At 75.3% G+C, this 456067-nt stretch carries 433 protein-coding genes, 5 pseudogenes and 2 riboswitches (2 of these 440 running past the window's edge); of the genes and pseudogenes, 251 read left to right on the top strand and 187 right to left on the bottom strand.

Annotated elements, in window-relative coordinates:
* The 4 genes from ACWIZO_RS16695 to ACWIZO_RS16710 all read right to left on the bottom strand — a co-directional run.
* Positions 1-2005, bottom strand: the 5' portion of a protein-coding gene (locus ACWIZO_RS16695) for a non-ribosomal peptide synthetase (protein WP_448638768.1). Its footprint begins 419 nt before the window's first position; the window shows 2005 of its 2424 coding nt (coding positions 1-2005); the start codon lies at positions 2003-2005; its stop codon lies beyond the left edge, outside the window.
* 104 nt (positions 2006-2109) lie between these two features.
* Positions 2110-4824 carry a Pls/PosA family non-ribosomal peptide synthetase gene (locus tag ACWIZO_RS16700; protein WP_448638769.1) on the bottom strand — a complete coding sequence of 905 codons (2715 nt, stop codon included), beginning with the start codon at positions 4822-4824 and terminating at the stop codon, positions 2110-2112.
* Positions 4825-4901: 77 nt separating this feature from the next.
* Complete coding sequence (gene sbnA, locus ACWIZO_RS16705; protein WP_448638770.1) at positions 4902-5939, bottom strand: 2,3-diaminopropionate biosynthesis protein SbnA; 1038 nt, start codon at positions 5937-5939, stop codon at positions 4902-4904.
* Between the two features lie 835 nt (positions 5940-6774).
* A complete protein-coding gene (locus ACWIZO_RS16710) occupies positions 6775-7107 on the bottom strand; it encodes a hypothetical protein (protein ID WP_448638771.1) in 333 nt (110 codons plus the stop codon).
* A gap of 895 nt (positions 7108-8002) precedes the next feature.
* Between ACWIZO_RS16710 and ACWIZO_RS16715 the strand changes: the two are divergent.
* The 3 genes and pseudogenes from ACWIZO_RS16715 to ACWIZO_RS16725 all read left to right on the top strand — a co-directional run.
* Positions 8003-8179: pseudogene (locus ACWIZO_RS16715) on the top strand (helix-turn-helix domain-containing protein); the annotation flags it as partial.
* Between the two features lie 167 nt (positions 8180-8346).
* Entirely contained in the window at positions 8347-8601 is a 255-nt protein-coding gene (locus tag ACWIZO_RS16720) for a helix-turn-helix domain-containing protein (RefSeq protein ID WP_448638772.1), read from the top strand.
* A complete protein-coding gene (locus tag ACWIZO_RS16725) occupies positions 8499-9068 on the top strand; it encodes a transposase (RefSeq protein WP_448642967.1) in 570 nt (189 codons plus the stop codon). Before ACWIZO_RS16720 ends, ACWIZO_RS16725 begins: the two co-directional genes overlap by 103 nt.
* A gap of 136 nt (positions 9069-9204) precedes the next feature.
* Here ACWIZO_RS16725 and ACWIZO_RS16730 read toward each other — a convergent pair whose 3' ends face one another.
* Positions 9205-11364, bottom strand: coding sequence for a S9 family peptidase (locus tag ACWIZO_RS16730; protein WP_448638773.1), 2160 nt, complete (start codon positions 11362-11364; stop codon positions 9205-9207).
* Positions 11365-11521: 157 nt separating this feature from the next.
* Positions 11522-12244, bottom strand: coding sequence for an iron dependent repressor, metal binding and dimerization domain protein (locus ACWIZO_RS16735; RefSeq protein ID WP_448638774.1), 723 nt, complete (start codon positions 12242-12244; stop codon positions 11522-11524).
* Positions 12245-12461: 217 nt separating this feature from the next.
* On the opposite strand from ACWIZO_RS16735, the gene ACWIZO_RS16740 reads away from it, so the two are divergent.
* Complete coding sequence (locus ACWIZO_RS16740) at positions 12462-13643, top strand: acetoin utilization protein AcuC (RefSeq protein ID WP_448638775.1); 1182 nt, start codon at positions 12462-12464, stop codon at positions 13641-13643.
* Between the two features lie 181 nt (positions 13644-13824).
* Positions 13825-16434 (top strand): bifunctional acetate--CoA ligase family protein/GNAT family N-acetyltransferase, encoded by a 2610-nt coding sequence (locus ACWIZO_RS16745; RefSeq protein ID WP_448638776.1) that lies wholly within the window; start codon positions 13825-13827, stop codon positions 16432-16434.
* Positions 16435-16466: 32 nt separating this feature from the next.
* Here ACWIZO_RS16745 and ACWIZO_RS16750 read toward each other — a convergent pair whose 3' ends face one another.
* The 6 genes from ACWIZO_RS16750 to ACWIZO_RS16775 all read right to left on the bottom strand — a co-directional run bounded on the left by ACWIZO_RS16750 (position 16467) and on the right by ACWIZO_RS16775 (position 21317).
* A complete protein-coding gene (locus tag ACWIZO_RS16750) occupies positions 16467-17111 on the bottom strand; it encodes a dihydrofolate reductase family protein (protein ID WP_448638777.1) in 645 nt (214 codons plus the stop codon).
* Positions 17112-17177: 66 nt separating this feature from the next.
* The gene (locus ACWIZO_RS16755; RefSeq protein ID WP_448638778.1) at positions 17178-17423 is read right to left on the bottom strand and encodes a hypothetical protein; all 246 of its coding nucleotides are present in this window, start codon (positions 17421-17423) and stop codon (positions 17178-17180) included.
* Between the two features lie 416 nt (positions 17424-17839).
* Positions 17840-18823, bottom strand: coding sequence for an RNA polymerase sigma factor SigB (gene sigB / locus ACWIZO_RS16760; protein WP_448638779.1), 984 nt, complete (start codon positions 18821-18823; stop codon positions 17840-17842).
* Between the two features lie 236 nt (positions 18824-19059).
* On the bottom strand, positions 19060-19491 hold the full coding sequence (gene dtd, locus ACWIZO_RS16765) for a D-aminoacyl-tRNA deacylase (RefSeq protein WP_448638780.1): 432 nt from the start codon (positions 19489-19491) through the stop codon (positions 19060-19062).
* A gap of 51 nt (positions 19492-19542) precedes the next feature.
* The gene (locus ACWIZO_RS16770) at positions 19543-20379 is read right to left on the bottom strand and encodes a CPBP family intramembrane glutamic endopeptidase (RefSeq protein WP_448638781.1); all 837 of its coding nucleotides are present in this window, start codon (positions 20377-20379) and stop codon (positions 19543-19545) included.
* Positions 20376-21317, bottom strand: coding sequence for an NAD(P)H-binding protein (locus ACWIZO_RS16775; RefSeq protein WP_448638782.1), 942 nt, complete (start codon positions 21315-21317; stop codon positions 20376-20378). Before ACWIZO_RS16775 ends, ACWIZO_RS16770 begins: the two co-directional genes overlap by 4 nt.
* Positions 21318-21433: 116 nt before the next feature.
* On the opposite strand from ACWIZO_RS16775, the gene ACWIZO_RS16780 reads away from it, so the two are divergent.
* The 4 genes from ACWIZO_RS16780 (at position 21434) to ACWIZO_RS16795 (ending at position 24430) form a co-directional block, all read left to right on the top strand.
* Positions 21434-21562, top strand: coding sequence for a hypothetical protein (locus tag ACWIZO_RS16780; RefSeq protein WP_448638783.1), 129 nt, complete (start codon positions 21434-21436; stop codon positions 21560-21562).
* Positions 21563-22307: 745 nt separating this feature from the next.
* On the top strand, positions 22308-23165 hold the full coding sequence (locus ACWIZO_RS16785) for a TIGR03620 family F420-dependent LLM class oxidoreductase (RefSeq protein ID WP_448638784.1): 858 nt from the start codon (positions 22308-22310) through the stop codon (positions 23163-23165).
* A gap of 92 nt (positions 23166-23257) precedes the next feature.
* Positions 23258-23890, top strand: coding sequence for an HhH-GPD-type base excision DNA repair protein (locus tag ACWIZO_RS16790; RefSeq protein WP_448638785.1), 633 nt, complete (start codon positions 23258-23260; stop codon positions 23888-23890).
* Positions 23891-24070: 180 nt separating this feature from the next.
* Positions 24071-24430, top strand: coding sequence for a DUF3099 domain-containing protein (locus ACWIZO_RS16795; RefSeq protein WP_448638786.1), 360 nt, complete (start codon positions 24071-24073; stop codon positions 24428-24430).
* Positions 24431-24436: 6 nt separating this feature from the next.
* On the opposite strand, the gene ACWIZO_RS16800 is transcribed toward ACWIZO_RS16795, so the two are convergent.
* Both ACWIZO_RS16800 and ACWIZO_RS16805 read right to left on the bottom strand, forming a co-directional pair.
* Positions 24437-25297, bottom strand: coding sequence for a carbohydrate kinase family protein (locus tag ACWIZO_RS16800; protein WP_448638787.1), 861 nt, complete (start codon positions 25295-25297; stop codon positions 24437-24439).
* Between the two features lie 14 nt (positions 25298-25311).
* Complete coding sequence (locus ACWIZO_RS16805) at positions 25312-26265, bottom strand: pseudouridine-5'-phosphate glycosidase (RefSeq protein ID WP_448638788.1); 954 nt, start codon at positions 26263-26265, stop codon at positions 25312-25314.
* A 94-nt stretch (positions 26266-26359) separates the two neighbouring features.
* Between ACWIZO_RS16805 and ACWIZO_RS16810 the strand changes: the two genes are divergently transcribed.
* A complete protein-coding gene (locus tag ACWIZO_RS16810) occupies positions 26360-26587 on the top strand; it encodes a DUF3039 domain-containing protein (RefSeq protein ID WP_446759866.1) in 228 nt (75 codons plus the stop codon).
* Between the two features lie 91 nt (positions 26588-26678).
* Here the strand turns inward: ACWIZO_RS16810 and ACWIZO_RS16815 are convergent, their stop codons facing one another.
* From ACWIZO_RS16815 to ACWIZO_RS16830, 4 genes are all read right to left on the bottom strand, one after another.
* Positions 26679-27794 (bottom strand): YihY/virulence factor BrkB family protein, encoded by a 1116-nt coding sequence (locus ACWIZO_RS16815; RefSeq protein ID WP_448638789.1) that lies wholly within the window; start codon positions 27792-27794, stop codon positions 26679-26681.
* Positions 27795-27877: 83 nt separating this feature from the next.
* Positions 27878-30214 (bottom strand): VanW family protein, encoded by a 2337-nt coding sequence (locus ACWIZO_RS16820; protein ID WP_448638790.1) that lies wholly within the window; start codon positions 30212-30214, stop codon positions 27878-27880.
* Positions 30215-30357: 143 nt separating this feature from the next.
* Positions 30358-30582 (bottom strand): DUF7455 domain-containing protein, encoded by a 225-nt coding sequence (locus ACWIZO_RS16825; protein WP_446759869.1) that lies wholly within the window; start codon positions 30580-30582, stop codon positions 30358-30360.
* Positions 30582-31964, bottom strand: a complete 1383-nt coding sequence (locus ACWIZO_RS16830) for a hypothetical protein (protein ID WP_448638791.1) — start codon at positions 31962-31964, stop codon at positions 30582-30584. Before ACWIZO_RS16830 ends, ACWIZO_RS16825 begins: the two co-directional genes overlap by 1 nt.
* Positions 31965-32313: 349 nt before the next feature.
* Here ACWIZO_RS16830 and ACWIZO_RS16835 point away from each other — a divergent pair, with 349 nt between their 5' ends.
* Positions 32314-33168, top strand: coding sequence for a PP2C family protein-serine/threonine phosphatase (locus ACWIZO_RS16835; RefSeq protein WP_448638792.1), 855 nt, complete (start codon positions 32314-32316; stop codon positions 33166-33168).
* 83 nt (positions 33169-33251) lie between these two features.
* Here ACWIZO_RS16835 and ACWIZO_RS16840 read toward each other — a convergent pair whose 3' ends face one another.
* Both ACWIZO_RS16840 and ppgK read right to left on the bottom strand, forming a co-directional pair.
* Complete coding sequence (locus ACWIZO_RS16840; RefSeq protein WP_448638793.1) at positions 33252-34475, bottom strand: RNA polymerase sigma factor; 1224 nt, start codon at positions 34473-34475, stop codon at positions 33252-33254.
* 495 nt (positions 34476-34970) lie between these two features.
* Complete coding sequence (gene ppgK / locus ACWIZO_RS16845; protein WP_448638794.1) at positions 34971-35723, bottom strand: polyphosphate--glucose phosphotransferase; 753 nt, start codon at positions 35721-35723, stop codon at positions 34971-34973.
* Positions 35724-35774: 51 nt separating this feature from the next.
* Here ppgK and ACWIZO_RS16850 point away from each other — a divergent pair, with 51 nt between their 5' ends.
* The gene (locus ACWIZO_RS16850) at positions 35775-36584 is read left to right on the top strand and encodes an inositol monophosphatase family protein (RefSeq protein ID WP_448638795.1); all 810 of its coding nucleotides are present in this window, start codon (positions 35775-35777) and stop codon (positions 36582-36584) included.
* A gap of 58 nt (positions 36585-36642) precedes the next feature.
* On the opposite strand, the gene ACWIZO_RS16855 is transcribed toward ACWIZO_RS16850, so the two are convergent.
* Complete coding sequence (locus ACWIZO_RS16855) at positions 36643-37179, bottom strand: LytR C-terminal domain-containing protein (protein ID WP_448638796.1); 537 nt, start codon at positions 37177-37179, stop codon at positions 36643-36645.
* Positions 37180-37249: 70 nt separating this feature from the next.
* The gene (locus tag ACWIZO_RS16860; protein ID WP_448638797.1) at positions 37250-38296 is read right to left on the bottom strand and encodes a phosphotransferase family protein; all 1047 of its coding nucleotides are present in this window, start codon (positions 38294-38296) and stop codon (positions 37250-37252) included.
* A 299-nt stretch (positions 38297-38595) separates the two neighbouring features.
* On the opposite strand from ACWIZO_RS16860, the gene ACWIZO_RS16865 reads away from it, so the two are divergent.
* From ACWIZO_RS16865 to ACWIZO_RS16895, 7 genes are all read left to right on the top strand, one after another.
* Positions 38596-38898, top strand: a complete 303-nt coding sequence (locus tag ACWIZO_RS16865) for a DUF4193 domain-containing protein (protein ID WP_204693870.1) — start codon at positions 38596-38598, stop codon at positions 38896-38898.
* Positions 38899-39052: 154 nt separating this feature from the next.
* Entirely contained in the window at positions 39053-39973 is a 921-nt protein-coding gene (locus ACWIZO_RS16870; protein ID WP_448638798.1) for a hypothetical protein, read from the top strand.
* 116 nt (positions 39974-40089) lie between these two features.
* Positions 40090-40593, top strand: coding sequence for a dUTP diphosphatase (gene dut, locus ACWIZO_RS16875; protein WP_448638799.1), 504 nt, complete (start codon positions 40090-40092; stop codon positions 40591-40593).
* A 1-nt stretch (position 40594) separates the two neighbouring features.
* Positions 40595-41332, top strand: a complete 738-nt coding sequence (locus tag ACWIZO_RS16880; RefSeq protein ID WP_448638800.1) for a DUF3710 domain-containing protein — start codon at positions 40595-40597, stop codon at positions 41330-41332.
* Between the two features lie 19 nt (positions 41333-41351).
* Positions 41352-42161: an alpha/beta hydrolase family protein gene (locus ACWIZO_RS16885; protein WP_448638801.1), complete on the top strand. Its 810-nt coding sequence runs from the start codon at positions 41352-41354 to the stop codon at positions 42159-42161.
* Positions 42158-42535 (top strand): OB-fold nucleic acid binding domain-containing protein, encoded by a 378-nt coding sequence (locus ACWIZO_RS16890; protein WP_448638802.1) that lies wholly within the window; start codon positions 42158-42160, stop codon positions 42533-42535. The genes ACWIZO_RS16885 and ACWIZO_RS16890 overlap by 4 nt, the downstream gene beginning before the upstream one ends.
* Positions 42532-43353, top strand: coding sequence for a DUF3159 domain-containing protein (locus ACWIZO_RS16895; RefSeq protein ID WP_448638803.1), 822 nt, complete (start codon positions 42532-42534; stop codon positions 43351-43353). Before ACWIZO_RS16890 ends, ACWIZO_RS16895 begins: the two co-directional genes overlap by 4 nt.
* 26 nt (positions 43354-43379) lie before the next feature.
* Here the strand turns inward: ACWIZO_RS16895 and ACWIZO_RS16900 are convergent, their stop codons facing one another.
* The gene (locus ACWIZO_RS16900; RefSeq protein WP_448638804.1) at positions 43380-44045 is read right to left on the bottom strand and encodes a potassium channel family protein; all 666 of its coding nucleotides are present in this window, start codon (positions 44043-44045) and stop codon (positions 43380-43382) included.
* Positions 44045-44710, bottom strand: a complete 666-nt coding sequence (locus tag ACWIZO_RS16905; RefSeq protein WP_448638805.1) for a potassium channel family protein — start codon at positions 44708-44710, stop codon at positions 44045-44047. The genes ACWIZO_RS16900 and ACWIZO_RS16905 overlap by 1 nt, the downstream gene beginning before the upstream one ends.
* Before the next feature lie 166 nt (positions 44711-44876).
* Here ACWIZO_RS16905 and ACWIZO_RS16910 point away from each other — a divergent pair, with 166 nt between their 5' ends.
* The 4 genes from ACWIZO_RS16910 to ACWIZO_RS16925 all read left to right on the top strand — a co-directional run bounded on the left by ACWIZO_RS16910 (position 44877) and on the right by ACWIZO_RS16925 (position 49124).
* Complete coding sequence (locus ACWIZO_RS16910; RefSeq protein WP_448638806.1) at positions 44877-46919, top strand: APC family permease; 2043 nt, start codon at positions 44877-44879, stop codon at positions 46917-46919.
* A complete protein-coding gene (locus ACWIZO_RS16915; RefSeq protein ID WP_448638807.1) occupies positions 46912-48249 on the top strand; it encodes a class I SAM-dependent RNA methyltransferase in 1338 nt (445 codons plus the stop codon). The genes ACWIZO_RS16910 and ACWIZO_RS16915 overlap by 8 nt, the downstream gene beginning before the upstream one ends.
* Positions 48250-48459: 210 nt before the next feature.
* A complete protein-coding gene (locus ACWIZO_RS16920) occupies positions 48460-48687 on the top strand; it encodes a DUF4177 domain-containing protein (protein WP_448638808.1) in 228 nt (75 codons plus the stop codon).
* Positions 48688-48767: 80 nt separating this feature from the next.
* The gene (locus ACWIZO_RS16925; RefSeq protein WP_448638809.1) at positions 48768-49124 is read left to right on the top strand and encodes a hypothetical protein; all 357 of its coding nucleotides are present in this window, start codon (positions 48768-48770) and stop codon (positions 49122-49124) included.
* Positions 49125-49137: 13 nt separating this feature from the next.
* Here the strand turns inward: ACWIZO_RS16925 and ACWIZO_RS16930 are convergent, their stop codons facing one another.
* Positions 49138-50319 (bottom strand): ROK family protein, encoded by a 1182-nt coding sequence (locus ACWIZO_RS16930; RefSeq protein ID WP_448638810.1) that lies wholly within the window; start codon positions 50317-50319, stop codon positions 49138-49140.
* Between the two features lie 224 nt (positions 50320-50543).
* On the opposite strand from ACWIZO_RS16930, the gene dxs reads away from it, so the two are divergent.
* Both dxs and ACWIZO_RS16940 read left to right on the top strand, forming a co-directional pair.
* Complete coding sequence (gene dxs, locus ACWIZO_RS16935) at positions 50544-52457, top strand: 1-deoxy-D-xylulose-5-phosphate synthase (protein WP_448638811.1); 1914 nt, start codon at positions 50544-50546, stop codon at positions 52455-52457.
* Positions 52454-52732, top strand: a complete 279-nt coding sequence (locus ACWIZO_RS16940) for a thiamine-binding protein (RefSeq protein WP_448638812.1) — start codon at positions 52454-52456, stop codon at positions 52730-52732. Before dxs ends, ACWIZO_RS16940 begins: the two co-directional genes overlap by 4 nt.
* Positions 52733-52790: 58 nt before the next feature.
* On the opposite strand, the gene ACWIZO_RS16945 is transcribed toward ACWIZO_RS16940, so the two are convergent.
* A complete protein-coding gene (locus tag ACWIZO_RS16945; protein ID WP_448638813.1) occupies positions 52791-54875 on the bottom strand; it encodes a 3-hydroxyacyl-CoA dehydrogenase NAD-binding domain-containing protein in 2085 nt (694 codons plus the stop codon).
* Positions 54872-56077 carry a thiolase family protein gene (locus ACWIZO_RS16950; protein WP_448638814.1) on the bottom strand — a complete coding sequence of 402 codons (1206 nt, stop codon included), beginning with the start codon at positions 56075-56077 and terminating at the stop codon, positions 54872-54874. Before ACWIZO_RS16950 ends, ACWIZO_RS16945 begins: the two co-directional genes overlap by 4 nt.
* A gap of 264 nt (positions 56078-56341) precedes the next feature.
* Here ACWIZO_RS16950 and ACWIZO_RS16955 point away from each other — a divergent pair, with 264 nt between their 5' ends.
* The 3 genes from ACWIZO_RS16955 to ACWIZO_RS16965 all read left to right on the top strand — a co-directional run bounded on the left by ACWIZO_RS16955 (position 56342) and on the right by ACWIZO_RS16965 (position 59648).
* Complete coding sequence (locus tag ACWIZO_RS16955; RefSeq protein WP_448638815.1) at positions 56342-57451, top strand: sugar ABC transporter substrate-binding protein; 1110 nt, start codon at positions 56342-56344, stop codon at positions 57449-57451.
* A 101-nt stretch (positions 57452-57552) separates the two neighbouring features.
* A complete protein-coding gene (locus tag ACWIZO_RS16960; protein WP_448638816.1) occupies positions 57553-58359 on the top strand; it encodes an ATP-binding cassette domain-containing protein in 807 nt (268 codons plus the stop codon).
* Between the two features lie 2 nt (positions 58360-58361).
* Positions 58362-59648: a sugar ABC transporter permease gene (locus tag ACWIZO_RS16965; RefSeq protein WP_448638817.1), complete on the top strand. Its 1287-nt coding sequence runs from the start codon at positions 58362-58364 to the stop codon at positions 59646-59648.
* A 118-nt stretch (positions 59649-59766) separates the two neighbouring features.
* Here the strand turns inward: ACWIZO_RS16965 and ACWIZO_RS16970 are convergent, their stop codons facing one another.
* Entirely contained in the window at positions 59767-61020 is a 1254-nt protein-coding gene (locus ACWIZO_RS16970; protein WP_448642968.1) for an HRDC domain-containing protein, read from the bottom strand.
* Between the two features lie 114 nt (positions 61021-61134).
* Positions 61135-61764 (bottom strand): DUF3000 domain-containing protein, encoded by a 630-nt coding sequence (locus ACWIZO_RS16975; RefSeq protein WP_448638818.1) that lies wholly within the window; start codon positions 61762-61764, stop codon positions 61135-61137.
* Positions 61765-61867: 103 nt separating this feature from the next.
* Between ACWIZO_RS16975 and hemE the strand changes: the two genes are divergently transcribed.
* The 3 genes from hemE (at position 61868) to hemQ (ending at position 65132) form a co-directional block, all read left to right on the top strand.
* Positions 61868-62923 (top strand): uroporphyrinogen decarboxylase, encoded by a 1056-nt coding sequence (hemE, locus tag ACWIZO_RS16980; protein ID WP_448638819.1) that lies wholly within the window; start codon positions 61868-61870, stop codon positions 62921-62923.
* Entirely contained in the window at positions 62923-64314 is a 1392-nt protein-coding gene (hemG, locus tag ACWIZO_RS16985) for a protoporphyrinogen oxidase (RefSeq protein ID WP_448638820.1), read from the top strand. The genes hemE and hemG overlap by 1 nt, the downstream gene beginning before the upstream one ends.
* Before the next feature lie 89 nt (positions 64315-64403).
* A complete protein-coding gene (gene hemQ / locus ACWIZO_RS16990; RefSeq protein WP_448638821.1) occupies positions 64404-65132 on the top strand; it encodes a hydrogen peroxide-dependent heme synthase in 729 nt (242 codons plus the stop codon).
* A gap of 132 nt (positions 65133-65264) precedes the next feature.
* On the opposite strand, the gene msrB is transcribed toward hemQ, so the two are convergent.
* Positions 65265-65657, bottom strand: coding sequence for a peptide-methionine (R)-S-oxide reductase MsrB (gene msrB, locus ACWIZO_RS16995; protein ID WP_448638822.1), 393 nt, complete (start codon positions 65655-65657; stop codon positions 65265-65267).
* A gap of 126 nt (positions 65658-65783) precedes the next feature.
* Here msrB and ACWIZO_RS17000 point away from each other — a divergent pair, with 126 nt between their 5' ends.
* Positions 65784-66239 carry a hypothetical protein gene (locus ACWIZO_RS17000; protein ID WP_448638823.1) on the top strand — a complete coding sequence of 152 codons (456 nt, stop codon included), beginning with the start codon at positions 65784-65786 and terminating at the stop codon, positions 66237-66239.
* A 133-nt stretch (positions 66240-66372) separates the two neighbouring features.
* Here ACWIZO_RS17000 and ACWIZO_RS17005 read toward each other — a convergent pair whose 3' ends face one another.
* Both ACWIZO_RS17005 and ACWIZO_RS17010 read right to left on the bottom strand, forming a co-directional pair.
* Positions 66373-66576 (bottom strand): cold-shock protein, encoded by a 204-nt coding sequence (locus tag ACWIZO_RS17005; RefSeq protein ID WP_073420333.1) that lies wholly within the window; start codon positions 66574-66576, stop codon positions 66373-66375.
* A gap of 293 nt (positions 66577-66869) precedes the next feature.
* Positions 66870-68759 carry a GmrSD restriction endonuclease domain-containing protein gene (locus tag ACWIZO_RS17010; protein ID WP_448638824.1) on the bottom strand — a complete coding sequence of 630 codons (1890 nt, stop codon included), beginning with the start codon at positions 68757-68759 and terminating at the stop codon, positions 66870-66872.
* A 228-nt stretch (positions 68760-68987) separates the two neighbouring features.
* On the opposite strand from ACWIZO_RS17010, the gene glyA reads away from it, so the two are divergent.
* From glyA to ACWIZO_RS17040, 6 genes are all read left to right on the top strand, one after another.
* Positions 68988-70328, top strand: coding sequence for a serine hydroxymethyltransferase (glyA, locus tag ACWIZO_RS17015; protein WP_448638825.1), 1341 nt, complete (start codon positions 68988-68990; stop codon positions 70326-70328).
* Complete coding sequence (locus tag ACWIZO_RS17020) at positions 70325-71557, top strand: sarcosine oxidase subunit beta family protein (protein WP_448638826.1); 1233 nt, start codon at positions 70325-70327, stop codon at positions 71555-71557. Before glyA ends, ACWIZO_RS17020 begins: the two co-directional genes overlap by 4 nt.
* A 69-nt stretch (positions 71558-71626) precedes the next feature.
* Positions 71627-71905 (top strand): sarcosine oxidase subunit delta, encoded by a 279-nt coding sequence (locus ACWIZO_RS17025; RefSeq protein WP_448638827.1) that lies wholly within the window; start codon positions 71627-71629, stop codon positions 71903-71905.
* The gene (locus ACWIZO_RS17030) at positions 71902-74763 is read left to right on the top strand and encodes a glycine cleavage T C-terminal barrel domain-containing protein (RefSeq protein WP_448638828.1); all 2862 of its coding nucleotides are present in this window, start codon (positions 71902-71904) and stop codon (positions 74761-74763) included. The genes ACWIZO_RS17025 and ACWIZO_RS17030 overlap by 4 nt, the downstream gene beginning before the upstream one ends.
* Positions 74753-75337 carry a sarcosine oxidase subunit gamma gene (locus ACWIZO_RS17035; protein ID WP_448638829.1) on the top strand — a complete coding sequence of 195 codons (585 nt, stop codon included), beginning with the start codon at positions 74753-74755 and terminating at the stop codon, positions 75335-75337. The genes ACWIZO_RS17030 and ACWIZO_RS17035 overlap by 11 nt, the downstream gene beginning before the upstream one ends.
* An 11-nt stretch (positions 75338-75348) precedes the next feature.
* Positions 75349-77811 carry a GcvT family protein gene (locus ACWIZO_RS17040; RefSeq protein WP_448638830.1) on the top strand — a complete coding sequence of 821 codons (2463 nt, stop codon included), beginning with the start codon at positions 75349-75351 and terminating at the stop codon, positions 77809-77811.
* A 91-nt stretch (positions 77812-77902) separates the two neighbouring features.
* On the opposite strand, the gene ACWIZO_RS17045 is transcribed toward ACWIZO_RS17040, so the two are convergent.
* Positions 77903-78568: a GntR family transcriptional regulator gene (locus ACWIZO_RS17045; protein WP_448638831.1), complete on the bottom strand. Its 666-nt coding sequence runs from the start codon at positions 78566-78568 to the stop codon at positions 77903-77905.
* Positions 78569-78687: 119 nt separating this feature from the next.
* Between ACWIZO_RS17045 and ACWIZO_RS17050 the strand changes: the two genes are divergently transcribed.
* The 8 genes from ACWIZO_RS17050 (at position 78688) to ACWIZO_RS17085 (ending at position 88406) form a co-directional block, all read left to right on the top strand.
* Positions 78688-80061, top strand: a complete 1374-nt coding sequence (locus tag ACWIZO_RS17050) for an L-serine ammonia-lyase (protein WP_448638832.1) — start codon at positions 78688-78690, stop codon at positions 80059-80061.
* 10 nt (positions 80062-80071) lie between these two features.
* Entirely contained in the window at positions 80072-80920 is an 849-nt protein-coding gene (gene purU / locus ACWIZO_RS17055; RefSeq protein WP_448638833.1) for a formyltetrahydrofolate deformylase, read from the top strand.
* Between the two features lie 178 nt (positions 80921-81098).
* Positions 81099-82568 carry an aldehyde dehydrogenase family protein gene (locus tag ACWIZO_RS17060; protein WP_448638834.1) on the top strand — a complete coding sequence of 490 codons (1470 nt, stop codon included), beginning with the start codon at positions 81099-81101 and terminating at the stop codon, positions 82566-82568.
* A gap of 616 nt (positions 82569-83184) precedes the next feature.
* Positions 83185-84276: a quaternary amine ABC transporter ATP-binding protein gene (locus tag ACWIZO_RS17065; protein ID WP_448638835.1), complete on the top strand. Its 1092-nt coding sequence runs from the start codon at positions 83185-83187 to the stop codon at positions 84274-84276.
* 2 nt (positions 84277-84278) lie between these two features.
* Entirely contained in the window at positions 84279-86381 is a 2103-nt protein-coding gene (locus tag ACWIZO_RS17070; RefSeq protein WP_448638836.1) for an ABC transporter permease subunit, read from the top strand.
* Positions 86382-86386: 5 nt separating this feature from the next.
* Positions 86387-87376 (top strand): glycine betaine ABC transporter substrate-binding protein, encoded by a 990-nt coding sequence (locus ACWIZO_RS17075; RefSeq protein WP_448638837.1) that lies wholly within the window; start codon positions 86387-86389, stop codon positions 87374-87376.
* Between the two features lie 123 nt (positions 87377-87499).
* Positions 87500-87826 (top strand): DMT family transporter, encoded by a 327-nt coding sequence (locus ACWIZO_RS17080; RefSeq protein WP_448638838.1) that lies wholly within the window; start codon positions 87500-87502, stop codon positions 87824-87826.
* Positions 87819-88406 (top strand): TetR/AcrR family transcriptional regulator, encoded by a 588-nt coding sequence (locus ACWIZO_RS17085; protein ID WP_448638839.1) that lies wholly within the window; start codon positions 87819-87821, stop codon positions 88404-88406. The genes ACWIZO_RS17080 and ACWIZO_RS17085 overlap by 8 nt, the downstream gene beginning before the upstream one ends.
* A gap of 96 nt (positions 88407-88502) precedes the next feature.
* Here ACWIZO_RS17085 and ACWIZO_RS17090 read toward each other — a convergent pair whose 3' ends face one another.
* Positions 88503-88961 (bottom strand): heavy metal-responsive transcriptional regulator, encoded by a 459-nt coding sequence (locus tag ACWIZO_RS17090; RefSeq protein WP_448638840.1) that lies wholly within the window; start codon positions 88959-88961, stop codon positions 88503-88505.
* A gap of 220 nt (positions 88962-89181) precedes the next feature.
* Here ACWIZO_RS17090 and ACWIZO_RS17095 point away from each other — a divergent pair, with 220 nt between their 5' ends.
* From ACWIZO_RS17095 to ACWIZO_RS17115, 5 genes are all read left to right on the top strand, one after another.
* Positions 89182-89367 (top strand): hypothetical protein, encoded by a 186-nt coding sequence (locus ACWIZO_RS17095; RefSeq protein ID WP_448638841.1) that lies wholly within the window; start codon positions 89182-89184, stop codon positions 89365-89367.
* A 9-nt stretch (positions 89368-89376) separates the two neighbouring features.
* Positions 89377-89790 carry a GlcG/HbpS family heme-binding protein gene (locus ACWIZO_RS17100; RefSeq protein ID WP_448638842.1) on the top strand — a complete coding sequence of 138 codons (414 nt, stop codon included), beginning with the start codon at positions 89377-89379 and terminating at the stop codon, positions 89788-89790.
* Positions 89791-89918: 128 nt separating this feature from the next.
* On the top strand, positions 89919-91652 hold the full coding sequence (locus tag ACWIZO_RS17105; protein WP_448638843.1) for a S8 family peptidase: 1734 nt from the start codon (positions 89919-89921) through the stop codon (positions 91650-91652).
* A gap of 121 nt (positions 91653-91773) precedes the next feature.
* On the top strand, positions 91774-92475 hold the full coding sequence (locus tag ACWIZO_RS17110) for a DUF4383 domain-containing protein (RefSeq protein ID WP_448638844.1): 702 nt from the start codon (positions 91774-91776) through the stop codon (positions 92473-92475).
* 83 nt (positions 92476-92558) lie between these two features.
* Complete coding sequence (locus tag ACWIZO_RS17115; protein ID WP_448638845.1) at positions 92559-93605, top strand: S66 family peptidase; 1047 nt, start codon at positions 92559-92561, stop codon at positions 93603-93605.
* An 85-nt stretch (positions 93606-93690) separates the two neighbouring features.
* On the opposite strand, the gene ACWIZO_RS17120 is transcribed toward ACWIZO_RS17115, so the two are convergent.
* From ACWIZO_RS17120 to ACWIZO_RS17150, 7 genes are all read right to left on the bottom strand, one after another.
* On the bottom strand, positions 93691-94452 hold the full coding sequence (locus ACWIZO_RS17120; protein ID WP_448638846.1) for a methyltransferase domain-containing protein: 762 nt from the start codon (positions 94450-94452) through the stop codon (positions 93691-93693).
* Entirely contained in the window at positions 94449-95018 is a 570-nt protein-coding gene (locus ACWIZO_RS17125) for a hypothetical protein (protein WP_448638847.1), read from the bottom strand. The genes ACWIZO_RS17120 and ACWIZO_RS17125 overlap by 4 nt, the downstream gene beginning before the upstream one ends.
* A 602-nt stretch (positions 95019-95620) precedes the next feature.
* The gene (locus ACWIZO_RS17130) at positions 95621-96109 is read right to left on the bottom strand and encodes a Gmad2 immunoglobulin-like domain-containing protein (RefSeq protein WP_448638848.1); all 489 of its coding nucleotides are present in this window, start codon (positions 96107-96109) and stop codon (positions 95621-95623) included.
* Positions 96110-96482: 373 nt separating this feature from the next.
* A complete protein-coding gene (locus tag ACWIZO_RS17135; protein WP_448638849.1) occupies positions 96483-96758 on the bottom strand; it encodes a type II toxin-antitoxin system RelE family toxin in 276 nt (91 codons plus the stop codon).
* A complete protein-coding gene (locus ACWIZO_RS17140) occupies positions 96755-97030 on the bottom strand; it encodes a type II toxin-antitoxin system Phd/YefM family antitoxin (protein ID WP_448638850.1) in 276 nt (91 codons plus the stop codon). The genes ACWIZO_RS17135 and ACWIZO_RS17140 overlap by 4 nt, the downstream gene beginning before the upstream one ends.
* A 168-nt stretch (positions 97031-97198) precedes the next feature.
* Positions 97199-97963: a hypothetical protein gene (locus ACWIZO_RS17145; RefSeq protein ID WP_448638851.1), complete on the bottom strand. Its 765-nt coding sequence runs from the start codon at positions 97961-97963 to the stop codon at positions 97199-97201.
* A gap of 424 nt (positions 97964-98387) precedes the next feature.
* The gene (locus ACWIZO_RS17150) at positions 98388-98756 is read right to left on the bottom strand and encodes a hypothetical protein (protein WP_448638852.1); all 369 of its coding nucleotides are present in this window, start codon (positions 98754-98756) and stop codon (positions 98388-98390) included.
* A 170-nt stretch (positions 98757-98926) separates the two neighbouring features.
* On the opposite strand from ACWIZO_RS17150, the pseudogene ACWIZO_RS17155 reads away from it, so the two are divergent.
* A pseudogene (locus tag ACWIZO_RS17155) lies at positions 98927-99055 on the top strand (IS481 family transposase); the annotation flags it as partial.
* Positions 99056-99103: 48 nt separating this feature from the next.
* On the opposite strand, the gene ACWIZO_RS17160 reads toward ACWIZO_RS17155, so the two are convergent.
* From ACWIZO_RS17160 to ACWIZO_RS17170, 3 genes are all read right to left on the bottom strand, one after another.
* A complete protein-coding gene (locus ACWIZO_RS17160; RefSeq protein ID WP_448638853.1) occupies positions 99104-100177 on the bottom strand; it encodes a DNA polymerase domain-containing protein in 1074 nt (357 codons plus the stop codon).
* 25 nt (positions 100178-100202) lie between these two features.
* A complete protein-coding gene (locus ACWIZO_RS17165) occupies positions 100203-101762 on the bottom strand; it encodes an alpha/beta hydrolase (RefSeq protein ID WP_448638854.1) in 1560 nt (519 codons plus the stop codon).
* 85 nt (positions 101763-101847) lie between these two features.
* On the bottom strand, positions 101848-102915 hold the full coding sequence (locus ACWIZO_RS17170; protein ID WP_448638855.1) for an ATP-dependent DNA ligase: 1068 nt from the start codon (positions 102913-102915) through the stop codon (positions 101848-101850).
* Between the two features lie 136 nt (positions 102916-103051).
* Between ACWIZO_RS17170 and ACWIZO_RS17175 the strand changes: the two genes are divergently transcribed.
* The gene (locus ACWIZO_RS17175; RefSeq protein ID WP_448638856.1) at positions 103052-103285 is read left to right on the top strand and encodes a type II toxin-antitoxin system Phd/YefM family antitoxin; all 234 of its coding nucleotides are present in this window, start codon (positions 103052-103054) and stop codon (positions 103283-103285) included.
* Positions 103282-103668, top strand: a complete 387-nt coding sequence (locus ACWIZO_RS17180; RefSeq protein WP_448638857.1) for a type II toxin-antitoxin system VapC family toxin — start codon at positions 103282-103284, stop codon at positions 103666-103668. Before ACWIZO_RS17175 ends, ACWIZO_RS17180 begins: the two co-directional genes overlap by 4 nt.
* 9 nt (positions 103669-103677) lie before the next feature.
* On the opposite strand, the gene ACWIZO_RS17185 is transcribed toward ACWIZO_RS17180, so the two are convergent.
* From ACWIZO_RS17185 to glgX, 5 genes are all read right to left on the bottom strand, one after another.
* On the bottom strand, positions 103678-104400 hold the full coding sequence (locus ACWIZO_RS17185) for a dihydrofolate reductase family protein (protein WP_448638858.1): 723 nt from the start codon (positions 104398-104400) through the stop codon (positions 103678-103680).
* A gap of 1 nt (position 104401) precedes the next feature.
* The gene (treZ, locus tag ACWIZO_RS17190) at positions 104402-106156 is read right to left on the bottom strand and encodes a malto-oligosyltrehalose trehalohydrolase (protein ID WP_448638859.1); all 1755 of its coding nucleotides are present in this window, start codon (positions 106154-106156) and stop codon (positions 104402-104404) included.
* A 112-nt stretch (positions 106157-106268) separates the two neighbouring features.
* Entirely contained in the window at positions 106269-106871 is a 603-nt protein-coding gene (locus ACWIZO_RS17195) for a LysM peptidoglycan-binding domain-containing protein (protein WP_448638860.1), read from the bottom strand.
* Positions 106872-106876: 5 nt separating this feature from the next.
* Positions 106877-107042: riboswitch (cyclic di-AMP (ydaO/yuaA leader) on the bottom strand.
* A 213-nt stretch (positions 107043-107255) separates the two neighbouring features.
* Positions 107256-109610: a malto-oligosyltrehalose synthase gene (treY, locus tag ACWIZO_RS17200; RefSeq protein ID WP_448638861.1), complete on the bottom strand. Its 2355-nt coding sequence runs from the start codon at positions 109608-109610 to the stop codon at positions 107256-107258.
* Positions 109607-111712 carry a glycogen debranching protein GlgX gene (gene glgX, locus ACWIZO_RS17205; protein WP_448638862.1) on the bottom strand — a complete coding sequence of 702 codons (2106 nt, stop codon included), beginning with the start codon at positions 111710-111712 and terminating at the stop codon, positions 109607-109609. The genes treY and glgX overlap by 4 nt, the downstream gene beginning before the upstream one ends.
* 533 nt (positions 111713-112245) lie before the next feature.
* Between glgX and uvrB the strand changes: the two genes are divergently transcribed.
* The 9 genes from uvrB to ACWIZO_RS17250 all read left to right on the top strand — a co-directional run bounded on the left by uvrB (position 112246) and on the right by ACWIZO_RS17250 (position 123432).
* Positions 112246-114372 carry an excinuclease ABC subunit UvrB gene (gene uvrB / locus ACWIZO_RS17210; RefSeq protein ID WP_448638863.1) on the top strand — a complete coding sequence of 709 codons (2127 nt, stop codon included), beginning with the start codon at positions 112246-112248 and terminating at the stop codon, positions 114370-114372.
* 305 nt (positions 114373-114677) lie between these two features.
* Positions 114678-115898: a TerC/Alx family metal homeostasis membrane protein gene (locus ACWIZO_RS17215; protein ID WP_448638864.1), complete on the top strand. Its 1221-nt coding sequence runs from the start codon at positions 114678-114680 to the stop codon at positions 115896-115898.
* 262 nt (positions 115899-116160) lie between these two features.
* Positions 116161-116742: a TerD family protein gene (locus tag ACWIZO_RS17220; protein ID WP_448638865.1), complete on the top strand. Its 582-nt coding sequence runs from the start codon at positions 116161-116163 to the stop codon at positions 116740-116742.
* Positions 116743-116925: 183 nt separating this feature from the next.
* The gene (locus tag ACWIZO_RS17225; protein WP_448638866.1) at positions 116926-117585 is read left to right on the top strand and encodes a TerD family protein; all 660 of its coding nucleotides are present in this window, start codon (positions 116926-116928) and stop codon (positions 117583-117585) included.
* Between the two features lie 30 nt (positions 117586-117615).
* Positions 117616-118971, top strand: a complete 1356-nt coding sequence (locus ACWIZO_RS17230) for a VWA domain-containing protein (protein WP_448638867.1) — start codon at positions 117616-117618, stop codon at positions 118969-118971.
* 60 nt (positions 118972-119031) lie between these two features.
* Positions 119032-120231, top strand: coding sequence for an HpcH/HpaI aldolase/citrate lyase family protein (locus ACWIZO_RS17235; RefSeq protein ID WP_448638868.1), 1200 nt, complete (start codon positions 119032-119034; stop codon positions 120229-120231).
* On the top strand, positions 120228-121502 hold the full coding sequence (locus ACWIZO_RS17240; RefSeq protein WP_448638869.1) for a phosphoribosyltransferase domain-containing protein: 1275 nt from the start codon (positions 120228-120230) through the stop codon (positions 121500-121502). The genes ACWIZO_RS17235 and ACWIZO_RS17240 overlap by 4 nt, the downstream gene beginning before the upstream one ends.
* Positions 121499-122623: a cysteine protease StiP family protein gene (locus tag ACWIZO_RS17245; protein WP_448638870.1), complete on the top strand. Its 1125-nt coding sequence runs from the start codon at positions 121499-121501 to the stop codon at positions 122621-122623. The genes ACWIZO_RS17240 and ACWIZO_RS17245 overlap by 4 nt, the downstream gene beginning before the upstream one ends.
* Positions 122620-123432, top strand: a complete 813-nt coding sequence (locus ACWIZO_RS17250; RefSeq protein ID WP_448638871.1) for a hypothetical protein — start codon at positions 122620-122622, stop codon at positions 123430-123432. The genes ACWIZO_RS17245 and ACWIZO_RS17250 overlap by 4 nt, the downstream gene beginning before the upstream one ends.
* Here ACWIZO_RS17250 and ACWIZO_RS17255 read toward each other — a convergent pair.
* Complete coding sequence (locus ACWIZO_RS17255; protein ID WP_448638872.1) at positions 123429-124703, bottom strand: hypothetical protein; 1275 nt, start codon at positions 124701-124703, stop codon at positions 123429-123431. The genes ACWIZO_RS17250 and ACWIZO_RS17255 overlap by 4 nt on opposite strands.
* A 289-nt stretch (positions 124704-124992) precedes the next feature.
* Between ACWIZO_RS17255 and ACWIZO_RS17260 the strand changes: the two genes are divergently transcribed.
* The 9 genes from ACWIZO_RS17260 (at position 124993) to ACWIZO_RS17300 (ending at position 134074) form a co-directional block, all read left to right on the top strand.
* Complete coding sequence (locus ACWIZO_RS17260; RefSeq protein WP_448638873.1) at positions 124993-126108, top strand: DUF475 domain-containing protein; 1116 nt, start codon at positions 124993-124995, stop codon at positions 126106-126108.
* A gap of 142 nt (positions 126109-126250) precedes the next feature.
* Positions 126251-126868, top strand: a complete 618-nt coding sequence (locus tag ACWIZO_RS17265) for an AIM24 family protein (RefSeq protein ID WP_448638874.1) — start codon at positions 126251-126253, stop codon at positions 126866-126868.
* A 2-nt stretch (positions 126869-126870) separates the two neighbouring features.
* Positions 126871-127515, top strand: coding sequence for an AIM24 family protein (locus tag ACWIZO_RS17270; protein WP_448638875.1), 645 nt, complete (start codon positions 126871-126873; stop codon positions 127513-127515).
* 12 nt (positions 127516-127527) lie between these two features.
* Entirely contained in the window at positions 127528-128340 is an 813-nt protein-coding gene (locus tag ACWIZO_RS17275; protein WP_448638876.1) for an AIM24 family protein, read from the top strand.
* Positions 128341-128404: 64 nt separating this feature from the next.
* On the top strand, positions 128405-130186 hold the full coding sequence (locus tag ACWIZO_RS17280) for a S9 family peptidase (protein WP_448638877.1): 1782 nt from the start codon (positions 128405-128407) through the stop codon (positions 130184-130186).
* Between the two features lie 96 nt (positions 130187-130282).
* The gene (locus tag ACWIZO_RS17285; protein WP_448638878.1) at positions 130283-131002 is read left to right on the top strand and encodes a TerD family protein; all 720 of its coding nucleotides are present in this window, start codon (positions 130283-130285) and stop codon (positions 131000-131002) included.
* A gap of 30 nt (positions 131003-131032) precedes the next feature.
* On the top strand, positions 131033-132247 hold the full coding sequence (locus ACWIZO_RS17290; protein ID WP_448638879.1) for an alpha-hydroxy acid oxidase: 1215 nt from the start codon (positions 131033-131035) through the stop codon (positions 132245-132247).
* A 44-nt stretch (positions 132248-132291) separates the two neighbouring features.
* The gene (locus tag ACWIZO_RS17295; RefSeq protein ID WP_448638880.1) at positions 132292-133293 is read left to right on the top strand and encodes an acetamidase/formamidase family protein; all 1002 of its coding nucleotides are present in this window, start codon (positions 132292-132294) and stop codon (positions 133291-133293) included.
* 19 nt (positions 133294-133312) lie between these two features.
* Positions 133313-134074, top strand: coding sequence for an SDR family NAD(P)-dependent oxidoreductase (locus ACWIZO_RS17300; RefSeq protein WP_448638881.1), 762 nt, complete (start codon positions 133313-133315; stop codon positions 134072-134074).
* Positions 134075-134212: 138 nt separating this feature from the next.
* Here the strand turns inward: ACWIZO_RS17300 and ACWIZO_RS17305 are convergent, their stop codons facing one another.
* Positions 134213-135808, bottom strand: a complete 1596-nt coding sequence (locus ACWIZO_RS17305) for a glycosyltransferase (RefSeq protein WP_448638882.1) — start codon at positions 135806-135808, stop codon at positions 134213-134215.
* Between the two features lie 211 nt (positions 135809-136019).
* Here ACWIZO_RS17305 and ACWIZO_RS17310 point away from each other — a divergent pair, with 211 nt between their 5' ends.
* The 7 genes from ACWIZO_RS17310 (at position 136020) to ACWIZO_RS17340 (ending at position 145170) form a co-directional block, all read left to right on the top strand.
* Entirely contained in the window at positions 136020-137177 is a 1158-nt protein-coding gene (locus tag ACWIZO_RS17310; protein ID WP_448638883.1) for a glycosyltransferase, read from the top strand.
* Positions 137178-137334: 157 nt separating this feature from the next.
* Positions 137335-138327, top strand: a complete 993-nt coding sequence (locus ACWIZO_RS17315) for a cellulase family glycosylhydrolase (RefSeq protein WP_448638884.1) — start codon at positions 137335-137337, stop codon at positions 138325-138327.
* A gap of 168 nt (positions 138328-138495) precedes the next feature.
* On the top strand, positions 138496-139650 hold the full coding sequence (locus tag ACWIZO_RS17320) for a glycosyltransferase family 4 protein (RefSeq protein WP_448638885.1): 1155 nt from the start codon (positions 138496-138498) through the stop codon (positions 139648-139650).
* Complete coding sequence (locus tag ACWIZO_RS17325; protein ID WP_448638886.1) at positions 139647-140843, top strand: hypothetical protein; 1197 nt, start codon at positions 139647-139649, stop codon at positions 140841-140843. Before ACWIZO_RS17320 ends, ACWIZO_RS17325 begins: the two co-directional genes overlap by 4 nt.
* Before the next feature lie 52 nt (positions 140844-140895).
* On the top strand, positions 140896-142239 hold the full coding sequence (locus ACWIZO_RS17330) for a hypothetical protein (protein ID WP_448638887.1): 1344 nt from the start codon (positions 140896-140898) through the stop codon (positions 142237-142239).
* The gene (locus ACWIZO_RS17335) at positions 142236-143528 is read left to right on the top strand and encodes an oligosaccharide flippase family protein (RefSeq protein WP_448638888.1); all 1293 of its coding nucleotides are present in this window, start codon (positions 142236-142238) and stop codon (positions 143526-143528) included. Before ACWIZO_RS17330 ends, ACWIZO_RS17335 begins: the two co-directional genes overlap by 4 nt.
* A gap of 352 nt (positions 143529-143880) precedes the next feature.
* The gene (locus tag ACWIZO_RS17340) at positions 143881-145170 is read left to right on the top strand and encodes a sugar transferase (RefSeq protein WP_448638889.1); all 1290 of its coding nucleotides are present in this window, start codon (positions 143881-143883) and stop codon (positions 145168-145170) included.
* 438 nt (positions 145171-145608) lie between these two features.
* Here the strand turns inward: ACWIZO_RS17340 and ACWIZO_RS17345 are convergent, their stop codons facing one another.
* Entirely contained in the window at positions 145609-146685 is a 1077-nt protein-coding gene (locus ACWIZO_RS17345; RefSeq protein ID WP_448638890.1) for a cellulase family glycosylhydrolase, read from the bottom strand.
* Between the two features lie 738 nt (positions 146686-147423).
* Positions 147424-148071 carry an MBL fold metallo-hydrolase gene (locus ACWIZO_RS17350; protein ID WP_448638891.1) on the bottom strand — a complete coding sequence of 216 codons (648 nt, stop codon included), beginning with the start codon at positions 148069-148071 and terminating at the stop codon, positions 147424-147426.
* A gap of 47 nt (positions 148072-148118) precedes the next feature.
* Between ACWIZO_RS17350 and ACWIZO_RS17355 the strand changes: the two genes are divergently transcribed.
* Both ACWIZO_RS17355 and uvrA read left to right on the top strand, forming a co-directional pair.
* On the top strand, positions 148119-149537 hold the full coding sequence (locus tag ACWIZO_RS17355; RefSeq protein WP_448638892.1) for an amidase: 1419 nt from the start codon (positions 148119-148121) through the stop codon (positions 149535-149537).
* Positions 149538-149679: 142 nt separating this feature from the next.
* A complete protein-coding gene (gene uvrA / locus ACWIZO_RS17360) occupies positions 149680-152577 on the top strand; it encodes an excinuclease ABC subunit UvrA (protein ID WP_448638893.1) in 2898 nt (965 codons plus the stop codon).
* A gap of 500 nt (positions 152578-153077) precedes the next feature.
* Here the strand turns inward: uvrA and ACWIZO_RS17365 are convergent, their stop codons facing one another.
* Together ACWIZO_RS17365 and ACWIZO_RS17370 are read right to left on the bottom strand one after the other, a co-directional pair.
* Positions 153078-153965 (bottom strand): alpha/beta fold hydrolase, encoded by an 888-nt coding sequence (locus ACWIZO_RS17365; RefSeq protein ID WP_448638894.1) that lies wholly within the window; start codon positions 153963-153965, stop codon positions 153078-153080.
* A gap of 128 nt (positions 153966-154093) precedes the next feature.
* Positions 154094-154411, bottom strand: a complete 318-nt coding sequence (locus ACWIZO_RS17370; RefSeq protein ID WP_448638895.1) for an HNH endonuclease signature motif containing protein — start codon at positions 154409-154411, stop codon at positions 154094-154096.
* Positions 154412-154629: 218 nt separating this feature from the next.
* On the opposite strand from ACWIZO_RS17370, the gene ACWIZO_RS17375 reads away from it, so the two are divergent.
* From ACWIZO_RS17375 to ACWIZO_RS17440, 14 genes are all read left to right on the top strand, one after another.
* The gene (locus ACWIZO_RS17375; protein WP_448638896.1) at positions 154630-154923 is read left to right on the top strand and encodes a hypothetical protein; all 294 of its coding nucleotides are present in this window, start codon (positions 154630-154632) and stop codon (positions 154921-154923) included.
* Between the two features lie 91 nt (positions 154924-155014).
* On the top strand, positions 155015-155932 hold the full coding sequence (locus ACWIZO_RS17380) for an alpha/beta fold hydrolase (RefSeq protein WP_448638897.1): 918 nt from the start codon (positions 155015-155017) through the stop codon (positions 155930-155932).
* Between the two features lie 31 nt (positions 155933-155963).
* On the top strand, positions 155964-156398 hold the full coding sequence (locus tag ACWIZO_RS17385) for a helix-turn-helix domain-containing protein (protein WP_448638898.1): 435 nt from the start codon (positions 155964-155966) through the stop codon (positions 156396-156398).
* Positions 156399-156408: 10 nt separating this feature from the next.
* The gene (locus ACWIZO_RS17390; protein ID WP_448638899.1) at positions 156409-156831 is read left to right on the top strand and encodes a VOC family protein; all 423 of its coding nucleotides are present in this window, start codon (positions 156409-156411) and stop codon (positions 156829-156831) included.
* A gap of 135 nt (positions 156832-156966) precedes the next feature.
* Entirely contained in the window at positions 156967-159030 is a 2064-nt protein-coding gene (gene uvrC / locus ACWIZO_RS17395; protein WP_448638900.1) for an excinuclease ABC subunit UvrC, read from the top strand.
* Positions 159027-160010 (top strand): RNase adapter RapZ, encoded by a 984-nt coding sequence (gene rapZ / locus ACWIZO_RS17400; RefSeq protein ID WP_448638901.1) that lies wholly within the window; start codon positions 159027-159029, stop codon positions 160008-160010. The genes uvrC and rapZ overlap by 4 nt, the downstream gene beginning before the upstream one ends.
* Positions 160010-160963, top strand: coding sequence for a gluconeogenesis factor YvcK family protein (locus ACWIZO_RS17405; RefSeq protein WP_448638902.1), 954 nt, complete (start codon positions 160010-160012; stop codon positions 160961-160963). Before rapZ ends, ACWIZO_RS17405 begins: the two co-directional genes overlap by 1 nt.
* Before the next feature lie 97 nt (positions 160964-161060).
* Positions 161061-162050: a DNA-binding protein WhiA gene (whiA, locus tag ACWIZO_RS17410; RefSeq protein WP_448638903.1), complete on the top strand. Its 990-nt coding sequence runs from the start codon at positions 161061-161063 to the stop codon at positions 162048-162050.
* A gap of 181 nt (positions 162051-162231) precedes the next feature.
* Positions 162232-163236 carry a type I glyceraldehyde-3-phosphate dehydrogenase gene (gap, locus tag ACWIZO_RS17415; protein ID WP_448638904.1) on the top strand — a complete coding sequence of 335 codons (1005 nt, stop codon included), beginning with the start codon at positions 162232-162234 and terminating at the stop codon, positions 163234-163236.
* A gap of 11 nt (positions 163237-163247) precedes the next feature.
* Positions 163248-164453, top strand: a complete 1206-nt coding sequence (locus ACWIZO_RS17420; RefSeq protein WP_448638905.1) for a phosphoglycerate kinase — start codon at positions 163248-163250, stop codon at positions 164451-164453.
* Positions 164453-165262 carry a triose-phosphate isomerase gene (gene tpiA / locus ACWIZO_RS17425; protein ID WP_448638906.1) on the top strand — a complete coding sequence of 270 codons (810 nt, stop codon included), beginning with the start codon at positions 164453-164455 and terminating at the stop codon, positions 165260-165262. The genes ACWIZO_RS17420 and tpiA overlap by 1 nt, the downstream gene beginning before the upstream one ends.
* A 31-nt stretch (positions 165263-165293) precedes the next feature.
* A complete protein-coding gene (locus ACWIZO_RS17430; RefSeq protein ID WP_448638907.1) occupies positions 165294-167114 on the top strand; it encodes an ABC transporter substrate-binding protein in 1821 nt (606 codons plus the stop codon).
* A 35-nt stretch (positions 167115-167149) separates the two neighbouring features.
* Positions 167150-167383 carry a preprotein translocase subunit SecG gene (secG, locus tag ACWIZO_RS17435; RefSeq protein WP_446759989.1) on the top strand — a complete coding sequence of 78 codons (234 nt, stop codon included), beginning with the start codon at positions 167150-167152 and terminating at the stop codon, positions 167381-167383.
* A gap of 141 nt (positions 167384-167524) precedes the next feature.
* The gene (locus tag ACWIZO_RS17440; protein WP_448638908.1) at positions 167525-167866 is read left to right on the top strand and encodes an RNA polymerase-binding protein RbpA; all 342 of its coding nucleotides are present in this window, start codon (positions 167525-167527) and stop codon (positions 167864-167866) included.
* Between the two features lie 31 nt (positions 167867-167897).
* Here ACWIZO_RS17440 and pgl read toward each other — a convergent pair whose 3' ends face one another.
* From pgl to tkt, 6 genes are all read right to left on the bottom strand, one after another.
* Positions 167898-168716, bottom strand: coding sequence for a 6-phosphogluconolactonase (gene pgl / locus ACWIZO_RS17445; protein ID WP_448638909.1), 819 nt, complete (start codon positions 168714-168716; stop codon positions 167898-167900).
* Positions 168713-169858 carry a glucose-6-phosphate dehydrogenase assembly protein OpcA gene (locus ACWIZO_RS17450; RefSeq protein WP_448638910.1) on the bottom strand — a complete coding sequence of 382 codons (1146 nt, stop codon included), beginning with the start codon at positions 169856-169858 and terminating at the stop codon, positions 168713-168715. The genes pgl and ACWIZO_RS17450 overlap by 4 nt, the downstream gene beginning before the upstream one ends.
* A 40-nt stretch (positions 169859-169898) precedes the next feature.
* Positions 169899-171416 carry a glucose-6-phosphate dehydrogenase gene (gene zwf / locus ACWIZO_RS17455; protein WP_448638911.1) on the bottom strand — a complete coding sequence of 506 codons (1518 nt, stop codon included), beginning with the start codon at positions 171414-171416 and terminating at the stop codon, positions 169899-169901.
* Between the two features lie 151 nt (positions 171417-171567).
* Positions 171568-173211, bottom strand: a complete 1644-nt coding sequence (locus tag ACWIZO_RS17460) for a glucose-6-phosphate isomerase (protein WP_448638912.1) — start codon at positions 173209-173211, stop codon at positions 171568-171570.
* Entirely contained in the window at positions 173208-174311 is a 1104-nt protein-coding gene (tal, locus tag ACWIZO_RS17465; protein ID WP_448638913.1) for a transaldolase, read from the bottom strand. The genes ACWIZO_RS17460 and tal overlap by 4 nt, the downstream gene beginning before the upstream one ends.
* A 61-nt stretch (positions 174312-174372) precedes the next feature.
* Complete coding sequence (gene tkt / locus ACWIZO_RS17470; protein ID WP_448638914.1) at positions 174373-176601, bottom strand: transketolase; 2229 nt, start codon at positions 176599-176601, stop codon at positions 174373-174375.
* Between the two features lie 347 nt (positions 176602-176948).
* Here tkt and ACWIZO_RS17475 point away from each other — a divergent pair, with 347 nt between their 5' ends.
* Together ACWIZO_RS17475 and ACWIZO_RS17480 are read left to right on the top strand one after the other, a co-directional pair.
* The gene (locus tag ACWIZO_RS17475) at positions 176949-177863 is read left to right on the top strand and encodes a heme o synthase (RefSeq protein ID WP_448638915.1); all 915 of its coding nucleotides are present in this window, start codon (positions 176949-176951) and stop codon (positions 177861-177863) included.
* 30 nt (positions 177864-177893) lie between these two features.
* A complete protein-coding gene (locus ACWIZO_RS17480; RefSeq protein ID WP_448638916.1) occupies positions 177894-178202 on the top strand; it encodes a cold-shock protein in 309 nt (102 codons plus the stop codon).
* Here ACWIZO_RS17480 and ACWIZO_RS17485 read toward each other — a convergent pair.
* Both ACWIZO_RS17485 and ACWIZO_RS17490 read right to left on the bottom strand, forming a co-directional pair.
* Positions 178151-178564: a hypothetical protein gene (locus ACWIZO_RS17485; RefSeq protein ID WP_448638917.1), complete on the bottom strand. Its 414-nt coding sequence runs from the start codon at positions 178562-178564 to the stop codon at positions 178151-178153. The genes ACWIZO_RS17480 and ACWIZO_RS17485 overlap by 52 nt on opposite strands.
* 38 nt (positions 178565-178602) lie before the next feature.
* Positions 178603-179532: a COX15/CtaA family protein gene (locus ACWIZO_RS17490; RefSeq protein WP_448638918.1), complete on the bottom strand. Its 930-nt coding sequence runs from the start codon at positions 179530-179532 to the stop codon at positions 178603-178605.
* Between the two features lie 209 nt (positions 179533-179741).
* On the opposite strand from ACWIZO_RS17490, the gene ACWIZO_RS17495 reads away from it, so the two are divergent.
* From ACWIZO_RS17495 to ACWIZO_RS17540, 10 genes are all read left to right on the top strand, one after another.
* On the top strand, positions 179742-182273 hold the full coding sequence (locus tag ACWIZO_RS17495) for an ATP-dependent Clp protease ATP-binding subunit (protein WP_448638919.1): 2532 nt from the start codon (positions 179742-179744) through the stop codon (positions 182271-182273).
* 109 nt (positions 182274-182382) lie between these two features.
* Positions 182383-183216 carry a helix-turn-helix transcriptional regulator gene (locus tag ACWIZO_RS17500; protein ID WP_448638920.1) on the top strand — a complete coding sequence of 278 codons (834 nt, stop codon included), beginning with the start codon at positions 182383-182385 and terminating at the stop codon, positions 183214-183216.
* The gene (sufB, locus tag ACWIZO_RS17505; RefSeq protein ID WP_448638921.1) at positions 183213-184655 is read left to right on the top strand and encodes a Fe-S cluster assembly protein SufB; all 1443 of its coding nucleotides are present in this window, start codon (positions 183213-183215) and stop codon (positions 184653-184655) included. The genes ACWIZO_RS17500 and sufB overlap by 4 nt, the downstream gene beginning before the upstream one ends.
* Positions 184655-185974, top strand: coding sequence for a Fe-S cluster assembly protein SufD (gene sufD, locus ACWIZO_RS17510; protein ID WP_448638922.1), 1320 nt, complete (start codon positions 184655-184657; stop codon positions 185972-185974). The genes sufB and sufD overlap by 1 nt, the downstream gene beginning before the upstream one ends.
* A 3-nt stretch (positions 185975-185977) precedes the next feature.
* The gene (locus ACWIZO_RS17515) at positions 185978-186346 is read left to right on the top strand and encodes a non-heme iron oxygenase ferredoxin subunit (protein WP_448638923.1); all 369 of its coding nucleotides are present in this window, start codon (positions 185978-185980) and stop codon (positions 186344-186346) included.
* Positions 186347-186360: 14 nt separating this feature from the next.
* Complete coding sequence (gene sufC, locus ACWIZO_RS17520) at positions 186361-187134, top strand: Fe-S cluster assembly ATPase SufC (protein ID WP_448638924.1); 774 nt, start codon at positions 186361-186363, stop codon at positions 187132-187134.
* Complete coding sequence (locus tag ACWIZO_RS17525) at positions 187131-188462, top strand: cysteine desulfurase (RefSeq protein WP_448638925.1); 1332 nt, start codon at positions 187131-187133, stop codon at positions 188460-188462. Before sufC ends, ACWIZO_RS17525 begins: the two co-directional genes overlap by 4 nt.
* On the top strand, positions 188462-188929 hold the full coding sequence (gene sufU, locus ACWIZO_RS17530; RefSeq protein ID WP_448638926.1) for a Fe-S cluster assembly sulfur transfer protein SufU: 468 nt from the start codon (positions 188462-188464) through the stop codon (positions 188927-188929). The genes ACWIZO_RS17525 and sufU overlap by 1 nt, the downstream gene beginning before the upstream one ends.
* On the top strand, positions 188926-189300 hold the full coding sequence (locus tag ACWIZO_RS17535; RefSeq protein WP_446760008.1) for a metal-sulfur cluster assembly factor: 375 nt from the start codon (positions 188926-188928) through the stop codon (positions 189298-189300). The genes sufU and ACWIZO_RS17535 overlap by 4 nt, the downstream gene beginning before the upstream one ends.
* A 196-nt stretch (positions 189301-189496) precedes the next feature.
* Positions 189497-190687, top strand: coding sequence for a site-2 protease family protein (locus ACWIZO_RS17540; RefSeq protein ID WP_448638927.1), 1191 nt, complete (start codon positions 189497-189499; stop codon positions 190685-190687).
* A gap of 22 nt (positions 190688-190709) precedes the next feature.
* On the opposite strand, the gene ACWIZO_RS17545 is transcribed toward ACWIZO_RS17540, so the two are convergent.
* A complete protein-coding gene (locus tag ACWIZO_RS17545) occupies positions 190710-192530 on the bottom strand; it encodes an SCO7613 C-terminal domain-containing membrane protein (RefSeq protein WP_448638928.1) in 1821 nt (606 codons plus the stop codon).
* Between the two features lie 70 nt (positions 192531-192600).
* On the bottom strand, positions 192601-194787 hold the full coding sequence (locus tag ACWIZO_RS17550; protein WP_448638929.1) for a DUF2157 domain-containing protein: 2187 nt from the start codon (positions 194785-194787) through the stop codon (positions 192601-192603).
* 126 nt (positions 194788-194913) lie between these two features.
* Here ACWIZO_RS17550 and abc-f point away from each other — a divergent pair, with 126 nt between their 5' ends.
* The 5 genes from abc-f (at position 194914) to ACWIZO_RS17575 (ending at position 200273) form a co-directional block, all read left to right on the top strand.
* Positions 194914-196515: a ribosomal protection-like ABC-F family protein gene (abc-f, locus tag ACWIZO_RS17555; protein WP_448638930.1), complete on the top strand. Its 1602-nt coding sequence runs from the start codon at positions 194914-194916 to the stop codon at positions 196513-196515.
* Positions 196516-196777: 262 nt separating this feature from the next.
* Positions 196778-197008 (top strand): helix-turn-helix domain-containing protein, encoded by a 231-nt coding sequence (locus ACWIZO_RS17560; protein WP_446760011.1) that lies wholly within the window; start codon positions 196778-196780, stop codon positions 197006-197008.
* Positions 197005-197778, top strand: coding sequence for an enoyl-CoA hydratase/isomerase family protein (locus ACWIZO_RS17565; protein ID WP_448638931.1), 774 nt, complete (start codon positions 197005-197007; stop codon positions 197776-197778). Before ACWIZO_RS17560 ends, ACWIZO_RS17565 begins: the two co-directional genes overlap by 4 nt.
* Positions 197779-197863: 85 nt before the next feature.
* Positions 197864-199765, top strand: a complete 1902-nt coding sequence (locus ACWIZO_RS17570) for an ABC transporter ATP-binding protein (protein ID WP_448638932.1) — start codon at positions 197864-197866, stop codon at positions 199763-199765.
* 43 nt (positions 199766-199808) lie between these two features.
* On the top strand, positions 199809-200273 hold the full coding sequence (locus ACWIZO_RS17575; RefSeq protein ID WP_448638933.1) for an SgcJ/EcaC family oxidoreductase: 465 nt from the start codon (positions 199809-199811) through the stop codon (positions 200271-200273).
* A gap of 23 nt (positions 200274-200296) precedes the next feature.
* Here the strand turns inward: ACWIZO_RS17575 and ACWIZO_RS17580 are convergent, their stop codons facing one another.
* The 3 genes from ACWIZO_RS17580 to ACWIZO_RS17590 all read right to left on the bottom strand — a co-directional run bounded on the left by ACWIZO_RS17580 (position 200297) and on the right by ACWIZO_RS17590 (position 204716).
* The gene (locus ACWIZO_RS17580) at positions 200297-200977 is read right to left on the bottom strand and encodes a sirohydrochlorin chelatase (RefSeq protein WP_448638934.1); all 681 of its coding nucleotides are present in this window, start codon (positions 200975-200977) and stop codon (positions 200297-200299) included.
* 119 nt (positions 200978-201096) lie between these two features.
* Positions 201097-201852 (bottom strand): SDR family oxidoreductase, encoded by a 756-nt coding sequence (locus ACWIZO_RS17585; protein WP_448638935.1) that lies wholly within the window; start codon positions 201850-201852, stop codon positions 201097-201099.
* Positions 201853-201857: 5 nt separating this feature from the next.
* A complete protein-coding gene (locus tag ACWIZO_RS17590; protein WP_448638936.1) occupies positions 201858-204716 on the bottom strand; it encodes an aconitate hydratase in 2859 nt (952 codons plus the stop codon).
* Between the two features lie 202 nt (positions 204717-204918).
* On the opposite strand from ACWIZO_RS17590, the gene ACWIZO_RS17595 reads away from it, so the two are divergent.
* The 10 genes from ACWIZO_RS17595 (at position 204919) to ACWIZO_RS17640 (ending at position 216445) form a co-directional block, all read left to right on the top strand.
* Positions 204919-206928, top strand: coding sequence for a serine/threonine-protein kinase (locus ACWIZO_RS17595; RefSeq protein WP_448638937.1), 2010 nt, complete (start codon positions 204919-204921; stop codon positions 206926-206928).
* A gap of 67 nt (positions 206929-206995) precedes the next feature.
* Entirely contained in the window at positions 206996-207751 is a 756-nt protein-coding gene (locus ACWIZO_RS17600; RefSeq protein ID WP_448638938.1) for an SIR2 family NAD-dependent protein deacylase, read from the top strand.
* Complete coding sequence (locus ACWIZO_RS17605; protein ID WP_446760020.1) at positions 207748-208059, top strand: hypothetical protein; 312 nt, start codon at positions 207748-207750, stop codon at positions 208057-208059. The genes ACWIZO_RS17600 and ACWIZO_RS17605 overlap by 4 nt, the downstream gene beginning before the upstream one ends.
* Positions 208056-208487 (top strand): DUF1772 domain-containing protein, encoded by a 432-nt coding sequence (locus tag ACWIZO_RS17610; protein WP_448638939.1) that lies wholly within the window; start codon positions 208056-208058, stop codon positions 208485-208487. The genes ACWIZO_RS17605 and ACWIZO_RS17610 overlap by 4 nt, the downstream gene beginning before the upstream one ends.
* A 91-nt stretch (positions 208488-208578) precedes the next feature.
* Positions 208579-210114 carry an AMP-binding protein gene (locus tag ACWIZO_RS17615; RefSeq protein ID WP_448638940.1) on the top strand — a complete coding sequence of 512 codons (1536 nt, stop codon included), beginning with the start codon at positions 208579-208581 and terminating at the stop codon, positions 210112-210114.
* A 244-nt stretch (positions 210115-210358) separates the two neighbouring features.
* Entirely contained in the window at positions 210359-211750 is a 1392-nt protein-coding gene (locus ACWIZO_RS17620; RefSeq protein WP_448638941.1) for a C40 family peptidase, read from the top strand.
* 318 nt (positions 211751-212068) lie between these two features.
* Positions 212069-213313 (top strand): AAA family ATPase, encoded by a 1245-nt coding sequence (locus ACWIZO_RS17625; RefSeq protein WP_448638942.1) that lies wholly within the window; start codon positions 212069-212071, stop codon positions 213311-213313.
* Positions 213310-214383, top strand: a complete 1074-nt coding sequence (locus tag ACWIZO_RS17630) for a DUF58 domain-containing protein (RefSeq protein WP_448638943.1) — start codon at positions 213310-213312, stop codon at positions 214381-214383. The genes ACWIZO_RS17625 and ACWIZO_RS17630 overlap by 4 nt, the downstream gene beginning before the upstream one ends.
* A gap of 34 nt (positions 214384-214417) precedes the next feature.
* A complete protein-coding gene (locus tag ACWIZO_RS17635; protein ID WP_448638944.1) occupies positions 214418-215377 on the top strand; it encodes a VWA domain-containing protein in 960 nt (319 codons plus the stop codon).
* Positions 215378-215602: 225 nt separating this feature from the next.
* Positions 215603-216445, top strand: a complete 843-nt coding sequence (locus ACWIZO_RS17640) for an alpha/beta hydrolase (protein WP_448638945.1) — start codon at positions 215603-215605, stop codon at positions 216443-216445.
* A gap of 253 nt (positions 216446-216698) precedes the next feature.
* Here the strand turns inward: ACWIZO_RS17640 and ACWIZO_RS17645 are convergent, their stop codons facing one another.
* The 8 genes from ACWIZO_RS17645 to ACWIZO_RS17680 form a co-directional block, all read right to left on the bottom strand.
* The gene (locus tag ACWIZO_RS17645) at positions 216699-218180 is read right to left on the bottom strand and encodes a glycosyltransferase family 2 protein (RefSeq protein ID WP_448638946.1); all 1482 of its coding nucleotides are present in this window, start codon (positions 218178-218180) and stop codon (positions 216699-216701) included.
* Positions 218177-218887: a hypothetical protein gene (locus ACWIZO_RS17650; protein ID WP_448638947.1), complete on the bottom strand. Its 711-nt coding sequence runs from the start codon at positions 218885-218887 to the stop codon at positions 218177-218179. Before ACWIZO_RS17650 ends, ACWIZO_RS17645 begins: the two co-directional genes overlap by 4 nt.
* A 200-nt stretch (positions 218888-219087) precedes the next feature.
* Positions 219088-220059, bottom strand: coding sequence for a quinone oxidoreductase family protein (locus ACWIZO_RS17655; protein WP_448638948.1), 972 nt, complete (start codon positions 220057-220059; stop codon positions 219088-219090).
* A gap of 67 nt (positions 220060-220126) precedes the next feature.
* Entirely contained in the window at positions 220127-221359 is a 1233-nt protein-coding gene (locus ACWIZO_RS17660; RefSeq protein ID WP_448638949.1) for an MFS transporter, read from the bottom strand.
* Positions 221359-221634 carry a hypothetical protein gene (locus ACWIZO_RS17665; RefSeq protein WP_448638950.1) on the bottom strand — a complete coding sequence of 92 codons (276 nt, stop codon included), beginning with the start codon at positions 221632-221634 and terminating at the stop codon, positions 221359-221361. The genes ACWIZO_RS17660 and ACWIZO_RS17665 overlap by 1 nt, the downstream gene beginning before the upstream one ends.
* Positions 221635-221796: 162 nt before the next feature.
* Complete coding sequence (locus ACWIZO_RS17670) at positions 221797-221946, bottom strand: Zn-dependent oxidoreductase (protein WP_448638951.1); 150 nt, start codon at positions 221944-221946, stop codon at positions 221797-221799.
* 81 nt (positions 221947-222027) lie between these two features.
* The gene (locus ACWIZO_RS17675) at positions 222028-223017 is read right to left on the bottom strand and encodes a 2-hydroxyacid dehydrogenase (RefSeq protein WP_448638952.1); all 990 of its coding nucleotides are present in this window, start codon (positions 223015-223017) and stop codon (positions 222028-222030) included.
* Between the two features lie 340 nt (positions 223018-223357).
* The gene (locus ACWIZO_RS17680) at positions 223358-223732 is read right to left on the bottom strand and encodes a MerR family transcriptional regulator (RefSeq protein WP_448638953.1); all 375 of its coding nucleotides are present in this window, start codon (positions 223730-223732) and stop codon (positions 223358-223360) included.
* Between the two features lie 52 nt (positions 223733-223784).
* On the opposite strand from ACWIZO_RS17680, the gene ACWIZO_RS17685 reads away from it, so the two are divergent.
* Genes ACWIZO_RS17685 through ACWIZO_RS17695 form a run of 3 tightly spaced genes read left to right on the top strand, consistent with a single transcriptional unit; the run spans position 223785 to position 227041 of the window.
* Positions 223785-224282 carry a flavin reductase family protein gene (locus ACWIZO_RS17685; protein ID WP_448638954.1) on the top strand — a complete coding sequence of 166 codons (498 nt, stop codon included), beginning with the start codon at positions 223785-223787 and terminating at the stop codon, positions 224280-224282.
* Between the two features lie 25 nt (positions 224283-224307).
* Positions 224308-225648 (top strand): NtaA/DmoA family FMN-dependent monooxygenase, encoded by a 1341-nt coding sequence (locus ACWIZO_RS17690; RefSeq protein WP_448638955.1) that lies wholly within the window; start codon positions 224308-224310, stop codon positions 225646-225648.
* A 52-nt stretch (positions 225649-225700) separates the two neighbouring features.
* Positions 225701-227041 (top strand): NtaA/DmoA family FMN-dependent monooxygenase, encoded by a 1341-nt coding sequence (locus ACWIZO_RS17695; protein WP_448638956.1) that lies wholly within the window; start codon positions 225701-225703, stop codon positions 227039-227041.
* 68 nt (positions 227042-227109) lie between these two features.
* Here ACWIZO_RS17695 and ACWIZO_RS17700 read toward each other — a convergent pair whose 3' ends face one another.
* Positions 227110-227265, bottom strand: coding sequence for a Zn-dependent oxidoreductase (locus ACWIZO_RS17700; RefSeq protein WP_448638957.1), 156 nt, complete (start codon positions 227263-227265; stop codon positions 227110-227112).
* Positions 227266-227483: 218 nt separating this feature from the next.
* Here ACWIZO_RS17700 and ACWIZO_RS17705 point away from each other — a divergent pair, with 218 nt between their 5' ends.
* Positions 227484-227795 carry a hypothetical protein gene (locus tag ACWIZO_RS17705; protein WP_448638958.1) on the top strand — a complete coding sequence of 104 codons (312 nt, stop codon included), beginning with the start codon at positions 227484-227486 and terminating at the stop codon, positions 227793-227795.
* Between the two features lie 63 nt (positions 227796-227858).
* Here the strand turns inward: ACWIZO_RS17705 and msrA are convergent, their stop codons facing one another.
* Together msrA and ACWIZO_RS17715 are read right to left on the bottom strand one after the other, a co-directional pair.
* Entirely contained in the window at positions 227859-228374 is a 516-nt protein-coding gene (msrA, locus tag ACWIZO_RS17710; protein WP_448638959.1) for a peptide-methionine (S)-S-oxide reductase MsrA, read from the bottom strand.
* 434 nt (positions 228375-228808) lie between these two features.
* Positions 228809-230209 carry a glucose-6-phosphate dehydrogenase gene (locus tag ACWIZO_RS17715; RefSeq protein WP_448638960.1) on the bottom strand — a complete coding sequence of 467 codons (1401 nt, stop codon included), beginning with the start codon at positions 230207-230209 and terminating at the stop codon, positions 228809-228811.
* 269 nt (positions 230210-230478) lie between these two features.
* Here ACWIZO_RS17715 and ACWIZO_RS17720 point away from each other — a divergent pair, with 269 nt between their 5' ends.
* The gene (locus ACWIZO_RS17720) at positions 230479-231309 is read left to right on the top strand and encodes an oxidoreductase (RefSeq protein ID WP_448642969.1); all 831 of its coding nucleotides are present in this window, start codon (positions 230479-230481) and stop codon (positions 231307-231309) included.
* Between the two features lie 255 nt (positions 231310-231564).
* Complete coding sequence (locus ACWIZO_RS17725; RefSeq protein WP_448638961.1) at positions 231565-232083, top strand: hemerythrin domain-containing protein; 519 nt, start codon at positions 231565-231567, stop codon at positions 232081-232083.
* Between the two features lie 83 nt (positions 232084-232166).
* Here ACWIZO_RS17725 and ACWIZO_RS17730 read toward each other — a convergent pair whose 3' ends face one another.
* A complete protein-coding gene (locus tag ACWIZO_RS17730) occupies positions 232167-232322 on the bottom strand; it encodes a Zn-dependent oxidoreductase (protein WP_448638962.1) in 156 nt (51 codons plus the stop codon).
* A gap of 354 nt (positions 232323-232676) precedes the next feature.
* Between ACWIZO_RS17730 and ACWIZO_RS17735 the strand changes: the two genes are divergently transcribed.
* Positions 232677-233567 (top strand): glycerophosphodiester phosphodiesterase, encoded by an 891-nt coding sequence (locus ACWIZO_RS17735; RefSeq protein ID WP_448638963.1) that lies wholly within the window; start codon positions 232677-232679, stop codon positions 233565-233567.
* A 3-nt stretch (positions 233568-233570) separates the two neighbouring features.
* Here the strand turns inward: ACWIZO_RS17735 and ACWIZO_RS17740 are convergent, their stop codons facing one another.
* The 5 genes from ACWIZO_RS17740 to ACWIZO_RS17760 all read right to left on the bottom strand — a co-directional run bounded on the left by ACWIZO_RS17740 (position 233571) and on the right by ACWIZO_RS17760 (position 239662).
* Positions 233571-234077 carry a hypothetical protein gene (locus ACWIZO_RS17740; RefSeq protein ID WP_448638964.1) on the bottom strand — a complete coding sequence of 169 codons (507 nt, stop codon included), beginning with the start codon at positions 234075-234077 and terminating at the stop codon, positions 233571-233573.
* A 58-nt stretch (positions 234078-234135) separates the two neighbouring features.
* Positions 234136-235053: a hypothetical protein gene (locus tag ACWIZO_RS17745; protein ID WP_448638965.1), complete on the bottom strand. Its 918-nt coding sequence runs from the start codon at positions 235051-235053 to the stop codon at positions 234136-234138.
* Between the two features lie 119 nt (positions 235054-235172).
* Positions 235173-237404, bottom strand: coding sequence for a catalase/peroxidase HPI (gene katG / locus ACWIZO_RS17750; RefSeq protein WP_448638966.1), 2232 nt, complete (start codon positions 237402-237404; stop codon positions 235173-235175).
* Positions 237401-237874 (bottom strand): Fur family transcriptional regulator, encoded by a 474-nt coding sequence (locus ACWIZO_RS17755; RefSeq protein ID WP_448638967.1) that lies wholly within the window; start codon positions 237872-237874, stop codon positions 237401-237403. The genes katG and ACWIZO_RS17755 overlap by 4 nt, the downstream gene beginning before the upstream one ends.
* Before the next feature lie 147 nt (positions 237875-238021).
* A complete protein-coding gene (locus ACWIZO_RS17760; protein WP_448638968.1) occupies positions 238022-239662 on the bottom strand; it encodes an amidohydrolase in 1641 nt (546 codons plus the stop codon).
* 219 nt (positions 239663-239881) lie between these two features.
* Here ACWIZO_RS17760 and ACWIZO_RS17765 point away from each other — a divergent pair, with 219 nt between their 5' ends.
* The 4 genes from ACWIZO_RS17765 to ACWIZO_RS17780 all read left to right on the top strand — a co-directional run bounded on the left by ACWIZO_RS17765 (position 239882) and on the right by ACWIZO_RS17780 (position 244300).
* Positions 239882-240079 carry a hypothetical protein gene (locus tag ACWIZO_RS17765; RefSeq protein ID WP_446760100.1) on the top strand — a complete coding sequence of 66 codons (198 nt, stop codon included), beginning with the start codon at positions 239882-239884 and terminating at the stop codon, positions 240077-240079.
* Positions 240080-240189: 110 nt separating this feature from the next.
* A complete protein-coding gene (locus ACWIZO_RS17770) occupies positions 240190-241902 on the top strand; it encodes a glycerol-3-phosphate dehydrogenase/oxidase (RefSeq protein ID WP_448638969.1) in 1713 nt (570 codons plus the stop codon).
* A gap of 143 nt (positions 241903-242045) precedes the next feature.
* Positions 242046-243230 (top strand): 3-deoxy-7-phosphoheptulonate synthase, encoded by a 1185-nt coding sequence (locus ACWIZO_RS17775; protein WP_448638970.1) that lies wholly within the window; start codon positions 242046-242048, stop codon positions 243228-243230.
* Between the two features lie 101 nt (positions 243231-243331).
* Entirely contained in the window at positions 243332-244300 is a 969-nt protein-coding gene (locus ACWIZO_RS17780; RefSeq protein ID WP_448638971.1) for a zinc-binding dehydrogenase, read from the top strand.
* A 14-nt stretch (positions 244301-244314) separates the two neighbouring features.
* Here ACWIZO_RS17780 and ACWIZO_RS17785 read toward each other — a convergent pair whose 3' ends face one another.
* Positions 244315-245865 carry an acyl-CoA synthetase gene (locus ACWIZO_RS17785; protein WP_448638972.1) on the bottom strand — a complete coding sequence of 517 codons (1551 nt, stop codon included), beginning with the start codon at positions 245863-245865 and terminating at the stop codon, positions 244315-244317.
* 181 nt (positions 245866-246046) lie between these two features.
* Here ACWIZO_RS17785 and ACWIZO_RS17790 point away from each other — a divergent pair, with 181 nt between their 5' ends.
* Positions 246047-247669 (top strand): methyl-accepting chemotaxis protein, encoded by a 1623-nt coding sequence (locus ACWIZO_RS17790; protein WP_448638973.1) that lies wholly within the window; start codon positions 246047-246049, stop codon positions 247667-247669.
* A gap of 16 nt (positions 247670-247685) precedes the next feature.
* Here ACWIZO_RS17790 and ACWIZO_RS17795 read toward each other — a convergent pair whose 3' ends face one another.
* Together ACWIZO_RS17795 and ACWIZO_RS17800 are read right to left on the bottom strand one after the other, a co-directional pair.
* The gene (locus tag ACWIZO_RS17795) at positions 247686-248165 is read right to left on the bottom strand and encodes a nucleoside deaminase (protein ID WP_448638974.1); all 480 of its coding nucleotides are present in this window, start codon (positions 248163-248165) and stop codon (positions 247686-247688) included.
* Between the two features lie 49 nt (positions 248166-248214).
* Positions 248215-248352, bottom strand: coding sequence for a hypothetical protein (locus ACWIZO_RS17800; protein WP_448638975.1), 138 nt, complete (start codon positions 248350-248352; stop codon positions 248215-248217).
* Between the two features lie 327 nt (positions 248353-248679).
* Between ACWIZO_RS17800 and ACWIZO_RS17805 the strand changes: the two genes are divergently transcribed.
* Entirely contained in the window at positions 248680-248916 is a 237-nt protein-coding gene (locus ACWIZO_RS17805) for an SDR family oxidoreductase (RefSeq protein WP_448638976.1), read from the top strand.
* A 117-nt stretch (positions 248917-249033) separates the two neighbouring features.
* Positions 249034-249747 (top strand): helix-turn-helix domain-containing protein, encoded by a 714-nt coding sequence (locus tag ACWIZO_RS17810; RefSeq protein WP_448638977.1) that lies wholly within the window; start codon positions 249034-249036, stop codon positions 249745-249747.
* Here the strand turns inward: ACWIZO_RS17810 and ACWIZO_RS17815 are convergent.
* On the bottom strand, positions 249701-250591 hold the full coding sequence (locus ACWIZO_RS17815; protein ID WP_448638978.1) for an acyl-CoA thioesterase: 891 nt from the start codon (positions 250589-250591) through the stop codon (positions 249701-249703). The genes ACWIZO_RS17810 and ACWIZO_RS17815 overlap by 47 nt on opposite strands.
* A gap of 61 nt (positions 250592-250652) precedes the next feature.
* Here ACWIZO_RS17815 and ACWIZO_RS17820 point away from each other — a divergent pair, with 61 nt between their 5' ends.
* The 3 genes from ACWIZO_RS17820 to ACWIZO_RS17830 are packed head-to-tail and all read left to right on the top strand — an operon-like array spanning position 250653 to position 252753.
* Positions 250653-251279: a TetR/AcrR family transcriptional regulator gene (locus ACWIZO_RS17820; protein WP_448638979.1), complete on the top strand. Its 627-nt coding sequence runs from the start codon at positions 250653-250655 to the stop codon at positions 251277-251279.
* Entirely contained in the window at positions 251276-251485 is a 210-nt protein-coding gene (locus ACWIZO_RS17825; protein WP_448638980.1) for a ferredoxin, read from the top strand. The genes ACWIZO_RS17820 and ACWIZO_RS17825 overlap by 4 nt, the downstream gene beginning before the upstream one ends.
* Complete coding sequence (locus tag ACWIZO_RS17830; RefSeq protein WP_448638981.1) at positions 251482-252753, top strand: cytochrome P450; 1272 nt, start codon at positions 251482-251484, stop codon at positions 252751-252753. The genes ACWIZO_RS17825 and ACWIZO_RS17830 overlap by 4 nt, the downstream gene beginning before the upstream one ends.
* 137 nt (positions 252754-252890) lie before the next feature.
* Here the strand turns inward: ACWIZO_RS17830 and ACWIZO_RS17835 are convergent, their stop codons facing one another.
* Both ACWIZO_RS17835 and ACWIZO_RS17840 read right to left on the bottom strand, forming a co-directional pair.
* Positions 252891-253826 carry an alpha/beta hydrolase gene (locus tag ACWIZO_RS17835; RefSeq protein WP_448638982.1) on the bottom strand — a complete coding sequence of 312 codons (936 nt, stop codon included), beginning with the start codon at positions 253824-253826 and terminating at the stop codon, positions 252891-252893.
* A 40-nt stretch (positions 253827-253866) separates the two neighbouring features.
* A complete protein-coding gene (locus tag ACWIZO_RS17840; protein ID WP_448638983.1) occupies positions 253867-255387 on the bottom strand; it encodes a flavin-containing monooxygenase in 1521 nt (506 codons plus the stop codon).
* A 181-nt stretch (positions 255388-255568) separates the two neighbouring features.
* On the opposite strand from ACWIZO_RS17840, the gene fabG (ACWIZO_RS17845) reads away from it, so the two are divergent.
* The 4 genes from fabG (ACWIZO_RS17845) to ACWIZO_RS17860 all read left to right on the top strand — a co-directional run bounded on the left by fabG (ACWIZO_RS17845) (position 255569) and on the right by ACWIZO_RS17860 (position 259135).
* Complete coding sequence (gene fabG / locus ACWIZO_RS17845) at positions 255569-256282, top strand: 3-oxoacyl-ACP reductase FabG (protein WP_448638984.1); 714 nt, start codon at positions 255569-255571, stop codon at positions 256280-256282.
* A complete protein-coding gene (gene fabI / locus ACWIZO_RS17850; RefSeq protein WP_448638985.1) occupies positions 256282-257052 on the top strand; it encodes an enoyl-ACP reductase FabI in 771 nt (256 codons plus the stop codon). Before fabG (ACWIZO_RS17845) ends, fabI begins: the two co-directional genes overlap by 1 nt.
* 22 nt (positions 257053-257074) lie before the next feature.
* A complete protein-coding gene (locus tag ACWIZO_RS17855) occupies positions 257075-258196 on the top strand; it encodes a ferrochelatase (RefSeq protein WP_448638986.1) in 1122 nt (373 codons plus the stop codon).
* A gap of 102 nt (positions 258197-258298) precedes the next feature.
* Positions 258299-259135 carry a class I SAM-dependent methyltransferase gene (locus ACWIZO_RS17860; protein ID WP_448638987.1) on the top strand — a complete coding sequence of 279 codons (837 nt, stop codon included), beginning with the start codon at positions 258299-258301 and terminating at the stop codon, positions 259133-259135.
* Positions 259136-259230: 95 nt separating this feature from the next.
* On the opposite strand, the gene ACWIZO_RS17865 is transcribed toward ACWIZO_RS17860, so the two are convergent.
* Positions 259231-259965 carry a hypothetical protein gene (locus ACWIZO_RS17865; RefSeq protein WP_448638988.1) on the bottom strand — a complete coding sequence of 245 codons (735 nt, stop codon included), beginning with the start codon at positions 259963-259965 and terminating at the stop codon, positions 259231-259233.
* Positions 259966-260030: 65 nt separating this feature from the next.
* Between ACWIZO_RS17865 and ACWIZO_RS17870 the strand changes: the two genes are divergently transcribed.
* A complete protein-coding gene (locus ACWIZO_RS17870; RefSeq protein WP_448638989.1) occupies positions 260031-260474 on the top strand; it encodes an NfeD family protein in 444 nt (147 codons plus the stop codon).
* 81 nt (positions 260475-260555) lie between these two features.
* Complete coding sequence (locus tag ACWIZO_RS17875) at positions 260556-261722, top strand: SPFH domain-containing protein (RefSeq protein WP_448638990.1); 1167 nt, start codon at positions 260556-260558, stop codon at positions 261720-261722.
* 77 nt (positions 261723-261799) lie between these two features.
* Here the strand turns inward: ACWIZO_RS17875 and ACWIZO_RS17880 are convergent, their stop codons facing one another.
* Positions 261800-262744 carry an RNA polymerase sigma factor SigF gene (locus tag ACWIZO_RS17880; protein ID WP_448638991.1) on the bottom strand — a complete coding sequence of 315 codons (945 nt, stop codon included), beginning with the start codon at positions 262742-262744 and terminating at the stop codon, positions 261800-261802.
* Positions 262741-263238, bottom strand: coding sequence for an ATP-binding protein (locus ACWIZO_RS17885; RefSeq protein WP_448638992.1), 498 nt, complete (start codon positions 263236-263238; stop codon positions 262741-262743). Before ACWIZO_RS17885 ends, ACWIZO_RS17880 begins: the two co-directional genes overlap by 4 nt.
* Before the next feature lie 275 nt (positions 263239-263513).
* On the opposite strand from ACWIZO_RS17885, the gene ACWIZO_RS17890 reads away from it, so the two are divergent.
* The gene (locus tag ACWIZO_RS17890; RefSeq protein ID WP_448638993.1) at positions 263514-265388 is read left to right on the top strand and encodes a SpoIIE family protein phosphatase; all 1875 of its coding nucleotides are present in this window, start codon (positions 263514-263516) and stop codon (positions 265386-265388) included.
* Between the two features lie 60 nt (positions 265389-265448).
* Positions 265449-266459 carry a DNA topoisomerase IB gene (locus ACWIZO_RS17895; RefSeq protein ID WP_448638994.1) on the top strand — a complete coding sequence of 337 codons (1011 nt, stop codon included), beginning with the start codon at positions 265449-265451 and terminating at the stop codon, positions 266457-266459.
* Positions 266460-266568: 109 nt separating this feature from the next.
* On the opposite strand, the gene ACWIZO_RS17900 is transcribed toward ACWIZO_RS17895, so the two are convergent.
* Both ACWIZO_RS17900 and ACWIZO_RS17905 read right to left on the bottom strand, forming a co-directional pair.
* Positions 266569-266967 (bottom strand): STAS domain-containing protein, encoded by a 399-nt coding sequence (locus tag ACWIZO_RS17900; protein ID WP_446760124.1) that lies wholly within the window; start codon positions 266965-266967, stop codon positions 266569-266571.
* A 344-nt stretch (positions 266968-267311) separates the two neighbouring features.
* A complete protein-coding gene (locus ACWIZO_RS17905; RefSeq protein WP_448638995.1) occupies positions 267312-267824 on the bottom strand; it encodes a hypothetical protein in 513 nt (170 codons plus the stop codon).
* 145 nt (positions 267825-267969) lie between these two features.
* On the opposite strand from ACWIZO_RS17905, the gene ACWIZO_RS17910 reads away from it, so the two are divergent.
* The 8 genes from ACWIZO_RS17910 to ACWIZO_RS17945 all read left to right on the top strand — a co-directional run bounded on the left by ACWIZO_RS17910 (position 267970) and on the right by ACWIZO_RS17945 (position 276368).
* Positions 267970-268587: a DUF1360 domain-containing protein gene (locus ACWIZO_RS17910; protein WP_448638996.1), complete on the top strand. Its 618-nt coding sequence runs from the start codon at positions 267970-267972 to the stop codon at positions 268585-268587.
* Positions 268588-268733: 146 nt separating this feature from the next.
* Complete coding sequence (ku, locus tag ACWIZO_RS17915) at positions 268734-269753, top strand: non-homologous end joining protein Ku (RefSeq protein WP_448638997.1); 1020 nt, start codon at positions 268734-268736, stop codon at positions 269751-269753.
* Positions 269754-269756: 3 nt separating this feature from the next.
* Positions 269757-270743, top strand: coding sequence for a non-homologous end-joining DNA ligase (gene ligD / locus ACWIZO_RS17920; RefSeq protein WP_448638998.1), 987 nt, complete (start codon positions 269757-269759; stop codon positions 270741-270743).
* The gene (gene ligD / locus ACWIZO_RS17925) at positions 270740-271663 is read left to right on the top strand and encodes a non-homologous end-joining DNA ligase (protein WP_448638999.1); all 924 of its coding nucleotides are present in this window, start codon (positions 270740-270742) and stop codon (positions 271661-271663) included. Before ligD (ACWIZO_RS17920) ends, ligD (ACWIZO_RS17925) begins: the two co-directional genes overlap by 4 nt.
* Positions 271664-271709: 46 nt before the next feature.
* On the top strand, positions 271710-272594 hold the full coding sequence (gene purU / locus ACWIZO_RS17930; protein ID WP_448639000.1) for a formyltetrahydrofolate deformylase: 885 nt from the start codon (positions 271710-271712) through the stop codon (positions 272592-272594).
* Between the two features lie 144 nt (positions 272595-272738).
* A complete protein-coding gene (locus tag ACWIZO_RS17935) occupies positions 272739-273212 on the top strand; it encodes a Fur family transcriptional regulator (protein WP_448639001.1) in 474 nt (157 codons plus the stop codon).
* A complete protein-coding gene (locus ACWIZO_RS17940) occupies positions 273209-274876 on the top strand; it encodes a catalase (RefSeq protein ID WP_448639002.1) in 1668 nt (555 codons plus the stop codon). The genes ACWIZO_RS17935 and ACWIZO_RS17940 overlap by 4 nt, the downstream gene beginning before the upstream one ends.
* Positions 274877-275039: 163 nt before the next feature.
* Positions 275040-276368: an MFS transporter gene (locus ACWIZO_RS17945; protein WP_448639003.1), complete on the top strand. Its 1329-nt coding sequence runs from the start codon at positions 275040-275042 to the stop codon at positions 276366-276368.
* A 31-nt stretch (positions 276369-276399) separates the two neighbouring features.
* Here the strand turns inward: ACWIZO_RS17945 and ACWIZO_RS17950 are convergent, their stop codons facing one another.
* Both ACWIZO_RS17950 and ACWIZO_RS17955 read right to left on the bottom strand, forming a co-directional pair.
* Positions 276400-277350 carry a proteasome assembly chaperone family protein gene (locus tag ACWIZO_RS17950; RefSeq protein ID WP_448639004.1) on the bottom strand — a complete coding sequence of 317 codons (951 nt, stop codon included), beginning with the start codon at positions 277348-277350 and terminating at the stop codon, positions 276400-276402.
* A 78-nt stretch (positions 277351-277428) separates the two neighbouring features.
* Positions 277429-278799, bottom strand: coding sequence for an AI-2E family transporter (locus ACWIZO_RS17955; protein ID WP_448639005.1), 1371 nt, complete (start codon positions 278797-278799; stop codon positions 277429-277431).
* 107 nt (positions 278800-278906) lie between these two features.
* Between ACWIZO_RS17955 and ACWIZO_RS17960 the strand changes: the two genes are divergently transcribed.
* From ACWIZO_RS17960 to ACWIZO_RS18010, 11 genes are all read left to right on the top strand, one after another.
* Entirely contained in the window at positions 278907-279374 is a 468-nt protein-coding gene (locus ACWIZO_RS17960) for a PPOX class F420-dependent oxidoreductase (RefSeq protein WP_448639006.1), read from the top strand.
* Between the two features lie 69 nt (positions 279375-279443).
* Entirely contained in the window at positions 279444-280013 is a 570-nt protein-coding gene (locus ACWIZO_RS17965) for a hypothetical protein (RefSeq protein ID WP_448639007.1), read from the top strand.
* 77 nt (positions 280014-280090) lie between these two features.
* Complete coding sequence (locus ACWIZO_RS17970; RefSeq protein ID WP_448639008.1) at positions 280091-280630, top strand: hypothetical protein; 540 nt, start codon at positions 280091-280093, stop codon at positions 280628-280630.
* A 48-nt stretch (positions 280631-280678) separates the two neighbouring features.
* Positions 280679-281446 carry a dienelactone hydrolase family protein gene (locus tag ACWIZO_RS17975; RefSeq protein WP_448639009.1) on the top strand — a complete coding sequence of 256 codons (768 nt, stop codon included), beginning with the start codon at positions 280679-280681 and terminating at the stop codon, positions 281444-281446.
* Complete coding sequence (locus ACWIZO_RS17980) at positions 281443-281841, top strand: ankyrin repeat domain-containing protein (RefSeq protein ID WP_448639010.1); 399 nt, start codon at positions 281443-281445, stop codon at positions 281839-281841. The genes ACWIZO_RS17975 and ACWIZO_RS17980 overlap by 4 nt, the downstream gene beginning before the upstream one ends.
* 149 nt (positions 281842-281990) lie before the next feature.
* Positions 281991-283406 carry an AI-2E family transporter gene (locus ACWIZO_RS17985; protein ID WP_448639011.1) on the top strand — a complete coding sequence of 472 codons (1416 nt, stop codon included), beginning with the start codon at positions 281991-281993 and terminating at the stop codon, positions 283404-283406.
* A gap of 86 nt (positions 283407-283492) precedes the next feature.
* On the top strand, positions 283493-283756 hold the full coding sequence (locus ACWIZO_RS17990) for a hypothetical protein (RefSeq protein ID WP_448639012.1): 264 nt from the start codon (positions 283493-283495) through the stop codon (positions 283754-283756).
* 113 nt (positions 283757-283869) lie between these two features.
* Complete coding sequence (locus tag ACWIZO_RS17995) at positions 283870-284346, top strand: AAA family ATPase (protein WP_448639013.1); 477 nt, start codon at positions 283870-283872, stop codon at positions 284344-284346.
* 100 nt (positions 284347-284446) lie between these two features.
* Positions 284447-284866 (top strand): DUF350 domain-containing protein, encoded by a 420-nt coding sequence (locus ACWIZO_RS18000; RefSeq protein ID WP_448639014.1) that lies wholly within the window; start codon positions 284447-284449, stop codon positions 284864-284866.
* 174 nt (positions 284867-285040) lie between these two features.
* On the top strand, positions 285041-285802 hold the full coding sequence (fabG, locus tag ACWIZO_RS18005; RefSeq protein WP_448639015.1) for a 3-oxoacyl-ACP reductase FabG: 762 nt from the start codon (positions 285041-285043) through the stop codon (positions 285800-285802).
* Positions 285803-285915: 113 nt separating this feature from the next.
* Positions 285916-286536: a GDSL-type esterase/lipase family protein gene (locus ACWIZO_RS18010; protein ID WP_448639016.1), complete on the top strand. Its 621-nt coding sequence runs from the start codon at positions 285916-285918 to the stop codon at positions 286534-286536.
* Between the two features lie 36 nt (positions 286537-286572).
* Here ACWIZO_RS18010 and ACWIZO_RS18015 read toward each other — a convergent pair whose 3' ends face one another.
* Both ACWIZO_RS18015 and ACWIZO_RS18020 read right to left on the bottom strand, forming a co-directional pair.
* Positions 286573-287604: an alpha/beta-hydrolase family protein gene (locus ACWIZO_RS18015; RefSeq protein WP_448639017.1), complete on the bottom strand. Its 1032-nt coding sequence runs from the start codon at positions 287602-287604 to the stop codon at positions 286573-286575.
* Positions 287601-288473, bottom strand: coding sequence for an alpha/beta hydrolase (locus ACWIZO_RS18020; protein WP_448639018.1), 873 nt, complete (start codon positions 288471-288473; stop codon positions 287601-287603). Before ACWIZO_RS18020 ends, ACWIZO_RS18015 begins: the two co-directional genes overlap by 4 nt.
* A gap of 191 nt (positions 288474-288664) precedes the next feature.
* On the opposite strand from ACWIZO_RS18020, the gene ACWIZO_RS18025 reads away from it, so the two are divergent.
* Positions 288665-289966 carry a histidine kinase gene (locus ACWIZO_RS18025; protein ID WP_448639019.1) on the top strand — a complete coding sequence of 434 codons (1302 nt, stop codon included), beginning with the start codon at positions 288665-288667 and terminating at the stop codon, positions 289964-289966.
* Entirely contained in the window at positions 289963-290649 is a 687-nt protein-coding gene (locus ACWIZO_RS18030) for a response regulator (protein WP_448639020.1), read from the top strand. The genes ACWIZO_RS18025 and ACWIZO_RS18030 overlap by 4 nt, the downstream gene beginning before the upstream one ends.
* A 47-nt stretch (positions 290650-290696) precedes the next feature.
* Here the strand turns inward: ACWIZO_RS18030 and ACWIZO_RS18035 are convergent, their stop codons facing one another.
* From ACWIZO_RS18035 to ACWIZO_RS18050, 4 genes are all read right to left on the bottom strand, one after another.
* Positions 290697-291362, bottom strand: a complete 666-nt coding sequence (locus tag ACWIZO_RS18035; protein WP_448639021.1) for an NADPH-dependent F420 reductase — start codon at positions 291360-291362, stop codon at positions 290697-290699.
* 28 nt (positions 291363-291390) lie between these two features.
* Complete coding sequence (locus ACWIZO_RS18040; RefSeq protein WP_448639022.1) at positions 291391-294045, bottom strand: FAD-binding and (Fe-S)-binding domain-containing protein; 2655 nt, start codon at positions 294043-294045, stop codon at positions 291391-291393.
* A 204-nt stretch (positions 294046-294249) separates the two neighbouring features.
* Positions 294250-295542 carry a hydroxyacid-oxoacid transhydrogenase gene (locus ACWIZO_RS18045; protein ID WP_448639023.1) on the bottom strand — a complete coding sequence of 431 codons (1293 nt, stop codon included), beginning with the start codon at positions 295540-295542 and terminating at the stop codon, positions 294250-294252.
* Between the two features lie 80 nt (positions 295543-295622).
* Complete coding sequence (locus tag ACWIZO_RS18050; RefSeq protein WP_448639024.1) at positions 295623-296024, bottom strand: cupin domain-containing protein; 402 nt, start codon at positions 296022-296024, stop codon at positions 295623-295625.
* 226 nt (positions 296025-296250) lie between these two features.
* On the opposite strand from ACWIZO_RS18050, the gene ACWIZO_RS18055 reads away from it, so the two are divergent.
* Complete coding sequence (locus ACWIZO_RS18055) at positions 296251-297684, top strand: MFS transporter (protein WP_448639025.1); 1434 nt, start codon at positions 296251-296253, stop codon at positions 297682-297684.
* Positions 297685-297723: 39 nt separating this feature from the next.
* On the opposite strand, the gene ACWIZO_RS18060 is transcribed toward ACWIZO_RS18055, so the two are convergent.
* Positions 297724-298356, bottom strand: coding sequence for a TetR/AcrR family transcriptional regulator (locus ACWIZO_RS18060; protein WP_448639026.1), 633 nt, complete (start codon positions 298354-298356; stop codon positions 297724-297726).
* Positions 298357-298490: 134 nt separating this feature from the next.
* On the opposite strand from ACWIZO_RS18060, the gene ACWIZO_RS18065 reads away from it, so the two are divergent.
* Entirely contained in the window at positions 298491-299249 is a 759-nt protein-coding gene (locus ACWIZO_RS18065) for a FadR/GntR family transcriptional regulator (RefSeq protein WP_448639027.1), read from the top strand.
* Between the two features lie 9 nt (positions 299250-299258).
* Here ACWIZO_RS18065 and ACWIZO_RS18070 read toward each other — a convergent pair whose 3' ends face one another.
* Both ACWIZO_RS18070 and ACWIZO_RS18075 read right to left on the bottom strand, forming a co-directional pair.
* The gene (locus tag ACWIZO_RS18070) at positions 299259-300023 is read right to left on the bottom strand and encodes a crotonase/enoyl-CoA hydratase family protein (RefSeq protein WP_448639028.1); all 765 of its coding nucleotides are present in this window, start codon (positions 300021-300023) and stop codon (positions 299259-299261) included.
* Between the two features lie 6 nt (positions 300024-300029).
* On the bottom strand, positions 300030-300632 hold the full coding sequence (locus tag ACWIZO_RS18075) for an SDR family oxidoreductase (protein ID WP_448639029.1): 603 nt from the start codon (positions 300630-300632) through the stop codon (positions 300030-300032).
* Between the two features lie 183 nt (positions 300633-300815).
* Between ACWIZO_RS18075 and ACWIZO_RS18080 the strand changes: the two genes are divergently transcribed.
* The 3 genes from ACWIZO_RS18080 (at position 300816) to ACWIZO_RS18090 (ending at position 305418) form a co-directional block, all read left to right on the top strand.
* A complete protein-coding gene (locus ACWIZO_RS18080) occupies positions 300816-302147 on the top strand; it encodes an MFS transporter (RefSeq protein WP_448639030.1) in 1332 nt (443 codons plus the stop codon).
* Positions 302148-302192: 45 nt separating this feature from the next.
* Positions 302193-303734, top strand: coding sequence for a gluconokinase (locus ACWIZO_RS18085; RefSeq protein ID WP_448639031.1), 1542 nt, complete (start codon positions 302193-302195; stop codon positions 303732-303734).
* Between the two features lie 109 nt (positions 303735-303843).
* Positions 303844-305418, top strand: a complete 1575-nt coding sequence (locus tag ACWIZO_RS18090; RefSeq protein WP_448639032.1) for an FMN-binding glutamate synthase family protein — start codon at positions 303844-303846, stop codon at positions 305416-305418.
* Between the two features lie 84 nt (positions 305419-305502).
* Here ACWIZO_RS18090 and ACWIZO_RS18095 read toward each other — a convergent pair whose 3' ends face one another.
* Entirely contained in the window at positions 305503-306135 is a 633-nt protein-coding gene (locus tag ACWIZO_RS18095; RefSeq protein ID WP_448639033.1) for an FMN reductase, read from the bottom strand.
* On the bottom strand, positions 306132-307229 hold the full coding sequence (locus ACWIZO_RS18100) for an LLM class flavin-dependent oxidoreductase (RefSeq protein WP_448639034.1): 1098 nt from the start codon (positions 307227-307229) through the stop codon (positions 306132-306134). Before ACWIZO_RS18100 ends, ACWIZO_RS18095 begins: the two co-directional genes overlap by 4 nt.
* Before the next feature lie 242 nt (positions 307230-307471).
* Between ACWIZO_RS18100 and ACWIZO_RS18105 the strand changes: the two genes are divergently transcribed.
* Together ACWIZO_RS18105 and ACWIZO_RS18110 are read left to right on the top strand one after the other, a co-directional pair.
* A complete protein-coding gene (locus ACWIZO_RS18105; protein ID WP_448639035.1) occupies positions 307472-308395 on the top strand; it encodes a hypothetical protein in 924 nt (307 codons plus the stop codon).
* 186 nt (positions 308396-308581) lie between these two features.
* Positions 308582-308739: riboswitch (cyclic di-AMP (ydaO/yuaA leader) on the top strand.
* Positions 308740-308949: 210 nt separating this feature from the next.
* Positions 308950-309927 (top strand): aggregation-promoting factor C-terminal-like domain-containing protein, encoded by a 978-nt coding sequence (locus tag ACWIZO_RS18110; protein ID WP_448639036.1) that lies wholly within the window; start codon positions 308950-308952, stop codon positions 309925-309927.
* Positions 309928-310181: 254 nt separating this feature from the next.
* On the opposite strand, the gene ACWIZO_RS18115 is transcribed toward ACWIZO_RS18110, so the two are convergent.
* Positions 310182-310652 carry a hypothetical protein gene (locus ACWIZO_RS18115; RefSeq protein WP_448639037.1) on the bottom strand — a complete coding sequence of 157 codons (471 nt, stop codon included), beginning with the start codon at positions 310650-310652 and terminating at the stop codon, positions 310182-310184.
* Positions 310653-310855: 203 nt separating this feature from the next.
* On the opposite strand from ACWIZO_RS18115, the gene ACWIZO_RS18120 reads away from it, so the two are divergent.
* The 3 genes from ACWIZO_RS18120 to ACWIZO_RS18130 all read left to right on the top strand — a co-directional run bounded on the left by ACWIZO_RS18120 (position 310856) and on the right by ACWIZO_RS18130 (position 312768).
* Positions 310856-311515 (top strand): class I SAM-dependent methyltransferase, encoded by a 660-nt coding sequence (locus ACWIZO_RS18120; protein WP_448639038.1) that lies wholly within the window; start codon positions 310856-310858, stop codon positions 311513-311515.
* A gap of 73 nt (positions 311516-311588) precedes the next feature.
* A complete protein-coding gene (locus ACWIZO_RS18125) occupies positions 311589-312317 on the top strand; it encodes a DUF72 domain-containing protein (RefSeq protein ID WP_448639039.1) in 729 nt (242 codons plus the stop codon).
* A gap of 40 nt (positions 312318-312357) precedes the next feature.
* Positions 312358-312768 carry a hypothetical protein gene (locus tag ACWIZO_RS18130; RefSeq protein WP_448639040.1) on the top strand — a complete coding sequence of 137 codons (411 nt, stop codon included), beginning with the start codon at positions 312358-312360 and terminating at the stop codon, positions 312766-312768.
* Here the strand turns inward: ACWIZO_RS18130 and ACWIZO_RS18135 are convergent.
* Positions 312765-313148 (bottom strand): VOC family protein, encoded by a 384-nt coding sequence (locus ACWIZO_RS18135; RefSeq protein WP_448639041.1) that lies wholly within the window; start codon positions 313146-313148, stop codon positions 312765-312767. The two genes, ACWIZO_RS18130 and ACWIZO_RS18135, sit on opposite strands and share 4 nt — an antisense overlap.
* A 47-nt stretch (positions 313149-313195) precedes the next feature.
* On the opposite strand from ACWIZO_RS18135, the gene ACWIZO_RS18140 reads away from it, so the two are divergent.
* Both ACWIZO_RS18140 and ACWIZO_RS18145 read left to right on the top strand, forming a co-directional pair.
* Positions 313196-313405 (top strand): DUF4177 domain-containing protein, encoded by a 210-nt coding sequence (locus ACWIZO_RS18140; RefSeq protein ID WP_446760171.1) that lies wholly within the window; start codon positions 313196-313198, stop codon positions 313403-313405.
* Between the two features lie 21 nt (positions 313406-313426).
* Positions 313427-314284, top strand: coding sequence for a pentapeptide repeat-containing protein (locus ACWIZO_RS18145; RefSeq protein WP_448639042.1), 858 nt, complete (start codon positions 313427-313429; stop codon positions 314282-314284).
* A 36-nt stretch (positions 314285-314320) separates the two neighbouring features.
* Here the strand turns inward: ACWIZO_RS18145 and ACWIZO_RS18150 are convergent, their stop codons facing one another.
* The 5 genes from ACWIZO_RS18150 to ACWIZO_RS18170 all read right to left on the bottom strand — a co-directional run bounded on the left by ACWIZO_RS18150 (position 314321) and on the right by ACWIZO_RS18170 (position 320350).
* Positions 314321-314752 carry a hypothetical protein gene (locus ACWIZO_RS18150; protein WP_448639043.1) on the bottom strand — a complete coding sequence of 144 codons (432 nt, stop codon included), beginning with the start codon at positions 314750-314752 and terminating at the stop codon, positions 314321-314323.
* A gap of 48 nt (positions 314753-314800) precedes the next feature.
* The gene (pntB, locus tag ACWIZO_RS18155) at positions 314801-316210 is read right to left on the bottom strand and encodes a Re/Si-specific NAD(P)(+) transhydrogenase subunit beta (protein ID WP_448639044.1); all 1410 of its coding nucleotides are present in this window, start codon (positions 316208-316210) and stop codon (positions 314801-314803) included.
* A 4-nt stretch (positions 316211-316214) separates the two neighbouring features.
* Positions 316215-317765, bottom strand: a complete 1551-nt coding sequence (locus ACWIZO_RS18160) for a Re/Si-specific NAD(P)(+) transhydrogenase subunit alpha (protein ID WP_448639045.1) — start codon at positions 317763-317765, stop codon at positions 316215-316217.
* 243 nt (positions 317766-318008) lie between these two features.
* A complete protein-coding gene (locus ACWIZO_RS18165) occupies positions 318009-319166 on the bottom strand; it encodes an acyl-CoA dehydrogenase family protein (protein WP_448639046.1) in 1158 nt (385 codons plus the stop codon).
* 8 nt (positions 319167-319174) lie between these two features.
* Positions 319175-320350 (bottom strand): acyl-CoA dehydrogenase family protein, encoded by a 1176-nt coding sequence (locus tag ACWIZO_RS18170; RefSeq protein ID WP_448639047.1) that lies wholly within the window; start codon positions 320348-320350, stop codon positions 319175-319177.
* A gap of 231 nt (positions 320351-320581) precedes the next feature.
* On the opposite strand from ACWIZO_RS18170, the gene ACWIZO_RS18175 reads away from it, so the two are divergent.
* Positions 320582-321796: an MFS transporter gene (locus ACWIZO_RS18175; RefSeq protein WP_448639048.1), complete on the top strand. Its 1215-nt coding sequence runs from the start codon at positions 320582-320584 to the stop codon at positions 321794-321796.
* Between the two features lie 15 nt (positions 321797-321811).
* On the opposite strand, the gene ACWIZO_RS18180 is transcribed toward ACWIZO_RS18175, so the two are convergent.
* On the bottom strand, positions 321812-322885 hold the full coding sequence (locus ACWIZO_RS18180; protein ID WP_448639049.1) for a DUF3616 domain-containing protein: 1074 nt from the start codon (positions 322883-322885) through the stop codon (positions 321812-321814).
* A 63-nt stretch (positions 322886-322948) separates the two neighbouring features.
* Between ACWIZO_RS18180 and ACWIZO_RS18185 the strand changes: the two genes are divergently transcribed.
* From ACWIZO_RS18185 to ACWIZO_RS18195, 3 genes are all read left to right on the top strand, one after another.
* Positions 322949-323350, top strand: a complete 402-nt coding sequence (locus ACWIZO_RS18185) for a TFIIB-type zinc ribbon-containing protein (RefSeq protein WP_448639050.1) — start codon at positions 322949-322951, stop codon at positions 323348-323350.
* A gap of 131 nt (positions 323351-323481) precedes the next feature.
* Positions 323482-324411 carry a ribonuclease Z gene (locus ACWIZO_RS18190; RefSeq protein WP_448639051.1) on the top strand — a complete coding sequence of 310 codons (930 nt, stop codon included), beginning with the start codon at positions 323482-323484 and terminating at the stop codon, positions 324409-324411.
* A gap of 70 nt (positions 324412-324481) precedes the next feature.
* Positions 324482-325312 (top strand): hypothetical protein, encoded by an 831-nt coding sequence (locus tag ACWIZO_RS18195; RefSeq protein WP_448639052.1) that lies wholly within the window; start codon positions 324482-324484, stop codon positions 325310-325312.
* Between the two features lie 87 nt (positions 325313-325399).
* On the opposite strand, the gene ACWIZO_RS18200 is transcribed toward ACWIZO_RS18195, so the two are convergent.
* Both ACWIZO_RS18200 and ACWIZO_RS18205 read right to left on the bottom strand, forming a co-directional pair.
* On the bottom strand, positions 325400-326569 hold the full coding sequence (locus ACWIZO_RS18200) for a 4-hydroxybenzoate 3-monooxygenase (RefSeq protein WP_448639053.1): 1170 nt from the start codon (positions 326567-326569) through the stop codon (positions 325400-325402).
* A 51-nt stretch (positions 326570-326620) separates the two neighbouring features.
* Positions 326621-327397, bottom strand: coding sequence for an IclR family transcriptional regulator (locus tag ACWIZO_RS18205; RefSeq protein ID WP_448639054.1), 777 nt, complete (start codon positions 327395-327397; stop codon positions 326621-326623).
* 68 nt (positions 327398-327465) lie between these two features.
* Here ACWIZO_RS18205 and pcaH point away from each other — a divergent pair, with 68 nt between their 5' ends.
* The 5 genes from pcaH to pcaC are packed head-to-tail and all read left to right on the top strand — an operon-like array spanning position 327466 to position 331409.
* On the top strand, positions 327466-328212 hold the full coding sequence (pcaH, locus tag ACWIZO_RS18210) for a protocatechuate 3,4-dioxygenase subunit beta (protein WP_448639055.1): 747 nt from the start codon (positions 327466-327468) through the stop codon (positions 328210-328212).
* The gene (gene pcaG, locus ACWIZO_RS18215; protein WP_448639056.1) at positions 328209-328862 is read left to right on the top strand and encodes a protocatechuate 3,4-dioxygenase subunit alpha; all 654 of its coding nucleotides are present in this window, start codon (positions 328209-328211) and stop codon (positions 328860-328862) included. Before pcaH ends, pcaG begins: the two co-directional genes overlap by 4 nt.
* 38 nt (positions 328863-328900) lie before the next feature.
* Complete coding sequence (gene pcaB / locus ACWIZO_RS18220; RefSeq protein WP_448639057.1) at positions 328901-330232, top strand: 3-carboxy-cis,cis-muconate cycloisomerase; 1332 nt, start codon at positions 328901-328903, stop codon at positions 330230-330232.
* Positions 330229-331008, top strand: coding sequence for a 3-oxoadipate enol-lactonase (gene pcaD / locus ACWIZO_RS18225; protein ID WP_448639058.1), 780 nt, complete (start codon positions 330229-330231; stop codon positions 331006-331008). Before pcaB ends, pcaD begins: the two co-directional genes overlap by 4 nt.
* Positions 331005-331409 carry a 4-carboxymuconolactone decarboxylase gene (pcaC, locus tag ACWIZO_RS18230; RefSeq protein WP_448639059.1) on the top strand — a complete coding sequence of 135 codons (405 nt, stop codon included), beginning with the start codon at positions 331005-331007 and terminating at the stop codon, positions 331407-331409. The genes pcaD and pcaC overlap by 4 nt, the downstream gene beginning before the upstream one ends.
* Positions 331410-331434: 25 nt before the next feature.
* Here the strand turns inward: pcaC and pgi are convergent, their stop codons facing one another.
* The 9 genes from pgi to ACWIZO_RS18275 form a co-directional block, all read right to left on the bottom strand.
* The gene (pgi, locus tag ACWIZO_RS18235) at positions 331435-333081 is read right to left on the bottom strand and encodes a glucose-6-phosphate isomerase (protein ID WP_448639060.1); all 1647 of its coding nucleotides are present in this window, start codon (positions 333079-333081) and stop codon (positions 331435-331437) included.
* Positions 333082-333241: 160 nt separating this feature from the next.
* Positions 333242-334084 carry a 5-oxoprolinase subunit C family protein gene (locus tag ACWIZO_RS18240; protein WP_448639061.1) on the bottom strand — a complete coding sequence of 281 codons (843 nt, stop codon included), beginning with the start codon at positions 334082-334084 and terminating at the stop codon, positions 333242-333244.
* Complete coding sequence (locus ACWIZO_RS18245) at positions 334078-334686, bottom strand: 5-oxoprolinase subunit B family protein (RefSeq protein WP_448639062.1); 609 nt, start codon at positions 334684-334686, stop codon at positions 334078-334080. Before ACWIZO_RS18245 ends, ACWIZO_RS18240 begins: the two co-directional genes overlap by 7 nt.
* Positions 334686-335435 (bottom strand): LamB/YcsF family protein, encoded by a 750-nt coding sequence (locus tag ACWIZO_RS18250; RefSeq protein WP_448639063.1) that lies wholly within the window; start codon positions 335433-335435, stop codon positions 334686-334688. Before ACWIZO_RS18250 ends, ACWIZO_RS18245 begins: the two co-directional genes overlap by 1 nt.
* Positions 335436-335462: 27 nt before the next feature.
* Positions 335463-336935, bottom strand: coding sequence for an amino acid permease (locus tag ACWIZO_RS18255; protein ID WP_448639064.1), 1473 nt, complete (start codon positions 336933-336935; stop codon positions 335463-335465).
* Positions 336936-336985: 50 nt separating this feature from the next.
* On the bottom strand, positions 336986-337846 hold the full coding sequence (gene pdxY / locus ACWIZO_RS18260) for a pyridoxal kinase PdxY (protein ID WP_448639065.1): 861 nt from the start codon (positions 337844-337846) through the stop codon (positions 336986-336988).
* Complete coding sequence (locus tag ACWIZO_RS18265; protein ID WP_448639066.1) at positions 337843-338862, bottom strand: Brp/Blh family beta-carotene 15,15'-dioxygenase; 1020 nt, start codon at positions 338860-338862, stop codon at positions 337843-337845. The genes pdxY and ACWIZO_RS18265 overlap by 4 nt, the downstream gene beginning before the upstream one ends.
* A gap of 2 nt (positions 338863-338864) precedes the next feature.
* On the bottom strand, positions 338865-339917 hold the full coding sequence (locus tag ACWIZO_RS18270; RefSeq protein WP_448639067.1) for a bacteriorhodopsin: 1053 nt from the start codon (positions 339915-339917) through the stop codon (positions 338865-338867).
* A 120-nt stretch (positions 339918-340037) separates the two neighbouring features.
* Positions 340038-340460 carry a phage holin family protein gene (locus ACWIZO_RS18275; RefSeq protein WP_448639068.1) on the bottom strand — a complete coding sequence of 141 codons (423 nt, stop codon included), beginning with the start codon at positions 340458-340460 and terminating at the stop codon, positions 340038-340040.
* Between the two features lie 232 nt (positions 340461-340692).
* Between ACWIZO_RS18275 and ACWIZO_RS18280 the strand changes: the two genes are divergently transcribed.
* Together ACWIZO_RS18280 and ACWIZO_RS18285 are read left to right on the top strand one after the other, a co-directional pair.
* Positions 340693-343149 carry a molybdopterin oxidoreductase family protein gene (locus tag ACWIZO_RS18280; protein ID WP_448639069.1) on the top strand — a complete coding sequence of 819 codons (2457 nt, stop codon included), beginning with the start codon at positions 340693-340695 and terminating at the stop codon, positions 343147-343149.
* Positions 343146-343628 (top strand): hypothetical protein, encoded by a 483-nt coding sequence (locus tag ACWIZO_RS18285; protein ID WP_448639070.1) that lies wholly within the window; start codon positions 343146-343148, stop codon positions 343626-343628. Before ACWIZO_RS18280 ends, ACWIZO_RS18285 begins: the two co-directional genes overlap by 4 nt.
* Here the strand turns inward: ACWIZO_RS18285 and ACWIZO_RS18290 are convergent.
* A complete protein-coding gene (locus ACWIZO_RS18290; protein ID WP_448639071.1) occupies positions 343618-344502 on the bottom strand; it encodes a potassium channel family protein in 885 nt (294 codons plus the stop codon). The two genes, ACWIZO_RS18285 and ACWIZO_RS18290, sit on opposite strands and share 11 nt — an antisense overlap.
* 51 nt (positions 344503-344553) lie before the next feature.
* On the bottom strand, positions 344554-344727 hold the full coding sequence (locus tag ACWIZO_RS18295) for a hypothetical protein (RefSeq protein WP_448639072.1): 174 nt from the start codon (positions 344725-344727) through the stop codon (positions 344554-344556).
* Positions 344728-344976: 249 nt separating this feature from the next.
* Here ACWIZO_RS18295 and ACWIZO_RS18300 point away from each other — a divergent pair, with 249 nt between their 5' ends.
* Positions 344977-346062 (top strand): zinc-binding dehydrogenase, encoded by a 1086-nt coding sequence (locus ACWIZO_RS18300; protein ID WP_448639073.1) that lies wholly within the window; start codon positions 344977-344979, stop codon positions 346060-346062.
* 150 nt (positions 346063-346212) lie between these two features.
* The gene (locus ACWIZO_RS18305) at positions 346213-346725 is read left to right on the top strand and encodes a hypothetical protein (RefSeq protein ID WP_448639074.1); all 513 of its coding nucleotides are present in this window, start codon (positions 346213-346215) and stop codon (positions 346723-346725) included.
* A gap of 13 nt (positions 346726-346738) precedes the next feature.
* Here the strand turns inward: ACWIZO_RS18305 and ACWIZO_RS18310 are convergent, their stop codons facing one another.
* The 3 genes from ACWIZO_RS18310 to ACWIZO_RS18320 all read right to left on the bottom strand — a co-directional run bounded on the left by ACWIZO_RS18310 (position 346739) and on the right by ACWIZO_RS18320 (position 350673).
* Positions 346739-347527 carry a hypothetical protein gene (locus tag ACWIZO_RS18310; RefSeq protein WP_448639075.1) on the bottom strand — a complete coding sequence of 263 codons (789 nt, stop codon included), beginning with the start codon at positions 347525-347527 and terminating at the stop codon, positions 346739-346741.
* 72 nt (positions 347528-347599) lie between these two features.
* Positions 347600-349405, bottom strand: coding sequence for a glycosyltransferase (locus tag ACWIZO_RS18315; protein WP_448639076.1), 1806 nt, complete (start codon positions 349403-349405; stop codon positions 347600-347602).
* On the bottom strand, positions 349402-350673 hold the full coding sequence (locus ACWIZO_RS18320; protein ID WP_448639077.1) for a glycosyltransferase: 1272 nt from the start codon (positions 350671-350673) through the stop codon (positions 349402-349404). The genes ACWIZO_RS18315 and ACWIZO_RS18320 overlap by 4 nt, the downstream gene beginning before the upstream one ends.
* 104 nt (positions 350674-350777) lie before the next feature.
* Between ACWIZO_RS18320 and ACWIZO_RS18325 the strand changes: the two genes are divergently transcribed.
* Both ACWIZO_RS18325 and ACWIZO_RS18330 read left to right on the top strand, forming a co-directional pair.
* Complete coding sequence (locus ACWIZO_RS18325) at positions 350778-351839, top strand: glycosyltransferase family 9 protein (protein WP_448639078.1); 1062 nt, start codon at positions 350778-350780, stop codon at positions 351837-351839.
* Positions 351836-352951, top strand: coding sequence for a glycosyltransferase (locus ACWIZO_RS18330; protein WP_448639079.1), 1116 nt, complete (start codon positions 351836-351838; stop codon positions 352949-352951). Before ACWIZO_RS18325 ends, ACWIZO_RS18330 begins: the two co-directional genes overlap by 4 nt.
* A gap of 52 nt (positions 352952-353003) precedes the next feature.
* On the opposite strand, the gene ACWIZO_RS18335 is transcribed toward ACWIZO_RS18330, so the two are convergent.
* The 3 genes from ACWIZO_RS18335 to ACWIZO_RS18345 form a co-directional block, all read right to left on the bottom strand.
* Positions 353004-353411 carry a rhodanese-like domain-containing protein gene (locus tag ACWIZO_RS18335; protein WP_448639080.1) on the bottom strand — a complete coding sequence of 136 codons (408 nt, stop codon included), beginning with the start codon at positions 353409-353411 and terminating at the stop codon, positions 353004-353006.
* Positions 353408-353998: a cysteine dioxygenase gene (locus tag ACWIZO_RS18340; RefSeq protein ID WP_448639081.1), complete on the bottom strand. Its 591-nt coding sequence runs from the start codon at positions 353996-353998 to the stop codon at positions 353408-353410. Before ACWIZO_RS18340 ends, ACWIZO_RS18335 begins: the two co-directional genes overlap by 4 nt.
* A gap of 285 nt (positions 353999-354283) precedes the next feature.
* Positions 354284-355195 carry a hypothetical protein gene (locus ACWIZO_RS18345; RefSeq protein WP_448639082.1) on the bottom strand — a complete coding sequence of 304 codons (912 nt, stop codon included), beginning with the start codon at positions 355193-355195 and terminating at the stop codon, positions 354284-354286.
* An 80-nt stretch (positions 355196-355275) separates the two neighbouring features.
* Here ACWIZO_RS18345 and ACWIZO_RS18350 point away from each other — a divergent pair, with 80 nt between their 5' ends.
* Positions 355276-356253, top strand: a complete 978-nt coding sequence (locus ACWIZO_RS18350; protein ID WP_448639083.1) for a sulfotransferase family protein — start codon at positions 355276-355278, stop codon at positions 356251-356253.
* Positions 356254-356356: 103 nt separating this feature from the next.
* Positions 356357-357529 (top strand): DUF222 domain-containing protein, encoded by a 1173-nt coding sequence (locus ACWIZO_RS18355; RefSeq protein ID WP_448639084.1) that lies wholly within the window; start codon positions 356357-356359, stop codon positions 357527-357529.
* Positions 357530-357612: 83 nt separating this feature from the next.
* Here ACWIZO_RS18355 and ACWIZO_RS18360 read toward each other — a convergent pair whose 3' ends face one another.
* Positions 357613-357753 (bottom strand): hypothetical protein, encoded by a 141-nt coding sequence (locus tag ACWIZO_RS18360; protein WP_448639085.1) that lies wholly within the window; start codon positions 357751-357753, stop codon positions 357613-357615.
* Between the two features lie 113 nt (positions 357754-357866).
* Here ACWIZO_RS18360 and ACWIZO_RS18365 point away from each other — a divergent pair, with 113 nt between their 5' ends.
* From ACWIZO_RS18365 to ACWIZO_RS18385, 5 genes are all read left to right on the top strand, one after another.
* Positions 357867-358358: a Chromate resistance protein ChrB gene (locus tag ACWIZO_RS18365; RefSeq protein ID WP_448639086.1), complete on the top strand. Its 492-nt coding sequence runs from the start codon at positions 357867-357869 to the stop codon at positions 358356-358358.
* Positions 358355-358786, top strand: a complete 432-nt coding sequence (locus ACWIZO_RS18370) for a chromate resistance protein ChrB domain-containing protein (RefSeq protein WP_448639087.1) — start codon at positions 358355-358357, stop codon at positions 358784-358786. Before ACWIZO_RS18365 ends, ACWIZO_RS18370 begins: the two co-directional genes overlap by 4 nt.
* Before the next feature lie 16 nt (positions 358787-358802).
* Positions 358803-360188 carry a chromate efflux transporter gene (gene chrA, locus ACWIZO_RS18375; protein ID WP_448639088.1) on the top strand — a complete coding sequence of 462 codons (1386 nt, stop codon included), beginning with the start codon at positions 358803-358805 and terminating at the stop codon, positions 360186-360188.
* A gap of 83 nt (positions 360189-360271) precedes the next feature.
* Positions 360272-361693 carry an NADP-dependent succinic semialdehyde dehydrogenase gene (locus ACWIZO_RS18380; protein ID WP_448639089.1) on the top strand — a complete coding sequence of 474 codons (1422 nt, stop codon included), beginning with the start codon at positions 360272-360274 and terminating at the stop codon, positions 361691-361693.
* Between the two features lie 147 nt (positions 361694-361840).
* Positions 361841-362425, top strand: a complete 585-nt coding sequence (locus ACWIZO_RS18385) for a hypothetical protein (protein ID WP_448639090.1) — start codon at positions 361841-361843, stop codon at positions 362423-362425.
* Between the two features lie 44 nt (positions 362426-362469).
* On the opposite strand, the gene ACWIZO_RS18390 is transcribed toward ACWIZO_RS18385, so the two are convergent.
* The 4 genes from ACWIZO_RS18390 to ACWIZO_RS18405 all read right to left on the bottom strand — a co-directional run bounded on the left by ACWIZO_RS18390 (position 362470) and on the right by ACWIZO_RS18405 (position 365456).
* Complete coding sequence (locus tag ACWIZO_RS18390; protein ID WP_448639091.1) at positions 362470-362892, bottom strand: ATP-binding protein; 423 nt, start codon at positions 362890-362892, stop codon at positions 362470-362472.
* 89 nt (positions 362893-362981) lie between these two features.
* A complete protein-coding gene (locus ACWIZO_RS18395; protein WP_448639092.1) occupies positions 362982-363905 on the bottom strand; it encodes a hypothetical protein in 924 nt (307 codons plus the stop codon).
* Between the two features lie 28 nt (positions 363906-363933).
* Positions 363934-364722 carry an MEDS domain-containing protein gene (locus ACWIZO_RS18400; RefSeq protein ID WP_448639093.1) on the bottom strand — a complete coding sequence of 263 codons (789 nt, stop codon included), beginning with the start codon at positions 364720-364722 and terminating at the stop codon, positions 363934-363936.
* Positions 364719-365456: an ANTAR domain-containing protein gene (locus ACWIZO_RS18405; protein WP_448639094.1), complete on the bottom strand. Its 738-nt coding sequence runs from the start codon at positions 365454-365456 to the stop codon at positions 364719-364721. The genes ACWIZO_RS18400 and ACWIZO_RS18405 overlap by 4 nt, the downstream gene beginning before the upstream one ends.
* 320 nt (positions 365457-365776) lie before the next feature.
* Between ACWIZO_RS18405 and ACWIZO_RS18410 the strand changes: the two genes are divergently transcribed.
* Complete coding sequence (locus ACWIZO_RS18410; RefSeq protein ID WP_448639095.1) at positions 365777-366631, top strand: alpha/beta hydrolase; 855 nt, start codon at positions 365777-365779, stop codon at positions 366629-366631.
* Positions 366632-366649: 18 nt separating this feature from the next.
* Here ACWIZO_RS18410 and ACWIZO_RS18415 read toward each other — a convergent pair whose 3' ends face one another.
* The 4 genes from ACWIZO_RS18415 to ACWIZO_RS18430 all read right to left on the bottom strand — a co-directional run bounded on the left by ACWIZO_RS18415 (position 366650) and on the right by ACWIZO_RS18430 (position 371078).
* A complete protein-coding gene (locus tag ACWIZO_RS18415) occupies positions 366650-368311 on the bottom strand; it encodes a Na+/H+ antiporter (RefSeq protein WP_448639096.1) in 1662 nt (553 codons plus the stop codon).
* 106 nt (positions 368312-368417) lie between these two features.
* Positions 368418-369407, bottom strand: coding sequence for an LLM class flavin-dependent oxidoreductase (locus tag ACWIZO_RS18420; protein ID WP_448639097.1), 990 nt, complete (start codon positions 369405-369407; stop codon positions 368418-368420).
* 112 nt (positions 369408-369519) lie between these two features.
* A complete protein-coding gene (gene mftD, locus ACWIZO_RS18425; RefSeq protein ID WP_448639098.1) occupies positions 369520-370749 on the bottom strand; it encodes a pre-mycofactocin synthase MftD in 1230 nt (409 codons plus the stop codon).
* 185 nt (positions 370750-370934) lie between these two features.
* Positions 370935-371078 carry a hypothetical protein gene (locus ACWIZO_RS18430; RefSeq protein WP_448639099.1) on the bottom strand — a complete coding sequence of 48 codons (144 nt, stop codon included), beginning with the start codon at positions 371076-371078 and terminating at the stop codon, positions 370935-370937.
* 168 nt (positions 371079-371246) lie between these two features.
* Between ACWIZO_RS18430 and ACWIZO_RS18435 the strand changes: the two genes are divergently transcribed.
* From ACWIZO_RS18435 to ACWIZO_RS18455, 5 genes are all read left to right on the top strand, one after another.
* Complete coding sequence (locus ACWIZO_RS18435) at positions 371247-371753, top strand: winged helix-turn-helix transcriptional regulator (protein WP_448639100.1); 507 nt, start codon at positions 371247-371249, stop codon at positions 371751-371753.
* A 53-nt stretch (positions 371754-371806) separates the two neighbouring features.
* On the top strand, positions 371807-372511 hold the full coding sequence (locus ACWIZO_RS18440) for a dienelactone hydrolase family protein (RefSeq protein ID WP_448639101.1): 705 nt from the start codon (positions 371807-371809) through the stop codon (positions 372509-372511).
* Entirely contained in the window at positions 372508-373608 is a 1101-nt protein-coding gene (locus ACWIZO_RS18445) for a CaiB/BaiF CoA transferase family protein (RefSeq protein ID WP_448639102.1), read from the top strand. Before ACWIZO_RS18440 ends, ACWIZO_RS18445 begins: the two co-directional genes overlap by 4 nt.
* A gap of 48 nt (positions 373609-373656) precedes the next feature.
* Complete coding sequence (locus ACWIZO_RS18450) at positions 373657-374424, top strand: crotonase/enoyl-CoA hydratase family protein (protein ID WP_448639103.1); 768 nt, start codon at positions 373657-373659, stop codon at positions 374422-374424.
* A 145-nt stretch (positions 374425-374569) separates the two neighbouring features.
* Entirely contained in the window at positions 374570-375712 is a 1143-nt protein-coding gene (locus tag ACWIZO_RS18455) for a thiolase family protein (RefSeq protein ID WP_448639104.1), read from the top strand.
* Positions 375713-375773: 61 nt separating this feature from the next.
* Here ACWIZO_RS18455 and ACWIZO_RS18460 read toward each other — a convergent pair whose 3' ends face one another.
* Both ACWIZO_RS18460 and ACWIZO_RS18465 read right to left on the bottom strand, forming a co-directional pair.
* Positions 375774-376163: a VOC family protein gene (locus ACWIZO_RS18460; RefSeq protein ID WP_448639105.1), complete on the bottom strand. Its 390-nt coding sequence runs from the start codon at positions 376161-376163 to the stop codon at positions 375774-375776.
* Complete coding sequence (locus ACWIZO_RS18465) at positions 376160-376456, bottom strand: ArsR/SmtB family transcription factor (RefSeq protein ID WP_448639106.1); 297 nt, start codon at positions 376454-376456, stop codon at positions 376160-376162. Before ACWIZO_RS18465 ends, ACWIZO_RS18460 begins: the two co-directional genes overlap by 4 nt.
* A gap of 149 nt (positions 376457-376605) precedes the next feature.
* Here ACWIZO_RS18465 and ACWIZO_RS18470 point away from each other — a divergent pair, with 149 nt between their 5' ends.
* From ACWIZO_RS18470 to ACWIZO_RS18480, 3 genes are all read left to right on the top strand, one after another.
* Positions 376606-377262, top strand: a complete 657-nt coding sequence (locus tag ACWIZO_RS18470; protein ID WP_448639107.1) for an acyl-CoA thioesterase — start codon at positions 376606-376608, stop codon at positions 377260-377262.
* A 6-nt stretch (positions 377263-377268) separates the two neighbouring features.
* The gene (locus ACWIZO_RS18475) at positions 377269-377412 is read left to right on the top strand and encodes a hypothetical protein (RefSeq protein WP_448639108.1); all 144 of its coding nucleotides are present in this window, start codon (positions 377269-377271) and stop codon (positions 377410-377412) included.
* Between the two features lie 230 nt (positions 377413-377642).
* On the top strand, positions 377643-378242 hold the full coding sequence (locus tag ACWIZO_RS18480; RefSeq protein WP_448639109.1) for a YceI family protein: 600 nt from the start codon (positions 377643-377645) through the stop codon (positions 378240-378242).
* Between the two features lie 172 nt (positions 378243-378414).
* On the opposite strand, the gene ACWIZO_RS18485 is transcribed toward ACWIZO_RS18480, so the two are convergent.
* The 5 genes from ACWIZO_RS18485 to ACWIZO_RS18505 are packed head-to-tail and all read right to left on the bottom strand — an operon-like array spanning position 378415 to position 382059.
* On the bottom strand, positions 378415-379104 hold the full coding sequence (locus ACWIZO_RS18485; RefSeq protein ID WP_448639110.1) for a thiamine pyrophosphate-dependent enzyme: 690 nt from the start codon (positions 379102-379104) through the stop codon (positions 378415-378417).
* Positions 379101-380198 carry a thiamine pyrophosphate-binding protein gene (locus tag ACWIZO_RS18490; RefSeq protein WP_448639111.1) on the bottom strand — a complete coding sequence of 366 codons (1098 nt, stop codon included), beginning with the start codon at positions 380196-380198 and terminating at the stop codon, positions 379101-379103. The genes ACWIZO_RS18485 and ACWIZO_RS18490 overlap by 4 nt, the downstream gene beginning before the upstream one ends.
* Before the next feature lie 36 nt (positions 380199-380234).
* Complete coding sequence (locus tag ACWIZO_RS18495; protein WP_448639112.1) at positions 380235-380783, bottom strand: dihydrofolate reductase family protein; 549 nt, start codon at positions 380781-380783, stop codon at positions 380235-380237.
* Entirely contained in the window at positions 380780-381721 is a 942-nt protein-coding gene (locus ACWIZO_RS18500; RefSeq protein ID WP_448639113.1) for a helix-turn-helix domain-containing protein, read from the bottom strand. The genes ACWIZO_RS18495 and ACWIZO_RS18500 overlap by 4 nt, the downstream gene beginning before the upstream one ends.
* Positions 381722-381774: 53 nt before the next feature.
* Positions 381775-382059, bottom strand: coding sequence for a hypothetical protein (locus ACWIZO_RS18505; RefSeq protein ID WP_448639114.1), 285 nt, complete (start codon positions 382057-382059; stop codon positions 381775-381777).
* A gap of 104 nt (positions 382060-382163) precedes the next feature.
* On the opposite strand from ACWIZO_RS18505, the gene ACWIZO_RS18510 reads away from it, so the two are divergent.
* Both ACWIZO_RS18510 and ACWIZO_RS18515 read left to right on the top strand, forming a co-directional pair.
* Positions 382164-383726, top strand: coding sequence for an MFS transporter (locus tag ACWIZO_RS18510; RefSeq protein WP_448639115.1), 1563 nt, complete (start codon positions 382164-382166; stop codon positions 383724-383726).
* Positions 383727-383871: 145 nt separating this feature from the next.
* Positions 383872-384741, top strand: coding sequence for an NAD(P)-dependent oxidoreductase (locus ACWIZO_RS18515; protein ID WP_448639116.1), 870 nt, complete (start codon positions 383872-383874; stop codon positions 384739-384741).
* Here ACWIZO_RS18515 and ACWIZO_RS18520 read toward each other — a convergent pair.
* Positions 384722-385387 (bottom strand): endonuclease V, encoded by a 666-nt coding sequence (locus tag ACWIZO_RS18520; RefSeq protein WP_448639117.1) that lies wholly within the window; start codon positions 385385-385387, stop codon positions 384722-384724. The genes ACWIZO_RS18515 and ACWIZO_RS18520 overlap by 20 nt on opposite strands.
* A gap of 83 nt (positions 385388-385470) precedes the next feature.
* On the opposite strand from ACWIZO_RS18520, the gene ACWIZO_RS18525 reads away from it, so the two are divergent.
* From ACWIZO_RS18525 to ACWIZO_RS18545, 5 genes are all read left to right on the top strand, one after another.
* Positions 385471-385884 carry a PPOX class F420-dependent oxidoreductase gene (locus ACWIZO_RS18525; protein WP_448639118.1) on the top strand — a complete coding sequence of 138 codons (414 nt, stop codon included), beginning with the start codon at positions 385471-385473 and terminating at the stop codon, positions 385882-385884.
* A gap of 84 nt (positions 385885-385968) precedes the next feature.
* Positions 385969-386859, top strand: coding sequence for an alpha/beta fold hydrolase (locus tag ACWIZO_RS18530; RefSeq protein WP_448639119.1), 891 nt, complete (start codon positions 385969-385971; stop codon positions 386857-386859).
* Between the two features lie 32 nt (positions 386860-386891).
* The gene (locus ACWIZO_RS18535; RefSeq protein ID WP_448639120.1) at positions 386892-387524 is read left to right on the top strand and encodes a class I SAM-dependent methyltransferase; all 633 of its coding nucleotides are present in this window, start codon (positions 386892-386894) and stop codon (positions 387522-387524) included.
* A complete protein-coding gene (locus ACWIZO_RS18540; RefSeq protein WP_448639121.1) occupies positions 387521-388090 on the top strand; it encodes a hypothetical protein in 570 nt (189 codons plus the stop codon). The genes ACWIZO_RS18535 and ACWIZO_RS18540 overlap by 4 nt, the downstream gene beginning before the upstream one ends.
* Positions 388087-388467: a DUF4267 domain-containing protein gene (locus tag ACWIZO_RS18545; RefSeq protein ID WP_448639122.1), complete on the top strand. Its 381-nt coding sequence runs from the start codon at positions 388087-388089 to the stop codon at positions 388465-388467. The genes ACWIZO_RS18540 and ACWIZO_RS18545 overlap by 4 nt, the downstream gene beginning before the upstream one ends.
* A gap of 1 nt (position 388468) precedes the next feature.
* On the opposite strand, the gene ACWIZO_RS18550 is transcribed toward ACWIZO_RS18545, so the two are convergent.
* From ACWIZO_RS18550 to ACWIZO_RS18560, 3 genes are all read right to left on the bottom strand, one after another.
* A complete protein-coding gene (locus ACWIZO_RS18550) occupies positions 388469-389065 on the bottom strand; it encodes an NUDIX hydrolase (protein ID WP_448639123.1) in 597 nt (198 codons plus the stop codon).
* Between the two features lie 14 nt (positions 389066-389079).
* Positions 389080-389859, bottom strand: a complete 780-nt coding sequence (locus ACWIZO_RS18555; protein WP_448639124.1) for a sporulation protein — start codon at positions 389857-389859, stop codon at positions 389080-389082.
* Between the two features lie 81 nt (positions 389860-389940).
* Positions 389941-391683 (bottom strand): SpoIIE family protein phosphatase, encoded by a 1743-nt coding sequence (locus tag ACWIZO_RS18560; RefSeq protein WP_448639125.1) that lies wholly within the window; start codon positions 391681-391683, stop codon positions 389941-389943.
* Positions 391684-391775: 92 nt separating this feature from the next.
* On the opposite strand from ACWIZO_RS18560, the gene icmF reads away from it, so the two are divergent.
* The 3 genes from icmF to ACWIZO_RS18575 all read left to right on the top strand — a co-directional run bounded on the left by icmF (position 391776) and on the right by ACWIZO_RS18575 (position 396713).
* Positions 391776-395024, top strand: coding sequence for a fused isobutyryl-CoA mutase/GTPase IcmF (gene icmF, locus ACWIZO_RS18565; RefSeq protein WP_448639126.1), 3249 nt, complete (start codon positions 391776-391778; stop codon positions 395022-395024).
* Between the two features lie 82 nt (positions 395025-395106).
* Entirely contained in the window at positions 395107-395886 is a 780-nt protein-coding gene (locus ACWIZO_RS18570) for an SDR family NAD(P)-dependent oxidoreductase (RefSeq protein ID WP_448639127.1), read from the top strand.
* Entirely contained in the window at positions 395886-396713 is an 828-nt protein-coding gene (locus ACWIZO_RS18575) for a helical backbone metal receptor (RefSeq protein ID WP_448639128.1), read from the top strand. Before ACWIZO_RS18570 ends, ACWIZO_RS18575 begins: the two co-directional genes overlap by 1 nt.
* A gap of 195 nt (positions 396714-396908) precedes the next feature.
* Here ACWIZO_RS18575 and ACWIZO_RS18580 read toward each other — a convergent pair whose 3' ends face one another.
* Positions 396909-397508 (bottom strand): dihydrofolate reductase family protein, encoded by a 600-nt coding sequence (locus ACWIZO_RS18580; RefSeq protein ID WP_448639129.1) that lies wholly within the window; start codon positions 397506-397508, stop codon positions 396909-396911.
* Between the two features lie 87 nt (positions 397509-397595).
* Between ACWIZO_RS18580 and ACWIZO_RS18585 the strand changes: the two genes are divergently transcribed.
* From ACWIZO_RS18585 to ACWIZO_RS18600, 4 genes are all read left to right on the top strand, one after another.
* The gene (locus ACWIZO_RS18585; protein ID WP_446760258.1) at positions 397596-397889 is read left to right on the top strand and encodes a hypothetical protein; all 294 of its coding nucleotides are present in this window, start codon (positions 397596-397598) and stop codon (positions 397887-397889) included.
* Between the two features lie 147 nt (positions 397890-398036).
* Entirely contained in the window at positions 398037-398981 is a 945-nt protein-coding gene (locus tag ACWIZO_RS18590; RefSeq protein ID WP_448639130.1) for a DUF808 domain-containing protein, read from the top strand.
* A 40-nt stretch (positions 398982-399021) separates the two neighbouring features.
* Positions 399022-399462, top strand: coding sequence for a flavodoxin family protein (locus ACWIZO_RS18595; protein ID WP_448639131.1), 441 nt, complete (start codon positions 399022-399024; stop codon positions 399460-399462).
* Positions 399463-399479: 17 nt separating this feature from the next.
* Positions 399480-400853: an FAD-dependent oxidoreductase gene (locus ACWIZO_RS18600; RefSeq protein WP_448639132.1), complete on the top strand. Its 1374-nt coding sequence runs from the start codon at positions 399480-399482 to the stop codon at positions 400851-400853.
* Positions 400854-400856: 3 nt separating this feature from the next.
* Here ACWIZO_RS18600 and ACWIZO_RS18605 read toward each other — a convergent pair whose 3' ends face one another.
* Positions 400857-402005 (bottom strand): MalY/PatB family protein, encoded by a 1149-nt coding sequence (locus tag ACWIZO_RS18605; protein ID WP_448639133.1) that lies wholly within the window; start codon positions 402003-402005, stop codon positions 400857-400859.
* Here ACWIZO_RS18605 and ACWIZO_RS18610 point away from each other — a divergent pair, their 5' ends adjacent.
* Both ACWIZO_RS18610 and ACWIZO_RS18615 read left to right on the top strand, forming a co-directional pair.
* Positions 402006-402242 carry a hypothetical protein gene (locus tag ACWIZO_RS18610; protein WP_448639134.1) on the top strand — a complete coding sequence of 79 codons (237 nt, stop codon included), beginning with the start codon at positions 402006-402008 and terminating at the stop codon, positions 402240-402242.
* Positions 402212-402586: a diacylglycerol/lipid kinase family protein gene (locus ACWIZO_RS18615; protein ID WP_448639135.1), complete on the top strand. Its 375-nt coding sequence runs from the start codon at positions 402212-402214 to the stop codon at positions 402584-402586. Before ACWIZO_RS18610 ends, ACWIZO_RS18615 begins: the two co-directional genes overlap by 31 nt.
* On the opposite strand, the gene ACWIZO_RS18620 is transcribed toward ACWIZO_RS18615, so the two are convergent.
* The 5 genes and pseudogenes from ACWIZO_RS18620 to ACWIZO_RS18640 all read right to left on the bottom strand — a co-directional run bounded on the left by ACWIZO_RS18620 (position 402569) and on the right by ACWIZO_RS18640 (position 407988).
* Complete coding sequence (locus ACWIZO_RS18620) at positions 402569-403588, bottom strand: LLM class flavin-dependent oxidoreductase (RefSeq protein WP_448639136.1); 1020 nt, start codon at positions 403586-403588, stop codon at positions 402569-402571. The two genes, ACWIZO_RS18615 and ACWIZO_RS18620, sit on opposite strands and share 18 nt — an antisense overlap.
* Before the next feature lie 28 nt (positions 403589-403616).
* Positions 403617-405053, bottom strand: coding sequence for a M1 family metallopeptidase (locus tag ACWIZO_RS18625; RefSeq protein ID WP_448639137.1), 1437 nt, complete (start codon positions 405051-405053; stop codon positions 403617-403619).
* Positions 405054-405117: 64 nt separating this feature from the next.
* Positions 405118-406163, bottom strand: a pseudogene (locus ACWIZO_RS18630) (PP2C family protein-serine/threonine phosphatase).
* Positions 406052-406639: a peroxidase-related enzyme gene (locus ACWIZO_RS18635; RefSeq protein ID WP_448639138.1), complete on the bottom strand. Its 588-nt coding sequence runs from the start codon at positions 406637-406639 to the stop codon at positions 406052-406054. Before ACWIZO_RS18635 ends, ACWIZO_RS18630 begins: the two are co-directional and overlap by 112 nt.
* Before the next feature lie 158 nt (positions 406640-406797).
* Positions 406798-407988, bottom strand: a complete 1191-nt coding sequence (locus tag ACWIZO_RS18640) for a GAF domain-containing protein (RefSeq protein ID WP_448639139.1) — start codon at positions 407986-407988, stop codon at positions 406798-406800.
* Between the two features lie 129 nt (positions 407989-408117).
* Between ACWIZO_RS18640 and ACWIZO_RS18645 the strand changes: the two genes are divergently transcribed.
* The 4 genes from ACWIZO_RS18645 to ACWIZO_RS18660 all read left to right on the top strand — a co-directional run bounded on the left by ACWIZO_RS18645 (position 408118) and on the right by ACWIZO_RS18660 (position 413488).
* Positions 408118-409941: a flavin-containing monooxygenase gene (locus ACWIZO_RS18645; RefSeq protein WP_448639140.1), complete on the top strand. Its 1824-nt coding sequence runs from the start codon at positions 408118-408120 to the stop codon at positions 409939-409941.
* A 95-nt stretch (positions 409942-410036) separates the two neighbouring features.
* Positions 410037-410423 (top strand): DUF6394 family protein, encoded by a 387-nt coding sequence (locus tag ACWIZO_RS18650; protein WP_448639141.1) that lies wholly within the window; start codon positions 410037-410039, stop codon positions 410421-410423.
* A gap of 45 nt (positions 410424-410468) precedes the next feature.
* Positions 410469-412196: a potassium channel family protein gene (locus ACWIZO_RS18655; RefSeq protein WP_448639142.1), complete on the top strand. Its 1728-nt coding sequence runs from the start codon at positions 410469-410471 to the stop codon at positions 412194-412196.
* Between the two features lie 77 nt (positions 412197-412273).
* Positions 412274-413488, top strand: a complete 1215-nt coding sequence (locus tag ACWIZO_RS18660; protein WP_448639143.1) for a low temperature requirement protein A — start codon at positions 412274-412276, stop codon at positions 413486-413488.
* Positions 413489-413505: 17 nt separating this feature from the next.
* On the opposite strand, the gene ACWIZO_RS18665 is transcribed toward ACWIZO_RS18660, so the two are convergent.
* Positions 413506-414018: a DinB family protein gene (locus ACWIZO_RS18665; RefSeq protein ID WP_448639144.1), complete on the bottom strand. Its 513-nt coding sequence runs from the start codon at positions 414016-414018 to the stop codon at positions 413506-413508.
* A 135-nt stretch (positions 414019-414153) separates the two neighbouring features.
* On the opposite strand from ACWIZO_RS18665, the gene ACWIZO_RS18670 reads away from it, so the two are divergent.
* The 3 genes from ACWIZO_RS18670 (at position 414154) to ACWIZO_RS18680 (ending at position 416266) form a co-directional block, all read left to right on the top strand.
* The gene (locus ACWIZO_RS18670) at positions 414154-415158 is read left to right on the top strand and encodes an Acg family FMN-binding oxidoreductase (protein ID WP_448639145.1); all 1005 of its coding nucleotides are present in this window, start codon (positions 414154-414156) and stop codon (positions 415156-415158) included.
* Positions 415159-415263: 105 nt separating this feature from the next.
* A complete protein-coding gene (locus ACWIZO_RS18675; protein ID WP_448639146.1) occupies positions 415264-415770 on the top strand; it encodes a universal stress protein in 507 nt (168 codons plus the stop codon).
* Between the two features lie 70 nt (positions 415771-415840).
* On the top strand, positions 415841-416266 hold the full coding sequence (locus tag ACWIZO_RS18680; protein WP_448639147.1) for a hypothetical protein: 426 nt from the start codon (positions 415841-415843) through the stop codon (positions 416264-416266).
* 39 nt (positions 416267-416305) lie between these two features.
* Here ACWIZO_RS18680 and ACWIZO_RS18685 read toward each other — a convergent pair whose 3' ends face one another.
* Positions 416306-417496 (bottom strand): lycopene cyclase family protein, encoded by a 1191-nt coding sequence (locus ACWIZO_RS18685; protein WP_448639148.1) that lies wholly within the window; start codon positions 417494-417496, stop codon positions 416306-416308.
* Between the two features lie 101 nt (positions 417497-417597).
* Complete coding sequence (locus ACWIZO_RS18690) at positions 417598-419013, bottom strand: cation:dicarboxylate symporter family transporter (RefSeq protein WP_448639149.1); 1416 nt, start codon at positions 419011-419013, stop codon at positions 417598-417600.
* A 163-nt stretch (positions 419014-419176) separates the two neighbouring features.
* Here ACWIZO_RS18690 and ACWIZO_RS18695 point away from each other — a divergent pair, with 163 nt between their 5' ends.
* Entirely contained in the window at positions 419177-420823 is a 1647-nt protein-coding gene (locus ACWIZO_RS18695; RefSeq protein WP_448639150.1) for a sensor histidine kinase, read from the top strand.
* Complete coding sequence (locus ACWIZO_RS18700) at positions 420820-421488, top strand: response regulator (protein ID WP_448639151.1); 669 nt, start codon at positions 420820-420822, stop codon at positions 421486-421488. Before ACWIZO_RS18695 ends, ACWIZO_RS18700 begins: the two co-directional genes overlap by 4 nt.
* Before the next feature lie 3 nt (positions 421489-421491).
* Here ACWIZO_RS18700 and ACWIZO_RS18705 read toward each other — a convergent pair whose 3' ends face one another.
* Together ACWIZO_RS18705 and ACWIZO_RS18710 are read right to left on the bottom strand one after the other, a co-directional pair.
* On the bottom strand, positions 421492-421875 hold the full coding sequence (locus ACWIZO_RS18705; protein WP_448639152.1) for a YchJ family protein: 384 nt from the start codon (positions 421873-421875) through the stop codon (positions 421492-421494).
* Between the two features lie 10 nt (positions 421876-421885).
* On the bottom strand, positions 421886-423541 hold the full coding sequence (locus ACWIZO_RS18710; protein WP_448639153.1) for a glycoside hydrolase family 13 protein: 1656 nt from the start codon (positions 423539-423541) through the stop codon (positions 421886-421888).
* Between the two features lie 160 nt (positions 423542-423701).
* On the opposite strand from ACWIZO_RS18710, the gene mscL reads away from it, so the two are divergent.
* Complete coding sequence (gene mscL, locus ACWIZO_RS18715; protein WP_448639154.1) at positions 423702-424112, top strand: large conductance mechanosensitive channel protein MscL; 411 nt, start codon at positions 423702-423704, stop codon at positions 424110-424112.
* A 520-nt stretch (positions 424113-424632) separates the two neighbouring features.
* Positions 424633-425661 (top strand): LLM class flavin-dependent oxidoreductase, encoded by a 1029-nt coding sequence (locus ACWIZO_RS18720; protein WP_448639155.1) that lies wholly within the window; start codon positions 424633-424635, stop codon positions 425659-425661.
* Here ACWIZO_RS18720 and ACWIZO_RS18725 read toward each other — a convergent pair.
* The 4 genes from ACWIZO_RS18725 to ACWIZO_RS18740 form a co-directional block, all read right to left on the bottom strand.
* Entirely contained in the window at positions 425658-426233 is a 576-nt protein-coding gene (locus ACWIZO_RS18725) for a TIGR03086 family metal-binding protein (protein ID WP_448639156.1), read from the bottom strand. The two genes, ACWIZO_RS18720 and ACWIZO_RS18725, sit on opposite strands and share 4 nt — an antisense overlap.
* Positions 426230-426820, bottom strand: coding sequence for a TetR/AcrR family transcriptional regulator (locus ACWIZO_RS18730; RefSeq protein ID WP_448639157.1), 591 nt, complete (start codon positions 426818-426820; stop codon positions 426230-426232). Before ACWIZO_RS18730 ends, ACWIZO_RS18725 begins: the two co-directional genes overlap by 4 nt.
* Positions 426821-426861: 41 nt before the next feature.
* Positions 426862-428394: an ATP-dependent DNA ligase gene (locus tag ACWIZO_RS18735; protein ID WP_448639158.1), complete on the bottom strand. Its 1533-nt coding sequence runs from the start codon at positions 428392-428394 to the stop codon at positions 426862-426864.
* 136 nt (positions 428395-428530) lie between these two features.
* The gene (locus ACWIZO_RS18740; RefSeq protein WP_448639159.1) at positions 428531-429727 is read right to left on the bottom strand and encodes an MFS transporter; all 1197 of its coding nucleotides are present in this window, start codon (positions 429725-429727) and stop codon (positions 428531-428533) included.
* An 89-nt stretch (positions 429728-429816) separates the two neighbouring features.
* On the opposite strand from ACWIZO_RS18740, the gene ACWIZO_RS18745 reads away from it, so the two are divergent.
* Both ACWIZO_RS18745 and ACWIZO_RS18750 read left to right on the top strand, forming a co-directional pair.
* On the top strand, positions 429817-430452 hold the full coding sequence (locus ACWIZO_RS18745) for a hypothetical protein (protein ID WP_448639160.1): 636 nt from the start codon (positions 429817-429819) through the stop codon (positions 430450-430452).
* Between the two features lie 37 nt (positions 430453-430489).
* The gene (locus ACWIZO_RS18750) at positions 430490-431248 is read left to right on the top strand and encodes an alpha/beta hydrolase (protein WP_448639161.1); all 759 of its coding nucleotides are present in this window, start codon (positions 430490-430492) and stop codon (positions 431246-431248) included.
* 29 nt (positions 431249-431277) lie between these two features.
* Here the strand turns inward: ACWIZO_RS18750 and ACWIZO_RS18755 are convergent, their stop codons facing one another.
* Positions 431278-432015 (bottom strand): alpha/beta fold hydrolase, encoded by a 738-nt coding sequence (locus ACWIZO_RS18755; RefSeq protein WP_448639162.1) that lies wholly within the window; start codon positions 432013-432015, stop codon positions 431278-431280.
* 177 nt (positions 432016-432192) lie between these two features.
* Between ACWIZO_RS18755 and ACWIZO_RS18760 the strand changes: the two genes are divergently transcribed.
* Positions 432193-432570, top strand: a complete 378-nt coding sequence (locus tag ACWIZO_RS18760; RefSeq protein WP_448639163.1) for a hypothetical protein — start codon at positions 432193-432195, stop codon at positions 432568-432570.
* 178 nt (positions 432571-432748) lie between these two features.
* Positions 432749-433036 (top strand): hypothetical protein, encoded by a 288-nt coding sequence (locus ACWIZO_RS18765; protein ID WP_448639164.1) that lies wholly within the window; start codon positions 432749-432751, stop codon positions 433034-433036.
* Between the two features lie 7 nt (positions 433037-433043).
* Here ACWIZO_RS18765 and ACWIZO_RS18770 read toward each other — a convergent pair whose 3' ends face one another.
* The gene (locus ACWIZO_RS18770; protein ID WP_448639165.1) at positions 433044-434012 is read right to left on the bottom strand and encodes a YihY/virulence factor BrkB family protein; all 969 of its coding nucleotides are present in this window, start codon (positions 434010-434012) and stop codon (positions 433044-433046) included.
* Positions 434013-434190: 178 nt separating this feature from the next.
* On the opposite strand from ACWIZO_RS18770, the gene ACWIZO_RS18775 reads away from it, so the two are divergent.
* Complete coding sequence (locus ACWIZO_RS18775) at positions 434191-434547, top strand: PspC domain-containing protein (protein ID WP_448639166.1); 357 nt, start codon at positions 434191-434193, stop codon at positions 434545-434547.
* 8 nt (positions 434548-434555) lie between these two features.
* Here the strand turns inward: ACWIZO_RS18775 and dhaM are convergent, their stop codons facing one another.
* Genes dhaM through dhaK form a run of 3 tightly spaced genes read right to left on the bottom strand, consistent with a single transcriptional unit; the run spans position 434556 to position 436593 of the window.
* Positions 434556-434966 carry a dihydroxyacetone kinase phosphoryl donor subunit DhaM gene (gene dhaM / locus ACWIZO_RS18780; protein WP_448639167.1) on the bottom strand — a complete coding sequence of 137 codons (411 nt, stop codon included), beginning with the start codon at positions 434964-434966 and terminating at the stop codon, positions 434556-434558.
* Complete coding sequence (dhaL, locus tag ACWIZO_RS18785) at positions 434963-435595, bottom strand: dihydroxyacetone kinase subunit DhaL (RefSeq protein ID WP_448639168.1); 633 nt, start codon at positions 435593-435595, stop codon at positions 434963-434965. Before dhaL ends, dhaM begins: the two co-directional genes overlap by 4 nt.
* Positions 435592-436593, bottom strand: coding sequence for a dihydroxyacetone kinase subunit DhaK (gene dhaK, locus ACWIZO_RS18790; RefSeq protein ID WP_448639169.1), 1002 nt, complete (start codon positions 436591-436593; stop codon positions 435592-435594). The genes dhaL and dhaK overlap by 4 nt, the downstream gene beginning before the upstream one ends.
* Before the next feature lie 123 nt (positions 436594-436716).
* Between dhaK and mug the strand changes: the two genes are divergently transcribed.
* Complete coding sequence (gene mug, locus ACWIZO_RS18795; protein WP_448639170.1) at positions 436717-437262, top strand: G/U mismatch-specific DNA glycosylase; 546 nt, start codon at positions 436717-436719, stop codon at positions 437260-437262.
* 23 nt (positions 437263-437285) lie between these two features.
* On the opposite strand, the gene ACWIZO_RS18800 is transcribed toward mug, so the two are convergent.
* The 3 genes from ACWIZO_RS18800 to ACWIZO_RS18810 all read right to left on the bottom strand — a co-directional run bounded on the left by ACWIZO_RS18800 (position 437286) and on the right by ACWIZO_RS18810 (position 439373).
* The gene (locus ACWIZO_RS18800; RefSeq protein ID WP_448639171.1) at positions 437286-438533 is read right to left on the bottom strand and encodes a globin domain-containing protein; all 1248 of its coding nucleotides are present in this window, start codon (positions 438531-438533) and stop codon (positions 437286-437288) included.
* 244 nt (positions 438534-438777) lie between these two features.
* Complete coding sequence (locus tag ACWIZO_RS18805; protein ID WP_448639172.1) at positions 438778-438921, bottom strand: hypothetical protein; 144 nt, start codon at positions 438919-438921, stop codon at positions 438778-438780.
* Positions 438922-439058: 137 nt separating this feature from the next.
* Positions 439059-439373 carry a hypothetical protein gene (locus ACWIZO_RS18810; RefSeq protein ID WP_448639173.1) on the bottom strand — a complete coding sequence of 105 codons (315 nt, stop codon included), beginning with the start codon at positions 439371-439373 and terminating at the stop codon, positions 439059-439061.
* Between the two features lie 52 nt (positions 439374-439425).
* Between ACWIZO_RS18810 and ACWIZO_RS18815 the strand changes: the two genes are divergently transcribed.
* The 3 genes and pseudogenes from ACWIZO_RS18815 to ACWIZO_RS18825 form a co-directional block, all read left to right on the top strand.
* Positions 439426-439587: a hypothetical protein gene (locus tag ACWIZO_RS18815; RefSeq protein ID WP_448643012.1), complete on the top strand. Its 162-nt coding sequence runs from the start codon at positions 439426-439428 to the stop codon at positions 439585-439587.
* Positions 439584-439904: pseudogene (locus ACWIZO_RS18820) on the top strand (D-glycerate dehydrogenase); the annotation flags it as partial. The gene ACWIZO_RS18815 and the pseudogene ACWIZO_RS18820, both read left to right, overlap by 4 nt.
* Positions 439905-439936: 32 nt before the next feature.
* Positions 439937-440167, top strand: a pseudogene (locus tag ACWIZO_RS18825) (NAD(P)-dependent oxidoreductase); the annotation flags it as partial.
* A gap of 92 nt (positions 440168-440259) precedes the next feature.
* On the opposite strand, the gene ACWIZO_RS18830 reads toward ACWIZO_RS18825, so the two are convergent.
* Positions 440260-440892 carry a CG0192-related protein gene (locus tag ACWIZO_RS18830; protein WP_448639174.1) on the bottom strand — a complete coding sequence of 211 codons (633 nt, stop codon included), beginning with the start codon at positions 440890-440892 and terminating at the stop codon, positions 440260-440262.
* A gap of 148 nt (positions 440893-441040) precedes the next feature.
* Here ACWIZO_RS18830 and ACWIZO_RS18835 point away from each other — a divergent pair, with 148 nt between their 5' ends.
* On the top strand, positions 441041-441490 hold the full coding sequence (locus ACWIZO_RS18835; protein WP_448639175.1) for a DUF6221 family protein: 450 nt from the start codon (positions 441041-441043) through the stop codon (positions 441488-441490).
* Here ACWIZO_RS18835 and ACWIZO_RS18840 read toward each other — a convergent pair.
* From ACWIZO_RS18840 to ACWIZO_RS18860, 5 genes are all read right to left on the bottom strand, one after another.
* Positions 441466-443046, bottom strand: a complete 1581-nt coding sequence (locus ACWIZO_RS18840; protein WP_448639176.1) for a DUF222 domain-containing protein — start codon at positions 443044-443046, stop codon at positions 441466-441468. The genes ACWIZO_RS18835 and ACWIZO_RS18840 overlap by 25 nt on opposite strands.
* A gap of 349 nt (positions 443047-443395) precedes the next feature.
* On the bottom strand, positions 443396-444631 hold the full coding sequence (locus tag ACWIZO_RS18845) for an AGE family epimerase/isomerase (protein ID WP_448639177.1): 1236 nt from the start codon (positions 444629-444631) through the stop codon (positions 443396-443398).
* Positions 444632-444671: 40 nt separating this feature from the next.
* Positions 444672-445529: an SDR family NAD(P)-dependent oxidoreductase gene (locus ACWIZO_RS18850; RefSeq protein WP_448639178.1), complete on the bottom strand. Its 858-nt coding sequence runs from the start codon at positions 445527-445529 to the stop codon at positions 444672-444674.
* On the bottom strand, positions 445526-446461 hold the full coding sequence (locus ACWIZO_RS18855) for an alpha/beta fold hydrolase (protein WP_448639179.1): 936 nt from the start codon (positions 446459-446461) through the stop codon (positions 445526-445528). The genes ACWIZO_RS18850 and ACWIZO_RS18855 overlap by 4 nt, the downstream gene beginning before the upstream one ends.
* Positions 446458-447957 (bottom strand): flavin-containing monooxygenase, encoded by a 1500-nt coding sequence (locus ACWIZO_RS18860; RefSeq protein WP_448639180.1) that lies wholly within the window; start codon positions 447955-447957, stop codon positions 446458-446460. The genes ACWIZO_RS18855 and ACWIZO_RS18860 overlap by 4 nt, the downstream gene beginning before the upstream one ends.
* Positions 447958-448074: 117 nt before the next feature.
* Here ACWIZO_RS18860 and ACWIZO_RS18865 point away from each other — a divergent pair, with 117 nt between their 5' ends.
* The 3 genes from ACWIZO_RS18865 to ACWIZO_RS18875 all read left to right on the top strand — a co-directional run bounded on the left by ACWIZO_RS18865 (position 448075) and on the right by ACWIZO_RS18875 (position 455706).
* Positions 448075-449307 (top strand): PucR family transcriptional regulator, encoded by a 1233-nt coding sequence (locus ACWIZO_RS18865; protein WP_448639181.1) that lies wholly within the window; start codon positions 448075-448077, stop codon positions 449305-449307.
* Positions 449308-449385: 78 nt separating this feature from the next.
* Positions 449386-453903: an HAD-IC family P-type ATPase gene (locus ACWIZO_RS18870; RefSeq protein WP_448639182.1), complete on the top strand. Its 4518-nt coding sequence runs from the start codon at positions 449386-449388 to the stop codon at positions 453901-453903.
* 534 nt (positions 453904-454437) lie between these two features.
* The gene (locus ACWIZO_RS18875) at positions 454438-455706 is read left to right on the top strand and encodes a right-handed parallel beta-helix repeat-containing protein (RefSeq protein ID WP_448639183.1); all 1269 of its coding nucleotides are present in this window, start codon (positions 454438-454440) and stop codon (positions 455704-455706) included.
* 158 nt (positions 455707-455864) lie between these two features.
* Here ACWIZO_RS18875 and ACWIZO_RS18880 read toward each other — a convergent pair whose 3' ends face one another.
* A protein-coding gene (locus ACWIZO_RS18880) for a winged helix-turn-helix transcriptional regulator (protein ID WP_448639184.1) crosses the window boundary here: on the bottom strand, positions 455865-456067 show its 3' portion. Its footprint extends 79 nt past the window's final position; 203 of the gene's 282 nt are visible here — the last part of the coding sequence; the start codon falls outside the window, past its right edge — the gene reads right to left on this strand; the stop codon is at positions 455865-455867.

Raw genomic sequence — 456067 nt, forward strand, 5'->3', positions numbered from 1 at the left:
GGTCCCGCAGGACGTCGTCCGGCAGTTCGTCGCCGGTGAAGAAGGCCACCAGGTGCCTGCTGTGGTCGGGGCCCTCGGCAACCACCACCGCGTTGTTGCGCACGCCGGGCACTCGCAGCAGGGTGTTCTCCACCTCGCCGAGCTCGATCCGAAAGCCGGAGATCTTCACCTGGCTGTCCCGGCGGCCGAGGAACTCCAGTTCACCGCTGGGCAGCCAGCGGCCGGAGTCGCCGCTGCGGTACAGCCGCCGACCGGGGCGGTACGGGTCGGGCACGAAGGCCCGGCGGGTCCGCTCCGGGTCGTTGACGTAGCCGCGGCCGACGCACACGCCGGAGAAGATGATCTCGCCGGGTGCGCCCAGCGGCACCGGCACCAGGTGTTCGTCGACCACCCGCACCTCGACGTTGGCGACCGGGCGTCCCACCGGCACCCGGTCGGTCTCCGGGACCGACCGCAGGACCGCGTGGTTGGTGTCGTCGGAGGTCTCGGTCAGCCCGTAGGCGTTGACCAGCGCGATGCCCGGCTGCGCGGCGAACCAGCGCCGCACGAGTTCCTTCTTCACCGCCTCGCCGGTGACCGACACGCAGCGCAGGTCGGGCAGCCCGCGGGGGTGCACCTCCAGGTAGGTGAGCACGACCTCGAGGTAGGAGGGGACCAGCTGCACCACGGCGACGTGCTCGTCGACCAGCCGGTCGACGAAGCGCTCCACATCGAGGACGACGTCCTGCGGCACGAGCACCGTCCGCCCACCGACCACCAGCGCCGACACCAGCTGCCACAGCGAGATGTCGAAGCACTGCGGGGCGACCTGCGCGACCACCCGGCCCTCGGCGACGCCGAGGTCGTCGATCTTGGCCAGGACGTGGTTGAGCATCCCCGCGTGCTCGCACATCGCGCCCTTGGGCTCACCGGTCGACCCGGAGGTGAAGTAGAGGTAGGCGAGCTGCCCGGGGCCGACCGCGACGCCGGGGCTGGTGGCGGAGTGCCCCTCGTCGGCGGCGTCGCCGACGTGCAGCGCCCGCACGCCGGGCAGCCCGGTCAGGGCCGCGTCGAGCGAGGTGGTGCTGCCCGGCTCGGTGAGCGCCAGCCGGCAGCCGGCGCGGGTCAGCACGGTGGCGATCCGGTCGGCGGGGAAGTGCGGCTCGACGGGCAGGTAGGCGCCACCGGCCTTGAACACCGCGAGGACGGCGGTCAGCCAGTCCAGGTCGCGTTCGGTGACCACGGCGACGACGTCCTCCGGCGCGAGCCCGCGGGCCAGCAGCGCCCTGGCCACCCGGTTGGCGCGGGCGTCTAGCTCGCCGTAGCTGATCCGGGCGTTCCCGTGCACGGCGGCGACGTCGTCCGGGCGGCGGCGGGCCTGCTCCTCCATCAGTTCGTGCACCCGGCGGTCCGGCAACTCGCGGCGGGGTCCGGCCAGCCCCTCGAGCTGGAACTCAAGTTCCTCGGCAGAGAGCAGGCTCTGCCGTGCGGGGTCGGCGCCGGGGGCAGCGGTCATGAGTCGGAGCGCGGTGAGGTGGTAGTCGCCGATCCGCTGGGCGGTCGCGGCGTCCACGGCGTCAGTTCGGTACCGCAGCCGCAGTCCGAGGGAGTCGCCGTGCGGGACGGCGCTGACGGAAAGGACGGCGGCATCGGGCAGGTCGCCACCGACGCCGTCCGGGTCCACCGCGGCCTCGGACGACGCGTCGGTCAGGCCTGGCTCCCGGCGCAGGGCCTCGACGAGAACGTCTCGGTGCGCCAGCAGCTCCGCCCGGGCGTGCGCGGCCTCCCGCACGAGCTCGCGCCAAGAGCCGGAGCCGGTGTTCAGCCGGCACGGCAGCGTCCGGTCGTCCGGACCGGCCACATAGCCGGTCAGCACCTCGCGGTCGCCGGACAGCGCCATGAGTACCCGGGCGTGCGCGGCCAGCAGCACCGCGCTCGGGTGGACGGCCAGGTGGTCGGCCAGCTCCTGCACCGCCATCAGCAGCTCACTGGGTACCGGTGCCTCGTGCTCCGCCACCCCTGGCACTGGGTTGAGTGTCCACCGTGGGAGCGTGGTCTGTCCGGCGGCCGTGAGCACCTTCCGCCAGAACGTGCGGCCGGCGTCCGGCGCCGTGACCGTGTCCACCTCGTTCACCGGGTCGCCGCCTGGTGGCGCTGGCGGGCGCGGTGTCGGCCGGCCCTCCGCCGTGGCGGGACGGCCTCGTGCCGACCGTCGGAGAGGGCGTCCTCGGGGAACACGTCCATGAGCTCCTCCATGGTGTCGCGGGTGCGCCCGGTCGGGCCGTGGTCGTGGGGGGCGTCGTCCGAGGCGGGGGCCGACGCGGGCAGGCCGGTGGGCAGTTCGTCATCCCGCAGCTCTTGCGCCGGGTTGCCGCCCCAGTGTTCGCCCGGCAGGATCTCCGAGCCCTTCATGAGGAAGGCGTCGGGACCGAGCATCGCGCCATCGCCGATGGTCACGCCGTAGTGCACCCAGGCGCCGACCCCGAGGGTGACGCCGGCGCCGAGCGCGATGTAGTCGGACTTGAAGCCGCCGTCCTCCTGCGAGTGGCCTTGGATCGAGGTCCCAGCGTTGATGGTGCAGTCGTCCCCGATGGTGACCAGCGTCCGCTCAGGGATGGCGGCGCCGTCGTCGAACACCCGGCGGCCGAGCCGGACACCCAGCAGCCGCCAGATGACGTTCTTGAACGGCGTGCCGTTGTAGAAGTTCGGCTGCGTGTCGGCCATCAGCTTCCAGTAGCGCTCGTGCCACCAGAAGTACGGGTCGTAGATCGAGCACTGCTGCGGGGTCAGCGGCCGGAAACCGGTGAAGGCGCGCTCGGTCAGCGTGGTGTAGACGGTGACGAACAGGACGTCGACCACCATGGACACCGCGACCGCGATCGCGCCGTAGCGGTCGCTGAGGTCGAGACCGGCCGTGGTGATCACGGTCACGGCGAAGACGTCGACCCAGCGGAGCAGCAGGAACAAGCCCATGGTGACGAGGTTGTGCCGGTTCTTGGCGGACAGCCGGCGGGACAGCTCACCCGGGGCCTGGAGGTGGGCGTCGATCGTGGCGTCGCGGAAGACGGTGCGCGGGATCTTGAAGGCAGGCGAGCCCAGCAGCCCGACGCCCTCCCGGAGCTCCCCGTCGATCGGGACCATCACCTTCGTCGCGAGCAGGACGTCGTCCCCGATCCTGGCCTCCGCGGGATAGGCGATTGCGTTCCCGAGGAAGCTGTGTGCGCCGATCGAGGCCCGGGACACCCTGAAGGACGTGCTGGAGAAGTCGGCGTTCGAGACAGACAGCCCGTCAGCGACCATCGTGCCGCTGCCGACCGAGGTCAGGTACGGGGTGTCGTGTTTCACCGCCTCACCGAAGTTCGACCCGGTCTGCTCCACCTGCCCGAGGTCGTACCCCAGGGCCTTGAGGTAGTGGACGACGTAGGAGCTGTTGCCGGTGAGCCTCAGCAACGGCTTGGCGTTCGTCGCCTTCGTGATCGTCCGCTGTACGGAGTAGTGAAAGCCGTACAGGGGATAGACCTGGCCCGGTGTGATGAACACGCTCAGCAGCCGGGGGGCGGTCGTGACGAACAGGAAGCCGACGACGTAGGTGCCGAAGTAGAGAATCAGTGAGCCGACCAGCGCGTTGAGGTAGAACATCGCACTGGTCAAGGCCAGTGGGCCGGCGTCGAGCAGCTCGCCGAGGCCGGGGAACGCGAGGGCCAGGAGGGCCAGGCCGCCAATCGCCAGCGGCAGGTTGACCAGCAGCACCGTGACCAGCTTGAGCAGGGTGTAGGCCACGGTGCGGCGGGTGCTGCAGACCCGAGGCGGGATCAGCCGGTAGTCGACGTCGGCCCGCCGGGCCGGCGCTCCGTGCCAGCTCTCACCCGCGGGCACCGCCTGACCGGCGTGCAGCGACGACCGGTGGCCGAGCTGGGCGCCGTCCCCCATCGACGTCTCGATGTCGATGACCGAGGCCTCGCCGACGACCACGTCCCTGCCGAGGGTGATCCGGCCGATCTGGATCTGGCCGGCGTAGGCTCGGTAGCCGCTGATCAGGACGTCCTTCCGGATCACCGTCCCGTCGCCGATGGTCAGCAGGTCGGTGGCCACCGGCACCTGCCGGACGAAGATCGCGACGTCCCGGCCGACCTTCGCGCCCAGCGCCCTCAGGTACCAGACATACAGGGGCGTGCCGCTGAAGAACAGCAACATCGGATTCCGCTGGATCAGCGTCTTGACGATCCAGAAGCGGACGTACGCGAGGCTCCAGACCGGGAACTGCTGCGGCTTCCACCGCCCGATCAGCGCCCACTTCACCAGGATGGGCAAGATGGTCAGCCCGACGAAGGCCGCACCGCCGACGACGACCGACCGCGCGTAGAGGTCGACGATCCCCCCGCCGTCGGAGATCCAGCCGTAGCCGGCCACGCTGACAACCGCGGCGAGGAAGCAGTAGCCGAAGAAGAACAGCGCCTGCAGGGTTCCGCAGAGGAGGTATTGCGCCGTGTCGGCGGGGGCAGGTGACGGTGCCGCGGCCGGCACCGGGACCGACTGCTCGGTCGCGGCAGGCATGTCGGCGCTGAAGGCGGCGGCCAGGCTGTGGATCGTCGGGTGCTGGTAGACGTCTTTCATCGAGACCGTGGGGAGGTCTGCCTGCTTGCGCACGCGGGCGCAGAAGCGCGCCATGCTCATGGAGTCCGCGCCCAAGTCGTTGAAGACGTGGGCATCGACCGGGACCTGCTCGACCTGCAGGACGTCGGCCAGCACCGCGGCCAGGACGGCCTGGGTCTGCAGGGCCTGCTGATCATGAACGGCCGCGGCCGCTGTCGGAGCAGCCGTCAGGACCTCGATCGAGTACCCCACGTCATGGACTCCTAGATCGCGTAGACGAAGATCTGTGCACGTGCTGGGGGGTGTGTGTCGTCCCCTGCGCCTCCGCCTCAGCGCAGGTCGGACGAGACGGACGATCGGTACGCGGGTGACCGTGGCTCGAGCACGGCCAGCTTCGCCTCGGCTCCCATGTCGGGAGGGAGTGCGTCCCTGCCGTAGAGGCCCTCGACCCAGTTGAACTGGTAGAGGGTGTCGAGATAGCGCTCACCGAGGTCCGGGGCGATGGTCACCGCGGTGACGTCCCGCCCGTCGTGCCGGGTCAGCCAGTTCATGGCGCCGCTGACCACCGTGCCGGTGGAGCCGCCGAACAGAAACCCGCGGCGAGCCATCCGGTGGCAGGCTCGGATGGTGTCCACCTCCTCGACGAGGACCACATCGTCGATGAAGGACTCATCAAGCAGTTCCGGGCGGACGCCGCTGCCCAGGCCGGGGATCATCCGCCGGGCGGCCGGGCCGCCGAAGGTCACCGAGCCGACGCTGTCAACCGCGACGATCTTCACCGGCCGGTGCCAGTCCCGGAACCAGCGGGCGCAGCCCATCAGAGTCCCGGTGGTGCCGGCCCCGACGAACAACACGTCCAGCTCGGGAAAGGAGCGGGCGATGGCCGGTGCCGTCGTACGGTAGTGGGCCATCCAGGCGCGGGGGTTGTTGTACTGGTTCAGCCACACGTACCGGTCGTCGGAGGCGCACATCGCCCGGACGTAGTCCTTCCGAGCGCCGAGGAAGCCCCCCACGGGGTCGGGCTCGGTGATGATGTGCACCTGGGCGCCCAGCGCCTCCATCAGCCGCCTGCTGGAGAGGTTGCACCGAGGGTCGGTCACACAGAGGAACCGGTAGCCCTTGCTGGCCGCGATCATGCTCAGCGCCACGCCGAGGTTCCCGGAGGAAGACTCGATCAGGATCGCACCAGGCCGCACAGTCCCGTCCTGCTCAGCAGCCTCCACCATTTCCTTCGCGGTCTTGAACTTGACCGAACCGGCGAAGTTGAAGCCCTCGCACTTCAGAAAGAGCGAGTGTCTCGAGATCAGTCGGAGGTCGATGTACAAATCCTCCTCGTTGAAGGCCTGAGGATCGCATATGACTGTCATGATGGAATCCTCATCGGCAGCAGACCTCTCAGCTGCTCACTCGTACCGGCGCGGTTCGTGAGGGGACTCGCCGACGAAGTGCGACGTCGAGGACGAACAGTGCAGGGATCGCCGCCACGGCGATTGGCAGGTTCGTGCTCGGTGGTGTGGCCACGACGAGCGCGTCGATGTGCGGCAGAGCCGCGCGCCACCTGGTGGAGTTCTAGACCGACGGCAGGCCTGCACGAGCAGGCACGAGCACTCTTCGCGGTTCTCGACGACCGCGACAAACGAGACGTGGTCCATGGCATGAAGGACGTGGACGTGCCGAGACCCCCATCAGCCCACCCCCATGACAACCCGCACCCATGACATCCGCGCGGAGGCTGTGATCTGTTCTCATGAGTTGCCCCCGGGCATGAGCCACCCCCTGGCAACCGAACACGAGTCGACCCACATCGCGCAGCCGTCACCTCGCCACGATTCGGATTGTCAGGACGCGCGATGGCGCCGGAGTCATGCAGACCCATGTCCCGATGAGCACGTCGTTGCGCCTCTGGGGGCGTGAGTGCAACTCCTCTCGGACCACTCCACGAAACCGCGTGGACACCGCGAGGTAACGAGCATTCTGCGTCCGGGGGGTGGGCCTTTCCAGGCCCCCATTGATCCCTGTGCATGCATGCCCAGGTTTCTTCTCGAACGCATCTCGTTCTCCAAGCGATCCGCAATCTGTCCGCCGTCCGCACCGTGCGCCAGCGCACGGGGGTGGGCAGACTCGTGGCCGCGATGCCAAGAGTCGCGATCGCTCCGGTCCAGACGGCTAGTCGCATGAGGGACTCCGCAAGTGTCAGCCCGATCAGCTGTGATCGGGATCACTGGTATGTACGGGGCTCGGATGCCATCCGTTCACGGGCGCGGGCCAAGCACAATTTTTTTGACCGACACCGATCGACGGGCGTCCGGGCCGAGCGAGCCTGGTCGCCGCCGGTGCAGTCGGCGGAGCGGTGGCGGCGACCACCACGAGCATGACCAGCCCAGCAGCTGCCACAGCAGCGCGGATCTTGCGGTTGGCGATGAACGCCCACCGGGCCCGGTGGACGATCGCCGCGCCGACACCGATTAGCAGCAGCGCCAGCCCCAGGACGGCCAGCCCGACCAGCAGTCCGCCGCCGGTCGACCCGGCGATCACCAACAGGAATGACGGGGAGTCCGACGACCCCCAGGACAATCCTGCTTGGTGGCTGGCGAGCAGGACGAGCCATGACGTTCCCCCGTGATCAGATGCAGCTCGCGCGCTACGGGGGCTGAAAGCTACCCCTGGCCACAGGAAAACGGAACAGGTTCGAACAGGAGGGCCGCGTCAGAGTCGGGGGTCCGGTCTGACCTGCGGAGATTGAGGTCTTCTCACTAGGAATCCCGACCCAGTTGCAGAGGGCGGCCGGCGCCGCTGGTCAGGGCTGCCGCGGGTCGTCAGCGACGTCGATGGCGGCTACGCGGCGCCAGCTCCCGCCAGGCGACACTCGACACCCGGCGGTGCGTGGCGCTGACCTGCAGCGATGCCGGTCCCCTCCGTCCGCGAACGGCCAATCCTGGTGAGGAAACCTCACCGGGCAACGGTCCCTTCTGCCGGACCACCCGTCCAGGCGACTCCTCGGCGACCCTCCAGGGTCCCGTCAAAGTCGTCGTGCAGGCCTCTGAGCTGCGCAGATGCCACCAAGGACGCTGCGGCGAGGAGTCAACATGGCCGTGCTGCCCGGCGCACCGAACCGCCAGGTCAGTCCGACCTGGCGGAAGGCCGGTGGTGACCTTGCAGGCAGGGAGCCACCGGGAAGGCTCAGGCGCCTCACCGGGGCCAGTGTCGACCACCTTCGCAGCTCAGACAGGATTTCAGACTTTGACGCGGCCCTGGGCGACCCCCACCCCATAGCAGCCCATTCAGAAGCATCACTTTTATTGGTGAGGCAGTCCGTTATCCCGTCGAGGAGAAATGATGCGTATCAGCCTCATCACGCATCTAACGATCATTAATGGCGGGAGTTCCGTAGTCTGCTGACAGCCGGCGCGGCGCGCGCTATGCCCTACCCATGAGGTATGCCCAGGGTGGCGGGCTGACCGCCGAGGAGTGCGCCCGACGGGAGAAGGTGCGGCTGCAGGCCGCGGAGTGGATCGAGGAGGGCGCCACCGACGCCGAGGTGGCCGTCCGGTTCCGGGTGACCCGGATGTCGGTCAACCGGTGGCGGCGGGCGCTGGCCGCCGGCGGCCGCCCGGCCCTGGCCTCCCAGGGCCCGGGCGGGGCCCGCTGCCGGCTCACCGCGGCCCAGCGCGAGGAGCTGCAGGTGCTGCTGGAGGCCGGCCCGGCCGCCTGGGCTGGACCGATCAGTGCTGGACGCTGGCGCGCATCGCCGCGGTCGTGCGTGAGCGGTTCGGCGTGGACGACACCCTGCCCGGGGTGGACCTGCTGCTGCACCGCCTGGGCTGGAGCGTGCAGGTACCCGCCCGGCGCGCGGTCGAGCGGGATGAGGAGCAGATCGCCGCCTGGCGGGAGGAGAGCTGGCCGCAGATAACAGGACGGCGGCGGACCTGGGCGCCTGGGGAGTCTTCGAAGACGAGTCCGGCCAGGGGCTCAGGCCGCCCAAAGGTCGTACCCGGGGCCGGCGGGGGCGTACCCCGGTGGTGCGGGTGACTGCGGCGATCAGCCCCCGAGTGTCGGTGGCCGCGCTGCTGGCCACCCGGCCCGGGCGCCGGCCGCGGCTGATCTACCGCACCCACCGCGGCCGGCGCGGCGGCGGGCGCAAGGGGTTCACCGAGGCCGACTACGCCGTCCTGCTCGACGCCGCTCATCAGCAGCTGGGCGGGCCGATCGTGGGAGTCTGGGACAACCTGAGCACCCACGCCAGCAAGGCCATGGCCGAACTGATCGCCGCCCGGCCGTGGCTGACGGTCTACCGGCTGCCGCCCTACGCCCACGAGCTCAACCCCGTCGAGCCGGTGTGGTCGCACCTGAAGCGGTCGCTGGCCAACCTGACCAAGCACACTCTCGCCGAGCTGACGGCGCTGGTGAAGACGCGGCTGAGACGGATGCAGTACCGCTCCGGGCTGCTGGCCGGCTTCCTCGTCAGTACGGGGCTCCAGTTCGGACCGTTCCTGTAACACCCGCCCTTATAGGTCGTTAGTGCTCCGTAACGGACGCGCTTGATGTTTCCGGCCGCGCGACCTTCCCGGTCATCGCTGATGCGCGCGTAGACGACGGCCCGCTGGGGCTTGTCGGCCATGCGTCCCACCCCACTCACAACAGGTCCGGGCGTCGCCACTTCTGCCCGAGGACGTGCTCGGCGAGGAACGCGAGCACCGTCTCGTACCAGACGGTGGAGTTGCCGGGCGTGAGCACCCAGTGGTTCTCGTCGGGGAAGTAGAGGAACCGGGAGGGCACGCCGCGCTTCTGCAGGTCGTACCAGAGCCGCAGGCCCTCGCCGACGGGCACGCGGTAGTCGCGGTCGCCGTGGATGACCAGCACCGGCGTGCGGATGGCGTCGGCGAAGCGGTGCGGCGAGTTCTGCTCGTAGCGCTTGGGCTCCGCGAGCGGGTCGCCCCACTCCTTCTCCCAGTAGTAGGCCGCGTCCGTGGTGCCGACGAAGGAGTCGAGGTCCCAGAGGCTGGCGTGGGTCACGATGGCGCGGAAGCGGTCGGTCTGGGTGGCCACCCAGTTGGCCATGTAGCCGCCGAAGGACCCGCCCATCGCGGCGGTGCGGTCGGCGTCGAGGTCGGGCCGCTCCAGGGCGGCGTCCACGGCGGCCATGAGGTCGGTGTAGGGAGCACCGCCCCACTCACCCCAGCCGCGCCGGACGAACTCCTGCCCGAACCCCTGCGACAGCGCCGGGTTGGGCAGCAGCACCGCGTAGCCGCGGGCGGCGAGCACCCACGGGCACCAGCGCCACGACCACGAGTTCCAGCTCATCAGCGGCCCGCCGTGGATCCACAGCACCAGCGGCGCCGGGGCCTCCGCGCCGGCGCCCTCGGGCAGCACCAGCCACGACTGCACCCGCGTGCCGTCGGCGGCCGTGGCCTGCACCTCGGTGAGCGTGCCGGGCAGCCGGGCGATCGTGCCCGGGTTCGGCAGCGGGTCGGGGTGCTGACCGGTCGCCTGCGGGTCCAGGCGCACCGGGGCCGGCGGCTCATCGTAGGCCGAGCGCAGGGCGAACAGCGCGCTGCCGTCGCGGGCCACCTGCAGGTCGCTGTAGGCGCCGTCGGAGGTCAGCCGCACCGGCTGCCCACCGGCCAGTGCCACGCGGAACAGCGCGTGCCGGCCGTCGTCGTCGGCCAGGAAGTAGACGGCGTCGCCCTCGGCGCTGAACTGCGGCGCGCTGGGCCAGCGGTCGAAGCCGGCGGTGAGGTCGCGGGCCTCGCCGGTGGCGACGTCGACCAGCAGCAGCGTGTAGTCCGGGGGCTCGGCGTAGGTCGTCGTCCTCTCGCGGACGCAGACCACCGTGGCACCGTCAGGGGAGAAGCCCCCGGTGTGCACGTCGGCCAGCGGGTCGTCGACCAGCACCCGGCCCGCACCGGTCGCCGTCTCGACCAGCACCAGCCGGTCCCGCCGCCCGGCCGGCCCGTCGGGCACCTGCTCGACGCGCAGGGCCAGCCGGCCGTCGGGGGAGAGGGTCACCCACTCGCCGGCGCCGGTGGGCGGGCCGGCGTCCGGTGTCAGGTCGCGCAGCTGCACGGGCTGCGCCGGCTCGCCCGCCGGACCCTCCGCCGGCAGCACGCCGGCCCAGAACAGGTGCGGGACGGCGGGGCCGAGGTCGGCGTCCCAGTACCGCACCGGATAGGCCTCGTGCAGGATCGCCGACACCCCGGCGTCGCTGCGGGCCTTGCGGCGCTGCTCGTCCTCGGCGGCGTCGGCCGCGCCGGGCATGGTCGAGGCCACCGCGACCACCTCGCCGCTGTCGGCGGCCACCGCAAAGCCGCCGACCCCGCCGGTCCGGGTGACCACCGGGCGGGCCTCGCCGCCGCCGGGCGGCAGCGCCCACAGCGCGGGCCTGGGCTCCGCGCCGTCGGTCGCCGCCGGGTCGGGCCGGGCGGAGAGGAACAGCAGCGTGCCGTCGGGCGCGAAGGCCGGGGCCGACTCGCCCGGGGCGCTGCGGGTCAGCCGCCGGGCCGGGCGCTGCCCCTCGGGGTCGACCTCCCACAGCGCCGAGACCCACTTCTTCCCCTCGGGGTCGAGGGTCTGCACCGAGACCGCCAGGCGCCGGCCGTCGGGCGAGAGCGCCAGCCCGGCCACCCGCGGGACGGCGGCGAAGTCGGCCAGCCGCGCGAAGGGGTGCCCGGCAGCAGCACCGGTGGTGTCGCCGGCGGAGCTGTCGGCGGTGCTGTCAGTGGTGCTGTCGGTGGTGCTGTCGGTGGTGCTGTCGGCGGTGCTGTCGGCGGTGCTGTCGGCGTCGGGCTGGCTCACCGGGGCTCCTCGCGGGGGAACGGCACTCGGGGTGACGACCACGAGTGGCGACCACGATACGAAGCGGCGCCCGGCGTCCCGCGCGAGCGGGATGCCGGGCGCCGCCGGGACCGGACCACGGCCGGGCCGCCACACCCGGGCTGTTCCGCCCGGGCTGTTACGCCCGGGCCGCGGCCTCCGCGGGCGTGAGGTCCGCGGGCGTGAGGTCCGCGTCGACGACGGCGACGAACACGTGCTGGGCCACGCCCGCCGGCAGCGGCTGGCCGTCGAGGCTGATCGTGCCGTTGCTGGACGTGGCCACCACCGTCGCGCCGGGCCGCAGCCCGCGGTCGGCCAGGGAGCGCAGCAGGCCGGCGTCCTCCTGGAGCTGCTCGCTGATCCGCCGGATGGTGACCCGGCGGCCCTCGACGGTCGCCGAGGTGGACAGCAGCGTCAGCGAGTCGAGCACCGCGGAGGTCTCACCCCCGAGCGCGTCCAGGCCGGGGATCGGGTTGCCGAACGGGGAGACGCTGGGGTGGCCGAGCAGGGTCAGCAGCTTGCGCTCCACCGCCTCGCTCATCACGTGCTCCCAGCGGCAGGCCTCCTCGTGCACGTCGGCGTAGTCCAGGCCGATGACATCGACGAGCAGGCACTCGGCCAGCCGGTGCTTGCGCATGACCGCGGTGGCCAGCTGGCGCCCCTGCTCCGACAGCTGCAGGTGGCGGTCGCCCTCGACGGTCAGCAAGCCGTCCCGCTCCATGCGGGCCACGGTCTGGCTGACCGTCGGGCCGCTCTGGTGCAGCCGCTCGGCGATCCGTGCCCGCAGGGGCACGATCCCCTCCTCCTCCAGCTCGAAGATCGTGCGGAGGTACATCTCGGTGGTGTCGATGAGGTCGTTCACTGGCACTCCTCCGGGTCGGTCCCGATCCTACGGCCCGCCGGTCGCCCGCCCGGTCACGCGCCGACGCCCGCGGACGCCCGCGGACGGCGCAGCGGCGAGGAACCGGCGGTAGCGTCCCGGCGGGGGGACCGGCCGTGCTCGGCGGGCCTCCCGCTCCCGGTCCCGCGGCTCCGGCCGGCGGGGACGACCGGGACGACGACGGCGACAGGAGGAGCTCGTGAGCGACGCGGTGACCGTCGTCTGGGACGACGCGCTCCTCGGCTACACGATGGGCGGCGACCACCCGCTGCACCCCGTGCGGCTGGACCTGACCATGCGGCTGGCCGAGAGCCTCGGCGTGCTGGCGCCCAGCCGGGTGGAGGTGGTGAAGCCGACGCCCGCCGGACCGGACCTGCTGACCCTCTGCCACGACCCCGACTACCTCGAGGCGGTGCGGCGGGCGCCCACCGACCCCGACGTCGGCCACGGCCTGCACACGGCGGACAACCCCGTCTTCGAGGGCATGTACGACGCGGCGGCGCTCATCGCCGGCGGCAGCGTGCAGGCCGCCGAGCTCGTGCACAGCGGCCGGGCGCAGCACGCGGTCAACATCTCCGGCGGCCTGCACCACGCCATGCGCGACCGCGCGTCGGGCTTCTGCGTCTTCAACGACGTCGCCATCGCCATCTGCTGGCTGCTCGCGCAGGGGTACGAGCGGATCGCCTACGTCGACCTCGACGTGCACCACGGCGACGGCGTGCAGACCGCCTTCTACGACGACCCCCGCGTGCTGACGGTCAGCATCCACCAGACGCCGCTGACCCTGTTCCCGGGCACCGGCTTCCCCGAGGAGACCGGCGACCCCGCCACGGCGCTCGGCAGCGCGGTGAACCTCGCGCTGCCCAACGGCACCGACGACTCCGGCTGGCTGCGCGCCTTCCACGCCGTCGTCCCGAGCGTCCTGCGCGCCTTCTCCCCGCAGATCCTGGTCACCCAGTGCGGCTGCGACGCCCACCACGAGGACCCCCTCGCCGATCTCGGGCTCACCATCGACGGGCAGCGGACCAGCTACCGGGCCGTGCACGACCTCGCGCACGAGATCTGCGACGGCCGCTGGATCGCCCTCGGCGGCGGCGGCTACGGGCTGGTGCGCTGTGTGCCCCGCGCCTGGACGCACCTGCTGGCCGAGGCGTCCGGCGAGCGGCTGGACCCGGTGACGGCGATCCCGCAGTCGTGGCGCGACGACGTCGTCGCGCGCGGGCTGCGCGCCCGGCCGCCGACGCACATGACCGAGGGCGGTTACACCGGCTTCTCGGCGTGGGACCCGTTCACCGAGACGCGGGTCGACCGCGCCGTCATGCGCACCCGCCGCGCGTCGTTCCCCTACTTCGGCCTCGACCCGGACGACCCCCGTGACTGAGGAAGGACCCCGTCCTCCTCACCACTCGCAAGCTCGTGGCGAGCCTCTGGACGGGGCCGCGGGCGCTGCAGGGGGGCCGGCCGCAGCCCCTCCCGGTCACGACTCCGGCCACGACGAGGCCGCAGCACCGCGGCCACCTGCCCACTGGGAGGCCGACATCATCGCCGCCGACGGCGGCACCGTGCACCTGCGCCCGATCTGCCCGGAGGACGCCGACGGCCTGGTCGGGCTCATGGAGCGCAGCTCCGACCAGACCCGCTACTACCGGTTCTTCGGGCCGATGAAGCGGCTCTCGGAGAAGGACCTGCACCGCTTCACCCACGTCGACCACGCCGACCGGGTGGCCTTCGTGCTGCTGCTGGGCGACCAGCTGATCGGCGTGGGCCGCTACGACCGCTACCCCGACACCACCGACGCCGAGATCGCCTTCCTCGTCGAGGACGCCCACCAGGGCCGCGGCCTGGGCTCGGTGCTGCTCGAGCACCTGGCCGCGGCCGCCCGCGAGCGCGGCCTCACCCGGTTCGTCGCCGAGGTGCTGACCCAGAACGCCCGGATGGTCCGGGTGTTCCTCGACGCCGGGTACCAGGCCAACCGCTCCTACGAGGAGGGCGTGGTCCACCTGACCTTCCCCATCGCGCCCACCGAGACCTCCCTGGCCGTGGCCTACGAGCGCGAGCAGCGCAGCGAGTCCCGCTCGATCGCCCGGCTGCTGACCCCCTCCTCGGTCGCGGTGGTCGGCGCGAGCAACGACGAGTCGAAGATCGGCAACGTCGTCCTCCGCAACCTGCTCGGCTACGGCTTCGACGGGCCGGTGTACCCGGTCAACCCCGGCGTCCGGCACGTGCGCGGGGTGCCGGCCTACGCCTCCATCGAGGCCATCCCCGACGACGTCGACCTCGCGGTGCTCGCCGTGCCCGCCGACGAGGTCGCCGGGGTGGTGGAGTCCTGCCGGCGCAAGCGGGTGCGGGGGCTGGTGGTCATCTCCGGCGGGTTCGGCGAGACCGGCCCGGCCGGCCGCGAGGCCGAGCGGCGGCTGGTCGCCTCCGCCCGGGCCTCGGGGATGCGGGTGGTGGGACCCAACTGCCTCGGCATCGTCAACACCGACCCGGCCATCCGGCTCGACGCCAGCCTCGCGCCGATGGTGCCCGGACGGGGCCGGGTCGGGTTCTTCGCGCAGTCCGGTGCCCTGGGCGTGGCGCTGCTCGAACGGGCGCACACCCGCAACATCGGGCTGTCGAGCTTCGTCTCGGCGGGCAACCGCGCCGACGTCAGCGGCAACGACCTGCTGCAGTTCTGGGCCACCGACCCGGGCACCGAGGTGGTGCTGCTGCACCTGGAGAGCTTCGGCAACCCGCGCAAGTTCGCCCGGCTGGCCCGCACGGTGGCCCGCACCAAGCCGGTGGTGGCGGTCAAGAGCGGCCGGCACGGCGGGCTGACCCCCGGCCTGGCCGGCACGTCGGTGGCCGTGCCCGAGCAGTCGGTGGCCGCGCTGTTCACCTCGGCCGGCGTGATCCGCGTCGACACCGTGGCGCAGCTGTTCGAGGTCGGCATGCTGCTGGCCCACCAGCCGCTGCCGGCCGGCGACCGGGTCGCCGTCGTCGGCAACTCCACCGCGCTGGGCGTGCTCGTCGCCGACGCCGTCCTCGACGAGGGGCTGACGCTCGCCCACGAGGCGCCGGTCGACATCGGCAGCACCGGCAGCCCCGAGGCCTTCCGCGCCGCGCTCCAGGCGGCCGTGGACGACGACGGGGTCGACGCCGTCGTCGCGGTCTTCCTGCCGCCGCTGGTGCGCACACCCGAGGAGTACGGCCGGGCGCTGCGCGACGTGTCGGCGGGCTCGGAGAAGCCGGTCGTGGCGACCTTCCTCTCCGCCGACGGCTTCCTGCCCGAGCTGACGGTGCCCGACGCGGTCGGCATGCCCGACCGCGGCTCGGTGCCGTCCTACACCACCCCGGAGCGGGCGGTCATCGCGCTGGCCCGGGTGGCCGAGTACGCGCGCTGGCGGCGGCGGCCGGTGGGCACCGTGCCGGAGCTGCCCGACGTCGACGAGGAGCGCGCGCGGTCGGTGGTCCGCGGCGCCCTGGCCGAGACGCCGGCCGGCCGGCAGCTCACCGACGCCGAGGTGCTGGCGCTGCTCGGCGCCTACGGCGTCCCCCTGCTGGGCACCCGCCTGGCCACCACCGCCGAGGAGGCCGTCGCCGCCGCCGACGCGATCGGCTACCCGGTGGTGCTCAAGTCGACGGCGCCATGGCTGCGGCACCGCACCGACCTCGGCGGCGTGCGGCTCGACCTCGGTGACGCCGCCGCCGTCCGCGCCGCCTTCGCCGCCATCCCGGCCGGCGACCCGGTGATCGTGCAGGAGATGGCGGCACCGGGCGTGCCCACCGTCGTCGAGGTCGTCGACGACCCCTCCTTCGGCGCGCTGGTCAGCTTCGGCGTCGGCGGGGTGGCCACCGAGCTGCTGGGCGACCGCGCCTACCGCACCCTGCCGCTCACCGACCTCGACGCCGCCGAGCTGGTGCGCGCGCCGCGCGCCTGGCCGTTGCTCGACGGCTGGCGGGGGTCCGAGCCGGTCGACGTCGCCGCGCTGGAGGACCTGCTGCTGCGGGTGGCCCGCCTGGCCGACGACCTGCCCGAGGTGCTGGGCCTGACGCTGTCACCGGTGATCGTCGGCCCGGCCGCCCCGTGGCACGGCGGCCGCTCCCTGGTCGTGGCCGGGGGCACCGTGCGCATCGGCCCGCCGACCGCCCGCGTCGAGCCCGGCCCCCGGCGGATGCGCGACCTCTACTGAGCGCGACCTCTACCGATCCCCGCGGCCCCGGCTCAGCGCCGCCAGAACAGGTGGTGGGTGACGCCGCTCGGGCTCGGGACGACCTCGCGGTGGAAGCGGTCGAGCAGCTCGTCGGGCGACGTCCACAGCCGGGTGCCGGCGCCCAGCTCGAGCGGTGCGACGGCGACGTGCAGCGTGTCGACGAGGTCGGCGTCGAGGAACTCCCGGATCACGGAGGCGCCGCCCCCGAGCCGGACGTCGGCACCGCCGGCCGCCGCGCGGGCCTGCTCCAGCACCGTGGTGGGGTCGCTGTCGACGAAGTGGAACGTCGTGTCCGAGAGGGCGAACGAGGGCCGCACGTGGTGGGTCATGACGAAGACCGGCGTGTGGAACGGCGGCTCGTCACCCCACCAGCCCTGCCACTCGTGGTCCTGCCAGGGGCCGCGGTGGGGCGAGAACTTGTTCGCCCCCATGATCTCGGCGCCGATGCCGTGCGCGAAGTCCCGCGTGAAGTAGTCGTCCAGGCCGCGGCTGCCGCCCGGCCCGGTGGGGCCGGGGAAACTCGCGGTGGCGAGGGCCCAGGCCATCAACACCCTGGGGTCGGCGTGCCCGAACGGCCGCTCCAGGCTCTGGCCCTCGCCCGCGCCGTACCCGTCGCTCGAGACGGTGAAGTTCTGCACCCGCACCAGCTGGCCCACGGTTCCTCCTCGGTGTCGACGACGGGCTGACCGCCGCCGGCGGCGGAACTCATCGGCGCGACCGGGTCAGGGCCTCCGGCCGGTGGAGGCCAGCAGCCGGGTCTGCTCGTCGGCGTCGTCGGGGACGGGGACGCGGGGGCCGTAGTACCCGCTGCTGCGCAGGGCGGCGTCCCACGGCTCGATGCCGGCCAGGAACGCCGACGCCTCCTCGCGGTCCAGCGTCTCGTCCTGGCCGGTGGCGCGGGCGAGGTCCCGGGTGTGCACCAGCAGGTCCATCAGGCCGGTCATCGCCACGAGGGCCTCGAGCGTCATGTCCCCGGCGCGGGTGGCTGGTGGGGCGGCCGGCGGTGTCGGGGTCGGCGAGCAGCGCGCGGATCGCCTCGTCGGCTGCGTGCCACGCACCGGCCGGGTCGGCGTCGGCCGAGGGGATCGTGGGCACCGGCAGGCCCACGGCCGGGAAGTGGAGCGACGGCATCCACTCCACCAGGTGCCGGACGACGTCGCGCGCCGCCCAGCCCTCGCACGGCGCCGGGTCGTCCCCATGGCCGTGCGGGACGCCGTCGACCCGCCATCCGAACCCGTCGGCGAGGTGTCGCCACCGCTGCGCCGTCGTCACCACCGCACCCTCCTCAATCGATCGGTTGAAGACGTCGCTGGTCCGGCGGAGGAGCCCTGTCAACGCCGAGAGCCGGCTCCCCCGCGGGGGAGCCGGCTCTCGGAGGGGACTGCTAGGCCAGGTAGTCGCGCAGGGCGTCGGCGCGCTGCGGGTCGCGCAGCTTGGCCATCGTCTCGCGCTCGATCTGGCGGACCCGCTCGCGGGAGAGACCGAACTGCTTGCCGATCTGCTCCAGCGTCCGGGGCTGGCCGCCGTCGAGGCCGAAGCGCAGCACGACCACGTCGCGCTCGCGGTCCTCCAGCGTGGAGAGGACGTTGCGGACGTCGCCCTTCATCATCTGGAAGGCGACGGCGTCCTCGGCCACCGCGGCGTCGGCGTCCTCGATGAAGTCACCGAGACGGGACTCCTCGTCGGCACCGACGGTCTGGTCGAGGGAGACCAGGTCGCGGGAGTACTCGAGCAGCTCGGTCACCCGCTCGGGCGTCATGTCCAGCTCGAGGCCGAGCTCCTCGGAGGTGGGCTCGCGCTCGAGCTCCTGGTGCACCCGCCGACGGGTCCGCACGACCTTGTTGACCTGCTCGGCCAGGTGCACGGGCAGCCGGATGGTGCGGCCGGAGTCGGCCATCGCGCGGGTGATCGCCTGGCGGATCCACCACGTCGCGTAGGTCGAGAACTTGAAGCCCTTGGTGTAGTCGAACTTCTCCACCGCGCGGATCAGGCCGACGTTGCCCTCCTGGATCAGGTCCAGGAACGTCATGCCGTGCCCGGTGTAGCGCTTGGCCACCGAGACGACCAGGCGCAGGTTGGCCTCGAGCAGGTGCCGCTTGGCGGCCTTGCCGTCGGCGGCCAGGGCCTTGTAGTCGCGCGCCACGGCCGGGGTGAGCTGCCGCTCGGCGAGCAGCCGCTCGGCGTAGAGGCCGGCCTCGATCCGCTTGGCCAGCTCGACCTCCTGCTCGGCGGTCAGCAGCGCGGTCTTGCCGATGGTGTTGAGGTACACGCGCACCAGGTCGGTCGACACCAGACCACTGGTGTCCGGCTCGCGGCGCGGCGAGCGGACCTCGAGGGCGTCACTGGGGGAAGACTGGAGGAGCGTCACGATCTGTCTTCGTCCTTGCCTGTGGTTCGGATGCACCCGCCGGTCGGCGACGGGGTCCATCCGCGTCGGGGATGGGGCCCCGGTGTCCGGCGAGGCCCCGCGCTGTGGTCCGTTGTGGTCCGTTCTGTTACGTCCTGTCCAACGGTCCGGACGTGGGTGCTGTTCCGCGTACCACCGATTGCCAGGCGACGCACAGACGGTGTGTTCGGTCACCTTGCGTACCCGTTCCGTCGCGGTCATACCTCCAGGAGCACGGTCATCGGTCCGTCGTTGACCGAGGCCACCTGCATGCGGGCCCCGAACACCCCGGTGGCCACGCTGCTGCCGCGGCGGCGCAGCTCGGCGACGACCTCCTCGACCAGCGGTTCGGCGACCTCCCCGGGCGCGGCGTCGGACCAGGAGGGACGGCGGCCCTTGCGCGTGTCGGCGTAGAGCGTGAACTGGCTCACCACCAGCACCGGCAGCCCGAGGTCGCCGGCCGAGCGGGCGCCGTCCTCGGTGGGGAACACCCGGAGCTCGTGCACCTTCCGGGCCAGCGCCCGCGCGCGGGCGGCGTCGTCGTCCCGGCCGGCGCCCACCAGCGCCAGCAGCCCGCGGCCGACCTCCCCGACGACGGCCCCCTCGACGGTGACCGACGCCGAGGCCACCCTGCTCACCACCGCCCGCACGGGGTCATCCTGCGCCGGCCCTGACGCCTCCACCCGGCACGGGACGGACGGTCACGGGGGACCGACCGTGCGGCTCAGGCGGGCGACGCTGCGCCTCGTGTGAGCCCGGCTCCGCTGCCCGGGCCCGGCCGCGGGACCCGGGGGACCGGTGGGTCCGGGCCGGTCGGCGAATAGCGGGGGCAGGTGGCGCAGCATGAGCACCGACCACACCAGGTGGGTCAGGACCGGTGCCTGGATGCCGCCGGTGGCCTGCCGCTGCAGCCCGAAGAGCAGGCCCATCGCGATGCTGGCCAGCACCAGCGCCGGGTTGCGCGTGGCGGTCGTGGCCAGGCCGTAGACGGCGGTCGACTTCAGCACCGGCCGGTCGACGCCGATCGCGGCGTACAGCGCGCCGCGGAAGAAGACCTCCTCGGCCACGCCGTTGGCCAGCGTCGTCGTCAGCACCAGCGGGACCGACCCCTGGTGGGCGTAGCGGAGCACCGACGTGATCGCCCGGTCGAGGACCGGGATCCGCCGGGCGACCAGCGCGGCGCCGTAGAACGCGCCGAAGGCGCCCGCGCCCGTGAGGACCGGGGTGGTCAGCGGACGGCGCAGCGCACTGTCCCTGCCGAAGGTCCACCCCAGGTGCAGCGGCCCGGAGGCCAGCCCACCGGCCACCCAGGTGCCGGCGACGGCCAGCGTCAGGCCGTAGAACCGCGGCGAGCCCGGCGGCTGGGACAGCGAGACGCCCAGCAGGGTCGCGCCGGTCACCGCGGTGCCGGCGGTGATCCGGCGGCGGCGGCGGAAGGCGGCGTCGGGCTCGCGGTGGTCGCGGGGCACCCGCTCGACCAGCGCCCGCCGCAGCCAGCGGCCCGCGGTGCCGCGCAGCCCCTGCCGCGCCGCGGTCACCGGCGGGCTCCGCGGCTGAGCCACCCGGCCCGCCGTCCGCGGCCCCGTCGCCGGTGCTCGCGGGCCCGCTCGACGAGCGCCTCGAGGACCATCCGGTCGTAGTCCATCGGCTCGAAGGGCACCACCGAGCGGATGGAGTCGTCGGTGACGACCACCTCGTTGGCCATCGAGTCGATGAGCGAGCGGCCGGTCGCGACGTCGACGTCGGTCACCAGCGCCAGCCAGCGGGAGGACAGCCGCGGGGTGAGCAGGGGCACCGGGACGACGAAGAGGTGCCGGTTCTGGATGAGGGCGACGCGGGTGAGCATGTCGAGGTAGGACAGGACCTCGGGGCCGCCGACCTCGTAGACCCGTCCCGCGGCCTCCGGAGCCCGCTGCACGCCCACGAGGTACCGGACGACGTCGGTGACCGCGATCGGCTGGGTGCGGGTGCGCACCCAGCGCGGGGTGACCATCGCCGGCAGGTGGGCCACCAGCTGACGGGTCAGCTCCCAGGAGACCCCGCCGTGGCCGACGACGATGCCGGCGCGCAGCACGGTCACCGGCACGCCGGTCTCGCCCAGCAGCCGCTCGACCTGACGGCGGCTGCGCAGGTGCGGGGAGAGGGCGTCGCTGTCGCGGCCCAGGCCGCCCAGGTAGACGATCCGCCCGGTCCCCGTCCCGGCCGCCGCCCGTGCGAAGGCCCGGGCCGCCGCGGCGTCCTTCCTCTCGAAGTCGGTGTCGGCGAGCGAGTGCACCAGGTAGTACGCCGCCTCGCAGCCGTCCAGGGCCGCGCGCAGCGAGCCCTCGTCGCCGACGTCGCCGGCGACCGGGGTGCCCGCCCCGCGGTAGCTCCCCGGGTGCCGGGTCATCGCCCGCACGTCGTGGCCCTCCGCGACCAGCGCGGTGGCCAGCCGGCTGCCGACGAAGCCCGACGCCCCCGTCACCAGGATCCTCACCGGTCGAGCGTGACCCGATCGTGCACGAGGCGCCACCTCGCCACCGGCGCACCCACGGGCGGCGCCCCACCCGGGACGGGGTCCGCCCCGGGGTGGCGCTGCGGCACACTGCCGACGTGCCGACGCTGCACATCACCCAGGACGACGCCGCCGACGACCTGCCGGGCCGCGACCCCCTCGCGCTGGTCCTCGGCATGTTCTTCGACCAGCACGTGTCAAGAGGAAGAGAAGGAAGCTCGTGGTGAGGTGACGCGTGGGTCTCCGTCATGGGGACCGGGCCGGCGAAGGAAACGCGACGGCCCATTCGTGCAGGTCGACGCTGCCGGGACCACAGCAGACGCTGCCGGGACTGCAGCGAGAGCATCATCACCGAGAGGGCGCTCAGGCCGAGGAACAGGTCCTGGAGGTCGGTCACCTGCGCAGGACCGACACAGGTCTGCACGGTGACGGGGGTTGCAGCGGCTTCGGGCGGTTCCTCAGCTGCGGCGGCGCCGGCCAGCAACAGGGTGCCCGCGGCCGCTCCGCCAATCGCCTGGCCGGCGCCGGCGGCGTCGTCGTACGCGGCGGCGATCGCGTACAGGGTGTCGTGCTCCTGCTGGGCCACGACGCACCTCTCTGGGACGGATCTCGGGCTGCGAGCGCCACGGTCGTGCGCGGGACCCGGGGTCGGCGTCATCCGGTGCGGGTCAACGAACGGCGCGAGCCGCGCCCGATCGCCGATCCGTGCGGACCCGGGACGGCTCACGCCCGGGCAGCAGGCGCTGCACCATCTCCCAGAGCGTGCCCGGCCGGCACCCCGACACCAACGGCGGATCCTCGCCGTCCACCGCGGTGACCGCCGACGTGCTGTGACCTCGACAGCTTGCGGGGAGACCACGAGGGCACATGGCGCCCGCCGCAGCGGGTCCTGCACGGCGCCCGAGACACCCGAGTCGTCCCGGGCGGGGCCGGGGTGGAACAGCGGTCGGGCCCGGGTCGTTCGGCCGGGACATGACCCTCTCCACGATCACGCCGCCTCTGACCAAGCTCGGCGTCTGGCTGCCCGAGTCCGTTGTCACCGCCGACCTGGCCAGGCAGTTGGAGGAGCAGGGCTACGGGGCCTTGTGGCTGGGCAACGCGAACGGCGAGGTGCTCGACGGCGCCCGCGTCGCCCTCGGGGCGACGACCCGCCTCACGGTCGCGACCGGGATCGTCAACATCTGGACCTCGGACGCCCGCGCCACCGCTGCGGCCGTCCACCGTCTCGAGGAGATCGCCCCGGGCCGCTTCCTGCTCGGCATCGGTGCTGGGCACCGGGAGTTCAACGGACCCCAGGCGGTCAAGCCCTACCAGGGCGTCAACGACTATCTCGACGTGCTCGACGAGGAGGGCGTGCCCGCCGAGCGGCGGCTGCTCGCAGCGCTCGGCCCGCGGATGCTAACGCTCTCGGCCGAGAGGGCGGCCGGCACGCACCCCTACCTGGTGAACCATGAACACACGCGCTCCGCACGAGAGACGCTGGGTGACGGTCCGCTTCTGGCCCCCGAGCACAAGGTCGCTCTGGTCGAGGACCGCGCCGAGGGCCTGCGACTGGCCCGGCAGGCCCTCGCGGTCTACCTGGACAACGAGATGCAGAACTACCTCAACAGTCTCCGCCGGCTCGGGTTCGACGACGCTGACTTCGTCGACGGCGGCAGCGAGCGGCTCCTGGACGCTCTGGTGGCCCAGGGGTCGGCCGAGACCATCGCGAAGGAGGTCGACCGCCACCTGGCCGCCGGCGCCGACCACGTCGCGCTCCAGCCGGTACACCGGACCGCCGAGGTCGGCACCGTGATGGGTCGCATCGCCACCGCCCTCGATCTCCCCTGAGAGTTGGAGCTCCGCCGCCGACTGCGGCCAGCAGTCCGCCCGGCCGTGTGGTCGTGCGGGCCTCCGCGCCCGGGGTGCGACACACTGCGTGCGTGGCGACCCTGACCCTCACCCAGGACGCGCGCGCCGACGAGCTGCTGAGCCGCGACCCGCTCGCACTGCTGCTCGGCATGCTGTTCGACCAGCAGTTCCCGATGGAGCGGGCCTTCGCCGGGCCGTGCCTGCTGGCCGAGCGCATGGGCCTGGACCCGGCCACCGACGCCCTGTCCGCGGCCGCCCTCGCCGACGCCGACCCCGACGCGCTGCTCGCCTGGTTCCAGGGGCCGCCGGCGGTGCACCGCTACCCGGGGTCGATGGCCGCCCGCACGCAGGCGCTGTGCCGGCTGCTGGTCGAGCGCTACGACGGCCGCGCCGACCGGTTGTGGGACGGCGTCCCCGACGGCGCCACGCTGCTGCGCCGCATCGGCGAGCTGCCCGGCTTCGGGGCGCAGAAGGCGAAGATCCTCGTCGCCCTGCTGGGCAAGCAGTACGGCGTGACCCCGCCGGGCTGGCGGGAGGCGGCCGGCTCCTACGGCGAGGAGGGGTCGCGCCGGTCGGTCGCCGACATCACCGGGCCGGAGTCGCTGGCCGAGGTCCGGGCCGCGAAGCAGGAGGCCAAGCGGGTGGCGAGGGCCGCCGGGGAGGCCGCGGGGAGGGGTCCCGGGAGGACCGCCGCGGCCCGCTGAGCCCGCCCGCCGGATCCGAGCCCGGATAGTCCGCGCAGGCGCCTGCACGGCCCTCGTCCCGGTGGCACCATGGGCTGCGGACCGGGGGGACATCCGGGGCCCGGCCAGCAGGGACCAGGTCCTGGCCACCACAGGCGACACCGTGCCGTCGGTGCCCCGGGCCAGCGGAGGGATGTGTCCGTGGCCTCGAGCCAGCAGCCCGCACGACCCCGCCGGCCGGAGCCGGTGCTGATCACCCAGGCCGAGCCGAGCCTCGTGGAGCAGCACGCCGCCCGGAAGAAGCGGTACGTGATCACCATGGCCGTCCGCGCCGTCAGCCTGGTGCTGGCCGCGGCGTTCTACCAGATCCTCTGGCTGGCGATCGTCTTCGCGGTGCTCGGCACGGTGCTGCCCTGGATCGCCGTCGTCATGGCCAACGACCGCCCGCCGAAGAAGAAGCTCGACGCCCACCGCTACGTCCCGCCGCGGCCCGACCGCATCCTGGAGGACCCCGCCGCCCGCAGGCGGGTCATCGACGGCGGCACCGTCATCGACGGCTGACCGCGCTCACCGCGCCCCGGGCCGGCCCACCACGGTGGCCGCCCGGGCCAGCCCGGCCTCCAGCGCGTCCCCCGGAGGTCCCCCGGCCAGCCACACCGACAGCAGCCCCGCGGTGAACGCGTCCCCGGCGCCGGTGGTGTCGACGACGTCGGCCGGGCGCGCCGGCCGGTGCACCACCGTCGTCCCGGCCGCCCACAGGGCACCGTCGGCGCCGAGCGTGACCGCCACCGCGCGGTGCCGGCCGGCCAGCGCCCGCGCGGCCGCCTCCACGTCGGCGCACCCCGACAGCAGCCGGGCCTCGTCGGCGTTGGGCAGCACCAGGTCCACGCCGGCGGTGTCTGCCAGCCACCGGTCGACGCCGTGCGCGCGCAGCGGCCCGGTCGAGGCCGGGTCGACCGACACGGTGCACCCGGCGGCGCGGGCCGCGGCCAGCGCCGCCAGCCCGGCGACCCGGGGCCGCTCGTCGAGCAGCGTGTAGCCCGACACGTGCAGGTGCCCGCCCGGTCCGGGCGCGGGCACGTCGCCGGCGCGGAGGTCGAGGTTGGCGCCGCGGTCGGCCAGCATGCTCCGCTGCCCGCCGGGCTCCACCAGGCTGACGATCGTGCCGCTGGCGGCTCCGGGGACGGTGCGCACCGCCGTCCGCACCCCGGCGGCATCCAGCTCGGCCACCAGCGCGGTGCCGGCCGCGTCGTCCCCGGCGCAGCCGGCCAGCACGACCGGCACCCCCAGGGCGGCCAGGTGGACGGCCACGTTGGCGCCCGCCCCGCCGCCGCGGGTGCGGATGGTCGCCGGCCGGTCCGAGCCGGGCGCCGGCTCCCCGGAGGGCACGACGACGACGTCGGTGGCCAGGTCGCCGACGACGACCACCGGCCGCGCGGCGTTCAGCGCCCCTGCCCGGCCAGCGCGGCGGCGATGCGACCGGCCAGCTCGGCGTTGCGCAGCACCAGCCGCACGTTGACCGCCAGCGTCGCGCCTCCGCTGGCCCGGTGCAGGTGGTCGAGCACGAACGGGGTGACCGCCTTGCCGCGCACCCCGGCCTCCTCGGCCGCGGCCAGCGCGTCGGCGATCACCCGGTCGTGCAGCTGCGGGTCGAGCTGCTCGTCGGCGGGCAGCGGGTTGGCGACGACGACCGCGCCGGGCGCCAGCTCCCGGCGGGCGGCCAGCACCGCGGCGGCCTGTTCGGGGGAGTCGACCGACCAGTCGACCGGGGAACCGGAGTCGGCCACGTAGAAGCCGGGAAAGGTCCGGGTGCGGTACCCGACGACGGTGACCGACAGGCTCTCCAGCCGCTCGAGCGTCGCCGGGACGTCGAGGATGGACTTCACGCCCGCGCAGACGACGGCCAGCGAGGTGCGCGACAGGGCGGTCAGGTCGGCCGACTCGTCGAAGGTGTCGGCCGACTGCCGGTGGACGCCGCCCAGCCCGCCGGTGGCGAAGACGCCGATCCCGGCCGCGGCGGCCAGCAGCGCGGTGCTCGAGACGGTCGTGGCGCCGGACAGGCCCAGCGCCGCGGTCACCGGCAGGTCGCGGACGCCGAGCTTGGCCAGGTCGGGGTCGGCGCAGACCCGGTCGACCTGCGCGGGCGTCAGCCCCACGTGCGGCACGCCGTCGAGGACCGCGATCGTGGCCGGCACCGCGCCACCGGACCGGACGGCGGCCTCGACGTCGTCGGCGGCCGCGCGGTTGTCCGGGCGGGGGAGGCCGTGGGCGAGCAGCGTGCTCTCGAGCGCGACGACGGGCTGGCCCGCGGCCAGCGCGGCGGCGACCTCGGGGGAGAGGGTCAGCGGCGGCGTCGCGGCACGGCGGCCGGTGGCGGGGGAGGGATCGGCGGGCACCCTGCCATCATGGTCGGGAGGTGAGCCGCGCCCGGTTCCTCCCCTCGGTGCCGGGCGGCTCGCCGGGACCCGCCGTCCGACCCTGGGAGAGCCCGTGAGCGACACCGACCTGCTCGAGAAGCCCGACGTCCGCGAGGGCGACACCGGCAACTCCGACGAGGTCTTCCACTACGTCCGGAAGAACAAGATCGCCGAGAGCGCCGTCATGGGGACGCTGGTCGAGGCGCTGTGCGGCGAGGTCTTCCCGGTGACCAAGAGCCCCAAGCCCGGCAGCCCGGTCTGTCCGGCCTGCAAGGAGGTCTACGAGTCCCTGAAGAAGTAGAAGGACCCCCGTGCCCCCACCCTTCGCAGGCTCAGGGCGGGGCCCTGCACGGGGGCCGGTCTCGGGGACCCCGGGCCGACGGGGGGCGCCCTCACCGGAGGCCCAGGCGCTTGGCCTCGGCGTCGAGCTCGGCGGCGCGGCGGCGCTGCGCGCGGCGGGTGTGCCGGCGCAGCGGCGCCGGCCAGCGCTCCTGGACGGTGGCGTTGAGCTCGGCGCCGAGCAGCACCGACATGCCGAAGAAGAACAGGAACAGCAGCGCCGCGATCGGGGTGGCCAGCGCCCCGTAGGGCAGCGCGGCGACCAGGATGTCGGAGACGTAGAGCCGCAGCACCGTCGCGGCGACCACGAAGAAGGCGACGGCGAACAGCGTGCCGGGCAGGTGCCGGTGCCAGGGCAGCCGCCGGGGCAGGATCACGTGGTAGAAGCTCGTGAGCGCCAGCACCAGGCCCACGACGACCAGCGGCACGTACACCGCGTTGATCAGCACGGTGGCGGTGCCCTGCCAGTCCTGCGGCAGCACCGCGACGAGCAGGCCGGGCCCGAGCACCAGCAGCGGCAGCATGAGCACCGCGAGCACCAGGCCCACGACGAACAGCCCCAGCGCCATCAGGCGGGTGCGGATCGGGCCGCGGACGTCGCGCTGGTCGTAGGCGATGACGATCGTGTTCATGAACGTCGCCGTCGCCGACGACCCGGCCCACAGGGTCAGCAGGAAGCCCAGGCTGACGACGTCGAGGCGTCCGGAGGTCAGGATGTCGCTGAGCGTGGGCCGCACCAGCGAGTCGACGACGTCGGCGGTGAGCACCTGGCTCGAGGCGTCCACCAGGGTGTTCTCGACCGTCTGCACCGAGCCCGCGCCGATCCAGTCACCCAGGAAGCCCAGCGACCCCAGCAGGGCGATGAGCAGCGGCGGCACCGAGAGGATCTGCCAGAACGCCGCCTCACCCGACAGCCCGAGGATGCGGTCCTGCCACGCCTTGGCCACGGTGCGGCCCAGCACCTGCAGCGGCACCCGGACGACGGCCGGCCAGTGGTCGAGCCGGCCCGCCTGCGGCAGGTCGGCGCGCGAGGCACCCGAGACGGGCAGCGCCGTCACGGACGCGTCGGCGTCGTCGACCCGGCCGTCGTCGACCCGGCCGTCGTCGACCCGGCCGTCGTCGGCCGTCCCGCCGGTGCGGGGCGGTCCGCCGGCCCGCACGCTGCTCACCTGCGCCAGTGTGCACGCCCGGACCGGGTGCCCGCCGGGTCGGCGGCGATCCGGCGCGGGCGCGTCACCCGCGCGGGCGGGCCTCAGCGGGTGCGGCGGGGGTGCGGCCGGCGTCCCGGGGCGGACGGCGCTGCCGGCGGGGCCGTGCCCTCCGGTGCGGGAGCGGGTGCGGCCGGGTCGGGCTGCGGCGCGACGCAGCGGATGACCGCCTCGGCGGCGTAGGAGGTGTCGAACGCCTCCCGCCGGACCTCCGCACCGGACTGCAGGTCGCGGAACACCCGGGTCACGGTGACGTCGAAGCCCTGTGCGCCGCCCTGCGGGATGCAGTTGCCGTCGTCGGTCTTCTCCTGGACCGCGGGCTGGCGGACGTTGCGCCGCGCCCCCTCGATCGCCTCGACCTCGTAGTACCGGGTCCCGTAGAAGGTGACTGTGATGGACCCGCCGGAGGCCGCCGGCGTCCACGAGGTGTCCACGTAGATGCCCGTGTCGGTGTCGTTGCGCCACTGCAGGTCGATCTGACCCTCGTAGACCGTCGCCTCCCGGCCGGCCGGGTAGCGGCTGATGTAGAAGCTGTGCGGCTTGTGGTGGACGTCCTCGAGGCCGGCGAAGAAGACCGCGTTGAACATCGTGGTGGCGAACTGGCTGATCCCGCCGCCGACGGCGGTCGAGAGCTCTCCGCCGCTGATGACGTTGGCCGGCACGTAGCCCTGGGCCGTGCCGCGCGGGCCGGTGTGGGTGTTGAGGCTGAAGGTCTCACCCGGCAGCACCAGCGCGCCGTCGACCTCCTCGGCCACGACGCGGATGTTGGTCCCGCTGGCGCTGTTCCCGGTGCTGGTCGTGAACGAGCTGACCTCCTCGCGGATGCCCAGCGCCTGGGCCTCCTCGGTCGTCAGCTCCGCCGGGACCGCGCCGAGCTGCGCGACCACCGTGCGCGGCGCGGGGTCGGCGAGCACGTCGAGCAGCTGGGTGGACAGGGCCTGGGGGTCGACGCCGGTGCCGTCGACCGAGGGGACGACCGTGACGGCGCCGCCGCTGATCTCGAAGCGCGCGTCCTCGGCGGGGGTGCCGAAGGCGGTGAAGCCCTCGCCCATCGCCGTCTGCAGGGCGGCCGGGTCGACGGCGACGGTCAGCTCCCCGCTGTCCTCGGGGGTGAAGGTGAGCGAGGCGGCGATCGCCTCGGCCGGGATCTCCACCGAGGTGGCGCCGTCCTGGCTGGTCACCGTGACCGGGGCGGCCAGCGCCGGGGTGACCGTCTCGTCGAGGACCCGCTGCGCCTCCTCGGTGGCGACGCGGACCGGGACGACGTCGACCGGCAGCTGGATCGGGGTCTCCGGGTCCCCGCCCGCGGCCAGCGCGTCGGTGATCGCCTCGGCGGCGCCCTCGCGGTCCAGGGTCCGCCCGTCCACCGGCTCCACCAGGCTGGGTGTGGTGCCCGCGAGGGCGACCGTGGCGTCGACCGGGACCCGGTCGACCTGGGTGGCGATCGTGTCGACCTGGGCGGTCAGCGCGGTGTCCTCGCCGGTGATGACCGGGGCCACGGCGCGCTCGCCGAACAGCGAGGCGAGGCGCGCCCAGGGGGCGAGCGGCTGGTCGTCGGCGACGTCGACCGTGCGCTCGACGTCGAGGGTGATGCCGGCGGTCGCCGGGGAGAGCGTCGCCTCGACGTCGTCGGCGACGACGACGTGGTCGGCGGTCACCCGCGGCGCCAGCTGCTCCTCGAGGCGCTGCGCGGCGGCCGCGGGGGACAGGCCGCCGATGTCGACGCCGGCCACCACGGTGTTGCGGGGCACGTCGTCCCCGGCGACGAGCAGGTCGACGCCGTAGGCGGCACCGAGCAGGGCGACCAGCCCCACCGGGGCCAGCACGGCGGGACGGCGCCACCAGGGGTGGCGGGACGCACCGCCGGCGGCGGGTGGACCGGCCGGGCCGTCACCGGAGCCGTCGCCGGAGCCGTCCCCCGAGCCGTCGACGGGGCCGGTGTCGGTCGCGGGATCGGCGTCCGCGGGAACCGCTGCGGCCGGCGGCGCGGCCGGGACGGGGTCACCGAGGGCGACGGTGTCGGAGGCGTCGCGGGTGTCCTCGGACGCGGGGGCACCGGGGTCCGCCGGCCGGGTGGTGCCGGCCGGTGCGGGACCCCCGGCGAGGACGACGGTGTCGTGGACCGGGTCGGCGGGCGCGGGGACGGCGTCCGTCGAGGAGGCCGGGGCGGGGGCCGGGGCGGGTGCGGCGGTCCGCGGTGCCGCGCGCGGAGGCGGCGCGTCGGGGCCGAGGGGGCCGCGGTCGCGGGGGACCGGGCGCGTGTCGTCGGAGAGCCCGCCGTCCTCGAGGGGCGCCGGCGTGTCGGCGGTGGGGACGGCGCCGCGGGCGGCCTCGGGGGAGGGGGCCTCGGCGGTGTCGTGGGGTGCTGGGGACTGCGGCATCGGGGGGTCCTCCGGTCGCCGTCGACCGGGAGACCCCGGGAACGACGGAGCCGCCGGCCCCCCGTCCACCTCAGGTGGGACGGGAGTGCCGGCGGCGGCGTCGGGTGAGGGCTTCATCGCTGACCGCGACGATAGCGCCTCTCTCAGTGAGCGAGGCGCTCCTCGCCGTCGGTCTCGATGATGTCGACGGCGATGTCGCGGAGCTTGCCCTCGTACTCACGGGCGTGGTGCCCGCAGAAGACGAGGTCGCTGCCGCTGGCGAGCACGACACGCACCTTGGCCAGTGCGCCGCACCGGTCGCAGTGGAAGGGCACGACCAGGTCGTCGGCGGCGGGGGTCGTCGTCAGCGTCTGGGTCATCTGGGTCATCACTCGCTCTCTACCGCACGGACCCGCGGCTGCGGATCGGCCTCCTGCACAGCGCCAGGATGGACCCCTGTGTTCCCGTTGCTCCGGTCACTGCGGCGGACTCGCCCGGGGTTGGTGAGCCGGTGACCGCTGGGACTGGCGGGTTCAGCAGGGACGTCACTGGTGGTGCCGGTCTGTCTCGGTGGTGCTGGTCGTTCCGTTCGCCGGGTGGCTTCCGGCTGTGGGTCCGCTGCTGTTCTCGACGTCCTCCACGCTACGCCGTCTACCCGGCCACTGCTGTCGTACACCGCCCGGGCCGCTCCGGAGGGTGAGATCGTGACCTCCCCGCGACCGGAGCGACACACGATCGCCACGACGGTGCCCCGCACCGACCCGGTCCGGACCCGACCGGCGGGGCGCCCGTCGGTCGGTGCAGCAGTCGGTGACGGCGTGGGTCGCGCCCAGCCGCGCCGTGAGGTGTCGCCCGTCGCCCGTGACCAGCCGCACCACGGCGCGACCGAGCCGGGTGGGGTGGTCGTGCCCGTCCTCGATCGGGCGGGCCGGACGGCGGCGGGCTGGTCGGGCCCGGCCGGCGGCCGGCACCGGGTGCACCGCGAGCCGCGGCGGTGCCGGGGACGGATCCTCGTGCTGGACCTCCTCGCCGGCCCGGGTGCCGACGGCCGGTCCGCGGGGGACGCCGGCGGCCGCGTACGCCTCGTCCTCGTCCTCGTCCTCGTCCAGGTCTCGGCCTCGAGCAGCCGGGCGGCGAGGGCGTCGAGCTGCGCCCGGTGTCCGCGCAGGATCTCGACGGCCTCGGCGGAGCACCGCTCGACCAGGCGCCGGACCTCCTCGTCGACGAGCAGCCGGGTCCCCGGCGAGGCGGTCTCCTCACCGAACGGCGTCTCCTGCCCGGGCGCGGGCCGCACCGTCACCGGGCCGACGGCGGCGGACATGCCCCCGCGCCCGACCATCGAGCGGGCGATGCGGGTGGACTGCTCCAGATCGCTCTCCGCCCCGGTGGTCACCTCGCCGAAGACGACCTGCTCCGCCGCCCGGCCGCCGAGCGCGCCGGTGATCCGGCCGCGCAGGAAGTCCTCCGACCAGCCGTAGCGGTCGGCCTCCGGGCTCTGCAGCGTGACGCCCAGGGCCCGGCCGCGGGGGATGATCGACACCTTGCCCACCGGGTCGGTGCCCGGGGTGAGCATGCCCAGCAGGGCGTGGCCGGCCTCGTGGACGGCGGTGCGGCGCCTCTCCTCCGGCGTCAGCATGATGCCGCGGGCGCTGCCGAGCAGGACCTTCTCCAGGGCGTCCTGCAGGTCGGCCGGCCGCACCTGCTCCCGCTCGCGTCGCGCGGCGAGCAGGGCGACCTCGTTGAGCAGGTTGGCCAGGTCGGCACCGACCATGCCCGGGGACCCGGGCGGGACCCGGCCGGCCGGTGCCGCAGGCCCTCGGTCCGCCAGGGCGCCGGGGACGGCCGGTCGCGACCCGTCTGCGGTGCGGGCTGCCCGCGCCCGCCGGGAGGTGCGGACCGGTCGCCGCCCTCCCGGTCCTGGACCTGCTGCTGCCGTGCTGTCCCGCTGTCGGCCATGACGACCTCCCTCCGCCGGTCACCGTCGGCGCCGCTCCCGGGAGGACCCGACGCGTTCCCTGTCCGCCGGCTGTGCGCGTGCGGACGCCGGTCGGCGCCGCAGTCACCGGGAAGGTGCAGCCGTCCGACAGCTCCCTGGCAGGACCGGGCGGCAGGCTGCGCCCATGACCACCGTCCTGCTCGACCCGGACCCGGCTCCCGCCACGGCACCGGCCGTCCCCGGCCCGCCCGGGCCGCGGCCGCTGCCCCTGCGCTCCGCCGCCGTCTCGGTCGGCGGGGCCGGCCGCGAGGACCAGGACGCCGGCTGCGCGGGCAGCTCCCTGCTCGCGGTCGCCGACGGCGTGGGCGGTGCGGCCGGCGGCGCGACGGCGTCCGCGGTGGTCGTCGCGGCCCTCGCCGGCTCCGGTGCGGGGGGTCCGACCGGCGGGACCGCCGGGCTGCGCCGGGCCGTCGCCGCCGCCGACCGCCGGCTCGGCGCCGTCGCGGCCGCCCGGCCCGAGCTGCGCGGGATGGCGACCACCCTCACCGCCCTGGCGCTGGACCCCCGCGGCGAGGCCGCGGTGGCGCACGTCGGCGACTCCCGGGCGTACCTGTGGCGGGCCGGGAGGCTGCAGCGGCTCACCGCCGACCAGACGTTCGTGCAGGCGCTCGTCGACGCCGGCGCCCTCCCCGAGGAGGCGGCCCGCAGCCACCCGCTGCGGTCGGTGCTCCTCGCGGCGCTGCGCGGGGAGGAGGCCGACCTGGCCGACCTGGCGGTCTCCACCGTGCGGCTGCACCCGGGGGACCGGCTGCTGCTGTGCACCGACGGCGTGTCCGGTGCCGTGCCACCGGAGCTGCTATCGCGGGTCCTCGGCGAGGAGCACGACCCCGCGGCCGCCGCCGCCCGGCTGCTGCGGGCGGCGCTGGCCGCCGGCGCGCGCGACGACGTCACCGCGGTCGTCGCCGCGGTCGAGCGGGTCGGCGTCACGGGCCCCACCCCGTTGCAGACGGTGGGGGCTGCCCGCCCGTGGGCGGCCTGACCCGCCACCCCGGGGAACGCGCGACCGCCCCCGACCCGCGCAGGCGGATCGGGGGCGGTCGTCACGAGACGGCTGGAACGGCCTCAGTCGAGGTAGTCGCGCAGCACCTGCGACCGGCTGGGGTGGCGCAGCTTCGACATCGTCTTGGACTCGATCTGCCGGATCCGCTCCCGGGTGACCCCGTAGACCTGACCGATCTCGTCGAGCGTGCGCGGCTGGCCGTCGGTGAGGCCGAACCGCAGCCGGACGACGCCGGCCTCCCGCTCCGACAGCGTCTGCAGCACGCTGGTCAGCTGGTCCTGCATGAGGGTGAAGCTGACCGCGTCGACGGCCACGACCGCCTCGGAGTCCTCGATGAAGTCACCGAGCTGGCTGTCGCCCTCGTCGCCGATGGTCTGGTCGAGGCTGATCGGCTCCCGGGCGTACTGCTGGATCTCCAGCACCTTGTCCGGGGTGATGTCCATCTCCTTGGCCAGCTCCTCCGGGGTGGGCTCGCGCCCGAGGTCCTGGAGCAGCTCGCGCTGGATGCGGCCGAGCTTGTTGATGACCTCGACCATGTGCACCGGGATGCGGATGGTGCGGGCCTGGTCGGCCATGGCGCGGGTGATCGCCTGCCGGATCCACCAGGTGGCGTAGGTGGAGAACTTGTAGCCCTTGGTGTAGTCGAACTTCTCCACCGCGCGGATCAGGCCGAGGTTGCCCTCCTGGATGAGGTCCAGGAACGCCATGCCGCGGCCGGTGTAGCGCTTGGCGAGGGAGACCACCAGGCGCAGGTTGGCCTCCAGCAGGTGGTTCTTGGCGCGTTCGCCGTCGCGGACGATCCAGTTGAGGTCGCGGCGCATCTGCGGGGAGAGCTTGATGCCCTCCTCCTCGGCCTGGCGCAGCCGCTCGGCGCCGTAGAGCCCGGCCTCGATGCGCTTGGCGAGGTCGACCTCCTCCTCGGCGTTGAGCAGCGCGACCTTGCCGATCTGCTTGAGGTAGGCGCGGACGGAGTCGGCCGAGGCGGTGAGCTCGGCGTCCTTGCGGGCCTGCCGCAGCGCCTCGGACTCCTCCTCGTCGTCCCACTCGAAGTCGCCGCCCTCGGTGCTCTCCTCGGCGGCGGCCTCGGGGGTCTCGGGGGCCTCGGCGCCGTCGGGACCGGCGACGACGGTCTCGTCGAGCGTCAGGCCCTCGGCGCCGACGTCGACCACGGCGACGGCGGAGTCCTCGGAGGCGACGGCGGTCAGCACGGTGCCCTCGCCGGTGCCGGGGGAGGGGGCGATGCTCGGCTTGGTGCGGGCGCCCTTGGCCGGGGTCTTCTTGCGCACCGGCTTCGCGGCGGACGCATCGGAGCCGACCCCGACGGGGGCGCTGGTCCGGGAGGCCCGGGGACCGGCGGCGACCGTCCTGGAGCGGGGGGTGCTCGCTCCGGCGGCGTCCGGTGCTGACTTGTCGGCGGGCACTCAGGTTCCTTCCCGTGCTCGGTGCGTTCCCCGGGAGCGGGTGGAGCTCCCGGGTAGCGGTCCCGGCCGTGACCGTGGAGCGAGGAGGGCCGCCGGAGCGGCGCGGTGTTTGACCGCGGCGCGGGCGGGGGATTACTCCCGGCTGGCTGGCGACGGGCTGGGGCTCCTCCATTGTAGCGACGGAGCGCGGTGTGACCACCGTCCCCGACGGTCCTGCTCGCCCGGAGGGGGCCCTACACCACCCCAGGTCAACCGGTCACTCCGAGGGGTCACCACGCTCCGGGTGACAGGACCAGCCGCGCCGGCCCCTCTGCAGGGGCCCGGGCCGGGCGTGCGAGGCCTGGGGGCGGAGGGGTCCTCTCAGTGGTCGATGCGCTCGGCGGCGGTCAGGGCGGCCCCCACGATGCCCGCGTCGTTCTGCAGCTGCGCCGGGACCACCGGGGTGCGCGTCGTCAGCAGCGGCACCCACTTGTGCGCCTTCTTGCTCACGCCGCCGCCGACGATGATCAGGTCCGGCCACAGCCCGTTCTCGAGGACGTCGAGGTAGCGGTCGACGCGCTTGGCCCAGTGCGGGTAGCTGAGGTCCTCGCGGTCCTTGGCGGCGGCCGAGGCCTTCTTCTCGCCGTCGTGGCCGTCGACCTGGATGTGGCCGAACTCGGTGTTGGGCACCAGGTGCCCGTCGACGAACAGCGCGCTGCCGATGCCGGTGCCGAAGGTCAGCATGAGCACGACGCCCCGCGTGTCGCGACCGGCGCCGTAGCGCATCTCGGCCAGCCCGGCGGCGTCGGCGTCGTTGATCGTCTCCACGGTGCCGGGGACCAGCGCGGTCATCCCGGCATCGACGTCGGTGCCGATCCAGGCCTGGTCCATGTTGGCCGCGGTGTGCGCGACCCCCTTCTTCATGACACCGGGGTAGGTGACGCCGATCCGGCCGGTCCAGCCGAAGGAGTCGACGATCCCGGCGACCACCGCGTAGACGGCCTCCGGGGTCGACGGCTGCGGCGTCTCCACCCGCAGCCGCTCGCCCACCAGCACGCCCTGCGCGAGGTCGACCAGGCACCCCTTGATGCCGCTGCCACCGATGTCCACGCCGAAGCCCTGCACGGCGGTCACCCTAGTGACCCGCGCCGCACGGCGGTCGGGCGCTGGGGCAGGATCGCCCGGGTGAGTGCGCCCTCGCCCGCCGAGCTGCTCGACCTCGCCGTCGCCACCGCCCGGGAGGCGGCGGAGCTGGTCACCCGGGAGCGCGGGTCGGCGGCCGCCCGGGTCGACGTCAAGTCCAGCCCCACCGACGTCGTCACCGCGGTCGACACCGCCAGCGAGCGGCTCATCACCGCCCGGCTGCTGCAGGCGCGTCCCGACGACGGCCTGCTCGGCGAGGAGGGCGCCGACCGCACGGGCGGCAGCGGGGTGCGCTGGGTGGTCGACCCGATCGACGGGACGGTGAACTTCCTCTACGGGCTGCGCGGCTACGCCGTCTCGATCGCCGCCCAGATCGACGGCTGCACCGTCGCCGGTGCGGTGCTCGACGTGCCCACCGGCGAGCTGTTCACCGCCACGGCCGGCGGCGGTGCGCACCTCTCCACGCCGGCCGAGCCGGGGCCGGTGCGCCTGACGGGCAACCGGCCGGACTCCCTCGGGCAGACCCTGGTGGCCACCGGCTTCGGCTACCGGGTGGAGCAGCGCCGCGCCCAGGGCGCCGTCGTCGCCGAGCTGCTGCCCGAGGTGCGCGACATCCGCCGCCACGGCTGCGCCTCGCTGGACCTGTGCGCGGCCGCGGCCGGGCGGGTGGACGCCTACTACGAGCTCGACCTCAAGCCCTGGGACCACGCCGCCGGCGCCCTGGTCGCCGCCGAGGCGGGCCTGGTGGTCACCGGACTGCCCGGCCGGCCGTTCGCCGAGCCGATGGCCGTCGCCGTCCCCGAGACGGTGGCCGAGCCGTTCCTCGCACTCCTCGACCGCCTCCACCCATGAAGGACCCCCTCGCCCCCCGCCACTCGCAGGCTCGCGGCGGGCCCCTACGAGGGGGCCGTCAGCAGGCGGCCTCGGCGCTGGCGATGGGGGTGAGGGTCGCCGCGACCTCCTCGGGGGAGGCCAGCCGGTCGAACTCCGGCCCGATCACCAGGTCGACCTGCGCGGTGGCGCGGGTGTCGAGCTGGTCGCCGGCGCCGGGGAGGAACAGCGCCAGGTAGGCCGCCGCGTCGGCGCCGCGGGGGCCGTGGCGGATCTCGCCGGGCCCGGTGACCTCACGGTCGGTGGGGTCGTTGGCGACCTCGTCCACCACGAAGCCGCGGGCCTGCAGCTCCGAGGCCACCGTCTGCGCCAGCCCGGCGGTGTCGGTGGCGTTGTAGACCCGCACCGACAGCGTCGAGGGGTCCAGGGACGGCGGCGCCTCGGCGGCGGTCGCGCAGGCGGCCTCGGTGGCGTCCTCGCGGGCACCGGCGTCGGCCAGCACCTTCCACCACACCCCCAGCGCGACGAGGGCGAGCACGAGCAGGAAGACCAGCGGCGGCACCGGGCGCCGGTCCCGCCGGGGACGCGCCGGGGGGCTGTCGGTGCTCGTGCTCACGGTCGTCCTCCTCGGCGGGGACCCGGCACGACTGGGCGGGTCGCGCGGATCCTACGGTCGGCCGCGGGGCTCAGAGCAGACCGTCGTCGAGCGCGGCGCGTCCGCGCTCGACGCACGGGTCGATGCGGTCGGCGTAGCCGGCGGTGTCCTTCCCGGCCATGGCGCCGGCGGCCGACCGGGCGACGATCCCGGCGACGATCGCGGCGAACTTGAAGAAGGCGAAACCGACGTACCAGTTGAGGTGGGCGAGGTCGAGGCCACTGCGCTCGGCGTAGCGCGCGGCGACCTCGGCGCGGGTCGGGAATCCCTCGAGCGCGGTCACCGTGCTCTGCCCGGCGACGCTCCCCTCACCGGCCTGCGGCCAGTAGACGTACAGCATCCCCAGGTCGGCCAGCGGGTCGCCGAGGGTCGACATCTCCCAGTCCAGGACCGCGCGGATGCCACCGGGGCGGTCCGGGTCGAGCAGGCAGTTGTCCAGCCGGTAGTCGCCGTGGACGATCCCGGTGCGCTGGGTCGCCGGCACGGTCTCGGCCAGCCGCGCCGCCAGGGCGTCCAGGCCGGGGCGGTCGCGGTCGCGGGTGGCGTCCCACTGCTTCGTCCAGCGGCGCACCTGCCGGGCCATGAAGCCCTCCGGCCGGCCGAAGTCGCCCAGCCCCACCGCGTCGGGGTCGACGGCGTGCAGGTCGGCCAGGACGTCGACCAGACCCTCGCCGATCGCCCGGCGCTGGGCCGGCTCGTCGGCGTAGCCGGCCGGGATCAGGTCGACCACGTGCAGGCCGACCACCCGCTCCATGACGTAGAAGGGCGCCCCGAGCACGGAGGTGTCGGTGCACAGGTGCAGGGTCCGGGGCACCGGGACGGCGGTCGGCCCGAGAGCGCTGATGACCTTGTGCTCGCGCGCCATGTCGTGCGCCGTGGCCAGGACCGCGCCGGTCGGCGGCCGGCGCAGGATCACCGCGTCGTCGGCGCTGCCCCCGGCCGGCGTGACCACGTACGTGAGGTTCGACATGCCCGCGGCGATGAGCTCGATGCCCACCTCCTGCCAGCGCTCCTCCCCGAGGACGGAGGCGAGATACGGACCGACGACGGCGGGGTCAGCACCCACGGGACTGGACACGGGCCGCAGGGTAACCTCCGGCACTCCGCCTCCCGACCGGCCCGTCCGGCCCCGTCCCAGACCCCCTCCGCGGGTCGATGTGTCCCCCGCGCGCGGGCGGGCACAAACCGGGGTCGCACGGCGTTGGGGGGCTGCCGGTCCCGCACCGGGCCGGCTGACCGCGAGCCGGACGGCGGCGGGCGCCGGTCCCAGGACCAGCGGCCGCCCCGGCGGCCGGCCAGGTCGGCGGCGTCCCCCGACGCCGCCGGACGAGGCGGACGACGTCCGCCTGCGACAACCCCGGAGGAGGGGCACACCCCATGGCCACCGACTACGACGCCCCGCGCCGCAACGAGGCCGACGAGCTCGGCGAGGACTCGCTCGAGGAGCTCAAGGCCCGGCGGGCCGAGGCACAGTCCGCCTCGGTCGACGTCGACGAGACCGACTTCAACGAGAGCCTCGAGCTGCCCGGCGCGGACCTGTCCAACGAGGAGCTCACCGTCCGCGTGCTGCCCAAGCAGGAGGACGAGTTCACCTGCTCGCGCTGCTTCCTCGTGCAGCACCGCAGCCGGCTGGCCGCCACCCGTGGCGACCAGATGTACTGCCGCGACTGCGCGGCCTGAGCAAGGACCCCCGTGCCCCCCACCGCTCGCACGCTCGCGGCGGGGCCCTGCACGGGGCCGTTCCAGCACCTCACCGGGCCGGGACGGGGCCGTTCCAGCACGTCACCGGGCCCTGCGAGGGGGCCGGTCCAGCACCTCACCGGGAGGTCAGGCGATGAGCGAGCACGGGGAGCGGACGGCCGCGCCGCGGGACGTGCCGCCGCCGCGGCCCGTCCAGCGGGTCACGTCCGCCGGCGGGGGGCCGGCGGGCGCGACCGCGGGCGCGTCGGCCTGGACGGCCGAGGACAGCGGCCTGGGCCGGGCGGCCCGTGCCGTCGCCGACGCCGTGGCCGGCCTGCTCGGCGGCGCCGAGGACACCGGGCCCGCAGCCGACGGGACCCGCCGCTCGGCGGCCGGGACCCTCGGTGACGTCATCGGGGCCGTCGCCGCGGCGGTGGGCCGGCGCGGCGAGCAGCCGGCCGCTCCCCGGGCGGACGACGAGGGGTCCGGCCGGACGCCGGGCACGGTCCTCGGCGACCTGCTCGCGGCCGCGGCACCGCGGCTGCCCATCCGCGACGCCGCACGGCTGCGGGCCGCCCACCCCGGCCGGTCCGACGAGGAGATCGCCGACGCGCTGGTGACCCGGGCGTCCCGGTTGACGGCGGCCGTCGGAGCGGCCACGGGGGGCCTGTCGGCCGCGCAGTGGCTCGCCCCGCCGTCGCTGGTGGCCCTCCCGCTCGAGCTCGGCGCCGAGACGCTGCTGGTCGCCGCCGTCGAGGTGGTGATGCTCGGCGAGCTGCACGAGCTCGCCGGCCGGCCGGCCCGCGGCGACGCCGCCGAGCGCGCCACCGCCTACCTGGCCAGCTGGACCCAGCAGTGCGCCGTCGACGGCAGCCCAGAGCAGGGGCTCGGCGCGCTCGTGAGCACCGCCGGGCTGCGGGCCCTGCGCCGCCGGCTCACCCGCCGGCTGGCGCGCAACGTGGGCTCGGCGGCACCGCTGCTGGTCGGCGCCGCGCTCGGCGGGCGGGGCAACCTCAAGGCCACCGAGAACCTCGCCCGGCGGGTGCGGGCCGACCTGCGCCGCTCCTCCCGCTGAGGCGGGGACCCGGCCTCGTCCCAGGCCTGGTGACGTGCTGGAACGGCCCCCTCGCAGGGCCCCGCCGCGAGCGTGCGAGCGGTGGGGGGCGAGGGGGTCCTTATAGGGTCGCCGTCGTGGTCGACCCCCTGCCCCCCGTGCCCGAGCCGGGCGGGCTCGACGTCCCCGTCCGGCTGGTCACCGAGGGGGCTCCGCTCCCGCGCTACGCCCTCCCCGGCGACGCCGGCGCCGACCTCACCGTCACCGAGGACGTGGAGCTCGCGCCGCTGCAGCGGGCCCTGGTCGGCACGGGCGTGGCGGTGGCCATCCCGGAGGGCTACGCCGGGTTCGTGCACCCCCGCTCGGGCCTGGCCGCCCGGCACGGACTGAGCCTGGTCAACGCCCCCGGCACCATCGACGCCGGCTACCGCGGGGAGATCAAGGTCAACCTGGTCAACCTCGACCCGACCGCACCGTTGACCCTGCGCCGCGGCGACCGCGTGGCCCAGCTCGTCGTCCAGCCGGTGGTGCGGGCCCGCTTCGTCCCCGTCGACGAGCTGCCCGCGAGCGTCCGCGGGGAGGCCGGTCACGGCTCCACGGGCGCCGGGCACGCGGCCGGCGTGGCCGGACAGGAGGCCTGAGATGCCCTTCGGACGACGGCGCAACCGGATCGACCGCAGCCTGCGCGAGCGCGGCGTCCCGCCGGAGCCGCAGCACCGGGAGCGGGAGGTCGACGAGACCACCGGTCCCTACGACGAGGCCGACGCGCCCGACGACGGCACCACCCGCGTGGACCTCGGGGCGCTGCGGCTGCCCGCCGTCCCCGGCACGGAGCTGCGGGTCGACGTGAACCAGCAGCAGAAGGTCATCGGCGCGACGCTGCGGTACGGGGACTCGCTGCTGCAGCTGTCCGCCTTCGCCGCCCCCCGCGCCGCCGGCATCTGGGACGACGTCCGCGTCGAGCTGGCCCGCGGCGCCTCCGGTCAGGGCGGCCGGCTGCGGGAGGTCGAGGGCCCCTTCGGCACCGAGCTCGCCGGCTCCGTCGTCGTCACCCCGCCGGCCCAGCCGGGCGGCCCGGCGCCCCAGCCGGTGCGGCGCGCCGCGCGCTTCCTCGGCGTCGACGGCCCGCGCTGGTTCCTCCGCGGCATGATCAGCGGCCCGGCCGCCGAGAGCCCCGAGGCCGCCGCCGTCCTGGAGGACGTCTTCCGTCAGGTCGTCGTCGTCCGGGGCAGCGAGCCGATGCCGGTGCGCGAGCAGCTGCCGCTCACCCTGCCGCCCCAGGCCGCCGCGCAGCTGGCCCGCCAGCAGCAGGGCGGCGGCCGGCACGCGGCCGGCGCGCAGCAGGGCAGCGGCCGGCACGCGGCCGGGCCGACCGCGTGACGGCACCGGGCCCGGCCGCGTGAGTGCCCCGCTGGTCACCGCCTACGGCCCGCACCCCGACCAGTTCCTCGAGCTCACCCTGCGAGCGGGGTCCGCGCCGGCGCCAGTCGTCGTCGTGCTGCACGGCGGCTTCTGGCGGGCCGCCCACGGCGTCGAGCTCGCCCGGCCGCTGGCCGCCGACCTCGCCGCGGCGGGCTTCGCCGCCGTCGCCGTCGAGTACCGCCGGGTCGGTGCCGGGGGCGGGTGGCCGGCCACGGTGGAGGACGTCGCCGCGGCCCTCGACGCGCTGCCCGGCACCGGGTCGGCGGGGAACGCCGCCGGCCGCCTCGACCTCGCCGACGTCACGGTCGTCGGTCACTCCGCCGGCGGTCACCTCGCCGCCTGGGCCGCCGCCCGGGGCCGGCTGCCCGCCGGCGCCCCGGGCGCGGCACCCCGGGTGCGGGTGACCGCCGCGGTGCTGCAGGCCGGCGTGCTGGACCTGCGGCGCGCCGCGGAGCAGCGGCTCGGTCGGCGGGCCGTGCAGGAGTTCCTCGGCGGCGAGCCCGCCGACGTGCCCCACCGCTACGCCCTCGCCGACCCCGTGGCGCTGCTGCCCACCGGCGCCGACGTCCTGTGCGTGCACGGGCGGGACGACGACGTCGTCCCGCCCGAGCAGAGCGGGCGCTACGCCGCGGCCGCGACCGTCGCCGGCGACCGGGTGGCGGTGCACACCGTCCCGGGCGGCCACAAAGTGCCCATCGACCCGGCGGGGGAGGCCTGGGCGGCAGTCCGCGACTGGCTGGAGCGACGCCGCGACCGGCGCCGGGACCGCACTACGCTGGGGTCGTGACACAGACGCGTCCCGGCGGCTGGCTCGCGCGCACGCTGCAGCGGCTGACCGCCGACGACTCCACGATCGACGCGCAGGAGCTGCGCGCCGAGGCCGACCGCGCCGGCTGCGAGCCGGTGAGCCACTGCCGCAAGGGCGAGGTGGTCACGGTCACCGGCAGGCTCAGGTCGGTCGTCTACACCCCGCGCGAGACCGTCCCCACCCTCGAGGCCGAGCTGTTCGACGGCTCGGGGTCGGTCACCCTCGTGTGGCTCGGCCGCCGCCGCATCCCCGGCATCGAGCCGGGCCGCACGCTGACCGCGCGGGGGCGCTTCGCCCACTTCGACGGCCGCAAGGTCGTCTACAACCCCTGGTACGAGCTGAGCCCGGGGTGACGTCGCCGGCCGACGACGACGGCCGGCGGGCCGCAGGACAGCCACCGGGGGAGCCCGACGACGGCCGTGCCCTGACCTTCGACCGGCACCTGGTGCTCGAGCAGCTCGGCGGCTGGCGCGGGATGGTCGACGCCTCGCTGCCGACCGTGGCCTTCATCGTCGCCAACGCGATCGGCGGCCTGCGCACCGGCGTCTGGTGCGCCCTGGGCGCCGCCGTCCTCGTGCTGCTGTTCCGGCTGGCCCGTCGGGAGAGCGTGCAGCAGGCCTTCAGCGGCCTGTTCGGCGTGGCGGTCGCGGTGGCCATCGCCGCGGCCTCCGGCCAGGCCCGCAACTACTTCGTGCCGGGGATCATCCGCAACGCCGTCATCGGCGTCGTCCTGCTGGGGTCGGTGCCGGTCCGCTGGCCGCTGGTGGGCGTGGCCGCGGAGTTCCTCGCGCCGAGCCACCTGGGCTCCATGGCCTCGCACACGCTGCCGGGCCTGCGCCGGCGGGTCGGCACCGCGCGCGCCCGGCTGCACCACCAGCCCCCGCCCGCGCCGCCGGGGCCGCGGCCTGCCGACCCCGAGCCCGAGCGGCACTGGCGCGACGACCCGCGGGTGGTGCGCGCCTACGGCTGGCTGACGGTGCTGTGGGCGCTGACGTTCCTGCTGCGGGTCGCGGTGCAGACACCGCTGTACCTGGCCGACGAGGAGGGGCTGCTCGGCGTCGCCTCACTGGTCCTCGGGCTGCCGGTCACCGGCGTGGCGCTGGCCGTCACGCTGTGGGTGGTCGCCCGCCTGCACCGCCACCGCGTGGCGACCGACGCCGGCGCGGCCTGAGCCTCCCGGGGGAGCAGGAGGTCCTCCTAGAGCGCGGTGGGGGAGAGGACCTGCTGCAGCTGCTCCTCGACGTCGGCGTGGGTGACGAACAGCAGCTCGTCGCCGACCTCGAGCGGCTCGTCGGGGCTGGGCGTGATGACCCGGTCGCCGCGCAGCAGCGCGGTGAGCACCGTCTCGCGCGGCAGCGGGACCTCGCGCAGAGGCTTGCCGGCCCACGGGGTGTCCTCGGCGAGGGTGATCTCCACCAGGTTGGCCGCGCCCTTGCGGAAGCTCATCAGCCGGACGACGTCGCCGACGGTCACCGCCTCCTCGACCAGCGCGGCGAGCACCCGCGGGGTGGAGACGGCGACGTCGACGCCCCACGCCTCGGTGTAGAGCCACTCGTTGCGCGGGTCCTTGACCCGGGCCACGACGCGGTTGACCGCGAACTCGGTCTTGGCCAGCAGCGAGACGACCAGGTTGGCCTTGTCGTCGCCGGTGGCCGCCACCACGACGTCGCACGTGGCCAGCTGGGCCTCCTCGAGGGAGGAGACCTCGCAGGCGTCGGCCTGCACCCACTCGGCGCCGGGCACCGCGCGGGTGCGCACCTTGCGGCCGTCCTTCTCGATGAGCATCACGGTGTGCCCGTTGGAGAGCAGCTCCCCGGCGATGGAGCGGCCGACGGCGCCGGCGCCCACGATGGCCACCCGCATCAGACCCTGCCCCCCTCGGGGTGCTCGACCGCCCGGTGCACGCGGTCGGAGATCTCGTCGGTGGCCGCGACGACGAGCTGGTCGCCGTCCTGCAGCACCGTGTTGGACGTGGGGAGCAGCGCGTCGCCGAAGCGGACCAGCCAGGCGGCGCGGGCGCCGGAGGTGGCCTCCAGCTCGGCCAGCCGCCGGCCCACCCAGCCGTCGGTGACGGTCACGCGCATGAGCAGCACCGTGCCGGTGGGCTCGCGCCAGATCTCGCTGACCTTCACCGACAGCAGCTCGCGCATCAGGCGGTTCACCGTCCAGGGGACGGTCGCGACGCTGGGGATGCCCATGCGCTCGAAGACCTCGGCGCGCTTGGAGTCGTAGATCCGGGCGACGACGTGCTGGACGCCGAAGGTCTCCCGCGCCACCCGCGCGCTGATGATGTTGGAGTTGTCGCCGCTGCTCACCGCGGCGAAGGCCCCGGCGGCGTCGATGCCGGCGTCGAGCAGCGTCTGGCGGTCGAAGCCCAGGCCGGTCACCTGGCGGCCGCTGAACTCCGGGCCCAGCCGGCGGAAGGCCTCCGGGTCCTGGTCGATCACCGCCACGCTGTGGCCGATCTGCTCCAGCCGTCGGGCGATGGCCGAGCCGACGCGGCCGCAGCCCATCACGACCACGTGCACGTGCCGCTCCCCGGGTCGTCGGTGCGGGCGCCTCCCACCCGCGTACCGGGCGCGAAGCTACACCCGTCGGCCGCCGGTCCGGGCGGCGTGCGGGACCACACACCCGCCGGGAGGACTCGTCGGCGCGGCGCCGCACCGGGGCCCCGGCGTCCGTACCATCGCCGCCGTGCCAAGCCTGTCCGACCTCGGACAACTCCCCAAGCGGCTCGTGCTGGGCCGGCCGGTCCGCAGCGACCGGTCCGGGGAGTCCCTGCTCCCGAAGTCCCTCGCGCTGCCGATCTTCGCCAGCGACCCGCTCTCCTCGGTGGCCTACGCCACCCAGGAGATCCTCATCGTCCTCACCCTCGCGGGGACGGCGTTCCTCTTCCTGGCGCCGTGGCTGGCCGTCGTCGTCGTCCTGCTGCTGGCGACCGTGGTGCTGTCCTACCGCCAGGTGGTGCACGCCTACCCCTCGGGCGGCGGCGACTACGAGGTCGCGATGAAGAACCACGGCCAGTTCGCCGGGCTCACCGTCGCGAGCGCGCTGCTCGTCGACTACGTGCTCACCGTGGCCGTGTCGGTCTCCTCGGGCACCGACAACATCATCTCGGCGTTCCCGACGCTCAACCAGCACCGTGTGCTCATCGCCGTCGGCCTGATCGCCCTGCTGGCGGCGGCCAACCTGCGCGGGCTGCGGGAGTCGGGCAAGACCTTCGCCGTCCCGACGTACCTGTTCGTCGCCGGGATCATCGTCATGATCGGCACCGGGCTCGTCCGGGACTTCCTCACCGACGCCCCGGTCCGCGCCGAGAGCGCGGCCTGGACGATCCTGCCGGAGGCCGGCTACGGCGACCTGGGCGGTCTGGCCCTCGTCTTCTTCGCGCTGCGCGCCTTCGCCTCCGGCTGCACCGCACTGACCGGCGTCGAGGCCATCGCCAACGGCGTCCCGGCGTTCCGGCCGCCGAAGTCGCGCAACGCCGCGACGACGCTGGTGCTCATGGGCGGGATCGCCGCCACGATGTTCGCCGGGGTCACCGCGCTGGCCCTGCTCGCCGACGTCCGGTACGCGGAGAACACCTGCGACCTGGTCGGGTTCCCCGGGAACTGCGACACCGAGCCGCAGCGCACGGTCATCGCGCAGCTGGCCGCCGCCACCTTCGGCGGGGACACCTCGATCGGCTTCTTCTACATCCAGGCGGCCACCGCGCTGGTCCTCATCCTGGCCGCCAACACCGCCTTCAACGGGTTCCCGCTGCTGGGCTCGGTGCTCGCGCAGGACCGCTTCCTCCCGCGGCAGCTGCACACCCGCGGTGACAAGCTCGTCTACAGCAACGGCATCCTGCTGCTGGCCGGCTTCGCGATGCTGCTCATCCTGGCCTTCGACGCCGATCCGAACCGGCTGATCCAGATGTACATCGTCGGGGTCTTCACCAGCTTCTCGATCGGCCAGTGGGGCATGGTGCGGCACTGGAACCGCGAGATCCGGCTGTCCGGCGACCCGGTCGACAAGCGGCGGATGCGCCGCTCCCAGGTCATCAACACCATCGGCGGCACGCTGACCTCCGCGGTCCTGGTGGTCATCGTCATCACCAAGTTCACCCGCGGCGCGTACCTCGTCCTGCTGGTGATGCCGATCCTCTTCGTGCTCATGCGGGCGATCAACAAGCACTACTCGCACGTGTCCGAGCAGCTGCGGCCCGACAGCGACGCCCGGCTGCTGCCGAGCAAGGTGCACGCGATCGTGCTGGCGTCGAAGGTGCACAAGCCGACGCTGCGGGCGCTGGCCTTCGCGCGGGCGACCCGGCCCGACGCGCTCACGGCCCTGACGGTCAACGTCGACGACGAGGAGACCCGGGCCCTGCAGGCCGACTGGGAGCGCTACGACATCCCGGTCCCGCTGACCGTGCTCGAGTCCCCCTACCGGGAGATCACCCGGCCGGTGGTCGACTTCGTCAAGACCATCCGCCGCACGAGCCCGCGCGAGCTCGTCATCGTCTTCGTGCCGCAGTACGTCGTCGGGCACTGGTGGGAGAACGTCCTGCACAACCAGAGCGCGCTGCGGCTGCGCGCCCGGCTGCAGTTCCAGCCCGGCGTCATGATCACCACGGTGCCGTGGCAGCTGGAGAGCTCGGTCGGCCGCGGTGACGACGACCGGCGCTCGGGCCCCATGCCCGGTGACCTGCGCCGCGGGCTGACCGACGACCAGGTCGAGGCCACGCCCTATGGGTAAGGACCCCGCTGCCCCCCACCGCTCGCAGGCTCGCGGCGGGCCCCTGCAGCGGGGCCGGCTGCCGCTGGATCGGGGGCTGGGCTGGGTCGGTCGGGAGTTCACCGTGACCGTCGGTCCGGTGGCGCACGGCGGGCACTGCGTGGCCCGTGCCGAGGGCCGGGTGGTCTTCGTGCGGCACGCGCTGCCGGGGGAGCGGGTGGTCGCGCGGGTCACCGAGGACCGCCAGCCCGGCTGGTGCCGGGCCGACGCGATCGAGGTGCTCGAGGCCGCGCCCGACCGGGTCGAGCGGCCCTGCCCGTACAGCGGCCCGGGGCGCTGCGGGGGCTGCGACTGGCAGCACGTCTCCCCGGAGGGGCAGCGCCGGCTCGCCGCGGACGTCGTCCGGGAGCAGCTCACCCGGCTCGGGGGGTTGGACGCCCAGGACCCCGTCGTCCGCGACCTCGTCGTCGAGGAGCTGCCCGGCGGGCCGTTGCGCTGGCGCTCGCGGACCCGCTTCGCGGTCGACCGGACCGGGGCGCCCGGGCTGCGGCGGCACCGCTCGCACGACGTCGTCGTCCTCGAGGACTGCCCGATCACGGTGGAGGCCGCCGCCCGCGCCGTGCTCTCCCGCCGCTGGCCGGGCGCCGGCGCGGTCGACGTCGCCGTGGACTCCACCGGCGCGGTGACCACCACGCGGCTGGACCGCCGCGGCGTGCCGACGTCGACCCGGGTGCGGCAGCCTGGGGAGGACGCCGCGGCCGCTCCCACCGGCCGGGCCGGCCGGCGGGCCGCGGGGCGCGACTGGGAGGTCGAGGGCACCGGCTTCTGGCAGGTGCACGAGGCCGCCGCCGACGTGCTGGTGGCGGCCGTGACCGGCGCCGCCGGCGCGCGCCCCGGGGAGACGGTGCTCGACCTGTACGCCGGCGCCGGGCTCTTCGGCGGCGCGCTGGCACCGGCGGTGGGGGAGTCCGGCCGGGTGGTGTGCGTGGAGGCCGACGCCGCGGCGTGCGCCGCCGCCGAGGCCAACCTCGCCGGCCTGCCGCAGGCCGAGGTGTGGCAGGGCGAGGTGGACGCCGAGGGGCTGGCCGGGCTGCTCGAGGAGCTCGGGGGCGCGCCGGACGTCGTCGTGCTCGACCCGCCGCGCGCCGGCGCCGGCCCGGCGGTGAGCCGGGTGCTGGCCGGCACCGGGGCCCGCGCCGTCGTCTACGTGGCCTGCGACCCCGCGTCCCTCGGGCGCGACGTCGCGGCCCTCCGCGCGGCCGGGTACCGGCTGACCGCGCTGCGCGGCTTCGCCGCCTTCCCGATGACCGCGCACGTCGAGTGCGTGGCGCTGCTGACCCCGTCCGGCTGAACTCGTTCCGCACGGGTCCCCACGCGGGAGCCCGGCACGACAGGAGTGCGGGGTGCTGGTCCCCGTCGGGCCGACCGGCGCCTGGGCCGGCCGGGCGAGGGCAGCGTCCTCGCCTGCGACCCGGTCAGCCGGCGGGTCGCCTCCCGGTGGGTGCGCCTGGGTCCCCCCGACCGAGCGGGGGCGGCGGCCGTCCCCGCTACGGTGGGCCCCGTGACCACCTGGGAGTACGCCTCGGTCATCACCGCCAACGACGCCGAGTCCCAGCGCGCGGGGGTGAGCGTCAAGCTCCCCGGCGGCACGCTGGAGCGGCAGCAGGGCGACACCAGCTCGGTGCTCAACCGGCTCGGCAGCGAGGGCTGGGAGCTGGTCAGCTACCACTCCAGCGGTGCCGGCACCTGGGGCTTCGAGCAGTTCTGGCTCAAGCGCCCCCAGGGCTGAGTCCCCGCCCGTCCCCCGATCGGGCGTGCCGGGTCGAACAGGTGTTCGACCTGCGGCAGACTGCCGGCGTGGGAGCAAGCGTGCCTCCGGGCTGGCCGGAGCAGGTACGGCCACCGGGTGCTCCCGACTGGGAGGCCACCGCGGTGGCCTGGCTGTTCGACCTGGTCCCGCCCGACTACCGCGCGCACGCGGTGCTGCGCCGCTACCCGGTCCTGCTCGCCCGGTTCGCCGGCGACCACGTGGGCGCCGGTCTGCAGGCCGCCCGCGAGGGGTGGCGGACGGTGCGGGTCGACATGGCCGACCACCTGCCGCCCGACGCGATCGAGGCCGCCGTCGCCGCCTACGAGCGCGAGGGTGCCCGCCTGGCCGCGGCCGCGCGCGGGGTCGTGGTCGTCGCCGGTGCCCTCCGCGGGGAGGTGTGGGTGCCGCGCCTGTAGTCCCGGCTCCTCCTCAGCCGAGCCGGTCGGCCTCCCGGAGCGCGACCGCCAGCGCGCCGAGCACCTCGGCGCGCGCGCCGAGGGAGCCGGGCACCACGGTGACGTGCTCGGCCGCGGCGGGGATGGCCGAGCGGGCGAGCGCCCGCCGCAGCGGGTCGACCAGCAGGTCCCCGGCGGTGCCCAGCTCGCCGCCGACGACGATGCGGTCGGGGTTGAGGGTGTTGACCAGCCCGCCCAGGACGACGCCGACGGAGGTGCCGGCGTCGGCGATGAGCCGGCGGCAGGCCTGGTCGCCGTCCACGGCGCCGGCCACCAGCGACCGCAGGTCGCCGTACTGCGGTGCGGCGGTCCGCAGGGCCTGCAGCAGCGCGCTGCCGCCCGCGGTCAGCTCCAGGCAGCCCCGGTTGCCGCACCGGCAGAGGTCGCCGCCGGGGTCGAGGCTCACGTGGCCGATCTCCCCGGCGGTGCCGGAGACGCCGCGCAGCAGGTTGCCGTCGACGACCAGGGCGCCGCCGACACCGGTGGCCATCTTGAGGTAGACGGTGAAGCGGGAGCCGCGGCCGGCGCCCCAGCGGACCTCGGCGAGGGCGCCGAGGTTGGCGTCGTTGTCCACGACCACCGGGACGCCGAGCCGCTCACGCAGCTCCACCGCCGGCGTGCTGCCCGACCAGCTCGGCAGGATGTTCGCCTGCGCCACGGTGCCCTGCGGGGTGCCCGGGCTGCTGACCACCGGCGTCGGCAGGCCGACCACCGCCCCCACGACGTCCCGGGTGCAGGCGCCGACCCGCTGCAGCTCCTCGCGGACCCGTGCGGCGACGGTGTCCAGGACGGCGTCGGCGCCCAGGTCGGCGACCGGGAGCTCGGCCACGTGCTCGTCGACCACCTCGTGCGAGAGGTCGGCGACGGCGACCCGCACGTGCGTGCGGCCGATGTCGACCCCGACGACGACGCCTGCCCGGCGGGTCAGCCGCACCAGGCCGGCGGGACGTCCTCCGGTGGGTCGGGCGTCGGCCGGGTCGGCCGGCGTGACCAGGCCGCGGTCGACCAGGTCGGCGACGTACCCGGACACCGTGGCGCGGGACAGCCCGGTCTGCTCGACCAGCTGGGCCCGGGTGGCCGGGCCGTCCAGACGCAGCGCCTCGACCAGCCGGCGCGGGTGGCCCGTGACGTCGGGCAGCCACGTCCGGGGGTCCATGGCGGGATGGTCAGCGGCCCGACCGCTTCTGTCAACCACTGACGGAAGTCACCGTCCGACCGGGTGGCGGAGGCGCCGGGTGCGAACGGAACGGGTGCCGCCCTCCGGGGCGGGCCGCTCGGCTGCTCCGCTCACCGGGAGGAGCCCGTCGTGCGCGACTACAGTGGGTCGGCGGCCCTCGCGAGCCGTGCCACCGCCGCCGACAGAGAGGACACCGCTGCGCCGTGTCGCTCCTGCGCTCGCTCCGCGACCCCGCCGACCTCCGGGCCCTGCCCCCCGAGCAGCTGCCCGCGCTGGCCGCCGAGATCCGCGACACCCTCGTCACCAGCGTCGCCCGCACCGGCGGCCACCTCGGCCCCAACCTCGGCACCGTCGAGCTGACCATCGCGCTGCACCGGGTCTTCAGCTCCCCCCGCGAGCCGATCGTCTTCGACACCGGCCACCAGGCCTACGTGCACAAGATGCTCACCGGCCGGGTGGAGGGCTTCGACCGGCTGCGGCAGCGCGGCGGGCTCTCGGGCTACCCCAGCCGGGCCGAGAGCGAGCACGACTGGGTCGAGAACAGCCACGCCTCCACGGCGCTGTCCTACGCCGACGGGCTGGCCAAGGCCTTCGCCGTCCGCGGTGACTCGCGACCGGTCGTGGCCGTGGTCGGCGACGGCGCCCTCACCGGGGGCATGGCCTGGGAGGCGCTGAACAACATCGCCGCCGCCCAGGACCGGCCGGTGGTCATCGTCGTCAACGACAACGGCCGCTCCTACTCGCCGACCATCGGCGGCGTCGCCGACGCGCTCGGCACGCTGCGGCTGCGTCCCGGCTACGAGCAGGCGCTGCTGCAGGTGCGCTCCGCACTGCACCGCGCCCCCGTCGTCGGCTCGGCGCTCTACGACGCGCTGCACGCCATCAAGAAGGGCCTCAAGGACGTCCTGACGCCGCAGGGCATGTTCGAGGACCTCGGCCTGAAGTACATCGGCCCGGTCGACGGGCACGACGTCGAGACCGTGGAGTCGGCGCTGCGCCGCGCCCGCTCCTTCGGCGGCCCGGTGATCGTGCACGCCGTCACCACGAAGGGCTTCGGCTACCCGCCGGCCGAGACCGACCAGATCGACGCCTGGCACGCGACCGGGGTCTTCGACCCCGACAGCGGCGCCAGCGCCACGGCCGCCCGCGACTGGACGGCGGCCTTCTCCGACGAGCTGGTGCGCATCGGCGCCGAGCGGGCCGACGTCGTCGCGGTCACCGCGGCGATGCTGCACCCGACCGGCCTGGCCGCCTTCGCCGAGCGCTTCCCCGAGCGCACCTTCGACGTCGGCATCGCCGAGCAGCACGCCCTCACCAGCGCCGCGGGCATGGCGATGGGCGGGCTGCACCCCGTCGTCGCCGTCTACTCCACGTTCCTCAACCGGGCCTTCGACCAGCTGCTCATGGACGTCGCACTGCACCGCCAGCCGGTCACCGTCGTCCTCGACCGGGCCGGCGTCACCGGCACCGACGGCGCCTCGCACAACGGCATGTGGGACATGTCGCTCCTCCCGGTGGTCCCGGGCCTGCGGCTGGCCGCCCCGCGCGACGAGCCCACGCTGCGCGAGGCGCTGCGCGAGGCCGTCGCGGTGACCGACGGCCCGACCGTCGTGCGCTTCCCCAAGGGCCCGCCGCCGGTCGACATCCCGGCGCTGGAGCGGCGCGGGCCGGTCGACGTGCTGCGCCGTGGGCGAGAGGCCGACGTGCTCCTCGTGGCCGTCGGATCGATGGTGCCGATGTGCCTGGCCGCCGCCGAGCGGGCCGCCGACCACGGCATCGGGGTGACCGTCGTCGACCCGCGCTGGGTGCTGCCGGTGCCCGGTGAGCTCGTGGCGCTGGCGTCCGGTTCCCGGCTGGTCGTCACGGTCGAGGACGGCGGCCGCGCCGGTGGCCTGGGCACGACGCTGACCCAGGCGATGCAGGACCGCGGGATCGACGTCCCGGTGCGCTCCCTGGGCCTGCCGCAGGCGTTCCTGGAGCACGGCAGCCGGGGTCAGGTGCTGGCCGACGCCGGGCTGACCGAGCAGGACGTCGCCCGGCGCATCGCCGAGTGGACGGCGGTGCTCGCCGAGCGCTCCGAGGGCGGCGTCGCCGAGGTGGTCGAGGAGCGGCCGTGATAGCCGAGATCCAGGTCGCGCCCTCGCCGGCCGGGACGCCCGAGGACCCGCACGCGTACGTCGAGGCGGCGGTCCGGGTCATCCAGTCGTCCGGCCTGCGTCACGAGGTGGGTGCCCTGGGCACGACCCTCGAGGGGGACGACGACGCCGTCTGGGCCACGCTGCGGGCGGCCCACGAGGCGATGCTGGCGGCCGGCGCGTCGGCCGGGATCTCGCACGTGAAGATCGCCTCGGTCGGCCGGACGATGGAGAGCCTCACCTCCAAGTTCCGCTGACCGACGACGAAGGGCCCGGATCCCGTGCACGGGATCCGGGCCCTTCGTCGTCGGCGCCTCAGGCGGGGAGCGAGGCCACCCCGCGCGGCAGGAACCGGGAGCCGGTCACCCGCTCGGAGACCCCGACGCGGTCGAGGTACGCCGAGATCCCGCCCAGCCAGAACGGCCAGCCGGCGCCCAGCAGCATGCACAGGTCGACGTCCTGCACCGCCTGGACCACGCCCTCGTCGAGCATCAGCCGGATCTCCTGCGCCAGCGCGGTCACCGCCCGCTCGCGCACCTGCTCCTCGGTCAGCGGGGCGTCGCCCGCGTCGATGCCGGTGAGGTCGGGGTCGACGATGCCGGGCTCGGAGTACACCGACGTCTTGCCCAGCTCGACCATCCGCCGCAGCCCCTCGCCGACGGCGAACCGGTCGGGGAAGGCCTCGTGCATCCGCTCGGCCACGTGCAGCGCCACCGGCGGGCCGACGAGCGTGAGCAGCTCGAACGGCGTCATCGGCAGGCCGAGCGGGTCCAGCGCCCGGTCGGCGACGGCGACCGGCGTCCCCTGCTCCACGGCCGAGGTGACCTCGCCAAGGAAGCGGGTGAGCAGCCGGTTGACCACGAACGCCGGGGCGTCGGCGACCAGCACGCACGACTTCCCCAGCGCCTTGCCGACGGCGAACGCGGTGGCCAGGGTGGCGTCGTCGGTGCATTCGGCGCGCACCACCTCCAGCAGCGGCAGGACGGCGACCGGGTTGAAGAAGTGCAGGCCGACGACGCGCTCGGGGTGTTCGAGCTTCGAGGCCATCTCGGTGACCGACAGCGCGGAGGTGTTGGTGGCGAGCACGCACTCCGGCGAGACCACGGCCTCGACCTCGGCGAACACCTGCTGCTTGACCGACATCTCCTCGAACACCGCCTCGATCACGAGGTCGGCGTCGGCGAAGGCCGCCTTGTCCAGCGCCCCGGTCACCAGGCCGGTGAGCCGGTTGAGCCGGTCGGGCGAGAGCCGCCCGCGCACGGCGAGCTTCTCGAGCTCCCCGTGTACGTGGGCCACGCCCTTGTCCACGCGCGCCTGGTCGACGTCGGTGAGCACGACCGGCACCTCGAGCCGGCGCACGGCCAGCAGCGCCAGCTGGGAGGCCATGAGCCCGGCGCCGACGACGCCGACCTTGGTGACCCCCCGCGCGAGCGACCTGTCCGGCGCGCCGGCCGGCCGCTTCGCCCGCTTGTTCACCAGGTCGAACGCGTAGAGCGAGGCCCGCAGCTCGTCGCTCATGAGCAGGTCGGCCAGGGCCTGGTCCTCGGCGGCGGTGCCGGCGGTGAACGCCTCGTCGTCGACGCCGTGGCGGGCCAGGTCCAGCAGCTCGACGGCGCGCAGCGCACCGGGGGAGGCGTTGCGCGTGCGGGCCGCCACGATGCCGCGGGCCCGCTCGATCGCGGCGTCCCAGGCCGAGCGGTCCACCGCCGGACGCGACACGGCGACGGAACCGCCGAGCACGCCGACCGCCCACTCGAGCGAGCGCTCGAGGAAGTCGGCCGGCTCGAACACCGCGTCGGCGATGCCGAGTCGCGCGGCCCGCGGGCCGGGCGTCACCGTGTTCTGCGCCAGCGCGTTCTCGACGATGACCGTGACCGCCGGGTCGATGCCGATCAGGTCCGGCAGCAGCTGGGTGCCGCCCCAGCCGGGCACCAGCCCGAGGAACACCTCGGGGAAGGCGACGACGGCGGTCGTGGCGATCGTGCGGTGGTGGCAGTGCAGCGCCAGCTCCAGGCCGCCGCCGAGCGCCGCGCCGTTGACGAAGGCGAACGTCGGGATCGGCGAGTCCTTGAGCCGGCGGAACACCCGGTGGCCGGTCTCGGCGATCTCCCGGGCGTCGGCCGCCGACGTGATCGCCGGGACCCCGGAGAGGTCGGCACCGACGGCGAAGACGAACGGCTTGCCGGTGACCGCGATCGCCGCCGGTGCCGGGGTGCGGGCGGCGATCTCGTCGAGCGCGGCGTCCAGCGACGCCAGCCCTCCGGGGCCGAAGGTCGACGGCCGGGTGTGGTCGTGCCCGTTGTCCAGCGTGACCAGGGCGATCTCGCCGGCCAGGCCGGGCACCCGCAGGTACCGCACCCTCGCGGTGGTCACGACCTCGTTCTCGAAGACGGCGGTCACTTCGCGACACCCTCCCAGTTCGGGTTCTCCCAGATCACGGTGGCGCCCATGCCTAGGCCCACGCACATGGCGGTCAGGCCGTAGCGGACGTCGGGCCGCTCGGCGAACTGGCGGGACAGCTGGGTCATCAGCCGGACGCCGGAGGAGGCCAGCGGGTGGCCGACGGCGATCGCGCCGCCCCACGGGTTGACCCGCGGGTCGTCGTCGGCGATGCCGAAGTGGTCGAGGAACGCGAGCACCTGGACTGCGAAGGCCTCGTTGAGCTCGAACAGGCCGATGTCGTCGATGGTCAGGCCGGTGCGGGCCAGCGCGCGCTCGGTCGAGGGGACCGGGCCGACGCCCATCACCTCGGGTTCGACGCCGACGAACCCGTAGCCGACCAGCCGCATCCCGGCGGTCAGGCCCAGCTCCCGCGCGACCTCCTCGGCGGCGAGGATGCACCCGGTGGCGCCGTCGTTGAGGCCCGCCGCGTTGCCCGCGGTGACGCGGCCGTGCGGGCGGAACGGGGTCTTGAGCGCCGCCAGGCCCCCCGGGGTGGTGTTCGGCCGCGGCGGTTCGTCGACGGTGGCCAGGCCCCAGCCCTCCTCGGCGCTGCGGGTGGCGACGGTCACCAGCTCCGGGCCGATCTGGCCGTTGGCCACGGCCTCGGCGTAGCGCTGCTGGCTGGCCAGCGCGAACGCGTCGGCGCGCTCCCGGGTCAGGTGCGGGAAGCGGTCGTGCAGGTTCTCGGCGGTGGAGCCCATGACCAACGCGGAGCCGTCGACGATCTCCTCGCTGAAGAACCGGGGGTTGGGGTCGGCGCCCTCGCCCATCGGGTGGCGGCCCATGTGCTCCACACCGCCGGCGATGGCGACGTCGTAGGCGCCGAAGGCGATGCCCGACGCGGTGGTCGTCACCGCGGTCATGGCGCCGGCGCACATGCGGTCGATGGCGTAGCCCGGTACGGACTCCGGCAGCCCGGCGAGCAGCGCGGCGGTGCGGCCGATGGTCAGGCCCTGGTCCCCGACCTGGGTGGTGGCCGCGATCGCGACCTCGTCGACCCGCTCGGGCGGCAGTGCCGGGTTGCGGCGCAGCAGCTCGCGGATGACGCGGACGACGAGGTCGTCGGCGCGGGTCTCGGCGTAGACGCCCTTCGGGCCGGCCTTGCCGAAGGGGGTGCGCACGCCGTCGACGAAGACGACCTCGCGCAGGGAGCGGGACATGGGACCTCCGCAGCGGTTCGGTGCCGGCCGGTACGGCTCGGTGCCCTGAAGTTACCCGCCGGTAACCGCTGGTCCAAGGACGACCCGCCACCACCGGGGCAGGTCGGGTCAGGCCCGGAGGGCGGCCGGACTGCAGCGAGGGACGACGCCCGGACGAGGTCACGGTCCAGCAACGTCCTGGACAGCGTCTTGCGCCGGCTGTGACCCGGCGCGCATATTGGCCGCCGCACTTCTGCGCATTCCCGACAGAACGGTGGACGACCCATGGCGCGACGGCGCACCATCCTCACGGCCCTCGCGGCCTCCCTCGTCTTCAGCCTCGCTGCGTGCGGCAGCGACAGCGGTGGCGGCGACAGTGGCAGTGGCGGCGGCGGTGGCGGCGGTGGCGAGGCCGCCGGCAAGGTCGGCGTGATCCTCCCCGACACCGAGTCCTCGGTGCGCTGGGAGAACTTCGACCGCCCCTACCTCGAGGCGGCCTTCGAGGACGCCGGTGTCGAGTACGACATCCAGAACGCCGAGGGCGACGCCCAGCGGCAGGCGACGATCGCCGAGCAGATGATCACCGAGGGCGCCACGGTCCTCGCCATCGTCAACCTCGACTCGGCCTCGGGTGCCCAGATCCAGGAGCAGGCGGCCCAGGAGGGCGTCCAGACGATCGACTACGACCGGCTGACCCTGGGTGGCTCCGCCGAGTACTACGTCTCCTTCGACAACACCGAGGTCGGCCGGCTGCAGGGCCAGGGCCTGCAGCAGTGCCTGGAGTCCAACGGGGTCGCCCAGGGCAACATCGCCTTCCTCAACGGCTCGCCTGACGACAACAACGCCACGCTGTTCTCGTCAGGTGCCCACGAGGTGCTCGACCCGCTGACGCAGTACACGCAGGTGGCCGAGCAGGCCGTGCCCGAGTGGGACAACCAGCAGGCGGCGACGATCTTCGAGCAGATGTACACCCAGAACGGCGGGAAGATCGACGGCATCGTGGCCGCCAACGACGGCCTGGCCAACTCGGTGATCCAGATCCTCGGGCGCAACAACGCCGCGGGCAAGGCCAACGTCACCGGTCAGGACGCCAGCGTCGAGGGTCTGCAGAACATCCTCGCCGGTGACCAGTGCATGACGGTCTACAAGTCGGTCCGCGACGAGGCCAACGCGCTCGCCGAGCTCGCCACCGCGCTGATCAACGGCGACGAGGGCGAGACCACCGGCACCGTCGAGGACACCGAGGGTGGCCGCGAGGTCCCGTCGGTCCTGCTCACGCCGGTCTCGATCTTCCGCGACAACGTCAAGGACGTCGTCGACGACGAGTTCGTGACCGCCGACGAGCTCTGCACCGGCGACTTCGCCGGCGCGTGCCAGGAGCTCGGCATCTCCTAGTGGTCAGCAGCCGCCGGGGCGTCGATGATGGGCGCCCCGGCGGCTCCTGCCGCTCTCCCCAGCCCCACCTCGCCCCACCCAGTGCGACCGAGAGGCCCGGCGTGTCCGCACCCACCGACCGTCCCCAGGACGTCACCCCCACCCTGGAGCTCCGCGGCGTCAACAAGAGCTTCGGCGCCATCCAGGTCCTGCACGACGTGCACATGAAGGTCTACCCCGGGCAGGTCACCGCGCTGGTCGGTGACAACGGGGCGGGCAAGAGCACGCTCATCAAGTCGATCGCCGGCATCCACGCCATCGACTCCGGCGAGTTCCTCTTCGAGGGTCGGCCGGTCACCGTCAGCGGCCCCCGCGAGGCCGCGGCGCTCGGCATCGAGATCGTCTACCAGGACCTCGCCCTGGCCGACAACCTCGACGTCGTCCAGAACATGTTCCTCGGCCGCGAGCGCAAGAACGGCATCCTCCTCGACGAGACGTCGATGGAGGAGGCGGCCCGCGACACGTTGAGCAAGCTCTCCGTCCGGACCCTCAAGTCCGTGCGCCAGCTGGTCTCCAGCCTCTCCGGTGGGCAGCGGCAGACGGTTGCCATCGCCAAGGCCGTGCTGTGGGAGTCCAAGCTGGTCGTCCTCGACGAGCCGACCGCTGCCCTCGGCGTCGCGCAGACCCGCCAGGTCCTCGACCTGGTCCGGCGGCTGGCCGACACCGGGCACGCTGTGGTCTTCATCAGCCACAACATGGTCGACGTCTTCGAGGTCTCCGACCGGATCGCGGCCCTGTACCTGGGGCGGATGGCGGCCGACGTCCCCATCTCCCAGGTCGACCGTCCCCAGGTCATCGAGCTCATCACGGCGGGCCGCTCGGGCAACCTGGGCATCGCACCCGCCGAAGCCGCAGCGGTGGAGGTCTGAGCATGTCCAGCACGTTGTCCGCCCCCACCAGCGCGCAGGAGCCCGGCGGCGCGCCGTCGGGCTTCGAGGCCGACCGCGGCGCGGACTCCCTCGGTGCGGCGGCCCGGGCCTACGTCGACCGCGTGCGGGGCGGTGACCTGGGGGCGCTGCCGGCCATCCTGGGCATCGTCGCCCTCGGCCTGCTGTTCTTCGCCCTGCGGCCCGAGACGTTCCTGACGCCGCGCAACATGGCCAACCTGGCCGACCAGGCGGCGCCGATCATCATCCTGGCGATGGGGCTGGTCTTCATCCTGCTGCTGGGCGAGATCGACCTGTCCGCGGGTGTGGTCAGTGGCGTCTGCGCCGCGGTGATGGCCAAGCTGCTCGCCGACGCCGGCGCCCCGTGGTACGTCTCGGTGGCCGCCGCCATCGTCACCGGCGTGGTCATCGGCCTGTTCACCGGCAGCCTCGTCGGGATGATCGGCATCCCGTCGTTCGTCGTCACACTCGCGCTCTTCCTGGGCTGGCAGGGCTTCACGCTGCGGCTCATCGGCGAGGGCGGCACGGTGCCGGTGCGCGACCCGGTGATCTCGGCGATCAGCGACCGGAACGTGCCGGTCGCCCTGGGCTGGGTCCTGGCCCTGCTGGTCATCGCCGCCTACGCCGCGCTGCAGCTCAACCGGTTCCGCGTGCAGCGGGCCAGGGGGCTTGCGCACGCCCCGCTCGCCGTGGTGCTCGTGCGGATCGGCGTCATCGCCGCCGTCGTCGTCCTGATCACGGCGGTGCTGAGCGTCGACCGGGCCCCGGCCGCCGGTGTGGTGCTCGCGGGGATCCCCTACGCCATCCCGCTCGTGGTGCTCCTGCTGCTGCTGCTGACCTTCGTGCTCGGCCGCACGAGCTTCGGCCGGCACGTCTACGCGGTCGGCGGCAACGCCGAGGCGTCCCGGCGGGCCGGCATCAACGTCACCAGGATCAGGGTCGCGGTGTTCGTCATCGGCTCGACCCTGGCGGCGATCAGCGGCATCGTCGCGGCCGCCCGGCTCGGCTCGGTGGCACCGGGGTCCGGCGGCGGCAACACGCTGCTCTACGCCGTGGGCGCCGCGGTCATCGGTGGCACCAGCCTCTTCGGCGGCCGCGGGCGGGTGCGCGACGCCGTCCTGGGTGGCCTGGTGGTGGCGATCATCGCCAACGGGCTCGGCCTGCTGGGCACCGAGGCGTACCTCAACTTCATCATCACCGGCGGCGTGCTGCTGCTGGCCGCCAGCGTCGACGCGCTGGCCCGGCGGCGGGCCGCGGCCACCGGCCACTGAGGAAGGACCTCCCTGCCCCCCACGCCTCGCTCCGCTCGGCGCGGGCCCCTGCAGGGAGGCCGTTCCAGCACCTCGCCAGGGGCGGTCCCGGCTGTGGCCGGGGCCGCCCCTGGCGGGTTCAGGCGCGGTTGACCGCGTCGGTGAGCAGGTCGCAGGTCAGCTCGACCTGCCACTCCCGGGCGCCGCCGGCGCGCAGCGCTGCAGCGACCGTCTCGGGGTCACGCGGCTCCGGCGGGCTCCACGTGAGCCGGCGCACCAGGTCGGGGGAGAGCACGTTCTCCACCGGCACCGAGTGCTTCTCCGACAGCTCGGCCAGCCCCGCGCGAGCGGCCTGCAGCCGGGTGGCGGCAGCGGGGTCGCGGTCGGCCCAGCGGCTCACCGGCGGCGGCCCCTCACCCGAGCGGCTGTGCAGGGGCAGCTCCGCCTCCGCCAGCGCCCGGCCGCGGGCCAGCGCGCCGAACCAGGTGCCCACCAGCTTGCGGTTGGCCCGGCCGCGGAACACCGGCAGCTCCAGCAGCGCGGCCTCGGTCGGCGGGTCGGCCTGGACGGCGGAGACCATCGCCGAGTCGGGCAGCACCCGGCCCGGGGCGACGTCGCGCCTGCGGGCCAGGTCGTCGCGGGCCTGCCAGAGCGAGCGCAGGATGCCCAGCTGGCGCCGGGTGCGCAGCCCGTGCACCCCGGAGGTCCGGCGCCACGGGTCGGCCCGCGGCGCGGGCGGCCCGGCGGCCAGGACGGCGGCGAACTCCTGCTGCGCCCACTCGGTCTTGCCCTGCTCGGCCAGGAGCCCGGCCAGCGCGTCGCGGAGGTCGACGAGCACCTCGACGTCGAGCGCGGCGTAGACCAGCCACTCCTCCGGCAGGGGTCGGGTGCTCCAGTCGGCGGCCGAGTGGCCCTTCTGCAGGGAGAACCCCAGCAGCGACTCGACGACGGCGCCGAGGCCCACCCGCGGCAGCCCGGCCAGCCGCGCGGCCAGCTCGGTGTCGAAGACCCGCGTCGGCACCAGGCCGATCTCGGCCAGGCAGGGGAGGTCCTGGTTGGCCGCGTGCAGCACCCACTCGTCGTCGGCGATCGCGGCCTGCACGACGGAGAGGTCCGGCAGCGGGATCGGGTCGACCAGTCCGGTGCCGGCGCCGGCGCGGCGCAGCTGCACCAGGTAGGCGCGCTGGCCGTAGCGGTAGCCCGAGGCGCGCTCGGCGTCGACGGCGACCGGGCCGCTGCCGGCGCGCAGGGCCTCGGCGTACTCCGCCAGCGCGGCGGGGGTGTCGATGACCGGGGGGAGCCCGTCGCGGGGGGCGAGCAGGGGGACCGGGGTCGCGACGTCGTCCGGGACGGTGTCCCCCGGCGTGAGGTCGGGCTGGGGCTCGGTGCTCAGTTGCCGTCCACCTTCTCGCCCCGTGTCGTCCGTGCGTCCGCGGCCGGTCCTCGGCCTCCCGGCGGGACCAGCCGTCCGGCGCGGAGCCGGGGGAGTGCCCCCGCTGCCCTGATCCTAGTTGCCGCCGTCCACCGGGCCGGAGGGGCCCAGCATGGCCACCCCCGGCGGCGGGAGCCCCGCGGCGTTGCCGAGGACCTCCAGCCAGGCATCGAGGTGCCGGCCGAGCGCGGTGTCCTCCGCCGTCCAGGAGGCGCGGATCTCGACGTCGACCGAGTGCTCGGGGCCGGCCAGGTCGCCGAATCGGGTGGAGGCGGTGCGGGTGACGGTGCCGCCGAGGGCGTGGCAGGTCGCGCCGCACGAGGCGAGAGCCTCGGTCAGCCAGCTCCAGGCGACCTCGGAGAACATCGCGTCGTCGACCATGTGCTCGTCGGTCGCGGCCGAGAGGTAGCCGACGCAGCGGGTGGTGCCCGCCCACGCCTCGTGGCCTGCCGGGTCGAACAGGACGATGAAGCGGCCGCTGGCGACCTCGACCTCCTCCTCGCCGTCGAGCTCGGTGATGCGGGCGCCGAGGGCGTGGGCGAAGGGCGCCAGCCGTTGCGGGGCGGGGATCTGCTCGACGACGATCTCGGGTCGCACGCGCAGCGAGGCCAGCGAGTCGAGGGCGGCCACGAACTCCTCCGGACGGTCGTCGACCGCCCGGGCGCCGGTGGCGTCCTGCGGACCGCCCAGGCTGCGTGGCTCCACGCTCGCAGGGTAGGGGCCCCGGGCCCTGTCTGTCGCCGACGCGCCGCAGCCGTCGTGCCCGCTCGGCGGCCGGGTCCTGCCTGGTCTGGGAGGATGGACCGTCGTGACCGCCGCTGCCACCCCCGCTCCGTCCCCCGCCGACTCGGACCTCGTGCGGGCCGCGCGCGGCCTGCCGGTCGGCCGGACGCCGGTGTGGTTCATGCGCCAGGCCGGCCGGTCGCTGCCGGAGTACCGGGCCCTGCGCGCCGGGACGGCGATGCTGCAGGCCTGTCAGGACCCCGACCTGGTCACCGAGATCACCCTGCAGCCGGTCCGGCGGCACGGCGTCGACGCGGCGATCCTCTTCTCCGACATCGTGCTGCCGCTGGTCGTGGCCGGGGTGGACATCGAGATCAAGCCCGGGGTGGGGCCGGTCGTGGCCGACCCGGTGCGCACGGTCGCCGACGTCGACGCGCTGCCCGGCCTGGAGCCCGACCGGCTGGACTTCCTCGCGACGGCGGTCCGCCGGCTGGTCGCCGAGCTCGGTCCCACACCGCTGATCGGCTTCGCCGGGGCGCCGTTCACGCTGGCCACCTACCTCATCGAGGGCGGCCCGTCGAAGGAGCACGCCCGCACCAAGGCCTTCATGTACGCCGAGCCGGAGGCCTGGACCCGGCTGCTGGACCGGCTGGCGGTCTCGGCCGCCACCTTCCTGCGGGTGCAGGTCGACAACGGCGCCTCGGCGGTGCAGCTGTTCGACTCCTGGGCCGGCGTGCTGTCGGCCGCCGACTACGGCACCCGGGTGCTGCCGCACTCGCGCGCGGTGTTCGACTGGCTGGGCGACCGCGACGTGCCGCGCATCCACTTCGGCGTCGGCACCGGCGAGCTGCTCGCGCTGATCGGTGACGCCGGCGCCGACGTGGTCGGCGTCGACTGGCGGGTGCCGCTGGACGAGGCCGCCCGCCGGGTGGGCCCGGGCCGCTCGCTGCAGGGCAACCTCGACCCCGCCGTCCTGCTGGCCGACCGGGCGACCGTCGACCGCGAGGTCCGCCGGGTCGTCGAGGAGGGCCGGGCCGCCCGCGGGCACGTGTTCAACCTCGGCCACGGGGTGCTGCCCGAGACCGACCCCGGTGCCCTGACCCACGTCGTCGACCTGGTGCACGAGCTGTCGGCGCGGTGATGTCCCGAGCCCGCACCGCCCCAGCGGCCCGGCTCGTCGTGGTCGGCGCCGGGATCGCCGGGCTGACCGCCGCGTTCGAGTGGCGCCGTCGCCGTCCCGGGGACGAGGTCGTCGTCCTGGAGGCCGGCGGCCGGGTGGGCGGCAAGATCGACCGGCTCGAGCTGGCCGGGCAGTGGTACGACACCGGGCCGGAGGCCGTGCTCGCCCGGGTGCCCGAGGCGGTCGAGCTGGTCGAGGCGCTGGGGCTCGGCGATCGGCTGGTCGCGCCGGCGACGACGCAGGCCTCGATCGTGCTGCCCGACGGGCGCCACCCGCTCCCGCCGGGCACCGTGCAGGGCGTCCCGACGTCGGCCGACGGGCTGGCCGGGGTGCTCACCCCCGACGGCGTCGAGCGGGTGCGGGCCGAGGTCGGCCTGCCGCCGCTGCGGCTGGACGGCGACGTGTCGGTCGGTGCGCTGCTGCGCGAGCGGCTCGGCGACGAGGTGGTCGACCGCCTGGTCGAACCGCTGCTCGGCGGGGTCTACGCCGGGCGTCCCGACGACCTCTCGCTGGCCGCGACCATGCCGGCGCTGGCCGCCCAGCTGGCCCGCACCGACTCGGTGCTGGCCGCCGCCGTCGCCGCCCGGGACGCCGGTGCGCGCAGCCGGGGGGACGCCGACGGGCCGGTGTTCGTCACCGTCGACGGCGGACTGGGCGCGCTGCCGGAGGCGCTGGTGGAGGCGTCCGGCGCGCAGGTCCGGCTGCGGACGCCGGCGCACGCGATCCGCCGGGCGCACGGGCGGCTGGAGGTCGCCGTCGGCCCGCTCGCCGCGCCGGAGGTGCTCGAGGCCGACGCCGTCGTCGTCGCCGCACCGGCCGGGAAGTCGGCGCGGCTGCTCGCCGGGGTGGCGCCGGGCGCCGTCGAGCCGCTGCGCGGGATCCCGTACGCGTCGATGGCGGTCGTGGCGATGGCCTTCCCCGCGCAGCCGGTGGCCGCCGGCTCCGGCCTGCTCGTGCCGCCGGTGACCGGGCGGCTGGTCAAGGGCGTCACCGTCTCCTCGTCGAAGTGGCCGCACCTGTCCGGCGGTGGCCTGCTGCGGGTGCGCGCCTCGGTGGGCCGCTACGGCGACGAGGTGCAGCTGCAGTGTGACGACGACGACCTCACCGCCGCGGTGGTGGCCGACGTCGCCGACCTGCTCGACCTCGAGCGCCGCGAGCCGGTCGAGGCCCACCTCGTGCGCTGGGGCGGCGGGTTGCCGCAGTACCTGGTCGGCCACCCGCAGCGGGTGGTGGCCGTCCGGGACGCCGTCGCCGCGGTGCCCGGTCTGGCCGTGGCCGGAGCCGCCTACGACGGCGTCGGCGTGCCCGCCTGCATCCGCAGCGCCCGCCGGGCGGTCGACGCGCTGGCCTGACCGGCCGCGCGCGGCTCCGACCCCGGGGTGTGCACGACCGCACGGTTCCCGGGCCGACGGTGCGCACCCGGGCGCGGGATGATGGACCCATGAGCGAGCAGACCGAGACGCCGACCGGGTCGAAGAGCATCGGCAAGCGGGCGAACGAGCTCAACGCCCTCGTCCGCTACACGATGTGGTCGGTGTTCAAGCTGGCCTCGCCGCTGGGGGACGACCAGCGCACCGCCGCCGCCGACGAGGTCGCCGGGCTGTTCGAGGAGCTGGCCGGCAAGGGCGTCGTCGTCCGCGGGACCTACGACGTCTCGGGCCTGCGGGCCGACGCCGACGTGATGGTCTGGTGGCACGCCGAGTCGCCCGACGCGCTGCAGGAGGCCTACACCCGGCTGCGCCGCACGGCCCTGGGCCGGCACCTGGAGCCGGTGTGGTCGCAGATGGCCCTGCACCGGCCGGCCGAGTTCAACCGCAGCCACATCCCGGCGTTCCTGGCCGACGAGGAGCCGCGCCGCTACCTGTGCGTCTACCCGTTCGTGCGCTCCTACGAGTGGTATCTGCTGCCCGACGAGGAGCGGCGGGACATGCTCAAGGAGCACGGCATGCAGGCGCGGCCCTACCCGGACGTCCGGGCCAACACCGTCGCCTCGTTCGGGCTGGGCGACTACGAGTGGATGCTCGCCTTCGAGGCCGACGAGCTGCACCGCATCGTCGACCTGATGCGCGACCTGCGGGCCAGCCGCGCCCGCCGGCACGTGCGCGAGGAGGTGCCCTTCTACACCGGCACCCGCAAGCCGGTCGCCGAGCTGGTGCGCGACCTGCCCTGAGGTGGGGCGGCGCGATGATCAGGTGACCTGATCATCGCGTGTCCTCCCTGACCGCCCACGGTGAGGGAGGACGCGCTGCGGTGAGGGAGGATGTCGTGAGTACGCCGCTGCGGCGCCCCCATCGGGGAGGGCTCAGCCCTCGGCGGGCTCCAGGTGGATGGAGACGCTGTTGATGCAGTAGCGGTCGCCGGTCGGCGTCTGCGGCGCGTCGTCGAAGAGGTGGCCGAGGTGGCTGTGGCAGGTGGCGCAGAGGACCTCGGTGCGGATCATCCCGTGGCTGCGGTCCTCGCGGAGCACCACGTGGTCGGCGGCCGACGGCTCGTAGAACGACGGCCAGCCGCAGTGCGAGTCGAACTTCGTCTCCGAGCGGAACAGCTCGGCGCCGCAGGCCCGGCAGGTGTACACGCCGACGGTCTTGGTGTCGACGTACTCACCGGTCCACGGGCGCTCGGTGCCGGCCTGCCGCAGGACGGCGTACTCCTCCGGCGAGAGCCGGGCCCGCCACTCCTCGTCGGTCCTCGTCACCTTCGGCTGCTGTGCGGACGTGGTCATGACCGGACGAACGAGCCGCGCCGCGGGCGGATTCCCGTCCCGCCGCGCGGGACCCCGGATGGTGCGGCCTCCCCGTGCGCCCCGGGGAGACTGGACGGCGTGACCTCGCCCCTGCCCGACACCTGGTACACCCGCGACCTGCCCGTGCTGCGCGCGATCGCCCGGCTGGTCGACGAGCCGCGGCACGGCGGGGCGCCGTACCTCCTGGGCTCCGTCGTGCCCGGCAGCGGGCTGCCGAAGGCCGACGTCGTCGCCGCGGCCAAGGCGCTCGCGGCCGCCGGCTACGTCGAGCCGCTGACCAACCACGCCGGCGAGATCGTCCGCATCACCGGGATCTCTGCCGAGGCCCGTCGGCTGGCCGGGCTCTGGCCGACGCCGCAGGGGGAGTGGGAGCGGCTCCTCGAGCAGGCGGCCACCCGGGCGGAGAAGGCGCCGACCGACGTCGAGCGGCAGCGCTGGCGGGCCTTCGCCGACGCCGCGCGGGCGGTGGGGCCGGACGCGGGTGCGCTGCTCATGCAGGCGCTCGTCGGCGGCTACGTCCCCCGGGCGCGCTGAGCGGGTGCGCCGGCGCCCCGTTCCCCGGCCGGGACGGGGCGTGCGCGCCCGTGCTCGTCCCCTCGGCCGACCCCGGACACGACAGCGCCCCCGCCCGGCGGACCGGACGGGGGCGCTGTGCTGATCTAGCGGATCAGAGCGGGGTGACGTTCGCCGCCTGCGGGCCCTTCTGGCCCTGCTCGACGTCGAACGAGATCCGCTGGCCTTCGTCGAGCGAGCGGTACCCGCTGGTCTGGATGGCCGAGTAGTGGACGAACACATCCGGTCCGCCACCGTCAGGGGTGGCGAAACCGAACCCCTTCTCCGCGTTGAACCACTTGACAGTTCCTTCGGGCATTGCGCTCGCTCCTAGCTGCGATGGTGCATCGGGGTCCTGCCAGAGCGCAGGGCCTTCCCGACGCGACGACCCTAGCGGCCCGGACGGCTCCGTGGCAGGTGGGGGGCGCCATGACGTCGTGGTGGCGGCGTGGCGGTGTGCCCGCAGGTGCGACGGCGGGAGGTGCGGCCCGGTTGCGCGCCCTCCCGCGGAGCGCTCCTCCCCGGCGCCGAGCAGCACTCACTCCGGCGGGTGACCGATGGACCACGACCCGGCGGCGCACCACCTCGGTGCCCGCACCCCCGGGGCGGTGCTCACTCGCACGCGACGCCGTCCCCGTCACGATCCAGCCGCGAGCTGTAGCCGGGCTGGCCGGCGTACAGCGGAGTCACGCCCGCAGCACGGGCCTCGGTGCAGTTCGCGTAGGTGGCCGCCGGTGCGGGTGCCGGTGCCGGTGCGGGGGCCGGTGCGGGTGCCGGTGCCGGTGCGGGGGCAGGTGCGGGTGCGGGTGCCGGTGCGGGGGCAGGTGCTGGCGCGGGAGCCGGGGCCGGTGCCGGGCGAGGAGCCGGGCGAGGTGCCGGGGCAGGAGCCGGCGCGGGGGCGGGGACCGGGACGGGCCGTGACGCCGTGGGCGCGGAGGTCGCCCGTGGCGCGGCGCTGGACGTGGCCGCCGACCGGGCCACCGGCTCGTCGGGCAGGTCGGCCACCACACCGCCGGGCAGCGGCTCGTCCGGGCAGGTGGTGAGCACCGTGGCGGTCGCGGTGCGCTCGGCGGCGGTCATCCACAGGCCGTAGGTGAGCTTGACGGCGACCTGGCGGGCGACGTAGGCGCAGCGGTAGGAGCGGTTCGGCGGCAGCCAGGTCGCCGCGTCGCCGTCCCCCTTCTGCGCGTTGAGCGGGCCGTCGACGGCGAGCAGGTTGAGCGGGTCGTTGGCGAAGGCGGTGCGGCGGGCCGCGTCCCACCGCCGGGCGCCCTTCTGCCAGGCGTCGGACAGCGCCACCACGTGGTCGATCTGCACCGCCTCGCTGGTGCCCTGCCCGCGACGGAAGGCGATCGTGCGGGCCGAGTAGGGATCGGCCAGAGAGCCGGCGAGGACGACGCAGTCGTGGGTGCCGGGCTTGAACGTCTCGCCGGTGAGGTCGCGGGCCAGGACGTCGTTGCGGGTGTCGCAGCCGTTGCGGTCGGTGTCGACCCAGCCGCTCCCGAACCGGTCGCGGTCGTAGCCGGTGCGCGGCGCGCGGCCCTGCACCGGGACGGCGGCCAGTGCACGCAGGGCCGAGGTCGGGGCGGCGTGGTCGACGGCGTCCTGGGCGGCGCCGTCGGACAGCGATCCCGTGGCGGCGTCGACGGCCGGCACCGCCGACTCGTCGGTCTCGACCTCGGCGACCGCGGCCTCGGCTGCCTCGTCCGCCGCGGACGAGGCAGCGGCGGACGAGGCAGCGGCGGACGAGGCAGCGGCGGCCGACGCGGCGTCGGTCGCGGGCGCGGGCGTGCCGGTCGCCGTCGAGGAGGCGGCGGTCGGCTCGGTCCTCGGCAGGGTCGTGCCGCCGACCAGGAGGGCGACCACCCCGGCGGCCACCACGAGGCCACCCGCTCGGCGTGAGGCGATGAACACCCACCGCGCCCGGCCGGCCAGCACGGCGCCGAGGCCGACGAGCAGGGCGACGAGGCCGGCCATCACCAGTCCGCCGCCGACCCCGCCGCTGACGGTGCCGGCGACCACGAGCAGCAGCACGACGGCCGCCGTTCCGCCGAGGACGAGCCGGCCTCGTCTCCCGGTGGGCACGGGACCCGGCGCGGGTGACGGTGGTCCGGCCGGGACCGGGCCGGGAGGGGACGGCGGGGCCGCCGCCGCGTGCTGTGCGTGGTCGGAGAAGGCGACGAGCACCTCGACCGGGTCCGCGCCGGCGAACGGGAACTGCACGTCGACCGTCGTCTCGACCGCTCCGGGCAGGGAGGTGGCGAAGGGGCGGTCGGTCGCGTCCCCCGACGAGAGGCCCGTGCCGTCGACCCGGAGGGTGACCGGGCGACCCGACGGCGGGGTGGACATCAGCTGCAGGTGGGTGACGCCGCCCTCCGGCGGGACGACGTCGAAGCCGAGGGCGACGGCCCTGGCCACGATCGACCGCATCGGCGTGTCCGGGAACCGCTCCGCGTGGTGGCGCAGGACGGCCTGGACGGCAGGGTCGGACAGCGACGGCATGAGCAGCTCCCCCGTGAGCTCGTGATGTCACCGCCATCCTGCGGCAGCGGAGCGGTCTCGCCGGGACGGGCCGGACGGGTGTGACCGGAGGGGAGGACGAGGCGTGGCGGACGGCGGGAGGTGCCCTGCTGCGGGGAACGGGTCCCTTGACCGACGCCGGACCGCGACCTACTGTGTCGACCACTGATATACCAGTCGCAAGGACCTGGTCAGCCAGAGGGGATCCGCATGTCCGTGCTAGCCGATCGGGACCTCGTCGAGGCCACCGCGGCCCCGGCCGTCGCCGACCCGGTGCTCACCCGGCCGCTCGCCGAGGCCGACCCCGAGGTGGCCGCCGCGATCGACGCCGAGCTGCGCCGCCAGCAGACGACGCTGGAGATGATCGCCAGCGAGAACTGCGCCCCCGTCGCCGTGATGCAGGCGCAGGGCTCGGTGCTGACCAACAAGTACGCCGAGGGGTACCCGGGCCGGCGCTACTACGGCGGCTGCGAGCACGTCGACGTCGTCGAGCAGCTGGCCATCGACCGGCTGACGGCGCTGTTCGGCGCCGAGTACGCCAACGTGCAGCCGCACTCCGGCGCCCAGGCCAACGCCGCGGTGATGGCCGCGCTGCTCGAGCCGGGCGACACCATCCTCGGCCTGGACCTCGCCCACGGCGGTCACCTGACCCACGGGATGCGGCTGAACTTCTCCGGCAAGCTCTACGACGTCGCCGCCTACCACGTCGACCGGCACAGCCACCGGGTCGACATGGCCGAGGTCGAGCGGCTGGCCCGCGAGCGGCGGCCCAAGCTCATCGTCGCCGGCTGGTCGGCCTACCCGCGCCACCTCGACTTCGCGGGGTTCCGGCGCATCGCCGACGAGGTGGGCGCCCACCTCATGGTCGACATGGCGCACTTCGCCGGTCTGGTCGCCGCGGGCCTGCACCCCTCCCCGGTGCCGCACGCGCACGTGGTCACCTCCACCACCCACAAGACCCTCGGCGGACCGCGCGGCGGGGTCATCCTGGCCACCGCGGACCTGGCCAAGCGGTTCAACTCCTCGGTGTTCCCCGGCCAGCAGGGCGGCCCGCTCGAGCACGTCATCGCCGCCAAGGCGGTGGCGTTCAAGCTGGCCGCCGAGCCGGCCTTCCGCGAGCGGCAGGAGCGCACCCTCGCCGGCGCCCGCACCCTGGCCGAGCGGCTGCTCGCCGCCGACTGCCGGGAGGCCGGCGTCAGCGTCGTCAGTGGCGGTACCGACGTCCACCTCGTCCTGGTCGACCTGCGCGAGTCGCCGCTCGACGGCCGGCAGGCCGAGGACCGGCTGCACTCGATCGGCATCACGGTCAACCGCAACGCCGTCCCGTTCGACCCGCGGCCGCCCATGGTCAGTTCCGGTGTCCGCATCGGCACCCCGGCGCTGGCCGCCCGCGGCTTCGACGCCGAGGACTTCGCCGAGGTCGCCGACGTCATCGCCGGCGCCCTGCGGCCCACGGTGGGGGAGGGGCGGCTGGCCCGGCTGCGCGAGCGGGTCACCCGGCTGGCCGAGCGCCACCCGCTCTACCCCGAGACGGCCGGGGTGTCCCGGTGAGCCCCCGCACCCCGGGCTCCGACCTGCCCGAGCACCCCGACTTCCTCTGGCGCAACCCGGAGCCGAAGCGCTCCTACGACGTCGTGATCGTCGGTGGCGGCGGGCACGGCCTGGCCACCGCGCACTACTTGGCGAAGAACCACGGGATCACGAACGTCGCGGTGCTGGAGAAGGGCTGGCTGGCCGGCGGGAACATGGCCCGCAACACCACGCTGATCCGGTCCAACTACCTGTGGGACGAGAGCGCGGCCATCTACGAGCACGCCCTGAAGCTGTGGGAGGGGCTGGAGGAGGACCTCGGCTACCCGATCCTGTTCAGCCAGCGCGGCGTGCTCAACCTCGCGCACACGCTGCAGGACGTCCGCGACAGCGTGCGCCGGGTGGAGGCCAACAAGCTCAACGGCATCGACGCGGAGTGGGTCGAGCCCGACGAGGTCGCCAAGATCTGCCCGATCGTCAACACCTCGGCCGACATCCGCTACCCGGTGCTCGGGGCGACCTACCAGCCGCGCGCGGGCATCGCCAAGCACGACTACGTCGCGTGGGGCTTCGCCCGCCGCGCCGACGAGGCCGGCATCGACCTCGTCCAGGACTGCGAGGTCACCGGGTTCACCACCGACGGCGACCGGGTCACCGGGGTGCACACCACCCGCGGCACGATCGCCGCCGGCACGGTCGCGCTGTGCGCCGCGGGGCACACCTCGGTGCTCACCGACATGCTGGGCTTCCGGGTGCCGCTGCAGAGCCACCCGCTGCAGGCGCTGGTGTCCGAGCTCCTCGAGCCGGTGCACCCGACGATCGTCATGTCCAACGCCGTGCACGTGTACGTCTCCCAGGCGCACAAGGGCGAGCTGGTCATGGGGGCCGGCGTCGACTCCTACAACGGCTACGGCCAGCGGGGCGCCTTCCACGTCATCGAGCGGCAGATGGCCGCCGCCGTCGAGCTGTTCCCGGTGTTCGCCCGCGCGCACCTGCTGCGCTCCTGGGGCGGCATCGTCGACGTCAGCCCCGACGCCTCCCCGGTGATCGGCCGCACGCCGTACGACAACGTCGTCCTCAACTGCGGCTGGGGGACCGGCGGCTTCAAGGCCACGCCCGGCATCGGCTGGTGCATGGCGCACACCATCGCGACCGGCGAGCCGCACCCCTACGTGGCCCCCTTCGCCCTCGACCGCTTCGTCAGCGGTGCGCTCGTCGACGAGCACGGCGCCGCCGCCGTCGCCCACTGACACCGCCCACCGACACCGCCCACCGACACCGCCCACCGACACCGCACACGGAACCCAGGAGTCCTTGCGATGCAGCTCATCGAGTGCCCGTGGTGCGGCCCCCGTGAGGAGGTCGAGTTCCACTACGGCGGGCAGGCGCACGTCGCCTACCCCGAGGACCCCGCCGCGCTCGACGACGTCCAGTGGGCCCACTACGTCTTCTTCCGCGACAACCCCAAGGGCCGCTTCGCCGAGCGCTGGTCGCACGCCGGCGGCTGCCGCCGCTGGTTCAACGCCGTGCGCGACACGGCCACCCACCGCTTCGAGCGCGTCTACCGCCTCGACGAGCCCAGGCCGGTGATCTCGTGAGCGCCCCGTTCCGCACCCCCGAGGGCGGCCGCGTCGACCGCGGCACCACCCTGCAGTTCACCTTCGGCGGGGAGGTCCTCACCGGCCATCCCGGCGACACCCTGGCCTCGGCGCTGCTCGCCTCCGGCCGCCACTCGATCGCCACCAGCGTGAAGCTGGGCCGCCCGCGCGGTGTGGCCGCGGCCTGGGCCGAGGACCCCAGCGGGCTGGTGCAGATCGAGGAGCCCTTCCCCGAGCCGATGCAGCTGGCCAGCACCGTCGAGCTGTACGACGGGCTGGTCGCCCACGGGCTGCCCGGCCAGGGCCGGCTCGCCGAGGTGCCGGACTCCGCCCGCTACGACGCCGTCCACCACCACGTCGACGTGCTGGTCGTCGGGGCCGGGCCGGCCGGCCTGACCGCCGCGCTGACCGCCGCCCGGGCCGGGGCCCGCGTCGCGCTGGTCGACGAGCAGTCCGAGGCCGGCGGCGCGCTGCTCGGCAGCGACGACGTCCTCGACGGCGCCCCGGCGCTGGACTGGGTCGCCGGCGCCGTCGCGGAGCTGGCGGCGCACCCCGACGTCCTGCACCTGCAGCGGACGACGGCGTTCGGGCTCTACGACGACGGGTTCGTCCTGGCGTTGGAGCGGCGCACCGACCACCTCGGCGCCGCGGCGCCGCGGCACGTCTCCCGCCAGCGGGTCTGGCGCCTGCGCGCCCGCCAGGTCGTCGTCGCCGCCGGCGCGCACGAGCGCCCCGTGGTCTTCGCCGACAACGACCGGCCCGGCATCCTGCTGGCCGGCGGCGCGCGCACCTTCCTGCACCGCTACGGCGTGCGGGCCGGCAGCGAAGCCGTCGTCTTCACCACGAACGACAGCGCCTACGACGCCGCCCTGGACCTGCACCGCGCCGGTGTGCACGTGCAGGCGGTGGTCGACGCCCGCCCGGAGGGCTCGCCGCGCCGCGCGGAGTGCGAGCGCGCCGGCCTGCGCGTCCTGTCCGGCGCGGTCGTGACCGGCACGCAGGGCGTCGAGCGGGTCACCCACGCCCTCGTCGCCCCGTTCGCCGACGGCGCGGTCGGCGCCAGCAGCGCGATCGCCTGCGACCTGCTCCTGGTCAGCGGCGGCTGGAACCCCGCCGTCCACCTGTTCAGCCAGGCCCGCGGGCGGCTGCGCTTCGACGAGACCCTCGGCGCCTTCCTGCCCGCCGAGGAGCTCGACGGCGTCGCGGTCACCGGCTCGGCCGCCGGGGTGATCGACCTGGCCGGCTGCCTGGCCGACGGACGGCGCGCGGCGGCCACGGCGCTGGGCGCGGTCGGCCTCGCCGCGCCGGCGGAGCCGGCCCTGCCCGCCGCCGGCGCCGCGCCGGCCGGGGCGGCGCCGATGACGCTGTGGCGGGTGCCGGACGGCGCCGACGGCAGCACCTCGTTCGTCGACCTCCAGCGCGACGCCACCGTCGCCGACCTCGCCCGGGCCGCCGGCGCCGGCCTGCGGTCGATGGAGCACGTCAAGCGGTACACGACCATCGGCACCGCGCACGACCAGGGCAAGACCTCCGGGGTCCTCGCCTCCGGCATCACCGCCGAACTGCTGGGCGTGCCGATCCAGGCCACCGGGACGACGACCTCCCGCCCGCCGTACACGCCGGTCGCCTTCGCCGCGCTGGCCGGCCGCGACCGGGGCCGGCTGTTCGACCCGGAGCGCACCACCGCGGTGCACGACTGGCACGTCGCCGAGGGCGCGGTCTTCGAGGACGTCGGCCAGTGGAAGCGGCCGCGCTACTACCCGCGCCCCGGCGAGGACATGGCCGCCGCCGTCCTGCGCGAGTGCGCGGCCACCCGCGGCGGCGTCGGGATCCTCGACGGCTCGACGCTGGGCAAGATCGACGTCCAGGGTCCGGACGCAGCCGAGCTGCTCGACCGGCTCTACACCAACCTGATGAGCAGTCTCAAGGTCGGCTCGGTCCGCTACGGCGTGATGTGCGGCGTCGACGGCATGGTCATCGACGACGGCACGGTGCTGCGGCTGGCCGACGAGCGCTTCCTGGTCCTCACCACCACCGGCGGCGCCGCGAAGGTCCTCGACTGGATGGAGGAGTGGCTGCAGACGGAGTGGCCGCACCTGCGGGTCCGGCTCACCTCGGTCACCGAGCAGTGGTCGACGTTCCCGGTCGTGGGCCCCCGGTCACGGGACGTGGTCGGCGCCGTCTTCCCCGACGTCGACGTCTCCACCGAGGCGTTCCCGTTCATGACCTGGCGGGACACCACCCTCGGCGGGGTGCCGGTGCGGCTGGCGCGGATCAGCTTCTCCGGCGAGCTGGCCTACGAGGTGTACGTGAACTCCTGGTACGCCCGCGCGGTGTGGGAGCGGCTGGTCGAGGCCGGCCGGCCGCACGGGATCACCCCCTACGGCACCGAGGCCATGCACGTGCTGCGCGCCGAGAAGGGCTACCCGATCATCGGGCAGGACACCGACGGCACGGTGACCCCGCACGACCTGGGCATGGCCTGGGCGGTGTCGAAGAAGAAGCCCGACTTCGTCGGCAAGCGCTCCTTCGCCCGTGCCGAGAACCAGAACCCGCTGCGCAAGCACCTGGTCGGCCTGCTGCCCGTGGACCGCGAGACGGTGCTGCCCGAGGGGTCGCAGATCATCGAGCCGACCGCCGACGGGCAGCTCCCGCCGCCGCCGGTGCCGATGCTCGGGCACGTCACCTCCAGCTACCGCAGCGCCGAGCTCGGCCGGCCGTTCGCCCTGGCCCTGGTCAAGGGCGGCCGCGACCGGATCGGCGAGACCGTCTCCGTGCCGGTCGGCGGCACGCTCGTCCCCGTCGAGATCACCGGGTCGGTGCTGGTCGACCCGGAAGGAGCCCGCCGTGACGGCTGACCTGCTCGCCCGCACCTCCCCCCTCGACCCCTACGCGGCCGCCTTCGCCGCGCTGCCGGACGCCGTCCGGATCACCGCGGAGCCCTTCGTCGCGATGGCCGACGTCCGCGTCGACCCGGCGTCCGGCGTGCGGGTGCGCGGCGCCGCGCTGCCTCCTGCGGGCACCTGGGCCCCGGCCGGCGACGGCCGGCTGGTGTGGCTGGGCCCCGACGAGTGGCTGCTCACCAGCCCCGGCACCGCGCCCGAGGCCCTGGAGGCGGAGCTGGCGGCGGCGCTGCGGCCCGCGGGCGGCGTGGCCGTCGACGTCTCCGCGCAGCGGGTCGTCCTGCACCTCGGCGGACCCCGCGCGCGCGAGGTGCTGGCCAAGGGCTGCTCGATCGACCTGCACCCCCGCGTCTTCGGTCCGGGCCGCAGCGCCCAGACGACGCTCGGTCAGGCCGGCGTCGTCCTGCTGGCGCCCGGTGAGGACGGCGACGAGTTCGCCGTCGTCGTCCGCTCGTCCTTCGCCGGCTACCTCGCCACCTGGCTGCTCGACGCGAGCCTCGAGTACGCCGACCCCGCCTCGACCCTCTGAGAGGAACCGCCATGTCCCGCACCCCTCGCGTGGTGATCATCGGAGCCGGCATCGTCGGGGCCAACCTGGCCGACGAGCTCACCGCCCGCGGGTGGGACCAGGTCACCGTGGTCGACCAGGGCCCGCTGCCGCTGACCGGGGGCTCCAGCTCGCACGCGCCCGGCCTGGTCTTCCAGACCAACGGGTCGAAGACGATGACGGAGTTCGCCTCCTACACCGTGGAGAAGTTCCTCGGCCTCGACGTCGACGGCGCCTGGTGCTTCAACCAGGTCGGCGGCCTGGAGGTGGCCACCACGCCGGAGCGGCTGGCCGAGCTGCACCGGCGGCAGGGCTGGGCCACGTCCTGGGGCGTGCAAGGGGAGGTGCTCGACCCGCAGCAGTGCGTCGAGCTGCACCCGCTGGTCGACCCCGACCGGATCCTGGGCGGCCTGTACGTGCCCAGCGACGGGCTGGCCAAGGCCTCGCGCGCCGTGGTGGCGCTGGCCCGCCGGGCCGAGGCCCGCGGCGCGGTGTTCCGGGGCGACACCCGGGTCACCGGCATCGAGCAGGGCGGCGGCCGGGTCACCGGCGTCCGGACGGCGGACGGCGTCATCCCCGCCGACGTCGTCGTCTCCTGCGCCGGGTTCTGGGGCCCCGCGGTCGGCGCCATGGTCGGCATGCGGGTGCCGCTGCTGCCGCTGGCCCACCAGTTCGTCTGGACCGGCCAGGTGCCCGAGCTCGTGGGCCGCAACGACGAGCTCACCGAGGCCGGCATGCCGATCCTGCGCCACCAGGACCGCGACCTGTACTACCGCGAGCGCGGCGACCGCCTGGGCATCGGCTCCTACGCCCACCGGCCGATGCCGGTGGAGCTGACCGACCTGCCCGAGGGGGAGGTCACCGACGCGGCGATGCCGTCGATGCTGCCCTTCACCGAGGAGGACTTCGCCGAGCAGTGGGAGCAGAGCCAGGAGCTGCTGCCCTCGCTGCGCGGCAGCAAGGTCGACACCGGGTTCAACGGCATCTTCTCCTTCACCCCGGACGGCGGGCCGCTGATCGGGGAGTCGCCCGACGTCGCCGGCTTCTGGATCGCCGAGGCGGTCTGGGTCACCCACTCCGCGGGCGTCGCCCGCTCGGTGGCGCAGCTGCTGGTCGAGGGGCGCAGCGAGGTCGACCTGCACGGCTGCGACGTGGCCCGGTTCGAGGAGGTGCAGCTCACCGACGCCTACGTGCGGGAGACCGCGCAGCAGAACTTCGTCGAGGTCTACGACATCCTGCACCCGCTGGAGCCCAAGCAGTCCCCGCGGGACCTGCGGGTCAGCCCGTTCTCCGCCCGCCAGCGCGAGCTCGGCGCGTTCTTCCTCGAGGCCTCCGGCTGGGAGCGGCCGCACTGGTACGAGGCCAACGCGCACCTGCTCGACGAGCTGCCCGCCGAGTGGGTGCCGCCGACGCGCGACGACTGGGCGGCGCGTTTCTGGTCGCCGATCGCGGCCGCCGAGGCGTGGAGGACCCGCACCGCGGTCGCGATGTACGACATGACCCCGCTCAAGCGGCTGGAGGTCAGCGGCCCCGGCGCGCTGGACCTGCTGCAGCGGCTGACCACCGGCCAGATGGACAAGTCGATCGGCTCGGTGACCTACACCCTGGCCCTGGACGAGGCCGGCGGCGTGCGCAGCGACCTCACCGTCGCCCGGCTGGGGGAGCAGCTGTTCCAGGTCGGCGCCAACGGCAACCTCGACCTCGACCACCTGCGCCGGCAGGCGCCGTCCGACGGCAGCGTGCAGGTCCGCGACGTCACCGGGGGCACCTGCTGCATCGGCCTGTGGGGCCCGCGCGCCCGCGACCTCGTGCAGCGGGTCAGCGACGACGACCTCACCAACGAGGGGCTCAAGTACTTCCGCGCCAAGCGGGCCACCATCGGCGGCGTCCCGGTCACCGCCATGCGGCTGTCCTACGTCGGCGAGCTCGGCTGGGAGATCTACACCAGCGCCGAGCTGGGGCAGAAGCTCTGGGACGTGCTGTGGGCCGCCGGCCAGGACCTCGGCGTGATCGCCGCGGGCCGCGCGGCCTTCAACAGCCTGCGGCTGGAGAAGGGCTACCGCTCCTGGGGCCACGACATGACCACCGAGCACGACCCCTACGAGGCCGGTCTCGGTTTCGCCGTCCGCAAGCAGAAGGGCGCCTTCGCCGGCAGCGACGCGGTGGCCGACCGGGGCGACGACACGGTCAGCCGGCGGCTGTCCTGCCTGACGATCGACGACGGCCGCACCGTCGTCCTCGGCCACGAGCCGGTGTTCGTCGACGGCGTCCCGGCCGGCTACGTCACCAGCGCGGCCTTCGGCCACACGATCGGCCGGCCGGTCGCCTACGCCTGGCTGCCGGCCTCGGCCGGGGTCGGCACCGCGGTGGAGATCCAGTACTTCGACCGGCGGGTCGCGGCCACGGTCGCCGCCGAGCCGCTGGTCGACCCGGAGATGACCCGCATCCGCGGCTGAGGGAGGACTCCGTCCTCTCCACCACTCGCAGGCTCGCGGCGGCCCCTGCAGGGGGGCCGCTGCGGGGGGCCGCCGGCGGCAGGAGGGCCCCTCAGATGACCGCGCGGATGGCCTTCTCGAAGCCGATCACGTGCTCGCGGGCCAGCTCCTCGGCGCGGTCGGCCTCGCCCTCGGCGATGGCGCGCAGCAGGCCGACGTGCTCGCCGACGTGCGCGTCGACCGTGGGCAGCCGGTCGAGGAAGAGGCAGAAGATGCGGGTGGCCAGGTTGTCGTAGCGCACCAGCACGTCGTCGAGGTGGGGGTTGCCCGCCGCCCGGTAGATCGCCCGGTGCACGGTGAGGTCCCAGCGCATGAGCTCGTTGCGGTCGACGGCGTCGACCTCGAGGTCGACGAGCCGGTCGGCCAGCTCGGCCAGCTCGGCGCGCAGCTCGCGCGGGGCGCGCTCGGCGGCCCGCCGCGCCGCCAGCGGCTCGAGCTGCACGCGGATCTCGGAGATGTGGGCGAGGTCGGTGATGTCCATGCCGGTCGCGAACGTGCCGCGGCGCGGGTAGCTGACGACGAGCCGGTCGACCTCGAGCCGCTTGAGCGCCTCGCGCACCGGCGTGCGGCCGACCCCGAGCGAGCGGGCCAGCGCGTCGTCGTCGATCGGCTCGTTGGGCCGGATCTCCAGCATGATCAACTGGTCGCGGATGGCGATGTAGGCCCGGTCGGCCAACGACGCCGAGACGCCCTCGACGTCGGGAGCGGCGGTCGTCACGCGAGCATCCTAGACCCTGCAGGGCCAATGTCCTTGCCTCATGAGGGTCAAAGACATACGGTCGTGCTCCTACTTGATATACCAGTCGTGAGCCAGCCCGGTGGAGGGGAGGTCGGCGGATGACGATCAGCGCGTTCGACCTCTTCAAGGTCGGCATCGGCCCCTCGAGCTCGCACACCGTCGGTCCCATGCGCGCCGCGGCGACGTTCGCGGCCCGCCTGCGCGAGGAGCGGCTGCTGACCCGCACCGCCGGCGTCCGGTGCGAGCTGTTCGGCTCGCTCGGCGCCACCGGGCACGGGCACGGCAGCGTCAAGGCCGTCGTCCTCGGGCTGGAGGGGGAGCAGCCCGACCTGGTCGACCCGGTCGCGGCCGACCCCCGGGTGGCCGCCGTGCGCGCGGAGCGCACGCTGCGGCTGGCGGGGGAGCACCCGATCGCCTTCGCCGTGGACGACGACGTCGTCCTGCACCGCAGGCGGCGGCTGCCCTTCCACAGCAACGGCATGCTCTTCACCGCGCTCGACGCGCAGGGCCGCGAGCTCACCCGGCGCGAGTACTACTCGGTGGGCGGCGGGTTCGTGCTCGACGAGGACGACGCCGGCACGCCGGTGCTCGTCGAGGACCCGACGCCGGTGCGCCACCCGTTCCGCACCGCCGAGGAGCTGCTCGCCCACACCCGCGCGACCGGCCTGCGGATCAGCGACGTCATGCTGGCCAACGAGCTGTCCTGGCGCACGGAGGCCGAGGTGCGGTCCGGCCTGCTGCACGTCTGGGCGGTCATGCAGGAGTGCGTGGAGCGCGGCACGCGCACCACCGGTGTCCTGCCCGGGGGGCTCAAGGTCCGTCGGCGTGCAGCGGCGCTGCGCGCCCAGCTGGAGGAGCACCCGGACGGGGCCGACCCGCTGCGCGCGATGGAGTGGGTCACCCTCTACGCGCTGGCGGTCAACGAGGAGAACGCGGCCGGCGGCCGCGTGGTCACCGCGCCGACCAACGGCGCGGCCGGCATCGTCCCGGCCGTCCTGCACTACCACCGCGACTTCGTCCCCGGCCACGACGACGAGGCCGTCGTCCGCTTCCTGCTGACCGCCGCGGCCGTCGGCCTGCTGTTCAAGGAGAACGCCTCCATCTCCGGCGCGGAGGTCGGCTGCCAGGGCGAGGTCGGCTCGGCCTGCTCCATGGCCGCGGCCGGGCTGGCCGAGGTGCTCGGCGGCACGCCGGAGCAGGTGGAGAACGCCGCCGAGATCGGCATCGAGCACAACCTCGGCCTCACCTGCGACCCGGTGGGCGGCCTGGTGCAGATCCCGTGCATCGAGCGCAACGCCGTGGGCTCGCTCAAGGCCATCACCGCCGCCCGCATGGCCGTCCGCGGCGACGGCACCCATTTCGTCCCGCTGGACAAGGCGATCAAGACCATGCGCGAGACGGGTGCGGACATGAAGGACAAGTACAAGGAGACCGCCCGCGGCGGGCTGGCCCTCAACATCGTCGAGTGCTGAGGAGGCACCCGTGCCCCACCCGTACACCCTCACGCTGAGCTGCCCCGAGCGCCCCGGCATCGTGCACGCGGTCACCCGGTTCCTGTTCGAGCACGCCTGCGACATCGTCGAGCACCAGCAGTTCGACGACGCGGTGCGCGGGCAGCTGTTCCTGCGCACCGCCTTCGTCTGCGCGGAGGACAGCGGGGTCGAGGAGCTCACCGCGGCGTTCCGGCCGGTGGCCGAGGACTTCGGGATGACGTTCACCGTGACCGGGGACCGGCCGCAGCGGGTGCTGGTCATGGTCTCCAAGCTCGGCCACTGCCTCAACGACCTCGTCTTCCGGTGGCGCGCGGGCAGCCTGGGCGGCGAGCTGGTCGGGGTCGTCTCCAACCACGAGGACCTGCGGCCGATGGCCGAGGCGGCCGGCCTGCCCTTCCACCACGTGCCGGTCACCCCGGGCACGAAGACCGCCGCCGAGGCGCGGCTGCTGGAGCTGGTGGGGGAGACGCGCGCCGACCTGGTCGTCCTCGCCCGCTACATGCAGGTGCTCTCCGACGAGGCCTGCCGCGCCCTGTACGGCCGCGCGATCAACATCCACCACTCGTTCCTACCGGGGTTCAAGGGCGCCAAGCCCTACCACCAGGCCTTCGACCGCGGCGTCAAGCTCGTCGGGGCGACGGCGCACTACGTCACCCCCGACCTCGACGAGGGTCCGATCATCGAGCAGGAGGTGATCCGGATCGACCACACGCACGACCCCCGCGCCCTGGCCACCGTCGGCCGGGACGCCGAGGCGCTCGCGCTGTCCCGGGCGGTGCGCTGGCACTGCGAGCGGCGGGTCCTGCTCAACGGCTCCAGTACGGTGGTCTTCCGCTGAGCGGCGGCGCGCTGCCCCTCCGGTGACGCCCGTGGCGGCCGGCGCGCCCGCCGCGGGCCCGGCCGGCCCGTCGGCCGGACCGGCGCGACTGCGCGCGGCGCGGTCCGGTCCGGCCCGGTCACCGCACGCGGCCGGACGCCGTCGGCGCGACCACCGACCCGACGACCCGAGGAGCGACATGGCCAACCTGTTCATCGGCGGCACCTGGCAGGCCGGCTCGTCCGGCGCCGAGCGGGAGGTCGTCAACCCCTTCGACCAGAGCGTCGTCGCCAAGGTCGACGAGGCCACGGCCGAGGACGTCGCCGCGGCCGTGGCCGCCGCCCGCGAGGCGTTCGACGCCGGCCCGTGGCCGCGCACCCCGGCGGGGGAGCGCGGCGCCCTGCTCGACCGGGTGGCCGACCTGCTGCTGCGGGACCGGGAGGAGATCGGCCACCTGGAGACCCGTGACACGGGCAAGACGCTGGGCGAGAGCCGGCAGGACGTCGACGACGTCGTCGCGGTCTTCCGCTACTACGCCGACCTCGCCGACAAGGACCCCGGCCGGCTGGTCGACGCCGGGCGCGCCGACGTCGTCAGCCGGGTGGTCTACGAGCCGGTGGGCGTCTGCTCGCTGATCACACCGTGGAACTACCCGCTGCTGCAGGTGTGCTGGAAGGTCGCCCCGGCGCTGGCCGCCGGCAACACGATCGTGGTCAAGCCCAGCGAGGTGACGCCGCTGACCACCGTCAAGCTCGTCGAGCTGCTGGAGGAGGCCGGTGCCCCGGCCGGGGTGGTGAACCTGGTGCTCGGCGACGGCCGGGTGGTCGGCGCGGCCATGGTCGAGGACCCCCGGGTCGACATGGTGTCCTTCACCGGCGGCGTGGCGACCGGGCAGTGGATCCTGCGGGCCGCCGCGGAGACGGTGAAGAAGGTGACCGTCGAGCTGGGCGGGAAGAACCCGAACATCGTCTTCGCCGACGTCGACTTCGACACCGCGGTCGACCACGCGCTGACCGCCGTCTTCGTGCACTCCGGGCAGGTCTGCTCCGCCGGGGCCCGGCTGATCGTGCAGGACGAGATCCACGACCGCTTCGTCGCGGCGCTGGCCGAGCGGGCGGAGCGGATCCGGCTGGGCAACGGCATGGACGAGGGGACCGAGAGCGGCCCGCTGGTGTCGGCGCAGCACCGGGACGCGATCGAGCGGTACGTCGCCACCGGGCTCGAGGAGGGCGCCCGGCTGGTCGCCGGTGGCCGCCGCCCCGAGGAGCCGGAGCTCGCCGGTGGCTTCTTCTACCGGCCCACGGTCCTCGCCGACTGCCGCCGCGACATGCGGATCGTGCAGGAGGAGTCCTTCGGCCCGGTGCTGACCGTGGAGCGCTTCGGCACCGAGGAGGAGGCGATCGCGCTGGGCAACGACACCGACTACGGGCTCGCCGGCGCGGTGTGGACCGCCGACCCGGGCCGTGCGGAGCGGGTGGCCCGGGCGCTGCGCCACGGGACCATCTGGATCAACGACTACCACCCCTACCTGCCGCAGGCGGAGTGGGGCGGGTTCGGCCGGTCGGGCAACGGCCGCGAGCTGGGGCCCTCCGGCCTGGCCGAGTACCGCGAGGCCAAGCACATCTGGAACAACACCGCCCCGCGGCCGGCCGGCTGGTTCACCGCCTGAGCACCCGCACGCGACGGCGGCCCGCCACCTCGGGTGGACGGGCCGCCGTCGTGGCAGGGCTCCTGTCCCGCTGAGCGGGTGCGCGCGGGCAGTGCGCCGGGTCCGTCCCGCCGCTTCCCGTGCCGACGACGGTCGCGCGTCCGCAGGCCGGGGTCCACAGCTCGGACGGGGTTCCTTGCCCTGCGCAGGGATGCCCCATATCGTCCCGACACGGTTGATATACCAGCACGGGGGCCGGGGACGGGGAGGTACAGCCGTGATGCCCACCACGGACCTCGCAGCCCCTCCGCCGTCAGCGGTGACCGGCCGTCCGGTCGCCCTCCCCACCCGTCGCGGCGGTGGGCCCGTCGGCACGGGGGTCCCGGGTGCCGGCCTCGACCTCGTGCGCAGGTCTTCCGTCGCGTCCCGGCCGGCCGTACCTTGACGCGCAACTCGTGCGCATGACGCAACGGCACGGCAGAACTCATCCGATGGAGGCGGGCCGCCGGCGGCCCGCCGAGCACCAGCAAGGAGAGGCCATGGCCCGCCCCACAGCTCCCATCTCCCGGCCGGCCGCCGGGAGTGGCCGGTCCTCCCTCCCGACCCCGGCGCCGTGGTGCGCCGACGGGGTGCGGGCGTGAGCGCCGTGGTGGCTCCCGGGCCCGCGACGTCGGCGCCTCCGGCGGGGCCGGATCCGGCCCAGGCGGTCGTCTCGGTCCGGGACCTGTGGAAGGTCTTCGGCCCCAAGGCCGCGACCATCCCGGCCACCCCCGAGCTCGCCGCGCTGTCCCGCCGCGAGCTGGTGGAGCGGACCGGGTGCACGGCGGCGGTCCGCGACGTCGACTTCGACGTGGCCCCCGGCGAGGTCTTCGTCGTCATGGGGCTGTCGGGGTCGGGCAAGTCGACCCTGGTGCGGTGCCTCACCCGCCTGGTCGACCCGACCGCCGGTCAGGTCCTGTTCGAGGGCGAGGACATCCTGGCCTGCGACGAGAAGCGGCTGCGCGAGCTGCGCCGGCACAAGTTCTCCATGGTCTTCCAGCACTTCGGTCTGCTGCCGCACCGCTCCGTGCTCGACAACGTCGCCTACGGGCTGGAGATCGCGGGCGTGTCCAAGACCGAGCGCCGCCGGCGGGCCGGTGAGGTCACCGACCTGGTGGGTCTGTCCGGCTACGAGCACCACCACCCCGACCAGCTCTCGGGCGGCATGCAGCAGCGCGTCGGGCTGGCCCGGGCGCTGGCCGGTGACCCCGACGTCCTGTTCTTCGACGAGCCGTTCTCCGCACTCGACCCGCTCATCCGCCGCGACATGCAGGAGGAGATCGTCCGCCTGCACCACGAGGTCGGGAAGACGATGGTCTTCATCACCCACGACCTCTCCGAGGCGCTCAAGCTGGGTGACCGCATCCTGATCATGCGCGACGGCCGGCCCGTCCAGTGCGGCACCGGCGACGAGCTGGTCGGCGCGCCGGTCGACGACTACGTCCGCGACTTCGTGCGCGAGGTCCCGCGCTCGCACGTGCTCACGCTGCGCTGGATCATGCGCTCCGCGCGGCCCGAGGACCGGCTCGACGGCCCGGAGCTCGGTCCCGACGTGGTCGTGCGCGAGGCGGTCCGGACGGTGCTGTCGGCCGACCGGCCGGTGAAGGTGGTCCGCGGGGGCGAGCTGCTCGGCGTCGTCGACGACGCCGCGGTCCTCGCCGTCATCGCCGGTCCGGCAGAGGAGCGCTGACCGTGGCCGCCGTGGCGTCGACCCCGACGCTGCCCGCCGTCCGGCGGCCCGGTCGGATCTGGGTCGTCGTCGGCATCCTCGTGGCCTGGGTGGGACTGCACCTGCTGCTGCGCGGGCAGCAGACGCTCGCGCTCGCGCCGGCCGACCTCACCCCGCTGCACCGGGACATCACCGAGTTCTCCGACTCGGTGAGCGCCGGCCGCGACAGCAACCCGCTCTTCCTGTACGGGTTCGACCAGATCCGGGCGGCGATCGACGCCTTCGTCACGCTCATCCGCGACGTGATCGTCCAGCCGTCGTTCGGCCGCCCCGTGCCGGTGCTCGGCTGGCTCGGCGTCGTGGCCCTGGGGACGTTCCTCGCCGCGGTCGCCGGCTCGCTGCGGGCCGCGGTGCTCGTGGCGGTCGGCCTGGTGTTCATCGGCACCCAGGGCCTGTGGACCGAGGCCATGGACACGCTGGCCCTCACCATCGCCTCGGTCGTCATCTCGCTGCTCTTCGGCATCCCGCTCGGCGTCTGGGCGGGGATGTCCCGGCGCGTCGGCCGGGTCGTCACCCCGGTGCTGGACTTCATGCAGACGATGCCCTCCTTCGTCTACCTGGTCCCGCTCACCCTGTTCTTCCTCATCGGGCCGGCCTCGGCGACCATCGCCACCACGATCTACGCGGCGCCGCCGGTGATCCGGCTGACCGCGCACGCCGTCCGCAACGCGCCGGCCGGGGTCGTGGAGGCCGCCACCTCCCTCGGGGCCGACCGCTGGCAGACGCTGCGCACCGTCCGGCTGCCCCTGGCCCGGCGGCTGATCGTCACCGGCGTCAACCAGACGATCATGGCCGCGCTCTCGATGGCCACGGTCGCCGCGCTCATCAACGCGCCCGGCCTCGGCCAGACCGTCCTGCAGGCCCTCGAGACCCTCGACGTGGGCGTCGCGTTCAACGCCGGGCTGGCGATCGTCGTCCTGGCCATCCTGCTCGACCGCGCCACCACCGCGGTGAGCGTGCGGACCGACGCCACGCAGGCCGCGCGGCGTTCCGGCAACCGCACGGTGCGGCGCGCCGCCGTGGCCGGCGGGCTGCTCGCCACGGTCTTCGCGATCTGGCTCTCGCGCACCTACCTGTGGGCGGCGGAGTTCCCCGGTGGGTCCCCGGTCGGCCCGTGGATCGTCCGCACCGCCACCGACGTCAGCGACTGGCTGCAGACCAACCTGTCGGTGCTGACCCTCGGGCTCAAGGACGCCCTGACCGGCGGGCTGATCAACCCCCTGCAGTCGCTGCTCACCGACAGCCCGTGGTGGGTCGTGTTCGCCGCCCTCGCCGCCCTCGCCGCGGTCGTCGGCGGCCTGCGGGCGGTGGCCGCCGTGGTGGTCTGCCTGGGGCTGGTCATCGGCCTGGGCCTGTGGGGCGACGCCATGACGACCCTGGCCGCGACGCTGATCGCCACGGTGCTGACCATGGTGATCGCGGTCGTGCTCGGGGTCGCCATGGGCCGCAGCCGCCGGGCCGACGCCGCGGTCCGGCCGGTCCTCGACGCCGCCCAGACCATGCCGTCGTTCGTCTACCTCGTGCCGTTCCTGGCCCTGTTCGCCGCGAGCCGGTTCACCGCCATCGTCGCCGCGGTCGTCTACGCCGTCCCCGTGGCGACGAAGATCATCGCCGACGGCGTCCGTGCCGTGCCCGCGGAGACCGTGGAGGCCGCCACCGCGGCCGGCTCGACCCGCTGGCAGATCATCCGCAACGTGCAGCTGCCGATGAGCCGGCACGCCATCGCGCTGGCCACCAACCAGGGCCTGATCTACGTGCTGGCCATGGTCGTCGTCGGCGGACTGGTCGGCGCCGGTGCCCTCGGCTACGACGTGGTCGCCGGCTTCAGCCAGGCGCAGCTCTACGGCAAGGGGCTGGCGGCCGGCATGGCGATCGTGCTGCTCGGCATCATGCTCGACCGGGTCACCCAGGCCGCCGCCGCGCGCACTGGCGGCGCACGGACCCGCAGCCCGCGCGCGCCCGGGCGCCGCTCCTCCCGACCCGTCCAGAAGCGGACGCCCTCGACCCCGTCCCCGGCGGACGAGGACACCTCCGACCGCCCGCTGGCGGTCGCAACCGAAAGGTGACCAGCGTGTTCCTGTCTGCACGTCCCGAACGCGGCAGAGCCCTCTGCGTCGCCGCGATCGCCTCCGTCCTGTCCCTCGGGCTGGCCGGCTGCGGCGGCGCGACGATCGAGGACGAGTCCAGCGACGCGGCCTCCGGCGGGTCGGGGGGCGACTGCGGCACCGTGAACATCGCCGTCAACCCCTGGGTCGGGTACGAGGCGAACGCGGCGGTGATCGCGGAGGTCGCCGAGTCCGAGCTCGGGTGCACGGTGGAGCTGAAGGACCTCAAGGAGGAGGTGGCCTGGCAGGGCTTCGCCACCGGCGAGGTGGACGCCATCGTGGAGAACTGGGGTCACGAGGACCTCAAGGCGCGGTTCATCGACGACCAGCAGGTGGCGGTGGAGGCCGGGCCCACCGGCAACGTCGGGCAGATCGGCTGGTGGGTGCCGCCGTGGATGGTCGAGGAGTACCCCGACATCCTCGACTGGCAGAACCTGAACAGGTACGCGGACCTCTTCGAGACGTCGGAGTCCGGCGGCAAGGGCCAGCTGCTCGACGGCGACCCCTCCTTCGTCACCAACGACGCCGCCCTGGTGGAGAACCTGGGGCTGGACTACCAGGTGGTGTACGCCGGGTCCGAGGCCGCGCTGATCACCGCCTTCCGGCAGGCCGAGCAGAACCGGACGCCGCTGCTGGGCTACTTCTACTCGCCGCAGTGGTTCCTCTCCGAGGTCGACCTGCAGAAGGTGAACCTGCCCGAGTACACCGAGGGGTGCGACGCCGACCCCGAGGCCGTGGCCTGTGACTACCCGGAGTACCAGCTCGACAAGATCGTGCGGGCGGACTTCGCCGACGAGAACGGCCCGGCGTACCAGCTGATCGAGAACTTCAGTTGGACCAACGACGACCAGAACACCGTGGCGCGCTACATCACCGAGGACGGCATGTCCTCGGAGGAGGCCGCGAAGAAGTGGGTCGCGGAGAACCAGGACACCGTGCAGGAGTGGCTGCCCTGACCCCCGTCCCACACGGGTGAGGACGCCGCGTCCCCCGGCCGCCACGGCGGCCGGGGGACGCGGCGTCCTCCGGGGTTATTCTTGAGCGATCGCTCAGGTTTCTCGTTCCCCGTGGGAGGCGCCATGTGGCTCGGGCTCGCCGTCGCCATCCTCAGCGAGGTGACCGCGACACTGTGCCTGCGGGCCTCCGAGGGGCTGACCCGGCTCGTCCCCTCGCTGGTGGTGGTGCTGGGCTACGCGGTCGCCTTCTTCGCGTTGTCCCGCGCCCTGGTCGCGGGGATGTCGGTCGGCCACGCCTACGCGGTGTGGGCCGGCCTCGGTGTGGCGCTGATCGCCGCGTTCGGCACGGTGCTGTTCGGCGACCGCCTCACCCCCGTCCAGCTCGGTGGCCTCGTGCTCGTCGTGGTCGGCGTCGTGGCGATCGAGCTGGGGGGCGCCCGGCATGCCTGACCCCGCCGGCCGGGCGCAGCCGCCGGAGGAGCCGGACGGCCGCCGGCGTCGGGGGCAGGCGCAGCGCCGCCGGGTCCTCGACGGCGCGCTGGCGGTCATCGCCCGGAACGGGATCGGCGGGGTGAGCCAGCGGGCCGTCGCGGCTGCGGCCGGCGTCTCCGCCGCGTCCGTCCTGTACCACTTCACGTCCGTCGACCAGCTGCTCGCGGCCACGTTGCGGATGGTCAACGCCAGCTACCTGGAGCGCCTGCGGGAGGCCTGCTCCCCGGGCGCCGACGTGTTCGACGTGCTCGCCGGGCTCGTGGCGGAGAGCACCAGCACCTCGCGGGAGTTCGCCGTCGCCGAGGTCGAGCTGTACCTGCGCGCGATCCGGGACCCCGAGCTGCGCGGCGAGCTGCAGTCGTGGTGGGACGCCGTCGACGGTGCAGTGGCCCGCCAGGTGCCGGACCCGCACCGGCGGGCCGTGCTCGTCGCCGCGGTCGACGGTCTCTTCCTGCGCCAGCTGGCCGCCGAGCGCCCCCTGGACGAGGCGACCATCCGCGCGCTCCTCGCCTCGGTCGACGCCGGGGCGCCGAGCTGAGTGCGTCCTCCCGGTCCCGGGCCCGGGAGGACGCGCCGAGACGTCAGCAGCAGCAGCAGCAGCCGCAGTCGCAGCCGCAGTCGCCGTTCACACGCGTCACGTCGGGTCACCTCCCTCCTCCGGTGGGCACCACGTGCCGGGGCTCGGGGGAGGGCAGTCGGCCGCCGGGAGGGCGTCGGCTGCTGGGAGGGCGTCGGCCATCGCGGCCATCTGGACCCTCAGGGTGGTGAGCCGTCGGATCTCGACGTCGACCTCGGCCAGGCGGCGCCGGAGCAGCTGCCCGGCCGGCTCGCACGGGCACCGACCCGTGTCGCGGACGGCGAGCAGGTCACGGACGTCGGCCAGGCGCAGGCCCAGCCGCTGGGCTCCGCGGATGAAGCGCAGCCGGTCGAGGGCCTCGGTGCCGTAGCTGCGGTAGCCGGAGGACGTCCTGGCCGGTGGCGGCAGCAGTCCCGCGCGCTCGTACCAGCGGACGGTGTCCGCGCTCACGCCCGCGGCCCCGGCCAGCTCGGAGACCCGGAGCCCTCGGGGGGTCGGGGTGGTGACGGCCGTCATGGCGGCGACCGTAGGCCCTGGAGTGCACTCCCAGGTCAAGGGCGCTGCCGCCCCTCCCGCACCGGGTGGCCCCGAGGCTGCTCCCGCCCGACGCGGTCCCGCTGCTACGGATGCGCGGGTGTGGCGCGTGTCATACCGTTCCAGCCCTGCACCGTTCATCACGGCTGAGACGAGGCCTGGTCACGTGCGCCGGTCTCCTGAGTGACCCCAGGCGGTGCGGGTGCCCGTCGTCCCGATGGAGATGCTGCAGCGCGCCCTGGCCGATCGGCACGGCGTGGCGGCGTTCGACGTCCTCGACGACCTGACGATCGGGGCCGTGCCGGCCGCGGCGACCGAGGAGGACGCCCCGGACGTCCTGCAGACCTCGGGGCAGATCTCCGACCGCTCGGCCGTCCGGGTCTTCTGAGGAGGCGTCGTGGCTCGCACCATCACCCTCGCCCAGGCCGAGGCGATCATCGAGGCCTGCGAGGCCGAGGCGACCTCGGTCGGGCAGCCGATGAACATCGCCGTGGTCGACGACGGCGGCAACCTGGTCGCGTTCGCCGCCATGGACGACACCAAGCTGATCGGGGAGAGCATCTCGCAGCGCAAGGCACTGACCGCGGTCCTGTTCCAGATGGACACCCGCGACCTCGTGCCGCTCGTCCAACCGGGAGGGCCGCTCTACGGCATCGAGTCCACCAGTGAGGGCAGGCTCGTCGTCTTCGGTGGCGGGGTGCTGCTGCGCACGTCCGACGGTCAGGTGGCCGGCGGCGTCGGGGTCAGCGCGGGGTCCGTCGACGAGGACCACCAGGTCGCCGAGGCGGGGCGCGCGGCGTTCACCGGCTGACCCGGCGGGAGGCGCTGGACCGGCCCCTCTCGACACCGTGGGTACTGACCCGGTGTACTCCTGGTGCGGGTCGCGGCCGTGCCCAGGCCGCCGGTGCCACCCAGGGCTCGCCCCGGGAAGGACGCGTCATGTGGTCGCAGCGGTTCGGTCGGCGCGGTGTGCTCGGGACACTCGGGGTCCTCGCCGTCGCGGCCACGACGGTGGTCGCGACAGCGACGGCCGCCGCCGGGGACGTCGACGTCGACGTCGCCCAGCAGGGGACGGGCACCGCCGACGCGGAGTACGTCGTCTCCTTCACCGGCACCGCGGAGGCGGCGGCGGCCGCGATCGAGGCCGCCGGCGGCACCGTCGAGAGCGTCACCGCGCAGGTCGGCATGGCGTTGGTCTCCTCCGGTGACGCCGCCTTCCTCGAGGAGGTGCGGGCGCAGGACGGGATCGGCGGGGCGGCGCGGAACCACGCCGTCGGCACCGTGCGTCCGGGCATGCCGCACCGCTTCGCCGAGGAACGGCCGCCGGCCGCGCAACGCGGGACCGGCGGGCCCGCCCACCCGGACCACCCGGGAGGCCCCGACGCCGAGCCGCTGGCCGGTCTCCAGTGGGACATGGAGATGATCGGCGCGACCCCCGACGGCGCGCACCGCGTCGCGACGGGGAAGGGCGTCGACGTCGGGATCATCGACACCGGGATCGACGCGACCCATCCCGACCTCGCCCCGAACGTCGACGTCGCCCGGTCGCGGAACTTCACGACCGACATCCCGGAGATCGACGGCCCGTGCGAGGTGGCGAGCTGCGTCGACCCGGCGGACGTGGACGACAACGGGCACGGCACGCACGTGGCCGGCACCGTCGCTGCCGCCGACAACGGCTTCGGGATCGGGGGCGTGGCCCCGGAGGCCACCCTGGTCAACCTGCGCGCCGGCCAGGACTCGGGCTTCTTCTTCCTGTACGAGACGGTCGCGGCGCTCGTGTACGCGGGCGACGCCGGGCTCGACGTCGTCAACACGAGCTTCTACACCGACCCGTGGCTGTACAACTGCTCCTCCCGGGAGGAGTACCTCGAGGGCACCGTGACCGACGAGGAGCTCGCCCAGCAGCGGCTGGTCCGTGAGCTGGTGCTCGACGCGGTCGCCTACGCCTACCAGCGGGGGGTCACGCTGGTCAGCTCTGCGGGCAACGAGCACCAGGACCTGGCGGCCCCGACGCGTGTCGACGAGACGAGCCCCGACTACCCGCCGGACACGGCCCGGCCGCGGACGGTCGCGAACACCTGCCTGGTCCTGCCCGCCGAGGCACCCCAGGTCATCACGGTGTCGGCGGTCGGCCCCTCGACCACCAAGGCGGACTACTCCGACTACGGGCTCGGGGACGTCGAGATCGCCGCCCCCGGCGGCTGGTTCCGCGACTTCGTCGGGACGCCGCAGTACCAGGTGCCGGGCAACCTGGTCCTGTCGTCCTACCCGCTGGACGTCGCCGTCGCCGAGGGTCTGGCCGACGAGGACGGCCACCCGGTCGACGAGTTCTCCGTGGAGTACTGCGACGCGCAGGGCGTCTGCGGCTTCTACACCTACCTGCAGGGCACCTCGATGGCCGCGCCGCACGTCGCGGGCGTGGCGGCGCTGGTCATCGAGGAGCTGGGTCGCCCCACACCCCACGGGGGACGCGCCCTGGACCCGGAGACGGTCGCCCGCGTGCTGGCCGCGTCGGCGCAGGACCACGCCTGTCCTGCCGGCGGTGTGGAGGTCTACACCGACGAGGAGCGGCCGCCGGACTGGAACGCCGCCTGCGAGGGCACGACCGACGTCAACGGTCTCTACGGCGAGGGGATCGTCGACGCGGAGGCGGCCGTGCTGGTCCGGTGACCGCCGGCCGGGAAGGCCGCCGCCCCGGCCGGTCGAGCGGTCCAGAAAGGCCGGCGCGAACCGCATCCGGTTGGCCGACGGGCGCGCAGAATGGGACCACCTCCTCCCCCGGGAGCCGACCATGGCACTGCGACTCCACCTCCCTCACCCGACGACGCGCTCCGCTCCTGCGCGGGAACGGCGCAGCCTCGGCGCCCGCGTGTTCGTCGTGCAGCGCACCGGTGCCGTCCTCGTGGCACTGTTCCTGCTCGTCTTCGGCCTGCTCGGCTTCGCCGGCGGCCTGGACTTCTTCTCCACCGAGGGTGAGCGCATCCTCGGCATGTCCTCCAACGGCCTGCTGTCCCTCATCTCGGTGGTCGTCGCGCTCGTGCTGCTCGGCGCGGCCGCGCGCGGACCCCGAGTGGCCTCCACCGTCATGATCGTCGTCGGCTCACTGTTCCTGCTCTCCGCGCTGGGCAACCTGGCCGTCCTGCGCACGAGCCTCAACATCCTGGCCTTCGAGTTCAGCAACGTCGCGTTCTCCGTCGTCGTCGGCCTGCTGCTGCTCATGCTCGGCGCCTACGGCCGGATCAGCGGGCACCTGCCCGAGGACAGTCCCTACGCCCACCCGCACGCGTTCGCGGACACGGACGAGGACGACGGGTTCCCCTCGACGCCGGCGGAGTTCGCCGCCGAGCGGGCGATGCGCGAGGCCGAGGTCGCCGTCGTCCAGCACGTGGCGTCCTTCGACCAGCGCCGCCGGGTGGCCGCGATGGCCCAGGTGACCAGCAGGGCCGACCGTCGGCGGGTGTGGATGTCCTTCGACGAGGACGCGCGGCGCTGAGGGCCGGGTCGCACCGCCGCTGAGCGGCCGGGACGGCCGGCGACCCCAGCGGCCCGCCCGGGCTCCCGGACGTGGAGAGGACCGTGGCCACCTGCCTGACCTACCCACCCAAGCCCCGGCCGGGGGATCGGGTGGCGGTGCTGTCGCCGTCGTCGGCGCTGCCCGCGGTCTTCCCGCAGCCGTTCGAGCTCGGCCTGCGCCGGTTGCGGGCGGAGTTCGGCCTGGAACCGGTGGAGTTCCCGACCACCCGCGTGCTCGGGGCGTCCCCGCGGCAGCGGGCGGAGGACCTGCACGCCGCCTTCAGCGATCCCGGGATCGCCGCGGTGCTCATCAGCATCGGCGGGGACGACCAGCTGAAGGTGTTGCGCCACCTCGACCCGCAGCTGGTGGCCGCGCACCCCAAGCCGGTGCTCGGCTACAGCGACGCGACCAACCTGCTGCACTACCTCTGGCGACTGGGGATCGTCGGGTACCACGGTGGTGCGGTCATGGTCCAGTGGGGCCGGCCGGGGGCGATGCACCCGCTGACCCGGGAGTCGCTGCGCCGGGCGCTGTTCGAGCCGGGGGAGTGGGTGCTGCCGCAGCCGGACGCCTTCACGGACGCGGACCAGGACTGGGCCGAGCCGGCCGCGCTGGCGAGCGCGCCCGTGCTGGAGCCCGCCCCGGCCTGGTCCTGGCACGGCCCGCCACGGCGGGTCAGCGGCCCGGGCTGGGGAGGCTCCCTGGAGATCGTCGACGTCCAGCTGCGCACCGGCCGCTGGATGCGACCGGACGAGGAGTACGCCGGCGCGGTGCTGCTGCTGGAGACCTCCGAGGAGCTGCCCTCGGCGACCTTCGTGGCCCGGGTGCTGATGTGTCTGGGCGAACGGGGGCTGCTCGGCCGGTTCGCCGCCGTGCTGGTCGGCCGGGCGAAGGCCCGCTTCCTCGGGACGCCGCACCCTCCCGAGCAGCGGCAGGCCTACCGGGAGGAGCAGCACCGGGCCGTGCTGGCGGCGCTGTCCGAGTACGCGCCGGACGCGGTCATGGTCCTCGACGTGGACTTCGGCCACACGGACCCCCAGCTCGTCCTCCCACACGGCGGCGAGATCACCGTCGACGGCCGGGCCCGGACCATCACCGTCCGGTACTGACGCCCCGCCACGCACGGACCTGCTGGAGTCAGGACCGCCTGCCGCGACCGGGGACGAGCAGGCGGCCTCGGGCGCCGTGCCTGCGCTACCGGCGCCGCGCGATGAGCACGACGAGGTCGATGGTCGCCAGCAGTGTCGCGCGCCGGCCGGCTGTCCGGAGGCTGCGGTGCCACTGCTGCAGGTCCTCGGGACCGAGTGATCCGTTGTCGACGGCGAGTCGCTCGGCGAGGTCGAGGTGCGCGATCTGACGGACCACCGTCGGGTCGCCACTGGTCAGCGGGTGGACGGTGACGGACAGGATCTCCAGCGGCAGGTCGGCGGCGTGGCGGAGCAGGTCCCGGCCTGCCGTGGGATGGCGCGCCACCTGACCCAGCAGGGCCGCGACGATGCGACGCTCGATCTCGACGGGCCCGCAGCCGATCGACAGCGAGGCCCAGTCGGTGTCGACGAGCACCAGGCGTCCACCGACCCGGGTCACCCTGCTCATCTCGCCGATGACGCCGGCCGGATCGGCCACGTGCTGCAGCAGGCGCTCCGCACGGACGGCGTCGAAGCTGGCAGAGGAGAACGGCAGGGCGTGCGCGTCGGCCCGGACGAAGCGCGGACGTGGATCGTCGCCGCCCTGGGCTGCGGCGAGCAGGTCGGCATCGTGGTCGACCCCGATCACCTGGCGGCCCCTCCCGGCCAGCTCCCACGCATCCAGGCCGGGCCCGCACCCCAGGTCGAGGACCCGCGCCGCTGAGCCGAGGTCGAGTGCCTCATGGCTCCTGGCCTTCAGCTCCGCGACCGCGACAGCGGCCTGGCGCAGGTACTCCGCACCGACCCGCATGCCGGCCCTGTCCGTCACCTCTCCTCCCGGTGGACCGGTGATGGGTCCCCGATCCGGCGTCCGGCCCGGCGGCGCGCACGGTGCAGCGTCATGCGGACCAGCACCGGCCACGGTGAGCCGTTCTGCTTGAGGAAGACCCAGCCATCGCGCTCCTGCCCGTCGACGGTCACCGGACCGCGGTAGAGGAGCTCGGCGTGCACCGTGCGGTAGAGCCGGTGGAGGCCGCTCTGTTCGGTGCCGAAGAGCACCAGCTCGGCGCCGCTGGCCCGGATCCGCCGGAGGAGGGCGCCCCAGAACAACGCGGACAGCACGCCACCCCGGTGTCCGGCCCCGAGCCAGACGCAGGTGACGTCCACGAGGCTGTGCCCCGCCAGCCGGCTGGCGAGTTCCTCCCGCTCCGGCCCCGGCAGCCGCTGCAGGGTGCGCAGGGGCGCCGCTGCCGACAGAACGCCTCCGCCCACCAGCCGTCCCCACACGACCATGCCCAGGACCTCCGAGCGGCGCAGGTGCGGCTCGGGTACCCGGTATCCCGAAGCCCGCTCGTACTCCTCGGCGAACACGCGCAGGGCGTCGTCCTCGCGCAACGCCGTGACGCGCGGCAGCCGACCGAGGTACCGGACCAGCCTGCCCGCGCGGGCAGGGTCGGGACTCGGACGGGCGGATGGAGCTGGAGGGGAGATGCCCTTTCCCGGCCACTCCTGGCGGAGCGGCGCGCCTACCGCACTCATCGGCCACCTCGCACCAGGACGGTGAACGGTCACGGGTTCGTGCCGCTCCCGTATGAGCGCGCGCCGGCCGAGGAGATACCTGCACAGGTCCTCGCACGAGATGTCCGCGTGGAGGTGACGTCCCGGGCCGTGGGGACCGGCGACGGTCAGGTCCATCGCGGCCAGGAGCACCAGCACGCAGGTGTGCTGCAGCTCCTCCGGATCCGTCCGAGGAGCGCACCGCCTCCGCAGACGCCTGGCGCGGCTGCGCTGGCTCCGCATCGGCACGCCGGTGTGCAGCAGCCGCAGCACGACGTCGTCGCGGCGCCCGGGGATGGAGACAGGCTCGTCGGGTGGCTGGGGATCTCGATGCCGTCGGTGGGCGCCTTCTCCAGTCCTCCTCCAGCGAACAGCCAGCGGCGCCACCGGCGCACGCCACGCAGCGGGTGCCGACGGTGGAGGGCTCGGCGGTCTCGCCGTCAGAGCAGCGGGACGCGCAGGACCTGGCCCGGGCGGATGAGGTTCGGGTCGGTGAGGACGTCCCTGTTCGCCTCGAAGACGTCGCCGGCCCGGGTGTTCTGCCCCTCGTTCCGTGCGATGGCGCTGAGGGTGTCACCCCGCTGGACCTCGTAGAGCTTCCAGCCCTGCAGTCCGGAGAAGAGGGTCACGCGGATCTCGTTCAGGTCCGGACCGGGCGGATGCTGCCCCGACGGGTCGTCCCCGAAGACCTGCAGGGTGACGTGCGCCCCGCGGGCAGACACGGCCGGGTCCAGCGAGACGTCGTGCCCGAAGTCGTCCAGCACGCCCATCGAGCCGGCGCCGTCGATCCTCCCCTCGCCGAGCACGTCCTGCCCGACCAGTCGCCACAGCACCGTCGCCTCGAAGCCGGTACCGAACCCGGCGATGGTGAAGGTCCGACCGATCACGTCGTGCTCGGCCGGTTGTCGGACCTCGATGAGACGGACCACCCCACACCTCCTGTGCCCTGCCGACGGCGGCATGGTCCCGCCGGTGGCGTCACCCGAGCGTCACGGCCCGCCTGGTCGTGAGTCCGGCCGGGTCGGTGGCGGAGCGACCTCCATCAGGCGGACACCTCGGGTGCCGGGAGGACGTCGCCAGGTCCTCGAGCCGGATCGCCGTCCGGGGGGTCCTCGGGCGAGCGAGCGCCGCGCCAGCCCTCCGGAGCGGTCAGATCACCCGTCAGCGCTGGTGGGGCGCCTGGCGCGGCCGGGCTGCACCAGAAAGCGCTGTTCACAGCGGCGGAACCGCAGGTCGGCGTCGAGCGGAAGTGGGTGGCTCGTCGGGCGGGTCGTCGCGTCCTGACCGGCACGGAGGTACCGGTCAGCCGTAGACGTCGGCGCGGTGCGAGATGCGCACGACCCTGACGAGGACCTCGTCGTCGTGGATCGAGTAGACGACGCGGTACTGGCCTCGGCGAGCGGACCAGTAGCCCTCGAGTTCGAAGCGGAGCGGCTTCCCGACGCGGTACGGGTCCATAGCCAGCGGCCCGTAGAGGAAGTCGACGACCGCGACGGCCACCCGCTCGGGGAGGTCGCGCTCGATGGCCCGCTCGGCCGCTGCCGAGAGGACGACGGTGTACCGAGGAGGGCCGGTCACCGCCGGCGGGCCGCGAGTGCGGCCCGCACCTCGACCTCGCCGTAGACCTCGCCGGCGGCCATCGCTTCCTCGGCCTGCTTGATGTCCGAGCGCGCTCGGGGATCGGAGAGGATCTCCAGGGTCTCCATCAGGGACTCGTAGTCCTCGACGGCGAGGATGACCGCGACCGGGCTGCCGTTCCTGGTGACGGTGACGCGCTCGTGCGTGCCGGCGACCTCGTCGATCACCTGGCTGAAGTGCGCCTTGACCGCCGCCAGCGACTGGGTCGTCATGACCACGATCCTGGTCAACGACCCCTCTGTGGTCAAGCAGCCCGGTCGGGACCGTCCCTCGTGCTCTTCGTCAGGAGGACGGCCGCTGCGACGATCCCGTCAGTCAGGGGTGGCCGCGGGCTCGCGGGGGCGAGACGGCTGAACCCGCCGAACGGCTGACGTGCCGACTCAGGACTCGGGTTCGCCCTGCTGGACCTCGCGTTCGGGGATCTCGTCGACGGCCACCGGCACGCTCCCCGCGGGCCCGAAGACCCTAGTGGCGGCCGTGATCGTGCCCTTGAGGACGTACTGCATGTAGTTCGCAGCGGCCATGGGCCCCAGGCCGAAGGGCAGCAGTCCGGCCAGGAGTGGCGGACCGACGGCCAGCGCCCATGCCCGGAGGATCTCCGACTGCGAGGCGGCGATCTCCTGTCGCTCCGTCTTCGTCAGGGCCGCCAGGGCGTCGTAGGCGGCGGTGGTGCCCACCAGCGAAGCGTGGCGTCCCAGGATGGCGTCGGGACGGATCCTCCCGGTCTTGTCGAGCTTGACTGCTCCCTCCGTGAGGACCACCAGGACGGCAGTGCGGGTCAGCTCGGGGTCGGTGAGGTCTCTGTCGAACAGCAGTCCGACCTTGATCGCCGCGCTCACCGCCTCCTTCAGGACCTCCCTCAGGGCGACCGGAACCGCGGCAGCGGAGATGGCCGTGCCCACGCCCGGGAGAATCGACGGCAGCGAGAAGGAGACGGCTCGAGCGGCCCTCATCCGGTTTCCACGCGTCACCTGGTCGACCAGGTTCGCTGGCGCTACCAGCGGCTTGCCCGCACGGACCTTGTCGACGACCTTCTGTGCATCCTCCAGGGAGGGCTGCAGGGTCCGGTTGATCAACGCCATCGCACGGTCGACGGTCGCTTCGAGGTCGAACTCCGGCTTCGGGAGGTTGAATCCGCCGGTCACGTGGGTCTCCTGTCCGTGGGCGACTCATGCAGGATGGCAGCTGGCCACCCGTGACGCAGACCCGGACGGTCCCGCTGCACGGCTGGGCGCGTGGCCTGTCGTCGTCAGGAGAGTTGCCGCTTGAGGCATGCCCGTCGACCTACAGGTGGGCGCGGGTTCGTCTCGTGTCAGCCCGACAGCCTGTCCGCCCGGACACGCACGGTGGCCAGTTGCGGCCTGTCGGCCATGTGATCGAGCTGGGTCACCCAGCCATCGAGGGGTGGAGTCGGCGCGGGGACGCCCGGCTCCACGGCTCGTGCGGCGCCGGCTACTGAGTCCACCTCTGCCTCAGTGCCCGGTTCGAGGTGCCGATCGTGACGCTGCGGTCTTCGAGCAACTGACACGGCGTTGGCCGTCGTCTGCTGATCTGTTGGGCCGGGGGTGGTCAGCCGGCGGCCAGCCGGCTGACGTGCGCGCGCTCCTCGTCCCGGACCACGCTCGGCTCCTCTCCGACCAGCCGCCAGGTCGTGGTGGCGCCGTCCGGCCCGTGTGCGCTGCCGCCGAGCAGCGCCGCGCGGATCAGCTCCCGCACGCGGGCCTCGTCGGCCGGAGGTGCGGCGAAGAGGACGCGCAACCGCACGCGGTCCCCGTGCCGCTCGGCCGAGGTGTGGTGCGGAGCGAGGGGACAGGGGCCGTCGTGCGACCAGCCGCCGCACAGTGCGACGGTGATGGCTCCGCCAGGGGCGCGCTCGTCGCCGTCGGTCCCCATCGTGATGATCGCGTCGTAGGCGAACGCAGCGCGACCTGTGGTCACGTCGCCGAGCCTGTCGCCCCTGCGGCATGGCGTCCAGCTGTCCTGACCACGGACGTTGTCGACAGTCGGCGTGGTGGCTTGGTCACGAAGGAGCCCTCCAGAAGGAGTGGCGGTGCTTGACGTCGCCGTTTCCAACCGGAGGTCTCCGATGCTGGCCGGCTGGCATCCGCGCCGAGATCCACGACGACGAGACCGCCGCCACCGCCGTCGGCGTGCTGCGCCGCGCGGTGGCCTGGTTCGCCGCCCGCGAGATCACCATCGAGCGGGTGCTCAGCGACAACGGCTCGGCCCACCGATCACCCGCTTGACCAACCTGTCCGAGCAGTACAGCTGGACCATCTCGAGTTTCATGATGGAGCATCTTCGCTGGTAAGAGCCTTGGCGCGGCTGGGTTGCACCCTCATGGGCTCGCCGGGCATCTTCGGGTAGTCCGGCGGATAGGGGAGGTCGCCCAGCCCGTCGTCCTTCGCCTGGCGCTCGGCGAGCTCCAGCAGCGGCTCGATGGAGAAGGCGTGCCCGGCCATCCCAGCGTGCTTGTCACCGACCGCCCTGAAGCGGGCCGGCATGGTCAGCACGTCGAAGTCGGTGGGGACGACGTCGGGCAGCTCGTCCCAGTCCAGCGGCGCGCTGACCGGGGCGTGCGGCTTGGGCCGGATGGAGTACGCCGAGGCGATCGTGCGGTCCCGGGCCATCTGGTTGTAGTCGATGAAGATCTTCTCGCCGCGCTCCTCCTTCCACCACGACATCGTCACGCGGTCGGGCAGCCGCCGTTCCAGCTCGCGGCCGAAGGCGATCACCGCCCGGCGCACCTCGGGGAACGTCCACCGCGGCTGGATCGGGACGTACACGTGCACGCCCCGCCCGCCGGAGGTCTTGGGCCAGCCCTCCATGCCGAGCTCGTGCAGCAGCTCGCGCACGTGCGGGGCGACCCAGACGGCGTCGGAGAAGTCGGTGCCCGGCTGCGGGTCGAGGTCGATGCGGATCTGGTCGGGCTGCTCGACGTCGGTCTTCGACACCGGCCACGGGTGGAAGGTCAGCGTCCCCAGGTTGGCGCACCAGGCGACGACCGCGACCGAGTCCGGCGCGATCTCGTCCGCCGTCCGCCCGCTGGGGAAGGTGATGTGCGCGGTCGGCACCCACTCGGGGGCGTTCTTCGGGACCCGCTTCTGGTAGAAGGCGTCGCCGGTGTTGTCCGTGCGGGTCGAGAGCCGGGCGCCCTCGAACACCCCGCCAGGCCACCGCTCGAGCGTCGTCGGCCGGTCCCGCAGCGCGAACAGGATCCCCTCGCCGACGGCGACGAAGTACTCGACGACGTCGATCTTGCGGATCCCGCGCTCGCCGAAGTACGGCTTCTCCGGCGAGGAGACCCGCACCTCGCGCCCGTCGACCGACAGGACGACGGCGTCCTTGCTGCTGGCCATCAGCGGCTCCGTCCGGGACGGCGGCTCAGGCGGCCGGGCACGTCAGTCCGTCCTGGGGCGCGACGAGGTCGATGAGGTAGGCGTTCACCGCGTCGGTGACGCAGGGCGTCTTCGGGTAGGAGGTGTGCCCCTGTCCCTGCCAGGTGAGCAGCACGCCGGACTCGAGGTCCTCGGCCAGGTCGACCGCGCCGGGCAGTGGCGTCACCGGGTCCCCGGAGTTGCCGACGACGACGATCGGCGCGCTGCCCCCGGCGTCCCGCTCGGGCAGCGGCGTGCGCGGGGCGTCCCAGGTCGAGCAGGTGTACAGGCCCGCGGCCGCGCCGGCGCCGAAGAGCGGGCTGCGCTGCGACCACTCCTGGGCCAGCTGCAGCACCCGGTCCTCGTCGTAGGTCTCGTCCTCGGGGGTGTCGGCGCAGCTGATCGCCGTGTTGGCGTCGAGGAGGTTGGTGTAGCTGCCGTCGTCGAGCCGACCCGAGAAGCTGTCGGCCAGGGAGAAGACGCCGGCCGCGTCGCCGGTGCGGGCGGCCGCCAGTGCCTGCGACAGCTGCGGCCACGTCGCGGGGTCGTACATGCCGGCCAGGACGGCGGTCGTGATCACGCCCGGCGTCGCGGTGCGGGTCTCACCGGGGGCGCTGCTGGCGACGGGGGCCGTCGCGGCCGCGGCGAGCAGGTCGTCGAGGAAGCGGCGCGGGTCGTCGCCGAGCGGGCAGCCCGAGACCAGGCCGGTGCAGTCGGCCGCGAACGCGTCGAAGCTGGCCTCCAGCGCGGTGGAGGAGGCCTCGGCCTGCTGCTGCTGGTCCGTGTCGGGGTCGACGGCCCCGTCGAGCACCATGGCGCGCACCCGGTCCGGGTAGAGCTCGGCGTAGGTGGAGCCGAGCGTGGTGCCGTAGGAGTAGCCGAGGTAGGTCAGCTGCTCGTCGCCGAGCGCCTGGCGCAGCAGGTCCACGTCACGGGCGGTGTCGACCGTGTCGAACGTGCCCAGCGCCTCCCCGTACTCCTCGGTGCAGGCGTCGGCGGTCTCGTCGTAGAGCGCGACGACCTGGTCCATCTGCTCGCGGGTGGTCGGGCGCGGCTCGGCGGCGATCGACCGGTCCTTGAGCTCGGCGGGGATGCACTCGACCGGCGTCGACAGGCCGACGCCACGCGGGTCGAACCCGACCAGGTCGAAGCGGCGCAGCACGTCCTCGGGCAGGGTCAGCGCCATGCTCAGCGCGGCATCGGCACCGGAGGCGCCGGGGCCGCCCGGGTTGACCAGCAGCGAGCCGATCCGGTCGGTCTGTCCGGCGATCTTGGCGCGGACGAGGAACAGCGGCAGCGTCGCGCCGCCGGGCTCGTCGTGGTCGATCGGCACCTCGGTGCGGCCGCACTCGAAGGCCAGGTCGCGCTCGCTGCCGGGGGTGCCGGCGATGATCTCGCTGATCCGCGCGTCACAGTCGGTCCAGGTGATCGGCGCGGCCTCGGGCTCGGCGTCCGCCGTCGTCGTGGCCGACGAGTCCGGGGGCTGTCCCGACTCGGAGGAGGTGCAGCCGGTGACCGCCAGGAGCAGTCCGGTCGAGGCGGCCAGCAGGCCGCGGCGCAGACGCACGGTCACGAGGGTAGGAGGCGCGCCGGACCGGCCCCGGTGCAGGGACCGGCGGCGGGCTCGAGGGTGACGCAGGGCGCGGGGGCGGTCAACCGTCGAACACCTCGGCCAGGTCGTAGCGCACCGGGATCTCGAGCTGGTCGTAGGTGCAGCTGCGCGGCTCGCGGTCGGGCCGCCACCGCAGGAACTGGCCGGTGTGCCGCAGCCGCCGTCCCTCCAGCTGGTCGTACTTGACCTCCACCACGAGCTCGGGCCGCAGCGGCACCCAGGAGAGGTCCTTCTTGGCGTTCCACCGGCTCTGCGCGCCCGGCATCCGGTGCTCGCCGTCGGCCTGCACCTCGGCGTTCGCCCAGTGCTGCCAGGGGTGCCCGTCGAGCGCGTCGGCACGGTAGGGGGCCAGCTCCTCGACCAGCTCGGCCCGGCGGGCCATCGGGAACGACGCCGCGACGCCGATGTGCTGCAGGCCGCCCTCGTCGTAGAGCCCCAGCAGCAGCGAGCCCACGATCGGCCCGCTCTTGTGCCAGCGGAAGCCGGCCACCACGCAGTCGGCCGTGCGCACGTGCTTGACCTTGGTCATCAGCCGCTGGTCGGGGCCGTAGGGCAGGTCGGGTGCCTTGGCGACGACGCCGTCGAGCCCGGCGCCCTCGAACTCCTCGAACCAGCGCTGCGCGGTCGCGACGTCCCGGGTGACGGCGGTGACGTGCACCCGTTCGGTGGACCGCACCGCATCGTGCAGCCGGGCCTGCCGCTGCGCGAAGGGCGTCTCCAGCAGCGACTCCTCACCCAGCGCCAGCAGGTCGAAGGCGACGAAGTGGGCCGGCGTCTGCTCGGCGAGGAGGTCGACCCGCGACTGCGCGGGGTGGATGCGCTGCAGCAGCGACTCGAAGTGCAGCCGGTCGCCCTGCGGCACGACGATCTCGCCGTCGACCACGCACCGCTCGGGCAGCGCCTCCTTGACCGCGGCCACGACCTCGGGGAAGTAGCGGGTCAGCGGCCGCTCGTTGCGGCTGCCGAGCTCCACCTCGTCGCCGTCGCGGAAGACGATGCAGCGGAAGCCGTCCCACTTCGGCTCGTAGAACAGGCCCTCTCCGGTGGGGAGCTTCGTCGTGGCCTTGGCCAGCATCGGCTTCACCGGCGGCAGCAGGGGCAGGTCCATGCCGGTCAGTCAAGCAGCGGGCCCCGACGGCGCACACCGCGCCGTCGTCCGAACGGGTGGCGCCGGCACGCGCTCGTCCCCGGCCGCACCTCGTCGTGGTCCGGAGGGAGGTGCAGCGGTGAGTAGACTAGCTGACATGACTACGTCGGTCGGCGTGCACGAGGCAAAGACGCACCTGTCGCGCCTCCTCGAGAGGGTCGCGGCCGGCGAGGAGGTCGAGATCACCAACCGGGGCCGAGTGGTCGCCCGGCTGGTCGGTCCCGCCCCGCGCAGGCCGAACTTCGGGTTCGACCGCGGCAACGTCTGGATCGCGGACGACTTCGACGACCTCCCCGAGGACCTGCAGCGCGCCTTCGAGGGTGAGGAGTGAGAGTCCTCCTCGACACCCACGTGCTCGTCTGGGCCGCCACCACGCCGGAACGGCTGGGGACGGGGCTCGACCTGCTGGCGGACGCCGACAGCCGGTTGGCGTCGGCCGTCTGCGTGTGGGAGCTGGCGATCAAGCAGGTGCTGGGCAAGCTGTCGTTGGGCACCGACGTCCGGACGTGGACCCGGCGGGTGACCCGCGAGCTCGTGCTCGACCACCTGCCGGTCACCGCGGAGCACGCCGCCGCGGTCGAGCAGCTGCCCGACGTGCACCGCGACCCCTTCGACCGGCTGCTCGTCGCCCAGGCGGTGGCGGAGGGCGCCGTCCTGGTGACCGGGGACCGGCGGCTGCTCGGCTACGGCGACGCGGTCCGGCTGGTCGGCTGAGCGACGCGGCTACCGGTCGACGGCGTACCGGGTGAACAGGGCGCCGTCCTCCTCGAGCACCTGCAGCAGCCGCGGCCGGACGACGGCGCCGAGGGCCCGGTCGAGCAGGCGCGCCTCCCCGCCGACGAGGGCCGGCGCGATCGTCAGGTCCAGCTCGTCGACCACCCCGGCGGCCAGGGCCGAGGTGAGCAGCGCCGGGCCGCCCTCGCACACCAGCTGCTCCAGCCCGCGGTCGGCCAGCCGGTCGAGCGCCAGTGGCAGGTCGACGTCGTCCTCCCCGCAGACGAGGACGTCGACGCCGGCCCCGGCCAGCGCGGCCCGCCGGTCCGGGTCGGCTGCCGCGCAGGTGACGAGGACCGTCGGCGCGACGGCCAACCGGTCACCGGGGGCCAGCGAGGCCCGCCGCGAGACGACGACGACCGGCGCCGACACCGGCCGCCCGAGGCCGGTCCGCAGCCGCCCGACCGCGGAGTCGGCGGCCACCGGCCGGTAGCCCTCGGCGGCGGCCGTCCCGTGGCCGACGAGCACGGCGTCGGCCAGCGCCCGCAGCACCCGGAACACCCTCTTGTCGCCGGGGGAGCCGAGCCCGGCGCTCCTGCCCTCGACGGTGATCGCCCCGTCGAGGGAGGTCACGAAGTCCACCCGCACCGACCGGCCGGCCGGCAGCGCGTAGGCCGCCACCAGGTCCTCGTCGGACAGCTCGGCTCCGGGGGTCGGCAGCAGCCGGCGCACGTCAGGCGGTGGTGAGCACGGCCGCGCTCTCGGCCGGCACGGTCACCGTCGTCCCGTCGAGCGCGGGCAGCTCACCGCTGGCGAACAGGACGTCGTGCGCCGGCACGTCGAGGTCGACCTCGCGGGGCTCGCCGGAGAGGTTGGCCACGATGCGCAGCGACCCGCGGTGCACCACCAGCCACCGGTCGGCGTCGTCCCAGCTGACCGCTACCGACGACAGGTCGGGGTCGACGAGGTCGGGGTGGGCACGCCGCAGGGCGATCAGCGCGCGGTGCACGCCGAGCAGGTGCGCGTGCGGCTCGCGCTGCACCTCCGACCAGTCCAGCTTCGAGCGCCGGAAGGTCTCGGGGTCCTGCGGGTCGGGCACCTCGTCGGCGTCCCACCCGTGCCCGGCGAACTCGCCCTTGCGCCCCTCGGCCGTCGCGCGGCCGATCTCCGGGTCGGTGTGGCTGGTGAAGAACTGCCACGGCGTCGAGGCGCCCCACTCCTCGCCCATGAACAGCATCGGGGTGAACGGGCTGGTCAGCACCAGCGTGGCGCCGACGGCGAGCAGGCCGGGGGAGAGGGACGCCGAGACGCGGTCGCCGATCGCGCGGTTGCCGATCTGGTCGTGGTCCTGCAGGTAGCCGAGGAACTTCCAGCCCGGCAGCGCCGCGGTGTCCACCGGGCGGCCGTGGTGCCGGCGGCGGAAGCTCGACCAGGCGCCGTCGTGGAAGAAGGCGCCGGTGAGCGTCTTGGCCAGCCCGGCCAGCCCGGCCGCGGCGAAGTCGCCGTAGTAGCCCTGCCCCTCGCCGGTCAGGGTCGAGTGCAGCGCGTGGTGGAAGTCGTCGCTCCACTGCGCGGAGATGCCGAGGCCGCCGGCGATGCGGGGCGTCACCGTCCGCGGGTCGTTGAGGTCGCTCTCGGCGATCAGCGTCAGCGGCCGGCCGACGGCGACCGACAGCCGGTCGACCTCCTGCGCCATCTCCTCGAGCACGTGGGTGGCGCGCTCGTCGACCAGCGCGTGGACGGCGTCCAGCCGCAGCCCGTCGACGTGCATGTCACGCAGCCACGTCAGCGCGTTGTCGAGGATGTAGCGCCGCACCTCGTCGGAGTCGGGGCCGGAGAGGTTGACCGAGCTGCCCCAGGTGTTCGCCCCGCCCTCGCTGAAGACCGGCATGAACAACGGCAGGTAGTTCCCGGACGGACCGAGGTGGTTGTAGACGACGTCCTGGACGACGCCGAGGCCGCGCTGGTGGCAGGCGTCGACGAAGCGCTGGTAGGCCGCCGGGCCGCCGTAGCTCTCCTGCACCGCGTACCAGAGGACGCCGTCGTAGCCCCAGTTGTGCGTGCCGTCGAAGCCGTTGACCGGCAGCAGCTCGACGAAGTCGACGCCGAGGTCGACGAGGTGGTCGAGCTTCCCGATCGCGGCGTCGAGGGTGCCCTCGGGCGTGAAGGTGCCGACGTGCAGCTCGTAGACGACCCCGCCGGCCAGCGGGCGGCCGGTCCAGGCGCGGTCACCCCACGTGTACGTGGCCGGGTCGTAGCGGCGGGACAGGCCGTGCACGCCCTCGGGCTGGCGGCGCGAGCGCGGGTCGGGACGGGGCGTGTCGTCGTCGCCGAGCAGGTAGCCGTAGTCGGCCTCGGGTGCGGCCTCGACCTCGGCGCGCCACCAGCCGGCGTCGTCCCGGCGCATCTCGTGCACCGTTCCGTCGACCTGCAGCCGGACCCGCTCGGGGACCGGCGCCCAGACGGCGAACTCGACGGGTGCGGACATGCGGGGGCCTCCAGGGGTCGTGCGGGGTGACCGGAGGTTCTTGCCCGCCCACCGGCGGGCCAACCGCTGCGGCGGCAGCCGGGGGAGCGCGTCCCCCGGCTGCCGCACGGCGTCACGGGAGCTGCAGCACCTGGCCGACGAAGATCTGGTCGGCGTCGCTGACCGTGCCCTGGTTCAGGTCGAACAGGGCCTCCCAGGTCGTGCCGTGGGCCGCGGCGATCGTCGACAGCGTGTCGCCGGCGGCGACCGTGTAGCTGCCACCCGCCGGCCGGTCGGCCCGCGACGCGGCCACGGGCTCCCGCTCCGCCGGAGCGGGAGCGGCGGCCGGCGCCGGGGCGGGCGCCGCGGCCGGAGCCGCACCGGCCTCGGGCGCGGACGGGTTCAGGGCCTTGCCGCAGGTCGGCCAGGCGCCCGGGCCCTGGGCGTCGAGGGTCTTCTCACCGACGGCGATCTGCTGGGCCTTGGTCGCCAGGTCGGCGCGCGCGGCGTAGGCGGTGCCGCCGAAGGCGGCCCAGGTGCTCTGGCTGAACTGCAGGCCGCCGTAGTAGCCGTTGCCGGTGTTGATGCTCCAGTTGCCGCTGGACTCGCACTGGGCGACGGCGTCCCAGTCGTTGGGGGCGGCGGCCGAGGCGGGACCGGCGGCCACGCCGAGCGCGGCAGCGGCCACGCCGGTCGTGAGGACGGCACGGCGGAGCAGGGAGGTGGACGTGCGCATGGGGGGACTCCGATCCGCCGCCTGCGAGGTGAGCTGTCGGGTTCGGAGCGATCGGTGCCCCGGCCACACGTCGTGCGGCCTCACCCCAAGGCGCTGCCCGGTCCCCGTGACCGTGGTGGCAGGCGCCGGAATGGGTCCCCCACCCCCGTCCTGGATGTGCAGTGGAACGGAGGCCGGCGGACGGGGTTCGGCGGACCGGCTCCGGCACGCGGCTCTCTGTCGGCCGGGTGCGCGGTCGAACGTAACGACTGGGTCACGGGACGGCACGTCCGTCCCACCGGTCCCGGGCGTGTCGGCCGTCCTCCCGGGGCGCGGCCGGTTCCGAGACCTGCTGGTCACACCGCTGCAAGTGGCCGTTGCCCCTGCGGCGGTGTGAACCCGCTCTCAGTCGCGGACCAGCAGGGCCACCGGCAGCCGGGCGAGCAGCTCGCCGACCGGGACGCCGTCGGCGTCGGAGACCACCCGCGTGCCGGTGAGGACGTCGCGCCAGGCGCCGGTCGGGAGGGCCAGCGCCGTGTCGCCCCAGCCGGTGGCCGCCAGCCCCACGGGCAGCCGGGTCGCCACGGTCACCGCGCCGTCGCCCCCGTCGGCGCCCCGGTCGAAGGCGACGACGTGACCGGCGGCCGACCCGGTGACCTCCACCGGGCGGTAGCCGGTGAACAGCTCCGGGGAGTCCCGGCGCAGCCGCAGCACCCGGGAGACGACGAGCAGCTTGGCCGCGCCGGTGTCGTCCACCTCGGGGACCCAGCCCTCGCCGAGCCGGGCCAGCAGCTGCCGGCGCAGGTCGTAGTCGACCGGACGGCGGTTGTCCGGGTCGACCAGCGAGCGGTCCTCGAGCTCGGTGCCCTGGTAGACGTCGGGGACGCCGGGCATCGTCAGCTGCAGCAGCTTCTGCGCCAGCGCGTTGGACCGCCCGGCCGCGCCGACGCGGTCGACGAACGCCTCGATCTCGCCGGTGGTCGCCGGGTCGTCGTAGGCGGCGTCCACCAGGGCGTGCAGCTGCGCCTCGAAGGCCTCGTCGACGTCGGTCCACGTCGTCGACAGGCCCGCCTCACGGGCGGCCTTCTCGGCGTAGCCGTGCGCCCGCTCGCGCGACAGCGGCCAGGCGCCCACCAGGTTCTGCCACACCAGGTGCGCCAGCGGCCGGTCGGGCAGCAGGTGCCGGGACAGCCACCCGCGCACGAGGTCGGCCCACTCGGTCGGCACCTCGGCGAGGACGGCGAGCCGGGCCCGGGTGTCCTCGCTGCGCTTGGTGTCGTGGGTGGTCAGCGTGGTCATCGACTCCGGCCGGCGCTCGGCCCGCCGCCCCTGCGCCGCGTGGAACTCCTCGACCGTGGAGCCGAACCGCGCCGGGTCCCCGCCGACCTCGTTGAGCACCACGAACCGCGCCCAGCGGTAGTAGGCACTGTCCTCGACGCCCTTGGCCATCACCGGGCCGCTGGTCTGCTCGAAGCGGGTGGCCGCCTCGGTGCCGGCCTGGGATAGCACCGGGTAGAGGGCGTCCACGGCGGCGACCAGGTCGGGCCGGCGGTCGCGGACGGCGGCCACCGCCGCGTCGAGGTGCTCGCGGCCGTCGGGCAGGTAGGAGCGGTAGACGCCGAAGGTGGCCAGCAGCTCGGCCAGCGCCTCGGTCTGCCGCTCCCGGTCCACGCCGGGCAGCGCGCCGATCACCCGCACCAGCCGGGCGACCTCCGACCCGAGGATCCCGTCGGTCACCTCGCGCTTGCAGTCGTGCACCAGCCGCGCGTAGTCGACCTCGCGGCTCGACAGCTCGGTGTCCAGCGCGGTCAGCGCCGCCTCGCCGGCCGGGTCGACCAGCACGTCGTCGACCTCGGCGAGCGCGTCGTAGCCGGTGGTGCCCGCCGTCGCCCAGCTCTCCGGCAGGTCCTCATCGGGCTCGAGGATCTTCTCCACCACGGTCCACCGGCCGCCGGAGGCCTCGGCCAGCCGGTCCAGGTAGCCCTTGGGGTCGGCGAGGCCGTCGGGGTGGTCGATCCGCAGCCCGTCGACGGCGCCGCCGGCCACCATCCGCAGCACCGTCGCGTGGGTGGCGTCGAAGACCTCGGGGTCCTCCACCCGCAGCCCGGCGAGGGTGTTGATGGCGAAGAACCGGCGGTAGTTGAGGTCGGAGTCCGCGCGCCGCCAGTCGACCAGCTCGTAGTGCTGCCGGTCGTGCACCGCCTGCGGCGTCCCCTCGCCCGTGCCGGGGGCGATCGGGAAGCGGTTGTCGTAGTACCGCAGCTCCCCGTCCACCACCTCCAGCTTCTCCACGTCGTCGGCCGAGCCCAGGACCGGGATGCGGACCCGGCCGTTCCCGGAGTCCCAGTCGACGTCGAACGCCGAGGCGTGGGGGCTGTCGCGCCCGTGCTGCAGCACGTCCCACCACCACGGCGCCTCGGCCGGGTCGGCCACGCCCATGTGGTTGGGGACCAGGTCGAGCACCAGGCCCAGCCCGTGCTCGTGCAGCGCGGCGACGAGCCGGTCGAAGCCCGCCTGCCCGCCGCGCGACTCGTCGACGTGCGCGTGGTCGACGGTGTCGTAGCCGTGCGTGCTGCCCGCCGCCGACCGCAGCAACGGCGAGGAGTACGCGTGGCTGACACCGAGGTCGGCGAGGTAGCCGGCCACGGCCGCCGCGTCGTCCAGGGTGAAGTCGGCGGTCACCTGCAGCCGGTAGGTCGCCGTCGGGACGGCCCGCCGGCGCTCGAGGGCGGCGTCCGTCCCCTGCGGAGCCTCGCTCACGGCGCCGCCATCAGCACGACGGTGGCGCGGGCCCCGACGGTCACGGTGTCCCCGGCCTTGACCTGCACCGCCTCCACCTCGCCGAACTCGGCGGTGTCGACCACGACGGTCCAGCCCTCGGCGTACTCGCCGGGGGGCAGCGTGTAGTCGATCGGCTCGTGGGAGGCGTTGAAGGCCAGGTAGAAGCAGTCGTCGAGGACGTCCTCGCCGCGCTCGTCGGTCTCCCGGATGCCGTGCCCGTTGAGGTACATGGCCAGCGACTTGGCGAAGCCGGCGTCCCAGTCCTCGTCGCTCATCAGCTCGCCGCCAGGGGTGAACCAGGCGACGTCCTGCACCGGGTCGCCCTCCTCGCGGCGCACCGGCCGGCCGTGGAAGAATCGGCGGCGGCGGAACGTCGGGTGCTCGGTGCGCAGCCGGGTCACCAGCTTGGTGAACTCCAGCAGCCCCTCGTCGACGTCGCTCCAGTCGATCCAGGTGAGCTCGGAGTCCTGGCAGTAGCCGTTGTTGTTGCCGTTCTGCGTGCGGCCCAGCTCGTCGCCGTGCAGCAGCATCGGCACGCCCTGCGAGAGCATCAGCGAGGCGATGAAGTTGCGCCGCTGCTGCGCCCGCAGCGCGAGCACCTCGGGGTCGTCGGTCGGGCCCTCGACGCCGCAGTTCCAGCTGCGGTTGTGGCTCTCGCCGTCGTTGTTGCCCTCGCCGTTGGCCTCGTTGTGCTTCTCGTTGTAGGAGACGAGGTCGTTGAGGGTGAACCCGTCGTGGGCGGTGACGAAGTTGATGCTCGCCACCGGCCGGCGCCCGGAGTGCTTGTAGAGGTCGGCCGAGCCGGAGATCCGGCTGGCGAACTCGCCGATGGTCGCGTCCTCGCCGCGCCAGAAGTCGCGGACGGTGTCGCGGTACTTGCCGTTCCACTCGGTCCACAGGGCCGGGAAGTTGCCCACCTGGTAGCCGCCGTCGCCGACGTCCCACGGCTCGGCGATGAGCTTCACCTGGCTGACGATCGGGTCCTGGTGCACGAGGTCGAAGAACGCCGAGAGCCGGTCGACCTCGTGGAACTGGCGGGCCAGGGTGGAGGCCAGGTCGAAGCGGAAGCCGTCGACGTGCATCTCGGTGACCCAGTAGCGCAGCGAGTCCATGATCAGCTGCAGCGACTGCGGGTTGCGGACGTTGAGCGAGTTCCCGGTGCCCGTGGTGTCCATGTAGTACTGCTCGTCGCCCTCGACGAGCCGGTAGTAGGCCCGGTTGTCGATGCCCTTGAGCGACAGCGTCGGGCCCATGTGGTTGCCCTCGGCGGTGTGGTTGTAGACGACGTCGAGGATCACCTCGATGCCCGCCTCGTGCAGGGTCCGGACCATGCCCTTGAACTCCTGCACCTGCTGCCCGTCGGTCTGCTGGGCGTACTCGTTGTGCGGGGCGAAGAAGCCGATCGTGTTGTAGCCCCAGTAGTTGCGCAGGCCCTTCTGCAGCAGGGTGTCGTCCTGCACGAACTGGTGCACCGGCATGAGCTCGATCGCGGTGATGCCGAGCGACTGCAGGTGCTCGACGACCGCGGGGTGCGCGATGCCGGCGTAGGTGCCGCGCAGCTCCTCGGGGATGCGCGGGTGGGTCATCGTGAGGCCCTTGACGTGGGCCTCGTAGATGACCGTCTTGTTGTACGGCGTCCTCGGCGGGCGGTCGACGCCCCAGTCGAAGTACGGGTTGACGACGACGGACCTCGGCATGTGCGGCGCCGAGTCGTCGTCGTTGCGCTCGTCGCTGCCGAACCGGTAGCCGAAGCAGGCCTCGTCCCAGTCGATCGCGCCGTCGATCGCCTTGGCGTAGGGGTCGAGCAGCAGCTTGTTCGGGTTGCAGCGGTGCCCCTGCCCGGGGTCGTTCGGGCCGTGCACGCGGTATCCGTAGCGCTGGCCGGGCTGGATGCCGGGCAGGAACGCGTGCCAGACGTAGCCGTCCATCTCGGGCAGCCGGACGCGCTCCTCGTTGCCCTGCTCGTCGAACAGGCAGAGCTCGACCTTCTCGGCGACCTCGCTGAAGAGGGCGAAGTTCGTCCCGGTGCCGTCGTACGTGGCTCCGAGGGGATAAGCGGCTCCGGGCCACACCTGCGTCATCGAGTGTTTCCTCCTGCACGGGCGCCCCCGACGTCGGGGCGCGTTGGCCCCCTGCCGCGGCCGTCGTCAGGGGGTCGGGGCATGACTGCCCGCGGTCCCAGTGCCCCATCCGGCCCGGCCCACACCTGACGCGGCGGAGGTCACGCCGGCCCGGCGCGAGCGGCGGCGCCGGCTGCGCCGGAGACGACGACGCCCCCCACGGCAGGGCCGCGGGGGGCGTCGTGCGCAGGTCCGGCGGAGGCCGGGGAGCGCGGGCGGCGGGGTCCGACCTCGCCCGGGGATGTCCCGGGTGGCACTGGTCCCCGCCGGGGCGCTCCTGCGGGAGTGCACGCTAGCGGGCGGCCCACGGCGGGGTGGACAGGACCGCCCCGGCCGGTCGGCCCGCGGGGTCCCGGGCGCCCCGGTCGTGCGCCCCCGTCACCGGCGCCCCCGGGGTCACCGGCTGCGCCGGTCGCGGGCGTCCCACCCGTCGCGCCGACGCCGTCCCGCCGCACCCCCGGGTTTCGTCGCACACCGGTCGTACCGTCGTCCTCGTGCGCGCGACCACCGACATCCGACCCACCCAGGGGCGCTTCCGCGTCGTCAGCGAGTTCCAGCCCTCGGGCGACCAGCCGGCCGCCATCGCGGCCCTGGCGGAGAAGGTCCGCGCGGGCGAGGAGGACACCGTGCTGCTGGGCGCCACCGGCACCGGGAAGTCGGCCACCACCGCCTGGCTCATCGAGCAGGTGCAGCGGCCCACCCTGGTGATGGCGCCGAACAAGACGCTCGCCGCGCAGCTGGCCAACGAGTTCCGCGAGCTGCTGCCGCACAACGCCGTCGAGTACTTCGTCTCCTACTACGACTACTACCAGCCCGAGGCCTACGTCCCGCAGACCGACACGTACATCGAGAAGGACTCCTCGGTCAACGACGAGGTCGAGCGGCTGCGGCACTCGGCCACCCAGGCGCTGCTGACCCGCCGCGACGTCGTGGTGGTCGCCACCGTCTCCTGCATCTACGGCCTGGGGACGCCGCAGGAGTACGTCGACCGCGCACTGAAGATCTCGGTGGGGGAGGAGCGCGACCGCGACGACCTGCTGCGCACGCTGGTCACCGAGCAGTACACCCGCAACGACCTGTCGTTCACCCGCGGCACCTTCCGCGTGCGCGGCGACACGATCGAGGTCTTCCCGGTGTACGAGGAGCTCGCCGTCCGGATCGAGATGTTCGGCGACGAGGTGGAGCGGCTGTACTACCTGCACCCGCTCACCGGCGAGGTGGTCCGCGAGGTCCAGGAGCTGTTCGTCTTCCCGGCCACCCACTACGTCGCCGGCCCCGAGCGCATGGAACGGGCGATCGCCACCATCGAGGCCGAGCTCGAGCAGCGGCTGGCCGAGCTGGAGCGGCAGGGCAAGCTGCTGGAGGCCCAGCGGCTGCGCATGCGCACCACCTACGACATCGAGATGATGCGCCAGGTCGGCTTCTGCTCCGGCATCGAGAACTACTCGCGGCACATCGACGGCCGGGCGCCGGGCAGCGCCGGCGCCTGCCTCATCGACTACTTCCCCGACGACTTCCTGCTGGTCATCGACGAGTCGCACGTGACCGTCCCGCAGATCGGTGGCATGTACGAGGGCGACATGAGCCGCAAGCGGACGCTGGTCGAGCACGGCTTCCGGTTGCCCTCGGCCATGGACAACCGCCCGCTGAAGTGGGAGGAGTTCACCGACCGGATCGGCCAGACCGTCTACCTGTCCGCCACCCCGGGCGACTACGAGCTGGGCCGCACCGGCGGTGAGGTCGTCGAGCAGGTCATCCGCCCCACCGGCCTGGTCGACCCGGAGGTCCTGGTCAAGCCGACCAAGGGCCAGATCGACGACCTGGTGCACGAGATCCGGCTGCGGGTGGAGAAGGACGAGCGGGTCCTGGTCACCACGCTGACCAAGAAGATGGCCGAGGACCTCACCGACTACCTGCTCGAGCTCGGCATCAAGGTCCGCTACCTGCACTCCGAGGTCGACACGCTGCGCCGCGTCGAACTGCTGCGCGAGCTGCGGCAGGGCGAGTACGACGTGCTGGTCGGCATCAACCTGCTGCGCGAGGGCCTCGACCTGCCCGAGGTGTCGCTGGTCGCCATCCTCGACGCGGACAAGGAGGGGTTCCTGCGCTCGGGCAAGTCGCTGATCCAGACGATCGGGCGGGCGGCGCGCAACGTCTCCGGCCAGGTGCACATGTACGCCGACACGATCACCCCGTCGATGGCGCAGGCGATCGAGGAGACCAACCGGCGCCGCGAGAAGCAGATCGCCTACAACACCGAGCGCGGCATCGACCCGCAGCCGCTGCGCAAGAAGATCGTCGACATCCTCGACGGCATCTACCGCGCGGCCGAGGACACCGAGAGTGTCGAACTGGTCGGCGGCTCGGGCCGGCAGCAGTCCCGCGGCAAGGCGCCGGTGCCGGGGCTGTCGTCCAAGGCCACGACCAAGGGCCGGGGCAAGGCCGGCGCGATCGACGTCGAGGGCCTACCGCGCGCGGAGCTGGCCGACCTCATCACCCAGATGAACGACCAGATGCTGGCCGCGGCCCGCGAGCTGCAGTTCGAGGTGGCCGCCCGGCTGCGCGACGAGCTGACCGAGCTGAAGAAGGAGCTGCGCCAGCTCGACGCCGCCCACGCCTGAGCCCCGTCGGCGCCGGTCCACCCCTGGTCACCCGGCGCCCGGGGCCGCCCCGCCGATGAGAGTCCTCTCATCGGCGGAACACCGTGCGTCCGCCCGGCGTCGTGGGTAGGGAGCGACCGACGGCGGCCCGAGACGGAGGCCGGCGTCGGCGGTCATCCGTGGAGGGGAGTATCCCCGCGCGGCGGTGTCGTCAGTACGGGGTCCCGGTGGACCCCCGGCACCGTCGGTCGCCCGCTGGCCGGGCGACGGGAGAGACCTCCGGCCCGCTGCGGTGCACCGCGCACCGCTGAGTAACCGGAGGTCTCGTGGACGTCCCCTTCTGGGTGTGGGCGATCACCATCGCCGCGATCGTGGGAATGATCGTCTTCGACTTCGTCGGTCACGTGCGCACACCGCACGCGCCGTCGCTGCGCGAGGCGGCGACCTGGTCGGCCATCTACGTGGCCCTCGCGATCCTGTTCGGCGTCGGCGTCTGGATCTTCGCCGGCGGCCAGTACGGCGGTGAGTACTTCGCCGGCTACATCACCGAGAAGAGCCTCTCGGTGGACAACCTGTTCGTCTTCGTCCTGATCATGGCCAGCTTCGCGGTGCCCCGGGAGCTGCAGCAGAAGGTGCTGCTCTTCGGCATCGCCTTCGCCCTCGCGCTGCGGACGATCTTCATCTTCCTCGGCGCCGCGGCCATCGAGAACTTCAGCTGGGTCTTCTACCTCTTCGGCGCGTTCCTCATCTACACCGCCATCGTCCAGGCCCGCGCCAACAGCGACGAGGACGAGGAGTTCCAGGAAAACGGCTTCCTCCGGCTGGTCCGCCGCGTCGTCCCGACGACGGAGGAGTACCACTCCGACCGCATGACCACGAAGCTCGACGGCAAGCGGTACATCACCCCGCTGGCCATCGCGCTGGTGGCCATCGGCAGCGCCGACATCCTCTTCGCCGTCGACTCCATCCCGGCGATCTTCGGCCTCACCGAGGAGACCTTCCTCGTCTTCACCGCCAACGCCTTCTCGCTGCTCGGCCTGCGCCAGCTGTTCTTCCTCATCGACGGCCTGCTCGACCGGCTGGTCTACCTGCACTACGGCCTGGCGGTCATCCTCGGCTTCATCGGCATCAAGCTGCTCATCCACGCCCTGCACGAGAACGAGCTGCCGTTCATCAACGGCGGGCGGCACGTGACCGTGGTCCCCGAGGTCCCGACCTGGCTGTCCCTGGCCGTCATCGTCGTCACGCTGCTGGTCACGACGGTCGCCAGCCTCGCCCGCAGCCGCCGCGACGAGCGCGAGGCCGCGGCGCGCGCCGCGACGCCGGGCACGCCGGCACCCGTCGACACCGCATCGGGCAGCACCGCACCGCGCAGCACCGCACCGGGCAGCACCGCACCGGGCAGCACCGCACCGGGCAGCACCGCACCGGGCAGCACCGCACCGCGCAGCACCGCACCGCGCAGCACCGCACCAGGCACCACGGGCCCGGACGCGGCGGGTCAGGACGGCGTCCCGGCCGGCGGTACCGGCCGCGGGACGTCCTGACCCGGAGCGGTCGGGGACCCTGCCGACCGCCGGTCGCCGCCCCCTGACGGTCACGTCCGGGAACCTGTTGCCGCCCCTGGTCGTGGGGCAGTATCCGAGACACGTCCGCTCTGCCGGGTGCCGTTGCGGTGCCCGGCGGAGCGGTGCCGGAGGCGTGCCGGGCCGCCGCGCCCGCGCCGCCGTCCGGCTGCGCCGGCCCGGCCGGCGCCTCGCGGGACGGCGACCGCCGGTCCGCTCCTAGAGCGCATGGGAGTCCAACAAGATGGGTGTCAGCCTCTCCAAGGGCGGGAACGTCTCGCTGACCAAGGAGGCGCCGGGTCTGACCGCGGTCAACGTGGGTCTCGGCTGGGACGTCAACACGTTCTCCGGCGGCGACTTCGACCTCGACGCGTCAGCGATCATGATCGGCGCCGAGGGCAAGGTCACCCCCGACGACTCGGGCTTCGTCTTCTTCAACAACCTGCGCAGCCCCGACGGCTCGGTGGTGCACGTCGGTGACAACCTCACCGGCCAGGGCGAGGGCGACGACGAGGTCATCCAGGTCGACCTCGCCACCGTCCCCCCGAACTGCCAGAAGATCGTCTTCCCGGTCTCGATCTACGACGCCGACAGCCGCAAGCAGAACTTCGGCGCCGTCCGCAACGCCTTCATCCGCGTGGTCAACCAGGCCAACGGGCAGGAGATCGCCCGCTACGACCTCACCGAGGACGCCTCGGTGGAGACCGCCATGGTCTTCGGTGAGCTCTACCGCAACGGCGCCGACTGGAAGTTCCGCGCCGTGGGCCAGGGCTACGCCTCCGGCCTGCGCGGCATCGCGCAGGACTTCGGCGTCAACGTCGGCTGACCACGATCGGCTGACCACGATCGGCTGACCACGGTCGCCTGACCGACGGTCGGCCGACCACGATCGGCCGACCGTCGCCGGGCCCGGACCGCACCGCGTCCGGGCCCGGCACCCCTGCCCGGTACCCCTGCCCGGCGCCATCCCGGCGCCCGGGCGCACCCCGAGCCCCGGAGGTCCCCCGTCGTGGTCGACTACACCCGCCGACCGTCCACCCCGCCCGCGGCCCCCGGCGTCAGCCTGTCGAAGGTGACGCTCACCAAGGGCGCCCCCTCGGTCTCGCTCACCAAGGGCCGCGGCGCCGGCGGGCAGATGCGGGTCAACCTCAACTGGGAGTCCGGCCGCCGCGGCCTGTTCTCCAAGGGCCCCTTCGCCAAGGGCGCCGCCGTCGACCTCGACCTCGGCTGCCTGTGGGAGACCAGCGACGGCCGCAAGGGCGTCGTCCAGGCCCTCGGCAACGCCTTCGGCTCGCTCGACCGGCCGCCCTACGTGCTGCTCGACGGCGACGACCGCTCCGGCACGAGGAGCGGCGGGGAGAACCTCGTCGTGAACCTCGACCACCTCGACGCGATCCGCCGCATCCTGGTCTTCGCCTACATCTACGAGGGCGCCCCCGACTGGGCCGCGGCCAACGGCGTCGTCACGCTGTACCCGCAGGGCGCCGCGCCCATCGAGGTGCGCCTCGACGAGCACGCCGAGGGTGCCCGCTCCTGCGCCATCGCGCTGCTGACCAACTCCGGCGGCGCGCTCACCGTGCAGCGCGAGATCCGCTACCTGCGCGGCGTGCAGCGCGACCTCGACGGCGCCTACGGCTGGGGCCTCGACTGGACGAGCGGGCGCAAGTGACCCGCCCGGCTCGCCGCGGCTGAGCGCCCCGTGGTCCACGTCCTCACCCGTGGCGGCAACGTCGGCCTCGCGCAGGCCGGGCTGACCGGCCCCGTCGTCGTCACCCTCACCTGGACGCCCGCCCCCGGCGTCGACGCCGACCTCTCGGCCTTCCTCACCACCGGCGCCGGCCGGGTGCGCGGCGACGAGGACTTCGTCTTCTACAACCAGCCCTCCGGCGCCGGCGGCGCGGTGCGCCACCTCGGCAAGTCCACCCGCGGCGGGGCCACCGTCGACCAGGTCCGCGTCGACCCGGCCGCGCTGCCGCCCGACGTCGAGAAGGTCGTCATCGGCGCCTCGCTCGACGGCGCGGGCACCTTCGGCGGGCTGTCCGGGCTGGCCGTGGAGGTGTCCGCCGAGGGCGGCCCGCCCGCCGTCCGCTGCGAGCTCGCCGCCGGCCCGGAGACCGCCCTGGTGTTCGCCGAGGTGTACCGCCGCGGCAGCGAGTGGAAGGTCCGCGCCGTCGGTCAGGGCTTCACCACCGGCCTGGCCGGCATGGCCACCGACGTCGGCGTCAGCGTCGACGACGAGCCCGCGCCCCAGCCGACACCCGCGCCCCAGCCGGCTCCGACCGCGCCGCCGGTCAGCATGGAGAAGAAGCGGCTGGTCGACCTCGAGAAGAAGCTGTCGACGTCGGCGCCGCAGCTGCTCAGCCTCGTCAAAACCGCCGGCGTCAGCCTGGAGAAGCGCGGCCTGGGCGAGCACACCGCCCGGGTCGCGCTGGTGCTCGACATCTCCGGGTCGATGGCCGCCCTCTACCGGGCCGGCGCCGTCCAGCGGCTGGCCGAGCGGGTCCTCGCGCTGGGGCTGCGCTTCGACGACGACGGCGTGGTCGACGTCTTCCTCTTCGGCAAGGGCGTGCACCGGCCCGAGCCGGGGCTGCGGCTGGAGGGTCACCAGCAGTACATCGCCGACCTGTCCCGGCAGTACCCGCTGGAGTACGACACCCGCTACGGCGCGGCGATGGCCGCCGTCCGGCAGGCCTACTTCGGCGACAGCCGCGAGCGGGTGGAGCCGCAGCCGGCGCAGGTGCCCGTCTACGTCATGTTCCTCACCGACGGCGCCCCCAGCGACAAGTCCGTGGCGACGAGGCAGATCCGGGCGGCGTCGTACGAGCCGGTGTTCTGGCAGTTCATGGGCATCGGCCCGGAGCGCGAGTTCTCCTACCTGCGGCGCCTCGACGACCTCGAGGGCCGCTACACCGACAACGCCGACTTCTTCGCCGTCTCGCAGGACGACCTGCTGGGCCGCCGGCCGATCAGCGACGACGCGCTGTTCGACCGGCTCATGACCGAGTACCCCGACTGGCTGCGCCGGGCGCGCGCCCAGGGCCTGCTCCGGCCGTAGTCCCGACGCCTCTCGTACCGACGCCAACCCACATCCGACAGCGGGTGGAAGGGATCGACCGTGCGCCACTTCGCGTACCTGACCGACGACGAGCGGGAGCGGCTCTTCGCCGTCCCCCCGGGTGAGGTCGGCCCGGCCAGCCCGCGCGGCAGCCTCGCCCTCGCCCTCGGGGCCACGCTCTACAGCCCCGGCACCCGCACGGCGCTCGACGCCGACGCCGAGCGGGCCGCCGCCGTCGGGGCCACCAGCGTGGTCTGGTGCCTGGAGGACGCCGTCCCGCACGCCGCCGTCCCCGACGCGGAGGCCAACGTGATCGCCGCGCTGCGGCGGCTGGACCACCACGCCGCCACCGGCGAGCACCTGCCGCTGCTGTTCGTGCGGGTGCGCACGCCCGAGCAGATCCGCTCGCTCGCGCTGGCCGCCGGCCCCGCCCTGGCGCGGCTCACCGGTTTCAGCCTGCCCAAGGCCACCGGGACCACGCTCGGCCCGATGCTCGAGGCGATCGCCGAGGTGGGCGCGGCGACCGGGCACCCGCTGTACGGCATGCCGATCCTCGAGACGCCGGACCTGGCGTGGCGGGAGACCCGCCCCGAGGCGCTCGCCGCGCTCGCCGACGTCGTGGCCGCGCACCGTGACCAGGTGCTGTGCCTGCGCGTGGGCGGCACCGACCTGTCGGGGCTGTTCGGCCTGCGCCGCGACCGGCACACCACGATCTGGGACGTCGCCGTCGTCCGCGACTGCCTGGCCGACGTCGTCAACCGCTTCGCCCGCGGCGGCGAGCACGTGGTCACCGGCGCGGTGTGGGAGCACATCCCCGGCGGGCCCCGGCTGTTCAAGCCGCAGCTGCGCCAGTCGCCGTTCACCGCGCAGCACGAGACCGGCCTGCGCCAGCGCATGATCGACGACGACCTCGACGGCCTGGTGCGCGAGGTCGCCCTCGACAAGGCCAACGGCGTGCTGGGCAAGACGGTCATCCACCCGGCGCACGTCTCGGTGGTCAACGCCCTGCTCACCGTGTCCCGCTCGGAGTACGACGACGCCCTCGAGGTCCTCATGGCCCGCGGCCGCGGCGGCATCGCGGTCTCCGGCAACGGGCGGATGAACGAGATCGGGCCGCACGCGCTCTGGGCCGAGCTGGTCAGCCGCCGTGCCGCCGTCTACGGCGTCGTCGCCGACGAGGCCGCGCTCGTCGACCTGCTCGCGGCCGGTCGACGCCGGCTCGCCGAGGTGTTCGCCGCGGGGGAGGCCCGGCGCCCGTGACGACGACCCTGCCCGGTGCCCTCGACCTCGGCGGCACCGTCTCCCGCCTGCTCGGCGTCGGCGTCCCCGTCGACCCCGCCGGGTTCGCCGCCCTGTGCGGCCTGGCGCTGAGGGACAACCCGCGCCGCGCGCACCTCGTCGTCTCCCGGGTGCTCGGCAAGCACGTGCCGGTCCCGCCCGCCGCGGTGCTGGACGCCGGAGCCGCGGTGGGGGACGCCGTGGCCGCCGTCCTCGGGCCGGAGGTCCCCGGCCTGGTCGTCGGCTACTGCGAGACGGCCACCGGCCTCGGCCACGCCGCCGCGGCCCGCCTCGGCGCCGCCTACCTGCACACCACGCGCCGCGTGCACCGCGGTGTGCCGGTGGCCGCCGCGTTCGAGGAGGAGCACTCGCACGCCGTCGCGCACGCCCTGCAGCCGGCCGGGGACGTCGACCTCGCCGCGCCCGGCCCGCTGGTGCTGGTCGACGACGAGCTGACCAGCGGCCGGACGGCGCTCAACACCGTCGCCGAGCTGCACGCCCGCTGGCCGCGCGGGCGCTACGTCGTCGCCGCGCTGCTCGACGCCCGCGCCGGTGCCGCCCGGCGGGCCTTCGCCGAGCGCGCGGGCGCGCTGGGCGTGCGGGTCGACGTCGCCGCCGTCCTGACCACCGGGCTGACGCTGCCGGCCGACGTCCTCGACCGCGCCGCGGCCGCCCGCGCCGCGCTGCCCGGGCCCGCGCCGGCCCCCGCCGGCACGCCCGGCGCGGTCCGGACGCACACGGACCTCTGGCCGGCCGGGGTGCCCACCACCGCCCGGCACGGGCTGACCGCCGCCGGGACCGCCCGCCTGGCCGAGGCGGCCGACGCGGTCGCCGCCGCCCTCGCGCGCGTCCTGGCCGGCAGCCGCGGCGTGCTGGTGCTCGGTACCGAGGAGCTCATGTACGCGCCGACCGTGGTCGCCGCGGGGCTGGCCGGCCGGCTGCCGGGCGTCCCCGTCACCACGCAGTCGACCACCCGCAGCCCCGTGCACGCCGCCGACGACCCCGGCTACGCCGTCCGCCGCAGCCTGGCCTTCCCCGCGCCGGACGACCCCGGACGGCTCTCCCGGGTGCACAACCTGGCCGACCCCGCCGCCGCGGCGACCGGGCCGTGGTCGGACCTGCGGGCCGACGACGTCGTCGTGCTCGCCGACGCCCCGGCCGCCGACTGCGCGCCGATGGCCGAGGCACTGCGGCCGTTCGCCGCCCGCGCGGTGCACCTGGTCCCCGTGCCGCTCGCCGAGCCCGCGCCGTGACCGCGCTGCAGACCCTGGCCCCCGCCGTCCCGGGCCGGTTCGGCTCCTACCCGGTCGAGGACGTCACCTGGCTGCTCACCGACCTGTCGTCGGTGGCGCTCGAGCGCGGCACCGAGGACCGCGAGGAGGCCATCCAGTCGGGCACCCACTACTCGGAGATGCTGCCGGTCGAGTACCAGCCCGACGCGGCCTACCTGGCGCTGTTCACCGCGGCGCTCGAGCAGTCGGCCGGGCGGCTGGCCGACGCCGTCGCCCGGGTCGGGGAGCTGGTGTGGGACGCCGCGGCCGCGCGGGGCCGGACGCCGGTGCTGGTGTCGCTGGCCCGCGCCGGGACGCCCATCGGGGTGCTGCTGCGCCGCTGGTACCGCGCCTCCCGCGGCGTCGACGTGCCGCACTACACGCTCTCGATCATCCGCGGCCGGGGCATCGACGAGGTGGCGCTGGCCCACGTGCTCGCCCGGCACCCGGCCGCGGCGGTGCGCTTCGTCGACGGCTGGACCGGCAAGGGCGCCATCCAGCGGCAGCTCACCGAGGCCGTCGCGAGGTGGCGAGCCGCCCACCCGGAGGACGCCGCCCTCGACGACCGGCTCGCCGTCCTCGCCGACCCCGGCGGCTGCACGGAGCTGTACGGCACCCGAGACGACTTCCTGATCCCGAGCGCCTGCCTCAACAGCACGGTGTCCGGCCTGGTGTCGCGCACCGTGCTGCGCGAGGACCTCATCGGCCCCGGCATGTTCCACGGCGCGAAGTACTACGCCGAGCTCGCGCCGTCCGACGTGTCGGCGCGCTTCGTCGACACCGTCGCCGCCGCGTTCCCCGCCGTCCCCCCGGCCGACGACGTCCCCGCCGCCGAGCGCCGGCCGACCTGGGCCGGGTGGGCCGCGGTCGAGCGCATCGCCGCCTCGCACGGCATCGCCGACGTGAACCTGGTCAAGCCCGGGGTGGGGGAGACCACGCGGGTGCTGCTGCGCCGGGTGCCGTGGCAGGTGCTCGTCCGCCCCGACCGGGCCGAGGACCTGCGCCACGTCGCCGCGCTCGCCACCGCCCGCGGGGTGCCGGTGGTGGAGGTGCCCGACCTGCCGTACTCCTGCGTCGGCCTGATCGCGCCGGTGCGCCGGTGACCGCCGTCCTCCCGGCGACGGCGACGCTGGCCGCCGTCGACCTCGACCGCACACTCATCTACTCCGCGGCCGCCGCCGGCGGCACCGGCGGGCTGCGGGTCGTCGAGCACCTCGACGGCGCGCCGCTGTCCTACGCCACGCCGGCCTCGTGGCCGCTGCTGGCCGAGCTGGCCGGGCGCGCCCTGCTGGTGCCGGTCACCACCCGGACCGCGGCGCAGTACGGCCGGGTCCGGCTGCCGGTGGTGCCGCGCTACGCGCTGTGCGGCAACGGCGGCGTGTTGCTGGCCGACGGCGTCCGCGACCCCGCCTGGGACGCGTGGGCCGCCGGGGTGGCCGCGGACGCCGCGCCGCTGCCCGAGCTGCTCGCGCTGCTGGCGGCCGCGGCGGGGGAGCCCTGGGTGCGGACCGTCCGGGCCGCCGAGGGCCTGTTCTGCTACCTGGTGGCGCACGACCGCGACGCGATCCCGGCCCGCTGGCTGGCCGACACCGCCGCCGCCGCGGGCGCGGCCGGCGCCACCCTGAGCGTGCAGGGCCGCAAGGTCTACGTCGTCCCCGCCGGGCTGTCCAAGGCGGCCGGGCTGCTGCGGCTGCGCCGGCTGCTGACCGGGGACGGCGCCGCGCCGCGCCTGCTGTGCGCCGGCGACAGCCTGCTCGACGCGCCGATGCTGCTGGCCGCCGACTCCGCCGTCCGCCCGGCGCACGGGGAGCTGCACGAGCAGGGCTGGACCGGCGCGCGGGTCGCGGTCACCACGGCCACCGGGGCCGCGGCCGGCGAGGAGATCGTCCGCTGGCTGCTGGCGCGCGCCTAGTCCGCGCGGGCGGTGCGCACCAGACCGGCCAGGCCGCCCTCGATCGCGGTGGCCTCGCGCAGCACCGCGCCGACGTCGAACCGCTCGGCGCGCGCCGCCTCCTCCAGCGGCGGCAGCCGCCGGGCCAGCTCCTCGAAGGTGCGGCGGAAGCGGCGGGCCCGGTCCTCGGGCAGCCCGGCCAGGAACCGCCGCGCGTCCACCAGCGCGTGCTGCACCTCGCCCAGCAGCGCGCCCGGGTCGGCGGCCACGGCGTCCAGCCGCTCCAGCCGCCCGGTGGCCGCGCGGACCTCGTCGTCGACCCGGCCGGCCGCCGCCCGCACCCGGGCGAGCAGCTCGCCGGCGGCGGGGACGTCGAGGACCGGCGCGGCGAGCACCCCGTCCAGCCCGGCCAGCGCCTCGTCGACCTCGGCCAGCGCGGCGGCCGCCCGCTGCGGTGCCCGCTCGACGTCGGCCCAGGCCGACAGCGGATAGCGCCGCCGCAGCTCGCTCATCACCGGCGCCAGCCGCTCGTGACGGGTGCCCAGCGCCTCCCGGCGGGTGTGCACCGACGCGGCGCCGCGGCGCACGTCGGCCGCCCGCCCGGGCAGCGCCCGCGCCCGCTCGGCCACCGCGCCGGCCGTGCGCCGGGCCCGCTCGGCGGCCGCCGCGGCCGGACCGGCCCGGCGGTGGGCCAGCTCGCTCTGCGCCGCGTCGGCGGTGCCGGCCGCCTCGGCGAGCAGGACGCCCAGCGCCGGGTCGCGCAGCCCGGCGGCGGCCGCCTCGTCGAGCGCGGCGCGGGCGGCGGCCACCGCGCTCCGCGCCGCCGGGACGGCCCGGGCGGCCGCGGCCCGGGCGCCGGAGGCGGCGGCCAGCACCTCGCCGTACTGCTCACGGAAGCGCAGCACCTGGGCGAGGACCTCGCGCAGCGCGGCGGCGGCCCGGGTCAGCTCGGCGACGGCCGCGCGCGTCGGTGCGGAGTCGGTCACGTCCTCCGCGTCGTGGTTGGAAAGGGCCTGCAGATAGTGTCCAATGACCGCGTCGGCGTGGGCGGAGAGGTCCCGCCAGTCACGGGTCAACGAGTCGGGGGCGGATGCGCGGTGCTCAGCCCGTCGCCCGCTCGTCGCGGTGGCCTCCTCCGCGACGGCGACGGCGTCGGGCAGGTCGCTGAGCGCGGCGTCGAGCTCCAGCATCGCGGCGGCCGCGGCCTCCCGCGCCGCGGCGGCCTCGCGCCGGGCCGCGTCCCCGTCGCGGCGCCACCAGCGGGAGGCGGCACCCCCGCCGAGCCCGGCCATGCGTGCCTCCCGTCGTCCCCGCGGTCCCCGTCCCGGCGGGGCCGTCCGGCATCCGCGCGCACCGGCGGCCGATGCCTACCACGCCCGGAGGTCCGACGCCGGGACGGCGCCCGTCCGGCCGGACGGCCCGGCCCGGTGAGCCCGTTCTCACAGTCCCCCGGCCGGTGGGCGCGGGAACGAGTGCCCTCCGGGCCTCGTTGACAGACCCGACCCGGTTCCCGGCCGCCCCGGCCCGGTCGGACCCCAGTCGTCGCCGCCCCGCCCCCGGGACGGTGGAGAGGAACCCCTGATGCTCCGCTACTTCGGCTTCTCCGTCCTGCTGACGGTGGCCGCGCTCGTCGCCGCCGTGTTGTTCGGCGGACCGGCCGCCCTGCTGGCCGTCGCCGTCCTCGGCGTCCTCGAGGTCTGCCTCTCCTTCGACAACGCCGTGGTCAACGCCAAGGTCCTGCGCCGGATGAGCCAGCTGTGGCGGAAGCTGTTCCTCTACGTGGGCATCTTCATCGCCGTCTTCGGCATGCGGCTGCTGCTGCCGATCGTGCTGGTGGCGGTCACGGCGAAGCTGTCGATCCCCGAGGTGTGGGACCTCGCGCTGACCGACCAGGAGGAGTACGGGGCCCGCGTGGAGTCCGCCGCGGAGGCGATCTACACCTTCGGCGGCATCTTCCTGCTGATGATCTTCCTCAACTTCCTCTTCGACGAGGAGCGGGAGATCCACTGGCTCGCCTGGCTGGAGCGGCCGCTGGCCAAGGCCGGCAAGCTGCCCTACCTCGCGGTCGTCATCGCACTGGCCGTCATCTACCTCGGCTCCCAGATCGCCGACCCCGAGAAGTACTCCACCGTGCTCGTCTCCGGCATCGCCGGGTTGTTCACCTACCTGCTCATCGGTGGTCTCAACGAGCTCATGGAGGCCCCGGAGGACGACGGGGGCGACGACGTCACCGCGACCGGTGAGTCGACCGGGCGCGGGAACGCGGCCGGGACGGCGACCAAGGCCGTGGCCGGCGCCGGCGCGGCGGCGTTCCTCTACCTCGAGGTGCTCGACGCCTCGTTCTCCTTCGACGGTGTCATCGGCGCGTTCGCCATCAGCAGCGACATCTTCATCATCGCGCTGGGCCTGGGCATCGGGGCCTTCTGGGTGCGGTCGCTGACGATCTTCATGGTCGACAAGGGCACCCTCGACGAGTACCGCTACCTCGAGCACGGCGCCATGTGGGCCATCGGCTTCCTCGCCGTCATCATGATCGCGGAGCTCCGCTTCCACATCAGCGAGTACGTCACCGGCCTGACCGGCCTGTTGTTCATCGTCGCCGCGGTCATCAGCAGCATCGTCGCCTCGCGCCGCGAGGCGGCCGAGCTGCCCGCCACCGCCGCGGCGGAGCGCGACGAGGTGACCGTCGGGCGCTGACACCCCGCCCGACCCGACGACGGCGGCCCCGGCGCACCTGCGCCGGGGCCGCCGCGCCGTCCGTGGCCGGGGACCTACCGCGGCGCGAGGCGGCCCGATACGGTGCCGCGCCGTCCCCCCGTCCCTCCTGGGAGAGGAACCCGTGGCACTGCTCACCGCGCACAAGCGCGTCCTGCACGCCGACCTGCAGGGCGACCGCATCCGGGCCGCCAGCGGCTCGATGGTCGCGTTCGAGGGCGACGTCGACTTCGCGAGCTCCGGGATGGGCGGGGGCGGCGGCTTCCGGGCGGCGCTCAAGCGCGCCGTCGCCGGCGAGAGCATCTCGCTCATGGACTGCACCGGCCGCGGCCGCGTGTACCTGGCGCTGGACGCGATGGACGTGCTCGTCGTCGACCTGGCCGGCGACACGCTGACCGTGGAGAGCGAGCACGTCCTCGCCCACACCGACCAGCTGCGCCTCGACGTGCAGTTCTCCGGGCTGCGCGGCGTCACCAGCGGCCAGGGCCTGGCCACCACCACCGTCACCGGCCACGGGCAGGTGGCGATCGTCTCCAAGGGCCCGGTCATGGCGCTGGAGGTCGCGCCCGGCCAGGACCTCGTCGTCGACCCCGACGCCTACGTCGGCTCCCGCGGGCAGCTGTCGATGAACCTGGTCAGCGGCGTCTCCTGGAAGTCCTTCGTGGGCGAGGGCTCCGGCGAGCCCTTCTCCCTCCGCTTCACCGGGCACGGCCTGGTGCTCGTCCAGTCCTCGGAGCGCTGACCGTGCCCTTCGACCAGGTCAACAGCAAGGTCGTCCGGGCGCGCGTCAGCCCCGCCACCCCGGTCCTCGCCCGGCGCGGCGCGATGCTCGGCTACTCCGGGCAGGTCACCTTCCGCCCGGTGCACGGGCAGGGCCGCGGCATCGGCGGCATGGCCGGCGCCGCGCTGTCGGGGGAGTCCAACCCGATGATGGCCACGGAGGGCCAGGGCGAGGTCCTCTACGGCTACAAGGGGCTGCACGTCACCGTGCTCGAGCTAGACGGCGGCGCGCCGCTGGTCTGCGAGGCCGACCGGCTGCTGGTGCACGACGCCCAGCTGCAGACCAGCGTGCAGTTCCTCGGCTCCGGCGGGGTCCGGCAGGCGATCAGCGGCGCGATGACCGGGCAGGGGCTGTTCACCACCAACGTGCACGGCCGCGGCTCGGTGGCGCTGCTGTCCCACGGCGGGGCCTTCCCGCTGCAGCTGGGCGGCCAGCAGGTCGGCGTCGACCCGCAGGCCTACGTCGGGCACGTCGGGCAGCTCAGCATCGACCTCGCCGCCAAGGTCGGCTTCCGCGACGTGGTCGGCCGCGGCTCCGGCGAGGCCCTCCAGCTGCGGATCAGTGGCCACGGCACCGTGTACGTGCAGGCCAGCGAGAAGAAGTTCTGAGGACGGCGACCGATGACGTACCCGCCCGGCAACCCCTACGGCCAGCCCCAGCCCGGCTACGGCGGACCGCCGCCGGCCAGTCCCACCGGGACGACGCTCAACGCGCACACCCTCCCGGACGACGACAACGTCAACCCCTACGTCTTCTGCGTGCGGCTCGACGGCGACTGGTTCATGAGCAAGGGCGCGATGCTGGCCCACTACGGCGACGTCCGCTTCGAGGCGGTCACCGAGTACTCCTCGGTGCAGGCGTGGGTGGCCGCGCGCTTCTCCAGCCCCGTCTACGTGCAGGACTGGGTGGTGGCCACCGGCCAGGGCAAGGTGCTCATCGGGGACCGCGGGTTCGACCTGAACTCCTACGACCTCGACGACGGGAACCTCACCATCAAGGCGGGCAACCTCTGCGCGTTCTCCCCGCAGCTGGAGCTCAAGCAGTCGATCGTGCCCGGCTTCGTCACCCTCATCGGCACGGGGAAGTTCATCGCGTCGTCCAACGGGCCGGTGATCTTCGTGGAGCCGCCGTTCCGGGCCGACCCGGAGGCGCTGCTGGGCTGGGCCGACTGCCCGTCGCCGTCGGTGCACCACGACGCGCAGTGGATGACGGCGAGCATCCGCGGCATGCTCTCGGGCGCGCTGGGCCGGGCCTCGGGGGAGGAGCGGCAGTACGACTTCACCGGGCAGGGCACGATCCTGCTGCAGTCCTCGGAGGTCGCCCGCGAGGACCCGGCGGTGCTCCGGCTCGTGGAGTCGCAGACCCAGTTGCTCACCGACACCCAGGCCGGCGCCCTCGGGCAGCGGCTGATCGCCCGCGCCCAGCAGCAGTGACGCCGTCCCCGGCCGGGCCGTCCCGCCCGGCCGGGGGTGAGCGCTGCACTACGCTCGGTGCCCGATGCGGCCCGCCGACCTCGCCCTGCTGCGCACGCCGGGGGTGCCGACCGTCTCCCCGGACGGGCGCATGGCCGTGGTCGCCGTCGGCCGGCCGGACCTCGCGGCCGACGGGTACCGCGGGCAGCTGTGGGCCGTGCCCACCGACGGGTCGGCGCCGCCCCGCCCGCTGACCTCCGGCGCCCGCGACTCCGCCCCCGCGTTCTCCCCGGACGGCCGGTGGCTGGCCTACCTGTCGGCCGCGCCCGGCGGCCACCCGCAGGTCCACCTGCTGCCCACCGCCGGCGGCGCGCCCCGCCGGCTGACCGACGCGCCGCTGGGCGCCGGTGCACCGGTGTGGGCACCGGACTCCCGGCGGCTGGCCTTCACCGCCCGCGTGCCCCGTGACGGTGCCGACGCCGGTGCCCCCCGGCTGCTCACCCGCCTCCCCCTGCGACCGGACGACGCGGACGCCCGCGACCGGCCCACCTGCGTGTTCGTCCTCGACCTGCCCGGGGACCCCGACGACGACGGCGAGCCCCTGCCCGAGCCGCGGCAGCTCACCGACGGCGCCGGGGAGGACACCGACGTCACCTGGTCACCCGACGGCGGCACGCTCGCCTTCGTCTCCGCCCGGCACGCCCGCGCCGACCGCGACCTCGTGCGCGACGTCTACCTGGTCCCGGCGGCCGGCGGGGAGCCCCGGCGGGTCACCCGCGGCCGCGGCCGGTGCCGGCTGCCCGCCTTCGACCCCACCGGCGCTACCCTCGCCGTCACCGCCCACCCCGACCTGGGTCCCCACGGCCTCGAGCTCGCCCGGGGCGGGCCGACCGTCTGCCGGGTGCCCGTGACCGGCGGGGCGCTCCAGCCGGTGCTGGACCCGCACGACACCCGCCGCGCCGACGAGACGCCCGCGACCCTCGTCGTCGACGGGGCGGCGCTGCTCGGGGTCGCGCGGGGCGGGGCGGTCGAGCTGCTGCGGGTGCCGCTGGACGGGCGGCCGCCCGAGACCCTCGTCGACGGCCCGTTCACCGTCCGCGGGTTCGCCGCCGGCAGCGGGGTCGTCGTCGCCACCGTCGCGCACGACCGCTCCGCGGGCGAACTGGTCGCCATCACCCCCGCGCGGCGCCGGCTGCTCACCGGCTTCGGCCGCGCGCTCGGCGCCACCGGCCGGCTGCACCGGGCGACCGGGCGCAGCGCCGCCGCGCCCGACGGCGCCGCGGTGCGCGGCTGGGTGACGGTGCCCGACGGCCCCGGCCCGCACCCCGCGGTGCTCGTCCCGTCGGGCGGCGGCTGGTCGCTGCGGGACGACGTCCAGGTGCTCGCGTCGGCCGGGTACGCCGTCGTGCAGTGCGACGCCGACCCCGACGCCGACGCCGTGCTCGCCCTGCTCGACTCCGTGCTGGCCGACCCGGCGCTGGACGGCGAGCGGGTCGGTGTGCTGGGCAGCGGGGCCGCCGGAGCGCTGGCCGCGCTGCTGGTGACCCGCACCGACCGGTTCGCCGCCGCCGTCGTCGAGCGCCCGCCGTCCGGGACGCTGCCGGGGGCCCTCGACGCCGTCCGCACGCCGACCCTCGTCCTCTCCGCCGCCCAGGACCGCGGCTGGCCGCCCGGGGAGGGGCAGCGGCTGTTCGCCGCGCTGCAGCGGCGCGGCGTCCCCAGCGAGCTGCTGCTGTTCCCCGGGGAGGAGGCCGACGCGGCCTCCGGCGGGCCCCCTCGGCACCGGCTGGCCCGGCTGGAGCACCTGCTGCGCTGGTGGGACCGGTGGCTGCCGGTGGCCGACGCACCCGCCGCGGCCGAGGGATGAGGACCCGGGCCTGGCGGTGCCCAATAGGGTCGAGGGGTCGTGACCGCCGCTCACACAGCAGGGGCCCGCCGTCCGGGACCTGCGGGGAGGCTCCTGTTGGTCGACTACACGAAGCGCCCGAGGTCCACGCCGCAGCCGCCGCAGCAGCAGCCGCAGCCGCCGTCGGGCGACGCCGGCACCGGCACGGTGTCGCTCACCAAGTCGGCACCGTCGGTCTCGCTGACCAAGACGGCCGGGACGACGGGCGTCCTGAGGGTCAACCTCAACTGGAACTCCAGGCCTGCCGGCGGGGGTGGGGGCGGCGGGTTCCTCAAGCGGCTGGTTGGGGCCGCGTCGTCCGGGGCGATCGACCTCGACCTCGGGTGCCTGTACGAGTACGCCGACGGGTCGAAGGGCGTCATCCAGGCGCTGGGCAACGCCTTCCGCGGGCAGCACGCGCTGGGCGACGGCCGGTCGGTCGCGTGGCTGGACGGCGACGACCGGTCCGGCGCCGCGAGCGGCGGGGAGAACCTGCTCATCGACCTGGCGCACACCCAGCTGATCCGCCGGATCCTCGTGTTCGCGCTGATCTACGAGGGCGTGCCCAACTGGGGGCAGGCCGACGCCGTCGTCACGATGTACCCGGCGACCGGGCCGCGGATCGAGGTGCGCCTGGACGAGCACGACCCGCGCGCCCGCATCTGCGCGGTCGCGATGATCGAGAACCGGGGCGGTCAGCTCGTCGTCGAGCGGGAGGTGCGCTACGTGCACGGCGGCCAGGACGTCCTCGACCGCACCTACGGCTGGGGCATGGACTGGGCGCCGGGCCGCAAGTGACCCGGTGACCGGACGACGGAAGGGGTCCCCGTGGTGGAGCGCCGGCTGCCCCGCTGGTCCGAGCTGAGGGAGCTGGTCCGTCCGCGCGGGCTGGCCGGCGACGCCACCGACCGCCGGCTGGCCGGCGCGGCCAGCATCGGCGACCTCCGGGAGATCGCCCGCCGGCGGGTGCCGCGGGCCGTCTTCGACTACACCGACGGCGCGGCCGGGGCGGAGCTGAGCCTGCGCCGCTCCCGCGAGGCCTTCCGGCGGGTCGAGTTCCGTCCCAGCGTGCTGCGCGACGTCTCCGTCGTCGACCCCTCGACCGTGCTGCTCGGCCGCCCGTCGGCCCTGCCGCTGGCGTTCGCGCCGACCGGGTTCACCCGGCTGATGCACACCGAGGGAGAGACGGCGGTGGGCCGGGTCGCCGAGCGGGTCGGCATCCCGCACGCCCTGTCGACCATGGGGACGACGACGATCGAGGAGCTGGCGGCCGCGGCCCCCGCGGTCCGCCGCTGGTTCCAGCTCTACCTGTGGCGCGACCGCGAGGCCAGTGCCGCGCTCGTCGAGCGGGCCGGCGCGGCCGGGTACGAGGCGCTGGTCCTGACCGTGGACACCCCGGTGGCCGGCCCGCGGCTGCGCGACGTGCGCAACGGCTTCACCATCCCGCCGGCGCTGACCGCGCGGACCGTGGCGAACGCCGCCGTCCACCCCCGCTGGTGGATCGACCTGCTCACCACCGAGCCGCTGCAGTTCGCCTCGTTGCGCTCGTGGGGCGGCACGGTCGCCGAGCTCGCCGACCGCGTGTTCGAGCCGGCCGCGACGCTGGCCGACGTGCGTGCGCTCCGGGAGACCTGGGCCGGCGCGCTCGTGGTCAAGGGCGTGCAGACGGCGGAGGACGCGCGCGCGGTCGTGGACGCCGGTGCCGACGCGGTGGTCGTCTCCAACCACGGCGGGCGCCAGCTCGACCGGGCGCCCACGCCCCTGGAGGAGCTGCCCGCGGTGGTGCGGGCGGTGGGCGACCGCGCCGAGGTGTACCTCGACGGCGGCATCCTCGACGGCGCCGACGTGGTGGCCGCCGTCGCCCTCGGCGCCCGTGGCTGCCTGGTGGGCCGGGCCTACCTGTACGGGCTCATGGCCGGGGGCGAGCGCGGGGTGCAGCGGGCCGCCGACATCCTGGACCGGGAGGTCACCCGGACGCTGCAGCTGCTCGGGGTGACGTCGGTCGCCGAGCTGACGCCGGACCGGGTGCGCCTGCGCCCCTGAGCCGACCGGTTGCCGCGCTCACCGGCGCGTTCCTAGGGTGCTGCATGGACGTCGTCGAGGTCACGCCCACGTTCGAGCAGTACGCGTACACCTTCGGCGGTGTGGCCCCCCTGATGCGGATCAGGCCGGGGACGGCGTTGCGGGTGTGGTCCGAGGACGCGTTCAACGGTGCGCTCCGCTCGACCGCGGACCTCTCGGGCGACAAGGTCGACCTGCGCTACATCAACCCGCAGACCGGCCCGTTCCACGTCGAGGGCGCCGAGCCGGGGGACACGCTGGCCCTGCACTTCGTCGCGATGGAGCCGGCGCGGGACTGGGGCGCGTCGGCCGCCATCCCGTTCTTCGGCGGGCTGACCAGCACCGCGCTCACCGCGACCCTGCAGGAGGCGCTGCCGGACACCACCTGGATCTACGAGCTCGACCGCGCGGCCAACACGGTGACCTTCGCCGCCCGGCACACCGACCTGGAGATCGCCCTCCCGGTGGAGCCGATGCTGGGCACGGTCGGCGTCGCCCCCATGGGCGGCGAGGTGCGCAGCTCCCTGGTGCCCGAGCGGTTCGGCGGCAACATGGACACCCCGCAGATGCGGCCGGGCACCACCTGCTTCCTCGGCGTCAACGTCGAGGGCGCGCTCTTCTCCGTCGGCGACGGCCACTACCGCCAGGGCGAGGGCGAGGCCTGCGGCACCGCCGTCGAGGGTGCCATGACCACCACGCTGGTCGTCGAGCTGATCAAGGGCGGGGCGCCGCTGTGGCCGCGCCTCGAGGACGACACGCACTGGATGACCGTCGGCTCGAGCCGGCCGCTGGAGGACGCCTGGCGGATCGGCCAGGTCGAGCTGGTGCGGTGGTTCGGCGAGCTCTACGGGCTGCACCCGATGGACGCCTACCAGCTCCTCTCGCAGACCAGCGAGGTGCCCATCGCCAACGTCGTCGACGTCAACTACAGCGCCGTGGTGAAGGCCCGCAAGTCGCTGCTGCCGCGCGCCACCGCGTACGGCGGGCTGCACGACGAGCTCCGCCGCCGCGCCGCCGCCCTGCTCTGACGCCCACCCGGAGGTACCCGTGGACCTGCAGCTCACCGGCGCCCGCGTGCTCGTCACCGGCGGGACCCGCGGCATCGGCCGCGCCGTCGTCGAGACGTTCGTCGACGAGGGCGCCGTCGTGGAGTTCTGCGCCCGCGACGCCGCCGAGATCGAGGCGACGGAGAAGGCGGTCGCCGACCGCGGGGGCCGGGCGACCGGCACGCGGCTCGACGTGCGGGACGGGCCGGCGCTGACCGGCTGGGTCGAGGCGGCCGCCGGCCGGCTCGGCGGGCTGGACGCCGTGGTGGCCAACGTCAGCGCGCTCGCGGCGGGCCCGGGGGAGGAGAACTGGTACGCCTCCTTCGAGGTCGACCTCATGCACACCGTGCGGCTGGCCACCCCCGCGATCCCGCACCTGGAGGCCAGTTCGCACGGCTCGATCGTCGCCGTCTCCAGCGTCTCCGGGCGCGAGGCCGACTTCGCCGCCGGCCCGTACGGGACGATGAAGACCGCGATCGTCGGCTACGTCTCCGGGCTGGCGTTCCAGCTGGCCGGGCGCGGAGTGCGGGCCAACGTCGTCTCGCCGGGCAACACGTACTTCGCGGGCGGCTTCTGGCAGGACATCGAGAACGGGAACCCGGAGCTGTTCGCCGAGTCGCTGGCGCTCAACCCGACCGGCCGCATGGGGACGCCGGAGGAGATGGCCCGGGCCGTGGTCTTCCTGTCCAGCCCGGTGTCGAGCTTCACCACCGGCACCAACCTCGTGGTGGACGGCGCGCTCACCCGCGGCATCCAGCTCTGAGGGTCTGCGGCTCGGCGGTCGTCCACCACGTCGGGCCGACGCCGGGCGGCCGAGGCCGGAACCGGGCGGGTCGGCCGAGCTCGTTGCTGACCTCTCCGGCACCCGGCGGGTCGGAGGTCGCCCCAGCGACGGCGGGGGTCACCGGCGGTCGACCCGGTGCTCGACGGACTGCTCCTCGCGACCCCCCGCACGGCGGACGGCCCTCTTCACCAGGACCTGCAGCGCGCCCCAGACCTTGGCCAGGTCCTTCGCCATGACGACCACGGGCACGAGGGTGGCGGTGGCCAGAGGTCGTTCCTCGCGGCGGGCCCGGCCGACGGGCACCCACACGTAGGCGACGCCCCCAGCGGCGAGCGTGGCGCGCACCCCACGACCGCCGACGACCCACCCCACGATCCCGACGAGGTAGGCCACGGCCCGCCCGAGGTCCCGCACCAGCGCCTGGCGGTCGGCGGCCTCGGCGTCACCCCGTCCGTAGCGGACGTACATCCGGGCGGTGCCGCGCACCCCCGCCTGGTCCCACACCAGGTCGGCGTCGGTCGTGAGCACGCAGCGTAGCCCGCGCTCGGCGATCGACCGGCTCAGGTCGAGGTCCTCGTGCACGCGGATGTGCTCGGGCCAGCCCCCGACGGCATCGAGGGCCGATCGCGTGACGGCGACGGACCGCCCGGCAGGGCGCGTCGGGTCGAAGCGGCGCCCGAAGAGCACGGACCAGGCAGTGGTCACGGGACCGGCCCGGCGGACCTCCGCGACGTCGGGGTAGCACCCCACGGCGGACGCCGCCTCGAACACCGAGCGCCGGCTCACCCGGTAGGCGCCCGCGACGAGGTCCGGCGCAGGCGTCTCGGCGAACGGCGTCCGCATCCCGTCGAGCCAGCCCTCGGACCAGTGACAGCCGGCGTCGGTGAAGGCGACGTGCGCGTGCCGGGACACCGCCACACCGGCGTTCCGGGCCGCGCCCGCGCCGGCGTTCTGCGCCCGGCGCACCGCGCGGACGCGGGGATCACGCGCCGCCGCCTGCTCCGCCCGCTCGCCGGTGTCGTCGGGGCTGCCGTCGTCGACGACGACGAGCTCGTCGTCCTCACGGAGCTGGGGCAGCAGGGCCTGGACGAGGTCGTCGACGAGGGCTCCCTCCCGGTAGACCGGGACCACGACGCTCATGGCCGGAGCGGTCGCCGGGTCGATGCCCGCCCCCGGCCGCCCGACCACCTCGGCCAGCACTCCCGCCAGTCGGTGGGCGACCTCGCTGGACCGGGGCCCGGTGTCCCCTCCGGAGGCGGCCACCGGGAGACGCAACCGGTCTGCCTCGTCATCGGCACCCGGCACCGGTGCGGACGTGAGGACGGCCGCGGCTCGGCGGGCGAGCCCCGCCGGCAGCGCGGGATCGCCGTCGTCCCGGACGACGACGACCCGGTGGCCGGTGATCGTCCCCGCGCTGACGGCGACCGCGGCCGCCGTCGCACCGTCGGCGAGCACCACGTCCGGGTCGACGGAGCGCAGCACCGCCACGAGCCGGCCCGCGTCGGTGAGGACCCGCCCCGGCCCGCCACGCAGCCGGTACACGGTGGGCCGGAGCCGTTCCGTGGCGGCGACCAGCCGGAGGACATGGTCGCCGTGCGGCTCCCCGTCGTGGCCATCCTGGACGGGGGCGGGGACGACGAGCACCCGCAGCGGAGCGCCCGGCCCGGAGCTCCCCGGCGCCGTCGGGGCGGGGGACGAGGACGCGGATCTCACGCGGGAGAGCTTTCCGACCGCCGCGCTCCTCCGCACGCCGGGACGGCCGACCGCCGGACCTCCGGGACCACCGGTGCGCGGCCAGGGCCGTGAGGTCCGACGATGGGAGCCGTCCGGCCCAGGGCGCTGTCGGCCCGGACCGCTCCCGCCCGGACGGATCCGGGAGCGTGGTCACGACGGAGCGGACACGGGGACCAGGAGAGGAGCGAGTATGGCTGACGGGGCGATCCCACGTGTCCTGCACGTGTCGCAGCCGACCACCGAGGGCGTCGCGCGCTGCGTCGTCGACCTGGTGCGGCATCAGGCGGCCCAGAGCTGGGACGTCGCCGTGGCCTGCCCTCCGGAGGGCGACCTGCCGGCGCAGGCGGCGGCGGCGGGAGCCGAGGTCCTGCTCTGGGCGGCGTCGCGTGCACCCGGGCCGACGGTGCCGTCGGAGGCGTTGCGGCTCCGACGACTGGCACGCGAGGCGGAGCCCGACCTCGTGCACCTGCACAGCGCGAAGGCCGGGCTGGCCGGCCGGCTGGCCCTGCGCGGGCGGGTCCCCACCGTGTACCAGCCGCACGCCTGGTCCTTCCTGGCCGTCGAGGGCCCGGTGCGCCTGGCCTCGCTGCAGTGGGAGCGCCGCGCGCTCGGCTGGACCGACCGGGTGGTCTGCGTGAGCCGGGCGGAGTGTGAGGCCGGGCTCCGCGCCGGCCTGCGGCTGGAGGACAGGACCGTCGTGGTCCCCAACGGGGTGGACACGGAGCGCTTCACGCCCGGTGACCGTGAGGCGGCGCGGACCCGGCTGGGCGTCGGGGCAGGTCCCCTCGCGGTGTGCGTCGGCCGGCTGAGCCGCCAGAAGGGCCAGGACGTGCTGCTCGAGGCGTGGCCGGCTGTCCGGGAGGCCGTTCCCGGCGTCACGCTCGCCCTCGTCGGCGACGGTCCCGACCGGGAGGAGCTTGCGGCCCGGGCCCCGGAAGGGGTCCTGTTCGTGGGGCGGGCCGACCCGCTGGACTGGTACGTGGCGGCCGACGTGGTCGTCCTGCCGTCCCGCTGGGAGGGGATGGCGCTCGTCCCGCTCGAGGCGGCCGCCTGCGGACGGAGCGTCGTGGTCACCGACGTCGCGGGGGCGCGCGAGGCCGTGCCCGACGAGGCGGGATCGGCGATCGTCCCACCGGAGGACGTGACCGCCCTCGCAACCGCGCTCGTCCCCCGGCTGGGGAACCGGGAGGCGGCCGACCGCGAAGGGCGACAGGCGCGCCGCCACGTGCTGCGGCACCACGACGTCCGTCGCAGCACCGATTCGGTCCTCGGCGTGTACCGGGACGTGCTCAGTGCGCGCGCCCGTGGAGGAGCATCGCGGACCGGCAGCCATGGCTCCGCCGACTGACGACCGGTCCCTCGCGCCCGCCCACCCGCTCCGACGACGGGCTCGCCGCGTCCTCATCGCAGCTGCCGCGGTCGTCCTCGCCGGCGTCCTCGTCCTCCGCCCGGGCGACGGCGCGGAGACCCCCGAGGAGGCGCCGGGGCGGGTGTTGGAGACGGGGGTGGAGGTCTTCTCGTTGTGGCGGGACTGGCCGGTGAACGACGCGATGCTGGATCGGGTGGCCGGGTCGGGGTCGGGGTGGGTGCGGGTGGGGGTGGGCTGGTGCTCGTTGGAGGAGGGCGGGCCGGGGGTGGTGTCGTCGTGGTATCTGGAGCGGTTGGACGCGACGGTGGCGGCGGCGCGGGCGCGGGGGTTGCAGGTGTTGGCCACGTTGGGCTGTACGCCCGGGTGGTTGAGCGGGTCGGAGAGTTTGACGGTGTTGCCGGCGCCGGAGCAGGTGGGGCAGTTCCAGCAGGTGGCGGCGTGGCTGGCGGGGCGGTACGCGGGGCGGGTGGCGGCGTGGGAGATCTGGAACGAGCCGGATTGTTCGGCCGGGACCGGGTGTGGGCAGGTCGATCCGGGTGCCTATGTGCCGGTGTTGCGGGCGGGGTTCGCCGGGGTGCGGGCGGGGGATCCGGGTGCGGTGGTGGTCTCGGGGGGGACCAGTGGAGTGGCCAGCGACTGGATCGCGGGGCTGTACGCGGCCGGGGGTGGGCAGTGGTTGGACGCGGTGGGGGTGCATCCGTATCAGGGGCCGGTGGCCGAGCCGCCGGAGGCGCCGGCGGCTGAGCATCCGTACCGGATCGCGAACGTGGCGCGGTTGCGGGAGGTGATGGTCGCGGCCGGGGATGCCGACACGCCGGTGTGGTTCACCGAGTTCGGGTGGAGCACGGGGGCGGGGGAGGGCTGGTATGCCGGGGTGGATGAGGCGACCCAGGCCGACTACCTGGGCCGGGCGATCGCGATGGTGCAGGAGCAGTACCCGTACGTGACGCACGCGTTCGTGTTCACCATCCGGGATCGGGATGACTGGAACGCCTATGAGAACAACTTCGGGCTGGTGCGGCTGGATGGCAGCCCCAAACCGGCTCTGGGCGCCCTGCGCACCGCCAACGACCGACTCGCGGAGCAGCGCGCTGGGGCGCCAGGACCATCCGGCGACGCAGGACCATGACCACGGGTCCACGAACGGCTTTTGTCGATCCTGGCGCTCCCCCGGCCGTGTCCCCGCGTTTGCGGCGGCGACCGCGTCTGGGGATCGTGTTTCCGTGACGTCCGGGTTCGGGGCCGGCGGTGGCATCGGGACGGCGTCGCGGGCCTACCGACCGATCGGGAACGGTGCATGACCGAGTCGAACCCCCGTACCGCTGTGTTCGTCCTGCCCGCGCTCCAGTTGGGGGGAGCCGAGCGGCACGTCGTGCTGCTGGCGCAGCACCTGGACCCGCGGCGCTGGCGTTCGCGCGTGGTGACCTTCCGCGACGGCCCCTACGGCGACGAGCTGAGGAGCTCCGGCATCCCGGTGGACCTGGTCCCCGAGCCCGTCGGGGCCGGCGGGGTGCTGCGGACGGCGGCCGCGATACGAGGGCACCTCCACCGTCACCGGCCGGCCGTGGTCAGCGCGCAGCACTTCGCTGCGGACCTGCCCGTGCGCATGGCGCTCCTCCAGCACCGCGCGATGGCCGGTGGACGGGTGCCCTACGTCGTGTGGAAGCACACCTACGGGCACGTCGGGCACCGAGGAGCCCGGGAGCGGGCCCTCGAGAAGGCGCTCGGCGGGTTGGTCAACGGCTATGCCGCCGTCTGCTATACGCAGGTGACCTACCTGCGAGACCAGCTCGAGCTCCCCACGGGGAAGATGGAGGTCGTGCAGAACAGCCTCCCGGCGACCACGCCCGGGGACGGGCGAGCGGCCCTGCGGGCGGCTCTGCCCGCGGAGCCCCCGGGCCCGGTGGCCGTCGTGGTGGGCGCCCTGCGCGCGGACAAGGGCCACCGCGACCTCCTGGAGGCGTGGCGTGACGTCGCACGTCACGTGCCCGAGGCGTCCCTCGTCGTCATCGGCGACGGTCCCGAGCGCGCCGAGCTGGAGGGTCTCGCGCGGGGAGCCGGACTCGACCGGGTGCACTTCCTCGGAGCCCGGGTGGACGCCCCGCTCCTCGCAGCCGGTGCCGACGTCTTCGTGCTCGCGTCCTACAACATCGAGTGCTTCCCGTACGCGGTGCTCGAGGCCATGGCCGGCGGTGTCCCGGTGGTGGCCACGGCCACCGGCGGTCTCGCGGAGATGGTGGACCACGGCGTGACCGGGCTCCTGGTGCCGCCTCGGGCGCCGCGGGCGCTCGGCCGGGCGCTGGTCGAGGTCCTCGCGTCGCCCTCACGCGCCTCCGAGCTGGGCACCGGCGGTCGACGCCGTCTGGTCGAGGCGTTCCCGTTCGACCGGTGGGTGTCCGAGGTCAACGAGCTCTACGACGCCTGGTCGGTCCCGCCCGGGCGGCGGACGTGACGTCCGGCGGTCTCGGGTACTCCCGCAACCCCGGGGGCCGACACGCGCTCGACGAGCGTGGGGGCGTGGCCCGGCTGTGGCGGCTCCTCGGGCTACCGCTGTTCGCGGCCGTACTGGGTGCTGCTGCGGGCGTCGCCGTGAGCCTGTCCGGCGGCCCGCAGTGGGAGGCGCAGTCGACGGTGGTGTACACCCCGCCCTCCCAGGACCCGGTGGTCTTCCCCGGGGCCAACCCCGCATCGGCCGACCGGGAGCTTGCCGACGCTGCAGCGCTAGCCGCGTCCGAGGCCGTCCTCGCCCCGGCGGTGAGCCGGCTGGGCACCAGTGAGGGCTGGACGGACCTCCAGGAGGTGGTCACCGTGACGCCGAGCCCCGGCTCCGGCGTCATCACGGTCTCCGTCACGGGGTCCGAGGCCGAGGACACCGCCGCCCGACTCGACGCCGTCGTCAGCTCCTTCGCCGAGGTCACGCGGCAGCAGGCGGTCGACGCGGCCAACGCGGCCGCGGCCGCCGCTGCTGCGGACCCCACGGCGGGCTCCGACGGAGGAGCCGCCGAGGACCTCCGCGCCCGGGCGGAGGTCCTCGCCCGCACCGCGGACCCGGTCCGGGTCCTGAGCACCACCCCGCCCAGCCAGACCGGACCGGCGGTGCCCCGCGACGCGGCGACGGGCGGGGTCCTGGGCCTCCTCCTCGCCGCCGCGTTCCTCGCCGTGCGTTCCGCCCGGCCGTCTCGCGTCTCCTCCGCACGGGACGCCGGCGAGATGTTCGGGCTCCCCGCCGGCGTGATCCGTGCCGGACAGGTCGTACCCGGGTCCGAGCGTCTCGTCGAGGACCTGCAGCGGCTGGGCGGACCCGGGATCGGGCACCGGGTGGTGGTCGTGCCCGCCGGCGCGGCCTCGGTGGCTGCTGCACAGGAGGTGGCAGCGGTGCTCCGGGACACCATCCCCGCACACCGCCCGGCTGACGAGCACGTCCCGGTGACGGACGGCGGCACCCTCGTGGACGTCGGGCCCGCCGAGAACCGGGTGCGGGTCACGGCCGACCCGACGACGACCGTCGTGGCACCGGCCCTGCGGGAGGCCACCGCGATCGTGCTGGCGGTGGAGCGGGGGGCGCCGCTGCGCGAGGTCCGGACCGTGCAACGACTCAGCCGGCAGTGGGAGCGCCCGCCGGACGCCGTCCTCGTGATGGGATGACCGTGCGCGGCAGGTCCGGCACCGCCGCGGCACGTGCTCCGGGCGGCGGCTGATGCTCGTCGTCCTCGGGCTGGGGATCGCGCTCGCCGCGTCCTGGCTCCTGGTGCGCCGTCCCTGGCTGGCGCCCTGGGGGGTCGTCTTCCTCTTCGGGACGACGGCGGAACTGCGCCTCCGGATCTCGGACTCCTTCGGTGTCGCCAAGGACGCCCTCGTCGTCCTGCTCCTGGGCGTGACCGTGCTCGCGGTCCTCCAGGGGCGCACCTCCTTGGCGGCCCGGCTGCCGCCGCTCTCCGTTGGTTTCCCCCTGACCGTTCTCGTCGGCCTGTACCTGCTCGACCTCGGGGGGGACCACGGTGGCGGCTGGGTGTTCGGCACCCGTCTGCTCCTCGAGCCCCTGCTCCTGCTGTTCACCGGGCTGGTGACGCCTCGGCCGGAAGCCGCGCTGCGGCACCTCGTCCACGCGATGACTGCGTTCCTGGCAGCCGAGGCGGTCCTGGCGTGGATCCAGCAGGCGGTCGGCCCAGACGCGCTGGTCTACCAGTGGGGCTACGCCTTCGGCTCCCAGGTGCGGCTCAGCTCGGGCGGCACCCTGCGCAGCCCCGGGTCCTTCGAGGAGTCCTTCTCCCTCGCCGCGTTCGCCGTCCTCGGGGCCTGCCTGGCCCTCACCGTCGCGTCCCGACGTCAGGCGGTCGTCCTCTGGATCTCGGTCGCCGCCGTCCTCGGTGCCACCCAGGTCCGCACCGCCGTCCTCCAGCTCGCCGTCCTCGCGATCGTGGTGCTGCTGCGCCAGGGGAAGACCCGCGCGGCCGCGGTCGGCGTCGTCGGGGCCGCGGCCGGGGCCGTCCTCGCGGCCGGGGTCTACCTCGTCTCCGCCACCGTCCCGGGAGGACCGGTCCGACCGCTGCTGTTCACCCTCAACGGGCGCTTCGACGCGTGGGGGGTCGCCTACCAGGGGATCTCCTCCCTCGTGCGGGGCAACGGGGTGGGAGCGCTGGGCGCCGGATCGACGCGGGCCGAGGCCGGGCTCGTCTCCGCGGCGCCGGCCTACGACCCGAACCGGGAGAGCGCCGCGCTCTTCGCCGGCGATCCGTCCTTCCTCGACTCGTCCTGGGCGCAGGTCCTGTCCGACGTGGGTCTCGTGGGGGTGGTCGCCCTGCTGGCCGTCGTGGTCGCGTACGCCGGCTGGCTGAGCGAGCCGGCGCGGCGGGACGACGGCGCCGCGTGGCTGGGCCTGGCCGTGCTCGCGGTGTCGGTCGTCGACTGGATCTCGAGGACCACGCTGGGGAGCTACCCCACCGGCTTCATGACCTTCTACCTGCTCGGCCTCGCGACCGGTGCCGCCCTCACCGTCGGCCAGGACCGGGTACGGCTGCCGTCGAAGGAGGCGCGCACGTGACAGCACTCGAGCCCGACGAGGTCCTGTCCCGGGGCAGGCTCGTGCGCGTCGGGGTCGCCGCGGCGCTGATCTCGCGGATCTTCGGGCGCCTCGTCGGCGTGATCCTGGTGGTCGTGCTGGCCCGGGTGGCCGATCCGGTCACCGTCGCGCTGTACGGCTTCCTGCTCGGCACCGTGACGCTGATGGCCAGCCTCACCGACCTCGGGGTGGCCAGCCTCGCCGGGAGGGACGTCGCGGCGAGGGTCGCCACGGCTCCCGCAGCGCTGCGCTCGGCGCTCGGCCCCCAGGCGCTGTCGACGGTCGTGGCCGTGGTCTTGACCTGTCTGGTGGCCGTCCTGGCCGGTCCGGCGGACGTGGACGCCTCCGTGCTCGTCCCGTGCTCGGTCTTCGTGGTCGCCAACTCGATGTTCAACCTCTGGGCCGAGGTGCTGCGGGGCGACGGCAAGGTCGTCCTCGAGGGCGCCCTGCAGGGGATCAGCGCGCTGCTCCTCGTCACGGCCGGTTCCCTGGCCGTCCTGGCCGGCGCGGGGATCGTCCCCCTGTTGTGGATCGTCGCGGGCAAGGAGCTCGCCGTCCTCGCGATCGCGGCCCTCTGGCTGCGCCCCGGCGCTGGGACGGATGCCGGGCTCACCTTCGGATCCCTGCTGCGGCGCAGCGCGTGGCTCGCGGTGGCGGGGACCGCCCTGGTGCTGCTCTGGCGCCAGGGGACCCTCCTGGTGAGCAGCATGGCCTCCACACGCGCCCTGGCCGACTACGTCGTGGCGACGCGCTTGCTGGACGCCGCCGTCACGCTCGCGCACACGCTCGGCATCGGCCTGTTCCCGGGGATCGCGGCCCTCGCGGCGGACGCGCCTGGAGCGGCCCGCGCCCACGTCCGGCGCTACCTGGTCGCGGTCCTGGGGCTCTGCATCCCGCTCGCCGTCCTGGGTGTGCTCCTCGCCGACCCCGTCACCACGCTCGTCTTCGGCAGCCAGTGGGAGTCCGCCGTCCCGGCCGTGCGGGTGCTGGCGGCGACCACACCGCTCATCCTGCTCGGCTACCTGCTGTGGTTCGCCCTCCTGGCCGAGAGTCAGGAGCGGTGGCTCTGCGCCGGTGCCCTGGCGGCAGCGGCGACGTCCGTGGGCGTGACCGCCGCGCTGCTCATCGCCGACCCCGGCGCGGCGGCCGGTGCATGGGGGACCGGTGCCGGCGCCCTGGTGCTCGCCGTCGTGCTCGCCATCCGCTTCGTGACCACCCGTGACTCTCGGCGTGCACCGGTCGCGACGACCGTGACCGGGGACGAGCCCTGACGACCGCCCGCAGGGTCGTCCGCACGGTGTGCGACCGTCCGCCAGGAACCGTACGATCGACGGGCACTGACGTCCCGGGCGCGACCGGCGTGCAAGAGCGCACACAGGCGCCGGGCCGGTCTGCCGAGGAGAGGCAGTGGCTGAACACACGGGGGAGAACCCCGCACGCGACGTGGGGCTGTTGAGCCAAGTCAACGACCCAGTGACGGCGCATCCCGAGGAGAGGGCGCGGCCCGACACCGGTCCGCCGCCGAGACCGGCCGCCCGGCGGCTGGAACTCGAACAGCCCTGGCGCAATCCGGAACCCTGGTGGTTGCGTGGCGGCGTCCGTCCCTACCTCCTGCTGGGCGACGTGATCGCTTTCGTGGTGGCCACGGCCATCACTGCACCGGCCAACCCGATCCACGTGATCGTCCTGCTGGTCTACGTGCTGGTCTTCTACGTCGTCGGGCTCTACCGGTCACGGCTGAACCTCTCGCTGCTCGACGACCTGCCCTACATCCTCGGGGCCTCCGTGGTCGGCTTCGCGCTCAAGCTGGCGTTCATCGCCCTGCTGCCGCACGTCGACCCACCACCGCGGCAGGTGCTCCACGCGCTGGTGCTGCTGGTGGCCGTGCTCATGGTGCGGTGGATCGCGTACACGGTGGTCCGCAGGGCCCGGTGCCGCGGCAAGGTCCGGCACCGCACGCTGATCGTCGGCGCAGGGGCGGTGGGCGTCCGCCTCGCCAACACGCTGAAGGAGCGGAGGACGTACGGACTCGACCCGGTCGGGTTCGTCGACTCCGACCCGCCGGCCGACGATCCTCCGCTGCTGCCCGCCCCCGTGCTGGGCCGGTACGAGGAGCTGGGACAGGTCATCCGCCGGCACGAGATCCGCGACGTCATTGTGGCCTTCGGCGGGGCGGACGAGGACGAGCTCGTCGACATCCTGCGCACCTGCGACCGGCTCGACGTCGAGGTGTTCCTGGTCCCGCGGCTCTTCGAGCTGCACAACGCCAACCGCTACACCGACGAGGTGTGGGGGATCCCCCTCGTCCGCGTACGGCGTGCCGTCTTCCGCAGCCCCTGGTGGAAGGTGAAGCGACTCGTCGACGTGGTGGTGTCGGGGCTGGCGCTCCTGGCCCTGTCGCCGGTGCTCGCAGTGGTCGCCCTGGCCGTCCGGTGGGAGGGCGGACCGAACATCCTCTTCCGGCAGCACCGGGTGGGCATCGACGGTCGTCCGTTCGAGGTGCTGAAGTTCAGGTCGCTCAAGCCGGTGGACGAGGCCGAGTCCCAGACCAACTGGAACATCAAGCACGACGACCGGTTGGGTCCCGTCGGCCGGTTCATCCGCGCCAGCTCGCTCGACGAGCTGCCCCAGCTGTGGAACATCCTCCGAGGCGACATGAGCCTGGTCGGCCCCCGCCCGGAGCGTCCGCACTTCGTCGAGCAGTTCTCCGACTACATCCCCCGATACACCGCCCGCCACCGGGTCCCGGCCGGGCTGACCGGCTGGTCGCAGGCGCACGGTCTGCGGGGCGACACCTCCATCGAGGAGCGGGCGCGGTTCGACAACTACTACATCGAGAACTGGTCTCCCTGGCTCGACATGAAGATCATCGTCAAGACGGTGGGACAGGTCGTCCGACGCCAGGGCGGCTGACGACGGCCACTCCCTACTGCGTTGACAGGCCAATGCTCGATGGCGACGCTCCTCCAGCCCTGACGCGGACGAGGTCGACGCTCACGATCACTCACGGAGAGCACCACAGCTTTTGCGGTCGCTGCATTCGTACCCCCGAGACCCGGGAAGGGCGGCCTGCCCGGCCGCGCGTGGTCGCGTGATCGGCCAGTCTGCGACCGGCGTAGCGGCGCCGCCGGGTGACCGTGGTCGAGTCGGTGCAGCTCATCTCTCCGCGGCGGATCTGCCGACCCGACATCCTCGTCGGCGGGCAGCCGCACAACCCGGACTCGTTCGATCGTCCCGACCAGCGCAACCCGCCGGGCAACCGCCGTTGGCTCCCGTGGGATCCCACTGAGCTGGTCCATGGCCCGTACCCGAGCCGCCGTTGCGTCACCCGTGTGTTCCGAAGGCGGTCGGTCAGGCGAGAATCCAATTCCGCATCTGGTCGTGGAACGGTTTCGGGGTGCCGTCGGCGCGGGTGAGCCCGAAGTGATCCTCCCGCTCGGCGCCGCCGTAGAAGGTGCGGTCGCGCATGGTGTACAGAAACAGCACGCTGTTCGGCTCTCTTCCGAACCACAGGTCGCGACCGCCGACGAGCGACCGGGCGTGCTGGTCCTCGGTCAGGGAGTTGTCCCCCGATGAGGGGGCGCCGAACTCGGATCCCCACAACGGTGTGGCGCTGTCCCCGTTCTGGTTCATCACGTCCCGGATGTGAGCCGCGTAGTACAGCTCTCCGGAGTCCCAGGCGCCCTGCCTTGACCAATACGGGTCCTGATAGGGGTGTGTGTTGGCGATGTCGAAGTACGGCTTGCAGCCCCGGGCGTACAGGTCGCGGTACCAGGTGACGGTGTCGATGGTGGACCCCCAACCAACACCTCCGGCCAGCACCCGAGCGCCGGGATCACCCGCCTTGATCCTCGGATACGCCGCCTTGAGCAACTTGGCGTAGCTGTCGGTGCTGGGACTCGACCAGAACTGGGGGAGGTTGGGTTCGTTCCACACCTCGTAGTGCACGACCCGACCCCGGTAGCGGGTGGCCACACGGTTGCAGAACGCGGCGAACCCGTCGCGCTGGTTCTGGGTGGTGGGCCCGTGGGTCTCTGGCGTCTCCGCGGGTCGCGCCCAGGTCGGGAGGGTGCCCAGGACCAAGAGCGGACGGAGGTGGCGGGCAGCGCAGGCATCGACCAGGCCGTCCAGCTCGGCCCACGACCAGGTGCCGCGAGTGCCCTCGATCCACGCCCAGTTGGCGTCGGTGCGCAACCAGTTCGCGCCCAGGTGGACGGCCTCGTCCAGACGCGCATCACGCCACGCGGCGCCGCGGTACATGAGATCGGCGGCACCGATGGAGACCCCGATCCGGGACGCGCGGGTCGTGGTGCTGACGGTCACGCCCGTGTGGGTCGCCCGGGCGACGCGGGTGCTGGTACCGACCGCGAGCGCGGCGACCGCTGCCGCGGCGCCGGTGAGGAAACGGCGGCGGGTCATCGCGGACATGGAACTTGACCGTTCCCTTCCGTGGATGCGGGCGCTGATGTGGTCGGTGAGACGCGCAGGGCGGACCGGCTCGCGGAGGTGGCCGCGGTGAGAGATGGCGGCAGGGCATCTCACGGGCCTGTGATCGGGAGATTCGGGACTCGGACTCACTTGTGGCTCATCACACAAGCACTACGGAGTACGAGAGCACTGGTTCATGGTCGTCGAGGTCGGCTCCGTCTCCTCTCATGCTCGCCTACGGACCAGGCAACCTCCGAGAACTCGCCGGCCGGGCGAGTCGGCGTGTCGGTACTGTGTGCAGTAGGTGAGGTCTCCGGTGGAGGGATCCGCGGCGGCCGGTTGACGAACGCGCACCTGGCCCTTGAAACCCGGCGCAAGCCCCTGGTGACGGTCCTCACCGGCGGCCAGGCCGCGGACGGTCCCAGTTCACCACCGTGCTGCGCCGCACTCGGGGTCCTTTCATCCCGAGGGACGGACGGGTGTCCGCGCAGAGCTCACCGCTGCCGTGGAGAGGGTCGTGGCGCTGCTGAGCGAGCGCCGGTACACCCTCGTGACGTCGTCGCGGTGGCTGACGGGTGGCTGCGGAGTGCGTCTGGAGGCCCGCCCACCGTGACGGCGGTCGCGGGCTACGGATCCCGATGGCCGTTCTACCGCCTCCGGGACGGCCGGTTTCTCGAGCTGCGCGAGTACCCCTGCGTGCAGGGCGCGGCGAGCTGACCGTCGTGGGCCGGCTTCCGCCTACCAGCCGCGGGCGCGCCACTCCGGCAGCGACGGGCGCTCGGCGCCCAGCGTCGTGTCCTTGCCGTGCCCCGGGTAGACCCAGGTGTCGTCCGGCAGCGCGTCGAACAGCCGCTGCTCGACGTCGTCGACGAGGCTGGCGAAGGCCTCCGGCGACCGAGTCTTCCCGACGCCGCCGGGGAAGAGGCTGTCCCCGGTGAACACGTGCGTGCCCGACCCGCGCCAGACGAGCGCGATGCTGCCCGGCGTGTGCCCGCGCAGGTGCACCACCTCGAGCACCTGCTCCCCGACCTCGACGGTGTCGCCGTGCGCCACGGTGCGGTCGACCGGCACGGGCAGGTCGCCGGCGTCGGCGGCGTGCGCGACGGTCCGCGCGCCCGTGGCGGCGACGACGTCGGGCAGCGCGCGGTGGTGGTCCCAGTGCCCGTGCGTGGTGACGACGGTGCGCAGGTCGGCGTCGCCGACGAACGCGCGCAGCGTGTCCGGCTCGGCGGCGGCGTCGACCAGCAGCGCCTGCCCGGTCGCGGTGCACCGCAGCAGATAGGCGTTGTTGGCCATCTCGCTGACCGCGACCTTGCTGATGGTCAGCCCCGGCAGCTCCCGCACGTCCGCCGGACCGCCCACCTCGACGTCGCCGGTGTAGCTCATCGGGCCTCCGTTCGAGATCTGTCGGCGCCCGTGGTTACGGTCGCCGCATGGACGCTAGCGGAGGTCCGGGCGGCGCCCGGGTCGTCGGTCTGCCGGCCACCGGGATCGCCGCCCGGGTCCGGTCCGGCGAGCTCTCCGCCGTCGAGGTGGTGCGGGCGCACCTGATCCACCTCGCCGACGTCGAGCCGCGGATCGGCGCGTTCCGGGTGGTCCGCGCGCAGGCCGCGCTCGCCGAGGCGGCGGCGGTCGACGCGCACCCCGACCGGGCGTCGCTGCCGCTGGCCGGGGTCCCGATCGCGGTGAAGGACAACGTCGCCGTCGCCGGCGAGACCGCCACCGACGGCGGCGCGGTCGTGGGCGTGCAGCGGGCCGCGGCCGACCACCCGGTCGTCGCGCGGCTGCGTGCCGCCGGCGCGGTCGTCGTCGGGATCACCCGGATGCCCGAGCTCGGCCTCTGGCCCACGACGGACGGTCCGGGCACGGTCACGCGCAACCCCTGGGACACCGCCCTGTCGCCGGGCGGGAGCTCGGGCGGCAGCGCCGCCGCGGTCGCGGCCGGTGTCGTGCCCCTGGCCCAGGGCAACGACGGGCTGGGCTCGCTGCGGCTGCCGGCCGCCGCCTGTGGGCTGGTCACGCTCAAGCCCGGCCGCGGGGTGCTGCCCGCCGGGGTCGGCGCCGACGACTGGTCGGGCATGGTGGTCAACGGCGTGCTCGCCACGACCGTCGCCGACGTCGTCCTGGGCACCGCCGTCCTGGCAGGGGAGACCCCGGCCCCACCCGCGGACCCCGGCCGGCCGCTGCGGATCGCCGTCGCCCGGCGCTCGCCCGTGCCCGGGGTGCGGCCCGACGGCCCCACCCGCGGCGCGGTCGAGCGGACGGCTCGGCTGCTGCGCGGCGCGGGGCACGTCGTGGTCGAGCGCGACCCGGTGATCCCGCCCGGTGCCGCATTCGGGGGGCTCGTCCGGTGGTTCGCAGGTGCGGAGGACGACGCCGCCGCCCTCGGCGTCGACCGGTCGGCCCTGCTGCCGCGCAGTCGTGCCCACGCGCGGCTGGGCCGGCTCGCCCGCCGGGCCGGTCTGGTGCGGCCCGCGACCGCCGAGCGGTTCCGCGAGCGGACGGCGGTCTTCTTCGCCGACTCCGACCTGGACGTGCTGCTGTCGCCCGTCACGAACGGGCCGCCGCTGCCCGTGCGGCCGTGGCACGAGCGCGGGTTCCTGGTCAACGCGGGCGCCGCCGGCCGCTGGGCTGCCTGGGCGCCGGCCTGGAATCTGGCCGGGGTCCCGGCACTCGTGCTGCCGGTCGGCACCCGGGCCGAGGGGACCCCGCTGGCCGTCCAGCTGGTCGGCCCCCCGGGCAGCGAGACGCGGCTACTCTGGCTGGCTGGGGAGCTGGAACGGCGGCAGCCCTGGCGCCGCCACGCGCCGGTCTTCGACCCCACCGGAGCGCCGTCCCCGGCTCCCGTCTGAGCGCACCACCCAGCAGGCGCAACGTCGCCGTCGTCACGGATTGCACCCGGGCGGTGACGACGTTGTCCGTATCGACATCTCGACATCTCCACCGCAGGGCCCCGGTGAGACCGGCCGGCCCGGCTGACCGACAGGGATCACATTGGACCGTCTCGTCGTCCGCGGCGCCCGTGAGCACAACCTCAAGGACGTCCACCTCGACCTGCCCCGCGACGCCATGATCGTGTTCACCGGGCTGTCCGGGTCGGGGAAGTCGAGCCTGGCCTTCGACACGATCTTCGCCGAGGGCCAGCGGCGCTACGTCGAGTCGCTGTCGGCCTACGCCCGCCAGTTCCTCGGCCAGATGGACAAGCCCGACGTCGACTTCATCGAGGGCCTGTCGCCGGCGGTGTCGATCGACCAGAAGTCGACCAACCGCAACCCGCGCTCGACCGTCGGCACCATCACCGAGGTCTACGACTACCTGCGCCTGCTCTACGCCCGCGCCGGCCAGCCGCACTGCCCGAACTGCGGCAAGCCGATCTCCCGGCAGACGCCGCAGCAGATCGTCGACCAGGTGCTGGCGATGGAGGAGGGCACCCGGTTCCAGGTGCTCGCCCCGGTGGTGCGCGCGCGCAAGGGCGAGTACGTCGACCTGTTCAGCTCGCTGCAGACGCAGGGCTTCTCCCGCGTCCGCATCGACGGCACGGTGCACCCGCTCACCGAGCCGCCGAAGCTGAAGAAGCAGGAGAAGCACACGATCGAGGTGATCGTCGACCGGCTCACCGTCAAGGAGAGCGCCAAGCGCCGCCTCACCGACTCGGTCGAGACCGCGCTGGGCCTGGCCGGCGGCCTCGTCGTCCTCGACTTCGTCGACCTGCCCGACGACGACCCGCAGCGGGAGCGGACCTTCTCCGAGCACCTCGCCTGCGTTGACGACGGGCTGTCCTTCGAGGCCCTCGAGCCGCGCAGCTTCTCGTTCAACTCGCCGTTCGGCGCCTGCCCCGAGTGCACCGGCATCGGCACCCGCAAGGAGGTCGACCCCGACCTCGTCATCCCCGACCCGGGGAAGAGCCTCGCCGAGGGCGCGGTGGCCCCGTGGGCCGGGTCGATGAGCAACGAGTACTTCCAGCGGCTGCTGTCCGGCCTGTCGGACATGCTCGGCTTCTCCATGGACACCCCGTGGGAGGACCTGCCGGCCAAGGTGCAGAAGGCCGTCCTGCACGGCTCGCCCGACCAGGTGCACGTCCGCTACAAGAACCGCTACGGCCGCGAGCGCAGCTACTACGCGGCGTTCGAGGGCGTCCTGCCCTTCCTCGAGCGCCGGCACGAGGACACCGACAGCGAGTACATGCGGGACAAGTACGAGGGCTACATGCGCGACGTGCCGTGTCCCGTGTGCCACGGCACCCGGCTCAAGCCGGAGATCCTCGCGGTCAAGCTCAACAGCCGGTCGATCGCCGAGGTCACCGGCCTGTCCATCGGGGAGGCCGCCGACTGGCTCGGCGCGCTGGAGCTGGGGGAGCGCGAGCGGGCCATCGCCGACCGCGTGCTCAAGGAGATCCAGGCCCGGCTGTCCTTCCTCGTCGACGTCGGCCTGGACTACCTGTCCCTCGACCGGCCCGCGGCGACGCTCGCCGGTGGCGAGGCGCAGCGCATCCGCCTGGCCACGCAGATCGGGTCGGGGCTGGTCGGCGTGCTCTACGTGCTCGACGAGCCGTCGATCGGGCTGCACCAGCGGGACAACACCCGGCTGATCGAGACGCTGGTCCGGCTCCGCGACATGGGCAACACGCTGATCGTCGTCGAGCACGACGAGGACACGATCAAGACCGCCGACTGGGTGGTCGACATCGGCCCGGGCGCCGGGGAGCACGGCGGCGAGGTGATCGTCAGCGGCACGGTCGACGACCTGCTGGCCAGTGAGCGGTCGCTGACCGGGCAGTACCTGTCCGGCCGGATGGAGATCACCGTCCCGAAGGTGCGGCGGCAGCCGCAGCCCGGCCGCGAGCTGGTGGTCAAGGGCGCCCGTGAGCACAACCTCAAGGGCGTAGACGTGACCTTCCCGCTCGGCTGTCTGGTCGGCGTCACCGGGGTGTCCGGGTCGGGCAAGTCCAGCCTGGTCAACGACATCCTCTACACGGTGCTGGCCAACCAGCTCAACCGCGCCCGGATGGTGCCGGGGCGGCACCGCACGGTCACCGGGCTGGAGCACCTGGACAAGGTCGTGCACGTCGACCAGTCGCCGATCGGGCGCACGCCGCGGTCGAACCCGGCCACCTACACCGGCGTGTGGGACCAGATCCGCAAGCTGTTCGCCCAGACGTCGGAGGCGAAGATCCGCGGCTACCAGCCCGGCCGCTTCTCCTTCAACGTCAAGGGCGGCCGCTGCGAGGCGTGCTCCGGCGACGGCACGATCAAGATCGAGATGAACTTCCTGCCGGACGTGTACGTCCCGTGCGAGGTGTGCAAGGGCGCCCGGTTCAACCGGGAGACGCTCGAGGTGCACTACAAGGGCAAGACGGTGGCCGAGGTCCTGGACATGCCGATCGAGGAGGCCGCCGACTTCTTCGCGGCGATCCCGGCGATCGCGCGGTACCTGCGCACGCTCACCGACGTCGGCCTGGGCTACGTGCGGCTCGGCCAGCCGGCCACGACGCTGTCCGGCGGCGAGGCGCAGCGGGTCAAGCTGGCGAGCGAGCTGCAGAAGCGGTCCAACGGCCGCAGCGTGTACGTCCTGGACGAGCCGACCACCGGCCTGCACTTCGAGGACATCCGCAAGCTGCTGCTCGTGCTGCAGGGCCTGGTCGACAAGGGCAACTCGGTGATCGTCATCGAGCACAACCTCGACGTCATCAAGAGCGCCGACTGGTTGATCGACATGGGCCCCGAGGGCGGGTTCCGCGGCGGCATGGTCGTGGCCGAGGGGCCGCCGGAGTTCGTCGCGTCGGTGTCCGAGTCGCACACCGGCCGCTACCTCGTACCGCTGCTCGACCCGGCGGCGGTCGAGGCCGCGGCGGCCGAGCCGAGGAAGCGGGCCACCCGCAAGCGCGCCAGCTGACGCGCCGGTCGGGTGCGCACCGGTCCCATCCGCGTCGACGCTGTCGCGGATGGGACCTTCGTCGCGCGCCCGAGCTGCTTCGGCGACGACGTCCCGGCCGGCGCCACGCGGAGGTCTTCGACCGGGACGGGGCCGCCTGGCTGCCGATCGGCTGCTTCGTGGTCTGGTCCGGTCCGGCGGGCGGGTGGTCCTCGTCGACGCCGGCTGGGCCCGGAGGTGCAGCTCCTGCCCGGGTGGTGGCCTCCGCCGGTGAGCGACTGGTGCTGCCCGGGGACGTGATCACCTGTCCGGTACAGCTCGCCCAGCCCGGCTGGCGATCCACGGGCGACGTCGACCCGAGCCCGGCCGCCCGCACCCGCCGCCGGCTGTGGCAGCTGCTGAGGGAGGAGGGAGGACGGGCGTGGGCGCCCACATCCCACCGCTCGCCGCCGGCCGCGTCGCCGCTCCGGGACGCCGGGTGGAGATGGACCGGTCTGCGTCCCCGTCCCCGTCCGGCAGCGTCAGGCCCAGCGCCGGATGAACTCCGCCGTGGCCCGGTCGACCTCGTCCGCATGCGAGGCGCTGAGGAAGTGCGCGCCCCCGTCGACGATGCGCACCTGCGCGTCCGCGCTGTGCGTGAACAGCCGGATCTCCTCCTCGGCGTTCGCGACGGAGTAGACACGGTCCTCGGTGCCGTGCATCCACAGCACCGGGCACCGCACCGCGTCCAGGCGGCCGTGCAGGCCGTCGCGGTCGCGCAGGTTGATGCTGCTGAGCCGCAGCCGCCGGCGCCCCGCGTCGCCGGTGTAGTTGCGCTGGTGCGTCTCGTGCCAGAAGGCGCGTTCCTCGGGCGCGACGTCGTCGCCGAAGCCCTCCGCGAGGGTCGCGTCGACGAGCTCGAGAGGGATCACCCAGTCGTCGTCCATCTCCGCGGCGAGCGCGTCGATGGCCGGCGTGCAGAAGGCGACGCCGTCCCAGCAGCCGAGCTCGCGGCTGCGCGGGCTCTCGGTGTCCATGGAGGTGCCCAGCGGGACGATGCCCCTGATCGTGTCGGGCGCCAGCACGGCCATGCGGGCCGCCACCCAGCCGCCCTGCGAGGTGCCGAGGACGAACGCCTCGCGGATGCCGAGCGCCTCGAGGACCTGCAGGTCTGCGATGGCCGAGTCCCAGTAGGTGAACTGCTCGTAGCCGGCGCGCGTGCGGCCGTGACCGTAGGGCTCGAGGGCCAGCAGGTTGGCCGTGGCGGCGAGGTCCTCGTCGGCGAACTGTGGCCGATAGAGGTCGGTGGAGGTGCTGAAGGAGTTGACCATGACCAGCGTCGGCAGCGAGGCGTCGTAGGGCCGGCCGAAGCGGTAGCCGATGGTCGAGGTGCCGAGGTGGGGCACCGAGATGATCTCTGTCTCGCCCATGGTGGCTCCGGTCGTCCGGGATCGCTGCAGGCCAGGTCCGTGGTGCGTTCGCCATCGTGGCGGCGTGCCCGGGGCGGGTCAACGTGCCGGCCGGACCCCGAGCGCTCGGTCCGACGGCTCCGGGCGGCTCAGTAGGGCGGTGGCGTGGTGACCGCTGTCAGCCCCGTGGATGTGGTGACGGTGAGGGTGCCGTCGGGTGCCTGGTGGTGGGTCCAGCCCGGCGCCTGGTGCTTGCCGCGGTGGTGGCGGGTGCAGTAGCCGGTGAGGTTGGCCGCCGAGGTCGCGCCGGCCGGCCAGGGGACGGTGTGGTCCAGTTCGCCGCCGCGGGGCACCCGGTTCCGGCAGCCAGGGAAGCGGCAGCGGCGGTCGCGGGCGCGGACGTGCCGGTCGAGGGCGGCGGCGGGCCGCCGCGCAGTCGGGTGGACCTCGACGCCGGGGTCGCCCACGTCCTCCTGCCGCCGCGGTGAGCCGGAGCAGCGAGGACTCCGCCCCAGCCCCTGCGCGGGACGAGTGGGACGGGTCCCGCCTCTGTCGCCCGGCCAGGTGTGGTCTCCACCGGTGGCACCGCGCCACTTGAGCGGTACGGGCGCGGCCCGTATCGTCCGCTGTGACGGACGTCACGCCGTCGTCCCGGCGTGACGGGTGCCCGATGGAGGAGACGCCGATGAGCGCGCTCACGCCCGACTGCGACCCCGACCTGTCCACCTGCGGCTCACCCCTGGGCCCGAGGCCGGGCGGAGGCGTCCGCTCCACGGTCGTCCTGCTCGCCCTGGTGACCGTGGCGGCGCTCGCCGTCACCAGCACCGCGGTGCCCGGGGTCGTCGCCGTCCTCGCCGGCGGTGTGGGCATGCTCTCGGCGCTCGTGCTGGGCGGTCGAGCGGTCCGCCTCGGACGCCGTGTGGCGGCCGCCGCTGCCACGTGGTCGCCCCAGGTCCGGCGGTCCCGGCCGGTGGGCTGACCGTCACCTCCCCGACGGCGCCCCGGGCTGCGCGGCCGGCCCGGGGACGGCAGGCTGACCGGGCGACGACGCCGTCCGAGGAGGCCGCCCGATGACCAGCCCCGCCCCCGTCACCTGGACCGACGCCGCCGACGGCGTCCGGCTCGCCGAGCGCCGCTGGCGACCCGACGACGCGGTGCGCGGGACCATCCAGCTGGTGCACGGGCTCTCCGAGCACGCCGGCCGCTACGAGCGGCTGGCCGCGGCCCTCACCGCGCGCGGCCTCGCCGTCGCTGCGCTCGACCAGCGCGGGCACGGGCTGACGGCGGAGTCGACCGGCCCCGGAGCCTTCGGGCCGGGCGCCAGCAGCGACGCCGTCCTCGACGACGTCCGCGACCTGGGGGAGCGGCTGGCCGCCGAGCACCCCGGCGTCCCGTACGTCCTGCTCGGCCACTCGCTCGGCTCCGCGGTCGCGCTGGCCTCCGCAGAGCGGGACGGCGCGGGGCTGGCCGGCCTCGTCCTCTCCGGGCCGATCGGCGTCGCCCCGCACATGGCGGAGGCCGTGCCGCAGCTGGAGGCCGCCGTCGCCGGCGGGATGGGCGAGCAGCCGATGGACGCCCTCAGCGGGTTCAACGCCTCCTTCGAGCCGGCCCGCACGCCGCACGACTGGCTCTCCCGCGACGAGGCCGAGGTGGACGCCTACCTCGCCGACCCGCTGTGCGGGGATGACTTCCCGCCCACCTACGGCTACGGCGCCGGGATGTTCGCCCTGGTCGCCCGCGCGGCGAGCCCCGAGAGCGTGGCCGGCCTGCCCGCCGGGCTGCCGGTGCTGCTGCTCTCCGGGCAGCGCGACCCGGTCGGCGGCCAGGACGCCGCCCAGGTCACCGCGCTGGCGGAGCTGCTGCGCGGCCGCGGCCTGCCGGTGGAGCAGCGGATCTACCCCGACGCCCGCCACGAGGTGTTCAACGAGACCAACCGCGACGAGGTGACCGCCGACCTGCTCACCTGGCTCGAGGGCCGCCTGGCCTGATCCGGCCGGTGCGGCGGTGGGGGACGAGACGGTGAGCCGGGCCAGCGAGGACTCCAACCGGCGGATGCTGCGCGCCCGCGACGCGATGGACCGCAGCTACGCCGAGCCGCTCGACGTCGCCGCCCTGGCCCGGCTCGCCCACGTCTCCGGGGCGCACTTCATCCGCACCTTCAAGGAGACCTTCGGCGAGACGCCGCACCGGTACCTGCAGCGCCGCCGGGTGGAGCGGGCCATGTTCCTGCTGCGCAGCACCGACCGCACGGTCACCGACGTCTGCACGGCCGTCGGCTTCTCCAGCCTCGGCACCTTCAGCCGGGTGTTCGCCGAGGTCGTGGGCGAGCCGCCGAGCGCGTACCGGCGGCGCGGGCCACTGGCGCCGGTACCCTCCTGCTTCGGCATGCGGTGGCTGCGCCCGAGCGGGAAGACAGCAGTTCCGGAGAAGCCCGGCAGCGACGTGCGCCTCTAGCGTCGTCGGCATGTTGACCTCCATCTCGATCACCTCCCTCTACGTGCTGGACCAGGACCAGGCGCTGGACTTCTACGTCGGGAAGCTGGGCTTCGAGGTCCAGACCGACCAGCAGTTCGGGCCGATGCGCTTCCTGACCGTCGTCCTGCCCAGCGACCCGGGCCACGCCGTGCTGCTGGAGCGGCCCGCCCCGCCGTCGGTGAGCCCGGAGATCGCCGACACGGTGCGCGACCTGGTGACCAAGGGCGCCGGTGGCGGCCACCTGTTCCTCACCACCGACGATGCCCGCAAGACCCACGCCGCGCTCGAGGAGAAGGGGGTCGACCTGCCCGAGGAGCCGGTCGTGCAGCCCTACGGCATCGACTTCGGCCTCCGCGACCCCTTCGGCAACTCCGTCCGCATCGCCCAGATGACCCCACCCCCGACGGCCTGACCCCCGGCTGACCCCCGGTCGGGCCCGTCCGTGGCGGGCCCGGCCGGACCGCACCGGCAGCCCGGGAACCACACCCGTGTGGTTCCCGGGACGGGAGGCGGGCGGACCGTCGGGGCTCCGACCTACTGTGGACACGTGCCCGACCCGTCCACGTACCGACCGGCGGTCGGCTCCATCCCCGAGTCGCCCGGGGTCTACAGGTTCCGCGATCCCAACGGCCGCGTCATCTACGTGGGCAAGGCCAAGAGCCTGCGCCAGCGGCTGAACAGCTACTTCGCCGACGTCGCCGGCCTGCACCCGCGCACCCGCCAGATGGTGACGACGGCGGCCAGCGTCGAGTGGACCGTCGTCGGCACCGAGGTCGAGGCCCTCCAGCTCGAGTACAACTGGATCAAGGAGTTCGACCCGCGGTTCAACGTCCGCTACCGCGACGACAAGAGCTACCCCAGCCTCGCCGTGACGCTCAACGAGGAGTACCCGCGGCTGCAGGTCATGCGCGGCCCGAAGAAGAAGGGCGTGCGGTACTTCGGCCCCTACGCGCACGCGTGGGCGATCCGGGAGACGCTCGACACGCTCACCCGCGTCTTCCCGGCCCGCACCTGCTCCACCGGCGTGTTCAAGCGCGCCGGGCAGATCGGCCGCCCCTGCCTGCTCGGCTACATCGGCAAGTGCGCCGCCCCCTGCGTGGGCCGGGTCAGCGCCGAGGAGCACCGCGCGATCGTCGAGGACTTCTGCGACTTCATGGCCGGCCGCACCGACCTCATGGTGAAGCGGCTGGAGCGGGAGATGGCCGAGGCCGCCGAGGCGATGGAGTACGAGAAGGCCGCCCGGCTGCGCGACGACCTGGGTGCGCTCAAGCGGGCCATGGAGAAGCAGGCCGTCGTCCTCGGGGACGGCACCGACGCCGACGTCGTCGCCTTCGCGCAGGACGAGCTGGAGGCCGCCGTCCAGGTGTTCCACGTCCGCGGCGGGCGGGTGCGCGGCCAGCGCGGCTGGATCATCGACAAGGTCGAGGAGGTCACCACCGGCGAGCTGGTGGAGCAGTTCCTCCTGCAGGTCTACGGCGGGGTCGACGAGCAGACCGGGGTCGGCGAGGCCGGGGAGGCGGTGCCCAAGGAGGTGCTGGTCCCCGAGCTGCCCGAGGACGCCGACGTCTACGAGGAACTGCTCACCGAGCTGCGCGGCTCCCGGGTGTCGCTGCGGGTACCCCAGCGCGGCGACAAGCGCAGCCTGCTGGAGACCGTCGAGCGCAACGCCAAGGAGGCCTTCGCCCGGCACCGGGTCAAGCGCTCCAGCGACCTCACCGCCCGCAGCCTCGCGCTCTCCGAGCTGCAGGAGGCCCTCGAGCTGCCCGAGGCGCCGCTGCGCATCGAGTGCATCGACGTCTCGCACGTGCAGCAGACGAACGTCGTGGCCTCGATGGTGGTGTTCGAGGACGGCCTGGCGAAGAAGTCCGACTACCGCCGCTTCTCCGTCCAGCACGGCACCGACGACACCGCGGCCATGGCCGAGGTGGTCCGCCGTCGGTTCGCCCGCCACCTCAAGGAGGAGGCCGACCGCATCGACGAGCAGGGCGTCGCCGCGGAGGAGGGACGGCCGCGCCGGTTCGCCTACCCGCCCAACCTGCTCGTGGTCGACGGCGGCGCGCCCCAGGTCGCGGCCGCCGCCCGGTCGCTCGACGAGCTCGGCATCGTCGACGTCGCCGTCTGCGGGCTGGCCAAGCGGATGGAGGAGGTGTGGCTGCCCGGCGAGAACGACCCGGTGATCCTGCCGCGCACCTCCGAGGCGCTGTACCTGCTGCAGCGGGTGCGCGACGAGGCCCACCGGTTCGCCATCACCTACCACCGGCAGAAGCGGTCGGTCAGCATGCTGGTCTCCCTGTTGGACGACGTCCCCGGTCTCGGGGAGACGCGGCGGAAGGCGCTGATGAAGCAGTTCGGGTCCCTCAAGCGGCTGCGCGCGGCCTCGGTGGACGAGCTCACGGCGGTACCGGGGATCGGCCGCCGCACCGCCGAGGCGGTCCTGGCCGCCGTCGCCGAGCCCGCCGAGCCTGCCGAGCGCGCCGCCGAGCCCGCCGCCGAGGAGTCCGCCGACCCCCGGGTCGTGGAGACGACGACCGCGCCGGCCGGACCGGCCGAGCGGGGCACGCCCGTCCCCGGCGCCGGCGACACCGCCGAGGTCGGGCGGGTCGCCTCGTGAGCGCCGAGCAGGGGACCGGGGCGACGACGGCGGCGCCGACCGCGGACGGCGCCGCGCGGGACGGGCAGGCCGGTCCGCAGGCCGACGTCCCGGCCGGCCTCGACGGGAGCAGCACCGAGACGCCGCCGCTGGACGTCGTGGTGGTCACCGGGCTCTCCGGCGCCGGGAAGAACACCGCCGGGCGGGTGATGGAGGACCTCGGGTGGTACGTCGTCGACAACCTGCCGCCGGCGCTGCTGCTGCCGATGGTCGAGCTCGGCGCGCGCGGCGACGTCCGCCGCTTCGCCGCGGTCGTCGACGTCCGCAGCCGGGCCTTCTCCAGCGACCTGCAGGAGGCCATCCGGGTGCTGGCCGCGGCCGGGCACCGGCCGCGGGTGGTCTACGTGCACGCGCGCGACGAGGTGCTGGTGCGCCGGTACGAGTCCAACCGCCGCGAGCACCCGCTGCAGGGCTCGGGCCGGCTGATCGACGGCATCTCCGCCGAGCGCGCCCTGCTCACCGGGATCGCCGGCGAGGCCGACCTGTGGGTCGACACCAGCGACCTCAACGTCCACCAGCTCCGGGCCACCCTGGAGAACGCCTTCGCGCGGGAGGGCCGGACCCCGCCGCTGACGGCGACCGTGCTCAGCTTCGGCTTCAAGTACGGCCTGCCGCTGGACGCCGACCTCGTCGTCGACGCGCGCTTCCTGCCCAACCCGCACTGGCTGCCCGAGCTGCGCCCGCACACCGGGCAGGACCCGGACGTGCGGGACTACGTGCTCGGCCAGGAGGACGCCGGGCCGTTCCTCGACCGCTACACCGACGTGCTGCGGCTGCTCGTGCCCGGCTACCGGCGGGAGGGCAAGCGCTACCTGACGCTCGCGGTCGGCTGCACGGGCGGCAAGCACCGCAGCGTCGCCATCGCCGAGGAGTTCGCCCGCCGGCTGTCGGCCGAGGGCATCGACGCCGTCGCCCGCCACCGCGACCTGGGCCGCGAGTAGTGGGCGCGCCTCCCCGGGTGGTCGCCTTCGGTGGCGGCCACGGACTCGCCGCGGCCCTGGGCGCCTGGCGCCTGATCACCTCGGATCTGACCGCCGTCGTCACCGTCGCCGACGACGGCGGGTCCTCCGGGCGGATCCGCCGCGAGATGCCCGTGCTGCCGCCCGGTGACCTGCGCATGGCCCTGGCCGCGCTGGCCGGTGCCGACCCCGCCCGGCAGCAGATGGCGCGCCTGTTCCAGCACCGGCTCGGCGGTACCGGCGTGCTGGCCGGGCACCCGGTCGGCAACCTCGTCCTCACCGGCCTGGTGGAGCTGCACGACGGCGACACCGTCCGCGCGCTCGACGCCGCCCGGGAGCTCGTGGGCGCCTGCGGCCGGGTGCTCCCGATGGCCGACGTCCCGCTCGACCTCGTCGCGCGCGTGGAGACGTCCGACCCCGACGACCCGGCCCGCACCCGCACGATCCGCGGGCAGGTCGCCATCGCGTCCACGCCCGGCCGGGTGCGGGAGATCCTGGTCTCGCCGGCCGACCCGCCCGTGCACCCCGACGTGCTGGCCGCCATCGCGACCGCCGACGTCGTGTCGCTGGGCCCCGGCTCCTGGTACACCTCCGTGCTGCCCCACCTGCTGGTGCCCCGGCTGCGGGCGGCGCTGGCCGCGAGCCCCGCCCGGGTGGTCGTGGTGCTCAACCTGGAGCCCCAGCCAGGGGAGACCGACGGGTTCTCACCGGAGGAGCACCTCCGGGTGCTCCAGGGGCACCTGGGCGGTGTGGCGCTGCACACGGTGATCGCGGATGCGGAATCGGTGGTTGACCGTTGTGGTCTCCTGTCTGCAGTGCGCGAGTGCGGCGCCGAGCTCGTCCTGGCTCCGGTCGCCGAGCTCGACGGCTCACCGCGCCACGACCCCACGCGGCTGTCGGCCGCGCTGGCCTCGGTGGTGGTCGGAGCGCGGTGACGGGTAGGGGTCGCAGCCGGTGCACCGGTTCCGACGGTGACCGGACGGTTCGAGGGGGAGAGGTGACGCCGCGTATGGCGCCGCAGCAGGTGAGGGGGTGGTCGTCGTGGCGATGACCGCCATGGTCAAGGACGAGCTGTCCCGGGTGGAGTGCACGCGGACCTCCGAGCGCAAGGCCGAGGTCACCGCGCTGCTCCGCTTCTCCGGCGGGCTGCACATCGTGGGCGGCCGCGTCGTCATCGAGGCGGAGCTGGACACCGGGTCGGTGGCCCGCCGGCTCCGGCGGGACATCAGCGAGGTCTACGGCTACACCAGTGGGGTCAGCGTGCTGGCCGGCGGCAACATCCGCCGCGGCGTGCGCTACCTGGTGCGCATCGCCAAGCACGGCGAGGGCCTGGCCCGGCAGACCGGGCTGGTCGACCAGCGCGGCCGCCCGGTGCGCGGCCTGCCGCCCTCGGTGGTCTCCGGCAGCATCAACGACGCCGAGGCCGCCTGGCGCGGCGCCTTCCTGGCCCACGGCTCGCTCACCGAGCCCGGCCGCTCCTCCTCCCTGGAGGTCACCTGCCCCGGCCCCGAGGCCGCCATGGCCCTCGTCGGCGCGGCCCGCCGGCTCGGCATCGCGGCCAAGGCCCGCGAGGTGCGCGGCGCCGACCGGGTGGTCGTCCGCGACGGCGACGCGATCAGCGCGCTGCTCACCCGCATGGGCGCCCACGACGCCGTGCTGGCCTGGGAGGAGCGGCGGATGCGCCGCGAGGTCCGGGCCACCGCCAACCGGCTGGCCAACTTCGACGACGCCAACCTGCGCCGTTCCGCGCGTGCCGCCGTCGCCGCCAGCGCCCGGGTCGAGCGGGCGCTGGAGATCCTCGCCGGCGACGCACCCGAGCACCTGCTCGTCGCCGGCCGGCTGCGTCTCGAGCACGGCCAGGCCTCGCTGGAGGAGCTCGGCCAGCGCGCCGAGCCGCCGATGACCAAGGACGCCGTCGCGGGCCGGATCCGCCGGTTGCTGGCCATGGCCGACAAGCGCGCCAAGGACCTCGGCATCCCCGACACAGAGTCGGTCGTGACCGAGGACATGCTCGCCCAGTAGCGGCAGGACCGCCCTCTCCGCACGGCGTCACCCGGGGAGCCCTCCGCGCTGCGGGGGCTCCCCATGGCCGGCCGGGGCTCACCCGGACGGCGCGCGCCCCGGCCGATAGGGTCGTCGCGGATCGCGGCCGCGCGACCGCGTGGCCGACCGAGGCGACAGTCGAGCACATGGAGGGTCAGCTGTGACCGTACGGGTGGGCATCAACGGGTTCGGCCGGATCGGCCGCAACTTCTGGCGGGCGGCCGCGGCCAGCGGCAAGGACATCGAGATCGTGGCGGTCAACGACCTGACCAGCCCCGAGGTCCTCGCCCACCTGCTGAAGTACGACAGCATCCTGGGGGTGCTGTCCGAGGACGTCGCCGCCGACGGCGAGGGCATCAAGATCGCCGGGTCGACCATGAAGGTGCTCTCGGAGCGCGACCCGGCCAGCCTGCCCTGGGGCGACCTGGGCGTCGACGTCGTCGTCGAGTCCACCGGCTTCTTCACCAAGGCCGACGACGCCCGCAAGCACGTGGACGCCGGCGGCGCCAAGAAGGTGGTCATCTCCGCGCCGGCCACCGGTGACGACCTGACCATCGTCATGGGCGTCAACCACGAGAAGTACGACGGCTCGCAGACGATCATCAGCAACGCGTCCTGCACCACCAACTGCCTGGCCCCGCTGGCCAAGGTGCTCAACGACTCGTTCGGCATCGAGCGCGGGCTCATGACCACGATCCACGCCTACACCGCCGACCAGAACCTGCAGGACGGCCCGCACAAGGACCTGCGCCGCGCCCGCGCCGCCGCGCTCAACATGGTCCCGACCTCGACCGGTGCGGCCAAGGCGATCGGCCTGGTCCTGCCGGAGCTGCAGGGCAAGCTCGACGGCTACGCCGTCCGCGTCCCGGTGCCCACCGGCTCGGCCACCGACCTCACCGTCCAGCTCTCCCGCGAGGTGCCGGCCGACGAGATCGACGCCGCCTACCGCGAGGCCGCGGCCGGCCCCCTGGCCGGCATCCTCAAGTACACCGACGCCCCGATCGTCTCCTCCGACATCGTCACCGACCCGGCGAGCTGCATCTACGACTCCAAGCTCACCAAGGTCTTCGGACCGATGGCCAAGGTCCTCGGCTGGTACGACAACGAGTGGGGCTACTCCAACCGGCTGGTCGACTCCGTCGAGCTCGTCGGCCGCTCGCTCTGACGCCGCACGCCATGCGTTCCCTCGACGACCTGCTCGCCGAGGGGGTCTCGGGTCGGCGCGTGCTCGTGCGCGCCGACCTGAACGTCCCCCTCGACAAGCAGACCCGCGCGATCACCGACGACGGGCGGATCCGCGCCAGCCTGCCCACCCTGCAGGCGCTCCGCGACGCCGGCGCCCGCGTCGTGGTCGCCGCCCACCTGGGCCGCCCGAAGGGTGCGCCGGACCCGCAGTACTCCCTGGCCCCGGTCGCCGCGCGGCTCGGGGAGCTGCTCGGCACGGAGGTGCCGCTGGCCACCGACGTCGCCGGCGACGACGCGACCCAGCGGGCCGCGGCCCTCGGCGACGGCGACGTCCTGCTGCTGGAGAACGTCCGCTTCGAGGCGGCCGAGACGGCCAAGGACGACGCCGAGCGCGGCGGGCTGGCCGACCGGCTGGCCGCGCTGGCCGACGTCTACGTCGACGACGCCTTCGGGGCGGTCCACCGCAAGCACGCGTCGGTCTACGACGTCGCGCAGCGCCTGCCGCACGTCGCCGGCCGGCTGGTGGCCACCGAGCTCGACGTCCTCACCCGGCTCACCAGCGACCCCGAGCGGCCCTACGTGGTCGTGCTCGGCGGCTCGAAGGTCAGCGACAAGCTCGCCGTGATCGAGGCGCTGCTGCCCAAGGTCGACCGGCTGCTGGTCGGTGGCGGCATGTGCTTCACCTTCCTCGCCGCGCAGGGCTCCGGCGTCGGGAAGTCGCTGCTGGAGGCCGACCAGGTCGACACCTGCCGGCGGTTGCTCGCCGAGGCCGGCGACCGGATCGTGCTGCCGCTCGACGTCGTCTGCGCGCCGCAGTTCAGCGCCGCGGCGCAGACGACCACCGTCCCCGTTGACCGGATCCCGGACGACCAGATGGGCCTGGACGTCGGCCCGCGCACGGTCGAGGCGTTCGGCCGCGAGCTGGCCGACGCGCGGACGGTGTTCTGGAACGGCCCGATGGGCGTGTTCGAGCTCGCGCCGTTCCAGGCCGGCACCCGCGGCGTGGCCGAGGCCGTCGCCGCCGTCGACGGGCTGTCGGTGGTCGGTGGCGGGGACTCCGCGGCCGCCGTCCGCCAGCTCGGGCTCGACGAGGCCGCCTACGGGCACATCAGCACCGGCGGCGGGGCGTCCCTGGAGTACCTCGAGGGCCGGGAGCTGCCCGGTCTCGCGGTGCTCGCCGACGGGCGGGAGGGCTGATGGCCCGCACCCAGCCGCCGGCCCGCCGCGAGGGGCGCCGCCCGCTCATCGCGGGCAACTGGAAGATGCACATGACGCACCTGGAGGCCATCGGCCTGGTGCAGAAGCTCGTCTTCAGCCTCACCGAGAAGCAGCTCGACGACGCCGAGGTCGTCGTCCTCCCGCCGTTCACCGCGCTGCGCAGCGTGCAGACCCTCGTCCAGGGCGACAAGCTCGCCGTCGGCTTCGGCGCGCAGGACCTCTCGGCGCACGACTCGGGCGCCTACACCGGCGAGGTCAGCGGCGGGATGCTCGCCGCGCTGGCCTGTGGCTTCGTCGTCGTGGGGCACTCCGAGCGGCGGGCGCTGCACGGCGAGGACGACGCCGAGGTGGCCGCCAAGGTCGCAGCGGCGCTGCGGCACGGGCTCACGCCCATCCTGTGCGTCGGGGAGGGGCTCCACGTCCGCCGCGCCGGCGGGCACGTCGCGCACTGCACCGCCCAGCTCGACGCGGCGCTGGAGGGCCTTCCCGCCGAGCAGGTGGGGGAGGTCGTGCTGGCGTACGAGCCGGTGTGGGCGATCGGCACCGGGGAGGTGGCCACGCCCGAGGACGCTCAGGAGGTGTGTGGTGCCCTGCGGTCACGGCTCGCCGAGCGTTTCAGCCCGGAGACGGCCGCGGGGGTCCGTATCCTCTACGGCGGGTCGGTGAAGGCCGCCAGCACGGCCGGGATCCTGGCCGGGCCGGACGTCGACGGCGCACTCGTCGGGGGCGCGAGCCTGGACGCCGACGAGTTCGCGCAGATCTGTCGGATCGCCGCCGAGGGCAGCTAGCAGCCACCGGCGGCCCAGTGGGGGCGGGTGGGTGGACAGCACGCGCGAGCGCTCCTCCGGGAGCACGCCCACCCGACCTCCGGGCCGCCGGGCCGCCTGGCTGCGCGGCACCGCCGGCCGGGTCCTCGCCCTGGTCGGCGTCGTCGTGCTCGTCGTCGTCCTCGCGGTCAGCTGCGGCGCGAGCCGGGACGGCGCCGCCGGCGTGCCCGTGCTCGGCGACGGGCCCGACGCCGGCGTCGAGGGCGTCCGCTCGGCCTCCGAGGCCACCGGCGGGACGCTGCGCGTGGTCACCGGCGAGGTCGACAGCCTCGACCCGCAGCGCTCCTACCAGCCGGGCGTGTGGAACCTCATGCGGCTCTACACCCGCACGCTGGTCACCTACTCCTCCGAGCCCGGCAGCACCGGCGACCTGGTGCCCGACCTCGCCACCGACACCGGCACCACCACCGACGGCGGGCTGACCTGGACGTTCACCATCCGCGAGGGCGCCCGCTTCGAGAACGGGCGGGCTATCACCTCCCGCGACGTCAAGTACGGCGTCGAGCGGTCCTTCGCCTCCGACGTCGTCGTCGGCGGGCCCACCTACGTCGTCGACCTGCTCGACGACCCGGAGGACCCCTACGCCGGGCCCTACCAGGACGAGGACCCCGGCAAGCTGGGCCTGGCCGCCGTGGAGACGCCCGACGACCTCACGATCGTCTTCCGGCTGCGCGCCGCCCAGCCCGACTTCCCCTACGTGCTGGCGCTGCCCTCGAGCAGCCCGGTGCCGGTGGAGAACGACACCGGCGCCGACTACGGCCGCGACCCCGTCTCCTCCGGTCCCTACGCGGTGACCACCGTCGACGCCGAGACCGGCATCGTCCTCGACCGCAACCCGAACTGGGACCGCGCGGCCGACCCCGTCCGCTCGGCGCTGCCCGACCGCGTCGTCGTCCGCACCGGGATGTCCAACCTCGAGCGCGACCAGGCGCTGCTCGCCGGGTCGGCCGACGTCGACGTCTCGGGCACGGGCGTGCACACCGCCACCACCGCCCGCCTGGCCGAGGGCGCCGGGGGAGAGGTGCCGCTGACCGACCGGGTCGACGACGTGACCAGCGGGGCGGTGCGCATGCTCGCCCTGCCCACCGACGTCGCGCCGATGGGCAACGCCGACTGCCGGGCCGCGGTGGCCGCCGCCATCGACCGGCGCGCCGTCCAGGACGCCGCGCTGGGCGCGGACGACGCGGTGCGCACCTCGCAGCTGTGGCCGCGGGCGATCCCGGGTGGCCCGGAGGAGCCCGACCCGGGTCCCGACCCCGACGCCGCCCGCGCCGCCCTTGCCGCCTGCGGGCAGCCGCAGGGCTTCAGCACGGTGCTCGCCGTCCCCGACGCGCCGACCAGCATCGCGGTCGCCGACGCGGTCGCCGGGCAGCTGGAGGCCGTCGGCATCCTCGCCGAGGTGCGCCCGCTCCCGGCGGCGAGCTTCTACGCCACCGACGTCGGCAGCCCGGACAACGTGGCCCGCAACGGCTACGGCATCGTGCTGGCCACCTGGACCGCCGACTTCCCGACCCCCGGGTCGTTCCTGGTGCCGCTGGCCGACGGCCGGTCGGTGAGCGCGGTCGGCAACACCAACTACGCCCGGCTGACCGACCCGGCGCTGTCCGGCCTGGTCGACGCCGCCCGCCAGGCCACCGACGCCGGGGCGGCCCGCGCGGCGTGGCGCGAGGTGGCCACCGCGGCCCGGGCGACGCACGCCTACGTGCCGCTCGTGGAGACGCGCCTGCAGCTGCTGGCCGGTCAGCGGCTGCACAACGGCGTCGTCATGCAGCCCTACGCCGGCTACGACCTGGCCACCGCGGGCGTGCGCTGACCGGAGCGCCCGGCGCCACCGGCTACCCTGGACCCATGTTCGAGCTCGTCCTCAACGTGGTGCTGGTCCTCGCCAGCGTGCTGCTCGTGGTGCTGATCCTCCTGCACCGCGGCAAGGGGGGCGGGCTGTCCTCGATGTTCGGCGGCGCGGTGTCCTCGCAGCTGTCCGGGTCCTCGGTCGTGGAGAAGAACCTCAACCGGCTCACCGTGTTCACCGGCCTGATCTGGGCGGTGTGCATCGTCACGCTCGGCATCCTGCTGAAGATCTGAGCGTCACGATCCGCAGGTGTTGCGGCGAAAACGTGATCGGGGGGACACCCCCCAGGCCATAGACTGCCCCGGCGGTGAGACGGCGCCGCGCGACGACGTCATGGCACGTCGCGGAGCAGGTCGGGTCCTGAGGGGGCGCTCGTGGCTGGTGGCAATGCGATCCGGGGTACGCGGGTCGGTGCGGGTCCGATGGGGGAGGCGGAGCGCGGCGAAGCAGCGCCGCGCAACCGGATCGCCTTCTGGTGCAGCCAGGGGCACGAGACGCGGGTGGCCTTCGCCACCGACGCCGAGGTGCCCGAGCTGTGGGACTGCCCGCGGTGCGGTCTCCCGGCCGGCCAGGACGAGCAGGCGCCGCCCCCCGCGCCGCGCACCGAGCCCTACAAGACCCACCTCGCCTACGTCCGCGAGCGGCGCAGCGACGCCGACGGCGACGCCCTGCTCGAGGAGGCCCTCGCCAAGCTCCGGGCCCGCCGCGGCGCCTGAGCGGTCCGCCGGGACCGGGAACTCCCCCCGGTCAGTCCGCGGCGCCGGGCAACCGCCCGGCCGCCGCGGCGTCGAGCAGCCAGCGGGTGGCCCGGCGGCCGCGGGCACCGGCGGCGGGCAGGTCGACGGGCGCCGCGCCGCCGAGCGCGCTCGCCACCGCGTCGGCCTTGCCCTCGCCGGACACCAGCAGCCACACCTCCTCGGCACTGGCGATCGCGCCGAAGCCGAGGCTCACCCGGGTGGGCGGCGGCTTCGGGCAGTCGCGGACGGCGACCACCGGCCGCTCGTCGGTGGCCGCGGGGGAGTGCGGGAAGATCGACGCGACGTGGCCCTCCGGCCCCATCCCCAGCAGCAGCACGTCGAAGCGGGGGAGCGGGCCCTCGCCGGCCGCGGCGGCCAGCTGCCCGGCGTACCACTCCGCGGCCGCCTCGGGCCCGTCGAAGCCGGCGTCGGAGGCGGGCATCGCGTGCACCCGCTCCGCGGGCACCCCGACCCGGTCCAGCAGCGCCTCGCGGGCGCCCTTCTCGTTGCGCTCGTCGTCGTCGGCGGGCACGAAGCGCTCGTCGCCCCACCACACGTCGACCGCCGTCCAGTCGACCTGCTGACCGGGGGCCGGCTCCTCGGCCAGCTGCGCCACGTGCCGCAGCACCGCGGTGCCGACGCCGCCGCCGGTCAGCACCACCGACGCCGTCCCGTGCACCGCCTGCGCCGCGGCGAGCCGCGCCACGAGGGCGGCCGCGGCCGCCCGGGCCAGCATCTCGGCGTCGGGCTCGACGACGACGTCGGGCACCGGCCCGTCGGTGCGCTCGGCCAGCCGGGCGACGATGCGGTCCCCCGGGGACTGCGTCACCGGACGGTCTCCGGCGCGGTCGGGTCCGGGCTGTCGTGCTCGCCGTGCTGCGCGACCTCGTCGGCACCCTCGGAGTCCAGGGGCACGGTCGGCGCCGCACCGTGCGGGCTGTTCTGCCCGACCTGGTCCCCGGCGAACGGGGCCTGCGTGTGCTCGGCCGGGTCGACCCAGACGTGCGCGCGGACCGACTCCCGGCCGACCAGGCCGGAGATCCCGGTCGCGGCCTCCAGTGCCTCGGCGTAGGGCTCGTCGGGGTCCAGCCGCCGGAGCTCCTCGCCGAGCAGGTCGCCGAGCGGGCGCTCGGGCAGCGCCATGGTGGCGTCGGGCCGGTGGGGCTGGCTGATCACCGCGCCGCCGCGGCGGTCGGCGTGGACCCGGACCTCCTCGTGCTGGTCCAGCTGCAGCACGACCGCGTCGACGCCGCTGGGGCCGGAGTGGCGGGGCGTGGGGACGACGTCGACGGGGCAGCCGCAGCGCGACTGCAGCCAGCCGGCCAGCAGCCGTGCCGTGGCCGCGCCCGGCTCGCCCTCCACCCGGCCGCCGAGCACGTGGACGGCGTCGCCGCGGCGGCCGGACACCGAGTCCAGGGCCGAGGTGAGGGTCGCCCGCCACGGGGTGGCGCGGGTCCAGGCCAGGTCGGTGTCGCCGGGGGCGTAGTCCTGGGCGCGGGTGCGCAGCGCCCGCAGCTGGTCGGCCGACGTCGTGCTGTCGGTGATCCGCCGGTCGGCGATGACCGCCAGGGCGTCGGTGGTCAGCCGCGTCGGCGCGTCGCAGTGCCACCAGGTGACCACGGGCGCATCGGCGGCCAGCAGCGGCAGCACGACCGACTCGGCGTGCAGCGCCAGCCGCCCGTACATGCGCATGACGACGGCCTCGCCGGGGCCCAGCCGGCCGCCGATCGACACCTCGGCGTCCAGCCGCGGCACGGGCGCCTCGATCTGCCGCCGGACGACGACGAGGATCCGGCAGGGGTGCTGCTCGGCGGCCGTCGTGGCCGCCTCCTCGGCCTCGGTGACCCGGCTCTCGTCGGCGACGACGACCAGCGTCAGCGCGACTCCGGACAGCACCGCGCCGCCGGTCCGCCGCTGGGCGGCCAGCTCCTTCACCACGGCCGAGCCGGTGGTGTCCCACAGCGTCGTCACGGCGTCTCCTCGTCTGGGTGGGGGGCTTCGTGGGACGGGTTCACGGACGCCGCCACCGGCGGCCCTCGGCGGCGAGCATGTCGTCGGCCGCGCGCGGGCCCCACTCGCCGGCCCGGTACGGCTCCGGGGTGCTGCCGGCCCAGAACGCCTCGAGCGGGTCGATCACCGACCAGGACGCCTCGACCTCGGCGTTGCGGGGGAACAGCGTGGCGTCGCCGAGCAGCACGTCGAGCAGCAGCCGCTCGTAGGCTTCGGGGCTGGACTCGGTGAACTGCTCGCCGTAGAGGAAGTCCATGGACACGTCCCGGACCTCCATGACGCTTCCGGGCACCTTCGACCCGAACTTGAGGGTGACCCCCTCGTCGGGCTGCACGCGCACGACCAGCTGGTTGTTGCCCAGCTCCTCGGTGTCGGTGTCGGCGAAGGGCAGGTGCGGCGCCCGCTTGAACACCAGTGCGATCTCGGTGACGCGGCGCGGCAGCCGCTTGCCGGTGCGCAGGTAGAAGGGGACCCCGGCCCAGCGGCGGGTCTCCACACCGAGCCGGACGGCGGCGAAGGTCTCGGTCGTGGAGTGCGGGTCGACGCCCTCCTCCTGCCGGTAGCCCCTGGCCCGCTGACCGGCCAGCCAGCCCTGCTCGTACTGCCCGCGGACGGCGAAGGTGCGCAGGTCCTCGGGCAGCGAGACCGCCCGCAGCACCTTGAGCTTCTCCGTGCGGATCTCGTCGGCCGAGAACTCGACCGGCTCCTCCATCGCGGTCAGCGCCAGCAGCTGCAGCAGGTGGTTCTGCAGCACGTCGCGGGCCGCACCGGTCTTCTCGTAGAAGCCCGCGCGCCCGCCGATGCCGACGTCCTCGGCCATGGTGATCTGCACCGAGTCGACGTGGTGGCCGTTCCAGACCGGCTCGAACAGCTCGTTGGCGAACCGCAGCGCCATCAGGTTCTGGACGGTCTCCTTGCCCAGGTAGTGGTCGATGCGGAAGACGTCCTCGGCGCTGAACACCGAGTCGACCAGCTCGTTGAGCGCGCGGCTGGAGGCCAGGTCGGTGCCGAAGGGCTTCTCGACGACGACGCGGCGCCACCGGTCGGGGGTGCTCTCGGCCATGCCGGTGCGCTGCATCTGCTTGAGCACGACCGGGAACATCGCCGGCGGGATCGACAGGTAGAACGCCGCGTTACCCCCGATGCCGTGGCTGCTCTCCAGGTCGGCGAGCGCGTTGGCGAGCTCGTCGAAGGCGTTGTCGTCGTCGAAGGAGCCCTGGACGAACCGGACGTTGGCCGCCAGCCGCTCCCACACCTCCTCACGCCACTCGGTGCGGGCGGCCTTGCGGGCGGCGTCGCGGGCCAGCTCGGCGAAGTCCTGGTCACCCCAGTCGCGCCGCGCGAAGCCGAGCAGCGCGAAGTTGGTGGGGAGCAGCCCCCGGTTGGCCAGGTCGTAGACGGCCGGCAGGAGCTTCTTGCGGGCCAGGTCCCCGGTGATGCCGAAGACCACGAGCGCGCACGGTTCGGGGACGCGCGGCAGCCGCCGGTCGCGCGGGTCCCGGAGCGGGTTGGGGATCATGGACCCTCCTCGAGGGTGGAGCCAGGGCGTCCGGCCGGGAGACGGCTCCCGGCCGGGCGCGGTGTGTGTCGAGGGCGGAGTGAGTCGGGGGCGGCGCGGATCGGGGGCGAGGCGGGTCAGGGGGAGGCGGTCGGGGCGGTCCGGGGCGGCCTCAGGGAAGGGCGCGCAGCAGCTGGTCGGTGCCCGCCGACCGGTCGGTCAGGTGCAGGTGCAGCAGCGGGCGCCCGCGCTCGGCCAGCGCCCGCCGGTCGCCTGCGGCCTGGGCGGCCTGCAGCGCGCCGAAGGACCACGGCCGGCCGGGTACCGGGAGGTCCTGCTCCACGGCTCCGGTGACCTGCAGGAACGCGCCGACCTGCGGCCCGCCGCGGTGGTACTGGCCGGTGGCGTGCAGGGACCGCGGCCCCCACCCGAAGGTGACCGCGTGCCCGGTCCGCCGGGCCAGCGCGGCCCGCAGCTCGCCGGCGCGGGCGTCGGCGTCCCGGTCGAGGAAGGCCGTGACCGCCAGGTAGCCCCGCGGCGGGACCGCGGCCAGCAGCGCGTCGAGGGCCAGGGTCAGGGCGTCGGTCTGCGACAGGTCGACCCCGTCCAGCACACCGCCGTCCAGCCCATCACCGCCCGGCCCACCGCCCGGGGCGTGCAGCTGCACCGCGCCCACCGTCGCCACCGGCCGCTCGGCGGGCAGGCCGTCGTCCAGGAAGCGGGCGGTGTCCGCCGCGCTCCCGGCGACGTCGGGCTGGTCGAACGGGTTGATCCCGAGCACCCGCCCGGCCACCGCCGTCGCGTACTCCCAGCCGAGGAACTGCGCGCCCAGCGGGCCGGTGACGCCGATCGAGGGCCGGCCCTCCACCGGGTCGCCGCCGACGACGGCCAGCAGCGCGTCCGGCGCCGCCGCGCCGGGGGCGGTGACCGACTCGAGGACGACGGGCAGCAGCCCGCGCCCCTGCTTGCCGGTGGCCCCGGCGACCAGCTGCTCGACCCAGAGGCCGAGGCCCACGATGCGGGTGCCGTCACCGCCCGGGCCGCCGTCGGCCAGCGCGATCTTGTCGCGGCCGGTGCGGAAGCCCGCGCCCATCGCCACCCCGAGCTCCAGTGCCGGGTTGCGCGGTTCGGTGAGGTGCTCGGCGAGGTCGGCGGCGTCCTCGAGCAGCGGGGCGACGTCGACGCCGGCCAGCGCGGCCGGGACCAGGCCGGCGGCCGACAGCGCGCCGTAGCGGCCGTCGGCGTCCGGGGCGGCGAGGAACACCGCACGGGCGCCCATCGCCGCCGCCGTCTCCGCCGGTGCCGACCCGGGCTCGGCGACGACGACGAACCGCCGGCCGACCTGGGCCTCGTCCAGCCCCGCCGCGGTGAGGGCGGCGAGGAACGCGCGCCGGTGGCTGTCGGTCTCCACCGCGTCGCCGGACCCCGGGCTGAGCACGACCACGGTGCGGTCGAGGTCGGTCATCGCCGCGGCGACCTGGCCGGGGTCGGTGCTGTCGAGCACCACCAGCGGCACGCCCGCCGTCCGGCAGACGACCTCGGCCGCCAGCGCGGCGCCGCCGGTCCCGGCGAGGACCACGCGGTCCAGCCCCTCGGCGGCGAGCTCGGCGCGCAGCGCGGCCAGCCGGGCGAGGAGCTCCCGGCTGGTCGCCGGGGAGTCGAGCCAGCCGAGCCGCACGGAGGCCTCCTGCTCGGCCTCGGGGCCCCAGAGGGTGGCGTCCTCGGCGACCAGCCGGGCGGCGACGTCGTCGCCGGCCAGCTGGGTGCGGACGACCTCCGGGACCTCGAGACCGCGGCAGGAGACCTCCAGGGTCACGCCTTGTCCTCCAGCTGCTCGCGCACCGAGGCGGTCAGCTCGTCCCACGAGTCGACGAACTTCTGCACGCCCTCGTCCTCGAGGACGCGGAAGACGTCGTCGAGGTCGACCCCGGCGTCGGCGATGGCCTGCATCGTGGCCGCGGCCTCCTCGTAGGTCTTCTGCACCGGGGTGCCCGGGCTGCCGTGGTCGGCGTACGCCTTCATCGTCTTCTCCGGCATCGTGTTCACGGTGCCGGGGGCGATCAGCTCGCTGACGTAGAGGGTGTCGGGGTAGGCCGGGTCCTTGACGCCGGTCGAGGCCCACAGCGGCCGCTGCGGACGGGCGCCCTTGGCCTGCAGCGCCCTCCAGCGGTCGGAGGAGAAGACCTCCACGTAGGCCTGGTAGGCCAGCTGGGCGTTGGCCAGCGCCGCCTTGCCCTTGAGCTGGTCGGCGCCGGCCTTCTCCAGCCGCTTGTCGATCTCGCTGTCCACGCGGGACACGAAGAATGAGGCCACCGAGGCGATCTGGGTCAGGTCGGCGTCGGCGTCCTCGGCCACGCGCTGCTCCAGGCCGGAGAGGTAGGCGTCCATGACGGCGCGGTACCGCTCGAGGCTGAAGATGAGGGTGACGTTGACGCTGATGCCCCGGGCGATCGAGGTGGTGATCGCCGCCAGGCCCGCCTGGGTGGCCGGGATCTTGATGAAGAGGTTCGGCCGGTCGACCAGCCACCACAGGTGGGCGGCCTCGGCGGCGGTCGCGTCGGTGTCGTGCGCCAGGCCCGGCGCCACCTCCAGGGACACGCGACCGTCACCCGGCTGCCGCTCGGCGACGGGCGCGAGCAGGTCGCACGCGTCGCGGACGTCGGCCGCGGTGATGGTCCGCAGCGCCTCCTCGACGCTGACCTTCCGGACGGCCATCGCGTGCAGCTGGTCGTCGTAGGAGTCCGACCCGCTGATGGCCGCGGCGAAGATCGTCGGGTTGGTGGTGACGCCGACGACGGAGTACTCGTCGACCAGCGACTGCAGGTTCCCGCTGCGGATGCGGTCGCGGGAGAGGTCGTCGAGCCAGACGGCGACCCCTGCCGACGACAGCTCGGCCAGCTTCTCGTTCTGTGCCATGTCTCTGCCTTCCGTTCTGATCGGGCCGGTCTGACTGGGCCGGTCTGACTGGGCCGGAGCCTCAGCGGTCGCCGGTCGGGTGGGGGAGCCCGCCGGTCGCTGCAACCGGTCCGGCGGGGACGGCGTTCCCGGATCGGGCCGCCTCGATGCTCTCGCGGGCCGCGGCGACGACGGCCTCGTCGGTCAGCCCGAACTCCTCGTAGAGGACCGAGTAGGCCGCGCTGGCGCCGTAGTGGGTGAGGCCCACGATGCGGCCGGCGTCGCCGACGAACTCCCGCCAGCCCATGGGGACGCCGGCCTCGACGCTCACCCGGGCGCGGACCGACGGCGGCAGGACCTCGTCCTTGTAGGCCTGGTCCTGGTCGGCGAACCACTCGACGCAGGGCACCGACACCACGCGGGTCGGGACGCCGTCGGCCTCCAGGCGCTCGCGGGCGGCGACGGCGATCTGCACCTCCGAGCCGGTGCCCAGCAGGATCACCTCCGGCTGCCCGTTGCTCGCGTCGGCCAGCACGTAGGCCCCGCGGGCGGTGCCCTCGGCGGAGCCGAACTCCGAGCGGTCGAAGACCGGCAGGTTCTGCCGCGACAGCAGCAGCCCGGCCGGGCGATCGTTGTTCTCCAGCACCGTCCGCCAGGCGACGGTCACCTCGTTGGCGTCGGCCGGGCGGACGACGTCGAGGCCGGGGATGGCCCGCAGCGCGGCGAAGTGCTCGATCGGCTGGTGGGTCGGGCCGTCCTCGCCCAGGCCGATCGAGTCGTGCGTCCACACGTAGGTGACCGGCAGCTGCATGAGCGCGGCCAGCCGCACCGCGCCGCGCATGTAGTCGGAGAAGGTGAGGAAGGTGCCGCCGTAGACGCGGGTGCCGCCGTGCAGCGCGATGCCGTTCATGATCGCGCCCATGGCGTGCTCGCGGACGCCGAAGTGCAGGGTCCGGCCGTAGGGGCCGCCGCTCCACATCTTCGTCTGGCGGTCGGCCGGCAGGAACGACGGCTCGCCCTCGACGGCGGTGTTGTTGCTCTCCGCCAGGTCGGCCGACCCGCCCCACAGCTCGGGCAGCGCCGGGTAGAGCGCGGCGAGCACCTTGCCCGAGGCCTTGCGGGTGGCCACGCCCTTGGGGTCGGCGTCGAAGGTGGGCAGCCCGTCCGCGAAGCCCTCGGGCAGCCGGCGCTCGCGCATCCGCTCGAGCAGGGCGGCCCGCTCGGGCTCGGACTGCGCCCACTCGTCGAAGCGCGGCTGCCACTCGGCGTGCTCCTGCTGCCCCTTCTCCACCACCGAGCGGGCGTGGGCGATGACCTCGTCGTCGACCTGGAAGGTCTGCCCGGGGTCGAAGCCCAGGACCTCCTTGGTGGCCCGCACCTCGTCCTCGCCGAGCGCGGAGCCGTGCGCGGCCCCGGTGTTCTGCTTGTTCGGCGCCGGCCAGCCGATGATCGTCCGCAGCACGATCATCGACGGGCGCCCGGTCTCGGCCTTCGCGGCGGCGAACGCGGCGTCGACCGCGGCCAGGTCCTCGCCGTCGTCGACGTGCTGGACGTGCCAGCCGTAGGCCTCGTAGCGCTTGCCGACGTCCTCGGTGAACGCGACGTTCGTGTCGTCCTCGATGGAGATCTGGTTGTCGTCGTAGACGAGCACCAGGTTGCCCAGCTGCTGGGTGCCGGCCAGCGACGACGCCTCGCCGCTGACGCCCTCCTCCAGGTCGCCGTCGGAGGCGAAGGCCCAGATCGTGTGGTCGAAGAGGCTCTCGCCCTCGGGGGTGTCGGGGTCGAGCAGGCCGCGCTCGCGGCGGGCGGCCATGGCCATGCCCACGGCGTTGCCGACGCCCTGGCCGAGCGGGCCGGTCGTGGTCTCGACGCCCGGGGTGTGGTTGACCTCGGGGTGGCCCGGGGTCTTCGAGCCCCAGGTGCGCAGCGCCTGCAGGTCCTCGAGCTCGAGGCCGTAGCCGGAGAGGTAGAGCTGGACGTAGAGGGTCAGGCTCGAGTGGCCCATCGACAGGACGAACCGGTCACGGGCGACCCAGTTCGGGTCGCTCGGGTCGTGCCGCAGCCACTTGTGGAAGAGCAGGTAGGCCGTGGGCGCCATGCTCATGGCGGTGCCGGGGTGCCCGTTGCCGACCTTCTGGACGGCGTCCATGGCCAACACGCGCGCGGTGTCGATGGCACGGCGGTCGAGGTCGCCGAAGCCCTCGGGCAGCGTCGGGTGCGGCTGGCGCGGGGAGCCGGTGGGCGAGTCGGTGGCGGCCTCGGCCGGGGCCTCGGACTCGGTGCTCTTCGTGTCGTTGGCCTGAGTGGTCATGTCGGGCGCTGCTCCTCGAGATCGGCCGTGGACGGGGCCGTCCGGGGGACCGGGGTGTCCCGTGCTCCCGGGCGGATGACGCGGTGCGGTCCCCGGTAGGGCGCCGTGCCTCCGGGCGTCGGTGACCCGAGACCTCCGTCGTCGTCGTCGACGGCCCTACCCGCTGTCCCCCCGGCGTCAACGTGATCGGACCCTAGTCATCCCGGGCCGTCCCTAGTCATCCCGGGCCGTCCCCGCCGTGGCCGCGGGCTACAGTGGGGTCCGTTCCGTCGCCGGTCTGAAGGGACCTCCGTGCTGCCGTCCTGCCCGGTGGTGCCCTGCCGCCCGCGCGTGGAGGAGACCGTCCGGTGACGGCCGTCTCCGAGCGACCGGTCGTCTCCGCGCGCCGCCTGTCCGAGGTGGTGGGCGCCTACGTCGCGCTGACCAAGCCCAAGCTCGTCGAGCTGCTGCTGGTGACGACGCTGCCGGCGATGATGATGGCTGCCGACGGGTGGCCCTCCTGGCAGCTCGTGGGCGCCACGATGGTCGGCGGGATGTTCGCCGCGGGCGCGGCCAACACGTTCAACTGCTGGTACGACCGGGACATCGACCGGCTGATGTCGCGCACGCGCAACCGGCCGATCCCCTCCGGGATGGTGTCCCCGCGGGCGGCCCTGGTGTTCGGGGCGGTCCTCGCCGCGGCCTCGCTGGCCCTGCTCTGGGTCGCCACCACGCCGCTGGCCACGGCGCTGGCCGCGGTCGCGATCCTGGCCTACTCCGTCGTCTACACGATGGTGCTCAAGCGCCGCACCCGGCACAACACCGTCTTCGGGGCCTTCCCCGGGGCGGCGCCGGTGCTCATCGGGTGGGCGGCGGTCACCGGGTCGCTGGACTGGCCGGCGCTCGCCTTCTTCGCCGTCGTCTTCTGCTGGCAGATGCCGCACTTCTGGGCCCTCGCCAGCCGGTACCGCGACGACTACGCCCGCGCCGGCGTCCCCATGCTGTCGGTGGTCGCCGGCCCGGCGAGCGTCGGGCGGCAGTCGGTCGCGTGGGCGTGGGCGACTCTCGGGGCCACCCTGCTCATGGGGTCGGTCACCCCGGTCCTGAACTGGGCCTTCGCCATCGGGGGAGGCCTCCTCGGCGCCTGGTACGTGGCCGAGTCCCACCAGTGGCTGAACCGGATCCGCGCCGCGGTGCCCGATCGGCCGATGAAGCTGTTCTCGGTGTCGATCACGCACATGACGCTGCTGTCCATCGCGATCGCCGTCGACGTCCTCGTCTGAGCCGCCGACCGCGTCGGTGGTGCTCTCCGCATGACGACGCGGGGAACGGTGCGGGTCTGGCACGACGCCGAGGGCTGGGGCGTCGTCGACTCCCCGGAGACGCCCGGGGGCTGCTGGGTCCACTTCAACTCCGTCCTCGTCCCCGGCCACCGGGCGCTGCGGCCGGGCCAGGAGGTCGAGCTGGAGCACGAGACGGCGGTGCAGGACGGCTACGCACACCGCGCGGTGCGGGTCTGGCCGGCCGGCTCCGAGCCGGTGGACGCGTCGGTCGAGCCGCCCGGGGCCGGCTACACCAGCACGCTCACGCTCACCTTCGACGACGACGACCGCGCGCACTGAGGCCGTCGAGCACCGCCGGGTGCGCCCGTCGTCGACCTGGTGCTGTCTCGACGTGCGCGAGACAGCACCAGGTCGACACGCGGCGTCCGGCCGCCGCCCGACGACGACGGGCTCAGGTGCGGCGCCCGGCGACGAGCCAGCAGCAGGACGGCGTCGGCGCTCCCGTCGGCGAACGGCAGCCGGCGCGCGTCGCCGAGCGCGACCGAGGCCAGCCCGGCGTGCGCGGCCTGCCGCGCGCGCGGCAGCCACCGGCTCAGCACCTCCCGGGTGCGCAGCTCCTCGAGGCGGCCGACGCCGCCGTCCAGGCGCTCCTGCTTCCGGGACCGGGCGCAGTGGTCGAGGACCTCGGTGTCGAGTCGCACCGGTCGAGCCTCACAGCCCGGGGAGCGCCGCCCGGCGCTCAGCGGGTGACGGCGGCGGGGACGGCGGGGGCGTCGAGCGGCTGCTCGCTCGCCGGGCCACGGACCGACCACACCAGCCGGGCGGTGGCCACGGTGATCAGCACCGCGCCCAGCATGTGCAGCAGGACCAGCACCACCGGCAGTCCGGTGAAGTACTGCGCGAAGCCGACCAGCCCCTGCAGCAGCTGGACGACCAGCAGGTCGCGGGCGGCACGCGTGACACGGCCGGGGGCGTCGGTGGCGTACAGCGCCACGAGCAGCGCCACGGTCAGCCCGACGAGCAGGAACACGACGTCGGCGTGCAGCTGGCTGATCGCCTCCAGGTCGAAGCCCATGCGGTCGCCGGTCGGGACGTCGTTCACGTCGACGTCGCCGCTGTGCGGCCCGCTGCCGGTCACCAGGGTCCCCAGCACCAGCACGGCGGCGGTCACCGCGGCGATCCCGCCGGTCAGGAGGGCGAGTGGACGGCGGACGACCGGCTGGCCGACGCCGGGCTCCCGGGACCGCAGCCACAGCACGGTCGCGATCGCGACGAGCACCGTCGAGATGAGGAAGTGCGCGGCGACCGTCCAGGGGTTCAGCCCGGTGAGCACCGTGATGCCGCCCAGCCCCGCCTGGGCGGGGATGCCGAGGAAGCTGAGCAGGGCCAGCGGGCGCAGGTCGCGGCGCGGGGACCGCCAGACCGCCACGACCACGGCCAGGGCCACGGCGGCGAGCACGAAGGTCAGCGTCCGGTTGCCGAACTCGATGACGCCCCGGACACCCATCTCGGGCGTGGTGACCAGGCTCTCCTCGGTGCAGGTGGGGAACGTCGGGCAGCCCAGCCCGGAACCGGTGAGCCGGACGGCGCCGCCGGTGACGACGATCGCGCCGTTGGCGACCAGGTTGACGAGGGCGACCCGCGAGACCAGCGAGGGGGTGACCTGCACGTCCCGATGCTAGCCGCGCCGGCGGGCACCTCCCGTTCGCCGAGGGCGGATCACAGGGCGGAAGCGTGGGCCGGCCTCCCGCGCTCCACCCGGTGCCAGCGGCGCACGCGCCGCTCCCGGTGTCGGTGCGGCCATCCGGGTACGGGCCCCCTGAGCGGGAGCCCTCCGGCAGGGCCCACCGACCGCTCCGACCCCCTTGGACGTGAGGCATGACCACCCCCTTCTACCCGGGCCCCTACGGCAGCCCCTTCGACGACTTCTTCGCCCGCTTCATCGGCGGTCAGCAGCCGCAGCGGCAGCGCATCGACATCACCCAGTTCCTCAGCCAGCAGGCACGCGAGCTGGTCAACGCCGCGGCCCACCAGGCGGTGGCCGGCGGCAGCGCCGACCTCGACACCGAGCACCTGCTGTGGGCCATGACCGGCGACGAGACGACCCGCCAGTTCCTCGCCCGCACCGGCCTGGACCCCGACCAGCTGCGGGCCCAGCTCGAGCCGCAGCTGCAGCGCGGCGAGCCCCGCGACGAGCCGCCGTCGCTCACCCCGGCCGCCAAGCGGGCGCTGCTCGACGCCCACCGCGTCTCCCGCGCGCTGGGCTCCACCTACATCGGCCCCGAGCACCTGTTGTTCGCCCTGGCCGTCAACCCCGACTCCCCGGGCGGACGCGTGCTGCGCGAGCGGGGCGTCACCCCGGAGGCGCTCCAGCAGGCCGCCACCGGGAGCCCGCAACCCGGCGGCGGCCGTCCGGGCGGCCCCGGTCAGCCGGGGGCCTCGAACACCCCGACGCTCGACGAGTTCGGCCGCGACCTGACCCAGCTGGCCCGCGACGGCCGCATCGACCCGGTCATCGGCCGCGAGGCGGAGATCGAGCAGACCGTCGAGGTGCTGTCCCGGCGGCGGAAGAACAACCCGGTGCTCATCGGCGAGGCCGGCGTCGGCAAGACGGCGATCGTCGAGGGCATCGCCGCGCAGATCGTCGAGGGCGACGTCCCCGAGACGCTGCGCGGGCGGCGGCTGGTCGAGCTCGACCTGACCGGCCTGGTCGCCGGCACCCGGTACCGCGGTGACTTCGAGGAGCGGGTCAAGAAGATCATCGACGAGATCCGCGAGCACTCCGACGAGGTGATCGTCTTCATCGACGAGCTGCACACCGTCGTCGGCGCCGGCTCCTCTGAGGGCTCCGGCGGCGCGGGCAACATGCTCAAGCCGGCCCTGGCCCGCGGCGAGCTGCACATCATCGGCGCGACCACGCTCGACGAGTACCGCCGCAACATCGAGAAGGACGCGGCGCTGGAGCGCCGGTTCCAGCCGATCCTGGTGGCCGAGCCCAGCGTCGAGGACACCGTGTCCATCCTCTGCGGGCTGCGCGACCGGTACGAGGCCCACCACGGCGTGCGGTTCACCGACGACGCCGTCCGCGCCGCGGTCGAGCTCTCCGACCGCTACGTGACCGACCGGCACCTGCCCGACAAGGCCATCGACCTCATCGACCAGGCCGGCGCGCGGGTCCGCCGGCGGGTGAAGACCCCGCCCACCGACCTGCGCGGCCTCGAGCAGGAGGTCGAGCGGCTGCAGCGGGAGAAGGACCAGGCGGTCTCGGCCGAGCAGTACGAGCGGGCCTCGGAGCTGCGCGACCAGCTCGCCGAGGCGCAGGCGCGCCTCGAGCAGGCGCGGTCCGGCGGCGGACAGGCCGGCGTCCCGGAGGTGGGCGTCGAGGACATCGCCGAGGTGGTCTCCCGGCAGACCGGCATCCCGGTGTCCCAGCTGACCCAGGAGGAGGTGCAGCGGCTGCTCGGGCTCGAGGAGCACCTGCACCAGCGGGTGGTCGGCCAGGACGACGCCGTCCGCGTGGTCGCCGAGGCGGTGCGCCGCTCGCGCGTCGGCCTGGGCGACCCCGACCGGCCGATCGGCAGCTTCCTGTTCCTCGGGCCCACCGGCGTCGGCAAGACCGAGCTGGCCCGCGCGCTGGCCGAGGCCCTCTTCGGCGACCAGGACCGGATGATCCGGCTGGACATGAGCGAGTTCCAGGAGCGGCACACCGTCAGCCGCCTGGTGGGCTCCCCGCCCGGGTACGTCGGCTACGAGGACGCCGGCCAGCTCACCGAGGCCGTGCGCCGCCGTCCCTACTCGGTGGTGCTGCTCGACGAGATCGAGAAGGCGCACCCCGACGTCTTCAACACCCTCCTGCAGGTGCTCGACGACGGCCGGCTCACCGACTCCCAGGGCCGCACGGTCGACTTCAAGAACACCGTGCTGATCATGACGAGCAACCTGGGCTCGGAGCTCATCCAGGGCCGCAACGCCCCGCTGGGCTTCGGCACCGGCGACGGCGCGGCGGCCGACGCCGGGCTGCGCGACCGCCTGGTGCGGCGGCTGCGCGAGTCGTTCCGGCCGGAGTTCCTCAACCGGATCGACGAGGTCGTCGTGTTCCAGCAGCTGGAGAGCGAGCAGCTGCAGCAGATCACGCGGCTGCTGCTCGACGACACCCGCCGCCGGCTGTCGGCCCAGGGCATCGAGGTCGCCTTCACCGACGAGGCCGTCGCCTGGATCGCCGACCGCGGCTTCGAGCCGCAGTTCGGCGCCCGGCCGCTGCGCCGGGCCATCCAGCGGGAGGTCGACAACCCGCTGGCCCGGCTGCTGCTCGACGGCCGGGTGGGCGCCGGGCGCCAGGTCACCGTCGGCGTGCGCGACGGCGCGCTCGACTTCGAGGTCGCCGGCGCGGAGGTCGCCGGACGAGCCTGAGGCTCCTCGTATGACCTGCCCCACGCGGCCCCTGACCGGCACGGTCGCGGGCCGCGTGGGTTAGGGCGACCTTGGTTGCAGGGCTCCCGAAATAGGACACAATCGTGTTGTGGAAACCGACGCGGGGCAGGTGGGGACGGTGCGGGCCGACGACGTCCGCACCCGTGACCGCGTGACCGCGCTGCTGCTCGAGCACGGTCCGCAGAGCGCCAGCGAGCTGGCCGCCCGGCTGGGCATCAGCCCGGCCGCCGTGCGCCGGCACCTCGACGCGCTGGCCGCGCGCGGCCGGGTCGAGGAGCGTGCGGCCCCCGGCACGCGCCGGGGGAGGGGCCGGCCCGCGCGGCGCTTCCACCTCACCGACGCCGGGCGCTCCGGCTTCGGGCACGCCTACGACGACCTGGCCCTCACCGCCCTGCGCCACGTCGCCGCCCTCGGCGGGCCGGACGCCGTCCGCGCCGTCGCCGAGGCGCAGCTGGCCGGCCTCGAGCAGCGCGCCTCCGACGCCGTGGCCCGCGCCTCGGGCACCCCCGTCGACCGTGCGCAGGCCCTGGCCGAGGCGCTCACGACCGAGGGCTACGCTGCCTCGGCCTCGGCGATCTCCGGCGGCGGGCAGCTCTGCCAGCACCACTGCCCGGTGGCGCACGTCGCGGCGGAGTTCCCGCAGCTGTGCGAGGCCGAGACGGCGGTGATCGGCCGGCTGGTGGGTACCCACGTACAGCGCCTGGCCACGATCGCCCACGGCGACGGCGTCTGCACCACGCACATCCCCGGCCACTGCCAGCCGGGATCGGCCCCGGCCGGCAGTGGCCGGGACCGCACCCGCGGGAGGAACAGATCCCCGCTCGCGGGCCCTGTACCAGGTGAGCGGGCAGCGCGGTCGCCGCGCACCGCACCGTCCACCAGCACCACCCCCACGAACGACCGGGAGAGGACGCCCGCATGACCAGCACGCAGCAGCCGGTGGCCGGCACGCCGCTGACGCAGGACGAGCAGATCGACCAGCTCGGCCGCTACCAGTACGGCTGGGCCGACACCGACGTCGCCGGGTCCGCCGCCAAGCGGGGGCTCAACGAGGACGTCGTCCGGGACATCTCGGCGCGCAAGAACGAGCCCGAGTGGATGCTGGAGCGGCGGCTCAAGGCCCTCAAGCTGTTCGGCCGCAAGCCGATGCCCGACTGGGGCTCGGACCTGTCCGGCATCGACTTCCAGAACATCAAGTACTTCGTGCGCTCCACCGAGGCCCAGGCGACCTCGTGGGAGGAGCTGCCCGAGGACATCAAGAACACCTACGACAAGCTGGGCATCCCGGAGGCGGAGAAGCAGCGGCTGGTCGCCGGTGTCGCGGCCCAGTACGAGTCCGAGGTCGTCTACCACAAGATCCGCGAGGACCTCGAGGAGCAGGGTGTCGTCTTCCTCGACACCGACACCGCCCTCAAGGAGCACCCGGACCTGTTCCGCGAGTACTTCGGCACCGTGATCCCGTCCGGTGACAACAAGTTCGCCGCGCTGAACACCGCGGTGTGGTCGGGTGGCTCGTTCATCTACGTGCCGAAGGGCGTGCACGTCGAGATCCCGCTGCAGGCCTACTTCCGGATCAACACCGAGAACATGGGCCAGTTCGAGCGGACGCTGATCATCGTCGACGAGGGCGCCTACGTGCACTACGTCGAGGGCTGCACCGCGCCGATCTACAAGTCGGACTCGCTGCACTCCGCGGTCGTCGAGATCATCGTCAAGAAGAACGCGCGCTGCCGGTACACGACCATCCAGAACTGGTCGAACAACGTCTACAACCTGGTCACCAAGCGGGCGATCGCCCACGAGGGCGCGACCATGGAGTGGGTCGACGGCAACCTCGGCTCCAAGGTCACCATGAAGTACCCGGCCGTGTGGATGACCGGCGAGCACGCCAAGGGCGAGGTCCTGTCCATCGCCTTCGCCGGCGAGGGCCAGCACCAGGACGCCGGCGCCAAGATGGTGCACGCCGCGCCCAACACCTCCTCGACCATCGTCAGCAAGTCGGTGGCCCGCGGCGGTGGCCGCACCTCCTACCGCGGCCTCGTGCAGATCGACGAGGGCGCGCACGGCTCGAGGTCCACGGTCAAGTGCGACGCCCTGCTGGTCGACACGATCAGCCGGTCGGACACCTACCCCTACGTCGACGTCCGCGAGGACGACGTCGCGATGGGCCACGAGGCAACCGTCTCCCGGGTCAGCGAGGACCAGCTCTTCTACCTGATGAGCCGCGGCCTGTCCGAGGACGAGGCGATGGCGATGGTGGTCCGCGGGTTCGTCGAGCCGATCGCCCGCGAGCTGCCCATGGAGTACGCCCTCGAGCTCAACCGCCTGATCGAGCTGCAGATGGAAGGTGCCGTCGGCTGATGCCGGACCAGAACGCCCCCAGCACCACCGGCCTCACCACCGAGTCGGCGACCCTCGCCGGCGAGCTGTTCAGCGAGGGCGTCGGCACCCAGGCCGGCCCCCCGGCGGTGCCCGCCACCGGCACCGGCACCGCCGGGCAGGCCGCGCCGGGCGCGCACTCGCACGGCGGGACGGCGCCGACCGGCTCGCCGGCCGAGCGGTTCACCTCGACCGACCCGGACGCCTTCGGCGTGCCCACCGGCCGCGAGGAGACCTGGCGCTTCACCCCGATGCGCCGGGTCCGCGCGCTGCTCGACGGCGCCCCGTCCGACGCCTCCCTCGCGTGGCAGACCGACCTGCCCGAGGGCGCCGAGCTGACCAGCGTCGACGCCGACGACCCGCTGCTCAAGGGCCTGCCCGAGCCGGCTGACCGGCTGGCCGCGCTGGCCCGCCAGCGCAGCGGCGGCGCCGCCGTCGTCCGCATCGCGCCGGAGGCGCAGCTCGACCGCCCGGTCACCCTCGGCCTGGCCGGCACCGGGTCCGACGAGGTGGTCTGGGGCCAGCTCGTGATCGAGGTCGGCGCGTTCGCGCGGGCCACCGTTGTCCTCGACCACAGCGGCCTGGCGCGCTACGCCGGCGGCGTCGCCGTCCTCGTGGGCGACGGCGCCCAGGTGACGGTCGTGTCGGTGCAGGACTGGGCCCCCGGCGCGGTGCACGGCGGCCAGTTCGACGCCGTCGTCGGCCGGGACGCCTCCGTCAAGCAGGTCGTGGTCACCCTCGGCGGCGACCTGGTCCGGCTGGTGAGCAACGTGCAGTACGCCGGCCCCGGCGGGACCGCGGAGCTGCTCGGCGTCTACTTCTCCGACGAGACGCAGCACCAGGAGCACCGGCTCTGGGTCGACCACGCGGTGCCCAACTGCACCAGCAACGTGCTCTACAAGGGTGCGCTGCAGGGCGAGGGCGCACGGACGGTGTGGATCGGCGACGTGCGGATCCGCCCGTCGGCCACCGGCACGAACACCTACGAGCTCAACCGCAACCTGGTGCTCACCGACGGCGCCCGCGCCGACTCGGTGCCCAACCTGGAGATCGAGACCGGCGAGATCGTCGGCGCCGGCCACGCCAGTGCCACCGGCCGCTTCGACGACGAGCAGCTGTTCTACCTCTGCTCGCGCGGCATCGACGCCGAGACCGCCCGCCGCCTGGTGGTGCGCGGCTTCTTCGCCGACGTCGTCTCCCAGATCGGGGTCGACGCGCTGCAGGACCGGCTGATGCGCTCGATCGAGACCCGCCTGGGCGCGCTGCCCGGCCTCGACGAGCAGCCGGTCGAGGTGGCCTGAGCCATGGCCTTCGAGCGGGTCTGCGGACTGTCCGAGGTGCCCGAGGACGGCGCACTGCGGATCGAGCTGGCCGACGTCGACGTGGCCGTCGTCCGGTACGAGGGCGAGGTCTACGCGCTGCAGGACGTCTGCTCGCACGCCGAGGTCCCGCTGTCCGAGGGCGACGTCGAGACCGTCGACGGCGCCCCCACCATCGAGTGCTGGCTGCACGGGTCGTGCTTCGACCTGCGCACCGGCGAGCCCACCAACCTGCCGGCCACCGAGCCGGTCGACGTCTACCCGGTCCGCGTGGACGGGGAGGACGTGTACGTCGACACGCACGCCGACGGCACGCGCCCCCTGGCTTCCGCCGACGACCGGGCCGCGAACTGAGAGCGAGAAGCGAAGTGTCGGTTCTGGAGATCCGCGACCTGCACGTCACGGTCGGTGAGGGCGACGACGTCAAGGAGATCCTCCGCGGCGTCGACCTGACCGTCCGCTCGGGCGAGACCCACGCGATCATGGGCCCCAACGGGTCGGGCAAGTCGACCCTGGCCTACTCGATCGCCGGCCACCCGAAGTACACGATCACCGGCGGCACGGTGACCCTCGACGGCGAGGACGTCCTCGCCATGAGCGTCGACGAGCGCGCCCGCGCCGGCCTGTTCCTCGCCATGCAGTACCCGGTCGAGGTCCCCGGCGTCTCGGTGTCGAACTTCCTGCGCACCGCCGCGACCGCGGTCAAGGGCGAGGCCCCCAAGCTGCGCACCTGGGTCAAGGACGTCAGGACCGAGATGTCGGCCCTGGAGATGGACCCGGCGTTCGCCGAGCGCAACGTCAACGAGGGCTTCTCCGGCGGTGAGAAGAAGCGCCACGAGATCCTGCAGATGCGGCTGCTCAAGCCGCGCATCGCGATCCTCGACGAGACCGACTCCGGCCTCGACGTCGACGCGCTGCGGGTCGTCTCCGAGGGCGTCAACCGCACCCGCGAGGAGGGTGAGGTCGGCGTCCTGCTGATCACCCACTACACGCGGATCCTGCGCTACATCAAGCCGGACTTCGTGCACGTCTTCGTCAACGGCCGGGTCGTCGACGAGGGCGGTCAGGAGCTGGCCGACAAGCTCGAGGACCAGGGCTACGCCGCCTACCTCCAAGGCTCGAAGGAGACCGCATCCGCATGACCCAGACCGTCTCGCGTCCCGCTGGTGGGGCGCAGAAGCAGCCCCTCCCGCTGGACGTCGAGGCGATCCGGGCGGACTTCCCGATCCTGTCGCGCACCGTCCGCGACGGGAAGCGGCTGGTCTACCTCGACTCCGGTGCCACCTCGCAGAAGCCCCGCAGCGTCCTGGACGCCGAGCGTGACTTCTACGAGAACCACAACGCCGCTCCGCACCGCGGCGCCCACCAGCTCGCCGAGGAGGCCACCGGCCTCTACGAGGCGGCCCGGGCGAAGATCGCGCAGTTCATCGGCGCCGCCGTCGAGGAGGTCGTGTTCACCCGCAACACGACCGACGCGGTCAACACCGTCGCCTACGCGCTGTCCAACGCCGCCACGGCCAAGGAGCCGTCGTTCCGCCGGTACGCCGTGGGGCAGGGCGACGAGATCGTCGTGACCGAGATGGAGCACCACGCGAACCTGGTGCCCTGGCAGCAGCTGTGCGAGCGCACCGGCGCCACCCTGCGCTGGCTGGGCCTGACCGACGACGGCCGCCTCGACCTCTCCGACCTCGCCACCGTGGTCACCGAGCGCACGAAGCTGGTCGCGGTCACCCAGCAGTCGAACATCCTCGGCACCATCAACCCGCTGGAGCCGATCGTGGCCCGCGCCCGCGAGGTCGGCGCGCTGGTGCTCGTCGACGGCGCGCAGTCGGTGCCGCACCAGCCGGTCGACGTCACGGCGCTCGGCGCGGACTTCCTCGTGTTCTCCGGCCACAAGATGCTCGGGCCCACCGGCGTCGGCGTCCTCTGGGGCCGCTACGAGGTGCTCGACGCGCTGCCGCCGTTCCTCACCGGCGGGTCGATGATCGAGGTCGTGCGCATGGAGGGCAGCACCTTCATGCCGCCGCCGCAGCGCTTCGAGGCCGGCGTGCCGATGACCGCGCAGGTCGTCGGCCTCGGCGCTGCCGTCGACTACCTGCAGACGCTCGGCATGGACGCCGTCCAGGCGCACGAGGAGGCGCTCACCGCCTACGCCCTCGAGCAGCTGCAGGCGATCCCGGGCGTGACCGTCATCGGCCCGCCCGACACCGTCGCCCGCGGGGGAGCGGTCTCCTTCACCGTCGAGGGCATCCACCCGCACGACGTCGGCCAGGTCCTCGACGACCTCGGCATCGCCGTCCGGGTGGGGCACCACTGCGCCTGGCCGGTGGTCCGGCGCTACGGCGTCCCGGCCACCACCCGCGCCACGTTCTACGTGCACACCGGCTACGACGACGTCGACGCGCTCGTGGAAGGTGTGCGGGCCGCGCAGCGTTTCTTCGGAGTGACGCCGGAGGAGGCAACCGCCTGATGCAGCTGCAGTCGATGTACCAGGACATCATCCTGGACCACTACCGCAACCCGCACGGCCGCGGCCTGCGCGACCCGTTCGAGGCCGAGGTGCACCACGTCAACCCGACCTGCGGGGACGAGGTGACGCTGCGCGTCCACCTCGACGGCGACACGATCGCCGACGTCTCCTACGAGGGCATGGGCTGCTCGATCAGCCAGGCGTCGGTCTCGGCCATGTACGACCTGGTGGTCGGCCGCTCCGTGCCCGAGGCGCTGGCCACCGGCGAGCACTTCATGACCCTGATGCAGTCCAAGGGCGACACGGCCGTGGCCGAGGAGCTCGAGGACGAGCTCGAGGACGCCGTCGCCTTCGCCGGGGTGTCGAAGTACCCGGCGCGGATCAAGTGCGCGCTGATGAGCTGGATGGCCCTCAAGGACGCCTCCGCCCGTGCGCTGGCGGCCACCCCGACTGGAGGACAGGCATGAGCGAGACCACCGAGAACGCGGCGACGCCGGAGCTGCCGGCCTACAAGTCGGCGCTGCTGGAGGACGTCGAGGAGGCCATGCGCGACGTCGTCGACCCCGAGCTGGGCGTCAACGTCGTGGACCTGGGCCTCGTCTACGGCATCGACGTCGACGACGACAACGTCGCGATCCTGGACATGACGCTCACCTCGGCGGCCTGCCCGCTGACCGACGTCATCGAGGACCAGGCCCGCACCGCGCTGACCGGCGGCCCCGGCCCCGGCCTGGTCGACGACATCCGGATCAACTGGGTCTGGATGCCGCCGTGGGGCCCCGACAAGATCACCGACGACGGCCGCGAGCAGCTGCGCGCCCTCGGCTTCCGCGTCTGACGAAGGACCACTCCGCCCCCCACGCCTCGCAGGCTCGGCGCGGGGCCCTGCGGAGTGGCCGCTCCTGCAGGTCACGACCGCCCGCGTCCCCCATGGGACGCGGGCGGTCATCGTCCCAGCACGTCACCGTATCGGTGGTGCACCACCGGGTAGTGCGCCAGCGATCTGTGCGTCCACGCCGCCCGAGGAGCACGACATGACCGAGACCTTCCGCCTGGGCCGCATCGCCGGCATCCGGGTCGGCGTGAACGCCAGCGTCCTGGTGATCGTGCTGATCATCGCCGGCGGCCTGGCGCTGGGCCGGTTCCCGCTGGTGCTCCCCGGCCGCAGCGGCCTGGCCTACGCCACCGCCGCCCTGGTGGCCGCGGCGGCCTTCCTCGCCTCGCTCCTGGCGCACGAGCTGGCCCACGCGCTGGTCGCCCGGCGCAACGGGGTGGAGGTCGAGGGCATCACGCTGTGGCTGCTGGGCGGGGTCGCCCGGCTGCGCGGCGGCGCACGGACCCCCGGGGCGGAGTTCCGCATCGCCGGTGTCGGCCCGCTGACCAGCCTCGTCCTCGCTGTGCTGTTCATGGCAGCCGCCGTCCTGGCGCGGCTGGCCGGCGCCGACGGACTGCCCGTGGCCGTCCTGGACTACCTCGCCGTCATCAACGTCTCACTGGCCCTGTTCAACCTGGTCCCGGCGGCCCCGCTCGACGGTGGCCGGCTGCTGCGGGCGCTGCTGTGGTGGCGGCGCGGCGACCCGTGGTCCTCGGCCGTGACGGCGTCCCGGGCGGGACGGTTCCTCGGGTTCGTGCTCATCGCCCTCGGCGCCCTCCAGCTGGTCACCGGCCGCGGGCTGGGCGGACTGTGGCTGGGTCTCATCGGCCTGTTCCTGGTCAACGCCGCCACCGCCGAGGAGCAGCAGGCCCACGTGTCCGCGCGGCTCGGCGGGCTGCCGGTCGGGCGGGTGATGAGCGGACCGGTGCTCGTCGCCGATCCGGAGCAGCCGGTCGAGCAGTTCCTGCACGAGGTGGTGCTGACCCACCGGTTCAGCACCTATCCGCTGGTCGACCGCAGCGGCGCCCTGGTCGGCCTGGTGACCCTCAACCGGCTGCGGTCGGTGCCGGCGGAGGCCCGGGCCACGACGCGGCTGCGCGACATCGCGTGCCCGCCCGCGGAGATCCCGACCGCCCGCCCGGAGGAGCCGCTGCTCGACCTGCTCGGCCGGATGCAGGGCTGCACCGACGGGCGGGCGGTGGTCCTCGACGGCGGCCGCGTCGCCGGGGTGGTGTCCCCGAGCGACGTCACGCGGACCCTGCAGCTGGCCGACCTGGCGGCGGCCGGCCGGCACCCCTCCGCCGGTGGCGGAGCCGACGTCGCCCGGACGGCGGAACCCGGGCCGCGCTGATCACCCGCCCCGCAGCCGGCGGTCAGCGCAGCTCCGACAGCCGGGCGCCGAAGCCGGCGACCGGCCGGGACTCGCGGCGGGCACCGAGCGCGAGCAGCGCCGTGCCGACGACGAGCACGCCGGCCAGCGGCAGCGGCAGCTCGACCAGCACCAGCCCCAGGGCCAGGGCCACCGCGGTGGCGGCCCCGACGACCAGCGGCGCCCGGACCGCCGCGCGCGCCGCCAGCGCCATCCCCGCCGCGGCCAGCGCCAGCACCAGCACCGGCCGCAGCGCGCCCGGCTGCACCACCGCGGCGACCGTCGAGGGCGTCGCCGCGACGACGAGCCCGGGACCCCAGGCCGACCAGGACGGGCCGCGGGACAGCCGCGGGCCGGCGGCCAGCAGCAGCCCGGCCGCGGCCGGCAGGCTCCAGGCCTCCACCGTCGTCGCGCCGGCCAGCGCCGCGCAGGTCCAGGCCGCGGCCACCACGTCGGCCGCGCCGACCCGCCGCGCGGCCGCCTCGTGCCGGGCCGCCGGGCCCGGCTGCCGGGAGAGCAGGGCGGCCCAGCCGAGCGTGAGCAGCCCGTGCACCGCCAGGTGCAGGGCGAGCTGTCCCCAGGCGCTGTCGACGGCGAGCACGACCAGCGCCGCGGCGGCACAACCGGCGCCGACCGCGCCCGTCGGGCCGCGGACGTCGGCGGCCATCCCCGGGCGGGCGGCCAGCGTGGCGGCGAACAGCGCGGTCAGGGCGGCCGCGGACGCCGCCGGCCCCAGGAGCCCGGCCGGCACCGCCAGCAGCGCCGCCGCGGCCAGGCAGCCGACGGCGGTGGGCGCCGCGGTCGGGCGCTCGTCGCGGCGCACGAGGGCCACACCGGCCGCGGGCAGCGCGGTGAGCACCAGCAGCAGGACCAGGGCCGGCCAGCGCGCCGCCGCGACCAGCTGCGCGACGGCCAGGACCACGAGCGTCCCGCCGGCGGCCCCCGCCGCGGGCAGCAGCAGGCCGCGCCGCCAGCCGGTCAGCGTCGCCGCGGCGACCGCGACCACCAGGACGCCGAGCTCGCCGGCGAGCAGCAGCGCCACCGGACCGCCGGTGGACAGCGCGGCGGCCACGGCGGCACCGGCGACGAGGCCGGCCAGCACCGGCACCACGCGGGGCGGGCCGAGCAGCGACTGCACCGCCCGGTCCAGCCGCACGGGCAGCAGGGCGGCGGCCGCGGTGACGGTCAGGACCGCCGGCACCCAGCGGACGGGGCCGTCGGCGGTCGCCGCGGCACCCAGGCCGCCTGCCACCCCGGCGACCCACCACGGCGCGGTGGTGACCAGCGCGATCCGGGCCAGCGTCTCCCGTGCGGCGAGGGTGAGGCCCAGACCCGCGGTCGCGACGGCGAGCAGCAGGCCGGCGCGGGGGACGCCGGAGGCGAGGAGGTCCAGCGACCGCAGCGCCGCCACCTGGACGGCCACCCACGCGGCCAGCGACCAGCTCAGCGGGCGCGGCAGCAGCACGCGCAGGCCGACCAGGACGGCTGCGAGCACGAGCGGCGGCACCGGCCCGCCGCCCAGGAGCCGGTCACCGACGGCGGCGCCGGTGAGCGCCAGCGCCGCCGCGGCGGCGGCGCAGGCCTCCTCGGTGCTGCGCAGCCCGGCCCGCCCGGCCCACGCGGAGGCCGCTGCCACCGGCGCCGCGAGGAGGAGGACGCCGGTCCGCGCGGCGCCGCCGACGAGCACGGGCCCGGCCACGCCGGCCGCCACCAGCAGCACCACGCCGACGGCCAGCAGCACCTGCGGTGGCCGCAGCCGCGCGACCGGGTCGGGTGGTGCCGCCGGGCCGGGGTAGGGCAGCGGTGGCACCGGCGCAGCCGCCATCGCGTCCCCTCCCGTCGGCCCTCCGGCTCCCACGCTAGGGGCACCCGCCGCCCCGGGCAGGGCGGGTGGCTCAGCGCATCTGCGCGACCCAGGCGACGGCCTCGCGCGCCTGCTGCCGCCGCCGCTCGTAGGTGGCGCCCACGACCAGCAGCAGCAGGCCGGCGGTGGCCAGGGTGACCCAGCGCGGCACCAGGGGTGCGTAGACGGACAGGCGGCCGAGGGCCACGAACGCCAGCGTCACGGCGCCGACGACGAACGGCGCCTGGCGGTGGCCGAGCGTCCCGGCGACCGTCAGGAGGGCCGCCGCGGCGACGACGAGGACCAGGCGCAGCGCCGTCGGGTCGGTGACGACCACGATGGCGGAGGGCGCCAGCGCGACCGCCACCGCCCCGCCCTCCGCCGACCACGACCAGGCCCGGGCGCGCAGGGCCGGCAGCGCCAGCAGCAGCAGCCCGGCCGCGGCGGGCAGCGAGTAGACCTCCGGCGTCCGGACGTCGGCGCCGGCCGCCGCGATCCAGCCGGCCACCACCAGGTCCGCGACGGCGAGCACCGCCACCGGCCGCCGCCGCGTGACGACGGCGTACACGCCGGCGGCCGCCCCGGCGACGGCCAGGTCCACCCCGACCTGGCCCCAGGCACCGGCGGTCCCCGCGACCAGGCCGGCGAGCAGGCCGGTGCCGGCGCCCACCGTCGCCGCGGCGACCTCCTCGGGCCGCCGGGCCCGCAGGGTGGCCACTCCGAGGGCGATCGCGGCGTTCAGCGCGAGGAGCAGTCCCGCGGCCTCCGGTGTCAGCAGACGGGCGTCGGAGGTGAGCAGCACCGCGAGGGCCGGCACGGCCAGGGTGACGCCGGTGGCCGGCACCCGCACCTCCGGGCGCAGCACCGCGGCCAGCGTCGCGGGGACGGCGGCGGCGAGGACCAGCAGCGCCAGCAGGTCGGTGCGCCCGGCGTCGGCGAGCACCACGGCGCCGGCCCCGGCCAGCGCCACCCCGCCGCTCAGCAGGCCGGCCAGTGCGGCGGGGGCCGAGCGCACGGGCACCGCGGCGGTCAGCAGCACCAGTCCGAGACCGACCCCGGTGACCGAGCCGGCCACCTCCACGCCCGCGAGCTCCACACCGGCCAGCGACCCGCCGAGCGCCAGCGCCGGCAGCCCGGCGGCGCCGACGGCGACCCGGCGCGGGTCGGCGAGCCGGAGCTCGCGCAGCAGGAGCACCGTCACGGCGCCGGCGACGACGAGGACCGCCGTGGCCGTCCACGACTGCGCCGGCCCCTGCTCCCAGGCCACCCCGACGCCGCGCAGTGCGCCGGCGGCGGTCCACAGCGCGGCGAGCGCGAGGGCGAGCCGGTGCAGCGCCGGGCGCAGGACGAGGACGGCGAGGACGTCGGCCAGCGCCGTCCCCAGGAGGACCGCGGCCCCGGCGGCCTGCGCGGCGGGCCGGTCGGGGAGCAGGAGCAGTCCCACCGGCTGGGCGGCCAGCAGGGCGACCACGGGCCAGGTCACGGTGCTGCGGGTCAGCCGACCGAGCCCGAGGGCCACGAGGGCGACCGCGGCGCAGGACAGCCCGGCCCACAGCCGATCCGGCACCGCGTCGAGGCCCCACAGCCCCAGCGCGTGCGCCGCGCCGAGGTCGACGGCGAGCAGGGCCGCGCCGGTGGCCGCCAGCGCCTCCTCGGTGGCGCGCAGCCCGCGCCGGGCGGTCCAGGCCGACGTCGCCACCGCGGCGGCGGTGACGGTGGCCATGACCGCGGCCTGGAACGTCACGCCCAGACGGGTCCAGGCGACCGCCACGAACGCGAGGGCCGCGGCCACCACCAGCAGCGCGCCGAGGCCCACCAGCACCTGCTGCGGGCTGATCCGCCGGCGCGGCGCCGGGGTCGCGGCCGCCGGGGTCGTGGCCACCGGGGTCGTGGCCGCCGGGGTCGTGGCCGCCGGGGTCGTGGCCACCGGGGTCGTGGCCGCCGGGGTCGCCGCCGCCGGGGGAGGGACGAACACCGGCGGGGCGGGCGGCGGCGGGGCCGGCGCCCAGGCGACGGGACGCGGCGCGGCGACCGGGCCGGCGGCCGCCGCGCGGAGCGTCGCGAGCAGCGCGTCCCGCTCCCGGGCGAACTCCTCGATGGTCGCCCCGAGGCGGGCCACGACCGTCGCCGCCTGGCCGACGGCGGGCAGCCCGCACGTCGGGCAGGCCGCGGGCGGCGGCGCGGCGGCCGTGCCGCAGACGGGGCAGGGCAGGCCCGGGGGTCCGTCCGTCGAGGTCATGCCGGCATGGTGACGGCGCGCACCGCGCGGCGGAACCGCTCTCACCCCACCTGTGGACGGCCGGTGCCGCCGACGTCACCGGCAATCGACTCGGGATCCGGCGCGGGAGCGCCTACCCTGGGATCAGTGATCACGACGACCGGCCTGGAGCTGCGCGCCGGCGCCCGCGTCCTCCTCAGCGACATCGCCCTGCGCGTGCAGGCCGGTGACCGCATCGGCCTGGTCGGGCGCAACGGCGCCGGCAAGACGACCCTGCTCACCACGCTGGCCGGTGAGCGCCTGCCGCACGCGGGCAAGGTCGAGGTGACCGGCGAGCTCGGCTACCTGCCGCAGGACCCGCGCAGCGGCGACCTCGACATCACCGCCACCGACCGCGTGCTCTCCGGCCGCGGCCTCGACGTCCTCAAGGCCCGGCTGGTCAAGGCCCAGGTGGCCATGGCCGAGCCGGCCGACGACACCGAGCGCGACCGCGCCGTCCGCCGGTACGGGCAGCTGGAGGACCAGTTCGCCGCCCTGGGCGGCTACGCCGCGGAGAGCGACGCCGCCCGCATCTGCACCGCGCTCGGCCTGCCCGACCGGGTCATGGGCCAGCCGCTGCGGACCCTCTCGGGCGGCCAGCGGCGCCGGGTCGAGCTGGCCCGCATCCTCTTCTCCGACGCCGAGACGCTGCTGCTCGACGAGCCGACCAACCACCTCGACGCCGACTCGATCACCTGGCTGAAGGGCTTCCTCGCCGCGCACAAGGGCGGCCTGGTCGTCATCAGCCACGACGTCGAGCTGCTGGACGCCGTCGTCAACAAGGTGTGGCACCTCGACGCCAACCGGGCCACCATCGACGCCTACAACCTCGGCTGGAAGGCCTACCTGACCCAGCGCGAGACCGACGAGCGCCGCCGGCGGCAGGAGCGCGCCAACACCGAGCGCAAGATCGACGCGCTGTCCGCGCAGGCCGACAAGATGCGGGCCAAGGCCACCAAGGCCAAGGCCGCGCAGAGCATGGACAAGCGCGCCCAGCGGCTGGCCGCGGGCCTGGAGGCCGTGCGGGTGCAGGACCGGGTGGCCCGGCTGCGGTTCCCGACGCCGGCGTCGTGCGGGCGGACGCCGCTCACCGCGGAGGGCCTGTCGAAGAGCTACGGCTCGCTCGAGGTCTTCACCGACGTCGACCTCGCCGTCGACCGGGGCGCGCGGGTCGTCGTCCTCGGGCTCAACGGCGCCGGGAAGACGACGCTGCTGCGGGTGCTGGCCGGCACCGAGGTGCCCGACACCGGCGAGGTGCGGCCCGGGCACGGCCTGCGGGTCGGCTACTACGCGCAGGAGCACGAGACGCTCGACCACGACCGCTCGCTGCTGGAGAACATGCGGGCGGCCGCGCCGCAGAGCACCGACACCGAGCTGCGGCGGATCCTCGGCGCCTTCCTCTTCTCCGGCGACGCCGCCGACCAGCGGGCGGGCACGCTCTCCGGCGGTGAGAAGACCCGGCTGGCGATGGCCACCCTCGTCGTCTCCGGCGCCAACGTGCTGCTGCTCGACGAGCCGACCAACAACCTCGACCCGGCCAGCCGCGAGCAGGTCCTCGACGCACTGCGCACCTACGCCGGCGCCATCGTGCTCGTCACGCACGACGAGGGCGCGGTGCGCGCGCTCGACCCCGACAAGGTGATCCTGCTGCCCGACGGCACCGAGGACGCCTGGAGCGAGGACCTCGCCGACCTCGTCGAGCTCGCCTAGCACCCCGCCGCCCGGCGTGATCACCGGCGTCCGGCCGTCGCTCGCGGCGTGTCGGTCCGCCACGTGCCGATGACCACGGCGGAGGGAGGACGGCCGGCCGCCGTGGGGCCCACCCCGGATTCCTCCGTTCGCGTGGCCGAGGTCGGCGCGCTGGGTGATCATCGACGCGGGAGGCGGCCGTCACGGGGACGGCGGCACCACGCGGACGAGCACCCGACGGGCCGGTGTCGACCGGCGCCGACGGCGGCGACGGAGGGGAGTCATGGCCGACTCGAGCACGGCGGACCTCGGCAAGGGCAAGCGCATCACGGGCGGGGACCGCACGTCCCTGGCCGACGAGCTCAAGAAGCGGTACGACGGCGGGGAGAGCATCCGGTCCCTGGCCACCTCGACCAACCGGTCCTACGGCTTCGTGCACCGGCTCCTGTCGGAGTCCGGTGCCACCCTGCGCAGCCGTGGCGGGGCGAACCGGAACACCAAGAAGAGCGCGTGACGGCGGCCGACGCCGACGGCTGGGTCCGCACCGGCCGCGACGGCGCCGTCCTCACCGTCACGCTCGACCGTCCCGACCAGCTCAACGCGCAGACACCGGCCACCTGGACGGCGCTCGCGGCGGTCGGCGCCTCCCTCGACGACGACGTCCGCGTGGTCGTCGTGCGGGGCGCCGGCCGCTCGTTCTCCGCGGGGCTGGACCGCAGCCTGTTCAGCACCGACCCGTCGACCCCCGGCGGGCTCGGCGAGCTGGGCTCGATGCCGGCGGAACTGACCCAGGAGCGCATCCGCTCCTACCAGGCCGCGTTCCGGTGGCTGCGGTCGCCGGGGATCGTGTCGGTGGCGGGGGTGCAGGGCCACGCCATCGGGGCCGGCGCGCAGCTGGCGCTGGCCTGCGACCTGCGGGTGCTCACCGAGGACGCCTCCCTGCGGCTGCCGGAGACCACCTTCGGCCTGGTGCCCGACCTCACCGGCACGAGCACCCTCACCGAGCTGGTGGGCTACTCGCGGGCGATGGAGATCTGCCTGACCGGCCGGGCGGTCGGTGCGGCCGAGGCGCTGACGACGGGCCTGGCCAACGCCGTCGTCCCGGCAGCGGGCCTCGACGAGGCGGTGGCCGGGCTGGTGGCCGTGCTCACCGCCCCGCCGCCCGGCGCCAGCCGGGAGACCGCGGCGCTGGTGCGCTCCGCCGTCCGCAACCCCCCCGACGTGCAGGACGCCGCCGAGCGGGCGGCACAGGCACGGCGGCTGGCCGAGCTGGCCGGCACCTGAGCAGCGCACCGGAACAGGGGACGGCCGGCGGCTGTTGTCCGTGCCGCCGGCCGTCCCTGCTGCTGCCGGGGGAGGAGGTCGTGCCGTGAGCGGTCCCATGGGTCCGATGACCTCCATGGCGGCCATGCGGTCGTTCCGCCGCGACCCGTCGGTCACCTCGCGCGAGCTGCCGAAGGGGACGGTGCGCCGCATCCTCGGCATCGCGCGGCCCTACCGCCGCGAGCTGACGTTCTTCCTGCTGCTGGTGGTCGGCTCCGCGGTCATCGGTGTGATCACGCCGCTGCTGGCCGGTGACATCGTCAACCGCATCGCCCGGCTGGACGGGACCGCCGGCGGCGTCATCCGCATCGCGCTGTTCATCGCCGGCCTGGCGGTGGTCGACGCGGCCATCTCGCTGGCGACCCGCTGGTACTCCTCGCGCATCGGCGAGGGCGTCATCTACGACCTGCGCGCCCGGGTGTTCGAGCACGTGCAGCGGATGCCGGTCGCCTTCTTCACCCGCACGCAGACCGGCGCGCTGGTCAGCCGGCTCAACAACGACGTCGTCGGCGCGCAGCAGGCGTTCACCTCGACGTTGTCCGGCGTCGTCTCCAACGTGATCGGCCTGGTGCTCACCGCCGGCGTCATGTTCACGCTGTCCTGGCAGATCACCCTGCTCTCGATCGTGCTGGTGCCGCTGTTCGTCCTGCCGGCCCGCCGCATCGGCAAGCGGCTGCAGGAGATCACCCGGGAGTCCTACGGCCTCAACGCGTCGATGAACGCGACGATGACCGAGCGGTTCAACGTGGCCGGCGCGCTGCTGGTCAAGCTGTTCGGCCGCCCGCAGGCCGAGGCGGAGTCCTTCCGCGGCCGCGCCGCCCGGGTGCGCGACATCGGCGTCCTGTCGGCCATGTACGGCCGCACGTTCTTCACCGCGCTCACGCTGGTCGCCGCACTGGCCACCGCCCTGGTGTACGGGCTGGGCGGCTGGCTGGCGTTCACCGGGTCGCTCTCGCCGGGCGACGTCGTCGCGCTGGCCCTGCTGCTGTCGCGGCTGTACGGCCCGCTGACGGCGCTGTCCAACGTCCGGGTCGATGTGATGAGCGCGATGGTCAGCTTCGACCGGGTCTTCGAGGTGCTCGACCTGCCGCCGATGATCGCCGAGGCGCCCGACGCGGTGCCGGTGCCGGCCGACGACCGCTCGATCGAGTTCGACGGCGTCTCGTTCAGCTACCCCGCGGCCGCCGACGTCTCGCTGGCCTCGCTGGAGGACGTGTCGCTGCCCGAGCACGGCGGCCCGACCGCGGTGCTGCACGACGTCGGCTTCCGCGTGGAGCCCGGCGAGATGGTCGCGCTGGTAGGGCACTCCGGGGCGGGCAAGTCCACGATCGTCAACCTGGTGCCGCGGCTCTACGACGTCACGGCCGGTGCGGTGCGGGTCGGCGGGGTCGACGTCCGGCAGGCCACGCTGGCCTCGCTGCGCGACGCGATCGGCGTCGTCAGCCAGGACGCGCACCTCTTCCACGACACCATCCGGGCCAACCTCCTCTACGCCCGCCCCGAGGCGACCGAGGAGGAGCTGTGGTCGGCCCTGACCGGCGCCCGGATCGCCGCGCTGATCGCCTCCCTGCCCGACGGGCTCGACACCGTGGTCGGCGACCGCGGCTACCGGCTCTCCGGTGGGGAGAAGCAGCGGCTGGCGATCGCGCGGGTGCTGCTCAAGGCGCCCGGCATCGTCATCCTCGACGAGGCCACCGCGCACCTCGACAGCGAGTCGGAGGTGGCGGTGCAGCACGCGCTGGACACCGCGCTGGCCGGCCGGACGTCGCTGGTGATCGCCCACCGGCTGTCGACGATCCGCAGCGCCGACCAGATCCTCGTCATCGACGATGGTCGCATCGTGGAGTCGGGTACTCACGCGGAGTTGCTGGCGCTCGGGCGGCGCTACGCCGACCTCTACCGCACCCAGTTCGCCGACGGCGAGCGTCGGACGGTCGGCGCGGCGTAGCAACTAGCGTTCCTCTGGCCCCAGCAGCACCAGGAGGAGTTCCGTGACGTCCGCCCACCCGCACGACGCCCCGATCCGCGCGCTCTACGCCGCCTTCCTCGACGGCTGGAACCGGCGCAGCGGCGCGGCCGTGGCGTCCGGGTTCGCCGACGACGGGGACATGGTCGGCTACGACGGCACCACGGTGAGCGGACGGCTGTCGATCGCCTCGGACCTGCGGCGGGTCTTCGGCAGCCACCCGACGGCCACCTACGTCGGCCTGGTCCGCTCGGTGCGCACGATCGGCGAGGGCGTGGCGCTGCTGCACGCCCACTCCGGGATGATCGCGCCGGGAGAGGACGACATCGACCCGGGCCTGCACGCCATCCACACCGTCGTCGCGGTGCTCGAGGACGGGCGCTGGAAGATCTCGCTGTTCCAGGCGACGCCGGCCGCGTGGCTGGGCCGCCGCGACGCCCGCGACGCGCTCACCGCGGAGCTGCGCGGCCTGCTCGCCGTCCGGCAGTAGACCGGCCGAGGGCGCGACGGGGATCAGCCGAGGGCGGCGTCGTAGCGGTCGAGCAGGACGGCGGCGATGCGCTCGTCGGGCAGCAGTGGGGCGGTGACGACGTCGGCGCCGGCCTCGGCGAGCCTGCCGTGGAAGTGCCCGGGCGCGAGCAGGTAGGACGCGACCACCACCCGCTCGGCGCCACCCCGGCGCGCCGCGGCGACGGCGTCGGCCACCGGCGGCTGGGCGGCCGAGCCGTAGCCGGTGGTCACCGGGCCGGCCCAGGAGCGCTGCAGCAGGTCGGCGGTGTCCTCGACGTCGGCGACCGAGCGCGGGTCGCTGGACCCGGCGGCGGCCAGCACGACGGCCGTGAGCGGGTCGCGCGGGTCGGCGCCGGCCTCGACCAGCCGGTCGGACAGGACCTCGGCCAGCCGCGGGTCGGGCCCGAGCGGCCGGGCGGCGACGGCGGACTCGTGCGCCGCCACGGCCCCGGCGATGTCGACGTGCACGTGGTAGCCGCCCGAGAGCAGCAGCGGCACCACGACGGCCGGCTGTCCCGAGGCGGCCAGCCCCGCGACGACGTCGACCACGGTGGGCGGCTGCACGTCGACGAAGGCCGCGGTGGTGGTCAGGCCGGGACGCAGCCGGCGCGCGGCCAGCGCGAGCCCGGCGACCAGCCGCCGCCCGGTGGGGTTGCGGGTGCCGTGCGCGCACGCCACGAGCACGTGGCCCCCTCGCAGGGGCCCGCCGCGAGCGTCCATCGGCCCCCTCGCAGGGTCCCGTCGCGAGCCTGCGAGTGACGGGGGGCGAGGGGATCCTTCGCGGGGGGCGAGGGGGTCCTTCATCACGGGGTGCGCAGGATGCCGCCGTCGACGGCGACCATGGTGCCGGTGACGTAGGAGGCGGCCGGGGAGAGCAGGAAGGCGGCCACCCGGCCGAACTCGTCGGGCTGCCCGACCCGGCGCAGCGGGATGCCGGCCTCGGTGCGGGCGCGCGCGGCGGCGGGGTCGCCGGAGGCGGCCTCGATCTCGGTGACCCGGTCGGTGGCGATGGTGCCGGGCATCAGCCCGACCACCCGGATCCCGCGCGGGCCGAGCTCGTCGGCGAGCGACTTGGCGGTCATCGCCAGGCCCGGCCGCAGGCCGTTGGAGACGGCCAGGTGGCCGATCGGCTGGCGCACCGAGGTGGAGAGCACGAACCCGATCGCCGCGCCCTCGCCCAGGTGCGGCACGAGTGCGCGGACCAGCCGCAGCGGGCCGAGCAGCACGCTCTCCACGCCGGCCCGCCAGTGCTCCTCCGGCGTCCCGAGCACCGTGCCCGGTGCCGGGCCGCCGACGGAGACCAGGACGCCGTCGACCCGGCCGAGCCGCTCGAGCGCCGTCGTCACCAGGGCCTCGGCGGCACCGGGGTCGGCGAGGTCGGCCGTCACCCCGGACGCGCCCTCGCCCAGCGACGCCACGGCCGCGTCGACCGACGAGGCCGAGCGGGAGCTGACGAGGACGCGGGCCCCGTCGGCGACGAGGGCCCGGGCGGTCGCCAGGCCCAGCCCCCGGCTCGCGCCGGTGAGCAGGTACCCGCGACCGCCCAGGCCCAGGTCCACCGGTGTCAGCCCTGCCGCAGCGAGCGCAGGACGTACTGCATGATCCCGCCGTTGCGGTAGTAGTTCGCCTCACCGGGGGTGTCGATCCGCACCCGGGCGTCGAACTCGACGTCCCCGGCCTTCACCGTGACGGTGCGCGGGGTCTCGCCGTCGCCGAGGGCGGTGATCCCGGTGATGGTGAACTCCTCGTCGCCGGTCAGGCCGAGCGACTCCCGGTCCTGGCCCTCGGGGAACTGCAGCGGCAGCACGCCCATGCCGATGAGGTTGGAGCGGTGGATCCGCTCGTAGCTCTCGGCGATGACCGCCTTGACGCCCAGCAGCGCCGTCCCCTTGGCCGCCCAGTCGCGCGAGGAGCCCGAGCCGTACTCCTTGCCGGCCAGCACGACCAGCGGGATGCCCTGCTCCTGGTAGGCGACCGACGCGTCGTAGATCGTCGTCGTCTCACCGGTGACGTGGTTCTTGGTGACGCCGCCCTCGGTGCCGGGCACCAGCTGGTTGCGCAGCCGGATGTTGGCGAACGTGCCGCGGATCATCACCTCGTGGTTCCCGCGCCGGGAGCCGTAGGAGTTGAAGTCGCGGCGCTGCACGCCGTGCTCGGACAGGTACTTCCCGGCCGGGCTGTCGGCCTTGATCGACCCGGCGGGGGAGATGTGGTCGGTGGTCACCGAGTCACCGAGCACCGCCAGGGTGCGGGCGCCGGAGATGTCCTGCACCGGGGCGGGCTCGTCCTGCATCCCCTCGAAGTACGGGGGCTTGCGGACGTAGGTGCTCTCCGGGTCCCACTCGAACGTGTCGCCGGTGGGGGTGGGCAGCGCCTGCCACTGCTCGGTGCCGGCGAAGACGTCGGCGTAGTCGTTGCTGAACATCTCCGCCGAGACGGCCTCGTCGATGACCCGCTGCACCTCGTGCGGCGAGGGCCAGATGTCGTGCAGGAAGACGTCGTTGCCGTCGGCGTCCTGGCCCAGCGGGTCGTTGTTGAGGTCGACGTCCATCGACCCGGCCAGCGCGTAGGCGATGACCAGCGGCGGGGACGCCAGGTAGTTCATCTTGACGTCGGGGTTGATCCGGCCCTCGAAGTTGCGGTTGCCCGAGAGCACCGAGACGACGGCGAGGTCGGCCTCGTTGACCGCCTTGCTGACCGGCTCGGGCAGCGGGCCGGAGTTGCCGATGCAGGTGGTGCAGCCGTAGCCGACCAGGTAGAAGCCGAGCTTCTCCAGGTACGGGGTGAGCTGCGCCTTCTCGTAGTAGTCGGTGACGACCTTGGACCCGGGGGCCAGCGTCGTCTTCACCCACGGCTTGGTGGTCAGGCCCCGCTCGACGGCGTTCTTGGCCAGCAGCGCAGCGCCGATCATGACCGACGGGTTCGACGTGTTGGTGCACGAGGTGATGGCCGCGATGACCACGGAGCCGTGGTCGACGGTGGTCTCGGTGCCGTCCTCCATGACCACCGGGGTCGGCTTCGAGGGCCGACCGGTGACCGGGTCGTCCTCGTAGTGGTGCGGCTGCCCGGCGCTGCCGTTCCCGCGCTCGCTGCCCGGGGCCGAGGTGGCCGGGTCGGAGGCCGGGAAGGACTCCGCCGAGGCCTCGTCGACGCGGGACTCCACGCCGTGGGGCCGGGTGTTCTGCGGGACGCCGGGCTTGCGGTCGTCGCCGCCGGTCTCGTCGGCGGACACGTAGTCGGCCAGCGCGGCGCGGAAGGCCTGCTTGGCGTCGGTGATGGCGACCCGGTCCTGCGGCCGCTTCGGGCCGGCGATCGAGGGGACGACCGTGGACAGGTCGAGCTCGAGGTACTCGGAGAAGGCCGGCTCGCGTGACGGGTCGTGCCAGAGGCCCTGCTCCTTGGCGTAGGCCTCGACCAGCGCGACCTGCTCGGCGGAGCGGCCGGTCAGCCGCAGGTAGTCGATCGTCTCGCCGTCGATGGGGAACATCGCCGCGGTGGAGCCGAACTCCGGGCTCATGTTGCCGATCGTGGCGCGGTTGGCCAGCGGGACGGCGGAGACGCCCTCGCCGTAGAACTCGACGAACTTCCCGACCACACCGTGCTTGCGCAGCATCTCGGTGATCGTGAGCACCAGGTCGGTGGCGGTGGAGCCGTCGGGCAGCTCGCCGGTCAGCTTGAAGCCGACCACGCGCGGGATGAGCATCGACACCGGCTGGCCGAGCATGGCCGCCTCGGCCTCGATCCCGCCGACGCCCCAGCCCAGCACGCCCAGGCCGTTGACCATCGTGGTGTGGCTGTCGGTGCCCACGCAGGTGTCGGGGTAGGCGACGACGCGGTCGCCCTCCTGCCGCGGGAACACCACGCGGGCCAGGTGCTCGATGTTGACCTGGTGCACGATGCCGGTGCCCGGGGGGACGACCTTGAAGTCGTCGAACGCGCCCTGGCCCCAGCGCAGGAACTGGTAGCGCTCGCCGTTGCGCTCGTACTCGATCTCGACGTTGCGCTCGAAGCTCTCCGGGGTGCCGAAGACGTCGGCGATCACGGAGTGGTCGATGACCAGCTCGGCCGGGGCGAGCGGGTTGATCCGGTTCGGGTCGCCGCCGAGGTCGGCCATGGCCTCGCGCATGGTGGCCAGGTCGACGATGCAGGGGACGCCGGTGAAGTCCTGCATGACCACGCGGGCCGGGGTGAACTGGATCTCCTGGTCCGGCTCGGCCGAGGGGTCCCAGTTCGCGATCGCGCGGATGTGGTCGGCGGTGATGTCCGCGCCGTCCTCGGTGCGCAGCAGGTTCTCGAGCAGGACCTTCAGGCTGAAGGGGAGCCGGTCTGCACCCTCGACCGCGTCGAGCCGGTAGATGTCGTAGTCGGTGCCCTCGACGCTGAGCGTCGACCGGGCCCCGAAGCTGTCCTTGCTGGCTGCCACTGCTTGCGCCTCACCCTCGAGAGTCCATCGGGCTGTGATTCCAGGCCCCATCATCCCAGCCCGTGCGCCCGGCCTGCTGGGAAGGCGACCCTTCCCTGACTCCGTGACCTCCGTCTCAGCAGTCGCCGCGGCCCGTGGCGGACGGTGGGGCACCACCGGGTGGCCCGGGGTTGGACGGTGCCGCGCAGGGTAGCCCCGCGCCGTGTCCACGAGCCCCGGACTCCGGGTCCCGGACGGCGCCGACGGGGACCGGGAGGTCGTCGCGGGCCGCTACCGCCTGGACGAGCGCCTCGGCGTCGGCGGGATGAGCACGGTGTGGCGGGCGGAGGACCTGCTGCTCGGGCGGGTCGTCGCGGTCAAGGAGCTCACCTTCCCCGTCGGTGCCTCCGCCGCTGACCGCGCGGTGATGCAGGAGCGCATGCGCCGGGAGGGGCGGGCCGCGGCCGGGCTCGACCACCCCGACGTCGTCACCGTCCACGACGTGGTCGAGGAGGGCGCGACCACCTTCCTGGTCATGCAGTACGTCCCGGCCCGGACCCTGACCGAGGTCGTCGAGCAGGACGGGCCGCTGTCGCGCCAGGCCGCGGCCCGGGTCGGGCTGGCCGTCCTCGGCGCGCTCCGGGCCGTGCACGCGCGGGGCGTCGTCCACCGCGACGTCAAGCCCTCCAACGTCCTGGTGTCCTCGCAGGACCCGTCCGACCCCGTCGGCCGGGTCCTGCTCACCGACTTCGGGATCGCCTCCGTGCCGGGCGACCAGAGCCTGACCTCGACGGGGCTGCTGATCGGCTCGCCCGGTTACATGGCGCCGGAGCGGGCGCGCGGCGACGAGCCGGGGCCCGCAGCCGACCTCTGGGCGCTCGGCGCGACGCTGTTCACCGCCGTGGAGGGCAGGCCGCCCTACGAGGGCCGCGACCCGATGACCACGCTGGCCCTCGTCATGGTCGGCGAGCACGCGCCGTACCTGCGCGCCGGCCTGCTCGCCCCGGTGCTGGAGGGGTTGCTGCAGCGCGACCCCGCGGCGCGGACCACCGCCGACGAGGCGGCGCGGGCACTGGCCCGGGTCGCACGGACGCCGCCGCGCGAGGAGGTCCCGCCCGCGACCGTGCCCCCGGCAGCGGTCGCCCCGGACGCCCCCGCCCGCACCGCCCTGGTGCAGCTCCCCGGCGACAGCGACGGCGACGGCGACGGCGACGGCGACGGCGACGGCGACGGCGACGGCGACGGCGGCGGCGGCGGCCGGCCACCGCGCACCGGCACGACCCCCGTCCCCGGGGCGGCCCCCGACCGGTTCCGGGTCGTCGTCGGACCCCGGCGCCGACCGCGCCGCCGCGCCCGGCGGCTGCTGGCGGCCGGCCTGCTGGTGGCGGCCCTGCTGGGGGTCGTGCTCGCCGTCGTCCTGAGCCGCGGAGGCGGGTCCGACGCACCGCCCTCGGCCCCGTCGGCCGCGTCGGCCACGTCGGCCGCCGCCCTGCCGCCCCTGCCCGCCGACGCCGCGACGCCGGACGAGCAGCTCCGGGCGACCGTCGCCGCCCTGCGGGAGGCGACGGCCGACGACCCCGCGGCGGTCGGCGCCGCCGGCGGGGAGGTCCTGGCGCGCCTGGAGGAGGTGGCGCGGCAGCAGGGCCCGGCGCGCCGGTCGGCCGCCCTGCTCACCTCCGGCACCGTCGCGACCGCCGTGTCCGAGGGCACGCTGGCGCGGGACGTGGGGGAGCGGGTCGGGCAGGTGCTCGACGCGGTCGTCCGGCCCGACCGGCTGGTGGACCTCGTGGAGCTGGTCGCCCACGACCCGACCGCGATCGGGCCGGCCGGACCGGCCCTGCTCGAGGAGCTCGTCGCCCTCGACCACCAGGTGCCCGCCGACCGGACCGCCGAGGTCGCCGCCACCCTCGCCACGACCGTCACCGAGGCGGCCGAGCAGGACCAGGTCAGCCCGGCCTTCCGCGACGCGGCCCTGCCGACGCTGCGGGGACTGGCCGAGCCGGGCGCCCACGCGGCCCTGCAGGCCCTCCTCGCCGACACCGAGCGCGACCCGGCCCGGGTCGGACCGGCCGCCGGGGAGGTGCTCGACTCGCTGCGCGCCGCCGCCACGCTGCCGGTCTTCGAGCAGGGCACCGAGGTCGGCGAGCTGCTGGGACTGCTCCGCGACCAGAGCCGCGTGACGCCGGCCTTCCGCGACCAGGCGGTCCCGGTCCTCACCCCGCTGGTGCGCTGACCCACTCGCGCCCGCCCGGCACGGCCGGCGGCTGCTCCCCACCGTGGACGGCCCTACCGTGGACGGCGTGACCGGCGCCGTCCCCGACCCGCTGCCCGGCTGGCTCGCCGACGCCGGCCGCGTGACCGTCCTGACCGGCGCGGGCGTCTCCACCGACAGCGGCATCCCCGACTACCGCGGGCCGAACGGCGTGTGGACCCGGGACCCGGACGCCGAGAAGCTCGTGACGCTGTCCTACTACGTGTCCGACCCCGCGATCCGGCGCCGGGCGTGGCGCACGCGCGCCGACCTGCGGGCCGCCGAGGTCACCCCCAACGCCGGGCACCGGGCGCTGGTCGAGCTCGAGCGGCAGGGCCGGCTGCGCGCGCTGCTCACCCAGAACGTCGACGGCCTGCACCAGGCGGCCGGCTCCTCGCCGCAGCGGGTGCTGGAGCTGCACGGCACGGTGCACGCGGTCGAGTGCCTCTCCTGCGGCGACCGGACGTCGATGGACGAGGCGATGGTGCGCATCGACGCCGGTGACCCCGACCCGGCGTGCCTGGTCTGCGGCGGGATCCTCAAGTCGGCGACGGTCAGCTTCGGCCAGGCCCTCGACGCCGCCGTCCTCGACGCCGCGACCGCGGCCGCCGCCGACTGCGACGTCTTCCTCGCCGTCGGCACCTCGCTGGTCGTGTACCCGGTGGCCGGGCTGGTCGAGGTCGCGGCGGCGCACGGCGCGCGGGTGGTCATCGTCAACGCCGAGCCCACGCCCTACGACGGGCTGGCCGACCTCGTCGTGCGCGAGCCCATCTCGACGGCGCTGCCGAGGCTGGTCGGCACGTGACCCGCGCGGAGCTCGAGGCCCGCTACCGCGCGCTGGTGCTCGACGAGCTGCCGCGGCGGGCGCGGGCCGGGCGCTGGGTGGTCAGCAACGACCACTGCTTCGGCCGGATCGTGCTCGACCACGCCGTCGGCGGCCGGTGGTACGACGTGCTGGACCGGCGGCGGTCGCCGGCCTTCGCCCAGCTCTCCGACGAGCAGCTCGCCGGCGCGGTCGCGCTGGCCGAGCGGGTGCTCGCCGAGGGCGACCCGCTGCTGCGGGAGCTGGACGCGCGCAGCCTCGCCTGGCGCGGCAAGCCGCCGAAGCCGTGACGCTGCTGGTCGTCCACCTGGCGCTGACCGCCGCCTACGCCGGCTTCCAGTGGACGGTGCGCGCGCTGGTCTACCCCCAGTTCGCCGGGGTGCCCGCCGCGGCGTTCCCCGCCTACGAGCGGGCGCACCAGCGGCGGGTCAGCCGGGTGGTCGGGCCGCTGTTCGCCGGTCAGGCGGGGACGACGCTGTGGCTGCTGGCCGCCCGGCCCGGGCGGGTGCCGCTGGCCCCCGTCCTCGCCGGTGCCGCCTGCCTCGCCGTCGTCCTGGGGGTGACGGCGCTGCTGGCCGTCCCGCTGCACCGCCGGCTGGGGGAGGGCTGGGACGCCGGCGCGCACCGGCGGCTGCTGCGCGTCGACACCGTCCGGGCGGTGGCGGCCACCGCCGGGACGCTCGCCGCGGCGTGGCTGGTGCTGACCGCGCACGGCTGAGGGCGCCGGGGGTGCCGACGGCGGCTAGCGTGACCGGGACCACGTCGAGCGGCTGACCGGGCGCCGGCAGCCCTGCGAACCGGGAGTCGGCATGCGCGTCCCCTTGACCACCCGTGACTTCCTCGACCGCGCCGAGCTGGTCTACGGCGACCGGGTCGGCATCGTCGACGAGCCGAACCAGCCCGCCCCCTCGATGGGCGACGTTCCCTACCGCGAGGTCGCCCGCCGTGCCCGCGCCATGCAGGCCGCCCTCGACGGGCTGGGCATCGGCGAGGGCGACCGGGTGGCGGTCGTCAGCCACAACGCCGGGCGGCTCGTCGAGCTGCTGCTCGGCGTCCCGTCGTCGGGCCGGATCCTCGTGCCGATCAACTTCCGGCTCTCCCAGGAGGAGGTCGGCTACATCGTCGGCCACTCCGGGGCCCGCGTCCTCCTGGTCGACCCGGAGCTGGAGTCCTCGCTCAAGTCCGTCGAGGCCGAGCACCGGTTCACCATCGGCGAGGAGTACGAGCAGCTGCTGCGCTTCGACGTCGAGCCGCGGCCGTGGGCGGAGCCCGACGAGGACGCCACCGCCACCATCAACTACACCAGCGGCACGACGGCGCGGCCCAAGGGCGTGCAGATGACCCACCGCAACGAGTGGGTCAACGCGGTCACCTTCGGCATGCACATGCAGGTCGGCGACCGCGACGTCTACCTGCACACGCTGCCGCTGTTCCACTGCAACGGCTGGGGCATGCCCTACGCCCTGGCCGGTCTCGGTGCCCGCCAGGTGGCGCTGCGCAAGGTGGACGGCGCGGAGATCCTGCGCCGCGTGGAGCAGCACGGTGTGACGCTGATGTGCGGGGCGCCCGCCGTGTGGAACGCCGTCCTCGACGCCGCGGCCTCCTGGGACGGCGAGGTCCCCGGACGCGACCGGGTGCGCATCGTGGTCGCCGGCGCGCCGCCGCCGTCGCGGACCATCGCCCGCATCGAGGAGGAGCTGGGCTGGCAGTTCAACCAGATCTACGGCCTCACCGAGACCGCCCCGCTGGTCACCGTCAACCGGCCGCGCGAGGAGTACGACGCCCTCGAGCCGGAGGAGCGGGCCCGGAAGCTGTCCCGCGCCGGCGTCCCGGCGCTCGGCACCCGGATGCAGACCAGCGGGTCCGGCGAGGTGCTGGTGCAGAGCAACACCGTGCTGGCCGGCTACTGGAGCAACCCCGACGCCACGGCCGAGGCGCTGGAGGGCGGCTGGTTCCACACCGGCGACGGCGGCAGCATCGACGGCGGTGGCTACCTCACCATCTCCGACCGCAAGAAGGACGTGATCATCACCGGCGGGGAGAACGTCTCCTCGATCGAGGTGGAGGACGCCGTCTTCAGCCACCCGGCGGTCGCGGAGGTCGCGGTCATCGGCGTCCCCGACGAGAAGTGGGGCGAGCTGGTCACCGCCCTCGTCGTCCTCGCCGAGGGCCGCAGCGCCACCCCGGAGGAGATCATCGCCCACTGCAAGGCGCGGCTGGCCGGCTACAAGGCGCCCAAGCGGGTCGAGTTCCGCGACGAGCTGGCCCGCACCGCCACCGGCAAGATCCAGAAGTTCAAGCTCCGCGAGGCCTTCTGGTCGGACACCGAGCGCCAGGTCCACTAGCGCGCGGCGTCGCGGCCCTCCGCAGGGGTCGCCGCGAGCTCGCAGCGGGGGGCGTCGTCCTCACCCGTGCGGGTGAGACCTCCTCAACCGGTGCCCCGACGGGGTCGATCCCCGCTCTGAGCGGCGCCCACGGGGGCGCCCGGAGAGCACGTGCGACCGGCCCGCGCCGGCCGCACCGGGAGGCCGAGACGTGGGCACGCGAGCACGCACGCGACACCGCACGGTGCGTTCCTGGGGCGCACGGGTGGCCGGGACGGTGCTGGCGGGCCTCGTCGTCGCCGGGCTGACCCCCGCGACGGCGTCCGCCGCGCCCAGCGACGCCGACATCGCCGCGGCCGAGGCCGCGCGCGACGCCGCCGCGGCGCAGGTCGGGGTGCTCAGCGCCCAGCTGGCCGAGGCGGAGGCGTCCGCGACCGCCGCGCACCAGGCGGCGCAGATCGCCCTGCAGGACTACGAGGAGACCCAGGCCGCCTACGAGGCCGCCCGCGCGAGCGCCGACGCCGCCGCGGCCGCCGTCGTGCAGGCCGACGCCGACCTGGCCTCCGGCCGCTCCGACGTCGCCGCCTTCGCCCGGGACAGCTACGTGCAGGGCACCACCGCGCCCGGCGCCGCCGCGCTGCTGAGCAGCGACGGTCCCGCCCAGCTGCTGGAGCGGGCCGCGCTGTTGGAGGCGGCCGGCACGCACCGGGTCGACGTCGTCGCCACGCTGACCGTCCTGCAGGGACAGGCCGCCACCGCCCGGGAGCAGGCCGCCACCGCGTCGGAGCAGGCCGAGTCGCTGCAGGCCCAGGCCGCCACGGCGCTGTCCGGCGCGCAGGCGCAGGAGGTCTCCGCCCGCGAGCAGACCGCCGCGCTCGCCGGGCAGCGCGACGCCGTCGCCGCCCAGGCCGAGGCCGCCGGGCAGCAGGTGGCCGGCATGCAGCAGGAGCAGGACGCCGCCGAGGCAGCCGCAGCCGCCGAGGCCGCCGAGGCCGCGGACGCACGAGCGGCCGCGGAGGCCGCGGCCGCCGCGCCGGCCGCCCGGCCCGCGCCCGCGGCGGTGCCCGGTCCCGCGCCGGCCCCGTCATCGGGCGGCTCGTCGTCCGGCTCGTCGTCGTCCGGCTCCTCCTCGGGCGGCTCGTCGTCGGGCTCCTCGGGCAGCTCGTCGTCGACCCCGTCGACCGGCACGCCGGCGTCGGACCCGACCCCGCCACCGACCACCACGGCCGGCGCGCCCTCGGCCTCGGCCGTGGACACCGCGATCGCCGCGGCGATGGCGCAGCGCGGCCTGCCCTACAGCTGGGGCGGTGGCGGCAGCAGCGGCCCCGGCTACGGCATCCCGCCGGACACCGGCGTCTACGGCTTCGACTGCTCCGGGCTGACCCAGTACGCCTACGCGCAGGCCGGCATCCAGATCGGCGGCACCAGCCGCGACCAGTGGTGGCGATTCCGCGGGTCGACCGTGGCGCGGTCGGACCTGCGCGCCGGCGACCTGGTCTTCTGGGGCTCGGGCAGCGCGTACACGTCGATCTACCACGTGGCGCTCTACCTCGGGAACGGCAAGGTGGTGCAGGCCCCGCAGAGCGGCGACGTCGTCAAGGTGTCGTCGATGTGGTTCAGCAGCGACTACTTCGGGGCGGTCCGCCCCACCGGCTGACGGACCTGCCCTCAGGCCACGCGGGAACGGTCACCGCGGGAGAGCTGGGGCGTCGGGCAGCCACGGGGGGAGCTGCCCGACGCCCCTCCACGCTAGCAGTCACAGCGCCGCGTCCGCAGTGTCCTCGGGCGCGTCGTCCCGCGTCGGCGGTAGGAGTGTCGCCCGCGGACGGCGCCGGGCGCGGCGTCCCGCGCAGCGGACGGACTGCCGGGTCCGGGTGGGACACTGGCCGCAGACGGGCGAGGAGCCCCGTCACCGGCCTCCCGCGTCATGGCTCGTCATGGCCAGGAGCCGTGGACCGGCACGACAGGGAGCCCCGTGACCAGCGCTGCCAGCACCCCGCTCGAGAAGACCGTCGGCGCCACCGCCGTCGGCTCCGGCGCCCCCGTCCCGCCGTCGGCGGACGCCGCCCGGCTGGAGCGCGCGCTGTTCGAGATCAAGCGGGTCATCGTCGGCCAGGACCGGCTGGTCGAGCGCATGCTGGTCGCCCTGCTCGCCCGTGGCCACGTGCTCCTCGAGGGCGTGCCCGGCGTGGCCAAGACCCTCGCCGTCGAGACGCTGGCCACCGTCGTCGGTGGCAGGTTCGCCCGCCTGCAGTTCACCCCCGACCTGGTGCCCGCCGACATCCTCGGCACCCGCATCTACAAGGCCGGGCAGGACGCCTTCGACACCGAGCTCGGCCCGGTGTTCGCCAACTTCGTCCTCACCGACGAGATCAACCGCGCGCCGGCCAAGGTGCAGTCGGCGCTGCTGGAGGTCATGGCCGAGCGGCAGGTGTCCATCGGCGGGGTCACCCACCCGCTGCCCGACCCCTTCCTCGTGCTGGCCACGCAGAACCCGATCGAGTCCGAGGGCGTCTACCCGCTGCCCGAGGCCCAGCGCGACCGCTTCCTCATGAAGGTGCTCGTCGACTACCCGAGCCCCGAGGAGGAGCGCGAGATCATCTACCGGATGGGCTCGACGCCGCCGGTGGCCGAGACCGTCCTCGGTCCCGAGGACCTGCGCCGCATGCAGCGCACCGCCTCCCAGGTGTTCGTGCACCACGCGCTGGTCGACTACGTCGTCCGGCTCGTCGTCGCCACGCGGCAGCCGCGCGAGCACGGCATGGAGGACGTCGCCTCGTGGGTGTCCTACGGCGCCAGCCCGCGCGCCTCGCTGGGCCTGATCGCCGCCGGTCGCGCGCTGGCACTGGTCCGCGGCCGCGACTACGTCCTGCCGCAGGACGTCCTCGACGTCACCGCCGACGTGCTGCGCCACCGGCTGGTGCTCTCCTACGACGCGCTGGCCGACGGCGTGCCGGCCGACCACGTGGTCAAGCGGATCCTGCAGACCGTGCCGCTGCCGCAGGTCGCCCCGCGCCAGCGCGCCGGGGGCTTCGGCCCCGCGGTGCCCGGCGGCCCCGCCGTCCCGCCGCCCGGCGTCCCGCAGTACGGCCCGCCGCAGGGCGGCCCCTACGTGCCGGGCTTCCCGCCGCCGCTGCCTGCTGGCCAGCCCGGCCCGCAGCAGCCGCCGTCGGCGCACAACGGCGGCAACGGGCACGTCCCCGGCAGCGCGCCGGCGTGATCCTCCGTCGCGGCCGCAGGCGGGCGGACGGCGACGCCGGGCAGGGAACCGCCGCGCCACCGGACGACGCCGGGACGACGGCGACCGCCACCGCCCCTGCCGGCACCCCCGGCTCCGGGATCGACCCCGCGCCCGGGTCCGGCGGCGCTCCCGGGGCCCCGCCGCACTTCGGGGAGGGCCCGGCCGACGTCCTGCTGCAGCGGCTGGAGCTGACCGTCCGCCGCCGGCTCGACGGGCTGCTGCAGGGCGACCACCTCGGCCTCGTCCCCGGCTCGGGCACCGAGGCCGGTGACTCGCGCACCTACCACCCCGGCGACGACGTCCGGCGGATGGACTGGCCGGTCACCGCCCGCACCCAGGTGCCGCACGTCCGCGAGACCATCGCCGACCGCGAGCTGGAGACGTGGGCGGTGGTCGACCTCTCGGCCAGCCTCGACTTCGGCACCGGCCTGTGTGACAAGCGCGACCTGGCGATCGCCGGGCTGGCCGCCGTCAGCCACCTCACCGTGCGCGGCGGCAACCGCCTCGGCGCCGTCGTCACCACCGGCGAGCGGGTCGACCGCTACCCGGCGCAGGCCGGGCGGCCGGCCGCCGACCGGCTGCTGCGCGCGGTGGTCGCCACCCCGCGGGCCGCCAGCGGCCGGCGCGGCGACCTCGCCGCCGCCCTGGAGACGCTGCGCCGCCCGCCGCGCCGCCGGGGGCTGGTGGTGGTCGTCAGCGACTTCCTCGGCGACACCGACTGGGAGCGCCCGCTGCGCGGCCTCGGCGCCCGGCACGAGCTGCTCGGCATCGAGGTCGTCGACCCGCGCGAGCTGGACCTGCCCGACGTCGGCCTGCTCACCGTGGTCGACCCCGAGAGCGGGCAGACCCTCGAGGTGCCCACCGGCGACCCGCGGTTCCGGGCCCGCTTCGCCGAGGGCGCCGCCGAGCAGCGCCGGGCGATCGCCGCCGGCCTGCGCCGCGCCGGCGCCGGGCACCTGCAGCTGCGCACCGACCGCGACTGGCTGATGGACGTCGTCCGGTTCGTCGCCGACCGCCGACGGGCCGGATCGGGAGGGGCGTCACGGTGAGCGCCCCGGCCCGCCGCAGGAGAGAGGGCTCCCCGTGACCTTCCAGTCACCGCTGTGGCTGATCGCGCTCGTCCCCGTGCTCGCCCTCGTGGCGGTCTACGTGGTCAAGCAGCTGCGCCGCCGGGTGTACGCGGCGCGCTTCTCCCAGACCGGGCTGGCGCAGAGCCTGCTGCCCAAGCGGGCCGGCTGGGTGCGCCACGTGGCCTTCGGCCTGACGCTGACCTCGCTGCTGGGGCTGGTGCTGTCCCTCGCCCAGCCGAGCACCGAGGTGCGGGTGCCGCGCGAGACCGCGACCGTCGTCCTGGCGCTGGACGTCTCGCTGTCGATGCAGGCCGAGGACATCGAGCCCAGCCGGTTCGAGGCGATGAAGGACGCCGCCACGGACTTCGTCGAGCTGCTGCCGCCGCGGATCAACCTCGGACTGGTGTCGTTCTCCGGCACCGCCTCGACGCTGGTGGCGCCGACGACCGACCGCGACCAGGTCAACGCCGCCATCTCCAACCTGGAGCTGTCGGAGGCCACCGCGATCGGTGAGGCGATCTTCACCTCGCTCACCACGATCAGCACGTTCCAGTCCACGCTCGACGTCGCCGAGGGCGACGAGCTGCCGCCGGCTCGCATCCTGCTGCTCTCCGACGGCTACAACACCGTGGGCCGGGAGAACACCCAGGCGATCGCGGCCGCGCAGGGGGCCGGCGTCGAGGTGTCGACCATCGCCTTCGGCACCGACTACGGCTCGATCGAGATCGGCGGCGAGGTGACGCCGGTGCCGATCGACCGCGACGCGCTGCGGCAGATCGCCGAGGAGACCGGCGGCCAGTACAACGAGGCCCGCACCCGCGCCGAGCTCGAGGCCGTCTACGACGACCTGGGCAGCCAGATCGGCTACACCACCGAGCCGCAGGACGTCTCCTACTGGTTCGTGCGGGTGGCCACCCTGCTGCTCGCCTGCGGGCTGGGGCTCGCCGCCTGGCGCCTGCAGCGGCTGTTCTAGCGCTGTCCTGCCGCTCGTCAGCACCACCGTCGCGGCCGGGTGTCCGTGAGCGAGCCGGTCAGCGGGAGGTGCACCACGGACCCGTGCCTGCGCCCCGGGTGGCACGCTGACGCCTGGCCGAGGAGTGCCGGACCCCGGCGGACCTCCACGAGGCGCTGAGGTGGTCCTGCCGGGCCGCCGGGTCGGCCGGACCCAGCAGGTCGTGCCGACCGGAGGGAGCTCGTCATGGCGTCGCGTTCCGAGCGGGAGAACCGGGAGATCGAGGCGGCCAACGCGTCGGGCAGGACCCCGGTCGTCCTCGTCCACGGCCTCTGGCTGCTGCCGAGCAGTTGGTCCGACTGGGCGGACTTCCTCGAGCAGGCCGGCTACGCCCCGCTGACGCCGGACTGGCCGGACGATCCGGGCACGGTCGAGGAGGCCCGGGCGAACCCGGACGTCCTCGCCGGGAAGACCTTGGGGCAGATCGCCGACCACACCACCGAGGTCATCGGCGCCCTGCACGAGAAGCCGGTGGTGATGGGGCACTCGACCGGGGGCCTGCTGGCACAGATGCTCGCAGGCCGGGGCCTGGCGGCGGCCACGGTGGCGATCGACCCCGGTGTCTTCCGTGGCGTCCTGCCGCTGCCGGTCTCGGTGCTCAGGGGTGTGGGCCCGTTCCTGGTCAACCCGCTCACGCGCGGCCGCGCGATCACGCTCACGTTCGACCAGTTCCGGTACGGCTGGGCGAACGCGCTGGACCAGGAGGAGGCGAGGGCGCTCTACGACAGGTTCCACGTCGCCGGCTCCGGCACGGCCCTGGTGCAGATGGGCAACGCGAACCTCAACCCGTGGACGGAGGCGAGGGTGGACACGCGGAACCCCGACCGCGGCCCCCTGTTGATCATGGACGGTGAGCGGGACCACACGGTGCCGTGGGCCATCGCCCACGCCGCCTACCAGCGGCAGCGGCGCAACCCCGGCGTGACCCAGATCGTGAGGATCCCGAACCGGGGCCACTCCCTCACGATCGACCACGGGTGGGGCGAGGTGGCCCGGACGGCACTCGACTTCGTCGAGCGGGTCGCCTGAGAGGACGTCGCAGCAGGGGTCGGTGGGTGCAGGTGGCCGGTGGGTGGCGGCGTGGGCCCCTGACCGGGACGCAGCGTGATCACCTCGGCTCCGGCGGGTCCTCCCGGTCGAGGAGCCCCGCCGGGTCCGAGGTGATCACGGGCGACCCGACCCCGACGACGAACGGGGCCGCCGGGGGACCTCGTCGTCCCCCGGCGGCCCCGGGTCCCGCGGTGCTGTGCAGTGCAGTGCGGTGCGGTGCGGTGCGGTGCGCTCAGACGGTGAAGCCGCGCTGGCGGCGCACCAGCTTCTTCACCATGAAGACCGTCTGCAGCACGGTCAGCAGGTAGAGGACCGGCCAGCCGATCGACAGGATCGCCGACTGCACGCCGATGCTCTGCTGGCTCCAGGCGTAGATGAGCACGAGGAACGTCGCGAGCGCGCAGACCGCCGGCATGACGTAGGCCGACCCACGACCGCGCTCGGCGGCCGCCTGAGCCGCCCAGTTGTCCTTCTCCACCCGGGCGAAGAACTGCACCCACGCGGTGACGAAGTGGCCCATGCGGACCCACATGTACAGCTCGGCCGGCGCCACCAGCAGCGCGTAGAAGATGTCGACGGCGCTCTTGTCGTGCATCGACAGCGCGATGCGCAGGTTGAGCAGCATCGCCACCGCCGGCGGGATCAACCAGACCGGGTTGAACACGAACGCGCCGATCGACAGGGCCGCCGCCAGCAGCAGCAGGAAGCCCATCCGCGCGCCGATGTTGAACACCATCGAGACGTTCTCGTACCAGCGCAGCCGCAGGTTGGGGTGCAGCGGCTGACCCTTGCTGTCGCCGCGCTGCCCGGGCCACAGCAGGTCGATGCCGCCGAAGTTCCACTTCACCTGCTGGCCGTGCAGCGCCCGCAGCGTGGTCATCGGGCCGACGAACGCCCGGGCGTGGGCACTGATCTTGGTGCTGAAGCCGGCGTCCTTGATCTGCAGCGAGAGCTTGGAGTCCTCGACCTCCGAGTCGCGCACCCACGGGGCGGACTGGTGGTGGCGGTACATGACCGCCTCCAGCGCGCGGACGCTGAAGAGGCTGCACTGCCCGCCGAGGACGGCCATGTTCCGGCCGCGGACGAGGTTGTCCATGTTGAACCCGGCGAACTGCGCCCGCTGCCCGGCGACGAGGAACCGCGCCATCGCGCCGTGCACCTTGGTCTTGTCGAAGGTGTAGATGGCCGAGAGCCCGCCGATGCGCGGGTCGGTGACCATCTCCTTCTCCAGCCACTCGACGCAGCGCCGGTCGAGGGTGGTGTCGCCGTCGACGCCGAGGATGTAGTCGTAGCCGCGGCTGACGAAGTAGCCGAAGTTGAGCGCGCCGACCTTCTTGTCGGGGTTGTCCCCGATGTCGTGCACGTGGACGACGGTCGCGTAGGTCTCGCCCTTGACCACCCGGACGTGCTCGCCGGCGAACCGGCCGGCGATCTCCGGGGTGTCGTCGTCGGTGTTGTTGATGACGACGTGGATCGCGTCCGGCGGGCGCGTCTGGGACAGCAGCGAGGCGAGGACGTCGGCGATCGTCGACTCCTCGTTGTACGCCGGGATGACGCAGCTGATCGTGGCGTGCCGCTGCTCGTCCCGCGCCTGGGGACCGCCGAACTCGGCGGGGACCAGCGAGCTGATGTCGGGGACCTGCTGACCGCCGCGGGCGAGCAGGTGGACGCGGTCGGTCGCGCGACGCTGACCCTGGACGACGAGCTGGCTCACGAGGGGTCCTCCTGGAGGAGCGGGAGCTCGACGGTGTCGAGCACGGTCTGGCGGAAGTAGCGCTCGGCGCCGGGCTCGGTCTCGACCAGCAGGTCGAACTGGACCGAGAGCGTCAGGGCGTCCGCCGGCGACGCGGCGCCGGGCAGGCTGAGCGCGGTGGTGTAGCTGAACGGCGGGGTGAGGGCGAACTCGCCGCGGTCCTCGGCGACCAGCGCGCGGGTGCTGCCGTCGTCGGTGGTGGCGGCGAAGCGGGTGACCAGGACCTCGGTGTCGTCGTCCCCGCCCTCGACGTGGGCGGCGAGCTGGATCGTCTTGTCGTCCTCGGCGGTCCAGGTGGTGGCCTGCTGCGCCGTCCAGTAGTCGACGACGACGGTGCGGTCACCGGCCGGCAGGCTGCGGGTGAGCGAGCCGCTGTCGAGGTCGCCGGCCGGGCGGGCCGGCACCTGCGCGGTCTCCGGCGCCGTCGCGGCCCCCGCGGCGAGCCCGGCGGCGGTGCGCCCGGCCGCGGTGGTCCCGGCTGCGGTGGTCCGGGCCGCGGTGGTCTCGGCCGCGGCGGCCACGTCGTCGTCGGCCGTCAGGCCCGGGCTCATGCTGACGTCGGGCAGCTGGCAGCCGGCCAGCAGCGCCGCCGACAGCGCGAGCGCGGCCGCACGGGCCGCCTTCGTCCGGACCGCGGGCGTGCGTGGTCCAGGTGTGCCTTCGGGCACGGGTCCCCCCTCGGGAAGCGATCGGGATGACCGCAGGGGACCGGGCGCCGTTGCACACCCCCAGCTGCGGAACGCGTCCGAACGTATGACGCGCGATGGGGTGTACGGGAGTGGTCACAACCCGTCCGGGGGAGGGCGCCCCGCCCGCGGAGGGAGCGCCCGGGGCGGTGGCGTACGCAGCGTCACCGCCCCGGGGGACCTCAGCGGGAGGGATCGAGGACGAGCTTTCCGGTGGTGCGTCGGGCGAGCAGGTCCTGGTGGGCCTCGCGGACGGCGGTGAGCGGGTAGCGGCCACCGCCCACGGGCGTGAGCGCCCCGTCGGCCACGAGCGGCAGCAGCTCGGTCATGGCGTCGTCCATCATCGCGGGGCGACCCATGCAGTGGGCCAGCCAGAAGCCGACGACGGCGCGGCTGGTGCCCATGAGCGCCGGCGCCTGCACCGGCCTGGGCGGACGGCGGCCGGCCATGCCGTAGGCCACCAGCCGACCGAAGGGCGCCAGCGCGGAGAACGACCCGTCGAAGACGTTGCCGCCGGTCATCTCCAGGACGACGTCGACGCGGTCGCCGCCGTTGGCCTCGCGCAGGGCGGCGGCGAAGGTCTTCGGGTCGTCGTCGGCGAGCGCCGGGTCGACGGTGGCGTCGGCGCCGAGCTCCTCGGCCAGCGCGCGCTTCTCCGGGCTGGAGGCAGTGGCGATGACCCGGCCGGCGCCCCAGCGCCTGGCCAGCTGGACGGCGAGCGAGCCGACCCCGCCGGCGCCGGCGATGACGACGACGGACTCCCCGGCGGCCAGGTGCGCGCTGGTGCGCAGCAGGTGCCAGGCGGTGGCGCCCTGCAGGACGACGGCGAGCGCCTGCTCGTCGGTCACGGCGTCGGGCACCGGCCAGGTCAGCCGCGGGTTCGCGACCACCCGCTCGGCGTAGCCGCCGCCCTCGAGCAGCCCGACGACGCGCTCGCCGCCGCCGGCCGGGCGGCCGACGAACTCCGCGCCCGGGATCAGCGGCAGCTGCTGAGGGGCGAGGTAGCTGTCCTCGGTCTGGTGGGTGTCGGCGTAGTTGATGCCCGCGGTGGAGACCTCGAACAGCTGCTCACCGTCCCCCGGGGTGGGGTCGGGGAGGTCGACGACGTCGAGGACCTCGGGGCCACCGAACTCGGTGATCTGGACAGCGCGCATGCAGGTCAGGCTAGGCGAGCCGCCGTGCGAGGCGACCGCGGCCGGAGCCGTTGATGGGCGGAGATGCTCATGGCCGGCTTCCTGCGGGCGAGCGGCGGCGGAGCACCGCGATGGTGATCGTGGGGACGAGGGTCAGCGCGGCGATGCCCGTCCCGACCACGGCAGGGCCGATGGCGCCGAGCCCGGAGTCGAGCGCGGAGCCGGCGATCCCGGAACCGATCGCGGCGCCGAGGTTGAAGGCCGCGACCGCCATGGCCACGCCCAGCGTGGGGGCCACGCCGGCCAAACGGACCGCGAGCGCCTGCAGCACCGGGTTGGCGCTGAACCCGAGCAGCCCGAGCAGGACCACCAGCAGCACCGTCGGCACGGGGTGGGCCGAGAGCAGGCAGAGCGCCACCAGCACGACGGTGGTCGAGGCGGGGACCGCGATGGTGGTGGTGTGCGGCCAGGCGTCGCCGAGCCGGCCGCCGTAGATGATGCCGACGAGAGAGCCGACACCGAACCCGACGAGCACGAGCGGCACCCAGGAGGGCGCGAGGCCGGCGCGCTCGGTCAGCAACGGGGAGACGAAGGAGTAGACCGATATCACCCCGCCGGCGGTGGTCGCGCACGCGGCGAGCACCAGCCACAGCCGGCCGGAGCGCATCGCACCGAGCTCCGACCGAAGCGTCACCGGCACCGGCTGCTGCTCGTCGTCGTCCCGCTGCATGTGCCGCGCGATGAGCGGCACCGCGGCCAGCGCCAGGGCGGCGAGAGCCCAGAACGGTCCCCGCCAGGTCGACAGCTGGCCGGCGAACGCGCCCAGCGGCACCCCGAGTGCGTTGGCGAGCATTCCGCCGCCTCCCACCAGACCGAGAGCTCGCGAGCTGGAGCCGGGACCGGCGGCACGGGTGGCCGCTATCGACGCCACCGCCCAGAACGCCCCGGTCGCGACGGCCGTGACGAACCGGGCGGCCAGCAGGAGCGCGAAGCTGGAGCCGACGGCGACAACGAGGTGGCCGACCGCGAACACGACCAGGGCGAGCACCAGCGTCGTCCGTCGCGGCACCCGCCGGGTCAGCAGCGCCATCGTCGGCGCGCCGACCACCATGCCGACGGCGAACACGGTGATGAGCAACCCGGCCTGGGCCACGCTCACCTGCAGGTCGCCGGCGATCTCCGGCAGCAGCCCGGCGACGACGAACTCGGTGGTGAGCATCAAGAACGTGCCGACGGCCAGCACGTACACGACGAGCGGGAGCCGTCCGGTCGGGGCGGCGGTCGGTGCCGCCGGCCCGACCTGACCCAACTGGTCCGACATCACCGCAAGGTCGCCGCGTCGATGACGAACCGGTAGCGGACGTCGGAACCCAGCACGCGCTCGTAGGCCTCGTTGACGTGGTCGGCGGCAATGACCTCGACCTCGGCACCGATGCCGTGCTCGGCGCAGACGTCGAGCATCTCCTGGGTCTCGGCGATGCCCCCGATCATAGAGCCCGCGAACGAGCGGCGGCCCCCGATGAGCGACATCGCGTTCACGGGCAGCGGCTCGGCCGGTGTCCCGACATCGACCAGCTCGCCGTCGACGGCGAGCAACTACACCGCCGGACCCGGCTCACCGTCGGAGGACGGCCTCGAGCTGCTGGCAAGCTGGGTGGCGACCGCCGTCGACGCGGCTGTCCCAGCGGTCGACCTGCCCTGACCCGGTCAGCCGGGACTGCGCTGGACGACATCCGGCCCGGCTCGCTCAGGTAGGTCTCAGGGCACGCGGTGGTGGGTGTCTGCGCAGTTGACGCCGGCCGCGGAGACCTCGTAGAGCTCCTGCCCCTCGCCGGGGACGGGGTCGGGGAGGTCGACGACGTCGAGGACCTCGGGACCGCCGAAGCGGGTGATCTGCACGGCACGCATGCAGATCAGGCTATGGCCTGACGAGAGCACCGCCGCGACCACGGCCCCGCGCCCGGGCTGGGCCTGGACGGAGCTGTCGCTTCACGTCGAGCTGACGGCATGGGGCAACGGCTGGCTCGAGACCCCGGCGATCAGGTTATCCGCGGCCATCGTCGCCATGCGAGCGCGCGTGGCGTACGTCGCCGAGGAGATGTGCGGGACGATGAGTGCATTGGGCAGCTGATGCAGCGGATGGTCGATGGGAAGTGGTTCGGGATCGGTCACGTCGAGCGCTGCCCGCGCGATGCTGCCGTCGCGAAGAGCCGCCACCAGCGCGTCGGTGTCGACGATGGGCCCGCGAGCGGTGTTGATCAGCGTCGCCGTCGGCTTCATCTGCGCGAACGCGGCGGCCCCGATGAGACCTCGAGTCTCGGCCGTCAGATTGCTGTGCAACGAGACGAAGTCGCTCTCCGCGTACAGCGCGTCCAACGGCACGAACTCCGCGTCGAGGGACTTCTCCGCCTCCACCAGTCGTCCGGCCGCGTCATGGTAGATGACCCGCATCCCGAATCCGCCGGCGCGGCGGGCGACAGCCTGACCGATCCGGCCGAATCCGATGATGCCCAGTGTGGACCCGTGGATCTCCGCACCCCGCAGCAGCGTCGGACTCCAGGTCTCCCAGTGACCGGCGCGCACGTAGTCGACGCTCTCGACGAGCCGACGGCCGGACGCCATCAACAGGGTCCAGGCGAGATCAGCGGTCGTCTCGGTCAGTACGCCAGGTGTGTGCCCCACCGCGATCCCTCGTGATGCGCACGCCGGGAGATCGACGTTGTCAACCCCGACGGCGTAGTTGGAGACGACACGGAGCTGTGGACCCGCGCGGTCGAGGAGCTCCGCATCGACGGTGTCGGTCAGCAGCGTGAGCAGTCCGTCGCAGCCGACGACACGTCGGAGCATCTCGTCCCTGGGCGGCGGTAGCTCGTCCTCCCAGACGTCAGCATCACACCGTTCCCGGATCCGCTCGAGGCCTTCATCGGGGATCCTCCGGCTCACGAACACCCGGGGGCGGCCTCCCGGAGAAGCGGTCATGCTCTACTCGGTTCCTCTCGTGATGGAGGTCAGGTGAGCGCCCGGCGGCGGTGACCGCCCATGAGCCATCCGTCAGGGGACGACCCTTTCCTCTGCTTCGTCTCTGGTCGGCTGTCTGCGGTCCATCCCGGGGTCCCGGATCTCCAGCATCCTGTCAAGGCAGCCCGGCGGCGGCCCACCAGCGCGGTCCATCGAGTCCCCTCCCAGCGGGGAGACGGACTCTACTGAGTAGTCGTCAGAGGCTCCACCCACGACGGCTCACCGGTCCGGTGAGTCGTCCGGCGGGAACGGGGTCGACGCGCTGTGCGGCGCCTCGGTGGATCGTGGGCGAGGGCGACGCTCAGGCCACGTGCTCGGACACCGCTCCGTCCATGGCGCGGATGTACCGGGTGAGTGCCTGCCGGTTCTGCTCGAGGACGGCGATGCGTTCGGTCATCTTGTCGCGCTGCTCGACGAGCATGGCCCGTAGCTGCGGGTCGGCGTTCTCGACGACGATCTGCGGCTGGTTCAGGCAGGGCAGGATGTCGGCGATGATGCGCGTCGGGATGCCTGCTTCGAGGAGGCCGCGGATCTTCCGAACGCGGGCGACGAGGTAGTCGTCGTACTCGCGGAACCCGTTCTCCCGGCGTCCGACGGTGATGAGCCCCTGCTCCTCGTAGTACCGCAGCATCCGGGCCGAGACGTCCGTCCTGTGCGACAGCTCACCGATCCTCATCCGTCCATGGTGCTTGACCCTGACACGGGTGTGAAGGTCTGAGCATGGTCACATGACTCACACGGCTGCACCGACCGAGCCTGTGACCCCGCCGCGGACGAGGCATGCGCTGGCAGGCTTTCCGACCGGCATCGCCGTCGTGGCCGCGGAGGTCGACCGCGGGGTCGTCGGACTCTCCGCGAACTCGTTCACGTCGATGTCCCTCGACCCACCCCTCGTCTCGGTCTCGTTCGCCCACTCGTCGACGAGTTGGCCACGGCTGCGGCGGGCGGCCCGCTGGGGCATCAGCGTCCTCGGTGAGCGCCACGCGGACACGCTGCGTGACCTGCGCCGCCCCTCCGGCGAGCGCTTCGACGGCATCGACATGGACGTGATCGCCGGCGCGGCCTTCGTGCGGGGCGCCCTCGCGACGCTCACCGTCGAGCTCGCGACCGAGATCCCGGCCGGTGACCACGTGCTCACCCTGCTCAGGGTCCTCGACCTCTCTCGCGACGCCGCGCAACGCCCTCTCGTCTTCTTCGGCAGCGGTGCACACCGGCTCGCCGACTGAGCCTCCCGAGACGAAGGAGAACACGATGACGGACAAGAAGATCATCCTCGGCATGGCGATGAACGACGGGTACGGCGCGCTGGGCCCCGCCTGGCGCGCGCCCGGCGTCGGCGTCGACAACTACGTCGACATCGCGGCCAACATCCGATACGCCCAGGCGGCCGAACGCGGCAAGTTCACCTTCCTCTTCATCCCCGACTTCCCGGCCGTGCGAGCCGACGTCGGGCGGACCCCGATCCGCAACATCATCGAACCGATGACGTCCCTGACAGCGATCTCGCAGGCGACATCCCGCATCGGTCTCGTCGCCACGGGGTCGACCACCTTCCAGGAACCCTTCAACCACGCCCGTCAGTTCAAGGCGCTGGACGTCATGAGCCACGGCCGTGCCGGGTGGAACGCCGTCACGACCAGTGACCCCGCTGTGGCCGCCAACTACGGCCGCGCGGTCGCCTCCCGCGCCGAGCGGTACGGACGGGCCCACGAATCCGTCCAGATCGTGCAAGCACTCTGGGGGAGTTGGGCGGCGGACGCCTGGATCAAGGACAAGGAGTCCGGGCAGTTCGTCGACCCCGCCGGGCTGCAGCCGGTGAACTTGCAGGGCCGGTACGTCGCCTCACGCGGCCCCCTGGCCATCCCACCCTCGGAACAGGGGCAGCCCGTCATCTTCAGTTCCGGTGGCCCCAGCCCGCACCTGCTCGCCCTCGCAGGCCGCTACGCCAGCGGCTTCATCGCCGAGGTGTGGACCATCGAGCAGGGCCGGGCGCAGCGCGAGATGGTGCGGCGTGCCGCACAGGACGCCGGCCGCGACCCCGATGACGTCAAGTATTTCGCAGGGCTGATGACGACGGTCGCTCCCAGCGTGCGCGAGGGACTGGATCGCAGGATGGCGATCGCCGGGGAGTCGTTCCCCGCACAGCTCCCGCACCTCTCGGCCATGCTCGGCGTCGCTCTCAGCCACGACCAGCTGGACCGGCCGCTGTCACCGGCCCAGCTCGCCGAGGCCCACGCCTCGCCCATGGACCCCCGCTCGGAGTCCGCGCTGGAGGTGGCGCGGCAGGGCTGGACGGTCCGCGAGATCCTGGCGCACGGCGTCATCGACTACCACCCCGTCACCGTGGGACCTCCTGAGGTCCACGCGGACCACCTGCAGCGATGGTTCGAGGCCGGGGCAGCCGATGGGTTCTGGCTCAGTCCGGACGTGTTCGAGGACGGCGTCGACGCCTTCGTCGACCAGGTCGTGCCCCTGCTGCAGCAGCGTGGCATCTACCCGATGGACTACCCGGGCCGGACCCTGCGCCAGAACCTGGGCGTGCCCGAGCAGTACGGCCTCGACCCGCGCATCGCCCACGCAGCGGACGCCTAGGTCGGCCCCGGACCTCGTCGATCCCCCGGGACCCCGACAAGCAGAGAGTGAGATGGGCATGCACAGCGCGCACCTGGCCCTGGCCTTGGTCATGGGGAACAACATCGGCAGCCATTACGGGGCCTGGCGCATGCCGCACGCGGACGTCGGCTCCTTCACCGACATCGGTGCGGCGGTCCGACAGGCTCGGACTGCGGAAAGGGGGGGACTGCAGTTCGTCTTCCTGCCGGACCGTCTCTTCCTGCACGGAGATCTGGCCTCCGCACCCCCCGTTTTCGGCATGGACCCGGTCGTGACGCTGTCGGCGCTGGCTCACGCGACCGAGAGGATCGGACTCGTCGGGACCGTGTCCACGTCCTTCACCGAGCCGTACGTGCTGGCCCGCCAGCTCAAGGCCCTGGACGTCTTCAGCCACGGCAGGGCCGGGTGGAACGCCGTACCGAGCTACGAGCCCGACGCCTTCGCCAACTTCGGTCGGCCGTTGCCTCCCCGGGAGCAGAAGTACGAACGCCTCCACGAGGTCCTGCACATCGTCCAGGCACTCTGGGGGAGTTGGGGGCAGGGCGCGGGCCGACCGGACAAGTCCGGCGCCTTCGCCGACCCTGCGCACGTCCGCCCGATCGACCTCCAGGGCCGGCACGTCGCGGCGCGGGGTCCGCTCCCGGTCCCGCCCTCGGAACAGGGCCAGCCCGTGGTCGTCGTGCCGGCCAGCAGCGGGTACGGCCTGCAGGCTGCGGGCATGTATGCCGACGTCGTGATCGGGATGCCGATGACGATCGAGGAGGGGCGAGCCCAACGAGACGTGGTCCGGCGCGCGGCCGAGGCATCGGGGCGCGACCTCGACGAGGTCCGGTTCTTCGCGTTCACCGGCTTCTCGCTCGGGGACAGCACGCGCGAGGCGCTGGACCGCCGTCGTGCTCTCGATGACCGGGCCGATCCGCAGCAGGCGCTGGCCCGGCTGGGCGCGCTGCTGGGCCTGCGTCACGGATTCGCCCGGCCCGACGAGGCTCCGAGCCCGTCGGAACTCGCCTCGGCCAGGGCCCACCCCGGGTACGTGCGTTCGAGGCAGGCGCTCGAACTGGCGCGCGCAGGCTGGTCGCCGCGCGACATCCTCGCCCATGGGGTGCTCGAGCCCCACCCCTCCGTGACGGGCACCGCGGAACAAGCCGCCGACCACCTGCAGGAGTGGTTCGAAGCCGGCGCCGTCGACGGTTTCATGCTCAGCGTGGACGACTTCCACGACGGGATCGACGACGTCGTCGACCGGGTCGTCCCGATCCTGAGAGAGCGCGGTCTCTTCCCTGACGGCTACGTGGGGACCACCCTGCGCGACCACCTTGGGCTGCCCCCGCGGTACGGACTCGACCCACGCGTCACGGGCAACGGCGCCTGAGCCAGGCCACCCGGTGGGGCACGCCTCTGCTCGGGCACTCGGATGTCCGGGCGTTCGAGGGTCCGATGTCAGTTGCAGGACAGCCGGTGGTGGGTGTCGGCGACGTCGACGCCGGCCGCGGAGACCTCGGGGAGCTGCTGGCCGTCGCCGGGGGTGGGGTCGGGAAGGTCGACGACGTCGAGGACCTCGGGCCCGCCGAAGCGGGTGATCTGCACAGCACGCATGCGGCCGAGGCTCGAGCTCCAGTTCGGCGACCGTCCCGGCGCTCCTCCGTCGCGTGGCTGAGGCACCGCGAGAGCCCGGTGACGCGCCGTGGACACGGAGCGCCGCTGACCTGTGACCGAGCCGTGACGACCACGTGACGCTCCCTCAGCAGACTCGGCGGGAGCGGCTCCGCGGCGGCCACGGCACCGGAGAGCGTGAGCGGCGGACCCATCCGTCGGTGCCCGCGCCGTCGACGGTGGGCGCGATCACCGTCGCGGCGGCTCCCCAGCGGGAGGTCTTCCGCATCGGTGAGGGGCGGCTGGCAGGCACCGATGCCCAGGCGGGCATCCTCATCGCGGCTGCCGTGGCCGTGGTCACGTTCACCGGCGGTCTGGTCGAGAGCGGTGACGTCGACGTCATCGGGCTCGTCGCCACCGGGGTGCTGGCCGTCGTCGTGACCGTCCTTGCGCTCCATGCCACCGGCCGCGGCGTCGTGCCGCGCGGTCAGCGCTGCCAGTGCTGCCAGTGCGTCGCCCCCTCGACGCCATGACACCGATGGTCTGGCCGAGCGCCCCGGCCGGATCGTCCAGGACACGCCGACCGGGACCTCAGGTCATCGGGTGGTCTGCGCCTCGCGACGTGGGAGCGTCCAGTCGGGGCGCACGTAGTGGCAGGTGTAGCCGAAGGGGATCTTCTGCAGGTAGTCCTGGTGCTCCTCCTCGGCCTCCCAGAACGCGCCGGCCGGCGTCACCTCGGTGACGACCTTGCCCGGCCACAGGCCCGAGGCGTCGACGTCGGCGATCGTGTCGAGCGCGACGAGCCGCTGCTCCTCGCTGGTGTAGAAGACCGCCGAGCGGTAGCTCCGGCCCACGTCGTTGCCCTGCCGGTCCCTCGTCGACGGGTCGTGGATCTGGAAGAAGAACTCCAGCAGCTCCCGGTACGAGATCTTCTCGGGGTCGAAGACGATCTCGACCGCCTCGGCGTGGTCACCGTGGTCCCGGTACGTGGCGTTGGGTGTGTCGCCGCCGGAGTACCCGACTCGGCTGGAGAGCACCCCCGGGCGCTTGCGCAGCAGCTCCTGGGCGCCCCAGAAGCAGCCGCCGGCGAGGATCGCGGTCTCAGTGGTCACGTGTGCCTCCCTGTCAGTCCAGCACACGGATGAACACCGCGACCGGGGTGGATGCTTCCTCTCGTTGCGCAGGGGGACGACGTGAGCGAGCTGCGCTGGGAGTACGGCTGCGTCATCCTGCTCGGCGGCTCCGGGGTGCCCGCGACTCGAGAGCCGCACCAGGTCAGGTGCCGGGCGCCCGGTGTCGGCGGAGTCGACGCCGGCCGCGGAGACCTCGTGGAGCTGCTGGCCGTCGGCGGGGACGGGGTCGGGCAGGTCGACGACGTCGAGGACCTCGGGACCGCCGGAGCGGGTGATCTGCACGGCTGGCGTGCGCCTGAGGCGGGGGCTCCACCGGTGTACAGCGGCTCCAGAGACAGACGGCGGACGGCGCACGGGGCAGTCCTGTGCGGGCAGGCCCCCACGACCAGGTGCTGGTCGCCTCGGGACGCTCGTCACCGCCTCGAGCCGGCGGTCTCCTCGAGCGGGGGAGGGCCGGCCCCGCCGGCGGGGTACTCCAGCATCGGCACGGCGTCCCGCGCCCACGCCTGCAACACGGGATCGACGATCCGCCAGGCCTGTTCGGCCTCCTCGCCGCTCACCGAGAGTCGGCCACCGCCGGACAGGAGGTCGGTCAGGACCTCGCCGTATGCGGTGCGCTCGCCCGGGGCTGCCACCTGCACACCGGGCTGCCGGCCCTCCTCCGGCGCGTCCAGCTCGATCCACAACCGGTCGGCCGCCACCCGATCGGCGTCACCCGGGTCGCACGCCGGCGCGGCGGTGCGGAAGTGGAGGGCGACTCCCTTGCGGGCCGTTCCGAGCGCCTTCCCGGTGCGCAGCACGAACCGGGTGCCGGTCCACCGAGGGGTGTCCAGCTCCAGGAGCACCTCGGCGTGGGTCTCGGTGCCGCGAGCGGGGTCGACGCCGTCCTCCTCGGTGTACCCGGGCACGGTCCGACCGTGGGTGGCGCCTGCCCCGCTCAGCGTCCCGGCGGTGTAACGCGCCCGTCGAGTCCGGACGGGGACCTCCGCGGCGGAGAGCACGCGGACCGACCGCAGCAGCTCCAGCTTGGCCGCGTGCAGGTCGCCCTCGGTCTGCCGAGCCGGCAGCTCCATCGCGACGAGGGTCAGGACCTGGAGCACGTGGTTCTGCATCACGTCCCTGACGGCACCGGTCCGGTCGTAGAAGTCCGCTCGGCCCTCGAGCCCCAGCGTCTCCTCCCACAGCACGTCGACCTGCGCGATGGAGGCACTGTCCCAGGCGGGTGCCAGCGAGCGGCCGGGCGCGCGCAGGTCCAGCAGCGCCTGCACCCTGGGCATCCCGAGGAAGTGGTCGACGCGGAACGCAGCCTCCTCGATGCCGCCGGTCACGCGGGTGAGCAGGTCGTTCAGTGCCACCGCGCTCGCCAGATCGGTACCGAACGGCTTCTCCACCGCGATGCGGCTGCCGGCCGGCAGGTCCGCGTCGCCGAGCGCTCCCAGCATCGCGGGGAACAGCGCCGGGGGCAGGGCCAGGTAGACGGCCACCGCCGCGCGGTCAGCGGCATCGCCGTCGCCGTCGTCGAAGGCCCGCGCCGCGGCGGCGACGGTGCCGGCCGCTCCGAGGTCGACCGCCCGGTACCGCAGGCGACCGACCAGCGCGTCCCGTACCGCGGTCGGTACGTCCCCGGCGTGCTCGCGCAACCGGGTGGCCACGTGCGATCGGAAGGTCCGGTCGTCCCAGTCCTGCACGGCGCCACCCACGACCTGCAGGCCGTCGGGCATCCGGCCGTCGGCCGACAGCCGGGCGAGCGCGGGCAGCAGGAACCGCCCGGCGAGGTCGCCCGTGGCACCGAGCAGGAGCAACCGGTCGATCACCGGTGCTCCCGGAGGACGATGACGGCCAGGGGGCGGCTGCCTCCGGGCCACGGGTCCGGTCGCGGGGGCGGCGGGGCTGTGATCATGGCAGGACCATCCTCCCCGACCCCCGCGACCGGCGCGTCGTGGACCGCCCGTCAGTGGCTGCCCCGTGTGGTCGCGACCGTCCTCGGCTGGGGAACCTGCCTGCAGACCGGGAGCGGTCGCGGTCGCGGTCGATCGTCCGGGCCTCGGCAGCCTGCACAGGACCACCCTCGGAGAGGAACAGCATCTCCACCTGGCTCATCACCGGCTGCTCGAGCGGGCTCGGTCGAGCCCTGGCCGAATCGGTCATCGGGGCCGGCCACCACTCCGTGGTCACCGCGCGCGACGAGGCCACGGTCGCCGACCTCGTGGAGCTGGCTCCGGATCGCGTGCTGGGCGCGGCGTCGGACGTCACCGACCCGGCGCGCGCGGCAGCCGTCTCCCCCCAGGCCGAGGACCGCTTCGGCGCCGTCGACGTCCTGGTCAACAGCGCCGGATACGGGTACCGCGCCGCGGTCGAAGAGGCTGAGGACGCCGACGTCCGTGCGTTGTTCGAGACCCACTTCTTCGGGTCGGTGACCATGATCAAGGCGGTGTTGCCCGGGATGCGCGCGCGCCGCGCGGACGCGATCGTCAACGTCTCCTCGATCGGGGCCCACATCACACCGCCGGGATCGGGCTGCTACGCGGCGGCGAAGGCGGCACTCGAGGGGATGTCCGGCTCCCTGCGCGACGAGCTGCGACCACTGGGCATCTCGGTGACGGTCGTCGAGCCCGGCGGGTTCCGCACGGACTTCTCCGGTCGCTCGCTGACCCGGTCCCGGACCGTGATCGACGACCATGCCGAGACGGCGGGCAGGCGACGCAAGGAACAGAACACGACGCACGGAACGCAGCCGGGCGACCCGGCGCGGGCCGGCCGGGCCATCCTCACCGCCGTGGAGTCCGCCGATCCGCCGGCGATGCTGCTGCTGGGCAGTGACGCCCTCACCAGCTACCGGCGGGTGCTCGGCACGGCCCTCGCCGAGGCCGACGAGTGGGAGGAGCTGAGCGTCAGCACCGACTTCCAGGACTGATCGGCAGCGCGGGGCGGGTGACCGTCGGTCGGCGGCCCCCGCCGGTCGGCCGGTCGCACCGGCGGTCCGGCTCCCGGGGGCCGCGGTCGGCCCTCGTGGCAGTGGTCCGCAACAGCTCCGCCCCGTCGTCGAGGAGGAGCCGCGTCGTACCGGTCATCGCCCACCTGCAGCGCGCGCCGTCGGCGTCGAGTGGTCGAGCGCCGGGCCGCCTGCTCCCTCCGCCTACCTCCCCCTCGGTACGGGTAGGCGGTCTGCGTGTCCGACTTCGAGATCACCGCCCTGGTCCTGGCCGAGCACGAGGTCTTCCGGCGGGAGTTCTCAGCGCTCGAGGACCTGTCCGGTCACGAGCTCGCCGCCGCGTGGGAGGCCCTGCACGCCGAGCTGGAGGTGCACGCCGTCGCCGAGGAGCAGCTGTTCTACCCGCTGCTCGCCCAGGAGGCGGGGGAGGAGCAGGAGACGGCGGAGGGCGTGCACGACCACAACGAGATCCGGCACGCCGCGGCCGCCGTCGAGGAGCACGAGGTCGGCAGCGAGGACTGGTGGGAGGCGGTGCGCACCGTGCGGCAGATCAACGCCGACCACATGAGCGAGGAGGAGACGGACTTCTTCCCGCCGTTCAAGGAGGCCGTCGACGACGAGCAGCGCGAGGCCCTCGGGATGCGCTGGTTGGCGTTCCACGACGAGCACGAGCAGGCTGACGGGCTCTCCGGTGGGGACGCGGAGGTGGCCGAGGTGGTCGCGACCGAGGTCCCGGAGGGCGACCCGTCCCTGTGAGCACGCCGGACCGCGCTGCGCCTCTGACGCGTGCCGTTGCGGGTCGGCGAGACACGGGACCGCGGAGGGGTGCGGCTGTCAGGTCAGTCGCTCGACAGCCGCTGGTGGGTGTCGGCGGAGTCCACGCCGGCCGCGGAGACCTCGGGGAGCTGCCGGCCGTTGCCGGGGACGGGGTCGGGCAGGTCGACGACGTCGAGCACCTCGGGGCCGCCGACGCGGGTGATCTGCACGGCTCGCACGGGCCGAGGCTGTGGCGTGGTCGCCGGGCGCGCGGGGCCGTGGAGCAGAGGTGAGCCGACCCGCCGGGAGCTCCCCGTGGTCGTCCGGGTCGCCGATCGGTCGCCCTGAGGGGCCGCCGGGCTCGCGGCAACCGGCATGGTCCACGCCGTCCCGGTCGGCTCCGCGGCCTCCGGGCTGCCCCCGGGCCCGTGCCGGACGGCCGCTGCGCGTGTCGCCCGGCGGAGGCGGGTAGGAGGCCAGGCCAGTGGCGGCAGGACGGGTCCTGCCGCCGGACGACAGCGACCCGGTCCTCGGACCGTTCGAGGAGATCGCGTGTCCCGTTCCGGGACCGGTACGGCCGCGGCGGCGGCGTCGTGAACCTGCCGCCGCGCGCACCGTCCGAGGTCGAGGTCGTGGCGCACCGCGGGGTCTCGGCGGAGGCCCCCGAGCACACCCTCGCTGCCTACCAGCAGGCACTGGCCCTCAGGGCGGACGCCGTGGAGTGCGACGTCCGGATGACCCGCGACGGCGTGCTGGTGTGCGTGCACGACCGCCGCATCAACCGGACGTCCACGGGCCGCGGTGTCGTGTCGGCGCTGGACCTCGCCGAGTTGGAGCGGCACCGCGTCGTCCACCGGCGACCCCGGGGTGCCGGGATCCGGGGCCGCCCGTCGCGTCCCGCGGCGACGGAGGACGACGTGGAGGCCGACGAGGACGCCGGACGGGTGCTCACCCTGGACCGGTTGCTGGACTACGTGACGGCCTCGCCCGGGCGCGTCCGGTTGGCGATCGAGACCAAGCACCCGACCCGCCACGCCGGGCAGGTCGAGGCGGCCCTGCTGACGAGTCTGCGGAGGTTCGGGCTGCTGTCCGGCGGGCGTCCGCTCGAGTGGTCGGGAGGTCCGGCGGTCCGCGTCATGAGCTTCTCGCCCACGGCGCTGCGTCGGGTACGGACCCTGGCGCCGGGCCTCCCCACCGTGCACCTGGTCCGCCAGATGGTGCCGCGGTCACGGTCGCGGTCGCGACCTGTTCTCCCCGCCGGCACCGCCATCGGTCCGTCCCTGGCGATGCTGCGCCACGACCCGGGCCTCGTCCGACGACTGCACCGAGCCGGACTGCAGGTCCACGTGTGGGTCGTCAACCACCCGCGCGACATGCAGGTCGCGGTGTCGCTGGGGGTCGACGCGATCATCACGGACGAGGCCGCCGCGCTGATGCACCTCCTGGGACGGGGTGGACCGCGGCCCCTGATCCGCACGGGCTGACCGTCACCGGGGACGTGCGCCGTCCTCGGGGGCGGGCGGCTCGGGCCAGCCGGCCACGGAGCCGATCCAGGCCAGCGCGAGCCAGGCACCGGCGAGCGTTCCGGTGCCGGTGCCGTCGCTGACCTCGAGCCGCCACGGCGCACCGGCCTGCCGCGGCCGCCGGGAGCCGGTGCCTGGCACGGCGCGGACCACCTGCCACGACCCGACCGGCAGCGCCCGGGGCGGGCGTCCGGGCGCGACCGCCCGGACGCCCTTCCGTGAGGCCGCCACCGGCTCACCCGGGGCGGCGGGCGGCCAGTGCAGCCGGACGACGCCGAGGTCGAGGTAGGCCGCCGGGTCCGCGGGCACCGTCCAGGTGGGGCGGCGGGCACCACCGGCGGCGTCCGCGCCCAGGGTGACCACGGCGGAGACGGCGTGCAGCACGGCGCCGAGCACCCGCCCCGCGCGGGCCTCGGGCGGGGCGTCCTGCACGTGCCACCCCACCAGCCCGCGCAGCTCCGCCTCGCTCACCCGGCCAGCCTGCCGCGGTCCCGCCCGCGGCACCGGGTGAGCGCGGCGCCGGCCGCGCTCAGGGGACCGGCAGCGCGACGAGCCGGGCGGCCAGCTCGGCGTTGCGCCGGAGGAACGGCCCCCACCCGGCCGGCGCCCGCGTCCCCGACGAGGTGCGGCTGCAGGCCTCCTGGTCCCAGTCGCGCACCCGGCCGCCCCGGATGCGCAGCCGCACCAGCACCTCGCCCGTCCAGCCGGTGACGTCGCCGTCGGCCTGGCCTCCGGTCGTGGTGACCCGCTGCGGCGCCACCACCCACTCGAGCGCCTCGATCTCCTCCTGCAGGCGCGCGGCCGCCTCGTAGGCCTGCGCCTCGGCCGCGGCGTCGCGCCGGGCGGCCAGCGCCGTCAGCGCGGCGGCGACCGCGCCCGGCTCGCGGTCGAGCACCGCGGTCAGCTCGGCGGCGAGCTGCGGGACCGGGGTGTCCGGGCCACCCCGCGCCCGCGCCAGCTCGCGCTCGGCCGCACTCCGCTGCACGCCGGCGTGGCCGAGCGGGTACACGCGGCCCAGCCCGGAGACGGCCGCGCGCACCCTGCGGCTGCCGAGGTAGGGGCCGAACAGGCGCACGTCCGGTGTCGGCCGGGCGTCGGAGACGACGTCGAGGCGCGGTGCGTCCGGCGAGCTGTCCAGCCGGATCCGGACAGGGACCTCCAGGCCGCCGGCGATCCGGTTCCACGGCGGCAAGGACCGCTCCAGCAGGTTCCGCTCGGCCCATGCTGCCTCGTGCACGGAGTCGCACTCGAGCGCCTCGATCCGGGCCACCCGGCCCACCATCCGCCGCAGGTGGCGGCGGTCGCGCAGGTCGCCCCAGTAGGAGCCGACGCGCGAGCGCAGGTGCGTCGCCCGGCCGACGTAGAGCACGCGCCCGCCGCCGTCCCGGAAGCGGTAGACGCCCGGGGCGGCCGGCAGCGCGGCCACGGCGTCCGGTCGTGCCGGCACGCGCCCATGGTGTGCACGCGCCCGCCCCGCGTGACGGCGCCACGCCCCTGAGGACGCACCCGGACGCACGGGTGCCCCGGCCCGCGCGGACGCGGACCGGGGCACCCGGAGGGGAGCGTCTACCGCAGGTCGAAGCGGTCGAGCTCCATGACCTTGACCCAGGCGGCGGTGAAGTCGCGCACGAACTGCTCCTTCGCGTCGTCGGCCGAGTAGACCTCGACGATGCCGCGCAGGATGGAGTTCGAGTTGAACACCAGGTCCACCGCGGTCGCGGTGCGCACGACGGCGCTCTGGGCGTCGAGGCCTTCGTAGACGCCCTCGGTGTCGGCCGAGCTGCGCCAGGAGATGCCCAGGTCCAGCAGGTTGCAGAAGAAGTCCTGGGACAGCACGCCGGGCCGGTCGGTGAACACCCCGTGGCTCACGCCGCCGGTGGTGGCGCCGAGCACCCGCAGGCCGCCGACCAGCACCGTCATCTCCCGGGCGGTCAGCTCGAGCAGGTAGGCGCGGTCGACCAGCAGCGTCTCGGGTGCCAGTTTGCTGCCCGGGGCGAGCCAGTTGCGGAAGCCGTCGGCGCGCGGCTCGAGCCAGCGGAAGTTGTCGACGTCGGTCTGTTCCTGCGTGGCGTCGGTGCGGCCGGGGGAGAACGGCACGGTGACCGGCACGCCGGCGTCGGCGGCGGCCTTCTCCACCGCCGCGGAGCCGCCGAGCACGATCAGGTCGGCGAGGCTGATCCTCCGGCCGGTCTGCGACTGGAACTCCTCCCTGACCCGCTCCAGCACCGGCAGCACCTCGGCGACGCCGGCGTTGGCCGCCCAGCCGATCTGCGGCTGCAGCCGCAGCCGGGCGCCGTTGGCGCCGCCGCGCTTGTCGGTGCCGCGGTAGGAGGCGGCCGCCGACCAGGCGGTGTGCACCAGCTGGGAGACGCTCAGCCCGGAGGCGAGCAGGCGGCCCTTGAGGTCGGCGATCTCCGTCTGGCCGACCAGCTCGTGGTCGACGGCGGGGACCGGGTCCTGCCAGATGAGCTCCTCGGCGGGGACGTCGGGGCCGAGGTAGCGGCTCCTGGGGCCCATGTCGCGGTGCAGCAGCTTGAACCAGGCGCGGGCGTACTGGTCGGCGAAGTACTCCGGGTCGCGGTGGAAGCGCTGGGAGATCGCCCGGAACCCGGGGTCGGCGATCAGCGCGAGGTCGGTCGTGGCCATCATCGGCGGGTTCTTCTTGCCCTCGACGTGCGCGTCGGGCACCAGCTCCTGCGCCTCGGGGTTGCTCGGCCGCCACTGCTTGGCGCCGGCCGGGCTCTCGCTGAGCTCCCAGTCGTAGCTGAACAGCATCTCGAAGTAGGTGTTGTCCCAGGTCGTCGGGGTCGGCGTCCAGGCGCCCTCCAGGCCGCTGGTGATGGTGTCGGGGCCTTTGCCGGTGCCGTGCTGGCTGATCCAGCCCAGGCCGTTGCCGTGCACCGGGCAGCCCTCGGGCTCCGGGCCGACCAGCTCGGGGTCGCCGGCGCCGTGGGTCTTGCCGAAGGTGTGCCCGCCGGCGATCAGCGCGACGGTCTCCTCATCGGTCATCCCCATCCGGCTGAAGGTGACCCGGATGTCGTGGGCGGAGGCGACCGGGTCCGGCCGGCCCTGCGGGCCTTCGGGGTTGACGTAGATCAGGCCCATGGTGACCGCGGCCAGGTGGCCCTCCTCCAGGTCGAGCGGGTCCTCACCGGCGTAGCGCTCGTCGCCGAGCCAGGTGTCCTCCGGGCCCCAGAAGATCTCCGGGGGCTGCCAGGTGTCCTCCCGGCCGAAGGCGAACCCGAAGGTCTGCAGGCCCATGTCGTCGTGCGCCACGTTGCCGGCCAGCAGCAGCAGGTCGGCCCAGGACAGCCGGCGGCCGTACTTCTGCTTGATCGGCAGCAGCAGGCGGCGGGCCTTGTCCAGGTTGGCGTTGTCCGGCCAGCTGTTGAGCGGGGCGAAGCGCTGCGCGCCGGTGGCGCCGCTGCCGCGGCCGTCGGCGATGCGGTAGGTGCCGGCCGCGTGCCAGGACATGCGGATGAACAGCGGGCCGTAGTGCCCCCAGTCGGCCGGCCACCAGTCCTGCGAGGTGCGCATCACCGAGACCAGGTCACGCTTGACCGCCTCCACGTCGAGCGAGGCGACCGCCTTGCGGTAGTCGAAGTCGGCGCCCAGCGGGTCGGAGTCTCGCGAGGGCTTGTCCAGCACCGACAGGTCGACCTGGTTGGGCCACCAGTCCCGGTTGCTGTGCGGCCGCCGGTCGGTGTGCACGGTCGGCGAGGGGATCGCCGGGTTCTCACTCTCGCTCGTGCTGTGGCTCTGGGCCTTACCGGCCTCGCTCTTGTCGATGTCGCTCACGGGATGCCTCTCTGTGTTGGGGAACCGTCGGGGTCGGGGGAGGGGTCGGTGGCCGTCGCGCACGCGCGGCACCGGCCCCAGTAGATGACCTCGGCCTCGTCGACGAGGAAGTCCCCGTCGCCGGGAGGAGTGAGGCAGGGCGCCTGTGCCGTGGCGCAGTCGACGTCGCTGATCAGGCCGCAGGACCGGCAGACCAGGTGGTGGTGGTTGTCGCCGACCCGGGCCTCGTAGCGTGCGAGGGAGCCCTGCGGCTGGATCCGCCGTACCAGGCCCCGGTCGGTGAGGGCGCGCAGGACGTCGTACACCGCCTGGTGCGAGACCGCGCCCAGGCGTGCGCGGGCGGCGGCGATCAGCACCTCGGTGTCCACGTGCGGGTGTGCGTGGACGGCGTCGAGCACCGCCATCCGCGGGCCGGTGACCCGCAGGCCCGCCCCGCGCAGGGCGCGCTCGAGGTCTGCGCTGTCCGGCACGGCGCCATCGTCACGGTCTCCCTTGACTCGGTCAAGATCAGAGGTGTGGCGGACGGGGAGCCACGCCAGTGATCCGCACCGTTCAGACGGAGGAGCCGTGGAACGGCCGGCCCCGTTTGCGGAGGCGACCCCTGACGGGCGTCGACCTCAGCGTGCCGAGTAGACGAGCCGGCCACCGACCCAGGTCGAGCGGACCGGGATGTCGACGACCTCGCCGGGTGGCACCTGGAACGGGTCGCGGCCGAGCTCGACGAAGTCCGCGAGCATGCCCGGGGCCAGGGTGCCCTTTCCGCGCTCCTCGCCCGCGGCGTAGGCGGCCCCGGTCGTGTACAGGCCGAACGCCTCCCGCACGGAGATCCGCTGGCTCGGCCCGATGGGGGTCCCGTCCAGCGCGCGCCGCTCGGCGCAGCTGGTGATCGCGGCCAGCGGCTCGTACGGCCCGCACGGGTAGTCGCTGGACCCGGCGACGGGGATGCCGGCGTCGAGCAGCGTCCGGTGGGCGAACATGCGCTCGAGCCGCTCCCGCCCGTAGTAGCCGACGAGCTTGTCGCCGTGGAACCGGGCGTAGGAGCCGAACGGGACGACGACGAGCCCGAGCGCGCGGATCCGGCCGACGATGTCGGCGTCGACCAGCGAGCAGTGCTCGATGCGGTGCCGCCGGGGCGGCGCCCCGAGCGCCCGGGCCCGCTCGTGGGCGTCGAGCAGCTTGCGGATGGCGCGGTCGCCGTTGGCGTGCACGGCCAGGACGACGCCGTCGCCGGTCACCCGCTCGACCAGGTCGCGGAGGTCGGCGTCGTCCATGGTCTGCATGCCGTGGTCGTCGGTGCCCTCGAACGGCTCGTCGACCAGGCAGTTCCCGCCGGCGCAGGCGCCGTCGACGAACGCCTTGACCCCGAGCAGGCGCAGCCGCTCGTCCCCGAAGCCGCTGTGCAGGCCCAGCGCGGCGATGCGGTCGTAGTGCGGGAAGGCCACCAGCACCGCCACGCGCAGCGTCAGCTGCCCGCTGCGAGCGGCCTCGGCCAGCAGGGCGACGTCGTCGGGCCCGCACAGCGCGTCGACCATCGAGGTGATCCCGGCGGCGTGGAACAGCTGCTGGGCACGGGCGAGCCCGCGCAGCCGGGCGGCTTGCGTCGAGGGAGGGACGACCGTCCCGCCCCGTGCCAGCGACGGGTAGGAGACGTCGAACAGCGCCTGCTCGTACACGACGCCGGTGAGCTCCCCGGAGCCGCTGCGGCCCAGCGCGCCGCCCGGCGGGTCGGCGCTGGCGTCGGTGAGCCCGGCGGCCGCGAGCCCCGCGGAGTTCAGCACCCCCCAGTGCGCGGCCACGTGGGTCAGCAGCACCGGGGAGCCGGGGACGGCGCGGTCGAGGAACGCGCGGTCCACGACCCGGCCGCCGGTGGTCTTGGTGTGGTCGTAGCGCGAGCCGACGACCCACTGCCCCTCGCCGACGGCGGCGGCCTCCTCGCGCAGCAGCCGGACGAGCACGTCCTCGTCGGTGGCGACCTCCGGGGAGCAGTTGACGTGCAGCAGGTTCTCGGCGGTCATGCTCGGGTGGGCGTGCGCGTCGTTGAAGCCCGGGACGAGGACGCCGCCGACCTCGACCGTGCGGCCGGGGCGGAACCTCTCGCGCAGCTCACGGGCGTCGCCGACGGCCGCCACCCGGTCGTCGAGCAGCACCACCGCCTCCACCGGCGGACCGGCGAGCGTGTGGACCCGCCGGGCGACGACGAGCGTCCAGGTGCCCGGGCCGGCGGCGCTGCGGAGGGAGTCGACGGGGGTCGCCTGCATGCCGGATCTCCCTGCGCGTCGTGGTCGCCCCGGACAGTGGGCATCGGGCAGTCGGGGACGAGGGAAGTCCTACTACAGCCGGTGGGTGCCCGCGGGGTGCGCGGTCCCTGTCCTTCCCGCCCCGCCGGGCGGAGGATGGGGCGGTCGCCACGGGGCGGCCGACGCCCGCCCCACCCGAGCAGAGGGAGTCCCGGCGCGCCGACGCCCCAGGAGCCCACGGTGTTCCACCTCCGAGACCAGCAGATCAGCCGCGAGCACGTGGTCCGGCTGCTGCCCCTCATGCGACTCAGCCCAGCGCAGGAGCGCCGGCTGCTGGCCCTCCACTACCCGGTCGGCTACGCCACGGTCGCCGCCGCGTTCGAGTCCGTCGGCGTCGACCTGGACACCCTCGTCGACCGGATGGGCGGGAGCCCCTGACCCCTGCGCCCTGGTTGTGACCCAGCTCACGGTCGCGTTACGGTCGTCGGAGCTCCGACCTGGTCGGGCAGGGGCCCGACGTCCGGCACCGCCGACGCAGAGGAACGCCCGTGAGCACCGCAGAACGGCTCAGCCCCGAGTACCGCGCCGCCGCCCTGCGCCGGCTCGAGCAGGAGGAGCTCGACGTCCTGGTCATCGGCGGCGGGGTCGTCGGCGCCGGCGCCGCGCTGGACGCGGCCACCCGCGGACTGCGGACCGGCCTGGTGGAGGCGCGGGACTACGCCGCGGGCACCTCCAGCCGGTCGAGCAAGCTCTTCCACGGCGGGCTGCGCTACCTCGAGCAGTTCGACTTCGGCCTGGTCTTCGAGGCGCTGCGGGAGCGCAGCCTGGTGCTCGGCACGCTGTGCCCCCACCTGGCCCGGCCGGTGCCGTTCATCTACCCGCTGCAGCGGCGCATCGACCGGCCCTACGTCGGCCTGGGGATCGGCGTCTACGACGTCATGGGCGCCGGCCGCGGGGTGCCCGCGCACCACCGGCACCTCGGCCGCCGGAAGACCGCGGAGTCCTTCCCGTCGGGGAAGCGCTCGGCCATCCGGGGCGCCGTCCGGTTCTACGAGGGCCAGGTCGACGACGCCCGGCACACGATGATGCTGGCCCGCACGGCGGCGACCTACGGGGCGCTGTGCGTGACCAGCACCCGGGTCACGGAGTTCCTCCGGGAGTCCGACCGGATCGCCGGGGTCCGGGTGCGCGACCTGGAGGGCGGCGGCGAGTACACCGTCCGGGCGCAGCAGGTGGTCAACGCCGCCGGGATCTGGACCGACGAGATCCAGGAGATGGTCGGCGGCCGCGGCCAGTTCCAGGTCCGCGCCTCCAAGGGGGTGCACCTCGTCGTCCCCCGGAACCGGATCAACAGCGCCACCGGGATCATCACGCGCACCGAGAAGAGCCTGCTGTTCGTCATCCCGTGGGGCAGCCACTGGATCATCGGGACGACCGACACCGACTGGGACCTCGACCTCGCCCACCCGGCCGCCAGCCGGACCGACATCGACTACCTGCTCGAGCACGCCAACTCGCTGCTGCAGGACCCGCTCACCCGCGAGGACGTCGTCGGCGTCTACGCCGGGCTGCGGCCGCTGCTGTCCGGGGAGTCGGAGTCGACCAGCAAGCTGTCGCGCGAGCACGCCGTCGCCAGCCCCGTCCGCGGGCTCACCGTCATCGCCGGCGGCAAGTACACGACCTACCGCGTGATGGCGAAGGACGCCGTCGACTCCGCCGTCCACGGCCTGGAGCGCACCGTCGCGCCCTCGATCACCGACCGCACCCCGCTGGTGGGCGCCGACGGCTACCAGGCCGCGCACAACGCCCGCCGGCTCACCGCCGAGCGCACCGGCCTGCCGGTGTCGGCGGTCGAGCACCTGCTCGGGCGGTACGGCACGCTCTGCGGCGAGCTGTTCGACCTGGTCGCGGAGCACCCCGAGCTGGCCGAGCCGCTGCGCAGTGCGCCCGAGTACCTGAGGGTCGAGGCCCACTACGCGGCCAGCCACGAGGGCGCGCTGCACCTGGACGACGTCCTGACCCGGCGCACCCGCATCTCCATCGAGGTCCCCGACCGCGGGGAGGCCGCCGCCCGCGAGGTCGCCGACATCGTCGCGCCGCTGCTGGGCTGGGACGCCGAGCACGCCGACCGGGAGGTCGAGCACTACCGGCTGCGGGTCCAGGCGGAGCGGGAGTCGCAGGAGCAGCTCGACGACCGGACCGCGGACGCCGCGCGGCTGGGGGCCCCGGACGTGCGGATGGGTGCGACCAGCATGGCCTGACGCCGGAGGGGGAGGCCCGGGCGGGCGGTCGCCGCCCGGGCGGCACACTGGGAGCCCGGCCGCGGCACGCGGCGACGACCGAGGAGGCCCCCATCCCCGCGGAGCGGATCCTGGACGCGGCGACACGGGTCGCCGACCTGCTCGTGGACGTGCAGACCCGGGTCAACCGGCAGATCGACGACACGCTGGCCGACCTGCTGCCCGGCGTCCGCGAGCAGCTGGGCGTCCCCGCCGACGACGTCGACGTGTCCGGCCTGGTGAACACCCGGATCACCGGCCTGAGCGTCGTCGTCACCCCGGCGGCGGTGGCGACCGTCGTCCCGCTGCCGGCCGCCTCCGTCGCCACCACGGCCGCCGCCCGCCGGGCCGTGGCCGACATCGTGGGCCGGCGGGACGACCGGCTGGCCGTCATCGCCGGCCCCTGCTCGATCCACGACCCCGAGGCCGCGGTGGAGTACGCGGGCTTCCTCGCCCGGATGCGGGAGCGGTACGGCGACGACCTCGAGGTCCTCATGCGGACCTACACCGAGAAGCCGCGGACCGAGGTCGACTGGAAGGGCTTCGCCTACGACCCGTTCCTCGACGGGTCGAGCCGCATCAGCGTCGGGTTGGTCGCCACCCGCGTGCTGATGTGCCGCATCACGGCCATGGGCGTCCCGGTCGCGGCCGAGCCCCTGAACGCGCTGACGCCGCAGTACGTCAACGGGCTGGTCACCTACAACGGGGTCGGCGCGCGCAACGTCACCGACCAGACCGCCCGCGAGCGGGTGTCGGGCTTCTCCTCCGTCGTCGGGTTCAAGAACTCGCCCGAGGGCAGCGTCGACGCCGCGGTCTCCGCCGTGCTGACCGCGCGCGCCCCGCACGAGTTCCTCGGCGTCGACGCCCACGGGGTGTCCGCGCAGCTGTCGACGACCGGCAACGACACCGCGCACGTCATCCTGCGCGGCGCCGCCGACGGCCCCAACTACTCCGCGGCGCACGTCGCCGACACCCGGCGGCGGTTGGCCGCGCGCGGCCTGCCCGAGGTGCTCGTCGTCGACGCCTCGCACGGCAACAGCCGCAAGGACCACCGGCGCCAGGTCGACGTCGTGCGGGACCTGGCCGGGCAGGTCGCCGGAGGCGAGCAGGCGATCCGCGGCGTCATGGTGGAGAGCAACCTCGTCGCCGGCCGGCAGGACCTCGACCAGCGGCACCCCGAGCGGCTGGCGTACGGGGTGAGCGTCACCGACGCGTGCGTCGACCCCGCGACGACCGAGGTCGTGCTGGCCGAGCTCGCCGAGGCCGTCCGGGCACGACGCGGCGGCTCCCGCGCGGCCGCAGGAGGATGACGCGACGGCCGGCGGCGCGTCCGCCGTCGGCGAGGGCACCGGGAAGCGTCGGCGAGGGCACCGGGAAGCGTCGGTGAGGGCACCGGGAAGCGGAGGCGGGCATGTGGGCACAACGGCTGGTGGCTCCCCGGCGGCTGGAGCCGGTGGAGGTCCCGGCGCCGCGGGAGGCCGCGCTGGGGCCGGGTGAGGTCCTGGTCGCGGTCGCCGCCGGCGGCATCTGCGGCAGCGACCTGCCGTTCTTCCGCGGCGGGATCTCCCCGGACGTGGGCCTGGACGCCAGTGAGTTCGGCACCCCGGGGTTCCCGATGCACGAGGTCGCCGGCTCGGTGGTCGCCTCCCGGCACCCCGACCTGCAGGTGGGCGACGACGTCGTCGGCTGGGCCCCGCGCTTCGACGGCCTGGCCGAGCTCGTCGTCTGCGACGGGGAGGGGCTGCACGCCCACGACCGCCGGTTCCCGGCGCGCACCGCGGTGATGATCCAGCCGCTGGCGTGCGTCCTGTACGCCATGGAGCAGGTGCGCCCGGTCGCCGGCCGCACGGTGGCCGTCATCGGGCAGGGGCCCATCGGGCTGCTCTTCGGGCACGTCGCGAAGGCGGCCGGCGCCGCGCGCGTCGTCGGCGTCGACGCGGTCGACCGGTCCGACCTCGCCGCCACCTTCGGCGTCGACGAACCGGTCTGGGCCGCGAGCGACCTGTGGGCGGCGTCGCTGCCCGCCGGGGACCGTCCGGACCTGGTCGTCGAGGCGGTCGGGCACCAGACGGCGACGCTGACCCACGCGGTGGAGGCCGCCGCGTTCGGCGGCGAGGTCTTCTACTTCGGCGTCCCCGACGAACTGGTGTACCCGCTGCCGATGCGGCTGATGCTGCGCAAGAACCTCACGCTGCGGGCCGGGGTCACGCTCGAGCGGCGACGGGTGCTGGCCCTGGCCGAGCGGTACCTGCGCGAGCACCCCGAGCTGGCCGAGCGCTACGTCAGCCACGTGTTCGGCGTGGACGACGCCCAGTCGGCCTTCGAGCACGCGGTCCGTCCCGCCCCCGGGCAGGTCAAGATGGTCGTCGCGGCGACCTGAGGGTCCCGGCGGCCTCAGCGGGTCGTCGCCGGCCGGTGGTCGCGGCGCAGCAGGTGCTTGCGCAGCTTGCCGGTCGGCGTGCGCGGCAGCTGCTCGACGAAGTCCACCGACGCCGGGCACTTGTAGTGCGCCAGCCGCTCGCGGGTGTAGCCGATCAGCTCGGCCGCCAGGTCGTCGGACGGCGCGACGCCGTCGGCGGGCTGGACGACGGCCTGGACCGCCTCGCCCATCTCCTCGTCGGGCACCCCGATCACCGCCACGTCCGCGACGGCCGGGTGCAGGACCAGCACGTCCTCGACCTCGCGCGGGTAGACGTTCACCCCGCCCGAGATGATCATGAACGACTGGCGGTCGGTGAGGAACAGGAAGCGGTCCTCGTCGAGGTAGCCCATGTCGCCGACCGTCGTCCAGGTCGGGTGGTCGGGGTGCTGGGCCGCCGCGGTCGCCGCCGGGTCGCCGTGGTAGCTGAAGGGCAGCTCCTCGCGCTCGAAGTAGACGACGCCGACCTCGCCGGGGCCGAGATCCGCGCCGTCCTCGCCCACGATGTGCACGGTCCCCATGACGCCGTCGTGCCCGACCGACCCGGGCTTGCCCAGCCACTGGGCGCTGTCGATGAAGGTGCCGCCGCTGGACTCGGTGCTCGCGTAGTACTCGTAGAGGACCGGCCCCCACCACTCGATCATCGCCCGCTTGACCTCCACCGGGCACGGCGCCGCGGCGTGCACCGCGCAGCGCAGGCTGGAGACGTCGTAGCGGCGGCGGACCTCCTCCGGCAGCTTGAGCATGCGCACGAACATCGTCGGCACCCACTGGCTGTGCGTGACGCGGAACCGCTCGATGGCCGCGAGCGCGGCCTCGGCGTCGAAGGACTCCATCATCACGACCGTCCCGCCGAGGGCCTGGACCATCCCGACGAAGCGCAGCGGCGCGGCGTGGTAGATCGGCGCGGGGGAGAGGTAGACGGTGTCGGGGCCGAACCCGTACATGCCGCCGAAGACGGCGGTGAGCGTGTCACCCGGCTCGGTGACCTGCCGGTCGGGAAGCGCCGGCTTGATCCCCTTGGGCCGGCCGGTGGTGCCCGAGCTGTAGAGCAGGTCCCCGCCGCGGGGCTGGTCGGCCGGGGGCACGGGGTCGGCCGCGGCGAGGGCGGCCTCGTAGTCGCCGAACCCCTCGACGTCCCCGGCGTAGGCCAGGGCCGTGCGGATCCCCGGCACCCCGGCCAGCACGGCGCGGGCCAGGTCGCCCAGGGCGGCCGACGCGACCAGCACCGTCGCGCCGCAGTCGCCGACGATGTACGTCGCCTCGGCCGGTGTCAGGTGCCAGTTGACCGCGGTGACGTAGAGCCCGGCGCGCTGGCAGGCCCAGTAGACCTCGCTGGCCTGCGGCCGGTTGTCGGTCAGCAGCGCGACGACGTCCCCGCGCCGCAGCCCGAGCCCCCGCAGGTGGGCCGCCAGGCGGGTGGAGCGCTCCTCGAGCGCGGCGTAGGTCAGCGTCTCGCCCGTGCCGGCCATGACGACCGCGGGCTCGTCGGGCGTCGTCAGGGCGTGCGCGCCGGGGTAGGGCATCAGGGCCTCCGAGGGAGCGGGACCGGGACCACGTGGTCCCGAGGCTAGGGCCTCGGGCCGGGCGTCGGCTCGGCCCGTGGCCCTCCACCCGGAACGGGCCCGGCCGGTTCGGCTCAACCCGGGACCGCGACGACCGATCGTCCGGGTGTCCTGCCCGCCGTCGTCCGGAGATCCCGTTCCCGTGAACCCGCTCAACCGCCTGCGCACCGGCCCCCGCCTGTTCCTCGCCTTCCTGCTGGTGTTCGGCCTCTCCTCGGTGGCGACCGTGGTGGGCCTGGTCGGACTGAGCGCGCAGCACGCCGCGGCGGTCGAGGTCGACCACCTGGGCGTGCTGGTGCAGGAGATGGACCAGTCGGCCTACTACACCGCCAGCATCGGCGCGTGGGAGATGGGCGTCGGCACCGACGCCTTCACCCTCGGCCCGCAGCAGGCGGTCGCCGCGGACGCACCGAACTGGCAGGGGCTGCAGGGTGAGCTCGCCGCGGCCCGCGAGATGCTCGACTCGGTCCACACCGAGTACATGACCCCGGCCGAGCGCGAGGACTTCGCCGCGCTCGCCGACACGTGGGAGGACTTCCTGGCCACCGCCGACCAGGCCCGCGCCATCCTCACCTCCGGGGCCCCGGACGCCGCCAACCGGCTGGTCGCGTGGCTCAACGACGACCAGCAGGGCCAACTGGTGACCTACCTCGCCGTGACCGAGGCCTCGACGGCGATGGTCGACCAGGTGCAGGAGCGCGCGGCCCGGACGTCGGCCGACGCGGCGGAGGAGGCCACCGTCCACCGGACCGCCACGTTCATCACCCTGGGCCTCGCGCTCGTGGCCGCGCTCGTCCTCGCCCGCGCCGTCCAGGTGTCGGTGACCCGGCCCCTGCAGAAGTGCGTGGCGGCGCTGCGCGCGCTCGGCCGCAAGGACCTCTCGGCCCACCTGGACCTGCGCACCCGTGACGAGATGGGCGAGATGGCCGGCGCCCTCAACGACGCCGGCGCCGGGATGCGCGAGGCCGTCGCCGACATCGGCCGCAGCGTGGACACACTCAGTGGCGCGTCGACCGGGCTCTCCGACGTCGCCAGCCGGCTGTCCTCCTCGGCGGCCCAGGTCTCCGACCAGGCGCAGGGCTCGGCCGGGCTCGCCGCCGAGGTGAGCCGCAACGTGCAGACGACGGCCAGCGGCGCCGAGGAGATGGGCGCGAGCATCCGCGAGATCGCGGTCAACGCCCAGCAGGCCGCGCAGGTCGCCGCCGCCGCCGTGGAGACCGCCCGGGACACCAGCGCGACGGTGGCCAAGCTCGGCGAGTCCTCGGCCGAGATCGGCAACGTGCTCAAGGTGATCACCTCGATCGCCGAGCAGACCAACCTGCTGGCGCTCAACGCCACCATCGAGGCCGCCCGCGCCGGCGAGGCCGGCAAGGGCTTCGCGGTGGTCGCCAACGAGGTCAAGGAGCTGGCGCAGGAGACGGCCAAGGCCACCGAGGACATCGCCCGCCGGGTCGACGCCATCCAGGCCGACACCGGCCAGGCGACCCGGGCGATCGCCGACGTCTCCGACACGATCGACCGGATCAACGCCTTCCAGTCGGCCATCGCCACCGCCGTCGAGGAGCAGACCGCGACCACCCAGGAGATGAGCCGGAGCGTGGGCGAGGTCGCCAGCAGCGCCACCGCCATCTCCTCGACCGTGGGCGGCCTGGCCTCGGCGGCCGACGCCGCCCAGGAGGAGGCCGCGAGCACGCAGCGCGCCTCCGACGAGCTCGGCCGCCTCGCCGGGCAGCTGCGCGGGCTGGTGGCGCAGTTCTCGGTCTGACCCGCCCGCGGGTGGGTCAGCCGCCGCGGTGCAGCCGCTCGTGCAGGGCCCGGACCTCCTCGTCCAGGCCCGGCGCGGGACCGTCGACGGAGACGCCCGGCGCCACCTCGCCGACCGGCAGCGGACGCACCGGCGCCGGCGGGACGCCGAGGTCGGCCAGCCAGCCGGCCAGCTGCGCTGCGGAGCTGGCGTAGACGATGCGGCCGAGCCCGACCCACCCGTGCGCGGCCGCGCACATCGGGCAGTGCTCGCCCGAGGTGTAGACGGTGCCCGCCGCGCGGTCCTCCGGGGACAGGTGCGCGGCGGCCCACCGGGCGATCGCGAACTCCGGGTGCCGCGTGGCGTCCCCACCCGCCACGCGGTTGCGGTCCTCGAGGAGCACGGCGCCGTCCGGACCGGCCAGCAGCGACCCGAACGGCTCGTCCCCCGCCTCGAGCGCCTCGGCGGCCAGCTCGACGCAGCGGCGCAGGTGGGTGAGGTCGGTGTCGCTCAGCACGCCGCGATCCTGCCCGCCGAGCAGGGACGGCGCCGGTGGCGGTCGGGGCTCAGTGCTTCTTGTCGGTGGTGGTGAGCCGCTCCATCTGCGACCGGGCGTCGACCTTGGTCTTGCGCTCGGAGCGCTTCTCCTTGAGGGACTTCCCGGACTTCTTCGACATCGAGTGTCGTGGGGACTTGTCGGCCATGACGCGCTCCCTCGTCGGGTGCCTGGGCGGCTCCGTGCCCGAACGCTACGCGCGATGGCCCCGGGCGTCGGCCGGATCGCCGCCGGACGTCGAGGCAGCACCCGGCGGACCGGCCGGCGGGGACATCCCGGGCGGCGGCGCGCGCGAGCCTCGACCCCGGCGTGGGGTGGCGTGGGAGTTGCCCCGCACCGGGGCGCCCACCGGAGTGCGCTCCGCGACGAGGGGAGCGCACCGTGGGACGGGTCGAGGGGGACGGTCGAGGCGCCCGACCCTCGGGCTCGCCGAGGAGACGTGGCAGGACGTCGTCGACGTCGACCTCACCGGCGTGTGGAAGACGGTCAGGGCGGCGGCGCCATCCACGAGCTGCTCACCGGGCAGGAGGGCATCGACCGGGAGGAGGTGCGCACGCCGCTCAACGCGCGGCCGATCCCGTGGGTCGAGGCGGTCGACATCAGCATCGCCGTCCTGTACCTGGCCTCCGACGAGTCCCGCTGCGTCACGGGGACCACGATGGTGATCGACGCCGGTGCGACGGCGCCCTACGAGATCCCGCACGGGTCCTGACCCGACCGCGCCGCCGCGGCGTCGTCCGGTGCCCTCCTGGAGCGGACCGGCGGCCGCCCGGCCGTAGCATCTGGTCCGCCCGGGACTGCTGCCGGCGGAACCGCGAGGGGGACACCGATGCCCGCCGACGCCAGCGCTCCCGAGAGCCGCAGCGAGGGCCGCAGCTCCTGGAAGTGGAGCCGCACGGGGGAGACCCGGCGGGTCCTGCTCGACGCCGCCCGCGCGGTGTTCGCCGAGCGCGGGTTCGCCGACGCCGGCGTCGCCGAGGTGGTCGAGCGGGCCGGCGCCAGCGTGGGCAGCCTCTACCACCACTTCGGCGGCAAGAGCGAGCTGTTCCTCGCGCTGTGGGAGGACTGGCAGAGCAGCCAGGAGCAGCGCGCGGCCCGGGCCGTGGCCGCGGCGCGCACGGTGGGGGAGACCCGGCCGCTGGCGCTGTTCGCCGCCGGCGCCCGTGGCTTCCTGCGCGGCTCCTGGGAGGGCCGCGCCGTCGGCGTGCTGTTCGTCGACGCCGACGGCCCACCCGGGTTCGAGCTGATGCGCCGGCGGCGCGCCTCGGGGTGGCTGCGGCAGAACGCCGTCCTGCTGGGCACGCCCGACGACGCCCTCGGGCGGCTGACGGTCTCGGTGCTCACCTCGGTCATCGGCGAGGCCGCGCGCGAGGTCATGGGCAGCCGCACCCGCCGGGAGGCCGAGGCGGTCACCGACGCCGCCCTCGCGATGATCGAGCGGCTCGGCGTCCTGCCCGGGGCGGAGGAGCCCGGGGCGGAGGGCCCCGGGACGGGGGTCAGCGACGCCCCAGCGGACGGACCGTCCCCTCCTGCGCCACGGTGAGCACCAGCCGGCCGGCGCGGTCGAGGACCCGGCCCGAGCACATCACCCGCCCGCCGTCGGCCCAGCTGCTCTCCTGCTCGTAGTACAGCCACTCGTCGGCGCGCGCGAGGCGGTGGAACCACACCGCGTGGTCGAGGCTGGCCGCCGCGACGTCCGGGGCGCCGATCATCGTCCGGTGCGGCGCCAGGGACGTCGACAGCAGCAGGACGTCGGACACGTAGGCCAGCGCGCAGCCGTGCAGCAGCGCGTCGTCGGGCAGCGGCTCGCGGCAGCGCAGCCAGAACCGCTGGCGGGGCGGCGCGGCCTCGCCCCGCGCGGCCGCCAGGCGCGGGAGCTCGCCGTCCAAGCGCAGCTCGAGGGGGTGCCGGTCGGCGAGACGGTCGAACCACTCGCGCAGCAGCCCCTCGGTCCCCGCCCCGGCCTCGGCCGGGCCGGGGAGGTCCTCCGGCGCCGGCGCGTCGAGCACCGGCACCTGGTGGGTGAACCCGGTCTCGGGCCGGTGGAAGGAGGCGGTCAGCTCCAGCGTCGTCCGGCCGCGCTGCTCGGCCCGCACCCGGCGGGTGGCGTAGCTCCCGCCGTCGCGCACGCGTTCGACGGTGAAGGCGGTCGGCTCGGCGGCCTCCCCGGCGCGCAGGAAGTACGCGTGCAGGGAGTGCACCGCCCGGTCGTCCGGGACGGTCCGGCCGGCGGCCAGCAGCGCCTGGGCCACGACGGCGCCGCCGAAGGCCCGCTCGGGCGTGGCGCGACGGGGCCCGGCGGTGAACGCGTCCGGCCCGGCCGGCCGCAGGTCGAGCAGGGGCAGCAGGCCACCGCCCGGCTCGGGCAGGCGCTCGACCCCGGTCATCGTCGCCTCCCGCGCGCCGACCCCTTGACGGCGGGAATTGAACCACTGTTCGATTCGTGACGTGGGTCGCACTCCGGGCGCCACCGCGGCGGACACGCGGGACCGTCTGCTGCGCGCGGCCGCCGACGTCTTCGCCCGCCGGGGCTACGAGGGCACCCGCGTGTCCGAGGTCGCCGCGGCGGCCGGGCTGAGCAACGGCGCGATGTACGCCTACTTCGGGTCCAAGGCCGAGCTGCTCGTCGACGCGCTCCGCGTGCACGGCCGCCGGCTGCTCGCCGACCTCGTCGCCGCCGAGCCGACCCGCTCGCTGCCCGACCTGCTGCTCGCCAGCGGCCGGACGCTGCGCCGCCGGCGGGAGCCCGACGGCGAGCTGCTGGTCGAGGCGCTCGTGGCGGCCCGGCGCGACGGCGACGTCCTCGGGCCCGTGCGCGGCTACGTGCACGAGCGCGCCGACTGGCTGGCCGGCCTGGTGCGGCGGGGGCAGGACGACGGCGGCATCGACGCCGCCGTGTCGCCGCGCGCCGTCGCGCACCTGTGCCTGGCCCTGGCCGTCGGCACCGCGCTCGTCGGCCCGGACGTCGACCCGGTCGACGACGAGGAGTGGACCGCCCTGCTCGGCCGCCTCGTCGCGTCCCTCGCACCAGCAGCCGAACCAGCCACCACCGCCGAGATGGGGAGCCGTCCATGAGAGTGCAGATCGACCCGAGCCTGTGCCAGGGCCACGGGCGGTGCTACGACCTCGCGCCCGACCTGTTCGGTGCCGACGACGAGGGCTACGCCACCCTGCTGACCACCGACGGGCAGGTGCCGCCCGGCCGCGAGGACGCCGCCCACCTCGCCGCCGACAACTGCCCCGAGGCCGCGGTCCTGGTGTTCGAGGAGGTCGCGCCGTGACCGTCGACGACCGCTTCACCGCAGACGCCGGCAGCCTGCGGTCCGACCCCGCTCTCGGCTCCATGACCGAGCCGGTGACCGGGCCGGTCTCCGACTGGGCCACCGACTTCTCCCACACCGAGGAGGAGTGGGCCGAGGGGGCCATCGGCATCTGGGACGACCTGCGGCAGCGGTGCCCGATCGCGCACACCGAGCGCTTCGGCGGGGCGTGGCTGCCCACCCGCTACGACGACGTCGCCGCGGTGGCCTACGACACCGAGCACTTCTCCTCGCGGGCGATCATCGCCGGCAACTTCCGCCCGCCCCGGGCGCTCGCCCCGGTGGGCGGCACCCCGCCGATCTCCTCGGACCCGCCGTTCCACCACGACGCCCGCAAGCTGCTGCTGCCCGCCTTCACCAAGAGCGCGGTGAGCCGCCAGGAGGAGTCGACCCGGGCGTACTGCCACGCGCTGGTCGACGGCCTGGCCGGGCGGGAGGTCGTCGACGCCGCCGCCGACTACGCCCAGCACATCCCGGTGCGGGTCATCGCCGACATGCTCGGCTTCCCGCCCGAGGACGGCCCGCGGTTCCGGCACTTCGTCGAGAACGCGCTCGAGGCGATCGACCTGCCGCCGGACGAGCGCATCGCGCGCAGCAGCCACCTCTTCGAGTACCTGCTCGTGCAGATCCGCGACCACCTCGAGCACCCGCGCGAGGACTTCACCACCTACCTGCTCGAGGCCGAGCTGTACGGGCGCAGGCTCGAGCCCGCGCACGTGGCCGGGACGATGGCGCTGCTGCTCATCGCCGGCATCGACACCACCTGGAGCGCGATCGGCGCCTCACTGTGGCACCTGGCCGGGCACCCCGAGGACCGGCGCCGCCTGGTCGCCGACCCCGCGCTGCGGCCGACGGCGGTCGAGGAGTTCCTGCGCGCCTACGCCCCGGTGACCATGGCGCGGCTGGTCACGGAGGACGTGCACTGGCGCGGCGTGGACATGCGGGCCGAGGACTGGGTGCTGCTGTCCTTCCCCGCCGCCAACCGCGACCCCGCCCGCTTCGACCGCGCCGACGAGGTGCTCGTCGACCGCCAGGTCAACCGGCACGCCGCCTTCGGCCTGGGCATCCACCGCTGCGTCGGCTCGCACCTGGCGCGGATGGAGCTGCGCGTGGCGCTCGACGTCTGGCTCGACCGCGTCCCCGAGTTCGGCCTGGCCGACCCCGCGGCGGTGCGGTGGTCGACCGGGCAGATCCGCGGGCCCCGCGCCCTGCCGCTGCGCCTGGGCTGAGAACACGGGGCTGAGAACACGGGGCTGAGAACACGGGGCTGAGGACACGGGGCTGAGGACCCGGGGCCGGGGACACGGGACGGAGGAACACGGCCCGGCCCCGGTCCGCGGGTGCGGACCGGGGCCGGGCCGGGTGCTCAGCGGTGCAGCAGCTCCCCGAAGCGGGCGCTGCCCTCGTCGATCGCGGCCTGGGCGGCCGGTGAGGCGGTGCCCATGTCGAAGAACCCGTGGATCAGCCCGGCGTAGCGGGTGACCGAGGCCTCGACGCCGGCGGCGCGCAGGGCCTCGCCGTAGGCCTCGCCCTCGTCGCGCAACGGGTCGTACTCCGCCGTCACGATCACCGCCGGCGGCAGGCCGGAGAGGTCGGCCGCGTGCAGCGGCGACAGGCGCGGGTCCTTGGCGTCGTCGAACGCGCCGGCGTAGTGCCCGTAGAACCAGTCCATCGTGGGCTGCTCGAGGAAGTAGCCGCGCGCGTTCTCCACCCGGGACGGGTACTCGCCCATCGCGTCGACGGCCGGGTAGATGAGGAACTGCCCGGTCAGCCGGGTGCCCTCGGCGGTCAGCACCTGGGCGACGACGGCGGCGAGGTTGCCGCCCGCGCTGTCGCCGGCCACCGCCATCCGGTCGTCGCCGCCGAAGCGGTCCAGGTGCGCGGCGATCCAGCGCGCCGAGGCCTCGGCGTCGTCGGCGGCCGCGGGGAACGGGTGCTCCGGCGCCAGCCGGTAGTCGACGGCGACGACGACCGCCCGGCCGCCCCGGCACACGTGGCGGGCCATGTTGTCGTGGGTGTCCAGGTCGCCGATCACCCAGCCGCCGCCGTGGAAGAACGCGACGGTCGGGAACGGGCCCTCGCCCTCGGGCCGGTACACCCGGGCGCGCAGGTCGCCCTCGGCGCCGGGGACGGTCAGGTCCTCCGTGCTCCCGACGGGCACGACCTGCTCGGGGGTGCGGGCCCCGGCGGTGAGCGCCAGGTACTGCGCGCGCCCGGCGTCGGGCGTCCCCTCGTACATCGGGGGCATGCCCGACTGCTCCAGCATGCCCAGCAGGGCGGCGGTGTGCGGATCGACCGGCACGGGTGCTCCTCTTCCTCGGTTGGTGCGGTTCGGGTGGGGGTCAGGAGTAGACGAGGCCGTCGTCGAGGTCGGCGGCCGGGAGGCTGTGGCGCTCCTCCACGTACTCCTTGAGGTGGGTCCAGGGCTCGCGGTCGCCGCGCTTGAACAGCAGGTGCTGCGAGCGCATGACGTAGCCGGCGTTGAAGTTGTCCGGGTCGGCCCAGGGCAGCAGCGGCATGTCGGCGTCCTCCGGCCGCAACCGGGGGACGACGACGGAGGCGCCGCGCTCGGCCATGTGCTCGAACAGCCGGCAGACGAAGGCGCTGACCAGGTCGGCGCGCAGCGTCCAGCTGTGCCGGAAGTACCCGAAGACGTAGGCCATGTTCGGCACGCCGGTGATCATGATCCCGCGCCAGGTGACCCGCTCGGGGAAGACGACCGGCTCGCCGTCGACGGTGAAGGCGACGTCGCCGAACACCGACAGGTCGAAGCCGGTCGCGGTGACGACGACGTCGGCCTCGAGCTCCTCCCCGGAGGCCAGCCGGATGCCGGTCTCGGTGAACGTCTCGATCGTGTCGGTGACGACCGAGGCCGTCCCCTCCCGCAGCGCGGCGAACAGGTCGCCGTCGGGCAGGACCGCCAGGCGCTGCTGCCACGGGCGGTAGGTCGGGCTGAAGTGCCTGTCGACGTCGAACCCCTCGGGCAGCAGGGGGCGCATCTCCTCGACGAGGAAGGCGCGCAGCTCCTCGGGGCTCTCGAAGGACATCCGCTGCAGCTCGTCACCCTCGGCGATGTGCGCCCGCCGCAGGATCTCGTGGGTCCAGTCCTCGGGGACGTCGAGGGCCCGCAGGGTGACCGCCAGCTCGTGGGTCTTGGGCCGGGCGATGAAGAACGTGGGCGAGCGCTGCAGCATCGTCACGTGCGCCGCCGTCTGCGCGAGCGCCGGCACCACCGTCGCCGCGGTGGCGCCCGAGCCGATCACCACCACCCGCTTGCCGGTGGTGTCGAGGTCGTCGGGCCAGTGCTGCGGGTGCACGACGGCGCCGCCGAAGCGGTCCAGCCCGGGCCAGTCGGGCGTGTGCGCGCGCCGGTGGTCGTAGTAGCCCTGGCACATCCACAGGAAGCCGGCGGTCAGGCGCAGCTGCTCGCCGGTGTCCTCGCGGGTGACCTCGACGGTCCAGCGGCGCTCCTCGGTCGACCAGCTCGCGGCGGTCACCCGGTGCCGGTGGTGGATGCGCGGGCCGAGCCCGGACTCCTCGACCACCTCGTCGAGGTAGGCGAGGATCTCGTCGGCCGTCGCGATCGACGGGCCCCGCCACGGCTTGAACGAGTAGCCGAAGGTGAACAGGTCGCTGTCGGAGCGGACGCCGGGGTAGCGGTGGGTCCACCAGGTGCCGCCGCGCGCCGGCAGGGCGTCGAGGACGACGAAGCTGCGCTCGGGGAACCGCGTGGTCAGGTGGTGGGCGGCGTCGATGCCGGAGATGCCCGCACCGACGACCAGCACGTCGACGTGCGCGGGGATCCCGGCGTCCCCCGCCGGCTCCGGAGCGGTCGCGCGGCTGGGCAGCTCGGTCGTGGTCATGAGGCCTCCGGGGACGGCGTGACGGACGTCACGAACCTAGACCGGGCAGGTCCGCATGACCAGAACGGCGTTCGGATTCACCGTCGCGGGTCCGGGCGGGAGCCGGCGGCGGCCGGGTGGGACCCGCGGCCAGCGACTAGGTTCGGGAGCCGACACGGGGCGGACGGCGAGGAGGGCACGGATGGCGGGGTCCGGCAGGTCGGTGCTGGTCACCGGCGGCAACCGGGGGATCGGGCTGGCCATCGCCCGCGCGTTCGCCGACCACGGCGACCGGGTGGCGGTCACCCACCGCGGCAGCGGCGCCCCCGACGGGCTGCTCGGTGTGCAGTGCGACGTCACCGACGCCGAGGCCGTCGACCGGGCCTTCACCGAGGTCGAGCAGGCCCACGGGCCGGTCGAGGTGCTGGTCAGCAACGCCGGCATCACCCGCGACGGGCTGCTCATGCGGATGAAGGAGGACGACTTCACCGACGTCCTCGACGCCAACCTCACCGCCGCCTACCGGGTGGCCAAGCGGGCCGCGGCGAGGATGGTCCGCGCCCGCAGCGGCCGGATGGTCTTCGTCTCCTCCGTCGTCGGGCTGCTGGGCTCGGCGGGGCAGACCAACTACGCGGCGTCCAAGGCCGGTCTGGTGGGCCTGGCCCGCTCGATCGCCCGCGAGCTCGGCAGCCGCGGCATCACCGCGAACGTGGTGGCGCCGGGCTTCGTCGAGACCGACATGACCGCGGCGCTGCCGGAGAAGCGGCAGCAGGAGATCCTCGGCCAGGTGCCGCTGGGCCGCTACGCCTCGGCGGAGGAGATCGCCGGCGTCGTGCGCTTCCTGGCCGGCGACGCGGCCGGCTACATCACCGGGGCCGTCGTCCCGGTCGACGGCGGACTGGGGATGGGGCACTGATGGGCATTCTCGAGGGCAAGACCGTCCTGGTCACCGGCGTGCTGACCGAGGCCTCGATCGCGTACGCGACCGCGCGGATCGCGCAGGAGCAGGGCGCCACCGTCGTCCTGTCCAACTTCGGCCGCGCGCTGTCGCTGTGCCAGCGGATCGCCAAGCGGCTGCCCGCCGAGGCGCCGGTGGTGGAGCTCGACGTGACGAACACCGAGCACCTCGCGACGCTGGCCGACCGGCTGCGCGAGCACGTCGGCGGCCGCCTCGACGGCGTCGTCCACTCGATCGGCTTCGCGCCGCAGGAGGCCATGGGGGAGGGCTTCCCCGAGGTCGCGTGGGAGCACGCGGCCACGGCCTTCCAGGTGTCGACCTGGTCGATGGCCTCGCTCACCCAGGCCTGCCGGCCACTGTTCGGCGGGACCGCCTCCGTCGTCGGGCTGACCTTCGACGCCAGCGTCGCCTGGCCGGTCTACGGCTGGATGGGCGCGGCGAAGGCGGCCCTGGAGTCGACGTCGCGCTACCTCGCCCGTGAGCTGGGCCCCGAGGGCGTGCGGGTCAACCTCGTCGCCGCCGGCCCGCTGCGCAGCATGGCGATGAAGTCCATCCCCGGCAGCGCCCAGTTCGAGGAGGCCTGGGAGGGCCGCGCCCCGCTCGGCTGGTCGGTCACCGACACCGAGCCGGCGGGCAAGGCCGTCGTCGCGCTGCTGTCGGACTGGTTCCCGGCCACCACCGGCGAGATCGTCCACGTCGACGGCGGTTTCCACGCCGTCGGCGTCTGAGCACCCCGCAGAGAGAGGGCCCGTGCCCCGCGCCACCGTCGACCTCCACCCCGGCCAGCGACCCGACGAGGACCCGTCGCTCGCCGTCCGCAACAACGGGGGCGCGCCGCCGTCGGCCGCCCCGGCCCCGGCCGGCCGCCGCGAGGCGCTGCTGGTGCTCTCCTTCGGCGGCCCGCGCGGCACCGACGACGTCATGCCGTTCCTGGAGAACGTGACCCGCGGGCGCGGCGTCCCGCCCGAGCGGCTGCTCGACGTCGCCGAGCACTACCACCACTTCGGCGGGGCCAGCCCGATCAACGAGCAGAACGAGGCGCTGGTCGCCGCGGTGCGCGCCGACCTCGCCGCGGCCGGCGTCGACCTGCCGGTGTACTGGGGCAACCGCAACTGGGACCCCTACGTCGAGGACGTCTGGCAGCAGCTGACCGACGACGGGATCGAGCACGTCTACGTGCTGGCCACCTCGGCGTACGCGTCGTACTCCGGGTGCCGGCAGTACCACGAGGACGTCGCCCGGGCCCGCATCGCCACCGGCGGGGGCCCGACGGCGGAGAAGCTGCCGCACTACTTCGACGCGCCGGGCTTCGTGCGGGCCAACGCCGACGCCCTGGCCGCCGCGCTGGCGCAGCTGCCCGAGGACGTGCGCGGCTCGGCGCGGCTGGTGGCGACGGCGCACTCGATCCCCGACTCGATGGCCGTCGTCGCCGGTCCGGACGGGCACGCCTACGAGGCCGAGCTGACCGCCGCCGCCCGCGCCGTCGTCGACGCCGTCGACCCGGGTCGGGGCTTCGACCTGGTGTGGCAGAGCCGCAGCGGCCCGCCGTCGGTGCCCTGGCTCGAGCCCGACGTCAACGACCACCTCCGCGCGCTGCACGAGAACGGCGAGACGGCGGTCGTGCTGTTCCCCGTCGGGTTCGTCAGCGACCACCTCGAGGTGGTCTGGGACCTCGACAACGAGGCCCGCGAGACCGCCGAGGAGCTCGGTATGACCTTCGTGCGGGCCGCGACGGCGGGCACCCACCCGGCGTTCGTGGCGATGGTCCGCGAGCTGCTGCAGGAGCGGCGCTCGGGCGGCGAGCCGCGCCTGGGCACCAACTGCCCGGCGGCCTGCTGCTTCGTCCAGCGCCCGGCGGCCCGCCCGGCCTGACCGGACACACCCCCGGAGCGGGCGGCGCGGCGGGACGTTGACCCGCCGGCCGGCCGCGGGTAGACCCGGGGCGTCCCCAGTCCCCGGTCAGGGCGGTGTGCCGTGGTCGACGTCCATCCCGCCAACGCCGGGCAGCTGGGCGCCTGGGACGGCGCGCAGGGTGCCTACTGGGCTGCCCAGGCCGACCGCTTCGACCGGTCGGTCGCCCGCTACGACGCCGCCTTCCTCGCCGCGGCCGACCTGCGGCCGGGGGAGCGGGTCCTCGACGTCGGCTGCGGCACCGGCCGCACGACCCGGGAGGCCGCGCGCCGCACCGGGTCCGCGCTCGGCGTCGACCTGTCCTCGGCGATGCTCGAGGTCGCCCGGCGCCGCGCCGCCGACGAGGGGCTGACCGGCGTCCGGTTCGAGCAGGCCGACGCCCAGGTGGCCGACTTCCCGCCGGCCGGCTTCGACGTGGCCATCAGCCGGACCGGCGCGATGTTCTTCGCCGACCCCGTGGCCGCGCTGGCCAACGTCGGCCGGGCGCTGGTGCCCGGCGGCCGGCTGGTCCTGCTGGTGTGGCAGGCGCTGGAGGCCAACGAGTGGATGACCGAGATCCTGGGGGCCCTGGCCGCGGGGCGCCCACTGCCCAGCCCGCCGCCCGGCGCGCCCGGACCGTTCTCCCTCGCCGACCCCGACCACCTGCGCGGCGTGATGGCCGCCGCGGGTCACCGTCAGGTGGAGGTCGAGGGTCTGGCCGAGCCGGAGTGGTTCGGTGCCGACGTCGACGACGCCCAGGAGTTCGTGCTCGGCCTGGCCGGCTGGCTGCTCGACGGGCTCGACGACGCCGCCCGGGCCCGCGCCGTGGCCGAACTGCGGCGCCGGCTCGAGGCCCACACCGGCCCGGACGGCGTGGAGTTCGGCTCCGCCGCCTGGCTGGTCACCGCCCGCCGTCCCTGACCTCCTGCGGGACGGGGGATGCCGTGATCAGCGGCGAGTGGCGGTCCGACACGCCGGCGGCGCGACCACCCGCCGGTGACCACGGGCGGGGCAGCTCAGCGGGGGACGGCGTTGCAGGCGGCGGTGATCGCGTCGCGGACGGCGGTGGCGAGTGGGCGCAGCGCCTCGTCGCGCGCGGCCGCCTGCCCGTGGGTGACCGCGCCGCCGGGGGCGTCGGTGAGGGCGAGGTCGAGCACCCGCGCCAGCCGCTGGGCCCGGGTGAGCACCGACAGCGCCAGCGGGTCGGTGTCCGTCGGCAGGCCCGGAGCGGGCGCGCTGCCGAGCCCGGCCAGCAGCGCCGGCACCTCGGGGTGCCAGCGGGCCAGGTGGAGGGCGGCCAGGGTGCGGGCGGCGTCGCCGACGGCGAGGTCGAGGGCGCCCGACACCTGCCGCAGCGACCCCTCGACCGGCGGCGGCGCGGGCGGCACCCCGTCCAGGTCGAACGCCGTCCAGGCGGTCACCTCCGGCCCGAGCTCCTCCGGTACCAGCGCCACGTGCTCGCCGACGGCGGCCTGCCCGGCCTCCACCGCGAGCGCGGCCAGCCCCGGTGCGCGCGGCAGCCCGCGGACGTCGCCGGGCACGGGCAGCACCAGGCGCAGCCGGCGCTCGCCGAGGCCGCGGAGCGCGGTGAGCGCCCAGCCGAGCGGGACGGCGCCGTCGCTGCCGGGCAGGCCGGTCACGCGGTGCGCGCGGTCGTCGGTCAGCGCGTCCAGGGCGGTGTCGTAGGAGGTGCGGCCGGAGAGCCACGCGGTCGCCCAGACCGCGAACCGGCCGGCGGGGAGGTCGTGCACCGGGCGAGGTTACGTCGCGGTCGCCGGGTCGCCACGACCCCGCCCGGACCTGCGAGACTCGGGTCATGGCTGCGTGGCTGCTGTGGATGATCGCCTCGGGCCTGTTCGTCGCCGGCGAGGTGGCCAGCGGTGACCTCGTGCTGCTGATGTTCGCCGGGGGCGCCGTGGGCGGCACGGTCGTCGCGCTCGCCGGCGGCGCGGTCGCCGTCCAGCTGGTCGCCTTCATCGTCGTCTCGGCGCTGCTGCTCGCCGTCGTCCGGCCGGCGGCCAAGGCGCGCCTCGAGAGCCACGTCCCCGGCCACGTCGACGGCGTGCAGGCGCTCATCGGCCGGACCGCCCGGGTGACCCGGGAGGTCGATGCCTCCAGTGGCCGCATCCGGGTGGGCGCCGACGAGTGGAGCGCCCGCAGCCAGTACGGCGGCGAGACCTTCCCCGTCGGCACGACCGTGCGCATCCTGCAGGTCGACGGCGCGACCGCCGTCGTCGGCGACGCCCTCGAACTGGGGTGACCCGCGCCGGACGTGCGTGACCGGCGACGCCGCGAGCGGCAGGATGATCGGTGCACCGTCCGCGACGCACCGGAGGATCCCGTGACTCCCGCCCTCATCGCCCTGCTGGTCGTCGCGCTGGTGTTCGTCATCGTGGTGGCCAAGGCCGTGACGATCGTGCCGCAGGCCCAGGCCAAGGTGGTCGAGCGGCTCGGTCGTTACAGCCGCACACTCTCCCCGGGCCTGTCGCTGCTCGTGCCGTTCATCGACCGCGTGCGCGCCACCGTCGACCTCCGCGAGCAGGTCATCTCCTTCCCGCCGCAGCCGGTGATCACCGCCGACAACCTGCAGGTCGGCATCGACACCGTCGTCTACTTCCAGGTGACCGACCCGCGGCTGGCCGTCTACGGCATCGCGAACTACATCACCGGCATGGAGCAGCTGACCACGACGACGCTGCGCAACGTCGTCGGCGGGCTGAACCTCGAGCAGTCGCTGACCGGCCGCGACGGGATCAACAGCCAGCTGCGCGAGGTCCTCGACGGCACCACCGGCCCGTGGGGGCTGCGGGTCGCCCGGGTGGAGATCAAGGCGATCGAGCCGCCGCCGTCGATCCGCGACTCCATGGAGAAGCAGCTGCGCGCCGACCGCGACAAGCGGGCCATCATCCTCACCGCCGAGGGGCAGCGGCAGGCCGCGATCACCTCCGCGGAGGGGCAGAAGGCCTCGGCGATCCTGTCGGCCGAGGGCAGGAAGCAGGCGGCGATCCTCGAGGCGGAGGCCGAGCGGCAGAGCCGCATCCTGCGGGCCGAGGGTGAGCGGGCGGCGCTGTTCCTGCAGGCGCAGGGGCAGGCGAAGTCGATCGAGACGGTGTTCCAGGCCATCCACGACGGCAAGCCCGACCAGGGGCTGCTGGCCTACCAGTACCTGCAGACGCTGCCGCAGATCGCCCAGGGCGACGCCAACAAGATGTGGATCGTCCCGAGCGAGTTCAGCAAGGCCCTCGAGGGCCTCGGCCGCCTCGGCGGGGCCGACGGCGAGCGGTCCTTCCTCGACGTCCCGGCGCCGGCCGACGGCGCCGCGCCGGCGCGCCCGATCGACACCAGCAGCTGGTTCGAGTCCCAGCTGCCGCCGGCCGCCGAGCAGCCCGAGGCCAAGATCGAGCTGCGCAGCATCACCGACGACGAGCCGGCGCTGCCCGCCCCGCCGCCGCTGCCCCAGCTCGCCGAGGAGGTCCGGCAGCAGAACGGCAACCCGACGCAGGCCTGACCGGCGACGTCCTGGAACTGCCCCCTCGCAGGGGCCCGCGCCGAGCTCGCGAGGCGTGGGGGCGAGGGGGTCCTCCGTCAGTCCTTGAGCAGGCCCTCGCGGAGCTTGGCCAGGGTCTGGGACAGCAGCCGGGAGACGTGCATCTGCGAGATGCCGATGTCGGCGGCGATCTGCGACTGGGTCATGTTGCCGAAGAACCGCAGGATCAGGATGCGCCGCTCGCGGGCCGGGATCGTCGCCAGCAGCGGCTGCAGCGACTCGCGGTACTCCACGCCCTCCAGCGCCGCGTCCTCCTCGCCGAGCGTGGCGGCCAGCGTGGGGGAGTCGTCCTCGCCGGAGAGCCGCTCGTCCAGCGAGCTGCTGCGGTAGGCGTTGGCCACGGCCAGGCCCTCGAGGACCTCCTCGCGCGGGATGCCGAGGTGCTCGGCCAGCTCCGAGGGCGTCGGCGCGCGGCCGTTCTTCTGCGCCAGCTCGCCGACGGCGGAGTTCAGCGACAGGTGCAGCTCCTGCAGCCGCCGCGGGACGCGCACCGACCAGCCCTGGTCGCGGAAGTGCCGCTTGATCTCGCCGGTGATCGTCGGGACGGCGAAGGAGAGGAACTCCACCCCGCGGGTCGGGTCGAACCGGTCGATCGCGGCGATGAGCCCGAGCGTGCCCACCTGCAGCAGGTCGTCGAAGGGCTCGCCGCGGTTGCTGAAGCGGCGGGCGAAGTGCCGGACGAGGGGGAGGTGCTCCTCGACGAGGATCTCGCGCAGCCGCTCCCGGCGCGGGTCGTCCTTCTCCAGGGTGGCGAGCTCGGCGAACAGCGGCGCGGTCCGCTCGGCACGACGGCGGTTGTCCGACACCGGCGCGCTGTCGGTGTCGGCCTCCCGGGCCTCCGACGCGGGCGCCGTCGCGTCCTCGGCGGTGTCCTCGGCGGTGTCCTCGGCGGTGTCCTCCGCCGGACCCCCGGGGGTCCCGGACGTGTGGTCGGACAGGGGGTCCTCCTCGACGGCCCGGTGGCTGGCGGCCGCCGGGGTCACGGGGCGACCGAGCGGTTCTGGCCCGCACCGCCGACGAGCTCGCCCGGCCGCTGGCCGGGGAGGTATTTGTCCATGGAGATGACGGCCACCGCGGCGTCGCCGCCGTCGCCGGCGGGCACGTCGCCCTGCGTCGCCGCGCGCCCGTCGACGTTGTCGGCCAGCGTCTGCAGCACCGCCCAGCCGAAGCCGTCGCGCGGGACGTCGGTCCCCTCGGCGACCGGCACCCAGGCGTCGATGTGCAGCCCGGCGCGGGTGGTCTCGAACACCACGGTCAGGGGGGCCTCGCCGAGGGCGATCGCAGCGAGGGTCGCGCAGGCCTCGTCCACCGCCAGGCGCAGGTCCTCGACCGAGTCGAGGTCGTAGTCCATGCGGATGGCCAGGTCACCGGCCATCGCGCGCACCGCGGGGAGCTGGTTGGGCGTGCTCGGCACGCGCAGCTCCAGCCGTTCGGTGCGTCGCCCGTCCTGCGCGGGGGCACTCCTCGAGTCCGCCATCCGTCGTCTGCTCCTCATCCGTGTACCGCGGTCGGCCACCCGCGCGCCGGGCCCTCGCCGGCCCCGGCCCCGCCGGCCGCGGCCGGCGGTGTGCCATCCTGCCCGGCCGCCCTGCCGGGGTGCGCGTGGGGGCGGGCTCCACTGTCCGTCCAGCACCCGCCCCTACCCGATCCGGACCGGTTCCCAAACACCGTCGGCACCCCTCTCGGGAGGCCGTCCGGGCGGCTACCGTGCGCGGTTGCCGGGGTACCGGCCCTGTTGTCTGCTTGTCCCGGATGAACGCCAGCCAGGGCAGCACGCCGGGGCCCCGTCCCGCCGAGGACGTGGGCCCGGCGGCACTGGTCGCCGCGCTGGAGGACGCGCCCTCGGCGCTGTGGTTCCTGGCCGGCCCCGGACCGCGCACGCTCTGGGCCAACGCCCGCGCCCGTGCCCTGGGCCCCGACCCCGCCGACCTGCCCGTCGTCGGCGGCCGGGCGGTCGCCGACCTCGTCGCCGCGGTCCTCGACAGCGGCCGGCCCGAGACGCTGACCGGCGTCCTCCCCGGCGACGGGCCACCGGTCACGGTCGCGCTGCGCCCGCTGGTGTCCGGCGGCCGGCCCGGCGTCGTGCTGGTGGTCGAGGAGAGCCCCGCGCGTCCCGCCGGCGCCCCGGGTCCCCCGGGACACCAGCCGGCGGCGCCGGCCGAGCAGGACGTCGTCGGCCAGGCCCAGCACTCGCTGCTGCCGCCCTCGCTGCCGTTGCTGCCCGACGTGCGGCTGTCGGGGAGCTACCACCCGGCCAGCTCCGTGCGGTCGGCCGGCGGCGACTGGTACGACGCGGTGTCGCTGGGCCACGGCCGCCTGGCGCTGGTCATCGGCGACGCCGTCGGCCACGGGGTGCCCGCCGCCGCGGCGATGAGCCGGCTGCGCGGGGCGCTGCGCTCCAGCGCGCTGCGCGACCCCGCGCCGGCGGCGGTGCTCGCCGCACTCGACGACTTCGCCGTCCAGATGGAGGACGTGCAGGGCGCCTCGGTCTTCTACGCCGTCCTGGACGCCGCCACCGGCGCGCTGACCTACGCGGCGGCGGGCCACCCCGCGCCGCTGCTCGTGCACGCCGACGGGCGCACCGCCTACCTGCCGGTCACCGCCCGGCCGCCGCTGGGCACCCTGCGCGGGGCCCCGACCCCCGTCGCCCGCGCCGAGCTCGAGCGGGGCGCCACGCTCGTCCTCTACTCCGACGGCGCGGTCACCGCGACCGGCCCACCGCCGGCGCAGGGGCTGTCCCGGCTCACCGAGGTGGCCCGGGCCGCGCTCGCCGACCCGGCGGCCCTCGACGGCGAGGCGGTGGCCGGGCTGGCCGGTGTGATCGTCGGCGGACTGCTCACCCCCGACGGCCGTCCCGACGACATCGCCGTCCTGGTGACCCACCGTCGGGCGCACTCGGTCGAGCCGCTGCAGCTGGATCTGCTCGCCGTCCCCTCGTCGCTGCCGGCGGTGCGCCGCCGGCTCAGCGCGTGGCTCACGGCACTGGGCATGGGCGAGGAGGACCGGGTCGGCGTCATGGTCGCGGTGGGCGAGGCGTGCGCCAACGCCGCCGAGCACGCCTACCGGGACACCGAGCCCGGTCCCGTGCAGGTCACCGCGGCCGTGGACGTCGACGGCATGCTCACCGTGACCGTCCGCGACGAGGGCACCTGGCGCCCGCCCGACCGCGACCCCGGCGACCGCGGCCGGGGGCTGCTGATCATGCGGCAGCTCGTCGACGGCATGGTCGTGCAGGGCGAGCACGGCACCACGGTCACCCTGCGGACCCGGCTGCGTCAGTCGCCCGACGAGGAGCCCGAGCACCTGGCCGGCGGCACCGGCGCGAGCGTCGTCGTCGACCGCACGGGCAGCAGTCCGGTGGTGCACGCCACGGGCGACGTCGACATGGTCAGCGCCGAGCAGTTGCGGATCCGGCTGCTGGAGGCCAGTCACGGCGGCACCGTCCGCGTCGAGCTGGACCTGACCGGGGTGACCCTCTTCAGCAGCGCGGCGGTGCGGGTGGTGCTCGCCGTGGCCGCCATCGCCGAGGCCGAGGGCTGGCGGCTGGTGGTGTACGCCCCCGACGGCGGCGTCACCCGCCACATCCTCCTGGTCAGCGGGCTGGAGCGGCTGGTCGAGCTACGCTGAGCCGGCGCCCGTCCGGGTGCCGGTCGTTTGAGCGACGCCTCCGGTGCCCATCCACGGGGCGTGAGACTGCGGCGCAGTGACGTGCACGGCCCCGGCTGGACCCGTCGCCGGGCCGGGCGCGGCTTCTCCTACCGCGACGAGCACGGGGAGCTGATCAGGGACGCCGAACGGCTCGACCGGGTCCGGGCGATCGCCATCCCGCCGGCCTGGAAGGACGTCTGGATCTGCCCCTGGCCCAACGGGCACATCCAGGCGACCGGGCTCGACGCCGCCGGGCGCCGCCAGTACCGCTACCACGACGCATGGCGGGCCCGGCGGGACGCCGAGAAGCACGAGCGGGTGCTGGCCATCGCCTCCGAGCTGCCCGACGTGCGCGACCAGGTGGCGACCGCGCTGCGCACCCGGGGGCTCAACCGGGGGCGGGTGCTGGCCTGCGCCCTGCGGCTGCTGGACCTGGGCACCTTCCGGATCGGCAGCGAGGAGTACGCCGAGGAGAACGGCACCTACGGCCTGGCCACCCTCCGCCGTGAGCACGTCACGGTGCGGGGGGAGCGGACCTTCTTCCGGTACACCGCCAAGGGCAGCATCGAGCGGGAGGTGGAGATCACCGACCGGCCGACGGCGACCGTCGTCCGGCAGCTGCTCGAGCGGCCGGACGACGCCGGCGACGAGCTGCTGGCCTACCAGCTCGACGACGGCACCTGGCACGACGTCACCAGCGACGAGATCAACGCCTACCTCAAGGAGGTCAGCGGCGCGGAGATCACCGCGAAGGACTTCCGCACCTGGAACGCGACGGTCCTGATGGCCGCCGCGCTGGCCGAGCAGCCGCCGCCGAGGAACAAGACGGCGCGGAACAAGACGATCAAGGCCGCGTACGTGCGGGTCTCCGAGCAGCTCGGCAACACCCCGGCGGTGTGCAAGGCCAGCTACGTCGACCCGCGGGTGGTCGACCGGTACGAGCACGGGGAGACCGTGGCCGACGCGCTCACCCGGGCCGCGAGCGCCGAGGACGACCGGGAGGCGCAGCGCGTGCTCGAACAGGCGGTCTGCCAGTTGCTGTCCGCCTAGCGGGCCCGCCTGCAGGGGCCCGCCGCTCGCCGGCCGGCCCGCCTGCAGGGGCCGGCGAACGCAACGAGGCCCCGCCGGAGCGGGGCCTCGTTGCGGGTGGTGCGGGTGGTCAGCGCGCGCTGCTGTCCACGATGGTGAACAGGTCGATCAGGCCGGTGACCTCCAGCGGGCGGGTGACCGCCCGGGTGGTGGCGACGAGCCGCAGGTCGACGTCGCGCGAGCGGGCGGACTTCTGGGTCTCGACGAGGACGGCCAGACCCGCGGAGCCCAGGAATTGGACACCGGACAGGTCGATGACGAGCTCGCGGGGCTGCTGCTCGAGCTGGGTGTCCAGCGAGGAGCGCAGCACCGGGGCGGTGAACGTGTCCACCTCGCCGACGACCGTCACCGTGACCGAGCCGTCCTCGCCCGTGGCGGTGGAGAGCGTGATCACGTCGTCGAAGGGTGCCTCCGTGCCCTCGCTGGGCACGTCGTGCTGCCCTCCGGCAGGCAGGTCGGATGCGGTCACGGACGCAGCTCCTCTCAGTGGCCACACCGCACGGCGCGGCCACCGGTCAATCTACCGACGAACGCCCCGGGGGTGTGATCACCCCCGGGTGCACCGGTGGTCCTGAAAAGTGCGCCGGAGCCAGGCGGGCGGCCGGCGCACGCGGCTGCCTGCTCAACCGCGTCATCCAACGTAGACAACCGGATGGCGAGACGCCAACCAGCCCGGCGGGACGCCGCTGGGGCGTCCCGCCGGGCGCGGGCGGTGGGTCCTGGGTGTGCCGGGTCCTGGGTGTGCCGGGTCCTGGGTGTGCCGGGTCCTGACCGGAGGGTGCCGGGGCGCGGGCTGCGGGGTGCGGTCCTGCCTCAGGGGTCGATCGCGTGGACGGCGGCCTCCTCCGGCCCCTCCCCGCCGGCCCGGCGGTCGGCGGTGGCCTCGACGTCGTCGGCGGTCCGGTTGGTGCCGGAGTCGCTCTCCGGCGTCGTGGAGGTGTCCTGCTCCAGCTGCATGGACGCCGCCTCCGGGTCCTCGGCGGGGCGGACGCCGGGCTGCACGTCGGGCACCTCCCGGTCCAGCCGGCCGCTGAGCGACTCCCCGTCGGACTGCTCGCGGGCGGTGGTGCCGAAGTCGGTCACCGCGCCGGGGTCCTCGCCCGGCATCGGCGCGAACTCCGGGTCCTCCGCGGACTGCATGGTGGGCGAGTCGTCCTGCGCCACCTCCGGGATGCCCTCGTCCTCCGGGAACACGTCCCGGGCGGTCTGGCCCTCCGGCCGCGGGGTGGCGGGGTCCTCGGCGACGCCGGTCAGGCCGCGCTCGTCGTCGGGGAAGTCGGCGTCGTTCTGCGCGGAGTGCAGCGCGCCGGGATCGTTCTCGGTCACGGGGTCCCTTCCTCTCGGGCCGCCGGGACCGGGGTCCCGGCGGCGGACTGCCCTCCGCCTACCCGCCGTCCGGCGGGCCATGCGGGAACGCGCACCACGCCCGCCGGCGGCATGGGGCGGTGGACGACCGGGTAGCGCTCGGCGCATGGCGATTCCAGACCAGGTGCAGCGGATCAGCCGGCCGGTGCGCCGCTGGGCGGAGGAGCAGGGCCAGGCGTACGACGGTGGTCAGGACCGACCCCTGGGCGGCTTCCTCGGCGCGATGAGCGTCTACAGCGCCGCGGTGGCCGCGGGCGCCGCGGTGGTGCGCGCGTCGGGCCGGGAGCTGCCCACCCGCATCCCGCTCGGTGACGCCGTCCTGCTCACCGTCGGCACCTTCCGGCTGGCCCGGCGGATCGCCAAGGACCCCGTCACCAGCCCGCTGCGCGCCCCCTTCGCCCGCTTCGACGGGGCCTCCGGGGAGGCCGAGCTGGCCGAGCAGGTGCGCGCGGAGCACGGCTGGAAGCACGCCGTCGGGGAGCTGGTGACCTGCCCGTTCTGCCTGGCGCAGTGGGTGGGCACCGCGTTCGTCTTCAGCTACGTCGCCGCGCCGCGGGCCACCCGCCTGGCCGCGCTGACCATGACGATGGTGGCCGGGTCCGACGTCCTGCAGTTCGCCTACGACGCGCTGCAGAGCAGTGTCACCGGCGACGACGAGGAGGACGATGGGACCGGCGGGGCCGAGGACGCCGACTCCGCCGGGCGGCACTCCGAGTCGGCCTGAGCCGCGACAGCAGCGTCCAGCAGCACAGCCCGCTTCCCCCGGGCGGAGGAGCCCGTCGGCCGAGCGCGTGCCGGTGGCCGGGACCCGCACCTATCCTGCGGAACCGGCCGGCCGGCGGTCGCAGAGCCCGGGGAAGGGGAGTGGACATGCGCTCGATCTGGCGCGGCGCGGTCTCGTTCGGCCTGGTCAGCATCGGGGTGAAGCTGTACTCCGCGACCGAGGACAAGGACGTCCGCTTCCACCAGGTGCACGCCGTCGACGGCGGGCGGGTCAAGTACCGGCGGATCTGCTCGATCGACGGCGAGGAGGTCGAGTACGGCGACATCGCCAAGGGCTACGAGCTCCCCGACGGCCAGCTGGTGGTCCTCACCGACGACGACCTCGCCGACCTGCCGCTGTCGACCCGGCGGGAGATCGAGGTCCTGCAGTTCGTCGAGCAGAGCGAGATCGACCCGATCCACTTCGAGAAGACCTACTACCTCGAGCCCGACGGCCCGGCGACCCGCCCCTACGTGCTGCTGCGCGACGCGCTGGAGAACACCGGCCAGGTCGCGATCACCAAGATCGCGCTGCGGCAGCGGGAGTCGCTGGCCGCGATGCGGGTGCGCGACGGCGTCCTGGTGCTGCACACCATGCGCTGGCCCGACGAGATCCGCCGTCCCGACTTCGGCTTCCTCGACGAGGACGTCGCCGTCCGGCCGCAGGAGCTGCAGATGGCCGAGGCGCTGATCACCTCGATGGCCGGCGAGTTCGACCCCGGTGAGTTCACCGACGACTACCGCGAGGCGATGACGGCGCTGCTGGAGGCCAAGCAGACCGGCGGTGAGGTGCAGCCGGTGCCCGAGACGGCCGACCCGGGCGCGGCCGTGGTCGACCTGATGAGCGCGCTGCGGCGCAGCGTCGAGCGCGCCCGCGGCGGCGGGGACGCCACCGCCACCGAGGACGAGGCCCCCGCCCCGCGGGCCCGGCGGGGGACGCGGGCCCGCACGGCGGAGGCCGACGAGCCGTCGCCGGCGAAGCGCGCCCCGGCGAAGAAGGCCGCCGCGAAGAGGACGCCGGCGGAGAAGGCCGCCGCGGCCGAGGAGGCCCCCGCCCGCCCGCGCGCCCGCAAGGTGACCGCCGCGACCAAGGAGCCGGCCAAGCGGACCTCGCGCCGCAGCGCCTGACCCGTGCGCCCCGACCCGCTGCCCGAGCCGGTGCCGGCGCCGATGCTCGCCGTCGCCGGGGAGCTGCCGCCGCGGCGCGAGGACGGCGGCTGGGGCTACGAGTTCAAGTGGGACGGCGTCCGGGCGCTGGCCGCGGTCCGCGACGGCCGGCTGGGCCTGTGGGCGCGCAGCGGCACCGAGGTGACCGGCCGCTACCCCGAGTTGAGCCGTCTCCCGGCGGCCCTGGCCGGTGCCGACGTCGTCCTCGACGGTGAGGTGGTGGCCCTCGACCGGCTGGGCCGCCCGGACTTCGGCCTGCTGCAGAACCGGATGCACCGCACCGGCGGCGCCGACGTCGCCCGGCTGGCCGCGGCGGCGCCGGTGACCTTCCTGGTCTTCGACGTGCTGACCGTCGGGAGCGAGCGCCTGCTCGAGGAGCCCTACGAGGTGCGGCGCGAGCGGCTCGAGGAGCTGGGCGCGGCCGGGCAGCGGTGGGTGACCACGCCGTGGTTCCGCGGCGGGGGCGCCGACGTGCACGCGGCGAGCCGGGACAACGGCCTGGAGGGCGTCGTCGCCAAGCGGCTGGACTCGCCCTACCGGCCCGGCGTGCGCGCGCCGGAGTGGCGCAAGGTCAAGCACGTCCGGATGCAGGGCGTCGTCGTCGGCGGGTGGCGGCCGGGCAAGGGGCGGCGGGCCGGGGGAGTGGGCTCGCTGCTGGTCGGCGTCCACGACGACGACGGCCGGCTGGTCTACGCCGGTCACGTGGGCACCGGCTTCACCGACGCGGCGCTGCGCGAGCTCGGCGGGCTGCTGCGCCCGCGCCGGACGCCGCCGTTCGCCGACGCCATCCCGCGCGAGGTCGCCCGCGACGCGCGGTGGGCCGAGCCGGACCTGGTCGGCGAGGTCGCCTTCGCCGCGTGGACCGCCGACGGCCGGATGCGCCACCCCGCGTGGCGCGGGCTGCGCGAGGACCTCGACGTCGACGACGTCGTGGTGGAGTGGAGCCCGTGAGCCGGCAGCGGGTGCGCGTGGACGGCCGGCAGCTGTCGGTCTCGAACCTGGAGAAGGTGCTCTTCCCCGAGGTCTCCTTCACCAAGGCGCAGGTCATCGACTACTACGTGCGGATCGCGCCGGTGCTGCTGCCGCACCTGTCGGGCCGGCCGGTGACCTTCACCCGCTGGCCCGACGGCGTCGAGGGGCCGGCCTTCTTCGAGAAGAACACCGCCCGGCACGCGCCGGACTGGGTGCGGCGGGTCACCGTCCCGAGCCCCGGCAGCTCGCGCGACCGCGAGGTCCTCGAGATGGTGGTCCTGGAGACCGTCGCCGACCTCGCCTGGGCGGCCAACCTGGCCGCGCTCGAGCTGCACGTGCCGCAGTGGCAGGTGGGCAGCAGGCGGCAGCCGACGCTGCCCGACCTGCTCGTGCTGGACCTCGACCCCGGCCCGGACGCCGGCATCCGGGAGTGCTGCGAGGTCGCCGAGCGGCTGCGGGTGCGGCTGGTCGAGGACGGGCTGGACCCGGTGGTGAAGACGTCGGGGTCCAAGGGGATGCAGGTCTACGCACCGATCCGGGTCACCGACCGCGAGCAGCCCTCCCGCTACGCCAAGGCACTGGCGCAGGAGCTCTCGGCGCAGACGCCCGACCGCGTCGTCTGGCGGATGGAGAAGGTGCTGCGGCCGGGCAAGGTCCTCGTCGACTGGAGCCAGAACAACCCGGCCAAGACCACGGTCGCGCCGTACTCGCTGCGCGCCCGGCCCGACGCGACGGTCTCCACGCCGATCGGCTGGGACGAGGTGGACGCCGTCCGGGGCGGCGGCGCCGACCCCGGCGAGCTGCGGTTCCACACCGAGGAGGTGCTGGCCCGGGTCGAGGAGTACGGCGACCTGTTCGACGTCGCCGACCGGACCCGCGGCCGGTTGCCCGCCGTCTGAGCCCCGGCGGGACGGCCCCCGTCGTGCTCCTGACACCATCTCGCGCGTGTCCGCCGCCCCGCTCGCACACGACTCCGGCTCCTCCGACGTCGGGCGGCTGGTGGTCCGCTGCCCCGACCGCCCGGGCATCGTCGCGGTCCTCTCCCGGCTGCTGGCCGACGTCGGGGCGAACATCACCGAGTCCCAGCAGCACTCGTCGGACCCGACCGGCGGCACCTTCACGCTGCGGCTGGAGTTCGTGCTGCCCGGGCTGGCGGCCCGCCGGACCCAGCTGGAGGGCGCGCTGGAGCTGCTGGCCGAGCAGTGGCAGCTGATCTGGCGGCTGGCCGAGGCGTCCCGCCGGCCGCGCGTGGCGGTGTTCGTGTCGAGGACCGACCACGTGCTGCAGGAGCTGCTCTACCGGGTGCGCGCCGGTGACCTGCCCGCCGACATCGTCGCCGTCGTCTCCAACCACCCCGACCTCGAGCCGGTGGCGCTGGCGGCCGGCGTCCCCTTCCACCACGTGCCGGTGACGCCGGAGACCAGGGCCCAGGCCGAGGCGCGCGCCCTGGAGCTGGTCGGCGACGTCGACCTGGTGGTGCTCGCGCGCTACATGCAGATCGTCTCGGCCGACTTCTGCAGCCGCTTCCCCGAGCGGCTGATCAACATCCACCACAGCTTCCTGCCGGCGTTCGTCGGGGCGAACCCCTACCGGGCGGCGCACGACCGCGGCGTGAAGCTGATCGGGGCGACGGCGCACTACGTGACCCCCGACCTCGACGCCGGGCCGATCATCGAGCAGGAGGTGGCCCGGGTCGACCACCGCGCCACCGTGGAGGACATGCGCCGGGTGGGCCGCTACGTCGAGCGGCAGGTGCTCGCCCAGGCGGTGACCTGGCACGTCGAGGACCGCGTCGTCGTCGAGGGCGACCGCACCATCGTCTTCGCCTGAGGCGCGCTCCGCCCGCCGCCGGCCACCACCGGGCTCCACGTGTGGTCCCCGGTGGTGACCGGGTACCCCTGGAACGGACCGGGGGAGTAGCCGGGAACGCGGCTTGATTTGACTCATTCAAGAAAAGCCGGTTGAGTGGAGTCGATGGAGACGACGTGGGCGCCCCGGCTGCAGGACGCCGGGCTGCGGGTGACGCGGCCGCGACTGGCCGTCCTCGACGCCCTCGCCGGCCATCCGCACGCCGATGCGGACACGCTGGTCACGGTGGCCCGCCAGGCGCACCCGACGCTGTCGCCGCAGGCCGTCTACGGCGTCCTCAAGGCGCTGGTCGCCGTCGGCCTGACCCGCCGGGTCGAGCCGGCCGGCGCCCCGGCGCTCTACGAGGTCCGCGTGGGGGACAACCACCACCACCTGGTCTGCCGCTCGTGCGGCGTGGTCGTCGATGTCGACTGCGTCGTCGGGGCGGCTCCGTGCCTGTCGCCCTCGGACACGGCGGGCTTCGCCGTCGACGAGGCGGAGGTCGTCTTCTGGGGTCTGTGCCGCGAGTGCCGGGTGCGGACGGCGGAGGAGGCCCCACAGGTCCTTCAGCACGACAATCGAGGAGGAACACCCGCATGACCGACGTCGCATCGCAGGGCACTGCCCCCAGTGAGGCCGACCGCCCGGTCCTGACCAACCGTCAGGGCCACCCGGTCTACGACAACCAGAACCAGCGGACGGTGGGCGCACGCGGCCCGGCGACCCTGGAGAACTACCAGTTCCTCGAGAAGATCAGCCACTTCGACCGGGAGCGCATCCCGGAGCGCGTCGTGCACGCCCGCGGTGTGACCGCCTTCGGGTACTTCGAGGCCGACGGCACCGTCGGCGACGAGCCGGTCGCGAAGTACACCCGCGCCAAGCTGTTCCAGGAGAAGGGCAAGCGGACCGACGTCGCGCTGCGCTTCTCGACCGTCGCCGGTGGCCGCGACTCCTCGGAGTCCGCGCGCGACCCGCGCGGCTTCGCCGTGAAGTTCTACACCGAGGACGGCAACTGGGACCTCGTCGGCAACAACCTCGGCGTCTTCTTCATCCGCGACGCCATCAAGTTCCCCGACTTCATCCACTCGCAGAAGCCGGACCCGGTCACGTTCGAGGCCAGCGTGGCCGAGCGGGCCTTCGACTTCTTCAGCCAGACCCCCGAGGCCATGCACATGGTCTCGCTGGTCTTCAGCCCCCGCGGCACGCCGGCCTCCTACCGGTTCATGCAGGGCTTCGGCGTGAACACCTACAAGTGGGTCAACGCCGAGGGCGAGACCGTCCTGGTCAAGTACCACTGGCTGCCCAAGCAGGGTGTGAGGTCCTGGACCGCCGCCGACGCCGCGGCCACGCAGGCCCAGACCCTCGGTGCCCACACCAAGGACCTGCACGACGCGATCGCCGCCGGCGACTTCCCGTCGTGGGAGCTGCACGTGCAGATCATGAGCGACGACGAGCACCCGGAGCTGGACTTCGACCCGCTCGACGACACCAAGGTCTGGCCGGAGGAGGTCTTCCCGCTCCGCAAGGTCGGGACGATGACCCTCGACCGGATGCCCGAGGACAACTTCACGCAGAACGAGCAGATCGCGTTCGGCACCGGTGTCCTCGTCGATGGCCTGGACTTCTCCGACGACAAGATGCTGGTCGGCCGGACGTTCTCCTACTCCGACACCCAGCGCTACCGGGTGGGCCCCAACTACCTGCAGCTGCCGGTCAACCAGCCGAAGGCGCGGGTGGCCACCAACCAGCGCGACGGCCAGATGGCCTACGGCGTCGACCGGGCCGAGGGCACCAACCCGCACGTGAACTACGAGCCGTCGATCCTGGGCGGCCTGCGGGAGGCGGAGTACCCCACCCACGACGAGCAGGGCCCGGTCATCACCGGCCGCGTCACCCGCAAGCGGATCCCGCGCACCAACGACTACGCGCAGGCCGGCGAGCGCTACCTGCTGTCGGAGCAGTGGGAGAAGGACGACCTGGTGGCGAACCTGGTCGGCGCCCTGCAGCAGTGCCGCCGCGAGATCCAGGAGCGGATGGTCTGGCACTTCTTCATGTGCGAGGACGAGTGGGGCCAGCGCGTCGGCGACGCCCTGGGGATCACCGCGGACGACGTCCGCGGCCTGGCCCCGCTGCAGACGCAGACCCTGTCCGAGGAGGAGCAGCAGCGCGCCGCCAACCTCGGCAAGAACGGCCCGCGTGACGTCAGCGGCCACGTGATGACGCACTGCGTGCCCAACGAGCACGTCGCCGTCGCCCAGGGCTGACCACTCCAGCACGGCTGGCGGGCCGCGACCGGGACCCCCGGTCGCGGCCCGCTGTGGGTTCCCGGCCGGTCGCCTCCCATGGGCCGGGAGCCCCTGCTGGGTCGGCAGGGTCTGGCTCACCTACCGTCTGCCCGGGGTCCGCAGCGTCGCGCCAGGAGGAGACATGAGCAGCACACCGACGAGCACTGGCCAGACGGCGGGACGTCCAGGAGCCGGGGGTCGCGGAGCCGGCCGGGTGGCCTCGCTGTGCTGGATCGCCGTGCTGCTCGACGGCTTCGACCTCGTCGTGGTCCCCACGACGCTATTCGGGCTGTCGGCGGAGTGGGGGCTGTCCGCCGGCGGGGCGAGCGCCCTGATCACCGTCGGGCTGGTCGGGATGATGGTGGGCGCGCTGACGATCGGCACGCTCACCGACCTGCTCGGGCGCCGCAAGGCGCTGATCACCTCGGTGACGGCCTTCTCGGTGCTCACCCTGCTCTGCGCGCTGGCGCCGAACCCGTTCGTCTTCGGCCTGCTGCGCTTCCTCGCCGGGCTCGGTCTCGGCGGGTGCCTGCCGACGGCGATCGCCATGGTCAACGAGTTCAGCCGCGGTGCCCGCGGCGGTCGCGTGACGACGACGATGATGACCGGCTACCACGTCGGTGCGGTGGCCACCGCCGCCCTCGGCATCCTGGTGGTCGAGCCGCTGGGCTGGCGGTGGATGTACGTGATCGGCGCGCTGCCGGCCCTCGTCCTGGTGCCGCTCATGCTGCGGCACCTGCCCGAGTCGGCCGCCTACCTGCTCGCGCACGGCCGACGGGCCGAGGCCGAGGAGGTCGCCCGCCGGCACGGGCTCACGCTCGAGGACCCGGCCGCGCCGGTCGACCCGCACGCCGGGGAGGCGAGCACCGGCGGCGCCGCGGCCACCCTGGCCACGCTGTTCCGCGGTGGCTACCTGCGCAACACGCTGGCCATCGGCGTCACGTCGTTCATGGGCCTGCTCCTGGTGTACGGCCTGAACAACTGGCTGCCCGGGATCATGCGCGAGGCCGGCTACGACCTCGGCGCCCAGCTGGCCTTCCTCACGGTCCTCAACGTGGGCGCGATCGTGGGTCTGCTGGTCGCCGGGACGGTGGCCGACCGGATCGGCGTCCGCACCGCCGGGGTCGGCTGGTTCGCCGCGGCGGCGCTGTTCCTCGCGCTGCTGTCGATCCGGCTGCCCCTCGCCGGCATCTACCTCATGGTCTTCCTGACCGGCTGCTTCGTCTTCAGCGCCCAGGTGCTGGTCTACGCGCTGGTCAGCGGCAACCACCCGCCGCAGGTGCGCGGCACCGCGCTGGGCTGGTCGGCCGGGGCCGGCCGGGTCGGCGCGATCGTCGGCCCGCTGCTGGCCGGCCTGCTCGTCGGCGCGGGAGTGGCCTTCCCCTGGGGCTTCTACCTCTTCGCGGTGGTCGGCGTGCTCGGCGCCGCGGCGCTCGCGGTCACCCGCACGGCCGCACGCCGGCCCGCCTGACCCGCCCTCCACGGGGCGCGCGGGTCCTCCCTCACTCCCCGCTGCGGCGGTCCTGCTCGGCGAGGAAGCGCTCGAGCTCGGCCCCGATCTCCTCGCCGCTGGGCACCTCGCCGACCTGTCCCAGCAGCTCGGTGCCCTCGCGGGCGGAGGTGAACTGGTCGTACTGCTGCTCCAGGGCGGCGACCACGGCGGTGTTGTCGGAGGAGCGGGCGATCTGCTCGTCGAGGTCGCTGCGGTTGCGCTGTGCCGCCTCGCGCAGCGTCTCGGTGGGCAGCAGCAGGCCGGTCAGCCGGCCCAGGTGCTCGAGCAGGGTCAGCGTCGCGGCCGGGTAGGTGGCCTGCGCCAGGTAGTGCGGTACGTGTGCGGCCACGCCCAGCGCGTCCACCCCGGCCTCGCCGAGGCGCAGCTCGAGCAGGGCCGCGGCGCTGCCGGGGATGCGCATCTCGCCCCAGTAGACGGGATAGGCGTCGATGAGCTGGCGGCGCGTGCCGTGCGCGGTGACCGTGACCGGCCGGGTGTGCGGCACCGGCATGGGGATCGCCTGCAGGGCCACGACCGAGGTGACGCCGAGCCGCTCGACGAGCCCGGCGATCGCGGCGACGAAGGCCTCCCAGCGGTAGTCCGGCTCCGGTCCGGTGAGCAGCAGGAACGGCTCGCCGGAGTCGTCCTCGACCGCCCACAGCACGATCTCCGGCGCGTCGAAGGTCTCGTACCGGTCGCCGGAGAAGGTCATCCGTGGCCGGCGCGCGCGGTAGTCGACCAGGAGGTCGGCGTCGAAGCGGGCGACCGTGCGGTGCGGCAGCGTGGCCAGCAGGTGGGCGCCGGCCAGGGCGGCGGAGGAGGCGGCGTCGAAGTCGCCGGCGAGGGCGTGCACGAGCACCAGACCGCGCCGGCGGGCGGGCTCGGGCACCGCCGCCTCGGCGGCGAGGAACGGCTCGGCCTCGGGGAGCAGCTCGACGAGCTCGTCCGGTCGTTGCGCCACGGGGGCACCTCCTGCAGGTCGTCGTCACCGTGATCAGCGACGACGGGCCCCCGGGCATTCCCGGCGGCCACCCGCCGGTCAGCTGCCGGGCGTCCCCGGGGCCGGGGTGCGGGTGAGCACCGCGCCGTCGTCGTCGCCGGCGACCTGGGTCCGCGTGCCGTCACCGGCCACCTCGGGGTGTCGCCCGTCGAAGACGTCGCGCCCGTACCGGTAGACGACGGCGATCAGCGCGGCCACCGGCACGCCGAGGAAGGCGCCCAGGATGCCGGCCAGGCTGCTGCCCGCGGTGACGGCGAGGATGACCACGGCGGCGTGCAGGTTGAAGCCGCGGCCCTGGATGATCGGCTGCAGCACGTTGCCCTCGATCTGCTGCACCAGCAGCACGATGCCGAAGATGATCAGGGCGGTGGTGAACCCCTCGTCCACCAGCGCGATCAGCACGGCGAAGGCGCCGGCCACGAAGGCGCCGATGATCGGGATGAACGCACCGAAGAACGTCAGGACCGCCAGCGGGATCACCAGCGGGACGTCGAAGATCCACAACCCGATGCCGATGAACAGGGCGTCGACGAACCCGACCAGGGCCTGCTGCTTGATGAACTCCGACAGCGTGCTCCACGTCTTCTGCGACAGCGCGGCCACGTGCGGCGCGGCCCGCGGGCCGGTCTGCGCGGCCAGCCACGGCACCCAGCGCGGACCGTCCTTGATGAAGAAGAACGCCAGCAGCAGCGCCAGGACCAGGTTCACCAGGCCGTTGCCGACGGCCGAGGCGCCGGAGGCCGCGTAGCCGGCGATGTTCGAGGCGTTGGCCTGCACCGAGTTGATCGCCTGGTCGACGTACTGGCCGATCTGCTCCTCGTCGATGTTGAACGGCGGACCCTGCAGCCACTGCTGGACCTGCTCGAGACCGTCGGCGGCCTGGTCGGCGAGCTCGGTGACCTGGTCGGCGACCTGCGGGGCGATGACCGCGATCAGCGCGGCGATGAGACCCAGGAAGACGAGCAGCACGACCGCCGCGGCCAGTGCCGGCGGCCAGCCGTGCCGGCGCAGGAAGCGCGTGGGCGGCCACAGCACGGTCGCGAACAGCAGCCCCAGGATCACCGGCAGCAGGACGACCCACAGCTTGCCCAGCACCCAGCCGACGACCACGAGCGCGGCACTGATGAGCAGCAGCTGCGCCGAGGCGATGGCCAGCGACCGCACCGCGGAGCCGGCCCGCTCGCCGCGCTGCCAGGTGGGCGCGGGGGCCACGGTGGCGGTGTGGTCGCCGGGGCGCGGGTCACCCGAGCCGCCCTCGCCGGTGAGGGACGGGGTCGGGCTCCCCGCGTCGCCGTCGCGGTCGCCGCCGGTCCGGGGCGCGTCCGGCCGGGGCGCGCCAGGGACCCCCACGGTGGAGCCCCCGGCCGATCCCGGGGCGTCGTCCCGGTGTCCGGGCAGGCGGAACCTCATGGGTCGATCGCACCACAGATCATCGCGACCCACCGTCCGGAGATCACCACCGCCGACGGCGACCGTCCCGCCCGGTACCTCCCCCTCCTGCGGGCTAGCGTCGGGGCGTGCCGAGAACCGCCACCGCCGACCGGGTCGACCGCACCGCCCTGCTGGAGTTCCTCCGCCCGCGGCACCGTGCCGTGCTGCTCACCCGCCGCCGCGAGGGTGGGCCACAGCTGTCACCGGTGACCTACGGCGTCGACGCCGACGGCCGCGTCGTCGTCTCCACCTACCCGCAGCGGGCCAAGGTGCGCAACGCCCGCCGCGACCCCGCCGTCTCGCTGTGCGTGCTCTCCGACGCGTGGGACGACCCCTGGGTGCAGGTCGACGGCCGGGCCGAGGTGCTCGACCTGCCCGAGGCGCTCGAGCCGCTGGTCGAGTACTTCCGCTCCATCAGCGGCGAGCACCCGGACTGGGACGAGTACCGCGCCGCGATGACCCGGCAGGGCAAGTCGCTGCTGCGGATCACGGTCGAGTCCTGGGGGCCGGTGGCCACCGGCGGCTTCCCGCCGGAGCTCGCGACCGGGGACTGAGCCGGCGCCCGGCGCGCCGGGCAAGGCCAGGAGCTTGCCCGGACGGCCTCCGGGGACGACGCTGCGCCCGTGCTGCTCGCGATCGGCTGGGCTCCCCGGTCCGGCAGCGCCGCGATCCCCGGTGCCCCGCCGCCCGGGCCGGCACTGCCGGTGGGGACGGCGGTGCGGCCGATCCGGGAGGGCAGCGGGGTCGCCGTCGTCGACGACGGCGACCCCGCTGCCGCGGCGCGGGCGGCCGTCGACGCCGTCGTCGCGCTGGTGCGGCAGGGTGGCTGGCGGATCGGGGTGGGAGCCGCTCCCGCCTCGGCCGACGACGGCCCGGTGCTGCTGGTCGCCCGCCGGGCGCTGGAGGCGGCCACCCGCACACCGGCCCGCCTCGCCGTCCGCGGGACCGACCCGGCCGCGTCCGCCGACGCGCAGGCGGTGCTCTCCGCGCTGGCCGTCCTGCTGGCCCGCCGCAGCCGGGCGGCCTGGGCCGCCGCCGACCTGGTCGCCGCCGGCGCCGCCCGCGCGGCCGTGGCCGCCGAGCTCGGCGTCTCCCGGCAGGCGGTCGCGCAGCGGCTGTCGGCGGGGCTGTGGGACCTCGAGCAGGAGCTGCGGCCCGCCGCCGCCCGCCTGCTCGTCCGCGCCGCGGGCTGAGCCCGCCCGGGGACCGCCGCGCGCGGTGATCACCGCACCCCGGAGAATGGGACCCGAACCGCCCCGAGGAGGTCCGGATGACCCAGCCCGTGCACCCGCAGCGCAACACCGAGCTGCTCGGTGTCTACCTCAACGACCACCTCGCCGCCGCCACGGGCGGCATCGAGCTGGTGTGCCGGATGATCGGCGTGCACCGCGGGTCGCGGTGGGAGCCGCCGCTGCAGCAGCTGCTCGCCGAGCTCCGCGACGAGAAGTCCTCCCTGCTCGACGTCGCGCAGGCGCTCGGCGTCCCGGTGCGCCAGTACAAGCAGCTCGGTGTCTGGGTGGCCGAGAAGCTCTCCCGCGCCAAGCTCAACGGCCGGCTGCTCTCCCGCTCACCGCTGTCGGACCTGATCGAGTTCGAGTTCCTCGCCTCGGCCGTGCGCGGCAAGCGCAGCGGCTTCGAGACGCTGCGGATCGCCGCGGAGGTCGACGACCGTCTGCCCCGGGCCGAGCTGGACCGGCTCATCGACCAGGCGAACCGGCAGTACGAGTGGCTCACCGACGCCCGGCGCGACGTGGCCGCGGCGGTCTTCGGCGGCCGACCGGAGGCCGCCGAGCGCACCGGCGGGCACTGACCGGGGCCCGCCGGGCGGCCCGGGGGACGGCCTGGTAGCACTGCCTGCATGTGCCACGACCCGAGCAGCCGCCCACCCGCGCCGCCCCGCCACGCCGGTGAGGTCGCCGCGACCGAACTGACCACCCTCACCGCGGCCGACGGCACGCAGTTCTCCGCGGCCTGGGCGGCTCCGGCCGACGTCGGCAGCGCCCCCGCCGGCGTCGTCGTCCTCCCCGACATCCGCGGCCTGCACCCCTACTACGTGGCGCTGGCCGAGCGCTTCGCCGAGGCCGGTGTGCCGGCGCTGGCGATCGACTGGTTCGGCCGGACCGCCGGCCTGGCCGAGGGCGGCAGCCGCGACGGGGAGTTCGACTGGCAGACGCACATCCCGCAGACGACGCCGGAGGGCATCGACGCCGACCTCGCCGCCGCGATCGCCGAGCTGCGCCGCCGCACCCGCCCCGACCTGCCCGTGGTCACGGTGGGCTTCTGCTTCGGCGGCAGCCACTCCTGGCGTCAGTCGGGCGGGGACCTCGACGTCGCCGCCTGCGCGGGCTTCTACGGCCGGCCGGTCATGGTGGGCGACGCCGCGTCCCGCGCCTCCCGGCCGACGCTGATGCTCATCGCCGGCGCGGACGCCGCCACCCCCGTCGAGGACCAGCTCGCCTTGGCCGAGACCATGCGCGCGGCCGGCGCCGAGGTGACCACCGCCGTCTACGACGGTGCGCCGCACTCCTTCTTCGACCGCGCCGCGACCGAGTGGGAGGACGCCTGCCAGGACGCGTGGCGGCGGCTGCTCGAGCTGGTGGACCGGGCCGGCGGTGCGGCCCCGTGAGCGAGCCCATCGACCCCGGGGTGATCGAGCTGGCCGCGCGGGTCTTCGACCTGGCCCGCTTCGGGCACACCGAGGAGCTGACCGCCTACGTCGACGCCGGGGTCCCCGTCGACCTCACCAACGACAAGGGCGACACGCTGCTCATCCTGGCCGCCTACCACGACCACCCCGAGACGGTGGCCGCGCTGCTCGCCCGCGGCGCCGACCACGGCCGGGCCAACGACCGCGGGCAGACGGCCCTGGCCGCCGCGGTGTTCCGCCGCTCCGAGCCCGCGGTGCGCGCGCTGCTCGACGCCGGGGCCGACCCCGACGCCGGCGGGCCCAGCGCCCGCGAGACGGCGGTGTTCTTCGAGCTGCCGGAGATGTCGGCACTGCTGGGGCGCCCCGCCCGCTGACGGGTCCCCCCGGACGCGGGCGCGGCGTGTCACCCTGGGGGCTCACGGCGGCGCCGGACGGGGGCGCGGGTGCGGCGGCGGTGCGGTCCGGGCCGACGGGCCCGCGGCCGGCCCGCACGGCCACCGCGGGGCGGGAGGGACGTCGACACATGGCCGCGCAGCAGCACTCCCTGCCGGGGCCGGGGCCCGACCGGGCGAGCACCGGGGCGACCCGGCTGACGCCGCCCGACACGACCGACCTGCAGGCCGCGCTCGTCGCGGCCGCGCAGTCCCCGGTCGGCCCTCAGGGGCCCGCCGTCGACGTCCTCGGCGACGCCGCCGCCGACCGCCCGACCGCGGACACCCCGGTCGCCGTCCCGGCCGTGGCCGGTCCGGCTGCGGCCGGTGCGGCTGCCGACGGTCCGGCCGCCATCCCGGAGCCGGGCGGCGCCGGGGGGATGCCCCGCTGGCTGGTGCTGCTGATCGGGGCCGCGGCGGCCACCATCGCCGTCGCCGGCGTCCGGGAGATCGCCTGGCTGCTCGCGCCCGTGATGCTCGCCCTGGTCGTCGTCGTCGCGCTCATGCCGGTGCAGCGGTGGCTGCTGCGCCACCACGTACCCCGCTGGGCCAGCGCCACGGTGCTCCTGGTGCTCGTGTGGGGCGTGCTGCTCGGCTTCGGCTCGCTCCTCGTGTACGCGATCGCCCAGTTCGCCGTCCTGCTGCCCGGCTACGCGCCGCAGTTCCAGCTCCTGCTCGACGACACCGTCCGCCGGCTCGGCGAGGCCGGCATGTCCTCGGCGCAGATCGCCGAGCTCGTCGACCGCTTCGACTACGGGCAGCTCGTGGGCCTGGCCACCGGCCTGCTCGCCCGCGTCACCGACACCGCGACCACGCTGGTGCTGCTGCTGTCGGCGATCGTCTTCCTCGCCATCGAGTCCGGTGGGTTCGGCCGCCGGCTGGCGCTGGTCGCCGCCGACCGCCCGCACCTGCCCATCGCCTTCGGGCTGTTCGCCCGGGGCACCCGCAGCTACCTGCTGGTGAGCACGGTGTTCGGGGCGATCGTGGCGGTGGGCGACACGATCGCCCTGGAGATCCTCGACGTGCCGCTGCCCCTGCTGTGGGGCGTGCTGTCGTTCATCACCAACTACGTGCCCAACATCGGGTTCGTCCTCGGCGTGATCCCGCCCGCCCTGCTCGGCCTCCTCGACGGCGGGTGGACCGAGTTCTGGGTGGTGATCATCGTCTACGCGCTGCTCAACTTCGTCGTCCAGACGCTCATCCAGCCGCGGTTCGTGGGCGACTCGGTCGGCCTGTCGATGACGGTCACCTTCCTCGCGCTGCTGTTCTGGGGCTGGGTGCTCGGCGCCCTCGGCGCGCTGCTGGCCATCCCGCTGACGCTGCTGGTCAAGGCCATGCTGGTCGACGTCGACCCGCGCGGGCACTGGCTCGACGCCCTGCTGCGCGAGGAGCCCCGGGCGCCCCGCACCAGCCGCGCCCGCCAGCGCGCGCACGACCGCCGGGCGGCGCTGGCGTCGGTCCGGGCGCTGCACCCGCACTGGCCCGGACGGCGCGGATCCGGGCACTGACCTGCGCGTTCGGGGAATGTCAGGGGGGAGGAGGACGTTGTCCCCAACGTCGGGTGCAGTGCCCGACAGGACCCCTGGGAGGACCCGTGAAGGGTGATCGTGTCGAGGTCGTCATCGACGCCGGTGGCAGCACCCGCACCTACGAGATCGAGGCCACCCGCGCCGGCCGCCGGGTGGACGTGACCCACGGCCGCGGCGTCGTGGAGGTCACCGAGAACACCCGCGGCGGCACCCCCGTGCGCACCGCGCGCTTCATGTCCGGCCGGGTGCTCGCGCTCGTCGAGCACCCCGCGGCCCGCCCCGGGCTGGACGACGACGAGCCGGTGACCCCGCTGCGGCGGACCGCCTGAGCGAAGACCCTCCTGCCCCCCACCGCTCGCACGCTCGCGGTGGGTCCCTGCAGGAGGGCCGCCGTCCTCCCCGCCCCTCGCGAGCTCTGGGCGGATCCGGGACGGGGCCGCCGATGAGCCCGCCCGAGCTCGTCGTCATGGTGGGCCTGCAGGGCGCCGGCAAGTCGACCTGGGTCGCGCGCCACCTGGCGGCCACCCACGCCGTGGTGAGCAAGGACCACTGGCCCCGGGCCCGCCGCCGCGAGGCCCGGCAGCGGCGCGTGGTGGCCGAGCTGCTCGCGACCGGCCGCAGCGTCGTCGTCGACAACACCAGCCCGTCGGCGGACGAGCGCGCACCGCTGATCGCCGCGGCCCGCGCCGTCGGCGTACCCGTCCGCGCGGTGTGGCTGGACACCCCGCTGGACACGTGCCTGGCCCGCAACGAGGTCCGTCAGGGCCGGGACCGGGTGCCGCTGGTCGGCGTCCTGTCCGCCCGCGCGCGGTTCACCCCGCCCTCGACCGCGGAGGGCTTCGACCGGGTCGACGTCGTCCGCACCGCAGCCGGCACCCCGGACGAGCAGATCCCGGAGCAGCCGACCCCGCGGACCTGAGCCCCGGACGCGATCGCGCACGGGACGGCGCGTGCACCCGGCCGCGCGCGTGCGGTAGACCTTGCGGGCCCGCCCGCCCCCGTCCCCGGAGGTCCCGCCCGTGCTGGCCAGCATCGGTTACGCCGTCGCCTACACCGCCGTCGGCCTCGCGCTGCTCGCCCTCGGCTACCTCGCGCTCGACCTGCTGACGCCCGGCCACCTCGGCCGGCGCATCTACGCCGATCGGTCGGTGAGCGCGGCGGTGGTCCTCGCGGCCGGCTTCCTCGCCCAGGGCGCCGTCGTCTTCACCACGATCTGGACCAACGCCACCTCCGGCTTCGGCCGGGCGCTGCTCTACACCGTCGTCTTCGGCGTGCTGGGCGTGCTGCTGCAGGCCGCCGCCTTCGTCGCCCTCGACCTGCTCACACCCGGCAAGCTCGGCGCGCTGGTCACCGAGGTCGGCTTCCACCCCGCGAGCCTGGTCAGCGCCGCGGCGCAGCTGGCGGTGGCCGCCATCATCGTCGCCTCGATCTGGCCCTGAGCCCCGGCGCCGACCCGGTCTGGGCGACGCGCCGCCGGGCCCAGGACGATGCAGTACCGACCCCGCCGTAACCTGTCGGGCGCAGCGCGCCAGCGCGCGACCGGGTCGACCCGTCGCGTGCGTGCGCCCGGACCGGCCGGCGACGACGCCGCCACCAGCATGAGAGGAACCGCAATGAGCGAGGCAACCCCCCGTGTCGCCATCGTGACCGGCGCCGCCCGCGGCATCGGAGCCGCGACGGCACAGCGCCTGGCCGCCGACGGCTTCGCCGTGGCCGTGCTCGACCTCGACGAGGGCAACACCAAGGAGACCGTCGCGGCGATCGAGGCCGCCGGCGGCACCGCCCTCGGCGTGGGCGCCGACGTCAGCGACGCCGAGCAGGTGCAGGCCGCCGTCGACCGGATCGCCGCGGAGCTCGGCCCGCCCGTGGTGCTGGTCAACAACGCCGGTGTCACCCGCGACAACATGCTGTTCAAGATGACCGAGGTCGACTGGGACGTCGTCATGAACGTGCACCTGCGCGGCGCGTTCCTCATGGCGCGGGCCTGCCAGAAGTACATGGTCGAGGCCGGCTGGGGCCGCGTGGTCAGCCTGTCGAGCACCTCGGCGCTGGGCAACCGCGGCCAGGCCAACTACTCGACGGCCAAGGCCGGGCTGCAGGGCTTCACCAAGACCCTCGCCATCGAGCTGGGCAAGTTCGGCGTCACCGCCAACGCCATCGCCCCCGGCTTCATCCAGACGGAGATGACCAAGGCCACCGCCGAGCGCATGGGCGTCAGCTTCGAGGACTTCATCAAGGGCGCGGCCGCGCAGATCCCGGTCGCGCGCGTCGGCCAGCCGGAGGACATCGCCCACCTGGTCTCGTTCTTCGCCAGCGAGGGCGCCGGCTTCATCTCCGGCCAGGTCGTCTACGCCGCGGGCGGCCCGAAGGCCTAGCAGCCGGACGCCTCGCGCTCGTGAGCGCGAGGGTCCTCGACGGAGCCGCACCTGAGGTGCACCCCACGCCGGCCGGCGGGCACAGCGCCCCGCTGGCCGGCGTTGCACCAGCCGTGACCGCTCCGCTCCGCCTCGTCGTCCTCGGTGACTCCATCGCGTACGGGACCGGCGCCGCGCGGGTCGAGGACACCCTCGGCCCCCGGCTGGCGCAGGTGCTGCGCAGCGAGGGGATCGACACCGACCTCACCGTGCTGGCCGTGCCCGGCGCGGTGTCGCGTGACCTCGCCGCGCAGGTGCGCCGCGCCGCGCCCTCGGCCGCCGACCTCGCCGTCGTCGTCATCGGCGCCAACGACCTCGCCCGGTTCCTGCCCGCCGACCAGGCCGCGGCAGCGCTCGGGAGCGCGGTGGCCGACCTGCGTACCGCCGGCACCGACGTCGTGGTCGTCCCGGCGCCGGACATGTCCAGCGTCCCGTTCGTGCCGCCGGCGCTGCGACCGGCGGTGCGGGCCGCCTGCGCGGTGCTCCAGCAGCGCCAGGCCGCGATCGCCGAGGCGCACGGCGCCACCGTCGCCGCGGTCGCCGCCGAGGTCGGCCGGGCCTTCGGCGACGACCCGGCGCTGTTCTCCGCCGACCGCTTCCACCCGTCCTCGGCCGGCTACGCCCGGATCGCCGCCGCGCTCGCACCGACCGTGCTCGCCGCCGCCCGCGCCCGCCGGGCCCGCCGGGCCGCCTGAGCCGTCGGGCCGCTGAGCCGCCCCCTGCCGCCGCCGCTACCGGGCCGCCGTGCCGAGCAGCTTCGCCCACGCCGGCGCCAGCGCTCGGCCGTAGCGGTGCCCGTGCCCGGCCGGCTGGTCCATCGCCGGCAGCAGCGCGCCGGTCACCTGCCAGAACGTCGACACCGGCAGCCACGGGAGACCCGCCCGCGGGGCGACGAGCAGGCCCGGCCCCCACCACGCCACCGGGTCGTCGGGGTTGCGCACCTCGGTGCAGCCCGGGACCGGGAGCTCCCCGCCCGAACCCGGGCGGCCGGCCAGCAGGCAGCCGTCGACCGGGCCGACGGCGGGCAGCGCGGCGGCCAGCGCACCGGCGCCCAGGCTCTCCCCGAACACGAGCAGCCGCGGCCGCGTGCCCGGCGGCACGGTCGCCAGCCGCTCCCGCACCGCGGCCACCACGGCCCCGGCCGACCGCGTCGCCCGCTGCCCGCCGAGCAGGTACTCCGCCCAGCTGGGCCGGTCGGCGTACTCGACGGTCACGGTGGCGACGTCCCCGCCGGTGAGGTCCTCCACCGCGGCGAGCGCCGCCTCGTCGACCCAGCCCGACCCGGTGGGGACGGCGACCAGCACCGTCGACCGCGCCAGGCCGCCGGCGCGCTCCAGCCCGCGCACCGCGGCCTGCGCCCGTCCCGCGTCGGTGGCCGCGCCGTCCAGGCCCACCCGCACCCGCAGCGCCCCGCTCTCCCCGGCGGAGAGCGACGCCACGTCCGCCACGTCGCCCGTCCCGGTGGAGGCGACCCCCGGCCCAGGCTGCGGGCCCGCGCCGCACCCGGCCAGCAGGAGGAGCAGCACCGCCGCGACCACCGGCCGGGCCCGCGGCGTCCGTCCCCGGAGCACGTCGCCGGCCAGGACCGCCAGCGACCCGGCGGCCCGGACGGCCAGCCAGGCGGTCAGCGCGGCGAGCAGGCCGGCGGTCAGCCGGACCGCGGCCGGTGGCGGCAGCGGCCAGGGGGTGCCCACGCAGGTCAGCCCGGCCGTCCAGGCCGCCACCGTGGCCACCTGCGGCGGCCGTGCGCGGTGCCCGCTCACGGCCGGGTCTCCTGCGGGCAGCCGGTCACCACGTCGGCCAGGGCGGCCAGCGTGGTGCTGCCCGGACGGAAGTAGCCGTCGTGCCCGCGCACGCCGGCGACCGGCAGCGGGTGCGCCCCGAAGGCCGGCGCGGCCGGGTCGGCCCCGTGTCCCAGGTCCCCGAGGCGCACGTGCGGCACCCGGCCGATCCAGTCGTCGGGGGAGCGGGCTGCGGTCACCCGGGCCGTCGTGTGCAGGTCGTCGACGTCGTCGGCGCGGGCGCCCGGGCTGGCGAGGAGCACCAGGTCGTCGGCGGGCAGGTCGGCGGCGGCCAGCGCGACGACGACCGCGCCGTAGCTGTGACCCACCACGGTGAGGTGCGGCGGGCTCCCGGGCCGGTCCCGCAGCGCGGTCACCTCGGCGACCAGCGCGGGCACCGCCGCGCGGGCCAGCCGGCCGGTGGCCGCGTCCCGCCCCAGTCCCTCCGGCGTGGGGTAACCGACCCACAGGACGACGGCGCTGTCCGGCCCGGCGGCGGCGTGCAGCGCCCTCGCCCAGCCGAGCGGTCGGTGCTGTGGGTCGGCGGGGTCGTCCAGGGTGGAGAGGTCGGTGTCCGAGCCCGGCACGAGCACGGCGACCGAGCCGGCGGTGGCCGGGTCCCCGAGCGCCAGGACGGCGCGGCCCCGCTCGGCCGGGTCGCAGCCGAGGACCCGCAGCCCGTCGTCGTGACCCTGGGTGACCCGGGCGGTCAGGTCAGCCGCGCAGGCGGCGTCGTGACCGACCGGCCCGACGGGGGCCGCGGCCGCCGGCTGGGCGAGCTGCACGACCGCGCCCACCAGGGCGGACAGGACGGACAGGGCGACGGTCGCGGCGAGGGTGGTGTTCCGCATGCCGATCGATGCTGGACACACCGCCGCCGCAGGTCGTCACCCTGCGGAGCCGACCTGCGCACCTCCCCGCGGTGTACCCGCGGGCCGTGCGGTACCCCGGCCGTGGGGAGGCGTGCTACCGCGGTAGGGGATAGGTGGTCGCCTGCGGAGTGACGCGCGGCCGCCGCCCGCGCGGCTAGCCTCGCCCCACCATGAGCACCGTGCGCCCGACCGAGCGGCTCCGGAGCACCGCCGCGCCGGCCCTCCGGACCGGCGTGCAGTCGGTGCTGGCCGCGGTGCGCCCGCAGGCCGCGCCCTGGTCCCCGCCGTGGGGACGCCGGCCCCGGCTGGCGCGCCGGCTGCCGGCCGTCGCCACGCTGTACGCCACGATCGTCGCGATCGCGGCCGCCGGGGGGGTGCTCGACGGCCGCGCCGGGATGGCCGGCGGCGTGGCCTTCCTGCTGCTGCTGCCCGCGGTCGTCGGCCTCCGGCTGGCCGTCGTCCGCCCGCTGGACGGCTGGCTGCTGGTGACCGGCTGGCTGGTCGTCCTCCGGCTGCTGGTCGGCGCCCCGCAACGGGTCGTGCCCGTCCTCGAGCCGTGGGCGTGGCTGCTGTGGATCCCCGTCCTCGCCCTGGCCGCGATGGCCGCGCGCGGCCGCGCCGCGGTGGGCGTGCCCCTGGTGTCCGGGCTGACCCTGCTGCTGTGCGGGGTGTTCGTGCCCTGGGGGGGTGGGCCGTACGCGGTCGTGCCCGCCCTGGTCATGACCGCCGTGCCGCTGGCGCTCGGTGCCGCGCTGGGGTCGCGGCAGTCGGCCCGGGTGGCGCTGCGCACCGAGCAGCAGCGGGCGGAGGAGGCGCTGGCCCGGCAGGGGGCGCTGGCCGAGCGGGCGCGCATCGCCCGCGAGATGCACGACGTCGTCGCGCACTCGATGTCGATGATCGCGGTCCGCTGCGAGACGGCGCCCTACCGGCTGGGCGGGCTGTCGGAGCCGGTGCGGGCGGAGTTCACCGAGGTCGCCGGCGCCGCCCGCCAGTCGCTGGCCGAGATGCAGGACCTGCTGGGCGTGCTCCGCTCCGACGACCGCAGCGAACGGGCGCCTCAGCCGGGTCTGGCCGACGTCCCGGACCTGCTGCGGGTCGCCCGGGACGCCGGTGCGCGGGTCACCGCCGAGGTCCAGGTCCCGCCGGTGCCGCCCGCGCTCGGCCTGACCGCCTACCGGATCGTGCAGCAGGGCCTGGCCAACGCCGCCGAGCACGCGCCCGGCGCCCCGGTGCACGTGCGGCTGGCCCGCGCCGGGGACGCGCTGGCCGTCGACGTCGTCAACGGGCCGTCGCCGGCGCCGCCCGTGCGCGACACCGACCGGCCGGGCCGCGGCGCCGGGTTGCCCGGCATGCGTGAGCGGGCGGCGGTCCACGGCGGGACGGTCGAGGCCGGGCCCACCCCGGACGGCGGCTTCGCGCTCACGGCGCGGCTGCCGCTGGCGCCCGCGCTCCCGCCGGGGGAGGTCCGGTGATCGGCGTCCTCGTCGTCGACGACCAGTCGATGGTGCGCGAGGGCTTCGCCGCCCTGCTCGCCGCCCAGCCCGACGTCGAGGTGCTCGGTACGGCCGGGGACGGGCGGGCCGCCGTCGAGGAGGTGCGCCGGCTGGCGGCCGCCGGCCGGGTCCCCGACGTCGTGCTCATGGACGTCCGGATGCCCCGGCTCGACGGCATCGAGGCCACCCGGCTGCTGCTCGCCGACCCCGGCGCCCCACCGCCGCGGGTGCTCGTGCTGACCACCTTCGACCTCGACGACCACGTCTACGCGGCGCTGCGGGCCGGGGCCAGCGGGTTCCTGCTCAAGCACGCGCCGGCGGCCGAGCTGCTGCACGCCGTCCGCGTCGTCGCCGCCGGTGACGCGCTGCTGGCCCCGGAGGTCACCCGGCGGCTGATCGCCCGCTACCTGGAGACCGGGCCGGCCCGCGCGGAGGACGGCGAGCGCCCGGCGCGGCTGGCGGCGCTGACCCCGCGGGAGACCGAGGTGCTGCGGCTGGTGGCGCGGGGGCTGTCCAACCGGGAGGTCGCCGAGGAGCTCGTCGTCGTCGAGCAGACCGCCAAGACCCACGTCAGCCGGGTCCTGGCCAAGCTCGGTCTGCGCGACCGGGCGCAGGCGGTGGTCGTGGCCTACGAGACGGGTCTGGTCCGTCCCGGCGGCTGAGGGCGACCCCGCGGCCCGGCGGGGACTCCCCGCCGGGCCGCCGCGCCTCACATGTCGCGGTAGCGCCTGGCGTCCTCGGTCGCCTGCCGCAGCCGGCCGAGGTCGAGGTCCGCGCCGTAGCCGGGGGTGTCGCGCTGGATGCGCCAGCCCTCGGCGAGCGGGCCGAGGTCGAGGACGTCGAAGCCGAGCTCGTCGATGAAGGAGGCGACGGTCTCCTTGGCCGAGGCGTCGTCCCCGGCGATGGCCAGCGCCCGCCGGTTCGGCGTGCCCGGCGGGGTGCGGCGGGCGGTGATGTCGGCGGCGAGGATGTGGTTGAACGCCTTGACCACCCGGGAGGTGGGCAGGTGCTCCTGGGCCATCTCCGCGGTGGTGGTCGTCTCCTCGTCCAGCGCGGCGATGTGGCCGTCCCGCTCGGGGTAGTAGTTGTTGGTGTCGATCACGACCTTGCCGGCCAGCGGCTCGACGGGGACGTCGGGCAGCGCCTTGAGCGGCACGGTCACGACCACCAGGTCGCCGGCCGCGCCGGCCTCCGCGGCCGTGGCCGCCCGGACCTCGCCCTTCCGCCCGGGCCGGTCCCGGAGCGCGTCGACGAGGTCGGCCAGCGTCTCCGGGCCGCGTGAGTTGGAGATCACGACGTCGTAGCCGGCGTCGAGGGCTGCCTGCGCGAGCGCCGTGCCGATGTGGCCGGCGCCGATGATGCCGAGAGTGGTCATGCCGAGCGCCAACGCGCCGGTCGGCGGCTCATTCCCCCTCCAGCCCGTTCTCCTCCGGGGCCCGGTCCAGCGCGTCGGCGAGCAGCTGGGCGAGGTGGCGGCCGGGGCGGTCGGCCAGCTGGTCGAGCTGGGTGCGGCAGGAGAACCCGTCGGCCAGGACGACGGCGTCCGGCCCGGCCTCCCGGACGGCGGGCAGCAGCTGCTGCTCGGCGATCGCCAGCGACACGTCGTGGTGCCCGCGCTCGACGCCCCAGTTGCCGGCCAGCCCGCAGCAGCCGCCCAGCCGGGTCACCGTGGCGCCCGCCCGACGGAGCAGCCGCTCGTCGGTCGCCCACCCCATCACCGCGTGGTGGTGGCAGTGCGGCTGGGCGACCACCTCGACGCCGGCGAGCGACGGCGGCGTCCAGCCCTCGGTGGCGGTGAGCAGCTCGGCCAGCGTCCGGGTGCCCGCGGCCACCCGCACAGCCATGGCTCGCCCACGCGCCCCGTCGAGCAGCTCGACGGCGTCGCTGCGCAGCGCCGCGGTGCACGAGGGCTCGACGCCGACGATCGGGATGCCCGCGTCGGCCAGCGGTGCGAGCTCGCGCACCGTGTCGCCCAGGATGCGCTTGGCGGTGTCGAGCTGGCCGGTGGTGATCCAGGTCAGCCCGCAGCAGGTGTCGTCGTCCGGCACCTGCACCGAGTAGCCCGCCGCCTCGAGCACCCGCGCGGCGGCGTGCGCCACCTCCGGGGCGAAGTGGTCGGTGAACGAGTCCACCCACAGCGCCACTGGCGCGCCGCCGCCAGGGCGCGGCGTCCACTCCTGCCGGAACGTCCGCCGGGCGAAGGCCGGCAGGTCCCGGCGCTGGTCGACGCCGGCGCCCCACCTCGCCAGCCGCCCGCCGAGCCGCGAGCGGGTCACGGCGTTGACCAGCCGCGGCGCCCGGGCGGCGAGGTCGGACCACATCGGCAGCCTGCCCAGCGTGTAGTGCGAGATCGGCCGCAGCCGCCGGCGGTAGCTCTGGTGCAGGACCTCCGCCTTGTACGAGGCCATGTCCACGCCGGTCGGGCAGTCGCGCGAGCAGCCCTTGCACGACAGGCACAGGTCCAGCGCCGCGTGCACCTCCGGGGAGCGCCAGTCGCGCACCGGGCCGCCGGGCGCCAGCATCTCCTGCAGCACGCGGGCCCGGCCGCGGGTGGTGTCCTTCTCCTGGCGCGTGGCCGGCCACGACGGGCACATGACCGCCACGCCCGAGGGCTCGGCCCGGCACTTGCCCACCCCGGTGCAGCGGTGCACGGCGTTGGAGAAGTCGCCGCCGTCGTGCCGGTAGGCCAGCGCCAGCCCGGTGCGCAGCCGGGGCGCGGCGGCCACCCGGACGTCGTCGTCGAGGCGGGCGGGCCGCACCAGCACGCCGGGGTTGAGCACGTCGTCGGGGTCGAACAGGCCCTTGACCCGGGCGAACAGGTCGAGCGCGGCGGGGGAGTACATGCTGCCCAGCAGCTCGCTGCGGGCCCGGCCGTCGCCGTGCTCGCCCGACACCGACCCGCCGTAGCGGGCCACCAGCGCGGCGGCGTCGGTCACGAAGGCCCGGTAGGCCGCCCGCCCGCGGTCGGGCTCGCGGCCGAAGGGGAAGTCGATGCGCACGTGCACGCAGCCGTCGCCGAAGTGCCCGTACGGGACCCCCTGCAGGCCGTGGTGCACCAGCAGCGCCTCGAACTCGCGCAGGTAGGCGCCCAGCGACTCCACCGGGACGGCGGCGTCCTCCCAGCCGGCGTGCGCCGGCCGCCCGTCGCTGGTCCGCGCGGCCAGCCCGGCGCCGTCCTCGCGGATCCGCCAGATCGCGGCGGCCTCGGCGACGTCGGTGACCACCATCGAGTCCAGGGCGCCGGCGTCGGCGAGCACCCCGCGGGCGGTGGCCTCCACCTCCGCGACGCTGTCGCCGGTCAGCTCCACGATCAGCCAGCCGGCGCCCTTCGGGAGGTCCGGGACGACGGCGGCCGGCACGTCGCGCAGCCGCTGCACGATCCGCTCGTCGAGCCCCTCCACGGCGGTGGGACCGTGCCGCAGCAGCCCCGGGGTGGCGTCGGCGGCGTCGGCCATCGACGGGTAGCCGAGCACGACCAGCCCGCGGTACGGGGCGTCGGCGACCAGCCGCACGGTCGCGCCGAGGACGACGGCGAGCGTGCCCTCGCTGCCCACCAGCGCGCGGGCGACGTCGAAGCCGCGCTCGGGCAGCAGGTGCTCGAGCGAGTAGCCCGACACCTGCCGGCCGAAGCGGCCCAGCTCGGTGCGGAGGGTGGCCAGCTCGCGCCCGGCCAGGGCGTGCAGCTCCTCGAGGCCGGCCGGGGCCGAGCCCGAGGTCAGCCGCAGCCGCTGCCCGGTCCCGGTGACCACGTCGAGGCCGACCACGTTGTCCGACGTCCGGCCGTAGCCCAGCGCCCGCGAGCCGCAGGCGTTGTTGCCGATCATCCCGCCGATCGTGCAGCGGTTGCTCGTGCTCGGGTCGGGGCCGAAGCGCAGGCCGTGCGGGCGGGCCGCCACCTGCAGCGCGGCCTGGACCACGCCCGGGTCGACGACGGCGGTGCGGGCCTCGGCGTCGATCGTGTGGACCCGGTGCAGGTGCCGGCTGGTGTCGACGACGACGCCGGTGCCCACCGCGTTGCCGGCGATCGAGGTGCCCGCCCCGCGCATCGTCAGCGGCACGCCGAGCTTCCCGGCACACCGCCAGCGCCGCGACCACCTCGTCGGCGTCCCGCGGCCGGACGACGGCGCGCGGCAGCACGCGGTACAGCGACCCGTCGGAGGAGTACAGCGCCCGGGCCAGGCCCGAGTCGTCGACGTCCCCGATGCCGGCGCGGCGCAGCGCGGCGGTGACCTCGGCGGTCTCGATCGCCCCGGTGGTGGCCGTCACCACAGGGACAGCGAGCGCCGGAAGATGCCGGCGACGTCGTCCTCGGTGACGTCCTTGGGCGCGGTGGCCAGCAGCCGCTGCTGCTTCATCGTCCCCTCGACCAGGCCGGGGACGTCGCCCTCGTCGTAGCCGACGGCGCCGATGCCGTCGGGGATGTCGATGTCGCGCATGAGGGCGGTGAGGACGGTCGGCAGGAACTCCGCCGGGTCGTCGGTCTGCTCGGCCCGCGGGTCGAGCAGCCGGGCCGCGCGCAGGTGCCGCTCGGGGTCGGCGTCGAAGGTGAAGCGGAACGCCTCGGGCGCGGTCAGCGACACCGACATGCCGTGCGGGACCATCGGCTCGTCGGCCGGGTAGTCCTTCGGGTGGAAGTCCTTCACGCGGCCGGCGATCGGGTAGGCGTTGGCGTGCGGGATGTGCACGCCGGCGTTGCCGAAGCCCATGCCGGCGAAGGTGGCGGCCATGGCCATCTTCGCCCGGGCGTCGTCGTCGCCCTCGCGGACGGCGCGGCGGAAGGACTCCGCCAGCAGCGACAGGGCCTTCTCCGACCACATGTCGGCGATCGGGTTCGACCCGCAGTAGGGCACCCGGTCGGCGGGCTGCTTGCGCTCGTAGGTCGTGTAGGGCCGCGCCGTGTAGCTCTCCAGCGCGTGGCAGAGGATGTCCATGCCGGAGGCGGCGGTGACACCGGCCGGCTGGGTGCGGGTCAGCGAGGGGTCGACGACGGCCATCGTCGGCCGCAGCCGGGGGTGGCTGATCCCCGTCTTCACCTTGAGCGCGAGGACGTCGAGCACGCAGATCGTGGTGCTCTCCGCGCCCGTGCCGGTCGTCGTCGGGACGGCGACCAGCGGGTTGAGCGGGTTGACCGGCGCCCGGCCCTCGCCGACCGGCTTGTTGACGTAGTCCATGAGCTCACCGGGGTTGGTGGTGAGCAGGTTGACCGCCTTGGCGGTGTCGATGCTCGAGCCGCCCCCGACGGCGACGATGGCGTCCCACGGGCCGTGCTCGCGGGCCCAGTCGACGGCCGTCTGCAGGCTCTCGTCGGTCGGCTCGACGTGGGCACCGTCGAACACGTGGGCCTCGATGCCGAACTGGCCCATCTGGTCGGCGACCCGCTGCGGGTGGCCGGTCGCGGCGACCCCGGGGTCGGTGACGACCAGGACCCGGCGGGCCCCGGTCTGGCTCAGGTCGTAGCCGATCTCGTCGGCGGCTCCGGAACCGAACTTCAGCTGGGGAGCGCCGTAGGTGAACACGCTCTCCGGGTCGGCGGGCTGGTACACGCTCGCGGTCATGCCGTCATCGTGCACCGGCTCCACCGGGTTCCGCCGCCCCCGGTGCCTCCACGTGCGGGAGGCACCGGGGACGGGGCGGCTCAGGAGGTCGGCGGCTCGTCCTGCCCCGACTCCTCGGCCTCGTCGGCCTCCTCCTTGGTGTGGTGCACCGCGCCGTCGGAGTGCTCCGGCGGGCCGTACACGGTGTAGAGGACCAGCGGGTTCTGCCCGGTGTTCAGGAAGTTGTGCTTCGTCCCGGCCGGGACGACGACGAGGTCGCCCTGCGCCACCTTCTTCGTGGCGCCGCCGACCCTCGCCTCACCGACGCCGCTGACGAAGGTGAGGATCTGGTCGATGTCCTCGTGGACCTCCTCACCGATCTCCCCGCCCGGCGGGATCGTCATGATCACCAGCTGGGTGTTCTTGCCCGTCCACAGGACCCGGCGGAAGTCCGGGCTCTCCTCGGCGACGGTCGCGATGGTGAAGTGGATGACGGACGCCATCGGCTGTTCCTCCCTGGTCGTGCGGCACCCGGTCGGTGCCCTCTGCGGGGGTCGGTGCCCCCGAGCCGCACGGACCATGCGCCCCACGGCGGCGCGCCCTGCGTGCGGACCGGGGTGCGGGCGGGGGTGCGGACGGGTGTGACGCGGGCCCGCCCCCTGCTACGGTGACCGCGACGTCGGTTCGGATCTCCAACCGACAAGTCGGCCCGACCGCCTGGAGGCGCGCGTGTCCCGATCCCTGCGTCCCCGTCCCGCCGCACCGGCACCGGCCACGGCACCGGCACCGGCACCGGCCGACGCGGTCACCGGCGTGCAGCGCCGCACCCTGGCCGTCGTGGCGACCAGCACGCTGGTGGTGCTCGCCGCCTTCGTGACGCCGCTGGCCACCGCGGTGAGCACGGCCCGGGAGCTCGGCACCGGCCCGGGCGGGCAGGCCTGGCTGCTGTCGGCGATGAGCGTCGGGCTGGCCGCGGCCCTGCTGGTGACCGGCGCGGTCGCCGACGACCTCGGCCGCCGCAGGGTCTTCACCGCCGGGCTGGTCCTGCTGGCCGCCGGTGCCGCCCTGACCGCCGCGGCCGGCTCCACCGGGGTGTTCGTCGCCGGCCGGCTGGTCGAGGGCGCCGGCGGGGCGGCCGTGCTGGCCTGCTCGCTGGGCCTGCTCGCCCAGGTCTTCCCGGTGGGGCCGCTGCGGGCGCGGGCGGCGGCGGTGTGGGGCGCCAGCCTCGGCGCGGGCACCGGCGTCGGCGGCGTCGCGGCGGTCGTCCTCGACGGCGACACCGGCTGGCGGGCCACGCACGCCACCACCGCCGTCCTCACCGCCGCCCTGGCGGTCGCCGCCCGGCTGCTGCTGCCCGAGACGCCGCGCGGCCGCCGCCCGCGGGTCGACGTCCTCGGCCCGCTGCTGCTCGTCGCCGCGGTGTGCTGCCTGCTGGTGGGCCTGCTCGCGCCCCGCAGCGGGGCGGGCACCGGCACGGCGGTCGCCCTGCTGGGCGCCGGGGCCGTCCTGGCCGCCGCCTTCGTGCTCGCCGAGGCGCGGGTGCCGGCGCCGATGGTCGACCTGGCGCTGTTCCGGGTCCGCGGCTTCGTGGCCGCCAACGTCGGAGCGCTGGTCACCGGCGCGGCCACGGTCGGGCTGATGTCCTACCTCGCGACGGTGCTGCAGCGAGCGCTGGGGGAGAGCCTGCTGGCCACGACGGTGCCCGTGGTCGTCTGGTCGGCGGTCGCCACGGCGACGTCGTGGGGGTTGCGCTGGATGCCCCGCCTCGACGGGCGGGTGCTGCTCGCCGGCGGGCTGGCGGTGTCGGCGGCCGGGCTGGCCGGGCTGGCCGTCCTGGACGTCGGCGACCGCAGCACGGCCGTGCTGCCCGCGCTGGTGGTCCTCGGCGTCGGCTACGGCGCGGCCAACGCGGCGCTGGGCCGGGAGGCGGTCGCGCACGTGCCGGTGGAGCGCGCGGCCATGGGCAGCGGCGCGAACAACACCGCCCGCTACCTCGGTGGCGCGGTCGGGGTGACCCTCGTCGTCCTGCTGGTCACCGCCGGGCCGGCCTCGGGCGGCGCCACGGCCCTGGTCGAGGGCTGGGACGCCGCCGCGCTGGCCGCCGCGGCGCTCAGCGTGGTGGGGGCGCTGGCGGTGCTGGTGCTGCGACCGGCCCGCCGCTGACCGCCGCGGCCGCGCGGGGTGCGCCGCCGCGTCAGCGCGTCACCGGCCGGGCCGGGTCACCAGCTGCACGAGGACGTCGGTGGCGACGTCGGTGTCGTCGGCCAGCGACGTCGCCTCCCCGCGCTCGACGCGGACCAGCGCGAGCTCGTTGAGGCCCCCGACGGCGGCCACGACCAGCGACCGGTCCACCGGGCGGAGCTCCTCGGGGTGCCGCTCGGCCAGGGTGGCGGCGATGCCGCCGAGCAGTTCCACGTAGCGGTCGATCACCTGGCGGCGCAGGGCCAGTGCCGGCCGGCCGGCGGCCTGGACCTCGATGAGGGTCGCCCAGGCCATCTCCGGGTTGGCGGCCAGGACCTCGAGGTAGGTGCGCACCGCGGTCCGGAGCTGGTCGCGCCAGGACCGGCCGGCCGCCGCCGCCTGCTCCTGGGCGGCGTGGACGGCGGCGAGCATGGTGGTCGACGCGCGCGTGTACAGCTCGAGGAGGCAGTGCTCCTTGTCGCGGAAGTGCGCGTAGACGACGGTCTTGGAGACCCGGGCCACACGGGCGATGTCGGAGATCGTCGTGGCCCGGTAGCCCTTGGTGGCCATGGTCGTCGCCAGCGCGAGCAGGATGCGCACGCGACGGCTGGCGTCGTCCTCGGTCAGGTCCTCGGGGGAGACCAGGGCTACCACGGGGGCGATCCTACGGTCGGTGCGGCACGCCGCCGTCCGCTCGGCGCGGGATCGCCGTGTAACCCTGCTCATCATCCGGGGGATTCCGGTGTCGCGTACGCGCCGGACCGGGTACCGACCGTTACCCTCGGGTCATGGTCTCCGCGCAGCGCTCCCGCGCCGGCGGCACGGCTCCGCGGCCGATCAAGCGGGGCGCCAAGGTCGCCGAGGCGCTCGCGCAGGAGATCGTGCACGAGATCGTCTCCCGCAAGCTCCCGCCCGGCACGCTGCTGTCCTCCGAGGCGCAGATGCTCGAGGACTACGGCGTCGGGCGCGGCTCGCTGCGGGAGGCGCTGCGCATCCTCGAGGTGCACGGGCTGATCACGATGAAGCCCGGCCGCAACGGTGGCCCGATGGTCATCGAGGTCGGCACCCACGACTACGGGCGGATGTCGACGCTGTTCTTCCACCTCGGCGGCATGACCTTCGGGCAGCTGGTCGAGGCCCGGCTGGTTCTCGAGCCGATGATGGCCCGCCTGGCCGCCGAGCGGCGCGGTCAGGAGCTGGTGGGCCAGGTGGCCGACCCCGACGCGACGGCGGTCGAGGACGACACCGCCTACTACGACGCGACCACCGACTTCCACCGCGGCGTGGCCTCGATGTCGGGCAACCCGGTGCTCAATCTGGTGTCTGTGTCGCTGGAGGACGTCTTCCGCGACCAGGTCACCGGGCTGCTGTCGCCGAAGGACGAGCGCCGGCGCGTGCTCGAGGTGCACGCGGCGATCGCCAGCGCGATCGCCGAGGGCGACGCCGACGCCGCCGAGCGGCTCATGCGCGAGCACATGCAGGAGTACGCCGACTGGGTGCGCCAGCGACACCCGCAGCTGATGGAGCAGGTGATCAGCTGGCGGTGAGGCCGCCGGTCAGCGGCCCCGCCAGACCGGCGCGCGCTTGTCGGTGAACGCCCGCGCGCCCTCCTCCGCGTCCTCCGGGGCGCGGATCGGGGCGTAGACCTCCCACTGCCGGGCGAAGGCCTCCTCGGCCGGCCACGAGGGGCCGTCGGTGAGGATCCGCTTGGTGCCCTGCACCGCCAGAGGGCCGTTGCCGGCGATCTGCCGGGCGAGCTCCAGCGCGGCCGCCAGCGCCTGGCCGTCGGGCACCAGCCGGTTGACCACCCCGGCGGTGTGCGCGTCGGCGGCGCTCACCCGGTCGCCGGTGAGCGCCCACTCGGTGGCCTTGGGCAGCCCGGCCCTGCGCGGCAGCCGCAGCAGCCCGCCGCCGCCGGCGAGCAGGCCGCGCCTGACCTCGGGCAGGCCGAACGAGGCGCCCTCGGCGGCCACGACCAGGTCGCAGGCGAGTGCGATCTCGAAGCCGCCGGCCAGCGCCGGTCCCTCGACGGCGGCGATCAGCGGTTTGGCCGGCGGCCGCTCCACCAGGCCGGCGAACCCGCGGCCGGGCATGTGCGGCTTCTCCCCGGCGAGGAAGGCCTTGAGGTCCATGCCGGCGCTGAACACCCCGCCGGCGCCGGTGAGCACACCGACGAACAGCGAGTCGTCGGTGTCGAGCTGCTCCATCGCCGCGCCGATACCCTCGGCCGCCGCGGTGTTGATCGCGGTCTTCGCCTGCGGCCGGTCGATGGTGACGACGAGGACGGCGCCGTCGCGCTCGACCCGGACCTCTTCACCCATCGCCACTCACCTGGGCTGCATCCGGATCGCGCCGTCCAGCCGGATCGTCTCGCCGTTGAGCATCGGGTTGTCGGCGATGGCCAGCGCCAACCGGGCGAACTCGTCGGGGACGCCGAGCCGGCGGGGGTGCGGCACCATCTGGCCCAGCGACTCGCGGACGTTCTCGGGCAGCCGGGCGAGGATCGGGGTGTCGAAGGTGCCCGGCGCGATCGTCACCACCCGGATCTGCTTGCTGGCCAGGTCGCGCGCGGCCACGAGCGTCAGCCCGACGATTCCGGCCTTGGCCGAGGCGTAGGGGAGCTGGCCGATCTGCCCCTCCCACGTGGTCACCGCGCTGCTCACCAGCAGCGCCGGGAGCGACCCGACCGCGGCGACCGCGGCGAGCCCGGCGGCGGTGAGCGCCTGGTCGCCGGCCACCCACCAGCGGGCACCGAGCCGGTCGACCACCCGCGACCCGAGCAGCGACGTCACCCCGGTGGCGCCGTAGAAGACGCCGACGACGAGGCCGAGCTGCGCGCCGGTCAGGCCGAGGTCGGCCCGCATCGCGGCGCCCAGGTAGCCCACGACCGGCATCGGCGCGGCCTCCAGGCCCATGGCCACGGTGCTCACCGCGAGGACGGCAGGCCGGGACGTCGCCGACCGGGTGCGTAGCATCGCTGTTAATCCTTAGCCTATTTTGTGGGCGTGCGGAATCCCCGCGGACCGACCCGGTCGCCGCCGGCCCGGCCGACGGGTGAGGCGACTCACCGCCGGGCGGGGAACAACCGGCGCGCGGGCGCTGTCGTCCCTCAGGTGACGCCCCCGACGCCCGCCCGCACCCCTCTGCGCGCCTACGCCGTGTGGCTCACCGCGCTGGCGGCCTACGTCGTCGCCGTCTTCCACCGCGCCTCGCTCGGCGTGGCCGGGGTGGAGGCCCAGGAGCGCTTCTCCGCCGGGGCGTCGGCGGTCTCGCTGTTCCTCGTGCTGCAGCTGGCGGTCTACGCCGGCCTGCAGGTGCCCGTCGGGGTGGCGGTGGACCGCTTCGGCTCGCGGAAGCTCATCGCGGCCGGCGGGCTGACCATGGCCGCCGGGCAGCTGGTGCTGGCGCTGGCCACCGACGTGCCCACCGCCGTCGCCGCCCGCGTGCTGGTCGGCGCCGGCGACGCCATGACCTTCATCAGCGTGTTGCGGGTCATCGCCTTCTGGTTCCCCGGCCGCACCGTCCCGCTGGTCACCCAGCTCACCGGCATCCTCGGCCAGGTCGGGCAGATCGTGGCCGCCTACCCGCTGGTCGCGCTGCTGCACGCCGCCGGCTGGCGTGACACCTTCCTCGGTGCCGCGGCGGTCGGCGTCCTCGCCGTCGTCCTGGTGCTGGCCGCGCTGCGCGACGCGCCGCCCGGCACGGCCGCCACCACCCCCGCCGGCCTGGCCGAGGTGCGCCGCAGCCTGGCGCTGACCTGGCGCGAGCCCGGCACCCGCATCGGCCTCTACACCCACCTGGTCACCCAGTTCTCCGGCACCGTGTTCGCGCTGCTGTGGGGCTATCCGTTCCTCGTCGTCGGCCAGGGCCTGTCCCCGGCGACGGCGGCCGGCCTGCTCAGCCTGCTCGTGCTCGTCGGCATGGGCGTGGGCCCGCTGCTGGGCCGGCTGTGCGGCCGCTGGCCGCTGCGCCGCTCGTCGCTGGTGCTGGCCATCCTCGCCGCCACCGCGACGCTGTGGACGGTGGTGCTGCTCTGGCCGGGCCGGGCGCCGCTGTGGCTGCTGGTCGTGCTGGTCCTGGTCCTGGGCACCAACGGCCCCGGCTCGATGATCGGCTTCGACTTCGCCCGCACCTGGAACCCGGCCGAGCGCCAGGGCAGCGCCAGCGGGGTGGTCAACGTCGGCGGGTTCGTCGCCTCGCTGCTGACCGTCCTCGCCATCGGCGCCGTGCTCGACGTCCTCACGCCCGGCGACTCGACCGCCTACGACCTCGGTGCCTTCCGCGCCGCCTTCGCCGTCCAGTACGTGTTCTGGGCGATCGGCCTGGTCGGCGTGCTGCACCACCGCCGGGCGCTGCGCGCGCGGCTGGCCCGCGACGGCGTGGTCCTGGTCCCGCTGCACGTCGCGGTCTCCGCCCGGCTGCGCGGGGAGTCCGCCTACCACTGATCCCGGGGTCGCGCGTCCCCGTCCCGCTCGGCACGATCACCGGGCATGGACGTGGTGGTCGGGCTGGACTCCGGGACGACGGCGACCAAGGCGGTCACCGCCGGCACCGACGCCCGGGTCCGCAACGCGGTCAGCGTCGGCTACCCGCTCTCGGTGCCCGCCCCCGGCCGCGCCGAGCTCGACGCGCACCGCCTGGCCGACGCCGCCGTCGAGGCGCTGGCCGCCGTCACCGCCCGCGCCGGGGAGCGTGGCGACCGCGTCGTCGGCGTCTGCCTGTCGGCGGCCATGCACGGCCTGGTCCCCATGGACGACGACGGCCGGCCGCTGGGCCCCGTCGTCACCTGGGCCGACGACCGCGCCGCCGGGTACGCCGAGGCGCTGCGCCGCGACGGTCGCGCCGGCGGCCTGCACGAGCGCACCGGGACGCCGGTGCACCCGATGTCGCCGCTGCTCAAGCTCGCCTCGCTGCGCGCCGAGGACGCCGACCGGCTGGCCCGGGTGCCCCGCTGGGGCGGGGTGAAGGAGCTCGTCGTCGCGGCCCTGCGCGGCGGCCCGCAGGTGCTCGACCGGGCGTGCGCCTCGGCTACCGGGCTCTACGGCATCCGGACCGGCACCTGGGACGCCGAGGCGCTGCAGATCGCCGGCGTCCGGGCCGGGCAGCTCGGCGAGGTGCTCCCGACCACGGCGGTGCTGCCGGGTCTGCGGCCGGAGGTGGCCGCCGCGACCGGCCTGCCCGCGGACACCCCGCTGGTCCTCGGCGCCTCCGACGGGGTGCTGGCCAACCTCGGCATCGGCGCCGTGCGGCCCGAGGTCGCCGCCGTCTCGCTGGGCACCAGCGGGGCGATGCGGGTCGTCGTCCCCGCCCCGACCGCCGACCCGGCGCACCGGCTGTTCTGCTACGCCCTCACCGACGAGCACTGGGTGGTCGGCGGCGCGGTCAACAACGGCGGCTCGGTGGTGCGGTGGGCCGCCCAGGCGCTGGCCGAGGGGGACGGGGTCGCGGGGGAGGACGCCGACGCCCTCGACGCCCGGCTGCTCGCCGAGGCCGCCGCCGTGCCGGCCGGCAGCGCCGGGCTGCTCTGCCTGCCCTACCTGCTGGGGGAGCGGGCGCCGTGGTGGCGCTCCGGGCTGCGCGGCGCCTACGTCGGGCTGCGCCGCGAGCACCGCCGTCCGCACCTGGTGCGCGCCGCGGTCGAAGGCGTGTGCCAGCAGCTGGCCCTGGTGCGCGACGCCTTCTCGGCCACCGGCCTGCCCGTCCGCGAGGTCCGCGCCACCGGCGGGGCGGTCGCCTCCGCGCTGTGGGTGTCGACGCTGGCCGCGGCGCTGGACCTGCCGGTGCGGATCGCTGACTCCCCGGAGGGCACCGGGCTCGGCGCCTGCCTGCTCGGGCTGCACGCGCTCGGTGCCCTGCCCGACCTCGACGCGGCGACGGCGCTGATCGGCGTCTCCGACCCCGTCGAGCCCGACCCCGCGGCCGCCGGCCTCTACCGGCGGACGCGCCCGCTGCTCGAGCAGTCCACGCGCGCCCTGGCCGACGTCCTCGGCACCCTCGACGCCCTCGACGACACCCCCGGCCTGCCGCTCTGAGCCGCCCGGTCGCCGAGGCGCGCCGCACTCCCTGTCCGTCCGGGGCTGCCGGGGCCACCATGGCCGTCCGGGACGACCCGGGCCGCCACGGAGCGGGAGGGGAGCTGTCATGAGGGGTGCCGGACGGGCCGCGGTGGCCGGGCTGGGGGCGGTCGCCGCGGTGGCCGCCCGCGACCTGCTCCAGCGGGAGCACACGCTGCTGCGCAACTTCCCCGTGCTCGGGCACGCCCGCTACCTGCTGGAGTCGCTCGGTCCGGAGCTGCGGCAGTACCTGGTCGCCGGCGACAACGAGGAGCGGCCCTTCACCCGCGACCAGCGCCGGTGGGTCTACGCCTCCGCCAAGCGCGAGAACAACTACTTCGGCTTCGGCACCGACAACGACCTCGAGTACACCGCCGGGTACGCGGTCATCAACCACCGCACCTTCGGCCGCGCCGTCCCGCCGTCGCACCCGGGGTCGGCGGCCGACATCAGCCTGCCCTCGGCGAAGGTGCTCGGCGGCCCGCGCGGCCGGGCGCACGCGTTCCGGCCGGCGTCGGTGGTCAACGTGTCGGCGATGAGCTTCGGCTCGCTGTCGGGCGCGGCCGTCGAGGCGCTCAACCGGGGTGCCGCGCTGGCCGGGTGCCTGCACAACACGGGGGAGGGCGGGCTGTCGGCCCACCACCGGCACGGCGGCGACCTGGTCCTCCAGCTCGGCACCGCCTACTTCGGCTGCCGCGACGAGGACGGCCGCTTCGACCTCGAGCGGCTGAGGGACCTGGTGGCCGGAGCCCCGGTGCGGGCGATCGAGATCAAGCTCAGCCAGGGCGCCAAGCCGGGGCTGGGCGGCGTGCTCCCGGCCGCGAAGGTGTCGGCCGAGATCGCCGCGGCCCGTGGGGTGCGCGAGGGGGTCGACTGCGTGAGCCCGTCGCGGCACGCGGAGTTCAGCGACGTCGACAGCATGCTCGACTGGGTCGAGCTGCTCGCCGCCGAGACCGGCCTGCCGGTGGGGATCAAGTCCGCCGTCGGGGACATGGCGTTCTGGGACGAGCTCACCGACCTGATGGCCACGACCGGCCGCGGTGTGGACTTCGTGACCGTCGACGGCGGCGAGGGCGGCACCGGCGCCGCGCCGCTCATCTTCACCGACTCGGTGTCGCTGCCGTTCCAGCTCGGCTTCGCGCGGGTGTACTCCACCTTCGCCCGCCGGGGCCTCGCCGAGCGGGTCACCTTCATCGGAGGCGGCAAGCTCGGCCTGCCCGACAACGCCGTCGTGGCGTTCGCGCTGGGCTGCGACATGGTCAACGTCGCCCGCGAGGCGATGCTGGCCATCGGCTGCATCCAGGCGCAGAAGTGCCACACCGACACCTGCCCGACCGGCGTCGCCACCCAGAACGCCTGGCTGGCGCACGGCCTGGACCCGGCGCTGAAGTCGGTGCGGCTGGCCAACTACCTGGCCACGCTGCGCCGCGACCTGCTCAAGGTGGCCGAGGCCTGCGGCGTCGAGCACCCCGGGCTGATCGACACCGGTTCGGTGGAGATCCTGGACGGGCGGACCGCGTCGACGCCGCTCGGGGACGTGTACGGCTACGAGCCCGGCTGGGGGCTGCCCTCGGCCGCCGACCGCGCGGAGATCGTCTCGATCATGACGGGCGAGGCCCCCCAGGGCGGGACGGCGCCCCCCTCGGAGGACGCCGCCCGCTGAAGCCCGAACCCCTCCCGGCGATCATGGCGCCGGTACGACCTGCGGAGCCCGGTGGGTGGTCCCGGCGCCGTGATCGCGGTCGGGTCAGGCGCCGCTGCCGCGGAGGAGGTCCTCGAAGGAGGGGACGTCGGCGAACAGGTCGGCCGGGCGGGCGGACGCCGGCCGGCCGGTCACGACGTCGGCCAGCTCGCCGGCCGCCCGGACGATCCGCCGCGACAGCTCGCCGCCGTCGCCACCCGCCCAGTCCTCGCTCGCGGCGAACACCGCCGTCGGCACGGTCACCGCGCGCAGGTGGGCGAACAGCGGCCGCATCGCGTGCTCGAGCACCAGCGAGTGCCGCGCCGTGCCGGCGGTCGCCCCGAGCAGCACCGGCCTCCCGGTGAGCGCGTCCTCGTCCAGCACGTCGACGAAGGACTTGAACAGCCCGCTGTAGGAGGCGGTGAACACCGGGGTGACGGCGATGACCGCGTCGGCGCCGGTCACCGTCCCGATCGCCGCGCGCAGGGCCGCGTCCGGGAAGCCGGTGACGAAGGCGTCGGCCAGGTCGCGGGCGTGCTCGCGCAGCTCGACGACCTCCACGACGGCGTCCTCGCCGCGCTCGCGCAGCGCCGCGACGGTCGCCGTCGCCAGCCGGTCGGCCAGCAGCCGGGTCGACGACGGCGTCGACAGCCCGGCGCTGACCACGGCCAGGGTCCGGGTGGTGGTGCGGGTGGTCATGCCGAGACCTCCTCCGGGGTGCGCTGCCGGGCGGCGACGAGCGAGGCGTGCGTGGGGGCGTCGGGCACGTGCGCGGGCTTGAGCGCGGCGAACTCCCGGCGCAGCACCGGCACGACCTCCTCGCCCAGGACGTCCAGCTGCTCGAGCACCGTCTTCAGCGGCAGGCCGGCGTGGTCGACGAGGAACAGCTGCCGCTGGTAGTCGCCGACGTAGTCGCGGAAGCCGAGCGTGCGCTCGATGACCTGCTGCGGGCTGCCGACGGTCAGCGGCGTCTCGCGGGAGAAGTCCTCCAGCGAGGGGCCGTGGCCGTAGACCGGCGCGTTGTCGAAGTAGGGCCGGAACTCCCGGACGGCGTCCTGGCTGTTCTTCCGCACGAACACCTGCCCGCCCAGCCCGACGATCGCCTGGTCGGCCGAGCCGTGGCCGTGGTGCTCGAAGCGGGACCGGTAGAACTCGACCATCCGCTGCGTGTGCTCCTTCGGCCAGAAGATGTGGTTGGAGAAGAAGCCGTCGCCGTAGTAGGCGGCCTGCTCGGCGATCTGCGGGCTGCGGATCGAGCCGTGCCACACGAACGGCGGGACGCCGTCGAGCGGCCGCGGGGTCGAGGTGAAGCCCTGCAGCGGCGTGCGGAACCGGCCGGACCAGTCGACGACCTCGTCGTCCCACAGCTTCCGCAGCAGCGCGTAGTTCTCCACCGCCAGCGGGATGCCGTTGCGGATGTCCTGCCCGAACCACGGGTAGACCGGCCCGGTGTTGCCGCGGCCCATCATGAGGTCGACCCGGCCGCCGGCCAGGTGCTGCAGCATCGCGTAGTCCTCGGCGATCTTCACCGGGTCGTTGGTGGTGATCAGCGTGGTCGCCGTCGACAGCTGCAGCGTCGAGGTCTGCGCCGCGATGTAGGCCAGCGTGGTGGTGGGGGAGGAGGAGAAGAACGGCGGGTTGTGGTGCTCGCCGAGGGCGAAGACGTCGAGCCCGACCTCCTCGGCCTTCCTCGCGATCGCGACGATGGCCTGGATCCGCTCCGCCTCGCTGGGGGTGCGGCCGGTGGTGGGGTCGGTCGTGACGTCACTGACCGAGAAGACGCCGAACTGCATCTCGTGCTCCCTGTGGTTGAGAGTGCAACTACTGTTCGGCCCAACGGTGGTGGGCGGCCGGGCATTCCCCGGCTCCGGCTGCGGGCGGTAGTCGGGCGACCACGGCGTGGCGGACCACTCCGTCGGTGACCGTCCCGTGACCTGGTCCGACCCACCGATCGGGTGAACCGGCTGGGAGTCTGGCGGCCACCACCTGGATCGCCCGACGGGCCCGGGCGGGCATGACGGACCGGGGGGACCGGATGTCGAAGCACTCGCAGGGAACTGCTCCGGACGCCGGGGCGGACGCGGCCAGGCGCACGGCCTTCACGGGCAACACCGCCGCGGAGCACGTCCCGGCGAGGGGCCTCGACGGTCTGCTGGGCACCGGTCCGGTCTTCACACACGCACTGCGCGGGTACGACTGCCTGCAGGTCGACGACTACGTGGCCGCGGCCGAGACCGAGCTGCTGGTGCTCCGCCGGGAGAACGACCACCTGCTCAGCCGCTACGCCGCCTGCTCCGGTGACCTGCAGAACGCCCGCCGCCGGCTGGCCCAGCTGGTACGTGAGCGGGAGTCGCTCCCCAGCCCGGAGGATGCGCGCGCCCTGCTGCAGCGCGCCGAGGAGGAGGCCGACCAGGTGCGTGCCGAGGCGCGCGCGGAGGCCGAGGCGCGCCTGGCCAAGGTGGCGGAGATGCGCCAGGCGGTGACCGCGCTGCGCGAGCAGGCCCAGCGGGAGGCCGACGCACGGCGGGCGGAGGCGGCGGCCGAGCTGCAGGCGGTGCACCGCGAGGCCGAGGAGGCGCGGCGGGCGGCGGCGGCGCAGGCCCAGCGGGAGCGGGCCGCCGTCGAGGCGGAGCTGGCCGCGCTGCGCGCCGAGAAGGAGGGGGTGCGCGAGACGCTCCGGGTGCTGAACGGGCACGTCGACGACGCCCTGGCCGGTCTCGCCCGCGTGCTGCGCGGCGACGAGGGCGGTCCCGACCCGGCGGACACCGACGCGCTGCGGACCGACACGGTGCGCACCGGGGCGCTGCCCGACGACGTCTCGGTGCTCGCCGACCGGCGCGACGCCGCGGCCCGCGACGAGGGCCCCCGGACGCCGGACGGTGACCCGGCCGACGTCACGGCGCTGCGCGGGGACGCCGATCGGGGCGGGAACCGGAACGAGGTCGCCGCGGCGTCCTGACCCGGCGTGCGACCCGGCGTGCGACCCGGCGTCCTGACCTGCGCCGTCGCCGAGGGATGGCCCGCGCCGACTGCACCGTAACTCGTGTCACGTGTGCATCTCGCGTTCTGCTGTTGTCACGGGCAGGTAACGACACGTACCGTTCGTGACGTCCGGCTGGTCGTCTCGTCCCCTCCCGGGGAGCCCGGCCGGACGCCGCCGAGTCGTGTCCGCAGCCGCGGGCGCGAGCCGGGGACCCACCGCAGTCCTGGGGTGAATCGCCTGCCGAGCTCCGCTCGCAGCGCGTAGGGCTTCTTCCCGCCCGAACCCGTCAGCTAACTCGGTAGGCGGCATCGGAAGAAACGGAGACTCTCCGCATGCCCCGCCTCCGGGCCGCCGCGGCCCGCAGGTGCCGCCGGGTGCGCGTCCACCGCGCCATCTGAGTCCGGCCGCCGCCCTGCCCTGCTGACCCCGCGCCGCCGATCGCGCGTGGGGACCCGACGACCGCCGTGCGCCGGTCCCTGCCCGCGAACCGGGCTGCCGCGCGCGCACTCTCCCTCGGAGCCCTCACCCTCATGCCCCGCCGTACCCCGCACACGCCTGCCCACACGCTCGAGACCGTCGAGCTGTCCGCAGCCGCGAAGCCCGCCGACACCGCCGTCATGGACGCCGTCGGCACCGCGGACACCGCCCCCCGTCGTCGCGCCCGCCGCCTGGGCCTGCCGGCCCGCACCCGCGCCCGGCGCAGCAGCCCCCCGCTGGGCCCGCGCCGCCCCGCCCTGCTGCTGGCCACGGCCGCCGCCGGCGCCCTGGTCGTCGGCGTGGTGAGCACGAGCGGCCCGGCCGCCGAGGCCGGCACCGAGACGGCCGGCTCCACGGTGAGCGTGGCCGAGCAGCTCGGCCTCACCGGGCAGCCGACCGGGACCGCGGCGTCGCAGACCGCCGACCTCGCGCCGCTCGAGGACCTCGCCGCCTCCCGCAACGAGCGCTCCGCCGAGGAGACCAGCGCCGCCGAGGCGCAGGCCGCCGCCGACCAGGCCGAGCTCGACCGCCGCGCCGCTGAGGAGGCCGCCCGCCGCGCCGCCGAGGAGGAGGCCGCCCGCGCCGCCGCCGAGGCCCAGGCCGCCGCCGAGGCGCAGGCCGCCGCCGAGGCCCAGGCCGCGGCCGAGGCCCAGGCCGCGGCCGAGGCCGCCGCCGCCCAGCGGGCCGCCGCGGCGCCGGCCGCCCCCGCACCGGCGGCTGCACCTGCCGCCGCGCCGGCCGCCCGCGGCTCCTTCAAGGACTACGCCATGAGCAAGGTGGGCAGCGCCCAGCAGTTCGGCTGCCTGGAGAACCTGTGGGGCAAGGAGAGCGGCTGGAACCCCAACGCGCAGAACCCCTCCAGCACCGCCTACGGCATCCCGCAGTTCCTGGACTCCACCTGGGCCAGCACCGGCATCGCCAAGACCTCCGACGGCTACCGGCAGATCGACGCGGGCCTGATCTACATCGACAGCCGTTACGGCTCGCCGTGCGGTGCCTGGGCGCACTCGCAGGCCACCGGCTGGTACTAGGAGGACCCTGCTGCCCCCACGCCTCGCTCGGCTCGGCGCGGGACCCCGGCAGCAAGGCCGATCCGACTCGTCACCAGGCTCGGCGCGGGACCCCGCGCCCGCACCTCGCGGCGCCGTCACGTGCACGAGGCGCTGCGGGACGTAGGGGAGCGAACCCGGGCGGACTCCGGGGCGGACGAGGACCCGGCACGAGCACGGCCCCGCTGGCATCCGCTAGCGGGGCCGTGTCGCGTTCCGGGGTGGCCGCTGCCGGGTCAGGCGGTGTCCGGGGTGCAGGCGGTGTCCGGGGTGATGGAGGGCACCAGGTGTACCGACCCGGGTGGCTGCCGCTCGTACCACGCCCGGATCTCGGGAGTGATCCGCTCGACCTCCAGCACCGCCACCACCCCTCGCCCGCCGGGCACCGTGGACCGGCCGAGACCGATGATCGACCACTCCTCGGGGGTGCTGCGGGTGATGACGTCGGCATCGTCCTGGGACACTCCGGCGATGCCGGCGGGAACACGCCAGGCCGAGGGGGTGCCCGGCCCGGGGTGCCAGCGGGCGGTGTGCAGCGACCGCCCGTCCAGCCCCCCCTCGACGGCCACCCGAGCGCCGGCCGGCGGCAGGTCCGTCCCGAGCAGGTCCAGCTCCACCAGGGGCTCGCTCCCGGGCGGGCTGGTCGGGATCAGGACCAACCGGCCGCCGTCCTCCCTGACCGTGCCGGTCGCGGTGACGGTGTCCATGCGCTCCTCCTGGGGTGTGCGGATCTCGCCGATCCCAGCAGGTGTAGCTCCCACCCTCCGTCCTCCTGCGCGCGGCACTGCCACGACACGACCCGACGGGCCCTGCCTCGGTCTCCCACCCGGCCGTGGTGGGACCCCAGCGCCACGGACCGTCACCCGGGCCGCTCGCGACCGTCGCCGGCTCGGCACGTGACACTGGGGGCGTGACGGAGAGGGGGCCGGCCACCCGCGTGGTGCCCGCGGGGTTCGTCCGCGCGCACACGCAGGTGCGCCGGCCCTCGCTCGTCCCGGAGGTGCGGCTGCACGTCGCCGACGACGTCGTCGCCCTGTGGGAGGCGATGGAGGACGCGGCCGGCGGCGCCGGCGAGGCCCCGCCGTTCTGGGCCGCGGCCTGGCCCGGCGGGCAGGCCCTCGCCCGCGCCGTCCTCGACGGGCCGGTGACGGTGGCCGGGCACCGCGTCCTGGACCTGGGGTCGGGCAGCGGGCTCGTCGCGATCGCCGCCGTCCTCGCCGGCGCCCGCCACGTGCTGGCCAGCGACGTCGACCCGTTCTCCCGGACGGCGGTGGGCGTCAACGCCGGCCTGAACGGGGTGACCGGGATCAGCGTGGCCGGCGACGTCCTCGACCGGGAGCCGCCGGCCGTCGACGTCGTCCTGGCCGGCGACGTCTGCTACGACCGGGAGATGACCGAGCGGGTGCTGCCCTTCCTCGACCGGGCTCGGGCGTGCGGCTGCGAGGTGCTCGTCGGCGACCCGGGGCGGCCCTACCTGCCGCACGAGCGGCTGGAGCCCGTCGCCGCCTACGACGTGCCCGAGACCGAGGGCCCGGGGCTGCGCCGCACCACGGTGTGGCGGCTGCCGTGAGCGCTCCTGGCCCCCTCGACCACACCCGCGGCACCGCCGTCGCCCGGCACGGGCACTGAGGAGGGCGGCACCGGTGGCCGTCCACGTCGGAACCTCCGGCTGGAGCTACGACCACTGGGACGGCATCCTCTACCCGCCGGGGACGCCGCCCCGCGACCGGCTGGCCCACTACGTGCGCCGGTTCGGCACCGTCGAGCTCAACGCGAGCTTCTACCGCTGGCCCCGGACGGCGACCTTCGCGGGGTGGCGCGACCGGCTGCCCGAGGGGTTCCGGCTGTCGGTCAAGGCACCGCGCGGACTGACCCACGCCAAGCGGCTGTACGCCCCGGAGGCGTGGGTCGAGCGGATGACCGCGGCCTGGCACGAGCTGGACGGCAAGCGGGCCGTGCTGCTGGTGCAGCTGCACCCGGCCGCGGCCCGCGACGACGCGCGCCTGGAGTACTTCCTCTCCCTGCTGCCGGACTGGGTGCAGGTGGCCGTGGAGTTCCGCCACCCCAGCTGGCACGTCGAGGAGGTGTTCGCGCTGCTCGAGCGGCACGGAGCGGCCTACTGCGTGATGAGCGGCGCCGGCCTGCCGTGCGTGCTGCGGGCCACCGCGCCGTTCGTCTACGTCCGGCTGCACGGCCCGGACGACGCCTCCCTCTACGCCGGCTCCTACCCCGACGCGGACCTGCGCTGGTGGGCCGACCGGATCGCGGAGTGGGCGCGCGACGGCCGCGACGTCCACGCCTACTTCAACAACGACGGCCACGGCCACGCCGTCCGCAACGCCGAGACGCTGCGGGCGCTGACCGGCAGCTGACCGGGCGGCGAGCGGGGCGCGGTGGCGGGAGACTGGGGGCATGAGCGAGCAGGACGACGGGACGAAGCCGGGCCAGGGGCAGGGGAACCTGGTCAGCCGGTCGGTCGAGGAGTTCGTCGCCCAGCTGCGCGGCTTCACCGACCGCGCGCGCGGGCTGGCCACCGGCGCGGTGCCGTCGGGGCTGTCGCTGCCGCGCCTGCCCTCGCCGCCCGGGGCGATGTCGGCGGCGCAGGTCGGGGCGGTCGCGCAGGCGGTGCGGGGCCAGCGGCAGCTGATCACCGGCCTGATCGGTCAGCTGCAGGCCTTCGACGAGCAGCTCGCCGTGTTCGAGCGGGTGCTCGAGCCGATCGAGGAGTGGAGCCGGACCTGGGCGCGCCTCGAGCAGTCCTTCGGTGACGTGCTGCGCCGACCGTCGTCCGACCGCGACGCCCCGCCGGCGGGGACGGTCTAGCGCTGGTCGCGGCGCAGCGGGTGGTCGGCCGGGACCTCGACCAGGACGATCCGCACGCCGTCGGGGTCGGCGACCCAGGCCTCGACCAGCCCCCACGGCTCGGTGCGCGGCTCGCGCAGCACCGGCACGCCGGCCGCCCGCAGCCGTGCGTGCTCGGCGGCGACGTCGCGCACCTGCAGCCACAGCGCGGTCCCGCGTGGCGGCTCGTCGCCGGGGCCGGACACCTCGAGCAGGCCGTTGCCGAGGAAGAACACCACGCCGCGGTGCTCGGGCAGCCCGAACTCCCGGTACACCGCGAGCCCCAGCACGTCCCGGTAGAAGGCCTGCGACCGCGCGGGATCGGGGGGCCGGAGCAGGACCCGGCTGCTGAGCACGTCCACCCGGGCATCATCGCCGCAGGGCAGGACACCGAGACGAGGAGGACGTCGTGGCGCAGCGCTACGAGTACCGGGTGGTCGAGATCCGCGAGGGGCTCATCGGCGGGAAGATGTCGGGTGACAAGCTGGAGAAGGTGCTCAACCAGAACGCCCGGGAGGGCTGGCAGCTCAAGGCCATCACCTCCGTCGAGGTCAAGGGCCGCCTCGGCCCGGGGGGTGTCGAGGGCGTCCTGGTGACGCTGGAGCGCCCCACGACCTGACCCACCCCGCGAGGAGCGCCCGTGTCCGACGCCGTCGATGCCCGGGCGCGGTTGCGCGCGGACTGCGCGAGCTGCGCGGGGCTGTGCTGCGTGGCCCCGGCCTTCGCGGCCTCGGCCGACTTCGCGATCGACAAGCCCGCGGGCAGTCCCTGCCCGAACCTGCGCGACGACGACCGCTGCGGCATCCACGCGCAGCTGCGGGAGCGCGGCTTCCCCGGCTGCACGGTGTTCGACTGCTTCGGTGCCGGCCAGCAGACCGTGCAGGTGACGTTCGCCGGAGACGCGGACTGGCGGGGGAGCCCCGAGCGGGCGACGGCGGTGTTCGCGGCCTTCGGCGTGCAGCGGCTGCTGCACGAGGTCCTCTGGTACCTCGGTGAGGCGCTCGCCCTCGAGGCGGCCGCGCCGCTGCGCAGGGACCTGACGGCCGCGCACCGGCGCGCCACCGACCTCACCGCCGCCGAGCCCGGCGAGCTCGCGGCCGTCGACGCCGACGCGCTCCAGCGGGAGGCCGGCGCGCTGCTGCTGTCGGTCAGCGAGCTGGCACGGGCCGGCGTCCGGCCGCGGGCGGGAGGTCGGCGCCGGGCCGACCGGCGCAACGCCGACCTGTCCGGCGCCGACCTGCGCCGCGGGGACCTGCGGGGCGTGAGCCTGCGCGGGGCGCTGCTGCTCGGGGCGGACCTGCGGGGTGCCGACCTGCACCGGACCGACCTGCTCGGCGCCGACCTGCGGGGCGCGGACGTGCGCGGCAGCGATCTCTCCGGCGCGCTGTTCCTCACGCGCCGGCAGGTGGCCGCCGCCCGGGGGGACGCCACGACCCGCCTGCCCGGCGGACTGGAGCACCCGCCGCACTGGGGACCGCCGGGTCCGGCGCTCCGGTGAGCGGCACCGCCGCGCGGGGACGTGACCGGGCCGGGCTCAGAGCAGGTCGTCGTCCTCGGGCCGGGCGCGGCGGCGCAGCAGCCCGGTGACCCCGGCGACGCGCGACTGCGCCTGGTGCAGGGTCGCGATCAGCGGCCGGAGGTCCTCGTCGACGGTGCGGATGATGTCCGGGACCTTCTCCACCACCGGGTCGTCGAGCACCCGGCCCACTCGCTCGATCCCCGGCTTGAGCGCCCGCACCGGCTCCTCCAGCTCGCCGACCAGCTCCTCCAGCCGCTCGGCGGTGCGCTGGGCCGAGGCGATCGCCGACGTGGCCGTCGACGTCGCGGCGATCAGCTCGCGGACGGCGGCGTTGAGGTCGGTCAGCGTCCGGGGCAGCTGCGCCAGCGCCTCGGTCTGGGCCTGCAGCGCGGTGAGCAGCTCGGTGAGGCCGGGGATCTTGGGCATGCCCAGGCGGAAGGGGTCCACGACGGCAACCGTCGTCCCCCGGGCACGGGCCCCGCAACTGCAGCGGGCCTACAGCGCCCGGAGGATGTCCTCGACGCGCTCCCGGGCGTCGCCGAAGAGCATCCGGGTGTTCTCCCGGAAGAACAGCGGGTTCTGCACGCCGGCGTACCCGGTGCTCATCGACCGCTTGAAGACGACGACGTGCCCGGCCTCCCACACGTGCAGCACCGGCATCCCGGCGATCGGGCTGCTCGGGTCCTCGGCCGCGGCCGGGTTCACCGTGTCGTTGGCGCCGATGACGAGCACGACGTCGGTCTTGGCGAGGTCGTCGTTGATCTCGTCCATCTCCAGGACGACGTCGTAGGGCACCTTCGCCTCGGCCAGCAGCACGTTCATGTGCCCGGGCAGCCGGCCGGCGACCGGGTGGATGCCGAACCGGACCTCCACGCCCTTGTCGGTGAGCGTGCGGGTGAGCTCGGCGACGGCGTTCTGCGCGTGCGCCACCGCCATGCCGTAGCCGGGCGTGATGACGACGCTGTCGGCGTCGCGCAGCAGCTGCGCGACCTCCTCGGCGGTGACCTCGGTGTGCTCGCCGTCGACGTCTCCGGAGGCCGCCGTGCTGCCCTCGTTGCCGAAGCCGCCGGCGATGACCGACAGGAACGAGCGGTTCATCGCCTGGCACATGATGTAGGAGAGGTAGGCACCCGAGGAGCCGACCAGCGCGCCGGTGATGATCAGCAGGTCGTTGTCGAGCAGGAAGCCCGAGGCCGCGGCCGCCCAGCCCGAGTAGCTGTTGAGCATCGAGACGACGACCGGCATGTCGCCGCCGCCGATCGAGGCGACCAGGTGCCAGCCCAGCGCGAGCGCGAGCACGGTGAGCCCGGCGAGCACCGCCAGCCCCGGGGAGACGACGAAGACGACGGTCAGCACCGCGAACACGGCCAGGGCGCCGAGGTTGAGCGCGTTGCGGCCCGGCAGCATGAGCGGGTTGCTCCTGATCCGCCCCGACAGCTTGAGGAACGCCACGATCGAGCCGGTGAAGGTGACCGCGCCGATGAAGACGCCGATCGCGACCTCGGCGGAGTGGATGCCCACCGGCAGGCCGAGCTCCTCGGCCTCGCCGGCGGGTGCGCCCTCGACCGACAGGTACCCGTTCCAGCCGACCAGCACGGCGGCCAGGCCGACGAAGCTGTGCAGCAGCGCGATGAGCTCGGGCATGCCGGTCATCTCGACGACGCGCGCGCGCCAGAGGCCGATGGCCGCGCCCAGCGCCATGGCGACCGCGATCGCCGCGACGGCGAGCGCCTCGCCGTTGCGCCAGGCCAGGCCGATGGTGGCGACCAGCGCGATCGCCATGCCGGCGATCCCGTAGGCGTTGCCGGTCTTGGCGGTCTCGTGCCGCGACAGCCCGGCCAGGCTCAGCACGAACAGCAGGCCGGCGACGATGTAGGCCGCCGACGCGGCGGTGGTGGCGGTCATGGGGTCAGGCCCTCCGGAACATGCCGAGCATGCGGCGGGTCACCGCGAAGCCACCGAAGACGTTGATGCTCGCCAGCAGCACGGCGAGGAAGGCGAGCACCGTGACGACCGTGCTCACGTGGCCCAGCTGCAGCAGCGCGCCGACCACGATGATCCCGGAGATCGCGTTGGTGACGCTCATCAGCGGCGTGTGCAGCGCGTGGTGCACGTGCCCGATGACGTAGAAACCGACGACGACGGCGAGGGCGAACACCGTCAGGTTGCCGATCAGCTGGTCGGGGGAGGAGGCGGCGAGCAGGAACAGCAGCGCCGCACCCAGGCCGACCAGCGCGATGCGCCGGCCCGGACCGGCCGGGGCCGTGGGCACCGGTGGTGGTGACGGCGGCACGGCGACCGGTGCCGGGGCGGCCGACACCTGCACCGGGGGCGGCGGCCACAGCTTCTCGCCGGCCCGCGCCACGGTCATGCCCCGCACGACGACGTCGTCGAGGTCGAGGACCAGCTGCCCGTCCTTGCCCGGCGTCAGCAGCGTGAGCAGGTTGACCAGGTTGGTGGCGAACAGCTGGCTGGCCTGGGCCGGCAGGCGGGCGGGCAGGTCGGTGTAGCCGATGATCGTGACGCCGTTCGGCGTCGTCACCACCTCGTCGGGGACCGAGCCCGCGACGTTGCCGCCCTGGGCGGCGGCCATGTCCACGACCACCGAGCCCGGCTTCATGCTGGCCACCATGTCCTCGGTGAGCAACCGGGGAGCCGGGCGGCCGGGGATGAGCGCGGTGGTGATGACGACGTCGACGTCGCGTGCCTGCTCGGCGTACATGACCGCGGCGCGGGCGTTGAAGTCCTCGCTGGTCACCGACGCGTACCCCGTCCCCGAGCCGGTGCCGCTGCCGGCGGCCTCGTCCTCGGCGGCGGGGACGCCCACGTACTCGCCCCCGAGCGAGCGGACCTGCTCGGCGACCTCGGGGCGGACGTCGGTGGCCCGCACGATCGCGCCCAGGCTGCTGGCCGCGCCGATGGCCGCCAGCCCCGCCACGCCGGCGCCGGCGACGAACACCTTGGCCGGCGGCACCTTGCCGGCGGCGGTGACCTGGCCGGTGAAGAACCGGCCGAAGGCGTGCGCGGCCTCCACGACGGCGCGGTAGCCGGCGATGTTGGCCATGGACGAGAGCACGTCGAGCGACTGGGCCCGTGAGATCCGGGGGACGGCGTCCATCGCCAGCGCGGTCACCCCGCGGGCGACCAGCGCGTCGAGCAGGTCGGGGGAGAGGGCCGGGGCCAGCAGGGAGACCAGCACGGCGTCGGGGCGCAGCAGGTCGATCTCGTCCGGCGTCGGGGCGTTGACGTGCAGGACGACGTCGGCGCCCCACGCGTCGGCGGCCGGGCCGATCCGCGCGCCCGCGGCGACGTAGGCCTCGTCGGGGCAGTCGGCCCCCGCACCGGCGCCGGACTGCACGAGGACGTCGTGGCCGAGCGCGCACAGCCGGCCCACGCTCGTGGGGGTCGCGGCGACTCGCGTCTCGTTGCGCCGGGTCTCTGCGGGGACACCGATGAGCACGCGCACTCCAAGGACAACTCGGGCCGGCGACCGTGCCGGCGGGCCTGGCGTGGTGCAGCGGGGGAGGTGGCTGACCGCACCCCGTGCTGCATCGTGGCAGGCCCCGGTGACGCACCGTGCGCCGGGAGCCCGATCGTGACCTGGATCGCACCCGTCCGGCACCGTGACGTCGGGACCCCGGAGACGGCCGCGGCCGGCGTCCCCGAGGAGGGGACGCCGGTCGCGGCCGGTGGTGCGGGGTGCCTAGCGCGCGCGGGTGTAGGGCGCCCCCAGCGGGTCGACCGTCGGGTAGCCGTCGACCTTCTCGGCCAGGCGGGCCGCGGCCCAGTCGCCGTCGCCGAGCACGTGGTCGATCGCGGTGAGCCGGCTGGTGTAGTGCCCGACCGAGTACTCCGCGGTGACGCCGATGCCGCCGTGCAGCTGGATGGCCTCCTTGCCGACGTGCCGGCCCGCGCGGCTGGTCTGCAGCCGCACGCGGTCGGCCGCGGCGACGACGTCGCCGCCGGTGTCGGCCACCATGCTCGCCCACAGCGCGGTGCTGCGGGCCAGCTCCACCGACACGTACATGTCCGCCGCGCGGAAGGTCAGCGCCTGGAACCGGTTGAGCGTGACCCCGAACTGCTTGCGGGTCTTGAGGTACTCGGCGGTGGTCCGCAGCGCCGTCTCCATCGCCCCGACCGCCTCGTTGCCGTAGGCGATCCGGGCCAGCGACTGGGCCCGCTCGACGTCGGCGCCGCGGTCGGTGCGGCCCTCGCCGAGCAGCTCGGCCGGGGTGCCGGCGAAGGTGACGTTCGCGGCGCGGCTGCCGTCGTGGGAGCGGTAGCCGGTGCGGGTCAGGCCCTCGGCGTCGCCCTGCACGAGGAACAGCGCCGTCGCGCCGTCGACGACGGCGGACACCACGAGCACGTCGGCGCGGGCGCCGGCCAGGACCGGCTCCTTGACGCCGGTCAGCCGCCAGGTGCCGCCGTCCTCGGTGGCGGTCACGCCGCTCGCCGAGGTGCTCCACCGGCTGCCCGGCTCGGCGAGCGCTGCGGCCAGCACGCTGCTGCCCTCCGACAGGGGACCGAGGACGGCCTGCCGCTGCGCGGCGGTGCCCACGGCCGCGACCAGGCCGCCGGCCAGGACCACCGACTCGACGAACGGCTCGGGCGCGAGGACCCGGCCCATCTCCTCGGCCACGATGCCGACCTCGATCGGGCCGGCGCCCATGCCGCCGTCCTCCTCGGCGAAGGGCAGGCCCAGCACCCCCATCTCGGCCAGCCGGGCCCAGGTCTTCTCGTCGAAGCCCGGGTCGGTGGCCACCGTCTGACGGCGGGTCTCGGGGTCGCCGTAGGCGCGCTGCAGGAGGCCGCGCACGGCCTCGCGGAGGTCGTTCTGCTCGCTGTCGTACTGGAAGTCCACGGGTTACCTCACAGCCCCAGGATCGTGCCGGCGATGATGGTCCGCTGGACCTCGTTCGAGCCGCCGTAGATGGAGACCTTGCGGTAGTTCAGGTACTCCGGCGTGGCCACGCGGGCCCAGTCGGGCACCTCGGAGCCGCCGTCGGCGAACGAGGCCAGCGAGAGCGGGCCGGCGATGTCGACGATCAGCTCGGTGGCGGCCTGCTGCAGCTCCGAGCCGCGCAGCTTGAGCACCGACGAGGCCGGGTGCGGCTTGCCGTCGGCGGAGTTGGCGACGACGCGCAGCGCAGTGAGCTCGAGCGCGACCAGCTCGTTCTCCAGCTCGGCGATCCGCGCGGTCAGCCGCGGGTCCTGCGACAGGGGGCGGCCGTCGACGCGGATCTCGCGGGCGAAGCCCTTCGCCTGGGAGATCATCTTCTTGGTGGCGCCGACGCGGGCGATGCCGACGCGCTCGTTGCCGAGCAGGAACTTGGCGTAGTCCCAGCCGCGGTTCTCCTCGCCGATGAGGTCCTCGGCGGGGACGCGGACGTCCTCGAAGAACACCTCGTTGACCTCGTGGCCGCCGTCGAGCAGCTCGATCGGCCGCAGCGTGACGCCGGGGGTGTCCATCGGGAAGACCAGCATCGAGATGCCGCGCTGCCTCTTCTCCGCGGTCGGGTCGGTGCGGACCAGGCAGAAGATCCAGTCGGCGTGCTGGCCGAGCGTCGTCCACGTCTTCTGGCCGTTGACCACCCAGTCGTCGCCGTCGCGGACGGCGGTGGTGCGCAGCGACGCGAGGTCGGAGCCGGCGTCGGGCTCGGAGAAGCCCTGGCACCACCAGATGTCGAGGTTGGCCGTCCTGGCCAGGAAGCGCTCCTTCTGCTCCTGGTTGCCGAAGGCGGCGATGACCGGGCCGATCATGCTGGCGTTGAAGGCCAGGGGCTCGGGGACCGAGGCCAGCTGCATCTCCTCGCGCCAGATGTGGTGCTGCAGCGGCGTCCAATCCCGGCCGCCCCACTCGACCGGCCAGTGCGGCACGGCCAGGCCGGCGGCGTTCAGGATCTGCTGGGTCCGGACGTAGTCGTCGCGGCCCACGTGCCGGCGGGCCGCGACGGTGTCGCGGATCTCCGCGGGCACCTGGGTGGTGAAGAAGGTGCGCATCTCATCCCGGAAGGCCTCCATCTCCGGGGAAAGCTGCAACCGCATGGGACCTCTCTCCTGACGGCAGCAGTGCCGTCTCGACGTGTGCCCCGACGATCCCACACTTGTTACCGGGGAGTAGACGCGGCTCTCCGGCCGTCGGCGAGGCGGACGGGCGGGCCCGGGCCGCCGGTCGCACCCCGTCGTGGCCGGGGTGGCGCCGGGACGCCGGCCGGGCGCCGGGCAGGATGTCCCGCCGGGCCGGGTCGCCGGTCCGCCCGGCCCGTCCCGACAGGAGTGGTCCCCGCGTCCCGTCCGACCCCGCCAGCGCCGGGTGCCGTCCTGGCCGCCGAGCGGCTGCTGCTGGCCGCCGTCCTGCTCACCGCGTTCAACCTCCGCGGCGCGATCGCCGCGGTGGGGCCCGTGCTGGGCGACGTCCGCGCCGACCTCGCGCTCTCGCCGGCGGCCGCCGGGCTGCTCACCACCCTGCCGGTCCTGTGCTTCGCGCTGCTCGCGCCGGTGTCGGCGGCACTCGGCCGCCGCGTGGGAGCCGGTCCGGCGGTGCTCGGCTCGCTGCTGCTCCTGGCCGTGGCGCAGGGACTGCGGGTCCTCGACGGCCCCCCGGTGCTGCTGGCCGGGACGTTCCTCGCCGGTGCGGCCATGACGGTGGGCAACGTGCTGCTGCCGGCGGTCATCAAGGCCGGCTTCGGCCGGCACGCCGGCACGGTCACCGGGCTGTACACGGCCGGACTCGTCGCCGGCGCCGCCGCCATGGCCGCGGTCACCGCGCCGCTGGCCGCCGTGCTCGGCTGGCGCGGCGCGCTCGCCGTCGAGGGCGTGCTCGCCGTCGTCGGCGCGGGCGTCTGGTCCGCGGCCACCCGCGGGCGCGGCGACCTGCTCGGCACCGCCGGCCCGGCGAGTGGTCCCCCGGCCGGGCGGGCGCGGCTGTGGCGCTCGTCCACCGCCTGGGCGGTCACCGTCGTCCAGGGGCTGCAGTCGGCGCTGTACTTCTCGCTCACCGCCTGGCTGCCCACGGTGCTCGCCGACCGCGCCGGCACCGACGTCACCACCGGGTCGCTGGCCGCCTCGCTGTTCCAGGCGACCGGGATCGTGGGGAGCCTGCTCGTGCCGGCCCTCGTCGCCCGGCGGCCGGGGCAGACCGGGCTGGCGCTGCTGGTGGCCGCGCTGTGGCTGGTGCCGGTGACCGGGCTGCTCGCCGCTCCGGGCGCGTGGCCGGCGTGGGCGGCGGTCGCGGGGGTGGCGCAGGGGGCCGGCATCGGGCTGGCGCTGGTCCTGGTGGTGCTGCGCTCGGGTGACCCGGTCACCGCTGCGCGGCTCTCGGGCATGAGCCAGCTGGTCGGCTACTCCGTCGGCGCCGCCGGGCCGGTCGTCGTCGGCGCGCTGTCGGGACCCACCGGCGGCTGGACCGCGCCGCTGCTCCTCCTGGCGGCGCTCGCCCTCGGGTTGGCCGTCGCCGGCGTGCTCGCGGCCCGGCCGGTGCAGATCAGCTGACCCGCACCCGATGGCTCAGGGCAGCGGGACGACGTCGGCCAGGACGCCGCCGTCGGGGGTGAGCCGCCGGGGCGCCGGGCTGTCGTAGACGACCAGCAGCCGGCCCTCCCGCGCCGGGCCGATCAGCCCGATGCCCTCGGCGTGGTCGTCGCCGTCGCCGTGGGGGAGGGTCAGCTCGCGGGTGAGCAGCTCGCCGCGGACGACGGTCGGCGCCTCGACCGCGCACCCGCCGTGCCACCGGTAGACGTACACCGGCCCGTCGAGGTCCATGGTCGGCCCGGCCAGCACCAGCAGGTCCTCGCCCTGGGGGCACAGGTCGCGCACGCCCAGGCCGGCCAGCCGCAGGACGTGCTTGCGGTAGCGGCAGCCGTCGGGGAAGCGGCGCAGCCGCAGCCGGGTGGGGTCCTCCGCGTCGACCTCCGGCCGCAGCTCCAGGACGACGGCCCAGCCGCGCAGCACCGGTCCCCGCAGCCCGAGGTACACGCGCTCCCCGGAGACGGCGATGCCCTCGACGTCGAGGCCGTTGTCCTTGCCGGGCAGGGGCAGGAAGGGGCCCAGGTGCTCGTCGTCGGCCAGCAGGTCGCGCAGGTCCCTGCCCCGCGTGCCGAAGACGGCGGCGCGGGTGCCGGCGCCGTCGTCCGCGACCGGCGTGGGCAGGCCGTCGACGTCGACCACCGGGATCCGCACCAGCACCTGGCGGCGGGGCTGCCCGGTCACCCTCGCCAGCCGGCGCAGCGCCTTCTCGCCGTCGTGCTCGTCGCGGATCCGGCGGCGGCGCAGGCTGTGCGACCCGACGGCCCAGAGCGCGTCGCCGGTGCGGGCGATCCCCTCGATGTCGGCCTCCTCCTCGGCGCCGGAGCCGCTGCCGCCGGGCAGGGGGACCAGGTCGGTCAGGGAGAAGCTCGTCTGGTCGCCGTAGCAGGTGGGCGCGGACGGGTCGTCGGCCACCAGTCGCTCGATCGTGGCGGTCTCGTCGCCGGCCACCCACAGCACCGGGCCGTCGCTGCGGACGGCGGAGAGGTTGGTGTGCGTCGCGCTCTGCCGGGCCGCGGAGCCGAACCGGAGGGTCACCGTGCGGGTCGTGGTCACGCCCGCGCACTGTGGCACGGCCGGCGCCGGGCCGGGGGGCCGTCGTGCGCCGTACGGTGCGGTATGGATCTCGTCTGTCCCAAGTGCCAGGGCGCGATGCGCACCTACGAGCGCAACGGCGTGCACGTCGACCAGTGCAGCGAGTGCCGGGGCATCTTCCTCGACCGCGGTGAGCTCGAGCGGCTCATCGACGCGGAGAACTCCTGGCACGGCGCCGCGGCCGGCACGCAGCACGCCCAGCAGCCCTACGGCGCGCCCCAGCACGACCGGTCCCACGGCGGGTCGTACGGCGAGTCGTACGGGCAGCCGCAGCACGGGGCGCAGTACCCGGCCGCGGGCGGCGCCGGGCTCGGGGCGGTCGTGAACGAGGTGCTCGGCGCGGTGGGGCGCAGCGGGCACTCCTCGCACGGCTCCTCCGGGCACAGGAAGCGCAAGGAGTCCTTCCTGTCCGACCTGTTCGGCTGACGCACCCCGCTCCGACGCCGGGGCGGGACAGGGGCGCCGAGCCGGCCGTCGTGCTCTGCCCACACCCGTGGGCAGAGCACGACGGCGCGCGACAGGACCCGCCCGCCCCCGGCGCCGGTACCGTCGCGGCCGTGGCGGCGCGGGAACTGGTCGTCCTCGGTACCGCCAGCCAGGCGCCCACCCGCACCCGCAACCACAATGGCTACCTGCTGCGCTGGGACGGCCGCGGCTTCCTCCTCGACCCGGGTGAGGGCACCCAGCGGCAGATGCTCCTGGCCGGGGTGCCGAGCAGCGCCGTCCACCGGGTCCTCGTCAGCCACTTCCACGGCGACCACTGCCTCGGCCTGCCCGGGGTGGTGCAGCGGATGTCGCTGGACCGGGTCCCGCACCCGGTGGTCACCCACTACCCGGCCTCGGGGCAGGCCTTCTACGACCGGCTGCGGCACGCCAGCGTGTTCGCCGACCTCGCCGACGTCCGGCAGGGGCCGGTCACCGGCGACGGGCCGCTCGCCGAGGACCCGGCCGGTGCCTGGGAGGCCCGCCGCCTGGACCACCCGGTCGAGTCCTTCGGCTACCGGCTGGTCGAGCCCGACGGCCGGCGCATGCTGCCCGACCGGCTGACCGCGGCCGGTGTGGCCGGGCCCGACGTGGGCCGGCTGCAGCGCGAGGGGTTCCTGCAGGTGGGCGGGCGGACCGTGCGGCTGGAGGACGTCAGCGCCCCGCGGCCCGGTCAGCGGTTCGCGTTCGTCATGGACACGCGCATGTGCGACGGCGTCCCGGTGCTGGCCGAGGGCGCAGACCTGCTGGTGATCGAGTCGACCTTCCTCGCCGAGGACGCCACGCTGGCGCAGCAGTACGGGCACCTCACCGCCCGCCAGGCCGCGCGGGTCGCCGCGCAGGCGGGGGTGCGGCGGCTGGTGCTCAGCCACTTCTCGCAGCGCTACGGCGACCCGCGCCGCTTCGAGGACGAGGCGCGGGCGGAGTACGACGGCGACCTCGTCGTCGCCACGGACCTGCAGCGTGTGCCGGTCCCCGCACGCCCGGTGCCGGCCGGTGGGTGACCGCGGGCGGGCCGCTGCGGCGGGCCGGGCGGCGGGGTAGCAAGGAGCGGTGTTCGACGGCGGAGGATTCGTGCCCGACTGGTTCGGGCTGCTGGGCCGCGAGGTGCTGCGCGAGCGGCGGGCCGCATTGATCGCCGAGGCCTGCGCCTGGAGCGTCGGCCTGTCCGACCGCCCGCACCACCTGCGCCGCCGTGGCCGGCTGGTGGCGACCGGCTCCACCATCGGCGACCGCGCCGCGACCGGGCAGTCGCTGTCGGGGGAGGAGGACGGCCGGCTCGAGCTCGGCGACGCCCGGCCGGGCAGCTTCCAGGACGCGCTCAACGCCGTCGACGCCGACGGGACCGTCTACGCCGACCGCTTCGACCGCGAGGTGATCGAGCCGTTCGTCCGCGAGACCTGCGTGCTGGCCGCCGACCGCGCCCGCCGGACCCGGCCGGGCCGCTGGGCCGAGCTGCTCGACGACCTCGGGGAGGACCCCGCCGACGTCGACGTCGACGTGGCCGCGGTCGTCCGCGCCGGGGAGTGGGAGGAGCCGCTGCGCACCGAGGCCGAGCACCTCGTGCTCGCCGCGCTGGGGGGCACGCCGCTGCTGGAGGTCGAGTCCGAGGGGCTGCCGCTGTCGCTGGTCCGCGCCGCCGAGGGCACCGCCCGGGCCGCGGCCGCGCCGGCGTCCCCGGCAGCCGAGCCGGACGAGGGGCTCTCCGGCGCGCTGTTCCTCGCGCTGGCCGCCGTCCGGGACGCCGGCCTGCCCTCGCCGGTGCCGCCCGGGGACGCCGGCCGGCTGCTGGCCGCGCTGGGGGAGCAGGGGCTGGAGCCGGACGAGGTCACCGGCGTCCTGGGGCACCTGCCGCTGGCACCGGGCACGGCGGAGCGGGTGTGCGACTTGCTGGCGCGGCTCTGACGGCCCTCCTGCAGGGGCCCGCCACGAGCTGGGGGTACCTCCCGCTCGCGGGGGACAGCCAGTGGTGCGGGGCAGGAGGTCCTTCCACTAGTACGGCAGGCCGGTGTAGTTCTCGGCCAGCTCGCGGGCGGCCGCCTCCGAGGAGCACACCCGCCGCAGCTGGGAGAGCTGCAGCTGGGCGTCGAAGGGGTCGCCGGTGGTGTGCAGCATCGAGGTCATCCACCAGGAGAAGTGGGTGGCCCGCCAGACCCGCGCCAGCGCCGTGTCGGAGTAGGCGTCGACCAGGTCGGTCTGCTTCTCCTGCAGCAGCCGGACCAGCGCGCGGGAGAGCAGGACGACGTCGGCGACGGCGAGGTTGAGGCCCTTGGCCCCGGTCGGCGGCACGATGTGCGCGGCGTCGCCGGCGAGGAAGAGCCGGCCGCGGCGCATCGGCGCGCTGACGAACGAGCGCATGGGCAGGATCGACTTCTCGGTGACCGTCCCCGTGCTGATCTCCCAGCCCTCCAGCGCGAACCGGGTGGCCAGGGCCGCCCAGATGCGGTCGTCGGACCAGTCCTCGATCCGCTCCGACGGGTCGACCTGCAGGTAGAGCCGCGAGACCGACGGCGAGCGCATCGAGTACAGCGCGAAGCCGTCCGGGTGCCAGGCGTAGATGAGCTCGTCGGTCGCGGGAGCGGCGTCGGCCAGGATGCCCAGCCACGCGAAGGGGTAGGTGCGCTCCCACAGCTGCTGCCCCCCGGCGCCCCCGGCCACCACCGCCCGCGACGGGCCGTGGAAGCCGTCGGTGCCGGCGACGACGTCGCACTCGAGCACCTGCGGCGTCCCGTCGGCGTCGGTGAAGCGGATGCGCGGGTCGTCGGTGTCGACGTCGTCGATCGCGACGTCGGAGACGTCGAAGTACAGCGGCGGGCCGCCGGCCAGCTGCGCGGCGACGAGGTCCTTGACCACCTCGGTCTGCCCGTAGACCCACACCCGGCGGCCGCACAGCTCGGGGAAGTCCAGCGTGTGCCGCACGCCGGGGTACTGCAGGTGGATGCCGCGGTGCTCGAGACCCTCGCGGTGCAGCCGGTCGCCCAGGCCGGCCTCGGTGAGGACGTCGACGGTGTTCTGCTCGAGGATGCCGGCGCGGATGCGGGCCTCGACGTACGCGCGGGACCGGTTCTCCAGCACCACCGAGTCGATGCCCTGCAGGGCCAGCAGCCGAGACAGCAGCAGGCCCGCCGGGCCGGCGCCGATGATCCCCACCTGGGTGCGCATGTGGCCGAGTGTGACCCCGGATACGTCCTGGCGGACAGCGTGCGCTCCCGCTCAGCGGAAGGGGATGGTCCTGGCCAGCGCCCGGCCGATGCCCCGGGCGGCGACCTCGAGCACCGGCACCAGCCGCGCCAGGTCGCGGCGGTGGCTCGGGACGACGATGCCCAGCGCCGCGGCGACCACCGGGCCGCCGGCCCGCTCGACCCGCACCGGGACGGCGACCGACGCGGTGCCCAGCGACATCTCCTCGGCCGTGCGCGCCCAGCCCCGGCGGCGGACCTCGGCCAGCTCCCGGGCCAGCAGCGTCGGGTCCACGACGGTGTGCCGGGTCGCCCGCTCCGGCGCGGCCAGGACCTCGGCGACGACGTCGTCCGGCGCCGAGGCGAGCAGCACCTTGCCCACCCCGGTGGCGTGCAGGGGCAGCCGGCTGCCCACCTGGCTGACCACCGGCACCGACTCGCGGCCGGAGATCCGCTCGACGTAGAGCGCGGACGGCCCGTCGCGGACGGCGAGGTGGACGGTGTCCCGGGTCGCGGTGTGCACGTCGAGCAGGAACGGCGCGGCCACCTGGCGCAGCTCCAGCTGCACGGGGGCGAGCAGGCCCAGGTCCCAGAGCTTGCGGCCGATCTCGTAGCGGCCGTCGGCGCGGCGCGACAGCGCCCCCCAGTCGGTGAGCTCGGCGAGCAGCCGGTGCGTGGTGGTCAGCGGCGTGCCCGAGCGCTCGGCGATCTCGGTGAGGGTCAGCCGGGGGGCGGCGGCGTCGAAGGCGTCGAGGACGGCGAGCGCCCGGGAGGTCACCGAGCGCCCGGGTGCGGCACTGCCTCCGGCCATGGCGGTCCTTCCGCTGGATGGGAGCGCGGGCTTGGGCAGCGTAGTCGGCCGGACGTACGTTGCCGGGTATGACCGGGACCACATCGGAGAGCCGGCTGATCCTGCCGCGCTACCTGCGCGAAGCGGCCGAGGTGCGGACGCCCGTCGGCTTCCCCGACTACCGCAGCACCGCGCTGCGCGCGCCGCTGCGGACGCCGGTTGACCTGGCGCACCGGCTCACCGAGGTCACCGGCCCGGTGCTCGGCGAGGACCGGGTCCGACCCGAGGACGCCGACCTGACGCTGCGGCTGGGCGGCGAGGCGATCGGCCAGCGGATCCTGGTGTACGGCCGGGTGCTCGACAGCGACGGCCGCCCGGTGCCCGGCGCGCTGGTGGAGGTGTGGCAGGCCAACGCCGCCGGCCGCTACCGGCACCTGGCCGACGACTGGCCGGCGCCGCTGGACCCCCACTTCGACGGGCTGGGCCGGGTGGTCACCGACAGCCTGGGCCGCTACGAGTTCCTGACCGTCAAGCCCGGCGCCTACCCGTGGGGCAACCACCACAACGCGTGGCGCCCGGCGCACATCCACTTCAGCCTGTTCGGCCGCGCGTTCACCCAGCGGCTGGTCACCCAGATGTACTTCCCGGACGACCCGCTGTTCGGCCAGGACCCGATCTACAACGCGATCCCGCCGGCCGCGCGGCACCGGGCGGTGAGCCGCTACTCCCTCGAGCGGACCCAGGACAACTGGGCGCTGGCCTTCGAGTGGGACATCGTGCTGCGCGGCCGGGAGCAGACGCCCTTCGAGACCGAGGACGACGGAGACGTGGCGTGACACACCCCGACCTGCTGGACGTCCCGCCGGACCCGGCCGTCCCCTTCCAGCCCCGCTCCGGGCGGCGCGGCACCGGCTTCCTCACCGAGCCCCTCCGGCTGGGCACCACCCCCAGCGCGACCGTCGGCCCCTACCTGGCCATCGGGCTGACCTGGGCCGACGGGGCCTGGGCCGCCGCCGAGGGGACGCCGGGGGGCGTCTGGATCCGCGGCCGGGTCCTCGACGGCGCGGGCGACGTCGTCTCCGACGCGATGGTGGAGACCTGGCAGGCCGATCCCGAGGGCCGCTTCCCCTCGCCGGAGGACCCGCGCGGTGCCTCCACCCACCCCGGCTTCCGCGGCTACGCCCGCGCCTCCACGGTCACCGGCGAGTTCGCCGTGTTCACCCTCAAGCCCGGCCGGGTGCCCGACGGCCGGGGCGGCCTGCAGGCGCCGCACGTCGACGTCTCGGTGTTCGCCCGCGGCCTGCTCGACCGGCTGGTCACGCGCGTCTACTTCGCCGACGAGGCCGAGGCCAACGCCTCGGACCCGGTGCTGTCGGCGCTGCCGGAGGACCGGCGGGACACCCTGATCGCGACGCGGACGGACGACGGCTACCGCTTCGACGTCCACCTGCAGGGCGACCGCGAGACGGTCTTCTTCGCGATCTGACCCGGCTGGCTCCGTGCGGCGCCGGTAGGAAGGGACTCGTGACAGGTCTGTTCGCCGGCACCTTCGCCCGCGGCGGTGCGGCGGCGGCCGTGTCCGACCACGCCTGGTTCCGTGCGCTGCTGGACGTGGAGGCCGCGCTGGCCCGCGCGGCGGCGTCCTCCGGCCTGGTGCCCGCCACCGCCGCCGACGCGGTGGCCGCCGCCTGCGCCGACCCGTCGCGGCTGGACCTGGCGACCGTCGTCGCCCGGGCCGCCGACGCCGGGAACCCGGTGCCGCCGCTGGTGCGGGCGCTGCAGGACGCCGTCGGGGAGCGCGACGCGGTCGCCGTGCACGTGGGCGCGACCAGCCAGGACGTGCTCGACACGGCGCTGGTGCTGCTGGCCCGGCACGCGGTGACCGCGGTCGACGCCGACCTGGCCGCGGCGGCCGCGGCCTGCGCCGGCCTGGCGCGGGCGCACCGCGACGACGTGGTCATGGGCCGCACGCTGATGCAGCAGGCGCTGCCGACGACGTTCGGCCTCAAGGCGGCCGGCTGGCTGGCCGGGCTGGACGGGGCACGGCTGCGGCTGGCCGAGGTCGTGGCCTCGCTGCCGGTGCAGTACGGCGGCGCGGTCGGGACGCTGGCGGCGTCGTCCGGCGCCGGGGTGGCGGTGCGCGCGGCGCTGGCCGGGGAGCTCGGGCTGGTGGCGCCCGCCGTCCCCTGGTTCACGGTGCGGCTGCCGGTGGCCGACCTCGCCGGCGCGCTGGGGACGGCCGCCGGCGTGCTGGCGACGGTCGCCGTCGACGTGGTGCTGATGGCCCAGTCGGAGGTGGCCGAGGTCGCCGAGGTCGGCGAGGGGCGGGGCGGGTCGTCGGCGATGCCGCACAAGCGCAACCCGGTGGCGGCGATCTCCGCCCGGGCGTGTGCGCGGCGGGCGCCGGGGCTGGTGGCCACGCTGCTCGCCGCGATGGAGCAGGAGCACGAGCGGGCCGCCGGTGCCTGGCACAGCGAGTGGCCGACGCTGACCGAGCTGCTGGTCACCGTCGGGTCGGCGGCGTCCTGGCTGGCGGAGAGCCTGCGCGGGCTGCGCCCGGACCTCGCCCGGATGGCGGCGACGGTGACCGCGGCCGGCGAGGGTCCGCTGGCCGGCGCGCTGGCCGAGGCGCTGGCCCCGTCGCTGGGCCGGGGAGCGGCGCACGACGCGGCCGCCGCGGCCACCCGGGAGGCGCGGGGGAGCGGCCGGCCGCTGGCCGAGGTGGTGGCCGCCCGGAGCGACGTCGACGTCGCGGCGGTGCTGGCCGCGGCGGCCCCCGACGTGGGGGAGGCCGGCGCGCAGGTGGACGCGGCGCTGGCCGAGCACGACCGACTGACCGAGGGAGAGCGCGGATGACCGCCGTCGAGGTGTCGTACACGGAGGACGGGCCGGCCGACGCGCCGGTCGTCGTCCTGTCCAACTCACTGGGGGCGACCCGCGGGATGTGGGACCCGCAGGTGCCGGCGCTGGCCGAGCGCTACCGGGTCGTCACCTACGACACCCGCGGGCACGGGGAGTCGCCGGCGCCGGCCGGCCCGTACTCGCTCGACGACCTGGTCGACGACGTCCTCGCGCTGCTGGACCGGGTCGGCGCGCGGCGGGCGCACGTCGTCGGGCTGTCGCTGGGCGGGATGACGGCGATGCGGCTGGCCGCGCGCGAGCCGGACCGGGTCGGGCAGCTGGCGCTGCTGGCCACCTCGGCCAAGCCGGACCCGCAGGGCTTCCTCGACCGCGCCGCGCAGGCCCGGTCCGGGGGCACCGCGCCGCTGGCCCCGACCGTGGCGCAGCGCTGGCTGACGCCGGCCTGCGCGGCCGAGCACCCCGACCTCGTGGCGCGGCTGGAGGCGATGATCGCCGGGGCCGACGACGAGGGCTACGCGTTGTGCTGCGAGGTGGTGGCCGCCGTGGACCTGCGCGAGGACCTCGACCGGATCACCGCGCCGACGCTGGTGGTGTCGGGCGCCGAGGACCCGGCGCTGCCGCCGCCGCACCAGCAGCTCATCGCCGACGGGATCGCCGGCGCGTCGCTGGTGAGCATCAGCCCGGGCGCGCACCTGCCCAACCTGGAGCAGCCGCTGGAGGTCACCGGGGCGCTGCTCGGGCACCTGGACGCGGCGGGGGGCCACGCGTGAGCGAGCGCGACCTCTCCACAGACGAGGCCCGCCGCGAGGCCGGCATGCGCACCCGGCGCGAGGTGCTCGGGGACGCCTGGGTGGACCGGGCGGTGGCGGGCACGACGCCGTTCACGGCCGGGTTCCAGGACTTCATCACCCGGGTCGCGTGGGGCGACGTGTGGCAGCGGCCCGGGCTCGAGCGGCGTGAGCGCAGCATCGCCACGCTGTCGATCTGCATCGCGCTGCGGCACTGGGACGAGTTCGCGCTGCACGTGCGCGCCGCCAAGAACAACGGGCTGTCCGACGAGGACGTCGCCGAGGTGCTCCAGCACGCGGCCGTCTACGCCGGCGTGCCCGCCGCCAACCACGCCTTCAAGGTCGCCGGCCCGATCCTCGAGGAGCTCCGCGGGCAGGGCTGACCGTCCCGGGGACCGGTGGGGTCGTTCAGGCCGGGCGGCCACGGCCCTCGCGCAGCAGCCGGACCAGCGCGTCGGTCGAGGAGTCGGAGTCGTACTCCGGCGCCGCCTCGCTCTGCAGCTTGGGCGCGAGCTGGTTGGCCATCACCTTGCCGAGCTCCACGCCCCACTGGTCGAAGGAGTTGATGCCCCACACCACGCCCTGGGTGAAGACCCGGTGCTCGTAGGCGGCCACCAGCTGCCCGAGCACCGACGGCGTCAGCTTCGGCGCGACGATCGCGTTGGACGGCCGGTTGCCCGGCATCACCCGGTGCGGGACGACGTCGGCCGCCGTCCCCTCCGCCGCCACCTCCTCGGCGGTGCGGCCGAAGGCCAGCGCGCGCGGCTGGGCGAGGAAGTTGGCCAGGAACAGGTCGTGCATGCCGTCGAGGTCGTGGTTGGGCTGGGCGAAGCCGATGAAGTCGGCCGGCACCAGCACCGTGCCCTGGTGCAGCAGCTGGTAGAAGGCGTGCTGGCCGTTGGTGCCGGGCTCACCCCACACCACCTCGCCGGTGGCGACGTCGACCGGTGCGCCCTCGAGGGTCACCGACTTGCCGTTGGACTCCATGCACAGCTGCTGCAGGTAGGCGGGGAAGCGCGCCAGGTACTGCGAGTAGGGGAGCACCGCCTGGCTCTGCGCCCCGAAGAAGTCGACGTACCAGACCGAGATCAGGCCCAGCAGCGCCGGCAGGTTCTCCTCGTACGGCGCGGTGCGGAAGTGCTCGTCGACGGCGTGGAAGCCGTCGAGCAGCTCCCGGTACTGCTCGGGGCCGATGGCGACCATGAGCGAGAGGCCGACGGCCGAGGTGAAGGAGTACCGGCCGCCGACCCAGTCCCAGAAGCCGAACATGTTCTGCGTGTCGATGCCGAACGCGGCCACCTTCTCGGCGTTGGTGGAGACGGCGACGAAGTGCTTGGCCACCGCCTCCTCGTCGCCGCCGTGCCCTTGAGATGCAAGGCCCTCGACCAGCCAGCGCCGGGCCTCCGTCGCGTTGGTCAGCGTCTCCTGGGTGGTGAAGGTCTTGGACGCGACGATGAACAGCGTGGTCGCCGGGTCGAGGTCGCGGGTGGCCTCGGCCAGGTCGGTCGGGTCGATGTTGGAGACGAACCGGAAGGTCAGCGACCGGTCGGAGTAGTCGCGCAGCGCCAGGTAGGCCATGGCCGGTCCGAGGTCCGAGCCGCCGATGCCGATGTTGACCACGGTCCGGATCCGCTCACCGGTGTGCCCGGTCCACGCACCGCTGCGGACCCGGTCGGCGAACTCGGCCATCCGGCCGAGCACCTCGTGCACCTCCTGCCGGACGTCGTGGCCGTCGACGTCGAGGCCGCTGGTCGCCGGGTCGCGCAGCGCCACGTGCAGGACGGCGCGGTCCTCCGTGCGGTTGACGTGCTCGCCGCGGAACATCGCCTCGGTGCGCTCGCGCAGGCCCACGCTCTCGGCCAGCGCGGCGAGCAGCCGGACCGTCTCGCGGGTGAGCCGGTTCTTCGAGTAGTCCAGGTACAGGTCGGCGGCGGCCACGGTGAGGTCCGTGCCGCGGCCGGGGTCCTCGGCGAACAGGTCCCGCAGGTGCCGGTCGCCCACCTCCCGGTGGTGCTCGGCCAGTGCCTGCCACTCCGCGCTGTCCCTGACGCCCATGGACCCTCCCTGTCTCCCGGCCGACGCATCGGCTGCCGACGTCCCCACCCTGCCGGGTGCCGGCGGCCGGGGCGAACCCGGACGCGTGACCCGCCAGCGAGGGAGAGCGGCAGGACGCCTCCCACCCGGGGTGCGCGGTGGTCGTGACCGGGGGCGGCGCCTACCCGTTCCCGGGCCGGAGGCGGACGGTCTGGCCGGGGCGGAGCTGGGCACAGCGGTCGACGTCGGCGTCGGCCACGTAGCCGGCCACCGGGTAGCCGCCGGTGACCGGCGCGTCGGCGAGGAACAGCACCGGGGCACCCGACGGCGGCACCTGCAGCGCGCCGCGGACGAGCCCCTCGCTGGGCAGCTCGCCCGGCACCCGCCGCTCCAGCCGTGGCCCGGCCAGCCGCAGCCCGACCCGGTTGCTCTCCGCGGTCACCTCCCACGCGGCGCCGCCGAGCGTGGCCAGGGAGGCGTCGGTGAGCCAGTCGGCGCGCGGCCCGGGCAGCAGCCGCACGGTCACCGGCCCGGACGGCGGGTCGGCCACGGGTGCCAGGTCCACGCCCGGCCACTCCCCGGACGGCGGGCCTACCGCCAGCACGTCGCCGGCCCGCAGCGGCGGCGGCCCCAGGCCCGACAGCACGTCGGTCGACCGGGAGCCGAGCACCGGCTCGACGGCGATCCCGCCGCGGACGGCGAGGTAGGTGCGCAGCCCGGCGTCCGGCGTCCGGAGCGCCAGCGTCGCGCCGGCGCGGACCAGCCCGGGCGCGGCGTGCACCGGGCTGCCCGGGCAGCGCGCCCCGGTGGTGACGACGACGAGGTCGGCCTCGGCCCGCAGCACCAGCCCGCCCAGGGTCGCCTCGAGGACCGCCGCGTCCGGGTCGTTGCCCACCAGCCGGTTGGCCAGCGCGGCCGACGCGCGGTCGGCGGCTCCCGACCGGCCCACGCCGATGCCGCCGAGGCCGGGCCGGCCGCGGTCCTGCACCGTGGTCAGCGGGCCGGGGGAGAGGACCGTCAGCACGCGACGAACCGCACCCGCACGCCGGGCCGCAGCAGCGCGGGGGGATCGCGGCGGAGGTCGAAGACCGGCAGGTCGGTGCGTCCGACCAGCTGCCACCCGCCGGGGGACTCGCGCGGGTACACCCCGGTGAAGCCGCCGGCCAGGGCGACCGAGCCGGCCGGCACCCGGGTCCGCGGGGTGGCGCGGCGCGGCAGGTCCCAGCCGCCCTCCGCCGCCGTCAGGTAGCCGAACCCGGGCGCGAAGCCGCAGAAGGCGACGGTCCACTCCGTGCCGGTGTGCCGCCGCACCACCTCCCCGACGTCCGTCCCGAGGTGCCCGGCGACGTCGGCCAGGTCCTCGCCGTCGTAGACGACCGGCACCTCCACCAGGTCCCCGGTGCCGCGGCGCCCGGGCCGGGGCGTGGTCCGCCGCACCACCGCCTCGACGGCGGCCGGTGTGGTGAGCGCGGGGTCGGTCACCACGAGCAGCGTGCGCGCGGCCGGCACGAGGTCGACGACGCCGGACGGCCGGTCCTCGGTCAGCGCCGCGTACAGACCGAGGACCTCCTCGAGGTCGCCGAGCTCGACCAGGAGCGCGGTCGAGCCGCTGGGCAGGACCCGCATCAGACGAAGGGGGCCAGGGCCACCCCGGCGTCGGTCAGCGCCGTCCGCACCCGGCGGGCGATGTCGACGGCCCCGGCGGTGTCGCCGTGCACGCAGATCGAGTCGGGGGCCAGCCGCAGGGGGCCGCCGTCCACGTCGCCGACCGGCTCCCCCGTGGCCATGGCCACGCACCGGCGGGCGATCTCGTCGGCGTCGTGCAGCACCGCGCCGGGCAGCCGGCGCGAGACCAGCGTGCCCTGCGGCGTGTAGGCGCGGTCGGCGAAGGCCTCGGCGACGACGGTCAGCCCGGCCGCGGCGGCCCGCCGCAGGAACGCCGACCCGGGCAGCCCGAGCACCGGCAGCGTGCGGTCGTACTCCACGACGGCGCGCACCACGGCCGCCGCCTGCTCCTCGTGCGCGACGATCGCGTTGTAGAGCGCCCCGTGCGGCTTGACGTAGCGGACGCGGGTGCCGGCCACACGGGCGAAGGCCTCCAGCGCGCCGACCTGGTAGAGCACGTCCTGGGTCAGCACGTCGGGCTCGACGTCGAGGAAGCGGCGGCCGAACCCGGCGAGGTCCCGGTAGCCCACCTGCGCCCCGACCGCGACGCCGGCCGACGCGGCCCGGTCGCACACGCGGCGCAGGATCACCGGGTCGCCGGCGTGGAAGCCGCAGGCGACGTTGGCGCTGGTCACCACGCCGAGCAGGGCGTCGTCGTCACCGAGGGTCCACTGGCCGAAGCCCTCGCCGAGGTCGGAGTTGAGGTCCACGCGACGATCCTCGCTCCGCCGAGGGGGTCAGCGGGCGCGGGGCTCCGTCACGGCCGGCCGGCCGACCCGGGAGTGGCGGTAGCCGTACGCGGCGTAGACCACCAGGCCGATGGCCAGCCAGGCGAGGAAGCGCAGCCAGGTCTCGATGCTCAGGTTGAGCATCAGGTAGCCGCAGGCGAGCGCGGACAGCGCCGGGACCACGGGGGAGAACGGCACCCGGAACGGCCGGCGCAGCTCGGGGCGGGTGCGCCGGAGCACGATGACGGCGACCGACACGAGCAGGAAGGCGAACAGCGTGCCGATGCTCACCAGGTCGGCCAGCGCGCTGAGCGGCACGAAGGTCGCCATCGCCAGCACGAGGACGGCGAACAGCAGGGTGACCCGCACCGGCGTCCCGGTGCGCGGGCTGACCCGGGCCACCGACTGCGGCAGCAGCCCGTCGCGGCCCATCGCGAAGCCGATCCGCCCGACGGTGATCAGGTCGACGAGGATCACCGAGGTCAGCCCGGCCACCGCGGCCAGCGAGATGAGCGCGGACGCCCAGCCCAGGCCCACCTGGTCGAAGGCGTCGGCGATCGGCGCGCCGGCGTCGATGCGGTCGTAGGGGACCATCCCGACGACCACCAGCGAGACGCCGATGTAGAGCGCGGTGGCCAGCCCCAGCGTGCCGAGCAGGCCCAGCGGCAGGTCGCGGCCCGGGCGGCGGGTCTCCTCGGAGAGGTTCGCGACCGCCTCGAAGCCGGTGTAGGAGAAGAACACCACCGCCGCGGCGGTGAGCACGCCGCCGACGCCGAACACCACCGGGTCGATCCCGGCGATCGCCTGGATCAGCGGCTGGGTCAGCCCGCTGCCGCCCTCGGCGGGACGGCCCTGCGGGACGAACGGGGTCAGGTTGGCGCCGCGGACGAACCACGCGCCGGCCACGACCACGAACACGCAGACCGCGACCTTGACCACCACGAGCAGGGCGGTGACCCGCGCCGACTCCTTGATCCCCAGCACCGCCACGGCGGTCAGCACCACCACGATCAGCGCCGCGCCGACGTCGACCGGGGCGTCCTCGCCGAACAGCGACGTCGGGAGGTCGAGCAGGTTGCCGACGTAGCCCGACCACCCGCGGGCCACGACGGCCGCGCCGAGGGCGAACTCCAGGAAGAGGTCCCAGCCGATGATCCACGCGACCACCTCGCCGGCCGTGGCGTAGGCGTAGGAGTAGGCGCTGCCGGCGGTCGGGGCGGAGGAGGCCAGCTCGGCGTAGCAGAGCGCGGCCAGGAGGGCGACGACGCCGGCGATGGCGAAGGAGACCACGACGGCGGGCCCGGCGGTGTCCCGGGCCGCGACGCCGGTGAGGGTGAAGATGCCGGTGCCGATCACCACGCCGATGCCGAAACCGACGAGGTGTCGCGCCGACAGCTGCCTGCGCAGGTGGCCGACGCCGTCGGCGACCCCGTCGCTCTCGTCGCCGAGGCGCTCGACGGGCTTGGTCCGGAACAGGTGCACCCGTCCATGCTGGGTGCGCCCGCCCGGACCCGCGCGCCGGGCGACCGACCTCACACCTCCTCGACGGGGAACGTCCGCGACGGCGACACGACCTCGTCCTGCGCCGCCACGAGCAGGATCTCCCGCGACCCGGCCTCCTCGGTGCGCCGCAGCAGGCCCCACACGCTGGCCGCGGCCCGGCCCAGGGCCTCGCCGGCCGAGCGGGTCTGCAGCCAGTGGGCGAGGAACAGGGCGGCGATGGCGTCGCCGGCGCCGTTGACCGCCACCGACAGCCGGGGCGTGCGCACCCGGAAGTGCCGCCCGCCCTCGGAGGCGAGCAGGTCCACGGCGTCCTCGGGGGTGTCGTCGGTGACCAGCGACGTCGTCAGCACCACGCGCGGGCCCAGCCCCTGCACCGCGGCGACGGCGTCCTGCACCTCCTGCAGCGACCGCGTCGTCGTCCGCGCCAGCAGGTCCAGCTCGTAGTGGTTGGGGGTCACCAGGTCCGCGGCGGGGACGGCGACCTCGCGCATGAGCTCCTCGATGCCGGGGCGGACGAACACGCCGCGGCCGACGTCGCCGATGACCGGGTCGCAGCAGTAGACGGCGTCGGGGTTGGCCGCCCGCACCCGGCCGACGGTGCCGACGACGGCGTGGCCGATGTCGGCCGAGCCGAGGTAGCCCGACAGGACGGCGTCGGCGGTGCTGAGCACGCCGCGGTCGGCGATGCCGTCGACGACCTCCTCGACCGCCTGCCCGTCGAACACCCGCCCGGTCCACGCGCCGTAGCCGGTGTGGTTGGAGAACTGCACGGTGTGCACCGGCCAGACCTCGACGCCCAGCCGCTGCAGCGGGAAGACGGCCGAGGAGTTGCCCACGTGCCCGTAGGCGACGTGCGACTGGATGGAGAGGACGTTGACCACGGCGGTCACCGTGCCACGGCGCCCCCGCGGACCGCGGTCCGGGACTGCGCCCGGTCCAGCCAGGCCACCACGAGCGCGTGGGGCACGGTGAGCGCCGCCAGCAGCGGGAGGTCGGCGGCGAGGAAGCCGCGCCACCCGTCGGCGGCCGACCACAGCAGCGCCAGGACGGCGAGGACCGCGACCGTGGGCAGCGCCGCGGCGCGCGCGAACCGGCGCAGCGGGGCGCCGAGCCGGCCGGCGGCGAGGTCGGCGGCGTTGGCGGGGTCCTCGGCCACCACGCGGGCGGTGTGCCGCACGGCGTGCCAGCACCCGAACCAGACGCCGAAGGCGGCGAACGGCGGGACGACCAGCACGAGGACGGCGAGCACGCCCACCTCCGCGGCCTCCGGCCAGCGGGCCTCGAGCAGCAGCGCCAGCGCCAGCGCCGCCGCAGCCGGCAGCACGACGGCGAGCACCACCGGGCCCACCGCCGGGGGCAGGGTGCCGTCGCTGCCCGGGACGACCGCGGCCACCACCGGCGCCGCCTGGTCCGCCCCGCGGACCAGGGGCACCAGCAGCACCAGCGCGCCGGTCACCGCGGCAGGCAGCGCCGCGCGGCGCACGGGCCGGCCGGCGCGCAGGTCGACGAACGCGGTCTCCCCGGAGCCGAAGTGCCAGGCCGAGAGCGCCACGAAGACCACGAGCGCGGGCCCCGGCACGGCCTCGAACACCAGCCAGGCCAGCACGGCCAGGACGGCGTAGCCGAGCGCGAACACCGCCAGCCGCGCCCGTCCCCAGCCCAGCCGGCGGGCGGGGACGAGGTGGTCGACGGCCCCGTGCGGCAGCCCGGCCAGCAGGCCTGCCACCAGCGGGACCCACGCGGCCCGGCCCCACCCGCCGGGGACGACCACCTCGACGGCCACGACGGCGACCGCCGCGCCCAGCGAGAGGACGGTCGCCGCCCGGGCCGGGACGGCGGACAGGGCGGCGACCGGGGGAGTGGCGCCGCGCCGGTCCGCCGTCCGCAGGCCCAGGGGGAGGAGCACGGTCAGTGCCGGTCGTCCGCCGTCCGGGTGGCCCCGGGGCGCGTGCCGCCGGCAGGCACCCGGCCGTCGCCGAGCCCGTGCTCGCGCAGGTGCTCGACCTCGTGGTGCTCGTGCGGGTGCCGCGGGTGGTCGGCGAACTCGGGGGCGTCGTCGACGGTGTTGTCCGCGAACCGGGTGCGGCCGCCCGCCGTCGCCGGCAGGACGCCCTCGCTGTGGTGCACGTTGCTCACCCACACCGACTCGGGATGGGTGTCGATCCCGGCGGCGACGTCCTCGGCGGTGCGCATCTTGGCCACCTTGTGCACCAGCACGCCGAAGCCGACCTTGGCCAGCACGTCGGCCGCGGAGTAGGCCACCTGCATGCCGGTGAGCCACGCCGGGGTGACGTCGACGAACACGGGGACGGCGTAGACCAGCGGGTACACCCCGAAGGTGCCCAGCAGCACGATCGCGGCGTTGCGCAGGCTCCGGCCCGCCTCGGCGCTCATCGACGACATCGAGGAGCGGACGGCGCCGATCAGCGCGACGTAGAGGTAGGCGTAGAACGCGGTGCTGATCAGGCCCCACACCACCAGCGCCGTCCGGTCGCGGCCCTCGGCCAGCACCTGGGAGCCGAGGAAGCCGGTGAGGATCATGAGGAACGCCGCGGCCATCGTGGAGAACCGCAGGTTGCGGGCGCGGGCGCCGGCCAGCGAGCAGACCGCGAGCAGCTCGGCGGTCAGCAGCGGGACGGTGACCGTCCAGTCGACGTAGCGCGGGTAGATCGTCGCCCGCGCCGCCTCCGGGTTCGGCGTGAACACTCCGTCGGTGAGCGTGAACCCGGTGTCCCACCGGATGAACAGCACCAGGTAGGACAGCGTCGCCACCGCGGCGATGCACAGCCCGGCCAGGACCGCGGGCCGGTACCGCACGCCGACCTCACCGCGACTGGTCCACGAGTAGAGGAAGTAGGCGAACAGGGCGAAGCCGGTGGCCACGATCGAGTACGTGACCAGGTCGTACAGCCCGAGCGGCATCGTCTGCAGCTCGGGCGTGGGGGTGTCGAAGACGTCCACTGGACCTCCGTCGGGAGAGCGTGTCGGGAGCGGCCCGCTGCCAGAGCCGGAGGACCTGTTACCCGCTACCTTGTCGCGTACAACACTTGTTGTGAGACAAATGTCGCGCCGGTCCCGGCGTCAGGTGCCGGGTGTGGTCCCGGGCGGCGCGGTCCGCGTGGCCACCCGGACGTCCTCGCGCACGCTCGCCACCGTCCGCCCGGGCAGCAGCGAGCCGATCCGGCGCAGCTCGGCCAGCCCGGCGGACCCGAGGGCGGCGGCCCCGCCGCCGTAGAGCAGGGTCGCCACGGCCGCGGCGGCCGGCGGGGACAGCCGTCGCTCGAGCACGCGGACCAGCAGGGCGCTCGACGTCGCGACGGCGAGCCCGCCCAGCCCGGCCGCGCCGCCGAGCAGGGCCGCGGCCCGGCCGGCCCGGCGGGCCTTGCCCGCGAGCTCGGCCTGCGCCTGCTGCAGCTCGCTGCGGACCAGGTGGGTCAGGTCGTCGGTCAGGGACTGCAGCAGCTCGGCGGTGGAGCTGCTCGACGGCGGGGTGTTCTCGGTCATGGGTCCTCGCAGGCGACGGTGATCCGGGCTCCTGTGGCCGGGACGGGTCCCCGGGCTACCCGGGCGGTCGCGGGAGAACCGGCCGGCCGCGGTGGCCCTGTGACGTGCGGGCTTAGGGGCGACGTGGGGCCGCCCGCGGTGGCCGGTCCCGCAGCCGGGGCGTACCGTCCGCGGTGCACCCTTGCCGTGTGTCAACTGTCGTCCGGAGCGGACCGGGCCGAGGAGGCCGTCGATGGCGCGGATCGACCGGATCGCGGAGCCGTGGGGCACCCGCACGCCGTACGGGCCGGGAGAGGCCTGGCCGGTCCGGGTGGACTCGCACCTGGCCGACGGGCTGACCGAGGACGACGTCGACCGCTGGGTGCCGTCGGCGACGATCCTGCACAGCAACGGCGACGGCCTGGACATCGCGGTGAAGGACGGCCGCATCGTGGGTGTCCGCGGCCGGGCCGAGGACCGGGTCAACCACGGCCGGCTGGACCCCAAGGACCTCTTCGGCTGGCAGGCCAACAACTCACCCGACCGCCTCACCCGGCCGCTGGTCCGCCGTGACGGGCGGCTGGTCGAGACCGACTGGGACACCGCGATGGACGCCGTCGCCGGCCGCTGCCGCGAGCTGCTCGACGAGCAGGGCCCCAGCGCGGTCGGCTTCTACACCTCCGGGCAGCTGTTCCTGGAGGAGTACTACACGCTCGGCCTCATCGCCCACGGCGGCATCGGCACCAACCACGTCGACGGCAACACCCGGCTGTGCACCGCCACCGCCGCCGCGGCGCTCAAGGAGAGCTTCGCCTCCGACGGCCAGCCCGGCTCCTACACCGACGTCGACCACTGCGACGTCATCGCGCTGTTCGGGCACAACGTGGCCGAGACGCAGTCGGTGCTGTGGACCCGCATCCTGGACCGGCTGGCCGGACCGAACCCGCCGCGGATCGTCTGCGTCGACCCCCGCGAGACACCGGTCGCCCGCGCCGCGACCGTGCACCTGGCGCCGCGGCCGGGCACCAACGTCGTGCTGATGAACGCGCTGCTGCACGAGGTCGTCGGCAACGGCTGGATCGACAGGGAGTACGTCGAGGCGCACACCGTCGGCTTCGCCGAGCTCGAGGAGCGGCTGCGCGACTACCCGCCCGAGGTGGCCGAGGAGGTGTGCGACGTCCCGGCCGCGCAGGTCCGGGAGGCCGCCCGCGTGCTGGGCGCCGCCGAGCGGCTGCTGTCCACCGTGCTGCAGGGCTTCTACCAGTCGCACCAGGCCACCGCGGCCGCCGTCCAGGTCAACAACCTCAACCTGGTCCGCGGCATGCTCGGCCGGCCCGGCTGCGGGATCCTGCAGATGAACGGGCAGCCCACGGCGGAGAACACCCGCGAGGCCGGTGCCGACGGCGACCTGGCCGCCTTCCGCAACTGGTCCAACGACCAGCAGGTGGCCGACCTCGCCCGGGTCTGGAACCTCGACCCCTTCGACATCCCGCACTACTCGCCGCCGACCCATGCGATGCAGATCTTCCGGCACGCCGAGGAGGGGTCGCTGCGCTTCCTCTACGTCACCGCCACCAACCCGGCGGTCTCGCTGCCCGAGCTCGGCCGGATCCGCTCGATCCTGGCCCAGGAGCGGCTGTTCCTCGTCGTGCAGGACCTCTTCCTGACCGAGACCGCGCAGCTGGCCGACGTCGTCCTGCCCGCCGCGACGTGGGGTGAGAAGACCGGCACCTTCACCAACGCCGACCGGACGGTGCACCTGTCGGAGAAGGCGGTCGACCCGCCCGGCGAGGCCCGGTCCGACCTCGACATCCTCGTCGACTTCGCCCACCGGCTCGGCCTGCGGGACGAGGACGGCGCGCCGCTGGTGAAGTGGTCCGACCCCGAGGCGGCATTCGAGGGCTGGAAGGAGTGCAGCCGAGGCCGGCCCTGCGACTACAGCGGGCTGTCCTACGCCAAGCTGCGCGAGCGCAACGGCATCCAGTGGCCGGTGACCGAGGAGGCCCCGGAGGGCACCGAGCGGCTCTACGCCGACGGGCGGTTCTTCGCCGCCCCCGACTACTGCGAGAGCTACGGCCGGGACCTGCTCACCGGAGCGCCGCTGGAGGAGACCGAGTACCGGGCGCTCAACCCCGAGGGCCGCGCGATCCTCAAGGCGGCCGAGTACCTGCCGCCGCACGAGCTGCCGAGCCAGGACTTCCCGTTCCAGCTGGTCACCGGCCGGACGCTGTACCACTTCCACACCCGCACCAAGACCGGCCGGGCACCGCAGCTGCAGGCGGCGGCACCGGAGGTGTGGGTGGAGATGTCGCCGTCCGACGCCGCCGACCGCGGCTGGGGCGAGGGCGACCTGCTGGAGGTCTGCACGCCGCGCGGCCGGGTCGAGGCGCGGCTGCGGGTCAGCGGCATCCGGCCCGGCGTGCTGTTCCTGCCCTTCCACTACGGCTACTGGGACACCCCCGGCGGCTCCGGGCCGGACGGCGGTGCCGGTCGGGCGGCCAACGAGCTCACCCCGACCGACTGGGACCCGGTGTCCAAGCAGCCGATCTTCAAGACGGCGGCCGCGGCGGTGAGCCGGCTGGCGGCCTCCGACGGCACGCCGTCCCCCGCGCCGACGACCGCCGGGTCCCGGCCCGTGGGCGCCGACGTGCCCCCGACCCGGGGCGGCGAGGCCGCGCTGGCAGGGGAGATCCTCGGGGATGCGCGGTGAAGCTCGGGCTGGCCATCGAGGAGCTGCACCGGTCGGAGAACCACCTCGGGACGGTGCTGCTGGCGGTGTCCGACCGGCACAAGGCCGACCACGAGGTCTTCCACGTCGCCCGGGACATCGCCGGGTGGTCGCAGCGGCACGTCACCGAGCTGGCCCGGATCGGCCGCGACTTCGGCGTCGACCTCGACCCCGAGCCCGAGGGCGAGCCAGGACTGCTCGAGCGGCTCCAGCAGACGACGTCGGACCTGCTCGGCCGCCGTCCGGAGCCCGGCCTGCTGCTGCTCGCCGACCTCCGCCACGTGCACCGCGAGGCCGCCGGCGTCTCCCTGGACTGGGAGGTCCTGGCCCAGGCCGCGCAGGGCGGGAAGAAGCGCGAGCTGTTCGCGCTGGCCAGGCGCTGCCACCCCGACACGCTGCGGCAGATGCGCTGGGCCAACGCCAAGCTCAAGGAGTCCGCCACCCAGGTCCTCACCAGCTGAGCCCCGGGGCGGGCGGGTGGCCGTGGTCGTCGGCGTAGGCGCTCACCCGGTCCCGCACGGTCCCGCCGCGGTGCAGGAACTGCCGGTCGAGCACGCCGGTGAGGTCCTCGAGCGCGAGGTCGAGCAGCGTCGCCGCCGTGCGCACCTGCGCGTCGGGGGAGCACGCGGCCGCGGTCGCCAGCTCGACGGCCACCGGCAGCTGCAGCGGCAGCGCCGTCTCGGCGTCGACGTCGCGGAAGTAGTGCGTCTCGGCGTGCTGGGTCAGGTCGACGCGCACCTGGGCCACGTCGACGGCCAGTTCGCGCAGCAGACCCGCGCCGACGGCGGCCCCGGGCAGCGCGGCCCGCCGGAGCAGGGAGAGCCGCAGCGCCAGGGCTCGCCGGCGGCTGAGCGCCGGGTAGACCTGCAGCACCCAGGTGACGGCCGCGGTGAGCAGCACGAACCCGACCAGCGCCTGTACCGGGACGGCGAGCCGCAGCCACGGGCTCTCGGGGACGATGTCGCCGAACCCGAGGGTGGCCAGCGTGACCAGCGACAGGTAGACGGCGTCGAGCAGCCGTGCCCGGCCGGGGGCGAGCCCGCTGCCGTAGACGAAACCGTCGGGCAGGTGTGCCCAGTAGACGGACGCGAAGCCGAGCACGAGCAGCACGACCCAGGCCAGGACGACGACGACCATCGCCATCGGCCCGCCCAGGAAGCCGGTGCCCGAGCGGCTGCGGGCCCGCCGTCCCGCCCGCCAGAGGACCTGCATCAGTCGCCGGCTCAGCCCCCGCCGCCCGCTGGGGTGCCAGAGCGTGTGCACGACGTCCCGCAGGACGAGCAGCACCAGCACGGCGCCGACCGCTGTCGCCACCCAGCCGACCCCCGACGCCACGGCGCGAGCGTGCCACGGGCGGGATCCCCGACGAGGCGGACCGCGACCGGCTCAGGAACGGCGGCTGCGGTTGAACTCGTCCACGTCCGCGCCGTTGCCGAAGGCCTTCGGGCTGCGCCGGCGCAGGTTGCCGTTGCGGCTGGTCCAGCGGACGGTGTTGCCGATCCACAGGCCGTAGACGGCGGCGATGGCCACCACGGCGATGACGATCCAGATCCAGGTCACGGTGCCTCCGGGTCGGGTGAGGGGTGTCAGTCGCGGTTGCGCCGTGCAACTGGTCGTGCACTACCCGGTGATGCCCACCTGAACCGCGGGCACGCCCCGCCCGTGGTTGGGCGTCGTGGAGCAGGGGCAGGACGGCCGGGTGAGCATCCGCACCGGGCTGGGAGGAGCCGGCCTCGTCACCGGCCGGCACGTCGAATCGCTGACCGCGCCGGACGGCGTCCCCGGGGCCGACGGCGGGACGGTGCAGCCGTGAGGCCGGTCCGCAGCATCGGCGTCGTCGCCCCGGGGGAGCCGGCCGTGCTGGACGACACCGAGCCCGACCCGGGCCCGGGCCAGGTGTGGGTGACCACCGAGTACAGCGGGATCAGCGCCGGCACCGAGGTGGCGCTGGTGCGCGGCACCGACCCGCACCACCGGCTGTACTTCGACCCCGACCTGCGCTCCTTCGCCCCCGACGGGCCGACCGCCGGCTACCCCGTGAGGGGCCTGGGCTACATGGAGGTCGGGCGGGTCACCGAGAGCCGCACCGCTGACCTGCCCGAGGGCACCCGGGTGGCCCTGGCCTACGGGCACCGCACCGGCCGCTGCGCCGATCCGGCGGCCACGGCGGTGATCCCGGTGCCCGACGACCTCGACCCGCTGCTCGGGGTCTACCTCGGGCAGATGGGTCCGATCTGCGTCAACGGCCTGCTGCACGCCACCGCCGCGTTCGAGGGGCCCGCCGGCGGGGTCGGCGACGGCGTCCGCGGCCGGCACGTCCTGGTTACCGGCGCCGGGGTCATCGGCCTGCTCTCGGCGCTGCTCGCCGTCTCCCACGGCGCGGCAGACGTCGTCGTCGCCGAGTCGTCCGCCGAGCGCCGCGCCGTGGCCGGGGCGCTGGGGCTGGCCACCGTGGACGGCGACGCCTGGCACGCCGTCAAGCAGCGGTGGCGGCACGGGCCGGGCGACGCCGGCGCCGACCTCGTCCTGCAGTGCCGCGGGCACGACACGGCGCTGGCGACCGGGCTCAAGGCGCTGCGGCCGCAGGGCGTCGTCGTCGACCTGGGCTTCTATCAGGCCGGCGCGGACGCGGTCCGGCTCGGCGAGGAGTTCCACCACAACGGGCTGTCGGTGGTGTGCGCGCAGATCGGGCGGGTGCCGCGCGGGATGGCGGCCGTGTGGTCCCGCCCCGCGCTCGCCGGCGTCACGCTCGACCTGCTGCGCGAACGCGGGGACGACGTCCGCCGGCACCTGGTCACCGACGTCGTCCCGTTCGACGAGGGCCCGGCGCTGCTGGCCGACCTGGCCTCCCGCCGGCGGCCGTCCCCGCCGCTGCAGGCCGTGCTGCGGTTCTGACCCCGCGGGTCCCGCTGCCGGTCTCCCGGCGTGTCGCCGGTGCGCCGCACGAACGGCCTTGTTCCGGATACACGGTCGGCTGCATCCTGTGCGCATCGCCGCGGACGCCGGGGGACCGGGCTGCGCGGCGGCCTCGGAGGAGGGGCCGTCATGGGGTGGGCGATCATCGCCGTCGTCGGCTTCGTGCTTGAGCTCGCGCTGGTCATCGCCGTGGCGCGGAGCAACACCGCGCGCTGGGAGCGCAACCACCGGGCGGCGCAGGCCGCGATGCGGGCCAGGCGCGAGGAGTCGCTGCGGCTGCGGGCGGCGGCGGTGATGGCGCAGCGGCTCCCGCCCGGCGCGCCGCACCGGCTGCACCTGCCGGAGCTGCACGTGCCGCACGTCCACCTGCCGCACCTGCACCTGCCGCACGTTCACCTGCCACCCGCGGTGGTCGCGCGGCTGCCGCACCCGCACCTGCCGCACCTGGCGTGGCCCCCCACCCTGCACCGGCCGCGTCAGCAGCCGGAGGAGGCGCCGCAGCCGGAGGAGGCGCCGCAGCCCGAGGAGGTCCCGCAGGCGGAGGGGCAGCAGCCTGAGGGGCAGCAGCCCGACGGGGTGCGGCAGCTGCAGCCGGCGCCGCAGGTCGCCGCGGACGAGAGCACCACCTCCGCGTCGTCCTGACCGGCCCGGACGTCTACAGCGGGGACGCGAGCGGCCACAGCGGGAGCTGCCCCGCGAGGGGACCGGCCGCCGTGGCGCGTCGCGCGGCCCGCCGGGCCGCCACGCGCCGCTCGGCGGCGCGCCGGGCGTGCACGGCCCGGGCCTCCTCGACGCCGGGCGCCTCGACGCCGTCGGCCGTCAGGCGGCAGGCGGCCAGCCGGACCCAGCGGGTGCGGCCCTCGGCGTCCCGGACGCCGACGAGCAGACCCCGGTCGTGGCGGCGCAGCGCGAGGGAGACGCCGCGCACGCTCGCCTCGGTCGCCGCGGCGACGTCGGGGTCGGGGCCGTAGAGCCAGGTGACCCGCCCGACCTGCCGGCGCAGGCCGTCGTCGCGCTGCCGCCAGGCGGTGTCCTGCAGCGGCGCGAGCTGCACCTCGAGCGCGGCGCCGACCTCGTCCACGACGACGTGCAGGCCGGTGTGCCCGCCCGGGTCGGGCACCGTGCACAGCCGCGGCCGGTGTCCCTGCCCGCCCAGCCAGGCCACGAGGGCGGGCCGGTAGCGGAGGTGGTCGTAGGCCGGTCCGGCCGACCGCGACTCCCGGCGGAAGGCGCAGGCCGTGTGCCCGGTGTGGCGGAGGGTGGGCGGGACGCCGCGGCCGTGGACGACGACCAGCTCCCCGCCGCAGCCGCCGGCCTCGCGCGCGCACCACAACCCGCGGGCCTGCCCGGCGAGCCGGCGTGCCGAGGCGTCGTCGTCGGGCAGCACGACCGCCGCCGTGCCGTCCGGCCCGTCGGTGACCGCCCAGCGCAGCTCGTGGGACACCTCGCCCTCCTCGCTGCCCTCCTCGCTCGGGACGGCGCCGACGCTACGAGCGGGGTCCGACGGTCCGGGGTCCTAGCGGGTGATCGAGCGGAAGAGGTCGACCAGGCGGTCGGCGTGGGCGTCGAAGGTGTGCCGCTCGCGGGCGGCCAGCGCGGCGGCCTGCCCGGTCCGCTCCGCCACCTCGGCGATGAGGACGTCGGCGACGTCGTCGGCGCAGCGGTAGGACAACCCGGTCCCGTCCGCGCGCACCACCCGCTCCACCGACACCAGCGACCCGGGGTTGGCCTGCTGCAGCAGCGGCAGTCCGGCGGCGAGCAGCACCGGCAGCCGGGCGGGGGAGTTGAGGTCGTCCCAGCTGGCCCGGCGCAGGTCCCCGCCGTTGCTGCTGTCGAAGCGGTGCAGCCAGCCCGCGTCGTACCGGGACAGCTCGCGCACCCAGTCCGCCGGCCCCACCGCCGGGTGCACGTGCACGTGTCCGGGCGCGCGGGCGAGGGCCTCGTGCAGCCAGCCGGTCCACGAGCCCTTGGGCCCCGGCGCGCGCACCTGCCCGTAGAGGTGGGTGTGCACACCGCGGTCGGCCAGCGCCAGCACCCAGTCGAGGTCGAGCCCCGAGGGCCGGCCGACGACGGCGGTGTGCGGCTGCCCGTCGGCGTCCGAGAGCTTCGGCGACAGCGGCGCGTCGAGCCACTCGCGCTTGGGCAGGTCGCCGTCCAGGACGCCGAGCCGCGCGGGGTCCACCCGGCCGGCCAGCGCCAGGGCGAACCAGTCGCGCTCCTCCTCGGTGGCCAGCAGGCAGGCGTCGGCCCCGCACACCAGGTCGGCGAGCAGCGGCCACTCCCCGCGGACGACGCTGCGCTGCGGCGACTCCTTGAAGTGCCACACGAACGGCAGGTCCGGGAAGGCCGAGCGGACGGCGTGCGCGAACGGCACCGCCCGCCAGTTCAGCTGGGCCCAGACGACGTCGGGCGCCAGGTCGCGCACCCCCTCGCGCCACCGGTCGCGGTCGACGTCGGGGACGGAGCCGAACGGCAGCGGCCCGACGGTGGCGTCGCCGAGGGCGGTGTCGGTCCACAGCCCGGTGAGGGCGTGCCCGCGCTCGGCCAGCGCCAGCACCCGCTCGGGATTGAAGGCCAGCTCCCCGACGAGGAGCACGCGCAGCCCGTCGTCGGCGGCGGGATGGGACCGCGCCCGGAAGCGGGCGTAGCGGGCGACCTCGTCGGTCTCCCCGCCGTCGGTGGAGGCGAACCGCAGCGGGTGCGCCACCCGGTAGCGCATGCGGAAGACGTTGAGCCCGCCGTCGAACGACTCGCGGATCGCCCGCGACCGCTGCCCGGGGTGCCGCGTCCAGGCGCAGGTGACCCGGCCGGTGTCGGCGGTCCGCCCGCGGGCGGCGACCCGCGACCACATCAGCCGGTCGAGGTCGTCGGTCTCCAGCTCGGCGCGCTCGGTCCACCGGTCGCCGGTGCGCCGGTGCGCCACCTGCACGAGCTGCGCGTACGGCGTACCGGCGGGCTCGTCGAGCCCGGCGCGGGCCAGCACCACCGCCGGGTCGGCCAGGCAGCCGAGCAGGGCGGTCAGGTGGCCGGGGAACCAGACGTCGTCGGCGGGCAGGTGGGCGACGACGGGGGCGGTGGTCTCGTCGAGCGCGGTGTTGAGCGCCGCCCCCAGCCCGCGGTTGTCCCGGGTGCGCACCAGCCGCACCCGCGGGTCGGCGGGGACGGCGGCGGCGACGGCGTCCGGCTCGCGCGACCCGTCGTCGACGACGACCGCCTCCCACGCCGTCTCCTCCTGGGCGAGCAGCGACTCCAGGGCGCGGGGCAGGAAGGCGGCCTGGTCGTGCACCGGCACCAGGACGGCGACCCGGGCGGGATCGCTCACGCGGCCGCCCGCTCGACGGCGGGCACCCCCAGCACCCGGTCGTAGACGCCTGCCACCCGCGCGGCCAGCGCCGGCCAGCCGTAGTCGGTCGAGCGTGCCCGGGCGCCGGCGGCGAGGCGGGCCCGCAGCGCCGGGTCGCCGGCGAGCAGGTCCAGCGCGGCGGCGAGTGCGTCGACGTCGCCGGGGGGCACGAGCAGCCCGGTCTCGCCGTGCCGCACGACCTCGGGGATCCCGCCGACGTCGCTGGCCACCACCGGCAGCCCGGCGGCCATCGCCTCGGTGAGCACCGAGCCCATCTCCTCGTAGGCCGAGGGCAGCACCAGCACGTCGAGCGAGGCCAGCACGGCGGGCACCCGGCGGTGCTCGACGAACCCGGCCAGCGTCGTCCGCTCCGCCGCCGGCCCCTCGGCGGCCAGCCGCTCCACCAGCGCCCGGTCGGGACCGTCGCCGACGACGACCAGGGAGGCCGCGGAGCGCACCCGCCCGAACGCCCGCACCAGCAGGTCGGCCCGCTTCTGCGGCGCCAGCCGCCCGACGTAACCGATCCGCGGCCGGGCCACGCCGGGGAAGACGTCGCCGGCCGCACCGGTGAACAGCGCCGGGTCGAAGCCCGACGGGATGGTCGAGATCCGCTCCGCCGGCACGCCGTCGGCGTCCAGCGCGGCGGCCGTGCGCCCGGTGAGGACCACGACGGCATCGGCCCGCCGCAGCGTGCTGCGCTCGATCCACCCGCCCAGCGCCCGCAGCAGCCGCACCCGGGCGCCGCGGCCGGTCAGCGTGTGCCCGACGCTGCAGTGCAGCGTGACCACCAGGGGGCAGTCGTGCACCCGGGCGGCCAGCCGGGCCAGCGGCAGGGTGGCGAGGTCCTCGCCCTGGTGGGCGTGGACGACGTCGACGGGCGGGGAGCCGGCCCGCCGCCCGGCGCGCAGCACCGCGGGGAGCCCGGTCAGGGCCCACAGCTGCCGCAGCCGCGGCACCGGCAGGCCGGTGCGGTGCACCCGGGCGCCGGCGCCGAGAGGCGTCTCGCCGCGGGGGCCGGCCAGCCGGGCGGTGACCACCGTCTGCCGCACCCCCTGGTCGTCGAGGCAGCGGGTCAGCGTGGCGGTGTGGTTCTGCATCCCGCCGATCGGGTCGAAGCGCGCCGCCCGCCCGTCGAGCTCCCCGGCCAGGTGCCCCGGCCGCGCCGGTCGTTGCTGCGCGTCGGGTTCGAAGACGCTGCACAGCCGCAGCACGTGCACGGGACCAGCGGGGACGGCGGGGCGGGGCACGCGGGGACCTCCGGCTCTGGGGGGCGGACCTGTAGTGCACCACGGGCCCCGCCGCGGCGCGGCCCCGGCGTTAGCCCGCCACACCGTCGGGGCAGAGGGCGCTGGTGACCGCCCCGCTCGCCGATCCCGCCGTCCGCCGGCTCGCCCTCGTCCGGCTGCGCGTCGGGCTCGGCGACCTGCTGTGCACCGTCCCGGCGCTGCGCCGGCTGCGCGCCGCCCGCCCCGACGTCGAGGTCACCCTGGTCACCTTCGGCCGGATGGCGCCGGTGGTCGCGCGGCTCGGCGGCACCGTCGACCACCTGCTGCCCTTCCCGGGCGCCGCCGGGATCCCCGACGGCCCCGTCGACGCCGCCGGCTGGGCGCCGTTCACCGCTGCCGCCCGGGAGCGCCGGTTCGACCTCGCGCTGCAGGCCTACGGCGACCGGCCGGCCGCCAACCGGGTCACGGCCGCCCTCGGCGCCCGGCTCACCGGAGGGTTCGCCCCCACCGGCTGGGACCCGTCGCCCGGCAGCGAGGCGCTCCACCTGCGCTACCCGCTGCACCTGCACGAGGCCGACCGGCACGTCGCCCTGCTCGAGCACCTGGGACTGCCCCTGGGCGGGGACGCCGGCATGGGCTTCCCCGTGACCGCCGCCGACGAGGCCGAGCACGCGGCCACCCTCGCGGCCGCCGGCCTCGAGCCCGGCCGCTACGCCGTCCTGCACCCCGGCGCCTCGGCGCCCACCCGGCGCTGGCCGGTCGGGCGCTACGCCGCCGTCGGCGACGCGCTGGCCGCCGACGGCCTGGCCGTCGTCGTCACCGGGGTGCCCGGCGAGCGGGAGATCTCCGCGCGGGTGGTCGCGGCGATGCGGGCACCGGCGGTCGACCTCACCGGCGCGACCAGCCTCGGCGGGCTGGCCGCGCTGCTGCGCGACAGCGCCGTGCTGGTGGGCAACGACACCGGCTCGGCGCACCTCGCCGCCGCGGTCGGCGCCCGCAGCGTCACCGTGTTCCTGCCCGGCGACCCCGTCCGCTGGGCGCACCCCGGCCCGCGGCACCGCGCGCTGACGCCGACCGTGGCGTGCGCGCCGTGCCCGCACCTGGCCTGCCCCATCGAGTTCCGCTGCGCGCTGACGATCGAGCCGGCCGCGGTCGCGCGGGCCGCGCGCGAGCTGGCGGCCTCGTGAGGGTCTCCTTCGTCGCCGACTCCGACGGCTGGGGCGGGGCCGAGGTGTGGCTGACCCACCACCTGCGCCGGGCGGCCGGGAACGGGGCGACGGCGTCGCTGGTCTGCGCCGAGCCGGTGGCGGGCGGGTTCTCCGGCCTCGCCGTCGACCGGACCGTCGTCCCGCTGACCCGGCACACCGCCGCCGCGCCCGCCACCCGCGACGCGCTGGCCGCGCAGCGCCCCGACGTCGTCGTGGTCAACCTGGTCGACCCCGCCTCCAACACCGCCGCGGTGGCCGCCGCGCTCGACGTGGCGCCCACGGTCGGCGTGCTGCACCTGGTGGGTGACACGCGGGCGGGGGAGGAGCGGGCCACGCTCGCCGCCCTGTACCGCCGGCTGGCCGGGGCCGTCAGCCCGTCGGTGCAGGGCCGCGAGCAGCTGCTGGCCGACCTGGGCCTGGACCCGGCGCGGGTGCACGTCGTCCCCAACGGCGTCGACGTCCCGGCCGACCCCGCGGGCCCGGCCGGGCACGCGGTGCCGCGGATCGGCGCCTTCGGCCGGCTGACCGCGCAGAAGGGCTTCGACGTGCTGCTGGCCGCGCTGCGCCGGCTGGACGTGCCGTTCGAGGCCGTCGTCGGCGGGGCCGGCCGCGACGGCGAGCGGCTGCGCGCGGCGGCCGAGGGCCTGCCGGTCGCCTTCCCCGGGTGGGTCACCGACGTGCGCGGCTTCCTCGCCGGGCTGGACCTGTTCGTGCTGTCCTCCCGGGTCGAGGCGCTGCCGCTGGTGCTGCTGGAGGCGATGGCCGAGGGGCTGCCGTGCGTCAGCACCGACGTCGGCGACGTGCGGCGGGCGGTGGGGGAGGACGTTGTGGTCGTCCCGGTCGAGGACGCCGGCGCGCTCACCGCGGCGCTGCGCGGGCTGCTCACCGACCCCGCGGCCCGCGCCGTCCTCGGCGCCCGGGCGCGTGCCCGGGCCGAGCGCGGCCTCGGCGCGGACCTGATGGCGCGGCGCACCTTCGCCGTCCTGTCCGGCGTGGCGGCCGGGACGGGCGCCTCGGAGCAGACCCACCACGTCCGCTCGGGCGACGACCGCCACGAGCACTCGTCCGCGCAGGGCAGGAGCAAGACCTGAGCCGCGGTCCGGGGACGGCGGCCCCGCAGCGCGCCGCCGTCCCCGGACCGGTTCAGGCGCCGCCGGTGGTCGGCAGCCCGTCGGCGGCCCAGGCGCGGAACCCGCCGATGACGTCGCTGGACCGCTCGAGCCCGAGGCTGCGCAGCGCGTCGGCGGCCAGGCTGGAGGTGTAGCCCTCCTGGCAGAGCACGACCACCTCGACGTCGTACCCGGTGGCCTGCGGCAGCCGCGCGTCGCTTCCCGGGTCGAACCGCCACTCCAGGTGGTTGCGCTCCACCACCAGCGCGCCGGGCACCTCGCCCTCCGCGGCGCGCTGCGACTGCGGGCGGATGTCGACCAGCACCGCCCCGCCGGCCACCCGCCGCGCGGCCTCCGCGGGCGTCACGCGGGTGATCCGCGCGCGGGCCTCGGCGAGCAGCTGGTCGATGCTCCTGGCGCCCGGGGGGCGCTGCCCGCTCACCAGTCGACGCCCGCGCGCTCGGTGGACAGGTGCCGCAGCTCGCCGTCCTCGAGCTCGTAGCGGTTCATGGTGGACAGGCCGGGGGTGTAGACGTGCACGCTCACAGCCGGACGGATGCCCCGGTTGGTCACCCGGTGCACGTGGTGTGGCCCGAACGGACGCACCCGCCCGGCCCACAGCTCGGTGGCCGCCTCGCGGACGGCACCCGGCCGGCCGCCGACGACGTCCTCGGTGAGCACCCCGCCGATGACGGCGAAGGCGCCCGCCGAGCCGCCGTGGTCGTGCAGCGGGGTGCCCTGGCCGGGCAGCCAGGACAGCAGCCAGACCTGGGCGGCGGCCAGGTCGGCGGCCAGGGACGGGTCGACCAGGGCGGCGGCGTGCTCGGCCGGGAGCAGCTGCGTCCAGCGGCTGTGCGGGCGGTGGCGGACCAGCGGCGCCCACGCGTCGGCGGCGGCGAGCAGCGCGGCGGCCAGGGCGGTGGCGGAGGTCGAGCGGTTCACGGCGTCGGTGCCGGCGGCCGGGCTGTCGGGGTGGACGGCGCCGATCCCGAGCGGGGCAGGGGACAACAGGGCGGAGCGGGGGCTCATGGGGGTTCTCCGGGGCAGGCGCGCGGGGCCCCGTCTCGGGGCGGGCGCGGAGGGGTGGCGGGGTGTCGGGTGCTCAGCCGGCCCGACACAGCGCGCTGGCCACCCGCAGCAGGTCCACGGCGGACCGGCGGGTGAGCGTCAGGGCGGGGACCACGCGGCCATGTGACCCCGCCACGGATGTCTCTGTCAAGTCCATCGGCTTGGTGCGGATATTGTGTCGGGGTGCACCTGTCGGCTCCTCCGGTCCCCGCTCCGCGGTGCGGCCTGCCCCTTGCCGGGACCGGCTCACCCGGGCAGCAGGACGGTGCGCAGCTCGTGGGCGCCGTCGGCGCGGGTGGCCTCGTAGAACCAGCGCGCGCCGCCGCCGGGCAGCGCCACCACGTCGGCGTACCGCAGCCCGTGCGGCGCGTGCGGGCTCTGCAGGTGCGGGCCGCCGGGGACGGCGCGGAAGCCGCCCTCGCCGTCGTGCTCGGCCAGGCCGGTGCGCTCCTCCCAGTTCTCCGCCGCGGTGGCCCGGCCGTCGTAGAGCGCCCACGTGCGCGACCCGTCGAGCACCACCGTGCTGAACCGCGTGCCGCGGGCGTCCCAGTCGCCGGGGGTGCCGGCCAGGGCGGTGCCGCGCCAGGTCCAGGTGACGCCGTCGGGGCTGGTGGCGTGCTCGGTGGTCATCCGGTCGGTGGCGTCGGGGTCGTCGAGCGGGTGCACCGAGGCCCACAGGTGCCACCGGTCGCCGTCCCGGCGGACCACCGGGTCCTTGGGGGCCTCGGTGGCGCTGCCGGGCAGGACGGTGCGCGGCTCGGCGGTGGCCAGGTCCGCGACGGTGGCGGCATCGAGCAGGTCGACCCGCCAGTGCTTCGTCCCCGGCGTCGCGCAGCTGACGTAGAGCCGCCAGCGGCCCTCCGGCGTGTGCACCAGCGCCGGGCGCTCCAGCGACTCGGCGCCGAAGCGGTCCTTGCCGAGCGCGACGACCGGCTCGAAGTGCACGCCGTCGTCGGAGCGGGCCACCACGTTGCCGAAGCCGCGGCCCTCGCCGACCGGGCGGCGCAGCCGGTAGGCCAGCCACCAGGTGCCGTCGACCAGCTGCGCGGACGGGCCGCCGGCCCAGGAGCCCGGGCGCGGGTCCTCGGGCTCGACGACGATCTCGGCGTCGGCCCAGAAGCGGTCGGGCGCCGGCGGGCGGGGCGCGGACGCGGTCACGCGACGGCTCCCTTCGGTGTGGGGGACGGGGCTCCCCGTGTGTACACCGCGACCGACGACCGACCTGGAGGGGACCACCGATGACCACCGACGCCGACCGGCTGCCGCAGTTCGTGATCGCCGGCGCGCCCAAGGCCGGGACGACGGCGCTGCACGCGGCGCTGGCCACCCACCCCGGGCTCCACCTGTCGCCGGTCAAGGAGCCGAAGTACTACCTGACCGGCGGCCGCCCCCCGCCGCGCAGCGGTCAGCGCGGCCCCGGCGACGCGCACAGCGCCCAGGAGTGGGTCTGGCGCCGCGAGGACTACCTGCGGCTGTTCGACGGGGCGCCCCCGGGCGCCGTCCGCGGGGAGAGCACGCCGTTCTACCTCTATGACCGGGCGGCGCAGGAGCGGCTGGCCGCCGACGTCCCCGGGGTGCGCGTGGTCGCGATCGTGCGCGACCCGGTGGACCGGGCGTGGTCGAACTGGGTGCACCTGCGCGCCGACGGCCTGGAGCCCGAGGCCGACTTCGCCGCCGCGGTCGGGTCGGAGGCCGCCCGGATCGCCGACGGGTGGGCGCCGTTCTGGCACTACCGCGGCCTGGGCCGCTACGGCGAGCAGCTGCGCGACCTGTACCGGGTCCTGCCGCGGTCGCAGGTGCTGCTGCTCCGGTACCGGCAGCTGGTCGACAGCCCGCGCGAGACGCTCGACCGGGTCAGCGAGTTCCTCGGCGTGGCGCCCGGGATCGCGCACACCGTGGCGCCGGAGAACGTGAAGCCCTACGTCGCCGACGGCCTCCGGCACCGGCTGCTGTCCTCCGCCGTCCGGGCCGGTGCGGCGCTGGGCGCCTACGCGCCGCCGCAGGTGTGGCGGCAGGTCTCGCGGCCGCTGCTGGCCGCGCTGCACGCCGGCCGGGCGCCGCGACCGCCGATGCCGGTCGAGGTGCGACGCGAGGTCCTGGCGCCGCTGCTGCCCGACATCGCGCTGCTGGAGGAGCTCACCGGTGAGTCCTTCGACGACTGGCGGCGCGACACCGGTCGCGGCGACTTCCGCTCCCGCCGCTCGTCCCCGGCCTGACGTGGCTGCAGCGCGCCATCGAGGCTCACGTGACTTCTGTGGACAAGCCGTTGAGCTGCGGATTCGAGCTGCAGAGCCGGATCCGTCCGGATAGACTCCGTACATGTGTTCGGATGGGTGGAGCAGTGGGGACGTCCTCGACGACGTCGCCGCGCTGGTCGCCGAGCGCAACCGGATCGACGCCCTGCTGGCCCGCCGGGTGCGTGCCGCGGAGCTGTCGCAGGCGCCCGAGCGCGACGGGCTGAAGAGCACGGCCTCGTGGCTGCGGGGGCACTGCCGGCGCTCGGCCGCCGCGGCCGCCCGACTCGTGGGCAACGGCCGGGTGCTCGAGCACCTGCCGGCGCTGGCCGAGGCCCACGACGCCGGACTGGTCACCGCCGAGCAGGTGACGATCGCTGCGTCCGCGCTGACACCCCAGCGCCTGCAGGCCGCCGCCGAGCAGGGGGTGGACCTGGCCGTCATCGACGCCGTGCTCACCGGCGTGGCCGTCGAGCACTCGTACGCCGACCTCCTCGCCGCGGTGCGGCACTACCTGGCCGACCTCGACCCCGACGGCCCCGAACCCGACGCCACCGAGGGGCGGCGGCTGACGCTGTCGAAGCACGCCGACGGGTCGCTGTCGATCCGCGGGGAGCTCGATGCCGTGGGTGGGGAGAGGTTGCAGGCGGCGGTGGAGTCGTTCGTGCAGGCCGAGCGGCCCGCCGGGGACGAGCGCAGCCGCGCCCAGCGGCTCGGCGACGCCCTGGTGCAGTTGGCCGACAACGCCCTCGCCGCCGGTGGCCTGCCGATCCTGCGCACGGTCAAGCCGCACGTGGCGGTCATGATCGACCTCGACGACCTGGCCGACGACGCCACCGGGCACGGTGCCGGACGGATGGGGTTCGGCGCCACGATCTCCGCCGCTCGGGCCCGCTGGCTGGCCTGCGACGGCACCATCAGCCGAGTCGTCTTCGGCCCCGACGGGGCACCGATCGACCTCGGTCGCGAGCACCGCCTGGCCGACCGCTACTTGCGGCGGGCGGTGGAGCTGCGCGACGGGGGGTGCGTGTTCGCCGGCTGCGATGCCCCGACGTGGTGGGCGGAGGTGCACCACCTGGTGCACTGGCTCGACGGCGGCGAGACCACCCTCGACAACAGTGCGCTGCTGTGCGAGCGGCACCACAGCAAGGTCCACTCCGGCTTCCGCGTGGAGCGACAACCGGATGGCCGATGGCGCACCTGGCGACCCGACGGCACCGAGATCACCACCCCGGCACCACTGCTGCACGCCGCCTGACCCACCGAGATCGAGCACGGCCGCCGCTGTCCCAGCGGACGGCCGTGCTCGTCGTGCGCTGGGGCCTCGATCCGCCCCTGCCCTCACCGCGCGGTGTCCAGCACCCCGAGCATCCGCTCGTGGTCCGCAGTCGCGGCGCGGAGGTAGGCGGTGCGGACGTCGGGCTCCTCGCCGTCCGCGAGCCGGTCCGAGGCGACCAGCCGGAACAGGGCTGCCCGACGCACCGACCGCTTCAGGTGGACGAGGCTGCCGCTGCACGCACGCCCGGGTGCCCGCCACGCAGACGACCTCCCCGGACCGGTGGACGACCACTCTGCAACCGTGGTTGCATCTGCGCGTGACGGCGACCGGGGAGTGGGTGCTGCTCTCCTACCGGCTGCCGCGCGAGCCCTCGGGGCCGCGGACCACGCTGTGGCGGCGGCTGCGGCGGCTCGGCGTCGCCCAGCTGGCCGACGGCGTGGTCGCGCTGCCGGCCGACGCGCGCACCCGCGAGGCGCTCGAGTGGCTCGCCGACGACGTCCTGGCCGCCGGCGGCACCGCCGGCACCTGGGCCGCCCGGCCGGCCACCGCCGCCCAGGAGCGCGAGCTCGCGGCGGGCATGGCCGCGGCCCGGGCCGAGGAGTACCGCGCCCTGGCTGCTGAGTGCACCGCCGCGCTGGAGGGTCCCGACGACGGGCGGGCCCGCGTGCCGCGCCGGCTGCGCGGCGAGTGGCGGGCGATCGGCCGGCGCGACTTCTTCCCCCCGCCCGAGCGGGACGCCGCCGGGGCCGCCCTCCGCGTGCTGGCCGCCGCGGTGGGGGAGCCCGTCGCCACGGGGCGGCGCTCGTGAGGTGGGCGACCCGGGCGGGCATCCACGTCGACCGCGCCGCCTGCGCCTGGCTGATCCGTCGCTTCCTCGACCCCGACGCTGAGTTCCTCTTCGTCACCGACTCCGCCGACGTCCCGCCCGACGCCACGCCGTTCGACATGCGCGGGGTGGCGCTGGGCCACGTCGGCGGCGGCTGCTCCTTCGAGACGATCCTGCGCGTCCACGGCCTCGACGACCCCGTGCTGGAGCGGATCGGCGAGATCGTCCACGAGGCCGACCTCGACGACGGCCGCTTCGACGCCCCGGAGGCCCCGGGCCTCGACGTCCTGCTGCGCGGCCTGTCGATGACCGGCGACGACGAGCGCACCCTCGCCGTCTCCGGCCCGCTGCTCGACGGCCTGTACGAGTACGTCCGCCGCCGCCTGCTGCTCGGCCGCGAGCCGGCCTGACCCCGACGGAGACCCGATGTCCGAGCCCACCCCGCAGGCCGCCCCCGTCCCGGCCACCGCGGTGCCGCCCTTCCGCGACGCCGTCCGCGCCTGGTTCCTCGTCTCGCTGCAGACCTTCGGCGGGCCGGCCGGGCAGATCGCGGTCATGCAGCGCGAGCTGGTCGACGAGCGGCGCTGGATCGGCCAGCGCCGGTTCCTGCACGCCATGAACTACTGCACGCTGCTGCCCGGTCCCGAGGCCCAGCAGCTGGCCACCTACGTCGGGTGGCTGCTGCACGGCACCCGCGGCGGCCTGGTCGCCGGCGGCCTGTTCGTCCTGCCCGGCGTCGTCGCGCTGCTCGCGCTCTCGGCGGTCTACGTCGCCTTCGGCACCACGACCGTGATCACCGCGGTGTTCGCCGGGCTCGCCGCGGCCGTGCTGGCGATCGTCGTGCAGGCGGTCGTCCGCGTCGCCAGGAAGGCGCTGGACAGCCGGGCCCTGGTCGCGCTCGCGGTGGCGTCCTTCCTCGCGCTCGCGCTGTTCGGCGTGCCCTTCCCCGTGGTCGTCGCCCTCGCCGGGGGCGCCGGCTGGGCCCTCGGCCGCTGGCGGCCCTCGGCGCTGCCGCGGAGGAAGGCCGCCGAGGGTCCCGACGCCGGCCCGCCTCCGGTGATCTCCGACGACGTCCTGCACCACGAGGCGCCCACCGTCCGCCGCACCGTGACGGTGCTGCTCGTCGGGCTGCTCGTGTGGGGGGTGCCGATCGCGGCGGTCGCCCTGCTGACCGGCGCGGGCAGCGTCTTCACCCAGCAGGGCCTGTTCTTCTCCGGCGCCGCGGTGGTCACCTTCGGCGGCGCCTACGCGGTGCTGGCCTACGTCGCGCAGCAGGCCGTCGAGGTGTACGGCTGGCTCTCGCCGCGGGAGATGGTCCGCGGGCTCGCGCTGGCCGAGACCACCCCGGGCCCGCTGATCATGGTCGTGCAGTTCGTCGCCTTCCTCGGCGCCCACCGCCACCCCGGCGCCCTGGACCCGTGGGTGGCCGCGGTACTGGCCTCGCTGCTGGTCACCTGGGTGACCTTCGTGCCGAGCTTCCTGTTCGTGCTGCTCGGCGCCCCGTACATGGAGCGGTTGCGCGGCAACCGGTCGCTGTCGGCGGCGCTGACCGGGATCACCGCCGCGGTCGTCGGGGTGATCGCGAACCTCGGCGTCTACTTCGCCGTCCACACGCTGTTCTCCGAGACGACGACCGCCGGGCCGCTGGCGCTGGAGCTGCCCGTCCCCGCCAGCGTGCGGCCGGTGACGTGGGTGATCGCCGCGGTCGCCGCCGTCCTGCTGTTCCGGGCGCGGTGGTCGGTGCTGCGCACGCTCGGGATCTGCGCCGTCCTCGGGCTGGTCGCCGGCCTGGCCGGACTGCCCGCCGGGTGAGCGCGGATGACCCGCGCGCGGCCGGGTAGGGCCTCCTGCCGGAGAGGCGTGCACCCCGCACGCCGACGACGGGAGAGACCGACATGGCGATCGCGACGATCAACCCGGCCACCGGTGAGACGCTCAAGACCTACGAGGCGCTGTCGGACGAGGCCGTCGACGAGCGACTCGACCGCGCCGTCACCGCGTTCCGCTCCTACCGGCTGACCAGCCCCGAGGAGCGCGCCGGCTGGCTGCGTGCCGCCGCCGACGTCCTCGACGGCGACACCGACGCCGTGGCCGAGCTCATGGTCACCGAGATGGGCAAGACGCTGGCCGCGGCGAAGGCCGAGGTCGGCAAGTGCGCCAAGGGGCTGCGCTACTACGCCGAGCACGGCGCGGCGATGCTCGAACCCCTGCCCGCCGACGCCGGAGCCGTGGGTGCCGACGACGCCTACGTCGTCCACCAGCCGATCGGCGTGGTCCTGGCGATCATGCCGTGGAACTTCCCGCTCTGGCAGGCGATGCGCTTCGCCGCGCCGGCGCTCATGGCCGGCAACGTCGGCCTGCTCAAGCACGCCAGCAACGTGCCGCAGACGGCGCTCTACATCGAGGAGCTATTCCGCAAGGCCGGCTTCCCCGTCGACGTCTTCCAGACCCTGCTCGTCGGCTCCTCGGCGATCGAGCGGGTGCTGCGCGACGACCGCGTCGCCGCGGCCACCCTCACCGGCAGCGCGCCGGCCGGGCAGTCGGTGGCCTCCATCGCCGGCGACGTGCTGAAGAAGACGGTCCTCGAGCTCGGCGGCAGCGACCCGTTCATCGTCATGCCCTCGGCCGACCTCGACCGCGCCGCCGAGGTCGCGGTCACCGCGCGCTGCCAGAACAACGGGCAGAGCTGCATCGCGGCCAAGCGGTTCTTCGTGCACACCGACGTCGCCGAGGAGTTCACCCGGCTGTTCGCCGAGAAGCTCGCGGCGCTGACCGTCGGCGACCCCATGGCCGAGGACACGAAGGTCGGCCCGCTGGCCACCGAGTCCGGCCGGGAGGACGTCGAGAAGTACGTGCAGGACGCCGTCGACAAGGGCGCCACCGTGGTCACGGGCGGGAAGCGGCCCGACCGGCCGGGGTGGTTCTACGAGCCGACCCTGCTCACCGGCATCACGCCGGAGATGGACCTCTACGACGAGGAGGTCTTCGGCCCGGTCGCCGCGCTGTGGACGGTCGACTCCCTCGAGGAGGCCATCGAGATCGCCAACAGCCACCCCTACGGCCTGGGCAGCAACCTGTGGAGCGAGGACGAGCAGGAGCGGGCCACCTTCATCCGCGACGTCCAGTCGGGCATGGCCTTCGTCAACGGGATGGTCACCAGCTACCCCGAGCTGCCCTTCGGTGGGGTCAAGCAGAGCGGCTACGGCCGGGAGCTCACCGAGCTCGGCATGTACGAGTTCACCAACGCCAAGACGGTGTGGATCGGCCCGCGCAGCAGCGAGCAGGCGCAGGGCGACACCGCCACCGCGTCGGAGTGAGCCGCTCCCGTCCGGGCGCGCTGTTTCCCGGCGCGCCCGGGCGGGGTAGCGACCCGGCACGACCGACCGGCCCCTGAGCAGCGGGGACGCCGGCGACGGTTCGACGCGGTGCCGCGCTCCCCGGCGGGCACCCGGACGGGAGCACTCGTGACGAAGACGACGGACAACCACTTCCTGGCCCAGTCGGTGCACGACCTGGGCACCGCCCTGTGGTTCGGCGGCTCGGTCATGGGCATCGCGGGGGTGAACAAGTCCGGCAGCGACCTGACCGCGGGCATCGACAAGGTCCGGGTGGCCAGCTCCGCCTGGTCGCGGTTCCAGCCCGCGCAGTTCGGCGGCATCCTGGCCACGCTGGTCACCGGCCTGCAGCTCACCCGCTCGAACAAGGAGCGGCTGGCGCTGCAGGAGGGCTACGCGTCCGTCGGCACGCTCAAGGCGGCGCTCACGGTGGCCGGCGCGGGCGCCACCGCCTACGCCGCCTACTCCGGCGCACAGATCGGGAAGCTGGCCGAGCAGGCCGCCCGCGACGGGAGCCTCGAGGTCAAGGACGCCACGCTGCCCTCGGCCGGCACTCCGGCGGAGATCAAGAAGTGGCAGGCGCGGCAGCGGGTCACCCAGGCGGCCGTCCCGGCCCTGGCCGGTGCGGTGATCGTGTGCAACGCCTGGCTGGTGCAGTCCTACCGGCTCGGGTCGACGGTCAAGGGCCTGCTCGGGCGGCTGCTGCCCGGCTGAGGACGTGCCGTCGCCGGTCCGGCGCTCTCGGGCGCCGGACCGGCTCACGCCCGGGTCCGGATCCGCACCGACTGACCGCCGTCGTCGGCGGGCCGGGCGTCCACCGCGACGGACAGGGCCGCCGCGGCGGCCACCGCCAGCCGGGCCCGCGGGTCGTCGGCGGCGGGCTGCTCCGGCAGTGGCAGCAGCGGTGCCGGGAGCCCCACCTCGACCACGAGGCCGCCCTCGCCCGGGACGGCGCGCAGGCGCCGCGGCCCGTGCGCCGCACCGGCCCGCGCGGCGTCGGCCACCAGCACCTCCGACACCAGCAGCACGAGCTCCTCGACGACGGCGGCGGGACAGCCGGCGGCCTCGGCCCACGTCCGCACCCACGTCCGTGCCTCGGCCGGCCGGTCCACGTCGGCGGAGCCGGCGTGTCCTCCTCCGGCGACGCTCCCGGCGTCGCCCTCGCCCTCGCTGCCGGTCACCGCACGACCACCCCTCCGGGTCCAACGAACGCGCACCGCCCGGGGTGCGCGGTCCCGCGACCCGTTGCCGAGCCGTGACCCGTCCGGCCTCAGGCGCGGTCGGGGGGCTGTGCGGACACCAGGAACCGGGCGCCGTCGGCCTCGGGCAGCACCGCCAGCGTCACCGCCGGGGAGACCTTCTCCGCCAGCCACAGCATCAGCAGCCGCCGGTCCGACGGCACGGTGGAGGGCCTGAGCACCTCGCACCGCGTGCGGGTGACCACCTCGCCGGTCACCGTCGTCCCCGACGCGGCGTCCCCGGCCACGGTGAGGCGGACGCGGATGGCCGCCGGGTCGCCGTTCAGCGCGGCGGCGAGGGTGACGGCCTCGTGGAGCACGAGGACCAGCTCCTCGCGCCGTCCCTCGGGCATCCCGGCCGCGGCCAGCCGCCCGTGCCACCACCGGCGGTTGGCGGCCGCCGCCCGCGGGTCGAGGACCGCCTCGGTCACCGGGCCGCTCCGGGCCGGCAGGACGGTCGGCGGGCGGAGGTCGGGGTTGGGCAGGTCCAGGCCGTCGAACCACAGCACCGGGTGGGTGCCGCGCGCCATGGCCACGCCGTCGGGGGGCCCGTAGGTGGTGTCGACCAGGCAGGTCACCGTGAGGGGCCGGGCCGCGACCGCGTCCGTGGTGTCCTGCTCCGCGCAGCGCCACCGCTCGACGTCGGGGTCGAGCCCGACCGGCCGCTGGCACAGGACGGTGACCAGCCCGCCGTGCCCGGGGCCCAGGTGCCGGGCCCAGTCCTCGGCCAGGACGGGGAGCGGGACCTCGACCAGGATCCGCGGGGGCACGAAGGTCACCGGTGCGTCGGGCACCCGCTCGACGAGGACCTGCCGGACGACGTCGTCGACGTGCGCCACCACCGGCGACCCGGCGGCCATCGCCCGCCGGGTCAGCTCCGCCGCGATCTCCCCGGCCTGCTCCGGGCCGTCGTGGAAGGCGCACCGGTGCACCGGCGCGACGGTCGTCGCGCTCACCGGCTCGTCCGTCCACCGGGGGGCGTGATCACTGGTCGGTCCCCCCGCGGGAGGAGTCGGCCAGCTGCACCGAGCGGCCGGGGTGCCGGTCGGCGAGCAGGCGGACCAGCCGCGAGGTCAGCCGCGAGGCGCCGACCAGGGTCAGCCCGGGGGGTCCGGCGGCCGCGGCGACCAGGGAGTCGGCGGCACCGACGTCGAGGAAGCGCAGGTCGACGACGTCCCAGGTGGCCGGCCGCCCGTCGTCGGGCAGCGTCGCCCGGAGCACCGCGCGGAGGCCGTCGGCGTTGCCGGAGTCGAGCTCGCCGGCCAGGCGCAGCACGTCGCCGGACCAGCTCAGCCGGAACACTCCGTCGTCGAACTCGGCGGTGGCGTCGTGCTCGGAGTCGTGACGGGTCACCAGGGTCTCCCGCTGTCCGGGCACCAGCAGGTCGCGGAAGTAGGGGCACAGCACGGTGAGGGGCGCGTCCTCGGTCAGGTTACTGACCACCGCCTCGAACCTGTTGTCGCCGGGCGTGGTCAGCGCGCCGCTGAACCGCACGCCGGGGTACCCCTCGGCGAGGGCGGCCGCCACGGCCCCGGGCAGCCGGTCGGGGTCGGGCGGCAGGACCCGCACCGCCGTCGACGCCGAGGGCTGCCAGGTCTCCGGGACGACGCCGGAGCGGCGCAGCCGTGTCCACAGCCGCTGCTCGCGGACGCCCAGGCCGGTGAGCAGCACGCACTCGCCGCGCCGGACCCCCTCCGCGACGAAGTCGCCCACTACCTGGGCGTGGGCCTCCTCGCTGTCGAGGACGACCCAGTCGTGCCGTCCCCGGCTCACCGGTCGACGTCCGCGTACCCGGCGGTCCCGGGGGCCTCCCCGGTCTCGGTGACCAGCGCGGCGACGTCGCGCACCTTGCGGTGGGTGTCCTGGGAGGCGCGGACGAGGATGCCGAAGGCGGCGTCGGACGTGATCCGGTAGCGCTCCATGAGGACCCCCTTGGCCTGACCGATGACGTCGCGGCTGGCCACCGCCGTCGTCAGGTGCTCGATGCGCTGCACGGCCCGCAGCGCGAGCGCCGCGTGCCCGGCCACCGGGGCCAGGGCCGCGGGGTCGGCCGGGGCGCCGGGGCCGGCGCCGTACACCGACAGCGCGCCGATCACCTCACGGCCGGTGTCCAGGGGCAGGCAGACGACCGCCCGGACCCCCGCGGCCGCGGCGTGCCCGGCGAAGCAGGACCACCGTGGGTCGTGGGCGAGGTCGGCGCTGCCGTCCGGTGTGCCGCCCAGGGCCGTGACCAACGGACCCTCGCCGCTGCCGACCTGCACGGTGTCGAGCGAGGCGGCTGTCGCGTCGCTGGCCACCGGGTCGCGGGGACGGCGGCCGGCAGCCAGGAGGGTGACCGACACGGCGGCGCCCTCCGGCAGCAGGCCGGCGGTGTCGGTCACCACGGCGCGGACGGCGGAGTCGAGGTCCCCGGCGGCGTGCCACCGGCCGGCGGCGGCGGCGAGCCAGCCGGCGGGGTCCGGGCACGGGTGGGGACCGGGGACGGTCGTCGTCATCGCTGGACGCACGGCGAGACCTCCTGGCCGGGTCTGCTCCCGACGTTCGTGGCGCCGCCGGTGCGGTTACTCAGAGTCGGCGACTGCTCGGCATGGAGTGTGCCACCCGATCGGGTGACACGCCCGGGTCTCGGAGTGCGGATCCGGCGGCCCGGACGGGCCGGGACGGGGCAACCCGACGTCCCCGCAGGTCGGAGCCGGACCGTCCCGTCACGGGCGCGACTGCCGGCGACGGGCGATCCCGGCCCGCCGCCGTCCGGGCCGCGCCGACCCGCCCGCCGCCGGGGGTGGCATGCTGCCGCGCCGGGACACCGGCGGGCTGGGGAGGACGCATGACCGAGGACACCGGCCGCGCGCTCGAGCACGAGGAGGGCACGCTGCCCTCGGGGCTGTACTGGCAGGGCTGGACGCCGCCCGACCCGGTCGGCGTCGTCGTCCTCGTGCACGGAGCGCACGAGCACGGCGGCCGGTACGCGCACGTGGCCGAGCGGCTCGGCGCGGCCGGGTACGCGAGCTGCGCCGCCGACCACCCGGGGCACGGCCGCTCGCCCGGCCGGCGCGGAGACATCACCGGCCTGGACGCCGCCGTCGACGGCGTGGCCACCCTCGTGCGCACCGCCGCCGGCCGGCACCCCGGTGTGCCGCTGTTCGTCTACGGCCACAGCCTCGGCGGGCTGGTCGCCCTGCAGTACCTCACCGGGACGCCGCACGAGCGGGTGGCCGGCGGCGTCGTCTCCGCGCCCGCGCTGGACACGAGCACGGCCACGCCGGTGCAGCGGGCGCTGGCGCCGCTGCTCTCGCGGCTGGCGCCGGGCCTGGGCGTGCTCACCCTCGACCCGGAGACGGTCAGCCGCGACCCCGAGGTGGTCGCCGCCTACCGCAGCGACCCGCTCAACCACACCGGGAAGATGGTCGCCCGCACCGGTACCGCGATCATGCTCGGCGCGGCCGGGATGCCGGCGCGGCTGAGGAGCCTCACCCTCCCCCTGCTCGTCCTGCACGGCGGCGCCGACCGGCTCATGCCGCCCTCGGCCAGCGAGGTGGTCCGGGAGCACGCCGCCTCGCCGGACCTGACCGTGCGGGTCTACGACGGGCTGTACCACGAGCCGCACAACGAGCCGGAGAAGGACGATGTCCTCGCCGACGTCGTCGCCTGGCTCGACGCCCACCGCAGCCCGCCCGGCTGACCGCGGCGGCCGGCGGGCTCAGGTCGGGCGGGTGGGCAGCAGGTTCTCCTGGTGGTCGAGCTCCCGTTCGAGGGTGCGCAGGCCCTCGTCGGGCAGCCGGCCGAGGTCGCGCCAGCGCAGCAGCTCCTGGCGCTCCGCGTCGATGACGGCGCGGCGGACCCGCAGCGCCGCCTCGTACTGCGGCGACAGCGGCACCGCGCCCTCGGCGTCCTCGAGCGCCTCCAGCCGCCGGCGGTAGCGGTCCAGTCGCGTGCTCAGCGCGCCGCGGATCGCCTCGATGGCCGCGTCGTCGACGTGGTCGTGCTGCTCGGCCTGCAGCTCGTCGAGCCGGGTCAACCCCGCCTCGACGGCGGCGGCGCGCGCCTGGTTGCGCAGCCGGGCGGCGTCGGCGGCGTCGGCGCGCAGGCCCAGGCGGCGGACCAGCGGCGCGAAGGTGGCGCCCTGGCCGACCAGCGTGACCAGCACGGCGAGGAAGGCGCAGAAGAGCAGCAGGTCGCGGTCGGGGAAGGGGGCACCGGCGTCGGTGACCCGCGGGATCGTGAAGACGGCGGCGAGGCTGATGACGCCGCGGGTGCCGGCCCAGCTCAGCACGGTGATCTCCCGGCCGGACAGCCGGGGCGCGGCGGGGGAGCGGCCGCCCGGCGGGATGGACTCGGCCTCGACCGGTGAACCGCCCAGGCGCATGTGCAGCGCCTGCGGCGCGTGCTCGGTGAGCCACAGCCACAGCGGCCGGACCAGCAGCACCGCCCCGACCGTGATGGCCGAGGCGACCACGACCGTCGAGGGTGCGTACTGGCCCAGGTTGCCGATGACCGCGGGCAGCTGCTGGCCGATGAGCAGGAACACCACGCCCTCGAGGAGGAAGTCGACCAGCCGCCAGACCGCGTCGGTCTGCAGCCGGGTGGCGCCCGACTGCCAGTACGGCGCGTTGTGCGCGATGACCAGCCCGGCGACGACGACGGCCAGCACGCCGGACACGTCCACGGACTCAGCGAGCAGGTAGGCGATGAACGGGGTGGCCAGGGAGATCGCGTTGGACGTCAGCGGGTCGCGGCGCAGCCGGCGCAGCGGCCGGACCCCGTAGGCGACGACCAGGCCCGCCGCGACCCCGCCGGCCGCGGCCAGCGCGAACTGGCCCAGCGCGCCCCAGGTGGAGAAGCCGTCCCCGGAGGCCGCGGCGACCGCGACGGTGAGCAGCGTCAGGGCGGTGGCGTCGTTGAGCAGCCCCTCGCCCTGGATGAGCGTGACGATCCGCGGGGGCAACCCGACCCGCCGGCCGACGGCGAGCGCGGCCACCGGGTCCGGCGGCGCGACCGCGGCGCCGAGCGCGATGCCTGCGGCCAGCGTGGCGCCGGGGACCCACAGCGCGAAGCCGGCGCCGATGACCAGCGCGGTGACCAGCACCAGGAGCACCGAGAGACCGACGATGGTGCGCAGGTTGGCCCGGATGGCGATGAGCGAGGAGTCCAGCGCGGCGCTGTAGAGCAGGGGCGGGATGAGGACGGTGAGGACGACCTCGGGGTCGAGCGTGAGGTTCGGGCCGGGCAGCAGCGCGTAGACCAGACCGGTCACGGTGAGCAGTGCGGCCGCCGGCATGCCGGTGCGGCCGGCCAGCCCGCGGGCCGCGACGATCACCGCGACCGCGGCCAGGGCGAGCAGGAGGACGGTCTCGGCGTGCACCGAGTCATCCTCCCCGACGGCCGGTCGGCCGCCGGGGAGGACGGGGCGGGCTACACGGGACGGGCTACACGGGACGGGCTACACGGGACGGGCTACACGGGACGGGCTACACGGTCAGGGACTGCACCGCCTCGGCCACCAGCGTCACCGAGCGCAGTCGCTCCTCGGTGCCCGGCGCCTGGTGGGCGACGATCAGCTCGTCGGCGTCGGCGAGCCGGGCGAAGGCGGCCAGCTGCTCGCGCACCTCGGCGGGGGTGCCGACCGCGGTGTGGGTGAGCATCCGGTCGACGTGGACGCCGGCGCCGGAGGCCAGCAGCAGCCCGGCCTCGTCGTCGGTCAGGTCGCGGCCCTGGCCGAACAGGCCCACCGCCAGGCGCCGCCGGGTCGCCTCCCGCGCCGCCTGTGCGGCCTCGGGAGTGTCGGCGGCGATGGCGTTGACCCCGGCGATCACGTAGGGGGCGTCGAGCTGCTCGGACGGGCGGAAGTCGCGGCGGTAGGCGGCCACCGCGGGCTCGAGCGCCTGCGGCGCGAAGTGCGAGGCGAAGGCGTAGGGCAGGCCGAGCGCCGCGGCCAGGCCGGCGCCGAACATCGACGAGCCGAGCACGTACAGCGGCACGTCGCTGCCCTTGCCGGGGATCGCGTCCACGCCGGGCACCCGGGAGCGCCCGGTGAGGTAGCCCTGCAGCTCGAGGACGTCCTGGGGGAAGCGCTCGGCGGAGTTCGCGTCGCGGCGCAGGGCGTACATCGTGTTCTGGTCCGAGCCCGGCGCGCGGCCCAGCCCCAGGTCGATGCGGCCGGGGTACATCGCCTCGAGCGTGCCGAACTGCTCGGCGATCGTCAGCGGCGAGTGGTTGGGAAGCATCACGCCGCCGGCGCCGAGCCGGATGGTCCGCGTGTGCGCCCCGACGTGCGCGATGAGCACGCTGGTCGCCGAGGAGGCGATGTGGCGCATGTTGTGGTGCTCGGCGTACCAGACCCGGCGGTAGCCGGTTTCCTCCGCGCGCTGCGCCAGGGCGACGCTGGCGGCGATGCTGCTGGCCACCGTCTCGCCGGAGGCGACGGGGGCCAGGTCGAGGACGGACAGCGGGATCTGCACGGGGTACCTCCGGAGCGGTGCGCGTTCGTTGCGGTGCACGTCGGTTGCGGAGTGCAACACGACCCGCCCCGGAGGATTCCCGGCGCGCCTCCCCCTGCGGGGAGGTCCTGTCTCAGGCGGTGCGGCTGCGGCCGGTGATCGTCTCCACCGGGGCGTCCGGCTCGTCGGTGCCGAGGCGCCGCTCCCACCCGGGCGGGACGACGACGTCGTCGCGGGAGAGGTCGGCCGCCGACTCGCGCCCCGTGCCGGTCAGCGCCGAGCCGAGCCCGTCGCGCAGCAGGTCCAGGACGTTCTCCACACCGGCCTGCCCGTTGGCCGCCAGGCCCCACAGGTAGGCGCGGCCGATCATGACCGCCTTGGCGCCGAGGGCCAGGGCCTTGGCGACGTCGCTGCCGCGGCGGATGCCGCCGTCGAGCAGCACCTCGATCTGGTTGCCGACGGCCTCGGCGATGGCCGGCAGGGCACGGATGGAGGCCGGGGTGCCGTCGAGGTTGTTGCCGCCGTGGTTGGAGACCGAGATCGCGGTGACGCCGGCGTCGACGGCCCTCCTCGCGTCGTCGACGCGCATGACGCCCTTGAGCATGAACGGCCCGTCCCACTGCGACCGCAGCCAGGCGACGTCCTCCCACGAGGGCATGGGCGACTGCAGCCACATGCCGTAGGCGCCGAAGAAGGTGGGCGGGGTCTCGCCGGGGGTGGCGACCATGTTGGGCACGGTGAGGTCGGGGATGCGGCCGGTGCGGGCGAAGTCGAGCAGCCAGCGCGGGCGGAGGAGCACCTGCGGCGCGTACTTCCGGGCGGCCTCGAAGTTGATCTTCGACGGGATGAACGGGCTGCCCCAGTCGCGGCCGTAGGCGAACGACCAGTCGAGGGTGGCGATCATGCCCACGGCGCCGGCTCGCTTGGCCCGGTCCATGCGGGCGAGCATCTCCTCGCGGGTGCCCACCCAGTACAGCTGGAAGAACGTCCTCGGGTTGGCCGCGACGACCTCCTCGACCGGCTTGCTGGCGAAGGAGGACAGGCCCATCGCCACCCCGCGGGCCGCGGCGGCCCGGGCGACGGCGACCTCGCCGTCGGGGTGCACGGCCTGCACGCCGGTCGGACTGATGAGGACCGGCATCGAGACGTCCTGGCCCATGACCGTGGTGGCCATGTCCCGCTTGTTCGACAGCCCCGCGGTGTGCGGCGCGAAGCCCAGTTCGTCGAAGGCCCGCAGGTTGTCCTCGACGGTCAGGCCCTTCTCCGACCCCGCCACCAGGGCGCCGTACACGCCCTTGGGCAGGCGCCTCTTCGCCCGCCGCTGTGCCTCAGCCACCGTCTCGAACCACGCGTTCGCCACCATCGTCTCCGTCCCGGTCGGGTCCGCCGGGTCCCACCCGGCTGGCACTGAGTGCCACACCCTAGCGGCGCGGGTGTCGCCCGGACCACACCTGCGGACGGTCCCCGGGGACGACGCGGCCCCGTGGTCGGGGACCACGGGGCCGCGTCTCCGGTCGCGTGTCGGCGCGCCGCCGGGCGGTCGCGTGCTCAGCGGCGGGCGGCGAGCGCCACGATCTCGTGCGCCGACTCGAGGGTCGGGGCCGCGGCGAGGGCGCGGGCGATCTCGCGGTCGTCGCGGCGGCGGGCGCGGGTGGCGCGGGCGTGGGTGAGGGCGGTGCGCAGGCGGGTCATGGCGGTCCTCCGGGACGTCGGACGACGGCGACGGCCGTGTCCGGCCCTCGCCGGCGGACCCGTCGGTGCGACGCCGATCGCGGCTCTCACCTGCTGGGTCTGCATCTCCAACCATCCTCCCGACCGCATGGTTCGTCAAGCGAACCCAGCGTGACCTACGCTGCGTCGGTGACCGCCGCCACGCCGCCCGGGGAGTACGACCGGTCCCGCTGCTCGGTCGCCGGCACCCTGGCGGTGGTGGGGGAGAAGTGGAGCCTCCTGGTACTGCGGGAGGCGTTCCTCGGCGTGCGCCGCTTCGCCGACCTGCAGCGGGCGCTCGGCGCGCCGAGGGCGGTGCTCACCGACCGGCTGAACTCCCTGGTCGCCTCCGGCCTGCTGGTGCGGGTGCCCTACCGCGCCGAGGGCGAGCGGCAGCGGCACGAGTACCGGCTCACCGACAAGGGCCGCGACCTCCACCCCGCGCTGGTCGCGCTGATGCAGTGGGGCGACCGGTGGCTGGCCGACGACGGGGCCCCGCCGCTGGAGCTGACGCACCGCGACTGCGGGGAGCCGGTGTCGCTGGCGCTGCGCTGCGCGGCCGGGCACGACCTCGCCGGCCCGCGGGAGGTCGCGGCGGTGCCGACCGCACGGGCGAGCGTACGGCCCGCTGGGACGGCCGACACACCTGCGGGTTAGCGTCGGCGGCGCCGGCTGCCGCTGCGACCCGGGAGGTCCCCCTGCCCAGCACCGTGATCCCCGGCGGCGCTAGCGCGCCCGAGCTCCGGGCCCACCTCGCCGTCCCGCCCGTGGGGGAGGGGCCCTGGCCCGGCGTGGTCGTCGTCCACGAGGTCTTCGGCCTGACCGACGACGTCCGCCAGCACGCCGACCGGCTGGCCGCCGCCGGCTACCTCGCGCTCGCCCCGGACCTGTTCAGCGCCGGCGGGGCGGGGCGCTGCCTGCGCACGACGTTCCGGGCCCTCTCCCGCGGGGAGGGCCCGGCCTTCGGCGACCTGGAGGCGGCCCGGCGCCTGCTCGCCGGGCGCGCCGACTGCACCGGCCGGGTCGGGGTGCTCGGCTTCTGCATGGGCGGGAAGTTCGCGCTGTACGGCGCCACCCGCGGCTTCGACGTCTCGGCGCCCAACTACGGCCCGCTGCCCGCGGACCTGGAGGAGGTGCTGCGCGGCGCCTGCCCGGTGGTGGCCAGCTACGGCCGCCGCGACGTCGCGCTGAAGGGAGCGGCCGACCGGCTGGAGGCCGCCCTGACCTCCCTGGGCGTGGACCACGACGTGCGGGAGTACTCGGACGCCGGGCACTCCTTCCTCAACCGGCACAGCGCGGGGCCGTTCTCCCCGCTCGAGCGGCTCGCCGGTCTGTCCTTCCACGAACCCTCGGCCGAGGACGCCTGGGGGCGGATCCTGCGCTTCTTCGACCGGCACCTGCGGAGCACGGCGTGAGCGGCCCGCTGGACGGGCTGCGGGTGGTCGAGCTCGGCGGCATCGGCCCCGGACCGCACGCGGCGATGGTGCTGGCCGACCTCGGCGCCGACGTCGTCCGCGTGGAGCGGCCCTCCGGGGGGCTGAGCGTGGGCGCGGGCGGCCCGGACGCGGTGATGCGCGGGCGGCGCTCCGTGGCCGCCGACGTCAAGACGCCCGGGGGGCGCGACCTCGTCCTGGGCCTGGTCGAGCGGGCCGACGTGCTGGTCGACGTCTTCCGCCCCGGTGTGGCCGAGCGGCTGGGCCTCGGTCCCGAGGAGTGCCTGTCCCGCAACCCCGGCCTCGTCTACGCGCGGATGACCGGGTGGGGGCAGGACGGCCCGTGGGCCGACCGCGTCGGCCACGACGTCAACTACCTGGGCCTGACCGGCACGCTGGCCGCCCTGGGGCGCCCCGGTGAGGCGCCGCGCTTCCCGATGAACCTCGTCGCCGACTACGGCGGCGGCTCGATGCTCGTGCTCGTCGGCGTCCTCGCGGCGCTGCACGAGCGGTCGCGGTCGGGCCGCGGGCAGGTGGTGGACGCCGCGATGGTCGACGGCGTGGCGCTGATCTCCCAGCTGATGTGGTCGCTGCGTGGCCAGGGGCTGTGGTCGGACCACCCGGGCACCAACCTGCTCGACGGCGGCGCCCCCTTCTACGACGTCTACCGCTGCGCCGACGGCCGCTTCGTCGCGGTCGGGGCGCTGGAGCCGCAGTTCTACGCCGCGCTGCTGGAGGGCCTCGGGCTTCCCGACGCCGGCCTGCCCGCCCAGCACGACCGGGCCGGCTGGCCGCGCCTGCGCGAGGCCTTCACGGCGGCGTTCGCCGCGCGGCCGCGGGAGCACTGGGAGGCGGTGTTCGACGGCAGCGACGCCTGCGTGACCCCGGTGCTCGAGCCGGCGGAGGCCGCGGCGCACCCGCACCTGGCCGCCCGCGGCACGCTCGTGGACGTCGACGGCGTGCTGCAGGCCGCGCCGGCACCCCGGTTCTCGCGGACGCCGGTCGGCCCGCCCGCGTCCGTCCCGCCCGGCCCGGCCGACGCGACGGCGGTGCTGGAGGAGTGGTCGCGCCCCCGCTGACCGGGGACGCACAGGCACCGCGGCGCCGCCGCGGAGGAGGAGGCATCCGTGTCCGACGACAGCGTGCTGGTGGAGCGGCGGGGCGCCGTCCAGGTGATCACCATCAACCGGCCGCAGGCGAAGAACGCCCTCGACGCGGCGGTGGCCCGGGGGGTGGCTGACGCCGTCGACGAGCTCGACGCCGAAGGCGAGCTGCGCGCCGGCGTGCTCACCGGGGCGGGCGGCACCTTCTCCGCCGGCATGGACCTCAAGGCGTTCCTGCGCGGCGAGCGGCCCTCGGTCGAGGGCCGCGGGCTGTGCGGGATCACCCAGACCCCGCCGCGCAAGCCGCTGCTGGCCGCGGTCGAGGGCTGGGCGCTGGCCGGCGGGTTCGAGCTGGTGCTGGCCTGCGACCTCGTCGTCGCCGGGCGCTCGGCCCGCTTCGGGGTGCCCGAGGTGACCCGCTCGCTGGTGGCCGCGGCCGGCGCCGCGCTGTTCCTGCCGCGCCGGATCCCACAGGCGGTCGCGATGGAGATGCTGCTGACCGGCCAGCCGATGGACGCCGAGCGCGCCGCCGCGGTCGGCCTGGTCAACCGGGTGGTCGACGAGGGCGGGGCGCTCGACGCCGCCGTCGAGCTGGCCGGGGTGATCGCCGCGAACGGCCCGCTGGCGGTCGCGGCGACCAAGCAGATCGCCCGGAACACCGCCGACTGGACCGCCGAGGAGGGCTGGTCGCGGCAGCAGGAGCTGATCGACCCGGTCTTCTCCTCCGAGGACGCCCGCGAGGGCGCCACCGCCTTCGCCGAGCGCCGCCCGCCGGTGTGGCGGGGCCGCTGACCCGCACCACCCCCCGGGACCGACCCGGTCGAGGGGCCGGCGCCACGGCGCCCCGACCGGTCCCCCCGGCCGTCGCGACCGGCGGGTTAGTGTGCGGACGGGCCCCGGTGTGCTGGGCGCCACAGTCGAGCGTGAGGAGCGGGACGTGCGGGACGCGGTGATCGTGGAGGCGGTGCGCACGCCGGTGGGCAAGCGCAACGGCGGGCTGTCGGGGGTGCACCCGGTCGACCTGTCGGCGCACGTGCTGACCTCGCTGGCGGAGCGGGTGGGGCTGGACCCGGCTGAGGTCGACGACGTGGTCTGGGGCTGCGTGTCCCAGGTGGGCGAGCAGACCTTCGACATCGCCCGGACGGCCGTGCTGGCGGCCGGGTGGCCGGAGGCGGTGACCGGGGTGACCGTCGACCGGCAGTGCGGGTCGTCGCAGCAGTCGGTGCACTTCGCGGCGGCCGGGCTGGTGTCGGGGCAGTACGACGTCGTCGTGGCCGGCGGTGTGGAGTCGATGTCGAGGGTGCCGATGGGCACCGCCAAGGCCGGCGCCGACCCCTTCGGCGACCGGTTCCGGCAGCGCTACGGCGGCGTGCACATCAACCAGGGCGTCGGCGCGGAGATGATCGCCGAGCGCTGGGGGCTGTCGCGCCAGCAGTGCGACGAGTACTCCGTGGCCAGCCACGAGAAGGCCGCCGCCGCGCGGGCCGAGGGCCGCTTCGACGCCCAGATCGCGCCGGTGACCACGCCCGACGGCACGGTCGTCAGCCAGGACGAGGGCATCCGCGAGTCCACCGTGGAGAAGCTCGGCACGCTCAAGACGGTGTTCAAGGAGGACGGCGTCATCCACGCCGGCAACTCCTCGCAGATCTCCGACGGGTCGGCCGGGCTGCTGATGACCACCAGCGAGAAGGCCGCCGAGCTGGGCCTGAGGCCCATCGCGCGGGTGCACACCGCGGTGCTCGCCGGCGCCGACCCGGTGATCATGCTGACCGCGCCGATCCCGGCGACGCAGAAGGCGCTGGCGAAGTCCGGGCTGTCGATCGACGAGATCGGCGCGTTCGAGGTCAACGAGGCCTTCGCCCCGGTGCCGCTGGCCTGGCTGGCCGAGCTCGGCGCCGACGCCAAGGCGCTCAACCCCAACGGCGGCGCGATCGCGCTGGGCCACCCGCTGGGCGGCTCGGGTGCGCGGATCATGACCACGCTCGTGCACCACATGCGCGACAACGGCATCCGCTACGGGCTGCAGACGATGTGCGAGGGCGGCGGCCAGGCCAACGCCACCATCCTCGAGCTGCTCTGAGAGCCGGTCCCAGGACTCCGCCGCACGGGGAGTCCTGGGACCGGACCGCGCATCGGGTGCGCTACTTCAGCGTGGCGAGCTGGATCAGGTTGCCGCAGGTGTCGTCGAGGACGGCGGTGACCACCGGCCCCAGGTCGGTGGCGTCCTGGGTGAACTGCACGCCCAGCCCCTTGAGCCGCTCGACCTCGGCGTACACGTCGTCGACGGCGAACTGGGTGAACGGGATGCCGTCGGCGACCAGGGCCTCCTTGAACGGGCCCGCCGCCGGGTGGCCGTCGGGCTCCAGCAGGAGCTCGACGCCGTCGGGGTCGGCGGGGGAGACCACGGTGAGCCAGCGGTACTCACCGGCCGGCACGTCGGTCTTCGGGGTGAAGCCCAGCTTCTCGGTGTAGAAGGCGAGCGCCTTGGCCTGGTCGTCGACGAACACGCTGGTCATGGCGATGCGGATCACGGGTTCGGTCCCTCTCGGTCGATCGGCCACCGCTCGACGATCGAGCGCAGCGGGCTCGTGTCGAGGTGGTGGAACTTGTACCGGCCCTGCCGCCGGGTGTGCACCAGGCCGGCCTGCTCGAGCACCGCGAGGTGCTGGGAGACGGCCTGGCGCGAGGAGGCCAGGCCGTGCCTCACCGTCAGCCGGCCGCAGATCTCGAACAGCGTCTGACCGTCCCTCTCGGTCAGCTCGTCGAGGATGGTGCGCCGCGTCACGTCGCCGATGGCCCGGTACAGGTCGGCGTCCGCGTCCACGGGCCCAGTCATAGGCAAGTCATCACTTGCCTGTCAAGGGGGTGTCGCACGGCCGCCGCTGCCGGGGCCGCCGGCCGGGGCGGTCGCGGGCCCCGTTACGTTCGCCGGTCGTGAGCGCGCCGGCAGGGGACACGGCAGGGGACACGGCCGTGGACGGCACGCGGCAGCCGACGGTGACCGACGTCCTCACGCTCGAGGAGATCGACCGCGACCTCTACCGCAGCACCCTGCTGTTCACCGACCCGCTCCCGCTCTACGGCGGTCAGGTCGCCGCGCAGGCGCTGCTGGCCGCCGGTCGCACCGTGGCCCCCGACCGGCTGCCGCACTCGCTGCACGGCTACTTCCTGCGCAGCGGGGACGCCGCCCGGCCCACCGTCTTCCACGTCGACCGCGACCGCGACGGCGGCTCCTTCTCCGCCCGCCGGGTGGTGGCGGTGCAGGGCGGGGAGGTGGTGCTGTCGATGTCGGCGTCCTTCCAGGCGCCCGGCGCCGGGCCCGACGTCCAGGTGGCCGGCGCACCCGCGGCGCAGGCGCCGGAGGACTGCCCGCCGCTGACGCTGCCGCGGCTGTTCTCCGTGGAGAGCCGCCGACCGGCCCAGCCGTACGCGACGGCCGCGATGCCGACCCGGTTCTGGGCGCGGACGACGGTGCCGCTGCCCGACGACCCGCTGCTGCACGCCTGCGCGCTGACCTACCTCTCCGACATCGGCACCGGACTGTCGGCGCTGCCGCAGGACGAGGCGGCCCCGGGGCCGACGCTGGACCACGCGCTGTGGTTCCACCGCCCCGCCCGGCTCGACGAGTGAGTGCTCGTGGACCTCGTGCCGGCCACGGTCTCGGGCGGGCGCGGCTGGTACACCGGGTCCCTCACCACCCGCGACGGCGTCCTGGCCGCGAGCCTCACCCAGGAGACGCTGTTCCGGCCCGGCCTCAACCCCTTCCGCCCCGGGCGCTGACCGGCCGGTGCGGCGTGCGCGCCCTCCCCTAGAGTGTGGCCACGCTCACAGGTGCGCCTGCACGCCAGGACTCTCCGTCACGCCGCCGGAGGGGAGGAGGCGCCGCCAGGGCGTGCTCCGGGCGGCCGGTCGGGCCCGTCGGGTGTCCCGGCGGGAACCGGGGAACCCGGGCGGAGCCCCGGCCGGAGGATCGACCAGGATGGGGGACCGGCGAGGGGGAGGACGGACACGTGGCCAAGCACCGGGCGCCTGAGGGCGGTCCCACGGACTTCGACGCGGCGACGACCGCGCTGGTCGACGTCACCGGCGACTACACCATCGACGTGGCGCACACCCGGATCGGCATCCGGGCGCGGCACGCCATGGTGACGACGGTGCGCGGCGCGTTCACCGACTTCGCCGGCGAGGCGCACCTGGACGTGCTGCGCCCCGAGGCCAGCCGGGTCACCATCCGCATCCGGACGGCGAGCATCGACACCGGTCAGGCCGACCGCGACGCGCACCTGCGCTCGCCGGACTTCCTCGACGTCGAGCGCTACCCCGAGATCGTGTTCCGCTCCACCGGCGTCGAGCAGGTCGAGGACGACACCTACGAGGTGTCCGGCGACCTCACCATCCGCGACATGACGCGGCCGGTGACGGTGGAGTTCACCCTCACCGGCTCGGCGAAGGACCCCTTCGGCAACACCCGCGTCGGCTTCGAGGGAGCGCTGGCGATCAAGCGCAGCGACTGGGGCCTGACCTGGAACACCCCGCTCGACACCGGCGGCGTGCTGGTCAGCGACCGCATCCAGGTCGAGTTCGACGTCTCGGTGATCCGCAGCGCCTGACCGGCCGGGCCGGCCTCGTCCCGTGTCGCCGTGTCCCCACCTCGCCGTGTCCCCGTGCCGACATGTCCCCGTGTCGCCGTGTCCCCGAGCCGAGGTGTCTCCGTGTCGACCTGTCGCCGCGTCGACGTGTCGGCGTCCCCGGCGCGCGACGAGGTGGGGCGGTGGTGAGCGGTCAGGAGCGGCGGCGCTCCTGGTCGGCGTAGGTCTCCAGCAGCCGCCGCGCGCCGGCGCCGCCGGGACCCTCCTGCTCCAGCGCCGCGGTGAACGACGGCAGCTTGGCCTCGCCGGCCGGGAACGGCGGCAGCAGCGGGACGTCGGCGTCGGTGAGCACCTCGAGCACGACCGGCCGGTCGGCCGCCAGCGCGCGGTCCCACGCGCCGCCGAGCTCGCCGGGCTCGGTCACCCGGATCCCGGTCAGCCCCAGCAGCTCGGCGTACCCGGCGAACGGGAACTCCGGCAGTGACTGGCTCTCGTCGAAGCGCGGGTCGCCCTCCATCTCCCGCTGCTCCCAGGTCACCTCGGCCAGGTCGCGGTTGACCAGCACGCAGACGACGAACCGCGGGTCGGCCCACGACCGCCAGCGGTGCGCCACGGTCACCAGTTCCGCGTTGCCCAGCATCTGCATGGCGCCGTCGCCGGACAGCGCCACCACCGGGCGGTGCGGCGCGGCCAGCTTGGCCGCCAGCCCGTAGGGCACCGAGCAGCCCATCGAGGCCAGCGTGCTCGACAGGTGCGCCGGCACCGCGCGCGGCAGCCGCAGCTGGCGGGCGTACCAGTAGGTGACCGACCCCACGTCGACGGCGACCTGTGCGTCGGCCGGCAGCCGCGGGGTCAGCTCGGCGACGACGCGTTCGGGGTTCACCGGGTCGGCCGGCGTCGCCGCGCGCTCGGCGGCCAGCTCGTGCCACGACCGGACGGCGTCCTCGACCTCCCCCGCCAGGTCCCGTCGGCCGGCGGGGACAGCAGCGGCAGCAGCGCGCGCAGCGTCCCGGCGGCGTCCCCGTGCAGCGCCACCTCCACCGGGTAGCGGTCGCCGAGGTGGCGGCCGTCGAGGTCGACCTGCACCGCCCGCGCCTGGCCGGGCGGCGGGTAGAACTCCGTCCACGGGTCCTTGGTCCCCACCAGCAGCAGCGTGTCGCAGCCGCCGAGCACGGTGGCGCTCGCCGTCGTCCCGAGGTGCCCCATGACCCCCGCCGACAGCGGGTGCGACTCGTCGGCCCAGGGCTTGCCCAGCAGGCTGGTGGCGATCCCGGCCCCGAGTCGCTCGGCGACGGCGACCACCTCGTCCCAGGCGTCCCGGGCGCCCTGCCCGACCAGCAGCGCCGGACGCCGTCCCGACGACAGCACCGCCGCGGCCGCGCGCAGGTCCTCCTCGTGCGGCAGCACCCGCGCCGGGCGCCACGTCGGGGCGGTGACGACGACGCCGTGCTCCTGCCCCGGCTCGGGCGCCGGCGCCTGCTGGACGTCGTGCGGCAGGACGACGACGGCGGGTGACCGGGTGGCCAGCGCGGCCCGGAACGCCCGGTCGAGCACCATCGGCAGCTGCTCGGGGGAGCTCACGGTCGCGGCGAACTGGGCAGCGACGTCCTTGACCAGGGTCTGCAGGTCGATCTCCTGCTGGTACTGCGAGCCGAGCACCGAGCGCTCCTGCTGTCCCATGAGCGCCACCACCGGGACGCCGTCGAGCTTGGCGTCGTACAGCCCGGTGAGCAGGTGCACCGCGCCGGGCCCCTGGGTGGAGGTGACGACGCCGACCCCGCCGGTGTACTTGGCGTGCCCGACGGCCATGAACGCCGCGGCCTCCTCGTGGCGGGCCTGCACGAACTCCGGCTCCCCGGCCCGGCGCAGCGCGCCCATCAGCGCGTTGATGCCGTCGCCGGAGTAGCCGAACACGCGGGGCACACCCCACGCCCGCAGCCGCTCCACCACGAGGTCCGCCGTCACCCGGTCGCCCATGCCCGGGCGGGTACCCGCCCGGGCGGGCACGACCCGTCAGCCGGGCCGGACGACGTCGTAGCGCACGCAGGCGAACTCGCCGTTCCGGGCGACCTCGCGGGTGCGCAGCTCCACCCGCGCCGGCAGCAGCGGCGCCCCGCCGCCGAGGGTGACCGGCGCGATGGAGACGACGACCTCGTCCAGCAGGCCGGCCCCGGCGAACTGCGCGGCCACCGGCCCACCGCCGACGACCCAGACGTCGAGGTCGCCGGCCGCCGCCACCAGGTCGCCGTGCACGGCCAGCAGCTCCTCGCGGGTGTCGGCGGCGGTGAACCGGATGTCGGCGTCGGGGAAGGGGGTCAGCTGCCGGTGGGTGAGCACCCAGGCGGGGCGGGAACGGTCCCAGGCGTCGGGCCCGCCGTTGTCCTGGACCCAGCGGTAGGTGGTGGCGCCCATGACCACCGCCCCGATGCCCTTGACGAAGGGCTCGAAGCCCATGGCGCCCTCCTGGTCGCTCTCCCGCGACAGCAGCCAGGACAGCGAGTTGTCGCGGTCGGCGACGAAGCCGTCGAGCGAGGTGGCGGTGTAGTACACGGTGCGGGTCATCGGTCCCTCCGGGAGTACCACTCGATGGGGTCGCCGGCGTCGACGGCGACGCCGGCCTCGCGCATCCAGTGCCGCGCCAGCAGGCGGCGGTGCGCGGAGAACGTGAGGACGTGCGCGACGACGCTGGCGAGCACGAAGCTCTCCGGCGGCTCGCACAGCGCGTCGACCAGCCGGTCGTTCCAGGCGCCGCGCCGGGCGATGCCGCGCACCGCCGCCAGCCACCGCGGGGCGACCGCGTCGTGCCGGTCGACCAGCGCGGCCGGGTCGTCGGGGCCGTGGGCGGGGGTGTCGGCGCCCTCGATGGAGGCCACCCACACCTCGAGGGTCCAGACCTGGTGGTCGAGCACGGCGGCCAGCGACTCCTCGGGGCCGTCCCACGACAGCACGGTCAGGCCGGGTGAGCGCACCCGCCGGTACTCGGCCGCGGGCAGCCCCTTGGCCAGCTCCAGCAGGGCCCGGGTGTCCTCGACGCCGTGGTGCACCAGCAGCGCGGTCACCTCGTCGCCGCCGCGCCGCACCGGCTCGTCGCTGACCCACAGCGACGACGGTGGGTGGAAGTGGATGCCGTTGGGCGCGGGCAGCCAGTGCTCGTCGCGGGTGTGCGGCCGGCCGGCGTCGTCGGTCCCGAGGCTGCCGGGGGTGCGGCCGTAGGCGCGCGCGAAGGCCCGGCTGAAGCCCTCGACGGACTCGTAGCCGGCGGCGAAGGCCGTCTCGGTGACGCTCGCGCCCTGGCGCAGCTGCCAGGCCGCCCGCTCGAGGACGACGCGGCGGCGCAGCGCCACGGGGGCCTCGCCGGCGCCGCCCGACACCTGCCGGGTGAAGTGGAACGGCGAGGCGAAGGCGTCGCCGGCCATGTCGGCCAGCGACCGGTTGTCCTCGTCGAGGACGGCGTCGAGCAGCTCGCGCAGCCGGTCGCGGCCGGGGAGGGGAGCGGTCACCGCGCCAGTCTGGCGAGCCGGGCGGCCGTGCGGCCCGACCGTTCTTGCGCTCCTCAGCCGCCGGCCCACGCCCGCTGGACCGACCGGCGGCAGCGACCGAGGTCGTCGCCGGCGGCCACCAGCAGCGCGACGGCCGTGCCGGTGGCCAGCGGCGCCAGGACCCCTGCGGGCGGCACGCCCTGCACCACGCGCGCGCCGCGGCGCGGACCGGCCGCGACCTGACCACGCCGGTGACCCTGCTGCCGGTGGCGGCACTGGGCGAGCCGGACCTGCTGGTCGAGGTGGAGGCGATCGCCGTCCTCGACCGAGGGGCGCGCGGCGGGGTGTCGGTCGCGCACGACCGGGTAGCCCGGAGGGCGGTCGCCGGGGACGGCGGCCGCCCTCCGAGACCGGCGCGCACGGCCCGCCGCGCCTCGCCCGTCTGCTCCCCGGAGGACCCCCCGTGCCACCCCGCGCCGCGGCCGACGCCGCACCCCGGACCGCGACCGGAGAGCCGGAGGCCTTCCGGCCCGACCCCAAGAGGTGGCAGGCGCTGTCGGTCACGCTCGTCGTCGGCTTCATGACCCTGCTCGACGTCAGCATCGTGTCGGTGGCCCTGCCCTCGCTGCAGTCCGACCTCGGCGCGGCGCCGTCGACCGTGCAGTGGGTCGTGTCCGGGTACGCGCTCACCTTCGGCCTGATGCTGGTGCCCGCCGGCCGGCTCGGCGACGCCTTCGGCCGGCGGCGGCTGTTCCTCATCGGCCTGGCCGGGTTCGTCCTCTGCAGCGCGGCGGCGGGCGCGGCGCCGTCGGCCGGCTGGCTGATCGTCGCCCGCCTCGCGCAGGGGCTGGCCGCCGGGTGCCTGGCACCGCAGAACTCCGCGCTCATCCAGCAGCTGTTCCGGGGCGCCGAGCGCGGGCGCGCGTTCGGCCTCTTCGGCGCCACGGTGGGGATCTCCACCGCCGTCGGCCCGGTCGCCGGCGGGGCCATCCTCGGCCTGGCGTCGGGCCCGGACGGCTGGCGCTGGCTGTTCTACGTCAACGTGCCCATCGGCGTCGTCGCGTTCCTGCTCGCGCTGCGGCTGCTGCCCCGCGGCGGCTCCGGCGGCCGTGGGCGGATCGACGTCGTCGGGGTCCTGCTGCTCGGCGCCGGCGCGCTGGCGGTGCTGTACCCGCTCGTGCAGGCGGAGTCCGGCGGACTGTCGCAGCTGTGGTGGCTGTTCGTCGTGGGCGCCGTGCTGCTGGGCGTCTTCTTCGGCTGGGAGCGGCGGGTCGTGGCCCGCGACGGGCAGCCGGTGTTCGACCCGCGGCTGGTCACCCGGACCCGCGGCTACGGCATCGGCGCGGCGCTGGGCACCGTCTACTTCGTCGGCTTCAGCGGCATCTGGCTGGTGTTCGCGTTGTTCTTCCAGACCGGCCTGGGTTACACCCCGCTGCAGTCGGGCCTGGCCGTGACGCCGTTCGCGCTCGGCTCGGCGACGGCGGCCGTCGTCGCCGGGCGGCTGGTCGAGCGGTACGGCAGGCGGCTGACCGTCCTCGGCCTGACCGGCGTCGTCCTCGGGCTCGCCGCGACCGCCGTCGTGCTGCTGCTGGTGCCGCCGTCGTCGGCCGGCTGGGCGATCGCGCCGTCGCTCCTGCTCGGCGGCATCGGCGGCGGGTTCGTCATCTCGCCCAACATCACGATGACCCTGCGCGAGGTGCCGGTGGCGATGGCCGGGTCGGCCGGCGGCGGCCTGCAGACCGCCCAGCGCTTCGGCGCCTCGGTGGGCACCGCCGCCCTGCCCGGCCTCTTCTACCTGGTGCTGGCCGCGACCGGCGACGACTACCCGGTGGCCGCCGCGGCGGGCCTGTCGGTCTCGGTGCTCGGCGCCCTGGCGGCGCTGGTGCTGGCCGTCGTCGACCTGCGGCGCGAGCGGCGCCGGGACCGGGAGCCGCCGCCGGAGGCGGCCGCGGACGGCGCCCCGGTGCCCGACGAGCGGCACGGCCCCGACGGCGTGCACAGCCACGGGCACGCCTGGCACGGCTGACCTGCGGGGACCGGTCCGGCGCAGGACCGGGGCTCGCGGCCGCGCACGGCACGTGCACGTGCCGCGGTCCCGGAGCGCACCGATCCGCGGTACGTGCACACGGTGCTGACCTGCGGGGACCGGTCCGACCGCGCAGGATCGGGGCATGGCGCAACTGACGGTGGCGGTGCTCGGCGCGGGGACGATGGGCGCGGGGATGGTGACCTCGCTGCGGCGGGCCGGCCTGCCCGTGCGGGTGTGGAACCGCGACCCCGCCAAGGCGCAGGCGCTCACGGGGACCGGTGCGCAGGCCGCCGCGACACCGGCCGAGGCGGCCGACGGCGCCGACGTCGTCCTCACCATGCTGCTCGACGCCGACGCGGTGGTCGACGTCGTCACCCAGGCGTCCCCGGCGGCGGGGACGACGTGGCTGCAGTGCTCGACGGTGGGCGTGGAGGGCGCCGACCGCACCGTGGCGGCCGCCCGCGACCTCGGCCTGCTCCTCGTCGACTGCCCCGTCCTCGGCACCAAGGAGCCGGCTGCGAAGGGGGCGCTGACCCTGCTGGCCTCCGGACCCGAGGAGGCCCGCGACCGGCTGGCGCCGGTGTTCGACGCGCTGGGCTCGAAGACGGTGTGGCTGGGCGAGGCCGGCGCCGGCAGCCGGCTGAAGATGGCCTGCAACTCGTGGCTGTTCGCGCTCACCACCGGCACCGCCCAGGCGATCGCGCTGACCCGCGGCCTGGGGCTGGACCCGCAGCGCTTCCTCGACGCCATCGAGGGCGGCCCGGTCGACTCGCCCTACGCCCACGTCAAGGGCGGGCTGATGATCGCCGGTGACTACCCACCCAGCTTCGCGCTCGGCGGCGCGGCCAAGGACGCCCGGCTCATCCGCGCGGCGCTGCAGGGCGCCGGCGTGTCCGACCGGCTCACCGCCGCGGTCCTGGCGACGATGGAGGCCGCCGCCGAGCGGGTGGGCGACCCGGCCGCGGTCGACATGGCCGCCGTCCTCGAGGGCCTCACCGGCTCCGGCGACTGAGGGCGCGGGCCCGGCGGCGGGCCTCCCGCAGCGGCTCCGGCGTCCGGACGGCGGCAGTCGTCGCCAGGACGACGGCGACCGCCGTCGCGGCGTCGGTGCGCCACCCGGCCGAGGCCACCACCGGCCGGACGCCGGGCACCACGCGGACCGCCCGCGCGACCTCCTCGCCGTCGAGAAGCAGCGGCGCGGTGTCGCCGCGGGCCGGCCCGGGCTCCCCGCCCGTCGCGGCCAGCGGGCGGTCGGTGACCCCGACGCTCGGCAGGTCCAGCGCGGCACCCAGGTGCAGCGCCAGGCCGGCCCGGCGCGGGTGGTCGCGGCCGGCGGCGGCCAGCAGCAGGACGTCGGGTCGGCGGCCGAGCGCGCCGACCGCCCCGGCCAGCAGCGGCCCCTCCCGCAGCGCCAGCAGCCCCGGCTCGTAGGGGTCGCCGGCGTTCCCGGGCACGACGGCGGCGGCGAGGGCGTCGTCCCCGCGGACGAGCACGGCCGCGGCCGCCAGCCGCCCGTCCGGCCCCGGGACGGCCGCGGCCGCGGCGAGGAGCAGCGGGCCGCCGGGCAGGTGCCAGGGGGACGGCTCCCGCGCGGCCAGCCGGTCCTGCTCGGCGCGCAGGGCCGCGGCGTCGGCCGGCCAGCCCGGAGCGGTCCCCACGGGACCACCCTGCCCCTCCGGGCCCGACCCGCCCGGACGGGAGGGGAACGCGTGCCCGGCGTCGCGGCGGGTACGCGGGGGCCGTGGCGAACTCCCAGGACGGTCCCGAACTGCACCCGGTCACCCGCGAGCTCGCGGAGGGCCCCAACTACGCGGCGATCAGCACCCTGCTGCCGAGCGGACGCATCCAGACGCAGTACATCTGGGTGGGCACCGACGGGCAGCGGCTCTACGTCAACACCGAGACCGGGCGGCGCAAGTTCGAGAACCTGCAGCGCGACGCCCGCGTCACCCTGGCCATCCGCGACGAGAGCAACCCCTACCGCTTCGCCGAGGTACGCGGCCGCGTGGCCGAGACCTCCACCGGCCCCGACGCCCGCGCGCAGATCGACGAGCTGTCGCAGAAGTACGACGGCCGGCCCTACCCGCCGGAGAACATCACGACCGAGCGGGCCACCATCTGGATCGAGCCCGAGCGGCAGGTCGTCTCGGGCTAGCCGCCGCCCCGGTACGAGCCACCTCGGCCCCGACCCTGCCCGGCCGCCGCGCCTGATCCGGCCGCGCGCGGGTAGGCCCGGGGCATGGACACGGGGCGCACCGACTCCGCCGACGGGCCCCGTGAGGGCCGGCTGCAGCTCCGCGACGGCCGGACCCTGGCCTACGCCGAGTGGGGCGACCCCGACGGCCGGCCGGTGCTGGGCTGCCACGGGTCGCCGAGCTCCCGGCTGGAGCGCCACGTCGACGACCCCGGCGCCTACCGGCGCTGGGGGGTGCGGCTGATCGTCCCCGACCGGCCCGGCTTCGGCCGCTCCGACCCGCAGCCGGGCCGGGCGGTGACCGACTGGCCCGCCGACGTCGTCCAGCTGCTCGACTCCCTGGGCGTCGACCGGTTCGCCACCCTGAGCCTCTCCGGCGGCGCGGCCTACGCGCTGGCGTGCGCGCACGCGCTGCCCGACCGGGTGCACACGGTCGGCGTCCTCGGCGGGGCCCCGCCGCCGGACGTGCCGTGGCCGTGGCCGGGCTGGCTGCACGGCCCGCTGCGCGCGGCCACGCACCGGCCCGCCCCGGCGGCGACCGCGCTGCTGCGGCCGGTGTTCGCGCCGCTCGCCGTCCGCCCCGGGCTCATCCCGCGCTACCTGCAGGTGCGGCTCAACCCCGCCGACCGCCGGGTGATCGGCCGCCCCGCCGTCCGCCGGGTGCTGGCCACGACCTTCACCGAGGGCCTGCGCCAGGGCACCGCGGTGCTGGCCGAGGACCGGGCGCTGCTGTTCCGGCCGTGGGGCTTCCCGGTCGGCGAGGTGCGCCAGCCCGTGCACGTCTGGCACGGCACCCAGGACTGGCAGGTGCCGGTGGCGCTGGGCCGGGTGCTGGCGGCGATGCTGCCGCGGGTCTCGGCGCACTGGTACCCCGGCGAGGGGCACTTCCTGGTCTTCGACCACGCGCGCGAGGTCTACGCGGCGCTCGCGCCGTGAGTGCCGCGCGGGGGATCGGGTAGCCGCGCGGCATGTCTCCCGACCAGCGCGGCACCAGCACCGTGCCGCCCACCTACGTCAACGCCAACCGGCTCTGGGTCGACAGCCGGGTCCGCTACGAGATCGGCCGCCGCGTGGAGGGGCGGGTGCTGCAACGGCTGGGCGCGCGCGGCACCCGCTGCGTCGAGATCGGCACCGGGCGCCGTGGGCTGGGCGCGCGGTGCGCCGTCGAGCTGTTCGGCGCGACGTCGGTGACCGCCTTCGACGTGCACCCGGCGTCGGTCGGCCGGGCGCGGATGGCCTGCGCCGACCTCGGCGACCGGGTCACCTTCCGGGTCGGCGACGCCACCGCCCTGCCGGTGGACGACAGCAGCGTCGACCTCGTCGTCGACTTCCACGCACTGCACCACATCGAGGACTGGCGCGCCGCGGTGGCCGAGGCCGCGCGGGTCCTGCAGCCGGGCGGGCTGCTGGCGCTCACCGAGATGACCGCCCGCTTCGTCGACGCCCCGTTGCTGCGCGCGGTGTCCCGGCACCCCGCCGACCGCTTCGGCACCGACGAGCTGGTCGCCGAGCTGCGCCGCGCCGGCTTCGACGTCCCGACCGGCCGGTTGCGGCGGGCCGCCGGTGACCGGTGGGTCCAGGCCGTCGCCACCCGCAGGTGAGCCCCGCCCCCGCTGCCGGCGGGGTCGTGCGCGGTGCGCTCGCCCTGCTGCGCCGGCACGCACTGCGCGTCTACGCGGCGTCCCTGGCGATCACGCTGGTCAACACCGTCCCCGACGTGGCGCGCCAGCTGCTGGTGTACCGCGACCCGAGCCTCCTCGACGCGCTGCTGGTCGACGTCGTCGGCTTCGCCACCGGCCTGCTCGCGCAGGTCTGGCTCACCGGCGCGCTGACCGACGTGCCGCACACCGGCCGGGTCCGCACCGCCGGCGCCTTCGCCCGCGGGTTCGCGACGGCGCTGCGGGCGGTGCGCACCTCCCCGGCGGCGGTGCTCGCCGGTGTCGTCCTCGGCGGCGGGGTGTCGGCGCTGATCACCCTGCCGCCGTCGATCGCCGCCCTGGGGGCCGACGGCGTGCTCGGCCCGCTCGACGCCCCGTCGGCGGCGGCGTTCACCGTCGCCACGGTGAGCGACGCCGTGGCCAGCTGGGTGACGCTGCCGTTCCTGGCGCTGGTGCTCGTGCTCACCGCCGGTTCGACCAGGGAGTCCGCGGGCAAGGGCCGGGCGTGAGCAGCAGCGAGTGGGACGGGACCCGCAAGACGGTCGGGTCGCTGTCGATCTGGATCGGTACGGCAGCACTGTTCGCGCCGCGGTGGATCGCCGGCGCGCTGGGGGTGCGGCCCGACGCCGCCCGCGGCGACGTCGCGCTGCCGCTGCTGGTGCGGCTCGGCGCGGCCCGCAACATCGCCATGGGCGCCGCCCTCCTCGCAACGCCGGCCCCGCAGGCCCGGCGCACCACCGAGGTGACGCTGCTGCTCACCGCGCTGGACGCAGCCGCGGTGTGGACCTCCCGCGCCGAGGGCGACGTGGCCCGGCGCAGCGCCGTCCTGTCCGGGATCGTGCTCGCGCTGGCCTCCTACGGCGCCGCCCGCTGGCACCGCCGCTGAGCTACCGCCAGGCGAAGACCGGCTGCTCGAGGTGGGCCACGCGGGTGTGCAGCCCGCGGCAGACCACCTGGCAGAACTGGTACACCACCGCCGCGGTGGGGGCGTGCACCCAGCCGCCGAGCAGCGGCAGCCGGATGACCGGGGCGTCGGACTCCGGGATGGACACCAGCACCGGGTCGACGTCGAGGTCGGCCACCGGCACCTGGTAGGCCGCGGCCACCTCCGCCTCGGCCGGCGCCAGCTCCCCGGTGGCGCCGGCCCAGACGACCACCGGGGTCATCACGTAGCCGGAGCGGGTCACGTAGTCGTCGAGCAGGCCCAGGACGTCGTCGGGCCCGCGCACCAGGCCGACCTCCTCCTCCAGCTCGCGCAGCGCCGCCTGCACCGGCGTCTCGCCCGGATCGAGCCGGCCGCCCGGCAGCGCCCACTGGCCGGCGTGCGCCCGCAGCCCGGCCGCCCGGCGGGTGACCAGCAGCGCCGTGACGCCGTCGGTGCAGGTGATGCAGACGGCGACGGCGGCCGCCTTGAGCTCGGGCCGGTCGGCCGCGCGCCGCGGGAGGTCCCGCAGCCGCGCGACCACCGTCTCCCGGGTCAGCACCCGGTCATCGTCGGTCAGAGCCAGCCGCGGCGCGCGCCGAGCGCGCGGACCGCGGCGTCGAGCTGCGCGGCCACCGCCGACACGTCGGTGTCGGCGTGGGACAGCTGCAGCCGGCCGCCGACGTCGCGCCCCTCGGTGAACAGCCCGCCGCGCCGGTCGACCTCCAGCACGACCTCCACGCCGTGCGGGGAGGCCAGGAAGGTCACCTCGAGCTCGTGGACCCGCCCGCGCAGAGACGACGGCGGCGCGAACTCGACCTCCTGGTGGAACGGCAGCTCGCTGCCGGCCAGCCGGCCCTTCTCGACGTCGGCGCCGCGGAAGGCGAAGCCCAGACCGGTGAGGGCCTGGACAACCGTGCGCTGCACCGGCAGCGGCTCGACGGTCACCGCGTCGAGGTCGCCGGGGTCGCTCCCGCCGGGGATGTCGACCCGTGTCCGCAGGCCGATGGCGACCCCACGCAGCGTCCACCCGTCGACGGCGGTGAACGGGCACTGCCACGGCACGGGCAGGCGGAACGGCACGGCCGCCCGGACGCCCGGCTCGATCCGGCCGGCGCCGGCCACCACGGCGGTGCCGAAGACGACGTCCTCCTTCCACTCGGAGTCACCGCTCTCGACCTCGACGCGCGCCTGCAGCGACACCCGGCACTCGGCGATGTCCTGGGCGACCGCGCCGCCGGTGAGGTGCACGGTGCCGGTGACCGTGCCGCCGGGCGTGGTCACGGGGGAGTCGAGGACGGTGTCGACGCTCGCGTTGCCGGCGCCGAGCTTCGCCATCAGGTTGCGGAAGGCCATGGGGGGAGTGCTCCGTTCGGATCGGGGACGGCGGGCACTCTGACAGCACGTCCGGGACCTGACGAGGGGTTCCCGCGCCGGTCACGAGCCGGGCAGCACCCGCAGGACGAGCAGCGCGACGTCGTCGGCCCGCTGCGGGGCGAGCCGGGCGAGCAGGGCGTCGCAGACCTCCTCCACCGGCAGCTCCGCGAGGTCGCCGGCCGCCGCGAGCAGCCGGTCGACGCCCGCGTCGAGGTCGGCGTCGCGGCGCTCGACGAGGCCGTCGGTGTACAGGACGACGGTCGTCCCGGGCGGCAGCGTCTCCACGCCGTCGCGCCGCGCCCTCACGGGGTCCACCCCGAGCAGCAGGTCGGGGCGGCGGTCGAGCAGCCGGGGCGCGCCGGCGGGCGGCACCACCAGCGGGGGCAGGTGCCCGGCGCTGGACCAGGTGAGCGTCCGCGGGCCGGCGGCGCCCTCCGGGGCCGGGCCGACGCGGGCGAGGACGGCGGTGACCAGGGTGCCCATCCCGAGCGCGGCCAGCGCGCCGTCGAGGACGCCGAGCACCTGCGACGGCGGGCCCGGCACGGCGTGCGCGATGCCGCGCAGCATGTTGCGCAGCTGGCCCATCACCGCGGCGGCCATCCGGTCGTGGCCGGTGACGTCGCCGACCACCAGCGTCGTCGTCCCGCCGGCGGAGGCGAAGGCGTCGTACCAGTCGCCGCCGACCTGGGCCTCCTGCGCCGCGGGCCGGTACCGGACGGCGATGTCCAGGCCGGGCGGGCGGGGCGGGTCGGTGAGCAGCGAGCGCTGCAGCGTCTCGGCGAGGCTGCGGGTGGCCGAGGCGCGGCGGCGCTCCTCCTCGAGGCGGGTGACCCGGTCCAGGGCCTGCGCAGCCTGCGCGGCGAACGCCTCGAGGACCCCGACGTCCCCCTCGCCGAACACCTGCGGCGTGGCCCAGCCGAGGGTCAGCGAGCCCAGCAGGTGGCCTCCGGTGCGCAGCGGCAGGGCGACCCACGCCGCCAGCCCGGGGGACGGGGGCGGCTGCGCGCCGGCGTCGCCCACCAGCACCGTCCGGCCGCGGGCGGCCACTGCCGCGGGGTGCTGGCCGCCGGCGGACACGCCGCGGCCCACCGCCGTGCCGTCCTCGGTGAGGACCAGGTCCCCGGTGCGCGGCTCGGGCAGGGCGAGGGCCAGCAGGTCGGCGTGGAACGCCGCGCGGCCGCCCTCGACCAGCCGGGCGACCAGCTCGGCGCGGTGCTCGGCCGACGCCAGCCCGGACACCGCCGCGGCGAGTCCGGCCAGCGCCCGGGCCGTCCGCCGCTGCCGCTCGCCCAGCGCGCGCAGCTCGGCGTTGGCCTGTTCCAGCTCGCGGGTGCGCGAGAGCAGGTCGGCCTCCACGTCGGCCACCCGGCGACGGCCCGCGTCGGCCCGCTCGCGCGTGCGCACGTAGTCGGTGATGTCCTCGGTCCGGTGCAGCAGGAAGGCGACGCGGCCGTCGTCGTCGAGGACCGGCACGTGCACCGGGCTCCAGTACCGCTCCTCGAAGGTGCCGTCGGGCCGGGGGATGTCGTACTTCTGGATCCGCATCACCACCGGCCGGCCGGTGTCGCGGGCCTCCTCGAGCGTCGTGCGCAGGTTGACCGGCCCGTCGGCCGCGGGGTCGTGGGGTGGCATCGGGAAGACGTCGAACAGGAACCGGCCGACGGTGTCCTCGGGCGTCATCGCCGCGTTCTGCAGCAGCGCCCGGTTGGCCCGCACGATCACCAGGCCGGGGGTGAGCAGCACCAGCGGCACCGGCGCGACGTCGAAGACGCGCACCCAGTCGGCCACCGGCACCTCGCTCACCTCCGTCCCGTGCCCAGGTGCGCCGGACCGGACACGCCGCAGGTCCGGAGAGATAGTTGGACGTCCTACTAGATTCGGCCTACTGTCGGGGCATGGCCTCGCGCGAGCTGCACGTGCCCGTCCACCCCGTCCGGTTCGTCACGGCGGCGAGCCTGTTCGACGGGCACGACGCGGCGATCAACGTCATGCGGCGGCTGCTGCAGAGCCAGGGCGCGGAGGTCGTGCACCTGGGCCACGACCGCTCCGTCGACGCCGTCGTCCGGGCGGCGCTGGAGGAGGACGTGCAGGGCGTCGCCGTCTCCTCCTACCAGGGCGGGCACGTCGAGTACTTCGGCTACCTGGTCGACCGGCTGGCGCAGGCCGGCGCGTCGCACGTCAAGGTCTTCGGCGGCGGCGGGGGCGTCATCGTGCCCGAGGAGATCGCCGCGCTGCGGGAGAGGGGCGTGCGGATCTTCAGCCCGGAGGACGGCGCCCGCCTCGGCCTGCCCGGGATGATCAACGAGCTCATCCGCGCCTGCGACGTCGACCTCGCCGCCGAGGGCCCCGACGTCGAGGCGCTGCTCACCGGCGACCCGCGGGCGCTGGCCCGGGCGATCAGCGTGCTCGAGGCCGGGGCCGACGACGCGCTCGCCGCCCGTGTGCGCGAGGCCGCCGCGGCGCGCACCGTGCCGGTGCTGGGCATCACCGGCACCGGCGGCTCGGGCAAGTCCTCGCTCACCGACGAGCTGCTGCGCCGGCTGCGCCGCGACCAGGAGGACAAGCTGCGGGTCGCCGTCGTCGCGATCGACCCGAGCCGCCGCCGCGGCGGCGGTGCGCTGCTGGGCGACCGGATCCGGATGAACGCGCTGGAGTCCGGCGAGGGCGCGCACACCTTCTTCCGCTCGATGGCCACCCGCACCGCCGGCGCGCAGGTGCCCGAGCACCTCGACGACGTCCTCGCCGCGGTGAAGGCCGCCGGCTTCGACCTCGTCATCGTGGAGACGCCGGGCATCGGGCAGGGCGACGCGGCGATCGTGCCGTTCAGCGACGTCTCGCTCTACGTCATGACGCCGGAGTTCGGCGCGGCCAGCCAGCTCGAGAAGATCGACATGCTCGACCTGGCCGACGTGGTCGCCATCAACAAGTTCGAGCGGCGGGGTGCCGAGGACGCCCGCCGCGACGTCGCTCGGCAGATGGTGCGCAACCGCGAGGCGTTCGGTCAGCCGTGGGAGCAGATGCCGGTGTTCGGCACCAGCGCCGCCCGCTTCGACGACGACGGCGTCACCGCGCTCTACCAGCACCTGCTCGGCCTGCTCACCGACGAGGGGCTGCCGGCCGGCGCGGGGGTCCTGCCGCGGGTCGACGTGCGCGCCTCGACCGGGCTGACCAGCGTGGTCCCCTCGTCGCGGTCGCGGTACCTGGCCGACGTCGCCGACGCCGTCCGCGCGCACCACCGGGTCACCGAGGAGCAGGCCGCCGTCGTCCGCCGCCGGGAGCACCTGACCACCGCCGCGGAGGTGCTCGAGGGCACTGGAGAGGGCACGGCCGCCGAGGCGGCGCGGGAGGCGGCGGAGGCCGCCGCCCGGGAGCTGCTGCCCGAGGTGCGCACGCTGCTGGAGGAGTGGCCGGCGCGGATGGAGCAGTACTCGGGCGACGAGTACGTCTACACGGTGCGCGGCAAGGAGATCCGCACGCCGCTGACCCGCGAGACCCTGTCCGGCACGAAGGTGCCGCGGGTGGCGCTGCCGCGCACGCAGGACGGCGCCGAGCTGCTGCGCTTCCTGCGGCGGGAGAACCTGCCCGGCGCCTTCCCGTACACCGCCGGCGTCTTCCCGTTCAAGCGCGCGGGGGAGGCCCCGGCGCGGATGTTCGCCGGCGAGGGCGACGCGTTCCGCACCAACCGGCGCTTCCGGGTGCTGTCGGCGGGCAACGAGGCCACCCGGCTGTCGACGGCGTTCGACTCGGTGACCCTCTACGGCCGCGACCCCGACCCGCGCCCCGACGTCTACGGCAAGGTCGGCACCTCGGGTGTCTCCATCGCCACGCTCGACGACATGCGGGTGCTCTACGGCGGGTTCGACCTGTGCGCCCCGACGACGTCGGTGTCGATGACCATCAACGGCCCCGCGCCCGCGGTGCTGGCGATGTTCCTGAACACCGCGATCGAGCAGCGCCTCGACCGGTTCCGCGAGGACGAGGGCCGCGAGCCCGACGACGCCGAGGCCGAGGAGATCCGCGCCTGGGTGCTGTCCACCGTCCGCGGCACGGTGCAGGCCGACATCCTCAAGGAGGACCAGGGCCAGAACACCTGCATCTTCTCCACCGAGTTCGCGCTGCGCTGCATGGCCGACATCCAGGCCTGGTTCATCGAGCACTCGGTGCGCAACTTCTACTCGGTGTCGATCTCGGGGTACCACATCGCCGAGGCGGGGGCGAACCCCATCAGTCAGTTGGCCTTCACGCTGGCCAACGGGTTCACCTACGTCGAGGCGTACCTCGCGCGCGGCATGGCGATCGACGACTTCGCGCCCAACCTGAGCTTCTTCTTCTCCAACGGCATGGACGCCGAGTACACGGTGATCGGCCGGGTGGCCCGCCGGATCTGGGCGGTGGCGATGCGCGACCGCTACGGCGCCAACGCCCGCTCGCAGCAGCTGAAGTACCACGTGCAGACGTCGGGCCGGTCGCTGCACGCGCAGGAGATGGACTTCAACGACATCCGCACGACGCTGCAGGCGCTGTGCGCGATCTACGACAACGCCAACTCGCTGCACACCAACGCCTACGACGAGGCGGTGACCACGCCGTCGGAGCACTCGGTGCGCCGGGCGCTGGCCATCCAGATGATCATCGACCGGGAGTGGGGCCTGGCCGGCAACGAGAACCCGCTGCAGGGCTCGGCGGTCGTCGACGAGCTCACCGACCTGGTCGAGGAGGCGGTGCTCGCGGAGTTCGACCGGATCGCCGAGCGCGGCGGCGTGCTGGGCGCGATGGAGACCGGCTACCAGCGCGGCAGGATCCAGGACGAGTCGATGCTCTACGAGCACCGCAAGCACGACGGGTCGCTGCCGATTGTCGGCGTCAACACCTTCCTCGACCCCCACCGGGACGAGGCGCCGCCTAAGCCGGTGGAGCTGGCGCGGGCGACGGAGGCGGAGAAGCAGTCGCAGCTGCAGCGGCTGGCCGACTTCCGGGCCCGGCACGCCGAGGAGGCGCCGGCCGCGCTGGCCCGCCTGCAGGAGGCGGCCACCTCGGGCGGGAACGTGTTCGAGGCGCTGATGGACGCCGTCCGGTCGTGCTCGCTCGGCCAGATCTCCGACGCGTTCTTCGAGGTGGGCGGCCAGTACCGCCGCAACGTCTGACGGAGGACCCCGCTGCCCCCCACCGCTCGCGAGCTCACGGCGGGGCCCTGCAGCGGGGCCGAGGGAGCCGGGAGGGTCGTCCATGGTGCTCGACGGTCGGGTCGCCGCCGTGAGCGGCGCGGGGAGCGGGATCGGCCGGGCGATCGCGCTGCGGCTGGCGGCCGAGGGCGCCGACGTCGTCCTCGCCGGGCGGTCGACCGGCCCCATGGACGAGGTTGCCGAGCAGGTCCGCACGGCGGGCCGGCGGGCCCTGGTCGTCGCGATGGACCTGCGGGACCCGGCGTCGGTCGACGCGGCGGCGCAGGCGGCGGTCGGGGAGTTCGGCCGGGTGGACGTGCTGGTCAACAACAGTGGCATCGCCGGGCCCAGCGCTCCGCTGGTGGAGATGCCGCTGGAGGAGTGGGAGGACACCCTCCGGGTCAACGTGACCGGCACGATGCTGGCCTGCCGGGCCTTCCTCCCGGGCATGATCGCCCGCGGCTCGGGCTCGGTCGTCGTCATCGGATCGGTGACCGGCAAGCGGCCGCTGGTCAACCGGACGCCCTACGCCGCGTCGAAGACGGCGCTCGTCGGCCTGGTCCGCACGCTGGCGTGGGAGCTCGGGTCGTCCGGGGTCCGGGTCAACCTGGTGTCGCCGGGCGGGGTCGAGGGCCCACGGATCGCCTGGGTGCTGGAGCAGCAGGCGGCCTCCCGCGGGATTCCCGTGGAGCAGGCGCGGGCCGAGTTCGCCGGCGGCGCCGCCCTGCAGCGGCTGGTCGACGCCGACGACGTCGCCCACGCCGTCGCGTTCCTCGCGTCGGACCGCGCGGCCGGCATCACGGGGGAGGACCTCAACGTCTCGGCCGGGCTGGTCATGTACTGATGGAGGACCCGGCTGCCCCCCTCCACTCGCTCCGCTCGCGGCGGGACCCTGCAGCGGGGCCGTTCCAGCACGTCACCACCGACGACCTCGGCACGCCGGTCGACCTGCCGCGACCGCCGCGGCGGGTGGTGTCGCTGGTGCCCTCGCTGACCGAGGCGCTGGCGGTCACCGTGCCCGACCGGCTGGTGGGCGCCACCGACTGGTGCACCCACCCGGCCGGCCTCGACGTCGCCCGCGTGCGCGGGACGAAGAACCCCGACCGGGCGGCGATCGCCGCGCTGGCGCCCGACCTCGTCGTCTGCAACCGGGAGGAGAACCGGAAGCTCGACGTCGACCGGCTGCGCGCGGCCGGTGTGGCGGTGTGGGTGACGGTCATCGAGACCGTCGACGAGGCGCTGGCCTCGATGCGCCGGCTGTTCGGCGAGGTGCTCGCGGTGGGGGAGCCGTCCTGGCTGACGGCCGCGGCCGCCGAGTGGTCGCGGCCCACCCCGGAGCCGTCCCGCCGCGTGGCCGTGCCGATCTGGCGGGACCCGTGGATGGTGGTCGGCCCACGCACCTTCACCGGCGACGTGCTGGCCCGGCTCGGCCTGGTCAACGTGTTCGGGTCGGGGGAGGACCGCTACCCGCACGTCTCCGTGGACGACGTCCGGGCGGCGGCCCCCGACGTGGTCCTGCTGCCCGACGAGCCCTACCTGTTCACCACCGACGACGGCCCCGAGGCGTTCCCGGGGCTGCGGTCGGTGCTGGTCTCCGGGCGCGCGCTGACCTGGTACGGCCCCTCGCTGGCGACCGCCCGCCCGGAGCTGCTGGCCGCTCTCGGTCGATGACCGCCGCGCCGGTCGCAGTGTGACGACAGGGTCACTGTCTGGCGGCCCGGTTCTTGGCCCTCGCCCTCGAGGAGTCGTTCGGGACCCGGGAGGCCCATCCCTCCGGCTGGTGGAGCTACGACGGCGACAGTGGGTTCGTCCCCCTGCCGCCGTGGGAGGCGCAGCGACAGCAGCGCCGCTGACCGGCCGACCGGGTCAGCGCACCCGGTCGTAGGTGGTGCAGGTGGCGCCGGTGTCAGAGACGGCGCTGCCGGTCGGCAGCCAGCGGGAGCGGGGCAGGCCGTCGTCGAACAGGCGCGCGCCGCCGCCGAGCACCTCGGGGACCCACACCACGGCCAGCCGGTCGAGGGCGTCGGCGGCCAGGAGCCGGGCGACGACGCCGCCGCCGAGGACCAGGACGTCGCCGCCGCGCTGCCGGCGCAGGTGGGCGGCGACCTGGGAGGCGCCGACCTCGAGCACCCAGCTGTTGCGCCACCCCGGGTCGGTCATCGTGGTGGACAGGACGATCTTCTCGACCGCGTCGACCCAGCCGGCGTAGGCGCGGTCGCGCGGATCGGCCGTGGGGTCCTCGGCCACCGGGGGCCACGCCGCGCGGGAGCGCTCGAACTCCTCCTGGCCCATCAGGGCGGTCGTCGCCGCGGTGTGCAGCCGCTCCCGCTGGTCGAGCACGGCGCCGCTGCGCGCGTGCGGTGCGACCCAGTCCAGGTCCCCGCCGGCGTCGGCGACGCGCCCGTCCAGCGTCGCCCAGACGCTGCCGACGAGGACCCTGCCCGCTGCTCCCGACACGCCGCTCATGAGACCAGTGCCCTCCGGCCGGCACCACCCGGCCGTCCCGTCCCCGGGAGCGACCCGGCCGGAGCCGGTGGCGTGCCACCATGCGGCATGAGCAGCGAGGTCGACGTCGAGGTGACCGCCCTGGCCGTCAACGTCGTCGTCCCGGAGGCGCTGCGCTGGACCGACACCCGGCGCGGTGAGGAGTTCCTGCTGACCACGCTGAACGTCCGGCTCCTGCCGGACGGGCACCTCGCGGCGAAGGCCTACGGCCGGCCGACCGCCGGTGGCCGCGGCGCCTACGTGTCCTTCCCCGTCCCCGACCGGGCGGAGCTGGCGGCCCTGGTGTCCGGGGCCGCCGCCCGCGCCGCGGAGCTGTGGTCCGCCCACCGCGGTCCCGCCTGACCCGGACGGGCGGGACACCCGCGCGCCCGGCGGCCGCGGGCGGGTACCACGCGGGGGACGCCGGGCCGGCGGTCGCGCCCGAGACGGCCGGACCGGCCCCGATCACCGAGACTGCACACGAGTGCTGACCAACCGAGAGGACGTCCCGTGGCCGGTGGACTCGTAGCCCTGTTCGACGACGTCGCGCTGCTCGCGCGTGCCGCTGCCGCCTCGATCGACGACGTCGGGGCCGCCGCCGGGCGGGCCGGCGTGAAGGCCGCCGGCGTGGTGGTCGACGACACCGCCGTCACGCCCCAGTACGTCCGCGGTCTGTCGGCCGACCGCGAGATCCCGATCATCCGGCGCATCGCGGTGGGGTCGCTGCGCAACAAGTTGCTGATCATCCTGCCCGCGATCCTGCTGCTCAGTCAGTTCCTGCCCTGGCTGCTCACCCCGATCCTCATGGTCGGCGGCGCCTACCTCTGCTACGAGGGCGCGGAGAAGGTGTGGCACCGGCTCAGCGGCCACCACGACGACCACGCCTCCGGCGAGGAGGCGATGCCCGACGAGCAGACCATCGTGTCCGGAGCCGTGCGCACCGACTTCATCCTCTCCGCGGAGATCATGGTGATCTCGCTGAACGAGGTGGCTGGGGAGGGCTTCTGGGCGCGGGCGGCCATCCTCGCGATCGTCGGGGTGCTGATCACCGTGCTGGTCTACGGCGTCGTCGGGCTCATCGTGAAGATGGACGACGCCGGGCTGCGGCTGTCCCGGTCGTCGGCGAGGGGCGTGGCCGGGTTCGGCCGCGGACTGGTCAAGGGGATGCCCCGGCTGCTCACCGCCCTCACCGTGGTCGGCACCGCCGCGATGCTGTGGGTCGGCGGGCACATCCTGCTGGTGGGCAGCGACGAGCTCGGGCTGCACGCCGTGTACGGCCTCGTGCACCACCTCGAGGAGGCGGCGCACGAGGCCACCGGGGCCCTCGGCGGGGTCGTGGGGTGGCTGGTCAACACGCTGGCCAGCGCACTCGTCGGGCTCGTCGTCGGCGCGGTCGTCGTCCTGGTCGTGACCCTCGCGCTCCGCCGGCGCAGGGCCGAGCCGGCCGGCCACTGAGCGCGGCAGGGGCGCCGCGCCGGCCGGGCAGGATGGCGGCATGCCGCGGCTGCTCGTCGTCCACCACACCCCGTCGCCGAACCTGCAGGCGGTGCTGGAGGCGGCCCGCGAGGGCGTGGCGATGGTCGAGGAGGCCGAGCTGGTCGAGCGGCCGGCGCTGTCGGCGGGGCCGGCCGACCTGCTCGCCGCCGACGGCGTGCTGCTCGGGACGCCGGCCAACATCGGGTACATGAGCGGCGCGCTCAAGCACTTCTTCGACACCGTCTACTACCCGTGCCTCGACGCCACCGTGGGCCTGCCCTACGGCGTCTGGGTGCACGGCGGCGACGACACCGCCGGCGCGCTCCGGGCCATCGCCACCATCACCGGCGCGCTGCGCTGGAAGCAGGTCGCCGCGCCACTCTCCCTCACCGGCGCGCCGGCGAAGGACGACCTCGAGGCCGTCCGCGAACTCGCCGCGACCGTCGCGGTGAGCCTGTAGCGCCTAGCCTCCGATGGGTGAGCAAGCACCTCGTCGTCATCGGAGGGGACGCCGCCGGCGGCAGCGCGGCGTCGCAGGCCAAGAAGCGGCAGCCCGACCTGGACGTCGTCCTGTTCGAACGCGGGCGGGCGACGTCGTACTCGGCCTGCGGCATCCCTTACTGGATCGCCGGCACCGTGGAGCGCGAGGCCCAGCTGGTCGCGCGCACGCCCGAGCAGCACCGCGCCGCCGGCCTCGACGTCCGGATGCGCACCGAGGTGGTCGGCATCGACACCGACAAGGGGGTCGTGCACTGGCACGACCTGGAGACCGGCGCCGAGGGCACCGAGCCCTACGACGACCTGGTCTACGCCACCGGCAGCGTGCCGATGCGCCCGCCGGTCGAGGGCATCGACGCGCACGGCGTGTACGGCGTGCAGGTGCTCGACGACGGCCTGGCGCTGCGTGCGGAGCTCGACAGCGGGCGGGTGCAGCGGGTGGTCGTCGTCGGCGGCGGCTACATCGGGCTGGAGATCGCCGAGGCCTGCCGGATGCGCGGGCTGGACGTGACCGTCGTCGACCTCTCGGCGCAGCCCGTGGGCACCTTCGACCCCGACGTGGGCGCCGTCATCGCCGAGGCGGTGCGCTGCGAGGGCATCGAGCTGGTGCTCTCCGACGGCGTCGCCGCCATCGACGTCGGCCCCGACGGGCGGGCCCGCGCGGTGGTGACCCAGAGCGGCCGCGAGCTGCCCGCCGACCTCGTCGTCCTCGGCCTGGGGGTGCGGCCCAACGTGCGGCTGGCCCGGGAGGCCGGCATCCCGCTGGGCACCTCCGGCGGCGTCGCCGTCGACCAGCGGATGCGCACCCAGGTGCCCGGCGTGTGGTCGGCCGGCGACTGCGTCGAGTCGGTGCACCGCCTGTCCAAGCAGCGGGTCGTCGTCGCGCTCGGCACCCACGCCAACAAGCAGGGCCGGGTGGCCGGCATCAACATCGGCGGCGGGTACGCCACCTTCCCCGGCGTCATCGGGACGGCGATCACCAAGATCTGCGCCACCGAGGCCGCCCGCACCGGGCTGTCGGAGGCCGAGGCGGAGGCCGCCGGGTACGCCTACGTGACCGCCGCGGTGGACTCCACGACCAAGGCCGGCTACTTCCCGGGCGCGAGCCCCATCCGGGTCAAGATGATCGCCGAGCGCCGCAGCGGGCGGCTGCTGGGCGCCCAGGTCGTCGGCCGGGAGGGCGCGGCCAAGCGGGTCGACGCGCTGGCCATCGCCATCTGGAACGAGATGACCGTCGACGAGGTGCTCTCCCTCGACCTGTCCTACGCCCCGCCGTTCGCGCCGGTGTGGGACCCGGTGCTCATCGCCGCCCGCAAGGCCTTCGAGGCGGTCGAGGCCGACACCCGCGGCTGACGGTCAGCGGAGCGCCGCACCCATCCGCTCGACCACCCGCTCGAGCACCGGCGCCGGCGTGGCGAAGTTCAGCCGCACCGCGCCCCGGCCGGCCGTGCCGCACCGCGCGCCGTCGACCACCGCGACCCCGGCCCGCGCCAGCAGCAGGTCGCCCGGTTCGGCCACGGTCCGTCCCTCGGTGCCGAGGCCCTCCAGCCAGGCGAGGTAGGTGCCCTCCGGCGGGGTGTACCGGACCCCGGGCAGGTGCGTGGCGACGAGGTCGGCGAGCAGGCGGCGGTGCCCGTCGAGGACGACGAGCAGCTCGTCGAGCCAGTCGACGCCGTCGGTGTAGGCCGCGGTGTTGGCGACGGCGCCCAGGGTCGAGGCGCCGTGCTCAACCGGGTGGCCGACCTCGGCCCACAGCGCCGCGTCGGCGTCGTCGGTCAGCACCAGCTGCGCGCACTTGAGCCCCGGGAGGTCCCACGCCTTGGACGCCGAGGTCGCCGTCACCGCCTGCCGCGCGGGCACCTCGCCCAGCGACGCGTAGGGCACGTGCCGGTGCCCCGGGAAGACCAGCGGCGCGTGGATCTCGTCGGCGAACACCCGCCCGCCGTGCCGGTCGACCACCTCGGCGACGGCCAGCATCTCCGCGGCCTCCAGCACCCGGCCGATCGGGTTGTGCGGGTTGCACAGCACCAGCAGGTGCCCGCCCGCGGCGAAGGCGGCGTCGAGCGCGTCGAGGTCGTAGACGAACCGGTTCCCGTCGCGGGCCATCGGCACCTCGAGCACCTCCCGGCCCAGCGCCGGCGGCACCTCCAGGAAGGGCATGTAGGCCGGGGTGGGCAGCACGACCGGCGAGCCGGGGCGGGAGAGGTGGGTGATGGCGGCCGACAGGCCGGCCAGCACGTCGGGCAGCGGCCGCACCCGCTCCGGCGGCACCGCCCAGCCGTGCCGGTCGAGCAGGAAGCCGGCGGTGGCCCGCGCCATGTCCTCGGCCAGCCAGTCGGGCAGGTAGCCGAGCAGCCCGCGTTCGACCGCCTCGTGCAGGGCCCGGGTGACCGCCGGTGCCGTCCCCAGGTCCGACTCGGCCACCCACGCGCCGAGGGCGCCCGGGTGGCGGGTCCACTTCAGCCCGCCGCGTGCGCGCAGTCGCTCGATGAGGTCGTCGGCCACGTGCCGATCCTGCCCGGCTGCGACGATCCGGGCATGGCGCTGCTCGTGGTGGTCAACCGGTCGGCCGGCACGGCGGACGACGAGGCGCTGGACTCCGTGCTCGCCGTCCTCCGGGGGAGCACGGACGTCGAGGTGGCCGCCACCGCCGACGCCGGCGAGCTCGACCGGGTGCTGGCCGGTCTCGACGGCCGCGGGCCGGCTGGCGGGTGCGGGTCACCGTCGACGGCGCGGTGGTGACCGACGGCGACACCCCGGTGCTGATGGCCGGGGTGTGCAACGGCCCGACGATCGGCGGGGGCACCGCGCTGGCACCCGGTGCCGACCCCGGCGACGGGCTGGCCGACGTCGTGGTGAGCACCGCGACCGGGCCGGCGGCGCGGGCGGCGTTCGCCGCGGCCCTGCTCACCGGGCGCCATCCCGCCCGCGACGACGTCGTCGTCCGCGGGCGGGAGGTGACGGTGAGCGGCGAGCCGGTCGAGCTCGACGCCGACGGTGAGCTGCAGGATCCGGTCACCGCGCGCACCTGGCGGCTCGAGCCGGCCGCCTGGTCGGTGCTGGTGCCCTCAGCCCCCGGCCGGTGACCAGCCGAGCAGCGGGCCGAGGCGCTCGGCCGTGTCGGTGAGGATCTGCTCGTAGTCGGCCTCGGCGAAGTCGAACGGCAGTGCGAAGACGACCTCGGTGACCTCGCGGAAGCCGGCGTGGGCGTACAGCGCCTCGGCGACCTGCTCGGAGCTGCCGACGAGGTCCGGGGCGAACAGCAGCCGGCCGGGACCCTGCGGCACGCCGACCCGCGGTGCCCGCGCGGCGGCGTAGGCGGCGTAGCGCTCCCGCTGCTCCGGCGTCGCGGTGTCGGTGGGCACGACCACCAGGCCCTGCGACACGCGCCCGGTGCCGCCGGCCTCCCGGTAGGCGCGGATCTGGCCGGCCTGGATGGCGGCGAAGTCGGTCGACCCCTCCTCGGCGCGCACCACGCTGCTGGTCAGCAGGTTCGTGCCGGCCTGCCCGGCCCACTGCGCCGAGCGGGTGCTGCCGCCGCCGTACCACAGGCGCGAGCGCAGGCCCGGGGAGTGCGGCTGCACCCGGTCGGAGAACTCCTCGACGACGCCCTCGCGCCCGGCGAAGGTGCTGGCGCGCTCGCCGGCGACCAGGCGCAGCAGCCGCTCCACCCGGCCGTAGGAGAAGTCCTCCACCTCCGCGGTGTCGGGGTAGAGGGCCTCCTTCACGTCGTCCCAGTGCATCGGCGGGCCGACGCTGACGCCGGGGTGCAGCCGGCCGCCGGAGAGGACGTCGACGGTGGCGAGGTCCTCGGCCAGCCGCAGCGGGTTCTCCCACGCCAGCGGGGTCACCGCGGTGCCCAGGGCGATCCGCGACGTGCGCTGGGTCAGCGCGGCGAGGACGGCGACCGGCGAGGAGATGCCGTACTGCAGGTGCCGGTGGCGCAGCCAGGCGCTGTCGAGGCCGAGCCGCTCACCGAGCTCGACCATCCGCAGCGTGGTCTCGTGGCCGGCGGCGGGGTCGGCCGGGTCGAACGTGCCGATGGTCAGGAAGCCGAGCTGCTCGAGCGGCGTGCCGGGGGCGGGCATGGGTGCGATCCTGCCCACCCCCGGCCGCTCACCACCCGTCGGGCTCGTCGGCCTCGCTGAGCCAGTCGGTGAAGAAGGCGTCGAGGTCCTGGCCGCTGACCTCCTCGGCGAGGGCGAGCAGATCGGCGGTGGTGACCGTGCCGCCGGCGTGGTCGGCCGTCCACCGGTGCAGCAGCCCGGCGAAGGCGTCGTCGCCGATCTGCTGGCGCAGGGCGTACAGGGCGGCGGCCCCGCGGTCGTAGACAGCGTCGGCGAACAGCCCCTCCCGGCCGGGGTCGGTCAGCGGGACCGTCCAGAAGGCGTCGTCGGCGGGGGTGGCGCGGACGGTGTCGAACTGCTCCTGCGCCGTCGGGCCGCCCCGCGACTCGGTCCACAGCCACTGCGCGTAGGTGGCGAAGCCCTCGTTGAGCCAGATGTCGGCCCAGGTCGCCGGGCTGACGCTGTCGCCGAGCCACTGGTGGGCCAGCTCGTGGGCCACCGTCTCCTCGTCGGGGCGGCCGGAGTAGACCGGGCGGGTCTGGGTCTCCAGCGCGTAGCCGAGGTCCTCGCTGTCGTCGACGATCGAGCCGAACGAGGTGAACGGGTAGGGCCCGAGCACGTCGTCGAAGAAGTCGATCATCGCCGGCTGCAGGTCGAGGACGGCGTCGGTCTCCCGTCCGGCCACGCCGTCGTCGACGAAGTCGAGGATCGGCAGGGAGTCCGGGCCCACGCGGGTGGTGCCGGTGTAGTCGCCGATCGAGGCGGTGGCGAGGTAGCTCGCCATCGGGTCGGCGGCCCGCCACAGGGAGGTCGTCCGACCGTCGGCGGTGGTGGGCTCGCCGACCGGCTCGCCGTTGGCCACGGCCGTCCTGCCCTCCGGGACGGTGATCCGGAAGTCGTAGGTGGCCTTGTCGGTGGGCACGTCGTCCACCGGGAACCAGGTGGGCGCGCCCTCGGGCTCGTTGGCCACCAGCACGCCGTCCGCGACGCGGTAGAAGCCGTAGGGAGCGCCCTCGACGTCGGTGGGCTGCCCGGGCGTGCCGCCGTAGACGACGGTGACCTCGGCGGTGGTGCCGGCGCGCAGCGGCGGCGTGAGCCGCACGACCAGCTCGCCGCCGCGGCCCTCCTCGTCGGGCGGTAGCTGCTCGAACCGCGCCGGCCGCCCGTCGACACGGACCTCCGAGACCTGCAGGCCGCGCAGGTCCAGCGACAGGCTGGCGAGGTCCTGGGTGGTGGTGAGCGTGACGACGGCGGTGCCGTCGAGCCGGCCGTCGGCGGACCAGGACAGGTCCAGCGCGTAGTGCCCGACGTCGTAGCCGCCGTTGCCCGCGGCCGGGAAGTAGGGGTCCCCGCCGGAGGTGCTGCCGTCGACGAACCGGGGCCCGCCCGGCGCCCCGGGGGCTGCGGCGGCCGGCCCGACGGTCAGCGCGAGGGCGGCGGCGGTGGCCAGTGCGGTGGCGGTGGTGCGGGAGGTCCGGTGGCGCATGCCTCTCCTTCCGGCGGCCCCGGGCGGGCCGGCCGGGTCACCGTAGGCGGGTCACGGGAGGGCGTCACCCGGAGGGCCAGCAGCGCGACGTCGTCGTCGGTGGACCCGCGCACGCCGGCGAGCAGCCGGTCGAGCAGGTCGTCCAGCGACCCCCGGTCGTCCCCGGCCAGTGCCCGGCGAGCTGGGTGATGCCGCTGTCGAGGTCGGTGCGGCGGCGCTCGACCAGCCCGTCGGTGTAGAGCAGCAGGGTGCTGCCCGGCGGCAGCGGCGTCCGCCAGGTGGAGCGCGGGCGGGCGGGGTGCAGGCCGACGAGCAGGTCGGGGGGAGAGGTGAGCACCTCGACGGTGCCGTCGGGGAGCGCAGCAGCGGCGGCGGGTGGCCGGCGTTGCTCCACGACAGCACCCGGCCGCCGTCGTCCCCGGGGTCGACGCGGGCCACCACGGCGGTGGCCAGCGCGCCGACCCGCAGCCCGGCCACGGCGGCGTCGAGGCGGCCGAGCGCGTGGGCGGGCGGCTCGCCGGCCTCGAAGGCGAAGCCGCGCAGCATCGCGCGCAGCTGGCCCATGGTCGCCGCGGCGCGCACGTCGTGGCCGGTGACGTCGCCGATGACCAGCACCGGGGCGCCGTCGGAGTCCTCGAAGGCGTCCCACCAGTCGCCGCCCACCTGCGCCCCGGCGCTGCTGGGCAGATAACGGGCGGCCAGCTCCAGCCCGGCCGGGGCGGGCAGCTCGCCGAGCAGGGCCCGCTGCAGCGTGGTGGCGACCGACTCCTGCTCGGCCAGCAGCACGGCGCGGGCGACGGCCTGCGCCGTGTACCGGGCGAGGGCCAGGACGAGGCCCTCCTCGGCGGGGGTGGGCGTGCGGGGCCGGTCCCAGACCAGGCTGAGCGTGCCGGGTACGTCGCCGGCCACCAGCAGCGGCAGGTGCGCCGACGCCTCGAAGCGCACCGGCGCCTCGGTCGCCGACCAGATGACTGATTCCAGAGGATCGGCGGGGCCGCTCAGCGCGGCAGGCGGCCCAGCAGGTGGAACTCCGGGTTGGGCGGGATCGCCGCGAAGTGCGCGAGCCGGTTGGACAGCGCGAAGAAGGCGGTGATCGCGCCGACGTCCCACACGTCGTCCTCGGTCAGGCCGTGCGCGCGCAGCCGGTCGAGGTCCTCCGGTGTCACCGCCGCCGGGTCGGTGGACAGCCGGACGGCGACGTCGAGGATCGTGCGCTGCCGGTCGTCGAGCGGGGCCTTGCGCCAGTCGACGGCGACCAGGTCGGCCAGGAGCGGGTCGCGCATCCGGATGCGGGCGATGGCGCCGTGCGCGACGACGCAGTAGGCGCAGTCGTTGGCGGCGCTGGTGGCGACGACGATCAGCTCGCGCTCGCCGGTGGACAGGCCGGGGGTGTCCTTGTCCATCAGCGCGTCGTGCATGGCGAAGAACGCCCGCGCCTCGTCCGGCCGCCAGGCCAGGGCGGCGAAGACGTTGGGCAGGAAGCCCGAGCGCTCCTGCACGTCGGCGTAGCGCTCGGCGAGGTCGCCGGGCAGGCCGGCGGGGTCGGCGACGGGGAAGCGGCTGATCGGCTGCGAGGTGTCGGTCACCGGCTCAGCGTGCCGTGTGACGACTCCCCGTGTCCCGGCGTGGCGGCGCGCGGGCGCGGGGGACGACGGCCCGGGACGCGGGCGACGGCGCGGACCCCGCGTGGTGTCTGACACGTCGTCGGCAGGCGACGGGGGAGCCCGGGCCGGCGGACGGTCGCTCAGCCGGGAGGCGCCACCGTGAGGGTCACCCCGTCGGCCAGCCGGTAGGGCGCCGTCCCGACCAGGTCGCCGACCACCCGGCGCAGCCGCGACACCTCCGCGCGGGCGGAGACGACGTGCTGGTCGTCGCCGAACAGGCCCTGGCTCAGCGCGCCGGCCGACAACCCGGCCCGGCCGGCGCCGGCGACGAGGACGAGCACCTGCGCCTGCCGCCGGGTCAGCGCCGCCGTCCACGGCGCTCCGCCGGCGCGCACCCGCAGCACGGGGGTGCCGGTGAGGTCGAGCTCGGCGGCCACCGGCTCGCGCGCGCCGCGCGGCCGCACCAGCCAGCCCTCGGCGAGCCGCTCGGGCGTGCACAGCCCCAGCCCGGCGACGGCCATCACCCGGTCGGCCCGCGGGGCGGCCACCCGCGGCCGGACGGCGACGCCGGAGGCGTGGGCCACCCAGCCGTCGTCGTCGACCAGCAGCAGCGGCCCGCGGACGCCGGTCAGCACCGGGTCGGCGCTGCGCCGCAGCCGTTCCAGCCGCTGCTCGTGCCGCCACGCCAGCCGCGACTCGGCCAGCCGCACCGACGTCTCGACCAGCGCGCCGATGGCCGGGTGCAGCGTGAGCGCCGGGCCGCTGACGTCGACGACGCCCAGCAGCTCCCCGGTGACCGGCGAGTGGATCGGCGCGGCGCTGCAGTACCACGGGTGCTGCGCCTGCTCGAAGTGCTCGGCGGAGAACAGCTGCACCGGCGCGGCCTCGGCCAGGGCCGTGCCGATGGCGTTGGTGCCCACGGCCGCCTCGGTCCAGGTGGCGCCCTCGGCGAACCCCAGCCGGTCGGCGCGCAGCCGGATGGCGGCCGCGCCCTCCCGCCAGAGGACGACCCCGTCGGCGTCGGTGACCACGACGAGGAAGTGCGAGGCGTCGGCGACGCTGACCAGCACCTGCCGCAGCTCGTCGACCACGAGCGACAGCGCCGACCGTCGCCGCCGGGCCTCGACCGCGTCCGGCGACAGCGGGTCGCGGGCGTTCGGCCGGGCTGGGTCCAGGCCCATGCCGAGCACCCGGGACCAGGAGCGCTGCACCACCCGGCGTGGGGCGACCGGAGGCCGGCCGCCGCCGATGACCGCGTCGTGCACGCGGGTGAGGACCCGGGCGTGCCGGGAGAGGTCCGTCCCGGGTGAGACCGCCGACCAGCCGGTCACCAGCACCTCCGTGCAATCCGCTGCAACGCTCCCGCCCGCAGCGGTGGTGCGCTGTGCTCCCCATCACACCACGTGCGCGAGTGCCGTGCGCACGACCGCAGTCAGGACGACGGCGAGGAGGCCACCTCCATGACGCAGACGCTCGACGCGCCGCCCACCGGCGCAGCCCAGCGGGCACGGGACTGGTTCACCGGCTTCGAGGACGCGCTGCGCGCCCGCGACGTCGCCCGCGCCGCGGGGATGTTCGCGCGCACCAGCTTCTGGCGCGACCTGGTGGCGTTCACCTGGAACATCACCACGGTCGAGGACCCCGCCGGCGTGACCGACCTGCTCACCGCCACCCTCGACCGCACCGACCCGTCGGGCTTCGCGGTCAGCGAGGAGCCGGAGGAGGCCGACGGCGTCACCACCGCCTGGTTCACCTTCGAGACGGCGGTCGGCCGTGGCCGGGGCCTGGTGCGGCTGGTCGAGGAGGACGGCCGGCCCCGGGCCTGGACGTTCCTCACCACGCTGTACGAGCTCACGGGCCACGAGGAGCCGCGCGGGCCGGGCCGGCCCAAGGGCGCCGAGCACGGCGTCAACCGCGAGCGGCAGACCTGGGCCGAGCGCCGGGCCCGCGAGGCGGCCGAGCTCGGCGTCACCACCCAGCCCTTCGTGCTCGTCGTCGGCGGCGGGCAGGGCGGCATCGCGCTGGGCTCACGGCTGCGGCAGCTCGACGTCCCCGCGCTCGTCGTCGACAAGCGGGCCCGCCCCGGCGACCAGTGGCGCAGCCGCTACAAGTCGCTGTGCCTGCACGACCCGGTCTGGTACGACCACCTGCCCTACCTGCCCTTCCCCGACAACTGGCCGGTGTTCGCCCCCAAGGACAAGATCGGCGACTGGCTCGAGTCGTACGTGAAGGTCATGGAGGTGCCCTACTGGGGCAGCACCGAGGTGCGCAGCGCGCAGTACTCGCCGGAGGACGGCGAGTGGACCGTCGAGCTGGTCCGCGACGGGCAGCCGCTGACGTTGCGGCCCAAGCACCTGGTGCTGGCGACCGGGATGAGCGGCAAGCCCAACGTGCCGGTGATCCCCGGGCAGGACGTGTTCCGCGGCGAGCAGCACCACTCCTCGGCCCACCCGGGCCCCGACGGGTACGCCGGCAAGAAGGTCGTCGTCATCGGCAGCAACAACTCCGCCTTCGACATCTGCGGCGCGCTGTGGGAGCACGGCGCCGACGTGACGATGGTGCAGCGCACCTCGACGCACATCGTCAAGAGCGACAGCCTCATGGAGATCGGCCTCGGCGCGCTCTACAGCGAGGAGGCGGTGGCCAACGGGGTCACCACGGAGAAGGCCGACCTGGTGTTCGCCTCCATCCCGTACAAGATCATGCACGAGTTCCAGATCCCGCTCTACGAGCAGATGAGGGAGCGCGACGCCGACTTCTACCGCCGCATGGAGCACGCCGGCTTCTGGCTGGACTGGGGCGACGACGGGTCGGGCCTGTTCATGAAGTACCTGCGCCGCGGCTCGGGCTACTACATCGACGTGGGTGCCGCCGACCTGGTGGCGAACGGCGAGGTGGAGCTGGCGCACGGGCAGGTCGACCACCTCACCGAGGACGCGGTCGTCCTCGAGGACGGCACCGAGCTGCCCGCCGACCTCGTCGTCTACGCCACCGGCTACGGGTCGATGAACGGCTGGGCGGCCGACCTGATCAGCCAGGAGGTCGCCGACAAGGTGGGCAAGGTGTGGGGCCTGGGGTCGGACACCACCAAGGACCCCGGCCCCTGGGAGGGCGAGCAGCGCAACATGTGGAAGCCCACCCAGCAGGAGGCGCTGTGGTTCCACGGCGGCAACCTGCACCAGTCGCGGCACTACTCGCTCTACCTGGCGCTGCAGCTCAAGGCCCGGCACGCCGGGATCCCGACACCGGTCCACGGCCTGCAGGAGGTGCACCACACCCGCTGAGCAGCCCGGCGCCGGGGGAGCAGCCCGCCCCCGGCGCCGGTGCTCCCGCGGCGCTACTGTCGGCCGGTCGCCGCCGAGCCAGCCGCGGGAGTCGCATGAACCTCGAGAAGGTGGTCTTCGGGTTCTTCGTGGTGCTCGCCGCCACGCTGAACTTCGGCTTCTTCGTCGGCGACATCGACGACCCCACGCTGCACAACGTCTACGAGCTGTTCGCCGCGGTGGTGGTCAACCTGATCGCCACGGTGCTCAAGTTCGGCGACCGGACCCAGATCGGCGCCGTCCACCTGGCCACCAGCCTGGTGGCCGACCTGCAGCTGATCGCGGCCTCGCTCACCTGGGCCTGGGCGCAGTACATCTCGAGCGAGGGGCTGACCGCCGGGGCGACGGCCAGCATGGTCTCGCTCTCGGGCGGTGCGCTGCTGGCCAACGTCGTCTCCATCGTCCTGCTGGTCGTGGAGACCGTCTCCTTCCAGCGGCACTGACCGGTGGCCAGCGCAGCCCGGGCCGGCCGGCGCGGACGACGGCGGATGCCGGTCGTACCGCGGGCCGAGGGGTCGGCCACGGTGTTCGTGGTCCTGCGGCGCATGCGCGCCCCGCTCATCACGCTCATCGTCATCTTCGCCGTCAGCGTGCTGGGCCTGTCGCTGATCCCGGGGGTGGACGCCGAGGGGCAGCCGGCGCGGATGAGCGTGTTCGACGCCTTCTACGTCATGAGCTACACGGCGACGACGATCGGCTTCGGCGAGATCCCCAACGCGTTCTCCTACGCGCAGCGGATGTGGGTGACCGTCACCATCTACCTGAGCGTCATCGGCTGGGCCTACGCGATCGGCGCCCTGCTGGCGCTGCTGCAGGACCGGGCGTTCCGGCACGCGCTGGCCCTGCGGCACGTCTCGCGCAAGGTGACGGGGCTGCGCGAGCCGTTCCTGCTCATCGCCGGCTACGGGGAGACCGGTGAGACCCTCGGGCGCGCCTTCGACACGCTGGGCCGCCGGTTCACCGTCGTGGACATCGCCGACGCCCGCATCGACGCCCTCGAGCTCAACACCTCCCACGCCGACGTCCCGGGCGTGGTCGGCGACGCGCGCGACGCGCACGTGCTCGGCGTCGCCGGCCTCGGGCACCCGTACTGCGAGGGCGTGCTGGCCCTCACCAACGACGACGAGGCGAACCTGGCGGTCACGATGGCGGCGGCCCTGCTGCGCCCCGACCTGACCGTGGTCACCCGCACGACCTCGTCGGTGGTGGCCGAGCGGATGCGCACCTTCGGCCGGCCGACGGTCATCAACCCCTTCGACCGGTTCGGTGACCACCTGCGGCTGGCCCTGCGCGCCCCGGCGTCCTACCAGCTCACCACCTGGCTGGAGAGCGGTCCCGGCGCGGAGCTGCCGCCGCGTGCCGACGCCCCGGCCCCCGGCCGGTGGGTGGTGTGCGGCTACGGCCGGTTCGGCCGGCAGTTCGCCGCCGACCTGAGCGCCGAGGGCCTGGAGGTCACCACCGTCGACCCGCACGACGACGAGGCCACGGTGCTCGGCGACGCGTCGGAGCCCGGGGTGATCCGGCGGGCCGACCTCGTGACCGCGGTCGGCCTGGTCGCCGGCACCGACAACGACACCACCAACCTCTCCCTGGTCGCCGAGGCGCGGCGCGCCAACCGGGAGCTGTTCATCGCCGCGCGGCAGAACCAGCCGACCAACGCGGCACTGTTCGCCGCCATGGAGCCCGACGCGCTGCTCGTCCCCACCCAGGTCGTCGCCCACGACGCCTACGCCCGGCTGAGCACCCCGCTGCTGTGGCGCTTCCTGCGGGAGCTGCCGGGGCAGACCGACGAGTGGTCGGCCGGGGTCGTCGACCGGCTGGTCGACGCCTGCGGCAGGCACCTCGAGCCGCTGTGGAAGGTGCGGCTCACCGCGACCGAGGCGCCGGCACTCTGGCCCTGGTTGACCGCGAGGCGGCTGCAGCTCGGCGACCTGCTGCGCAGCCCCGCGCAGCGGGAGGAGCCCCTGGCGGTGGTGCCCCTGCTGGTGCTGCGCGACGACGAGGCCCTGCTCGCCCCGGGCGCGGACCTCGTGCTCGCACCGGACGACCAGCTGCTGTGCGCCGGGCGGGCCTCGACGCGCCGGGCGCTGGAGACGACGTTCCTGGTCGACGGTGTCGTGGAGTACCTGGTCACCGGCCGCCAGGTGCCGACAAGCTGGATCTGGCGGCGGCTGTCCCGGTCGACGCCGATACCGGAGCCGACGCGCGTCCCCTGAGCCGGGCCGCTCGGCGTGGACCGCACCGGCCGGGGTAGGAGGCACCCCGGGTACGGGGAGCGGCAGCTGGGGGACGCATGGCGGACCGAGGGCTCGGCCGACGGCTCATGGACGTCCTCCCCGGGCGCGGGGACGCGGTCCGGGCGCCGGAGCTGCGCACCGACGAGGGCCGCTCGGCCTCCCGCCTGGAGCTGTTCTTCGACCTGGCCTTCGTCCTGGTCGTGGCGGAGCTGGCCATCGCGCTGCGCGAGGACGTGACCTGGCACGGCTTCGCCGTCTTCGCTGGGCTGTTCACCACGGTGTGGTGGTCGTGGGTGAGCTCGACGCTGTACGCCAACCGGTTCGACCACGACGACGTCGTCTACCGGCTGTACAAGCTCGGCAGCATGGCCGCCGTCGTGGGGCTCGCGGCCTCGGCGTCGGAGGCGACCGGGGAGCGGTTCGCCGCCTTCGCCGTCTGCCACGTGCTGCTGCGGCTCATGCTGGTGCTGCAGTACCACCGGGCGTACCGGCACGTGCCCTCCGCGCGGCCGATCACCCGGCTCTACCTGGCCGGCGCGGGCGCGGGAGCGGTCCTGTGGGCGGTCTCGCTGGCCGTGCCCCGGCCGGCGGGGTTCGCCCTGTGGGCCGCCGCGGTCCTGGTCGAGGCGCTCGTCCCGCTGCTGGCCACCCGGTCCTCGGCCGACGTCCCGCTGCACGTCGAGCACCTGCCCGAGCGCTTCGCGCTGTTCGTCATCCTCGTCCTGGGCGAGCCGGTGGCCGGGGTGGCGCACGGGCTCTACGACGCCGGCTGGTCCGGCGCGGCCCTGCCGGTCGCGCTGGTCACCTTCCTCCTCGCCGCGGCCCTGTGGTGGAGCCACTTCGACCTGACCGGTGCCCGCATCAAGCAGCTGCTCGGCGAGGCCGGGGAGTCCAACAGCGCGCACTCCCACGACGTCTACGTCTTCGGGCACCTGCCGCTCACCCTCGGGGTGGCCACCGTCGGCGCGGGAGCCGAGCTGGCCGTCGTGGAGGCCTCGGCCGGTGAGGTCCCGGCCGGGACCCGGCTGCTGCTCGCCGGCGGGGTGGCCCTGTACCTGGTGTCGGCGAGCGTCACGACGTCGGCCATGACGGACGACGCGCGCCGCCGCTGGTACTGGCCGGTGGCGGCCGGGGCGGTCGCCCTGCTCGACGCGCTCCTCGAGCTGCCGGCCGTCGTCGTGGTCGGCGCGCTGGCCGCGTTGCTCGTCGTGGTGGTGGCGGCGGGCTGGGTGGAGCGGTCGGCGGAGCGGACGGCGACCGGGGAGGTCTGAGCCCGGGCCGTGGGCGGTCAGACCCCGGTGGCGCCGTCGATCCGTTCGCGCAGGAGATCGGCGTGGCCGCAGTGGCGGGCGTACTCGGCGGCCATGTGCGAGTAGATCCAGCGGAGGGTGACCTCGGCGCCGGCGAAGGGGCTGCAGGAGTCGAGGTCCCGCCCGGCCACCGCGCGGCGCGCGGCGTCGACCTCGCGCTGCCACACGGCGGTGGCCTCGGCCGAGGAGACGTCGTCGGAGAGGTCGAAGCCGTCGTCGGTGCCGTCGGGGTCGGCGGTGGGGTCCCAGACGGCGGGGACCCGCTGGCCGAGCAGGACCCGCCGGAACCAGTTCCGCTCGACCTCGGCCATGTGCTGCACCAGTCCCTGCAGGGTCAGCGGGGACGGCGGCGCGGAGGCGGTCCGCAGCTGCTCCTCGGTCAGGCCGGCGCACTTCTGCGCCAGCGTGGCGCGGTAGAAGTCGAGCCAGCCCTCGAGGGTCGCCCGCTCGTCGGCGACCAGCGGGGGCATCTCTCGCGCAGGCGTGGTCACAGGGCACGATGCTGCCAGCGGCCGGGGACGGTCCGGCGGCCGGGACGGTGCGTCCGGCGTCCGCGGGACTCGCGGCCCTGGGCGGCTCCGCCGGCGCGGGCGAGGCCGGCCCGACCGAGGACAGGAGGGACCGGCATGGACCAGCAGGAGTGGACCCGGGTCGTGGAGGCCGCGACGCGGGCGCCGTCGATCCACAACACCCAGCCGTGGCTCTTCCGCGTGGACGGCGACCGGTTGGAGGTGCGGACCGATCCTGCGCGGGCGCTGCCGGCCCTCGACCCGAGCGGCCGCCAGCGGGTCCTGAGCTGCGGCGTGGCCGTGGAGTTCGCCGTCGTCGCCCTGACCGCGGCCGGGTGCGCCGCGGAGGTCGACGTGCTGCCCGACGCCGCCGACCCCGACCTGTTGGCCACCGTGGCGGTCCCGGGCCGGCACGAGCCGGACGAGGAGGACCGGCTGCTCGGGCAGGCGATCGCCGCCCGGCACACCGAGCGGGCGCCGTTCCTGCCCCGGGCCGTGCCCGACGGGCTCCTCGACCGGCTGCAGGCGACGGCCGGCGCCTTCCGCGTGTGGCTGCGGCCGGTCAGCGGGTCCGACGAGGAGGTGGCCACGGTGTTCCTCATCTCCCGCGCGGAGGAGATCGAGCGGGGCGAGCCGGAGTACCTCGCCGAGCTGGAGCGGTGGATGCGCACCGACCCCGCGGCCGTCGACGGGATCCCGGTCGGGGCGGTGTCGGGGGAGGACCCCGCGACCCGGCCGTCGAACTGGCTGGTGCGGGACTTCGTCGTCGGGTCGCGGCCGGCCGGCCGGCCGCACGGGCACGACCCGGCCCCCGACGCCCCGCCGCCGGCGGTGGAGCGCCCGGCCGTCGTGCTGCTGGGCACGGACGCCGACGACCGGCCGGCCTGGCTGACCGCGGGCCGGGCGCTGGGCCGGGTGCTGCTGCAGGCCACGGCGGCCGGCCTGGCGGCCTCCCCGCTCACCCAGGCGCTCGATTGGCCGGCCACGCGGGCGCAGCTGCGCTCCCGGCTGTCGCTCGCCGGGCACCCGCAGATGCTGCTGCGGCTGGGGTACCCCGCCGACGACCGGACCCCGTCCACCAACCGCCGTCCGGTGGGCGACGTGCTCGACTTCGCCGGGTGACAGTGCGCCCGGGACCGGGGACCTCGGACCCTTCCCGCCTGCCGGTCCTGCTGCCTGGATGGGGTCGAGCCGGCCGTCCGGACCGGTGACGGAGGAGGTCGCGCCGTGGAGCCCACACCGGGGGCGCAGCGCGACGGCGGGGTCGTCGTCGGGGTGGACGGCTCGGCGTGCGCGCGGGCGGCGCTGGCCTGGGCCGGGGTCCTGGCCGGGCGCGCCGGCCTCCCGCTGACCGTGGTGCGGGCGTGGAGCATCCCGACGGCGCCGCGGCCGGACTGCTGGGAGCCCGGGTACGTCCCGCCGGTCGGTGAGTACGAGCGGGCGGTGCGGGAGGCGCTGGCCGAGGACGTCGCCGCGGCGGGGCTGCCGGAGGGCCTGGCGGAGGGCCTGGCCGTGGACTGCCGCGCGGAGCACCGCGCCCCGGTCGACGCGCTCGTCGCCGCCTCCTCCGGTGCCGACCTGCTGGTCGTGGGCGCACGAGGGCGAGGCAGTGCGCACGGGCGGCCGCTGGGCTCGGTGGCCTCCGCGGTGCTGCGGGTGGCGCACTGCCCGGTGACCGTCGTGCGGTCGGGCGCCGCGCCGCGACCCGGCCGGCAGGGACGGGTGCCCAGCTGAGCCGGCGCCGGCGCACAGCCGGCACCGAGGACGCCCGGGCCGGCCCCGGGCCGGTCGAGGGGAGAGGGACGTGGACCCGTCGGAGCCCCGCGCGTCGCGGGAGTGGTCGGGGGAGATGTCGCCGGGCGAGAAGGTCGTCGCGCAGTGGGAGGCGCGGCACGACGTCGCCGCCCGCGGGCACCGCTGCGACCCGCTCGGCGTGCAGCACCAGCTCAGCCGCGCCCGGGTCGCGGAACGTGCGCAGGCCGCCCGCCCCCGGCCCGCCGGCGCGACGGCGGCCGAGGTGGCGCCGCCTCCGCCGGAGAGTGGGTCCGGGGCCGCCGCGGTGGCCGGGTCACCGGAGGCTGCGTCCGCCGGTGCCCCGGGGCACGGCACCTCGCCCTCCGACGCCTCGGCGCAGGGCGCCTCGCCCGCCGACGCCCCGGCGCACGGGGCACCGACCGAGCGGCGGCACCCGTGGCTGCACCGGCTGGCCCGCCACAGTGGGCGCCCCTGACCCGCTCCCGGCTCCCCGTGCGCCCTCCCGAGGACGGGATCAGCGCACGGCGGGCGGGCGGCGGCGGGACAGCCGCGCAGCGGTCCCGCGGGCGCCGAGCCGGGCGGCGGTGCGCAGCAGGTGGGCGCGCTGCCCCGGCGGGAGGGCGCCGAACGTGCGGCTCATCGCCGCGGCCACCGCGGCGGGGGAGGAGCCGACGTCGAGGTAGGCCGCCCACGTCCGCTCGGGGAGGGTGAAGAAGGCGGCGAAGAACGCGTCGGTGGCCGCGGTGTCCAGCGGCAGCAGCACCTCCAGGCCCAGCCCGAGCAGCGCCGCCGTCGTCCGGGGGCGGGCCGCGCGCAGCACCGGCCGGGGGTCCGCACCGGCCGCCAGGGCCGCGGCCACGCGCGGGCCCAGCCGCAGCGAGGCGGCCACGCTGTAGCCGGTGGCCGGGTGCACGAGGCCGGCCGCCGCGCCCAGCGGCGTACCGGGACCGGCGGCGCGCGGCGGGGCGTCGAGCGGGATGGCGACGCGCTCGGACCCGCCGGCGGGCCGAAGGCGGTGCGCGTCGAGCAGGGCGGCCAGCCGGGCGCGCAGGTCGGCCGGCGGCACCGGCGGGCGGGCGGCCAGCGACGTCGCCTCGAGCAGCACCGTGCCGTCGTCGAGCGGCAGGCCGTAGAGGAACGCCGGAGGCAGCGCGGGGTCGGCCAGCGCCGCCCAGTCCATGAGCAGCGCCCCGCCGTCCGGGACGACGTCCTCCACCGGGCCGGCCACCACCTCGCCCCAGGCCCGCTGCTGCGCGGTGCCGGGCCCGCCGCCGCGGGCGTCGAGCACCCGGCGCGCGGCCAGCTCCCGCCCGTCGGCGAGGACGGCGACCTCCCGCCCGCCCTCGGCGCGCAACGCGGTCACCCGGCCGGGCACGACCTCCCCGCCCGAGGACCGCAGCCGCGCCAGGAGGGCGGTGTGGACGACGTCGTTGCGCAGCCGCGCGTACCGCCGGCGGAGCAGCCGCTCGCCGCCGGCGCGGGTCCGCACCACGGTGGGGGCGTACGTCGCGGCGGCCGCGGCCGGGTCCAGCCCGAGCCCCGGCGCCGCCTCCTCCAGCTCGTCGGCCCACAGGCAGTAGGTGGCCGGCCAGGGCCGCACCGACGGCGCGACGACGGCGGTGCGCAACCCCGCGGCGGCACAGGCGGCCGCGGCCGACAGCCCCGCCGGCCCGGCGCCCGCCACCAGCACGTCGAGGACAGGCACCGCGGCAGCCGACCACACCCGCGCGGGCGCCGCACGACCGGGCCCCGGACGCGACGGTGCCCGCCGCCCCGGAGGACGACGGGCACCGGGAGCGGCCTGCGTCAGCGCGCCGAGGGCGTCGCCGCCTGACGCAGGGAGTCCGCGGCGTCGCGCTGGCCGGGACCGGCGTTGGTCGCGTCGGCCGGGAGCTCGGCGTCGGACGGGCCGCCGTGCTCGTCGATCATGTTCGCCTCGTCGAAGGGCGACCGGCCCGACAGCGCCGCGGACAGCTGCTCGCGGTCGAGTTCCCGGGTCCAGGTGGCGATCAGGACGGTGGCGACCGCGTTGCCGGCGAAGTTGGTCACCGCGCGGGCCTCGGACATGAACCGGTCGATGCCGACGATCAGACCGACGCCGTCCAGCAGCTCCGGCCGGTGCGCCGACAGGCCGCCGGCGAGGGTGGCCAGACCGGCACCCGTGACGCCCGCGGCGCCCTTCGAGGCGACGATCATGAACACCAGCAGGCCGATCTGCTCACCGATCGACAGCGGGTCGCCCAGCGCCTCGGCGATGAACAGCGAGGCCATCGTCAGGTAGATCGCGGTGCCGTCGAGGTTGAACGAGTAGCCCGTCGGCACCACGATGCCGGCCACCGGCTGACTGACACCGGCGTGCTCCATCTTGGCGATCAGCCGCGGCAGCGCGGTCTCCGACGACGAGGTGGAGACGATCAGCAGGAACTCGCGGGCCAGGTACTTCAGCAGCGAGAAGATGTTGACCTTCGCCACCAGCCGCAGGATCAGGCCGAGGACGACGAACACGAACAGCGCGCAGGTGGCGTAGAAGCCCAGCATGATCACCGCGAGGCTCTTCAGGGCGTCGATCCCGGTCTGGCCGACGACGGCGGCGATGGCGCCGAACGCGCCGATCGGGGCCGCCCACATGATCATGGCGAGGACCCGGAAGACCAGCTTCTGGAAGTGGCCGATGCCCCGCAGGACGGGCTCGCCGGCCTTGCCGAGGGCCTGGATCGCGAAGCCCACGAGCAGGGCCACGAACAGCGCCTGCAGGACCGAGCCGTCGGTCAGCGAGGAGACCAGGGTCGTCGGGATGATGCCGACGATGAACTCCGTCGTCCCGCCGCTCTCGTGGGCGGTGTCGGCCAGGTCGGCGCCGGCGCCGCGCAGCTCGTCGGACAGCTGCAGCCCCCCACCGGGGTGCACGAGGTTGCCCACGACGAGGCCGATCGCCAGGGCGACCGTGGACATCAGCAGGAAGTAGCCCAGCGCCAGGCCACCGATCCGGCCGACCTTGGCCGCCTGCCGGATCGCGCCGATGCCCAGCACGATCGTGCAGAAGATGACCGGCGCGATCAGCATCCTGATCAGCGCGACGAAGGCGTCCCCCAGCCACTTGAGGCCGGTGGCGAACTCGGGGAAGGCGAAGCCGACGGCGATGCCGAGGGCCACCGCGGCGATGACGGCGAGGTAGAGCCAGTGCGTGCGGTCACGCTTGCCGGCCGCAGTGCCAGCTGCCATGGGTGCTCCTGGTGGTGGGGACGGCGCCCGGGGGCCGGGCGGTGGTCGCTCCCAGTGGGCCGGACGCCGTGATCGGCGTCACGCATGCGTTCATTGCGTTCACGAGGTGCACGCCGGCGGCGAGGGGTCCGTGCCGGGCCGCCGGGCGGGGACACTGCGGAGCGTGCCGATCCTCCTCCGACGCGCGCGGGCCCGCACGAGGACGAGCCTGGCCCGCCAGCTGATGTGGCTGCAGGCGCTCGTCCTGCTCACCGTGGTGGCCACGGCGACGGTGGTCGCCTACCTGGACGCCCGCGAGGGTGTGCAGCGGGCCGCCGGGCAGCGCACGACCGCGGTGGTCGAGAGCCTGGCCGACTCGCCGCTGGTGGTGGACGCCGTGACCGGGCCCGGCCCGACCGCGGTCCTGCAGCCCTTCGCCGAGCAGGTGCGCGCCGACACCGGGCTGTCGTTCATCACCGTGATGGCGCCCGACCGCACCCGCTTCACCCATCCTGACCCGGCGCAGATCGGCCGGCCCTTCGTCGGCACGATCGCGCCCGCGCTGGCCGGGGAGACCTTCACCGAGACCTACACCGGGACCCTCGGCCCCTCGGTGCGCACCACCGGCCCGGTCCTGGACGCCGGCGGCGCCGTGGTGGCGCTGGTGTCGGCCGGCCTCACCGTCGACGTCGTCGGTGCCGACCTCGCGACGGCGGTGCCGGGGATCCTCGGCACGGCGGCGGTCACGCTGGCCGTCGGGGCGTTGGGCAGCTGGGCGGTCAGCCGCCGGCTGCGCCGCCAGACCGGCGGCCTGGACGCGACGACGATGGCCGCGATGCTCGAGCACCACGAGGCGGTGCTGCACGCCGTCCGGGAGGGGCTGCTGCTGCTCGACCGGGAGCAGCGGGTGCAGCTGGCCAACGACGAGGCGCGGCGGCTGCTCGGCCTCGACGGCGACCCCGCCGGCCGCCGTCTCGACGAGCTGGGCCTGCCTCCCGAGCTGGCCGCGGCGCTGGCCGGCCCGGAGCGCGGCGTCGACGAGGTGCACCTGACCGACACCCGCGTGCTGCTGGTCAACCGCTCGCCCACGCGCGCCTCCGGGCGGGCGGCCGGCTCGGTGGTCACCCTGCGCGACCACACCGAGCTGCAGGCGCTCACCGGCGAGCGCGACAGCGTGCGGGCCTTCGCCGAGTCGCTGCGCGCCCAGGCGCACGAGGCGGCCAACCGGCTGCATGCCACCGTCTCGCTGGTGGAGCTGGGCCGCAGCCGGGAGGCCGTCGAGTTCGCCACCGCGCAGCTGGCCTCGGCGCAGCAGCTCACCGACCGGGTCGTGGGCGCGGTCGAGGAGCCGGTGCTCGCCGCGCTGCTGCTCGGCAAGGCCGCCACGGCCGCCGAGCGCGGCGTGCACCTCGACGTCGACCCCGGCACGTCGGTGGGCGTCACCGGCCTGCCGGGCGGCGACCTGGTGACCGTCGTGGGCAACCTCCTCGACAACGCCATCGACGCCGCCCTGGCCGGCGAGCCGCCGCGCGAGGTGCAGGTGGGCGTCTGGGCCGACGGCGACCGGCTGGAGATCCGCGTGGAGGACAGCGGCCCCGGGCTGACCGAGGAGGAGGCGCGGCACGCCTTCCGGCGCGGCTGGTCGACCAAGACCGACCCCGACGGCGCCCCGGCGGGACTCGGCCGCGGGCTGGGGCTGGCGCTGGTGGAGCAGGCGGTCCGGCGGCACGGCGGCACGGTGACGGTGCGGCCCGGGCCCGGCGCGGAGTTCCGGGTGTCCCTGCCGCTCGCGGTGCCCGCCGCGATCCGGGCGCAGGAGGGGGCGCGGTGATCCGCGTGCTCGTGGTGGAGGACGAGCCGGTGGCGGCCGAGGCGCACCGCGCCTACGTCGACCGCACCGACGGGTTCCTCACCGTCGGGGTCGCCGGCACGGGCGCGGCGGCGCTGGACGCCCTCCGGCGCACGGCGGTCGACCTCGTCCTGCTCGACCTGCACCTGCCCGACGCCTCGGGCCTGGACCTGTGCCGGCGGATCCGGGCGGCGGGCGCCGACGTCGACGTCCTCGCCGTCACCTCCGCGCGGGAGCTCGCCACCGTGCGCGCCGCGGCGGTGCACGGCGTCGTCGGCTACCTGCTCAAGCCGTTCACCTACCCGGGGCTGCGCGACCGGCTGGTGGCCTACGCCGAGTACCGGGCGCGGCTGACCGGCGGTGGCGAGGCGGCCGGGCAGGCGGAGATCGACCGCGTGCTGGGCACCGTCCGCCCGCCCCGCTCGGCGGCGCTGCCCAAGGGCATGGGCCGCGAGACGCTGGACGCCGTCGTCGCCGCCGTCCGCGGCGCGTCGGGCGTGTCGGCCGCGGAGGCCGCCGAGCTGATCGGCGCCTCGCGGATCACCGCGCGCCGCTACCTGGAGTACCTCGCCGAGACGGGGCTGGTCGACCGGGTGCCGCGCTACGGCGGCGCGGGCCGCCCGGAGCTGGAGTACCGCTGGCGGTAGGGCTCAGCCGACGTCGCCGTCGACGTACACCCAGCGGCCCTCCAGACGGCGGAACCGGCTGCGCTCGGCCTGCACGTGCTCCTCGCCGCCCACCCGCGAGTGCGCGCGGAAGGTGACGGTGCCCTCGGTGTCGAACAGGCCGCCCCCGGTGGTGGCCAGCACCTCCAGCCCGGTCCAGCGCACCGCGGGGTCGAGCTCCAGCGACCGCGGGCGGGTGGCCGGGTCCCACGTCGCCAGCAGGTGGGTGGCGTCGCCGACGGCGAAGGCGCTGTAGCGCGAGCGCATCAGCTGCTCGGCGGTGGCGGCGGCCACCGTCCCGTCGTGCAGCCGCCCGCAGCACTCGGCGTGGGGCAGCCCGGTGCCGCAGGGACAGCGTCGCGGGGCCATGCCCGCAGTCTCACCCCTGGTCGTCGGCGATCCACACGGCGGTGTCGGCAGGCAGGGCCACCGAGCGGGCCGAGGCGTGCACGCCCGGCCCGGAGGCCAGCAGCACCTCGCCGCGGGAGCGGACGAGGACGGTGTCGGCGCCCAGGTTGACCACGCAGCGCACCGTGCGGCCGCCGCCGGTGCAGCGGACGGTGAGGACGTCGCCGCGGGTGCTCACCGTGGCCTCGCCCGTGCCCAGCGCCGGCTGCTCGGCGCGGATCGTCAGCGCCTGGCGGTACAGGTTCAGGACCGAGCCGGAGTCGCGGGTCTGCCTCGACACCGCGTGCTGGCGCCAGGCCGACGGCACCGGCAGCCAGGGTCGGGCCGAGCCGGCGGGAGAGAAGCCCACCCCGGCCGAGGCGTTCCACGGCATCGGCACGCGGCAGCCGTCGCGGCCGGCGCGCTCGCCGTTGCTGCGGAAGAAGATCGGGTCCCGCTTGGCCTCGTCGGGGACGTCGGCCTGCGGCAGGCCGAGCTCGTCGCCGGCGTAGACGTAGGCCGAGCCGGGCAGTGACAGCAGCAGCAGCGCCGCCGCGCGGGCGCGGGCCAGGCCGGTGTCGCCGCCGCCGAAGCGGCTGACCATGCGGTCCTTGTCGTGGTTGCCGAGCACCCACGACACCGGCGCGCCCACCCGGCCGAAGGCCTCCAGCGCGCTGCCGATCGCCTCGGCGAAGGCCGGCGTCTCCCACCGCGACTTGAGCAGCCGGAAGGACAGCGACTGGTGCAGCTCGTCGGGCCGGGAGTAGAGGGCCACCTCGTCGAGGTCGGCCAGGCAGACCTCGCCGACCAGCATCGTGCCGGGGTACTCGTCGCACACCGACCGCCAGCGGCGCCACACGTCGTGCACCTCGGGCTGGTTCCAGGTCATCGCCTGCTCGGGGCCGTGGCCGAACAGGGTGGGGGAGTAGCTGCCCGGGTTGTCGCGCAGGCCGGCGTCCTTGTACAGGCCGTAGGCGACGTCGACGCGGAAGCCGCTGACCCCGCGGTCGAGCCAGAAGCGCAGGGTCCGCTCGAAGTCGTCGGCCACGGCGGGGTCGCGCCAGTTGAGGTCGGGCTGCTCGGGGGCGAACAGGTGCAGGTACCAGCGGCCGTCGGGGGTGCGCGACCAGGCCGGGCCGCCGAACAGCGACCGCCAGTTGTTCGGCGGCTCCTCCGACGGCGGGGCGAAGTGGTAGCGCGACGCCTCGGGGCAGTCCGGGTCGGCCAGGGCCGCCTGGAACCACGGGTGCCGGTCGGAGGTGTGGTTGGGGACGACGTCGAGCACGACGCGCAGGCCCAGCTGCCGGGCGTCGGCCACCAGCGCCTCGACGTCGGACACGTCGCCGTACTCGGGGTCGACCGCCCGGTAGTCGACGACGTCGTAGCCGCCGTCGGCGCCGCCGGAGGGGTAGTGCGGGTTGATCCACAGCGCGTCGACGCCCAACCACGACAGGTAGGGCAGGCGCGCCCGCAGGCCGGCGAGGTCGCCGATGCCGTCGCCGTTGCCGTCGGCGAACGAGCGCAGGTAGACCTGGTAGACGACGGCCGAGCGCCACCACGCGTCCTCGGGGAGCTGCCCCGGGGCGGACGGCCAGGAGACCTGCTGCGGAGCGGCGCCGGTGCCGGCCGCGACCAGTCGAGCGGACATGCATCCCAGATCGGCAGACGCGCCGCGGGAGCTGCGAGGCGAGCATCGACGAAGTGCGGCCGCCGCCCTTGGCAGATGTCACCGACGCCGACCTGCCTGCTCCGCCGCCGGGCGCCGCCCGCCCTAGGCTCCGGCCCACCGCCGAGCGAGGAGGAACCCCGTGCGTCAGCTGCTCACGAACTTCCGGAACTTCGCCTTCTCCGGAAGTCTCGTCGACCTCGCCGTCGGCCTGGCGATCGGGGCGGCCTTCGCGGGCGTCGTCGAGTCACTGGTCGGCGACGTGATCCTGCCGCTGGTGGCCGCGCTGTTCGGACAGCCGGACTTCGACGCCCTCGTGCTCACGGTGAACGGCTCGCAGATCCGCTACGGCTCGTTCCTCACCGCGTTCGTGTCCTTCCTGCTGCTGGCGCTGACGATCATGTTCCTCGTGCAGGCGATCCGGCGGGCGACCGGGCGCGAGACCGCCGGAGCCCAGGGCAACCGGGAGTGCGACCACTGCAGGAGCTTCATCCCGGTGGACGCCTCGGTGTGCATGTTCTGCACGCGCGACGTCGTGCCGCTGGCCGAGTGACGGGGGCCGGCGACCGCGACGGGGCTCACCCCACCGGACCGGATGGCCGGACCGGGCGACGGCGTTGCACCAGCGCACCGAACGTCACGAGCCGCCACGACAGGCGGCAGGGAGCACCACGATGACCCATCGTCCGACCGACCGTCCGACCACCCGTCCGACCACGTGCCTGCGTCACCCCCGGCACGTCTGGATTGCCAGCTGCCCGGACTGCACCGCCTGGTACCTCGCCGGCCTCCGGGCCGGTGACGACAGCGCGGCGGCAGCCCGGCAGGCCGGCGAGGACGTCGTCCCCGCGGCCTGACGCACACCCGACAGCGCCCCCCACGGCGCCCCCCACGGCCCAGCCGCGGGGGGCGCTGTCACGTGCGCCTCCCGCGGACGGGAGGAACCGGTCCCGCTCGCCTCCCCGGAGGGGGCTGGGCACGTCCGGGAAGCGGTACCGCCCCCTCCTGGTTGACTGGCCGTTGAACGCTTGACCACAGGCGGGCCCCGGCGCCCGCGACCCGGAGGGAGCGCCGTGCACCTCGGCATCGACAGTTTCGTGGCGGCGGTGACCGACCCCTCGACGGGCCGCGTCGTCGGTCCCGCGGAGCGCATGGAGCACCTGCTGGAGGAGATGGAGCTCGCCGATCGGGTGGGCCTGTACTCCTTCGGCATCGGCGAGCACCACCGGCCCGAGTACTACGACTCGGCGCCGCCGGTCATCCTCGCCGCGGCCGCCGCCCGCACCTCCCGCATCCGGCTCGGGAGCGCCGTCGCCGTCCTCTCGGCGGCCGACCCGGTCCGGGTGTTCCAGCAGTTCGCCACCCTCGACCTGATCTCGAAGGGGCGCATCGACCTGGTCGTCGGGCGCGGCTCGTTCACCGAGGCCTTCCCGCTGTTCGGCCTCTCCCTGGCCGACTACGACGAGCTCTTCGACGAGAAGCTCGACCTGCTGCTGCGCATCCGCGAGTCCGAGACCGTGACCTGGTCCGGCCGGCACCGCCCGGCGCTGACCGGACAGGGCGTCTACCCCCGCCCGGTGCAGGACCCGCTGCCGATCTGGGTGGGCGTCGGCGGCTCGCCGGAGTCGTTCATCCGGGCCGGGCTGTTGGGCCTGCCGCTGATGGTGGCGATCATCGGCGGTGAGCCGCGGCAGTTCGCGCCGCTGGTCGACCTCTACCGCCGCGCCGGAGCCCAGGCCGGGCACGCGCCCGAGACGCTGCAGGTGGGCCTGCACGTGTTCGGCTACGTCGCCGAGAGCACGCAGGCCGCGGCCGACACGATCTACCCGGGCTGGCACGAGATGTTCGCGAAGATCTCCCGCGAGCGCGGCTTCGCCCAGCCCACCCGCGCCCAGTTCGACGCCACCAGCGGGCCCAACGGCGCGTTCTTCATGGGCGACCCGGACAGCATCGCAGCCAAGCTGCGGCGGGTGTCCGAGCAGCTCGGCGGGGTGCAGCGCATCTCGCTGCAGATGACCAACCCGCGGTTGGCGCACGCCGACCTGCTGCGCGGCATCGAGCTGCTGGGCACCGAGGTCGCCCCCCAGGTGGCGGGCGCCTAGCCCCCGGCCCGGCGCCCGGTGAGGGCCAGCAGCTGCTCCGCCGCGGTCGTGCCGTCGTGCACGGGCAGCGCAGCGGCGTACATGCCCGTCGCGGCCAGCTGCGGGCCGAGGGCGCGGACGCCGGCCAGCGTCACCTCGGCCGTCTCGGGGTCGAGGTCGGCGGCGACGCCGACCGCGGTGGCCAGGTCCCACCCGTGCAGCAGCGGCTCGACGACGGCGGTGCCCAGCAGCACCGCCACCGGCAGCTCGCCCATCGGGCTGGCCACGACCGCGTCGTCGGGTACCGCCGCCAGCGCCGCGGCCGCCTCCTGCCGAGCCTGCCGCCAGGTCGCGGCGGGGTCGGGTCCGGCCAGCCGGGCCAGGCCGGCGGGCTCGGTCGTCGGGGCGGGGGGAGGGGTACCCCGCAGCATGGCGGTCACCTGCACCTGACCGTCGACCAGGTGGCCGAGCAGCGCGCGCACGTCCCACGCAGGACACGGTGTCGGCAGCCCCCACTGACGCGGCCGGACACCGGCGACGACGCCGTCCACCCGGTCGAGCGCCCGCAGGTACCGGTCGCGGGCGGTGCTCACGCCTGCTCCTCGAGGTGCGGCCGCAGCGCGTGCCAGGCCGCGTCGGCGACGACGGCGGCCACCACGCCGGTGGGCTCCGCGCCGTCCGCGGTCAGCCAGCCGCGGGCGACCTCGTTGGCCGGCCCCAGCCACAGCGCGGTGACGACCGGCAGCGCCGGCTCACCGGTCCACCCGTGCCGCCGCAGCCAGCCCGCCACCTCGGCGAACAGCCGCCGGTTGTCCTCGGTGACCGCCGCCGGCAGCGCCTCCCGCAGCGCGGCCGGCCGCGCGGAGAGCAGCAGCAGCGCGATCCGCGGGTTGTCGGCCATCCAGGCCAGGTGCCGGCGGACGACCTCGCGGACCCCGTCCGGCGCCCCGGCTGCCGCGTCGAGCGCCGCCAGCACGACCGCGTCGTGGTCGAGCAGCCCGGCGGCGACCACCGCCGACTCCAGGTCCTGCCGGGTGGGGAAGTGGTGGAACAGGCTGCCGTTGCTGACCCCGGCGCGCAGCCGGACGTCCTGCATCGAGGTCCCGTCCCAGCCGCTCTCCCGGGCGCTGGACAGCGCCGCCTCGACGATCACCCTCCGGGCCGAGCCACGTCCGCTCATGGAGCAACACTCTAGAGCCACACTCCGGTGGGCGCCAGGGGTCAGCTCCCGGCCAGGAGGGCCCGGACGGCGTCGACGTCGTCGGCCTCGGCCGCCGTCCTGTCCGGCCGGTAGCGCACCACCCGGGCGAAGCGCAGGGCGACCCCGCCCGGGTAGCGGGGGCTGCGCTGGACCCCGTCGAGGGCCACCTCGACCACCAGCTCCGGCCGCAGTCGCACGCCCCACGACGTCTCCTCGGCGGCGAGCCCGGGAAAGGTCCGGGTCTGCCAGTCCAGCAACTCGTCGGTCATCCCCTTGAACGTCTTGCCGACCATCACCGGCTCCCCGCCGTCGGGGTCGCGGGCGCCCAGGGAGATGTTCGACAGCTTCCCGGTGCGCCGGCCGTAGCCCCACTCCGCGGCGAGCACCACCAGGTCGAGGGTGTGCACCGGCTTGACCTTCTGCCACGCCCGGCCGCGCCGGCCGGCGGCGTACGGCGCGTCCAGCGCCTTGACCACGACGCCCTCGTGGCCGGCGGCCAGCGCGCCGTCGAGCACCGCGGCGGCCTGCTCGGGCGTCGGCCGGCGGACGCCGGGCATCCGCAGGGGCGCGTGCTCGTCGGCGGCCAGCAGCCCGGCCAGCGCGTCGAGCCGGACCGACAGCGGCTCGTCGACCAGGTCGCGGCCGTCGAGGTGCAGCAGGTCGAAGAAGAAGGGGCTCAGCGCGACGGCGGCGTCGGGGGTCTCGCTGCCGAAGCGGCTCATCGTGTCCTGGAAGGCCCGCGGCGCGCCGTCGTCGTCCAGCGCGAGGGTCTCGCCGTCGAGGACGGCGGTCTCGCACGGCAGCCCGCGGACGCACGCGACCAGCTCCGGGACGGCGCCGGTGACCTCGCGCAGCGTGCGGGTCCAGACCCGCACGTCGTCCCCGTCGCGGTGCACCTGGATGCGCGCCCCGTCGAGCTTGTGCTCGACCGTCACCGCGGCGCCGAGGTCGGCGAGGGCGGCGTCGAGCGAGGAGCCGGGACTGGCCAGCATCGGCCGCACCGGGCGGCCCACCTCCAGCCGCACCCGCCCGAGCGCCTCGGCGCCGCCGGCCAGCGCGGTGGCCGCGGTCGCCGCCGGGGAGCCCGACAGCATCGCGGCGCGGCGGACGAGGTCGGCCGGCACGTCGGCGGCCGCCGCGACCGCGTCGAGGACGACGCCCTCGAGCGCGCCCTGCCGCAGCTCGCCGGTCAGCAGCCCGACGAGGAAGCGCTGCTCGTCGGCCGTCGCGGCGCGCAGCAGCGTGCCGAGGAGCTCGTCGCGCCGCGCCGCGGACCCGGCGCCGGAGGTCGCGGCCAGCGCGGTGAGGACGGCGTCGACCCCGGCCACGGTCAGGGCCGGCTCCGCGGCCGGGTCGTGGGTGAGGCGGGTGAGCGTCCGCCAGCCCACGCCCAGCCGGCCCTGCACCGGATCGCCGGCCAGCCACGCCGTCACCGGCCCGACCTCGCCCGGCTCGGCCCGCTCCAGCACGCCGGCGATCGCCCGGGCCTTGGCCGTGCGCGAGCGGGTGGCGGCCACCGCGGCGGAGGCGGCGACGACGTCGGCGAGCAGCACGCAGACATGCTGGCAGCCGCCACCGACACCGGCTCCGCCCGCCGAGGAGGCACTCGTGGCCGTTCGGGGCGGCGTGTCCGGCCGTGTCGGCGGCAACGACCGCCGTCTCGTCCGCGGGGAGCGGCCGACGGCGGCGTCAGCGGCGGGGCAGCGCCAGGGCCGCGACCAGCCCGGCGGCCACGACGGCCGTGCTGGCCGCGAACGCGACCTGGTAGGAGGCGACGTCGGTGAGCCAGCCGGCCGCCAGCGGGCCGATGACCGCGCCGAGGTCGGCCGACATCTGGAACACCGCCACCAGCCGGCCACCCCGGGCCGGGCTGACGTCGCCGACCAGCGCCGCGGGCACGCTCGCCAGCAGGGCGGCGGCCAGGCCGTAGGTCGCCATGGACAGCAGGAACACCCCGGTCGCCGGCGGCAGGACGAGCAGCGCCAGGGCGGCGGTGCCGGTCGCCGTCCCGAGCAGCAGCGCGGGCCGCCGTCCCCAGGTGTCGGCCAGCCGGCCGGAGCGCAGCAGCGCGAGCGCCTGCGCCACCGAGCCGACCAGCAGGCCGGCGCCGGCCCAGGCCGCGCTGCGGCCCAGCTCCTCGGTCACGTACAGCGGCACCAGCGAGTTGCGCACGCCGAAGAGGACCCAGCCGACGCCGAGGTTGGCGACGAGGGCCGCGACGTAGGCACGCGAGCGCAGGGCGGACCGCACGGCAACCGGTCCGGGGGAGAGGTCGGCGGTGCCGGCGGAGGGCAGGCCGGGAGCCGGCGCCCGCTCGACCACCGCCGGGCGCAGCAGGACGAGGGCCACCGCGCCGGCGACCAGCAGCGCCGCCGCGTAGAGCAGGAACGGCAGCCGCGGGGACAGCGTGGTGAGGATGCCGCCGGCCGCCGGCCCGGCGATGCCGCCGAGGATGAAACCGCCCTGGTAGGTGGCCGCCGCCCGCGCCCGGTGGGTCGGGGGCGCCACCCGCAGCAGCAGCGCCAGCGCGGCCACGGTGAACATCGCGCTGCCGACCCCGCCGGCGGCACGCAGCCACAGGAAGACGGGGAACGAGCCGGCCAGCCCGGCCAGGCCGGTGGTCACCGCGACGGCGGCGAGGCCGGTGGCGAGGACGACCCGCTCGCCGAGCCGCTCGACCAGCGAGCCCCCGCCGAACGCGGACACGAACCGGAGGAACGCGAAGGCGCTCACGGCCAGGCCGACGGCCGTCGTCCCCACGCCGAAGGACCGGGCGAACAGCGGGATGGCGGGCGCCACGATGCCGAACCCGAGGGCGACGACGAAGGCGACGACGGCCAGCACGCCGACCTCCCGGGGGAGCGCCTCCGACCCCCGCCGTCGCACGGGCCGATGCTCGCAGGCCGTTCCGGCACTCCCGCGACCCGGTCCGGGCGGCGGTGGTCACCGCCCGGGAGACGGGTAGGGCGGGGGGCGTGGACGTGCGCAGACTGGTGCTCGGTGACTGGACACCCGTGATCCGGGACGGCATCGACGTCCTGCGGCTGGTGATCCTGGGCGGCGCGGCCGTCTACGCCGCGGCGGGGCGGACGGGCGCCGCCGCGGTGCTGCTGGTCCTGGGAGCGGTCACCGTCGTCGCCCGCCTGGTGAACCTGCCGCGGGTCTACGACCTGGCGCTGACCGTGGGCATGGCGCTGCAGGGGTTCGGCGAGACGCTGGGCCTCTACGACGAGTTCGTCCGCTTCGACGACCTCGTGCACTTCACCCTGCCGATGCTCACCGCGCCCGTCGTGTACATCGCGCTCGCCCGCCTCGACGTCGTCCCGGACCCCCGGGACGAGACCCACCTGCGCCACTACGTCGGCATCGGGGTCGTGACGCTGGCCCTCGGCATCTCGATCGGCGCGCTGTGGGAGGTCTACGAGTGGCGCTCCGACGCGTGGCTGGGCACCCGGTTGTCGGAGGGCAACGACGACACCAACGGCGACCTGGTGCGCGACACCCTGGGCTCCCTCGTGGGGGCCGCCCTGCTGGTCGTCTGGGCGCGCTACGGCTGGGGCTCGGTGCGCCGGATCCCCGGCGTCAACACCCACGAGGAGGTCAGCGCCTGACCCGGGCGGGCACCCCCGGAACGGGTACCGCAGGGCCGTGCTCACCCGGCGGGGACTCCTCGCGGCGGCCGGCCGGCTCGCCGCGGCCGGCCTGCTGACCGGCTGCGGTCTGCGGCTGCCGGGGACCGGGGAGGCGGCCGTCCTGACCGCGCGCCCGGGAGCGCCGCCGGCCGACGCCCCGCTCCCGCCGCCGGGCACCTCCCCGCTCGGCCTGGAGGAGACCCGCGACTCCCTGCTGCACGTGCCGGCTCCGGGTCTCACGGGGCCGGCCCCGCTGGTCGTCGTGCTGCACGGTGCGGGAGGGGACGCCGAGTCCGGGCTCGCGCTGCTGCGGGCGCCGGCCGACGAGCGGGGGCTGCTGCTCCTGGCGCCCGCGTCGCGGGGGTCGACCTGGGACGCCGTCACCGGCAGCTCCGGCTCCGACGCGGCCGTGGTCGACCGGGCGCTGACCGAGGTCTTCGCCACCGTCCCGGTCGACCCCGGACGGGTCGCCGTCGCGGGCTTCTCCGACGGCGCGTCCTACGCCCTCGGCCTGGGGCTGACCAACGGCCGGCTGTTCCGGCGGGTCGTCGCCTTCTCGCCGGGCTTCGTGCTCCCGGGGCGGCGCACCGGCCGGCCCCTCGTCCTCGTCTCCCACGGGACCGCCGACGACGTCCTGCCGATCGAGCAGACCAGCCGGGAGATCGTGCCCGCGCTCCGCGACGACGGGTACGACGTCACCTACCGCGAGTTCGACGGCGGCCACGTCGTGCCGCCGGAGGTGGCCCGGGAGGCGGCCGACTGGCTCCTCGGCTGACAGCCGCCGCACCGCGGCGCACGGTCCGCTCAGCCCACCTCCTCGGCGAGCCGGCGGACCGGGTCGGACCATGCGGCGGGCGCGGTCCAGGGGAAGCTGTGCGCTCCGGGCACGGACTCGAACCGGCCGTCGGGGGCGAGGTCGGCCAGCGACCGGGCCCACTGCGCCGTGCACAGCAGGTCGTCCTCGCCGTGCAGCACCAGCACCGGGACCGGGACCTGCGGGACGACGTCCTCGAGCCGGTCGGCCAGGTGCGCCCGCACGGCGTGGACGACCCGGCGCATCCCGGCCCGCTGCCGCTCCGGCCGGTGCGCCTCGTCGAGGTCCGGCGGCTCGAGCCGGTGGTCGCGGTACCAGGCCCGCAGCACGCCGCCGAGGCTGCGGAACCGGGGGTCGACCGTCGGGCTGGCCAGCACCAGGCCCCGCACGCCGGGGGGACGCCGGAGCGCCGCGCGCGCGGCGACCTGCGTGCCGCCGGAGTGCCCGGTCAGTACCACGCGGTCCAGCCCCGCAGCCCCGAGCCAGGCCACCACGGCGTCGCCGAACTCGACGACGTCGAGCTCGTGCGGCGGCTCCCCGCTGCCGGAGAAGCCCGGCAGCTCCACCAGGTGGGCGCGGGTCCACGTCCCCAGCGCCCGCAGTCCGGGGACGAGGTAGTCGGCCACCCCGATGCCCTGGACGACGACGACCTCGGCGACGCCGTCCCGCGGCCGGCCCACCGTCCGGCTGCGCACCCGCCCGAACGGGGTCTCACGGTCGGTCGTCACCGGCTCCGTCGACAGCGGGCACCTCCCGGCGACCCCACGGCGGGCGCACCCGGGCGGCCCGCACCGACGCCAGTGTGGCCGCGCCGGCTCCCGGGTGCGCGGCGTGCGCCTGCCTGGTTGGCTCCGGGCAGGCGGCCCGAGCAGGACGGCCGCCGGGGGCGCCGAGGGGAGAAGGCCGTGGCCGGGACCATCGCAGGCACGTCGAAGCAGACGCTGGCGCGGGCGCTGGGCGGCGCCGGAGCCGCGTTCGGGGCGCTCAGCGTCCTCGCCCCGGGGGTGGTGGCCGCCGGGTACGGCGTCCCGCCGACGCCGCAGGGCCTGCAGCTGCAGCGCCTGTTCGGCAGCCGGGCGCTGGCCCTGTCGGCCACGGCGCTGACCGCGCGCACCGAGGAGGAGGTCGACCGGGGACTGGCCCTGGTCGCCGCCGCCAACCTGCTCGACGTGCTCACCGCGCTGGGAGCGGCCCGCGGGTCGGGCCGGGCCACCACGGTGCGGGCGGTCACCAGCTCCGCCGTCTACGGCGCCGCCGCGCTCGCGATCCGCGCGATGCGCTGACCGCCCGCCCGCGCACCGGGAACGTGGCTGCGGTGCGAGGCCCGCAGTCGCGGTGACGTGGCGGGACCGGACGGTCGCGCAGTGTCGCCGACAGGCGGGATCGCGGAGTCCGGCCGGTTCCTCGGCGGGGCCGGGGTAGGGGGTGTGCTCCCGTAGCCCCTCTCTCCAGGAGTGAGCCATGTCCGAGCAGCCCACGACGGCCACCGTCTCCCAGCCGGTCACCGACGACAGCATCCGCGTCCGCCAGCTGACCCACTACCAGTTCTCATGGGTGGCGCAGGAGCCGGGCGCCCCGGGCGTCCACACCCTGCAGCTCGTGCTCGACCAGGGTGCCTGGGAGGAGGTCCTCACCCTCTCCCCGGACGACGCCGATGCCCTGCAGGACCTGCTCCGCGACAGCAAGGTCGTGCACTACGACGTCGGCCGCCGTGTGCTGATGTTCGGCACGACGCCCGTCGCCGACTGACCGCGGGTCACCCCTCACCCGGGTAGGGCGGGGCGTCGTCGGCCACGACGGCGCCCCGCTCGCCCAGCGGCCGCTCCGGCCCGACCGTGGAGTCCCGGACGGTCTGCCGCTCCGCCTCGGCGTTGACGACGGCGCCCAGCACGACGAGGAACACGCTCAGCCACAGCCAGGCCATGCTGATCGCCACGCCGGCCAGCGAGCCGTAGGTGGCCTGGTAGTTGCCGAGGCTCTGCACGTAGGCGAACAGCGCGGCCGACGTCGCCAGCCACAGGACCGTCGTCAGCGCCGCGCCGCCGCTGATCCACCGCCAGCGCGCGTCCTTCCGGTCGGGGGCGCACCGGTAGAGGACGGCGAGCACCGCCGTCATGAGCAGGGCCAGGCCGAGCCAGACGGCCACCGGCGCGACGGCGCGGACCGGACCGGGCGCGCCGTCGAGCGCGTCCGAGACCAGGCCCGCGACGGTGATCACCGCCCCCAGCAGCACCGCCCCGCCGAGGACCAGCAGCAGGCCGAGCCCGCTGCGGCGCAGGAAGCTGCGGGTCTCCTGCTCGTGGTAGGCGAGGGTGAGCGCGTCGACGAGGTAGGTGGCCGCGGTGGTCGCCGTCCACAGTGCCGCCGCCAGCCCGGCCAGGCCCCGCCAGGTGAGCACGTGGCCGGAGGCGGCCGTGATGGTGGTCAGCTGGTCGGCGACCAGCGGCCGCAGGTCCTCGGGCAGCATCCCGGCCACCGCCGACAGCTGCTCGAGCGCCTCCGCGGGCGTGGTGACCGCGCCGTAGATCGACAGCGCCGTCACCAGCACCGGGGCGATGGACAGGATGGCGAAGAAGGCCACCGCGGCGCACAGCGCCATCAGCCGCTCGTCGAGCGCGTGCCCGACCGAGCGCCGCACGACCCGCCACCAGCCCCGCGGCGAGATGCGGTGCGGCGAGACCGCGTCGTCCGGCGCCGCGTCGCCCCGCCGTGGTCTCCCCGTCACGGACCCGAGGCCGCGCACCTCCGCCATGGGGGGAGTGTGCTCCGGCTCCCGCGCGGCGGCACGCTCCCGTCCGGTACGCCCGGCAGGGGATCCCCGGACCGGTCCCGGCCGCAGGACCAGGGTCGGTTCCGGGCGGTCCCCGATGTCCCGGGCGACCCGGGGGCGCCAGGCTCGGTGCATGACATCGACCCCCTCCTCCACCCCGTACTCCGTCCCCCCGCAGGCCGTCCTCCCGCAGGCCGTCCCCCCGCCGTCCGCGCGACCGGAGCTCCGGCGCAGCCGCACCGACGCTGTGCTGGGCGGCGTCAGCGGCGGCCTGGCCAGGCACACCGGCACCGACCCCGTCCTGTGGCGGGTCGGGTTCGTCGGCCTCTCCGTCGCCGGTGGCGTCGGCGTCCTGCTCTACCTGCTGCTGTGGGTGCTGGTCCCGCAGGAGCCTCTGGGCCCCGGTGAGGAGGCCCGCCCCGTCGACCGGTTCGTCGACGACCTGCAGGCGCGGCTGGGCGGCCCGGGCGCGACGGCCTCGCGCGGCTGAGCGGCCGGTCAGCCGCCGAGGTGGGCCTGCTTGGGCGCCAGCCCCCGCAGCGCCTCGGCCGCCACCCGGTCCCGGGACGCGCCGGTGGCCGCGACCACCGCCGCCCCGACCAGGCCCTCGACCAGCGGCGCGGGGGAGAGCACCACCCGCGCCCGCAGGTCGTCGTCGAGGAACTCCAGCGCGGTCTCGGCCGACAGCACGGCGCTGCCGAGGTCCATGAGCACGACGACGCCGTCCCCGCCGTCCGCGGCGGTGACCGCGTCCGCGATCGCCGTCGCGTCGGTGCCCAGCCCGCCGTCGACGTCCCCGGCGGCGACGCCGACGGCGAGCTCGCGACCGGGCAGCATGCCGTGCGCCAGCTCCACCGCCGCCTCGGCGAGCGCGCGGCTGTGCGAGACGACCACCAGCCCGACGGTCACGAGCCGCCGGCCAGCGCGGTCGCCGCGGCCTGCACCAGCAGCGCCGCCGACGTGGCGCCGGGGTCGGCGTGGCCGGCGCTGCGCTCGCCGAGGTAGCTCGCGCGGCCCTTGCGCGCGACCAGGGGCACCGTGGCGTCCCGCCCTCCCGCGGCCGCCTCCGCGGCCGCCCGCAGCGCCCCGGCCAGGTCGCGGCCGTCGGCCAGCGCCGCGTCCAGCGCGTCGCACGCCGGCCCGAGCGCGTCGAGCATCGTCTTGTCCCCGCGTTCGGCCTTGCCGCGGGCGACGACGCCGTCGTACCCGGCGCGCACCGCGGCGGCGAACGCGGGCCCGTCCCCGCCGTCGAGCGCGCCCGCGGCCCGGAGGAAGAAGGTGCCGTAGAGCGGTCCGCTGGCGCCGCCGACGGTCTTGATCAGCGTCGTCGCGACCGTCTTGAGGACGGCGGCGGGGTCGCCGCCCGGCTGCGCCTGCAGCGCGGCGACGACGGCGGTCATGCCGCGGTCGAGGTTGGCGCCGTGGTCGGCGTCGCCGATGGCCGCGTCCAGGCGGGTCAGCTCGTCGCGCTGCTCGTGCACCAGCCGGGCGAACTCGGTGACCCAGGCGGTGAGGCCCGCGGCGTCGACGGCGCTCATGCGCCCCAGCGCAGCGCCGGGGTGCGCACCGGTGCGTCCCACAGCCGCAGCAGCTCGTCGTCGGCCCGCAGCAGGGTGACCGAGCAGCCGGCCATGTCCAGGCTGGTCATGTACGAGCCGACCAGGTTGCGGGCGACCCCGATGCCGGACTTCTCCAGCACGGCGACCACCTCCGCGTACATGAGGTAGAGCTCCAGCAGCGGGGTGGCGCCCATGCCGTTGACGAAGGCGATGACGCCGTCGCCGCCGGTGAGGTCGAGGTCGGCGAGGATCGGCTCGACGAGCATCTCGGCGACCTCGCGGGCCGGCGCCAGCGGCACCCGCCGCCGGCCGGGCTCGCCGTGGATGCCGATGCCGATCTCCATCTCGTCCCCGGGCAGGTCGAACGTCGGCCGGCCCGCCGCGGGCACCGTGCACGAGGTCAGCGCCATGCCCATGCTGCGGCCGGTGGCGTCGACCCGGCGGGCGACCTCGGCGACCTCGGCCAGCGACCGGCCCTCCTCGGCGGCCGCGCCGGCCAGCTTCTCCAGCAGCACGGTGACGCCGACGCCGCGCCGGCCGGCGGTGTAGGTGCTGTCCTGCACCGCGACGTCGTCGTCGGTGACGACGGTGGCGACCTCGGTGTCGGACTCGGCGGCCACCAGCTCGGCGGCCATCTCGAAGTTCATGACGTCGCCGGTGTAGTTCTTCACGATGTGCAGGACCCCGGCGCCGCCGTCGACACCCCGGGTCGCGGCCACGACCTGGTCGGGCACGGGCGAGGTGAACACCTCCCCGGCGCAGGCGGCGTCGAGCATCCCCGTCCCGACGAAGCCGGCGTGCATGGGCTCGTGCCCGGACCCGCCGCCGGAGACCAGTCCGACCTTGCCGCGCACCGGCGCGTCGCGGCGGAAGACGACCCGGTTCTCGTGGTCGACCCGCAGCTCCGGGTGGGCGGCGGCCATGCCGCGCAGCGCGTCGGCGACGACGTCGGCGGGGTCGTTGAGCAGCTTCTTCACCGGAGGCTCCTGGTCTCGGCCCTGCGCGGGGTGACCGCGGTCACGGGGACGTCCGGAGGCTAGGGAGCGCCACCGGCCGGCACAAGACCGCGCCGGTGCCGCCGCTCGCCCGACACTGGGGTCGTGGGGACGGCGGCCGGTGCGGCGACCGACGGCGGCCGACCGGGCAAGCCCCTGCCCGACGTGGTCGCCCCCGACCTCGACGTCCTGTTCTGCGGCATCAACCCGTCGCTGCTGTCGGCCGCCCGCGGGCACCACTTCGCGCGCCCGGGGAACCGGTTCTGGCCCGCGCTGCACCTGGCCGGGCTGACCCCGCGCCGGCTCGCGCCGGAGGAGGACCGGGAGCTGCCGCGGTACGGGCTCGGGGTCACCAACCTCGTCGACCGGCCCACCCGGACGGCGGCGGAGCTGTCGGCCGAGGAGCTCCGCGACGGCGTGGCCGCCCTCGAGGAGCTGGTCGCGCGGTACCGCCCGCGGGTGGTGGCGGTCCTCGGCATCAGCGCCTGGCGGCTGGCGACCGGCCGCGCCCGGGCCGGGTGGGGCCGGCAGGACCACCGGCTCGGCGGTGCGCGGACGTGGGTGCTGCCCAACCCCAGCGGCCTCAACGCCCACCACCAGCTCCCGGACCTCGCCCGGCTCTACGGCCAGCTGCGGACGCCACCGGGCTGAGCCGTCCGCCCGGTCCGGTGGGGTCAGGCCGCCCCGGTGCGCGCGGCCTCCGGAGCGGGCTCGGTCTGGGAGTCGGCCTGCCACAGGTCGGGGCCGAAGACCTCGTACTGGACGTCCCGCGGGGGCACGCCCCGGTCGAGGAGCGCGCTGCGGACGGCCTGCATGAACGGCAGCGGGCCGCAGAGGTAGTAGACGGCGCCCTCGGGCAGGTCCACCGCGTCGAGGTCCATCACGCCGGCGTGCACGCCGTCGACCGGCAGGGTGCTGTGCGCGCCCCGCTCGTACCAGGTGTGCACCCGGGCGCCGGGCAGCCGCCGGACGTCCTCGAGCACCTGCCGGCGCAGCGCGAAGGACTCCTCGTCGACGTCGGCGTGCAGCAGCGTGATGGGCAGGCGCGACCCCGCGACGGCCAGGTGGGAGAGCATCCCGGCCATCGGCGTGATGCCGATGCCCGCGCTGGCGAAGACCACGGGGCGGCCGGAGTCGTCCAGGACGACGTCGCCGAAGGGCAGCGACATCGTCAGCCGGTCACCGACCCGGACCTGGTCGCACAGGTGGGTGGAGACCTCGCCGTCCGGCTTCTCTCCGCCGCGCACCCGCTTGACCGAGAACTGGCGGTGCTCGCCGTCGTCGGCGCGGGTGAGGCTGTACTGCCGGGGCTGGCGCACGCCGTCGCGCATCGGCACCCGCACCGTCACGTACTGGCCGGGCAGCGACGTCTTGACCAGCCGGTCGTCGACCCGCTTGACCCGGAAGGTGACCACGTCGGCGGTCTCCTCGACCCGCTCGGCGACCTCCCACTCGCGCCACACGGTCTCCGGGCGCACGCCGCGGGCGCTGTAGAGGCCGCGCTCCTGGTTGATGAGCGCGTACGCCATCAGCCAGTAGACCTCGTCCCAGGCGGCGGCCACCTCGGGCGTGACCGCGTCGCCCAGGACGTCGGCGATGGCCCGGAAGAGGTGCTCGTGGACGACGTCGTACTGCGCCGGGGTGATGCCCAGGGAGGCGTGCTTGTGGGCGATGCGGGACAGCAGGCGCTCGGGGACCTGCTCAGGGGTCTGCACCAGCGCACCGGCGAAGACGGCGACCGAGCCGGCCAGCGCCACCTGCTGCGTCCCCTCGGCCTGGTTGCCGCGGTTGAAGACCCCGTCGAACAGCTCGGGGTGGGCGTCGAACAGGTGCGCGTAGAAGCGCTTCGCGATCTCCCCGACGTGCTCGGCGACCACCGGCAGCGTCGCCTCGACGACGGGGCGGGAACGGTTCGAGAGCATGGTCTCCTCCTCGGTCGGGCGACGGACGAGGGGGCCTGCCGAGCGGTCGGGATCCCCCGGATCCGCGCCTGCTCGTCCCCACCCGTGGGGCGGTGCCCACCCGCCGTGGTCAGGGTGCCCGAGGCCGCCCGGCGTCCGCACGGGGTACCGGAGCGCGGGCGGCGGAGGAGTGCGTTCGGGGGTGTGCCCGCGGTGCGGGCACGGACCGGCCCCGCCGACTCGCGGGCCGACGGGGCCGGGTGGGTCAGCCCTGTGCGGTGGCGCGGTCCCGGCGCGGCCGGTAGGGCAGGCCGGGGTTGAAGACCTCGAGCGTGTAGGTGTCGAGGCGGCGCAGCCAGGTGCGGGCGGTGCTGCGGGTGGTGGCAGGGGTGGTGGTACGGGAGGTCATGTCGTCTCCTCGGGTGTGCGGTCATGAGGGGACGTCGTCGTCCGTCGGCTGCTCGTGCAGCCACAACCCACGGTAACCAGGCCCGTGGCGCCGGGGTGTGGTGCGGGTGAACGCGTCGTGAACGAGGGCCGTGATGCTCAGCACGGGCCCGGCGCGGCAGCGGCGAGCGCCTGCGCGACCGGGGCGGACCGGCGCAGGAGCACCGGCCGCCCGGCGCGGTACCCGGCCGCCAGGTGCTCGACCAGCAGCTCGACCACCGGCGGGGACAGCGAGGTCACCGAGCGGGCGTCGATGACCTCGACCCGCGCCGGCTCGCGGCCGTAGCGGCGGTGGAAGGAGGCGACGGCGGCGTCGTCGACCGCACCGGCCAGGCACAGCACGCCGCCACCGGCGGTGTTGAGCAGACGGACGACACCCCGCGCCGCCCGCAGGCCGTCGCTGGGGGAGGTCACCGTCCCAGTGTCACCTGCCGGGCCCGGCCCGGCGCCCCGGCAGGATGGCGCCATGGACACCGGGCACGTCCACGTCCCGCGGCTGCTCACCGACGACGCGATGGCCGAGCTGGCGCCCTCGACCGTCCGCTGCGGGTCGGCCGGGAGGAGCGGCCCGGCCGCGAGGAGCTGCTCGAGGGCGTCGCCGGCGCGGCCGCCGTCGTCTGCACGCTGACCGAGCGGGTCGACGCGGCGGTCCTCGACGCGGCCGGGCCGCAGCTGCAGGTGGTGGCCAACACCGCCGTGGGCTTCGACGACGTCGACGCGGCCCGCGCGCGCGGCGTCGTCGTCACCAACACGCCGGGGGTGCTGGACCGGGCCACCGCCGACCTCACGATGGGGCTCGTGCTCGCCGCGGCGCGGCGGATCGCCGAGGGCGACCGGTTCCTGCGCCGGGGGACGCCGTGGGTCTGGGGTCCGCGGATGATGGTCGGGCTCGACCTCTCGGCCGGTGCGACGCTCGGCATCGTCGCCGCATCGGCCGGGCCGTCGCCCGCCGGGCACGGGCCTTCGACCTGCGGGTGGTGGCCACGCCGACCCGCGCCGAGCTGGACGACGACGAGCGCGCGGCCACCGAGTTCGTCGAGCTGCCCGAGCTGCTGCGGCGCAGCGACGTCGTCTCGCTGCACTGCCCGCTCACGCCGGAGACCCGGCACCTCATCGGCACCGACACGCTGGCCCTGATGCAGCCGCACGCGCTCCTGGTGAACACCGCGCGCGGCGGCGTCGTCGACACCGGCGCGCTGGTGACCGCGCTGCGGGAGGGGCGCATCGGCGGGGCCGCGCTGGACGTCTTCGAGGACGAGCCGGCCGTCGACCCGTGCTGGCCGGCCGCCGCTTACGCCGGTCAGCTGAGCGGCTGGACCGTCGCCAGGACGACGGGGGCGGGCTGCCCGGCCCAGGTGCCGGTGAGCACGGCGCCGGCCGCCTCGGCGGCGGGGTCGAGCACCCGGTGCACGAGCAGGGTCAGCGGCCCGGTGCGGACGGTGGTCGCGTTGCCCGAGTCGCTGACGGAGAGGCCGTCGAGCGGGCCGAGGTGCAGACCCGGCGCGCCGCTGCCGGCGACGGCGGCGTCGGTGGCCCGCGGCGCGAACCCGTCGTCGGTCACCACCTGCTCCTCGGCGCCGGTGCCGCCCTCGACGACGGTGCGCAGGTACGCCGCGACGGCGACCGGGTCACCGCAGGCGTCGTAGACCCAGCGCCGGCCCAGCACCGAGTGCTGCAGCGTGCCGACGAGGTGCGCCTCCTGGCCGGGTGCGGGGGCGCCGCGGTAGGTGAGCGGGACGTGCAGCAGCCGGCCGTCGGCGCCGCGGACCAGGTGGGCCTCGATGCCGACCTCGCCGTCCGGGTCGTCGAACCGGTAGGCGGCCACCCGCTGCAGGTCGGCCCCGGCGCCGCGCCCCCACGACCGGCTGCCCACCCAGCCGCTCACCAGCTCGATCTTGGAGGGGGACAGCTCGGCGCGGTGGATGACAGCCATGCGCCGACGCTAGAGGCCCGGCGTCCACCCGGCCCGGCGTCCGTGCGTCTCCCCGAGACGACGGCCGCCGGTCCTCGCGACCGGCCGGCGGCTGTTCCCCGCGTCGCGGACCGGCCACCCGGGAGCTCGTCGGCGGGAGGATGCCCGCATGGAGTTCGAGTCGGGGCTCGCGCCGGACATGACGCCGCAGCTGGACGAGTTCGTCATGGCGCGCATCGCCGAGGACAAGCGGATCGCCGCCCGGGCCGCCGACGAGGACGGCCTCGGCGCGGCGCGCGCCGGGAGCCTCCCGGGCGGGGCGCCGTCGCGGCCCGGGTCCGGCTCGGCCGCCGCGACCGCCCTGCACTCCGCGGCCGCCGAGCACGTCGCCCGCTTCGGCCCGGCGCGGGTGCTCGACGAGTGCGCCGCCAAGCGCTGGATGGTGCAGGCCTGCCGTGATGCGCGGCCGGACACCGCCTTCCTCGGCGCCCGGCCGGGCGGGCTGCCCGACTTCCCGCTCACCCCGGCCGACGTCCACCAGCTCGCCGCGCTGACCCTCGCCCTGCTGGCCCTGCCCTACGCCGGCCACCCCGACTACCGGCAGGAGTGGCGCCCCTGACCGGTGCCGCCGGAGGAGCCGGCGCCGCTGCTCCGGGTCAGAACGGTGGGGGATCGTCGTCCGGGGTGGGATCGTCCGGTTCGGGCTCGTCCGGTGGTGGGTCGGGCTCGACTGGCAGTGGCTGGATCCCCGGTGGTCGGGTGGTGCGGGTGACGCCGGACGGGGTGGTCACCGTCCAGTACGCCGTCGGCGCTCATGTGGAAGCGCCAGCCGCGGGCGAAGGTCTTGAGCCGGTGGTGGCTGCGGCACAGGCAGCACAGGTGGGCGCAGTCGGTGGGCCCGCCGTCGGCGTGGGCGATGACGTGGTCGGCGTCGGCCCAGCCCACGCGTTGGCCGCAGGTGGGGAAGCGGCAGGTGCGGTCGCGGGTGTGCACGAACGTCTGCTGCCCGGCCGAGGGCGTGTAGCGGTCGACCGGGTCGGGCCGGTCGAGCACGGCACATCCGCAGTCCCCGGCGGGGTGCTGCGGGCAGCCGCGGCGCGCCAGGCGGCGCAGCCCGTCGAGACCGGTGGTGGCGCGCAGGGTGCCGTCGGTGTCGGTGAGCGCCACGATCACCGACCCGCCCGCCGGGGCGCACAGCCCGAGGCCGTCGAGCTGGCGCAGCAGGTCGCGCAGCTGGCCGGCGGTGATCGGCAGCCCGTTGACCTCGCCGGGCTCGTTGCTGCGCCCGGCCAGTGCGTCGAGGGTGGCGATCACCTGGAGGTGCGCGGTCACCGGCGCCCGGGCGGAGTCCCAGGGTCGGGTGATCAGGTCGGCGTGCACCGCAGCCCGCAGCTGCCCGATCGGCCGGCAGTCCCCGTCGGCCTTGAGCATCCGGGCGAAGCGGTCGATCACGTCGTGGCAGGCGGCGGCCTGGGCCGCCGGCAGGTCGGTGGCCAGCGTGCTCATACCGTCCTGCAGAGAGGGATGGACCCGCACGTCGGCGCGCCGCTCGGCCTGGCGGCGGCGCTCGTCGACCGCGCCGGCGTCGACCTCGGTCAGCGCGGCGATCGCCCGCTTCCTCAGCTTGTCCACCGTGAGGAAGGCGGCCTCACCGAGCAGCCGGGCCTCCACCTGCCGGGCCACGGCCGGGTCGGTGTGCTCCAGCACCTCGACGAGGACCTCGGCCCGCGCCTCGTCCAGGCTGCCGGCGGCCAGCGCGGTCCAGGTGCCCGGCAGCGACTCACGGTAGGTCCAGGCCCGGTGCGCCAGGATCGCCGCGGACTGGCGGCCGCAGTCGAGGATCATGGCCAGCTCGGCGGTGAAGAACTCCGAGACGCCGGGCAGCTCCGGGTCCGGCGCCCACGACCCCTTGCGTGCACCGGGGCTACCGGGCGCCGGGTCGAGGTCGTCGGGGGTGTCGTCGGCCAGCCCGAGGACGAGTTCGGCCTCGTACGCGGCGGTCCGGGCCTCCAGCGCGGCGACCCGCTGCAGCGCGGCGACCCGCTGCAGCGCGGCGGCCTTCTGCTCCCGCGACAGCAACCCCACCGGCAACCGCTGCAGTTCAGGACCCCGGGCCAGCAGCAGGTCGAGCAGCCCACCGGCAACCGCCGGCTCGCACTCCTCGACCACTGTCATGCGGTGAACCCACGACCGGGGGACGACAGAAACCGAAGCTCAGGGCCACAGTCGACGGTTCGGCCGAGGGCGCACGCGCGGCCCACGACGTCCGGCCCGCGGCGGAGACGGGAACTCCGCGGGGTAGACGTCTGAGACATCTGTTGCGGCGCTGTTCCGAGACCCGCATGCTGAGGCCGGGCGGGGCCCCGGGGGGACGACCTCGGGTGCGCCCCGCCCGCCAGCTTCTCTGCGCAGATTTCCGCGCAGAGTGTGGTTCAGGCCACTCCCAGTGGGCACACAGGGACCAACCGGCCCCGGCGTGGCCGTGAAATCCCCGCGCCGGGGCCGTGGTACGTACCGACGGCCGCTACGACGTGGCCTGGTCTCCCGCCAGCGCCGCGCGCACGCCGGCGGCCACGCTCCCGCGCACCGGCAGCCGGGGGAGCAGCAGCGCCTGGGCCACGTGGTAGGCGTCGGGCTTGCCCGTCCAGGTCGTCGTCCCCACCTGGCCCTCAGGGGTCAGCTCGTGGTGCCAGCTGCCGGTGGCGTCGTCGCGGAAGAGCCCGGCGTGCTCGTCCCAGCGGCGGAGGTCGGCGTCGTACCGCGGGTCGCCGGTGACCCGCGCGAGGACGGCGGCCGCGCCCACCGCCTCGGCGAGCACCCAGTGCATGCGGGCGGCGACGACGGGGCGGTCGGACCAGTCGAGGGTGTAGACGAACCCGTCGTGCCCGTCGGCCCGCCACCCCCGGTCGACCGCGGCGCCGTAGAGGGCCGCGGCGTCCGCGAGGAGCCACCCGGGAGCCGCCGGTCCGAGCGCGGCGCGGGTGTGCAGCGCCAGCCGGGACCACTCCAGCTGGTGGCCCACCGTGACGCCGTAGGGCCGGAACGGGTCGGAGGGGCGGTCGGCGTTGTACTCGGGCAGCACGGCCCACGCGGCGTCGAAGTGCTCGGGGAGCCGCCAGTCGCGCGAGCGGGCCTCGCCGTCCACGACCCGCTCGACCACCCGCAGGGCGCGGCGCCGCAGCTCGTCGGCCCGGGACGCGTCGTCCAGCGCGTCCTCCAGTGCGTCGGCCGCGGCCAGCACCGCCTCGACGCCGTGCATGTTCGCGTTGACGCCGCGGTAGTCGGCACACGTCGTCCAGGCGGCGTCCCACTCCTCGACGGCCATGCCGGCGGCGTCGTCCCAGAAGTGCTCGTCCCACACGGACAGGGCCTCGGCCAGCAGGGCCGCGCCGCCCGGCACGCCGGCGGCCGCCGCGCTCGCCCCGGCGAGGACGACGAAGGCGTGCACGTAGGCGGCCTTGGTGTCGTCGCCGTCGGGGGAGGCCGGCCAGCCGCCGTGCGCGCCGTCGCGGAACGGTCCGGTGAGCGCGGCGACCCCGTGCGCGGCCAGGTCGGCGGCGTCCGGCCGGCCCAGCAGCACCGCCAGCGAGAAGACGTGCGTCATCCGCGCCGTCACGTAGGTCTCGCGGGGCTTCGCGGGGTCGAGCGACCCGTCGGCGGCCAGGTAGCCGAAGCCGCCGTCGTCCCGGCGGGCGCTGGCGGCGAAGGTGAGCAGCCGGTCGAGCTCGCCGGTCAGCAGCGGGGGAGGGGAGGAGGACACGGCCCGGACGGTAGCGCGGCCGTCCCCTCCTCCCCGGGCCTCAGGAGCCGGAGAAGCGGCGCTCGAGGAGGACCAGCAGCCGCGGGTAGCGGCGGGGGAACAGCCGGACCAGCCGGTCGATCACCTTGGCGTCGTTGCCCACGAGGATGCGCGGGCGTCCCGCCTCGACGCCGTCGACGATGATCGTCGCGGCCTGCTCTGCCGGCATCCGCAGCAGCTTCTCGTTGTACGTCCGGACCCGCGCGCGCTGCTCCTCGGTCACCTCGTGGCCGAGCTCCTCGGCCTGCCGCAGCGACGCGTTGGCGATGTCGGTCTTGACCCCGCCAGGGTGGACCACGCTGACCTGCACCGGGTGCCCGGCGGCGAGCATCTCGCCGCGCAGCGTCTCGGTGAACCCGCGGACGCCGAACTTGCTGGTGCAGTAGGCCGACAGCGAGGGCTGGGCCAGGTACCCGTTGAGGCTGGAGACGTTGACGACGTGCCCGTCGCCGGAGGCCACCAGGTGCGGCAGGAACGCCTTGGTGCCGTGGATGACGCCGAAGAGGTTCACCCGCAGCACCCGGTCGTAGACCTCCCACTCGCTGTCGAGCACCGTGCCGCCGCCGGAGATGCCGGCGTTGTTGTAGACCTGGTGCACGACGCCGAAGTGCCCGGCCACCGCGTCGGCGTGGGCGAGGACGGCGGCGCGGTCGCCCACGTCGAGCCGCGCCGTGTACACCTCGGCGCCCAGCGCCTTCGCGCGGTCGGCGGTCTCGGTCAGCCCGAGCTCGTCCACGTCGGAGAGCGCCAGCCGCGCCCCCCGCTTGGCCAGCTCGAAGGCCAGCGCCCGGCCGATGCCGGACCCCGCGCCGGTGACGACGGCGACCTTGCCCGTGACCTTGGCGTGGACGCTGCTCATCGGGCTGCTCCTGTCGTGGTGGTGCGGGCGTGGTCGGTGACGAGCGCGACGAGCCGGTCGACGACGCCCGGCGCGATGTGGTGGCCCATGCCGGTGATCTCGACGTGCCGCGCGCCGGGGACGGCGTCGGCGGTGGCCCGGCCCCCGGTCGGGTGCACCATCGGGTCGCGGTCGCCGTGGACGACGAGTGTCGGGGCGGTGATGCGTCGCAGCTCGGCGGTCCGGTCGCCGGAGGCCTGGATGGCGCTGATCTGCCGGGCCACCCCGGCGCGGGCGACGGCGCCGCCGCCGCGCTCCCACAGGCCGGCCGCCCAGGCCCGCTCGAGCTCGTCGTCGGGCGGGAACGTCGTCGAGCCGATGTGGCCGAGCATCGCCAGGTGTCGGGTCACCGACTCCTCCACGGTGCGCGGCGCCCGGGCGGCCAGCTTGAGCATCGTCGAGCGGGCCGGCTGCCCCACCCGCCGCGAGCCGGTGGTGGAGAAGATCGACGTCAGGGTGGCGACGCGGGCCGGGTGCCTCGCTGCGACCACCTGCGCGATCATCCCGCCCATCGACATCCCGACCACGTGCACCCGCCCGAGGCCGAGCGCGTCGAGCAGGCCGACGGTGTCGGCGGCCATGTCCGTCAGGTCGTAGGCGCCGGGCCGCGGGCGGGCGAGCAGCTGCCGGAGCCGGCCCGGCGGCGGCGTGGGGATCGAGCTGGACCGGCCGACGTCGCGGTTGTCGAACCGCACGACCCGGAAGCCGCGCGCCACGAGGCCGTCGACCAGCGGCTGCGGCCAGGACGTGAGGTCGATGCCCAGCCCCGCGACGAGCAGGAGCGGCTCGCCGTCGGCCGGGCCGTCGACGCGGTGGCAGAGGCGCGGACCGGCCGGGAGGTCGACGAAGCGGTCCTCGTCGACGCCGACGGAGGCCTGCTCGGTCACCGTCACGCGGACACCGCCGCGGCGGGGACGGCGGCGCGCGCGAAGGTGAGCTCGGGGTCGGCGACGCTGTCGGCCCGGAGCAGCTTGACGTCGGAGTGGTAGTGCATGGAGGTCAGCCAGGGCATGCGGTCGCCCTGGCGGGGCAGGGCGTCGACGGCGCGCTGGATGTAGCCGGCGGCGAAGTCGAGGAAGGGCCGGGTCGGCATGTCCGGGTCGGCCGGCTCGGGGGTGCAGGTGTCGTAGCCGTGCTCGTCCATGTGCCGCAGCAGCCGGCAGAAGTGCTCGCAGAGCAGGCCGACCTTCAGCGTCCAGGAGGAGTTGGTGTAGCCGATCGCGAAGGCGAGGTTCGGCACGCCGGACAGCATCATGCCCTTGTAGGCCACGGTCTCCGACAGCTCGACCTGCCGGCCGTCGACCACCGGCCGCAGGCCCCCGAAGGCCTGCACGTTGAGCCCGGTCGCCGTCACGATGACGTCGGCCTCCAGCTCGCGGCCGGACTCCAGCAGCACGCCGTTCTCCGTGAACGTGGCGATCCGGTCGGTGACCACCGAGGCGTCGCCGGCGCGGATGGCGCGGAACAGGTCGCCGTCCGGGACGGCGCACATCCGCTGGTCCCACGGGTCGTAGGGCGGGTTGAAGTGCTCGTCGACGGCGTAGCCCTCGGGCAGCATCTTGGTGTTGATCTTCCGGATGAGCCTCCGGGCGGCCTTCGGGTGCTTCTGGCAGAAGCTCCAGATGAGCCGCTGCTGGGCGATGTTCTTGCGGCGGGTCAGCGCGTAGCCGCGCTCCTCGCCGAACCACGTCCGCAGCAGCGGGGCGATCTTGTCCTCGCGCGGGACGGGCAGCACGTAGCTCGGCGTCCGCTGCAGCATCGTGACGTGCGCGGCGGTGCCGGCCATGGCCGGCACCAGGGTGACGGCGGTGGCGCCGCTGCCGATGACGAGGACCCGCTTGCCGGTGTGGTCGAGGTCGGCCGGCCAGTGCTGCGGGTGGACGATCGGGCCGCGGAAGCGCTCGCGGCCCTCGAAGTGCGGGGTGAAGCCCTCGTCGTAGCGGTAGTAGCCGCCGGCCACGAAGACCCAGCCGGCGGTGAGCGTGCTGCGCTCGCCGGTGTCGGTGTGCTCGACGTCGACGGCCCAGCGGGCCTCGGCCGAGGACCAGGAGACGCCGACCACCTTGCGGTGGTGGCGGATCCGCTCCTCCAGGCCGTTCTCGGTGACCGTCTCGCGCAGGTAGGACAGGATCCGCGGGGCGTCGGCGATGGACTGCCGGTCGCGCCACGGCTTGAACTCGTAGCCGAAGGTGTGCAGGTCGGAGTCCGACCGGATGCCGGGGTAGCGGAACAGGTCCCACGTCCCGCCCGAGGTGCCGCGGGCCTCGAGCAGCGCGAAGGAGCGCTGCGGGTGGTCGCGCTGCAGGTAGTAGGCGGCACCGATGCCGGAGATGCCGGCACCGACGATGACGACGTCGAGGTGCTCGACCGGCGTCGCGGGAGAGGTCACGGGGGCTCCAGGAGAGGGGACTGCAGGGGACACCGCCTCCCACGATCCGTGGCCGAGGTCACCGACCGCCAGGACGACGTGCACCAGCATCCCCCGGGCGTGGTGCACACTGCCCGCGTGAGCGACGACTGGCCCGCCGTCTCCCCACCGGTGCGCGAGCTGTTCCGGCGGGGTGCGGAGGTGGCGCTGGACCCGCGCGCCGCCTGGGTGGAGGAGGTGCACGCGGCGGCCCTGGGCGGCAGCCGCATGCGGCCGGTGGCGGAGGACCCGGTCCTCGCCGCGGCGACCCGGCGGTCGACCCTCGCGAACCTGCTGCACTGGGCCGCGGCCAACGTCCAGCACCCGGCGGTGCGGGTGCCGGTCGCACTGGGGCCGGAGGTGCTCGAGGCCGCGCGCGACCTGGTGCGGCGCGGGCTGGACCAGAGCGGCCTGGACGCCTACCGGACGGCGCAGGGGGTCGCCTGGCGCCGGTGGATGGAGATCTGCTTCCAGCTGACCCGCGACCCCGAGCAGCTGCGGGAGCTGCTCGACGTCTCGGCGCTGTCGATCAGCACCTTCGTCGACGACACCGTGGCGGCGGTGTCGGAGCGGATGCTCGCCGAGCGGGCCGAGCTCACCCGCGGGGCGCACGCCGACCGGCGGGCCGCGGTGACGCTGCTGCTGGAGGGCGCGCCGCTGGGCCGGGCCCGCGCCGAGGCGCAGCTCGGCTACGGCCTCGCCGGGCCGCACACGGCGGCGATCGTGTGGAGCGGCTCGGGCAGCGCGGCCCCCGAGCAGCTCGAGGCCGCGGCCGAGGCGGCGGTGCGGGCCAGCGGCGCCCCGCACCGGCTCACCGTCGTCGCCAGCGCCGCCGCGCTGTGGGTGTGGCTGCCCGTCGGCACCGCGCCCCGTCCGGCCTACCTCGCCGCCGAGCTGGCCGGCGCCCCCGACGTCCGCGTGGCCGTGGGCCGGCCGGGGCGTGACGTCGAGGGCTTCCGGCGCAGCCACCTCGACGCCGCCACCACCCAGCGGATGCTGGCCCGCCTCACCTCGCCGCAGCAGGTGGCCCGCTTCGAGGACGTGCAGCTGGTCGCGCTGCTCACCAGCGAGCCCACCGCGGTCGACGAGTTCCTCGCCGACACCCTCGGGGGCCTGCTCACCGCCGACGCCGACACCCGCGAGACCGTCCTCACCTACGTGCGCGAGCTGGGCAACGCCTCGCGCACGGCCGCCCGGCTCTACACCCACCGCAACACCGTGCTGCGCCGGCTGACCCGCGCCGACGAGCTGCTCCCGCGGCCGCTGGCCGACGACGTCCTCGGCGTCGCCGCGGCGCTGGAGGTCCTCCGCTGGCGCGGGGCCTCCGGCTGACGGGAGCGGCGCGCGGGCAGCGGGTGCGCATCCGGACGGGACCGTCCACGATGAGCCCAGGGAGGGGGGAGGTCGGCGATGACGGTGAGCCTCCTGCCGCGGTTCGGCGTCGCCCGGGCCGCCGTGACGGCCACGGTCCGCGTGGCGGTCACCGGCGCGACGCTGGCCGCCGTGCCCGCCCTCGTCACCGCCGACCTGCTCGGCGCCTCGACGCGGACGTCGGCCCGGCTGGCCTCCGCCGTCACCGGCCGGTCGGTCTCCCTGGCCCGGACGGTGGCCCGGCCGGGCATCCGCGCCGTCGGCACGCTGGTCACCGGCGCCGACCCCATGCCCAGCGGGCGCGTCCGGGAGCTGGCCGACGTCGCCCGCGGGATGCTCGAGCCGCCCGGCGCCCGCCGCACCCCGCGCGTCTGGGCCGCTCCCGGCGTGGTGCAGGTCGAGGTCCCCGAGCGCGGCCCGGACGCGCCGCCGGACGCCGGCCGCAGCCTGCGCGAGCAGCTCGAGCGGCTCGAGGGCGTGCGGTGGGCGGCGGTCAACGACGTCGTCGGCCGGGTGCTGGTCGCCGTCGACGAGCGGCGGGTCGGCGTGGACGACGTCGTCGACACCGTCGGCGCACTGCACCGGGCGGTCGCCGGCGAGGCCGGGCTGCCCGAGCGGGAGGACCACCCCGCCGACCTCGAGCCGGTGCTCGCCGCCCTGGTGTCGGCCTCCATCGACCTCCTCGCCGTCGGCGTGGCCGCCGCGGGCCGGGCCCTGCCGGTGCCGGCGCTGTCCCGACACGCCACCCTCGTCATCCCGCTGCTCGACGCGCAGGACTGGCTGACCCGCGCCCTCACCCGCCGGATCGGCGGGCTCGGCACCGGCCTGGCCCTCGACGCGCTCTCCGCGCTGCTGCACGCGCTCACCCAGAGCTCCACGATCCCGGCGCTCAACGCCGTCACCTCCGTGCAGCAGGCGCTGGAGGCGCGGGCCCGGCGGCAGGTGTGGTGCCGCCGCGAGGAGGAGCTGTGCCGGCCCCACCCCGGCGACGACGAGCCCGCCGGGGTCCGGGACGTCGGTCCGCGCCCGGTGCCGCTGCCGCCCGGCGCGCTCGAGCGGTACCAGGCGCGGCTGGGCCCGGCGACGACGGCCGCCGCGCTCGCCGTCCTGGCGCTCACCCGCCGGCCGGGACGATCGGCCGACCTGGTCAAGGCGCTGAGCCCCAGGGCCGCACTGCAGGGCCGGGAGTCCTTCGCCGCGACGCTGGACCTGCTGATGTGCCGCGCCGGGGTCGTGCCCATGGACGGGTCGGTCTACCGCCGCCTCGACCGGGTCGACTGCGTGGTGGTCGACGGAGCCACGCTGTGCACCGGCCCGCCGGTGGTGCTGGAGGCCACCGCGGAGGCCGCGGACTGGGACGACGCGCGGGTGTGGACGGCGGCCTCCCGGCTCCTGGGCGCCGACGGGGCCGACGGCGGCACCCGCCTCGGACCGCCGCGCGAGACGCCGGAGGCGCCCGGCGCGCAGGTGCGGACGCTGCTGCAGGGCCGGCGCCGGGTGGGGACGGTCGTCGTCGCCCGGGAGCTCGACCCGCACGCCGAGGCGCTGCTGGGCGCGGCGACCGCGGCCGGGCACCTGCTGGTGCTCACCGCGCACGCCGGCACCCGTGAGGTCGCGGGCATGGCCGGGCAGGTGGCGCCGGCGGGGGAGCGGACGGCCGACGTCGTCCGCCGGTTGCAGGCCGACGGGCGCGGCGTGCTGCTGGTCTCGGCGGCCGATCCCGCCGGGCTGCTCGCCGCCGACGTCGGCGTGGCGCCGGTCGGCACGGGCGCCACCCCGGCCTGGGGCGCCGACCTGCTCACCGGATCGGGGCTGGCGACGGTCTGCCGCGTCGTCACGGCCACCGCCGACGCCCGCGCGGTGAGCCGCCGGTCGGTGCAGACCGGCCTCACCGGCAACGTCCTCGGCACCCTGCTGGCCGCCGTCGGCTCGCCGCTGTACGGCCAGCGGAAGGCCACGACGCCGGGCAAGACGGCGACGGTCGCCGCGATCCTCGACGGCACCTGGACGGCGCTGCGGGTCGCCCGCCGGCCGGACCCCGCCCCGTCGGTGCACACGCCCTGGCACGCGCTCGACCCCGACGACGTCCTGCGCCGGCTGGCCGCGCTGCCCGAGGCCCCCCGGCCGCGGGCGCGGCGGGCGGTGCCCGGCGCGGCGCTGCTGCGCGGCCCGGCCCGCTTCGTGCGCACCGTCTCCGCGGAGCTGGCCGACCCGCTCACCCCGGTGCTCGGTGCCGGCGCGGGCGCCACCGCGGTGCTCGGGGAGAGCGCCGACGCCGTCCTGGTCGGCAGCGTGACGGTGGGCAACGCGCTGCTGGGTGCGTTCCAGCGGATGCGGGCGGAGACGGCGCTGGAGTCGCTGCTGCTCGAGCAGGACGTGCGGGTGCGCCGGGAGACCGACGGCGGCGTGGAGGAGGTGGTCGGCGGCGAGCTGCGGCTCGGCGACGTCGTCACCGTCTCCTCCGGCGACGTGCTCGCCGCCGACGCCCGCCTGCTCGAGGCCGACGACCTGGAGGTCGACGAGTCCAGCCTGACCGGCGAGTCGCTGGCGGTGGCCAAGTCGGTGCCCGCGACGCCGGGCGCCGAGGTGGCCGACCGCCGCTGCATGCTCTTCGACGGGACGACGGTCGTGGCCGGCTGCGGACGCGCCGTCGTCGTCGCGGTCGGGTCGGCGACGCAGGCCGGGCGGGCGGCGCGCGCCGCGGGCACCGGTGCCCCGCCGGCCGGCGTGCAGGCGCGGCTGGCCGAGCTCACCCGGTCGGTGCTGCCGCTGACCCTGGCCGGCGGGGGCGCGGTCACCGCGCTCGGCGTGCTGTGGCGGCGCCCGCTGCGCGAGGCGGTCAGCGCCGGCGTGGCCGTGGCGGTGGCCGCCGTCCCGGAGGGCCTGCCGCTGGTGGCCACCGTCGCCCAGCAGGCCGCGGCCCGGCGGCTGTCGACGCGGGGCGCCGTCGTCCGCAGCGCCCGGGTGCTGGAGGCGCTGGGCCGGGTGGACACCGTCTGCTTCGACAAGACCGGCACGCTGACGGAGAACCGGCTGCAGGTGGTCCGGCTCGTCCCACTGGCCGGCGACGGCCCGGCCGACGACGACCTGCTGGGGCTGGCCGCGGCGGCCGTCGGCGCCGGGGACGACGAGGCGCACGAGACCGACCGCGCCGTGGTGACCGCCGCCCGCGAGCGCCGCGTGGCCGCCGAGGGCGAGGCCGAGGCGAGCGTCCCGTTCGCCACCGGGCGGGGCTTCTCGGCGGCGCTGCGCTCCGGCCGGCTGGTGGTCAAGGGCGCCCCCGAGGTGGTGCTGCGCCGGTGCGCCGACGCCGGCGACGCCGCCGCACGGGTACAGGAGCTGGCCTGCGCCGGCCTGCGGGTGCTCGCCGTCGCGGACCGCGCCGTCGACGGGCGGCCCGACGACCTCGAGGCGGCCGCCGACGGGCTGACCCTGCGCGGGCTGGTGGGCCTGGCCGACACGGTGCGGCCCTCCTCGGCCGCGGCGGTCGAGCAGCTGCGCGCCGCCGGGGTGCGGGTGCTCGTGGCCACCGGCGACCACCCCGAGACCGCCGCGGCGATCGCGGCCCAGGCGGGGATCCCCGACGCCGACCGGGTGGTCACCGGCGCACAGCTGGCGCGCGCCTCGGAGGCCGAGCGGGCCCGCCTGGTGGCCGACGCCGCGGTGTTCGCCCGGCTCTCCCCGGAGCAGAAGGTGCTGCTCGTCGGCGCGCTGCGCCGCGCGGGGGCGACGCTGGCGATGACGGGCGACGGCGTCAACGACGCCGCGGCGATCCGGCTGGCCGACGTCGGCGTGGGCGTGGCCGGCGCGGAGTCGCCCGCGGCCCGCAGCGCGGCCGACCTGGTGGTCACCGACTGCGACCTCACCCGGCTGGTCGACGCCGTCGCCGAGGGGCGGGCGCTGTGGTCGCGGGTGCGCGACGCGGTGGCCATCCTCGTCGGCGGCAACGCGGGGGAGGTGTCGTTCACGGTGCTCGGCACCGCGTTCGGCGGGCGAGCGCCGCTGGGCACCCGTCAGCTGCTGCTGGTCAACCTGCTCACCGACATGTTCCCGGCGCTGGCGGTCGCCGTCGCCGCGCCGCGCAGCCCGGCCACCACGTCGGACGACGGCCCGCTCGCCGGGCACCCGCTGGCGCCGGTCCTGCTGGCCGGCCCGCAGCGGGGGTTCACCGCGTCGGTGCGGCAGCTGGTGGCCGTCCGCGGGGTGGCGACGGCGGCCGGGGCCACCGGCGCGTGGGCCACCGGGCGGCTGACCGGCCGGCGCCGCGCCGGCACGATGGGGCTCGCCGCGCTCATCAGCACCCAGCTCGGGCAGACCGCGTGGGCCGGACGGCGCAGCCCGGTGGTGCTGGCGACCGCGGCCGGGTCGCTGCTCACCCTGGTCGCCGTCGTCCAGACGCCCGGGGTGAGCCGGTTCTTCGGCTGCAGCCCGCTGGACCCGCTGTCGTGGCTGGTCGTCCTCGCCTGGGCCGCCGCGGGCACCGCCGGTGCGGAGGTGCTGCCGGCACTGATCCGGCGCGCGACCGCCGACCGCGGGACGGGGTCCGGCCAGGGGTGATGTGCGGCCGTGGCGCATCTCCGCCCGAGACCGCGCCGCCACCGCGCACCACCGGTCCGGAGGACCGGGACGTGTGCTCTGGGGCGTGCTCCGTGGTCACGTGCGCCGTCCCCGTGTCTCTCAAGGCGGCCTGTGGGACAGTCGTCGCCTTGCCGGAGCGCGAACGTCGGTGCAAGCCGGACTCGACCAGTCGGAGCGACCTGTGATTCCGCGCGAGGCTTGGCACTGCAACGGCGCTTGCTCATGGTCCGTATGAGAACAGCAGGTCAGGACTTCACAGGCCCGTTGCGAGGCTTGCGCGGCACACATCTTCCTCGCAGGTCAGGGGGCCAGCGCTCGGCACGTGCCGTTGCAGTACGAAGGCCGTCTCCGGAGGAGAGACTCCGCTCCGGGCGTCTGGACACCGCTGGGCACGGCGATCGAGGATGGACCGGCATCGGGCAGGAACCTCACAGGATCCATGTCAACTCCGGCCAGCGGACGCGGACGCGCGGACCCGTGGGCATGCCCTGCTACCGAGAGAGGCCTCACACCATGCACCACACCCCGACGACGAAGCCGAGGTCTCGTGCCGGGACGGTTCGCGGCCTGGCGGTAGCCAGCGCGACAGGCCTGTTGCTCGCCGTCCTCCCGTCAGGCGTCGCCGCCGCAGCCGGGCACACCCTCGAGGTGGGACCGGGCGAGCGGTACAAGACCATCCAGGACGCCGTGGACGACGCCGCGTCCGGCGACACACTCACGATCGCGCCCGGCACCTACACCGAGGCCGTGTGCATCGAAGGCAAGGGCCTCACGATCGTCGGCTCGGGGCGCGACAAGACGATCATCGACTGGCCGCTGGACGAGCCGCCGGCCGTCGAGCCTGCGGCCTGCTGGACGGAACAGGAGCGCGTCGATCCTGCGGAGACCACCCCCGGCGACGTGTCGGACAACGTGTCTGGGCTGTTCTTCCTGAACCCGGACGGCCCCGTCAGCGTGACCGCCCTCCAGACCCGCAACCACCCCGCCCACGGGATCGCCGCGTGGGGTGCCGACGGCTTGGACGTCAGCGACACCAAGGGCTACGGGCATGGCCGCTACGGCATCCTGGCAGCCGACTCGACCCGCAGCCGGATCGTCGACAACGTCGAGGTGGGCCTCGACCGCGGCACCGCCGACCAACCCGACAGGGGCACTGCCGCGATCGCCGTCGCTGACTCCGAGGACGCGCGCGCCCGCATCGCCGGTAACGTGGTCGAGGGCTACAACATCGGCCTCTTCGCCCGCGAGTCCCGCGGCGGACGCATCGTCGGCAACAGCGTGAGCGGCAACTGCCTCGGCGTCGTGGTCTTCGACGACGCGCTCACCGAGATCCCGGACGCGACCCGAGATGTCGAAGGCGGGGACTGGAAGATCGCCGGCAACCGGTCGGCCGAGAACGACCTGCTCTGCCGGTCGACCCGAGGTCGTGGCACAGCGATCCTCTCCGGCGTCGGCATGCAGATCACGAACGCCGATGACGTGGACATCGAGCACAACGTCATCCAGGACAACATGCCCGGCGTGGACCCCGCCATGCTCGCCAGCCCGGCCGGCGGACTCGTGCTCCTCACCCAGCCGCCGTTCAACAACCCGCTGGGCACCGATCCCGGACCGGTCGAAGACGTCGAGGTGGCCGGCAACACGATCACCGGCAACGCCCCCGTCGACGTCCTGCTGGGCTCACCCGACCTGAACCCGATCCTGCGCCCGGTGGGCGAGGGGATCGAGTTCCGCCACAACACCTGCGACTCCAGCATCCCGCCAGACATCTGCGCACCCTGACGCGCGGGGTCCGCCGGCCTCGACAGGCAGACCCACCTGCGCACCAGACCCCGCGTGCCCCTCGCTGACTCGGCCTGATGGCGCCAACGACGCCACGTCCGAGCCCGCACCCACTACCACGCCCGACGACAGGCACCGCCATGACTGCCGTTGCAGTATCAGGCCTGCTCGGCGCCCCAGCGTGCGAGCGCGACGATCGCCTCGCGCAGGGCGAGGCCGCGGTCGGTCAGGGCGTAGGCCCGGGTGTTGTGCCGGAGCGGCAGGCGGGTCAGGACGCCGGCCGCTTCGAGCTCGCGCAGGCGGGTGGCGAGCATGTTCGTCGGTACTCCGAGGTCGCGCTGCAGGTCGCCGTAGCGCTGCG

The sequence above is a fragment of the Geodermatophilus sp. URMC 63 genome (assembly GCF_053502565.1).

Excerpts from the sequence above, each read along its gene's own strand:
- sbnA (WP_448638770.1), bottom strand. The coding sequence starts at position 5,939 with ATGACAGTCATATGCGATCCTCAGGCCTTCAACGAGGAGGATTTGTAC.
- ACWIZO_RS16755 (WP_448638778.1), bottom strand. The coding sequence starts at position 17,423 with ATGACGCTCGAGGCCCTCGTGGCGATGACCGGCCTGATGGACCTGCTG.
- ACWIZO_RS16785 (WP_448638784.1), top strand. The coding sequence starts at position 22,308 with ATGACCCTCTCCACGATCACGCCGCCTCTGACCAAGCTCGGCGTCTGG.
- ACWIZO_RS16820 (WP_448638790.1), bottom strand. The coding sequence starts at position 30,214 with ATGCCGCAGTCCCCAGCACCCCACGACACCGCCGAGGCCCCCTCCCCC.
- ACWIZO_RS16825 (WP_446759869.1), bottom strand. The coding sequence starts at position 30,582 with ATGACCCAGATGACCCAGACGCTGACGACGACCCCCGCCGCCGACGAC.
- ACWIZO_RS16830 (WP_448638791.1), bottom strand. The coding sequence starts at position 31,964 with ATGGTCGGTGCCGACCTGGCCAACCTGCTCAACGAGGTCGCCCTGCTC.
- ACWIZO_RS16835 (WP_448638792.1), top strand. The coding sequence starts at position 32,314 with ATGACCACCGTCCTGCTCGACCCGGACCCGGCTCCCGCCACGGCACCG.
- ACWIZO_RS16865 (WP_204693870.1), top strand. The coding sequence starts at position 38,596 with ATGGCCACCGACTACGACGCCCCGCGCCGCAACGAGGCCGACGAGCTC.
- ACWIZO_RS16870 (WP_448638798.1), top strand. The coding sequence starts at position 39,053 with ATGAGCGAGCACGGGGAGCGGACGGCCGCGCCGCGGGACGTGCCGCCG.
- ACWIZO_RS16880 (WP_448638800.1), top strand. The coding sequence starts at position 40,595 with ATGCCCTTCGGACGACGGCGCAACCGGATCGACCGCAGCCTGCGCGAG.
- ACWIZO_RS16900 (WP_448638804.1), bottom strand. The coding sequence starts at position 44,045 with ATGCGGGTGGCCATCGTGGGCGCCGGCGCCGTCGGCCGCTCCATCGCC.
- ACWIZO_RS16915 (WP_448638807.1), top strand. The coding sequence starts at position 46,912 with ATGGGTAAGGACCCCGCTGCCCCCCACCGCTCGCAGGCTCGCGGCGGG.
- ACWIZO_RS16930 (WP_448638810.1), bottom strand. The coding sequence starts at position 50,319 with ATGGACCCCCGGACGTGGCTGCCCGACGTCACGGGCCACCCGCGCCGG.
- ACWIZO_RS16950 (WP_448638814.1), bottom strand. The coding sequence starts at position 56,077 with ATGTCCCGCTCCCTGCGCGAGGTCGTCTTCGTCGACGGCGTGCGCACC.
- ACWIZO_RS16955 (WP_448638815.1), top strand. The coding sequence starts at position 56,342 with ATGGCGCGACGGCGCACCATCCTCACGGCCCTCGCGGCCTCCCTCGTC.
- ACWIZO_RS16965 (WP_448638817.1), top strand. The coding sequence starts at position 58,362 with ATGTCCAGCACGTTGTCCGCCCCCACCAGCGCGCAGGAGCCCGGCGGC.
- hemG (WP_448638820.1), top strand. The coding sequence starts at position 62,923 with ATGTCCCGAGCCCGCACCGCCCCAGCGGCCCGGCTCGTCGTGGTCGGC.
- hemQ (WP_448638821.1), top strand. The coding sequence starts at position 64,404 with ATGAGCGAGCAGACCGAGACGCCGACCGGGTCGAAGAGCATCGGCAAG.
- ACWIZO_RS17005 (WP_073420333.1), bottom strand. The coding sequence starts at position 66,576 with ATGCCCGAAGGAACTGTCAAGTGGTTCAACGCGGAGAAGGGGTTCGGT.
- ACWIZO_RS17010 (WP_448638824.1), bottom strand. The coding sequence starts at position 68,759 with ATGCCGTCGCTGTCCGACCCTGCCGTCCAGGCCGTCCTGCGCCACCAC.
- glyA (WP_448638825.1), top strand. The coding sequence starts at position 68,988 with ATGTCCGTGCTAGCCGATCGGGACCTCGTCGAGGCCACCGCGGCCCCG.
- ACWIZO_RS17025 (WP_448638827.1), top strand. The coding sequence starts at position 71,627 with ATGCAGCTCATCGAGTGCCCGTGGTGCGGCCCCCGTGAGGAGGTCGAG.
- ACWIZO_RS17040 (WP_448638830.1), top strand. The coding sequence starts at position 75,349 with ATGTCCCGCACCCCTCGCGTGGTGATCATCGGAGCCGGCATCGTCGGG.
- ACWIZO_RS17050 (WP_448638832.1), top strand. The coding sequence starts at position 78,688 with ATGACGATCAGCGCGTTCGACCTCTTCAAGGTCGGCATCGGCCCCTCG.
- ACWIZO_RS17060 (WP_448638834.1), top strand. The coding sequence starts at position 81,099 with ATGGCCAACCTGTTCATCGGCGGCACCTGGCAGGCCGGCTCGTCCGGC.
- ACWIZO_RS17080 (WP_448638838.1), top strand. The coding sequence starts at position 87,500 with ATGTGGCTCGGGCTCGCCGTCGCCATCCTCAGCGAGGTGACCGCGACA.
- ACWIZO_RS17085 (WP_448638839.1), top strand. The coding sequence starts at position 87,819 with ATGCCTGACCCCGCCGGCCGGGCGCAGCCGCCGGAGGAGCCGGACGGC.
- ACWIZO_RS17090 (WP_448638840.1), bottom strand. The coding sequence starts at position 88,961 with ATGACGGCCGTCACCACCCCGACCCCCCGAGGGCTCCGGGTCTCCGAG.
- ACWIZO_RS17105 (WP_448638843.1), top strand. The coding sequence starts at position 89,919 with ATGTGGTCGCAGCGGTTCGGTCGGCGCGGTGTGCTCGGGACACTCGGG.
- ACWIZO_RS17110 (WP_448638844.1), top strand. The coding sequence starts at position 91,774 with ATGGCACTGCGACTCCACCTCCCTCACCCGACGACGCGCTCCGCTCCT.
- ACWIZO_RS17140 (WP_448638850.1), bottom strand. The coding sequence starts at position 97,030 with ATGACGACCCAGTCGCTGGCGGCGGTCAAGGCGCACTTCAGCCAGGTG.
- ACWIZO_RS17160 (WP_448638853.1), bottom strand. The coding sequence starts at position 100,177 with ATGGCCAGCAGCAAGGACGCCGTCGTCCTGTCGGTCGACGGGCGCGAG.
- ACWIZO_RS17170 (WP_448638855.1), bottom strand. The coding sequence starts at position 102,915 with ATGGACCTGCCCCTGCTGCCGCCGGTGAAGCCGATGCTGGCCAAGGCC.
- ACWIZO_RS17175 (WP_448638856.1), top strand. The coding sequence starts at position 103,052 with ATGACTACGTCGGTCGGCGTGCACGAGGCAAAGACGCACCTGTCGCGC.
- treZ (WP_448638859.1), bottom strand. The coding sequence starts at position 106,156 with ATGTCCGCACCCGTCGAGTTCGCCGTCTGGGCGCCGGTCCCCGAGCGG.
- ACWIZO_RS17195 (WP_448638860.1), bottom strand. The coding sequence starts at position 106,871 with ATGCGCACGTCCACCTCCCTGCTCCGCCGTGCCGTCCTCACGACCGGC.
- glgX (WP_448638862.1), bottom strand. The coding sequence starts at position 111,712 with ATGACGCAGGTGTGGCCCGGAGCCGCTTATCCCCTCGGAGCCACGTAC.
- ACWIZO_RS17220 (WP_448638865.1), top strand. The coding sequence starts at position 116,161 with ATGGGTGTCAGCCTCTCCAAGGGCGGGAACGTCTCGCTGACCAAGGAG.
- ACWIZO_RS17255 (WP_448638872.1), bottom strand. The coding sequence starts at position 124,703 with ATGGCCGGGCTCGGCGGGGGTGCCGCCTCCCGCTGGTGGCGCCGCGAC.
- ACWIZO_RS17260 (WP_448638873.1), top strand. The coding sequence starts at position 124,993 with ATGCTCCGCTACTTCGGCTTCTCCGTCCTGCTGACGGTGGCCGCGCTC.
- ACWIZO_RS17275 (WP_448638876.1), top strand. The coding sequence starts at position 127,528 with ATGACGTACCCGCCCGGCAACCCCTACGGCCAGCCCCAGCCCGGCTAC.
- ACWIZO_RS17280 (WP_448638877.1), top strand. The coding sequence starts at position 128,405 with ATGCGGCCCGCCGACCTCGCCCTGCTGCGCACGCCGGGGGTGCCGACC.
- ACWIZO_RS17295 (WP_448638880.1), top strand. The coding sequence starts at position 132,292 with ATGGACGTCGTCGAGGTCACGCCCACGTTCGAGCAGTACGCGTACACC.
- ACWIZO_RS17310 (WP_448638883.1), top strand. The coding sequence starts at position 136,020 with ATGGCTGACGGGGCGATCCCACGTGTCCTGCACGTGTCGCAGCCGACC.
- ACWIZO_RS17320 (WP_448638885.1), top strand. The coding sequence starts at position 138,496 with ATGACCGAGTCGAACCCCCGTACCGCTGTGTTCGTCCTGCCCGCGCTC.
- ACWIZO_RS17330 (WP_448638887.1), top strand. The coding sequence starts at position 140,896 with ATGCTCGTCGTCCTCGGGCTGGGGATCGCGCTCGCCGCGTCCTGGCTC.
- ACWIZO_RS17345 (WP_448638890.1), bottom strand. The coding sequence starts at position 146,685 with ATGTCCGCGATGACCCGCCGCCGTTTCCTCACCGGCGCCGCGGCAGCG.
- ACWIZO_RS17350 (WP_448638891.1), bottom strand. The coding sequence starts at position 148,071 with ATGAGCTACACCGGCGACGTCGAGGTGGGCGGTCCGGCGGACGTGCGG.
- ACWIZO_RS17355 (WP_448638892.1), top strand. The coding sequence starts at position 148,119 with ATGGACGCTAGCGGAGGTCCGGGCGGCGCCCGGGTCGTCGGTCTGCCG.
- ACWIZO_RS17365 (WP_448638894.1), bottom strand. The coding sequence starts at position 153,965 with ATGGGCGAGACAGAGATCATCTCGGTGCCCCACCTCGGCACCTCGACC.
- ACWIZO_RS17375 (WP_448638896.1), top strand. The coding sequence starts at position 154,630 with ATGAGCGCGCTCACGCCCGACTGCGACCCCGACCTGTCCACCTGCGGC.
- ACWIZO_RS17380 (WP_448638897.1), top strand. The coding sequence starts at position 155,015 with ATGACCAGCCCCGCCCCCGTCACCTGGACCGACGCCGCCGACGGCGTC.
- ACWIZO_RS17390 (WP_448638899.1), top strand. The coding sequence starts at position 156,409 with ATGTTGACCTCCATCTCGATCACCTCCCTCTACGTGCTGGACCAGGAC.
- ACWIZO_RS17420 (WP_448638905.1), top strand. The coding sequence starts at position 163,248 with ATGCGTTCCCTCGACGACCTGCTCGCCGAGGGGGTCTCGGGTCGGCGC.
- tpiA (WP_448638906.1), top strand. The coding sequence starts at position 164,453 with ATGGCCCGCACCCAGCCGCCGGCCCGCCGCGAGGGGCGCCGCCCGCTC.
- secG (WP_446759989.1), top strand. The coding sequence starts at position 167,150 with ATGTTCGAGCTCGTCCTCAACGTGGTGCTGGTCCTCGCCAGCGTGCTG.
- zwf (WP_448638911.1), bottom strand. The coding sequence starts at position 171,416 with ATGATCCCCAACCCGCTCCGGGACCCGCGCGACCGGCGGCTGCCGCGC.
- tal (WP_448638913.1), bottom strand. The coding sequence starts at position 174,311 with ATGGCACAGAACGAGAAGCTGGCCGAGCTGTCGTCGGCAGGGGTCGCC.
- tkt (WP_448638914.1), bottom strand. The coding sequence starts at position 176,601 with ATGACCACTCAGGCCAACGACACGAAGAGCACCGAGTCCGAGGCCCCG.
- ACWIZO_RS17480 (WP_448638916.1), top strand. The coding sequence starts at position 177,894 with ATGACGACGCGGGGAACGGTGCGGGTCTGGCACGACGCCGAGGGCTGG.
- ACWIZO_RS17495 (WP_448638919.1), top strand. The coding sequence starts at position 179,742 with ATGACCACCCCCTTCTACCCGGGCCCCTACGGCAGCCCCTTCGACGAC.
- sufB (WP_448638921.1), top strand. The coding sequence starts at position 183,213 with ATGACCAGCACGCAGCAGCCGGTGGCCGGCACGCCGCTGACGCAGGAC.
- sufD (WP_448638922.1), top strand. The coding sequence starts at position 184,655 with ATGCCGGACCAGAACGCCCCCAGCACCACCGGCCTCACCACCGAGTCG.
- ACWIZO_RS17515 (WP_448638923.1), top strand. The coding sequence starts at position 185,978 with ATGGCCTTCGAGCGGGTCTGCGGACTGTCCGAGGTGCCCGAGGACGGC.
- ACWIZO_RS17525 (WP_448638925.1), top strand. The coding sequence starts at position 187,131 with ATGACCCAGACCGTCTCGCGTCCCGCTGGTGGGGCGCAGAAGCAGCCC.
- sufU (WP_448638926.1), top strand. The coding sequence starts at position 188,462 with ATGCAGCTGCAGTCGATGTACCAGGACATCATCCTGGACCACTACCGC.
- ACWIZO_RS17535 (WP_446760008.1), top strand. The coding sequence starts at position 188,926 with ATGAGCGAGACCACCGAGAACGCGGCGACGCCGGAGCTGCCGGCCTAC.
- ACWIZO_RS17540 (WP_448638927.1), top strand. The coding sequence starts at position 189,497 with ATGACCGAGACCTTCCGCCTGGGCCGCATCGCCGGCATCCGGGTCGGC.
- ACWIZO_RS17545 (WP_448638928.1), bottom strand. The coding sequence starts at position 192,530 with ATGGCGGCTGCGCCGGTGCCACCGCTGCCCTACCCCGGCCCGGCGGCA.
- ACWIZO_RS17550 (WP_448638929.1), bottom strand. The coding sequence starts at position 194,787 with ATGACCTCGACGGACGGACCCCCGGGCCTGCCCTGCCCCGTCTGCGGC.
- ACWIZO_RS17560 (WP_446760011.1), top strand. The coding sequence starts at position 196,778 with ATGGCCGACTCGAGCACGGCGGACCTCGGCAAGGGCAAGCGCATCACG.
- ACWIZO_RS17615 (WP_448638940.1), top strand. The coding sequence starts at position 208,579 with ATGCGCGTCCCCTTGACCACCCGTGACTTCCTCGACCGCGCCGAGCTG.
- ACWIZO_RS17640 (WP_448638945.1), top strand. The coding sequence starts at position 215,603 with ATGGCGTCGCGTTCCGAGCGGGAGAACCGGGAGATCGAGGCGGCCAAC.
- ACWIZO_RS17655 (WP_448638948.1), bottom strand. The coding sequence starts at position 220,059 with ATGCGCGCTGTCCAGATCACCGAGTTCGGTGGCCCCGAGGTCCTCGAC.
- ACWIZO_RS17660 (WP_448638949.1), bottom strand. The coding sequence starts at position 221,359 with ATGTCGGACCAGTTGGGTCAGGTCGGGCCGGCGGCACCGACCGCCGCC.
- ACWIZO_RS17670 (WP_448638951.1), bottom strand. The coding sequence starts at position 221,946 with ATGCGTGCCGTGCAGATCACCCGCTTCGGCGGTCCCGAGGTCCTCGAC.
- ACWIZO_RS17675 (WP_448638952.1), bottom strand. The coding sequence starts at position 223,017 with ATGACCGCTTCTCCGGGAGGCCGCCCCCGGGTGTTCGTGAGCCGGAGG.
- ACWIZO_RS17680 (WP_448638953.1), bottom strand. The coding sequence starts at position 223,732 with ATGAGGATCGGTGAGCTGTCGCACAGGACGGACGTCTCGGCCCGGATG.
- ACWIZO_RS17685 (WP_448638954.1), top strand. The coding sequence starts at position 223,785 with ATGACTCACACGGCTGCACCGACCGAGCCTGTGACCCCGCCGCGGACG.
- ACWIZO_RS17690 (WP_448638955.1), top strand. The coding sequence starts at position 224,308 with ATGACGGACAAGAAGATCATCCTCGGCATGGCGATGAACGACGGGTAC.
- ACWIZO_RS17695 (WP_448638956.1), top strand. The coding sequence starts at position 225,701 with ATGGGCATGCACAGCGCGCACCTGGCCCTGGCCTTGGTCATGGGGAAC.
- ACWIZO_RS17700 (WP_448638957.1), bottom strand. The coding sequence starts at position 227,265 with ATGCGTGCTGTGCAGATCACCCGCTTCGGCGGGCCCGAGGTCCTCGAC.
- ACWIZO_RS17760 (WP_448638968.1), bottom strand. The coding sequence starts at position 239,662 with ATGCAGGCGACCCCCGTCGACTCCCTCCGCAGCGCCGCCGGCCCGGGC.
- ACWIZO_RS17780 (WP_448638971.1), top strand. The coding sequence starts at position 243,332 with ATGTGGGCACAACGGCTGGTGGCTCCCCGGCGGCTGGAGCCGGTGGAG.
- ACWIZO_RS17785 (WP_448638972.1), bottom strand. The coding sequence starts at position 245,865 with ATGCCCTACCCCGGCGCGCACGCCCTGACGACGCCCGACGAGCCCGCG.
- ACWIZO_RS17800 (WP_448638975.1), bottom strand. The coding sequence starts at position 248,352 with ATGGCCGACAAGTCCCCACGACACTCGATGTCGAAGAAGTCCGGGAAG.
- ACWIZO_RS17810 (WP_448638977.1), top strand. The coding sequence starts at position 249,034 with ATGCCCGCCGACGCCAGCGCTCCCGAGAGCCGCAGCGAGGGCCGCAGC.
- ACWIZO_RS17815 (WP_448638978.1), bottom strand. The coding sequence starts at position 250,591 with ATGACCGGGGTCGAGCGCCTGCCCGAGCCGGGCGGTGGCCTGCTGCCC.
- ACWIZO_RS17825 (WP_448638980.1), top strand. The coding sequence starts at position 251,276 with ATGAGAGTGCAGATCGACCCGAGCCTGTGCCAGGGCCACGGGCGGTGC.
- ACWIZO_RS17840 (WP_448638983.1), bottom strand. The coding sequence starts at position 255,387 with ATGACCACGACCGAGCTGCCCAGCCGCGCGACCGCTCCGGAGCCGGCG.
- fabG (WP_448638984.1), top strand. The coding sequence starts at position 255,569 with ATGGCGGGGTCCGGCAGGTCGGTGCTGGTCACCGGCGGCAACCGGGGG.
- fabI (WP_448638985.1), top strand. The coding sequence starts at position 256,282 with ATGGGCATTCTCGAGGGCAAGACCGTCCTGGTCACCGGCGTGCTGACC.
- ACWIZO_RS17870 (WP_448638989.1), top strand. The coding sequence starts at position 260,031 with ATGGCTGCGTGGCTGCTGTGGATGATCGCCTCGGGCCTGTTCGTCGCC.
- ACWIZO_RS17885 (WP_448638992.1), bottom strand. The coding sequence starts at position 263,238 with ATGGCGGACTCGAGGAGTGCCCCCGCGCAGGACGGGCGACGCACCGAA.
- ACWIZO_RS17890 (WP_448638993.1), top strand. The coding sequence starts at position 263,514 with ATGAACGCCAGCCAGGGCAGCACGCCGGGGCCCCGTCCCGCCGAGGAC.
- ACWIZO_RS17910 (WP_448638996.1), top strand. The coding sequence starts at position 267,970 with ATGGCGATTCCAGACCAGGTGCAGCGGATCAGCCGGCCGGTGCGCCGC.
- ku (WP_448638997.1), top strand. The coding sequence starts at position 268,734 with ATGCGCTCGATCTGGCGCGGCGCGGTCTCGTTCGGCCTGGTCAGCATC.
- ACWIZO_RS17935 (WP_448639001.1), top strand. The coding sequence starts at position 272,739 with ATGGAGACGACGTGGGCGCCCCGGCTGCAGGACGCCGGGCTGCGGGTG.
- ACWIZO_RS17940 (WP_448639002.1), top strand. The coding sequence starts at position 273,209 with ATGACCGACGTCGCATCGCAGGGCACTGCCCCCAGTGAGGCCGACCGC.
- ACWIZO_RS17945 (WP_448639003.1), top strand. The coding sequence starts at position 275,040 with ATGAGCAGCACACCGACGAGCACTGGCCAGACGGCGGGACGTCCAGGA.
- ACWIZO_RS17955 (WP_448639005.1), bottom strand. The coding sequence starts at position 278,799 with ATGAGGTTCCGCCTGCCCGGACACCGGGACGACGCCCCGGGATCGGCC.
- ACWIZO_RS17970 (WP_448639008.1), top strand. The coding sequence starts at position 280,091 with ATGACCCAGCCCGTGCACCCGCAGCGCAACACCGAGCTGCTCGGTGTC.
- ACWIZO_RS17975 (WP_448639009.1), top strand. The coding sequence starts at position 280,679 with ATGTGCCACGACCCGAGCAGCCGCCCACCCGCGCCGCCCCGCCACGCC.
- ACWIZO_RS17985 (WP_448639011.1), top strand. The coding sequence starts at position 281,991 with ATGGCCGCGCAGCAGCACTCCCTGCCGGGGCCGGGGCCCGACCGGGCG.
- ACWIZO_RS17995 (WP_448639013.1), top strand. The coding sequence starts at position 283,870 with ATGAGCCCGCCCGAGCTCGTCGTCATGGTGGGCCTGCAGGGCGCCGGC.
- fabG (WP_448639015.1), top strand. The coding sequence starts at position 285,041 with ATGAGCGAGGCAACCCCCCGTGTCGCCATCGTGACCGGCGCCGCCCGC.
- ACWIZO_RS18020 (WP_448639018.1), bottom strand. The coding sequence starts at position 288,473 with ATGCGGAACACCACCCTCGCCGCGACCGTCGCCCTGTCCGTCCTGTCC.
- ACWIZO_RS18025 (WP_448639019.1), top strand. The coding sequence starts at position 288,665 with ATGAGCACCGTGCGCCCGACCGAGCGGCTCCGGAGCACCGCCGCGCCG.
- ACWIZO_RS18035 (WP_448639021.1), bottom strand. The coding sequence starts at position 291,362 with ATGACCACTCTCGGCATCATCGGCGCCGGCCACATCGGCACGGCGCTC.
- ACWIZO_RS18045 (WP_448639023.1), bottom strand. The coding sequence starts at position 295,542 with ATGACCGCGAGCGTGTACCAGCCCGCCGACCCGGAGAGCGTGTTCACC.
- ACWIZO_RS18050 (WP_448639024.1), bottom strand. The coding sequence starts at position 296,024 with ATGGCGTCCGTCATCCACTTCACCATCGCGACCGTCGCCGAGGAGAGC.
- ACWIZO_RS18065 (WP_448639027.1), top strand. The coding sequence starts at position 298,491 with ATGGTCTCCGCGCAGCGCTCCCGCGCCGGCGGCACGGCTCCGCGGCCG.
- ACWIZO_RS18070 (WP_448639028.1), bottom strand. The coding sequence starts at position 300,023 with ATGGGTGAAGAGGTCCGGGTCGAGCGCGACGGCGCCGTCCTCGTCGTC.
- ACWIZO_RS18085 (WP_448639031.1), top strand. The coding sequence starts at position 302,193 with ATGGACGTGGTGGTCGGGCTGGACTCCGGGACGACGGCGACCAAGGCG.
- ACWIZO_RS18090 (WP_448639032.1), top strand. The coding sequence starts at position 303,844 with ATGAGGGGTGCCGGACGGGCCGCGGTGGCCGGGCTGGGGGCGGTCGCC.
- ACWIZO_RS18095 (WP_448639033.1), bottom strand. The coding sequence starts at position 306,135 with ATGACCACCCGCACCACCACCCGGACCCTGGCCGTGGTCAGCGCCGGG.
- ACWIZO_RS18100 (WP_448639034.1), bottom strand. The coding sequence starts at position 307,229 with ATGCAGTTCGGCGTCTTCTCGGTCAGTGACGTCACGACCGACCCCACC.
- ACWIZO_RS18105 (WP_448639035.1), top strand. The coding sequence starts at position 307,472 with ATGTCGAAGCACTCGCAGGGAACTGCTCCGGACGCCGGGGCGGACGCG.
- ACWIZO_RS18110 (WP_448639036.1), top strand. The coding sequence starts at position 308,950 with ATGCCCCGCCGTACCCCGCACACGCCTGCCCACACGCTCGAGACCGTC.
- ACWIZO_RS18115 (WP_448639037.1), bottom strand. The coding sequence starts at position 310,652 with ATGGACACCGTCACCGCGACCGGCACGGTCAGGGAGGACGGCGGCCGG.
- ACWIZO_RS18130 (WP_448639040.1), top strand. The coding sequence starts at position 312,358 with ATGAGCGAGCAGGACGACGGGACGAAGCCGGGCCAGGGGCAGGGGAAC.
- pntB (WP_448639044.1), bottom strand. The coding sequence starts at position 316,210 with ATGACCGCCACCACCGCCGCGTCGGCGGCCTACATCGTCGCCGGCCTG.
- ACWIZO_RS18170 (WP_448639047.1), bottom strand. The coding sequence starts at position 320,350 with ATGCGGTTGCAGCTTTCCCCGGAGATGGAGGCCTTCCGGGATGAGATG.
- ACWIZO_RS18185 (WP_448639050.1), top strand. The coding sequence starts at position 322,949 with ATGGATCTCGTCTGTCCCAAGTGCCAGGGCGCGATGCGCACCTACGAG.
- ACWIZO_RS18200 (WP_448639053.1), bottom strand. The coding sequence starts at position 326,569 with ATGCGCACCCAGGTGGGGATCATCGGCGCCGGCCCGGCGGGCCTGCTG.
- ACWIZO_RS18205 (WP_448639054.1), bottom strand. The coding sequence starts at position 327,397 with ATGGCCGGAGGCAGTGCCGCACCCGGGCGCTCGGTGACCTCCCGGGCG.
- pcaH (WP_448639055.1), top strand. The coding sequence starts at position 327,466 with ATGACCGGGACCACATCGGAGAGCCGGCTGATCCTGCCGCGCTACCTG.
- pcaD (WP_448639058.1), top strand. The coding sequence starts at position 330,229 with ATGACCGCCGTCGAGGTGTCGTACACGGAGGACGGGCCGGCCGACGCG.
- pgi (WP_448639060.1), bottom strand. The coding sequence starts at position 333,081 with ATGGGCGTCAGGGACAGCGCGGAGTGGCAGGCACTGGCCGAGCACCAC.
- ACWIZO_RS18245 (WP_448639062.1), bottom strand. The coding sequence starts at position 334,686 with ATGCGGGTCCTGCCCAGCGGCTCGACCGCGCTCCTGGTCGAGCTCGGC.
- ACWIZO_RS18275 (WP_448639068.1), bottom strand. The coding sequence starts at position 340,460 with ATGACCGAGAACACCCCGCCGTCGAGCAGCTCCACCGCCGAGCTGCTG.
- ACWIZO_RS18280 (WP_448639069.1), top strand. The coding sequence starts at position 340,693 with ATGGCGCGGATCGACCGGATCGCGGAGCCGTGGGGCACCCGCACGCCG.
- ACWIZO_RS18305 (WP_448639074.1), top strand. The coding sequence starts at position 346,213 with ATGGGGTGGGCGATCATCGCCGTCGTCGGCTTCGTGCTTGAGCTCGCG.
- ACWIZO_RS18340 (WP_448639081.1), bottom strand. The coding sequence starts at position 353,998 with ATGAGCCCCCGCTCCGCCCTGTTGTCCCCTGCCCCGCTCGGGATCGGC.
- ACWIZO_RS18350 (WP_448639083.1), top strand. The coding sequence starts at position 355,276 with ATGACCACCGACGCCGACCGGCTGCCGCAGTTCGTGATCGCCGGCGCG.
- ACWIZO_RS18355 (WP_448639084.1), top strand. The coding sequence starts at position 356,357 with ATGTGTTCGGATGGGTGGAGCAGTGGGGACGTCCTCGACGACGTCGCC.
- chrA (WP_448639088.1), top strand. The coding sequence starts at position 358,803 with ATGTCCGAGCCCACCCCGCAGGCCGCCCCCGTCCCGGCCACCGCGGTG.
- ACWIZO_RS18380 (WP_448639089.1), top strand. The coding sequence starts at position 360,272 with ATGGCGATCGCGACGATCAACCCGGCCACCGGTGAGACGCTCAAGACC.
- ACWIZO_RS18410 (WP_448639095.1), top strand. The coding sequence starts at position 365,777 with ATGACCGAGGACACCGGCCGCGCGCTCGAGCACGAGGAGGGCACGCTG.
- mftD (WP_448639098.1), bottom strand. The coding sequence starts at position 370,749 with ATGGTGGCGAACGCGTGGTTCGAGACGGTGGCTGAGGCACAGCGGCGG.
- ACWIZO_RS18430 (WP_448639099.1), bottom strand. The coding sequence starts at position 371,078 with ATGACCCGCCTGCGCACCGCCCTCACCCACGCCCGCGCCACCCGCGCC.
- ACWIZO_RS18490 (WP_448639111.1), bottom strand. The coding sequence starts at position 380,198 with ATGGGCGACCGGGTGACGGCGGACCTCGTGGTGGAGCGGCTGCGGGCG.
- ACWIZO_RS18495 (WP_448639112.1), bottom strand. The coding sequence starts at position 380,783 with ATGACCCGCACCGTGTACTACACCGCCACCTCGCTCGACGGCTTCGTC.
- ACWIZO_RS18515 (WP_448639116.1), top strand. The coding sequence starts at position 383,872 with ATGGCGCAACTGACGGTGGCGGTGCTCGGCGCGGGGACGATGGGCGCG.
- ACWIZO_RS18530 (WP_448639119.1), top strand. The coding sequence starts at position 385,969 with ATGGACACGGGGCGCACCGACTCCGCCGACGGGCCCCGTGAGGGCCGG.
- ACWIZO_RS18535 (WP_448639120.1), top strand. The coding sequence starts at position 386,892 with ATGTCTCCCGACCAGCGCGGCACCAGCACCGTGCCGCCCACCTACGTC.
- ACWIZO_RS18555 (WP_448639124.1), bottom strand. The coding sequence starts at position 389,859 with ATGGCCTTCCGCAACCTGATGGCGAAGCTCGGCGCCGGCAACGCGAGC.
- icmF (WP_448639126.1), top strand. The coding sequence starts at position 391,776 with ATGGCCTCGCGCGAGCTGCACGTGCCCGTCCACCCCGTCCGGTTCGTC.
- ACWIZO_RS18570 (WP_448639127.1), top strand. The coding sequence starts at position 395,107 with ATGGTGCTCGACGGTCGGGTCGCCGCCGTGAGCGGCGCGGGGAGCGGG.
- ACWIZO_RS18575 (WP_448639128.1), top strand. The coding sequence starts at position 395,886 with ATGGAGGACCCGGCTGCCCCCCTCCACTCGCTCCGCTCGCGGCGGGAC.
- ACWIZO_RS18580 (WP_448639129.1), bottom strand. The coding sequence starts at position 397,508 with ATGAGCGGCGTGTCGGGAGCAGCGGGCAGGGTCCTCGTCGGCAGCGTC.
- ACWIZO_RS18585 (WP_446760258.1), top strand. The coding sequence starts at position 397,596 with ATGAGCAGCGAGGTCGACGTCGAGGTGACCGCCCTGGCCGTCAACGTC.
- ACWIZO_RS18595 (WP_448639131.1), top strand. The coding sequence starts at position 399,022 with ATGCCGCGGCTGCTCGTCGTCCACCACACCCCGTCGCCGAACCTGCAG.
- ACWIZO_RS18620 (WP_448639136.1), bottom strand. The coding sequence starts at position 403,588 with ATGCCCGCCCCCGGCACGCCGCTCGAGCAGCTCGGCTTCCTGACCATC.
- ACWIZO_RS18625 (WP_448639137.1), bottom strand. The coding sequence starts at position 405,053 with ATGCGCCACCGGACCTCCCGCACCACCGCCACCGCACTGGCCACCGCC.
- ACWIZO_RS18645 (WP_448639140.1), top strand. The coding sequence starts at position 408,118 with ATGACGCAGACGCTCGACGCGCCGCCCACCGGCGCAGCCCAGCGGGCA.
- ACWIZO_RS18650 (WP_448639141.1), top strand. The coding sequence starts at position 410,037 with ATGAACCTCGAGAAGGTGGTCTTCGGGTTCTTCGTGGTGCTCGCCGCC.
- ACWIZO_RS18655 (WP_448639142.1), top strand. The coding sequence starts at position 410,469 with ATGCCGGTCGTACCGCGGGCCGAGGGGTCGGCCACGGTGTTCGTGGTC.
- ACWIZO_RS18660 (WP_448639143.1), top strand. The coding sequence starts at position 412,274 with ATGGCGGACCGAGGGCTCGGCCGACGGCTCATGGACGTCCTCCCCGGG.
- ACWIZO_RS18670 (WP_448639145.1), top strand. The coding sequence starts at position 414,154 with ATGGACCAGCAGGAGTGGACCCGGGTCGTGGAGGCCGCGACGCGGGCG.
- ACWIZO_RS18690 (WP_448639149.1), bottom strand. The coding sequence starts at position 419,013 with ATGGCAGCTGGCACTGCGGCCGGCAAGCGTGACCGCACGCACTGGCTC.
- ACWIZO_RS18705 (WP_448639152.1), bottom strand. The coding sequence starts at position 421,875 with ATGGCCCCGCGACGCTGTCCCTGCGGCACCGGGCTGCCCCACGCCGAG.
- ACWIZO_RS18710 (WP_448639153.1), bottom strand. The coding sequence starts at position 423,541 with ATGTCCGCTCGACTGGTCGCGGCCGGCACCGGCGCCGCTCCGCAGCAG.
- ACWIZO_RS18730 (WP_448639157.1), bottom strand. The coding sequence starts at position 426,820 with ATGAGCGGACGTGGCTCGGCCCGGAGGGTGATCGTCGAGGCGGCGCTG.
- ACWIZO_RS18765 (WP_448639164.1), top strand. The coding sequence starts at position 432,749 with ATGTCCGAGCAGCCCACGACGGCCACCGTCTCCCAGCCGGTCACCGAC.
- ACWIZO_RS18775 (WP_448639166.1), top strand. The coding sequence starts at position 434,191 with ATGACATCGACCCCCTCCTCCACCCCGTACTCCGTCCCCCCGCAGGCC.
- dhaL (WP_448639168.1), bottom strand. The coding sequence starts at position 435,595 with ATGAGCGCCGTCGACGCCGCGGGCCTCACCGCCTGGGTCACCGAGTTC.
- ACWIZO_RS18800 (WP_448639171.1), bottom strand. The coding sequence starts at position 438,533 with ATGCTCTCGAACCGTTCCCGCCCCGTCGTCGAGGCGACGCTGCCGGTG.
- ACWIZO_RS18805 (WP_448639172.1), bottom strand. The coding sequence starts at position 438,921 with ATGACCTCCCGTACCACCACCCCTGCCACCACCCGCAGCACCGCCCGC.
- ACWIZO_RS18815 (WP_448643012.1), top strand. The coding sequence starts at position 439,426 with ATGGACACCGGGCACGTCCACGTCCCGCGGCTGCTCACCGACGACGCG.
- ACWIZO_RS18830 (WP_448639174.1), bottom strand. The coding sequence starts at position 440,892 with ATGGCTGTCATCCACCGCGCCGAGCTGTCCCCCTCCAAGATCGAGCTG.
- ACWIZO_RS18835 (WP_448639175.1), top strand. The coding sequence starts at position 441,041 with ATGGAGTTCGAGTCGGGGCTCGCGCCGGACATGACGCCGCAGCTGGAC.
- ACWIZO_RS18840 (WP_448639176.1), bottom strand. The coding sequence starts at position 443,046 with ATGACAGTGGTCGAGGAGTGCGAGCCGGCGGTTGCCGGTGGGCTGCTC.
- ACWIZO_RS18850 (WP_448639178.1), bottom strand. The coding sequence starts at position 445,529 with ATGAGCAGCGTCCACGCCAAGGTCACGGGCAAGGTCGCCGTCGTCACC.
- ACWIZO_RS18870 (WP_448639182.1), top strand. The coding sequence starts at position 449,386 with ATGACGGTGAGCCTCCTGCCGCGGTTCGGCGTCGCCCGGGCCGCCGTG.
- ACWIZO_RS18875 (WP_448639183.1), top strand. The coding sequence starts at position 454,438 with ATGCACCACACCCCGACGACGAAGCCGAGGTCTCGTGCCGGGACGGTT.